Below are 461,373 nucleotides of genomic sequence, written 5' to 3' on the forward strand. Positions count from 1 at the left end.
CGCATCCTCATTAATATTTTCCGCAAGATGCAACTATTTATATCCACAAAGGGGATAAGGAGTGGGTGTACGTCCAAGTAACAAAATATTTTACTTGATTTAAGCATGACTTTAAATCAAATTTGTGAAATTACAAATGTGTCCAGAGCATCGTTATACAGAAAGTTAATAGAAATGAACAATTAGTAAATCTTTATTCTGCTAAAGGGGATTTTTAAATGGTTAACGAAATATTACAATCGATGCTCAATAAATTTAATTTGGGTAAACTCATTTCATCGAAAAAAACAGCACATGGAGCGATGGGCCAAACTATGTTTGTCTCGTCAACAGAAGGAGAGTATGTTTTTAAAGGAAATCCACTTTATGATGGTCAATCGGTTGAGGATTTGCAGATCCCGTTTCTGATCTAATAAAGATGATTACCTACTATATAGATAACAATGAAGGTAATATCGCAAAACATTTAGTTAATTTGTATTGTAGAAATTTAGAAGGGAAAGAGGATATAAAAAAACGTATTAAAGTACATATGCTTCATCAAAGACTTCTAGATTGGGGTTGTGCAAAAGCAATGAATATGGTCACCTGGGATATATTATATACTTTTATATAATATTTAACGCTAATTCTTTATAAATACTGAAAAAGAGCCCTACATAAATGAGGCCACTGAAAAACTTACGTTTTTCGGTTTATAAACCGGATGCAAAACAAGAAAGGCGATTTTTCATTCAATTTTGAATGAAAAGTCGCCTTTCCCTTTATTCTTTTTTACTTTGTTTCTTTTATCAAGGTTAGGATTCGTTTTAAATTGACAGCGAATATAGCCATTGCACCTTGCATTTGCATACCAATCAGACCCGAGGAAGATGCCACATCATACCCGTGTCTATGCTTAAGTTCACTATTTTTCGCTTCAATTTTATAACGCTCTTTCCCCTTTTCTTTAAAATATGCACTTTCTTGAAATGCTTGTTGTTCCTTATGTTCAGTGGATTTAATTGTCACAGAATATGTTTTATTTTTAGCGCCTTCTTTGTAACACCCACTTTTGAATGGACATACTTTGCATTTTTCAATATCAAAATAGTAGGTATGACTTTGACTATTGTTTGTTCCCTTTTTACCCGTACGTGCTCTACGAACGGCCATATGTCCAGCTTTACAGACATACATACCCGCATCTTTATTAAATTCAAATTCATCTTCTTTTTTACGTGGCCCTTGTGTCACAATAGGGTTTAATTTCGATACTAATTGTAATTGATTTTGGTTGGCATATTGAATATTATTTTTCTCAGAATAAGCAGTATCTCCAATAACTGTATCAATTTCCATCCCTGTTTCACGACTTTTTTCAATCAATGTTTGAAGGTATTTTCCATCGCTTTTTTCACCCGTTGTAATCACCGCAGCTGTAATGATGCGTTCTTCATTCATCGCAATATGTGTTTTATAACCAAAGAAAGAAGAATCCGCTGTTTTATGTCCAATTCGCGCATCAGGATCTTGCGAAAATTGGAGGTGTTCTTGGTGATCTTCTACGATTTCTTTTAAATAATTCAGTTTCTCTTTCACATTTGGATATTCACGAATGATTTCCTCTTTTTCTACTGTTTCAATTACTTTTTGACAATATTCAAGTTCGTCACTTAAGTCATCTGTCATTGTTTTTGGTGGGAACTTTTCCTTCATTCCTTCGTCAACTTGATAAACAGCTTTGCGGAGTAATTTGGATTTCTCCATTAAAAATTCTTTCGGCGATTTTTGATTGAAGCGTGCTTTTGTATGCGTGGCATCAACAATAATAGATTTATTTTTAATCAAGTTTTTTTCGAGTGCAATTTCCACTGTTTTTTGAATGAGCATGTCAATTAACCCTACATCTGTCAGACGAAGCTTGCGGAACTTCGTTAACGAACTAGGGTCAATGACCATATCTTCTGGTGCCATATCTAAGAAATATTTAAAGGACATATCGTATTTTGAGCGTTCCACAACATCTACATCTGATAAATCAAAAATAGATTTTAGTAATACATATTTAAACATACGAACAGGCGGCACTGCATTGCGACCGTTATCGAGACAATATTTATCTTGTAGTTCTTCTAAAACAAAAGAAAAGTCTACCAGTTCATTAAATTGACGAAGCATATTATCCTTTGGTACAACGATATCGTAAATCGCCATAAATGGACTGAGGTTAAGAGATTGTTGATTAGAAATCATCCGAGACACCACCTAGAATTAGTACAATCATTATACATGAAAAAAGCGAAAGCTTCCTCGATTTCATCGAGGAAGCTTTCGCTTTTTAAACTATAAGGACTTTTTCAGTGGCCTCACATAAATAGGACTCTTTTTCTTCAATTTATTAACTTACTGGATATACATTAGAACCAAGATAACGTTCTTTTATAATTTGTAGATGATGAAGCTCATGACCAGCGATGATGTATGCTAATGCACGAACTGTAACTTCAGATCTATTCGCATTTCCTCTTTGTAACCAAGCCTCTTCATCTAAACTTTTAAGTAAATGTACGGTAGATTGGCGAACAACTATGAAGTTCTCAAGAAGATCTTGTATAGATTGCTTATCAAAAGCAGCTTTAAGAACATACATTTCATCGTTATAGCCTGGAAGTTCTGCTTTCTCGCCTCGAGCGATAGATAGCAAACGATACGCCATAATACGTTCTGTATCTGCTATATGACCAATTACTTCTTTTATACTCCATTTACTAGGAGCATATCGGAAAAGTCCCTCACTATCAGAAATCTCCTTTAATAAACGGTTAATTTCCTGTATCTGTTGTTCTAGAATATGTATGATATTTCCGTCTGATACCAAGTTAATATACGTTGCATAATACAGGTTATATTCACTTGCCTTTGGTCTTATTTGCATACGAATCCTCCTTTGTTTTTAATCTTTAAATACAGATTATCATAAATTGGGGTCGAATTAATCTGAAAATTTGAAGTTGAAATTAAAAACATTGTATTTTTCTAAAGAATTTACAAGCTTACGTAACACGTGGAAATAGTTTGCTTTTACATTAAATAATAAACTGAAAAAGGATTTGCGATTTAACTCTAGAATATCGTTCATTAATATTAATTGCTTTTTTGATTTGTATGGAAATAAAGAAAGGTTGTGAAATTATATGATGAATTATAAAGCCATGCTGTTTGATTTAGATGATACGTTACTTGATAGGGATAAGGCAGTAGATAACTTGTTTTTATTAGTTTTAGAAAAGTGTTATGAGGATGTTAGTGATATAGTCAAAAACAATATGTTACAGCAATTCAAAGAATACGATAAAAGGGAATACGGCATAAGTAATAAAACGATAGTTTTGGAATCGTTGTTTGATGAATTCCCGCCGAAGTATAGATTGCCACGCAATTATATCCAAGATTTTTGGAATGAAAATTTCCCTAAATGTTTTTCGATAGACCCAAATACTATTCATTTCTTAAATCATATAAAGAGTCACTTTAAAATTGGAATTATAACAAACGGCTCAACGCATAGACAAACAGCTAAAATAATTAACACGAATTTAAACAATTACTTTGATACGATTATTATTTCTGAAGAAGTAGGATTGAGTAAACCTGATAAACGTATATTCGAACTAGCATTAAATAAGCTAAATGTACAGTCGGAAAATACTTTATTTGTTGGGGATGACTTAGAAAAGGATATTGCTGGTTCTCAAAATGCAAATATAAAAGGAATATGGTTTAACCCTCATAGAATCACAAATAAGACTGAAATAAAACCGTATTTTGAGATTGATACTTTTAATAGTTTATTAAGTTATATTACCCCACAATATTTTTATAATAAGTGAAAATATTGTGGGGTAATAATTACAAAGATTTCATTTACCGTAATATAAATAAAAAATAAAAACAAAGAAGCGCTTAAATCTCTTTCCGCTGCAAATATTAGTATTTTAAAATGTACTAACAAAGCATGATAAGAAAATTATGGGGGAGTGATACTATGGAAATAAAGAAAGTAGTAATTAACGGAATAAATATTGCGCTCATAAAAAATGATAAAGTACTAATATCCGATGTTCAAACGGCATTGGATCTTATGGCAACAGTTCAATATGAGATGGATGCGAAACATATTATTATTGACAAATCATTACTAAGCGAAAGTTTCTTTGACTTAAAAACACGCCTTGCCGGTGATATCCTTCAAAAGTTTATAAACTACAAGGTAAAGATTGCTATTATTGGAGATTTCACTATGTATACGAGTAAAAGCTTAAAGGATTTTATTTATGAATGTAATAAAGGGAAAGACATTTTTTACTTAGCAACTGAACAACAAGCAATTGAAAAACTAAGTACATTAGAATAATAACAATACCTCAGTAAAATCTTCCTCTTTTTCATGTCGTTTATTATTTACAACATATAAGAACTGATGTTTGTGATAAACTAAGAGATGACTAAAGGGGGAGTTTTCTTGAACAAATTTAATGATGTAATCCAAAATTTAAACAATATAATTTACAAACCTAACGAATTAATAATTACGAATCTAAAAGAAGAAAAGCAAAACGCCGAATATGCAGGATGTTTATTCCACTTAAATCATAAAAGCATTCGTTTTAGAATATCAAAAATTACACCTAATAAAATTGGTCAATTTGTTTCTTTTTGGGAGAAAGATGACAATATGCAAAATCAAGCATTTTCTTATGACGCTGCTCCTGACTTATTAGTTATCACTTGTATTGATGATAATCAACTAGGACAATTTATTTTCCCTAAAGAAATTCTTCTTAAAGAAAAAATATTAAAAACGCAAAGTCAAAAAGGGAAGATGGCTATGAGAGTTTATCCAATTTGGGATACCCCTGTTAGCAACCAAGCTAAAAAGAGCCAAATGTGGCAACTTCAATATTTTGTTGATTTAAGCGATCATAATAATTTACCTATAGATAAACTATTACATTTGTATTTGTAGCTTCTTTTCTTAAGTAATCTTGTGAATTAGACTTTTTGTACCGGTACAGTTAAATGAAATGTACATTGTTTCAGTACCCCATCGAATTTACAATCAGCATATACTATTTCAACTTATAAATATTAAGGGGTGCTGACTATGACAAGTCTACAAGAAAAGATGTCTACAAGATTGAATCTTGAAAACCGTACTGAAGTGAAGTTTCAAGAATTAAATACAATTCTCTTTGTATTTGCACACACTATACCATTTGAGAATTTAGATGTTATAGCACGTAATGCGAATACAATTACTATGGAAAATTTACAGAATAAAATTTTAACTACATCCCGCGGCGGACTTTGTTATGAATTAAATACTCTTTTTTACTACTTTTTACAAAATTGTGGTTATGATGTACAGCTTGCACTTGGTACTGTATATAAAAATGATATAAACGCATGGGCACTTGAGGATGGGCATATAACAATTATTTTAAATCATGATAACGGACGATACTTAATTGATGTAGGTATTGCTTCTTTAGTACCTTTAATCCCTGTACCTTTTACTGGAGATTCTGTTTCCTCTAAAAACGGTACGTATCGAGTGAAAAAACGAGACACGAGTAAAGGAAATTACGTTCTAGAAAGAAAAGATACGAACGGAGAGTGGAAAGTTTGCCATGCTTTTTATAATCGTATCATTGATGAGGCAGTAGTGAACGATGTTCAAAGAAGAGTAATAGAAGATGAGAAATCTATTTTCAATAAGGGCCCAATCGCAGTCAAATTAACGGACTATGGACATGTCTCTTTAACGAATACGAGTTTAACCGAAATAATTCATGGAGAAAAAACGAAACGGGTAATTACAGAAGATCAATATAGAGAGCTATTAAATACTTTATTTGCTATTGAGTTGAGATGAAACGAATAGCTAGCCGGTTCTTACGAAGAATCGGCTATTTTATTAACTTTAATTTAAAATAACTATTAAAGTTTAATTTTATTAATAGATATAATACACTAGAATAGTATGTACAATGAATTTTGAATGTAAAGGAAGATTTTTATGTCAATTATTGATAAATTGAAACTTAATAAGTATACAAATATGGTCGTAATGAATGAACCTAGTGATTATGACATTTTTACAGGGAAAGAAACTGCATTTTCAAAAGAACACGATGCCATTTTTATTTTTGTAGAAACACTTGATGAAATGGTGAAACAAACGAATTATATTATTAGTAATGAAGAATTACTAATTGAAAAAGGCTACATATTCTTCGCATATCCGAAAAAAGGTAATTCTCGTTACAGTACGTTTATTCACCGTGATGAGATGTTTCCAGCATTAAACGTTGGCGAAGATGGGTATGTAGGACAGAGTGATATTAAATTTGCACGAATGGTAAGTATGGATGATGTCTTTACTGTTGTAGGTTTAAAGCGTGAAAAGAAAAAATTGAAGAAAACACCTGCTGCGAGTCAATGTGTTGCCGATTATGCAGATCGTATTAAAGATGTTGAAGCATTATTAGTTAATCGTCCAAATGAACTTAAATTTTATCAAAGTTTAACACCTGGATATCAAAAAGATTGGGCGCGTAATTTATTTTCTGTAAAACAAGAAAAAACACGTGACAAACGTCTTGAGAAAATGATTGAAATTCTTTCACAAGGCTATAAAACAATTGAATTATTCCGCAAGAAGAAAAAATAATGGTTAGGAAAATCACAATGATGCAACAATTAATTACGCTTAGCACATTGAAAAAAGGATTCCTTTCAGTATACTAAAGCATGTTCTTATATTTAAATAATTAGCTAAAGAGAAAAGGTGTTTGAAATGAAATCGTATATTGTAGTTGGAGCTGGTATTTTAGGAGCGTCTACTGCTTATCATCTCGCTAAAGCAGGTGCGAATGTTACTATCGTTGATCGTCAACAATTAGGTCAAGCGACTGATGCAGCGGCTGGTATTGTATGTCCATGGCTTTCACAGCGTCGTAATAAAGCGTGGTATAAAATCGCTAAAGGCGGTGCACGTTACTATTCTTCGTTAATCCAACAATTAGAAGCAGACGGTGAAACGGATACAGGATACAAACGTGTAGGTGCAATTAGTTTACATACTGATGAGAAAAAGTTAGATAAAATGGAAGAACGAGCTTATAAACGACGTGAAGATGCACCAGAGATTGGAGAAATTACACGTTTATCAGCTGAAGAAACGAAAAAATTATTCCCAGCATTATCTGAAGAATACAGTTCTGTTCATATTAGTGGCGCTGCACGAGTAAACGGAAGATCATTACGTAACGCATTAATAAGTGCTGCAAAAAAACATGGCGCAACTTTTATAAAAGGAGACGCAGTATTAGTCCGTGAAGGTAATGATATTATTGGAGTTAAAGTAAATGACGAAACAATGGTAGCAGAAAAGGTAATTGTAACTGCAGGGGCATGGGCGAATGAAATCTTGAATCCATTAGGAATCAATTTCTTAGTTACGTTCCAAAAAGGACAAATTGTTCATTTGCAAACAGAAAATACAGCAACCGAAAATATGCCAGTTGTTATGCCGCCAAACGATCAATACATTTTAACGTTTGACAATGGTCATGTCGTAATTGGTGCTACTCATGAAAACGAAACTGGCTTCGATCATCGTGTAACAGCAGGTGGTTTACATGAAGTATTCCATAAAGCATTAACTGTTGCACCTGGTTTAGATGATGGTACTATGCTTGAAACGAGAGTTGGATTCAGACCATTTACTCCAGGATTCTTACCTGTAATCGGACCACTGCCTAACTTTGAAGGCATCCTCGTTGCAAACGGATTAGGTGCTTCAGGTTTAACTGCTGGCCCATATTTAGGATCAGAATTAGCTAAACTAGCACTCGGACAAACAATTGAATTAGATTTAAACGATTATGACGTTGCTGGTGCAATTGAATAACAAAAAAAGATTAGGATTCGCTCCTAATCTTTTTTATTTATAGCTAATTCTTTAACTGCTTTGATAACCTTTTGTTTAATTCCCACAACGCTGTTTTGTTACTATCCCATTTCAACAGCATTACTGCATCCTCAAAGCATAACCATTTATAATTGGAGTGTTCTTTGGATAATGAAATATTTTTTGTAAAAACTTTAACTCCAAAAGAAAATTCTTTTATTACATAAACATCTTCTCCCCAAAAAAATCCTCCAACTACATCCTCTACAGGTAGTGAAGAAACAGAATCTAATTTTATATAGGGACATTCTTTTATAATACCAGCCTCTTCAAACGCTTCTCGTTTTGCTGATTCAATAGGAGTTTCACCATCTTCTCCACCACCAGCTATTCCTTGCCAATAACCATAATCACTTCGGTTAAAAATAGCGTATTGAATAGAATCTTCAGTTATTATATAAGGAAATATTAATACTTGATAGGGTGCTCTCATTGTATAACCTCTTTCTGAAAATAAGCTTTAAATAAACATGAATAATTGTTAATTATTATATGGAGTGGGGGTTCTCTTGAATAAAAACACCACTGATAAAATAAAGATTACAGCCTTTAAACTACCCCAATACGGATAAACAGTATGTTCTGTTAAACTAGCATATTGAAAAATATTTTCTAAACCGAAAATCCCAATAACGACTGCTAAGAGAAAAGTGGCTTTTCCAATAGTACTATTACGATAGAGGGTAAATAAGTATATTGCACATATAAGCGGTACGATGATTTGTAGTAAGATTGCCATAGAATGTCCCCCTAATTTATATTTTATACTTATATCATATCAAAAATGTAATAAAAAGGAATGTAAGTTAATTGATGCTAAGTAGAAAACAGACTTGTATGAACAGGGATATCACACTTTTACGTCTATAGTTTTGATACTAATTTAACTACTCTCATCATATTCTTCTATTAAAAAGAATAACAAGGAGTGTAAAGTTAATTGACAAAAGTTAAGGTTCGTTTACGGCCCATCGTTTATAAAGTAAATTTACCGACTGTATTGAAAACAGCTATACTTCCAGGTGAATCGATCGAAAGACTATTTATCGCAACTCAATTAGGAGAGGTTTTTTACATAGGAGACGGAGCTATAAAGACATTTTTAAATATTCGTCACCGAATTATTAAATTAGGCACATTTGAAGAAGGTGTTTCTAGTAGCGGTTATGATGAACGCGGATTGCTGGGTTTAGCGTTTCATCCGCAATTTAATCATAACGGCTTGTTTTATCTTCATTATTCAGTAGCCGGGACCCAAGGACCAGGTGCACTTTCAGAACAATTTAAACCGAATCCGTGTGACCCAAAAACTCTAAACTTAAAGTGGACAAATAGAGATACTCAATATGATCATATTGATACGATTGAAGAATGGATTTTACAATCAAATGGTAAACCTCAAAAAAGAAGAACTTTACTTAATATAAGAAGGCCATTTTTTAATCATAACGGCGTAAATAGTTTAAACTTTTCACCTGAGACTGGAAAACTTGTTTTTACAAATGGAGATGGTGGTTCTGGCTATGATCCTTTTAATTTAAGCCAAGATGATTTAGAAATTGCGGGTAAAATAATTGAAATCGATATAAGTCGAGATACATCCATAACCAATCCTTCAGTAGTTACACGCTTTAATGAACTTCCTTTATCTATACAAGAAACACTTACAGTAATTGCAAAAGGCGTTCGGAATATAACAGGTATTTCATTCCAAAGGCTTTATAATCAATATATCAAATACGCCGGGAATGTCGGACAGGATATAGTAGAGTCTATTTTTTCATTTGTTCAATACAAACCAATACCAGTTACTGAACTTGTTCAAACCCATTTAATAAGAGATATTCCTGAACAATATGGATTGATAAATTTTGGGTGGAGGGGATGGGAAGGAGAATTACCTACTTCTTTTATAAGGCACTGTTCTGAAAATGCTACTTTAGATGAGAGAATTATGGCTTATTATAATGAAACAATAGAAACATCCGCAAAGCGTATCCAGCCACTAATCAGTTATTTTCATAAAGATTCCAGACCAGATAAATTTGAAGGGACTTCACTTACTGGAGTTCAGCCGTATATGGGAACTGCAATTCCTAGTTTGACGGGTAGCATTGTGTTTACTGATCTGACTAGAAAAGAAAAATCTCAGTCTTCAGTAAAAGGTGCGTTAGCTTTTTCTAGGGCTGGTACGCATGGTAAACATACTGACTTTCATGTTATTGAAACCCATTATAATTTCGGTGAACAGGCAGCTTATTATATGAGTTTAGGAACAAATTTGGATCAAACTAGATTATATTTAGGAGTTTACGGTTCTATGAAAGTAACTGATTTTAACAAAGGTACTATTTTTGAAATCGTTCCTTAATATAAAATAAACTCTCAGATTTAGAAGAAGGTAACTAATAAGCTATAAGTGTATGAATAAAAATAGAAAGTGATAAATTAAATATCTTTAGGGGGATTTTGATGAATCACTTTAGAAACTATTGGTATCAACCGATGATTGCGCATGAGACAAATTTTGTTCATAAAAGAAAGATGACGCCCGCAAAGAGGTTAGTCATTACAGCATTACTCGGTTCACTTGCTGCTATTTTGCAATCTGCTGGGAGCTTAATCCCTGGTATCGGCTTATTTATTAGTCCTTTTGCGACACTACCTATATTTTTCGCTATTTGTTATTCTACTCGCACGGGAATACTTTCTTATATTCTTACTATTCTCCTATTATTTATTATTGAGCCAAGTGAACTAATTGTTTTTCCTTTTACTACAGGTTTATTAGGTATTGCGTTTGGTGTATCCTTTATACAATTTAAGAGGAGGATTTGGATTGTTTCCTTTTCGGCGATATGTTTACTTATAGGAATTATGGTCGTTCTTGATATTTTTCGATTTCCTGTATTAGGTCCTACTGTTCATACGACTTTGGATATAAAAATTATTCTATCGATATTTATAATGAGCTTTCTATACTGTTGGATTTATGCAGGCTTTTGTAGAATAATGTTGAATAGAGTATATAAAGTATGGACTTAACAATTTCTCATATATTTTTAAAGATTGGAGATTCAAGTCGTGTATAACGTTAAAATAAGAAGGCCAAATTCGGATGATGTAGATGAATTAAATTTGTTTTTTCGTTTTGTTATTACTCATACATTTAAAAATGAGGGGTTATCACAGTTACTGGATGACATAGAAAATGAAATACATACGAAAAAACAGTATTTGAAAAATGATTTGGAGAGTAACGGAGAAAGTCGTTATTTTTTATTAGCAATTGATACAAGTAACGATAAAATCATTGGAACAATTGAAATCGGCCCAGCAAGTACATTGATTCATAGTTGTACAGGTGGTGTTCTTAAAGATTTATATGAAATAGGAACAGTATTTGTACTACCTGAATATCAATAAAATGGCATAGGTAATTTATTACTAAACGCAATGTATATTACGTTACTTAGCAGAAGGATAACAGAATACTGTTTAGATAGTGGATACAAAAAAAGCGCAAAGTATATGGGCGAAGAAGTTTGGAGAACCTAGTTATGTACTGAAGGATTATTGGGGAGAATCAAGTGATCATATGATTTGGAAGAAGAGTTTACATGATACTCCTATAATATTTGAATTATAAAATGAAATATGCCTCTGAACGTAGCTTTTCTTACATATGTATGCTATTATTTATCTTTATAATAAAAGAGGACGTGAATGAACTTGATTAAAATTAATATTCCTGAAGCTGATGTTTCAATTACTGAACGTAAACAAGTTATTAAAGGAGACGAGCCAATAATCACTCCAATTAATGGTTTTATTGATTTCCACTTGTTCCCTAGAGATAAAGGCGGCATTTTTATGTTTTATAATATTAATGACGAACTTCTTTTCGTAGGTAAAGCTCGTAAAATTAGACAACGTATTAAGAAGCATTTTGAAGACAATGTTTCACCAATTAAAAATCACCGTGATGAAGTATACCGCATTGATGCATGTATCGTAGAAGATCCAACAGAAAGAGAAATTTACGAAACATATATCATTAATGAATACAAAGCAAAATATAACGTTGATAAAGTATTCTATAAATAAGTAATAAAAAAACAATCCTAGCACATATACTGGGATTGTTTTTTTATTTAAACTTAGTCTTCATACTTTTCTCCTTTTTTTAAATGATTAGCAACAATAAAACAGCATACACCTATACATATAAGTACAATTCCAATCGATTTATGTTTTCCCTCAAAGAAAGGAATATTAGAAATAACATTTGTCATACATAACCCTATAAATACAAGGATAGGTCCTGCCCACAGTAATACATTACCGAATTTCGTATGTTGCCACATAGTAACCCTCCTTACTTTTTTTACATATATATCCATGAAATAAAAGTAAATTCATAGAGAAATATAGTTTTTTTCATATCGAAAATTTAACCTTCATATATTGGTACAAGCAAACGAGAAAGGGGACCATCATGAATTGGTTAGAAGCTTTTATATTAGGGATCATACAAGGTTTAACAGAGTTTTTACCGATAAGTAGTACAGGTCATCTTTATTTAGGAAGACATTTGTTTCAATTAGATGAAGCAGGATTGTTTTTAGATACAATGCTGCATATTGGGACTTTACTTGCAGTGTTTATTTATTACAAAAAAGAATTTATATATTTAATTAAAAATCCCTTTTCAAAACTAATGCTACTACTTATTGTCGGGACGATACCCGCAGTTGTAATCGGATTGTTATTTAAAGACTTTTTTGAGGATATTTCAAAAACAGGCATTACGATTGGATGGGAGTTTTTAGTGACAGGTTTCTTTCTATATATGGCTGATAAACAAAAAAATGGTCGTAAAAAAATGGATGACATTACATATAAAGATGCATTTATTATCGGTTCATTTCAAGCTGCTGCTATTTTTCCAGCAATTTCTCGTTCTGGTATGACAATCGTTGCTGCATTATGGAGAAAGTTAGACCGTGAAACTGCTGCTTACTTTTCTTTTTTATTATCAACTCCAGCCATTGTCGGAGCTATTATTTTACAATTTGCAGATGTTTTTCAAGGAAAAGCAGAATCTATTTCTAGTACATCTTTAATTGTCGGAACGTTATCAGCTGCGTTTTTTGGTTACATAGCCGTTACATGGATGATTCAATATTTAAAACGTCACTCCTTAAAAGTATTCGCATATTACGTATGGGGATTAGGTATTTTAATTATAACGTTGCAATATACTCATGTGTTTTAATTATAATAGTAAAGAAATTAATTAGTTTAAGATCCTGTTTCATTCATAAAAGACAGGATCTCTTTTTATTAAGGGGGAAAATATGTTTAATAAAGCTATCATTATCGGAGGAAGTATCGCAGGAAAGCTCGCAGCAAAAGCATTATCAACTGCTTTTAAAGAAGTAATCATTATAGAAGCCAGTGAAAGATGGGATGGAAAGTCCTCGAGAAAAAGAGTTCCACAAAGTAATCATCCTCATGTGTTATTAAAAGGTGGAGAAAAAGCCATTGAGAAATTGTTTCCTAATATTACGAATGAATTAATAGAAGCAGGTAGTGTCGTAAATAACTTTACTCGTGATTTAAAATGGCATCAATTCGGTTTATGGAAACAACCATTCACAGGAGAAGTACATATGATTCAACAAAGTAGATTTTTGCTTGAATGGCATATTCAAAAACGAATAGATCAGGTTTCTAATATTACTATTAAATATGAAACATTGGTTAAAGGGTTATTGGTAGATGAAAAGCTTCACAAAGTGTGTGGAGTAAAAGTTAAATATTTAGAGACAGACGCACAAGAAGAAGTTCATGCAGATATTGTAGTTGATGCAAGTGGATTTGGTTCAAAAAGTATAGAGTGGTTACGAGAATACGAAATTGAAGTACAAGAAGAGAAAGTTCGTATTGATTTATTTTACGCAACGAAAATGTTCAAACTTAAAGAAAATGAGGAGTTAGACTGCTGTAATATGCTAATGTCTCCGAGTTTCCCTGATAATCCTTATGGCGTTCTTATTCAAACGATAGAAGATAATCGTTATTTTGTTACTTTCAGTGGATACGCAAATGAGAAAGCACCACAAACAGATGATGAGTTTTATGATTTTGCTGAAAACCTATCAATTTCTAATGTTACAAATTTCCTAAACAAGGCTGAGGGAATTACTGATATAAAGACATACAAAATTCCCTATCAAGTACGCCGGCGATTTGATTTAGTGAATAATGTACTAGAAGGATTATTAGTTGTTGGAGATGCGCAATGTCGTTTTGATCCGGTTTTCGGCCAAGGTGTTTCAGTTGCTGCTATGGAAGCTCACCAGTTGCAATTCCTTCTGCAAGGTAGAAAACAACTTGATAAAACATTTACACAACAATTTTATAAAAAGGCAGCTACTATAATAGAAACCCCTTGGGATATGACAACAACGGAAATATCACGTCACCCGCAGCTACAGAGAGAATTAACTACAAAACAAAAATTTCAGCTATGGTATACGAAACAAATATATCGACTATCCGCAAGTAATTCTGATGTTTATATTCGGTTAGTACGAGTGATGAATTTAATTCGTAGTCCATTTCACCTATTTCATCCAAAAGTACTACTAGCTGTGTTACTGAAACGAAAGAAATAGCAGGAAAAAAGTTGATTAAAAAAGAATATATAACAGTTAGTAGATATAAAAGGGGTAATCGAGATGAAAATATACATAGAACAATTAAAGAAAGACGATGCTAAAGATTTATTTACGTTTGAACTTACGAATAAATCTTTTTTTGAAACAATGGTACCAAATCGTGGCTCAAAATATTTTGAATTTGAATATTTCCAAAAACTACTAGACGATTTATTAATAGAACAGGCAGATGGAAATTCTTATTTTTATTTAATTCGTAATGAAGAAAAAGAAATTGTAGGACGAATAAATTTAGTAGATATTGACACGGAATCCCGAAGCAGTTCGTTAGGGTATCGAGTCGGAGAAAAGTTTACTAAAAAAGGAGTTGCAACAGCAGCTGTAAAATTAGTTTTAGACGTAGCGAAAAATAATGAAATTAATGAGATTCTTGCTAAAACGACTACTAATAATCTCGCATCACAAATTGTATTAGAAAAAAGCGGGTTTTCTTCCTATCAAAACGAAGCAGATACAACATCTGTAGAATTAAATGGAGAACATGTGAATTTTGTACATTATATATGGAGAAATACTTCGCACTTATATTAAGGGGGACTTATACATGAATGATTTACGTTATCCAATTGGGCAATTTACATACAAACGTCCTATAACTGAAGAAATGATTGATACATGGATTCAAGAAATTGAAGATTTACCTAATGAACTAGCAAAAGCAATTAAAGATTTAGATCAGAAGCAGTTAGACACACCATATCGAGTTGGTGGATGGACGGTTCGTCAAGTAGTTCATCACGTTGTTGATAGCCATATGAATAGCTACATACGCTTTAAATTAGCACTAACAGAAAAGAATCCTACTATTAAACCATATAAAGAAGAGAAGTGGGCAGAACTACCTGATTCTAAATTACCAGTAGACGTTTCACTAGTAATGTTAGAATCGTTACATAAAAGATGGGTTAACCTTTTATATTCTCTAGAACTAGAAGATCTAGAAAAGACATTTAATCATCCGGAAACTGGTGAAACAAAACTTGCTGCTGCAATTGGACTATATGCATGGCATGGACGTCATCATACAGCGCATATAACTTCATTAAGAAAGCGACTAAATTGGTAACATGGAGATTACACTAGAGAAGGCGACAGAAAATGATGCGAAAGTTTTATTTCAAAGAAACAAATCCAGCAAATGAATCTATTGAAAAAACTATTTTAAGAATAAATAATCCGAGCAGTAATTTTTATAAGATGATAATAGATTCGAAACTTGTTGGAGCGATTTGTATATCCCAAAAAGAAATACCTTATAAATTTTGGATCAGTCCAATGTTTATTCATCCAAACTATCAAGGGAAAGGAATCGCACAGAAGGTACTTATTTTAATTGAAGAGATGTTTCCAGAAACACGGAGCTTTGAACTTGCTACGATTTTAGAAGAAGAAAGAAATTGTTTTCTATACGAAAAAATGGGGTATAAAAGAACAGAAGTAATAAAGAAATTAAATGATAAAACTACACTCATTTATTACAAAAAAGAAAGGTAAAGCATTTGAAATACGCTTTACCTTTTTCTGTTGCTTGAGATTAAATATACAAAATTTATGCATATTCTTCCAAAATACTCAGGTTAGTAATTTCAGAAATGAATAAATATACATAAAAGCGTTATTTCGTCGTATATGTTACTAACGCTTTTTGAATGCTTAAAACACTATCGTCACCTTTAAATTCTTTCGTAATTGGTGTACTCAAACTAGATACCCAAATTTTAAGCTCAGCGTCTAAATCAAAATGCCCAGCTGTTTCAATGCTAAATTGTGTAATGCTTTTATAAGGAATAGAATGATACTCTGTTTTTTTACCCGATATCCCTTGTTTATCTACTAAAATAAGACGACGATTTGTAAATACGATTAAATCACGAATTAATTTATAAGCATGTTCAACTTTCTCATCGTCTAACATAATCTTCTCTAAATCACGCTCTACACTTTCTGTACTCGCATTTGATGCATTTCCTAAAATACCGCTAAATAAACCCATAAGAAATTCCTCCTCCATTATTTGTGGAATGTGTTACTTACATTGTACCATGCTATTTACTAAGAAATTATGACATTACTTTAGTAGTTTCTGGTTATTATTGCAATTCGTTTATATAACCTCGTCTTAAAATCTTGTGTTAACATGTAAGTAAGAAAAAAGAAGCAGAGGGATATAGCATGAAAAATATAGGTTTAGTATTAGAGGGCGGAGGAATGAAAGGTCTATATACTGCAGGAGTACTCGAATATTTTATGGAAAAGAACTTATTCTTTCCGTATGTAGTTGGCGTATCCGCTGGTGCATGTATGGGCGCAACTTATTTATCACGTCAAAAAGGAAGGAATAAAAAAGTAAATACAGAGCTAGTGTCAGATCACCGATATATATCTTATCGAAATTTGATTAGAAAACGTGAATTATTCGGGATGGACTTTTTATTTGATGAAGTCCCTAATAAAATTGTTCCATTTGATTTTCAAACTTTCCTAAATTCCAATGAGCAATTTGTCATAGGAACGACTGATTGTGATTCAGGAAAAGCAGTTTATTACAATAAAATAGAACATGGAAATGATATTTTAAAAATCATTCGCGCATCAAGTTCTGTACCGTTTATAGCACCTGCTGTAGAATATGATAATCTAAAATTGCTAGATGGAGGGATTATAGATCCTATACCGGTTCTAAAAGCACAAACTGATGGTTATCAAAAGAACGTCGTGATTATGACAAAGCCAGAAGGATATGAGAAGCAGCGGAATAAATTTTCTGGTCTGGCTAAAATTTTATATAGTAAACATCCGAAAATCGCAGAACATTTAGTAGAACATTATCGTTATTATAATGAAACCGTAACTTATATGAATGGCAACGAACAGAAAGATAATTTTTATTTAATTCAGCCTAGCTCACAACTTCCTATAAGCGGAATAGAAAGAAATAAAGAAAAGCTAGTTAATTTATATAATCTTGGCTATAAAGATGCTCAATATCATTATGAAAAATTATTAAGTTGGATAGAGAAATAAAGGGGTGGAAAGTTGCTATTAGGTAAAATGGTTATTTTTAATGAATTGCAGAAAATGCATAGTCTGCTGCATAAACCGTTTCCGTATCGTGCTACAGGAAAATTGCAACGAGACTTAAAAAGTAAATTTACAGATGATGACTGTATAAACGCTGACTTTAATCATTATTGGATGCATACAGCAGGTACTTTAAGTTCTGTACTAAATGGAAACGAACAGAACATTACGTTTCAGCAAATAAAGTGGTTAAGGAAATCGTTTTTTGAATGGTTTCTGCAATATCGTTCTATAGAAACAGAAATTGTGAAGTATCCCGTTTTGTATAGAGATTTCATAAATTATGAGAAAGCGCGAAAACTATTACTATATTATCTTACTGAATAAAAAATAAAACGTACAAGTTATGCTGCTTGTGCGTTTTTTGTTCATAAAAAAGACAATATTTATACCTTGCTTATATAGGAATTTTAATGTGCAGAAAGAAGTACTTATAGAATGAAGCAAGGGCGGAGAGGCGTTTAGCGATTGTTTTCCTTTAATGGATTGTCCCACTCGAATATCGTTAGTTATTTATGATAAAATATTTCGAGTGAAATCAAGTACTTATTATATCCAGTATTAAATAAGTTAAGCCAGGAGGAACAACAGTAAAATGGAAAACGTATCAAATATAGATAAATCGGAATCAATAAAATCTTTACAATCGACTATTCGTAAACTTGAAAATGCACTATTACAGATGACTCAAAAAGGTGCAAATACTACATTAGTGAAAAAACGACTTAAAGCCGTTTGTGTAGGGTTAGCAGTACTAGAAAACGTTTGGAATCAAGAAAGTCACCAGTATAGTCAAGAAGAGTTAGCAGAAGCTCGTAATGTCCTTGTTGGTTTACTTCCATCAATTGAGAGGGCTTATGATAAGTGTAAAGTTGGTAGTCCGCAAAGAACTCTTTTAACAAGACGAATCAAAGCGTTGGAACTTTCTATTCAGGCAATTGATAAACTTTCTAATAAATAACTCATCTAAATACATATCATCCTAATCCTAATTTTTATAAAAGCAATCTAGTGAAAAGAAATACAAAGGAGGAAGATGGGTGACTTCAATAATTAGTCCTAAGTTAGAGGAGCTTAATAATCAATTAAAAAATGGAAACGAGAAAGCTTTTTATACTTTTTTGCATGAAATAAAGTCAAATCATACGCCGCTAATAGAACAATGTCCTGTAGATAATCAGTATAAGCTTATAACGTATATATGGTTAGGGGACCAAAAAACTGAAAATGTTAATGTATTCGGTAGTTTTCCTGGTTGGGATCTGTCTGTAAATCAATTAAAACGATTGTTACAGACAGATATTTGGTATGAAACGTTTAGGACGGATAAGAGTTTTATTTCAACTTACTATTTTTCAGTAAACGATTTTTTCGAAAATGATTGGATAAAGCGTAGTGAACAGTACGAACTAGACCGATTTAATGGAAATACATTTGGAGAAGGTGCTAATAAAGCATCAGTGCTAAGTATAGGGATGGAAGTGCAGTATAGCAGTCGTTTTCCTTCAAAGCATTATCCATCCGGAAAAATTGAAACATATACTTTTCATAGTTCAATTTTAAATAACACACGTAAAACTCATATATATACACCTCATGATTATTCTCACACTTCACATCTCCAAGATCTTCTCATTGTATTTGATGGGAATTCATTCATTAATAACCTTTCAATCGCAAGAACACTCAATTATTTAATATACGAAAAAGAAATCCCATCTTGTATTGCTGTTGCAATAGATCCTGTTGATCGACTAGAAGAGCTAACTTATAACGATAAAATGAATGTATTTTTAACGGAGGAATTAATTTCGTGGATTCACGCTAAGTATCGTGTGCATCAAGAAGCGAAACATACAACAATTGCCGGTTTCAGTCTTGGTGGCTTAGCAGCTTTTTATACAGCGCTTCAAAATCCACATGTTTTCGGAAACGTGTTGTCAATGTCTGGATCCGTGCATTGGAAAAAGGATGGTTATGAAAATAAAATTCCTGGGATTGAAAATCAAATTTCAACTATACATTCTAATAAGACGCAATCAAATTTTTATATTGCAGCAGGAGAACTTGAAAACGAATCTCTTTTAACGGCTAATAGACGCCTGTATAAAGCTTTAAATGAAAAAGAATACCAAATTACTTATGAAGAGTTTCAAGGTGACCATGACGGTGTTTGGTGGCGAGAAAAGTTATTTGATGGGTTGAAAGCATTGGAGCGTACAAAAACGCTACTATAAAATATAAAGGGGAGAGATTCTATGAATCAAGAAGAACTAGATAAAAAACTAAAAAAGCAAGAGATTTTAGTAAAAGATGAGAAAGTTTGGACCTTTACGTATGAGGATCATATTAGTTCTATCGTTAAAGAAGCAGAAAAGAAAGGGTCTTTTGATAATTTGCCAGGTAAAGGGAAACCTCTTAATCTTGATAAAGACCTTTCATACAATCCTGAAAAGCAACTTTATAGAACGTTAAAGAATAATCATGTTTTACCTAGGTGGATTGAGCTTTCAAAGGAAATTGATGATTTAAAAGAAAAGCTAAAAGAAAATACAAATACTGCAGGAGCAGCGGATTTAATTCGAACTATTAATAAAAAGGTTTTAGAACATAATCTACTTTGTCCACAAAGTGCACAAAAAACGAGGGTGAAAACGGATTTTTAACCATTTTCAATGAAGCTATCTTTTGCTATATAATTAAGTAAGGCATTTTCAATTCATTATTAAAGGGAGGCAAATGTAATGAAGAATACGTATCAACTTCAAATTCCGAAAGAACTAGAGCAGTATCGTAGTATTTTAGAAGAAAGTGTGAAACCTTATATTAAAGTGTCTGGAACATTAGCAGAGACAACGCTTTTTGAGAGTAAATTTGGTGGTTATCCGTATTTACCTGTAGATCAAGAGCATCCTAAAGATTCAAATGGACAACCTATGATGTTACTTGCGCAGTTAAACTTTGAAGAAATGCCACATGTTGAATATATGCCTCAAAAGGGAATGTTACAGTTTTTCGTAAGTGCTGATGATGAGCTTTACGGAGCAGATTTTGATCATCCAACAATCCAAAAAGACTTTCGAATTATTTATCATTCTACAATTTCAGAAGATTTAAATAAGGTTGTTACTGATTTTAGTTATTTAAATACTTTAGAATTAGAGGACTTTATCATACTCGAAGCAACGAAATTGAAATTTGAATTAGCTTATCAACCAGTAACATCAAGTGATTATCGATTTGAAAAGATGTTTAATGAAGAAATTGATTGGGAAGAAATTGTTGATGAAGAAAATAGTACAGAATTAGGCGAACTGTATGATGATATATATGTAGGTCAAGGGCATAAAATAGGCGGTTATCCATTCTTCACACAGACAGATCCAAGGGAATGGGAAGTAAAATACCAGCATCATGATATATTATTGCTACAAATCGATACAGACGATTCATTAAATATTATGTGGGGAGATTCTGGTGTTGCTAATTTCTTTATAAAGAAAGACGATTTGTTAAATCTAGATTTTTCTAATGTAATTTACAATTGGGATTGTTATTAAAAATATATACATGAGATACTAGCAAACTGAAAAATCTTCCTGAAGATGAGGGAGATTTTTTTTAGTTAAAAATAAACGTTATGTTAACTAGAATAAAGAATGGTAAGTGCGATAAAAGTCAAGCGTAAATAACAGGAATAACAACAAATAATCTAAAGTTATAAAGCGTGTGTAAATAGCATTAAATTCATAAAGTAAAACATAAAATGAATTTTAAAATTTATATTTTGTATAGAAATAATTTTTCTGTATAAAAAATTTCTTGTCGATCAAAAATGTTTTGGATTCATTAATGCTTAATTAATAATCGATTAAAATTTGCTGTGATGGATTTATAACAAATAAATGATAAAAACTGTAGAAATTCGTTTAGATAAGATTTTGTATGAATCTCACTAAAAATCTCCGTTTCATCTCATTAAGTATAGTTTACTTGGTTTTTGATACCTGATATTGCTTTTTTCTACAACTACCTATAATATATATTATGTCAACTAGAAAAAAGTAATAAACTTATTATATGTTAGCATCTTGTTTTACACTTCCCTTTTCTTTATTAGTGATTAGTTCATTGTTTTTGAATTGATGTGATTTGATAGCTCTGGAATTCGTAATTTATATTCTTGTATATAATCGTTAATAAACAAAATAAAAGAAACTTGTTTAATCATTAATTTTAAACAAGTTTCTTTTTAGATTAACTAAACTGTATTTATAAATTACTTTGATTTCAATTAATAATTCATCGTAGATTTTACTTTTATAATTGAACTTGCTCGTGGATTAGTCGATCATCATGACATTATTCTTTTTGTTGAAAAATATTATATTTACGCTTTAAATGTAAATCTTTATCTTTATAAATCCATTGTGAAAATTTATTAACATTATTTTTACCACTTAGGTAAATACGATATTGTTTTTCTTTGTCAACAAAACTCAATCGGAATTTATTATCCTCAAGGATGTTTTTAAAAGAATTCATAAAATTATATGATCCTCCAACAAAGCTAACAAAATATTTATGGGAGTTTACATGACCATCCCCATCAAAATACCCACGAACAAAGTGATGTAAATATTCTTCTGGTACAAATGGAAATTCAATGTTAAATGATTTACATGGCATGATTCCGTGTATATTCATAAGGTCGTCTTTTATTGTTTTGCTATTTATGTTTAGCATATATACGCCTGTTTTTTTATTTTGATATAGTGGCTGGTTGGTGTTTAGTTCTTGTTTTATATCTTCTAAAATGTAACTTTCTTTTTGAGATATACTGACACATTGATTTTCTTTCTGTATAACACCGTCTGCTGCTATAAACCCTAATATATAAGCCATGTTATTTGACCACGTTTTAAAATAATCTTCTGTTATGTCATACTATCTCTTCCAACTCCCTATAGCGCGTCTTGGAACGTTATTGTCTGTTAAAACCATACGAATATACCTAGCACACACATTAGCAAGTGTAGCTATTTCTGAAGTACTCTTCCCTTCTGCATATAGCTGCGTTATTTCAGATTTTGATAGTTTACATTTTAATTTCTTTTTTCTATTTGCTTGCATTTATAAATTCTCCTTCCTTTTATTATTTAAAGACGCATTTACTTTTATAACACATAACGAAACGTATGTTCTTTGTTGCGTGTGTGAAGGAATTTACTAAATTAAAACATTTTACATTTACTTCATATTAGTTTCATCTGCTGCTGTTTTGATTTACGTTTTATATATAAGAATAATGAATTTGACAAATTTATGAAATGTACTGCATTTAAGGTGAAAGGTAAAATAATTTCGTTTAAACTACAATTAGCTACAATAACAACATACGTATATTGTTAAACGTAAAAAGGAGAACGAATGAAAAAGAAATATATAAATCAAATTGATACTGATGTAAGTTTTAAACCGAAAGATATTATAGGTTTAATGACGGATTACTTTAAAATGAAAACAAAGCTGCGTCCTGTAAAGAATTTACCTACTGTTTTATCGAATAAAAATAATGAATCTTTAGAGAGTGTGACATGGTTTGGACACTCTGCTTCTCTTTTAAAAATAGAAGGTAAAACATTGTTATTAGACCCGATGTTTGGAGATGCCTCTTCCCCATTTCCTCTGTTTAATAGTAAACGTTATAGTGGTGTTTTTTCTTTAGAACGTGAAGAGCTTCAAGAAATTGATGCGATTATCATTTCACATAATCACTATGACCATTTGAATTACAAGAGTATTATGCAGTTAAAAGATCGTGCAAAACATTTTTATGTTCCAACTGGAGTTGCGCAATATTTAATGAAATGGGGCGTTTCACCTAGTAAAATTAGTGAACATAATTGGTGGGACGAAATTGCGTTTGATAATATAAAATTAGTTTGTGCACCTGCAAGGCATTTCTCAGGACGAAGTATGACAGATAGAGATTGTTCGTTATGGAGTTCATGGCTTATTCTTGGTCAAGAGACTAAAGTTTTCTTTAGTGGTGATAGCGGCTATGCTCCTCACTTTAAGGAAATTGGTGATAAATACGGTCCATTCGATCTTACGTTAATGGAATGCGGGCAATATGATCCAAGGTGGTCTGCTATTCATATGTTACCAGAAGAGACAGTGCAAGCTCATATTGACGTGAAAGGAGAATTACTTCTTCCGATTCATTGGGGTGCTTTTACATTATCATTACATGAATGGAGTGATCCTATTGAACGTGTAACAAAAGAAGCAAAGCGTTTAGGAGTTAATATTGCAACGCCACAAATTGGTGAATCTATCACGTTAAAATCTACAGACTATCCTTCATCAGCTTGGTGGAGAGGAATTTAACTATAAATAAAAAAGAGCGATCTCTATTATAAGGAATTCGCTCTTTTTCTGTATTTAACCTTATTTTACTATATTTGCTTTACCGCTATCTAAAACTCTATTTGTTTGTACAGAGGTAATATTAATAACCGTATTCATACTTTTATCAGTTAGTTCAATGAGTTCGTTTTCGTGATTAATTTTCTGTAAATCCCACACCATTCCATTGAACTCGTTATGTTGTCCACTTACTCTTAATATATTTTTCGTTTTACTTGATGGCTGTAATTGTAGATTTGTAAATTGATTACCGCTAATTTCATTTGGTGTAGTTACATTACTATCCATATAAATCATATTTACACAATCTTCAAGTGAGAAGTTTATAAAACGGTTGGCATTTATCCAAGCATAACCAGATTGCGGTTTCTTTGCTACTAATTTCAGCCCAGTTTCCATTCCTACAACTTTTATATTTTCAAAGTTAATAAATGAAATTTCATTTTCTTTCCCACCAGAATACAAAGAAATTCCAGTACCTTTATTTGTTTCTGTCCAATTAATAATATTTATATCTTTTATTTGTGTTTTGTGCCAAGTGTTATAATACTTATTTTTGCCGTCTAAATATATAACTTCAGAATTAAATGTAGGATCGTTTACAGCTATATAGGCTCCTTCGATAGAAGCGTTTTTTTCTAATTCTAGAACTCTGAAATTACCTTCAACAACAAACTGTGTTCCATAACCGAATAATAACTTTACACCTTGTTTCACTATAATTGGTGACGTGATTTTATACTTCTTATCCTCAAGCAATACTGTTTTAATTGTACTTGATTCTGCTTTATTAATAGCAGATTGTATTTTGTTTGAATCATTTTTACCTTTAAAGTCTTCTACATACACTTTATCATTTTTAGCTACGCTATCTTTTTTGTTGTATTGATAAAAAGCAAAAGTAATTAAAACTACAGCTATGAGTAAAATAATTATTTTCTTCATTACACTCATCCTCATTTGAATTTTCTCCTTAGCTACTTTTCGAATCATTTGAGTAATAATTATTTTGCTGTGTATTATAGATTACAATTCCTTCTTTTTATAATTGAACTATATTATCTATAGAACTATCCTGCTTAATCAATTCTGCATTCCTATAATCTATTAATTTATGATTAGATAAAATAAAATTGTGCTCTAATATTAATTTATTGTGGAATAAATCCGGTAAAAATTTAGGTATCATCTCTCCTACGCCGTAATTATAGTCACTTAGGATCCAAGAAATCTCTTTCCAATCTAAAATTCCTTCCGATACTTTTTTTGGAGTGTAATATGTAAATTCATCATGTAGCTCTACTAAATAAACATACATACCACCAGAGTAAGATGAGTCCTCCCACTTAATAATGCCTTTAAACTGAATTTGTTCATGCGTAACTTCTATATTAGTCTCTTCTGTTATTTCACGAATCGCATTTTCTAAAGGTGTTTCTCCCTTTTCTATCTTTCCACCTACCCCGTTCCATAATCCTTTTACAGGGTCATATTCTCTATTTAACATAAGTATCTCTTCATTTCTCTTTATAAAGCATAAAGTGTGCTTGTACATAATGTGATTCCTTCCTTTGTTATTAATAAGCTCTTACTGGAGATATAAGATGTACTGCTGCAGATGGTGTCCCTGCTTCAATTAATATCGGTCTCATAGAACCGCTGAAACTTAAAGTAACCGTTTCTTCTTTTATCGCCTTTAAAGCATCCATCATAAATCGTCCATCGAAAGATATATTTAATTGTTTTTCACCTTGAATCTCATCTATCTGTTGTGTCTCGGATATTTTTCCAATCTGAGAAGCGTTAGAAGAAATTTTAATTGTGGATTCGTCTATGATTTCTAAGTTAACATTGTTATTTGCCCATTCACTTGATAATAAGCTGGATCGATCTACACCTTGTAAAATCCTTTTTCTATCTACGTTAATGACTGTTTGAAATTCATTTGGAATTAAACTAGATATATTAGGATATTTTCCTTCAATTAATCTTGAATATAATGTAGTTGTGCCGAATGTAAAAATAATGTGACTTTCTGAAAGATAGATGTATACGAATTCTGAATTACTATTCATTAATTTTAGCAGTTCACTAATAGTTGCACTTGGTACGATACAACTTGCTTTCACCTCTGTAGAAATTATCGTTTCGCGTATAGCAAGTCTATGTGAATCAGTTGCAGCACAAATTAATTTGTTGTGTTCTAATTCGATATGTACTCCCGTAAGAACGGGTCTAGATTCATTTTTAGCTACTGCAAAGACAGTTTGTTTAAATACTTCAATCAATTGTTCTGTTTCTGCTTGTATTTTTGCATGATCGTCTATAAGTGGTACATTCGGAAACTCATATGCTGGAAGTCCATTTAAGTTTAGTGTAATTTCTTCTGATTGTATCGTAATGGTTTGCTCATTCTGACTTTTTATTGATACATCACTTGGCATTTTCTTTATAATTTCAATGAAATATTTTGCAGGTACTACAATAGTTCCTGCTTTTAATATAGTTGTATCGTCTTCGTTGGAACTAGGGATGAATTTTTCGATGAAAATATTTGAATTACTTGCGATTAAAGTAATTCCAGATTGATCTGCAGTTATTTTTATACCAGATAATATAGGTACTATAGCTTTAGTAGATACAGCTTTACTTACTTCTGAAAGTGCTTGAGTGAAATATTTATGATTTACGATAAATTCCATTCTTCCCCCGCCTTACATGAAATGATAATGTTATGAAGATTGATGAACGATTGTTCCGTCAAAAAAGTAAGGTACTGTTTCTTTCCTTTGTAATATATTTAATAATTGTTCTGGTATACGTAAATGTGGTGCTGCTCTATGTAATTCCATCCAAGTAATCTCTTCAATTTCTTGTGGTCTTGTTATATTTGTTTCCCCGCCAATTATTTCACCTAAAAAATTAAAGAATATTGCATGGTGTCCTCTCTCTTCGAAAAAAGCTTCGCTAATGTAACAAATACCGTTTACAGTTATATGTAGCCCGGTTTCTTCTTTCACTTCCCGAATTACTGCCTCCTCTAACGTTTCTCCTAATTTAACTGCGCCACCTGGTAGCGTATAATAAGAACCATTCTTCCCTTTGTTTTTTACCATCAAGATCTTTTCATTTGTTTTATCGTATAATAGTGCATATGTAACATTTACTTTTTTCATCTAAGTCCACCTTTAATAACGAGAATTTTCTGCCTTTGTTACATTCTACCATTTAATCGTTTTAAAATATAAAAAAGTTAATAGAGTATTTCATTTATCTACTCTTAGTAAAGTTAATAATCGATAACCCTTCATTACTAAATAAAAAAGAGCGTATTTTGAAAGTGATCATTCAACGTACGCTCTTTATGCTTTGATTGATTTATTTTGGGATTCTATATATTTTCTAATCTTTTTTCTAAATAATATCGATTGTGCCCTTTAGGGTGGTCTTCACTTACTCCAATCACCTTATATCCATGCTTTTTATAAAAATCAGGAGCTTGAAAGCTAAAAGTATCTAAATTAATTAACCTACACTCTTTTTCAATTGCAAATTCTTCAATTAGTTTTAATAACTTACTTCCGTAGCCTTCGTGTCTATACTCTTCAGAAACCCAAAGGAAATCAACATGAACATGGTGCCAAAATGTAATTGCAGTTATTCCTCCTACAATTTCTTCCTTTTCATTTCTCACTATAAAACTAATTTTTTCTGAAGGCTTTTTCTCTTCATCCGAAATATGTTTTTGGTTATATTCAATTACTTTTTCTCTTATGTAATCACTATCTTCCTGGATCCATTGTTTTACTATTTTCATTTTAATTATCACGCTCCTTTTAAAAGTATCTATTCAATTTAATAATCGTAATATCCTGTCTAACTTAATAGTCGTAGAGCACTGTTTCATTTCACTAAAATAAAGAAAAGCCGTACTACATTTTATCTGTAGTACGGCTTTTTATGGCGTCTGATTCTTTTTAATCTAAGTTTCAACATATTAGTACAATAATTCAATTGTATTACTGCGGATAAGAATGAACATTCCTAAACCAATTAGAACGACTGGAACGATAAAATGACAATTTCTCTCAAGTACTTTAGCTAAAATAGGAGCTCTTATCAATTTGTAGCTAATAAAACACCATATTGCTATCATGCAATAAAAGATTACTAATGTAACAATATTGGCATTAAGATTTTGACTAGCAAACATTGGTATATAAATCGAAATATTGTCAGCTCCATTAGCTAATGTAATTGAAGCTACTTTAAATATTGAACTAGAAGCGTTAGCAATGACTTCGTTACTCTTATAAGAACGAAGTGACAATAGTCCTTTCACTCCTATATAAATTGGCACGAATCCTAATAATCCGATCCATGAAACAGGAATGAAAAAAGAGCTTAAAGAACCGATGATACTTAGAAAAATAATTAAACTAAACCCAAAATATTGTCCGATAACAATATAAAGTTCTTTCATTTTAGTTTTCCCTCGGACAGTACTACCTTCTTTCTTAATTACTCCTGTCCTTACTTGCGAAAATAAAACAAGAAGTATAAAAATGTCATCAATATTTGTTGAAGTGAATGCGATAAAAGAAGAAATTATAGTTGTAACCAATATAAGCCAACTACCTTTATAATAAAATAATGGTGTACAAATGAATTGCATATCTAATAACAAAGGTGGTTAATGTAGGTTTATAACATGATTTCAGTGCCTTTATAAAACAATATGAATATTTTACTAATCTGCTACTTAGTTGCTAAAGAAATAAATTACTTTATTACCTTTCAAATCATTTTCACTTATTTTGTAATATAAAAAGAGCCCTGTACAAGGACTCTTTTTATAGTTAAGCTACTTTCCGATATAAATGTCGTGTTTCTTTTTTGTTTTCTGCTTTTGGTGGACGAATTAATATCGAAATAATGAAGGAAATAACGCTTAAAACACCGATTATAATAAAGGTCGGTTGAAATCCACCCAGTAACGCTCCAATGAACGCTCCTGCAAGTGCACCAAACCCGAAACCTTGATATACAATCCCGTAATTTGTACTATGGTTTTTTAATCCGAAGAAATCTCCAACAATTGCTGGGAAGATTGTGATATTACCACCAAAGCAAAAGGCAACACTTGCTACACAAGCGAAATAAATACCGTAATTTAGTGGAATGAAACTTAAAGTAAAGACTGACAATCCAATTATTATAAACGTTGCAGAAACAATTTTCATTCGACCAATTTTATCTGATAACGTTCCAAGAACGATTCTACCTACCGTATTAAAAATTGCAATCATTGCAACGGCGTTAGCTGCAGTTGCTGCACTAAGCCCAACGAGCTGTACCCCAATATCTTTTACCATACCGATTAAATATAGACCGCCCATACAAGATGTGAATAGCATAAAAAACAAAAGATATACTTGTTTCGTTCGCATCATTTCACGAGGCGTATAGTCATTGTTTAATGATTCAGTTACAGTGTTACTTACGATTGCTTCACGTAAGAAGAACGATCCGGTTAAAACTAAAAGCAAGACGATGATACCCCAATATAAAAATGCTTGTGATACACCAAGACTATCGATAAGACTTCCGTTTATATATCTAAAGATTAAGCTGCCCATTCCATATGCCGAAACAGATATGCCAGAAATAAGTCCTTTTCGATTTGGAAACCATTTAATTAAATTAGATAGTGATGTAATATAAGCAGTTCCATCTGCATAACCAACAACGACACCAGCTAATAAATATAGTAATGGTAAGGAAGAAACTCGCGAACTAAGTATTAAACCGAGTCCCAAAACAATCCCTGCAGTAGCGATGAGTTTACGAAGTCCTAATTTTTGCTGCAACTTTCCTGCAAATAAGGTTGAGAATGATAATGAAAAACTTGTTATGGAGAAAGTTATCGCTACGGAATTGAGGTTCCATCCAAACTTACTAACAAGGGGTTGATTAAATAAACTCCATGTATAAATTGTTCCAAGGCCAATTTGAACAATAATTGTACCTAGAACAATTAGTAACGGATTTATAGAAGTTTGTTTCATACTAACTGTCCCCTTCTTTTATCTTGACATGAATTTTCACAGTTAGTATAACCATCATAAAAAGCAAGATACTGTGTGGAAAATGGAAATTAAGTTCATATACACAAAAAGACACTTCATTATGAAGTGTCTTTTTGCAGGTTATATTAGATTTACTTAAAGAAAGCTTTGTTAAGATAAGACATTTTCAAATGCTTATGTATATAGGATACCAAAAGATTTTTGTTATGTGATGGGACTTAAGATGTATTTTTCATTCATCATATAGTCCGATGAACGAAAAATTAGTATTCAATTTCATCAAAATCCTTCGGCTGCGGTACCGTTTGCATATTAGCTGCATCTTTAGGATCGCTATAAATTGCATTTTGTTCTGTATTCACATCTTTTATATTTTGCTTTTTATTTTTATTCATTTTATCTTTCATTTTTTTCACTCCTTTTTCATTATAGGAGTAATTATGCCCTATTACCGTTACGAAATGTATCAGCGACTAAATTGCTAAATTCACGTAAATAATATAAATAATTATCACCGCCGTAGTTATACCTTTTATTATACATTTTCGCAACAACTACATTATATTCAGGTATTACTAAAAGAGTCGGTCCTGTAATTCCTAATATTTGATACGCTCCTTTCGGCACTCGTTCACCAAGTTCACTTGAAAGCGCAGGTTCATTTTGAACAAACCAAAACAACCCGTTTTGTGGTAGTTCATTGTTTGTAAATGTTGGACTTTGCAAACTCGTAGCAATTTTTATAACTTCTTTTGGAACAATTTGATTACCGCTTATCATACCTTGATTTAAATGAAGATTGCCCCAATAAGCAAATTCTCTAGCTGAGACAAATAGATTTTTTTCAGTACCATCATCTACCGTACCAATTTCACTAATCGCGTCTTCAATCGGATTATCAACAACTTTAACTAATTTTTCATCTTGCTGAATTCTCCAACCTGTTTCTTGAAAATTAGCAGGTATAAACACACGCTCTTTTAATAATTCAGGAAAACTTTTACTATAAAGCTGATAAATAAGACGTGTAATCATTCTTACATTAATATCTCTATACGCCCATGCTTGTCCAGGTTCAAATTCACGAAAAATTGTCCCATCATGCGTTTCTCCTAAACCGTGCGAATGTGTTACTAAATGTCTTATTATTGTTTTACCAAGCAATACAGGATCAAAGTCTTTAAGATACTGTATCGCTTCATCATCAATAGAGTTTATTTTCCCTTCGTAAAGCGCATATGCTACCATTAAACCTAAATAACTTTTTCTCGCAGAAGCAACGTTGAATTGTGATGAAGCTGTTACTTTCTTGCTTGTAGATACATTTGAATGGTGGCCACTATAATGCTCTAGTACGATTTTGTTATCTTTTATGATGCACAGTGCTGTTGCAGAACTATGATTTTCTTCTTTTATATTTTCTACCCAAGAAATTAACTTATCGTATGTATACAAATAAATCCCCCTTAACACGAATATAAAAATATAGCATGAAAGAAAAGTATAAAATAACATTTACACCTTTCTTTCATGCGAAATATTATTGATTTTCTATACTTATATAATCCACCAGTTCCAGCAGTTAAAACAACCGAAACAACCAGCGCATCCTATACAACGACCACCGCAACCTCCGCATCTTCCGCCGCCACATCCACCACAGCGACCACCACAACCTCCGCACCCGCCACAACGACGTGCATCGTCTTGAATGTAATAGTATGGATATTGATTTTGTTGTAGTTGATCCCAATACACAACATTGCCAGATTGATAATCATTAAGGTTTAATGATTGTAGTTCTTGTTGAAACTGATTCATTACGAAACCCTCCATTTATAAAAATAAATTCCATTCCAATGTTAAAGTTTATATATTTTTGCAAACAAAGTAGAAATAAGGCTATAGACTAAATGCGTACATCAACAAAATATGAACTTACACTAGGTGATGTACCTTGTTTTTTAGCCTATTTTCTTACTTTCCTTTCGGTGGACGTATTTACTATTAATAGAGGCGTTTAAAAATTACTAATCCAACAGTTTACTAGTTCTTCACTTAATTTTCTTTCTAGTAACTCTTTAACTGAAGGCACTGGCATAATTTTATACGTATTTAAAGCTTTTTGATTATAATCTATCCAGTGAAACGCTAAATGAGACTCTTTAGATTTTGGTAGTAAATCAACATGTAACTCTTGCGAATCTATTTCAAAAATGTGATTAATTTCATGGTGAAGTACTTCTTTATCTTGCCACTGATTTTCTATAACTCCTAAAAATTGTTTTATACTACAGTTTACTCCGAGTTCTTCTCGCAGTTCTCTTATTAATGCATTCTCAGCTGATTCGCCAACTTCAACGTGACCACCTGGTAAAAAATAATGATGGCCAATATATTCAGCCACTAACAATTTTTTATCCTTAATCATAACAGCTCGTACAATATGATGAAATTTATTTTTCAATTGCTATTCCTCCCAGTCATTTACTTTATAATTGATTAACAAATAAACGATATACTTGCTCGCCATCATAATCATGTCCCAATGATTGAAAACCGTAACATTCATATAGTTTCTTTGCGGATTTATTATCTTTATGTACTGTTAATCTTATTTCTTTACACGCCTTACATGTATTTTTTATTAAGGAAATACTTTCTTGTAATGCTGCTTTTCCATAACCATTCCCTTGCTGTTTTTGATCGATTATAAAACCGTTTATCCAATACATATCAGTTGTTTCTCTTACAACAGCATGCATAATAAATCCAACCATTAGCTCGCCGTCGTATATCGCAAATGGAATGTACTCTACATTGTCACCATCTGGTTTTATATATACTTTAGCAAGTGAAACTGCTACGGATGGAACGAATTTTCTTTGATCTTTTTTAACTTGTAGCTTTAATGCATCTTCCCAATTTTCTCTCGTAACAATCTTTAACTGGACATTCAATATTTTAGGCTCCTTTATAAATAGGTTGTATTTTTATATTCAACAGAGTGACATATTCTCCCTTTTCCGACAACAACCTACAACATGATCTTATTAAATTTTTCTTTATTTAATTGTAAAGTTGTATTGCTTCACGAAATATTAAAAAGGAACTAGCATAGTGCTAATTCCTTTTACTAAAAAGAAAACCCTGTTATTTATCGTATCCTTTTTGAGTTTCATCATTTATTAGGTTTTCTATTTTCTTATCATCAGGTACTGGTTTCCACCAATTACCTGTAATAAATAGCATGGTTAATAAATTATAACTATCACTAAAGTAGCTTTCTTTCTTATTCTTCATCCAATCCCATCCACTATTTACCCACTTTTGATTATCGCTTTTCGTTGTACTTGCAGCAATAAACGGTGACACAAATACAGCAGTTGGATAACTACCTATATTTGATCCATTTAATTGATAACCATCCACAATTTTAGAAGGATTTCCATTCGTCTTATTTTGAATCCATGAAGAGACTTTGTCAGAGATAACTTTACTTCTTTTCTCTCCATACATCGCATAGTCCATTACAATCCTTAATGGTACCCGACTAGCATTGTAATAATATGCATTTGTATACTGTGACTCATCTAAGAAATCTTTAGGTGCTGGTTGTGGTGGGTTTTTCACAACAAAATCTGAAATGAGCCCCGTATTTGGAGAGTATTTATTGCTAAATTGTGTATAAACATCGTACAAGTTATTAATAACAGTAAGCCAAGTTTTATCACCTGTAAATTCATAAAATGCTCTAAGGTGTGACATCATCCAATCTGATGGCCTTGTATTAAGTGAACTTTTAGAATCCCAATCTCCTAAATTTAGTCGGTTATTATTTGTAACATTACTAGCTTTAATACCTTTTGTAATCATGTCTTGTGCTTCTTTCAAATAATTAACCGATCCATTTGACCCCCACTGCTTATGAGCAAGAAGAAGGGAATACGCAATATCTAAATCCCCATCAGTGGCAGAATCAAAATGTCCCTGTGCTTTTTTACTATCTGCTACAACCCACCCCATTAAATTAGGATTTTGAGAGCTTTTAAAAGCCCTTGCTGTTTTAAATAAACCATCATAGATTTTTTGGGCATTCGAATCATAACCAGCCATTAATACAGTAATTACCATCCCATATCCTTGACCTTCTGAAGTTCCAAGTGGCTTAAACCCATCAGCATCACCGGTAATTTCTCCTTTTACATAATAACCACCAGGTAAAGAAGATAAATCATTTTTTAAATATTTCTTTTTCCAATTATCGTAGTAATTTATCACAGAAGCATTTAAGCTTTCCTGTGTAACATGATTAGGTTTTATAACACCTGCATAATTAACTTGCTGGGGAAATGGTTTCATTTCTTTTGCAGCAGCTACTTGTTGATTAATGACGGGGATAGATTTTTTCAATGAATTATCTGTTACATTCACTGCGAAAGCAGCATTAGAAAAACTAGCTAATCCAATTCCTATAATAGAAATACATGTGAAAACTTTCCTTTTTCCATTCATTATGTTTTCATCTCCTTTTAAAATACTTACTACACAAAATGTAACATACAATATTTAACTAAAATACAAGATATTATATTTATCAACAAAAGAAAGAAATTATAATAAAATGGTTATGGAATGAGTTTATATTGATTTATTATTTACTAGAGTTGTATATTTTTCTTTTTTTGATAGTGATATATGAGTAATTAAAACTCCAAGTATAGTAATTCCCCCGCCAATTATCGAAACAAAAGTCGGCACTTCACCTAACCATATCCAAGCAATAAAACATGCAGTTACTGGCGTTAAATATAGAGAACTTGTTGCCTCAGCAGCACCAGAATGAGATATGATATATGCCAATGCGATATATGGGAGTACTGTTGGAAATAAACCTAAATATATAACACTCATATTCACTTCAAGAGGAGCTGCTAGTATTTCTGTATACACTCCCGGTAAGAAAATAAGCATACATACAGTGCTAGATAAAATTGTATATATGGTAAATGGCAAGAAACCATACTTTTTCAAGTAAGAAGTTTGGAAAACGAAAAATAAGCTTTCTGAAATCGCTGCTAATAGTATAAATAATCCTCCACTATTCAATTGAATAGCATCTCCTTGACTAAATGATATGAAAGCAATTCCTATAAAACTAATTACACCACCGATCCAACCATTTAATTTCATTTTTTCATTCAAAAAAACAGATGCAAAAATAGCCGTTACTATAGGTGTGACTGAAACAATTAAACTTGCAGATCCAGCATTTACTGTTTTTTCGCCGTAGTTTAATGCAATGTGATAAAAAGTAAATCCTAAAGCACCAAATATAAAAATTGCTGGGATATCCTTTAAATCCGGTAGTCGTAACTTGTATATAAAAGAAAACAACAGAAGAATAAATGAAGCGATTAATAAACGTAGTAAAGTAAGGTGCTCAGGTGTATAAGATTCGAGCCCCATACGAATTGCTGGAAAGGCAGTCCCCCATATTAAAATTGTAAAAGCATGAGCACAAATAATCCGAAAGTCCCATTTTTTATAATTCATGTTTTTTCTCCCCCTTCAAACCAACCACTTTATAATTACCAATTATTTCTTTTCATCATATTTAATAGTTGTTACAATGTCTTCAACCAGTTATTTATCGTAAAAACCAACCACTTGGCATTTATAAAGTGAACGAGGGAGTTTTTTTATGACAACTAATAAAAAACTGCCTAAGTATCGGCAGATAGTAAATTTTATGAAAGAAAAAATTGAAAACGGAGAATGGCCTATTGGAAGTAAGATTCCTAGTCAACGGCAGTTAGCCAAATTATTTCATGTAAATCGAAGTACTGTAATAACTGCGCTAGATGAACTTATGGCAGATGGATTGATTCAAGGGAAAATTGGAGCAGGAACAATTGTAACAAATAATACATGGTCATTATTAGCGACGAATCCCCCGCCTGATTGGAGTGAATATGTAAAAGCTGGTATTCACAAACCTAGCAAGTTAATGGTACGAGAAATCAATGAAGCAGAAGCAAATAAAGAACTTATCCATCTTAGTAAAGGTGAACTTGCGCCTCAACTTTTCCCGCTAAAAACTATGCAGTCCATTATGAAAAGCGTAAGTGACGAAATAGATTATTTTGGATACGAAGAACAAAAAGGTTTTTTGCCGTTACGTGAAGCAATTAGTAAATACGTAAAATCATTCGGAATACATACTTCAGCCAGTTCTATATTAATCGTCTCTGGTGCATTACAAGCACTCCAATTAATATCAATTGGTCTTTTGCATAGAGAATCAACCGTTTTACTTGAACAACCTTCTTACTTATATTCACTTCATGTATTTCAATCAGCAAATATAAATCTATCTGGTATATGTATGGATAATCACGGTATTTTACCTAACGAATTATTAAAACGTATTAAATACAGTCAAAAGAAAAACATTTTATATTCTATCCCTAGTTTTCAAAACCCAACAGGGGCATTAATGTCTCAAGAACGAAGAAAAGAAATAATAAAAATATGTGAAAAGGAACAGTTACCTATAATTGAAGATGATATTTACCGAGAGTTATGGATTGATGAACCACCTCCACCTCCTTTAAAGTCGATAGATAAACATGGACATGTATTATATGTTGGTAGTCTTTCTAAAACACTTAGCCCAGGACTTAGAATTGGATGGATCATTGGACCCGAACCAGTTATTGATAGATTGTCAGATATAAAAATGCAAACAGACTATGGATCGAGCTCTTTATCTCAAAGAGTTGCTGCTGAATGGATAAATAAAGGTTTTTATGAAGAACATGTTGCAAACGTAAGAATTCAATTAAAAGAACGAAGACAATTCATGATACGAGCTTTAAATAAGTACTGCGCAGATGTTGCATCGTGGGATATTCCTAGTGGTGGATTATTTTTATGGCTAAAGATTGTACCTAACATTCCGATGAAGAAATTATTTTCAGAGGCGCTATCAAAAGGAATTCTTTTAAACCCAGGACGTATATATGAAGAAGAATCAGATCGGTACATTCGTTTATCATATGGATATGTTTCTCCAGAGCAAATGACTAGCGGAATTAAATTGTTGAGTGAATTAATCCGTAAGCTCATGGCATAACAAAAACTCCTCTTTTAACTATAGAGGAGTTTTTGTGTATCGTATTTACCACAATCTCATTTCCTGTCCCAATAAAATAAGTTCGTCATAAGGATCTCCGTCAATATTTAATACTTGAGCAAAAGCAGGTTCTGTTTTTAAACCGTTCTCTTTTAAGCGAAGAATTTCTTCCCTTATATGGGGATGCTGTATTAATAGCATGTGCTCTACTATCATATGTCTATATGCATTTTGGTTACGTACTGGCTTAGGCTGAGCAAATAATTCAAATTTAAAACCTTCAAATTCAAAATTTACCTTTATCGATTCTGTAGTTTTAATTTTTTTCTTTTTTATTTTGAATCCTTTATAAGAACCGTATAAAGATCTCATTTCCTGTTCAAAAACATCAAAGTTATGTACTTCCATTACTATATCTAAGTCAGATTGAAGAGTATCAATTCTAATAGGAATTGTCCCGCAAAGAACCGGACTATACAAAATTAAATCCTCCATAATGTTAAGTTTATTCAAAACATCATACACTTTTTGTTGCTTCTCATTCCCAGATTGTAAATATGTAATAGATGTAAACATGGAAGTCTCTCCTTCTTTTCACGTAATACGTGTCTCCGCTAAGTTCAAGAAAAATTTGTCCGTTTATATTTGTGCTAGGAGTACATTTATTTCAAAATATTAAGGTGAATAAACAATACGTTTCAACTTTCCTCCTATACTGCAATACTATAAAAATAAAAAAGGAGGAATTATTATGAGCATTTTTCACATTCTTTTAACCATCCACATATTATTTGGAACAATATGCTTAATCACCGGTATTGTAGCGATGGTTGCTCAAAAGAAGAAAGGAAAACATACGGAATGGGGTGAAATATATCATGCATCCTATGTTGTCATCACCCTTACTGCAATTATATTATCCATTATAAGCTGGGATAAAATCGCATATTTATTTTATGTAGCAATTTTCTCTTATTCATTTGCGATATATGGATACCTCGCACGAAAAAAACGTTGGAAAAATTGGCTCCATCACCATATTAGAGGTATGTTAGGTTCTTATATTGGTGCCGTTACCGCACTTTTAGTAAACGTCGGTATTCATATTCCCATAATTAATTTATTACCGCCTATATGGTTTTGGTTTTTACCTACATTAATCGGTATTCCTCTCGTAGTCAGTGTATCAAAAAAATATAAAAAGCGTAGTTAAAATTCATTACAATTTCGTTACTTTCTAATGGTAATTACAAAAAATCATACTCAATGTAATATTTTATTAACAAATTCAAATTCATATTGCTTTAAGTTCGTCACTTGGAGCTAAATAAAAAGAATCCAATAAAAATATTGGATTCTTTTTCGGATTTCATTTCAATATCGGCTCTATGTATTCAATGATGTTACCATTTGGACCACAAACTATCTTTGTATACTTGTGGGTACTTGTTGTATTGATTCAGTGATAATTACACCATTATAATTCAAGATTGTAATAACGAATGTAAACGATCCGGGTAATTCGTAAACATCCCGTCAACTCCCCATAGAAGTAACTTTTTCATATCTTTTTCATTATCTACAGTAAATGGATGAACTTCTAATCCGTGTTTCTTTATTCTCTTTACATAAGCTGAATCAATATATTTATAGTTCATCCCAATACCGATACAGTATGTTTTATACTTTTTTATCTCTAATTCAGTTAATTGAACTGCCTTTTTGTAAGGTAGTAATTGTACTAGAGGTATATGAACATCTAAACTATGAATTTTTTGCAAACTTACTTTACTAAATGATTGAATAATAATTTTATCACTTATTTCGTAGTGCTTTATAATTTCTAATAACTTTTCTTCCATACCGGGATATTCATCTGGCGATTTTGTTTCAATGTAATAATTAGTACTATTCCTGAACGTTTGAATAATTTCCTCTAGTGTTGGAACTGTAGCATCCTCAAATTCTTTCTTTGCTAAAGCTGGATGCTTTTCATTGAAAAAAGAACCTACATTTAGTTGCTTTATTTCTTCTAATGTATGTTCCTTAACTAGCCCCTTACCATTTGTAGTGCGGTTTACTGTTTCATCATGCAAAGCTACTAAATGTCCATCTTTTGTCATTTGAAGATCAATTTCTATATAATCTCCTTTTAATTGTTGTCCTAGTTTATAAGCTTGTATTGTATGTTCCGGCGCATACGCAGAAGCTCCTCTATGTGCAATGTTTTTTATATGATTTGATTGATTAATAGCTTTTGTGTACTTAAGTTCATTTACTTTATGAAAAGCAAAAGTGACTATTACTATAAAGGTGAAAATGATTGTAACGATATATATTTTTTTCATAATGATGTATTAACTCCTACATAAAAGCAATTTAGATTGAATAATTTATTCAATTAAACGTCTATTTTCAAATACAGTCATTTGTCCAACAGATTGAAAACCAGCCTTTTTATAAATATTAATCCCATCAGGTGAAGCTTGTAATACGCATTGAGAAACGTTTAATTTCTTTGCTTCTTGTAGCAAGTAATTAAACATAGTAGAGCCAAATCCTTGCCCTCTCATTTCTTCTTTTGTTGCTATATCATAAATACCAATACTATCTTTTGTACATACTAATGAACCAACAGATACGACTTCATTTTTAAAAATCCCTAAATATAGTTTCATATTCTCACTATTCCATAAATCGAAAGAAGCAGTTTCATTGTAGAATGCTTGTACATGTGTACCTTCCTCTGAAGTACCAAATAGATTAGCTAACGTTTCCCCAAAATTTTTAATTTGTCCTGACGAAGATGCTTTTTGTATCGTAAAACCTTCTGGCATGTTTATTGTTGGATGAATTGTTTTTAAGTCTGCTATCATCGCGATATTTTGTTCTGCTTCTTTTAAGCCAAGTTTTATTAATTCTCTTTTTATAGTCTGCTCATGCCTATCATCCCAAAACCAAACACTCATTGGAAATTTCTTTTGATTATAGTTGTTTACCACTTTATATAGTTTCTCAATACCTTCCGTTAAATTATTGTTTAGTATAGTAATGATATTAAATGTATCTGCCGGTAAACCACAGTCGACAGCAATGTAATCCTTCGTTTCTTTTACATTCATTCCATGTAACTGCCGCGCAATATATGAGGTTTTATATGTGAAGTTATCTATTAGTAACTGTTTATAATTCATTCATTTTGCTCCTTTCATAAAAATTCGTTTTCGAATTCTTCAGTATTAAATATAACACATAAGAAATGTATCTATTTCTATAAAAATATCTCTATACATTACTCTTTTTGCCCTAAAAGAATTAAAAATGATATAACGTTGTCGGAATGAAAAAAGTGGTATATAATAAATAGTAACATTACTAGTAATTATTTTAGGTATTCCTAGAATAAAGGAGCGATACATATGAAAATTACTATTTATTTCGGAAGTCATGAAGATCAAGATGTTCGTACTATGGACTGTCATTTAGATGTAGAAGATGCAGAAGAGATCGTTTCTGTATCATAATATAAATAGTTGGGATGAACCCTCTTCCCTACAGCGTTTAAGGCACTTTTTACAGGTGTCTTTTTTGTTGTTTTTTTCGTCAAAAACCCTTTACTTTAGAGCGTTTTAATAGTAAAATATAAATATACGAACAAACGTTCTTTTTATTTTACTTGTACATGAAGGGATGATTTTTACAATGGCTCAAGCAAAGCGCAGAGGAAGAAAAAAGCAAACACCTATCATTTCAAATACAGGCTTTATCGGCTCTGTCTTTATTGATACATTGGAGTTACAAAAGAAATCCTATTATTTCGCTCGTAAAAAACTTCAAATTGTTCATCACGTACTTGATGGCCTCTCTGGGGCAACAAGTTCTCTATTTAAAGAACATAACATTTCAGCATACATGTCATGTGTGTATTTACATAAACAAAAGAAAATCGGCTTTGTTCTTTCAACAAAACCATTTGAACAAAGTGACGGTGTTGCTTACTTTATAAATTATTTAATCGAAAAGAATTTTTACGATAATGACGAAGATGTAGAATATCAAGAAGTATTTAATACAGGTTTTATCGGTGTAGTATTCGCTGATTTATGTAGCATAGATCGCTTTAATTTCGAGTTTGAAATGGGTATGTTAACGAAATTAATGAAAGATATGATTATTCCGGTTAAAGAACTCTTTTTACGCCACAATGTACCGGCCTACATCTCCACTTCTCATTTAGAGGAACAAAACAAATTAGGTTTCGTTCTATCTGTAAAACCATATGATGAACGTGCAGAAGCAGATTTATATTTTGAGGCGTATTTAAAAGAACGCGGGTTATTTAATGGTGATGAAGAAGATGATATTGATAAGATTGTTATTAGAAAAACAGCTGAATTACGATAGAAAAGCGCAGGATGATGATCTTGCGCTTTTTATAATTTATGAAACTGATTTACCAAATAAACGGTATTAGTTTTTTTGTTTTCTGTTTTCTGTTTATACACTGTAAAGTGTTCACCGTACTTATTCTGTAAGTAATCATCAGATTGCGGAATATAGTCAAAAACAAATACAAAGAATAGGCCTATAGGAATTAACAAACTATAAATTTCGTTTTATAGTATTTGCTTTTCTTAGCTTGAAAGAGGTAGCAGTATCCATTCTATAAATAATCTAAGAATCTACTAAGCACTATAATCTTTCGAATGAACCTCTAATATGAAACGATTTGATGAAACTTTAATTACTATTAAATATAAGAATCCCCCTACAATTGGAATGGTGTACGCTGGGATATAATTTAATAATAGACCGGATAGTGCCATTGCTATAGGGAGCATCATTTTACCTATACTTAATCCAATGCTGAGAACCCTTCCCCTGTATTCATCGGGAATCTCATTTTGCATGAAATAAATTAAAGGAATATCAATTAGCGCTATAATAAACCCTAAAAAGATCATAACAACACAATAAGTAATAACGAATACTAAATCATTCACTTCAAAGCTTTTGAATAAAACTGGAATTCCTAAAATAATCATAAAAACTGACAACATAGAACTTAGTTTTTTCAAAAGATAAGAGTAAGAAAAACGATCAGTTATCTTTTTTACTACAATTGCACCAATTATCATCCCTACTGGAAAAGTCCCTTGAATGATACCAAATTGCTTAGAACCAAGATTGAGTACTGTGTTAATAATGTATGGCAATGGAACAGTTACAGCAAAGCCTAAGAAGAAATTAAACGAAATTAAAATATGAAACGTGTTCTTTAAGCTTTCCTTTTCAAGTAAGTAAGAAACCCCCTCTTTTATATCTTTAATAAAATTAACTCCTCTTTTTGAATTTCCCTCATTTATGTTGTACTCGAACAGTCTAAAATGAATAAATAGTAATGCTATCCCTGAAAGAATAAAAGAAATACCGTTTATAATTATAAAAGTCTTAATATTAAATACTGAAAAAACGATGCCACCTAACATAGGGCCGAGAATTAAAGATACAGAATCGATAATTTTACTTATAGAATTAATACTCATAAGCCTCTCTTTAGAGACGATATTTGGTTTTGCAGCCTCTAATCCTATTCCAAAAAAGGTTGTAAACACTGTCATAAGAAAGGTTGTAGTATAAATGATGAATAAGTTTAATCCATAATAGCTGCTTAATATATAAACAGCTATTAATAAGCATCCACTTAGTAAATCCATACAAATAACTAGTTTCTTTTTATCAACCTTATCAGCAATTACACCAGCAAAGGGATTCAAAACAATTATTGGAATCGTTCCTAATATGAGCGTAATCGCGAAATTTAACGCAGATCCAGTTATTTGTAAAACATATAATCCTAGCGCAAAACTATACATAGAGCTACCGAATATTGATACTGTTTTTGCAATTGAATATAAACAAATATTTCTTAGTTCTTGGTTTCTTTTTTTATTTTCTATATGTAATCGTAAACTTCCCATCACTTTTCCCCCTGCCTAATTTTGTGTTACGTACATTGTAAGTTCTTGGGTCAACCCAATAGCAATATGTACTATTTGAAAAGTTTTCAGGGAAAATAAATAAAAGATGGGGTTAACCCCATCTTTTTCCGAAAAATGAATATGTATAAATTTCTTCTCCTTGAACAAAGAAATCCTCGTATTTTCCACCTCGTTTCAAATAGTTTGAAGTACTTTCATCTATGGATTGAAACTGTAAATCTTGGATTTCTTTCGTTACTTTTGAAAGTGTAAAATTTGCTCGAAAGTTATTTGTAATTTGGCTATTTGAGCTGAAATTTTTAAATAAAATAAATAAACTTAATAAATAACAATCCGTTTTAAAAAGTGGATTTAATTCGTGAAGTAAAAAATCCTCATGCTCAAAACTATAATTGCTCGTACCAGAATGATCAATTACAATATCAACAGACCGATTCTGAATAGGGATATTCAAAAAATCAGCACAGATAAAGAGAATGTTTCTTTTCGGATTTTTTCTCGCTAATACATCTTTTAAAAATAAAAGTTTATTTAAATCTCGATCCACTGCAATGTATAGGCAATCTTTTGGTAGTTCTTCATAAATGTTTCTCAAAAAGAACCCAAGTCCCGATCCTATATCCAGTATTAATTTATTATTTAAATCTAAATGTATTAGTTTCTTTTTCGCCCATTGTCCTTCTCTATGCATATTTTCCAAATACGCATTATCAGTTTCATGAATATAATCCGAAATAGTATCTTCAAGTGACGTTCGCTCATTTGCTTTAAATGATTTACCCGCAGTTATAATTCCTGAAGTAATAATATATTCTTCACCACAATTACAAATTAGCTTCCCCTCAGTAATTTGATTGTTAGTAATAATTCCATCTTGAAGAATTAGTTTTTTGCTACACTTAGAACATGTAAGCAAATGAAGTACGCTTAAATCTATCCCTATAATTGAATCCGAACTTTCATTTGTTAATAATAAATCATGTAACACTTCCTTTAATTTATCCCGTCTCTTCTCCAAAAGTTCTATTTCCTGTTCCATCTGGTCATATTTCAATTTAAATAAAGATTGGTAAAAAGTATCTTTTTTGTAATTCATAGATTTCGCTAAATTTTTATAAAAAAATAGTTCTTTAATTTCATTCAAGCTAAAACCTAGCTCTTTGTAATGTAATATAAGCTCTAAATCTTTTTGACAATACTCGTCAAAAAAATTGTGACCGCCCTTTTTTTCAGGAATAATGAGGCCAAGATCCATATAATGTCTAATTGTATCAATACTTATGTTATTTACTTCTCCAAACTTACCAATTTTCATAACATCCCTACCATTTATATATATTTTTATATAGATTTCTATTTTTATCTTTAAAAATCCTTTTATCGCTCTATACAACAAAATTTAAGGTATGTATAGGATATTTCAATGCCACATATTTTGTAAGTATATAATTTTTTATTTAATAAAATATAGATGTAAACGGATATCATCACCTCTCCTTTATTTAACCAGTGGAGCAGGACTACTATTCTGATGACACTTTTATTTCTATTTCTGTATGTGATGAATTACACCAACTTGCTCAAGAAAGTTAAAGATTCTCATTTCCAAATACCTTACGAAGTTATTGCTAAAAATGTTGGTTTTGTAGAACGAATCGGTAGAAACTAAGCAGAAAATTTAATTGATTTATATGTTTGGGTGAGTTGAAAAATTGCTAACACCTCTTTCAAATGCATGGAATATACAGGGATTTATAACTTAATATAGAACATAAACAGGAGAAGTTCATCTTGTAAATAAGGGGACATACTTATGGAATTAGAATCAAATGTTAAAGGAATTGTTTTATTAGAAAAGTTAATTGGCACTGGTAACAACAGTAAGGGGTGGATTAGAAAATGAAAATTGCAATAGTCCGTTTTGATAACTTTACTGATATAGATGTTTTTCTACCATGGGATTTATTAAATCGTGTACGTTTAGTTGGCGGTATTTCTGATTGGGATGTTCAACTATTAGGAACGGGAAAAACTCATATATCCATGTCTGGCTTACGTATTCCCATGACAGGAAACATATCTGATATTCCGTCTGCTGACGCTGTAATATTTGCAAGTGGTAAGGGTGTACAAAATTTATATACAAATCAAGAGTATCTTAATAGCATTCATGTAGATCCTCAAAGACAATTAATAGGATCTATGTGTTCTGGTTCATTACTACTAGGAGCTAAAAAATTACTAACAGGTAAGAAAGCCACTACATATCCGTTCGTAGTAGAACAGCTTAAAGAATTTGATGTAGACGTTATTGAACAAAGTTTCGTAAACGAAGGAAATATCTCGACTGCTGCAGGCTGTTTTGCTGCTCAAGATCTCTCAGCCTGGATTATAAGAACCCTAATCAATGAAGAAATGGTCGATACTGTTCTAGAAACTGTTCAGCCAGTAGGCAAAGGTTTATATTTTTAATTTCAAATCAAGTTGAGGGATTGGTTGCTCCTCAAAACGATAAAATGAGCCTTTTTGTTTGATGGCGACGTGATATGCCTCCAATTTCAATTTAATTAAATAAAAAACCCGTGAATCATTCACGGGTTTTCCTCTTAATAACTAATTGCTATTGTACCTTCACCTGCATGAACCGCAAATGAAATTGGTAATGGATATAGTTTAAAGTCCATTTCAGGAAATGCTTTTCTAATATCTGAAATCCATTCCTCAGCTCCATCTTTATCGTTAGCATGGAACATATGAAGTACTTTTGGTAATTCTTTTTCGAGTTCATTTTTAATGTATTCTCGACATTTTTGGATTTTGCGAACTTTCTTTTCAAGTAAAAGCTCTCCACCTTTTACTTCTAATATTAAGTTGACACTTAATAAACTTCCAAGTAAAAATTGAACTCCCTTTACACGTCCACTTGCGTAAAGGCCTTTTAAACTTTTCGGGAATACGTGGAAAGGTCTTCTTTTTTCATCTACTAATGTTTTGTGTATATCTTGTAACGTCATACCATCATTGTATAACGATTTCGCTTTTCTAATTAGTTCATCCATTGGATAACTTGTTGTTTCACTATCCAATACCGTTAATGGGAAACCTGCCATGTCTGCAGCTAACTTCATGTTTTGATAAGTTCCACTTACTTTTCCGCTAATAGCAACTGCAAATCCCTCTTCATATTCTTCTTTGCATTTCGAAAATAACTCTACCATTTCCCCTATGTTAGGTTGTGATGTAGTGACAGTTTTACCTTCGTTTAACGCATTATAGACGCGCTCACGCACACCTTCTTCACAATCTTTGTACGACACACCATCAATAATAACTTCAATTGGGATAACAAAGTTATCTCCTTCTGTTGTAAAACTCGCAGTTGTACTATCAGTAATCCAAGCAACACGCTTCATGTTGTTCCTCCCTTAATTCAACTCCTCTTTTCTGACTTTTCTATATATTTATGTTACGAAAAGAGAATATCCCTGTAATAGTAACAGGACTTTATTGTTTTGGCTATAGTAGATGGATATTAAATGTGAATATTTTTTGTCATTTTCACGAAAAAAAGAAGAAAACCGAAGTATTTGCCCGATTTTCTTCTTTTTATACATTATTTAAAGGTTTCATTATCTAAAATTACAACATAATCATTTGTCAATCGACCAGCTTCTTTCGTATAACTAACAAGTCTTTGTACGTTATCACAGCAAAGTTTCGCTCCCCATACGAGTAACGGTACGCCGATGAAGTCGATGTGAAATCTTCTAGAAAACAGACCACCGAAAGTCATTGGTAAAGGCACTGTTGGTGATGTATTAGAAAAAATAATCTTTTCATGACTTTGATAATGTTTTTGCAAAATCTCTCCTAAATGTTTCATCGCAGGTACAACGACTTTTGATGCACCACATCCAATTGTATAAACTGGATTACCATTTTCGTCTATTCCATGAAAAATGATTTTGCCCATATCCTCTGTTTTCAATTTATTAAAGTAATCTACATTCAAAATTTCTTCTTTCGTTAACTTACGATCCGTTGGTAATTTATTTAAATGATAAGCTGCAGCAAGTGAAGTTGAATGTGTTCCGCCAAAATCTGTATAAATGAATATCATATTATCATCCCTTGTTGTAAAAGTTCAATGTTATTTAGTATTACCGTTCACAGCATTGATAAACAAAGGATGAATGTATTTACAATTTTTTTGTTAATTCATTATATATTTTTGGGTTATACTCTCGTCTATTTATTACGGTACATAATGTAATAATCGTAAGCATTATTAATAAAAATAAACAGACGTACTTTTGACTCGTACATCTGTTAGCATTTTTATTCAAAACAAACATATCTATTAACCCGTATGAACTGTCAATTATCAATAGATTCTACACCTTTAGAATTAGTCTTATTTAATACTTGAATATTAAATTTACTAGCTAGCATTAAAGTGATTTTATAAATAAAATATCCAACAATAGAACCTATAACGTTACAGATTACATCATCAATATCAGTAATGCGTATCCAACTACTAAATAAAGACTCTATTAGTTGTAATAATTCAATACTAATTGATATAGCTAAACCTAATAAAATAGTGTTTTTAATTTTTTTGAATTTATCCCATATAATTGGTGCTAAAAATCCTAAAGGCATTAATAATAAAATATTTCCACCTACATTTTTTACGATGAGACCAATCATAAATAGAACATCACCATCATAAGCAATTCCTATTTTACCAATATCTTTAATAATTGAAGCAAAGGGGATAATATTGATTGAAAGTCTTATATTCTCGATGCCCGTTGGAAAACCGATTGGTATAGGAAATAAAGTTATTGCAACAACCATACCAATATATATTACGAATAGAAAACTAATTAGTTCTTTCCACCAATTCACACCTTTTTTACTTTTCATTCCAATAAAAATACTTCGTACAATCAAATAACAGATAACTCCTACTATGATAAACACACTACCATTGATCATATACAAACTGTTAACACATCCCTTCATAGTAATATTTTATAAATCCGTAGATATAAATATAATGTTATCAAATTCACTTGTATAGAATTATATTTCATTCTAGAAAACATTTATTTATAAAATAAATGCTTTCTAGTTAAAATACTTTTCAAAACAAAAACAATCGTGAACTCGTTTAAATTGTTTTCTTATCTCTTCTTTATTTTCACCTGTATAATGAGCAAATGTTTGAACTGGATATAACTGATCAATATTACTTTTCATTACACCTTTTATCTCGTCTGTATGATCGGAATATACATGTAAATATGAATCTACGTTTACAAATTCGTTCTTTTCATACCATTCGTGAACCCATAAATTGTCCCTAGTCCACGCTTCCAATCGATTTAGGTTAAGTTCTTTCGCTAACTTTTCTGCCTCATTTAATAGTTGATTAGCAATCTTCATTCTACGAAAATCCGGATGAACTGCAATATGCCAAATCATGCCGCCAAGACCAGTTCCTCTTGAACAAACTGCACGTTCTTCTAATTCATATTCGATATCTATTAAACCCACAATTTGATTTTCATATACTGTTACTAATTCAATAGCAGGATTTTCATATTTTTCTTTCTCTCTAAATACATTATCGTAATATACTGTATCTAAAAAAGATAACACACGACAACGTACCCAACCAGTTTCATCCTCTTTTCTATACGCTCTAATTTCTATATCCATATAATTAAAAAGCTCCTTCTATTTCTGTCATTAATTTTTCGGGTCCTGCTCCTTTATTTGATGGAATAACTAATGTAATTCCTAAGCCTGGATATACGGCTGAGCGAAAACTGACTCCTGGATCATATCCCATTACATGATATTTGAATATCTTGTTTTCTCTTGTTTCAATCCATATTCCATAGCCGTAAGACTGATTATTATTTACTTGAATATGAGGAGTTAAAAGCATGTTTGTATATTCTCGGCTTATGATTTCATAGTTAAATAACGCTTCCCAGAATTTCAGCATGTCTGGAGCAGTAATAAAAGCACCACCATCAGAACCACCTTTTATTGGTATAGAGTAGGCGTTTGTTCTCCAATTTTGGTTAATTTCGTCTTTTATATATCCTAAAGCTGTGTGTCTTGGTAAACTATCTAAAGAAAAATAGCCAGAATCATTCATACCAATTGGATTGAATATGTTTTTTTCTATATATTCCGTAAATTCAAATCCTGTCTGTTCTTCGATTATTAATCCCAGTATGATAAAACCTGCATTGTTGTAGTGAAACTTACTTCCAGGTGCAAACATCATATTTCTGCTTTGGAATAATGGTAACAAGTCTTTTAAATTTTTTAATAGATACATAGGAGTTTGTTCCCAAAGATCTTCGAAGTTATCCATAATACTTTCATCAAAATAATCTGGAATACCCGAACTATGCGTCAAAAGGTGATGTATTGTAATATCTTCATTGAAGTTTGGAAAGTTTATACGTAAACACTCTTTTAACTTTGTTTGAAGAGTAATTACACCTTTTTCAACAAGTTGACAGATACCGATAGCAGTGAATATTTTACAACCGGAGGCAATTCCGAACCTTGTTTGTAGCGTATTATTTATACATTCATTGCGATTTGCGTAACCAAACGCCTCTTCATAGACTAAGCCTTTTTCTTCTTTTACTAAAATTACCCCAGAGAAATCTATATGCTGATGCATTTCTTTTACAATACTGTCTATTTGATCTTTTGTTTTCATTACAAAAACCACCCTCGTTTATCAATATTGTTCACCCTTCTTATATTTCCATATATAGGAGGGTAAACCCTCCTATTGAATACCGTAAATCAAAACCAAGATTACTATTTTGAATTGATTGACTCAGAGGAATACACTTTAGAATGTGAGGGCAATAAAGTAAATACACACAATATGATAGTTATAAGCAGCATTACCAATGAGCCTACAATAACCACAAGTTGTATAGAAATAAATTGAGTTGCGACTCCGAACAAAATCGTAATTAAAATGGTGATGCCCGCAATCACAAGCCCATATATACTCCCAATCCGTCCCATCATATGGACAGGGACATTATTTTGATAAAAGGTATAAAATCCTGTATTTGCATACGCCATAGAGAAAGATAAAATAAAGAATCCGATAGCAGCTATTAAAAATTCATTTGAAAAAGCATAAATTAAATAACCGATTGCTATGAATAATGATCCTATTCCAATTAAAAATGAAGGCGCTATTTTTTTGGATAAAATTGTATTTGTTATAGCTCCTAAAATAAACCCGGCTCCAGCAATACTAACTAAAAAGCCATATTCACTATCTGTTAACAATAAAACTTTTTTCGCAAATGACAATTCAAGTGAATCAGTTGCGGCAACTAAAACCATCATCCCTTGAAATAAGAAATACACAAAAACGATATATAAGGATTTTTTACTGAAATTTAAAACGATGTTCCAATCTTTTTTTAGTACAGCTAAAGATAACTTATCATTTGACGTAGTAATATCGGATTTTTTATCAAGATTAGGTAACAGCAATGTAATTACTCCTGATAAGAGAAATGCTATAGCATTTACATATATAGCAAACTCCGGTGTACTTGCTATTAACAATACTCCCGCTATCGCTGGACCAATTAAAGATGCACCAGATCCAATTAAACTACGTAATGAGTTGAAACGTTGTCTTTGCTCTACTGGAACTAATTTCGTCATATATGTCATAGCAGTAGGCTCATAAATCGCATTTGCCATACTAATAAAGAATACGAATACATAAACAACCCAAAGTGATGGAAGTAACGGTAAAATAGCGATAAATACCGCACGATATATATCGAGGTGAATCATTAACTTCCGTTTATTTAAACGATCAATCATACTTCCTGACCAAGCGTTTGTAAATAAAGCGGCTAATGGTTTAATTACATATAAAGTAGCAACAGCTAAGGCTGATCCCCCCATATTATAGACAAGTACATTTAGTGCTATTAAGTAAATCCATGCCCCTAAATTCGCAATACCAACTCCAGATAGTAGTAATAATGGATATTTCCAATCTTTAAGTAAGTTTTTCATTTTAGGCCCCCGCTTTCCAAATTGTTTTGAAACAATAAAAAAATCCCACCCCCAAGACTTTTAGTCTTAGGGACGAGATTTATCATCGCGGTGCCACCCTAGTTTGTTAATATGTCGCCATATTAACCTTATCAGGTACTGCATTCTAATTCATGCTTATACCATAGCTCTATAACGGGAGCTCCCGTCACACTATCCCCTAATAAAAGGTTCCGATGTGCTGCTCAGAGGCTTGATTCAATAAAGAATTTTTACTCCTTTTCAGCTAAATGGAGCTCTCTGTGAAAAATTCATTTTATTTACTCTTCTCTTCACTGCATTTGATTTTTTCCATATTATCACAAGTTTATTTAACTGTAAATATAAAATAATCAGATATTTACTGACGTGTCACTGTTGATTCTCTTATTTATTATTTTTTCAAAAAATTACGGTGCGTGAAATTACTTAAATCTATAAAAAAAGAGCCTATTGTATATAGACCCTTCACTTTGTCCGAATTAGTTTGTATTCGCCTCTGCTAACGGTTGTAACGGTGGTTCCAATTCTAGGATTAATGCATCGCCTTCTTGTATATCTTGTCCCTTTTCAATGCTCTGACTCGTTACATAGCCCGTACCTGTAGTTTTTAAATCTAATTTAAATAATTTTGATAAATACATAACATCACGCATTGACCAACCTTGTAAATTTGGCATTTTTGCGTTCTTCCCTAATAAAAATATACGATCCCCTTTACTCATTACTTCACCAGATTGCGGATATTGTTTTATTATTTTTCCTTCGCCTAAAATTATCGGTTGGAGCTTCTCTTTTTTCACACTATTCTCTACTGTATCCATTGATTGATTGACATAGTTTTGTACTTTTAATTGGAATCGTTCCGTTGCATCTGCCATTTGTTTTTCTGTATACGGTTTCACTTTTAAATATTCAAGGCTATTTTTCATAACTGGTTTAAATATTTCAGCGAGCGGCTGAGCTCCATACTCATCTCCCTTTAACTTTGGCTGCTTAATAGCTAAGTATACAATTAACTCTGGGTCATCAATCGGAGCCACTCCTAAAAATGAAAAAATATAGTTTTCTTTTCCTTCCATATATCGTCCATTTTCAGGATTCGGAATTTGCGCTGTTCCTGTCTTACCTCCTATTGGATAACCATCCACTTTATACATTGTACCAGTACCTTTTGAAGACGTAATAACACGCTCCATTAAGTCTCTTACCTTGTCCGCTGTCTCTTTTTTTATTGGATTCCCAATTTCTTTCGGTTGATTTTCCATAATAACTTGTTTATTTATTGGATTTACAACTTTGTCAACGATATATGGTTGCATCATTTTCCCGTCATTTGCTATAGCGGTAGCAGCTTGAATTAATTGAATAGGCGTTACTGTAGAGCCTTGTCCAAAAGAAGTTGTGACCTGTTGAATTTGTGTATTTAATAATAAAGTATTTTTACTTTCACCAGGTAAATCTATTCCTGTTTTTTGATTGAATCCAAATTTATTCATATATTGCTTAAATTTATTTGGTTTCAATAGCTGATCTTCTAAAATAGAAAATGCTACGTTAGATGATCTTTCAAAACCTTCATCAAACGTAATAGATCCCCATCCAAATCCACCGTTATGATCTTTAATATCAGATGAACCAACTGAATATTTTCCAGATTGGAAATATTCTTTCCCGTTATATACACCTTCATTAATTGCGGCAGCTAACGTAAATATTTTCATTGTTGAACCTGGTTCGTATGCATTTGCGATTGGATCATTTAAAAAATATTCGATATCGCCTTTATTAGGATTAAAACTAGGTTTACTAGACATTGCTAAAACTTTCCCTGTCTTTGGATCCGCTATGATTCCTACTAACATAGAAGGATCATAGTGATCTTGTGCCTTATTCATCGCTTCTTCTAAAAAACTATTAATTTGTTTATCAAGCGTAAGGTACACGTTATTTCCATTTTTAGCGGGTTCTATTTTTCCTATATCATTTGTAAGGGGGATGCCTTTTCGTGCTCCCACATATTCTATTTTCCCATTTGTCGAGCGCAAATATTTATCCAGACTCTTTTCAAGTCCGAATTTCCCTTCTGTATTTCCTTTATCGTCAGGTCTAGCAAAACCAAGAATATAAGATGCAAAATCTTCATTTGGATACACTCTTGCTTTCTCTGGCATAAAAGAAACACCCGGAATTTTCATTTTCCCGATTTGTTCTTTCAATTCTCTAGATAAATTCCGACCAACTTTTCCGATTTCAACTTGCGTACGTCCATCATGAAAATTTTTTAATACATCCTCTTTATCAATTTCAAGCGCATCAGCTAATTGCCTTGCGGTTTCATCTTTATTTTTCACTTTATTTGTTCCTTTTAAATTCACAACAACACGATATGTTGTGGAATCTTGGACTAGCACTTTTCCAGCTTGATCATAAATCGTGCCACGATTCGCTTCCAAAACACCCTTTTTATTATGTTGTTCAGTTGCAAGGTCCTTTATATCTACATTATGGACGACCCCTACTGCTTGAATATAGAAAAAACGCAAAAGCATAATAAGAAACAAAACAATAAAAGCAACCATAAAATACCGCGCGCCTTTATTCGTTTGAAGTTTATGCATATTTATCCCCTTTCTTTCACAATTAACTACTGCAGAGGTGTGCTACAAATTATGTAATTTTTGCTTTCAATACTATATGTTTCGAACTTTTCCTTTTAATTCCTTTAAAACAATGTGAAACTAGTTATTGTTATTGATAGTTTATTTATATACTTAAAATACAGTACGTGAAATTTTTGAATATTCATTCTTTCGATTTTGCTACATAACACTCAAATTCTTTTTGCAAGTAATCTATTCACTTGTGTACAAAAAACCCTCCTTTCAATTTCCAAAGGAGGGGGGCAATATATAAAAGGCTAGTTATGAAATTTAAGCTACATGGTTATATTTCTTTAGAAAAGGAATTCGTTTCGCTACGAGTGCATACATTTTGAAAACAAGTTTTGCGATTGGTTCAAATATACGTTTTTTCTGCAATAATAAACTGCTTGTTATAATCGTTATTACAGCTGCACCCATTACATCTAAAGGAAAATGAACACCTACATACAAACGAGATATACAAACTAAAACCGCCCATAAAAGTGCAATATATCTTAACTTTTCTCCTCTAAGCATAAAAATGAACGCAATCGATAATACAAGTACAGAATGATCACTAACAAATGATGAGTTTTCTGCATGAGGTACTAATTGATTCACTTCATATGATACAAAAGGGCGTGGATGATAATATACTACATGAATAAAAACATTTACTAGTAATGCAATTATTACTGAAAGTGTCGTATACAACACTGTATATTGTTTTCTTATCGCATTCTCTTTCCGTTATGAAACCATAAGATAAACATGAATAGAATAGCCACATATGCAGCGCTATTTGTAATAGCAATCATTACCTTATCTAAGAGCGCAGATGTACCTGCTAAATTGTTTATCCATTGAAATACTGTGTAATTCACGTTACTCTCTCCTTATAATTTCTTATATTACTTGAAATAAAGATACAAGTTGACTTGATTTACACAGTATACAACATTTACACATATTTAGATTTTCACTTTATTCATTTTACTATTTTTCATTTGACAATTATGTAACTATTTACATGAATTAAAGATATATAGGGTTGAAAAACCTTTTAAGTCAAATGATTCACAAACTATAAGTGTATATATTACATAACATATCCATATAAAAACATAGGTTATTAAATCATATTTTTATTCCATACGTAGAGCGATATTACCAAACTGTTCTCCTTGTTCCATACGACTTAACGCTTGAATGGCTTCTTCTAACGAATATACTTTATCAATAATTGGTTTAATTTTATGTTTCTCAATAAACTTAACCATTTCATTAAATTCCTCACGGCTACCCATAGATGTCCCCATAATATCGATTTGGTTATAAAATAATGCACGTAATGGTAATTCAATTTTATCTCCTGAGCTTGCACCAAAATTAACAATTCTCCCATTTGGTTTTAATACATCAAAATATTGTAAGAATGTTGCTGGACCTATACTATCGATTATTAAATCTACTTTCTCTCCGCGTAAACTCTCTTCCCAATTTCCAGAACTATTAAAAGAAAAGTCTGCGCCATATTTTTCGGCAAACTGTCTTTTGTTCTCTACCCTTGATGTAACACTTACTTTTGCGCCAATTGCTTTCGCAAATAACATGACAAATGTCGCTACACCGCCGCCTATTCCCGGAATTAAAACATGCTCTCCACACTTCAATTTACCCTTTGTAAAAAGCGCTCTATATGCTGTTAATGCCGATAACGATAAAACTCCAGCCTCATCCCAAGTAAGATATGACGGTTTTGCCACTACATTTTCAGCTGGCACAATAACAAATTCAGCAAACGTTCCATCTTTCGGTCCACCTAAAACCTCTGGTAAATCTGGTACTTCGGCAATATTTTCCCATCCAATGCTAGGATTGATAATAACCTCGCTACTTAATAAATTATTTGAAACACCTTCTCCGATTTCTGTAACAATTCCTGAACCATCTGACCCTATTACTAACGGCAGCTCCATTTCTTTTCTATTGTATATAATAAATAAATCCCTATGATTTAATCCTGCAGCTTTTAACTTTACTTTTACTTCACCGGCATTAGGATTTGTTTCAGGTAAAAATTTATATTCTAATCCTTCTACCCCTTTTTTATATTGATGTACAATAGCTTTCATTGTTTAATTCCCCCTTAATATTTTCAATGTACTAGAAATATCGAAATAAATAAAATAATCCGTCTCCAATAATTAGAAATAATGTATATCGTTATGACAAAAGAAAAAATCCCTCCCTATAAATAACGTAGGAAGGGTTTTTTAAATTTTTCAGATAAGAATCTGTAATTTTAGTTTTTTTGAGTTTTGGCCAATTCTAAAATTCTTTGAATAAACGGTGTCTTTTCCTTTGTATATGAAACACGATCAAAAGGATATATAGTTGCAAGTTTCTCTTTTAATTCTCTATATTCTTTACGTGCCCATTCATGTTTTATTAGAAAGTCTCGAAATAAAAGATTGTTTTTCCATTCGTCACTATTATAAATATAAACATGCAAATGATGGGTACCAGCTCTCCATTTTCCCTTTCTAAAAAAACGTCGATTAGGTGTTTCTTTTGGAACATACTCATATCCAATCTTTAATAAATCTTCAATCCACTTTTCGGTAATTTGCAAATCCGTTACACCAATCATCATATCTATTAGAGGTTTCGCTCCTAATCCCTCTACGGAAGTACTTCCTATATGTTCAATAGCAATACAATCTCCTCCGAATAAAGAAATAAATTTCTCTTTTTCTATTACATACTCTTCATACCAATCTTTTTGATATGGTTTAATAACGATTTGTTGTTCCATATTGTTCACCCTCTTATAAGTGTTTATTATTATATTTATAAAATTTTATGTGATTAACATAGGATTTTCACAAAATATGTCGAATACTGAGATATACAATTTAATTATAATAAATGCGAGGTATATTATGAAAGATATTCCAGTTAAAATTCAATTGAATCAAGTTACATTCCAGTTAAAAGAACATCATAATTTTGATTGGCTATTGAAATTAGGAAACGTATTTGCAGTTTTTGACCAGCAAGATTCAGGTAATCTATCTTTCGGTGTAGAAAAAGATGGGCGCAAGAAATTTATTAAATATGCCGGGGCACAAACACTTGCATATGAAGGAACTATGAAAGACGCTATTGAAAGATTAAAAAATTCAGCTTCCCTATACGAGGAATTAAAGCATGACTCGCTTATAAAACTAATTGAACATTTTCCCGTTCAATCTGGATATGTCTTAATTTTTGATTGGTTTGATGGCGAATGTCTTCATTCACATTGGAGTTTCCCGCCTCCTGAGAAATATAAAAATCCAAACTCTCCTTATTATAAATATAAGCATTTATCTGTTTTGGAGCGAATTCAATCCTTAAATTCTATGTTTTCTTTCCATACATATGTCGAAAAGGAAAACTATGTAGCAATAGATTTTTATGACGGTAGTATTTTATATAATTTTCATACAAATGAGACGAAGATTTGTGATATTGATTTATATTCTAAAAAACCATACGTGAATAAAATGGGAAGATTATGGGGTTCCTCTCGTTTTATGTCTCCTGAAGAATTTGAGCTAAACGCTATGATTGATGCAAGAACAAATGTATTTAATATGGGGGCGATGGCTTTCGAAATTTTAGGAGGTGGAAAAGATCGTTCCTTTACAAAATGGGAAGCAAGTAGGAATTTATATGAAATAGCGTATCGTGCTGTAAATGAAAGCCGAGCTGAACGATATGAATCAGTTAAAGTATTTTATGAAGAGTGGATAAACGTGGCAAATGCTGAAAAGATATAACCTATATTATTAAAAACATAAAGTTTCTACTATAATCATGTATAATACATATAAAATGGAAATTCAAAATAACGAGGAAAATATTATGAACTTTGTTTATATTAATCAAAACGTATTAAATAATCTTCTTTACATTTTAAGTAGTATATTTATTTTTTATTTTATATATGATAGCGGACGCTATTTAAAGAAATATAAAAAATTACTTATTATCCTTTGTACGAGTATCCCTCTTATTTTATGTATGCGCTATCCAATCTATATGGATGAAAATTGTATTCATGATTTAAGACAAATACCAGTTATAATAGGCACACTTTATGGTGGTTTCCCTGTTGGTATCATTTTGTTTGCTATTTTATTAATTACAAGATTTTCATTTTATGGATTTAGTATGTTAACAATACTAGTTTATGGAACAATGTTTATCGTTACAGCATTCGCATCCGCAAAATTTAATAAGTATAATAGAAAAATTAAAGTAGCTTATGGAATGTTTTTAACATTTTTTCTAGCAATATTTACAACTGTAATTGTATTAACTTTATCAAATTTTGAAGTAAATAATTTGTACATTATTTATTTTATAATATTACCAACCATTTTGATGTTGTTTGGCATTTATTTTAATGAAGTTTTAAAAGATGCAGTATGTATGCGATCGAAGATGATTAAAATGGAAAAAATGGAGATTGTTAGCCAACTTGCTGCTAGTATATCGCACGAAGTAAGAAACCCCTTAACTGTCGTAAAAGGATTTACTCAACTTTTAAAAACACCTAATTTAACTCCAGAATCAAGAGACGAGTATATTGAACATATACTTGAAGAGTTACATCGTGCACAAGGAATTATTGATGATTATTTAACGTTTGCCAAACCTGCTTCAGAAAAATCAGATCATATTTCAGTAGAACAAGAGTTGAACCGAGTTATTAATATGATCTTACCATTATGCAATATGAATACAATACATATTACAAAAGATTTTTCCGTGGCAACAATTGTAGGCAATAAACAGCACTTTCAACAATGTTTTTTAAACTTAATAAAAAATGGGATTGAAGCAATGCCTAATGGTGGTACTTTACATATCTCATCATCTATTAGTAATAATAAAGTTATTATTCGAATTGAGGATAGCGGAATTGGTATGTCACAAGAGCAAGTAAATCGATTTGGTGAACCATATTTTAGTACAAAAACAAAAGGTACAGGTTTAGGTACAATGGTTGCTGTTAAGATCATCGAAACGATGCAAGGTAGTTTGAAAATCCGAAGCGTTATTAATAAAGGTACAACTTTGACAATTACATTGCCGAGATATAATATGAACTCATCTGAAAACAAATAAAAAAGGAGCATAATTGCTCCTTTTTTATTTGTTTCGATACATAAGTATCTTCTATGTTTTTTAAGTTTACATTTGTGGAGACTAATTAGAAATTAGTACCCTCCGCCCCAGCAGCTGCATCCAACGATAATTAATAAAATAAATAACACAACTAATAACGCGAAACCTCCACCAAAACCACAAGAACCACCGTAACTCATATTTTCTCCTCCTTTTGGTTTGAAAACTAATAGGTAGTTGATCATTTTAACTGGTTCGTATTATACATTATGTAAATATCCCTTTTTTGAGCATGTCCACATAAAAATAAGTAAAAGCACTCATTTGAGAGTGCTTTAAAATGGATACCAAAAGTTTTGAAATACATGTAACTTTAAATACACTGCAACAATTAAAATAAAAACACCTACAAATAACGAAATGAAATCCACGCTTTTCGCTTTATTTGTATAAAACCAAGTTCGTGTATTCTTCTTTCCAAATCCTCTTAAATCCATTGCATTTGAAACTGTATCGATTCTATCTAGTGAATGAATAATTAAAGGCCCAAAAATTAAGACACGGTTTTTCATACGAATCCATAAACTTGCTTCTCCTTTTTCAAAAGCTACTCCTCTCGCCTCTTGTGCATGTTTAATAACTTTATATTCGGACTGAATATCAGGTATGTAACGTAATGCAATATTTATTGCATATGTAATCTTATAATGAATTCGAAATTTACTTAAGCTACTCACAAATTTGCTTGGATCAGTCGTGTATATATAAATAAGTGTAAATGGTAATAACGTAAAATATTTTAATGAAAGTGTAGCTGCATAAAATAATGTTTCATAAGTTATTGTTGCATATCCAATATGTAAAAATGAAGTATATGATTCGGTTAATTCAGATCCATGTGTTGGTGTAATAAATAAGATCATGACAGAATTTAATAAACTAAATGTAAATATAACAGTAAAAACAATAATGATTTTACGAAATGGAATTTTAGCAATTAGAAGTCCGATACATCCAATCATAAATACAAAGAACAATACGCGAAAATCAAAAAATAAAAAAGTAAGCGTCATGCAAAAAATAAATAACAACAATTTCACTGCTCCATCCATACGATGAAAATATGTATTATACACCTTCCTCCCTCCTCATAACATCAAAATAAAGTTCTATAAATCTTTCAGGATTTGCAATACCACTAAATTTAACTAGTTTGAATAAAGTACTCTCCACTAAGTGCGCTCTATGTAAAGTTTCTGAATGCCCTAATACAGTAGAGGCGGTATTATTCGCAATAATTTCTCCTTCATGTAGAACTATCACTCTGTCTGCATATTCTAATGCGAGATTCATATCGTGAGTAATAAAAATGAAAGATATTCCCTTTGCAGCTAGTTTTCTTATAAACGTCATAAACTGTTTATAATGATAATGATCTTGTCCCGCTGTCGGTTCATCTAAAATAATAAGTTTCGGATTTGTTGTTAGTACAGATGCAATCGTTACTCTCTTCTTTTGTCCATAACTTAATGCCTGAATTGGCCAATTTCGAAATGGATACAAACCACAAAGTTTTAATGTTTCTTCCGCTCTAAGCTTAATTTCTTCCTTTGAAAACTTTTTTAATTTTAATGAAAATGAAACCTCTTCTATAACAGTAGGTTGTGTAATCATCTGATTTGGATTTTGCATCACATAACATATAACCTCACCACGTTTACGAATAGACCAAGAATTGATATTTACTTCATCAAATACAATCCTATCATTTTTTGTTTTGTTTATGCCTATAAGACTATGAGCTAATGTTGATTTACCGGCTCCATTATGGCCCAAAAGTGCTACAATTTCACCTTCATATATGGAGAAATTTACATTGTTCAATACTTTTTGTTTATTAGGATAGGAGAATGACAAATTCTCTACTTTCAATAATTCTTTTTTTGTAGGAGTACCTTTAAAAGAAACTTGCTTCTCCATCCACTCATCTATTATGCTACGAACACTTTCCCTTTGAAGATTTTCAAGCGGGTAGTATATTACGTCATTATTACCATCAAACTGCAATTTCTTTAATACTTCTACGTACATAGGCTCTCTTAAGCCGATAGATGGTAATATATTTGACGCTAAAATCTCTTCTGGTGTCCCTATCGCAACAATTTCCCCTTCATTCATTAAAATGATTTTATCTAAATCCAGGTTTAACATTTCTTCTATTCGATGTTCAATAATTACAATTGTTTTGTTATATTGTTTATGTATATCTTTAATAAGATCTATCGTATGTAAGCTACTAGCTGGATCTAAATTTGCTAACGGTTCATCGAATAATAATATATCAGCATTTGTTGTTAACAGACCTGCTAAAGAAACAGTTTGTTTTTGCCCTCCAGATAATTCATGCGGACTTTGTTTATGAAAAGAATGCATCTTTAGCTTTTTTAATGATTCCGAAACAATCTTTTTCATATCGTTTTGATTTACACATTCATTTTCTAAAGAAAAAGCTACATCTTCTTCTACTGTAAGACCAATAAATTGAGCGTCTTGATCTTGCAAAATTGTTCCTACCTGTTTACTTTGTTCAAAAATACTCCCTTTCCTCGGATCTTTTCCCGCAATAGAAATAGTTCCAGTACTACTCCCTTCATAAGAAAACGGGATTAGCCCATTGATACAATGAGCTAACGTTGATTTTCCTGAACCACTTCGTCCAGCAATTAATACTTTTTCACCAGGATATATATGAAACGTAATGTCTTTTACAGTAGGCTGCGCCGCATGCTTATATTGAAAGCTGAATTGTTCAAAAGAAATAATTGGTTGCATGTTAACATCCCTACTTTTCAATTTTTAAATGTGTATGTTTCTTATTAGATTTAGCTAGGCCTATCGTAATTGGCAATCCAAGAACTAAAAATACGATAACATCAGCAATTGTTGCACCTAATACTTGTATTACAATTTTGTCAAACGGTTCTCCCATGACAATAATATCGAATGCACCCGCAAATATAATAGCAATGACGATACCAATTAACCCAGTAATAGCTAAATAAGAAATATCGCCTTTATTATACGTCCCGTTTTTCACACTAAATCTAACTCTTTTTTGAATGAGTCCCATTGCAAAGCCGATAATGCCTGAACTAATAACCCACCCCCACCAAATACCCCATCCAGCGATTGTATCTGTTACGGTATGACCGATAAGTCCTATTAACAGTCCTGCCACTGGACCGAATAACGCTCCAAAAACCGTTAAAATAGCTAACGCAGGTTTAATAAATGTATTTGGTGCAATAGAAAAGCCCCAAAGTCCTAATATGCCGTACAATGCTGCTCCAATTCCGATTGCTACTACTAACTTTGTTGATAATTTGTTCATTACAATTCCCCTCTCATATTAGTCAACTTTTATTACTCTATATTTATTTTGAAAATGAATTATGCATCGACACTCCCTTTCTATACAACAAAAAATGACCTCTTACATAAGAGGTCATTTTCTTTCACGTTCAAGAATCCTCTTATCTTCCAAAAAACACATCGTGTCCTCTGCGGAATTAGCACCTTCCTACAAAATTACATAGGGGTTGCTGAGGTTTCGTAGGGCCGTTCCCTCCACCTCTCTGGATAAGTATTAATTTGTAATTCGTATTATTGCATTAAGATGAATAAATTTCAATACTTTTCTAATTATTTTAATTTTTTATTTAACATTACATTTAAATCATTGTATTCTTATCGGAATTATGAAATAATGAATTCAACATAGTTACGGGAGGAATGTACGATGAAAGTAATCGGTTTAATTGGTGGACTAAGTTGGGAATCTACATCATTATACTATAAACATATTAATACACTTACACTCTCTCAATATGATCAAAATGCAAAGCTTGTTTTATATAGCATGGACTTTGGTGAGGTAACTACTTTATTACAAAATCATCAATATGAAGAAGTGAAAAATGAATTAGTCACAGTTGCAAAAAAGGTTGAAAAATCTGGAGCTGAATGTTTATTAATGTGTTCCAATACGGTTCATTTATTTGCTGAAGAAGTAGAAAATGCAATATCCATTCCACTTCTTCACATCGGTGATGTAAGTGCTAAAGAAATGGTAGACCAAAATATAAAGCGTATCGGACTATTAGGTACGAAACAAACGATGGAACAAGACTTCTACAAATCACGTCTAGCGAACTATAACATTGAGACAATCATTCCCAAAAAAGAGGAAAGAAATTTTATCCATCATGTTATTTTAAATGAATTAAGTAAAGGAATTATTTCAGAAGCATCAAAAGAAAAGCTATTACAAATTACAAAATCATTAATTCAAAATGGCGCAGAAGGTATATTACTAGGATGTACTGAAATTCCTTTGCTTATTTCTCAAAACGACCTTACTGTACCTGTTTTTGATACCGCTTTTTTACATGCAAATACTGCTGTGCAGTTTGCAGTATAATAATATAAAAGCATAAAGGTTATAATCTGTACCCTTTGTAAAGGACATTTTGAAAAAAGTTAGGCAACATCAAGAAGATGATTTCTGTATCCAACAGGAGTCATCTTTTTTAAATTCCATTGATATCTATAGTGATTATAGTACGTCATATATTTCTTAATCTCTTGTTTCAACTCAGTAAAAGACTCGCAAGGTTTTATATGTGCTTCATCTTTCAGATGACCAAAAAATGATTCTTGTGGAGCGTTATCCCAACAGTTCCCTCTTCTTGACATAGATTGTCCGAGCTTTAGCTTTTTGACTAATTTTTGGTAGGTAGGGCTTGTGTAGTGGGCTCCTTGATCTGAATGAATATATGCGCCTTCAGTCAATGGAATCCTCTTATTCCGTTTTAGTTTATGAAGAGTTGTTGTTACGAGGTCTAATGTCATCTGTTCTGAAACATGGTAAGCTAAAATTTCATTGGTTGAGCCATCTAAAATTGTAGATAAATAAGCTCTTTTATTCTTACCGTAAATTAAATAAGTGATATCTGTAAGAAGCGTTTTTCCTGGGATATTTTGTTTAAATTCTCGATTTAATTGATTCGGCACTACTCGATGTTCTTTTGAAGCTTTCAGCATTCTTTTATAAGGATTTGCTTTCCGAATCGGACAGACAATCTCATATTTTTTCATGATTCTACGGATACGCTTTAAATTGTAGACAACTTGAAAATGACCCACCAATGTCATTTTTATTTGACGAGCCCCTTTCTTTCGATTTCTAAATCGAAGTGCTTTTAATATGATTTCTTTCACGATTTCATCTTGATTGTTCTTTTGTTTCCGTTGTTCTTGAGATGAAATGGAAAAATAATTATAGTATCCCGAACGGGATACACCAGCTACTTTACACAAATAACTCACCATATTTCTTAAGTTATATTTTATGATAACAGAACGAATCAGGATATATTTCTGACTAGGTGATAACGTTATTTCCTTCTCATCCTCCCTTCCATAAGTTTGATCTTTTTTAACAATTCATTTTCTGCCTTTAGTAAGTTCCGTTCGGCTTCTAAACGAGCATACTTCTCTTCTAACGTAAGCTCTCTCTCAAGAGTTCTTCCCGCGTTTTCGGTGCGTGTATCTCGCAAACCAAATACACCATTTTTTCTGTAAGCAGCACGCCATCTACTTCCTGATGACATAATTCGTTTCATTCCAATTATATCTATATCAAAACCACATTCTTCAAAAATATTTCGAGGTAGTTTTCCTTTCTCATTTTCCTCAATAAAAATACGCTTAAATTCATCTGTATAAGTGATACCTTTTTGACTTACAGATTTTATGTAGGGGTTATTTGATAGAATTTGAATGTCTCTTTCCGTAAATAGCTTTTTTGTCATTTTGAACTTTCTCCGATCCCAATTTTCTCTCATTATACAAGAAATACCCTATAGAATAGACTTTTTTTCAGTGTCTATTCTATAGGGTACATTTTATTAATCCTCTATGCTTTTATATTGTCCACACTATTTATTTAAAAGAGATTTTATAACTGCAATTGCTTCTTTAGTACCACCACATTCTATAAAACTATCATTCAGTTTTCGTATACCATGTTTATACTTTTCATTTGAAAGAACCTCTGTTACCGCTTCATTTAAAGTTTGCACATTAACATGTTCTTTCAATAATCGATTTGCTGCTTCAAGTTCAGTTAATCTTTGTGCTATCATTGGCTGATCTTTATCGTGTGGAATTATAACAAATGGGACATTAAAATAAATGGCATCGTGTACGCTATTCATACCACCATGTGTAATAAAAACATCTGCTTCACTTAATATTTCTGATTGGGGTACATATGAAGCAATTATAAAATTGTCTGGCGCTTTCTTAATTTTAGAACGATCATTTCTATCACCAATTGCCATTACTACTATCCCATCAAAATCTGAGAAAGTATCAATGCACGTATTAAAGAATGGTTCGATCCCTTCAAGCAGTGTTCCCATTGAAATATAAATAACTTTCTTATCTTGAAGTAATTCTAGTGGAAACTGTACATTTGTTTTACGCTTTGAAATACTCGGCCCAATAAAAATGTTATTTTCTCCGAACGCATCGCTATTCGGTTGAAAATAACGACTTGTGTACACAAGAGTAATATCTCCCTTGTTATGCATAAATTGAAGATTATTTTTAGGCTTTACTCCAAATTCATGTTCTATTTGATATAGTAACTGTTCAGAAATTTCATCAGGTTGAAATGGTATTTCTGCATTTGGATGAAAAGGTAATGTCTCCAAAAATTTTGGAGACATTAAAAATATAGGAGAAGAAACTATGCCAGGAATTTGTAAATACTCCTTTACTAACTCACCAGCGCCAAATATATCATAAATTACGAAATCAAAATGTATGTTTTCACATAATTTTTTCGTAATTTGTAATATATATAAAGAAGTTTGAACATGTACATGAAAGAATGAACTCAGCCCATCTCGAGTTTCAGAATCAATAGAAATTCCCTTTAATAAATCTGGATGTGTATATACAGTAGCTCCCAAATCTTCAATTCTGCCTTTAAATTGTTCTGTCGTAATATAATGTACGTGATCACCTCGTTCAGTATAGGCTTTGACTAAACTTAATGTAGGATTTACATGTCCCTCTGCTGGAAAATTAACCACTAAAATATTTAGCACTTATTTCTCACTCCTTACATTTCAATTCGCTTATTAAGCATACTGTAATTATTACCGTCAATCTTCACCTAATAGTCCTAATATGCTTGCTACTTTAGGGTGATAAATAATTGTTAGTGATTAAATTAAAAATGGCATCTACATAAGTAGATGCCAAACCGTGATAAGGAGTGTTCTGTGAGGTTAGAATAAGCTTTTCAGCTTGTCCTATGCTATCAATGTATGATTTTTTTTATAAAGTGTGCATAATTGATAGAATGATTTTACCTCTCTATCACCCATTTTGAACCTATTTCTAAATAAGTCGACTCTAGTTTCTGTACTATTTCATATGTTTTAACCTTCTTGAGAGCTATTTATTTTTATAGTTTCTCCAGTCAATCTCTTATTTTTCAATTCAAAATAAGCATCTAAAACTTCTTTTCCAATATCAGAGTTAATACCAGATTTATCATTAATAACCCACGGCACAACTACAGAGAATGCTACTTCAGGATTATCATACGGCGCATATCCTGCTAACGTTAAATTATAACATTCTCTTCGCTCACCTTTTTCATTTCTTCCAATATCACTTTCTCCACCGTATACTGTCTGTGCTGTCCCTGTTTTACCTGCTGGCTTATAAGATGCTTTTTGGAACGCCCTTACTCCTGTTCCATCACCTTCTTGGAATACCCTTCTAAATCCTTCTTTTACTTGATTTATATATTCCTCTTTCATATCTATCTTATTTAAAACGATTGGTTCTACTGCATGCACCACTTTACCAATCTCATCTTTTTGCGACGTTTGCTCTCTTACCTCTTGAACAATTTGTGGCTTCATTCGATATCCACCGTTTGCGATTGTTGAAATATACTGTACAAGCTGAAGTGGCGTATAAGTGTCATACTGGCCAATTGAGTAGTCTAGTAAGAAACCAGGTTGATTATCTTTTTTACCAATTTGTCCAGCTGTTTCATTCGGTAAATCAATACCCGTTGGAACACCTAATCCAAATTGCCTGAAATAATACCTCATTTTATCAAAGTACTCCTGTTTAATATTTAATGAACTATTTTTCACATAATCTACACCTGCAATTTTTAATGCTGTATGAAACATATAAACGTTTGAAGAGACTTGTAACGCTCTTAAATCATCAATATTTCCAAACTCTTTCCAAGACTTTTTTTCCTTAGTTCCTTTAAACTTCATAGGTGCATCATAAAAATAAGTACCTGGTGTTATAGCTTTCGTTTCAAATCCAGTTAAAACTGTCGCACCTTTAACTGTTGATCCAAGCTCATAAGAACTAGTCATTGTGCCTAATGCATAGTCTTCAACTTCTGTTTTTCCGTCTTTTTCTACAAGTCTTTTCCCGGCCATGGATAATACTTGTCCGTTTTTCGGATTCATCATCACAACGAAAGCACGGTCCAACATGGATTCTGACCCTTTATATGCCTTTAATATTTTTTCAATACTTTCTTCTACTTTCTTCTGTAATTCCATATCTATTGTTAAAGTTAAATTCTTACCGCTCTTTCCCTCAGAAACGATTTCCGTTCTAATTGTATTACCTTGTTTATCTGCAACGCTTCTTACTTCTTTTTTTGTACCATGAAGTACATCTTCGTATTGCTGTTCAATATAACTTTTTCCAACCCTATCATTTCGGCTATAATCACGTACCAAGTAGTAATCTAATCGTTCACTTGGTAATCCTTCATCGGAATTAGAAACATTTCCAAGAACAGATCGGAATAATCCATCATTTACATACACTCTCTCCCAATCAACCGATACGTCTACACCTGGGAGATTCGCTAAATCTTCACTAATTATAGTAAATTCCTTTTCACTAACATCTTTTTTAATAATTTGAGGAGCCATTTGATAACCAGAAGTCATCTTACTTTTAATAGCTAACACTTTTATATCTTTCTCTGTTAATTCCTGAAGATTTTTATCTGTAACCCGTTTTCTTTTTAACTCTTCTATTTTTTTATCTAGCTTCTTGCCGCTAATATCCTTTTCTCTAAATGTATCTATTTCTTTTTTCGATACTAGATTTTCAGCCAGTTTCGGATTTAATTGCATCCAAAAATCTTTCTTATCTGTCTCAGTTAACTTAGCTATATCTTCTTGCGGCATTTCAATTATGTCTGCAAGTTGTCTTGCGGTTTTTAATAAATCTTCTGATTTTACACCTTTCATCTTTGTATACGTGATCGTACGCAAAGATGTATTATTAACAACTGGATTCCCGTCTCGATCAAATATTTTTCCACGTGGGACAGATAGGCTCACAGTTGCGTTTTCTCTCTTTTCTACTTCATTTTTATAAGTCTCTCCATCGAAAATTTGCACTTTACCTAACTGTATAATCATTGCAGAAAATAATAAAAATACACAAAGAAATAAAATATTTAACCGCGTCGGTATTGCTCTACCACTTTTTTTCTCATGCTTTTTCACCTTGTCATAATCTCCTCCTTACCGAATTCCTACTAATAATTGAATCTATATATTAAAAGTAATGCACATTTTCTATACAGTACTTTGCACAAATATTAATATACTGATAAAAACTTAATAGAAATTAAAACAAATCTAAAGAAAAGGTAAAGTTTACTAAAATAAATGTAAAAATACCCAATAACCAAAAACTAAGCTTTTGGTTATTGGGTATTTAGTAATTTAAGAATTAATAATGGGACGCATTGATTCAAATCTATCATCATAATTTGATAGAGATTTTTTAATATGAGCTTTCGGCAAATATATCGTTACTGTTGTCCCGACACCAACTTCACTCATAATACTTATATTCCCTTGATGACTTTCAATGATTTTATAACTTAACATTAATCCGATACCGGTACCTTTTTCTTTTGTACTATAAAAAGGCTCACCTAATCTCTTAATTCTATCTTCAGGTATCCCTATTCCTTCATCAATTACATGAATAATGACACCTTCATCATTTATCTCTTTTATATGAATTGTAATTTTCCCGCCATCTGGCATAGCTTCGATTGAATTTTGCAAAATATTAATAAACACTTGTTTCAATTGATTTTCTGAGCATTCAATGCTTATGTCTTTGTTGTCTGCATATAGTTCCACTTGAATATTCGTCATAATTGCTTTTGTATTCATTAACGATACGACATTATTATAAATTTGATAAATATTTTTTTGTTCTGTATTTATCTCATCTGTTTTAGCAATTGATAAAAACTCTTGAAGAATCGCTTCTATTCTTTCAATTTCAGAAAGCATTAAATCAAAATATTTTTCTTGATCTTCTTTATTAATTTGAAATAACTGTATAAACCCTTTAATGACAGTTAATGGGTTCCTCACTTCATGAGCCACACCAGCTGCTAATTGACCAATTGCTGCAAGTGTATCTGATTTATTTAGCAATTCTTCTGTCTTTTTCCGTTCTGTAATATCGCGTACAATGATCATAATTTTATCATGTAATAATGGTAAGCATCTAGCTTCAAAGAAATCGACACTCCCATTAATTGTAAGTGGATATTCAACAATTACATTCGTCCCTTTTTCCTTCACTTGATGAATTGCTTCCTGAAACTGCTGTGCTACTGGAGATGGTAATACTTCGAAAAACTTTTTTCCCATAAAAGCTTGTGCCGGTACGTAAAATTTCGAAGGGGATCCTGCTTTATAATCTATAATTGTGCCATCATCTTCTGTTAAGAAACATAAATCTGGTAAAGCCTTAAAAATTAATTCCAATTCAGACGTTTGTTGTTTTAACTGGTCTTCTATCGCTTTTAAATGTGTAATATCTACCCCGACTGCCCAGTAGCTATATCCTGTTACAGGAAACTGTTCTGATATATTGGACCACATGATTGTTTTGATTTCACCATTTTTACATGTTAAGTGCATTTCCCAATCCCTGAAATTTTTTCCACAAGTTAAAAATTTCGTTTGTATTTGGTGACGATAATTATGATCTGGGTACAATAATTGTAGGGCATTTGGATTCCCTATTATTTCTTCAGCTGTATAACCTGTTACAATTTCACACTCCCGATTCCACAAAACAAAATCTCCATTATAATCAAGCGCATCAACCATAACAGGCATGTTTTGTAAAATCGTATGCAGTTCCTCCTCTTTTCGAGAAAGCAACGTTTTATTTTTACTTTGAAATACCTTTGTTGCTCCATCTATAATTAGATTTGAAAGCATTTCAAAGTATTTTTGACAATTGAAAATTTCACTTTTGTTTGACCATACTACAAAAGATCCTAAATGTTGATTGTATAAAAAAATGGGGATTTCAATTTTGGGAAGTTTACATATTTTCATTTCATTTATTCCAAAAGAAAATATACATTCTTTTTCAGCATCAAGAAGTTGATGTGATATGTTGGTTAATTTATAAAACTGTTCTGCCATGGTTTCTATTGTACTCACATCAATAAGTTCCATTAGCCGCGCATTCATTCCTTTTTCACCTCAATATGTAAAATTAATACAAATTCAAAATTTATACTTCTCCATTATACGTAGAATGTGCCTTTAGGTATATAGCTGCAGAATAATTATTCGAATAAATTTTATTTTTCAATTAAAGTAGAGAAGAATTTGCGTATAAAATGAATCCTTAATCAGTACGTATTTTGTTCATCACATATTAATTCTGAATGTACGACCAACCTAAAACGGGTACTCATACAGAAACCGGATTTTAATATCAGAGTCATACACATCGATTTTAGTAGTATAAAAATACAAAAAATATAAAGTTCATAAAATTTTCACAATTAATATGAAAAATATAAACATTTATTCCAATATATTCTATATAATAAAAAGTAATAAGGCTTCTATGAATCTCATAGAATACCTTACCCCTAATAAAAAGAAAAAAGAATCCATTTGGATTCTTTTTTTCTTTTTATATTACATTACATATTTATATAAAGCATGTGCAACACCGTGTTCTTCATTTGATAAAGTTTCGTATTTACACATTGCTTTTATTTCTTCGACTGCGTTCCCCATTGCAATTGATATGTTTGCTTTTTCCATCATGGATACATCGTTTAGCCCATCACCTATCGCTACAGTATTTTCAACTGGAATATTTAGATGTTCTGCTAAAGTATATAATCCATTTCCTTTTTGAGCATCTCGATGATTAATTTCTAAATTATGCCAATATGAAGATGTAATTGCTAAATCAGTATTATGCAGAAACGCTGCTTTTAACTTTTTTAATTTTTCTATGTCATAAGAAAATGGTAAAAGCTTATGCACATGTATATCAGTTTCTACAATCGGTTTACAACTTTCTGCACTATGAAACGCTGTATGCTCAAGGTATAAAGCTGCGATCGTTTCTAATTCTTTCAAGTCGAAATTTTCTTTTGAATTCTTCACATACTCAATTTCATTACGTACACTCTCTACTCCATAATCCGGTACATACACACCTTTATCAGTATAAAGCTGATAATATAAGCCATTCTCTTCAAGATATTCTACAATCTCAAGTGCTTGCATATTTTGAATTGGATATCTCTTCATCATTTTTTTATCTTTATATATAAGCGCACCATTTTCCGCAATAATTGGACACTCTAAATTAACTTCTAACAACAATCTTTCAATGTCGACGATAGAACGTCCTGTACAAATTGCTACAACATGACCCGCTTCCTGACATTTTCGAATTGCTTCTGTATTCTCTTTACTAATCATTTTATTCCCTGAAAGAAGAGTTCCATCTAAATCAATTGCGATTAATTTCATTATTTCTTCACCACTTTCTATAAATACACGAGTTCATTATAAACAAAAGGTATCGTTTTCATACTGATCTCGTGAAGTACTCCTTATTTATAATTTATGAAAAGCGTTTCAGGTCAAGAAATAATTAATAATAAAATCAAAAACTTTTCTTTTTAAAGAAAAGTTTTTGATTTTATACTATGAACTATAACTAATATATTTCGTCTCACACATGTACACATTCTTTTCTTCAGTTGGGACATATACTTTAAACTTTTCTAAACGTTTTCCGTAAATATGAATAGTGACAACGCTTTCATTTTTAGCTATTTCAAGAATATGACAATCAGTTGGTGGAATGACTTTATCTGTTTCTCCTTCTCCCAAATAAAGATTTCCTGTATGTGTTAAATAAACAAGTGAATTTTCAAACTGCTTCGTTTGTATAAAGTTTTGCACCATTATCCTCCCTGTAAAAACGCCTTCTACTCCCCATGTACCATCATGATCATGTAAAGGTGTAGATTGTCCATCTTTCCATACAAGAGCTAATACTTCAAAACGATTAAAAGGATCTTCATATAACAAATGTCGTGCGTATTGAGCCGAATTCGCCTTCTGTTTTTCTAACGGAAGCCATGTTTTCTTTTCTAAAAGTTCTTCTAGTAATTTTTCAATCGCACAAACAATTTGATCTTCTAATAAATTACTATCCATTAAATCCGTTACAGCTTTAATAAATGTTTGAAACGTTTTACTTCCATTACACGTTAACATAAGCGTCCTCCTCCATTCTTTTTCACACACCTCCATACTAAATAACTAACTAAAATTTTACAATTGAGAAATAAAATACAAGGTACAGTATATTTGTACCTTGCTGATCAATTTACCTATTATTCAAAAGAATAGGTAAGTAATTTAACGTTTGTTCATTTTCCAATAGACATTTTTCTAAATTGAACAATGGAGATAACTCTATTTTTTCAAAAGCATTTATGAAAGTTCTTAATGCAATCTCAGCTTCTAAACGTGCAAGTGGTGCTCCTAAGCAAAAGTGAGCACCTTTACCAAATGTTAAATGCTTTTCATTTCCTATTCGGTGTATATTAAATTTAGAGGCTTGCGAAAACTTTTTCTCATCTAAATTTGCTGCACTTACCCACGCAACAATCATTTGATCCTTTTTCATAAAAGGCCCAAATATATTTGTATCCTCTGTAATCCTCCTAGCTAATGTAACGGGAAATCGATAGCGTAATACTTCCTCAATTGCCTTTGAAATTAATTTAGGTTCTTCTCTTAATTCTTTATATGTTCCAGGTGAATCCACTAAAAAGCAATAAAAGCTATTAATAATTAAATTAGTAGTTGTTTCATTGCCTGCCGCTAATAAACCTAAAGAAAAAGTAACAATTTCTTCATCTGTTAATCTTTCGCCTTCATATTCAGCTCGTATTAAATCCGAAATAATATCATCGGTTAAATGGTACCTCTTTCCCTGAACAATCGGTAGAAGATATGCTTTAAATTCATTTAGTGCTATACCCTTTTCCGCATCCAGATCATTAAACTTTTCTTTACTATACGGCATAAATAAAATATCAGACCATGCTTTAATTTTTTTACGGTCCGTTGTTGGCACTCCTAGTAAATCGGATATGACGGTAACAGGTGAAGAAATTTTTTCAGAGATGTTAAGAGAGTTTCCTGAAAAAATTGCGACAAATAACGCTGAGTTCCTTGTACGTATCGCTCTATTTGAAAAACTTGATTACGAAGGTAGAAAAGAAATTTTAACAATACGCCAAGACGTACTAAATAAACAGCTTACTGCTATTCAATCTTTAGATGTTAGCTCATCTTTTATTACAGAAGTTATTGAATTTAGTAAATCACGTATAGAACACGAATTACTCTGGATTACATCACTTATGAAGAAAATATAAAAATTAACAAGAAAAGTTAAAAATAATGAATGAAAATGAGATTTATTATCAATACTATAATTAATAAAAGGGCAACCACGATTTGGCTACCCTTCAAAAAATTTATACTTCTGGATCGAAAGTTTTGCAATCTGTTTCTTCCGTAGTAGATGCATGTTTCCCTTTATGACTTACTACATAAATTGCATCTGCACTACATTTATTGCCGTTAGCCCAAAATTTACAGTTGTTTACTTCACATAAAACGTCTTGTGCCATAGTATCACACCTCCTTGTTCTATTATCATTAACAAAATTCGGGGGTATGATACTCTTTGTTATGCATTTTTTATTACCTTTTTATCTTTCTTAATGGTTCAATATCTCCTTTTACAATAGCATCTATATTTTCAGTTATTTTTTCAATGTCAAAATGCCACCATTGAATTTGCAATAATTCTTCTATTATTGTATTTGTAAATCGCTCCTTTATTTTATTTGCAGGGTTTCCGCCAACAATTGTATATGGTGCGACGTCTCTAGTCACAACAGATTTAGCTGCAATGATTGCACCATCTCCTATTTTTATTCCAGGCATAATCGTTGTATCCATACCAATCCATACGTCATTTCCTATAACTGTATCACCTTTGTAAGGTAAATCAGACAAATTAGGTGTATACTTCTCCCACCCATTTCCAAATATATTAAATGGATATGCCGAAAATCCATCCATCCGATGATTCGCTCCGTTCATAATAAAGGTAACTCCATTTGCAATACAACAAAACTTTCCAATAGTAAGGTGATCTCCAAGAAATTCATAATGATGTAATACTCGATCTTCAAATGTTTCTCCATCTTTCGCATCATAATAAGAATAGTCACCAACAAGTATATTAGCTTTCGTTATTGTATTTTTTATAAAATGGACATTTTCATTTCCTTCAATAGGATATTTAACATTTGGATTAGGATTCATGTTGTACAGCACTTCCCTTACCATTTATTTCACTTTCTACCGCTATTACTGGCTTTAAATTGTATATAGGTAAAATAAATAATAATCCAATTATAAATAGTAAAGCTGTTCCCTCATACATCGTACTTAATGAGAACACCTCTTTTAATGAACCGGCTACACTCATTGTTACTACCATTGAACCGGTAAATAGTGGACTTAAAATGCCATTTACACGACCGATAAAATCAGTATCGCTATTTTGAATAATGAGCGTATTAATACCTATTTGGATACATGGAAGAGCTAACCCACTAAAAAGTTGTGCTGTAAGTGTCACCCATAAATTCGTTGAATAACCTATAATACCAATGCCGATCGCCTGACCGAGCATCCCTACAATTAACATCTTTTGCGGAGCTACGTTTTTCGCAAATACCATCGCTAAAGCTCCGCCAACAATCATACCCGCGCCATTTACTGTTAGTAACCATTGCAAACTCTCTTTTGATAACCCTAACTGCTCAGTCACAATAAATATACCTAATGGCTGAATCAATCCTATACCTAGTCCTGCTGCCATAAAACAAAGCCCAAGCAAAGTTAATGCTTTTTTCTTTTTCACATATTTAATACCATCCAGCATCTCCTGTAATAGCGTGATTTCTTTCTTCTCAATATCATTCTCAAGATCTTTCGGAAGAAATAACAACACAGCTGCTGCCAGTAAAAAAGCGATACCTGTTATGATAATTGAAATATAAATTCCAAAACTATGAAAGATAAATGTTCCAAGAATCGGTCCTAGCACCATAAAAATCGCAAATATTGTTTGATATATAGACATCGCTAATTGGATTTGTTCCGTTGATAAATGCTGTTTAAACAATTTCATACCTGATGGTTGAGAAAACTGCGAAAGGATTGCAGAAATAAGCGTGACAAAAAACACGATTTTCCATGTTCCAAACATAAGTGTAATTAATACAGCGAATACTGAAATGGAACTTAACGTTTCACACCAAATCATTGTCTTCTTTGGCTTCCACCTATCAGCAAAGGTTCCACCTATAAAGGAAAAGATGAAAATTGGAGCAAACTCAGCAACCGAAATCATTGAAATAGCAAAAGCATCACCTTTCGTCATTTCCATTACATATAATAATACCGCAAAGTTCCGAACCCATATTCCAATTTGTAAAAATAATGCTGATGCAAGAATTCCTTGCACAAACCGATTTTTTAATACTTGTGATACCCCATTGTTTTGTTTCGTTACTACATTTGTCGACATAAAAAATCCCCCTATTTCATGTTCTGAGCAGGAGGCAGCACAAATCATATAAAAAGACTATATATTCGCAGAGCGAAATACATCCCTTTTCTATAAATGCGCAGACTAATCCTATTCAGAAGAATATTTCGTTTTTTAACGAAGATCTCTTACAAATAGAATTAGTTGATCATTGGGATGTTTTCACCCTTCCGTTTCGAATTTAAATAACACATACATACTCTATGTAAATCAATTTCGATGTATGCATGTCTCCTTTTAACTATTCTAGAAATTTAAAGGCAATTCCTCTAAAGAACGCATTAAATAATTACCTTGCCATTTAATGTCTTCACGGTTACCTTTTATTTGTAGTTCAGGCATTCGATTAAACAAAGTAGTAATAGCAATCTTTGCTTCTAACTTAGCAAGTGGAGCTCCTAAGCAGAAATGGCTACCATGACCAAAGGCAATATGGCGATGATTTTCCCGAGTAATATCGAATACTTCTGGGTTTTCAAATACATTTTCATCACGGTTTGCAGAAGCTAATGCAATGACAACCATATCTCCTCTTTCGATTGTTCGGTCGTGAATTTGAAAAGGTTCAGCCGCCCATCTTGAAGTTGTAACCTCAACTGGAGAATAATATCGTAACCCTTCCTCAATAGCTGCATCAATTAATTTGGGATTTTCTTTTAATAACTGTAGTTGATTCGGATTTTCAAGAAGCGCTAATACCGTATTTGTTATTAAATTTACCGTCGTCTCATGTCCCGCCACAATTAGTAACATTATCATTGAATATAGTTCCCTAGCGCTAAGTTTATGTCCTTCACTTTCTGCAAGTATTAAAGCACTCACCAAGTCCTCTTTTGGTTCTTGTCTCTTAACATCAACTAAATATTGGAGATATGTAATAAACTCAGATAGTTGCTTTTCAGTTTCTTTTATTTCTTCTGGTGTTTCTGGGTAAGCAATGACAGCATGAGACCAAATTCTAAATTTCGCTTGATCTTCTTTTGGAATGCCTAGCATTTCACTTATTACAATAATCGGTAAAGGAAAAGAGTAATCATCAACAAGATTTAATGAACTTTTTCGCTCGACTTCATTTAACAAATCATCTGCAATATCCTGTATTCTTCCTTCCAATTGCGTGATCATCTTCGGTGTAAAAGCTTTTTGTACGAGTGATCGTAAACGATTGTGGTTAGGTGGATCTGAATTTAGCATGTGCGTCGTTAAATAATCACTATTATCAACAGTAAGAAAGACATTCAATGTATCTTGAGAAAATACATTGGCCGGATCTTTTTTTAAGCGATTATCTTTTAATAGTGGCAAAGCATCTTCATATCTTGTAATAAGCCACTCCGCACCTAATTCAGTTTTATTCACAAATAAGATAGGTTGCACTTTTCTAGATTCTTTATAAATTTCATACGCATCTTCTTTAAACTGAGCTGAAGCTAAATTAATACCATCCTTTATTCTTAGCCCAACTTTATTTTTCATTGACATTGTATTCCCTCACTCTCATTTGTTTTTGTAAACCAACCAACATATGCATTATACTCTAATAAAAACGTGAAAATTGTAAATTTTCATTTAAAATCTTACTTCGTATATTGAAAAATAAAAAGTGAGAGAGTAAAATCCTTCTACTCTCTCACTCTTCTTTACGCAAAACACATGAAATTACTAATTTGTTGATAGCGATAACTTACTTTACGACGGCGACCACCTTGCCAAGTATAACCTGAAACCCCATTTCTCCTCACTTCAGTCGGGAAGAACCATAAGTCTCTTCCGAAAGGTCCAGGACGATGCAAACGTAAGTAGCCCCATCTTCCTAGACAGTTACACATCCATGATTTCATATTCCCTGCTTGAGCTGGAGAAGCAAATGTAGACGGTAACGACGGTGCTTGTGACGGTGGTGGTGACGTTGGAGCATCTTCCGCATCATCTGGTCTATAATCTTCTTGTTCCATATCTCTCACTTCATTTACAGATTCATACCCGTAGTTTTGTGGATTATAATACATCCCTTGATCATATGGATAATTTTGCTGGTTATACATATTAATAAATCACCTACTTTTCATTCAGTACCTTTAACATTCATATGTGATAAGCGCTCTATAGGAAGCTTATGTATAGCCCAAATTCATATAAAAGTGTTACAAAATAAAAATAGAAGAAATCCATAATAAATCTCTCCTATTTGCATTAAGCAAAACACATAAAATTACTAATTTGTTTATATTGGTACGTTACTTTAAACCGATGACCATCTTGCCAAGTATATCCCGATACATCATACCGCCGAACTTCTGTTGGAAAAAACCATATATCTCTTCCAAAAGTACCGGGTATATATAATCTTAAATAACCCCATCTCCCTAGACAATTACACATCCATGATCTCATTTGGCCTGTTTGTATAGGATTAGCAAACGTAGAAGGTAAATTGGGAGGCTTAGATGGAGGTAGTAACTTTGGAGCATCATCTGCTTGACATGAACAAAACTGATTGTTCAATAAACTATTCCTCCTAATTATTAGTAAACTCTATATAGTATATGAACTTTCTTTTTATATGAAACTTCCATGTAGGAAAAACTTCTCGTTGATTCCCCAAAAAAATCCCCTTCTATTAAAGAATCAGAAGAGGATTTTTTGTTTAATTGCTATTTCAATTTCACACTATAAAAGCGCATTTCTTCTAATGAACCTTCAAATTCAAATACTTCTTTTTTTATTAGTTCTTTTAAGCGATATTCTAAAAATGTATCGCCGACTAATTGCTCTACAAGACCAAGTGCTTCACCAATTACTCTAGGAGCTTTTAGGAATTCTTGATCAGCACCTATACTTTTCGCGCATTCAATAATAAATTGATCAAAATAATCTTCTTGTACAGAACACACTTCATTGTCTGTCCAAACTCTTAAAAATCCCGTACTTTTCGATAGACTATCCCATTCATGTTCAAACTGCATACGTTTCTCTACAGTTAAATACGGCAATTCTACAAAACTTTTTTGAATTAGAGCTAAACTTTCAGGTGCTAACTCTCCAGTTCCACGAATATCATATTCTTGTTTTAATATTTCTTTACTTGCTTCAGACGTATTCATAACTCGAATGTTTTTCTTATCTTTTAATTGCGCCATTACAAAACATAGGCCCACATGTTCATGTGCGTTATTGGTTTTCCAAATTGTAATAGGCGTATCAATAGGGATAGTATGTAGTTCTTCCATAGTTTCTAAAAACCTTGGTAAATACTCTTCTTCAAAATAATTATCATAAGCAGTTAAATTGTTTACTAACCATTTCTGTCTTGCAAGTTGTCCCTCATTCATATGTAGCTTGTTTATCGGCCCAATTGAAAAGAATTCAGAAAAAGCGACAACCCTCTCTTCCAATTGTTCTTCTTGACTAAGCATATATTTTAAACATCCAGCTGTTGAATCATCAAACGCAATATGTACGTGTGTGCTTTCTTTTACATTTCTTATATATGATGTATTACTCGTTAGTTGCTTAGGAATATCCATCAAATTTTTAATTGCATCTTCACTATAGTTTTCTTCTAATAAATTCAACTGAATAAGAATACTTTGAAGTAAATGTTTTGCTTCATCTTCGTACATAACCTCTACAGCATTTTTAATTTTATCTATCATGTAAATCCCTCTATTCATTTCAAAACTAAAGTAGATTATAGTTTATCATTTTAGTATCGTTCTTTAAAAGCTTTTTTAAGCAAAAGCATTTATTATTCAGATTGCTACAGCTATCCACATTTTCAACAAAATCTCTCCTACAATTCTTAATTACTAAATATTCTTTTGTAAATCCTTTCATTTAAATGTATAATTATATAGAAAATAAAAAATATAGGAGCTATATGTATGGAGAAAGCGATTACTACTTATAAACATTATCTAAAAAATTGGAGATTTTTATTTATTTGTATATTACCTACCATCGCCTTATTATATGTTTTTGATGTCATCTTCGAATTACTATTTCATCAAAATTTCTATTTATCTAACTTAATTTTTGCTATTATATTATTTTTAATATTTATTAACATCAAAGATATGTTTAAAATTGATAGTTAAAGCACTGAATAAAAAAGAGCACCCTGCAATTGGATGCTCTCATGTGATAGAGGTTTTTTCTGAGTATTAAGTAGGACACGAAGGTTTTGCCCTACTAGATAATATATGCTTGTACTTATTTTATTGTGCACCTATTACACATTAAATGTATACGTATTGCTAAAAATCCTGCTCATATATTCATTGTACAATTATCATATTTATAAATAAAAAAACATCCATATGGATGTTTTTTATGTACCGATTTTTAAGCTTCCATAAACTTAGCCGGCACACCAATTTTTTCAACTACAGAAGATATATTAGTAGGATTAATCATTACATTTTCAATACTAACTAATTTATTTTCTAATAGTCCATTCTCTGTAGTAATAAGTTCTTCAAACCGATCTAAAGTCATCGAGAATTTGTGTTCGCTTCCGCCATTCATACATACTTTTACATACTTCATAGTGTCACCGCCTTTCATAATAATCTATATTTCGATAAGAAGGCGCTTACATCCCTTTTATTTCCTACTAGATTTCTCACTTTTACTCCTTGTCAATTCACGTATATTTATTTTAAAGTAAGCAGGTACTATTTTATGTTCACGATATTATTGCTAGTAAGAATGATAGAGATAAAAATGCACAAAGTGGTATATATAAAACAGTATCCATTTTAGCAAATTGCGTATCCTTTTTTCGCTTAAAGATACCAAAATAATGAAACTCACCAATTACTCTTATGAAAAACACAATCATACAAAACCAGGATCCCATTTGAACAATAATATTAGGAAATGCCAAATGAACAACATTCGTTTGTTGTAATAAAATCATTGCTGCCATACTTAATAATAACGCAATGAACAATGTCATCCCTGTACCTGGTATAAACGCCTTTTCTCCAGATTTTGTTGGAATGACACTATTTGTCGCCCACTTACCTCCGAAAGCCCAGTAAACATGTAAAAAGCTAACTAAAAATAATATACAGACCGAAATGTATGTAATAATAAGCATTTTGTCCTCCCATTATTTTATTTAAGTCCTCAACTTTAGAGTATGCTACAATTTCCACATTAGCAATCTATATTTAATTACATAAAAAAACCCTTTAATGATACATCATTAAAGGGTTACTCAAATATCTTATGCATTATACCTATTTCTACGACGTTCCATCCTCGTTTGTCCTTGAGCGATACCTTCTTTATATGGATCTATTTGCTCTGTCATTTCATATGTTGCAGCTTGAGCTGGTTCTTCGTAATTATGCTCACGTATTTTTTCTGGCGTATTTCGTTTTGATACTTTTCCACCAAACTTAAATAATTTGATCTTTAATTTCGGTAATCTAGGAAGTGGAATCTTAAATGATAATTTTTTGCGCTTCTTTTTTTGTTGAAATAGATTTATATTTTCTTTATTATCATCCTGCTCTTTACGATGTAATAACATCGCAAGTAATCCACCTAATATAAGTCCTCCAACTAACAGTAGAAGATATAAGTAATGACTTGTCATTAAACTCGACATACGTTCAAGTATGACTAACGACTGTACTTCTTTAATATCCCAAAGTAAAGCGGCCCATAATGAAAATAAACCGAAAGTAAGTCCATATGTACGAAAACGGAATAAACATGGAATTAAAGCGATACAAGCGGCGATTTTCGCATTCCCTATTATTGAACTTGTTGAAATATCTTGATGCCAAATGACTAACAGCAGTGTTATAAATGGCGCATACGCTATCCAACTACATATACGTGAATATATTTTTTTCGCAAAATAGCTACCGAAACTAGTAAAAAATAAAAGGCCTCCGATATATAAAGATTGTTCTAGTGGGATTTGCTTCATAATTCCTGCAACTGGAAAGAGGCCGCTTAATAGCATTAATAACACATCTAATTTCTTCACAATTCCTCATTCCTTTCAAATTTCTTTTGAATCAATTCATATTGCTTTTCCATATGATGTAGATTTTGTATTTCTAAAAAATATCTTAATCCTGTATGTAAATAAAGTAAATACATAAAAGAAAAGATACATGACAAAGGATATCCTTATTTACATGAAAAAATGACAAATCCTGATCAATATAACGAGCAGGATTTGTCTACTATTATTTAAAGCAAAATAATTGAATCTTTCTTTTCTATTTTCATTATATCTACATCCAATTCATCATCAAACTCTTTAAACTCTCTTGCATCTATATCAGTCCTATAGCTCTTTATTACTTTCGCCATATGCATAGAATACGGCATATGTATATTTTTTTCCTGAAGCATACTTGAATTACAGCACATATAGTGTACCATTTTAGCGATATAATTCCTTTCTACAGGTTTTACACCTAGCGTTAATATCTCAAGTATGTATCGCTGCAATGTTTCACTACCATTTAGCGAATATTCGCCAGTGCTATAATACATCCCTTTTTGATCTACATATAAACTTGTACCTTCAGGAACATCATCACGTTCTATCACACCGTATTTTGGTGTATCAAAAGATGTATTTATTCTTATAATGTTTAAATTAGGGACCTTTAGCGCATCAGGAACAATCTCCGGTAAAATATCTATATCAATTTTTTTATTTTGTAACTCTTTTATCCAATATTTTCTTAAATTCGCATCAATAATAAAATATACTTGCTCATTTTCCTCTTTTGCATGTTGTAAAATTTCTGTTAATGTTTCAGAAACAAATTGTTTAAATTGAATTCCCATATCATTTCTTTTTGAAGGTTGTGGTAAAAAGGTGTTGTGTTTATTTACATTTAATAACAAACGATCAATCGTTTGCCAATCTGTATTCCCATATAATTTATATGAAATTTCTTTTCCTTTTATTTGTGAAATAATAGGTAAGAAATCAAATTTCGATATTCGTTCAATTGATAAATTAACATATGTACAAGGTAAATTTATCTTATTCCAACTACGTTTCATAAACCCTCTTTGTTCTAATAAGTTAAAAATACAATTTATAATAGTTTTACGAGATACACTTTGGCCTATAAATAAATTAATAAATGCTGAAATACGGTTTGTACGTGCAAACCCTTCTCTAACAATTTGCTTTGGATCAATTTTTTCACGCCCGTCACAATTTTCCATTGCGATTAACGCCAATGTCGCATCATTGCGCTCACCTGCAGTAGCATAAACCGCTTTCATAACATCCTCTACTAAATTTGATTTGTATTTCTGACAATATTGCATTTTATATGGGTTTTGCAATACTTTTTCAATATTGCATCTTACTATTTTTAACAATATTGGAGAATCTGCATTTAATACATACGATGACTCACCGATTTGATCTAACACAATTTTACTTTCAAATAACGCTTGTTCAGCTTCCAACGATATTTTTTCAGACCGTATTTCTAACGTTATAGTCTCTAATCCTTTTGGTGCAATTAAAGGGAATAATTCATTTTCATTATTTGTTGCTATCTTTTTACATTCTGGTAGTAATGTGAAATAAGTGAATTTTTGCTGAAACCCTTTAAATAGATACTCTCTTTCCTTTACTTTTATACCAGGTTTTATTTTAGTACCTTGAACTTTATATATTCTCTCATTGTATGGAAGTAACACCCTAATATTTGTTCCTAGCATATAATCTTTCGGATATTGAAGAATATGCTCTAATTCAACTTCTCCACCTATACGAAAATCATCTTTTAAATTTCTAAATATCTTAATCCATTTTATGCCGTTTGTAGCTTGTTGTACTTTTAGTTTTACAAACCGTAATTTCTTATTATTCGATGCAAATTCTAGCGTAGAAACCAATATCATGCCCCGTTTACGTCTTAATAGCAAAGGAATATCTGGATGATTATATTCTTGATAAAACCTCCGAATTCCTATTGAAACATTTAATAACGGAATATTCTCGCCACCGCGCGTTATACATTCGAACCGATATACATAGGCGAAATAATCTTGTGTTTTTTCATCTTTAATTGGCTTTGACATTGCCTCACAAATATTTTGTGATCTAAGAGGAGAAAAATATATATCTTCTTCGTTGATATTCTCTAATCGTACAGGTTGTTCACAAAAAACATGTGAAATTAAAGCGGGCACCCACTTAGAATATATTTCATTATCATGTAGTACTGTTAAATTAGAAATTAAATCGTAATGCCATTCATATTTTGGCAATTCTATTAATTTATTAGGTTTCCAATCATGAATCACCTCATACCAACTTTGGAATATATAATCGAGTTGTTCTTTTCTAATAGGTTCTTTGGATACAATCCATGGTGTATTTTCATTTAATACATACGGATTATGCTGAATAAACAATATATCAGAAAACATATCATATAATCTTTCATTCAATCGTTTCAACTTACTCGTTAATAAAAATGTCTTATAATGTATCTCTACAATATCGAGCCATTCAATAGGAAAATATATAAATGATACGCTTTCGTTTAAAAGAGGTTCTACTATATTTTTAAATGTTAACAACTTTAATTTTTCCATAAAATGATTACTTCCTTTCTTCATTTTTCTTGATCACAAAAAAACTAAAGTATGATCAAATAATCTAATTACTTAAAAGAGAAGCAAATACCGCTTATCCGACTAACATATTAATGAAATAACTCTGATAAAAGTTAAAAGAAATTATCATACATAGTCCTCCTTGTTTATCGTAAATATATCACATTAGAATTATACAATATATATTGCGTATTGTATTTGGAATTTACAATAATTTTACAAAAGAGTATAAAAAGAGGTATTGTCCATACATTTGTATAGCAATACCTCTTTTCACTATCCTATTACCTTTTTCGCTTCTGTATTCACTGGCCACTGTTCTAATGTATATGCCACTTCCCAAAATGAATATTCATATTGACTGCTAATAATAAAATGCTGTTTCATTCGCTTGCGGTCAGACTCTGTCACTTTTTCAGCAATCGTATCTAATCTTGTAATTTGCTCTTCAACTAGAGTACAGGACCAATCCAATCCATATGCAGAAATCCATACTTAATAAATTAGCTCTTCTGGCTGACGCCCTTTTAAACGTTCATTAATTGGATAGAAATCAATATCATGCCCCGTTTATGACTCAATAGTCATAAAATATCTGGATGGTTAAACTCTTGATATTAAGACTATTTTTATGAGCATTGCTTATAAGTGTAATTTAACTGATTAAAGCTATTTTCAAATAAGACACGATAATTTATGTCTATTCTGTATAGGTGTTAGCAAATTCGTTTGCAAACTTGTTAGCACTTTTTTTATATTTCTTCTATTACACAAACCTTCACAAAAACATCCTGCATGTTTGAAACATGCAGGATGTTTTTTAGTCTTTGTTTTTCATAATGTAAGAAACCAGACGAAGGATCTCCAAGTATAACCATACTAATGTCATAATAAGCCCTACTACCGCTTCTCCTACGATTGGCATTTGAATCCCTCTTTTCGAATGTGTTGTAATCCCTTAGATGTCATAACTGGCTGATACTCATTAATTACATCTCCCCACTCAAGCACTTCATACTCATCTTCATATAAATCATCCATTATATCGCTTGATAAACGTTAACATCCTTTGTATTCACGATTATTAAAAACCTCATATCTTTCCATGTGGTCTACAATTGCGTTTGTTTCTTTTTTTACCCCTAGTACCTCTATACATATTTCTCAATTCTTTTGATGGATACAGGTAAGACGATTCATTCAAATGTGAATATTGCCAACGCATACGCGCCCTCTCCCCTCTTGATGTACTTGATTCCACTTAGTATTCCTTGTGGTCTTGATATAGGTATATGACCTAGAAAGAAGGATTTTGCCTGTCCATTCTCAAAATATTTATATGGACAAGCAAAAATTTAAAATGGATGTGGAAATTATGCGAAACCAATTAAAACAAATCCTTGATGAAAAAGGCATTAAATATGGATATATTGCAAAGAAAGCTAATATAAGTAATTCTGCAATGACGAACTTATTAAAAGGTGGACTTCCAACCTTGCCTGTTGCATATCGTATTGCTCGTGCACTGGAAATGAAATTAGAAGAAATTTGGATCGAAGAAGATATAAAATAAAAAAAGACGGTATTCACCGTCTTTTTCACTGTTTCACTTCATTTTCATCCATTCTTTCTAACAATTTCAATAAAAGTGCCAAAATAATTGTTGCAACAATAACAATAACTAAGATACCTTTCGACGTTAATTCAACTGATGATAAACCACTTTTGGTCATCCAAAAATACCCTATGTATATTGCTAAAAATGAAGTAACCATTGATATTGTAAACCCTAAAAAGCCTAACTCATCTAAATTCTTTTCAGACAAGCCAACCAAACTTAGCATCACATAACTTGAGACAGCAGTTACTGTATATCTGCATAAATAATCGCTATCCTCCACAGTGCAACTTACCAAGCCTCGGTGAACTGTGAAGTTACGTTTTTCTATTCGAACCCAGAACCTCTAAATAATGCTGATTGTACATAATCCCTAGGATGTTACCAAAGGGATCGACCACAGAAGCAGTAATAAAACCCTCGCCACGCTCTGTGGGTGCCTCGTATTCTATCGCTCCCATAGACAGCAGATTTTTGAAAGTTGCTGTTACATTATCGACGTGCCAGTACACTACAGCACCGGCCGGTCCGGTCGCTGGACTATCGGGCGCATAGCGGCTATCAATCAGCCCCAGCTCGTGCTGGTAATCGCCAAGACGAAACTCGGTATATCCTGGACGTTCAAAGTAAGGTTCGATGCCCAACAGTTCGGCGTACCACTTCTTTGCCGCTGCTAGATCATCCGTCCAAAAACTGACTGTGGTTAATCCTCGTAATGTCTGTGTGTCACTCATAATCGATTTCCTCCTTAATGTTGAGTAGTAAGTCCCGATGCTCTACTAAATAACAGCTTCTGAATTAACTTCGATTTACTTATGAATATTCCTTTCTATTATTCAAGAAAATGGCCCTTTAACCGAATAAAATGACTGACATTTTTAAACACCTTTATTGTCCCTCCGTGTTTCTATAATACATTTTCAAATGAAAAATATACTATTTCCTATCGCTCCAGCTAAAGCCATTCTTATGAAAATATTGGATAAAATAAAAAAGTGGTCTACTCATAGTTGAGCAGACACTCTTTTCTACTTCACATACACATAGGCTTCATTTGCAATTATATTGTATGTTTTTCCTTCGCTATTGTGAAATATACGCCTAAAAAGCGTACCCCAAGAGAAAATATTATTTAAAATGAGAATATTTTTCTTCAACTATTTTTTGTTGATCAATGCCACAACAAGTAGTTCCCTCTACTATCTCTTAAATTTAGCATAGTTTGTATAAATTCTACATCTAATACAAAGCTCACTATCAAATAAAAATAAAATAGTAGGTTAATAAACAAGCATTCTTTTTACTAAAACATAGAATAATATGAACCCTAATCGAAGGGAGGTATAAAAGAATGTCCTGGAATAATGATTGCTGGAGTTCTAAGAAAAAGCAATGTTGTGACGATTGGTGGGAATCCAAAGAAAAACACCATTGTAATGATGATTGGTGGAAATCTAAAGAAAAACACCATTGTGATGCTGATTGGTGGAAATCTAAAGAAAAACACCATTGTAATGATGATTGGAAGTTTAAGCGAAATAAGTGTCGTTGTAATTGTTTCTTTATTTGTTGCCATTGCAGAAAGAAACATTGGTAAGTTTTTCAGTGCCAGCTTAAAGGCAAAGAATATGTCTTTGGGGCTGATAAATACTAGATTATAGTATTTAAAAAGACTGTCTCTAAATGAGATAGTCTTTTCTATTTACGTCTTACTTTTCTCCTAAACAGCCATAGATTACTGTCCAATCTTCCCCTCCTACTCTTCGCATAGCATATACTAAAAAGGAGGTACGTACTTAATATGTCAAACTATTATTACGACCGTTCACATAAGTGCTATCGTAAGAAACGTAAAAAGTGCGATTGTCATTGTGAACTTCGCAATCAAACGTTATCATCAGGGCCTTTATTCCGTAATGCTGCCGCTGATTTTATTCAAGTTTCTGCACTTAATCAAACAGACGAACCGCAAACTGTAACTATAGCTGTTCAGAATTACCAAGATACGTGTGATGGTGATGTTTATCCTTCTTATGGATATCTTTGTGGGGAGTTAATTAACGATGATAATGGAGGTTCGGATGATACTGTGCGAAACGGTAACGGTGGATGTATCTATTGTGAGCCTGAGGGAATAATCCCGTTTATTGGTTCATCTTCTCGCTCCTTTACTAATTAAATCTTCTTCTGAATACGAGAATGTATTATATACCCCACAGTCATCTTCAGGGCAGTACAAACCGTATTCATGAGGTTTCGGTTGAAATTTCCTACTAAATAATTTTGCACCTACTTTGTTTTCATCAAGCAAATTTACTTCATAATCTCGATTTAATAGGATTCCCATAAATACAGTACCATCCTATTTCCTTATTACATTCTTTACATTTAATTTTTCCTTATACTTTATCACTCATCGTTACTTCCCCTTTTATTATGTATATCCAATTATGTCTAGGTTCCTGGACTCCTATGAGATAACTTTACCACCCGACACATAAATCGTACAAATTGAAAATGACGTTTTTGGGGATTTTATGAAAAAATATTTTGTATCACCAATCAACCCAGCAAATTTACCAGACTCAATAAGAAACACAAAAGCCGCGATACATATGCACCGTGGCTGAATAGATAAATGTAATTGGTCTTTTCGTCCTTCTTGCGGATTCTTACAGCCCTTGCCCGTTCTCCGGAAACGTTTTGATAAAGGGGCTATGATCATGGATTATGAACGCATAGATAGGTTATCCCCACACTATTCTTTTTTCAAAGAACTGTATAGGTATAGCGTAATATTGATTCTGTTTTGGGAAATCCCCGGAAACGTCCCCTTTTTCATCCCCCTTTTTATCGAAAAAAAAAGACCTGCATTTATACAGATCCAATATAAATTACTGACGAGATTTCATATCACTTATTCTTTGGGAGACGGAAATCTTGCAGCTTCAAAATGCGTACTATTTTCTACAGTAGAAATAACTCCAGCTACGCTACTTTGTGCAAAAACCTCGACTACATCCCCTGCATTCAATTGAATTATTGATGAGACAGCTACAACATTAGCAAAGTTTATTGGACCAAAAAAATCATTATCTATTGCAATTGCCGGATTTCCATTAACTCGAATTTCTACCCGCGCTCTATAGTTTGCGTTTAAATTATTAGGAATGAACGCAATTGTTCCAATAACAGAGTATACACCTCTTGTCTTTGGTATAAAAATGGATGTTGCAGGGTTATATTCATTTGCTAAATCAAATTGTTCATTTTGGAATAAAACTTTAACAAATGTATTTGCTGGCACATTCTGATTAACTGTGCTCACAGCTCTAAAAGCAGATGCTCTTACAAGATTGTATTGGTTATCATCCGAACAACAATCCACTTTTACATTAACCCAAGGTTTCTCTTCATACTTTTTATCACATTTTTCATAATACTTATCATATTTGTCATAACCCTTACTGCTTTTATGACAATCATGATGTTTCTTTTTGTTATCCTTACAATGATCATAGTAGTAATAAGACATACTAGTTCTCCCCCTTTTAAATTTATTATTACATACTATGTAAGATAGATTAGATAAGTTTGGACGAACTGTTACTATTTTTAATAGAATAAAAAAAGCCCCACTATCAGGCAGGGCAAGGAGACCAAAAAGCAGAGCAACCTCATCTTAACCTACCTATATCAACAACACAAAATGCTAGAATTCCATTTCTGTTGCTTCAAAAGCAAGTTCTATATAATCCCCAAAGCAGTAGCTATCAACTGAATAGCACTTTTTTTCTTTTGATAAAACGGATCACGCTTTATCATTAATTTGTTGTATACAAACGAATCTTTAACCTTTTGATTCCCCAAGTACTTCATTCCAATTATCTTGCGTTCATCTTCATCAAGAGCATATTTTAATGTCCGTTCAATTTGTTTAAAACGTATCTCATGATTCTTATCGTCACCTTTCATTTTAGGAAAAAGAACAACACACCCAGCTTGAGATTGTTCTTCTTGATTCTTCATTCGGACACACAATGCTTTGTAGTTTTTCAGTTCCTTCACCACAAGTCTTCGCATCTCCTTTTCATCGATGTCTTCAAAAAAGGACAATTGATTCATACGATACGGCTCCCCTCCGTTCGATCTGATTACTCTTTAGGACGTTACTTCATTTCTTTTTGACATTCTTTTAAATAATCGATAGCCTCTTGAACCTGTTCTTTTGTTGAAAGTAATTCCATCACATTGCCTTCTGTGTTATAAACACGAATCGTTCTTTGATTAAACTCCATCCCTAACATCCCATTATCATCTAAAAGCTTTACGTTATCCTCCATTTTCCTAACCTCACTTCAATTGAATTTTTAATTTCATATTTCTTTGTTTTACCAATCCGTATTGCATCTTGAATAGTAAGTAAGCTAGAGCTTCCAATCATTTTTCTTTTCCCTTTAAAATACAATCTGTATCTCGGATGCTTTGCATAACCTATACCTTTACCTCTTTTTTTGTATTCCAGCCTTATTACTCCACCATCAGGATACCTGTATATGGATTGTGACCTTTCATGTTCAGCTCTCATTTCCCTCTCCCCCTGAATAAAACTCAATATTCCGTAAATACTATAGACACATGGTTATCTTTCCTCTGTTTTTCTTGGGTGAGCAGTTAGCTTTTGCTGGCTGCTCTTTTTATGTTTTAAGTGAATAAAATTTTAAACATGGTCTAGCACTGTAGATAAGGCTTTAAAAAGTCGATTTCTCCCACTCTAGCTTTCTTGGTTGAGAGCCGAGCAGTTAGCTTTTGCTAGCTGCTCTTTTATATTGAGTTAATAATAAAATTTAGGTCTTATTCCTTTTCTACATCATATATTTTTAACCTAACCATCCAGCTCAAAGTGTTACCTCCTATCTTAAAGTGCACTGATGCATGGTGCTCTTTTTAGTTTCCTTATTTCTACAAAATGAAATTTTTATACAAAATACACACAACTAAACTCACATAATTTCATATGATATATTGCATCATTTCTTTTTAGAGTGGATAGTCGTTACAGAAGGGCGCTTTCCGAAGCGCTCTTTTTTAGTATCCCCTGCACTAAATAATTTTTGAATCATATCTTGATTTCGAGAACACTCACAAGTCATAGGTTTACAATAAGTCTTGGTCAGAAGAGCACTTATATATGGTGCTCTTTTTGGTATGGAATGTGAAATAGAGGCTTGCTCTTAAAACCTTTCATGTGATTTTTATAGTTTTTCCTTACACCCGTATGTCTGCTTGCTCATAAGTTGTTAAAGTATAAATATAAATTGGCTAGTTGTTTATAACGGAGGTGTAAAAATGAGTAAATTTAAAAAGAAATGTCACAGCCCATTTCCATGCGCCTTTCCTTTGCCTCAAATCGGGTCTACTGGATTAACCGGTGCTACTGGGCCCTCGGGACCTACTGGAGCTACCGGACCTTCAGGTGGACCTCCGGGACCTACCGGGCCTACCGGGCCTACCGGACCTACTGGAATTCAAGGTAACCTGGGACCTACTGGTCCTCAAGGTATTTCTGGACCTCAAGGGATTCCTGGGATTTCTGGATCTATTGGTCCAACTGGACCTACTGGAATTCAAGGTATCCAAGGCATCCAAGGCATTCCTGGCATTCAAGGTCCTATTGGACCGACTGGAATAACGGGGGTCACTGGAATTCAAGGGATTCAAGGCATTCAAGGGATTCCTGGCATTCAAGGGATTCCTGGCCCGACCGGCCCTCAAGGGATTCCTGGCATTTCTGGTTCTGTAGGTCCAACCGGACCTTCTGGAGCTGTTGGCCCGACCGGCCCTTCCGGGGGACCACCAGGACCAACGGGCCCGACTGGACCTTCCGGGGGACCACCAGGACCAACCGGAGTGACTGGCCCCACTGGACCAACTGGGTCACCAGGACCAACTGGAATTCAAGGTATCCAAGGGATCCAAGGGATTCCTGGCCCCACTGGACCTCAAGGAAGTCAAGGGATTCAAGGTAATCCGGGGCCTATTGGGCCTATTGGACCCACTGGAATAACTGGGGCGACTGGAATTCAGGGTATCCAAGGTATTCAAGGTAATCCAGGACTTATTGGACCTATCGGCCCGACTGGCCCAACTGGGCTTCAAGGTATCCAAGGCATCCAAGGCATTCCTGGGCCTACTGGATTACCAGGAACCGCTGGAGCTACCGGGCCTACTGGGCCTACCGGCCTTACAGTATCTGGATTATCTCAATACGCTTATATTTTCAATACAGCAGCTCAAGTTGTTGCCTTAGAAGCACCCATTCTTTTTAATTCGAATGGTTTAATGACACCTGGTTTTACTCATACTCCTGGAACTTCTCAGATTATGGTTATTAATGCAGGAGATTATAAGATTTCTTTTTCTGTATCAGGAGTTGAACCTAATCAATTTACGCTCTTTTTAAATGGTGCTCCAGTTACCAACGCAGTTTATGGATCAGGTGCAGGAACTCAACCAAATAACGGCCAAACAATCCTCTCTTTAGCCGCAGGTGATGTCATTACCCTTCACAATCATACTTCAGCTGCTGCGGTCACTTTGCAAACTTTGGCAGGTGGAACACAAACAAATGTAAATGCTTCAATTGTAATTGAAAAGTTAGATTAATTTAATCATTTGTTTCTCGAAACTCTGGCAGTAAACAACCTGGATTGGATTCCTTTTTCCACCAAGCAGTTAGCTTTTGCTAGCTGCTCTTTTATTTCGTTCCAGTTCTTGCTTCTTAAAGAACTCTTTAACTGCGTTTTCCCAATAAGTACACATATCCATTCCCCTGTTCTGTAAAATGAAATTTTTACCATAAAGATAATTATTAAATATTTTACACTTATACATTATAATGGAATAGTTATTGTATATTGGTATTAAGAGGAGCAACCTAATTAAAGGCTTCTCTTTTTTTAAATAGCATTGTTACTGTAATCTTCCTTTGTATTTCTTCTTAATCTGCCGCTTTAGTGAATCTCTCGTATACTGCAAACACTTCAGGAAACTCACTTAAACACATATCAATAATCGTGTCATCTGTTATTCTAATATAGAAAAACTTAACCTCACCTATGTAATCGTTGTGTAGATAATAATTCTTAATCTCGTAATGGTAGTTGTTAGCTCCCAATACTTCATACAGCTTATTTTTCGTTTCATCTATTTCAAGTATCGATAATTGCTCCGTTTCACTCCCTCGTTTCGTATTAGAATAGCATTTTGGTTAAAATTCAATTACCGCCCCTAAAATCCCTACAAATTTGGAACTTTATAGAAATAAGTCCTTTACTTTTAATTTAGTTATATTAATATATTAAGTAGGGGGGTGTGATATATTAATGGAACAACTTGACTTTAGTGCTTTAGAACAACCACTATTTTTGTTAGCACTTCAATTCATTGCATTTGTATTAATCATTTGTATCGTATATGGAATCTTATACAACACCATATTAAAATTAAATATGCCTAAATGGACTGCCCATGCGGTAGCTACGGTATTTTCCCTCGGTAGTGCCTATCAAACTTTTATGAATTTCATTTAAAAACCTTTTTCTTTATTTCGAAATCTATCATTTACCATGCAAGAACGTAGCAGGCAACTTAATTGGTTGCCTGCTACGTTCTTGCGGTTATTTATTTTCAAATAACGATTTTGTATTACTTTTTCTGTTCCAGACTAACTTCTATAACACCACAACAAAAGCAAGTCCATGTTTGTGAACAAATATTATTTTCTATACATACCGCGTCATCATCACCACAACATTGACAAAGCTTATGTTTCATTTTGCTATCTATTAAATTTTACATATATAATCGCTTTCCTATTCACTTGGTAGCCTTCATTTCCTATAATTACAATATCCTCCTAGTAACTAAGTATTGATTATATATGCCATATGAACACCTCAATTATTTGTTATTTTTACAATAATTTTACGAAAAATACCAAAAGAGGTATTATCCATACATTTGAATAGCAATACCCCTACTCATTATCCCATTACATCTTCTACTTCTGTATTCACTGGCCACTTTTCTAAAGTATAAGCCATTTCCCAAAATGAATATTCATATTGACTGCTAATAATGAAATGCTGTTTCATTCGCTTACGGTCAGACTCTGTTACGTTTTCAGCGATAGTATCTAATCTTGTAATTTGCTCTTCAACTAGCGTACGGAACCAATCAGATCCATAAGCAGAAATCCATTCGTTATAAATTTGCTCTTCTGGCTGACACTCTTTTAAACGCTCACCAATTTCATAATACAACCAATAGCAAGGTAAAATTGCTGCAATGATATCGCCTAAATGTCCTTCATACGCAGCACGATACATATGTGAAGTATAAGCGTATGCAGTTGGAGCAGGGATAAAATTATCTTTCTCTTCTTGTGTTATCCCTAGTTTCTTCGCAAAGTTCTCATGTAAAGATAATTCCGCCTCGTATGTATTTTGAGCATGGTGTGCCATACGAGCTGTCGTTTCTAATTCTAGAGCCTTTGCAGCTCCTAAAGTTTGTACTCTAGCGAAGTGACTCAAATAATATGAATCTTGAAGTACGTAATAGCGAAAACTAGCTAAATCTAACGTTCCTTCACCAAGTTGTTTTACAAAAGGGTGATGAAAACTAGCTTCCCAAATTGAATCTACTTCTTGACGTAATGATTGTGAAAATGTCATTTAAATCCCTCCAATAAAGTATAAAATTTAAGTATTTACCCACAGTTATTAAATCTGTAAAATAAAAAAACTTTCTTTACAAACGTAAAGAAAGTGAAATTGACAGTATTTATTCATAAAATAGTAATGTCTTCCCACTTCCCTACGCTAGTATTAACCAGATCAGGTACTAAGAGTCTCAAATTCTCATTTGATCTCAGCCTTTAATAGGCCCCCCTAGTGGATAAATATTTAATTTTCGTATTGTATTCATCATAACATACTTTATGTTACTGTCAAAAGTATTCATGATAGCGCTTCTTAAAACCCTTCTTCTTTTCTTACTTTTAATGAAGTTTCAATAATCATATCTAATAGTTTACTATAATGAATACCAGCTGCATCTGCACTTTTCGGTAGTAAACTTGCTTGTGTCATCCCTGGTAATGTATTAACCTCCATTACATATGGAATTCCGTCCTTTACCATCATATCTACCCTTGCATAAACGCTGCATTTCAATGCTTTATAACAAGCCAGTGACGCTTTGTTTACACGTTCCTTCAATTCAGCTGGAAGTTCGATAACTTCTTCAATTGTACTAACATCATCATATTTTGCATTGTAATCAAAGAACTCAGCTGCATGTCGGATTGAAATAATAGGTAACTGTTTTCCATCAAAAATTGAACATGTAATCTCATCACCTTTTATATACTTCTCTATTACTACTTCAGAATCCCATTCAAACACAGTTTCCAGCATTGAAATTAATTCATCCTTATCATATACAATCTTTACCCCAACACTTGATCCACCAGAGTTTGGTTTTACCACTAACGGAAATCCTAACTTATCTAATTCATCAAGATTTAGATCCGCCATTTTTGTAAGTTCAATCCAATCGGGTGTTTCTATACCTTCATAGCGTAAAATCTTTTTCGAAATATTTTTGTCCATACATATACCGCTAGATAACATATTGCTCCCGCTATAAGGAATACCTAAACTTTCAAGCGTGCCTTGAACCGTCCCATCTTCTCCATATTTTCCGTGTAATGCAAGCAGCGCAAAATCAATGTCTTTCGCTTTTTCGATTAAATCCATTTTTTCATTTAACGTAATTGGTACGATTTCATATTTATTTTTATCTAAATTTGCAATCATTTCATTTCCAGTCATAATTGATACTTGTTTTTCAGAGGATACTCCCCCCATAATAACGCCAATTCTCATTTCCTCAACTCCAAATTTCAGTTTTTATTGTATCACCGATTATTTTGATTCCACGAACTATTTCTTCTTCTTTCAGACGTGAAAATCCTAATCGAAAAGTAGTCGCTCCTCCTCCATCAGAATAAAAAACATCTCCAGGAGAAAATGTAACCCCTTGCTCATAACACTTTTGTAAAAGTGTGCGGGCATGAATTTTTTCTTCTAACTCTATAAATAAATGAAGTCCACCATCACCGGTCATTCTTTGAAACGGAATGTACTCGTTACACGCCCCAACAGCTAACTCATATTTCTTCTTATAAACTGATCTTGCCTTTTTTAAATATTTTTCAAAATATCCTTCATGTAAATATTGAAATAGAACAGCTTGATCTAACGTAGATGTGTGAATCGTTCTTGCTCTTTTTACACTTTCTAAATGATGAATCAGTTCTTTATCTGCGATGATCCAGCCTACACGTAAACCAGGGAAAAGCACCTTTGAAAAGCTACTAATATAAATTACATTATTACCAGCGCCAGCAAAAGTTAATAATGGTGCTAAGTGTGAACCTGAATAACGTAGTTCTTCATTAAATCCATCTTCTATAATAGGAACCTTATATTTGGAGAATAATCTCATCAGTTCCGTTCTTTTCTCCGAACTCGTAACAATACCGGTTGGATTATGATAGGAAGGAATTAAATATGCGAAATCAAACTCTTTTTCACGCAAACTTTTTTCTACTTCGTTCGTATCGATGCCATCTTCATTCATATTAATTCCGTGAACTTCAAGTCCATGTAAACGGAAAAGCTTCAATGCAGCATGGTGAGTTGGATTCTCACAAATAACCCGCCCTGATTTCTTCGATAACGAGGATAGCACGATGTCTAATCCTTCTGTAAATCCATTTGTAATTAAAATATCTTTGTTCGAAATATCTACACCTTTCATTTCCATATAATGAAGTAGATAATTCATTAAAGGTCTATAACCTTTTGCGTATCCGTAGTTTAATACGACATCCCCTTCAATGGACATACGAGTAAGAAAAGCTCTTTTGAAATTTTCCACATCAAATAGCTTTTCGTCCGGAGCAATGCTATTAAAAACAATCATTCCTTTTTCCCAGCGAACACCATGTTTCATTAAATCTAATTCATCCGCTAATAAGGTAACTGTATTAAGTTTATGTTTCCAATCTATTTCAACAGACGAAGTGTTCGATATATCAACCTTCGCTACAAAATTCCCTTTACCTTTAACTGCATAAATGAGTCCTTCTTGCTCTAAATCCGCATAAGCAGCGAGTACAGTATTTCTGCTCACACTTAGTAATTCACTTAGTTCCCTAGTTGAAGGGATTTTTTGATCCCCGAGCAAATGACCTTTCATAATCATCTTTTTCAAATAATCTTTCAATTGAATATAAACGGGACGATCTTTCACAACTTTAAAATCTTTAAACAATTCCTTACCCCCTGCAATCATTTTTGCATATTTATTTCATTCTCAAAAGGTCCACTACATATGTATTTTTTATAAAGGGCGGTACGGTCTTATAAAGTGGAACTTTAATCAATGGGGCTGATTATCACCCACTGATTATTATCCCTTAGTAACAGGCATTTTACTGCCTATTACTAAGGGATAAATCTTTGCGGTATAAGTTAATTACATCTTTTAAAGCTGCTGCTGCGGCTCCGCGTGGATTGGAAGCACCACCAATTGTAGTAACTTGCCCCATCGTATCAGTAAAGAAGGTAATTCCTTTTTCTGTCCCATTTACATTTGCTAGCGGATGATCTTTATCTATTTCGTGTGGTTCCACATGAAGAGCCACTTTACCATCCTTATCCGTATATGCTGAAGCTATTAATTTAATATATTTATTTTGTTCTTTAGCATTTCGAATTAGTTGTTTTGTAACATGTTCAATACCTTTTATATGTATATCAGTAAGCGTATTTTCTGTTCCCATTAAACTGTTTGCCAAAAGTAACAATTTACACGCACTATCAGAACCACTTACATCTAATATTGGGTTCGTTTCAGCAATTCCTTTACTTTGCGCTTCTTTCAGTGCTTCTTCAAACGTAATATCTTCCTCATTCATTTTTGAAAGAATATAATTTGTAGTCCCGTTTAATATTCCTTCTATTTTTTCAATATGGCATCCAGCTAAACTAAATTGCCCAATATCTAGTGTCGGTAATGCCGCAGCAGTTGCACCACTATATCGAATTCGTACATTTGCAATTTTTGCTGCTTCATTTATTTCTCTCCAGTTTGTAACAAGTGCACCTTTTGAAATTGCTACTATATCCATATGTTTCTCAATCGCTTGTTTTATATATTGTTTTCCTGGATTTCCATCTTTAAGATTTGTAACAGTCGATTCCACCAGTACAGTACCACTTATGTTATCTGTTGCTCGTTCCTTCGGATGATGTTCAATATATTCTTCAATTGCAGAGCTACCGCCACCATACCTTAATAAGTGATGAATAGATAAGCCATCCTCATTATGAATTGCAACATTTCTACCTAAAACGCCACTTAAAACTAACTCTATACCATATGTTTCATATATATATGAATATTTTTCATTTAGTAATTTTATAAACTCTCTTCCTACTGTTCCATATCCTGATAATACAACTTTTATTTTCATAATATCCCCCTTATTTTTCTACCATATCCCTCTTTCAATATAATATAAAGCGCCCTCGAATTCCATCGAAAGCGCTTTATTATTACCTATTTTGGTAATCTTAATAACTTTTCTGCAATTGTTCTATAAAACTCTTGAATGCTAGAAAAACCTAACGTATCTGAAACACTAAGTCCTACCATATCGAGATGGTCCCAATTTGCTTTTGTTTCAATATGATTCCATTTCCCAATCTGTAAAGGCTCATTACTATTTACAATAGCATTAGATGAGGGCGCGACCATAGAATTTGTATTTACTACACCGTCATTTTGCCACCAAGAAGTATCAATTAATGGTCGATTTTCTTCATATCTTGCATAGGAACCTAAGAAAAACGCATTACCCATTAACACTTTATTCATCGTTATATGAGGTAGATGTAAACCTGTTATAGGTGCCGCTTGTGATGCATGACCACTATATGATAAGTAATACACATCTGATTGCGTCTTTACCCAATTATTAAGCTCCTTTGCACCATCTGTACTTAAATCCCATTGACTTATATCTTTTGTATCTTTCCAAAGTGAACTATTTACAATACGATTAGTATATTGGAAAAAAGACTCTCCAGTATTCTTTTTTATACCCCATTGATCCAATTTAAAATCATATAACGATAAATTATTATTCCCTCCAAAACTTGCTGCTGTAATGAGTAAATCTTTAACGAACGGTAGTAGAAGACTACTATCCGCAAGTGTCGTGCCATTGTGAGGAGTTGCTAATGTTGTCACACTATGAACATATGATTTCTTGCCCTCAAATAGTGGTGATATATTCGTGTTCGGATGATTTTTCACATGATTTTTTTCTTCAAAACTACCTTCTTTTAATAGCTGTACTAATGTTCTAATCGTTTGTCCGCCCATGCTATGCCCAACTAAATGAACTTTATTTGTTTCACTCCAATTCGGTGCAAAACCACTATAAGTTCTACCAAAACGATTATGTCCATGTTTCTCAGCATGTGCGGCACCGTAGTCTACTGTAGCACCGTTAATTTGCGCATATAATTCACATGCACGATCCCAGTTACTAGAAACAGGTCCAACAGCAGCAGTATGTACTGTATAGCCACTTCTTTTTAAATCTTCTTGTATATCATGAACACCACCCCAATATTTAACCCCTAACATTTCCTCTCTACCCCACCCAGCAAATCCATTCACTAGTATGATAGGATAATTATTTTGTTGTTTCTCTTCAGCGTAAGTTATTTTTGCTGCGAATAAAAACACAGTCCCTATTGCGAATAAACATATTTTTAAAAATAATTTCCCCATGCTTCCTCCCCCTAATAAAACGTTTACATTTTTTAATTTACAGCATGCTTTAATAACTTAAACATAATGTAAATTATTTTATATTCCTTGTATATATTGAAAACATATACAAATGTTGATAAATATTAATTCAAGTAAGCATTTACTTTTTACGATACAACTTGTAAATCTGTTTATTTGAATTTATAATTAAATATAGTTTCCTCATGTAAAACCAATCTATACATTATAAAAAAACTATCTTCATTACATGAAAAGGAGGTAAAGCGATATGCAAATCGGTTTACATACTCATACCCTATCTCAATCTACTAAATTAACTCCTGCTACACATGAGCGTAATAATATATCTTCTAGTAAACTTGAAGATACAAAATCAAATGATCCAATCAAGTTCGATATTAGTTCATCTGAAAAGGAAATGAAACAGCCTGAGCATAAATTTAACGAATTAGATTTATGGAAGATGTTAAAAGATAAAGGTGTTCCTTTATGGATCATCCTTGAAATGCTACAAAAAGTTCGTAAAGAAAAAGAAGCTCAAAATACAAATGCGATTGAGGAAACAAACGAGACTAGATTAAATGAAGTAATGTAATCTTTTTTATATGAATGGTCTATAAACTAAAAAGAGTTCGAAGCTGATGAAATTCCCACCAACTTCGAACTCTTTTTTAAGGTGTTTCGCCAATCGTTACAAACTGAAAAGATACTTCTCCTTCCAAACCTTTAATTAACTTTTTTACTTTGACATTTTCATTAATCAATGTATTATCTGTTGACATTTTAGGTTTTTTGTCACCTAGGGATTTTTCCAAATGAAGAAGATGCATTTTTATTTCATTTGCCTTTATTTCTTTATACACACTATTTTTTGCTACAATCATATACCATTCCGTTGAATAGTTACGATTGTTGCCTATCCAGGCATCACTATCGTATGTAACAGGAATCTCTTCCCCTCCTATTTTAATACTTTTCATAGTCTTATCGTCTTCATTTGTAAATAATAGCGATCCTTCTTTTGGGAATTTCGGTAACGTATCTATAATATGATCAGAGCCATTATCTTGTTTTCGAAAAAGTTTTTCTTTAATCAATGCTTGTGCTGTAGATTCATTTAAAATTAAGACTTTCCCATTTCCAACTTCCCCTTTTTTCACAGAAAACACTTCATTTTCTTTCGCAATTTCCTGATAACGATTAATAATTGGTGAAATATTATTTTCATTTCCAATAATTAATACACCGTTTGCAGGAAATGAGTTATCCTTTTTAGAGCATGCACTAAAGCTTATTAAAAAAATAGTGAACATAAAAATAGTTAATGTTCTTTTCATTACAATTCCTTTCATAATTCATATTATTCACATGTTTTTCTGTAATCTTATTAGTTGGTATCCTTTATTGCTCCATAGTCTTATAAAGCTTTTGTAGGTAACGCCAACGAGTGATAAAGAAATATAAAACTTGTATACATATAAATGAAATTAAAATAAAAATCGAGCTGTTTAAAATAGAAAAACTGACTAATTGTTGCAGTGCTGTATACGCAACTACAGTATGAATCACTGCAATGATAATTGGTAAGAAGAACATTAATACTAACTGTCTCGTTACGATTTTTTTTAACTCTCGTTTACTTAATCCCATTTTCGAAATCATTTTATATTGTTGTTGATCACGGTTCAAATCAGTATATAATCGGAAATAAATAAAACTAGCAGCAAATGTAAAGAAAACAATTCCGACTAAAACACTTACCATAAGTAATAAACCATTCTTTTGCTTTGCTTCCAACAAGTTTAATGTTAAAGCTTCAAAGTAGAACTCTCTGTCCCTAAGATCTTTATCGAATATACTCTTTAATTGATTTGAAATCTCTTTCGTTCTTATCCAATCATCTACAACAAATCCGTAAGTACGATATTGAATATTTTCATCCTCTGGATTACTCGTCAGAGGAATTTCATCATACACATGATCTTGAACAGCAATATAAATACTACTAGAGTCATGTGGTAAAACTAAATTCTCTACAGTTTTCTTCACACGAAATGTGTTTGTCCAATCTCCTTGAATGACTTCAATATTTTTTTTATAGTCACCATTTTTAAATTCTTGTTTTTGTGATACTCTTCCAGGGATTAGTAAGATTTCATCGTCTTTTTCAATCGTTTCTTGTTTATACCCGAGTGCTCTCGCAAGTTCGTTATATTCACTTAACTTCAATACATTTACGTTACTTTCTGTAAATTTATTTGAAGATGGAGCCATTCGGTACGGAATATTTGCATCCGCGAGATGTTTTTTTATCATTGAGAGATGTTTATCTAACAATTTGTTATTTTCAGAGCTTTCATACAGAAATGTATATGGATTTGTCATCCATACTAAATCCCTATTCCCAATGGCAGCTGTTGTACCGATTGCTGTAAATGCCACTGCTGAAATAATAGATACTATAAAAAACATCATTGCATTATCTTTCATACGGTAAATTAATTCAGAAAATGTTAATATATTTGTTCTCTTTAAAAAGAAAGATTCTCTTCTTTTAGCAAGGTACAGTATATACACGCTACACTGTGTATATAAAAAGTACGTTCCTATAATTACTAGGAGCACACCTATTCCAAGCGTAATAAAATTAGTACTTGGGATAAAACGAAATACTGAAATATATCCATAACCTATACAAATTAAAGAAAGTAGAGATAATAAAACTGAAGATTTCGGTTCAGGTTTTGGCTTTTCCTCTGCTCGAATAAGTTCCACAAGTTCCGTTACTTTTATCATTTTAAATGTAAATAATGAAACAATTAAAAATAAGAAAAGAAATGTGATAACTGTTAATAATACAGCCTGCACCGGTAAATAAAAAGGTAAACCATTATTAATCATTAATACACTTGCACTTATCAATAAGACTAGTTTAGAAAATATGAGTCCAATGAAAATCCCTATACAAATTGAACCAAGTCCAATCAACATATTTTCAATTAATACTAGTTTCTTAAGCTGTCTCATTGACATACCTTGCATCATTAAAATGCCAAATTCTTTCTTACGTGTTTTTAAAAACGAACTAATTGAATATAAAATGAAGAAAAATGAAAATACAAAAATTAATCCTTGCGAAACTGAAAATCCCAATGTACCAAATGCACTTATTGTTGCACTTGTCGATTTCAACTCCCCCTGTAAATCAGGATGGAATAATAAAAGTGCATACGTAAAGAAAATCATAATCGAAAATGCACTACTTAAAAAATGGGCAGCATATGTACGCTTATTACGAAAAATATTATTAAATGCGAATTGACGAAAAGTCATGCCTTTTCCCTCCTAACAAAGAAAGGACATCCATAATCTTTTGATAGAAAGCTTGCCTGCTTTCACCACGATAAATCTCGTTATATAGTTGACCATCTTTAATAAAAATTACTCGGCTGCAAAAACTCGCTGCATACGGATCATGAGTCACTAACATCATCGTAGCTTTTTCTTCCTTATTTAGAGTATCTAACATCTCCATTACATCATTTGAAGATTTAGAATCTAAATTCCCCGTTGGTTCATCTGCAAGTAATAATTGCGGCTTATGAACAATTGCACGAGCAATTGCTGTTCTTTGAGCTTGTCCCCCTGAAATTTCAAACGTTCTTTTATTCAATATATCTGTAATATTTAATTTCTCTGCAATTTCTTCTACTCTTTTGTTCATTTCTCGCACAGAAACACCATCTAAAGTCATCGGCAATACGATATTTTCCTTTACTGTAAGTGTGCTAAGTAGATTAAATGATTGAAAAACAAATCCTAATTGTTTCCTGCGGAACAAAGCTAAATCTTCTGATGATAACTGGAAAGGATTTGTACCATTTATTAAAATTTCTCCTGAGGACGGAGAATCAATAGTAGATACCATATTTAATAGCGTAGTTTTCCCGCTACCGGATGGCCCCATGATTCCTATAAATTCACCTTCTTGAATTGATAAATCAATATCTACTAATGCTTTAAAAGGTATTTTCCCTTTATATACTTTACTAATATTTTTCGCATGTAAAATTTCCATTTCTATTCTCCCTTCATTTGCACTTCTCACAATAGAGTGTAAATGAATTGTCTTAATGCTCATATTGATTCATCTTTCATTTATCTTACACGCTTGTAAGATTTCTAAAAAAACTGACAACAAAACTGTTTTCAAACTAAAATTAACGCATGACTATCTTATAATAATTGTATAGTGGTAGAAAATACAATTGTATATCAAATCTTTATTATATAAATGCAAAAAAGCTTAGAGTTTTAGTTCTAAGCTTTTTTGCATTGCTTAATCGCTCCCTTTAAAGAGCACTATTTTTTATCCATCCGGATTTACTCAATACATAATGATTATAAATTTGATTTTCTATCATCTGTTGACCCAAATAAGTAAACCCGCATTTTTCAATAACTTTATTTGACGGTACGTTGTTTATTACTGCAATTGCGTTAAGGACATCTACATTTGTATTTTTAAACAAATAATCGATTAAGCCTTTTGTCGCTTTCGTTGCATAACCTTTATTATGATATTCACTTGAAACGGCATACATAATTTCTCTATTTGGTGAAGGAAGCTCATCTTTCATACTTGTGCAGCACCATCCAACAAATTCATTAGGCGATTTCTTGAATATTCCTAGCTTTAATATATGGTCATCTATGTTATTCGTAGTTCTAACTGCATGAAGAAACGCTTTATTTTCTTGTATTTCATAATTTGCAACCCAATCAACCCTTTGTTCTTTCGTTGATTTCCAGTCCGGTAAAAACTTTGCTATCTCCGGTTGATTTGCTATTTTATAAATACTCTCTGCATCTTTCACCGTAAACTCTTGCAGGTATATACCTCCACAATCTATTCTAAATAAATTAGTCAAACTCTCTTCTCCCATGTTAATCCCCCCTACTTACGTTAAAGCGCCTTAATCTGCTTCGTAAGTTCCATAAACCGTTCATCTAGTTCTTTATATTCTTTGTCTTTAGAAGTTAAAAAGCTTAATTTCCCTAATACTTCTTGTCTTTCTGTTTCTAACGTTAAACGTAGCTCTTCAATTTCATCCCTTGTTTTCGTAGGTTCTTCTAGCTGTTTTTGTATCGTATTGTTTAAAAACACAAGTTTTGTGTTAGTTGTTTTCTCCAGAAAATATCGATCGTGAGAAACGATAACGAGTGTTCCGTTATACTCAGCTAATGTATTTTCAAGTTGTTCACGTGAAGGCAGATCAAGATGATTCGTCGGCTCATCCAAAATGAGTACATCTTTTTCATCTAAAATATAAGACATTAACTTACACTTCACTCGTTCCCCCATACTCATATGTTCAATCGGCTCTTTCCACTGAGAGGCTTGGAATCCTAAATGTTTCATTAAATTTTGGACTTTTCCTCTTTCTTCAAACGTCTCTTTGAAAAATAAATCTTCTGGTGTTTTTTCCAGCGGTAAATCAAATACTTCTTGTGTTAAATAACCGATGTTTGCTGATGGTGAAATCCATACTTCTCCTTCAGCAGTTTCCACCCCCATAATCATCTTCAGTAATGTTGTTTTCCCGCTACCATTTGGTCCAACAATCGCAACCTTCTCACCATGTTGAATTGTAAAATTAACGTTTTCAAATAATGTTTTTCCATGAAATTCTTTTTTTAATTGCTTTACTTCTAAAAAGCGTTTTCCTACTTTTTTACTCGCTTGAATAGAGAATTCAACTGAATATTCCTCTTTCACACGTTCTACCTTCGTTTTCTCTAGCTCTTTTTCAAGACGTTTTCGTTTTGACTTCACTTGTGCATCCATGCGTTTCGCTTTTACACGATAAAATTCTTTAACCCCTTCTTGTTTTGTAGACTGTGCATGTGCCTTTTGTGACCATGAACTTAATTCTTTTATATGAGTTTCTACTTGTTCTATCTTTTTTTGTTGTTTTTCATATTCACGCTGCTGCGTCATTCTTTTCTGCTCACGTGCTTTCATATAACTCGTATAATTCCCGCTATGGTCAATTAATTTCTTATCCTCAATTGACCATATTCTAGTTGCAACAACATCTAAAAAATATCGATCATGCGATACGACGATAACTGTACCTTTCATATTTTTAATTTGTTTAATGAGAAATTCCGTACTCATCTCATCTAGATGATTTGTCGGTTCGTCTAATATTAAGACATTAGGATTTTCAGCAAACCCTTTTGCCAATCGAACTTTCAGCTTTTCACCACCACTTAAAGTAAGAAAATCGTTCGTTGGTACGCCCCATTTCGCAAGAAGTTCTGCTTCCTTTGCAATCATATCCTTGCTAACGAAAGATTCTTTTTCTTGTTCAACATATGCAGTTGTCATATTCATTTGCATCCATTCAACAGTGCCTTTTGACGGTTCAATCTTCCCATTTATTAATTGAAGTAACGTTGATTTACCAGCCCCGTTTTTACCAATTAATCCGATAACATCCCCTTGTTTTACTGTCACATTCATTTTCTCTAACAAAGTATTTTCCTTTATTTCAACATAAACATCATTTAATTTTAATAGTTCTTTCATAATACCGATCCCTTTCATTAAGGGAGAATAAAAAAATCCTCCCAAATAAATTTGGCAGGATTAGTCATTAAAATATTTATACCCAAATAAGCTATTGCGCAACATAAATAGCAATACCGTTTATGGAAATTGGGCAGACTAATCCTATTTTTTAGAAATTGAAATTTATTGAATTTCAACATTTAAAAATAAGATTAGTTAATCATCGTCCACCCATCATTCCTTTCCGTTGTTAGTAACCATATTGTACCATGATAGTACTGTATGAGTAAATGCAAATATATGTGCTATTATAAAGATTGCTTTCTTCTAGGTCTATTTATCATTTCTTAACTTCAAATTGAACAATCACAAATTACATTTGTTGTACTACTTGCTTTAGATTTCCCTAGCAAGAAACTTCTAAGCAACCCCTCTTATATAATTTTTATATAAATTTAAGATTAATTATATATTATACAGACTACATTTCAGTTTTTATAATAAAGTTATCATTTTTAAGGAGGGATTCTACAATGGAATTTAGCAAACTAGGAAACAGTGGATTAACAGTAAGCAAGATTGCATACGGGAACTGGATAAACCATGGCGGAAAAGTAAATGAAGATATTGCAAATGAATGTGTGAAAGCCGCATTAGATGTTGGAATTACAACGTTCGATACTGCAGATGTTTATTCGGACACTATTGCCGAGGAAGTACTTGGTCGCTCTTTGAAAGGGACACGCCGAGAAAGTATAGAACTTTGTACAAAAGTATGCCATCCGACCGGACCTGGAAAAAATGATCGAGGTTTATCACGAAAACATATTATAGAAAATTGTAATGCATCGTTACAACGGCTACATACAGACTACATTGATGTCTATTATGCACATCGATTCGATACAACAACTCCTCTTGAAGAAACAATGTTAGCTTTCTCAGATCTTGTAAGACAAGGTAAAGTTCTTTATTTAGGTGTAAGTGAATGGACATCGGAGCAAATCACACGCGGTGCAGCACTTGCCCGAGAATTGAACATTCCTCTTATCGCTAGCCAGCCTCAATATTCGATGTTATGGCGAGTGATCGAAACAGATATAATACCTACATGTCAACGTGAAGGACTTGGTCAAGTTGTTTGGTCTCCCCTCGCACAAGGTATTCTCACTGGAAAATATCAACCAGGTAAACCATTGCCGACTCAATCACGTGCTAATTCAGATGCTGGAAAACCATTTTTCAATAAACTCGTACAACGTTGGATGAGTGATAATGTACTTACTGCTATACAAAAACTTAATCCTATTGCACAAGAAAATCATCTCACCCTACCTCAACTCGCAGTTGCTTGGGTACTACAAAATCCAGCTGTTTCCTCTGCTATTATTGGCGCTTCCAATCCGGAGCAAATAAGAGAAAATGTAATTGCCTCTAGTATTACATTGTCACCTGAAATTATGGGTCAAATTGATAGTGTGCTAAAAGGTTTCATTGAGTATGACCCAAGTAAAACAGGTTAAATCGTCAGTGATTTAACAATAAATATAGTACCTTTCCCAAATCACTACTGCCCATCCAATCAAGATGGGCCTTTACTTTTTAAATTCAAATTGTGAAGTCGTATAAATCTCTCTAACAACTGATAAGAAGTTCTCGAGCACGACAGACTTTTCATCCTGCCTCCATCCAGCGTATAAGTTTATTTCCGGTGTATGTTCCTGAATGTCTTTATATATGACTCCCGATTTTTTATAACTCTCCACCGATGATGGAACGACAGAAATCCCCATTCCTGCTGCAACTAAATTAACAATCGTCTGCATTTGAATTGCTTCTTGAACAATATTTAAACTTACTCCATGTTCCCAAAAGTAACTAATAATTAAATCATAAAAGTTAGTACCGAAATGACGAGGAAATAAAACAAATGGTTCATCTACTAGTTCTTTAATAGAAATATTAGGTAACGAAACTAATGCGTGATTTTCATGTAAAACCAATTTTAAACGTTCTTTAGAACAAACTTCGGAAGACAATATTTCATTATTCTGCTTAGAACGAATAAATCCAATATGAATTTGTTTTTCATAGAGTGCTTTTATTTGCTGGTCTGTTGTCATCTCGCGTAATATAAGCTGAATTTTTGGAAACCGTTCTCGAAATGTTTTTAATATGTTTATAACCGTTTCTGTAGAATCGACAAAACCGATGATTAAATGTCCTACCTTTCCTTCATCCGCAAGCTGTGTTTCCTTAATAGTTCTATCTACTTGAAGCAGTGTTTGTCGCGCACCTTCTAAAAATATTTTGCCAGCATCGGTAAGCTCAACTATTCTTTTTGTTCGATGAAAAAGTTGGACCCCTAATTCATCTTCTAATTTACGAATTTCTTGGCTTAAAGGAGGTTGTGCCATCATAAGACGTTCTGCTGCACGACTAAAATTTAATTCTTCTGCCACCGTTATAAAATATTTCATTTTTCGAATATCCATTACAATCCCCCTATCATTCACAACTAGTAAAAAATATCTCCTTCTAATAAATTGTAAATAAAAACAGGAAGAAACTATATCAGTCCCTTTTCGTTTCTTTTTTATCATAAATCATTTCATCAAAATACGAGAGATTTATACTAAGTTGAATTACATGTTTTGGGCAATTTCATTACTTACATATATTATTTGATTTACCATTTGGTTGAGTAACGAGTTCTTGATATTTTATTCACCTAATTATAAAAACAAAATGTTATTCTTTATCCAATAACCACTTATTGTTTTTCGATAAATTTTTATTGATTATCCCCCTGTAATAAGCTATTATATGTTTGCAGAAAATATAAATGTAAGGATTGAATTTATGGACAGGACATTAAAAATCACAAAGTTAAATATGTTTTTACGGATTTTTCTCATCCCGATTATAGTAGGGATCATTGTTGGTATACTAACTAAATTGGGGCAAGGTATACTTCCAGGACATTGGAATTCATTAGCTAATCTAGGAAGTGTTTGGTTAGTTCCATCCTTTTTTGTGGCTAGCTTTAGTTATTCTAAGCGTACAGCTATACTTTCCGGTATCCTTGCACTACTCGGTATGGTATTAGGCTACTATGGTTATGCAATAGTTATTAAAAATGTAGCTCACTCTATTTATTTTATATCTGTATGGATTGTATGTGCATGTATAGGAGGAACTATCTTTGGAATTGCAGGTTTTCTATGGAAAGATACTACAAATCCACTTCATAAATTCGGAAGCGCGCTTATTAGTGGAGTTTTTGTAACGGATGGACTTCACATTCTTTTAAATTTTGAAGACTATAGTCACATGTTACCTGTTGGATATACCGAAGTGATAGTCGGGATTATCTTAATTCTTGTGTTAGAACGCTCTAATGCTAATCGAATTTCTTCTTTCTTAATGATGGTTCCTATCACTATTTTAGGATTAATTGGATATAAATTATTAAGTTTGTTTGCTTAATATCATGAAAAAACAAAAGACTAATTCTATTATAATTCACAATACATATCACGAATTCGAACATTATACTTATTAATGTTGATACACTTATTCATAGGACGGATTCATGAAGCTATCTCTTTCAAAGGGGTGGCTTTTTACTTACAAAAACTATTTATCAGCTTTTTATTAAATACTTCTAATTTAACAATCGTATTTATTAGCGTGTCATTATACATACTAAGATGACCTGTTATCATTTCATATAATCGCTATAAAATAAGGCTAAAAAACTTATCTCCAAAGTTCTTTAGCCTAGATTACTTATTTACACATTATAAAATTTAATTCGCACAACAGTGCCTTTACCAACTTCTGAGTCGATTTCTACACTATGTCCTAATTGTTTCGTAATTTCATATACAAGATATAGCCCCATTCCAGTTGATTCTTTAAAATCTCTACCGTTTTCTCCTGTAAAGAAAGGTTTAAACACTCTTGGTAAATCTTGCTTCGGTATCCCTACGCCATTATCGGTAATTTCAAGTATAACGTTATTATCTTCCTTACAAGCTTTCACTTTAATCTTCTCTCGACTACCAGCTGAATATTTAATCGCGTTAGATAGTATTTGTCCAATTAAAAATTGTAACCATTTCGCATCACTTTCTACAGTAATGTCCTTTTCAATTTTGAGCTCTGGATATACAAAATTCCGAATAAAGAAGCGTTTATGTTCATGTACAGAATCATTCACTATTTTATGTAGCTGTACTTTTTCCACATAAAAATCTTGTGTAAATGCTTCTAAACGTGCGACATACAGAGCCATATCTAGCCCCTTTTTCAGCCTATCTGTTTCCTCATTTATACTTTCAAAACGCGAATCTACTTCATCCTGTGTAATTAACTCTATTACAGATAAAGGTGTTTTCATTTGATGTATCCATTGATTCATAAAAGTTAGATGATCATTATTTTTTCTCTCTTGTATTTGGAGCTGATTTTGATAATGGCGATATTGTTCCTCAAGCAAGTCTTGAAGCGCAGTAGATAAAACCGCAAAATCTGATTTTTGAACAGACTCATCTAAAGAGTTCAACGGATTTGCTAACCGTTCATAGAAAGTACGATGGGTAAAGTAACGAAATACTAAATAACCTACCATAAAAAAGACACCTAAAAACATTGCATATAATGCCGTTGCAATATGATTATGCCCATCAAACCAATATACAAGAAATATGGCTAGTAGCTGGATTACTGTAAAACAAATAAGTGGTATATGATCACGAATAAACAACCTTATCATTTCTCCATACCAGTATCCCAAGTAATATGTAATCTATAACCGACACTACGGATCGTTTCAATTGCATCTTCAATCTGCAATGTTTTTAACTTTTTACGCACACGAGTTGTATTTACGCTTAAAGTATTATCATCAACATAAGATTCGCTATCCCATAATTTATTCAACAACACTTCTCTACCCACAACTCGCGGATAATTTTTCATTAACATCTCTAATAAAATAGCTTCGTTTCTCGTTATATCAATCTCTTGATTCTTAAGCTTCAATACAAGCCTTTCTGGATATAAACAAAGGCCTTGTTGCTCAATCATCCGTTCTTCTACTTTCGGTGCATAATCCCCGTAAGCACGTCTTAAATGGCTACGAATTTTCGCCATTACAACTTCGTAATGGAAAGGCTTTGAAATAAAATCATCGCCTCCGTTTTCTAACGCCATAACTTGATCCATCGTGCCTTCACGAGCCGAAATAAATAATATCGGACATGTAGAAACTCCGCGAATTTGACGACACCAATAGTACCCATCAAAACTTGGTAAATTAATATCTAATAAAACTAACTCTGGTTGTTCTTCTAAAAAAATGTTTAATACATTTTGAAAATCCGATACAATAATTCCTTCATACCCGTATTTCGCGACATGTGTTGATAATAGTTCTGCAATTTTCATATCGTCTTCTACAATCATAATTTTAACCATGTATTTACTCCTTTTTCGATCCACAATCTTATATTCAATTATATAAAATAAATACTACCTGTTTTTATATCATCCGTAAATCAAAAAAGGATACTTTTATACAACAGCATCCTTCTTCTATCATTCTTATTTAATATGAAATTTACTCAAATTAAAACCTAGCTTCTCCACATAATCCATACGTAGTTCCATTCGTGCTGTTTTAAGCGGGTCCACAACTTGGCAAACTCTTAAATCGCCTGCAGCTGATAATAAAAGCGTTGCATCAGCTTTAGACATTTCTAATTCTTCATGTAAAAATGTCACCATATTACGTACAGCACAATTCGCTGCATCATCTAACAATTTCTCTGAAGCAATCGTCATTACTTTTTCTTTTTGGATCGCCATTGGTAGTGGCCATTTCTTTCCTTTTATAATTTGAACTGTAACAGTTACCTCACCAGCAACCTCTACTCCACTAACCCCAATTTCACCATCACCCATCGTCGCGTGTAAATCGCCTAATGCTAATAGGGCACCAGGAACATTTACAGGTAATAATAATGTTGTCCCTTCTTTTATTTCTTTACAATCCATGTTCCCGCCATGATCATGCGGTGTGCCACATGAAATACTCTCTTCTTTCGGCGCAGTACCAATAACACCGATCATTGGATTAATCGGGATTTGTAGTTCATTTGAAAACAAAACATGTTCATTATGTATTGGGACGAGTTTCACTGTATTTTCATTTAGATCTTCACCCATTACGCCAAGATTCGCTCCTGTAGTTAAAACACCTTGCTCTGCGATGTTAATCTTTTCAATCGTTACGACTAAAATATCACCAGGTTCTGCACCATTAATATATACAGGCCCAGTCGCCGGATTAATTCGGTTCCAATCTAATTCTTGAAACGCAACATCTTCAGATTCAATTTGATTTTCAAAGCAATCATATGTTTCAAATACAAGACGACTCTCAATTTCTACTTCCATACACGGCTTATTTTCTGGTGACATTGCGTAAATAATATGGTCTTTATGAATTCGATACACGTTATCTCTCCCTTTTACATTAGTCTACAATTACTAATTAGCTTTTTTCATAAAAGCTCCTTGTGAAAATTAATGAATTTACATATAGAAAAGCACTTAGCTTATTTTCATACATACACTCTTTACTATAACAGATAAAGAAAGGTGGTAGCACTATGCCCCTTATTCCATATAACGAAAGTGATGTTGATTTGCTAGCTCGTTTAATTCGTGCAGAAGCTGAAGGAGAAGGTCGACAAGGTGAACAACTTGTTGGCTGCGTAGTAGTAAATCGTGTATTTTGTGATTGCTTAGATTTTAAACAGCTTCGTTCTGTACGTGACGCAGTATATCAAAGTCCCGGTGGATTTGAAGCAGTACAATACGGATATTTTTATCAGCGTGCTCGTGATTCTGAAAAAGAAATTGCAAGAAAAGTTTTACAAGGTGAATGGCGCTGGCCAGCACGATGGGCTCTTTGGTATTTCCGTCCAGTTGGAGCTTGTCCGCCTGAATGGTATAACCAGCCATTTGCGGGACAATTTAAAAGTCATTGCTTTTATGAACCACGTGGGGATGAATGTCCGAAAATGTATTCACGGTAGCAAAATTTGAAACGCAAGTACTTAGATTTCTGAGTACTTGCGTTTCTTTTAGCATTTTTAGAAATCTAATAATGCGATGAACTTTTCAATGCCTACTACATGTATTAATAACGGTATACGTGGGCCGCTAGACTGATTTATAATGAGCCTATATATAATAATAAATAATTGTTTTTGATTTTCTTTCATTATTTTTTTATTTTCATGATGACAAATCGAATACAATTGTTCCATGCTTGGATGTTTTCTTATTAATTCATGTGCTACTTCATACGCCCAATGCATATATTACTCACCTCAATTGATTTTTTGTTTTCACATTTTCAGTTTTATGCAATAAAAAAACTCCCACCCCCAAGATTATTCATCTTGAGGACGAGAGTTGTTAGCTTCGCGGTACCACCTCAGTTTGTTAATACGTCGCCATATTAACCTCTTCAGGTACGGCAAAATATGCTTATACCCTATCTCTATAACGGGAGAACCCGTCGCACCATCCCTAAACAAATTAGTTCCTTGCGCAGCTCCAAGTCTTTTTTCATTAAGATGTATACTGCTCTTTCTCAGCTACCAGAGCTCTCTGTACGTATTCTTTCTTAACTACTCTTCTCTTCCATGCCATATTAAATATTAGTTTTTTCATATGATAATTTATAACGCCTTTATTGTCAAACTTTTCCGGACAAAAAAGCTATCTAAACAAATGCTTTATTGCTTCTAATTGAATTTTATGACTACATTCATCACAACAATATGTCCCTTTCGGTTTCTCTTTAAATCGCTTATATTTTTCGCTTCCTTCGTATACACGGAATATATTTTTACAAGAAAAGCAAACAATTTCATAAAACATCATATGCATTTTCCTCTCCATGTTTATACATTTTTTTAATCGCTTAAGATAGTCAGTTTTCTACAGTAAAATCTTAATATCCTCTTACTAAAAGGTTTACCTCTATTCTCATCGAATTATATAGATATCTTATAAAGCGAGGTGAACATCTTGGTCAGTAATATAGAATTAGTTTTAGATGCGAAAGCTAGTTTAGCTGAAGGGCCTTGTTGGAATGAAAAAAAGCAACTTTTATACTGGGTTGATATTATAGAGAAACAATTATGCATACATAATCCTACGGCTAATACAAACCGAGTAATCGCTCTCAATCAACAAATCGGCTGTGTTGTTCCATATTTAGAAGACGTACTACTCCTAGCTATGAAAAACGGATTTTATTCTATTAATGTAAAAACCGAAAAACTGACACATATTTTTGACCCTGAACCACATTTATTTGAAAATCGTTTTAACGATGGTAAATGCGATCCAGCAGGTCGTTTTTGGGCAGGTACTACAGATATATACGGTATTAATGCTGCAGGTTCCTTGTATTGTTTAAATAACAATTTAAGTGTCGAGAAAAAAGTTTCACATGTAAATACATCAAATGGCATCGCTTGGTCACCTGATTATACATACCTTTACTATATTGATACACCTACTAAAAAAGTAGTTCGTTTTCATTATGATATAAGTACTGGCGAAATTCGTAATCCAAGTGATGTAATCATTTTTCCCAAAAATGACGGTCTACCTGATGGTATGACAATAGACGAGGAAGGATGTTTATGGATTGCTCATTGGGGCGGCTCAAAGATTACTAGATGGAATCCTTCAACTGGAAAACAAATATTAAGTATCCCAATTCCAGCGCTATATGTAACGTCTTGTACATTTGGAGGGCCTAATTTAACAGACCTATATGTTACAACAGCCAGAACAAGAATGACGGATGACGAATTAAAAATATATCCACATGCTGGTGGTATTTTTCGAATTCAAACAAATATAAAAGGTTGTCCTACCCATTCATTTCGCAATAATAATATTGGAGCTGAAACTATATGAACCGTATTGATCACATAAGAAACGAAGAAAAGAAATATCATGACCTTTGCTATGAACAATATAAACTATTTGAAACTGGTTCTTGGCTTTATAAACCGGTTAAAACAGTTCTGGACTTGATGGATTACTTTGAAGAAAAACACTCTTTACAAGTACTTGACCTCGGCTCTGGCGTTGGAAGAAATAGTATTCCAATTGCACAAAAAATAAAAAATGCTAGTGGTACTGTTACATGTATGAACTTACTGGATTCCGCGTTAACAAAATTACAAACTTATAGTAAAGAACATGATGTATTTGAAGTTATAAAAACAGAACAAGCGGCAATTGAAAACTACTACATCCATATCCCCAACGGTCTCTTTAATCAAAAATAAATTCGCCAGTTCTTTAAGTTTCAAATCCCCCGCCCCCTTACACATTTCCCTATTTATCTTACCACTTTATATAAAATAATGGTTTAAAATTCCATATAAACCATCTTAAATAAAAAAGCACTTGTTTCCGCAAGTGCTTTTTTCAGGGATTTTGAGATACCCTATTAAAGAAAGTTAAGGTTACTTAAAGTTAATAGGTAATTCTATTATATGCTTGTCCTTTTTATTTGTGCATTATCAATATATAAACATCTTTAATCATATTTAATAATTTTTAATTATAGTTCTTTCTTACATTTTATCATTAAGAAATTAATTGAAGGCTTATTTTCCATGATCTTATTTGGTTCGTCAATTTCTGAAACTTGTACTAATCCATATTTATTAAAATCATTTTTTACAGATTCAGAATCATAGAAGAACATTTTTACGCCTTCCATTACCTCATAATAGTCTTTATCCAACTGTTTTCCTTTTCCATACATTGGAGCTTTTTTAGAAACAGTTGTGAAAACCATATATCCACCTGGTTTTAACTGATTATAACAATCTTTAATAAATTTCTCTCTTTCCTGTTCATTCAACAAATGAAGAAGTGCATGACTAAATATACCATCATACAGCTTATTATCAAAAGGCATTTCGTTTACCGAACCGTGATACATGCTAACATCTTCTAGTCCGTTTTCTCTTGCTAAATCGATCGCTGTTTTTGAAATTTCAATACCTGTTACATTTATACTATTTTTGATAAATACCTTCGCGTTTCTCCCATATCCAATACCCGGAACTAATATGTCTTTAACATTGTTTTCCACAAAAAAATCTTTTGTCAAAAGTGCAGATTCTGTAGGTTCAAACCCCCACATCGTTTGTTTCTCAATAAAGCTTGATTCCCAAAATTCCATTATATTTCTATCTCCTTATTTTTATCTCATTTTTAGTACCATATAAAAGACAAATAAATTTAAACGGTGCGGCTCCTTGTGCCAAATTAAATTTCTATGATTCTAATACAAGAAGGTATATGTATTATTAATACCTATGTTATTTCTTCTATTCAAAATAATTAACGTGGTCACTGAGCCCCATTGAATATAGCATAATAATAAGTCTATATCTATTATAAAGATTGGTTTAAAGTCCACCCTACTTTATGAATTCGTACGTTTGTAGAAAAATAAAAAGCACCCGAATGGATGCATAGAGTAAACTTATTCATTATTACTTTCTCCACTTTCATCATCAACTGATTTCGAGTCTAACATGCTGCCTATATCAGGCGGTAAAGCTAACTCTATACCAGCTACCGGTTGATTATCTTCATTAAACCATTGTTTCTTAAATTTAATCAATTCTTCATTTTTCTTATTTTCATCCATACTATCCCGCCTTTTATGTACGATATTAAACACTTTACTTAATATGTACATTGAGAAAGATAATATACTATTTGTACATGATGAAAGAGCAACACCCCTTCTCTGTTTACACAACCCGCTGTACCTATAAAAATCCCCTTACATGTTACTCCTCGTTTTGTTATCATATTTGTGACGAAATATATGTGAGCTACGTGATAAGTACTTGGTCATTTTATTCATATGAGACAAATACTTTTAAAGGAGTAATTATCTCTTCACTCAATTTCTCAAAACATTTTTCAAGTGCAGTATAATGAATTTCATATTGAAAAATCTCTTCTATCCATGGCGTCTGTTCTATTTGACTAAAAAACCAATCTGCATGTTTTTCATAATCATATCCATCACTTGAACCAATGATTTGCAATTCTTTTCGATAAAAGTCGGCGGTTAATGTTAAGTCTTCTATATTACCATCAGAAAGAATACATATCGCCCCATTACTATTAATAGCCTTTTGCAATGTGTGAAACCCTCTATTTGTAGCAGAACATTCGAAACCGTAATTATACGTATCTATAATTTTCTCTTCCGAATCATAGAGGTTTTTCGCACCAAATTTCTTTGCAAATTCTCTTCTATTTTTATTAGGCTCAACAACATCCACGTGCTCTACACCTACAAAGTATTTTAAGAAATAACAAGTGAGTAAACCAATCACTCCCATTCCGGTTATAAGTACCTTTTCATCCTTTTGCGGATTTAGTTTCAATACACCTTTAGCAGCATCACAAGAAAGAATAGATAATAAAGCAACTTTAGATTTTATATAACTAGGCACTCGAATTACTTTATCTCCCTTAACTATTCCTATCGTTTCATGCCCATAAAAAGAGACTACTTTATCACCTACGTTTAAATTTGTTACTTTATTACCAACTTGAATTACTTCCCCATAACTTTCATATCCAGTTTTTCTTGGATAAATAGGATTTGTATCTGTAACATCCGATTCTTTATACTGTGGTAACTTCATCTGCTGTTTTCCGCTCCAATCCAACACTTACATTTATAGCACCTTGATCAACCAGGGATAATTTCTTTCATTTTGGAAATTTTATAAGTAAACTTTTTGAGAATTTCTTGAGGTGCGATCAATGTTTTTAAACCAGAATAAAAACGAAAAAAAGTTACTTGTTTTTGCAACAATTATACTCATTCTTTATTTGTCTCCTTTATTTATTCTTGGAGAAAATGCGCATATTCGCATTCATGATAATCTTGATTCCAATTTGTCATGGTACAAGGTTTTGACATCGAGTGGAGAGATAAGAGGTTCGATTAATGGTACAATTCCACAGGTGATAAATAATCAATTATCAAGAAACGCATTTAGTACGGAATTTAGTTGCATTGTTTGGTTGTATGCTTTTTTTCCAAATATGGTTGCTTATGTATTAAGTCAGACGATTACAAGAGTGGTTGCTTTTATAGGCATGTATGTACTTTTAAAACATCATTTTTTACCGAGAGAGGAATGGATGGTCATTTCAATGGGAGTTTCATTAGCTTTTGCTCTTACCCCTTTTTGGCCATCAGGAATGCTTAGTACTCTGGGAATGCCTCTTGCACTTTGGGCATTTTTAAATATTCGAAAAGGGGAAAAGTTGTGGAAGAACTATTTCGTACTTACTCTAATTCCTCTATATTCGAGTTTTGTTTTAGGTTTTTTCTTTTTTTTAAGTAGTATAGGGATGCTCTGGTTAGTGGACTTAGTAGTAAAAAAAGAATGGAACTTTCGTTTTCTTTTTTCAATTATTTATATGACGCTCATATACATGGTTGTAGAATATCGCTTAGTATCTTCCTTTTTTTTATCAACTGCACCTAACAGTAGAGATGAATATTTTCATGCGAGATTATCGTTATGGCGTTCCCTCCGACTTACAGTGAAAAATTTTCTTTTAGGACATACCCATGTCATGACAGTCCATACATTTATTATTTTACCTGCCATACTTATTGCGTTGTATTTCATCATTACTACAAAACGATGGAAGCGAGAAAAAGTCTTTATTTTTTTGTTCTGTTTTAACATATTTTTGTCCATTTGGTATGCTTTTTGGTTTTATAAAGGTTGGCTTCCATTAACAAAACGGCTTCACATTTTAGATACATTTAATTTTGCACGTTATCATTTTTTGCGCCCGTTAGTTATTTATGTTTTATTCGCTCTTGGATTAAAAATATTATGGTTACAAGGGAAAGTATGGAGATACGCTGCAACAAGTTTTATGATTGCTCAAATTATTTTGTTATGCTTTTATAATGAAGAAATTATTTATCAAAATAAACCTTCAGTAAAGGAATTTTTTGCGAAAAAACAATTTCAGGAGATAAAAGAGTATATCGGTTTACCTTTGGAACAGTACCGTATCGCTAATATTGGTTTACATCCAGCTATCGCTCAGTACAATGGTTTCTATACACTTGACACATACAACAATTTTTATCCTCTATCTTATAAATATGAATTCCGAAAAATAATTGAGAAGGAATTAGCGAAAAATAAAACGATTCGTACGTATTTTGACGAATGGGGTGGCCGCTGTTATATTTTCACCGATGAACTTGGAAAACACTATATGTTTAAGAAAGGTTCGAAAAAACACTTGAAAAATGTAGAGCTAAATATAGAACATTTTAAAAAAATGGGTGGTCGGTACATTTTTTCTGCTGTCCCTATTGAAAATGCAGTGAAAAACAATTTATACCTTGAGAAAACATTTGTATCAAAGACATCTGCTTGGGAAATTTATTTATATAAGGCAATATAAGTATGTAATTAGATTGGCTCTCTCAATATAAATTCATAAAAAAACCAAACTAATATTTAGCTGCAATATTAGTTTGGTTTTTACTATTTTGTATCAAATTACACACCACATTCCAAGCTACACTTAAACTTTTTTAACATTTTTAATCACTATATCCCCTGTGCCACTGTCCTTGAAAAATTTGATTTTGCCCCTGGCCTTTATGGGAAACACTTGTTGAGATTACTGTTGGTTTTATCCCTGTTCGCAAGAATCTCCCACTTCCAAAATACGAACTGCAATTTCGATACCATCTTGCTTTGTAACAATCTCTGTAGCTTCTTCAATCGTTTCGGTTCTCCCCATACAAGACAATACTTCTTCTTATTACATATACAGTAGCTCCAGCTACAACTACTATTTTTCCTTGTAATAATGTCATTTTATTTATCTTCATTTTTATAATTCAATTTTATAACTTCCGGTATATGCTTACTATCATATTTCCTCGTATAGATTTCTCCATCTGGAGTAACTAATTGTAATACAATCTCACCACAAACACCATGTGGTATTTCAAATTCACCTCCTGCATTTGAAATACTGCGTTCCTTACTTTCAATTGAATCTTCATAAATTTTCACATTAGATATAGGTTCGTTATTTTGATCTACGATAATACCTCTTGAATACTTACCAATCGCAATGCATTGATCATCTTTTTTATAATAATTAATTAGAACGATAGCACCAATTATTATAGCGATACATACAAACAAGAGAATTATTTTGCGTTTCACAACAAACCTCCTTATTCATCTTTTTCTTTTTTAAATTGAAAGGTTATACGTTCCGCTTGTTTGATTTCCTCAATTACTTTACGAATTCCTTCTTCAATCCTATCTTCCTTCACATTCGAAACGTTTAACTTTAATAGTCTTTCTTTCGGAAAACCACAAACATAATTTTTATCAATCGGATCAATACTTATTTGCATTTCATTTAATCTTTGGAATAACATTTCAGAAATACTCGTTTTGAGTAATTCTAAACAAGTGTGGATTCCAATTGTATTATACTTTTTATATGTGAATAAAAGCGGGTTTTCACTATGAGTTCTTTCTAATGTTTCTGCAAGTTTTTTAGATCTATCGTGATAGGAAGTTTTAATTTTATTTTTATGGCGTTCAAACATGCCACTCTTTATATAAATTTCTAATGCAGCTTGAGAAATCATCGGGCTATCAATATCTAATATCTTTTTATATTTATGAAAATCATTTGCAATGGATGGCGGAATGACCGCAACTCCAACTCGTAAACCTGGAAAAATAATCTTCGAATAACTTTTCAAATATATGACATGATTATCATGATCTAAACTATATAACGGATCAGCTTTTGAATCCGTTTCTAAATCTGCTAAATAATCATCTTCCACTATAAATACATTATATTTCTTAGCCAATAACACGATTTTTTCTTTCTCATCTTTAGAATAAGAAGTTCCAAGCGGATGATGATATCTTGGTATTGTATAAAAGAATTTTATTTTACCTGTTCGAAAAATGCGTTCCAATTCATTTAAGTCAATACCTTCATTCGTACGTTTAATACCGATTACAGGGATTTTGTTTATTTCTAGATATTCAATATATAGATGATATGTTGGTTGTTCAATTAATATCGTTTCATTTTCATTTGGAAATGGTATAGCGGTTAATATTGCTAGCGCCTGCTGCACACCTGACGTTATAAAAATATTTTCTTCTTTAGTGAAAACTTGATAGTTTGCCAGTTGTTTTTGCATAACCGGAATTAAAGACGGTAAGCCTTTTGGCGTCCCATATACAAATAAGTCATTTTTATATGTATCAATAGCCTTATTAATACAATGTTGAAAATCTAAATATGGAAAAACATCTGGATCTGGTGCTGAGGAAGCAAAATCAATTATGTCGTCATTTTCTACAAAACTCCCTGATTTTCGAACAACATAGTATCCACTTTGAGGGATGGAATAAATAATATGACGTTTTTCTAATTCATATAGTGCCCGTATAACTGTCGCCTTATTGCATTCATATTGCGTAACAAGCGATCGTATTGACGGTAATTTCTTCCCTTCTTTTATCACTCCACGTTGAATCATGTTTTCTATATCATTAAAAATATGTAAATACTTATACATTATTTCACTCCCTAATGCACGGACTTAAAAAGATTCTTCATTCTTAAGCAAACAGAAATATATCCCTTCTATTACTTTAAATTTTAACATTATTTCACATTTCCTTCTCTTAACAAGGAAATTACAATTAATAAGTAGAATATCTCCATGAATAAATAAAAAGTGAGGGATATGTCATGCAACGCTTAAATACAATTGATATTAGTAACGTTCTAGAATTAGAAAAGACTCTTTCTACTTTATTAAATGACGAGATTTCTTCAAAGCTAGAGCTGGAAAACTGGTTAAAAAAACAATCCACAGTCATTTGGGGAATTGAAGAACAATTAAGATCGCACTATATCGCCTTTCAATGTAATACAGATAATAAAAAAATTAAAGATACTTTTAAATATGATCAACAATATGTACGACCTCTTTTGAAACGTTATCAAAATTCATTTGATAATAAATATTTAGAGTCCTCTTTTCGAATGGAACTTGATCCAAAAACGTATAGCTTACTAGATAAAAAAATAAAGAATGCGCAAACATTATTTTGTGAAAAGAACATTGATTTAGAAGTAGACGAAGACAAACTAGTAACCGAGTACTTCGAAATTACAGGTGGTTTAACTGCACTATGGGACGGTGAAGAAAAAACAATTACTGAACTACAGTCTTACTTACAAGATCCGGATCGTCATATACGAAAAAAAGCGAAAACACTCATTTCTGAAACATTCTTATCTGTTGAAGATACATTACAAAAGATATTAAATGAATTAATCGTAATACGTCACCAAAAAGCGAAAAACATTCAATTAGATAATTATCGTGATTATATGTTTAAAAAACATGAACGTTTTGATTATACACCTGAAGATTGCTATGAACTTGCTGAATCTATTCGTAAATACGTAGTACCACTTATCAATAAAATATTTAATGAGAAAACATCTGAACTTCAAGTAGATAGTCTTCGTCCATGGGATCTAAAAGCAACCGCACCAAATCAAAAAGCATTAAAACCTATCGAAGACGCCAGTGAATTAATCGAAAAAAGTTCTCATATTTTACACAAACTAGATCCTGAGTTTTCTAGGTTACTGGACCGTATGCGTAAAAATAATTGCTTAGATTTAGAAAGTCGTAAAGGAAAAGGACCAGGAGGATTTTGCGAATATTTACCTGCTTCTCGATTATCTTTCGTTTTTATGAATCTCAATCATACACATTATGATGTTACTACTTTCCTCCATGAAATGGGTCATAGTATTCATAATGAATGTATGAAGCAGTTAGAACTTCAAAAATATTTGGAAATCCCTTCTGAATCAGCAGAACTCGCTAGCATGACAATGGAATTATTTTCGATGGAGTATTGGGATACATTTTATGAGAATACTGAAGAATTTATAAAAGCAAAATTAGATTTCTTTAAAGATATTGTAAAGTATTTACCACCAATGCTTATCGTTGATCAATTCCAGCATTGGATGTATGAAAATCCTAATCATACCGCTAAAGAAAGAAATGTAAAGTATTTAGAATTACATAACACTTACCAATCGAACGTCGTAAATATTCAAGGGTATGAAAATTGGATTGCAACTGGTTGGTTACCTGTACTACACATATTCGAAATACCATTCTATTACATCGAATATGCTATCGCACAACTTGGTGCGTTACAAATGTATAAACAATATAAAGAAAATCCTAAACAAGCAATAGAAAATTATAAAAAGGCTTTATCATTAGGTAGCTCTAGATCTTTAACGGAAGTATATGAAGCAGCTGGAATTCATTTTGATTTTTCTAGTGAAACAATTAAAGAACTAATGTTATTTGTAGAGGGCGAATTAGAGTCATTTGAACAATTGTAAGAAAGAAGCTGTTCCTATATTTTAGGTTCAGCTTTCTTCTTTATTTTATTTATTAGTTCTATGTACTGAGAATCACCATATCCGATTGTCGAAAAGAGTTTAAACAACTTTGTTAATAATTCTCGAGTTGATAAATCTTTATTTTTAGAGATGAATTTTACTACGATATTATCTTCTTTTAACATATTTAAATATAAGTCTATAGCTTGATAGATTACAGGTGGTACTTTATAGGATGTTTTTTTATGATTCACTACTACTTCATCGTATATAGAAGAATAATTTCCTAATTCCAGTTCAAGTTGACTTACTTTAAATTCATCTTCTCTGAAGCTATTTAAGTATACCTTCCCTTCATAACAAGATTGTTCTAAGTATGAAAGTATGGTAAGTAAGTTCATTTGGCAGAACATATCTTCACCAAACCATAAAACAATGCATTTATACTTTTTCGTAAAAAGATTTTCTAACGGATCTATAACTTTTTTTGTATAACTTTCTACTGAACTATTATGTCCTTCTGCTCTTGTTTTAATAAATTCTTCATTAAAAATTTGTGTAGTAGCCGTGTTTACACACATCGCTTCGTTAAATGGGGCATAATCAGATTCACCCATTAGCTTCTCCGTTTTAAATTCTTCATACATCATTTGACCATTCAATATGTTTAATACATCTTTATCAAACAACTCATTATTATTGCTACGTAACTGCTCAACCTCTAATTTTCTAGAAATATTCATTTTTAACTCCTCTTCTATTTTTAGTTTAATAAATGATTGAATAGGCATTTTGTTAAGTTGGAATTCTCTTGGATTCATTCCAAAAACATTTTTGAAAGCTCTACTATAAGCCTCTTGCGAAGAATAATTGTAATCCAATGCAATATCTATTATCTTTCTATCATTCTTCAAATCCCCCGTAGATAAATACAGTCTTCTTAAAAGAATATAACGCCTAATACTCATGCCTGTTACTTGGTGAAATCTAAAAGAACAGTAATACGGAGAATAACCCATATAACGCGATAATTCATTTAATGAAAATTCTTCTTTTAAATTGCTCTCAATCCAATCAATCATTTGCTGTATATGTTCATTCATTTCCTTCACTCCTTATTTATAAGTATAAAAGAGAGTCATTTCTTTCTTTTGATATTTCTTGTGTTTTATAACATGAGCCATTCATTACTTCATGCTTCATTTTAAAGGATATCAAAAATAAAACACGAATGTTGTATATTAAGAATCTTTTAGTTCTCAAATAAAAAATTAAAGTTTGGAAAGGAAGTTACAATGAACGAGCTAGAAAAAGAAATACTCCAATTAATAAATGAACGATATCCATTAAATTTTATTAACATTAAACCCATAACGAATGAAATGTATCAATGTAACGCACAACAAGGTACTTATTTCATTAGAATTACAAACTACAAAACATATGCAGAACAATTAGAAGAAGTTACATATACGAATTTTTTATATCAAAATGGCTTAGGTGTTCCACCAATAATCCCTTCTTTACAAGGAAATTTTGTAGAAAAGTTTCCATTAGACAAGGAGATTTTTGCTGTATTATATAAAGCTGCTCCTGGTATACATTTACCGAGGTGTGATTGGAATTCAAATATATTTAAAAAGCTTGGTAAACAAATTGGAAAATTACATCGCATTTCTAAAAGCTTTGAACAGACTAATCCGGTTAAACATATAAACGGTTGGTATGAAAATGAAGAATATAATTTTCTTAAGTATATCCCTAAAGAAGAAACTACTATAAGAGAAATTGCATCTGACGTTTTAACTTCTATAAAAGAGCTACAAAAGTCTACTTCCAATTACGGCTTAATTCACGGAGATTTATGGCTGGAAAATATATTAGTTGAAAACAATTCAAACATAACAATGATTGATTTTCAAGACTGCGAAAAACATTTTTACATATTTGATTTAGCAGTTCCTATTTATAGTGCGATAGAATATTCATTTGCTGGAAATGGGAATATCGTTGATTATGAACATTCTATTACAAAAGCACTATTTGAAGGATATAAAGAAGAAAATGAACTCCCTAAAGAGATGATAGACAAGTTTCCATTGTTTATAAAATTAAAGGAGATTTTTGAATATAGCTTAATGCATATGTATTGGGGTAAAGAAGAATTAACTGAGGAACAAATACGGATAATAAATCTTTATAGGATGAAGATCGAAACTAAATATACCTATATCAATGTTTAAAAATGCTATTGTTTAACTACAAGGAAACTTAGTTTAACAACAGCATTTATTAATTGGCTACTAGACAACCTTTGTTTTATTACTTATAAATACTGATTCAATAATTTGTTTACATACACTTCATTTTGCGGAGATACTTTCTCTGAAAATCTAGCTCCAATCATAATAGGAGCCCATTGAAAGATCTCATCTCTTGTTAGATCGGTATTACTGCAATATATTCGCAAATACATTTCCGCTAATTCTATATAAGACTGCGCATACAATAAATATGTACGAAACACATCTGCACGAATATCACCTGAACTAGCATCTACCCAGTCTATAATATTTACATTCTTTTCACTCAAAATTAGATTAAATGGATGGAAATCACCATGGCATAATCTAGGTTCAAATTTGATTGAATATAACTTATTCAATATACTTTCCTTTTGTTTTTCATCCAATTTATGTACAGATTTAATTTGACGCTCTAACCTTTCTCTCATTGATTCTATTTCATCTGTGTTCACACGTATAGCATGAATCTTTTTTTGTTCATTAACACAAATATTTATGTAATGCTTTGCCTCATTTAGATTATTAAGCAGAAGATCACCCATACTGTCACCTTTTACGTATTCCATAATAATTGCCTGTCTATTTTTTATCTTTGTCACTTCAAATACGTTCGGAACTGATAGTCCACATGAATAAGCATATTTTTGTTTTTTTGCTTCATTCATAGACTCTGTATCAGGCAGATATTCATTAAATAATTTTACAACCTTAGTATCATAGAGATAGATTTCTGCTGTATTCCCTTTAGCTATCGGATTTCCTAAATTCAATTCATTTCTCTCCTTACTGTAAATTAAGCTGACACATTATACTCCCCTATAAATTCAGTGTAATTATGCTGAAACCCTTCTCCACGAAAATATAAAAAACTTACCACTTTCTATCCTTAAATAGAAAGTGGTAAGTTTAATTTACTAGGAATATCGGAAGGGAAATGTGGTGTATGCACAATTGAAAATGCATATCCCTGTTCAATAAATGATACTTCATTATGTTTACATTGAAATGGGACACCATTTTTCTTAAAGTTAATTTGGATTTGCTGTAAAAATGCTTGATCTGTTGTTCCGAAAGATACGTGTACTTTTGGTGGTAAAGCTTTCATCGCAATCGGGATCCAAGGTCGCTGCCACCAAGTTGCAACGATGTATGCAGTGCCACCTATAACAAAGTTGAAAATATCCCCATCTTTCATCGTTTTCATATTTAGATTGGATTTTAACCATTCTGTAAATACAGGTACACTTTTAACAGGAAGTCCCATTTCCCTTACATATAAAATATTTAAAGGGGACTGCGGTACTAATACATCTTCTTTAACATAACTATGTGCGATAATTTCGAGTAGATTTCCATCCCCATCTTTAAAGTATACATTGAATAAACCATTCTCTTCACCAATTACATTTCCATTTTGCCATTTCACAATGAGTAATCCAGAATCCTTTAGCCATCTTACTGTTTCAAGAAATTTTGAATATGGAATCTCAAAAGCAAAGTGAGCAGGTGCAATTGGTTCATATACTTCTTGAAAACTAATTGTTGTATAAGGCGTTACTTCAAATTGAATAAATGATGCTGTTTCTTTTTTTATTGGAAAAGATAATATGTCCTTATAAACTTGTTTTACCCCTTCTATGGAAACCGTTTGTAGTTTAATATCTGATATATGTGTAATCATTGTAATAAACCTCCAAATTTATTATATCTATTAGTATTGTATTTCAAAAACTAACAGGAAGAATCCATCTGGAGATTGAAACTTTAATTAACAAAATAATACTTTTGTATTAGAGTAGTTACGCTAACATTTCCGGCTAATGCAATAAAATTTTAACTTCAAGCGTTTTGCGCTATAGTTCAAATAATTGGTATAAACGACCATATCAAGATATAATGAACAATATCTTAAGCTAAAGGAGTGATGTTTTGTGAACCAAAGAATTTCTTACTATGATGCTGCACCTGATGCTATGAAAATTATGATGGACATGGAAAAGTACACAAAGCAATCAACGATTAATCGAATGACTAGAGAGCTTATTAAAATTAGAGTTTCTCAGATCAATGGCTGTGCTTACTGCTTAGATTTACATACATCTGATGCGCGAAAAATGGGAGAAACTGAACAAAGGATTTATTGCTTAAGTACTTGGGATGAATGTACTTTTTATACAGAAGAAGAAAAGGTCGCTATTGAACTAGCTGAACATATTACACTAATTCCTACTAAAAGAGTTCCTGATTCCCTATACAAACGAGTATGTGAACATTATGATGAAAAACAATATATTGACCTTGTCTTGATTATTAATCAAATTAATAGTTGGAATAGAATTTCTATCGCGATGGGAAATACACCTGCTAAAAAATAAAACTGTAAGTAAAAATCTTACTTACTCTATACGTTATTTCTATATTACATACGCTCCAAAAGGTTGATTTTTATATATTACAAAAATCAACCTTTTGGATTTACATTTAACTTTACCGATGTTTTCTTATTTCTTCTACTATAACTTTCGGATAATCCCAATGTTTCGTCCTTATGCATACCTCTTACAATATTAACCGTTGTTGTACCTCTCGCATGCCAGCATACTTTATAATTTATTTCTATACCCAGGTCCTTAACTCCAATCTCTAGTAATAAAGACCATCTTGTATAACCTTCTTTTCCACACAAAAAGCTGCTTTTTTTAAAGAAAAGCAGCTTTTAATCTATAACACATTATAATTTAACAGCAATAATCATAAACCTTTTTGAATTCGTACGAATCCCTTTTTCAGAACTATTTGCATCAATGAACTTTTGTAAAATAGTAAAATCCTCTTCCTCTACTCCAAACCTAGGAATAATAGGCGTATGTTTTAATAAGAACATGAGGTCTTCAGGGCTACTGTAATAATCAGTAACATCATATTCACTTACTTGTACGAGTTCAAATCCTGCACTACTAAGTTCACCCATATACTTTTCTTTTAAAGTTCCATCTCTTTCACCAAAGCATTGTCCTCTTCCAAATGCCTCTTTCAAGTTCAATTTATCATGTTCACTAACTTGTTGTGTTAAAAACAAAGCACCTTTTTTCATTACTTTTGCTAATTCAGTCGCTGCAAATGGTGCATGACAACTTGAAACAATATCAAAATAAGCATGTGGAAACGTTAAAACTTCAGAATCCATTTGTAGAAACTCAACATTTTGTACACCTGATTTTCTCAAATTGGAATGTGCTTTTTCAATCATTCCGTTAGAATTATCTATTCCAATTAAAGATTTAGCTGAAGATGCTATATTAAGTACATTTTCTCCTCCACCTGTACCAACATCTAGTAAAATACGTGATGACTTGCACCTTTCTTTTACCTCACCATAAAAGTCCCATGAATCTCCTACAGTTTCACCTTTTACTTTACTAAAATCCCATCCATTTAATCTTCCTACTTTATCATAAAAGTTTTTGTACTCTAATTCGTTCATCTTATGTGTTCCCCTTTGTTGATACATATAAATTAAAATGAATTATTGATTATTTATTCTATATTTGTAATCCAAGCTTCATAAAACGCTTGAACAGTGCGATATCTTTTACTTTTTTCTTTATGCAACGCTTTTGTACATATATTATATAATTCTTGTGTGCTCTCCCATTTTTCATAGCTTTTATCACTTTTTCCGCCAATAAAGGCAAAAGCAATTCCGGCTAATACGTACACATTCGTTTCGCTTGTAATTTGTGCATGCAGTTCATATTTCTCCGGTGCTTTGAAGCGAGCTGTCCCCCAAAAATCTTTCCCAATTTCATTGAATACAGGTGTTTTTTGAAAGAAATCAATATCACAAATCGTCAGCTTTGATTGCTCAAAATTATATAAAATACTACCGTCATAAAAATCAACCATGACATATCCTAATGACTCCACATAGGTTGCAAACTCTAAAATTTGTGTTAATATGTTAAGTCTCTCCGTCACGGCTAATTGTCTTAACTTAACAAAAGGTGAGTTTGGTGCATGGTGCTTTTCAAACGGTGTAAAGTCCCAATGATTGTGCATGCACTCCCCACCAATCCAATGAAACCTTAAACAAAATCCATTTTGCATTGGAATGGAATTAATATATGGAACTAGTAAAGGATGTTGAATTTGTTCATATACTTCCTTTGCTTTCATTAATCGTTGGATTGCGTCCTCTATATTACCTTTATACTCTAAATTGCGCGCACCAGCATACTTCAAAAAATAGCGTTGTCCATTTTCAATAATACCAAAGCTAATATTTCCTGAATCTTGCTGATCAAAAACAGTAAACACTTCTACATCCTTTAGCCAATCAAAATTATGATCCTCAGCCAATGTTATAGGGTATTGATTTTTTCCAATTTTAATATTTATCATGCATTGCTCCTAGCTTTGAGCAAACGTAGTTTATAGAGGTATGATACGCATACTCAAATTATTTTTACCTCATATTTTGTTTTCTTCTGTTTGTTCATAAAACATCACTCCTTTCAAATAAAGGTTTTTATTACATTAAATAACTACCAAAATATTCTTACTTTCTATTATACATAATAACAATAATAGAAGGTGCCACATTATTTAATTACATATCATAAAATAAAGATTATAAGAAATATATTCTATATCGTATTTAGTTAACATAATAATTTTATAGTTTATTTTCGTCTATATATTCTAGATGTCTTCTTCCCCAACCACACATACGATAAAATTTTTAAAATAAAAGCCCTTATTACGGTAAATTTTTGTTGCTAATTTAGAAACTTCTGAAGTAATACAGGATCTTCTTTTAAAAGTTCTGCTAAAAACAAGAGTTGCGGGAAAGGTTGTAAGATTAACTCTTTATCCATTTTTTCTTTCAATATAGCCATTCCACCTTGCTTAATATAATCATTTAGTTTTATTTCCTTACTACAAATTAGCTTAATATCACTCACTGAAAGTAATAATAACCCGTTCGTTTCAGAAGAGGGATTCGGTTCGGTTTTTGAATGTGCCATGTACATAATAGATAAAGTTTCATCTGGACTATCAATAATTAATATTGGATTGATTTCATTTTCTACTTTTATTTTCTTTGATTGTGCACTCCAATTCTCTTTGTAATATATACTTGGCGAACTCAAAATGGTAATATCGATAGCAGCTTCTTCTTTCACCTCTCTTTTAGCAGTTTCTACTGCTGTTTCATCGGCTTCTTTATGTCCCCCCAGCCTTACTACACCTAATGTATCCCCTTTACTCGTTGGACCAACTTGAAAAACAAATAAATTTTTATACACTACATACGCACCAGCTGTTCGCATATTCTTATCTATTTGTATCAATATTTTCCCTCCTAACGATCTTTGAACAATATAGTTTACTATAATTTTATTATGTATTTAAATTATCTTCAATCCAACACACAGCATCAAGTAGGTTTTGCGCTATATAATCAGGTACTGTTTCTTTCCACGAATTTCTATACTTTGTTAATGAGCTTTCTCCCCATCCTGTTCGTACTAAAATCTTTTTCATATTAGCCCTTTCAGCTGCAATCATATCTGTACTCCCTGTATCTCCAATAAGAAAACACTCTTTTAAGCATAGACCATGTTCTTCCGCTGCTTTCAAAAGTAAACCTATATTCGGTTTTTGGCAGTCGCAACTATTATTCATTTTATGTGGACAATAGTACATTCCATCTATATATACATCTTCATCTTTTAAAATTTGTTGCATCTTTTGAAATCCTTTAAGCAGTTCTTTTTCGGTAAAATATCCCCTTCCAATTCTAGTTTGATTTGTATATACAAACACTTTTACTCCTAAGTTATTTAACTTTTGAATTGCTTTAGGTGTAAAATCAAATAGTGTAAATTCATTCGGGTGAATCCCTCTACCTGTCCCTCCCATTGTCCCATCCCTATCTAAAAATACTGCCTTCATTTTTATTTCCTCCTTTAGATTTTAAAATACCTTTAAAAAGTAGGATTCACCAAAAAATTACAGAATTCTATATATAACAAGTATTGGACGGATGATTTTCAAATTCCTCTATAATAAAGGTGGTATAAATAGTGTGAAACTTAAACAAGAACAAAGACTTACCGTAAAGACGACTTTCTCTAAAGAATACAAGATTTTCATTTCTGGTTTACTCATTTCACGAATTGGGGATTCACTATATACTTTTGCGTTGCCTTGGATTGCCTATCAATTAACCGGTTCAGCTGTAATTATGAGTTCTTTATTTGCTATTAATGTATTGCCAATTGTCTTATTTGGCCCTTTAGTTGGTGTAATGATTGATCGATACGATCGAAAAAAGTTACTTTGGATAGCGGATATTACCAATATTATTTTAGTAAGTCTCGTACCAATTCTACATGCACTACATCTATTAGAAATCTGGCATTTATACGTAATTACTTTTACCTTAGCAGTTATGTCCATGCTTTTTGATGTAACAACTGTTACAGTCATTCCACATATTGCAGGTGCATCATTAACGAAGGCTAATTCTTTCTATCAAATGATCAATCAATTGGCTAGTTTGTTAGGTCCAATGATAGCTGGGTTTTTCATCTCTTTTATTGGCGGCTTTCAGGTGCTTTGGATTAATGTTCTTTCATTTATTGCAACATTAGTTGCTGTGATATTATTACCGTCTATGAAAACCGTAAACAAGAAATGCGAAGATAAAAATGCACTTCAAAATGTACTAGCTGATTTGGTTAGTGGATTTAAATGGCTCCAAAATGACCGCTTAAATTTAGCTTTATCTTTTCAAGCTATGATTGGAAACTTTGGAGCAAGTGCGGTTTTAGGTGTGTTCATGTATTATTTACTATCCACATTGCAACTTACGCCGGAACAAAGTGGCTTTAATTATTCACTAATTGGAATAGGAGGGCTTTTAGGAAGCTTGATTGCAGTTCCTTTAGAAAAAAGATTGCAGCGCGGCATTCTAATTCCTCTACTCCTATTTGTTGGAGCAATTGGCTTAACTTTTGCGCTTTGGAGTACATATTGGCTTGCTCCCGGTATTGCTTTCGGTATTGCAATGACTTGCAATATTGCATGGAATACAATTGTAGCCACAATTCGCCAGGAAACCGTTCCATCACATATGCAAGGAAGAGTTTTAGGATTTTCGCGAGTACTTACACGATTAGCTATGCCACTCGGGGCATTAGTAGGAGGTATTATTTCAGCCTATAATCCAGTACTTGTATTTGCTTTAGCTGCTTTCACGAAGCTACTTGAAGTTGTTATTGCGTTTTATAGTCCGATAAGAAAACTATGATGAAAGGAAGTTATATGAATGTATGATTAGTTAATTGAAATCGAAGAACAAAAATATCCATTACCTCCTATAAATGAAGATTTTTATATAGAAAAGGCACCTCTTGTATCTTCAAATACTTCTCTCAGTCCAATTTGCCAACTTTTCAGTGGCATGGATGTCATACTTGAAGAGGACGTTTATACGTCCTTTCCCATTCCAAATGACGTTACTTTAAATATAGTTAAAAATGAATTACATGAAATTTTCATGATAGGTTTAAAGGAAGAATCAAAACAAACTTTAAAAGAACTTCTAACAAACGGTATATGTCCTGTAGTGCCTGATTTATACCGAAGCCATTCTTTTAATAGAATTGTCGGTAGAAGAACATTAAAATATTATTCTGCAGCATTTGATTGCATTGATCCGATGTTCTTAATAGAAACGCAAGAAATAGCATATTTCCTCAAACATTCATTCTTTGAAAAAGAGGATTGTATTTCTTTAGTACCAACAGGTTGGTTTTTAGAAGATTCATTAAAGGAATCCATTAAAATCCGATCATATTGTAATTTTGCAAATAAAATTGTGCTAGTAGTTGATGAATCGAATCAAGAAGTATTTTCTCTTCATATTTACGGATAAGTTGATAAAGGGGGCGCGTCAGGAAAATACAAATTCACAACGATAAGGAAATTTCAAATTAAAAAGCTCAACTGCTCTACAAATCAAAATAGAGAAATTGAGTTTTTCAGTTACTTCATTTATTTATTGAATTCATTAACTGGAAGAAGTATTCAGGTTTATGAGTCTTATTTAGGTTATACCATGAATGTAATGCATCTGGTGTAAATACATCTATTTTTTTCAGTACCTCCATTGCAAATTCCAGAGGAGCTATTCCTGATGCAGTAACTAAATTCGCATCAGATACCGCAGATCCCAATTCATAGAACTTTTCTCCTTTATAGTTAGGACATACCATTTTAGTATATTCTAAGTTATTACTTGTATGCTTTCTAGCATCTAAGTATCCCATATTCGCGAGGCCCTCAGTTGCACCACAAATTGCAGCAACAATAGTACCAAGCTTTAAAGCTTGGCCAATTCTTTCCAAGATCGGTTGATGAATTTCTTCACTCCAAGTAGTCCCTCCTGGTAAAATTAAAAGATCTTTACTCTCAAGAGTACATTCATCAAGGGAAATATCTGGTTTTATGCTCAGTCCTCCCATAGTAGTAATCATTTCTTTATTAGCTCCTACTGTAATTACTTTTAAAGGTGCTAAATCTTTTTTGAAATATCTTCCTGAGTTTAATTCAGCAATTAAATATCCATATTCCCAGTCCGACATTGTATTAAATACATATAGAAATGCTTTTTTTGTTTGCATCCAATAACACTCCAATCACAATTTATATAACTATTATAATATAACTTCCCTGACAGTTAACGTCAGGGAAGTTATCATACTTGATGAAATTTTATTAATTCCGAAAGAACTTCAATAAGTCTTTTCTTAAGACTTATTGGCTCAATAACTTTAATAGATTTATTGTACGGTAAAAGTAAATAAGGTACATATGTATGTATTATATCTTTTTCAAGAAGAAAAACTGCTTGGTTTGAAGTCCGTTCTTGTAAATAATGTCCTAAAAACCAATGTTGGCAAATATCAGCCAATACACTTTTATCCCCATTAATAACCAAAGAAATAGTCCCTTCCTTATCTTCTATAGTTGGAAGAAGACCTTTTATAAAAAAGTCACGTGCTGAAAAATTTTCTGGCCGGTTAAACTTATTTTCTGTTAGCATTAGACTTTCAATTCGATCTACTCTAAAACTACGGATATCATTCCTAAGATGACAAAATCCAATCACATACCACTTATTATTCCAATAGATAATTTTGTACGGATCGACCAATCTATAATTTAATTGCTTTTCGCCACTTTTATGGTAAAGAATTTTTACTGAGTACCCGTCAGCTACGGCCTGCTCCAACTCCTTCAAAAAAGGTTCCATAGAGAGTGAACTTAATCGACTTATTACTTCAAGACTAGCTAAATGTTGGTTTATCTTTGTTTCCTGCTCTTGATTTGAGTATTTACTTAGTTTTGAAATGGCCCTATTTAGTGCTTCACCTCCATAATATCCTGCTTCTTCTGCAAAAACAGCAGCGTGAAATAGTGCAGTTTGCTCCTCAAAATCAAAAAAAAGAGGAGCCTCAATAAAATTGTTCAATAAAGTGTATCCACCGTTATGTCCTGGTTCTGAAATGATAGGTACGCCACTTGTTGAAATTGTATCAATATAACGATATACAGTCCTTATATTCATCTCTAACTTTTCTGAAATTTGTTTTGCAGTAATTTTTTCACCTGAACGAAGCATCCATAGAATTGCTAACATATTGTCAATTTTAGGCATATAATTCCACCTCTATATGAAATTTATTTTCAATTGTATATTTCCTATTTTTAGTATAACTCATCAACTGTTCCTTTCTGATAGCTTTCTATATAATGAGAACCTAGACACATTTGTAATTTCACAAATTTGATTTACAGTCATATCTCCCTCTTTATTAAGCTTTACTGCATGATGTTTATGGTACTTCTTTAACCGACCTTTACACTTTCCTTCTTTCTTAGCCAGTTCAATTCCTTCACGCTACCGCATACGGATAAGATCACGTTCTGGTTGGTTTACACCCGCCATAACCGTAATCTTGCACCATATGTCACCTTTTTGCTGGAAACATATTAATTTGCTAGGAGAATACCATTTTAATTCAGAGAAAGTGATCTCATTAGATTCTTTAAGGCCACTGAAACTTTCTTAACATTATTAAAAACGGGAGAATCTTCAGCAAAAAAGGTTTAGCATTGTAACATTTCCCTGACGGTACCCATAAAGAAAAAAGGCATTAATTATATGCCTTTTTTCTTTATCATCATTTAACTGGATAACAAACTTCTGTAACCCACTTATTAGGATCCGATTCCATCGCTGGGCTCACATGATAAATATTATACATTGGACCTGCTAATTCGTAACCTTCTGTCTCAATCCATTTTGCTGCAGCCTCATTTACAGCTGTCATTTGTTCATAACTTCCATTAACCGTTATGGAAGCTACATTAGTTGATTCAATATTTTTAAATGTAACGTCTTTTGTCTTTTCGTGCTTCCCTAAAATACTTAGCTGTATTTCTACATCTACATCATTTTCTTTGTATTCACGATCATGGAAAACTGCAATACTATAACTAGGATGGGCAATGCTAATATTTTTCATTTGTATTTCTTGCATTAATATACCCCATAAATCCCCTTCGCGATTATAAGATGGAATAACCTTTCTAACACTAGCTACATTTCTTTCTGGAATTTCTTTTATTGAAACATGATAGTTCATCTCAACAACATCCTCTCTCATCGTTTTCATTGAGGCTTCGAGAAGACGTAATTGTTTTTGGAGGTCATCCATTTCATCCTTTATTTGAGCACTACGATTTTCAAATTGTAATTTTATTACTTCCATATTATCGCTCTCTACTATTTCTTTAATAGTAGCAATATTGAATCCCATATCTTTTAACATTTGAATTTGATTTACTTTCTTTAATTGGGCTGCTGAATAATATCGATATCCACTTTGTTCATCGACTTTTACTGGCTGTAATAATTCCACTTTATCGTAGTGTCTCAACATACGTATACTAATGGAAGATAGTTTTGAAAAGTCCCCTATTTTAAATATATTTCCCTCCCATTAATTACCTCTACTTCATAGCTCAACTTTCTCCTAAACAATGACATCGTGTGAGAGTCAACTGTTTATAACGCTTGAATTATATTTCTTTAATTATTTCCCCTTATACTCCCTTCTGTCTTAGGGCTATAAAGATTGATATTAGTCCGTTCACAACTAATAAAGTTACTATAATACTTGTAAGAAAGGCTACATCTGCCGCAAATATTTTAATCGTATGCCATGGTGAGTTTGTACTATAAGTAAGAAGCGGGATGAAAATAATAGATACTAGTAGAAATAGACTCCCTATAAATAACCAAGTTAGTCTTTTAACAGTTTTCTTATGTTTATATTTTTTAATTAACATAATTGATATAATGAAAAGCGCGAATATAACTATAGACATAACAATTTGTATAAATGGTACGTTTTTAGGGGGATCAACCGGTACTTCTCCATTCAAAATACTAATAATCCCATTTTTCAATACCGATAGTGCTGGTTCTTCTAAAACATGATTTTTATTTGCTAAAATCACTCCACCCCAGCCACTTTTATTTAAAATAAAGATTTCTGCACGGGCATCAGGCGTTGATCCTGAATGCCAAATTATCGTTTCGTTTTCATTTATATTTGTTGTTCTTAATCCAAAACCATAACTTTTTTCTGAATTTATTTTATAAAGTGGTGAAAGAAAAAGATCGATGTTTTCTTTCTTTAAAAATTGAGTGTGCTCTTTACGATTCAAAAACATAAGAAATTGAATCATATCTTCTAAATTTGCAGTAATATAGCCATACGGTGCCCCGGCATTATCATAGGACACTACACTTTTTCTTGGAATACCAAACCAAGACTGATAACCTGTTAAATAATTTTTTTCGTATGCAATTTCTTTACTTGCTGCCGCGCCATTCATATTTAATGGCTGAAAAATATACTTTTCCATATATGATGAATATGTTTCATTTGTGACTTCTTCAATAAGTGCACCTAAAATAATATAATTCGCATTACTATATTGATATTTTTCACCTGGTGGAGCAGTTAATTTTACATTTGAAAGTTTCATTACATTTTCTTTTAATGCTGTAGAATTTTTGGATTGCTTATCTGATATTGCTAAGCCCTCATATGTACTGATTCCGCTTGTATGAGTTAGTAGATGTTGGATTGTTATAGTTGAGGATATTTGTGAATCTTTTAGTTTAAACCAGGAAAGGTATCGTTGAACTGGATCCTCTAATTTTAATTTTTTATCTTCTATTAATTTTACTATAGCTAAAGCTGCTAAAGATTTACTTATTGAGCCGATTGCAAATGGGGTTTTACTAGTTACCTTTTTTTCAGATTCTCCAGTAATTCCTATCGTTTTTGTGAAAAATACATCTTTTTTATGTACAATTGCAACAGAAGCTCCTGGAATGTTCTGCTCTTTTATAAATTTTTCAATATAGTTATCCAATGCAATTTTAATATTTTGCTGAGCGTAAACTTTTGCATCTGTAATACATAACATTAATACATTACAAAGAATATAAATTAGAGACATTTTATAGATTGTATTCTTCATTATGCTTTAGAGAGTTTTCTTTTTTTATAACTTACTAAACTAATAAAGACTACTACAGAGAGCATAAAACTAATCATTATTAATAATGAATTCCACCATTGATTTTCTGAAATACGATATAAAAGATTATACTGAAATGTAGTTTTACTATTTGTTGGATTTAATGATCTAGTTAAAAATATTGTAAATGTAGTTTGCGAGATGAGGTAAGTAATAACCGCGATGAATATGCCGCGTAAGATAGATTTGTTTAATTTCCCCTTTTCATTTTTCAATTGCTTCCTTTTAACTTGTAAATCAATCTCATTTATTTCTAAATAGTCTTGAACAAATAATTGAGGTGTACCTAAATCACCTATACTATCTTCACCATGTTCACGACATTCTTGAATATGTTCTAATATTTGTTGCTTAATATTTTCCCTTTCTTCTAAACTAATATCGTATTGCTTTAATTCCTTAAGTACGTCTGTTAAAAATTGTTTTTCTTTACCTAGTAATCTATTCCTCATTTCAGAAGGTCTCCTTTCAAACCGCTTTTTAGTAATGTTTGAATATCCGATTGCAATTCTAACCACTCATTTATTTTATTCTCAAGACGTATTTTCCCGTTTTCATTAATTTCATAATAAATCCTAACTTTACCACTGTCTGTTACTACTTGATAAGTATTAACCCACTCTTGATTTTTCAACTTAGTTAAAATAGGGTAAATACTTCCTACTCCTTTCAATTTTAAATTGTTTACTTCAAGTTCTTTCATAATCTCATAACCATAACTTTTCTTTTTCGACAAAATAGATAATACACACATTTCTAAATGACCTTTAATTAAACTTGTTCTATCCATAGGATAAATTTAACAGAAATATATACTTCATTCAAGTATATATTTCTGTTAAATCTAAAAAAACAGACAACAGAATGAAGATATTATAAGCAAAAGATATTACTTGCGAACTGTTTTTACCCCTAACAATCAGTTTTATAATATAATAATTACATAATATATCAACTGTTCGTCCCTTTTATTTTTCAATCTTTCCTCCAAATATCTTAGTTGGAAATGTAGTATACGGGACATAAAAATACTAAAAGATCCAATTCCTTAATTTTTACATTAAGAAATTGGATCTTCTTTCATTACCTTGTAATACTCATACTGCGTTATTATATAGAATATACGTTTTATATAAGTTATGTTAATAACACATAAACTAATAAAACTTTACTGATTACTCTCAAGACATTCATAAACCGCCATCATATCTCGTTTATCCAATTCGCGAATACGATTAAAAATTGGTATTTGCGAAACATCTTCTGTTAATAAGCTTTCATCCACAACATCACAAACTTTTCCAGTTAACCATGTTTGTACATCCACGCCCTCAACAACTTCTTTTAGTCCTTCGTCATTAATACCAGTTGCAGTACAAGTTACACATGGAATCGTTAGTTTAAATACACCATCATGTAGATTATCTTCCGTTATAACTTTCTTTCCTTTACAGAATGGACATGGATTACTTTTTTTAATTTTATTAATTTGGGTAACTAACTTTTTGTATCCAAACGCTTCGTATACATACGTAAGTTTTTTATATTTACCATTTGTGAAATACTTATCTATAATGTTTTCTCTCGTTTCATAAACATTAGGGAAATCACAAACAGTTACTTGATTATTAACACTAATGGATTCGATATTTCCTTTTATTTCGTCCCAGAATGGTAAGACATTTTGTAACACCATTTCGTAGTTTGAAAAGCTTGCCTGTTCTAATTCAAACATTTTCAGTGCAACTTGTGCTTTTCTTGGCAATAAAGAAACATCTTCTGTCAATCTCAAATCGCCACCAACAATAGATTTCAATTTTTGAAGTGCAGGTAAATCACCGACTATCTTCAACACTTCATCAATAGGTTGATTGATAATTTCACGAATATCGAAGTTAGCAAATTTAAGCGGTTTTTGATGATTTAATACCGTTCCCTCACAAATTGGACATGTTATCAATTCTTTAGAAGTCTTAATTTCCTCTTTAATAGCTGCTTTTGAAATAACAATATATCCACCAATAATCGTATTAAATCCTACCCATGTTCTGCGTGTCTTTCCTTTTTTATCATAAAATGATTTTTCAAAATATCCGTACCAAAACGTATGCTTTTCTTCTTCTGACATATCATTATAGCTCTTTGATAAATCGTGACCAAGCTCATTTTTAATTTCTTCAAATAAAAATTCTATTTTTTCATATTGATAAAATTTTAATACTTTCATGATTTCCGGATCAAATAAACCATCCCAAAATGGAACGTTTTTATCTTGAATTGCAATATCTTTATCAAAAACTTCAATTTGAAGGCGTCCAGAACAAGATGGACAATGATTGTCCTGTGAATAGAAATCAAAACTTCTCGTATCTTTATTAGTTGGATGAGCAGCTACCATATGATTAATTAGTCCACCAATTTCATATAAGAAACTATATTGACTATATAAATGTCTTTCAAGATCAATAGCAACAACAGGTGCAATTGTATCAGATTCATATTCACCATAAATTAAACGGGCCATTGATGATAAACTTTTTAAAATACCACCCTTATAAATGTTTTCGGCATTTTTAAAATAATTAATATGATTTCCTTCTAAATAGTGAACGCCTTCTTTATGCTTAAGCGCTGAAGAAATATGTATTTGCTCAGCATTATTCACACTACTTTTTTGACTATAATAATCTTCATGACTTACTACATCAAGATTCTTTATAGATTCAAGCTTTCTTTTCCCGAAATCTACAATATAATCAGAGCTTTCTAACATGTAACTATTATGTTCAATCATAATGATAGAGACTGATTTATCTTGCAATATCCCTCTAACACTATCTATAAATTGATTTAAAATATTTTGTGATAAACCTTTTGAAGGCTCATCAAAAATAAATAATGTATGTGGATTTCTTGTGTTTGCAAATAACTCCGAAACTAAATGAACACATTGAAACTCACCTGTTGATAATGTTTGTGTTTTTCGTTCTAACGTTAAATAACCAAGTCCTAATTTAATTAGTAGACTCAAGCGTTTATATGCAATATCTTCATTTGGAAGTTCATCTATAATATCCTCGATCGAACGCTCAAAAATATCATCAATTTCTTCACTATACTTTGTTAGTTTCTTTTTAATATCTAGGAAAGTGGCTACAGTTGATCGACTTGTAATGGATTGATTTCGATCTTGTCCTACCATAACTAATATATCTTTTGGATATCGTTTCAAGAAATCTGCAGCTAAACATTCATTGACAAGTGTAGATTTCCCACATCCAGATTCTCCTGTAACCGTTACAAGCCTATTTTTAGGAATTTGAAACTCCACCATTTGGATATTACGGCAATATAATTCTTGGAATGTATAATATTCTGTTGGTATTTCTTGATTTAAATCCGACAGTATTGGTTTTGGTCTTGGTGATTCTTGCACAATTTGTCCACCATATTTTCCGCTACCAGGTCCAAAGAACAATTGCTCATCTGTTGTATCCAGTACTGTATCCGAATGATCGATGAGCCAAATTTGATTTTTACACCCTAACTGCTTAATCTCTTCTAATATTTGTAATAATGTTTCATGATCAAGTCCAACTGAAATCTCATCAATAATAATTACAGCATTTTCACTTACTGCCATGAATTCAGCCAAATATAGTCTTGTTAACTCTCCACCTGACAACGTACCCATAATTCGATTTAAAGTTAAATAACCAATATTCATATTAATTATATTTTGCAGTATATGTTGCTTTGCTTCACTAATATTTAACTCTTCCGCTAACGAAAGAATAGACTCAACACTTAAATCATTTATATTTGAAATTGTATGTGGTTTAGCAAATAAATTTATAGTATGTTGTTCGATTTCTTCGCTATAACGTTTTCCGTTACATTTTTTACACTCAATAGTTTTAGTAGTACCTCGCCCTTTACAGCCAGTACACCAGCCTAACTGGTTATTGAATGAAAAAACCTCAGGTGAAAGATGAAATACATCAGCAAGTTTTTCACGTACCTCTGTGAAAATACCAGTATGTGTACCGATTGTTGAACGTGGATTGGAAGAAATCGATGATTTTCCTAGAAAAAGAACTAAAGGCATATCTTCCATCTTAATAGCACTAAAATTCGTTTCCATAATGTTAGGAAATAAATATTGATATTCAGCCTTTGGCAATAAAGAAACTAATCGTTTTTTTGATTCTTCGCCGATTGTTTGACAAAAAGTTGTTTTACCTGATCCTGATAAACCAGCGATTCCAAACGAATTATTAAATGGAATCACTGTATCTAATTTATTTATGTTATTAGCAATTAATTGATTTACTTTCATATTAACCTCTATTCTTATTTTTTCATTAAAATCATTTTTACAGTGTAATAATTACACAATGAATATAACCTTTTATACAATTTATCATCTCACTTCAATGATCTTATCCTTATATGTTTCAAACCATTGTTGCCATTCATCTTTAGAAAATGCTTTTTCTTTTCCTTCTAGTACGGCAGAAAAAAGATCTAAGCAAATATGCCAACCAGCTAAATCTTTCGGTGTGTGATCAGTTAATTCATGAATGTACTCTTTAAGAAGGAAAAGAGTACCACTTTCTTCTTTATGTATTTCAAATCGGACACGATCTTTATCCCAACTAAATTCTAGTACTGTGTTTAGTTGACATTCTAAAATATCAATATTTATAAATGAACCGTCCATCATGTCGAACTTTATTATTCCACCCGTTTTAAGACTTTCAATTTGTAAATTAGACATCCATTTTTTAAGCTTACTGTTTTCTGTTAAAACAGACCAAACTTCCTCTATCGAATATGAAAAATAACGCTCAAATTGTACTACATATTCATTACCTTGTTTATCTATTACAGCTAACATTATAAATTAACCTCCTTTCCGCCTAAACGAATGTACGTTCTATTTTTATTTTACATGATTTCAATTAAAAAGGAAATCACTATTACATCCCATTAATTTAAGAGGTTTTTGTTAACTCCAAAATTGATCGACTTATTATATATGAGAGCTCTAATCTAATTGACCATGCTTTTATCGGGTCAATAATATTATCTTGGTTAAGGTTGTTCACGTATTTTAAACCTTCTACCGCAATGTAACCAATATTAAAATCTGTAAAAGTATTTATAATCATTGGCCATTCTCCATCAGTCATTCTGCATTTAGAATATTTTATTATGTAATCAATTGCTTGTTTTGATAACGCACATGAACCAGCTGTAATATCTACTTGTTTCCCTAATTGTAATGACATAATTTTATTCGATACTGTTTCTGTAATTTTCCATTCTTCAGGATGTGTCTGAAAAGCTTTCTCCGTTCTGCCAATGATTAAGTAATCTACATCAAGTATATTTTGAATGAACGAATTAAGCTCAGCTGGATATTCTTTAATCCAAGTTAGCAAACGATCAAAATCACAATAGTGATAGTAATCATGATTATAGTTACTAACAAACTTCAAAGAATCCCTACGTGCGTTCCCTACTCCTAATTTTTCTACTATATTTATATGGAAGTTACATTCTGCTAGTTCTTTTACAACCTCTTTAGGTGTTACGTTACTAATTGTTATATATTTTTTATCATAATTTAAATTTAACAATTCCTCTTTTAGTTCTTTTATTGTAGATAATAAGCTCCCTGTTGGATCATGAGTAATGCATGTTAATACCACTTGTTTTATAGGTTGCATAGTATATTCATCCCCTTTGCAAAATAAAAAGCAGAAAGAACACTTTCTGCTTTTTATAATTACTTGCTTGAAAAACTTATCATTTAATCGCATCAACAATTAAAGATGGAAAACCAAGTTTATCACCTTTATTTCTAAAATCATACCTTTTCGAACGGAAAATAACACCGTCATTTGCATCCCATTCGTTGCAATAAAACTGACCATTTTCATCACAATATTCAAGTAAAACTACCTCAAATCCAGCAATTTTAAACATTTCCGTTAATGTTTTATAATTATGAACAATTTTATGACTTGCTGCTGGATGATCTTTCGGACCAGGTCCGCCTATTTGAACTATATTTTGGTATGCTTTGTCTCGGAAAAATGCATCAGGAACACCGCACCGAATGTGCCCTACTGGCTTTAAAAATTCATAACAAATTTCTGCTGCCCTTACACCTTCTTCAAAAGTAAGGTGTTCCCATACATGCTCAGCTAAAATAGCTGAAATAGAATTGTATTCAAATCTTTCTTCCCACGTAACTTTATCTAGTAAATTAAGTTCATCTTCTTGCGTTTGTATCCAACCTGGATTATTATTAAACACCCCAGCTCCGACTACTACTTTAATTTCGTCTTGTTTTATTGCCATCACTTTCACCTCGTAAACATTTTAATTATTAATATATTCTATGTTTACTATTATCCTTCCTTCTTCAACAAATTTAGTAGCATGAATCTAGTACAATACCGAACTCATCCCCTAAAAACTATCTAATGTAACGATTTTTCTTACAGAAATATAGCACGCCAAACATTATCACAAAACCAATCACGTAAAAACTTGTTGTTCCGCTGCCACCAGTATTAGGGATTACCCAATTATTTTTCACATTTTTCACTGTTAGTTTTTGTGTCCTTACCGCTTCTGTAATTTCTATTTCTATTGGATCTCTAAGTAACATATATCCGTTTGGCGCTTTTATTTCTTTAATCGTATACTTTCCAAGTACTAACTGGTTGGAAATCACCTTTCCTTTTTCATCCGTTGTTAGTCTAGTAACTTCTTTACCTTCTTTATCTAAGACTTGAAATACAGCACCTTTTAGTTTTAAATTACTATCCTTATCATCTACTTTCTCAATTTCAAATTGCCCAGTCGGATCTGGTAATTTTTTATTCCCTATATTAATTTCTACTACTGTATCTTTTTCTATTTTTACAGCTATTTTATCTTTTAATAATTCATAACCTTTAGGTGCTTCTACTTCCATTAGGGTATAGTTACCTATTGGCAATTCTTTTGATATCGCTTCTCCTTGTCCATCTGTTACTAACTCACCAACTACTTTTTTATTTGCATCTTCAATATGAAACTTTGCCCCTGCTAGCTTTTTATTTTTATCGCTCGTATCTACTTTTACTAACTTCATTTTCCCCATTGGATCTGGTAATTTCTTATTCCCTATTTTAATTTCTACTACTGTATTTTTTTCTATTTTTACAGCTATTTTATCTTTTAATAATTCATAACCTTTAGGTGCTTCTACTTCCACTAAGGTATAGTTGCCTATTGGTAATTCCTTTGATATCGCTTCTCCTTGTCCATCTGTTACTAACTTACCAACTACTTTTTTATTTGCATCTTCAATATGAAACTTTGCTCCTGCTAACTTTTTATTTTTTTCTCCCGTATCTACTTTCACTAGCTTCATTTTCCCCATCGGATCTGGTAATTTCTTATTTCTTATTTTAATTTCTACTACTACATCTTTTTCTACTTTTACAGTTATTTTATCTTTTAATAAGTCGTAACCTTTAGGCGCTTCTGTTTCTACAAGAGTATAGTTACCTATTGGTAATTCTTTTGATATCGCTTCTCCTTTTTCATCTGTTACTAACTCACCAACTACTTTTTTATTTGCATCTTCAATATGAAACTTTGCCCCCATCAATTCTTTATTATCATTATTACTATCTATTTTTTTTATCTTTACTTTTCCTGTACTAGGCTTGTTCCAATGTTGCCAATTAAATTTGAAATTGTGAAATTCAAATCCACCAGTTTGTTGTACTGCACCGACAAATGCTTGTCCATTAATCGAACCGCCTTTTGTTTCTAATACAGCATTTGGAGCAAACACACTCCCAACGACACCATATCCCTCTGTTGTGATCTTTTTTGCATTAGGAAAAACCCAAATCACCTTCCCGTATAACTCAGTGAACGGTGAATTAGGAGAATAGGGTTGTGATGTGGGAATAATATCTGTAGCCCTACCAATATTATTCGTGTCATATAAGATAGCACCATTTTTAAATGTAACCTCTATTGCATCCGAATACATAACGATAAAATCTTTTCCTTTAGCATTAGGTAAAAAGACATCTCTTATATCTAAATTGATTTTCCCTACCATTTCTGATGAAACATAAATATTAGGATTGTTTATATCTTTTCCGATTCCATAACTCATATTTGGAATTGGGGTATTCGTTTTATATTGACCTGCATTTTTACTGACTTGGTTCACTATGTTGTGAAATTCATTAAATTTCGCGTCAATTTCTAGTTTTTCTTTATAAACGATACGATCATAAGAAGATTGTATGATACGATCTGGATCACTCTCTTTTGTCATTACGACTATTCCGTTTTGAATGATAAAAGATTCCTCTCTTGATTTTTTAAATTTTCCAGACAATAACAAGGATGGATATCCCTCATCATCCCATTTTTCCCCAACTATATTAGATGTTCCCGCTGCTGCACCTACAATTGTATAACCAGATGCATCCATATCACCTTGAACTGCAATTGCTCCTTCAATGTCGCCACCTACTGCTATATGGTTACCAAAGACAACAGCATTATAACGCGATATATCCCCTAGACCTTCTAAGTTAGTCGTGGATCCATATGCTTCTTTTGGTGCATATACGACAAAACTTACACATAACATTAACAAAACCATAAAATGAATACTTACCAACTTTAATCGTAACCTCAATTCCTTTGTTCCCACCTTTACCGTATTTTTTCTACAGTCGAATAAAGTGAAACTTTTTTCAGTGAGGATGTACTTCATCCCCTATATACCTTCTTTGCTTATCTTTGGATTTTCGGTCCCACTGCCCATTAATACAGGATAATTAACTTCATTCTATCGAGTTAATTTTTTCTTATAAATTGCGACTAGTAACACACATAATAATAGGATTAAGACTACTACGGTCCACTTATTAAACATAAATATCTCTTTACGCATTTTTTGTTTTTCTTTCTCGTTAAACTCCACACGCTCACCTCGAACCAGTAATCTATTTGTGTTTATTCCATAAGGCGTACATGTAATTAATGTTATATAATCTTTATTTTCCACAATTTTTAAATCGTCCGTTTCGTGTGGTAACACTACTTTAATTTGATTTACTTTATAAGCAAGAATTTTGTCTAAAGAATGAATATAAAAAAGATCTCCTTCACTCAACTTATCTAAATCTGTAAATAATTTTGCTGATGGTAAACCACGATGCCCTGTTAAAATAGTGTGTGTATTTTCTCCACCTACCGGAAGTGAAGAATAATCTAAATGACCTACCCCGCGACTCAATACTTCCTCAGAGGTGCCTTGATAGATTGGCAGTTTTATATTAATTTTCGATATTTCAATATACCCCATTACATCACCTAAATTTAACGCATCTGCATATGCTTGATTATTATTTTTTTCTTCAGAAAATGGATCTGCAAATGTTTTCATGGAAGTTTGAACTTGTTTATTATATTCGGTTGCTTCTTTTTCCCTACGTTCAACTTCTTTCTTTTGTAGTGCTTTGATCTTCTTATCGTAGGAGCTAATCTCAGAATAATGTGCACGAGTCGCCAACCAATTACTAATAGTAGGATATAAAAAAATAGCTAATCCAAATAAAAAAATACCTCCTAAAACAAGATTTCGTTTCATATTTCCACCTCTGCATATACTAAAATATCGAAAAGAGGGAAGCATTTTGCTTCTCCCCTTTTCACATCACTTGGTTACATGTTCCTACAACCTTAATTATTAGCAAACTTTTTTCTAAAGAAAACAAATGCCGCTGTAGCCATTAACGCAAGGCCTAGTACAGTAAATAGAGTCGTTCCAATACCACCCGTTACAGGAAGAATCCATCCACTTTTATTATTTTCAATCGATAATTTAACCGTTTGATTATTTTCGCCAATCTTTACATCAATAGGGTCCTTTAATAATTGATATGAAGCTGTTGTACCATCTTCTTTTGTATAAGTTGGTGCTTTCGTTTCAAAAATTTGATAGTCTCCATATGGAATATTAGTCCATTTAATAACACCATTTTCATCTGATACACCTGTGACTTCTTTACCTGCCACAACAACTATTTTTCCATTTTTATCTTTAAGTACAAACTCCGCACCTTTTAATTTCTTCTTATCAGCACCATCAACTTTTGTTAACTCGATAATTCCAGTTGTCGGAACAACAACTACAGGTTTAGATTCCTTTTCTCCAATTACATCATTTTTATTTATAAAATCAATTTTTGCTGTATTTAAAATTTCCGAACCAGATAGTACTCCTTCTTTTACTTGTGATTTAATTTGTAAATGAAATTCTTTTTTACCATCTAACTTTGTGAAATCTTTTACTGTAACTGTTACTTTTTGGCCTTCTACAGCTACCTCTACAATACTTGCATTTACTTCCGTTCCATCAATTTTCACGACTGGTTTTCCTTGAATCATTAAACGATTGTCTAAAGTATCTGTTACTACATATTTTTTGTATTCTTTAATGTCTTCTGGAATTAATGTTTTGATATCATAATTGTAATTAGTTAACGGATTAATTGGTAACGCTTCCAAATTCCCGTTAATCTTTTTATCAATATTTGGTTCTTCATAGTTTTGCACTTCTACTTTAACTACTGTACCAGAAGTAATTGTTCCATCTTCGTTAATAGTTCCGGAGGTCTTTATAAAAAACTCGTGTTTAGTCAGATCTAGTACATACCCTTTCGGCGCTTTTGTCTCTTTGAAATAGTATTCCCCATACTCTAATCCTTGCACGCGAATATGCCCATTACCATCTGTTGCTAACTCTTTTTTCACTTCTGTACCATCTTTTTTAAATAAAGAGAATACTGCACCTGCTAATGTTTTTTCATTTGCACCAGTCTTTACTAAATCAACTGCACCACGTTTAATCTCATTTTTCGGATACATATGAACATCATAGTTTAGCACTTTACCCTCTTTATTCGTTAATGGAATATCCACTGTATACGTATTTGGATTTAGGTTAACATGCGGAGGTCCTGCCACTTCTTTCACTTCATAACGTCCTAGCGGAAGATCTTTTAATACAGCTTGCCCGTTATCATCTGTTACTACTTGAGTTGGAGTTGCTCCCATTACAGGCTTCACATCTTCTTTCACGATTTTCCCATCGCTTGAAATTTTTTCAAACGATGCAACCCTTTTCACTTCAAACGTTACACCTTTTAACGGTTTCGCATTTGTTGGTACCTCTTGATTTGCAGAGCCATCACCTTCTAGCCCCGGTGCGCCATCTTTTTCTTGTTCATATTTATGAATCGTTAAAGTACCTTTGGATGGTGAAGCTGCCTTTACTAATACACTAGACCATGTAGAAAATGTTAAGAAAAATACTAAAAGCACACTAAATATTTTTTTCATTTCTCTTTTCCCCTTTACTACTTCTATCATTTTAAAAATCTCTTTATTACTATTACCCTCTTAAAAGCAATAGTGTGCCAAGTACCAGATTTAAACGAGTAACCTAAAACATAGTCGTCCAACAATCCATTGTTTACAATCACTTATTCACTCTTCTTATTTTCTATTATTACGTTGTCTCTCCGTATGATATATGTAGTTTTCCCCCTAAATTACACTTATATCTCTACTTCAAAAATCATTACATATTAACTTCTATCGCAAATTTTCATTAATTACTTAACTTAACTTCAATTCATTAATCTCTCCCTTCCTATCTCTATTTAAAATCCAATCTTAATCATTTCTAATACATATAAGCAATGAACAACGAATAAGTGTGACAATTCATATTTTACGTTACCCGCTAAAACTATTACCTTTATATTCAAATAATATGTGCTAATCATGTTAAATTATGGTATTATTCTTAGAAGTTTATAATTTTTATAGATAAAGTTTTTCCGTTTCTACTTATTATGAAAAAAGGGAATATATAAACATTCAACTATTACACACAACTGTAAGGAGGAATAATATGACTAAAAAGCTCAGTCTAATTGAGATAGAGTACATTTGTAATATGTTTTTCCAATATTTTGAAATTCCAGTTTGTTTTTTAGATTGTAACAAAAATATTCTTTTAGAATTTACATCAAAAGATGATTCACATTCGTTCTATAAATCAAAAATAGAACAGTTACATGTGCTTTTTCAAAAAAATGATTCATTTAATTCGCCTATCTTCAGAACTCACCAATATTTAGGGCACTTCATTTTAATTCACATAAAGAGCCATTATATAGTGAACGGTACTGTTATTATTGGGCCCTTGACACATGTAAATTTTTCTACAAGTAAAACGGATAGTAACCTTAATTTTATTTCGAATTATAAAAGAACAAGAGACCATTATTTTTCATTGTCAGTCAAAGATCAAAATTTCTTTGTAAATATAGCAATATTGTTCTATAACATTCTCTATAAAAAAAATTCAGATGTAAGTACCTTTTCAAATAACAGTGACTCATTTCATGTAAGTCATAGCAGTATCTTAAACGAGGATGTATATATTTCAATGCAAAAAAACGAATCTATCTGTCATAATTTGTATATAGAGAACCAACTACTTGGAGCTATAGAAAACGGGGATAAAGAAAGCGCACTCAAATATTATTACGAATTCCAACAAGAGACTCTTTCATCCTTATCTTCATTTCATCAATTAAGACGTCATAAAAACATTTGTATTTCATCCATCACACTTGCTACTAGATATGCTATAAAAGGAGGACTTCCTTCCGGGATCGCTTACAAGATTTACGATCTACACATTCAAAAGACAGAGGATTTAAAAGACACAGAATCTGTTTGGGATTTATTAAGAAATGTTTTCTGTACTTTTGCAGACCGTGTAAAAGCACAAAAAGTACAGAAGCACTCAAAGACAATCGCTATTTGCAAAAACTATATTTTTGAAAATATTTACAATCAAATATCTGTTAAACAACTTGCTAAATTTGCAAACGTAAATTCAGATTATTTATCTATATTATTCAAAAAAGAAGTCGGTATTTCATTAATTGAGTACATTCAACGAGAACGAATCGAAGAAGCAAAAAAGTTATTAACTTTCACAACCTATCCCTTATCAGACATATGTGCTTCGCTCAACTTTAGTGATCAAAGCTATTTTACTAAAATTTTTAAAAAATTCACTAACGAAACACCTGCTAAATACCGAAAATCTCATGTTGTCATATAGAGTTAAACTTTCATTAAAACAAAGTGTTTTTAGTAACTTATCAATGGCAGATTAGAATTACTTCCACACTCATGGCCTTTTGAATTTAGACTATTTTTAAATCAAAAAACACGTTACTATTCTTTTATTTGAATGAGAATAGTAACGTGCTTTATATGTAATGTAGGTCTGTAGGCAAAACAGTGTCCAGGCACAAAGTTTTATAGAAGCCAAATACACTACTTAAATACTAAAATCTTATTAAGTAAAAAATTCATCTAATAATTATTGTGTGAGAAATAATTTCTACTATTATTTTTATATCTTTCTAAATTTGCGAACCAAAGTGAGTACTGTACCGACAATAATCATCCATATGCCCATTGTTGCACTGTTAGTTGTGTTGGCACCCGTGTTGGGAAGCTCTTTATATGTAGATTCTATTTTATCAGAATTAATGCTGTTCGTGATATTACCGTTATTACTATTATTAGTAATACCTTTAGCTTTGCTAGTATCTTTATCCTTCACTAATACTTTTTGTATTGTATGTACCTCATTACCTACAGAATCTGTGACACTATATATTATTTCAAAAGTACCAGCTTTAGTGGTATCTCCAATACCTTCATATGCTACTTTAGAAGTAAGATCACCGTCTTCTTTATCAGTAGCTGATACACCTACGATTGGATTGAATTGATCTCCTTCAGTAATTGTAGTTGTAGCAGGTACTTTTAGTATTGGTAATTCATTTTCAACTTTTTCTCTAACTTTGACCGTTACAGTTTGTTTCGCAGTTACTTCATGACCTTTAGAATCTGTCACTGTGTACGTTAGTACATAAGTACCAGCTTTAGTGCTATCTACTTCACCATTAACTTTTACTTTAGAAGTAAGATTGCCGCCTTCTTTATCCATAGCTAATACTTTTGTCATTGGATCGAATGAATCTCCTACATGAATTGTCGCTGCAGTAGGCACTGTTAATGTAGGGTTTAAATCTAATATTTCTCCATTTCCCTCTACAATTACCGTCTGTGTAGCCGTTGCATTCCCACCTTGAGAGTCAACAACCGAGTAGTCCACAATGTATGTACCTGGTTTAGAAGTATCTACATCGCCTTTATGTTTTATTTTATTCGTTAAATCACCATCTTCTTTATCAACAGCTATTACATTACTCATCGGGTCAAACGTATCACCTACACGCAGTGTAATTGTAAACGGTACAGTTAACTCTGGGATGTGATTTTCTGCGATTTTTTCGTTGTCTTTCACTGGCCCTTTAATTTTCGCTGCATCAAAAGCTTTTTGGACCGCTTCAACCTCAATTGAGTTGACCCCATATTTGTTTGTTGCAACTTTAAGACACGCTAATCTTAATTCAGAGAAATTAGAAGTCATGTTCAATTCATCAGTATTTGCATAATAGAAAATATCAAACATTTTATCTTCACCAATACCATTTACAGTTACACCGTTATGAGTGCCACCTTGTGCAATTAAATACGCGACTTTATTAATAATACTTGAGTTGAAATGGACGCCCTCATTATCTTCTCCGTTTAAATCACTGTATTTGCTATAATCATCTGGATACGGTACTCCATCAAAAAAATTGATTGAAGATGGATTCTTCATATTACGTAGAACTGATCCGCTTTGTTCTCCTATTGTCCAATTAAATTCTCCATTATTTATATATTTCTCAATAGCCGTTCCCATAATATCAGATAACGCCTCGTTAATTGCTCCAGATTCTCCGAAAAATTCAAGATTAGATTCGCTAGATGTAACCGCATGCGTAAATTCATGGCCCGCTATGTCAAACGCTCTAACCATTGAATCACCATATATAAGCATACTAACATTGTTAACATTAGCACTAAATGCATTACTCCAATTTTTAGGATCATCTGTTTCTCCAGAATCCCATGCATGTACAACTGATACTACTTTGTTCCCCTTATTATCAAAACTATTACGCTTATATTTATCTTTATAAAAATCATATACCTTTGTTGCTAAAAAATGAGCACTTACCGCCTTTGGATCATTAAATGTTGTTGAAGTGCTAGTTGCTAATATACCAGGATAATATTTTTCTTCAAAACTAATATCTCTATAATTCACATCATATGTCTCAATTCCTTGCCCTCTTGTGTAATCTGCAAGCGCATATTTCCCATTACTTTGTTCAGAAATACCGAATGTACGAGTTATACCTAAATCATCTTTTCCAGTTCCGGTTAATGATTTAAAATTGCTTTTTTTAGTTTCCTTTAAAGATTCCACTTGCTCTTCACTTACTTTTAAGCTTGACTCTTGCACCATATTTTTCAACATATCACCATTATGAGCATTCACTAAATAAGTTCCAGATACATAGTTTGGTGTTGCAGCGGCAAATGTAACTTGATATGCATTGCTAGCCTGTCCATTATTTTCATTTACAAAAATAACTTCCTTGACTTCTGGCTCAGAAATAAATTTAATATCGTTTCCGTACTTCGTATAAATAAATTGTTTTGCTTCTTCTTTTGATAAATTACTAGTATTCTTTAAATCTTCTTGTGTTAAATTTTGTGCACTTTCTCCTGAAATACTTTTAATAATACCCTTTTTATCTACATGAGCAGTCAATTGGTGTCCATATACTTCTTTACCTTCATATATTTGTTGCATACGCACAAGTGTAGTCCCATCATAAGAACTACGTTTTTGAACAACTTTGTAATCTACCCCTTTGTCTCCACTAACTTGTTTTGGAGACAAAGCATGCTCGGTCTTTTCCTTAAGTGCATCTTTCACTATATTCTCTGGCGTCTTTTGTGATGGTTGTGTAAGTTCACCTGTACGGAACGAACCCTCTTGAATATCAACTTGCATTTGACCCGTTTCTTCTGCATAAACTACTCCGTATGGTGCTACACTTGTTAAAACTAATCCTGTTGTTAATACAACTATAGCTATTTCTTTTTTATTCTTCATTTTATTTTCCTCGTATAATTTCCTAAAATATGAAACTGCTTAAATGTATTCCTATCAAAAATAGAAAAAATAAAAAGTACATCACATTACGCAAAACCGTATTATAAAAAGATGACTTCTGTCATCAACAAAAGTCACCTCTTCAATATGTCATATCCCTAATATGTTTTTAATGCATACTTTCTATATGAAAAAGAAAAAGTATTCTTTAACGAGCGTTTTGCAATACTTTTATTAGGTCATTTATATTTTCAACTTTTTGCTGAAACTGATCAAATCTGCTATGTAGCAATGAAGGATTCTTATCTTCAGTTGAAATAACTTTTTTTAATTCTTGTTCTAATTTATCATATGTATGAAAGAAATTATCAAATTCTACACTTATAAGTTCTTCATTTTCACGATAAAATCTTTTTGCTTCTATATAAGTCATATATGATTTATTTAAAAATCCTAATGAAATTAAATATTTAGAAGTGTTTTCTTGATAAATAGCAATATCACATGCTATTTTAATATCAGAATAAGTCTTTTGAACGAAACAATGCAATTCAAAAATCTTAAACTTTAATCCATTATTCATTTCATCCCCTCCCATCCTATCTATTCTACATAAAAAAAGAATATTATACAAAGTAAAATATCAATATAGCACAAAAATAAAAAGCGAAAGAATGACTCCTTTCGCTTTTTATAATAATACATACATTTCATATTGTGCTAATGAATTCTTTTCAAATCCAGTTTTCTTTAAAAACCCTTCCAGTAAATTGTTGTTTGGAAACCCAATTGATAAACTTGATACATTTAAGTTTTCTGTTGCTACTTGTAATAATTTTGATCCAATACCACGATTTCTATAGTCTTTGTCTACGAAAAGAAAACTAATTTTACCTTGTTCATTCATACATATAGAACCTTTTAAATCATTATCGACATATGCACCATAAAATGTATTGTTTGTTTTTCCGATATAATCCATATCATTTTGCCAATTTATATGGAAGTGTAACCATTTCTGAATTTCAACTTTAAAAGCTGGAAATTCTAATTGTTTTACTTCAATTCCCTTACAATCTTTATTTATTATTTTAGTCATATCTTTTAAATTATAATAAGATAGATCGTACACTTTTTCATAGCCTAATTTCGTATAAAAATGAATCGCTCGGTCATTGCCTACAATGACTTCAAGAAAAAGTTGCTTACACTCATTTTGAAGCGCCTCTTCTTTATGCAGTTCAAATAATTTTTGACTCACACCAATACCGCGGTAATTAGGATGAACCGCTAATGTTCCACAACGCATTGTTTTTATGTTTTCATAATCCTTTATCCCGCCAAGTATTACACCAACAGATTTGTTACCGTCTAAAGCAAGAAAGGAATGTTTTAGTGAATTCCCTTCTGGTCCCAAAAACCTTTTTATAAAATCTTCATTTGAAACTTCCATTTTAATAATGTAATCTGAAAATCCATCTTTAAAAGCTTCATACACTAAATCTATACTTACTTCACTGCATCTTTTGTATTGAATCATATAAAATTCTCCCCCACTTACTCGTGTTAAACTTAGCATTCAAATACGTAAAATGTACTAGTTTCACTCTACCCATCATTCTTTAACATTTAATTTGAAATAAACGGGCACTTCCCTACATATTTCTCACTGTTAATTTGTTTTATAACAAATGGTGCAATATCACTATTTTGAATTTTGATTCCTGGCATATCTACTAAACTCTCTTTTATATTTCCAATGCTCTTCCCTTCTATAACAAATGGTAATCTAACAATTGTCCAATCTACATCACTACCTTGAATAGTTTGCAATTCTTTATATTTATCTTGCATCATCTTTGATAAAAATACTTTAAACAAGGTAGCTCCTATTTTATTTACAATTCCCTTTTGATCTCCTGTAACATTTAAAGAACCTCCAGAAATTAGTATATATCTTTTTATTTCAAATTCTTTCATTGCTTCTAAAATATGCTTCGTTACTGTGCTAAAAATATAAGATTCATTTTTTGGTTGACCTACCGCATTAATTACAGCTCGACACCCTTTAAGTAATTTGCGTATTGAAACAAAATCACGTGCATCTCCATTAATAATCTCTAAATTTTCATTTGTTATTTTGATATTATTAGAATTTCTTGTTAATATTTTTACTTGATATCCCTTTTCTAACGCTTCGTTTACAAGGAATTTCCCTGCGTTTCCGTTTGCACCCAGAATAGCTATTTTATTTGTACTTTCCAATATTAACCCCTCTTACTATCTATTATTTACTACATTAATCTCATGTACACGTAAAAAAGCAATTAAATGCTCGCACGCTCGTTCACACGCTAACATTTTAAAGATTTTTTGTTCCTCTTTCGTTTTATCATTTGCTTGATCTGATGCAGCTTTTAAACTAAGAAAAGGTTTGTTATTGATTTGACACACATAAGCAAAAGCTGCCACTTCTTGATCAACCGCTAATGCTCCATATACAGTATGGAGTAAATATCTCATTTCTGAACTACGGATACGTTGATCTCCAGATAAAAATGTACCATAATGAATCGGATCATAAGATCGTATCTTTTTTATTCTTCTTACAAGTGACTTTGTTGTTTCAATAGGTGCTGTCCTACCATTATATAAATTAAAAATATCTTCCCCTGAACCAGCAGCAGTAACGTCGTGTTGTATTGCATTAAGGGCTACTACAATATGTCCATTTTTCACCTTATTTGATAGACTTCCGCATATTCCTGTCATAAACAACTCATCTGGCTGAAACTCACTAATTAATAATTGCACACAACTAGCACAACTTACTTTCCCAACTCCAGTTATTACGGAGATAACTTCCATATTATTAATATAATGAAAATGAAATTCCCAAGCTGCTCGTTTTTCAATACGTTCACTTGGATAATATTGATGCAAATACGTAAGTTCTGGTTCCCATGCGGATACGATTGCAATACGTTTCATTACATGCTTCACTTCCCCTATTGTTATCATGTAAATACTTTATCTATACTTTCTCATTCATAATCTGGAATCCACTCTTTATATTTCTCATATAAATTTCGTATTGTTTCTTTATTCTTCGTAATTACTTCACATCCTCTATCATCGTAAATAAACATGATAATATCTTTTGTTGCATTTATGAGAAATACATCTGGATAAGAAATTTCTTTTTTGCGTCCAAAACGAGGATAAAGACCTAGAAAATCTTCATGATTTGCAGCTTGAATAAGCGGTGTATACTTTATATCACAAGCAAAACATTTTAATGAAAATTGATAAGTACAATACAAGTCAGCTTCTTCTTCTTCAAATAAAAAAGGTATTGTTTCTTGCCTTATATGATACTTTAAATCTCTATTATGAATAAAACGTCTATATATATTAATTTTCTGCGGATTTTTCACATTTTCCTTTTTAAATCGATAAACATTTGTTACTAAAAAAACTTCATCTTCTTTTGAAAATATATCTTCAAATAAGTATTTATTATATGTATAAAGCTGAGTGAAGTATTCCCTATTTACATCGTCGGTTCTTTCTACAAATAGGTCTTTCCCTTTCCCAAAATGAAAATGCAAATGATTTTCCCATTGAAAGTATATATGTGGTACTAATGTAACTCCAGGGAATGTTTCATTCATATATTCTTTTAATTGCATTCTTAATTCCTTTCTACTCTACAATTTCTTTTAACTGCCAATATGCATCTTCTAGCCATGGATGTATAACTTCCAACGTGTCTTTTCTATCCCACAAATATGAAATATATGCAAAAGCAGCATGTTCTAAAGATTTTTCTAATTCTTTTTTTACTTCTACTAAATATGGTGGTGCTCCATTTTGATCCCATTCTATTTTATCAGCAACAAATAACACTAAATCCATTTTCGTTGCATGTTTACGTAGTGTAGTATGGCAGCAAATTGCATTTAAGATTTCTTCATCATCCACTTTAAATATCTCTTTTGCAATTACTTTCGATAACTTTTGATGAATAATCATTGGAAATTCTCGTTCTTCTTGTAATATCTCTATTCCAAATTCTTCAGCAACTGCAACCCGATCTTCATTTGGAAAGATTGCACTAATATCATGTAAATATCCTGCAATCACTGCCTTTTCTTCATTTACATGATACGTAATCGCAATTTTACGGGCTTCTTTTGCCACCCGAATTGAATGTTTATAAGTAAGTTCTTTATTGTATTTTAATAGAAATGATTTTATATCATTTTCAATTTTTCCAGTTGGAGTAAATGAATATATATCCTTATATAACATCTCAAGTCACCTTTCTTCCTAACTTTCAATATAACGCTGTATTTAAATATCCTTTTTATTTGTATTCGTTATGAATGTTTTAATCCCTTTTTTATACGTTACATGAAATTTTATGGTGAATCATTGCTACAAAATACATAAATGTTTGATATTATAGTAATGTTAATGATTTGTAAGGAAAGGAACTACATAATGAATAAAAACATATTAATTATTGATGATGATAAAGAAATTGTTGAGTTACTTGCTGTTTATTTGCGAAATGAAGGCTATAACATTTATAAAGCATACGATGGCGATGAGGCATTGCAAATGATTTCTACATATGATGTTGACCTTATGGTTTTGGATATTATGATGCCAAAACGCAATGGATTAGAAGTTTGCCAGGAAGTTCGTGAGAATAATACTGTACCTATTCTTATGCTGAGTGCAAAAGCAGAAGATATGGATAAAATATTAGGTCTTATGACAGGTGCAGATGATTATATGATTAAGCCATTCAATCCATTAGAATTAGTAGCTAGAGTGAAAGCTTTGTTACGAAGATCATCTTTCCAAAATGCCACTTCCTCCAAAAATGAAGATGGTATTATTCGTATTCGTTCTGCTGAAATACACAAACATAATCATACTGTTAAAGTAAATGGAGAATATATTAAACTTACATCTATTGAATTTGATATTTTATATTTACTTGCGAGTAATACCGGAAGAGTATTTAGTTCCGAAGAAATTTTTGAACGCGTATGGAACGAAGATGGTTATGGTTCAAATAAAACTGTAATGGTTCACATTAGTAATTTACGAGATAAACTTGAAACAGGAATGAATGGAGAGAAGTTTATTCATACTGTTTGGGGAGTAGGCTATAAAATTGAGAAATGAAGCATTTGATATATTAAAAGATATCCCAAAATGGAAGTTAATTTTTTGGTTTATGTTAGCCATCACACTTACTCCTATTACTGAATTAATTATATATCGCCTTGTTACAAGTGTAATTGAAAGTTCACTTACGTTAAGCGAGCTCGGAAAAGAATTCATTAGAATTTTTGGATATGAAAAATATAAAGGAATAAAGGAATCTCTATGGATGATGATTGTATCTTATTTGTTTTTATTTTCTATTTTCTCATCCTACCTATACATTTTTTATCGTCATGAAAGAAAGATTTATTATGAAACTTGTATTAAAAAAATGATAGAAGAAATTCGTTATATTGCAAATGGAAACTTCAATCATAAAGTCTCTATCGTAAACCATAATTATCTGGAAGAGTTAGCAAGCGGGGTTAATCACATTGTTGAACAATTGAAAGTTTCGATTGATGAAGAAAGACAGGCGGAACAAGCAAAAAGTGAACTTATTACAAATGTATCGCATGATTTACGTACTCCTCTTACCTCTATAGTTGGATACGTAAATTTAATCCACCATGATAATTATAGAGATGAAGTGGAATTACGCCATTATATACAAGTCATTTACGATAAAGTAACCCGTCTTAACGCATTAATGAATGATTTGTTTGAATATACACGTGTTCAAAATAAAGAGTTAAGTTTATATTCTGTTCCCATTGATATTGTAGAGCTACTTGGGCAATTAACTGTTCAATTCCGCATACAAGTTCAAGAAGCTAATATAGAATGTCGACCTTCTTTCCCATCTCAAAAACTCATGGTATTAGCTGATGGAGACAAATTAGTACGAGTGTTTGAAAATCTTATTATAAATGCTATCGCTTATGGAAACGACGGTGGATATATCGACCTTGCTGCCTATGAAAGCAATAATATGATTACTATAGATATAACAAATTACGGCCAACCTATTCCTAGTACGGATTTACCTCATATTTTTGAACGTTTTTATCGCGTTGAAAAATCTCGCTCTACGAACACTGGTGGATCTGGACTCGGATTGGCAATTGCAAAAAGTATTGTGGAATTGCATAAAGGAACAATTGAAGTATATAGTGATGATAAAAAAACAACTTTCACTGTAAAACTACAACCATATAAATGTTAATACAACTTAATTTTAGGTCCAATTTCTTACCATATAAGAAATTGGATCTTTTATTTTCCATTAAAATCCAAATTTAATAATCCTTTATAATTCTTTAGAAATTCTTTACCTTTTCTTTCTTCCTAATTAAGCATTCCTTTTTACAATAGTATTATTGATGTCATAGTAGGAGGATCGCTTATGCAATTCTTGAAAAAGTTCACAATTTTATTCTTATCTTTTGTTATTACAGCACTTATCGTTTTATATTTTTACCTCTATGTAAATGGTCCAATTATTCAAGCTAAATCAGCTATTTTAATAGATTCTAATTCAAGTGAAGTTGTTTATAAAAAAAATGAAGAAACCCCTATACAATCAGCTTCTTTATCTAAATTAATGACAGAGTATATCGTAATGGAAAAACTGAATGAAGGAAAAATACAGTTAGATGAATTAGTAAAAATAAGTAACGAAGTTTTCCGAGCAGAAACGAGTCCTATACAAGTAACTTCGAAAGATAAAACGACAGTTCGCGATTTACTTCATGCATTGTTTTTGACAGGGAATAATCGTTCCGCACTTGCCCTTGCAGAACACATTGCTGGAAACGAAGATAACTTTACACTTTTAATGAATGAGAAAGCAAAACAACTAAAGTTATCACAACCATCCCCGTTTCTAAATGCTACTGGAATGAATAATGATACAAATAAACAATCAACTACAACAGCGATAGACGTAGCTAAACTAGCGACACAATTAGTAACAGATTTTCCAGATGTATTGAATATTACGAAACTAACCTCTTACCAATTTACCTTCAAACACTCAAAAGTTTTCAACACAAATAAAATGATTTATTCCCTTAATAAAAACATTAAACTCCAAGGTGTTGACGGCTTACAAACTAGTTTTTTAACTAATGGTAATTATAGTTTTGTCAGTACAGCAAAACGAGGAGATACTAGACTTATTTCCGTAATATTAGACTCCAATGAAGAAAACAGTACTTTTATTGAAACAAAAAAGTTACTACAGTACGGTTTTGATCCTTCCTCATACTCTGCACTCCAAGCTTTTAAAGATGCGGTTACTTCTTGGACAGTTTTGCTTCAGTTTAAAAATTTAATCATACAAACATTGTTGATTTTCTTCATTATTACATTTTTAATGTTTTTACATATACGCCAGAAAAAATCCGAGGATTTCAACTAGGAAATCTTCTTATATATATAAACGGCTTGCATTTACAGTGCAAGCCGTTTTCTAAATTTATAATCCTCTTCCAATTAAATTAGCTGAAATAGGCTGAAGATTTAGCTCTCTCGCCCATATAGATAGCTGACCAATGTGATGAATTTCATGTACAATTACATGCCTTAAAACTTCACCATATGTATATGTTTTATCTGTCCACGAAGCTTTTAATATTTTACCTTCTAAGTTAGCTGACCATACTTGTAAGAAAGCTTCTAATTCTCGTTTATATGAATCAGATAACGCTTTCGTTTTTTGGATTGATTGATAATCTTTAAACTGTTGTACACGATCTTCTTTTCCTTGAAGAGCATTAATCCAGCTATACTCAACATCAACAATATGAAATAATGTTTCTAAAATACTTCCCACACCACCAATACGCTTGCGAAGTAATTCTTCCTTGGAATGTTGCTCACACCACTTAAACCAATTATCTCTTACTTGCCAATTGTATTCAAATAAAGTGTACATATTTATCTCTCCCCAACCTCTATTATCCACTTAACAGCATCTATAATATAATACGGCTCATCTTTTTGAATATAGTGACCGCTTTGTTCTGCAATTACAAATTTATTATTGCTTGATAAGCGTAATAATTCTTCTTGCAATTGTAAACATTTCATTTGTGCATCTGGCGAATAAAAAGCTTTTTTACCCGCAGCTAACACGACAAGTGGAATATCATTCATTGATTTACAATGTCTATCTACTTCACTTAAACTAAATGTAAACTCTTCATAAGAACTTTCATATACAAACTGTTTATAGTAAGCTTCTTGAAATTCTGGAGACATGATTGGCAGAAAATCTTCTTTATAATTTTCTGGTGTCGAATCAACCAAAACGATTCCCAACATATCTTTGGGATAAGAAGTCGCAAATAAACGTGCATTTATACCGCCAAAAGAATGTCCTACAAAAATATAAGGTGGTTTCAATTGTAGTTGCGCTAAGCAACTTCTTAAATCTTTTACCATTTCAGAACTAATACGTCGCTTGGAACTATTTCCACTTTTCCCTAATCCAGCTCAATCATATGTGAGCACCGTCCCATATTCCGTCAATCCCTCAGCAATATGGTCCCACGCCTTTGAATAATCGCCATAACCTGCTTCCATTATAATAACTGGCTGCAACTTCTTTCCTTGGAACTTTTTCGTATACATTTTAAAATCGTCAACTTGTACATATTCCTCTATACATTTAATCATTGGCAATCACTTCTCTCAGGCCAAGTTCCTCTACAGCATGATTAATTATTTTACTTACAGATAAAGAGCCATCCAATACAATATCCGAATTCGGCTTAACAGTATGAATTGCCTCTAAATATGCTTTTCTCGCAAATGTCATGTAATGTTTCAAATCATTATGTATTTCATCTATTGTATCTTCTTTAAAATCTCGCAAAATTCTTCTAGCCATCGCAATATCTAAAGGCGTATCGATAAATATAGTTACATCAATAAACTCTCGCATTTCACTATTTAAGTATGCAAAAGGATAATCTACAATAATATAATCTACATTACCCTCTCGTATAAGATGCTGAATATCATGAATTAAAGGCGTAAACACCCATTCATCATAATTTGCTCCATCATCAATCCATTTACAAATATCAGCAGGACCGTTATCAAAGTTATAGCTATCAAAATACAATGCTTTTGAATTTGTTAACTTTTGACTTAATCTTTCTGTAACAGTAGTTTTACCTCCTCCTGAAACAGCTGCAACTGTAATGATTTTCGTTTTTTTATTCATAATTTCCCACCATACCCCTTTTAATTAACATAACATAATTATAGAAAACTATTATTTTTTATCGCTCCATTCATATTCTAACATACTCATTTCCCATAAATTCCAATACGTTTCTCCTACTTTTTTTGAATCTCTTAATAAACCTTCTTTTACAAATCCTATTTTTTCATAACATGAGATGGCCGATGTATTAAAATCATAAACACCAAGAGTTACTCTATGTAGTTTTAATTCTTCAAATGCAACTTGTAGTACTGCCTTCATCATAAGTTTCCCTATAGAACGTCCTCTCATTTTCGTATCACCAACTAGCACTTTTCCAATCCTTGCAGACTTATTAATATTGTCTATTTGTCCAAGTGAAATATGACCAACTACTTCCAAAGATTCTTCATCTATTACTTTAAATGCAAGTGTATTTGAGCTTTCTATATAATTTTCTAATTGTTATTCATTTAGGGGATATGCAAATGCATTTCCGGACCATTGTATTAAAAACTCTTCGGAGTCAATCCAACCTATTAATTGTTTGAAATCAGACTTTTTAAAGGTTTCTAGTTTAATCACTTTCATGCTCCTTTCGTATATCATACTTTTTAACCTCAAACTTATTTCTATATAAAGAATATATTCTCCTTTTATATGAATTTAAAATAAAGCCATTCATAAGAATGGCTTTACAAAAACATAGCCTAATTATGCAATGTTTCCTATGTCAACAATGGTTCAATCGCTTCAATTTTACAAACTGATATAATTACTGTAACTACCCCAGCACTATTAGCAAGCTTTACAACATCACAAGTGACTGAAGTTACAGTTCCTGCATACTCATTACTTCCTGTATTAATGCGAACTGATCTGTTTACTAACTTTCTCAGCTCATCTCTAATTCCTTGTACACAGCAACAGTCACATACCTTATTTTGCTCTTCATGTTCTTTTTTACACTCTTCAAAAACGTCCCAACAATCATCCTGTTTACATGAACACTTTTTTCTAGAATTACTATAACGATATCCCAAAATCTCACCCCCTAATCATTTCTATTAATATAGTATGTCCACTAGCTTCAAAGTGTACGAGGCAAAAACATAGAAAAGAAAAAACAATCACATGTACTAAATTAATCTATATACATAAAAAATAAGTGTATTACTGTATGAACTTCCATTGTATATACTTAGAATTCGTACATTGATAAATCTTTTTTCTATTCAGTGTAATGCAAGAAAAAATAAAAATGACCTCTAACAATTAGAGGTCATTTCACATTATACATATTTTAAATCTTATAATTTACTAGACTGTAACCCTTGAATAAACGGAACTACTTCAGGATTTACAAGTGATGATAAATCCCCTAATTCTTTTCCTAAGTAAGCAGCTTTAATGACGCGTCGCATTACTTTAGAATTACGTGTTTTTGGTAAATCTTCTACAACGTGAATATCTTTTGGACACAATGCTTTTCCGATATGAGAGTTTACTAAACTCATTAATTCTTTCTTTAACTCTCCTGTGAATGTTACATTGTCCCTTAATACTACAAAACAATGACAAACTTCACCTTTTACATCATCAGGTACACCAATCGCGGCAGCTTCTATGACATCATTATGCTTCACAAGAATAGATTCATATTCTGCAGGTCCAATACGTTTTCCAGCAATGTTTAACGTATCATCTGAGCGTCCTGTAATAATATATTGCTCACCATCATAAATCACCCAGTCACCATGAACCCATTTGTTTTCAAAACGTGACCAATACGTGTTCACATAACGCTCATCGTCTTCCCAGAAACTTTTCGTCATACCAACCCAAGGTTTCTCTAAACATAATTCTCCAACTTCATCACGAATTGGATTGCCTTGATCATCGAGCACAACCGCTGCCATTCCTGGTAAAGATGCGTTAAAACTAATCGGTGCAATTGGTTTAATAAGGACGTTTCCGAAAATCCCACCAGAAATTTCAGTTCCGCCTGAATAGTTACAAATTGGTACATTATTTTTTCCAACTGTTTCAAATAGCCACATCCAAGGATCTGGATTCCAAGGTTCACCTGTTGATGCGAATACTTCTAAACTCTTGAGCGAATGTTTATTTACATACTCATCACCCTTTGCCATTAACGCACGAATTAATGTTGGTGATATACCGAGATGTGTAATTTCATATTTATCAACGGTCTCCCATAAACGATCTGCTTCTGGGAAATCTGGAACACCTTCGTACATAACCATTGTTGCTCCATTAATGAGAGAGCCGAATAGTAAAAACGGTCCCATCATCCAGCCCATATCAGTTACCCATAATACGCGGTCACCTTGTTTGATGTTCATTCCAAATCCTGCATCAAATGCAGATTTCAAAGGGAAACCAGCATGTGTATGTACTGTTCCTTTCGGTTTCCCAGTTGTACCTGATGTATAAATGAGCATTAACGGATCATCACTATTCATCTCTTCAGCATGTGTAAATGGTTTTTCTTTTTCTAGCGTACTCCATGGGAAATCATAATTATGTGGTGTAAAATCATTTCCTGCATGACGAACAATAACAACTTTTTCAACAGTTGGACAATGTTCGCAAGCTTTATCTACTTCGTCTTTTAATGAAACAACTTTACCTCGGCGTGAAAAACCATCTGCAGTAATGATCATTTTTGATCCTGCCGCTTGTACACGAGTCATGACTGCATCAGACGCAAATCCTGAGAATATTGGTGAAATAATTGCTCCGATTTTCATAACAGCTAGCATTGCAACAACTGTTTCTGGAATCATCGGCATATAAATTGTTACACGGTCACCTTTTTCAATACCCGCATGTTTCAAACCGTTTGCAACGCGACTTACCCAGTTGTCAAGATCTTCATATGTAAATGATTTTGAAGTTTCATTTTCTCCCTCATACTGTAGTGCTGGTTGCATTCTTGTTTCATCATCTGCAAGCCAGCGTGATAAAACTGATTCTACAACGTTACATGTTCCGCCATTATACCACTGTGCAAACGGCGTACCATTTTTTAAATCTAGCACTTCTGTATAAGGCTTCATCCATTGATAGCCAACCGCTTTCTCAGCTTCTCCCCAAAACCAATCTGTTTCTTCAATAGATTTATTATAAAACGTTTCATAATCTTCATAGCCCAATGATTTCATCCAACCATATAAACGCGTTTTTTCTTTATATTCTTCTGTTGGAAACCAAACTGCTTGTTTCAATGTTTTCCCCTCCTTGACTTTTTGAAGCAAGAAAGCCCTAAATAGGGCTTTAAACTGGATAAACAGGATGTTTACGATCTGTAAATACTTGATATTTACTCATATACATTTCGAATCGTCCTTTTAACTCTTCTCTTAAATTGTTTGGATGAACAATACCATCAATAACCATCTCTGATGCCAAATGGTAAATATCAATATCTTTCTTATACTCTTCGCGTTTTTCAGCAATGAAGCTATCACGCTCTTCTTCTGGTAAAGCTGCAATCTTATTTGCATATACAGCATTGACTGCCGCTTCTGGACCCATTACTGCAATAGAAGCTGTCGGTAATGCTAGGCAACAATCTGGTTCAAAGGCTGGACCTGCCATTGCATATAAACCAGCACCGTATGCTTTACGAACAACGATAGAAATTTTCGGTACAGTTGCTTCACTCATTGCAGAAATCATCTTTGCACCATGACGAATAATACCAGCACGCTCTACTTTTGTACCAATCATAAATCCAGGTACATCTGCAAGAAATAACAATGGAATATGATATGCATCACATAAATTAATAAACTTCGCTGCTTTATCCGCTGAATCGTGGAATAATACGCCGCCTTTCATACGCGGTTGATTTGCAATAATACCAACTGGCTTACCATCAATACGTGCTAAGCCTGTAATTAGTTCTTGAGCAAATAATTTTTTCACTTCATAGAAAGAACCTTCATCAATAACTCTATTAATGAGATCTTTCATATTGAAAGGCGCATTTTGATTTTCTGGAATAATTTGTTCTAACGTTTTTTCGAATTGTTTCGGTTCTTGAGGTGTAACCAATGGAGTCTTCTCTAAGTAGTTGTTTGGAAAATATGAAATGTATTGTCTTGCTTGTGTAATCGCATCTTCTTCGGTCTTACATAAAACATCTCCGCATCCTGATACAGAGCAATGCATACGAGCTCCGCCCATCTCTTCTAATGTTACCTTCTCACCGATAACCATCTCAGCCATACGAGGAGAGCCTAAATACATAGATGCGTTACCTTCTACCATCATGACAACGTCACAAAAGGCTGGAATATATGCGCCACCAGCTGCAGAAGGTCCAAATAATAAGCATACTTGAGGAACTTTGCCTGATAATTTCACTTGATTGTAGAAGATTCTTCCTGCACCGCGGCGCCCTGGAAACATTTCTACTTGATCAGTAATACGCGCCCCAGCAGAGTCAACTAAATAAAATAGCGGAACACGTAATTTTTCTGCCGTTTCTTGAATACGTAAAATCTTTTCAACTGTACGTGCGCCCCATGACCCTGCTTTTACCGTTGAATCATTTGCCATCACGCATGCAGTACGACCATGAATTTTACCCGTTGCCGTTATAACACCATCAGCTGGAAGTCCTGTTTGTTCACAATTTGCAAATAATGCATCTTCTACATATTGACCATTATCAAATAATAGAGCTAAGCGATCTCGAACGAATAGTTTTCCTTTTGCTTTGTTTTGTTCATGATATTTTGGTGCGCCGCCTTGTTTTATCGTTTCAACTCGTTCTTCAAATGTATTCGATTGTTGTTTTTGATCTAACATATTTACTCCCCCTTATACATTGGTGTGCGTTTTTCCTTGAATGCTTGTAATCCTTCTAATCTATCTTTCGTATGGATTACACCTTCATACGCTTGTTTTTCCATTTGCAATCCGGTATGTAAATCAACTTGAATACCGTTTGAAATTGCTTCTTTTGCTAATCGAACAGCAATTGGACCATTACTAGCAATTCTCTCTGCCATTTCAATCGCTTTCTCTTCAAGTAAATGAGCTGGTACAACGAATTCTACTAGACCATATTCTTTCGCTTCTTGCGCTGAAATACGTCTGCCTGTATAAATTAATTCTTTTGCTCTACCAACACCAATTAATCTTGGCAAACGCTGCGTACCACCTGCTCCTGGTATAATTGCAAGAGTCGTTTCAGTAAGACCAAGACTTGCAGATTCAGCCGCAATTCTAAAATCACAAGCTAAACTTAATTCCGTGCCACCACCAAGTGCGATTCCATTTACAGCAGCAATAACTGGCTGTGGTAATTGTTCAACCATTTCCATAGTAGTGCGAATCATACTAACAGCATGGCGAACTTGTTCTTCATTCATGCCAGCTCGTTCTTTTAAATCAGCTCCGGCACAAAATGCTTTTTCACCAGCCCCTGTTAAAATAACTACACGAGTATTTGACTCTTCACTTATTTGAGTTAGTATGTTTTGTAACTCTTCTAATAACGCTAAAGATAATGAGTTTGCTTGTCTTTCACGATATAATGAAATCTTTACAACGTGAGGTGTTACATAATCAACTGAAATGTTTTGTAATTGTAGCATCTTCTCACCTACTTATCGTTTTATGTTGAAGCGCTCTATACACATGACTCGGTAATTGGATATTTAATTTACTTTGAATAAATTGACTCGCTCTCAATAACTTCTCTTCATCAATATTCGTTTGGACTCCTAACTTATGGAGCATATGAACTAAGTCATCAGTTGCAACATTACCTGATGCTCCAGGTGCATATGGACATCCACCAAGACCACCACAAGAACTATCAAATGTTGTAATACCATATTCTAATGACTTAACTACATTCGCCAGAGCCATTCCATACGTATTATGGAAGTGCATTGCAAACTGCGAAGCATCATATTTCTTTAATGAATGTTCTAATACTTGCTCTACTTGTAACGGATTCGCTACTCCGATTGTGTCGCCAAGAGACACTTCATAAATGCCGTATGAAAATAGTTGATTACATAATTCGTCAACTGCTGCGACACTTATATCCCCTTCATAAGGACATCCAAATACAGTAGAAACATAGCCTCTTACCTTTTTCCCTTCGAATAATGCCTGTTTTGTTATATCTTCAATTACAGCTAATGCTTCTTTAATTGATTTATTAATATTACTTTTATTATGAGATTCGCTTGCTGATAAAAAAACATTCACCTCATCTACATTTTGCAAAAAAGCTCGTTCCAAACCATTTTGATTTGGAACAAGCGCTGCATATGTAACATTGGGATCCCTTTTCAGCTCAGAAAACACATCATTTGCATCAGCTAATGCAGGGACCCATTTAGGGTGAACGAATGAGGAAACTTCAACGTACGATAATCCCGCCTCTGTAAGTAGTTGAATCCATTTTACTTTATCTTTTGTGCCAACAATCTTTTTTTCATTTTGTAAGCCATCACGTGGCCCGACTTCTTTAATGACAGCAAAATTAGGTAGTTTCAATTCGCTTCCCCCTATATCTCCCTATTCAATTTCTAGTAATACATCTCCTTCATTTACAAAATCGCCTTCTTGCACATTAATTTTCATAACTGTGCCAGCTTCTTCTGAAACGATTGGAATTTCCATTTTCATAGATTCCAAAATGACGACATCCTGCTCTTCCTCTACTGTATCTCCTACTCCTACAACAATCTTCCATACATTTCCTGCCATCGATGCATATACTTTCGTCATCATTTTTTCCCCCTTAATATTGTTAAACCTTATTTTTTAACAAGTTGCTTCGTTACAAAACCCGTCGTATAAATACCGCTTTTGAACACATCATCTTCTAAAACTTGAATTAACATTGGCGTGTTCGTTTTAATACCTTCTACTTTTAATTCTTCTAAAGCATCATGTAATTTCGAAATTGCTTCTTCACGAGTTTCACCATGAGCAATGACTTTCGCAATCATTGGATCATAGAAAGGTGTAATCGTGACTTGATTCTCCAAAAAGTGATCAATACGTACATTTGATGGAAGCGTTAAATCTGTAATCTTTCCAGGTGATGGGAAGAAAGTTTTCGGATCTTCTGCATAAATACGTGCCTCGATGGCATGACCACTACGTTTTACATCATCTTGTGTAAACGATAATTTCTCACCATATGCAATTAAAAGTTGTTGTTCTACAAGATCTAAACCAGTAATTTCTTCTGTAACTGGATGCTCTACTTGTAATCTCGTATTCATCTCTAAGAAATAGAAGTTTTTCTGATCATCAACTAGAAACTCAACTGTACCAGCATTCGTATACCCAAGTGCTTTGGCAGCTTGTACAGCAACTTCACCCATTGCTTTTCGTGTACCTTCATCTAAAAATGGTGAAGGTGCTTCTTCAATCACTTTCTGATTTCGGCGCTGCACTGAACATTCACGCTCCCATAAATACACTGTGTTACCATGTGTATCTGCTAAAAGTTGAATTTCAATATGATGCGCATCTGCAATATAGCGCTCTAAATACATTTCTCCGTTACCGAAGAAGTTTTGCGCTCTTGTTTTGTTACTTTCAAATGCTTTGGTGAGCGTTTGCTCAGTTTCCATCAACTGCATTCCAATGCCTCCGCCGCCTGCGGATGCCTTCAGCATTAATGGATAACCAATCTGTTTAGCAATTTCAATTGCTTCTTCAGCAGTTTCAATATTTGTAGTAATACCTGGAACTACTGGGACATCTGCAGCTTGCATTGCAATACGTGATTCGATTTTACTTCCCATCTTCGTAATGATTTCTTCTGACGGTCCGATAAATACGATTCCTTCTTCTTTACAACGAACTGGAAAAGATGGATTCTCAGATAATAATCCATATCCCGGATGGATTGCTTCAGCATTTGTCTTCTTAGCTATTTCAATAATTTTTTCAAGGTTTAAATAGCTTTCTTGGACACGCGGCCCACCTACTAAGTAAGCTTCATTTGCCATTTTTACATGAAGGGCGTTTTCATCAGCCTCAGAATAAATAGCAACAGTACGAATGCCAAGTTTTTGACAAGTTTTCATAATACGAACTGCGATTTCCCCGCGATTAGCAATTAATATTTTTTGAAACATAGTGATTCCTCCTTTTTATCTACATCCTAAATGTCTTGCAATTACGAGACGTTGAATTTCAGAAGTTCCTTCACCAATTTCTAATAGTTTTGCATCACGAATATGTCGTTCCACTTCATATTCACGCATATAGCCGTATCCACCGTGAATTTGTACCGCTTGATTTGCAATACGACTAGCAGCCTCAGATGCAAATAACTTTGCCATAGCCGCTTCTTTACCGAAAGGTTTATCATTATCTTTTAACCAAGCTGCTTTATGTACTAAATTACGTGCAAGTTCTACTTCAGTCGCCATATCAGCTAATTTAAATTGAATCGCTTGGAAATTAGAGATTGACTTTCCAAATTGTTGACGTTCTTTCGCATATTGCAGCGCACGTTCAAATGCAGATTGTGCAATACCTACTGCTAATGCTGCGATTGAAATACGTCCTCCATCAAGTGTATATAAGAATTGTTTAAATCCTTTATTTACATCACCAAGAATATTTTCTTTCGGTACACGTACACCATCAAGTACGATTTCACATGTATTAGAAGCACGAACACCCATCTTATCGTAAGGACTTGAAATCGTTAATCCTTCACTTGTAGTCGGTACGATAAATGCCGAAATACGCTTTCTACCATTATCTTCAACACCGTTGATAGCGGTTACAATAATTGTATTTGCATACTCTGCATTTGTAATCCAACACTTTTCACCACTAATAACATACTCGTCTCCATCTAATACAGCTTTCGTTTGTGTACCACCTGCATCAGATCCAGCATTCGGCTCAGTTAATCCGAAAGCACCTAAAGTTTTACCTGATGCCATTGGAATTAAATATTTCTGTTTTTGTTCTTCTGTACCGAAATAATAAATTGGAGAAGCACCTAATGAAATTGTTGCAGCGTAACTTAATCCTGTCCCACCACAAGCACGACCAATTTCTTCAACTGCTAACGCGTACGATACAGTATCGCCACCTGAACCTCCATACTCTTCAGGGAATGGGATTCCTAATAATCCTAGTTCGCCCATTTTTTGAAATGTTTCATATGGAAATTCCGCAGTTTTGTCATAATATACAGCTTTCGGTGCGATTTCCTTTTCAGCAAAGTCACGTACCATTTCTTTAATCATTTGTTTTTCGCGAGTTAGAGTAAATTCCATTCCGCTACACACCCCTTATCGAATATTGAGTTTCGACAGCGTGCGAGTTTCTACTACAAACATTACGAATTAAAAGACACGAATGTTAGTTAGATAATTGCTATAATTCTGTCATAACTTAATTTTAAAACAGATTCTGTACTAATGCACAAAAAAATTCCTACATTGTTCTACAACAACATAGGAGTTTTCTTGTCGAATTATGTAATTTATTGTTTAATAATCTCTACCTTTTCCCGAATCAGAAATTTCTACTAAAGCTTCAGGGTAAGGTTCAAAATATGTTTGTCTTAATAAATACTTTTCGTCAAATCGAATGGCCCATGATTTTAAAATTGCAAGTAAGCTACTAAGCGGGACTTTCTTTTCTACATACTTTTGTATCAAATCTAAAAAATGATCTTTTTCTTGTTTTTTCAGCTTAGTTTTAAAATATCCAAAAATATGCTCACATACATTTACATTCGATGTATAGCGGGGTGTGCGCATAAATAATTCATATAAAGTCTTCTCATAGTTTTCAAATACCACTTCAATCGTTTCATTTTTTTGATTTGCAATAATACGCCCCAATTCCTTTTGTTTTACCTGATTATATGCCATAAATAAATACTTATAGTCTGATTGAAATGATACGAGTTCTTTTATGTTTTTAGTATGTTTAATCATTTTGTAATGCGCGATTGTAAACAGCCTTGTAAAGAAATGTTCTCTAATAATAAAATTCGACAATCTACCCTCTTCTTCAATTGGAAGATGCGAAAAATTTTTTATTACTGCTCCGCCAAATAAGCCAGATCCCTTTCCTTTTGCTGGTGCTTTTTCAAAACCAGAATAAATTTTCACATCACGCGTACCACAACTCGGCGAACGATTCTTTAAAATAAAACCATCCACATCAGATATCGTTTGTAAAAAGACATATGAAAATTGCTCCATTTTTTCAGTTACATCTTCTCGTGTCGACGGCTGTACAAGCCTATTCACACCATTTTCTTCTACAATTCGTATCGTTTCACGAGGAGTCCCCAATCCGATCTCGACTTCTGGACAAACAGGTATAAATGTAACAAATGGCTGCAAATTTCGTATTGTTACATCTGGTATCATCTCTGCATTATAACGACAGGCATCAAATTCTAAACATTTACTTACAACTATTGTTGGTTTTGCAAATTGCCGCATTTCATTACCTCCATGGTATCAATCCATACAATCTAAATTGTACTGATATTAGTATCTTAAGCAAAGTCTGTTTATATTGATTATTTTTATAATAACTATAAATTTAATGCTATATCAACTGCAATTCAAATCTATTTCGTATATGTATTAACAAGTTCTTGTACAAACTTGTTAATACATTTTTGTCTAAACACAATCCATCTTTACTAGCATAGTTACAGATTCTTTCCTCTCCTCTTTACATTTAAATTAAAATAAGTCTTAATACGAATTTTAATCCCAAGTTATTTGGAATATATTCTTTATATTTGTACATTATAGACTGAGAAAGTATTACTTGTAGTTAGGGTGTTCCAAATGAATTTTAGAAACCTACTTTCTTTATTACGGAACATTTTCAGAAGCATTTTTTCTTTGGTAAAAAATATTTCAAAAAATCCATTCATTTTAAGGAGGCATATTAAAATGGGAGTATTAAGTGGTAATCCCCAAAATGAACCAATGCATTACGGAGAAGTCTTTGCAATTTGGAGTTATCTTGCAGGGGCACAAGGTGCAATTGCTGGTTACCAAGTTCTTGTCAATCATTCTGGAGACGAGGACTTAAAAAAGTTTTTAGAAAATCTTATAGAAAATGATATCCAATCAGAAGTTGAAGAACTAAAAAACTTGTTAAAATCAAACGGTGTGGCATTACCACCAGCACCTCCAGAGCGTCCAGTTGCATCTATTGAAACAATCCCTCCTGGTGCTCGTATTAATGACGCAGAAATTGCAGCTAAAGTTTCTATGGATCTTGCTGCTGGACTAGTAGCATGTAGCCAAGCGATGGGACAATCACTTCGAGAAGACGTAGGAATGATGTTTGGACAATTCCATATGAAAAAGGCACAAGCAGGTGCTACCTTACTACGGTTAAATAAGAAAAAAGGCTGGATTATTCCTCCTCCTTTACATGTTCTTCAATCTGATCAAGCATAACATGGCGTAAGCGGTTAACTTTTGTTAACCGCTTCGTTGTATTTACCTGTCCTTTTAATAATGGAGATTAAAGATAGTTCTAATAATTTTAACTTTATGATTTAGATACTGTGATACGAATAATGTACAAAAGCAATGGAGAAATTAATACATAAGAAAGGAGGGGATATTTATGAAGAAAAAATTATCATCTATTTTAAGTGTTTTAGCACTATCTATTATGTTTTTCGGCACATCTGCCCAAGCTGAATACGATGGAAATCATATGAATAGAGTTAATAACACTGATATGTCAACTCGAGTTAATGATAATAACTTGAACAGAGTTAATAATGATGTGAGAACTCGAAATGTAAATACGACAAATGATTTAAATAATAATCATGATAGAAATAATAATTGGGCTTGGCTGGGTTTATTAGGTCTAGCAGGATTATTAGGTCTTAGAAGAAGAGACAAAGAAGTACGTTAATCTAGAATGTTTTTCGTAAACAAGTACTTATTTATCAAAATTGTATAATGAATATAAATCGCCTTTTTAAAGGCGATTTATTATTTGCTTAAAAATAGTATATGTAATTCACACATCAACATATTTTTACTTATGATTAAACCTATTAAATTACATTTATTTAAATACCAAAAATCAAACCCCTAAAATGTTGTTATAGTTAGATTCGTGGCGTTAATCCATACAATATAAATTGAATCGTATTTTCAATTTCCACTTCATCATCCCATTTTTCTTCAGGCAATAATAAAAATCGTGTTAATAGTAAACCTAATACAGCTGATAAAGTAAGACGTAATACAGAAGATGGTGGTATCTCAATAATTTCTCCTTTATCTTGAAACTTCACAATCAACTTTTTGAAATGTGAAAACAGTTCCGTTTCTACTAATTGTTGTATTTCATTTTTTAGCTCTGGTTGAAATGGTACTTCTTGAATTAATATTTTAATCATAGGAAAGTGCTTTTGAGCAAATTCAAATCTATTATGAATGACAACTCGTAAAAGTCCCTCATATGATTCATACTTCGATTTAAATATTTCCTTTGCAAAGGCTTGTACGAAAAATGGTGCAGCAAACTTTGTTAATGTCGGCATGACGACTGCTAACAATAAATCTTTTTTCGTTTTATAGTAGCGGAAGATTGTTCCTTCCGCTACACCAGCACGCTTTGCAATTTCACTTGTAGAAGTTGATGCATATCCTTTTTCTCCAAACATATCAACAGCTGCCTCTAAAATACGCATTTGACGTTCATTTCGTTTATCCGTATTAGTTGCGGCAATTAATTCATCCAACCAATCCTTCTTCATCTATAATGCCCCTTTGTATCATCATTATATTTTCCGATGTTTCTTTAATGCAAATACATTCCCTATTGCAAATAATAGAGAAAAAAGTAGTAATACAGTTAGATCTAACGCAAACTCTGTAAATCCTTGATTTCGAATCATCACTTGTCTCATTGCGTCAGCTCCATATGTGAGCGGAAATAATTTCCCTAACATTTGTAGCCACTTATTCATAGATTCAATTGGAAACAACCCAGAAAAGAAAATTTGTGGCACAATGACAAGCGGTATAAATTGAATCATTTGAAATTCATTATTTGCGTATGCTGATAAAAATGTCCCTAAAGTTAGTGCTGTTAAAGAAAGCATACATGTAATAAGTAGCGTTAGCCATATGGAGCCAGCTACATACAAGTCTAAAATATAAACTGAAAAATTCACGATTATAATTGATTGTATAAATGCAAAGATTCCAAAACCAATAATATATCCTACAACTATTTCCCATCTTCTCACTGGAGTGGACAATAACCTCTCTAATGTACCACTTAAACGTTCTCTAACAAAGGAAACTCCAGATAATATAAATACAAAGAAAAATGTAAAGAAACCAATCAATACGGGGCCAAGCCCATCAAACATTGTAAAGTCTTTAGAGCCATGTAAGTAATTTACTTCAGGCTTCATAACTGATACATCATTCTTTTCTGAACTCTTTTGTAAAACTTGAAGTACAGCACGATTTTTTGATGAATCACTTCCTTCTAATAAAAGATTCATTTTCCCATTCTCTAAATAAATTACTGCATCTACCTTTTGCTGTTCTAACTCTGAAATTGCTTTCTCTTTGCCGTATTCATAAATTGAGGCTTCTTGAGTTTTCATTGTTTTTACAATAGGAGCAGGCACATCAACTACAGCAATATGCGGTACATAGTCTTTTTGTGTAAACACTAGAGACAATAACCAAAGTAATAACATTGGTGCCCCAAACATCATCGCTAACGAACGTTTATCTCGAAAAAATTGGCGAATAATACGAATGATTACACCAGTAACTCTCATGATAGGGCCACCTCTTCCAACAAAAAGACATCTTCAATCCGTCCTGATGATACCCGTTTTTTCAATTCTTCAGGTGTTCCAGTCGCAACTAGCTTTCCTTCTCTAATCAACCCTAAACGCTCACAAAACTCAGCTTCATCCATAATGTGCGTCGTTACAATAATAGTTGTGCCTTTCTTTTTCAAATCATAAAATTTTTCCCAGATTGTTTTTCTAAGAAGTGGATCTATCCCCACTGTTGGCTCATCTAAAATTAATATTTCAGGTTCATGAAGGAGTGCTATCGCTAATGATAAACGCTTCTTCATCCCACCTGAAAAATGCTGCACTTGCTGTCTTATATGTTGTGATAATTGTACAAGGTCAAAAACCTCTTCGATTCTTTCCTTTTTATGTTTTCCCTTTAATCCATACATCGTTGCAATAAAATCTGCATTTTCATATGCTGATAGTTCTTCATATAATGCATCCGCCTGAGCCATATAACCAATTCTTTTCATTTCATTTAAATTAGGCATGTTCGTGTTGTATACAAGTACTTCACCTTTCGTTGCCTCATTAATACCTGCAATCAATTTAATAAGAGTCGTTTTCCCTGAACCTGAAGGCCCAACTAAACCAAATATCTCTGCTTTTTCAACTTGCAATGAAAGATTGTGTAACACTTCTTTTTTCCCAAAACTTTTTGACACGGTTCGTAAAATAATGGCATGTTGCTGCATGTATTCTTCCCCCTTTTCAAAATGAGTGAGTACTCACTTTTATTTTACTCTTGCGTAATTATATGTCAAACTTCATTGATTAGTATGTATTTTCGATCTTAAACAATGAAACAGAGTCGACATTAGAATTTCATTTCTTAAAGTCGACTCTGTTTCATTTAAATTATATATTTCATTTTACGTTTTTAAATTCATATATTTCCTAATTCTAGCAACATCTAAAGAATATTCGATAACTAATTGCTGTAACGGTAAAATAACTGTGTCAGGATATAAATGTGCATATTGTAATGTTTCTGCATATTTTTCTAACCTTTTTTCTAAATACTTTATAATTTGATCAGGATGACTTACTAATAAACATTTACAATAATAATGTATTTGTTCCTCAATCGCCGTATACTCTTCAATTTCATATTCTTTATGCATGTGTACACCCCTTTAAGTTTTTTACTGACTTGCTTATCACACTTTTCACTCGACTAATTTTTAATTTTTTTGATTATTTACACTATAACAAACTCTCCGGGTCAAATTTTGTTACTTTATGTAACGTAGAAAATTTTTAACAAAACTGTAATGTTAACTTGTATAAAATGCATATGGCCTATTTTTTCTGTACAAAAAATCGTACAGTTCAATTTAACTGTACGACTACAAGTTCTGGCCTATTAAAAATTCTTTGCGGAATGATACTATTGCCTAATCCTCTACTTACTACCATAGACGTATTTTGTTTTTCATATAAACCAGCTGTATATTTAAGTAAAACACCTTGATTTGGAGCCACTAATTTGCTGATAAATGGTAACCTAAATTGTCCACCATGAGCGTGTCCTGATAAAACTATTTCTATTTGCTCATCAGCATAATTCTGAATAAATTCAGGTCTATAGAATAAATCATCTATTGCTCCTATATATAGATATACTCCTATATAATCCGCAATTTTCCTTATCGGATAAATTAATAAAATTTATTTCCCTACACATTGCGATTACATGTTTTATAAGGAAGCTCTTCTTTTTTCCATGCAAGAAATCCTCCCTTTAAATTAATTACTTCTTTTATATCAGCTTTTTGTAAAATACTAGCTGCTATAGCGGAACGCAATCCGGTTCGACATTGTAAAACTATTGGGAAATCTTTCGGTATATAATCTATCTGTTCAAATAGATTACCTAAAGGGATATGTATCGCATCATGAAGATGTCCTTCCTCCCACTCTTTTTTACTACGCACGTCGATTACCTTAACACTCCCACCTTTTATATGTGGATATAATTCGATCGATGTGTCTTCTTTATAACTTTCTAATCTATTCAATCTTTGTATTACCTTTAAAGGTACAAAAGCGATAATATTATCTAGCCCAATAGATTCAAAGTCTCTAATAACCTCCTCCACTCTAACCTTTTCCTCATCTAGTATGATTAAAGTTTCTGTTTTATAATCTAGTAACCATCCACACCAAGTTGTAAAAGAATTGTTATACGGTATGTTAATTGATTTCTCAATGTGACCAGAAGCAAAACTCTCTACATCCCTTATATCAACTATTTGCTGAACGCTCCTCATAACTTCTTGAAGTTTTTCTACTGTATTAATAGCAGTAACTTCTCTTTTTTTACGAATTGGTGGACCGTACTTATTTAAATTTTTCATTAATGAAAAATACTTTGGAGGCTCTGGCTGTCCCGTCAATAAAGTCGATACAAAATCTCCTTGTTCATTACACTGAAATGCCCAATTGAACATCTTTTCATAACCTAATGTAGAAGTTGGAATTGCTCCTAATGCTTTTCCACATGCACTTCCTGCACCATGTGATGGCCATATTTGCAAATAATCAGGGAGTATTTTTATTTTTTGTATAGAATCAAATAATTGTTTCGCTCCAATTTTTGCAGTATCTTTCATACCTACAGCAGTTTCTAATAAATCTGGTCTTCCTATATCTCCTACAAATATAAAATCACCTGTGAATATTCCTATTGGCTTATCATTCGTATGGTTATTTTGACTTGTATCAGTTACTAAAAAAGATATGCTTTCAGGCGTATGCCCTGGTGTGTGAATTACATTAAATTTTATATGACCTACTTTAAACTCTGTGCCCTCTCTAACCAAATTATATCGACCTTCATTAAGATATTGATATTTCCAATCATAATCTCCTTCATCAGATAAATATAAATTTGCATCATAAAGATTAGAAAGTTCCCTAGACCCAGAAAGAAAATCTGCATGAATGTGAGTTTCAGCCGCAGCAATTACTTCCATCCCCTCCTTCTTAGCAAAGTCGATATATTGTTCTATATAGCGACCTGGATCAATTACAATTGCTACACCTTCCTTCTGACAACCGACCAAATAGGAAGCATGTGCTAATTTTTCATCATAAAAATATTTTAAAAGCATAGCTATTCCCTCCAAATAGTTATTTCAAATTACTTTTCAATTTGTATAACTGCTTTCTATCTTCTCCTATAGCATCCCTTTCAACATAAAATTCCAATACATATAGGGCAACATATATCTTTTAAGTAAAAACATACTATATCGTTCTTTCGCTTGATTAAACGGAAATGTTTCTTGAGGCTCATGTTCATAGTTAAATTCAGCGAGTATAAGACTTTTATAACCTGTAACAATCGGACAGGATGTATATCCATCATATTTAGCATGCAAGTCTCTTCCGTTAAGTACGTCCATAATATTTTGTTTTAAGACAGGTATTTGTTTTCGAATTGCCGCTCCAGTTTTAGAGGTGGGTAAATTGGTACAATCTCCAAGTCCGAAAATATTCTTATACTGTACATGCTGCAAAGTATAAGGGCTTATATCTACCCACCCCTGAGAATCACTTATCTCACTCTCTTTAATAAAATTAGGTGGCCCCATTGGTGGAACAACATGGATCATACTGTATGGTACAGTTTCTCTTTTCAGTGTTTGCGTATCTTCAAAAATTGCTTCTCTTTTTTCGGCAATAATTTCTACTAAGTTTTTATTATAATTCGTTATAATTTGCTTTCTTTCTAGTACTTGTTCTAATGTATTAGCATAACGTGGAACCTGAAATATATTAGCGTTCGCCGTATAAAACATTACTTCACTTTTGTTTCTTATACCGCTATTAGAAAAATACTCTTCTGCTAAATACATAATCTTTTGTGGAGCACCACCGCATTTAATAGGAGTGTTTGGGTGGGTAAAAACTGCATTTCCTCCTTTAAATTTTTCAATTTCTCTCCAAGTAGAATCAACATATTTATAAGAGTAATTGCTACAAACCCCATTAGTCCCAATAGACTCCTTCAAGCCTTTAATACCATCCCAATTTATTTGTATACCGGCTGCTACAATAAGAATTTCATACTCAAGCAGCAATCCATCATCTAAAAGTAGCTTATTTTCTTTCGGAAACAACTTAACGACACTTTTAGGAATCCACGTTGCACCTTTTGGAATAAGCACTTCTTGATCACGCATCGTACTTTCCTTTGAAACAATTCCTCCCCCCACTAAACTCCATAGTGGTTGGAAATAATGTTTTTTTGATGGATCAATAATTGCTATATCTTCTTTCAATAGGGGTACATTTCGTAACAAATGTGCAGTAGAAGATATTCCTGCAGTCCCAGCACCAATTACAATAATTTTATAACTATCTCTGGTCTTCATTATCCTCTTCCCATCTAAATTTGATTTTTAAAACAAATAATTCGCAGCCGTATTTTCATTGTATTAACATTATTATAAGTTAAAAACACCACCTTTTTATCTGACTTAAATGAAAATTCCGTTAACTTTACCATCAATTTTACTTTATGCGTAAATCCCCCTATGCTACTTCCATCTTTTATATTTTTCAATCTTAGCCTTTATTCAATTTTACTTTTATTTAATCAGATAGAGGAATTGTTAGTTAAATACGGGAGGTTTTTATAACGCGTTAGGTATTCATGTGAAAAAATTACTAATTACATGGAAATTAGCTCCGACTCATATTCAATTGAGTGAAATTATTGAGGTTACCGAAGATACTATATGCTGATGTTGAAAGAGGAGAAGTAAACCTTATTAGTAAAGTAGAATTATCTATTATTTTCAATGAAATAGCTCTTTTAAATATAATAAATGCATAAGTATTACTGTATTGATTAATTTTAAAAATAACCAAATTTGGACTCTAGTTCTTAAACAATACAAAAAACAACGAAAAAGAACACACCTTTTTGCATTATACAAGTGTGTTCTTTTCTTTTTTTAGTTTTAATTGCTATAATTCTTAGCCTATAGTAACTAAATTAAATTATTTTACACCGACCTGATTCCAAGCATTTTCTATAGCTTTATACGTTACACTATCATAACCATCATAATCAGCCGCAGATTGTAATAAAGCAGTACGAGCTTGTTTAAAGTCGCTAGTTGGAGTCAAATATGTTGTTAACGCACGATAATAGATTTTTTCTGCCTTTTCTTTACCAATAGAATTAATTGTCAGATATGCAGCCTTATTCGGAATACCGCTATTTATATGCACTCCACCATTATCTCCTTCTTCAGTTTCTGGAAGATATTGATAGTTTCTCATATGAGCAGGCTGTCCATATTTCTCAGGATTTGATAAGCTTCGCAGTGCGTCCCCAGAAACACCAGGTGTAAATACAGCATCTCCTACATCCCAATTAGTAGGATCAACAAAATAGCCAAAAACATCAGAGAAAGATTCATTTAATGCACCTGATTGATTTACGTAACGAAGATCAGCAGAATACTCTGTAACAGCATGAGTTAATTCATGTGCCACAACATCAAGAGAACCAGAAAGCGGAATAAATCTGCGACCATCTCCATCCCCATATATCATTTGCTGGCCATTCCAAAATGCGTTATTTACGTTAACTCCATAATTCACAGCCGAGCGAATTGTTTTACCTTTTCCATCAATACTGTTACGATTATGAACGTTTTTATAATAATCATAGACTTTTCCTGCATGATAATGGGCATCAACTGCTGGCCCTTGATCTTTATTTGTCCAAGCATTATCCTCATCAAATAGACGATAATTTATTGGATAATCTTCATCACTATGATTAACTGTAAATGTTTCAATGTAGCCACCATTCATAGGTTTTGTTATGTCTTTTAAGTAGTATTTTCCCTTTACACTACTAAAAGTTGTATTCAATTCTTTTTTATCACCTAATACCCCATATCCGTAGCCTTTATGAGCACTATCTGCATCTGTAACTGCATTATATGAATCTACAATTGTTCCATCTTCCGCATTAACATAGATGTGCCAGTTAGCACCATAAGGTTTAATAAATTGTAGTTTCACTTTAAACGTTAAATAGTATGTTCCATCTTTTTCATATACAACTAAATCTGCTGTTTCATTAGTAGACTCTAAGTTTTCTTTTATCTGATCTAATCCATTCCCGTCCATTTTTACTAGCGTATCAATTTTTGTAAGTTTAATATGTTTCCAAGCATTTGAAAGTGCTGTTTCCTTTGTAATCTTTGCTTTTGTATTCCCCTTTAAACTCTCCTCTGCAGCTGGATGGACATCTCCATTGACCGTTGTTACTTTCCCCTCTTTATCTGTATGTACAATAAATTGTGCACCGTCAACAGGTATTTTATTTATAGATCGTGTATAAACATAATGTTTCATACCCAAATCATCTGATTTCACTTCTTTAAGTGTTAAATCTTTTTGTGGATTTATTTTAAATAATTCTTTATTTTCTTCAAGAAACTCTTTTACCGCTTTTTGAGTCTCTACCTTTTTATCAGATAAATCACCTGAAAGAAATGATGGACTTCCCTGTTCCTCATTCCAATTTTTTTGTAGTACCTCCATTTTATCCATTGCTTCTTGTTGAGAGACTTGTTCTTCTGCAAACGCAGTTGAAAAAGGAGCACCTAACATTGTTCCCGCAGCAAGCAATGTAATAACTGTTTTTTTCATTCGTTTTCCCCCTTCAATATGAGTAATTTAAAAGATATAATTGCAAAACTTAATATATAATTATTTTCGAATTTTTTGTATAAATATGAATAATTTCATATTATTTATTTATAAAACTATTAAGATATAAATTCCTTATAGGGGTACCTTCACATGCCCATCAACCTAAGATTTAAAAGTACCCCCAAACGAAAAATTCACTTTTCTACAGTTAGTTATTTATGAGGATTCAGCTCATTTTTTACATCTTGCGAGTAATTATTTAATCATTGTCGTACTTCTGTTTGAATATAAATAAAATAAGTTCCATTCATTCAAAAAATACCCCTGATTTCCATTATTCATAGGAAATCAGGGGTATTTATCGGTATATAAACCTTTAAAATTATTAATAAGTCTTCTTTTAAAATATAAATGGTTAAACAGATGAAAGAACTTCGACTGTTATATTATCCCCTTATTTCTTAAATACAGGTGCTATTTTATCAATGCGATTTGTCCAAATCCCACCTGTATAATCGTCAGGAAGGCGTTTTATATCTTCAGATGAGTCAAATCCACTTGAAAACCCAAACCCATTTCCTCCTACAATGATAACTCGAGTATCTGCTTTATCCATTCGATTAAGAAAACGATTTGGCCATCCCCAAAGCCAAGGAGCTACTTTGTCTGGTATATGTAATTCTCCATGCTTCAGGCTTGAAGGTATGTAGCCAGTCCATCCTAATGCCATATAAGTAATAAGATCTTTTTTCATGGTCGCTTTTGACATTGTTCGTAAACTAGGGATGCGCTCTTTTATAGCAGCAATTGGTTTATCGCCACCATATACAGTTAGTTGATCAAGGCGTTTCGCTGGTAATTTCTTGAGGTGAGTAGCCAATTGAATTCCTTCATTTTCATCATCACTTTTAATATGAATAAGAAAAGGACGGTCTGGAAAATGGGTAAGTACTTCATCAAGTGTTGGCATAAGATTAATCCCTTTGCCACGAAACGGGAATGTTTTACCCCCATCAGCTGTATAACCGTAACCAATATCAAGTGCTTGTAATTCTTTTGTTGTAAAATCTCTTGTAACACCTTTACCATTAGTACGGCAATCAAGAGTCCAGTCATGAAAAATAACAAAATTATTATCTTTAGTTGGTTGAACATCAAACTCTACTAAATCAGCTCCAGCTTTAAATGCCGCTTCCATAGATGGAATTGTATTTTCTAAATAAGAATGTTCAGGTTTATTTATACGTTCTGCTGTACATGTATCACCCTCAATCTCTTCCATGCTAAATGTTTGCGAAAGTCCTCGGTGAGCAAGAAGAAGAGGAGTTCCATCGTCCCTCTTAGCAAAAAAAGAACTGTTATTTACATAAATAAATACGAATAGGATAAGAATTATCCAAGTCGTTTTACGTTTCAGTAACCTTTTTAGTTTATTCATTGTATGCTCCTCTTAAATTTTGGTTGAAATGCCTTAAATAATTTTCGGCATTTAAATACTGGTAAATATTAAAGCCTATCTTATTTTTTTACAATGGATATAATTGTTAATTAAAGGCTAGTACTTTGATATAAAACGGGAGCAATAGAAATCAATTCAATAACCACTCAACTTTCAGTAAGAATAGTTTTGAAAAATTTCTATGAGAATTTAATATAAATGGGTATATGTAATATCCTATTATTTAAGAATCAATTTGCTATATGTATATTATCTGACAGTATCTTAATCACCTTATTGAAGGATTAGAGGCCGTCTAAATAAAACTGGATAATAAATCAACATCATACCTATAAATGAGCAAACTAAATAAAAAATAGCCTCGTATTTTATTACTAGAGAAATATTATTATCAATCTTTTTTTCATCTCTTTTATATATCATTTTGAATAATACTCTATATAATAAATACCCAATAATTGCTCCCAGGGTGTTCATAGATAAATCATCAATATCTGTAATTCTATTATCTAGCAATTGACCTAACTCAATAGCCAATGAAAAACCGAATCCAGCATAGGCAGCACTTTTCATTGTTCTAAACTGCGGCCAAATAGTCGGCAATAAAAAACCTAATGGCATAAACAGTAAAATGTTTAAGACATAAGTAGTCATACCTTCAGAAGCAAATGGAATCAAGTTAATTTGATTTGCACGAATTAATGTTTCGTATCTACCTATGTCCCATATAGTCCCTATCTGCGTTACCTTATACACTAGTGAAAGGTAGAATAGAAAAACATACACCCATACAAAATGCTGAATAGATATATTTTTTTTCGTTTTAAAATAAAATCCAATTTGAAACACTATACAAAAAATAATAGTAAAAAAATAAGTATATAAATAATTAATTAAAACTCCTGAATGCATTTAAAATCTCCTAACTTTACATTGTAATCTATAACTTTGTCATTTTAGAATATAATTCAAGCACAGGTGGTCACAATCACCCCATCTTTGTTATTTCCAGATATTTCAAAAAATTCATTTACTGGTATTTCAACGTCAATTGTCTTGTTTTGAAAAAAGGGATAATATGAAATCGTATATTTTTTTCCCATCAATGCTTGCTGAAATGCTCTCTTCTTCTTTTAAATAATCCAGGTATTCTTCCAAGGCTAAATTCATTTTTTGCATAATCGTACTGTGAGGCAAACCGACATAGCGAATAGGCTATTTCCTGTTAATTAAGAGCAAATTCCCTTGATAGATCTGTTCTTTTACAATCTCTTTCTTTTGAATAATTGAGGTAGTCCCTGTATTATTTATGTTATCTTTGTGATTTTGATCATATCTTTGTACCTCTACTTTATTCTGAAAAAACAGTGCTTTATTCATGAAAGCAAAACCTAAGAAAAATAACAATAAAAAACACTACTTCTTCATTTTCAGCTTCCTCCTTAAGTAAATGACTTGATGATGATGTCACGCTGATTCAGCGCTGAAGATTTCGGATATGTAACTCTTAACGATTACTTTCTGCAAAGCGAAGCTATATCTATGTGGATACTCTGTTCAGTGGTGTGCAGGTACATCCAAAACAGCAGATTGCTCATTTGACACAATTCGTTAAAAGGAAAAGAAATATTTGTGTCACTCTTTTTCTAAACATTTGATCTATTTTAATCCACGCATAAGTTATCATATCTTTCTTTGACGAAATAAAAAAAGCTCGTTCTTATGGTTTAAATCTACCGCATAAGAACGAGCCATTTTTTAATATTAAATTGTTAATTTCCTAAGAAAAAGTAGAGATAACCTTAAGAATTCCTTAAGAAACAATGATTGTTTTCTATGAACCCTCTTTATCAACCAAGTCTTGAAAGGCTGGAAGCTCTACCGTGAATGTCGTAGAGTTATCATTACTTTCCGCGTAAATCTGTCCACCATGCTGAACAATGATTTCTTTTGCAATCGCCAATCCAAGTCCCGCGCCGCCCGTATCAGAAGAACGGGCATCATCCAATCTGTAAAACTTTTCAAATATGGTAGCGAGTTTATCTTTCGGGATATATCCAGCGTTCTCGAAAACGATAGATACCACATCCTCGGATAGGTCCGCCTTAATGTCAATAACGCTGTCGTCCTTGCTGTATGCAGTAGCGTTTTTCAAAATATTGTTAAAGACCCTCGCTAGCTTATCAGGGTCACCAAATACGGTCAAATCTTCAGAAGCATGGAGTACCACCTGTTTTCCCTTCGCGGCAAGCTGGGGATAAAATTCATCAGTCATTTGCACCAACATATAATATAGATCTATATGTTTTTTCGTGAGCGTAATCGTTTGAAGGTTATATCGCGTAATTTCAAAAAACTCGTCAATTAGCTGTTCCAGGCGATACGCTTTTTCTAACGTAATACGCACATATTTTGCCTTTTGCTCTCTTGGCATGTCTGGTGCTTCGTCAAGCAGGATTAGATAACCGATAACTGATGTAAGAGGCGTTTTAATATCGTGTGCCAAGTACATAACAACTTCATTTTTTCTTTGTTCGGCCAGCTTTGCATCATGCTCTCGCTTTTCAAGGGTTCGCTTTAACGTGTTGAGCTTCTGTTCCATGAACTCCATTTCCGCAGAAAGCTCAATTTGTTTATCTTCGTTCTGAATAAGTATATCAATACCGGTATTTATCTCTTCAAAGTATTTTACAAATTTTAAAAGCATAACTCGGCATAGAATAAGAATACTAATGGCAACCGCCACATAAATAAAAATTTCTATATTGTTCCGTATAGTATACTGATATATTATCATTGCGTCCCAACGCTCTAAATGATAACTGTTTTCCAAAAAACGTACGATCCACTCTCCAAGTGTTCCTTGGATAAATAGACGTAAAAACAGCACAAATACAACTGCTGCCATGACAATCGTAAGGATATATTGGTAGAGTTTCCGTTTTAATTTTGAATAATCGATTTTTTTATTCTTATTTTTATTTTTCAATTTTATAGCCGATCCCCCATACCGTTTTTATATATTTCGGATTATCAACCGTGTCGTTCATCTTTTCTCGCAGATGTCGGATATGCACGGTGATAGTGTTATTACTCTTGCTGAAATATTCATCACCCCATATCTCATGAAACAGCTGCTCAGAGCTAACCACATTTCCCTTGTTTTCACAGAGGATACGCAGGATTGAAAACTCGGTGGGAGTGAGAGATAACGGTTTCTCGTTCAGAGAACACTCATGCGTGCTTATATTAATAACAAGACCAGAGTGGACGATAACATTCTCGTTCTGTGCCGTTACTCCATTGTATTTTTTATACCGGCGTAACTGCGCTTTGACTCGCGCAATTAACTCTAGTGGACGAAAAGGCTTTGTAATATAATCATCCGCGCCAATTGTTAGCCCAGTAATTTTATCTACTTCTGTATCTTTCGCTGTCAACATGATAATTGGATAGGTATGCTTTTCCCTTATTTTTTGACAGATAGTGAGACCACTTACGTCGGGAAGCATAATGTCCAATATTGCAAGGTCAATCGCATTCTTGTCTATACATTCCAACGCTTCTTTAGCAGTATAGTATTTGAAAACCGTATAATTCTCGTTTTTCAAGTATAGCTCAACCAAATCGGCAATTTCACGTTCATCTTCCACAATAAGTACTTTATCACTCATGATTACCAATCCTCCTTTATGGATGTGCTTTTCTCAATCGGAATCTTTTCTGAATAACGAGCCTATCATACCTATTACACCAAGTAAAGTCATATTGCTGTATACAGACACAGTCGGTTACACAAAATAGATTTTCGGATTTACCCATTTATTAAGATTTAATTTTATGCCAAGAATAAGAGATCTATCGGACTCAAAATTATTTACAATAGTTAAAGCAATATACTCTCCCTTTAGAAAAAAGAACAATTTCGTCTTAAATTGACTTTGCATAATCTTAACTTGATAGCAATGTTTGCGCTATTTCAAAATACTAAAATCTCCTTCAAAAAAAGAAAGGCGGTAACGAATGTATTACTGTGACCTGTCTTGGACTGAATCCCCTTGTTATAGGTTTTTATATTATTATTAATTACGGTACATGAAATTATTAATAATAATATAAAAAAAGCTCCCCTGAAAGGAGCTCCTTATATTACAAAACACTTATGAAATCCTTCTAATTACAGCTATACTTAAGATTTGGAGTATGCTTATAACTCCGCCACCTCTATTTGTTACGAATAATCATTGGTCAAAGATTATTCTTTTTCTGTGCATTATTTCAAGCGCTTTAGATCTTCTCTCTTTGTGAAATTTATCTCAAAACAAATTAACTAGATAATAAAACGTAAAATAATAATGCAGCTGCCTCTTGCCGTTTCATACTTTGTTTTGATAGATAGTCTGCTGATCCATCTTCATTATATATAACCTCAGGTCCTACTAAACGATGACCTACAATGTTTTTCACGGATTCTATTGCCCATTCATCAGTTTCTCCCTTTAATGTTGCATCTGCAGATGGCGCTCCTAACATTTTTAAATACTGCCAGGTAATCCATGCTGCTTCTTGTCTAGTAATTGCACGGTCTGGATGGAATTGTTCCCCTTCTTTTTCATATAAAATACCAATTTCATATAACTTTTGAATATGTGGTGCATATGGATGATTTTTCACATCAGAAAACACTGGTTCTTTTTTTGAAGGTGGCGTAAAGTAAGCAATTTGAGATAACCAATATGCAAATTCTGCTCGTGTAAGAGAAGATTCTGGAGTGAAATTCCCCTCCTTATTTGCTTGTAATACCTCGTATTGATGTAAAGGATTTATAAACTTAGCATATGGATGATTTTCATCTACGTCTTTAAATCTCTCAGGCTCACTTAGCTTCACTGCTGAACTACCAGAGTTCCAATGTATCATTTCTTTCACGGTACCATCTTTGTGAAGTTTAAACGCCATATAATTCCCTTTTTCATCCTCAAATAGTAAAGGGTCTATTTGTTTTAGCTCCTGTTTACCATATGCTTTATCACTTACATATAATTTTCCTTCACTTATGTTTACATGTGACATTAAGTTTTTTAATCTCAAATCACGGTAAACCCCTTCAAATTTCTTTAATTCTTCTTCATTAGGTTTCAAATATTCAGGCTTTGTCTTATCTGGGAAATATTCATTCATAAAATCATCAAATACTTCAACAGGTAGTGCTGAACTATCTTTATTTGTAACAACAAAAACTCCAATTTTATGCTCTGGAATTAACCACATTAAAGATGAAAAACCTGGTATATTTCCACCTTTGCCAAACACATATTGCCCATTATGACTTTGCGGTGAAAAGAACTCAAATCCGTATGTCATATTAGGGTATTTGGGATGTAAAGCAAATTTTGTTTTTTGCATATCTTCTACAGTTTCTTTTTGTAGTATTTGGTTATTTTTAAATTTACCATCATTCAATTGAGCAATCATGAAATTGGCTACATCACTCCCTGTAGAAAACATACTCCCTTGTGGCATATCTGTTGGTCTAGTTTGATAAAATGGGATAACATTACCTTTAGCATCATATCCTGTTGCTAACTTTTCTTTAATAAAATTTGTCATAACAAAACTACTATTATGCATTTCTAAAGGGTAAAAAACATTTTTGGCCATATATTTGTAAAAAGGTGTGTTTGTCAGATTTTGAACAATATACCCTTGAAGCATAGAAGCAAAATTATCATATGTATATGTATCTCCTGGCTTTCTCACTACTGTGGGCATATTATCTTCTACATAATCTTTAAGCATTGTATAATCATTATCTTGATAATGGATGTCCTCTGGTCTAGGATCTACGTAATCAAACCCTGTTGTATGGGTAAGTAAATGCTCCATTGTAACTGGTTCACCCATGTTATTTTGGTACTTTAATCCCCCCATATAATTTACTATATCTTTATTTAAATCAATTTTCCCTTGTTCAACTAACTGCATGACAGCACTAGCAGTAAAAACTTTTGATATTGACGCTAATCGAAAAACTGTTTTTTTAGGATCGATGGGGGTATTCTTTTCTTTATCGGAAAATCCGAATCCCTTTTGAAATAGAATTTGATTATCCTTTACCACGACAAGAGCTACACCAGCTGCGTTTTCTTTTTTCATTTTCTCTGGGATTACTTTATTGGTGAACGCTTCTACATCTTTAGGATTTAATGTTATTGGTGCAACAGTTTCGGCTTTTGAATAATTGCTCCCCAGAAAAACTAACAAAAAACAAACACTTACAGCTACTAACCTTTGAAAATAATTTTTCATTCTTTTGTTCCTATTCCCCAAATTAATTCCCCCTTAATAATAGATTTATTGATTCTTCATCTACAGGTTAACCAACCATATTCTACCATTATATATGTATTTTTTCTAATTTCGTTTTAATTCTGTCATTTATCAACTGTTCCCATATGGAATTAGTCTATATATCATTAGGTTTTAGGTATAGAAGATGATATAGCATACAAAAATGCGGGATAGTCTTTAATGTAGACTTTCATCGACAGTTTTTTCATAACATACTATATGAAAAAAACACCCATCCTTTATAATCAATAAATTTGGATGAGTGTTCTGTAACGCATTACTTATTCTATTCTTACTGAGTATTAAGATATCTAAAATGATATCTTATTATTTCAATTGTCATTTAAAGTCTATTAACTGTATATATCTTTTTCTATATTCTTTAACAACATTTCTAACCTGTCCCTTGTAACTTGATTAAAATGTGGATTTAATTCCTTTATTATGAATTCAAGTAACTCATAGCTTATGTATTCACCCAATTCCAGTGAATACTGTTCAGCTAAAAAAGACTTTAATTTTTTAGAGATATCAATCTTATCCTATTTACTAATCTTTATCTCCATTCGATAACAAACCCCTCTTAGATTAATCTGAAAAGCTAATTAAAATAACTTTTTATTACCTGAGAACTGGTCACTGTTGCATATCATTTTTATTTTTGAAGTATCTCTGTTTTATATATTACACAGCACAATATATAAAACAAAGCCCAAATACAGAATTTTTAACTTTATCAACTTTTTTAGGAATTCCCAATAAAATTAACTTTTTCATATTATAAAAATTTTTTCTATAAATTTTTCATACTTTCTACCTTTTTGGCACTTTCGTTACTGTAAGTTGCAATTTTCCTCATTTTTAAAATAATACAACCTAGACTCAATGCAAAAAGTGAAAATATCCCAAAAGTAACAGTTATAGTATTTAATGATAGACTCCAGCTAATTAAGAAAGATACTAGTGCCCCCCCTAAACTGGCCGATGCGATAAATAGACTAGTCACTTGATCAATATTATTTTCCATAATACGGGAAGCTAGTATTAATGTTATTGGAAAAACACCCGCTATGACTAAACCAATAATGAAGATGATAAACAAATACATACCTGTACCTTGAACAAAGGGGAATAGAAATAATAGAATCACTAATGTAAAGCAACTAGATGTAATGTATGTCCAATAATTAAATTTATGAGCAAACTTACCTACAAGTATTCTTCCTATAACTATGGCTAGCCAAAAACAAGATATACTTACTGAACTGATTAATTCATTATTGGTAAGAATCATTATTGTAGATAAAAAATTTGCAAGATTGGTTTCTATGCCTGCATATAAGAATGCAAAAAGTGAAATAAATACTATAACTTTAATCTTTTCACTTTTAAATTTAAGAGTGAATGAGGAAAGGGATGCTCCTCCCTTTTCATTTTTTTGAGGAGAAAAATTTAGAAATTTTGTACGTCCAAGCATGTACCAAACAAATAGTGTAAAAATAAAGAATAGTAATATCCCATAAAGAATAAAATACCATTCATAAAATTTTGTAATATAATTAACTAGTAACGGAAACCCTAGCGCCCCAACCCCAAACCATACTTCGAGAATACTAAATTTAGCAGCACTATTCCTTTCTGCTGAAATAATAAAGGAACCCACCGTAGTTTCTAACAAACCTGCTCCATAGCCTAATACAAAACAAATAACGGCTAAATATGCCCATTCTTTAATATATATAAAACCTCCTAGGACAATGGACATTACTAAAACACCGAATGTTATTGTTTTAAAATAATGATACTTTCTTACTAGTATGGGTGAACTTAGAACACCAAATAAAAAACCCGTAAATTGAAAAAATATTAAAACACCTAATTGATCAGGGGTTCTTCCATAATATTGTATTAATGAAGGAATTAAACTACCGATGCAAACATGTATTATTCCTACAATAAAATAAAACAAGCAACCATAATAAAACATTAACCGCATCTTTTCTCAACTCCAATCCAAAATAAAAACAGGGATTTAAGTAAAAGTTCTAAACCCCTGTTTTTACCATAAAACTAAATAGTTGCTACAGATCGTTCTTTATTACTACTGCTTTTATCAAAAAACATATCCAATATAACTTGTGAACGAAATCCATCTTCAAATGTTGCTACAGACTTATTAGGACCACCTTCCGCAGCCTTAGCCCATTCTATAATTTCACTCCTAAAAGAATCAGACCATTCAAAAATCTCATTTTCTGGATCGACTAGCAACGGTAAAGGTAACGAGATTTCATGTTTTTCCAATCCATCAAAGAGTATATATTTATTTGGCTCTTTAGAAGAATACTTATATTCTTTCTTCGTACCTATTACCTCTATACTAAAACCACAATCGTCAAGAAATGAGCTTTTAGATGTTGTAATATTAACAAAAACCTTATTATTCAATTGGCCATAAACCTCAGCATAGTCATCAACAAAAACTGGTTTGCTTTCTTTTTCCTTAACATTTGTTTTAATTTTAGTACGAACGGTATCCTCTCTAAAATCACTCTCAAATAAAAACCATAGTAAATCTATTAGATGAATTCCCAAATCTCCCAAGGCCCCACTAGTTCTATTACTTTGAAAATCATCTCGCCAAGTAAACGAAGTTCTCCTAAAAGCGCTATTCTTTTTAAAATGCAACCTTACCACTACTATTTCCCCTAATTCTTCATTTTGAATTAATTGTTTTAAAGCCTTAACATAAGATAGATAGCGATAGTTAAACCCCATTGAAGCTACTAAATTAGTATTTTTTGCTATTGCCATCATGTATTTTGCTTCTTCACAAGAAATAGCCATTGGCTTTTCACATAACACATGCTTATTTTTTAATAACGCTTGAACTGCTTGAGATTTATGACAAAAATTCGGGGAAGATATTATTACCCCATCAACTACTTCTAGTAACTCTTCATAGCTATTAAAAACCTTCCCACCAAAATCCCCTATCAATTTATCGGCATTCTCATAATTAACATCATACACTCCAACTAATTTACAATTATCAACAGTTGATAATGCTCTAGAATGAGCTCTTGCAATACTTCCTGCACCTATAATTCCAATATTCATTATATGAACATCCCCTTTTAATTAATAATGTGCTTTAGAGTATTTAAAATTCCAATCGAGTATTCACCTTGAGCTAACATTGAGTGTGTTTTTTTAGCCTCTTCAGTTGCATTTTCTACTAAATAACCATGTCTTACAGCTTGTAGCATCCTTAAATCATTCCCACTATCTCCAAAAGCAATTGCTTTTGTTTTATCTAGTTCGTACTTGTCTAAAATAAATTTCACTATCTCATCTTTACCTGTTCCAAGCGGAATAAAATCTACATCATAGCAATTTTCTGGATCACCAGCTAATGGATTACATTTGTTGATATTTACTCCAACTTGGAATATCTCTCCAATTTCTTCTATCTTTTCTAAATTCTTTGCATCAATAAATTCATTTTGCTCTTCATAATAAAAATTAAATTTGTACTTAGAACTTCCTAATTGTGTCTGAGGTCTTAAAAAAATTTCATATTTTGATTCTAGCAATTTAAGAATTCTTTCAATCTTTGAAGAATCAAAACCACCCCCTATAATTCTCTCCTCCCAAATTTGATCATCTATAGTAGTCCCATTACTATCAAAGTACGTTATTTCTGTACCTAATCCACTCGCCACAAAATGAGGGAAATACTGAATATCACCCTTTTTCATTTTTTCAACAATTGATTCTAAACTACTTCCCGTTACCCAACCAATTACTAAATCCCCTTTACTTCCTTGTTCATACAAATACTTTTCTAACAATTTCATATTGCTTCTTTTAGAATCATCCATGTTATGAGGATAATAAGTTTCATCAAAATCACAGAACACTACATATTTAGGCTTTTTAACCTGTGGTAGTCTTTCAAAATTTAAAGACTTTAAAACTTCATTACTTATTGACATTGAATAATCCCTCCAAAACGAAATTTTGCTCTTCTAACATCATATTTGGGTGTAAAGGTAAATGTAATATTCCTTTATGAACTTGCTCTGTATTTAATATATTGTTTTGCAAATCATTTTCCTTTATCCACTTAGTATTTTGTTTATGAGATAATACCGGATAATAAATATCTGTTTCAATGTTATACATTTGGTACAATTTATTTTTCAACTCGTCTCTTCTTCCATTTTCAACTCTAATCGGAAAAAGGTGCCAGACATTATCTTCTGTCATCATAGGTAGCTTAATTAATTCTCTATCCTCTAATTCCTTTAAATCACGTATATATCGTTGAGCTAAATACGCTCTTTTTAAATTGTTATATGATAAGTACTTAATTCTTTCCAAACCAATAGCTGCTTGCAAATTATCAATTTTAGAATTGAATCCAAAGTCTAATACCTTTTTATTTTTTTTATCAATCTCAAATCCATGATAACTATATTGATTGCAACGAATTGCAAGAGTTTCATTATTAGTAACTATTGCACCTGCCTTACCACATACACCAAAATTCTTATATGGATTAAAACTAAGGACAATTATATCTCCATATTCTCCAAGATTTGAAGAACCAATAGCTTGACATGCATCTTCAATAACTGTTAATTGATATAGATCCGCAATTTCACGAATCTTTTTCATTTCACATTGTTTACCATACAAATGTACAGGTAAAATGCATTTAGTTTTTTTAGTTATAGCTTCTTCTATTTTAGATGGATCAATACAATAACTCTGCTGATCTATATCTACAAATATAGGTTTTGCTCCGACTGCTAACACGGCATTTTCAGTAGCAGCAAAACTATTAGCTGGCATAATTACTTCATCTCCCGGCTGAATACCAATAGATAACAATGACAGCATAAGGGCATCCGTACCACTACTTGTTGCAATTACAAACTTTTTATTTAAATAATTTCCGATTACTTCTTCTAGCTTTTTTGAAAATGGTCCACTTGTAAATTGACCTGTCGGTAAAACATCTTTTAAAACTCCTATAATTTTCTCAACCTCATCTTGAGAAATCAACCGATTAACTGGCATAAATTCTATTTTCTGTATATTTTTTCTGCTATAATTGAAAATATCTTTTTCTATATCAATATCTATTTTCAATTTATTTTCCCTAAATAATTTCTCTTTCATCTTGTGATTCGGCAATATATTACTAATTTCAAATTCTTTTTCTTTTGTTTCCCCCTGTAGGCACTTTAATAAAGCTAAATTGTCTTTACTATGTCCAGAAATTGTAGTAAGAGTTTTCACGTTAAATCACCTCTAAGAAATTATTTTGAAAATCATGAGTAGACTATATTTTATGTTATCGATTACATGTCAACATTTTTTTTACGGAGGGTTTCTCTATGGTAACAATTAACGAAATAGCTAAATTATGTAATGTATCAAATGCTACGGTTTCAAGAGTTCTAAATAATCATCCATATGTAAATTCAGAAAAACGTGAGAAAATAATAAAAGTAATGCAAGAATTCAACTATACTCCTAGTTCTATTGCTAGGAATCTTAGGATAAATAAGACACAAACCATCGCTTTATCAATTCCAAATATAGATCATCCTTTTTTCGGAAAATTAGCTAGAGAAATTTCTAAAGAATTATTAAAACACAATTACAAATTGCTAATTTATCAGACTTTTTATGAGAAAAAAATAGAACTAGAATTACTTTCCTTACTAAAGAATAAAGCTGTAGATGGTGTAATTCTCGCATCCCTAGAAAATAGTTGGGAAAATATAGAGCATTATTTAGCATATGGGCCCATATTACTTTGTAATGAGTATGAGGAAAATGCACCTATTCCAATAATTTGTTACGATGAATTTGAAGCTGGATACAAAGCTGTTAAACATTTAATAAACAAAGATCATAAAAAAATTGGCTTTTGTTTTGATTCTCTTAATAGTCAAGCACAATTAAAACGCCAACAAGGATATTTGCATGCCTTAAAAGAAAAGCAATTACCATTCAATAAAAATTGGCTGTTTGGAGATGCAATTACTATTAAAGATGGATTTAGAATTTTTGAGAAATTAGATAAATTAAAAGATAGACCTACTGCATTATTTACTGGAAATGATCAAGTTGCTGCTGGAGTCATTAAAGGAGCTACTATAAAAGGATATTCTATTCCAACTGACTTAGCTGTTTGTGGTTATGATAATCAATTAATTTGTACAGTTACAACTCCAACAATTAGTACCATTGATATTCCAATTGTTGAACTGAGTAAACGTACCGTTAACGAGATTCTACTATATATAAATACAGATGAATCTATTAAACGTAAAATTATTGAATATCCTACAAACTTAATTATCCGTGAATCGACATAATTAAAACAAAAGTTTCGGCTTAAATTTATCTAATAAATAAAAATAAAAAGAGGACGTAAATAATTAATCTGTACCCTTTGTAAAGGACATTTTGAAAAAAGTTAGGCAACATCAAGAAGATGATTTCTGTATCCAACAGGAGTCATCTTTTTTAAATTCCATTGATATCTATAGTGATTATAGTACGTCATATATTTCTTAATCTCTTGTTTCAACTCAGTAAAAGACTCGCAAGGTTTTATATGTGCTTCATCTTTCAGATGACCAAAAAATGATTCTTGTGGAGCGTTATCCCAACAGTTCCCTCTTCTTGACATAGATTGTCCGAGCTTTAGCTTTTTGACTAATTTTTGGTAGGTAGGGCTTGTGTAGTGGGCTCCTTGATCTGAATGAATATATGCGCCTTCAGTCAATGGAATCCTCTTATTCCGTTTTAGTTTATGAAGAGTTGTTGTTACGAGGTCTAATGTCATCTGTTCTGAAACATGGTAAGCTAAAATTTCATTGGTTGAGCCATCTAAAATTGTAGATAAATAAGCTCTTTTATTCTTACCGTAAATTAAATAAGTGATATCTGTAAGAAGCGTTTTTCCTGGGATATTTTGTTTAAATTCTCGATTTAATTGATTCGGCACTACTCGATGTTCTTTTGAAGCTTTCAGCATTCTTTTATAAGGATTTGCTTTCCGAATCGGACAGACAATCTCATATTTTTTCATGATTCTACGGATACGCTTTAAATTGTAGACAACTTGAAAATGACCCACCAATGTCATTTTTATTTGACGAGCCCCTTTCTTTCGATTTCTAAATCGAAGTGCTTTTAATATGATTTCTTTCACGATTTCATCTTGATTGTTCTTTTGTTTCCGTTGTTCTTGAGATGAAATGGAAAAATAATTATAGTATCCCGAACGGGATACACCAGCTACTTTACACAAATAACTCACCATATTTCTTAAGTTATATTTTATGATAACAGAACGAATCAGGATATATTTCTGACTAGGTGATAACGTTATTTCCTTCTCATCCTCCCTTCCATAAGTTTGATCTTTTTTAACAATTCATTTTCTGCCTTTAGTAAGTTCCGTTCGGCTTCTAAACGAGCATACTTCTCTTCTAACGTAAGCTCTCTCTCAAGAGTTCTTCCCGCGTTTTCGGTGCGTGTATCTCGCAAACCAAATACACCATTTTTTCTGTAAGCAGCACGCCATCTACTTCCTGATGACATAATTCGTTTCATTCCAATTATATCTATATCAAAACCACATTCTTCAAAAATATTTCGAGGTAGTTTTCCTTTCTCATTTTCCTCAATAAAAATACGCTTAAATTCATCTGTATAAGTGATACCTTTCTGACTTACAGATTTTATGTAGGGGTTATTTGATAGAATTTGAATGTCTCTTTCCGTAAATAGCTTTTTTGTCATTTTGAACTTTCTCCGATCCCAATTTTCTCTCATTATACAAGAAATACCCTATAGAATAGACTTTTTTTCAGTGTCTATTCTATAGGGTACATTTTATAATAATGCGTCCTCTTTTTATATCAAATTAAAATAATCCATCAAAATGCTTTTCACGAAGCTAGATAGATAATGTTTTTAAGAAAGATAAGAACTTACATATTAGCTGTTACAATAGGTGGCATCACATAATTCACACCTATTACAAGCATTACATATCACTCATATTCCGATACCCTTTTTAGATATATAGCATGTAATTAAAAAATATATACAAAGAGTGTATTGCTATGGAGTGATAAAAATGGGCCATGACCTCCACCATACAATGCGTAATAGGAAAGATGAAAAATTCGAAATCACTAATTCCTTTCATTGTCCTTGCAAACTGGCTTCCTTCTAAAATATTATTTTCATTAGGCACATCTGGTTTAATTGGATTAAAATCCGTACCCTTCCAAATCTCTGCTGTTAAAATTTGAAATCCTAATGCAGCCACTTTTTGAATGGTATCTTTATTCGGACGTAATCCCCACTTCTCAAAGAAAGGAATCAAATTTTGTTTGGCCACTTTTGATGCTGAAATCATAAATAATTGTTTTTTATTTTCATCAGTTTGTGGAAGTTCACTTAAAGGCATGTCTCTATACAATTGATGCAATTTAGGATAGAAATCCTCTCCATATGCTAGCTGTAGTTGCCAAAGCATAACAAGTTTAACAAAAACATCACTAACTTCGTCATAATTTTTATTAGGTTGTTCTAAGTATTGAAATGCCTTAGTATAAGCGCCCTCTTGTTGCAATCTAAAAGGTTGATTAGATGTAAATGCTTTTTCTACAGAAAGGCTGTAAATATTATTTTGTACTTCTGTCATATTATAAAACTTCCAAGATGATTGCTGTCTCAAATGCCCTGCCTCATGCCATGGACCCCGACCATCTTTTATAAATTTATTAATACCTAATACATATTGAATTGCATCTCCTACATATGCAGTTTGATAAGAAGTCGCATACATATAATAATCTGGGGAATGATTTTCTTCTACGTAGTGGATATAATGCTTGTCTACTTGTTCTTTGGATAATCCAGCTATTTTGTCTTGAATTCGAGTAGCCTCATCCATCTTTTTTAAGAGTTGTACAACCTAACGTTAGGATTTCTTCACAAACACTTGAGGATAGCATTTTTTCAAAAGAGAAATTGCATTTCGTTTTTTATTTATTTTTGATAAAATATAAGGACCTTACTTCCCCCTCATTGTAAACACTATGTTTTTCATAAGTAAACCAGAAAATCACATTGGTTAAATTTGATTTTTCAGATATTCACCATTCGAATTTATAAATATTATATTTAAAAAAGTTCAATACAAATTTCATTTCATACAGTGAAATAATTATACTATGATAATTAAACATAAAAATCCTTTTATTCCAAAATCTATATGAATTCCTTACCTAAAAATAATTTCAATATAATTTAATAGTGATTGACACATATGTGTCTTTTATATGGATATGTAAAATTACATATCCATATAAAAATCTTTAGCTTAGATACTCCAAAATATAATTATCTTATATATAATAATTATATTAGTACGAACACCACAGGCGAAAACTCCCCTCATACACTTTAGGCGATAAATTTTCCATGACATAATAATTTTCACTTATATACTTACTATTCATTATAGGAATACAAAAAAAGCGATTCTTTTCACATTAAAAAGAATCACTTTCCAAGTTCATATTTTATTACATAATGAATTGAGAGATTATCACTTAAGAGCCTTAACTATAACTTCAGTTGCCTCTGCAATGAGTTGATTATCATAAGTAGCTTCTTTCTCATCTTTACTAGATAAAATTGCGATAATAATTGGTGCTCTATTTGGCGGGCAAACGATAGCAATATCATTTCGTGTCCCATAACTTCCAGCACCGGATTTATCTGCAACTATCCAGTCAGTTGGTACGCCTGCACGAATAAGTTTGTCTCCTGTAGCATTTCCTTTCATCCACCCTGTAAGAATGTTACGTTTTTGAACCGGAAGCACATTTCCGACCGTAAAGGCTTTCAGATTCGTAGCAATTGCTTTCGCTGTACTAGTATCACGAATGTCTCCTGGAATAGCCTCGTTTAATTCTGTTTCAAAGCGATCAGACATAGTAACCCGATCACCCATCTGTCTAAGCGCTTTTTCATATCCTTTTGGTCCGCCTATTTTGCTAAATAAAATGTTCCCTGCAGTATTATCACTGTTACGAACAGCAGCCTCAGCAATTTCTCCTAGTGTCATTCCAGTATCTACATGTTTCTCGGTAACAGGTGAATAATCCACTAAGTCTTCTTTCGTATAAGTAATAACTTCATTTAATTTCTCAGTAGAGTTTTGCTGTAGTAATACCCCTGCCGCTAACGCCTTGTATGTTGATGCAAAGGCAAACCTTTCGTTAGGTCGATAAGAGATTATTTGATTTGTACCAGTATCAATCGCATATACACCTAATCGTGCATCGAATTTTTTCTCAAGTTGAGAGAACTCTTTATACGTCGCCTGATGTTCATGCTTCACTTGTCCTGTCTTTTCTTTCGCCTCAACTTGCAATGGCCCTCCTTTAAAAGCTTCTAAGCTTGTAAGACTTAAACCTAATATACCAACGCATATACCTATTTTTAGCATCCTCTTATTTTTCAAAATCATCATTCCTTTCAAATTCTTAATACCTTTTTATACGTACACATAATAGACAATCACCGAAACAAGTTTGTTCCATAAACATAAAAACTTTATAACTTGTATCACATTTATTAATAAAATAAGAGATAGCAACTATGATTGTCACTATCGCTTATTTCAAATTTTATTTTTTACTTTTAAATGCACTTATATTAACAAAATCTATTCCCCTAAAAAAGTATATAAGTTTTACTGATTTTGATTTAGAACATCTGAATTAGTAGGTTCACCATTTATACGTTGCTTTTTCAAATCAAAGTATACATCTAAAACTTCCTTTCCAATTATAGAATTAATACCATTTTTATCATCATGAAGCCATGGGACTACTACTGAGAATGCTACTTCTGGATTATCATATGGGGCGTATCCAACTAACGTTAAGTTGTAACATTCCATACGTTCCCCTTTCGCATTTCTACCAATTGGATCATCTCCACCATATACAGTTTGAGCTGTCCCTGTCTTTCCTGCTGGTTTATATGGCGCGTTTTTGAAATACTTCACGCCAGTTCCATCACCTTCTTGGAATACCCATCTAAACCCTTCTTTTATCCGATCAATATGTTCTGTCTTCATATCAATTCGATTTAATACGACAGGCTCTATAGAGCGTATAACTTTGCCAACCTCTTCTTCTTTTATTGATTGTTCTCGTATTTCTTGTACAATTTGAGGTTGCATTCTATAACCGCCATTAGCAATCGTTGAAATATATTGCGCCAATTGCAACGGTGTATACGTATCATACTGCCCGATAGAAAAATCTAGTAAAAACCCAGGCTGACTATCTACTTTTCTAGTTTGTCCAATTATTTCATTCGGTAAATCAATACCTGTTGGAACTCCTAATCCAAATTGTTTAAAATAATAGCGCATCGTATCAAATGCTCCTTGTTTTATATCCAACGAACCATTTGGTACGTAATTAACTCCCGCAATTTTTAAAGCTGTCTGGAACATGTATACATTCGAAGATACTTGTAGCGCTCGTAAATCATTAATATTACCAAATCCGGATACATTCCACGATTTCTTAGCTTGTGTACCTTTAAATTTCATGGGTGCATCATAAAATTGATCTCCTGGCCGTATTGCCCCTGTCTCATATCCAGTTAATACAGTTGCACCTTTTACAGCTGACCCTAGCTCATAGGAAGTTGTCATGTTACCTAATGCCAAATCCTCAATCTCTAATTTCCCTTCTTTTTCTACAATCTTTTTGCCTGCCATAGATAAAATCTGTCCGTTATTTGGATTCGTCATGACGACAAAAGCTCGGTCCAACAGTGGCTCTGAACTCTTAAACGCTCTCAAATTTTTCTCTATACTTTCTTCCACTTTCTTTTGTAATTCCATATCAATCGTTAATGTTAAACTATTACCACTTTTTCCTTTAGAGATTATCTCTGTGTTTATAATGTTTCCTGATTTATCAGTAATATTTTTCATTTCTTCTTTTGTACCGTGTAACACATCTTCATATCGTTGTTCAATATAACTTTTTCCTACACGATCATTACGGTTATATCCACGTACCAAATAAGAATCTAAGTTTTCTTTCGGTAACCCTTCTTCACTACTCGTAATATTACCCAACACAGAACGGAATAAATTACCATTTACATAATTACGTTCCCAATCAACTGCTGCATCTACTCCTGGAAACTCAGCAAGGTTTTCACTTATTCGCGCATACTCTTGATCTGTTACATCTTTTTTTATAATTTGTGGTGTTAGTTGATAACCAGAACTCATTTTACTTTTAATAGCTAACACCTTTAAATCTTGTGCTGTTAATTCTGCCAATTCTAATTCTGTAACACGACTTCGTCTTAAGTCTTCTATTTTTTTATCTAACTCTTTTCCCTCTATTCCCTTATCTTTTAACTTTTCTATATCTTTTTTAGTAATCATTGTCTCCGCACGTTGCCTATTCAACTGCATCCAAAAATCTTTTTTATCGATGTCTGTTAATTTATTTATATCTTGTTCAGGCATTTCAAGCACTTCCGCTAAGTCTTTTGCTGTTTTTAAAATATCTTCACTAGTAATTCCCTTTACCCTTGTATACGTAATCGTACGAAGAGATTTATTATTAACAACTGTTTTCCCTTCTCGATCTAGTATTTGTCCACGTGGAACTGGAATGCTAGTAGTTGCATTTTGACTGCTTTCTACTTGATTCTTATAAGCCTCTCCCTCTACGATTTGCACCTTTCCTAGCTGAACAATAATAGCTGAGAATAGTAAAAATATGCAAAGGAACATTATATTTAATCGTATAGATATATACGTCTTGTTCTTTCCTTTTTGTTTTTCCATAAATCCTCCATTTAATTCCTTATATGTTACATACCGATGACCGATTATAAATATCGTTTCGACTTTTTTGCTAAATCCTTGTTAGCATTCATACCTTTTCGTTTAGCTACGTAATTCATAACTCTCCTTTCCTATTTTCTCTCTATTTTTTGTCGCTAGCATTAGAAATGCTAAACTATATACTGGCCCATATAAAACTTACACATAGATTTGCTAAAAACTTTTCATACTGATTATTCCTTTCTTCATGCTGTAATACTTAATAGACAACCTAAATAATAAAGTTGTTCCACATTTACAAAAAAAATAATTAACTATAAGATGAAATAAGCTAAAAAGGGAGGGTTTTATGTTACATACAAAAATAAAAAGATGGAGATTTATAGCGATTCTTTCTATTGTAGGTTTGATATTAATAATTTTGTTAAAAAGCCATTTCTTTTCAATTACTATCGAAACTTCTTCGGCCGAAAGAGGACAAATACTTGATCGAAATGGTGTAATACTAGCTACAAATAAGAAAGTTAAGTCTTTATATTGCACTTTTAATGATGAGAAGCTATCGAAACAAGATACAGCAAACACATTAGCTTTTTTCAATCAATTTTCAAGCGAGTTTCAACATGACATTTCTACAGAGGACATAAAATCTCAATTACAACAATCTTGTAAAAAGCAGACTATGAATGATATACCGTTATACTCTGACATAACTGAGAATGAACTTGCATTCATAAACAAAAACAAACCCAATAATGTAATAATCAAAGATGAAGTGATTCGATATTATCCTAAACGTGAAATTGGTTCACAGGTAATTGGGTATGTAGAAAATGACCTTAATTCAAAGCATTTGGCTATTGGAAAAAATGGGATTGAACTGCAATATGAAAATGATTTAAGAGGAAAACCGGGTAAAACACTTATTTTTAAAATAAATAATAAAAAGTTCTTATGGAACATACAAAAAGTACAAAAAGGAAAAGATGTCTGGCTAGCTTTAGACTCTAAGTTGCAGCAAAAAACAGAGGAAGCATTAAGATCTCAAATCAAGAAAATAACTGATGTTAATGCTGGTTATGTTGTGCTAACCGATGTGAAAACTGGCGCAATTTTAACTATGGCCAACTCAGCAGTGTTTGATCCAAATACATTATATGAACAAGTATCATCTAAAAAAGAAAACATCAAATCACTTTCGCAAAATAAAGCAATTCAAAAATTAAAGTATGGTGAATCTTATGTAAATATGGCCTCAACTATAAAGCCACTTACTATTTTAATTGGATTAAACGAAAAGCTTTTTCAACCTGAAGATACTTATTTAGATAAAGGTACTTTTCAATATGATAATCAAAATAACATTACGAATGCACCTGGAACGCCAACAGGTGAGATTACACCGAGGCAGGCTATCATTAATTCATCTAACACATTTATGACAGCAAAAGTAGCTCTACCCTTATTCAACCAAAATAATGGGAATATAGAAAAAGTTGCACATATATGGACAGAGTATTTAAAGCAATTCGGCCTTCGTTCTAAAACTGGGATTGATTTACCTTTTGAAGAAGACGGACAATATGAATTTCATCCAACAAACAAGTTTGAAAATGGTATCTCCGCCTTATTAAATGCCTCTTGGGGAGGAAATGAAGTACACACTCCTCTTCAACTTGCTCAATATGCAGCAACTTTAGCAAGTAAAGGTGATAAATATAAACCTCAAATCGTAAGTGCTATTATTGATCAAAATGGTAAGGGAACAAAAAAGTTTAAACCAATTTTAGAAAGTTCAAATCGTTACCCGGTGAAATTTTGGAGTGTCGTGCAAGGTGGGATGAGCCAAAATATAGAGGAAATTAAAAACTTACCCTTTCATGTCGCAGGTAAAACAGGTATAACAGGTGCTCCGAATGAGCAAGAAAGAATGATAAACCATTCTCTTTTCATTGCATATGCTCCTACCGAAAATCCACAAATTGCCGTTTCTGTCGTTATTCCTGGTAGTAATTCAGAAAAAAACATTGCTGCTCTCGTTACATCAGAAATTTTAGAGTACTGGAATACTCTTCAATAAGAGAATAAAAACATAGAGGAAGGTTCATTAAAGTGAACCTTCCTCTTTACCATATAGAATCTATATTCGTTATTTTCCATTTACCTTCATGATCCTTTTCGAACATGAAAGAATATTTAATATCAGTTAAAACATACTCTTTTTGTACATATCCAGTATTACCGCTAATTGTCGATACTTTTATATATCCATTATTCTGCACTTTTTCTGGAATCCAAGCTTTTACCATTTCATTAGATACTTCATATAAAACTTGTGATTCTCGCTTTGGTTCAGCTAAAATTTTCGTTTTATTTCCAGTAACAGTTGCATATACATAATGCGCTTGCTTTGGTTCGTTACTTTCTGTCAATCCACTTGGTACTTTGTATGCTTGCTTTGTATCATTTGTAAATTCTCCCCCCATGGTAAGAGCAACTTGCAACTCATGAAAAATATCTTCATCAAATTTCAATTCATCCTTCTTATAACTCTTCCCTTTAAATAGAACTTCATCATTTAACGCTCTATACAAGTCATTTTCATTTTTTGAATTTGTACTTTGATATAATTCATTCATAAATTGTTTTAATGTTGGATCTTGAGCAGACTCATCTTTAGTTTTAGGCTTAATTTGTGTACTACTTTGGACCGGTGATTTATTATCATCAAGCCATGGTTGTTGAACGATAACAAATAACATTGTACAAACAAAAACAACTATAATAGGCAGAGCTTTTTTACGAAACGGTCTTTTATGTTTTACAGAATTCACTTCATTATTTTCATATATAGACTGCTTTATTTTAAAAATAAATTCTTCTTCATCTTTACGATTCTCCATTGGACCTTTTTTTAATTTACTATACCAGTCAGGATTTTTTTTATTGTTCATCACTACTACCCTCCCCTATTAATTTTGAAACCTTACTTCTCGCTCGGCTTAATCTAGATTTAACAGTTCCAATGGATACTCCTAGTGTTTCAGCCATTTCTTCATAAGATAATTCATATTTCGCGTCTAAAATTATTATTTCACGGTGTTTTTTGGGTAGTTTTAAGACAACATCCCACACTTCATTCATTTCCTCTTGCTTGAAAAACTCTCGTTCTGCCGATGGAGATTGCTTATCGTCACTAAAAAAACCTACTAATGATATCCTTTTAAAATAGGAGGATTTCAAATAGTTTATTGCTGTATTTCTTGTAATTTTTAATATCCACGTTTTAATAGATGACTCCTTTCGAAATGAATTCCAATTTTTAAATACCTTTATAAACACATCTTGCGTGATATCATCTGATAAGTGTGGATCTTTCGTAATAATAAATGAATAATTCCATACATCTTGCCAATAGTCTTTTATAACATAGTCAAGCTCATCATGAATACACTTTTCAATAAACGTCTCTTCCATTTCCACACCTCGAACTTATTTGAATAAAGATAAAACTACCCTCACTTTTATTATGGTTTCAATATATAGACAAGATACAAGTTTCATTTGTTCCATTGTTTATCTTTTTTTGATAGAAAAATCCTCCTAAAAATGTAAAAGTGTGCGATTACTTTCATAAAATAATCATCTATACATTCTTTTACATGACAGGCTCCTAAAAACAAGTAAAGCATACAATGTTAAAAATACACTCATAAAAAATCTGATTATTATTTGTGCATTTCACGCAACACTCCACTTGTATCACCTTTTTTCTTAGAGCATACTTATTTGTTTGCTCTATTTATGCTTTACTAAATAAACGTTTTGTTAAATTTTAAAATCCCCCTCACTTGTCCCTTTCAATTTGTTTTACTCTTCTATTTACTATTAGCAATACCACCCTTTCAAAAATGAAAACAAAGATAAGTTATCATCTTTATTCAGCTACAACAAAAAAGCATTCTCGATTAAGGAGAATGCTTTTTCGAAACTTAATTGTTCTTTGTATTGCTCAATTTATACCCTCGCGTGAAGCAAACAATGAATGTAGTAAAAGATTTCACCTTATAGTTACTTATTATTTCTGAAAAACATGTTTTACTTTTTCGCCTGGAACGTTACTCCCCCCTCTTCCTTTTACATCTTCGATCATCATGGTAACAATCATGTCGGGCGCATTTGCATCAAAAGCTGCAAACCATCCAAGTTCTTTTCCGTCTGCTTCTTTCGACTCCTTCAGTTCTGCTGTACCGGTTTTACCAGCAAGAGTTATACCATCAACCTTAGCAATTCTCCCCGCGCCATCAGGGTCATTAATGACTTTTATTAATGCGCTCTTTAATATCTCTTGATTCTTTTTAGAAACCACATTTTCTTTCCAATTCCCCGCTACTTTTGCTTCTTTTAAAAGATGAGGCGACGGAATATTCCCTTCATTCACAATCGGTGCATATGTTAATGCTAAATGAAGTGGTGTCATTAATACTTGTCCTTGTCCATATCCCGTGTCTGCTAGTTGAATATCATTTTTTATCCCATCTCTTGCAATTATTGAAATAGGAAATTCGTATTCGATTGGTAATTTTTCATGAAATCCGTATTTCTTAAATTCATTTACATACTGATCTTTTCCCATTTTCAAAGCTTGTTGAGCAAAATAAATATTATCAGAGTACTTCATTGCCTTATCAAAATCAATTGGACTAGCTTCCTTCACACGTGTTACATAATAATTTCCCCAAGATGAATCTTTTGCCCACTTTAATCCTTGAATTTTAAATTCTTCCTTAGGGTTTATAGTGTTTGTTTCCAAACCAATTGCACCAGTAATCGTTTTAAATACGGAACCTGGTACAAATGCTTGTGTGAAACGATTCATCATTGGTAGTTTCGAGTCGTTATTCCATGCTTCTCGTTGAGCTTTTGATGCTCCTCTAACTATTGTATTTGGATTATAAGCAGGGCTACTTACAAGTGCAATAGTTTCACCTGTTTTAGGATTGACCGCTGCACTAGATCCTGCTTCATTTTTCATCTCATTAAAGATTTTTTCTTGAATTGCAGCATCAATTGTTAACGTAACGTTTTCCCCTTCTTTTGCTTCTTTTTTTGCTACATTTTTAATTTCTTTTCCATTCTCATCTTCTATAAATACGCGTCCACCTTTTTCACCACGCAAAGTATTCTCTAGTACTTTCTCTAAACCTGTCTTTCCTACTAAATCATCTGCTTGATACCCTTTTTTTTGAAGCGATTTTAACTCCTCTGCATTCACCTTTCCTATATAACCAGTTAAGTGTGCCGCCGCTTCTCCTAATGGATACGTCCGAATATTTACTGGGCGAGATGAAACTCCTTCTAATTCAATATAATCATTCTGTCTAGTTCCCTCTTTTAAAATACCAATTGGTACAAAGGAGTCTGGTTTTATCCATTTCGCTGTAAGCTTCTGATCGACCTCTTCTACAGACATATCAAGTAATTGTGCTACTATTTCTTTTGTTTGCGCTGCCGTTTCGCCTAGTTTCTCTGGAATAATTCCAACCTCAGTCGCTTTACCATTCGTTGCAAGAGCTTTCCCATTTCGATCATATATTTCTCCGCGTTTTCCTTGTTCTATTTGCATACGTACTTTGTAATCTTTTTTCATAGCTGGAAAAATGAAATCTGGTGTCCAATCTATTTTCCAAGATTCCTTTTCTTTCACGAGTTTTGCTTCATGGATAAATGAAACTGTTCCTCCATCCGTATCCATCTTAACTTCAAAAAGAAAAAGCTCTTTATCTTTAGCATTCTCTCCTTTCGTTTTAATTTTTAAATTCTTAACTCCAATACCCTCATAGATTTTTTGATATTTCTCTGTGAAATCCTTTTTAGAAATCGTTTTTTTTGCATGCTCTGATAAATGATCATACATTTTTGCAAATTTTTTATCATTCCATAAATTGATATATTCTTCAAATGTTTGTTTTGACAGTTCATTTTTATTACATCCTACCAACATAACTGCAAAACAAAAGAAAAGCAGCATCCATAATTTTTTCAATTCAATCTTCTCCCTTAGTTAAAAATATTTATTCCTTTCTTGATATATTAAATAAAAAATGTTGTAACGCTTAATAGACAGTGTAAATAATGAAATTGTTCCACATTTACAAAAAATTTCATTTACGCTTAAGTTGCATTGGAAGAGGAAAGTTTGTAAGCTTCTTGCAAACATAAGGAGCGAATATATTTAGCGAACGTTATAAGTATTAGTGTTGTTTTAAAAAATTCATTTAAAATACCTTTTAATTCGTTTTCGTCGATATTATCTTTATAGATTTTTGATACAAAAAATAGAATCCTTATAGTAAGGATTCTACAGTAGAAAATGATAGATTTATTTTTCTTAGCCTGATGATTTGGGCTTTTAAAGTACATAGTACTTACAATTAGCATTATAAGCAAGATCCGCTACTTGCATCGATTAACTCATCAGTTATCCAACGACTGTCTGATGAAGAAAGAAAACTTCACCTTCAGGTAAAGTCAACTTAAACTAAAGTTACTTCATATATTTCACTTAAAATTCCATCAACACCTACCTTAAATAGTTCGTTTAAACTGCCCTGCCTTTGTTCAAAGATATTTCAGCAATGCCTGTATTTTTCATCTTTAATATTTTTGTTTCTTAGGCATGAGTATAGTTAGAAAATCTCTAAAAACTATTTGATAATCTTTTAGAATCTAACTTTCTTATAATACTATTTGCTATTTCTTTAATATTTTCATCTAGAAAGAAATGATTACCTTCAAAAGAATGAAAAGTACACGTTTTACTTGTGTATTGCTTCCATTTTATTACTTGATCATATGTAGTAAACTCATCCTTTTCCGCATTAAATATAAGAAAATCAATATCACATGGTTGTGTATTATTGTCATGAATATATGTCTCGACAATTTTAAAATCTGCTCTTAGAATAGGTAGAAAAATCTCTATTAATTCTTCTGATTCAAGTACCCCAGATGGTGTACCTCCCATTGCAATAACTTCTCTTTTAAATTGTTCATTAGAAAGATTATGTCGAATATTTTTTATTTTACTATTTGGATGATTTCTACCGGACAAAACAAGAAATTTAGGCAATACATTTTTAGAATCTTGTATTTTTCTAGCTACTTCATAGGCAATCAAACTTCCCATACTATGCCCAAATAAAATATATGGCGAATCATCTATCTGCATAACGATATTATTATAGACATCATTCACCACCTCTTCCATACTTTGGTGCAAACTTTCTTCAATTCTATATCCTCTACCAGCTAACTCTATCGGGACTACCTCAATATATGGATTAAAGTAATTTTTCCATTTTGCGTAACTAAACGCAGATCCCCCAGCATGTGGAAAGCAAAAAAGTTTAGTCTTCTGCATTGATTTTCTCCTTACTTTCAAATTTGTATATATTTTGGCAAATTGTATAAATGTCTTTAATTATTATCTCTTGCGGAAATTCATTCCTTATTGCACAAGCAGATATCTTATAATTTGGATCAATGTTATATTGTTTAAAGTAAAAGTTTTTAGGTATATTCTTGTATGTAATTAAAGTTCGTGACTCTTTTTTTATAGAGAATGAATTTAACGGGGTATAAAGCCCTTTTCCAATCGTTTTTATATAACTTTCTTTTAATGTCCATAAATCATAAAAATAATTAATTTGTTCATCAGAATTCATATTAGATATATCATAAAATTCTTCCTCTGAAAAAAATTCATGTGCTAATTTAAAAGCCTCTATTTCTGAAACTTTTTCTATATCAATACCCACATTAAAATTAGCAGTAGCACAAACCACCCATTCTCCTGAATGTGACACATTAAAATGAAAGTCAGAAAATTTTTCAACAAAAGGTTTTCCATACTCATTATATATAAATCTAATTTCTTCATTATTAATTTTATACTTTTGGCAGATTAGAGATCGAATTAGTAAATCTCCTATCAGAGTTCTATTAATGTCGCATGAATTTAATAAACGCTTCATTCGTTCTTTCTTCTCATTTGAAACTAAGTTACTAAGTTGCTTAAGCAAATGACTTTCAATATTCTTTGGTATTTTCACAGCTTGAATTTGTATAATAAATCACTTCCTTTTTTAAAGAATTACTTCATATATGAACGTTACAGAAACTCAAATTCACTTTATTAAATTGCATATACAATAGGAAAGGTGCATATTTACATATCAATGAAAATATGCACCTTTCCTCAGTAATATCATCAGGTATTCGCTTCTATTACAAAGATTTCAGAGCATTTACATCTTACTATGGGTAACTCATTAAGATTTCTATGTCTCTACCAATTTCTTTTTACATTATCCCCTTAAAAAGTAATGCTCTTAATATATTCATTATTCCCTACACTTGATATGCAGGTATTGGGCTGCCCTTTTCGTTCATAGCGTTGCATCTTTTGTACTCTCTAATTTTCCGTTAATAAAATGGATCTCTCTTTTATTCCTTCAAATTCCTTTAATAGATACATAGCTATTTTTTCAACTGCAGGGGAACCCACTATTTCTTCATGTAATCCAGGGACTGAATATCTATTTACTCTTCCTTTTAATAAAGGTCCCCAATCTGTAAACAACTCTTTTCCTTCCTCAGCACTAAAGTAGAGAAGTTCTCCAGAGTATGGTATTAAATCATGCTCTGCCATTATGTTCAGGCATTTCCTATGTGCATTGATAACTTGCTTCAAATTGATAAGATCTGCATCAGGCGGGAGTACGCCTTCCATAATTAATTGCTCCACTAGCATATCTTGTTTATGGACAAGGTCTCCTTCCTGCTCAGTAAGATCTCTAGGAATGAAATGCTCATATATATATGAGAGCATATCCTCACTCGTTTTATAGTCCTGCTTTGAAGGTACTTTTGTATCCATGAGTACCAACAACTCAACTTCCTCACCTTGATTCTTTAGTACAGTTGCGATTTCATAAGCAATTGCACCGCCTAAAGACCATCCTCCAAGACGATATGGGCCTTCTGGCTGAACATGTTTTATTTCTTCAATGTAAAGTTGAATTAGTTCCGGCAAGGTCAACTCGTCAATTTCTCCCTTTTCTATAAGAGGATTCTGTAAACCGTAAAATGAACAATGGTTCTTAAGTAATCTTGCTAGTTGAATGTAACAGAATACATTCCCCATAAACGGATGAACGCAGAAGAAAGGTCTTTTTTCTGATTCTTGTAGTGGAACTAGCGCTGCTACTGATTTCGTCATATCATGCTTATCACGAATAAGGCATGCGATTCCTTCCACTGTTGGATTCTTAATCAATGTAGACACTTTAATTTCTTTTCCAAACTTCTCCCTAATTTTTGAAACTAATTTAATTACAAGGAGAGAGTGTCCTCCTCTATTAAAGAAATCATCATTTACATAGACATCTTCTATCTGTAAGACATCCTGCCAGATTTTAATCAACTGATATTCAATTTCATCCCTTGGAATGATTGGTGTAGAGAAGTTATTTTCTCTTTGAATAGTTAAATTGTTCAATGCCTTTCGATCAACTTTGCCATTCGTTGTAAGAGGAATCTCGTCTACCTTAATAAAGTGTGCGGGAACCATATAATTCGGTACTTGTGTCTTGAGATATTCACGCCAATCATGCATACTACCATCTCCAACTACATAAGCAACCAATCTCTGCTCTCCTAATTTATCCTCTGTTACCAAAACTACTGCTTCTTTTACCAATGGATGCCTCTCTAGATTCGCTTCAATCTCTTCAAGTTCAATACGAAAGCCCCTAATTTTCACTTGATTATCAATTCTTCTCAAGTAATCTAAATTACCATCAGGTAAATAACGAACCAAATCTCCCGTACGATATAAACGCTCTTCTTCATTAAATGGATGACGGATGAATCGCTCTGCTGTTAATTCTGGGCGATTCAAGTATCCTCTCGCTATACCTGCACCACCAATATATAGCTCACCTGTTACACCAACGGGAACAGGTAACATATTTTTATCCAATACATAAGTTTTAACGTTCGGCAACGGACGCCCAATCGTTACTCTCTTACTATCTTTTTTGATATGATAGCATGTTGCATCAACTGTACATTCTGTAGGACCGTATACGTTATAAAAATCAATTTTTCCGGTCTCTACTAGCTGTTCCCATAATGACGGCATAATTGCTTCACCACCGACTAATATCTTACTTGGTACATGAACGTCAGCGCTCGTTTCTAACAAACCTCCATCTATAAGTAATTGAAGTAATGAAGGTGTCATATCAAACATTTCCAACTCATTCTCCCTAATATAGGACACAAATTGTTCCGGATTAGTGCGAACTTCACTTGGGATAATATATAAACTTGAACCATAAAGCAACATTTGTAATTGCTGAATAGATACATCAAAGGCAATTGACGCATTCAAACCGACGCGCATATTATTAGGTATCTCATGTGGGAAAACTTCTTTTTGTAAACCATATGATAAGTTTATTACAGAATGGTGCTGTACTAAAGCCCCCTTTGGATTACCTGTCGAACCGGAAGTGTAGATAACATACGCTAAGTTTTCCCCTGTAACCTCACATATTGGTGAAAGTTTGCTTTCTCGAGAAATCATTGCTTGATCCCTATCTAGGCAAACTGTTTTAATTTCTTTAGGAATCCAGCCCACCAATTCCTCATTCGTAACTAATACTTGAATTTCTGTGTCTTCTAGAATATAGCGTAGGCGGCTTTCCGGATTCGATGGATCCAATGGAACATAGGCTGCTCCAGCCTTCCAAATTCCCATGAGACCAACAACCATCTCAACTGAACGCTCAAAGCATAGGCCAACTAATGACTCTGTTCCAATTCCATATTTCTGTAGATGATGGGCCAATTGATTAGCTCTTTCATTCAGCTCCCGATACGTTAGTTGCTGTTTTTCTTCCACTACTGCCACCGCATCTGGTGTACGATTCACTTGCTCTTCGAATAGTTGATGAATCACATTCTCACGTGGATAGGATATTGTATTATCATTCCATTCGTCCAAAACTTGCCTTTGTTCAGCTTCCGTAATATATACCAGTTCCGACAGAGTTTGATCAATGTTTTTGAGCATTTGCATTAATACTTGGCGTAAATGACCCAACATTCTTTTAATAGTTAATTTATTAAACTTACTACGGTCATACATTAACTTTAACGATAACTGGATTCCTGGAACTACAGCCAACCCTAATGGGTAGTGGGTTTGTTCTACTCCTTCCAATTCACCAATTTCCAGATTTCCTGAAGACTCCTCTTTCACCGGATAATTTTCAAACACATATAAACTATTGAACAGCGGTGTTCCTCTAGGAACTTCACTCCACCCCTGAATCTCTGTCAAAGAAGCATACTCATATTGTCTTCTTTCTATCTCTTCCTCTTGTATCTTCTGCAACCAATCTATTATTTTTATATCATCCATCAATTGAATTCGCGTCGGTGACGTTGTAATGAAAGGACCTACGATGTTTTCAACATCAATAATCTCCGTAGAACGCCCTGAGCTTGTTACACCAAAGACAATGTCATTTTCTCCACTATATCGGCTCATGAGATATGCCCATGCACCTTGAATTACTGTACTCAAAGTAAGTTTATTGCGTTTCGCCCATCCTTGTAACGCTTGAGTCTGCTCTTCTGATAAATACGTAACCTTCTCTGTGTAACCTTTTTCTTCCTCTTTACTTTCTAAGCCCAGCAAAGTTGGCGCAGTAAAACCTTTTAGCTTCTCTCTCCAGAATTGTTCCGCCTGCTCCTTATCTTGCTTTCTTAGCCATTGGATATATTTCTTATATGGTGAGGACTTAGGTAACTTTACAGCTTCTCCATTCATTCTCTTCTGATAAACTGTAAGTAATTCATTAAATACTAATGGTAAACTCCATCCATCCAGTAAAATATGGTGATGGGTCCAAACAATCCGATATTCTTCCTCACCTTCTTGAATGACTGTTACCCGCATCAATGGTGCTTCATCAAATTGGAAGGCTTGTTTTCGATCTAATGCCAAAAAGACTTTTCTTTTTTCCTCTATCTCTTCACTTGTCATTGTACGCCAGTCTTCTTTGTTCACTTTAAATGGGATATTTTCATACACCACTTGTACAGGTTCTTCAATTTCGTCCCATACAAATGCTGTACGAAAAATTTCATGCCGCTGAATTACAGATTTCCACGCCTGCTCAAAAGTAGGAATGTCCATTTTCCCTTTAATCATAAAGCTTAATTGCACTATATACGGCGCAACATGTTCATCCCCTTGGTCATGCAATGTGTGGAAAATCATCCCTTCTTGTAAAGGTGATAGTGGATATAAATCAGTAATCTGATAGTTCTTCCCACGATTCATTTTATTTAGTATATTCGTCAAACCTGCTTGGTTAAGATTAGCCATTGTAAAATCCGAAATGGTCAGTGCAGATTCTCTATCTGAAGAATGAATCAATCTGCTCAGTTGATGAAGCATATTCTGTGCAATACTTTGAATCGTTGATTTGGCGAACTGTCCAACATTATATACCCAAGTGAACTGAAGTTTTCCATTCGTTACAACCCCAATTACATCAATTACATGCGATCGCTTGGAACCGGCAGCATGATCTAAACGCTTAAATTCGTTCTCCGGAATAAACATTGCATCGCTAGAAAACATTTGGTCAAATTGTCCAAGATAGTTAAAACTAATAGACGGTGTATATTGCGAGCTTAATTGATCACACATTGTTGCGTTCATGTAACGCAACACCCCATAATCAACACCCTTATTAGGAATTTTGCGAATTTGTTCTTTAACTGCTTTTAATGCTGCAATTGGCGTATTAGCACTAGTAATATTTAAATGAACTGGGTAAATACTTGTAAACCATCCCACGGTTCTCGATAAATCAACATCTTCAATAATCTCTTCTCGACCATGTCCCTCTAAATCTACGCTCAATATCGGCTGCCCCGTACATGCTGCCGTAGCTTGTACCAATGCTGCTAATAATACCTCATTGATTTGGACACGGTGAGTGCTTAAAGTCTCTTGCAATAACATACGGGTCTCATTCTCATTTAACACCACAGTAATTTCCTCAGTTACTGCGCTTACTGGATTACTTATAGTACCATCTACCGGCAGTATAACTACGTCTTGTTCAGACTGCTGCTCCCAGTAATGCAGCACTTCTTGTGATATTCCAGATTCAGCGTAATGATGTAATCTCTCCGACCACTCTTTAAAGGATGTACTTTTCATAGGTAATTGAATTTTCTGCCCTTGGACTGCTTGCGTATACGCTGTTTGCAAATCTTCCAATAAAATTCGCCAAGAAACACCATCCACGGCTAAATGATGAATTGTCCAAAATAATCGGCCAGCGTGCTCACTTTCATCAAAATACACCATTCTCATTAACGGACCATCATGTAAATTCAAACTTTCTTGTGCAATATTAATCTCTTTTTGAATAACCTGATGCCAATCAGCATCCGGCACTTCGTCTAATGAAATGACAGTAAGCATCAATTGCTCTTCTATTCCTTCATTCCACTGTTTCCAAACCCCATTAGGTAAACGGTCATATCTTAAACGCAGGGCATCATGATGAAGTAGAAGGTTACCCGCTGCCTTTTCCAGTAATCCTATGTCCAATTTCTCTTTCGTTCTAAAGAACATGGATTGATTCCAATGATGTGGGTTAGGATGATTTTGTGCAAAAAACCTTTGCTGAATAGGTGTAAGTATCGTCTCTCCAGTTATAATTCCCTGTTCAGCTTGTACACCTTGTTCTTCTTTGACTACTTGCGCCAACTCAGCAATCGTTTGGTGTTCAAATATTTGTTTTGGTGTCAATTGTAAACTAACTTGCTTCGCACGAGAGACAATCTGAATGCTAAGAATTGAATCTCCACCAATTTCAAAAAAGTTATCATTCATACCAATACGTTTTGAACCCAGCACACGTTCCCAAATGATAGAAAGCTTATGTTCACGTTCATTTCTTGGGGCCACGTATCCTTCTTGTGTTCCTTGATAATCTGGTATAGGTAACGATTTCCGATCAATCTTTCCATTTATGGTTAGCGGTAATTCTTTCATTTCGACAAAGTAGGAAGGTATCATATGGATTGGCAGTTTTGTTTTAAGATACTCTCGCCATTCTTCTAAACTGCCTTCGCCCACTACATAAGCTACCAGCCTCTTATCTCCCGACTGATTTTCCCTAACCATTACAACTGCCTCTTTTACCAAGTCATGCTCCTGTAAGGTCGACTCAATCTCTCCAAGTTCAATTCGAAATCCTCTAATCTTCACTTGATTATCCATTCTTCCTAGATAGTCTATATTACCGTCAGGAAGATATCTCACGAGGTCTCCTGTTCTATATAACCTCTCGCCTTCTTTGAATGGATGTGAAATAAATCGCTCGAACGTTAATTCTGGACGATTCAAGTATCCCCTTGCTAGGCCTGCTCCTCCTATATAAAGTTCACCCATCACACCAACTGGAACTGGCAACCTATTTCTATCTAATACATAAGTTTGAACGTTAGGCAACGGACGCCCAATCGTTACTCTCTTACTATCTTTTTTGATATGATAGCATGTTGCATCAACCGTACATTCTGTAGGACCATATACATTATAAAACTCCATTTTATCAGTCTCTACTAGCTGTTCCCATAATGAAGGCATAATCGCTTCGCCACCAACCAGTACCTTACTTGGAACATGAACGCCATCGCACGTTTCTAACAATCCAACATCTAAAAGTAATTGAAGTAATGAAGGTGTTATATCAAAGATTTCTAACTTGTTCTCCCTAATATAAGCTACAAACTGCTCCGGATCACTTCGTACTTCATTCGGAATAATATACAAACTTGAACCATATAACAGCATTTGTAATTGCTGAATAGATGCATCAAAGGCAATTGACGCATTTAAACCGACATGCATATTAGATGGTATCTCATGTTCGAAAACCTCTTTTTGTAAACCATGCGACAAGTTTATTACAGAATGATGCTGTATCAAGACACCCTTTGGGTTCCCTGTCGATCCCGAAGTATAAATAACATACGCTAAGTTTTCTCCTGTTACTTCACATTTTGGTGAAAGAATGCTTTCTTGTAAAATCATTGCTTTATCTCTATCTAGACAAACTATCTTGACCTCTTTAGGTATCCAGTCTTCTAATGACTCGTTCGTAACTAATACTTGAATTCCAGTGTCCTCCAAAATATATCGTAGACGATTTTCTGGATATGATGGGTCCAATGGAACATATGCTGCTCCAGCCTTCCAAGCCCCCATAATACTAACAATCATCTCAACTGAACGCTCAAAACAAAGTCCAACCAATGATTCATTCCCAATCCCGCATTGCTGAAGATAGTGGGCCAATTGATTACCTTTTTCATTGAGCTCTCGATACGTTAACTGCTGTTTTTCATCTACCACTGCTATCGCGTCAGGTGTACGATTTACTTGCTCTTCAAACAGCTGATGAATCGTACTTTCCTGTGGAGATGCTACAGCATCATTATTCCACTCTTCCAACTGTTTTTGCTGTAATCCTGATAATATAGGCAACTTAGCTAACGATTTATCAGGATTTTCCACGATTACATTCAACCAGTTTCCAAAATGTTCGGCCATAGATTCAATAGTTAAGCTGTCAAATAAATCAGTCCTATAAACAAAAGTAAGTAATAAACCCTCTTCCACTTCTGCAGCAGTTAAACTTAAATCAAACTTAGCGATTGGAGCGTTACTTTCCATTACTTCTATATTTCTTCCATGTAGTTCTGGTAGCTCTTGTCCCATATTTTGCAAAGTAAACATGGTTTGGAAAATTGGAGAATAGCTTGTATTTCGTTTAGGTTGGATAACCTCTACAATTTTCTCAAACGGAACATCTTGATACTCATACGCCTTCAATGCTTTTATCCGCACTTGGGACAACAACTCTTGAAATGCCGGTGCATTACTTAAATCAGCTCGATAAACCAAGGTGTTGACAAAGAAACCAATCAGCCCCTCAATTTCTCGATAATTTCGATTTGCAATTGGGCTGCCGACAATAATATCCGTTTGTCCCGTATAACGAGCAAGGAAACTTTGATACGATGCCAATAAGGTCATGAAAAGTGTGGCCCCTTCTTGACGACTTATTTCGTTTAATTTATCCAGTAATGAGCGTGACAACAAAACATTATGAGTTAATCCATGGTGGGTTTGCACTGGCGGACGCGGACGATCCATTGGCAACATTAAGACTGGTAACTCACCAGATAATTCTTCCTTCCAATATGCAAGCTGTTGATTTAGTACTTCATCTTTCAACCATTCTCTTTGCCACTGAGCAAAATCGGCATATTGAACTGGTAGTGGTTCCAGCTCTGCTTGTTTCTCACCAATCGCATTCTCATAAAATGCCATCCATTCTTGAAGCAAGATTTCCATCGACCATCCATCCGAGATAATATGATGCATATTACACAGAAGAACCCATTCTTCTTCTGAAATTCTTATGAGTTTCCCACGGAATAATGGCCCTTGTTCTAAATCAAATGGAGATTCTACTTCAGTTTGAATCCATTGCTCCAACTTTCTTTCTCGCTCCTCTAATGAAAGCTTAGTTAAGTCCATTTGAAGAAGCGGACGGAAAATATACGGTTGAATCTGCTGCACAGGATGGCCATCCTCTTCATAAAATACAGTCCGCAAAGATTCATGACGCTCTATCAACTGATTCCATCCCAACTCCAATGCCTCAGGTAACCAACTCCCTGTAAGGCGGCATGCCATTGGCATATTATAAAGTGCACTATTTGGTGCAAATTGATCAATAAACCATAAGCGCTGTTGGGCATAAGATAGTGGAATATTATTTCCTCGTTCCATCGGCACCAATGGTGGAATTTCTCGTTTTTCGCTTCCCTTACGTAACTGATCCATTCGTTTCGATAATGCCTCGACCGTTGAATATTCGAACAGTTCACGTACTGGCAATTTGATTTGAAAGACTTCCTGTAAGCGTGAGACCACTTGTGTAGCAAGTAGAGAGTGACCACCAAGCTCAAAGAAAGAATCCTGAACACCAATGTCTCTTATTCCTAGCACCTGACTCCACACTGAAGCGATAAGTTCTTCCAGCGGAGTTCGTGGATAGACAGTATTTTCGGCAGATTGTTCACTAAGTATAGGCAATGCCTTCAAATCAAGTTTCCCATTCGGTGTAAGTGGTAAAAATTCCATTTCAATAAAGTTAGTTGGAACCATGTAATTAGGTAAATGTGTTTGTAGATATTCTCGCCATTCACGGACACTGCCTTCACCAACTACATAAGCTACTAATCTCTTATCACCTTGATAATCCTCTCGTACCAATACAACTGCTTCTTTCACAGAAGAATGCGCCTGCAAAACAGCTTCTATTTCTCCCAATTCAATTCGGAAACCACGAATTTTCACTTGGTCATCTATACGTCCATGGAACTGGAGATTACCATCAAAAAGATAACTTGCTTTGTCTCCTGTGTAATAGAGACGTTCTCCTGACTTGAAAGGATGTGGAATAAATTTTTCCTTTGTAAGATCCGGACGATTAGCATATCCACGCGCAAGACTCTTCCCTCCAATATAGAGATCTCCAATTACACCAATTGGTACTAGCTGAAGATGAGAATCTAATACATAAACTTCTGTATTCGCAATCGGTCGACCAATCGATGGCGTACCTGTTGTCACTCCTACAGGTACATAACAATCTGTGGTAACAACTGTATTTTCCGATGGACCATACTGATTAATTATCGCAAAAGGAATATCGTTTGATGGATACTGCGTTAATTGATCCCCACCAGTAATGATAAAACGAAGATCCGTTTTATCTGGCCAAGATAATTTCAAGAGTCTTTCCAGAATAGGCGTAGGTGCAAAGCTAGCTGTTATTCGTGAATCAATGAGCCAGTCCCTTAGTGCTTCTGGATTAATTCTCAGTTCCTCTGTTGACAAGTAGAGTGCTGCACCAGCAGTTAGATATGGCCAAATCTCCTGAACAGCCGAATCAAAAGCAACACCTGCAATCTGAGTCGCACGATCCTCTGCTGAAATACGATAAACTTCTTGATGCCAAGAAACCATATTCATTAATGAGCGATATTCAACCATGACACCCTTCGGTTTTCCTGTAGAACCAGAGGTATAGACAATATAGGCTAAATTCTCTGGATTTATCTGACGTGTAGGTGCGATTACGCTTTCCACCGTTAATTCTTCTAACCTCACCATTTCGACGTGTGCAAAATGTCCTTCTTGTCCTTCCGCCGTCACTACAAATTGAATTCCTGCATCTTCAATCATGTATTCTAACCTTGATTTTGGATACAACGGATCTAAAACAACATAAGCTCCACCAGCTTTTAAAATGCCTAGTAAACTTGCCATTAGCTCAGCTGACCTCGGAAGATAAACTCCCACCACTGACTCTGGGGCTACTCCCTTTCGCTGTAAAATATTTGCCAACTGATTTGCTTGTGTATCCAGTTCACCATAAGTCCACTGTTTTGTTTGATCGACTACCGCAATCGCATCAGGACGCCTCGCTACTTGCTCCTCAAATCTGTCGCAAATAAGACCCTGATGAGACATTTCCATTACAGTGTCATTCCATGTTTCTAATAACAAAGTACGCTCGGGTTCCGATAGCATGCTCAGGTCATGCAACGGATTTTGTGGGCGATGAGAAACTTCATGTAGCCATTTCTCAAAGTGCCCTGCCATCCGTTCAATAGTAGTAGCATTGAATAAATCCTTATTGTACTCAAAAGTAAAAAGTAATCCCTCTTCTGTCTCAACTGCCATCACACTTAAATCAAACTTTGCAATTGGACTATGGCTTTCTATCATTTCAATACTTCTACTAGATAACACCGGAAACTCTTGTTTCATATTTTGCAAGATGAACATAGTCTGGAAGATTGGCGAATGACTTGTACTTCGCTCCGGTTGCACAAATTCTACAATTTTTTCAAATGGGATATCTTGATATTCATACGCCTTCAATGCCTTTTGACGAACCTGATACAGTACATCTTGAAATGTCGGTCTACCACTCAAATTAGCTCGATAAACTAGCGTGTTAACGAAGAAACCAATTAGTCCTTCAATTTCTCTATAATTCCGATTCGCAATTGGGCTTCCGACCAGAATATCTTCTTGTCCCGTATAACGAGATAGAAAACTTTGATATGCAGCCAACAGCGTCATGAAGAGTGTAGCCCCTTCTTTTCGGCTAAGTTCATTCAATTTATCATGTAGCGTGCTTGGCAGAACCAGAGTGTATATCGACCCGTGATGAGTTTGTATTGCAGGACGCGGGCGATCCATAGGAAGTTGGAGTACAGGAAGCTCCCCAGACAATTCTTCCCTCCAATATTGGAGTTGTTGATCAAGCACTTCCTCCTTTAGCCATCCTTTTTGCCACTGAGCGAAGTCGGCATATTGAACCGGTAATGGTTCAAGTTCCGCTACCTTTCCATCCGTTGCTTTCTCATAAAATGCCATCCATTCTTCAAGTAGGATTCCCATTGACCATCCATCTGAAATGATATGATGTAAAGTACAAAGGAGTATCCATTCTTCCTCTCCCACGTGCAAAATACTTGTCCTGATTAATGGCCCCTCTGTTAAATCAAATGGCACTTCTGTTTCTTGTTGAATGAAACGTTTAACCTCTTCTTCTCGGTCTTCAGAAGAAAGCATAGTTAAATCCGTTTTCGGAATTGATTGAAAAGCATACGGTTTAATTTGCTGTACGGGTTGACCGTTCACTTCGTGAAAGACCGTCCGCAGTGATTCATGACGTTCTATTAGTTGATTCCATCCCGTTTCCAATGCTTCAAGTAGCCAATTCCCTGTAAGGCGACATACCATTGGCATATTGTAAAGGGCACTATTAGGTGTAAATTGATCAATAAACCATAAGCGTTGTTGAGCATAAGATAGTGGAATAGTTTCTCCTCGTTCCATCGGTATTAGTGGCGGAATCTCTCGTTTTCTATCTCCTTTACGTAATTGATCTAATCGCTTTGCCAGTGACTCCACCGTCGTATATTCAAATAGTTCACGTACTGGTAATTCGATTTGAAAGATTTCCTGTAAACGTGAAACTACTTGAGTAGCTAATAGTGAGTGACCACCGATTTCAAAAAAGGAATCCTGTACACTAATATTTTTTATTCCTAACACTTGGCTCCATACGGAAACGATGAGCTCCTCCACTGGTGTTCGTGATGAAGTAATATCTTCACTTATGAACTGTTCTTCCAATTCCAATAAGGCTTTCCGATTCACTTTACCATTTGGAGTGAGTGGCATCCCTTCAATTTGGAAAAAGTATGCTGGAACCATATAATGTGGCAATTGCTTCTTGAGATATTCACGCCACTCTCCAGTATCTCCTTCACCCACTACATACGCTACTAACTGCTTATCTCCTGGTCGATCTTCCCTCACCAACACAACAGCCTCTTTTACAGATGGGTGATCATGTAAAGCTGCTTCAATTTCTCCCAATTCAATTCGGAATCCTCTAATTTTGACTTGATTATCTATTCTTCCAATATATTCTAAGTTACGATCATTCATATATCTCACCAGGTCACCCGTTCGATATAATCGTTCCCCATTCTTAAAGGGGTGCGAAATAAAACGTTCAGTAGTTAAATCTGGTCGATTGAAGTAGCCACGTGCCAATCCTACTCCTCCAAGGTAAAGTTCCCCTGCCACACCAATCGGGACCACTTGTTGATATTGATCTAACACATACAACTCTGTATTATCAATCGGACGACCAATCGGAATAAGCATTGGTTCTTTTTCTAAATCACAATCATAATAAGTCACATCCACAGTCGCTTCAGTAGGACCATACAAGTTAATTAACTTTGTTTGTTGAACATTATAAAAGATCCCCTTAAATCGGCGAACCTGCTCAGTGTTTAACGCTTCTCCACTAGTAAAAACTTGAATTAAAGACGATAGATCCCTTTTCGAATTATATAGTTCCATATAATCTAAGAAAGTAGATAACATCGACGGAACAAAGTGCATGGTGGACACACGATATCGTTCAATATATTCCTCAATCACCGCAGGATCTTTCTCTCCTCCTGGTGGAAGCAAACAAACCCGTGCTCCTACAAATGACCACCAAAATAATTCCCAGACAGAAACATCAAACGAAAACGGTGTCTTTTGTAGGATTGTATCCTCCTCGGACAATGGATATTTTTTCTGCATCCACTGTAGGCGGTTTATAACGGAATGATGTTCAATCATTACCCCCTTTGGATTTCCCGTCGAACCCGAAGTGTATATGATATAAGCTAAGTTATTTGCTGTTACTCCACTCACTGGGGCTAAATTACTCTCTTTAGAAATCATTACTCGATCCCGGTCTAAACAAATTGCTTGAATACCTTTAGGTAACCAGTCCTGTAGTGCCTCTTTTGTTAACAGCACTTGAATTTGTGAATTCTCCAAAATGTATCTCAGGCGGTTTTCGGGGTAACTCGGGTCCAGTGGGACATAAGCCCCACCTGCTTTCAAAATCCCAAAGAGACCAATAATCATATCAGGAGAACGTTCAATACATATACCGACTAATGATTCAGGTCCGATACCTCGTTTCTGTAGAAAATGTGCCAATTGGTTCGATTTTTCATCGAGTTCTTGATACGTTAGCTTTCCACCCTCATAAACTACCGCCACTGCATCAGGTGTCCGTGAAACTTGCTGCTCAAATAGCTCATGAATCATACAATCATGACCATAAACTACGTCCGTATCATTCCATTCTTCTAGGAGCTGTTTCTGCTCAGTGTCCGATAACATTGATAGCTTTGTATATGATTCATCTGGATGATACGTGATTTCATTTAGCCAGTTCTCAAAATGGCCTGCCATACGTGCAATGGTACTACTATCAAATAAATCCGTATTGTATTCAAATGAGACAAATAGACCTTCTTCCACTTCATAGGCAGTTAAGCTCAAATCAAATTTAGCAATAGACATATTACTTTCTACCATTTCAATACTTTTACCAGGCAAATCTAGTCGTTCTTGTTTTATATTCTGTAGCGTAAACATGGTCTGAAAGATAGGCGAATGACTCATGCTTCGTTCAGGTTGCACAGCTTCTACCACTTTTTCAAATGGTATATCTTGATATTCGTAAGCTTTTAACGCCTTTTTCTTTGTTTGGCTCAAAATCTCCCGAAAAGTAGGGGTTCCACTCAAATCTGATCGGTAAACCAACGTATTAACAAAGAAACCAATTAATCCTTCTACTCCCTTATGGTTCCGATTTGCAATCGGACTACCAACTAGAATATCTTTTTGTCCCGTATAACGAGCAAGAAAGCTCTGGTATGCGGCCATTAAAGTCATAAATAAAGTAGATCCTTCTTGTCGGCTTATATCCTTCAATTGACTGAGCAATTTATAAGGAAAAATTACGTGATGCGTAGCCCCAGAGTAAGTCTGCTTAACCGGTCGAGGTCGATCCACTGGCAGTTGTAAGATAGGAAGCTCACCAGACAATTCTTCTTGCCAATACGTAAGCTGACGATTTAGCACATCACCTTGCAACCACTCCTTTTGCCACTTCGCAAAGTCTGCATATTGAATGGATAATGAACTTAATTTAGCAGGATTTCCGCCCGTTTCTTCTTCATAGAAAGCAAGTAATTCATTCATGAATATACCAATGGACCAAGCATCAGAAATAATATGATGCATCGTACACAGTAATAACCATTCATCCTTCTCTAATTGAACAAGCTGATTACGAATTAAAGGACCATTCATTAAATCAAATGGTTCTTGCGCTTCTCTCGCAATTAAACTATCTATCTCTTTTTCTTTTACTTCTAGAGGAAGTTGAGAGTAATCTCTTACAGGTAATGCTCTAGGAAGGAATTCGACAATTTGTTGCACAGGTTGTTCTCCTACTTCTTTAAAAACAGTTCGTAATGATTCATGGCGTTCAATGAGTCGATTGAATCCCTTTTCTAATGCTTCAGGCATCCAATTTCCTTTTAGATGCCATACCGTTGGAATATTATATAAAGAACTGTTTGGATTAAATCTGTCCATAAACCACAAACGTTGTTGTGCATAAGACAACGGGAGTGCTTCTTTATTCTCCTTTTTTTGCATTTGCTTCTGAAGCCATGCTCTCTTCTCAGGAGAAAGTGAACTCAGCTTTGCAAGTAAATCACTTCTCATTTTTTTACCCCTTCCTCAACCAAATTACTCTCGAATATCCCTTGTGCTTCTTCCTCTGATAGCTCTTCTAATTGCTTAAGCAGTTCCAGTAATTCTTCATCATTACTCACTTCTGCTTCTTTTTGAACATAGTCTTGAAGACTTACATTCTCCTTACTATCATTCTGCATTTCTTGATTTTTGTTATCGAGCAATTGATCAATCTGTTCTGCCAATTGCTGCACCGTATGAAACATAAATAAATCATGCAATGGTATCTCGATTCCAAAAGCCTCTTTAAGATTAGAAACGGCTTGCGTAGCAAGTAGTGAATGGCCACCAATTTCAAAAAACGAATCCTGAATTCCGATGTTTTCCATACCTAAAACTTCATGCCATATCGAAACGATTGTTTTTTCCGTAGACGTACGAGGAGCAATATAACCACTTGCTATCTCCTGTTTCTCTGGTGCTGGTAAAGCCTTCCTATCAATTTTCCCATTAGGAGTGAGTGGAAATGCATTTAATCCAACAAAATAGGCTGGAATCATATAATTTGGTAGTTGGTCCTTGAGATAATCACGCCACTTTTGAGCATCCCCGTCTCCTACAACATAGGCAATCAAACGTGGATCGCCAGGATAATCTTCCCGTACCATCACAATAGCTTCGTTAACTAATGTATGCTTTTGTAATGCCGCTTCAATTTCTCCTAGTTCAATCCGGAATCCACGAATTTTCACCTGATGATCAATTCGTCCAACATACTCCAAATTTCCATCCGGCAAATACCTTACTAGATCTCCAGTCCGGTATACTCGCTCGCCCTCTTTAAACGGATGCGGTATAAATCGATTTTTCGTTAAGTCAGGGCGTTTTAAATATCCACGTGCTAACCCTGATCCACCAATGTACAGCTCACCAACTACACCAATTGGAACCATTTTTTGTTCAGCACTCAGTACATATACTTCTGTATTGAAGATTGGTTTACCAATTGGTGGTACCCTATGCATGACACCCTTTTCTAATTCCATATACGTGGAATACGTAGTATCTTCAGACGGTCCATATAAGTTGTACACCTTCTCAATCGTACTTCTCTCGTATAAATCTTGAACAAGCGGATATGGTAACGGTTCTCCAGCCAAATTCATTACCTTTACTGAAGAAGGAATTGTTTTTGCTCGAACCAGTTCCTTTGCTGCCGATGGCACAGTATTAACCAAAGTCACACCTTTGGTAGACAACTTGTCTAGATGTAAAGCATTTTCAGCGACAATCACCTTACCACCCATCGTTAAGGGAACAAATACTTCAAAAACGGATAAATCAAAAGATAGTGAAGTTGAAGCTAATACTCCCGCTAATTCCTTTCGGGAATACGTGTGATGGGCCCAATGAATCATTGTTACTGTATTCCTGTGCTCAATCATTACTCCCTTTGGATTTCCAGTGGAACCTGAAGTATAGATAATATAGGCTAAGTTATCGCCCGTCACTTCACTCGTACATACCGTAGTAACTTCTTGTTCTATTTCTGCTCGATTACGATCAATACAAATGACGTTGACGAATGTAGGTATAACCATTTTTTGTTGTAACTTTTCCTGTGTCACCAGTACCTTTATTTGAGCATCTTCTAAAATGTACTGCAGTCGACTTTCCGGATACGCTGGATCAATTGGGACATATGCTCCTCCTGCCTTCATAATTCCTAAGAGACCGACAATCATCTCGGATGAACGTGTAACGCAAATCCCAACTAATGATTCGCATGTTACACCATTTTTTTGTAAATAATGTGCCAACTGATTCGAGCGTTCGTCCAACTCTCGATATGTTAGTTCTTCATCTTCGCACACTACTGCAATTGCTTCTGGTGTTTTTTCCACTTGTTCTTCAAACATTGTATGAATCATGCTATCTTCTATATCTATAACAGCTGATTCATTCCATTCCTCTAGTAGTTGCTTATATTCTACTTTCGATAACATATTCAATTCTGATAATAAACATTTTGGATAAGAGGCAATTTGATTTAGCCAATGTTCAAAATGACTTACCATACGTTCAATGGTTGTATCATTAAACAAATCAGTATTATATTCAAAGGTTAGTGATAATCCTTCTTCCGTCTCAGAAGCAAATAAACTCAAATCAAATTTTGCAACAGAAACATGGCTTTCCATGAGTTCCATTTGTCTTTCAGATAGCTGAAGAAACTCTTGTTTCGTATTCTGTAAAGTAAACATGGTTTGGAATATTGGTGAATGACTTGTATTCCGTTCCGGCTTTACGGATTCTACCACTTTCTCAAATGGAATATCCTGATACTCGTATGCTTTTAGTGCTTTTTTTCTTACCTGCGACAAAAGTTCTTGGAACGTCGGGTTTTCACTGAAATCAGCTCGATAAACTAACGTATTTGCAAAGAAACCTATTAATCCCTCAATCTCTTTCACATTTCGATTAGCAATCGGGCTTCCAACAATGATGTCGTCCTGTCCTGTATAACGAGAAAGGAAGCTTTGATACGCTGCCATCAATGTCATAAATAAAGTGCATCCTTCTTGCAGACTTAAATCTTTGAGCTTTTCCTGTAGGGAATTCGCCACTATTAAAGACTGACTTGCACCACGATGGGTTTGAACTGCAGGTCGAGGACGATCCATCGGTAATTGTAAAACCGGTAGTTCCCCAGACAATTCTTCCTTCCAATATTGAAGGTGCTGATTCAAATTCTCTTCTTTTTGCCATTCCTTCTGCCACATGACAAAATCTGCATATTGGATAGATAACTCCTTCAATTCCGCCGGTTTGCCACTTAATGCTCCTTCATAAAAAGCCATCCATTCTTCAAGTAAGATTCCCATTGACCATCCATCTGAAATAATATGATGCATCGTACAAATGAGAATCCACTCTTCCCTGTCCACTTTCAATATTCGTGTTCGAATTAGAGGACCTTGTCCAAAATGAAATGGTTCCTCAGCTTCGTTTTGAATGAGCCGTTTCATTTCTCTTTCCCTATCTTCCAAAGAGAGATCTGTTAGATTCGTTTGAGGAATATGTCTGAATACATGAGATTGAACTTGTTGAAAAGGTTCACCCTCTTGTTCTAGAATTGTCGTCCTTAATGATTCATGACGCTCCAACAATTGATTCCATCCGACCTCCAATGCTTCAATTGACCATTCACCTGTTAAGCGACACGCTGCATGAATATTGTATATAGCACTATTTGGCATTAATTGATCAATAAACCATAGACTTTTCTGCGCATAGGAAAGTGGAATAGCTTCTTCTCGTTTCATAGGTACAAGAGGGGCAATCTCTCGTTTTTTATCTTCTTTTCGTAACTGATCCACTCGTTTCGCCAATGCTTCCACTGTATCGTGCTTGAAAAGTTCACGTAATGGAATTTTAATTTGGAACAGTTCTTGCAATCGAGAGACGATTTGAGTAGCAAGTAGTGAGTGCCCACCACGTTCAAAGAAGGAATCCTGAATGCCAATATTTTCTGTTCCTAACACTTGACTCCAAACCGAGGCAATAAGCTCTTCCGATGGCGTTCGAGGAAGCACATTTAAATCTTCAATAGCTTGCTCATCAGGTGCTGGCAAGGCCTTTCGGTCAATTTTCCCATTCGGAGTAAGCGGGAAGTGTTCTAACTCTATAAAGTGCGCTGGAATCATATGATTCGGTAATTGGTTTTGTAAATACTCTCTCCACTCTTGGGTATTTCCATCGCTTATTACATATGCAACCAATCGTCGATCACCTGGACGATCTTCTCTAATTAATACGACAGCCTCTTTAATAAACGAACATTTTTCTAAAGTTGCTTCAATTTCTCCTAATTCAATCCTAAAACCACGCATTTTGACTTGATGGTCCATTCTACCTATAAATTCTATATTTCCATCAGTTAGATATCTTACTGAATCTCCCGTTCGATATAGTCGTTCCCCCAATCGAAATGGATGTGAAACGAATTTTTCAGCAGTAAGATTCGGACGATTTAAGTATCCACGTGCTAAACCAGCACCACCAATATATAACTCACCCTCAATTCCTATTGATTGCAAGCGTTGATTTTGGTCTAATACATATAATTGCGTGTTCTGTATCGGCTGCCCAATAGAAACAAATTCTTCATTAGGCTGAATATCAAATGCATTCACATAAATAGTGGCTTCAGTTGGTCCATAAAAGTTGGTTAATTTCACTTGTCCACTATAATTCCATTTCTGTTGAAATCGTCTAACTAACCCTGAACTTAGTTCTTCTCCACCAGAAAATACATGGCGTACGGACGAACAATTCATGTTCAATTCAATATGATTGAAGTGATCTAAGAAAACAGATAACATCGAAGGTACAAATTGAACTATAGTAACCTGATGTTTTTTAATCACTTCAGCTATAATAGAAGGATCTTTTTCTCCACCTGGAGGTAGGAAAGATACACTTGCACCAACGTGAATACCCCAAAACAACTCCCAAACAGAGACATCAAATGAGAATGGCGTTTTCTGCAAGACCACATCCTTTTCAGAAAGCGGATATTTATGTTGCATCCATTCTAAATAATTAATTACTGAATGATGCTCAATCATTACTCCCTTTGGATTCCCTGTAGATCCTGAAGTATACATAACATACGCTAAATTTTCTCCTGTTACACCACTTATACATGGGGTTGATTCTTCTTTTTCAATTGCAGTGTAATCTTTATTCATACAAATCGTTTCGATATTTTCAGATACAAACAAGTTTTTAGAATTCTCTTCCGTCACTAGTACTTCGATTCCAGCATCCTCTAATATATATCGAAGCCGACTCTCTGGATAAGTAGGGTCAAGTGGAACATACGCTGCTCCTGATTTTAGAATACCTAATAACGCTATCATCATTTGTAATGAACGTTCCATATATACACCAACTAGAGACTCTGGGCCTACACCATGCTTTTGTAAATAATGAGCTAGCTGATTTGCACGCTTATCCAACTCTTTATAGGTAATTTGTTCATTTTCGTAACTAGCCGCGATTGCTTCCGGCGTTTTTTTAACTTGCTCCTCAAACATCGTATGAACCATGCCTTCAGCCGAATAATTAACTTGAGTATGATTCCATTCCTCTAGTAACTGTATCTGTTCTTCTTCTGTTAAATGAGTAATTTCAAATAGTTTTGAATCTAGGCTCTTCGTCATCTGAATTAATATTTGCAATAAGTGATTCTGAATCCGATTTATTGTTTCTTCATTAAAAAAGCTTCGATCATACATCAACTTTAAAATAATTTTCTTACCGGGCATTACAATGAGTGTTAAAGGATAATTTGTTTGTTCCGTGCTTTTAACATCTAGTAATCTTAAATCATCATTTCTCTCACCTTGAATTGGATAATTTTCAAACACATACAAGGTATGAAATAAGGAACTATTTCGCGGAACCTCACTCCAGCCTTGAATATCTATCAATGAATTATACTCATACTGTCTTCGTTCCATTTCTTTCATTTGTATTTTACGAAGCCAATCTACTACTGATGTATTATCCGTTAATCGAATTCTAGTAGGTAATGTGTTAATAAATAACCCCACCATATTCTCTGCTCCCATTAAATCAGTAGGACGTCCAGAGCTAGTTACGCCAAATACGATGTCACTTTCACCGCTATACCTACTCATCAAATAAGCCCATGCACCTTGTACTAACGTATTCAACGTTAATCGACTATTTCGTACCCACTCTTGTAAATTCTCAGTAAGTTCCTCAGATACTTGATAAACACACTCTCCATAGCCCTTCTCTTGTCCTTGGTTCTTTCTTTCCATTGCTAATGGAGTAGGTGCATAGAACCCTTTTAATTCTTCTTTCCAAAATTCCTCTGCTTGACTTTGATCTTGTTTATTTATCCACTGGATATATTTTTTATAAGGAAGAGATTTAGGAAGATTCAATAATTCTCCCCTTATCATCTTGAGATAAACTTCCATCACTTCACTAAAGACCAATGACACACTCCATCCATCTAGCAAAATATGATGATGTGTCCAAATAATTCTCGTTTCCTCTTTTGCCTCTTTAATCGCAGTGACTCTCATCAATGGTGCTTCATCTAATAAAAATCCTTTTCTACGATCTGCATTTAAAAACTGTTGTAATTTCTTCGCCCTTTCCTTGTGTGAAAGGGCGCTCCAATCCTCTTGATGAATAGTAAAAGGAAGACGTTGGTAAAACGCTTGTAGTGGTTTTTCTACTTCCTCCCACACAAATACTGAACGTAAAACCTCATGTCGATGAATAACATATTCCCAGGCCTTTTCAAAAGTAGCAACATCCAATTGCCCCCCGAGCAAGAAACCTACTTGTACAATATAGGAAAAAGAATGTTCATCATCTTGATCGTATAAAGTATGAAACAGTATTCCTTTTTGCAAAGGTGATAAACCATATATATCAATAACGTCTCCCATTTTTACACCCTCTTCTTTGTTAATTTAAGTAATACTTTGCTCAAGCTTTCTTCCGTAAGATCCTCTGCATCAGCAAAATCTGATACCGTAAAAGCAGATTCTGTTGTTGGTTTATTTATAAGTTGACGAAGATGCCTCAACATACCATCTGCTATCAATTGAATTTTTAATTTAGAAAACTGTTCTCTACTATACATCCAAACAAAATGTAACTTTTCATCTTTCACCATTCCGATAACATCAATTAGATGAGATGGTTTGGAATCTGGATCATGATCTAAAAATGTAAATCCTGTCTCTTGCATAAACAAAGATTCCCTTGAGAAAACCTGATCAAATTGGCCCAAATAGTTAAAACTTATTGAAGGCTTTTGCTGATAAAACGGAAGTAATCCTTTATTCAAGTAACGTAAAATACCATAGTCAACTCCACGATTCGGAATTCGACGCAATTGTTCTTTGACAGCCTTTAACCCTTCAAAAGGTGTTTGAGTTCCTTGAAAATTGAGATGAACGGGATAAATACTCGTGAACCAGCCCACTGTCCTTGATAAATCAATACCTTCAATTACCTCTTCTCTTCCGTGTCCTTCTAGATGAATAGAAACCGTTTGCTGATTTGTACAATCGACGATAGCTTGTCCTAATGCCGTTAATAGTACCTCATCAATCCTTGTCTTATGAGTTACTGGAACTTCGTGTAACAATTCATATGTTTCTTCTATTCCTAAAGTCCCTGTCACTTGATCAATCGATTCTTCTGTTGTTTCTTGTATTGGATAGTCCATTGGAATTTTCATCGTTTCTTTTTCTACTTGTTCATTCCAATAATCTTGTACTTTTTTCAAAATACCCGAATCACTGTACGTCTGGAGTCGTTCAGACCAATCTTTAAAAGATGTACTTTTCGCAGGTAAGCGAACTTCTTGACCTTGTTTCATCTGGTTATATACCGTCTGTAAATCTTCCAATAGAATCCTCCATGATACTCCATCTACTACTAAATGATGAATCACCCAGAATATTCGATCATTTCCAGTCAAGTTATCCTCAAAGTACACTACTCTCATTAACGGACCAGTAACTAGATTGAAACTAGCTTGATTAATGTTCATCTCTTCTTGTATTATTGTATTCCACTCTTTTTCATTAACTTGATTCCGTTTTACAACATGGAGTACTGACAGCTCATCAGTCCCTTCATTTCTCTGCCTCCACGTTCCGTTTGGTAACTGTTTGTACTGGAAACGTAAAGCATCATGATGTTTGAGTAAATTTAATATCGCTCCCTCTAGTAACTTCACATCCAATCTCTCTTTTACTCTTAAAAGCATCGATTGATTCCAATGCTCCAGATGTGGATGTTCTTGCTCGAAGAACCAACACTGAATTGGAGTAAGAGACACATCACCTATCACAATTCCCTGCTCCGCTTGTACTCCCTGCGTTTCTATAGCCACTTGTGCCAGCTCAGCGATAGTTGGGCATTCAAACATTTGCTTTGGAGTAAGTTTTAACCCCACTTGACTTGCTTGAGATATGATTTGAATACTGAGAATCGAGTCGCCACCAATTTCAAAGAAATTATCATAGATTCCCACCTTTTTAACACCTAATACTTGCTTCCAAATGGTAGTCAGTATCTGTTCGTTACTATTCCGAGGGCCAACACATTCACTATTAATCTGCTTTTCCTCCGGCATAGGTAAGGCCTCACGATCAACTTTACCGTTAGCTGTAAGTGGAATAGCTTCCATCACCACAAATCCCGAAGGAACCATATAACTTGGTAGTTTCGCTTTAAGATACTCTCTCCACGCATCTACATTTCCATCTCCTATAACATATGCTACTAATCGTTTATCGCCTGGCTGATCTTCTCTTACAATTACAACTGCCTCTTTTACAGATGCATATGTATGTAAAGTAGACTCAATCTCCCCAATCTCAATTCGGAAACCACGTATTTTAACCTGATGATCAATTCTTCCACGATAATCCAGATTTCCATCTGGCAAATACCTCGCTAAGTCTCCTGTCCGGTATAATCTTGCTTTCGGATCACTACTAAATGGATGAGGTATAAAGCGCTCTGCAGTTAATTCGGGTCTATTTAAATACCCACGTGCCAGTCCTGCCCCACCAATATAAAGTTCACCATCAACACCTATAGGAACAGGTTGTTGATAAGCGTCTAGTATATACACTTCTAAATCGGGAATCCGCTTGCCAATATTACTTCTTGAAGCATGCTGCACATCATCTAGAGTAATTGGATAATATGTAACATGAACTGTAGTTTCTGTAATTCCATACATATTAATTAACTGTGGTTTTTTCTCCCCATACCTTTGAAACCACGGTAACAAGCTAGTAGGTTCTAACGCTTCTCCGCCAAATATGACATAACGCAGCTGCAAATTTTTATTCTTATCTTCTTGTTCACATACTTGTATTAATTGTCGAAATGCGGAAGGTGTCTGATTTAGAACTGTGACTTCTTCCTTCACCAATAATTGGTAAAAATCCTTAGGTGATCGACTAATCCAGTACGGAACAACAACTAATTTTCCACCATATAATAATGCTCCCCAAATTTCCCATACTGAGAAATCAAATGCATAAGAATGAAAAAGCGTCCAAGTATCTTTTTCATTAAACTGATACCAACAATCCGTTGCTTTAAATAACCGAATGACATTGTGATGCTCTATCATAACACCCTTTGGATTCCCCGTTGATCCCGAAGTATAGATCACGTATGCTAAATTTTGGGAACTGACATCAGAAACCGGTAAAGTCTTACTTTCTTTCCCAATCTCATCTTGATCACGATCCAGGCAAATCGACTCAACATTTTCTGGTAACCATTTCAATTCTTTTAAACTTTCTTGCGTTACGAATAACTGAATGCTAGCATCTTCTAAAATATATTGAAGTCGCTGCTCTGGATATGTTGAATCAAGTGGAACATAAGCCCCACCAGCCTTCAAAATCCCTAAAATACCTACAATCATTTCGAGGGAACGTTCAACGTACAGTCCAACTAAAGTATCAGGTCTTACTCCCTTTTTCTGCAAATAATGAGCTAACTGATTTGCACGTTCATTAAGCTCCCTATAAGTAACTTTTTCTTTTCCATACGTAACTGCAATATCGCGTGGATAGTTCAACGCTTGCTGTTTGAACAATTCATGAATAGTTACTTGAGATGGGAAATCCAGCTTAGGATTGTTGAACTCAACTAAACTTTTTCTTTTATCTTCATCAGAAATGATTTCGATTTCAGCTACCTTCTGCTTTGGTTTTTCAAAAGTGTTTTCCATTATCGCTAACATCACGTTAAAAAACCGTTTTATCTCTTCCTTAGAAAATAGCTCCTCACGATAATCAATATGTACATGTAAAGAGTCAATATCAATTAGATTTTCAATATGCACTGCAAAATCTTGCACCTCTTCATGGTTTGGAATCCATAGTGAGTCACCACTTTCATCACGATCCCTATAATCAATTGTAGTTCCGAAAAGTCTCACATTACTGTTATTCTCTTTATTAATCTGCTTTAATAACAAATCAAATGGATATTTCTGGTGTCTCAATAATTTGCTTTGTTTTCTGGACACCCTACTAATAAATGAAAGTACTTCTTCTTCTGGATCAATATCCATTCTTAAAGGAACTGTACTCACCATCATTCCAATCAATTTTCGCTCCATTTTAGTCATACGATTGCCGTAAGCCATTCCTAAACCAATATCAAGCGATGAGGTCCACCGATACATGGACAACGAGAAAGCAGCAACAAAAAAAGTGTATAAACTAATTTTGTAATCTTCAGAAAATTTTTCTATCTTTCTCTTCAAATGCTCCGTTAATATAAATGTCTCACGTGATGCTTTAGTACTAACTTGGTACGTATTATAGGGCTTCAATCCGGTCACAGATGGCAATGTTTTAAATTCCTCTAACCAGAATTTTTGATCTTTTTGAAAGCGACTACTATTCAAGTATGTTTGTTCATTAGTCAGAAATTGAAAATATGAATTTTCAATTTCGTCTTCCTCATTCTCGTTATACATTTCATAATAATATTTTGCAATCTGCTCAGTAAATATTTGAATTGATAAACCATCCATAATAATATGATGAACATTTCCAAAGACTGCACATTCATTATCGTTTAATTTTATTAAAGCGAAATAGTATAAATTTGAATTAAATAATGTAAACGTTTCTTTTGTTTTCTGCTCAATCCATTCCTCAAGCAAATTTGTATTCTCCACATTACTGAAATCAAAAAACTCAAATTCTTGTTCTTCATGTTTAATAAAATATTGTTTCGGTTCCTGATGCCCATTTTCTTTTAACCTAATGCACAGACCGTCATTTTCACTAATGACGCGATTCACAACTTGGTTTAATTTTGAATAATTCATTTTTCGATGAAGTTTAAATAAAAATCTTAAATTACATATTCCTTTATCAGAATGAATAACTTCTGTATACCATATCCTTCGCTGCGGATGGCTTAATGGATAACATTCCTCATTGGTCATAAAAATCTTCCCTTCAAAAATTATTTGCTCTTATAGGTTCGTGTTTATGTTTAGCCCATAAATATTTCTGCAGTGAAACTCCAATTACTCCAATGATAACAAGCCCAATCCCTCCATAAACATAAAGTTGAGTTACTCCGAACAAATGCACTAATGGGCCACTCATAGCAGGAGAAATAATTAAAACTGCGTTTGTTAAACTGCTTTGAATACCAAATACCCTTCCTACTTGATCTTGATCGGATTCTATTTGTAAAATGACTTGATTAGATACAAGCATCAGCCCACTTCCAATCCCAGCGATAAAACTAATTAAATAGGCCAAAACGAAGACCGTACCGGGCGTTATCAAACCAATCCCCCCAAAACCAATTCCCATTAAAACCATACCTCCACATACTACCCAGCCATATTGAAATTGTTTTAATTTCTGAGTTAGTAATGCACCAAGTATTCCGCCAAGACCAATAATAGAAATGATATATCCCATTTTACTTTTATCATGTGGGAATAAGCTCTTAAATAAAGTTGGGAATTGTGAGTCTACTAATTGTAATACTGCCATGGCTATTGTAACGAAAATCATAGTTGATAATATTATCCGATTAGATAACACATAACCCCACCCTTGTACCCAAGCGGTCCAAGTACTTTGTTTTTGCTTTTCAACAAATTCTTTCGATATAGTTTCTTTAAATTTTATTGTGGGTATCAGAACTAAGGTAGCTAATAAACAACTTATAGCTCTTATAATGAGGCAGAACTCTGGTTGAAACCAGCTCAGCAACATGCCCCCTATAAGTGGGCCTACTATCTTGGTACCCTGCTCTACTATTCCGTTGATACTTACTGCTTTAGTGAGCAAATCCGGGGATACAATCTGTCTTGTTAGTGTTTGCTGTGCAGGATAATAGAAAACACTAAAAATGGAACGAATCATTAATGCCACTAAGAGCCAGTAGATATCTTGTACAAATAAAAGAGCAATCGTTATTAGACCAACCATTAGATTACAGAACATCATAATTGGAATTTTTCTAAAACGATCTGCAATAACACCTGCCCATGAGCCAAAAATAATTCCAGGAAGTGCATATGCAACAGGAATCAATCCAATCATAGTAGGATCTACTTCCCATTCAAACCCAACTATAGTCATAATCGCTAACATATCAATAAAAACACCAAGCATAAGCAATGAATAGGCAGAGAAAACTTGTAAATATACCCTATTTCCTAATAGGCCTTTTGAATCAGTAGTTTTCATAAAAGCAAGCTCCTTAGGTTACTAATATAAATACTTTTGCGTATAAGGTACCCCTTTATTAAACCTAATTAATCATTATAAAGATTTCACCTAGAATTTAACTTCGTCAAACCCTATACTAATTCCAACGTTTCATATTTTTTAAAATAGTCAGATAATTTTTGGTACACCTATTTCTTCATTTTTATATCAACTGTTACAAAATAGACCTTTGCCTTACACTAAAAACAGTTAAACATTAACTTAATATAACCATTTACAGTTGTTTGCACATTTAATTCACATCCTTTTTAAAGTTGGCCTTTTTCTATCTCAAATACTATCACACAACTTTTTCACCTACTATATTCATAAAGTTGAAATATTTGAATCAGAAAATTCGGATAAAAAAACAAAATCCACAAATCATAACAAACTATTATTTAGTTATATTTTCATTTTATAGATAGCTTTAACCATAAGAATATTAAGAATTAAGTTTTTTAATTTTATTAACATAATAGTTTATAGAGACTATAAATCCTACTAAATAAAAAGGTACATATACAATAAAGTATATGTACCTTTCCTTATCCTACATATTTTCTATTCAAATTAATTCCAATAACTAAAATAGATATTAAAAATATAATACTAACAATTACTAATGCACTCATAACAAAGATTGAATAATATAGTATTGATTTTTTTACATTTACTACCTATTTAACTTATTGGACATTATTGCTTCAAAAAAATTACACATTATACGCAATCGGGATAAATCCCCAAAATATGATTTGACTATGTTATTATATAATATTATTATGAATCTCTTGTAAAATATAATATATTTTAAGATAATGTAACATCAGTTTTTCTATAAAAGAACTTAATTTTTATGCAGTACTAATTTATTTAGTAATACAGTATATATTAATTTAGGTATAAAAATGTTTAAAGATCACCTATTTCCGTAGGTAATCTTTCCTTTTGATTCTGCATTTGTGCACTACTGTAGAAATATATCATAGATACGCTTTGTTTGCTAAATTTTTAGTTCTTTCCATTTATTAAAAAACATAGCTTAATACAATTAATATCATATTTGTTAAATTGCAAACGATTATTTTGTCTTCTGTACAGGCAAACTACTAAAAATCAATTCAGCAACTTTTACATATCCTTTTGAGTTTGGATGAATTAAATCCTTAGACCAAAGCGTATTGTCATTAACTAAATGATGATTCCAAAAATCAACATGATGAAGCTTATACTCTCTACTCAGTGAAAGTATAACTTCATTTGCCTCTAATAATTGTTCTTTTAATACTTGTTTTTTTTCAGAAGAAAAAGGAAGCCGAACTGTAAAATCTGGAAGGCTTGCTATAATAATATCCGCCCCTGCTTTACTTAATGTATCTATCATAAATTTCATATCGTTCTTATATGCCTCATGATTCCAACGTCCTTTTAAAACATCGTTTGCCCCTGCAATGAGACTAACCAAATCTGGATTAAAAGTTAACGCCTTTTCCAATTGCTGCGAGCGAATTTCTTTAGTTACTAACCCACGCTTTGCAAAATTGGCATATTCTATATCTTTTTCACACAGTTGAACCAAATGATCTACCCAGCTTTTTAATGCAATTCCCTCAACTTCATCCCCTATCCCCTCTGTAAAACTATCACCAATCGAGACAAATCGCTTCCACATATCTATTTCCCCTTTTTATTATTCATATCTATACTATACATTAGCTCACAATGTAATTGTTCTTTCTAAATGTTTTTGATTTCAATTATATTCCACTTTATTATATTTACATTTAGAATCCAAAATTGACCGATTCCTAAGTATACTTAGGAATCGGTCATATTCGTATATTTACTAAAGAAATAAAATCTCCTTAGGAATTATACTTTTTTCAAAAAATTTGTTGTTCTTTGTTTTGCCCAGTTGATACATTTCTTTTCGATTAAATGATAAGAAACTATAGAAAAAAGTAGTGTCATTGTAATGCACAAAGTAAGAAGGAAAAAGATAGGTATCTTTGTATACAAAAGTTTAAATAGTACCATCATGATTGGAAAATGACACAAATAGATACTGTATGAAATTTCTCCTAAGTATACAAACACACTCTTATTTAAAAGTATTTTTACTTTTAGGTTACTCATAGCCATTATAATAAATATACTAACCCCCATTACGACACCCCAATCTTTTAATAAGAAAGTAGTATCATTACGGGAAAAACCATAAATTAAAATGGAATATAAATATAGAATAATTCCTAAGGCAATAAGAAATCCTTTTTTAAATTTTTTCATATTCCTATATGAGTAGATAAGTTTTTCCTGATGCTTAAAAAGTAACATTCCAACCATAAACATAGATGTAAAATGCAGTGTATCGGCATAACCATTATAAAATCCTTCAGCTTTCCCAATATGCAACATATTAAGAAAAACACTAATTAAAGAAAAGCTCAAAGCAAATAGTATCGTTTTCTTCCAATTCAGTTTATAAAAAAGAAGGAATAACACAGGAAACACAATAGATATACGCATTTCTTGAGCCAATGACCAAATAACTGGATTATAATTTTCCGTAAAAAAGTTATTAAGAAGCACAAAGTGGTTTATAATATCTAATTTTGTTATAGACCCTTGCCACCTATCATAGAACCAATCCCGTAGTCCTACCACTTCATATGGCGAAAATAAAATAAATAAAACAAAGGTAACGATTATCCAAAAATAATAAGGAATATAGATTCTTACAAATCTCTTAATTAAATATCCCCAATAATTTGTTTTTGAATAATAAAGTGCCATAGATAACACAAAACCACTTAGTACATAAAAAACGATAACAGCTTCCCCACCCGCCCATAAAAACCTAAGCGGGGAAAATTTAATAGAATTAGGCAACGATGGTAGCATTAAACAAAAATGTCCAAATACCACAGTAAGTGCCGCTAACCCTCGTATGGAATCTAATTCTTTTATTCTCTTACTCATAAAATATTCTCCTTGTAAATTGTAGATTTTGCTTTTCAAAAAGGCCACTATGCGAATGTAGTGGGAGAATTGTACATATTGTTTCTTTAAATTCCTAATATAAGCAGTACAAAGTTAATTTGACCTCCATTTCTTTATATACATAATTTAAAACAAAATATTTAATACAAAGAAAAGATTTTATTAAATTTTTATAAAGTGAAACTTTAATCAGTGGGGGTCTTACTGCCCGTTAATGCGGGATAAAATCTAATTACAGAAATACTCACCGGATATTATTTTTTTATTGTCATTTGATGGAATAATGGGTGGGTTTTCATCATGTAACTTTATTAAACTAACCTTGCACCAGAATCCTTTAAATCGAAAGATTCATAATAAATGCCATCCTTTTTGTTGGAGTGAACCCTGAGAATGAGACGATAAAAAACACCTCTCTAAATCGTAAGTATCAGTTATGATTTTAATGGAGGTGTTTTTCGTATGGGGAAAAAGGCGCATTATCCCGCCGAAATAAAGTGGAAAGTAGTTGAAATGAAACACCAAGGATTCAAAAATAAAGAAATTATGGATGCCTTAGGAATTAGACATGTGGCTCAAATTAAAACTTGGATGAAATGGTATCGTGAAGGCGAAACCTATCGGTTTGAACAATCTATTGGAAGACAATCTGCACATGGAAAAGGCTTAAAAAGGTTAACAGAACTTGAACAAAAAGAATTAGAAATACGATATTTAAAGGCAAAGATTATATTGCTGGAAAAGTGCCAAGAAATCTTAAGGAGGTGGGAGGAAAAGAAGAAATAATGAAAATGATAAAGGAACGGCAATCAATTTTTACAATTGCAGAACTGTGTTCCATATTTAATATTTCACGTGCTACTTATTATCGTTGGAAAAAACAGGAGAAAACAGTAACTAATCATGAAGAAAAAACCGTAATAGAAATATGTCAAGATCATAAATATCGGTATGGATATCGTCGGGTTACAGCTTGTCTACGTGATCAATTTAACATCGTAATGAATCATAAAAAAGTATTACGTATCATGAGAAAATACAACGTATTATCTCGGGTTAGAAAAAAGAAAAAGATATTTGTGCTCGGTCATGAACCAGTGGTAGCTAAAAATAGAATACAACGGAGATTTAAAGCTACCAAGCCTAATGAAAAATGGTTCACTGATATCACGTATTTGATGTTCGGCAATAAGACTCTTTATTTTTCATCTATTATAGATGGGTTTAACAATGAAATTGTAAGTTATAAAATAGCTGAGACACAAGATGTTTCTCTTGTATTAGATACTCTAAAAGAGGCTTTAAGAAAGCGAAATGTGATTGATACGATTTTACATTCGGATCAAGGAAAGGTGTATACATCAAAACAATTTCAAACATATGCCAAAGAAAAAGGCATTATCACAAGCATGTCTCGTACAGGAAACTGCCATGATAATGCCCTCATAGAATCCTTTCATTCTCATTTGAAATCCGAAGGATTCTATGCGCAAAATATAAAACAATCGAATAATGCTAGTATAATACAAACTGTGGATGAATACATCCACTACTATAATAATGAACGGATTCAGAGAAAATTAGATAATATGTCACCTATAGCTTATAGGAAACATGTTATCTAGGTGTTTTTTCTTTGTCTCACCAAATGGGGTCAGACCATTGTATATTTCTACAAAAAGAATAGCGTTTTTTAATTGATGGACACAAATTTATGCTAGCTTTTTACTATATCAACCGCACTATCCCACATACCATTAAAGAAAGATCCGATTTCACGCATAAAACGTGTAAACCAATTTGCTTGTTCTACATCAGATTTTGTTACAAGTTCTATTTGTAATGATTTACCTGATAAGAAGCCAGGATCTGTATTATCTTTAGGCGAGATAATCATTTTACTTATTGTTACACCTTTTTTAATAGGCGCTTCTTGTTCTTTATTCGATACTTTAAATTCTTTTTTATAAACATCTTTATTGCCCTTTGGCATTGGAAGTGAAACAGCTTGCTTCGTTTGAACTACTACATCTTTGTCTTTCGCATTTGCCACTCGAACTGTTTCATGTCCTTTTACTACTGAATCTTTTCCGTAGATATTCTTCACTTCAAAATTCGCAAATCCATAATCATATAATTTCTTCGTTTCATCAAAACGTGCTGTATGAGAGTTTGCTTTTATTACTACAGAGATTAGACGCATACCGTTTCTTTCTACTGTACCAGTGAAACAATCTCCCGCTTCTGGAGTCGTTCCTGTTTTCAAACCATCTACACCTTCATATTGCTTAATTAAACCTTTTAACATCCAGTTAAAGTTCGCCATATCAATTGGATATTTACCACCCTCTTGGAATGTTTTTTTAGGAATTTTTGCTGTATTTAATATTGGGGGAAAATCTTGAATAAGACGTTGTGCTAAAATTGCACAATCCCTTGCAGACATTTTATTTTTCTCGTCTAGAGTCGTCCCTTCTAGGTGATATCCTTTTAAATCTTGATTTGTTAAGCCTGTAGAGTTTACAAACTTATACTCTTTCATTCCAAACTCTTTCGACTTATCGTTCATCATTTTTACAAAATTGATCTCTTTACCAGCAATCTGTTCAACTAAAGCAATTGTTGCACCATTTGCAGAGTAAATTGCCATTGCCTCATATAACTCTTTTACCGTATAAGAGCCACCATTTTCTAATGGAACATTTGATAATGAACGATCTTGCGAAATCTTATGTGCATATTCAGAGATTTTAACTTTTTGATCCCATTTAAGTTTTCCTTTATCCACCGCTTCATGAACTAAGTATTCGCTCATCATTTTTGTCATACTAGCAATTGCCAATGATTCATCTGCATTTTTTTCATATAAAATTTTTCCGGAATTTGCTTCTATTAAAATTGCTGATCCTGCTTCAACGTCTATAGCAGGAACTATTTCCGCTGCTGCTCTTCCAATTGTAACGACCATGCTACAAAATAGTGTAAGCACTGTTACTATTGCAATAAATCTCTTGCAAAACATACCTTTCACTTCTGTTACCTCCAATATCTTTGTACTCAAAAAAAGCTTTATTCTAACATAATCCTCCCAAAAATAGACAGTGTTCTCAAATTGTATATACATATAAAACGTTAGAATCGCTTTCATATAGACCATCTCATCCGACACTTTTAGGTGCGCTAATACTTTGTATTCCACACATATCCTTATTTTTAATCCCCTTATATTTTTCAAAATGATTCGCACTTTCATATTTTTTAGGATTACAATTAATAGACAATCTAAATAATACATTTGTTCCACATTTACAAAAAATAAAAAACTACATCCTATATGGAATGTAGTTTTTCTAACTGATTTATTTCTTTTTTACTTCATTTTTATAAAAAGCAAATAATGTTTCAATGGCTGGACTAGATAAAAGAAGCATTGCCTTCTCAATCAACTCTCTATCCCAATCAAACCAACGCATCTCCATTAGCATATTTATTTCTGTATCAGTGAACCGCTTCTTTATTTCTTTAGCAGGATTTCCACCAACTATTGTATACGGCGGAACATCTTTACTTACGATAGATCCTGCTGCGACGATTGCACCTTCACCGATTGTAACGCCAGGCATTATTATAGCATTCATTCCAATCCAAGCATCACTTTTAATGACTGTATCACCCTTCGGTTCATATGATTGTTCAATTTGCTCAGCGAATGGATATACTGTGATCCATTCTGAGTGATGATTATGATTACCACCCATTAAAATGACTACTCCACTAGCAATACAAACATAGTTCCCAATAATAAGTCTATCAAGATGCCATCCCATCTGTTCAATTGGATTGAAAAGTGCACGGGACTTAGCATCCCCCCACAAATACCTTACACAGCCATCTTCAAAATTTTGATGACCGTAATACCCTGAATAATAGGAGTACTCTCCTACTTCAATGAGTGGATTTGTTACTATATCTTTTAAATACTTCGTTTCTGACCAATGATTAAATAATGGATGCTTCATAACTTTATTCCTCGCTTCTAAGTATTGTAGATCTTTGTATTTCACTTAGAAGCTTACTACGACTGCTACATTTTTTAGCTTTCTCAAACGACGAATCATTATATTCAAGCCTTTCTTTTATAATAAAAAATCATAACTTGATAATTTACATAAGTCAAATTTTAAAATTATATACCCAAACTTAAGATGTGCATTAAAATTTCAGTTTTAAAATAATCATGTTTTCAAATAATAAATCGCAATTACATATAATAAAGATTTATTAGCTATATCTCTAACTTCTTTCTTATATTTGCCTTCACTCCCTCGATATAATTTTATTACTTATTAATTTGTCTGATAAATCAATAAATGTTAATATGATTATAGAAGATATTATCACCCATTAGATTTCACAGCTAGTTTTTCACAAAAACGATTTCTGAATCCTTAAGTAAATAGGAGGTTTAGAACATGAAACTTTTAAGGCAATCAACAATTATTGGTGCATTGACTGTTGGAGGATTTTTATTTTCGAATACAATTAGTACAATCACACCTGTGTCTGCTGAATCTCAACTTACACAAAAAGAATCACGATTTTTAGATAATTGGCAGTGGCAAAGCTATTTTTTATTACATCATAATGCAGATTTTATAGAAGAGTTAGCAGTTGGTGACTTAAAGCATGGAGATACATTCGATGTTACTATATATACTGGTGGTAAGGATACTGGTATTGTAAAAATATATCAATTGAGTGAAAATGAAAATAATGAAATAAACTTGCATAGATATAAAACCATTTTTGACTCAGGTCTAAAACATAATTATGGTAGATTTGTAACACCTATTACTAAGGTTTATAATCCAGGAACATATGTAGCCGTTATGAAACTTGGAGAAAATTATTATTATGGGGGCACCTTTAAAATCTCAAAATAATTTACGTTTATCTCACCAATAAACATTGGATACCATTGTTATTAGACAAAAACTATTTTAAAAGCTTCTCTGCCTTATATAAGGTAGAGAGCTTTTTGATTGTCTGCCCTTTTTAAGGTTAGAAAAAATCCTTACTTTCTTTATAAATTAGCATTTTTATTCACGAACCGTTTTCACTTCTTTATGCCCTACAATTCGATATGCAATATTGCATATTCTATATGTTCATTCTTTAAACATGCGATAATTTATTTATATAAAGGTCTAAAATTAATATTGGAAGGAGAATATTACATGTCTTTCTTTTCTTGGTCTCCTCTTATTTTCTTAATAGTTGTCGCAATTATCATTTCTATTCAAAAGGCTAAGAAACAATAATTTATTATTTGGAGGTGTAATAATGTCATTTGCAGCATGGAGTGCAATTTTTATGACTTTAATTGGAGCGGTATCCGGAGCAATCTTTGGTACAATATCCTCTAGAAATAAAAGTGAAAATTAAATACTAACGTAAAAAAGAATTTCTAATAAAATTCTATACAAAAAAGTAGCCTATAAAGTTTTATTGGCTACTTTTCATTTCATCCATATTATTTAACTAATTCTTTCGTACCCTTCATTACATCAACGAAGAATCCCCAGTTATTCACAACAGAAGAAATACTAATATGTTCATCTGGAGTATGGACGTTGAATATATCTGGACCGAATGAAATTGCATCTAATTCAGGCATCTTTTGAACGAATACACTGCATTCAATACCTGCATGTACAGCGAAGATTTCAACATCTTTATTGTATTTTTCTTGATGCACTTTTTCAAATAAATTACGAATTTGTGAATTCGGATTGTATGGCCATTCTGGATACTCTGACTCTATTTCAAATGTTGCACCAACTAATTCGGCAATACATTTAATCTCATCTGCAATATGCTGTTTTAAACTACTTACAGAACTTCTCACTTCGTTACGTAATTTAATTTCATCTTGCAATGTTTCAATAACACCTAAATTTGTTGAGCTTTCTACTAGACCTTTAATATCCATGCTCATACTTTGAATGCCATTTGGAATTAAGAATAATGATGAAATAAGTTGCTTTTGTGTTTCTTTAGCAAATACTTTTTCTACTTTCTCATCCAATTTTGTAAGTGTAACATGAACATCTGGATCAACAGCACGCATTTCTTCTTGTAATACTCGTGTCCATGATTCTAGTATTTCTTCTACCTTCTCTACGTCTTCTGTACGTAATACAATTGTAGCTACACTTTCACGCGGAATTGCATTCGTTTTTAATCCGCCGTGAACTTCACTTATATCAAATTGAATATTTGCTAATAAATCACGTAATACTCGACCTAATACTTTGTTCGCATTACCGCGTTGTTTATCAATTTCCATACCAGAATGTCCGCCTTTTAGACCACCAACATATAGACGGTATGCATCCATATTCGCTGGCGCTTCATCCAAAATTACTGGAATTGTTTCAACAGCTTTTGCACCACCTGCGCTACTTACAAGTAATTTATGATCTTCTTCAGAATCAATATTAATAAAGATCTTTCCTTCAAAATGATTTGGGTCAACAGCGAAAGCCCCACCCATTGTCGTTTCTTCTTCAGTAGTAATAACTACTTCAAGTGCTGGATGCGGAATGTCTTTTGCATCTAATAGAGCTAATGCATACGCAACTGCAATACCATTATCAGCACCTAAAGTCGTTTGATTTGCATATAACATGTCCCCAATGATTCGTAATTCAATTGGATCTTTTTCAAAATCATGTACGGTTGCTTGATTTTTTTCACATACCATATCCATATGACCTTGAATGATAATAGTTGGTATATTTTCATAGCCAGTAGTTGCGTCTTTTTTAATAATGACATTCATTGCTTCATCTTGAATCACTTCTAAGTTACGCTCTTTTGCAAAGCCAACTAAAAAATCACTAATTTCCTTTTCATTACCCGATCCTCTAGGAATCTTTGAAATTTCTGCAAAATGATAAAATACAGGGTGCTTTGTTAATTGTTCTAAAGTAGAATACATTTTTAAGCTCCTCTCAAAATGACAAAATAATATGTAAGTCTTTAATCATTATACCATGATTCATTATTTTACCTTTCTTTTAACTTTTTAAAATACTGTTCATTTTATGGACAACACCCTTACAACATTGTAAGGGTGTTGTAATCTATATCGATTTTTCTCATTTCATAATAGCCGTATACTGTGTAAAGAAACAAATTGAAGAAGATAAAGAAAATGAAAAAGTTTTTATCAATTATTACACTATGTTTATTATTTTCTACTATTACTATTGGATGTGAGCGAGCATCACTAAATCGAATTGGTAAAGATGTATATTACGTGCAGATAGAAGGTGAAGGAACTACCGAAAAAGTAGAAGGTAGAAACTTACGAAACTACACACTGCCTGCTTATGACGAAGACGGAGTAAAAAAACAAATTACATTTAGAAGTAAAAAAACATCAAATGATCATAAATTAAATGAAAATGCATTTTTACGCCTTTATGTAGATCAAGATGATAAGAGCAAAAATGAAATATCATCAATTGAAGTGAAGTCATATGAAGAGGTTCAGGAAGCTGACTTACCTGCAAAAGTAAAAGAAAAGTTAAATGTTAAATAAAAAACAAAAGAAAATGCACTATGCATTTTCTTTTGTTTTTTTCACTCGTATATATTTTGAACCGCTATTATTCATCAGTTTCTCTAAACGATTTATATTTTCTGTTAATGCACCTTTCACAAGAGAGAAATCTGTATTTGGTTCTTCTTTTTTTTCTTTAAAAAATGAAGACTTTTGTACATTTATTTCAGCCATCTCTTCTCCCCCTTTTCAAAAAGATACAATCTTCTATTTATATTATATCGCAAATGTAGATAGCGTGTACACGTATCATTTTCTTTTTAATTCTTCTTCTAACTCTTCTACTTGCTGTAATGTATCTCCTTTTATTAACGAGAAATCTGTTGTATCTTCATTATCTTCTTTAAAAAAATCATTGTCATAATCTTTTATCACTACAATCACCTCTACGTGCTAGTGTAGGAATGATTGTCCGATTTTATACAAGTTTGTCTAAATTCGCTTTACCTTTATGTATAAGTGAAAAGGACAGAAGAAAATCCTGTCCTTATTTACTAAAATAACTATGATGTATTGTTAAATTATATACATTTTCAAAATCTCGATCTTGCAGATTATTTTTCTTCCCATCAATAACAATGAAAACATCACTCACAGTTTTTGCTGGTATAATGCCGACATTTTCTACTTGTACCGCTTTCTGCTCATTCAACTGCTCAATGTGTTCAAACGGAACGATAATACTAAATTGAGAGCGGATACCGCGAAAGTTTGTATTTAATTCCTTTGCCGCTTCAAATACAACAATTTTCGCTCCAATCTTTTCCCCGTATGAATCTAAAAATGCGTTTAAACTTTTTGTATATTCTTCTTCCGTATGCCATTCCATCGTACCGAATACTGCTGGATTCACATTTTGAATAATTGTTGTATATATTTCTCCTCTTGCTTTAGAAGCAATTAATGAACGTTTTATCGATTGAACAGTCTTGCCGATATCGCTAAATTTTGCTCCCCATATTTCTGAAATATTAGGCGTTAAAATAAATGCAATATCAACGAAAATAACCATTGCAGTGAACATTAAAAGATTTTTCCAGAGGGTTAAATCGATTCCTTTTATCATGAAATACACGGTGACTGATACTATAAACAACCCATACCAAGTCTTTCTAATTCGTTGCTTTTTCTCCTCATACAATTCTTCATTTCTCCAGTAAAAGAAAACAAGAACTAGAAAAACGATTGCTAAAATAAATAAGCCGATTCGAATGTTAGAGATCACCAATGACATCACCCTCCATTCAAAAACTACTCACGATATCATTACATGCACAAGCAGCCCTCTTTATGACAAAAGACGTGGACAAGCTTCTAAATTTAGCAATATCGCATATACATTAGAAGGTACCACGTCTTTTATCATGAATCTACATTGTATATGTAGACAAGCATGCGTTTCAAATTTTCATGTTAAAAAGAAATATGTTTCGGAATTTCCCCTTTTGGTACTTCTCCGTCCATACTTAAGTAATAATGACGAATCGGACGTAAATCATCGTCTAATTCATAAACGAGTGGAATGCTGGTTGGAATATTTAATGAAACAACACCATCGCTTGAAAGGTTATCTAAGTATTTCACTAGCGAACGAATCGTGTTACCGTGTGATGAAATAATTACCTTTTCACCACTTTTTAATGACGGCGCAATTTCTGAATGCCAATAATCAAGTACTCTTTTCTCCGTATCCACTAAACATTCAGTCAATGGAAACTCACCTTTTTTAAGTGCTTTATATTTTGGATCATTCATTTCATATCTAGGATCACCCTCAGTAAGAGCAGGTGGTCTTACATCAATACTTCTTCTCCAAATATGAACTTGCTCCTCACCATACTTTTTCGCAGTTTCATCTTTATTCAACCCTTGCAATGCACCGTAATGTCTTTCATTTAGCTTCCAAGATTTATGTACTGATACCCAAGCAAGATCCATCTCATGAAGTACAATCCATAACGTCCGGATTGCTCGTTTTAATACAGATGTATAAGCTACATCAAAAGTATATCCATTTTTCTTTAATATCGCTCCTGCTTCTCTCGCTTCACTTAATCCATTCTCTGATAAATCTACATCTGTCCATCCTGTAAAGCGATTTTCAAGATTCCATAAACTTTGTCCGTGACGAATAAGTACAAGTTTTATCATAATAATTCCCCTCTCGGAAATGTGAATTTTATTGTTCCATTGCGTACACGTATAAAGTATCTAGTAATGTATCTTTTTATCCATTCACTCTATGACCAATCCATAGTTGCCAAATGTATGGATAAAATTTGTTCTTTTTCAAACTATAAAAACAGATATATTTCTTATTATTTCTGATCGATTACAACTGCTCGTTTTGATATCCAAGCATCAAAACCTGATCGACTATTTGCCATTTCATTCATAACTTGATGCCAATTTTCTTCACACGATTCACCAAATTTTGAAAAAATAGCACTCATCTGTTTTCTTTGAACATCGCTCAATTTTTTCTCTAAATCTACACCTATTTCTGTTAAAGATAACTGTTTCACACGACGGTCATGTGTAGCTTCATTACTCTCAATTAAACCCTTTTCCACAAGTTGTCGTAATGGTCCGTGAAGAGCTTGTTTACTTATTTCTAATAGTGATAATAACTCATTTACACTTATCCCTGGAAAGCGTGCGATAAAAAATAAAATTCGGTGATGTACTCGTTGTATGCCATACTCTTTTATAATTTCATCTGGCTTTTCAGTAAATGTTTTATATGCAAAGTAAAATAATGCTAATGCTTCATTCATCTGTTCTTCTTTATGTTGTGTCATCTACTTTCCCCCTGTATGTAAATTATACCACAATCCAGTAATCAATATTTTAATCAACGCATTGGAACTTCTTTACTTTATTGAAATATACATTGCACAATTAGGAGATGATTCATTTGAAAACGCAATATACTGTAAGTACATATTTATTAGATCGATTAAGTGAATTAGGAATTGAACATATTTTTGGTGTCCCTGGTGATTATAATTTGGCTTTTTTAGATGATGTAGTAGCACATGCAAAGTTACAGTGGGTTGGCAATTGTAATGAAGTGAACTACTCACCACTTAACGTCCTTACAGACCGTTTGAAGCGGGAGCTTCTTGGGAAGTAGATACTTTTATTAGCTACCTATATTTACCAAGATATAAGGGTAGTACCTACCCCTAAAGAAAATACCAATTACATGGCTAATTTTAGTAAGTTTATACTTGCGTTTATATCTCTATCATGATGGCTATTGCATTCAGGGCAAATCCACTCTCTAAGGTTTAGATTCTTGACTTCCTTATTTTTAAAACCACAACAAGAACATAATTGGCTACTCGCATAATTCTTAGGTGCAATTATCAAATCACGACCTTTCCATATTGCTTTATAGTCAAGGTACTCTCTGAATTTAGCCCAAGATACTTCACTGATTGCTTTTGTTAATTTGTGATTCTTTTGCATTTTCTTCACTTTCAAGTCCTCAATCACAATTACTTGGTTTTCGTTTGTGATTTCATTGCTTATCTTGTGAAGAAAATCATTGCGTTGATTCGCAATCTTCTCATGAAGTCTTGCAACTTGTAATCTGGCCTTGTTTCTATTGTTTGAACCTTTCTTTTTACGAGACAAAGAGCGCTGCAGAAAAGCTAATCTTCTTTTGGATTTTCTCAACCATTTAGGGTGCTCATATTTCTTGCCATTAGACAATATCGCAAAGTCTTTTAGTCCAACATCAATACCAACTTTTGTATCAACTTTAGGAAACAATTGCTCATTTTCTTCTACTAAAACCGATACAAAGTATTTGCCGGTAGGTGTTTGAGACACTGTAGTAGACTTAATTAATCCAAAGAATTGTCTGTGCTGTTTAATCTTTACCAAGGTCTTTATTTTTGGCAGTTTGATATAACCACCCTCGATGTAAACCGTGCCTTTTTGGTTATTTGTTGTATAACTACGATGGTTATCTTTCTTACTTTTGAACTTCGGGAATCCAGCAAATTTATCCCGGAAAAAGTTAGCGTATGCTTTATTCAAATTCATTTGAGCATTCGCCAACGCAAGACTATCCACTTCCTTTAGGAATGGAAATTCAGTCTTATATTGTGCAGGCGTAGGATATTTAACAGATTTATCAAGTTTATCCTGTGATTCTTGATAAGATTTGATTCTATCTGCAAGCATCTTGTTGTATACAAACCGAACACATCCAAATGTTTTTAAGAAAAATATTTGTTGTTCTTTATTTGGATAGATACGATATTTGTATGATTTCAACATTTTCTACACCTCATCTTTCCTTTGATTTTCAATATATTTCTTACTACACCTATCGGCGAACCACCCGTAGTAATCAAGCAAAACCTTCTTGACCAAAACATTTCTTTCCAAAGTTTCTTTCGCACATAGGGAAACTCTCTCTTGATTACACAAAACTAGTAAGCCTATTCGGATCAGAAAAAAAGCAAGCATTTAAAACAGACAATGAAATAGAGTTAACAGCAGTCTTAACAAAAATGAGTTTTAATAAGAATCAACTTACCTTTGTTGAAGTTGTAATGAGCCAAGGGGATCAGCCTGAATTGTTAGCTAAACTTGGGAAAAGATCCGGAAAGCAAAATGCTTAAAAAGAAAAGTGTAACTATAAATAGGTTACGCTTTTCTTTTTAAATTTTTATTCCGCAAGCGTTAACTGCCAGGACACACCATACTTATCATTTAACCAGCCAAACTTTTTGCTAAATGGATAAGAACCTAACGGCATTAGTACAGATCCATCCTGCGCTAGTTTATGAAAGACCGTTTCAATTTCTTCCTCCGTCTCACAAGTTACATACAGAGACATAGATGGTGTAAATGTAAAAGCATGCTTTACATAACTATCGATACACATGAATTCTTGGCCATTTAACGTAAACGTTGCATGAATGACAGACCCCTCTTTACCAGGTCCATTTTCATCGTAACGAGAGATATTTACAATTTCTGATTGATCAAAAAGTGATGTGTAAAAATTCATCGCTTCTTCAGCTTTTCCCTCAAACATTAAAAACGTAGTAATTTTTTGATTTGTAGTACTCATATAGAGACAACCCCTTGATATGTATTTATGTAAAACATACATCGGCTAAAAAAACCGAACGTATATTCCTATAAATGTATTGTCTATAAAAACGATACGTTTGTCAATTATCTACACTCTTATTTCTTCTTAAATAACGCTGTCCAAAGAAATGATTCTCCAAACATAGTATTTGGTTGGTCAATTTGCTTCATCTTTCTAATTTCGATCACTTCAAACTCGTCAAATATCTCTCTTAATTTTTCTTCTGAATATGCAAGGCCACCTCGTAGACTCCATCCTCTATATACATCCCAATCCGTTATTTCTGATCCATTTCTTTCATCTAAATCGCCTGCTGCAAAACATGTTAACCCAAAATAACCACCCGATTTCAATGAGTTTTTAATTAAATTCACATAACTTATTCTTCTATGTGGTGGAATGTGATGTAAACAACCCGAATCGTATACAAATTCAAATTCATTTTGAACCTCTAAATTAAAAATTGAATTACAAATAAAATCAATTTCTATTCCTTTTGCTAACGCTCTCTCTTTCGCCCAATTAATGCCTTCTATAGATAAATCCACTGCTGTTACATCAAACCCTTCAGTCGCTAAATAAATAGCATTTCTTCCTGGACCACATCCAAGCTCCAACACTTTCCCTTTGGAGATCCATTCTTTTTGTATATAGGAAACTAGATTCTCATCTGGAACATTTTCAAAAAACGGAACATCTTTTTCTCTATTCGCATAAAATTCATTCCAAAATGGTTCTGCCGGTCTTAATAATGAATCAAACATTTTAATAATATCTTCTTGCGTGTGCAACGTTTCATTTTTCATTTGTATCCCTCCAAGTTTTAATAGTCAGAAAATTATTATATATCTTCAAGAACTTTTAGACAAAGAAAAAAACTCCTACATTTTATAGGAGTTTTCCCCTTAAAATCCAAGTATAGCTAACCATTTTAACAACTTCTCTTCTCGCACTTTTAAATCATCGTTCTAAACATTGACCATACTTTCTTTAAACTCCATCCCTAACATCCCATCATCACCTAAAAGCCTTATGTTATCCTCTATTCTCCTAACCTCGCTTTCTTATAAAAGGTTATTTTGTTTGAATTCTCATAAAATACTTTTAAAATCTCTCAACATTGGAAATAGCTATATAATAAAAAAGATTAAATGTTAGGAGTGCTATAAATGTCTGATATAATTAAACTCTGTATTGTAATAGCTGTTGCCTTATTTTTAATATTTTCCATAATATCAGAGTTTAAAAAACCTCAAAAAGAGATGTTTTGGTTCTCGATTGACGTAATGTTTCTCCTTGCAGCTTTTTTACTAATACAAGACTATATCATAAAACATATAACGTAATCACCTGAATAAAACTTAATGTTCCGTCAATTCTATAAATACAGTTTCTTATTCCTTACATAAACGAGGGCTTAGCAGCTAACTATTGTTAGCTGCCTTTTATGTTTTACACGAATAAAATTCTAAATACTTTCCGATACTATATAAGAATTTAAAAGGTAGTTTTAAATTCTTCCCACTCTTGCTCTCTTGGTCGAGAGGCGAGCAGTTAGCTTTTGCTAGCTGCTCTTTTACTTTTTATCACCTATATACATGGTGATTCATACTATACATAGAAAATCAAAATCATTCTTATATTTGAGGACTATTACTCATGACTCACAGCTTGAGTATTCTCCTTTTCAATTCTGTTTTAGAAAATTTTTAACATAATTCACTCCGAGAAAGACCATTGTTCGAAGGTGCTCTTTTATTTGTGACATTTTCAAACAACATTTTATATAATTTACTCATTCTTTTCTTATCAATTAAGCTCGTCACTTGAAGTATAAAAATAGGATTTTTGTAAATGTTTTCAGGTTAGTGCATATTTTATTTCTGAAAAAGTTGCTCTGATTTATAAAAAAGTGAAATTTTTATAATCATTATTATTGAAAATTCACATATATATTAATGAGAATGGGTATTTATTAGCGAATGGAGTGGTTCCCTAATAAAGTACTCCTTTTTTCGCATGCACAAAATAGCATTTCTATTTAATCTTTCACCATTTAAATTCATCACGAACGATGGTAAACTATTATTAATTTTTTCTCGGAAGGGTGCCAAATGGAACTGTATTTTTACATTATTTCAATTTTATTACCTCTACTTGCTCTAATTTATTTAGCGTTTATAGATTATCTAATATATCTTCATCTTATTATCACAATCGTTTTGGCTATAATCATTCCCAAAAACATTCGGAACTACATTTTATTTGGTATTTTTGCAATTTTAAGCAATCCTTTTGTTCTTCTAGTTATTATAGGATTCATAACAAAGCAATTAGCTTGAGTACTTTAATTCAGTTATAAAAATTCGATTCTACTTTACTAATCGAGAACACTCCTTTTATGTTTATAAATTAAATAAAAATTTTGTTTCAACAATACACAACCTTTAAACATATACATACAATATGATGTGAACCTTTTTTACTATATAAATCTTAGTCAATGAACGTCTATTTCCCAAGGCGCTCTTTTTATCTATTACTAAATAACTTTTTATAAATTTTTTCAACTTTTAACCGGACAAGCATATATTATTGTATGGAGGAATCCACTCATAAAAATCTACCTTTCTTGTCAAAGAGCATGCTTATATGCGTGCTCTTTTTTATTATGTTTTCTTTCATTTCTAAATAACATTTTTAACTCTGTTCATACTATTTTTTCAACTTTAGGTTACAAACTATTTCTGTAAGCGTAGTGTTTCCTTTTGTACAACAGACAGTTAGTTTTATCCATAACGGTACACCTCTGCACTATTCAATATAAATTTTCATATATTATATTACGCTTGTCCAAATCGTGAGGTTATTACTCACGCGATCTAAATGAAAGAAAGGAGTGAAAATATGCGTTCATCTTGTCGTAAGCACACAAACTTTAATTGTGGAGCACAAGCCCCTAGTACACTACCAGCTCTCGGTTTTGCTTTCAATGCTACTTCACCTCAATTTGCAACACTATTTACGCCATTACTATTACCTAGTACAGGCCCAAACCCTAATATTACTGTCCCTGTAATAAATGATACAATTAGTACTGGAACTGGAATTAGAATTCAAGTAGCTGGTATTTATCAAATCAGTTATACATTAACAATCAGCCTCGATAACGTTCCAGTAGCCCCGGAAGCAGCGCGCTTTTTCTTGACACTCAACACATCAACTAATATTATTGCAGGATCTGGAACCGCAGTCCGTTCTAATATTATCGGAACCGGTGAAGTCGATGTATCCAGTGGTGTCATTCTAATCAACTTAAACCCTGGTGATTTAATTCAAATTGTACCGGTTGAAGTAATTGGTACAGTAGATATTCGTTCTGCAGCATTAACAGTTGCACAGATTCGTTAATAAAAACAATATGCTTGGCTAATTAACATTTAATGTTCCTTTTATACACCAAAATATATATTATAGATTTGACACACATTTATATCAAACAAGCATATTTTATTGTATGGTGACTATATAGTCATACAAATCTAAAGCGTTCATAAGAGCACACTTATATGTGTGCTTTATTTTTTTATGAAAATCAAGTTTTTAACACACAACACTCTAAAACAGTATGCGTGCATATAATGTCTTGTTTCCTCTTTCAACTTATATTTTTGGACAGAGCGCTTAAGAAAAGCGCTCTTTATATTTTAATAAAGATTTTATATAAAAAAATGCACATATACTAGAAACATACATACAATACTCATGATTATTTCAGAATTAGCCATTGAGCACCTTTTACGGTGCTCCTTATTTAGTAACAACTAAGGGTTTTGTTAAAGAACTTAATAAAATTCAATATTTTACTAATCATAATATAATCTGCTTCTAAGCCAGGTTGTATCAAATAGAGCAGTTAATGTAAATAACTGCTCTATTTTAATTTTTGTTACATAAACTTGTTATTTTCATCTATCCTATACAAAACTCACCAAATACTTATACCGCTTAAATTCGTAAATATAATGTTCTTATAGCAGTTAGCTTTTGCTAGCTGCTCTTTTGTATTGAATTGATAATAATTTTTAGGTCTTATTTCTTTTCTACGTCATATAATTTTAACCTAAACATCCAGCTCAAAGTGTTACCTCCTATCTTAAAGAGCACTTATGCATGGTGCTCTTTTTTATTTTGTTGTTTTTTATTTCTGAATAATATTTGTAACCCTGTTCATATTATTTTTGTAACTTAAAGCTACAAACTATTTCTGTAGGCGCAGCGTTTCTTCTGTTTAAAATGCACATTTATTAAGAATATACATAAAATATCATGTGATATTCTTTTTCAATATTATTTTTAGTCATGGAGCGCCTTAAAAAGCGCTCTTTATATTTGTTAATAAATAACCATTTTGCTCAAACATATTTACAGTTTATATAATCTAAGCCCATATTTAACATAGACAAGACATAGCTTTTTATTATACATGCATAATTTTTATGCATGTTTTTTCTTTAATAAAATAACTATTGTTTTAGATTTCATAAATACAAGCACTTGTCCATTTCATTTTGTTCTCCTCCCACATTTACTATTAGTAACACGAACTTTTCAGAGGTGAAAATAAAATGAATGAGTTTTTATCTTCTACTTCAATAAACTCTAATCTAGTTGGACCTACATTACCACCTATTCCACCATTCACACTGCCTACTGGACCTACTGGATTACAATCTGTAGCTTACGGCACTTTTTGGCAAACGGAATTCATTACAGTCCCTTTCGGAGCTCCTTTTTCTTTTAATCAGGCTGAACCTTTGGTAGGGGGAGTTTCTCTGTTAAATCCTACCACAATTAATATCACACAACCGGGGGATTATCGTATTTCTTTTATTTCCTCAATTAATTTAACTGTCCCTCTTACATTTACATATCAAATAACATTTTTACTTATTTACAAGAGCGGATTTTATTATTATGTACAAGCACCCTTTTCTTTTTTTTATACAATATATAGATATCTCAAAGAAAGGAGAGTAACAAAAGTATGGCTGATTATTTTTATAAAGATGGTAAAAAGTATTATAAAAACCAATCGTATTCTCACCATCAAAAAGATAACTGTTTTATCAAAACTCATACAATATCTGGTTCAAATAGTGCTTTAGCTTTTAGTGTACCAGCTAACACTTCAAGAACACCTTTTGAAGATTTGACCAATAATCACAATAAAACATTACTTGATTTTCGCGTTCCTGGTGGTGTTCAACCAATTGAAGTAACCATTCGAACCAGAAGGTCTGGACCAATTACCTTTACAATAACTGCAGGTGAACAAAGGATATTTCAAGTTGAAGATTTTCAAAACCTCACTCTCACAAATAATACCAATACCGGTAGCACCATTAGTATATTTATTCAAAAAACATTTTGTATCTGCTGTAATAATCAAAATGATTTTCATAAAAAGTATTATAAAGAACAATCATATTCTTATTTTCAAAAAGATAACTGTTTTATCGAAACTCATACCGTAGCTGGTTCAGATACCACTCCAACTGAAAATGTCCCTGTAACCATCATCGTACCCTCCGCCACTTCAAGAAGAGTTTTTGAAGATTTGACTAATAACCACAATAAAACATTACTTCAAATATCTGTTCCTGAAGATGTCTTCCCTATTGAAGTAACTATCCAAACAAGAAGTTCTCCCACACCAATTATCGCGACTCTTGCTACAAATGAAACAAGAGTATTTCAAGTTGAAGATTTTCAAAGTCTTACTCTCACAAATAATACCGAATTCCTTAATTTCATTGAAGTATTGATCAAAAAAACATTTTGTATCTGCTGCAATGATAAGAATGATTCGTGTGATAAATATTACCGTGATGACGAATGTGAGTGTTAGGTTGATTCTCCAAAAGAAACCTTATAAAGAAAAGTTTTTCTTTTATCCTTGTAGCATCTAATTATTCACATTTGTTCACTATTTTATCTCTTAATAAAATTCAAATTTAGTATTCATCAATCACTTCAATCTCATGTTAAATCTACGTAAAGATTATTATCATTCAACTTATCCACCCAAGAACCATTATATAATGAATTCGCAAATAATCGATTTGCACGCAACTATCTTTCCGTACGACATAACTCTTTGCTAGGAGAAATCCTAGCCTTTTTTTATCCCCCCTCATATCAGTTGGTCCTTTCCAAATACCCGCTTGTTTCCATTGTTTTTTCTTTTTCCCGACATACAAGGGGCTAAGGTCATACATAATACCAGTATCTTTATCCGGTATACCTTGTATATTTAAATTCCTGACAACCTGAGGTGTTAAACCATTCTTTTTAAGTTGTGTATCAAAATATCTACCCAATTGGCGAAATTCTTCACCAGTCGAGCATTGCTTACATTCATTGATACTGAAGTACGATTATAATACCAACAAGCTGTTTGAACTAGCAGCTTCACTCTTCTCATAATAGGGATGCAAATTATCACAATTAGCTAACTCATTGAACACACTGGCAGACAACCAAAATTGTTGTCTGCTTTTTGCATGGAATTTTTCATTTTACATATACTAGTTTTGAGCCTGTTACCAATGCAAGCCATTTTGGTGTTTTGAATTCCGACTAAGCTTTTTGTTGCATAGATTATTACATCTTTGACAACACTGATTTAAAGCGCGTTTTCTGGTTATTCGTAGTTCTAATCCAGAATAATTTTTCTCCTATTAAAGGACAGCAGATACGACTAAAATGTACCCTATAGAATAGACACTGAAAAAAAGTCTATTCTATAGGGTATTTCTTGTATAATGAGAGAAAATTGGGATCGGAGAAAGTTCAAAATGACAAAAAAGCTATTTACGGAAAGAGACATTCAAATTCTATCAAATAACCCCTACATAAAATCTGTAAGTCAGAAAGGTATCACTTATACAGATGAATTTAAGCGTATTTTTATTGAGGAAAATGAGAAAGGAAAACTACCTCGAAATATTTTTGAAGAATGTGGTTTTGATATAGATATAATTGGAATGAAACGAATTATGTCATCAGGAAGTAGATGGCGTGCTGCTTACAGAAAAAATGGTGTATTTGGTTTGCGAGATACACGCACCGAAAACGCGGGAAGAACTCTTGAGAGAGAGCTTACGTTAGAAGAGAAGTATGCTCGTTTAGAAGCCGAACGGAACTTACTAAAGGCAGAAAATGAATTGTTAAAAAAGATCAAACTTATGGAAGGGAGGATGAGAAGGAAATAACGTTATCACCTAGTCAGAAATATATCCTGATTCGTTCTGTTATCATAAAATATAACTTAAGAAATATGGTGAGTTATTTGTGTAAAGTAGCTGGTGTATCCCGTTCGGGATACTATAATTATTTTTCCATTTCATCTCAAGAACAACGGAAACAAAAGAACAATCAAGATGAAATCGTGAAAGAAATCATATTAAAAGCACTTCGATTTAGAAATCGAAAGAAAGGGGCTCGTCAAATAAAAATGACATTGGTGGGTCATTTTCAAGTTGTCTACAATTTAAAGCGTATCCGTAGAATCATGAAAAAATATGAGATTGTCTGTCCGATTCGGAAAGCAAATCCTTATAAAAGAATGCTGAAAGCTTCAAAAGAACATCGAGTAGTGCCGAATCAATTAAATCGAGAATTTAAACAAAATATCCCAGGAAAAACGCTTCTTACAGATATCACTTATTTAATTTACGGTAAGAATAAAAGAGCTTATTTATCTACAATTTTAGATGGCTCAACCAATGAAATTTTAGCTTACCATGTTTCAGAACAGATGACATTAGACCTCGTAACAACAACTCTTCATAAACTAAAACGGAATAAGAGGATTCCATTGACTGAAGGCGCATATATTCATTCAGATCAAGGAGCCCACTACACAAGCCCTACCTACCAAAAATTAGTCAAAAAGCTAAAGCTCGGACAATCTATGTCAAGAAGAGGGAACTGTTGGGATAACGCTCCACAAGAATCATTTTTTGGTCATCTGAAAGATGAAGCACATATAAAACCTTGCGAGTCTTTTACTGAGTTGAAACAAGAGATTAAGAAATATATGACGTACTATAATCACTATAGATATCAATGGAATTTAAAAAAGATGACTCCTGTTGGATACAGAAATCATCTTCTTGGTGTTGCCTAACTTTTTTCAAAATGTCCTTTACAAAGGGTACAGATTAGACTGCTAGTCCTTTTTTCTTATACCGCATATTCCCCCTTCTGGTAGCTTCGAACTACATTGCCCTCATCATTGTAATAAGCAATTTCCCAAAAATGATGACAGTTGTGCTTTTCAATTTCTCCCTCGAACAAAACGAACAAATGAGTTTTCCAGTTCCCGGCGATCGTATTACTCGCATACCCATGTAAGCGAAATCGAGGTTGCGATAATTTTGCATTTCCTTGAAAGCCTGCTCTGCACTGTACATGCGCTTGATGTCAAAAACATCTTCATTCTCGCACTTTACAAACTTCATAAATTCCGCCATCGACATTGTTATAAATTTTGTTCTGAACTGCTGCCAATACAGAAAACTTGCTTTACTTTCCGTTTCAGCAACAATAATTTTCTCGTTCGGCCAATGTTCGAAAATGGTTGTTAATTTAAATTTGTAAATAAGAAATCTCAATCTTCACACGCCCTTATTTTTTTCATCTACCAATATGAGTTAAATCATTTATAAACTTCTCTTGTTCCATTTCGATAATTGCGGAATGTGTAATGAAAATACTCTCTCGCTTCAATACCTTTTCTTTCAACTAAAGTGTTCTGCCGAAATAGTAAACATAATAAGTTCCGTTCTCTTTTTGCTGCAGCATAACATTCCAGTACCGTTTGAATATGTTACGAATTTCTTTCACCAAATCTTCCAATTCTTCGTTAGTAAAAGATGTTTTCGTATTGTTATACGAATTGATTTTTCATAATCCGTATCATCATCAGGGTCGCTAGTACAAATTGCTTTCCCTCGATTTTTTTCGGTTAAATATTCTTCATACATAAGTTACACTTGTTCTTGAATTGGGACATGGTAGTAATACCCTTGCTCTACTGGTTTTGGACTATAAAATTTCCTTTATAAGTTTTAAAATTTATTTTAAATACGGTGAATGAAATTTCCATTTTTTCTCGGCATCACCCTTGTTTTATACAAGCAAAAAAAGAGCCGCAACACTTTGCGACTCTTTTTGAATAATAACTATTTAACGGCCACGTCTTTGCTGACCTTGTTTTGTACTACTTTTCTTATTACTTGGCTTATTAAATGATCGATTGTTATCATTTCTCGAACTATTTCTTGGGCCACCTTTTGAACCACTTCTTGAACCTTCACGGCTATCTCTTTGACGATATTGATCTGATTTCTTTGGAGCCGGCTTTGGTACCGGTTTTCCATTTTCATCTACACGTTTTATCTTCGGTTGTTCGATTATTTCTCTTTGCAATGGTGCACCAAGCGTTTTTTCAATTTCTTCTAAATATTTTTCATCTTTCGCTGCAACGAACGTAATTGCAAGACCTGATCCACCTGCACGTCCTGTTCGGCCAATGCGGTGAATATAACTTTCCACATCTTCAGGAATATCAAAGTTAAATACGTGCGTTACACCATCTACATCAAGTCCACGAGCTGCTACATCCGTTGCAATTAAGTATTGAATTTTAGCTTCGCGGAAACTCTTCATAACTCTTTCACGTTTCGCTTGAGGTATATCACCATGAAGTTCAGCACAATTATAACCTAGTCCTTTTAAATTATCATAAAGCTTACTTGCTCTAACCTTTGTACGACAGAAAATAACTGCTAAAAATGGCTGATCACGATCCATAACAAAACGAAGTGCATCTGGCTTTGCACGATCTGTCGTCTCAATGACACGCTGCTCAATTGTATTTACCGTTACTTCTTCACTTTGCACTTGAATCATTTGCGGCTCATCCATATAACGTTTCGCCAATTTTTTAATATCTTTTGGCATCGTTGCTGAGAATAACATCGTTTGTTTACTATCAGGTGTCTCATCTAAAATATCTTCAATATCGTATAAGAAACCGAAATAAAGCATTTGATCCGCTTCATCTAGTACAATTGTTGAAAGATTACTTAAATCAATTGTTTCACGACGTATATGATCTAATAATCGTCCTGGTGTCGCAACAACAATATGTGTATTGCCTTTTAATTTTCTCAATTGTTGTGCTACATCTTGCCCGCCATAAATCGCTAGTACATTAATATCTTCTCTTTGAACAAGCATTTTTTTAATTTCAGTTGTAATTTGCAGTGCTAGTTCCCTTGTTGGTGCAACAATTAAAGCCTGAACATCACTACACTCTGGATCGATTTTTTCTAAAATCGGTAACACGAATGCTAACGTTTTACCCGTTCCTGTTTTCGCCTGTCCAATAATATCTTTACCTGACATAATAACTGGAATTGCCTGCTCTTGAATTGGTGTTGCTTCTGTAATTCCATTTTCACGTAATGTATGATTAAAAGTTTCACTAATTCCTAATTCTAAAAAGTTTTTCAAATAGACCACTTCTTTTCCTTATTTTTCACATTAGCTTTCATTGTACCATTTGTTTCGCCAAATATGAAAAATAAAAAAATTCTTATCTTATTTTTTATATTCATCGTGTACTAGTTGGATAAATTCTTTTTGTTTTTTCTCTGATTTTATTAATGCTTCCATGTTAGTAGTAGACAAAATGAACTTTTTAATTTTTCTATTACTCCAAATTAATCTTGTATACCTTGTATCTTCGTGTAACTTTCGAAACCACTCAAATTCGCTTAATTTTGCAATATGATGTTTTAATTTCATATCATTTCTTGGATAAAATATAATTATATCCATTATTAGATCAAATAATAAGCTCATCTTCTCCCCTCTTATACATATATATTTCAATGTTACGGAAACATAGTTAAAGGGTGATGAAATTGACAACTACATTCATAAACACATTTTGCATATTTTTCTTACTATATTTTCAATCGCCCTCAATTATTATGGCAAAATCTCAAACAAATGTAATAAGTGAATTCAAACAAGCTTTACTCAAAAATGGTCAACTACCCCCACTGAGATACCGCGTTTCAGTGGGGGCTTGAGTTTGAACGCTAGGTCTTTTCGTCTATCGCTAGACAGTTTGACGCTCTAGCATTCATGCCACCTTACGGTAACACCCCAAGTATGTTTTTGGTTGGTACTGGCAACAAACGATTGTTTTCCCACTTGCACCACCCTTTCGAAAAAGAGCGGTTCTTCCTTATGGAAAGAAGCCACCACTCAGATGACTCCGGCGTGTGCTACAAGCCCCGACAAGTCGAGTACACATGGATGGTTGACGCACCCACTAAGCTATGCGCGAAGCAACAGCCTTACGTTTTTGTACTTCTAATAGAATCGGCGTTTTCACTTTGAGATTGTCATCTAATTCTACAACTCTTGATTTTTTCAATGTATTCAGCGCACCATTAATATCAGCGTGGATACATGTTCCTGCTTTACTTTGGTACAGACCACGCGTGATTCGTTTGCCACTAAAGCGATAATGCGTCCTATCATCCTTAGACCAAACAGGAACCGGATCTTTATCAAGAAAACTAGCTTTTGAAGTATAGCTTTCTTCTTGTTTTAAAAATCGGATACCTTCTTTTATACATTTATTCTCAATTGCCGCAATCAGTTTATGAAACGGGATTTGAACAAACTTTTGGTTATTCTTTTTCCCCATATCAGATTTTTGTTTCCAACCAACGTTATACCCTACGACAACCGTATCTATGCCAAATGCTTTCACTTTTTTAAACAACAGACCTACAGTTTGTGAAATGTAACCATTTATTTGTCGTTCTCGTTTATGCCAAAGTGCAGCCATTTGATTCGTTACAACTCGTTTTGAAATTCCGTTTTCCATATTCTTCTGCTGGAGATTACATATCATTTTGTTGAAATATTGGTTTATGGATTTTAATTTTTTTCCATCAATTAAAAATGCATCACCTGTATTGGTTACGCAACTTACTAATCTGTCTACGCCTAAATCGCAACTCAAAGCGTTACTCGTAGTCGTGGATTGTTTCTTCATTTGAGAAGCGTGCATTTCATATGTGTAATGCACCTCAAAGAACCGACCTTTTTGCTTCGGTACAATCTCAATGTAGGAGATTTTTTTATTTCTTACATTTTTAGGCATACGTATTTTAATGGAACCGAATTTTTTTCTAAATGCCACACTCATCGGAATCATCCAATATCCGTTCTCATCCACTTTTGGCACTTGATAGATTTCAATGATTCGTTTGTCAGTTGGACCAGAATAATTAGGAAACTTAGGACGACCTGTGAACTTCTCAGGATTTTTCTTCCACTGTTCCCATGCTTTAAAAAAGCTTTTTACTTCTGTAAATAAAGTTCTACGAATAGCCTGCACAGAGTTTGATTGAATGCCCCAATAATTCATATCGACTTGCATGGCAGTGTCGACTTCTTTTACAGTAGCCATTTTATTATCGTTCAAATAACTTTGTTTAATCGTGTACAATCCAACATTTCGCAATGCTTTTGAACTATGCGACATGCGTTGCAGTATGCGAAATTCTTTAGCTGTGAGACAAGCTCGCCCGATATTCTGTTTCTGCGTGAATCGTTGCATGGTTTCTCTTTTCTTTTGTTTACGTAATACTTTCACTGCTTTCTTTCTAGCCATTGTTTTCACCACCTTTCTTAGAGAGTTCATTAAAATTATTTCTTTTGGCTCGAGTAACCAAATGATGATTATTATCCAATTTCGTTGTCTTACGATATATTCCCTCCTTATCTAAGGGCAGATTATATCGTAAAAAAAAAAGAAACAAATATTTGCCCCGGGAACATTGTTATGAACGAAACAAAAGAGTTCAGCCTACCTTCTGACAGCAATTCATCTCCACCTGAATTGTTGGGTTTCACCCGTAACACAAATCAGATGGAGTCTTCTTGCCGAAAAAGATAAAAAATTAATGAGGTCATATGTAACAGAAGGGATTGAACTACCTACTTTCCAAACAGATAAACATATTCATGAAATTAAAATAGTACCGTCTCCAAAAGAAGATACTACAATTCTTATTTCCTATTTCAAAGAAACTGATGGCGAATTTACTATCGGTTACATTTTAGAAATAATAACAAAAAACAATAAAATATCTCAAATTAATCAAATTTATGATGGAACGAATCCATTTATGAAAGAAGCTACTATTGTAAAAGAATATGAAATGAAGTGTAAGGAACATATACTTACTCCTACAAAATTCCCGTTCGAAATTCATGAATTTCAAGGGTACATCTATAACGATTACTTAGAACTACGATACTACAATAAAGATAGTAATGGGATTTTTAAAATCACTGTTTCACCAGTTCAACATAAATTAGATCAATATGTACATAAGGGAACTAAATTTTACATTTTAAAACATAATATAAAGGCAGTATATAATCCTCATTTTGATTTAGCATACGAACTTATCTTTCAGAAGGACGGTTTTCAATATAAGAAAGATCGGTTTTTTTATATATTTTATATAATGAGTTTTCCTCCATGATAACAATAATACGTTGCTGCTTTAAGGTTTTTTATTCTCTTTAAAGATTCTTCCGCTTTTTCTATATTTAAACAAAAATTCGGATTAGCTATTACTAATTCACAATTATCTTGAACTGCCGCATCCCCTGTAATTACACATTCTAAGTCCGGAAAATATAATGAAATATGCCCCGAAGTATGTCCTGGGGTCGCTACTATTTGACATTCATCATTTAAAATCATTTGACCATCACTTACTTTTTCATCGACGGAAATATGTCTTATATTTTTTAACTGTTGTATAAACCATTCACCAAATTCTTTCTCTTCAATTGGCATATGTTCTAACATTTCTTCAGCTTGAACTAGTCTCTCCGATTTTATTTCACCATTAATGTAGTTGGATTCTATTTCACTAGCAATAATATTAATGTAAGGATATTTCACTTTGAAATCATATAAAGATCCTATATGATCGTCATCATAATGAGTAATAATTATATTTTTTAAGTTTTTCATCTCATACCCATGTTTTACAATTGCATCTTCAATTAAAGGTAAAAAGTTTATATAACCTGTATCTACTAAAGTTAATTCCTTGTTTAATATAAGTAAGCTCGGATAAATACATTGTTTTCCCCCGTTATATTCGAATTCAATTGGTAGTTCTTTTATCTTCATTTTTCTTCCCCCATACCCGGTATTCAATTTTTAATAATAAATAAATCCTCCACATACATTTTACTGTACATACTTATGTAACAAAACACTGTAAGTCGTTACATAACCAACATTCTATTATTTTGAACAGGTAATTCCTTATTTTTATGGAAATATACAATAAGATAAATAATAAAATTGATTATTCCTTCACTTTTTTGTCTATCCTTTTAAAAAATCTATGTTTTTGTAAAAGGAGTGTTTATATGGAGAAACAGACACTTTGGAAAAAATTCAAAAAAAGCTCAGCAAACCTCGGGAAATCTAGTGTTTATGAAAGTATTATTTTATACTACACAATGAGAAAAAAAGGGTTACCTACTAAAGCGAAATTTATAATATTAGCCGCTTTATCCTATTACGTATTAACAATCGACTTCATTCCAGATATAGCTGCTATTATTGGGATTGGTTTATTAGATGATGTTTTAGCAATTGCTATAGCGCATAAATTTGTAATGCGCCATGCGGACGCTGAAATTCGAGAGAAGAGCAAAGTAAAAATGGAGTCATTATTTGCTTCCGTACAAACATAACGAAAGAGGAGCTAATATAATTTCACTTAGCTCCTTTTTCATTACACAATGTTTAAATGTACTATTTCATTTCACTTCATTAGCTACAAAAAATTGCTCACAAACACTGGAAATGCGCTGCAAGTCTACGTTCCCACCAGATATAACCGCGACTACCTTTTTCCCTTTAATATATGGATCCACTTTCCCTGCAAGTAGAGCAGCAGTAGCTAATGCGCCAGCCCCTTCTACAACAGCTTTACCACGTTGTAATAAGTCTTTCATCGCTACTTCTAATTCACCTTCTGATACAGTTACAATATCATCTACTAATTCTTTTACTACTTCAAAAGTTAAATCGCCTGGTATTTTAACTGCGCAACCATCTGCTATAGTAGGTGCCTCATAATGTTCTACAATCGTACCTTTGTCATAAGATGCCTTCATCCCATGAACATTTTTTGCTTGGACACCAATTATATTAATGGATGGATTAAAAGATTTTAATGCAACTGCAATACCAGAAATAATGCCACCTCCACCAATCGGTACAATGACAGTATCAACATCCCACATATCATCAAGAATGTCCAAACCAATTGTACCTTGACCAGCCATTACCTCTACATCATCATATGGATGTAAATATGTTTCACCTGTTTCCCTTATTATCTCCTCACATTTTGCCTTCGCATCATCAAAAGTTTCACCGTATAAAATCACTTCTGATCCATATCCTCTAGTTGCTTCAACTTTCGCCTGAGGGGCAGAAATTGGCATCACAATTTTACTCTTAATACCAAGTAAATGAGCAGATAAAGCAATTCCTTGCGCATGATTACCAGCGGAACAAGCAATTACTCCTCTTTCTTTTTCTTGATCTGTCAACTGTGACATTTTATTAAACGCACCACGAAATTTAAAAGAACCCGTTAATTGCATATTTTCTAATTTCAAGTGAATTTCTCCGCCTGTTTTACTAGTCAAATAAAAAGATTTTACTAGTGGCGTTTTACGAGCATTTCTGTCTAAAATGGTTTGGGCTTTTTTAATATCGTCTATATGTAACGGTAGTTTTTTAGTTATCATACTAACACCTCTTCCAATGGTCTATTCCTAAGTTTTCGTATGTAGCAACTCCTTTATACGAAACCATCTATATTAAGAAAAAGTCTTTATATATGTATCCCACTCTGTAATACACACATTTGCAAACAATTTAACATCCTCTTCGTATCGCGTTCTTTATAATCATTTAAACATGCAATTTGAATCCAATTATTCTTTTGTAAATACGATGACTCATAATGAACAATGTATCCTTGTAACGCTAACGCATCGCCAATCACCTTAGAAGACTGATTTTCATTTAATTGAATGGTAACTATAATTGGCGCGGCATGTTCTTTAGGTGAAACAAGATTTAAACCCATATTGGTAATAGCTTGTTCAATATATGCATACGTCTCGTTTATTTTTTCAAATGCTTTTGCATCTTCAAATCTCTTTAATGCTTCTTGCAGTGCATAAATTAAATTCCATGAATGAGAATATGGAATACTTTCATTTTCTTCGTACATACCAACGTCCATATAGGCCGGTAATGTCTCGTTTACTTTCACATTATGATTATAAAAAACGAAAGATAATCCAGTAAACGATTTAATTGCCTTTCCGCTAACACCGCTTGCAAAATATACATCCTTCAAGTCTATCGGTATTGCTCCAATCGAACTGATACAATCTACACATAGCTTCACATTATACTTTTTACTTAAAACATTTAGCTCGTCTAAATCATTTAACATTCCGGTTGATGTTTCATGGTGAACAAACCAAAGCCATTCATAATTGCCAGTTCCCATTATTTTTTCTAATTCGGTATAAATAAACGGTTCTCCCATTTCTTTTTTATACGTATCAAAATGTAATTGCGCGCGTGATGCATGTCCAACTAATCTATTACCAAATTCCCCATTTGTTAATACTAGTCCTTTCCCTTTTAAAGAACGTAACTGTAAAGCAATAGCATCATTTGCTAACGTCCCTGTTCCTAACATAAGTTGTACATGCTTTGCTTTTGTCATGTGAAGTAACCGTTTTTTCACATTGTCCATCGTCACTTGAAATAACTTAGAACGATGCGAAATAGGCTTAGTAGAAAATGCCTTTCGAACATTTTCTTCAATATCTACTGGACCAGGTAAAAACGTATATTCTTTCGTCATAATTCCCCCAACACTCGATGCTTCAAACATAGCAGGGGTAACATACATTGGCTGGAAGGCTGCTGCTTCTGTACCAACTAACGTATGGAAAGATTTGAATCCCATTTGCTCATATAAAGGTAGTTCACGTGTTGTAGCAGAAATGAGTGCCAATTCATATCCATTTAGAAGCAAATAACGATGTAAAAAGCGAATTAAACCTAACAACGCTCTTCCATTTCTATATTCACGTTCTACTGAAAGTAAACGAATTTCATATACGTTTTCTCCATGTTCTTGCAAATAATAATCTAGATTTGGAATTTTATTGTCTAACGAGAATGGTCGTTTTCCTCGCAATGTAACCATACCTACTAACTTATCGTCATCTAAACAAATTAAATATGTATTTTCTTCATGGAAACGATCTATACGAACACGCTCTTTCGTTTCTTCATGTTGCGGAATTTCTTCTACAAATGTTTTATAATTCAACTTATGTATACTTTCAAATTCCCAAGCTTGATCAGCAACTTTATAAATTAACCCCATGCCTTCTCTCCTTTATGTATTTAATAAAAATTATAAGTGGAGATTAACTCCACTTATAAAAAGTTCATTTCATTCTCGATTTACATATAAAATAAGTACAATGATAAGTGCACTTAAAATAGTCGTAACAATAGAGTAAGAATACAAAATCATGCACACTGGTAAACAAGCGATTGTAATTAGTCCTGGCTTAGTAAATCCTTTAAAGATTAAATAAAATATAATGAAAACAGCAATAAGGGTAAGCGCTATCAAATAATCAAATGCAATTAATCCTCCAATAAATGTTGAAATCCCTTTTCCACCCTTGCCTTTAAATGCAATCGGGTAAATATGTCCAAGTAAAACAGCCAGTAAAGCTAACATTACAAATGTAGAATCTTCAAAAAGGTATTTTGCAATAGAAACTACGATTGCCCCTTTGATCGCATCACCTAAAAATGTAGCGACGAAATAACCTTTTCCATATACGCGCCCCATATTTCTTGCGCCAGGATTGCCGCTTCCTTCCTGCCGAATATCAACATTATGTTTCCATTTCGTCACTATATAAGCGGTCAATATGTTTCCAAATAAATAAGAAACCACCAAATACAAAAATTGTATACTATTAATCATGTAATCATTCACTTTCTACATGGGAGTACTTATACAATATTCAATGACTATGTATATTGTACTTTTCTTACTTTACATCCCTTTATACATTTTAACATCATATTTTTACAAATCATACAAAAATTCTCATACCGCTATTTATTAAAATATAAATTCTTCATTAAGTAATAGGTTCCTTTCACTGCTAGTTCTGATGGTGATACAAATATAACTTCTCCCATACTTTTCTCGCAGCATTTCTTAAATTCAGCATATATTTCAGGTACGAAACGCAGTATGCTGCCACTTACTGCAATTGAAGTTGTTACATCAAACTGCATTTTATTGTAAATATTCACCGTAATTCTCGTTAATTCCTTAGCCGCTTGTAAAATGATTTCATGTGCATCATCATTCCCATTTCTAGCTTCCCCAATAACGGATGGTGCAATTGCTGCCACTTTATCTTTTGAAGAACTATAAACTAGTCTTTTTATATGAGACGACGTCAAAAGTTGAAACTCATCTTGAATCCTTATGCTTAATGGGCAAAGTGTAACCCCTTGATCAAATTGATTTGCCATTCTCTTTAAACCTTGTAACGCAATCCAATACCCACTTCCTTCATCTCCTAAAATATGTCCCCATCCACCGCTATACTCATACACTTCTCCTATCTTTCCAATACAAATCGCGCCTGTACCGCCAATTGTTAAAATTCCATCTTTCCCTTTTAAAGTAGCTGCATGTGCAATCATTGCGTCATTAAAAACTCCAATTGGTGTTCCATACTTCTTTTTTAAACGTAATGTTAACTCATTCGTATTTGCTCCACTTACACCCGCTAATCCCAAACAAATACAAACGCAATGCTCATTTAATAACCCATTCTGGCATTCATCGATTGCTTCCATAATATGCACAAGAGCTTCTTCAAAATCTATTAATATATTTCCAAAGCCACTTGTAGCTCTTACAAGTTCGTTTCCGTCTTTATCAAATGCAATTGCTTCTGTCTTCGTTCCGCCGCCGTCTACTCCAATCATATACTTCATGCGTTCGCCTCATTCTCTTGAAATTAGAGGGAATGTTATGTTCCCTAAAACTACAGATTGCTTAGCACCAGTTGCGCTCGGGACATTACTCGGATTACGATGATACGTTTCATTTGCTAAAATGGCAAAGGCGATTGCTTCCTTCGCTTCTGAAGAATAGCCTATATCTTCTTGAAGGAATAATGCACATTTTTCTTCTTTCAATCCATAACGTATCATTTCTACAAGTGTATCATTATAACTTCCGCCACCACCTAGAATTACCTCATCGATTTCATAATACGGCAAAATAAACTCCTTATACTGATGAACAATTGAACTTGCTGTAAACATTGTGACAGTCGTCAATATATTTTCTTTACTATGCTTTTCAAACCGCTTCAATAACTCACTGACAAATTCTTCTCCAAACTGTTCTCTACCAGTTGATTTCGGTGGACTCATTTTCAAAAATGGATGGTTCATACAATATGTCAAAACCTCTTCTACAACTACACCCTGTTTTGCAATCTTACCATTTTGATCATATGGCAACTGAAATAATCTTTGACATACTTCATCCATTATCATATTCCCTGAACCAGTATCAAAAGCTATAACGCTCTTCTCACTTAGTTTACTTGGTATAACGGTAACATTACCGATTCCGCCAATATTTTGTAGTAGTCTATTTTTAGTTTGGTGGCGATACAAAATAATCTCTGAATATGGTACAAGTGGTGCACCTTGTCCCCCTGCTGCCATATCCATCGTTCGAAAATTAGAGATAACCGTCGTTTTCGTTTCATATGCTATAACTGCTGGTTCTCCAATTTGCAATGTGGAAGGAATCATACTACCATCTTGCTGTGGCTGATGATAAATCGTTTGTCCGTGAGAACCAATTAAATCTAATTGTCCCAAAGGAAAATTGGCCTCTTTACAAACTTCCTTTACAGCATCGGCGAAGCATAAACCGAGTTTGAAATTTAAACTGCATATAAGTTGTACATTTGAATTTTCTATTGATAATGCCTGCTGGATCTCATTTTTTATATCATTACTAAATGGCACAGTAGTAAAATGGATGAGTTCAACTTTAGAACCCACACCGCTTCCTTCTATATGAACGAGTGCTACATCTATACCGTCTAACGAAGTACCAGACATTACCCCTGCAACATACATAACATGCATAACCTCCTCTTTATTAAAAAACAATCATGTAAGTTACAAACGTACAACCGATTGAAAATAATATAAATCTAAAAAACAACTGAGCTTTTGATACAAACGATCCATCAATAAAAGAAACAACTATAGTAAGTAAAATACTTGCCGCAATGCTTGTAACGAGCCATATACTATGCATTTGTGATAGATGTAGCATTTTTAATAAAGGTACAAAAAGAAAATTCGAACATATTACTCCAAATAGTAATAAAAATACCCCTTTATAACTAAATTTTATATTCATCCTAATTCACCCTCTCTGAACTTCATGTAAAAGAAGTGATAGACAGAATGCCTATCACTCATAAATAGAGTATGGAGCTTACGAATTAACAGATTCTCCGTCTCCATTCTTTTCAATTTCAAGCATATTTTTGTCGTACATTTTAAAGAATGGTAGATAAATAAGGAATGATATTGCTATATTTATTAACACTAATACAACTGCACGCCAATCTCCTCCTGTAGCTAAGTACGCACCAATTGGAGCTGGTAGTGTCCAAGGCGGCATAATATGCGTTGGCGTTACAAATCCCATTGCAGTTGCAGAATAAGCTATAGTAGCTGTTACTAGCGGTGTAATAACGAAAGGAATAATTAAGATTGGATTCAGGACAATTGGTAAACCGAATATAACTGGTTCATTAATATTAAAAATACCAGGCACTATACAAGTTCTCGATAGTGCTTTCGAATATTTTGATCGTCCAAATACAATCATAGCTAACACAAGTCCTAACGTTGCTCCTGAACCACCAATCCAAATAAACCATTGATAAAACGGCTCTGGTGCAATGAATGGAAAATGACTTGCACCACTTGCTACAGCTTCACCGTTCTTCCCTAAATACACATCCCAAAGCGGCCTTGCTACAGTACCTACAACGGATACACCGTGTATCCCGAAAGACCAGAAAAATGTAATTAAAAATACAGGTATAATAACACCAAAGTAACTATCACCAGCTTTAACTAACGGTGCTGCTAATTTATCTACAACGTAATGTACATCCACTTTAAAAACGACAGTAATAAGACTCATAATAATAATAACGAAAGCCGCAGGTATAAGTGCTTCAAACGAACGCGCTACTGATGGTGGTACTTGCTCTGGCATTTTGATCGTTACGTTTTTCTTCTTACAAAACCTTAAAATCTCCACTGATAAAATAGAAACAATCATCGTCACGAATAGTCCATGACCTCCGAGATTTGTCATCGGAAGCATAAATCCTTTTTTATCAATTAATTCAGGCGTTAATGTTAATAGTAATGAACATACTGCAAGCTGTGCCCCTGATAAAGCATCTAGCTTATAACTTTTCGCTAAATTATATCCTATTCCAAATGCTATATATAAAGACATAATAAACATTGTTAAACGATATGGTATTAATATACTCGTTTGATTTTTTAATGCCCAAACTGATATGAAACTATCTTTCGGTAACGGTGGAAATGCTACGATTAAAAAGAAACTTCCTACAATAATAAATGGTAATGCAGAAATAACTCCATCACGGATTGCTTGTAAATGCCTCTGTTCAGAAAGCCTTGCCATCGGTCCAGATAAATTTTTATCAAGAAACGTGACAAACTTATTCATAACGCTTCCCCCTAACTAATTAAATCATTTACAGTTTTTAATAAAGTCGGTCCGCCAAGCGGCGTGTATGCTTGCGGCGGTATAATACCGCACGGGATAGATACCTCTTCTGCAAATTTTTTAACTGAATCAAATCGATGTCTTACTTGAGGTGCAACCATTACAACATCCCAGCCATTCTTCACTTCTTCTTCCACCTCATTTGTTCCAATCGCATGCACTTCCATGTTTACCCCTTTTTTCTCCGCCTCTTTTTTTAAAGCGTTTACAACAATTGCACTGGACATCCCTCCAGAACAAACAAATAAAACCTTCATTTATTAATCCTCCTATACTTATAATTTATCCCCCTTCGAATGAAAGGAAGTTTCACTTTACTAACAAGCATATGAAGAAGTGAAAGAATTTAGTTATGATGAAAGTAAATTTCAATAAAAATATTTTTCCTATTAAATTAATGTTTCAATATTCATTTTTCTCAATTGTAAGAACAACCTCTCCTCGGATATTATATTAGTTAACGATAAAATAGGGAGGCGTATAAATGATCGTTAAACGTTTGTTAATGATATGTTGTATCGTCATCTTTTTTATTCCTTTCTCTTTCATTTCCCCTTACTCTACTTATGCTGAAGTAAATACTACGTACAAAAAACATGAATTACGTGCTGTATGGGTTGCATCTGTTCTTAATATTGATTGGCCCTCAAAAACTGGCTTACCTATCGAAAATCAAAAACAAGAGTTTATTAGATTATTAGACGATGTAAAAAATACCGGTATGAATGCAGTTGTTGTACAAATAAAACCAACCGCTGATGCTTTTTACCCTTCCAATTACGGTCCTTGGTCTGAATACCTTACAGGTACACAAGGAAAAGATCCTGATTACGACCCACTAGCATTTATGATTGAAGAAGCACATAAAAGAAATATAGAATTCCACGCATGGATTAACCCATACCGAATAACGATGAATCACACTGATATAAATCGATTATCAAATAATCACCCTGCAAGACAACATCCTGATTGGGTTGTACCTTATGGCGGGAAGTTATATTACAACCCTGGCATTCCAGCAGTGAAAAAATTTATAACTGAAGGTGTTTTAGAAATTGTACAAAATTACGATATTGACGCACTGCATATGGATGATTATTTTTATCCATATAAAGTAGCGGGTGAACAATTCCCCGATCAAAAAACGTACGAAACATATAATAACGGTAAATTTACAAATATAGAGGATTGGCGCCGTGACAATGTAAATGAACTTGTAAGAGGTTTAAATACTGCTATAAAACAAGAAAAATCATATGTAAAGTTTGGCATTAGTCCTTTCGGCGTATGGCGAAATATAGCTGACGATCCAACTGGCTCTAACACAACTGCAGGTCAAAGAAACTATGATGATCTTTATGCTGATACACGTGAATGGATACAAAAAGGTTACATTGATTACATTACACCGCAAATATATTGGAATATTGGTTTCACACCAGCTGCATATGACATATTAGTAGATTGGTGGGTAAAAGAAACAACTAATAAACCGATTCACTTATACATCGGTCAGGCGGCCTATAAAATTAATAATAATTCTATCCCCGCTTGGTCTGATCCTGAAGAATATCCAAGACAAATTACATTAAACCGGTTATCCCCTGAGATAAAAGGTAGTATGCATTTCAGCTTAAAAGATATTAATAACAATCCACTAGGAGTTAAAGATAGACTCGCAAAAGACGTATATAAACATCCTGCATTAATCCCGCCTATGCCTTGGCTTGATCATGAACCACCAAAACAACCGACTTTAAAAGGAGCCATTCCAAGAGATGAAGGTATTGCTGTCGGTATCATTGATGATAGAGAGAATGACTCTGCTTATTACGCCATTTACCGAGTGAATGGAAAAAATGAAGTGGATATACAAAATCCAAAAAATTTACTTACTACTGTAAGAAAAACAAAACTTGGAGAAATTTATGTAGATAAAACAGCTATTTCTGGAGAAACGTATACGTATGTAGTAACTGCAATTGATCGATTGCATAATGAAAGTGTTGCATCTAGTCATACAACCGTTAAAGCAAAATAACATCTCATAAAAAAGCGCCTTAAAAGCTAAAAACGATAGCTTTAAGGCGCTTTTCATTTATTTATTTTTAAACTTTTCAGTCGCTGCTCTCATCTTCACATTCAAATCGTGATCAATTGAGTCACGAATATCTCGTTCTACTACTTCCATTTCTTTTTTGAAATTTTGCAAGTAGATTTTTAGTTCTTCTTCTTTTTCTGGTCGTTGTGAAGGTGGTAATTGTACGACTAACGACAGCATAGCTGTTAAATCTTTCATTAAGAACGTTTCAAGTTTATGTTGTTGTTCGAACATACGCTGCTCCTGATAATACGGCAAAGCATTTAATACTGAAATTGTAATATCATCAACCGTTCGTTGTAATGAAGGATTTATTGAGCGTTTATACGCTTGAATTGTATTTAATGCATCTGGATATCGATCATAAAAATACAATTTATAAAACGATAAATCTGTCGGTTTTACAGTTTGCTGCGTTTCTTGTCTTAAAAAATCTTTTACTTTCATCGCCGCTACATCAATATCTTCATTAGTAAGCTTTTTCGTTGTTTTTGCCATTACATGTACTTTTTTCTGTTTTTCTTTCGGTAACATCGAGAATACTTGCTCTCTCGTACGTTGACCCGATGCACAGAAAAGAGTGTTTAATGTAAGTTGTTCTTTCTTTCCTTCTGTACGAATCCAACGATAAAAGAGAGGGTGTTGTGTAAATTCTTGTAGAAACGGTAATGATTTATTCGATAACTTATCTAAAGAATCGTGTGCTCTTTTATATGGCTTCGTCCATGAAAAATACAGTTTACGTCCGAAATATACAACTAATACAACGACAGTAAATGCGATTAAAAGCAATGTACCTAATAGTACTAATACGGTTTGAATGAAACTCATTTTTTCACCTCCTCTAAAAGTCTGCTATTTTCTTGGGCGCTGAATGAGTTTTTGTTTCATTTCATCATTAAATGTGTCTAGTTCAATAACAAACTTCTTACTTGACTCGATAATACGTTCTGACGATTTCTCAGAAGCTTCAATTGCAGCGAATACGTTTTGGAATGACTCGCGTAATTTATCCATGCTAATTGCAGGATTTTCAAGCAGTTTTGTTGTTTCTTCTGTATTTTGTTTTAATGCTTGAGAATTGCTTAATACCATTGATTCAATTGCTTCATTTGTCGCATTCACTGCATCAATTGTTTTACGCTGATTTGTTAATGCTAGCTGGATAGCAGCAGAAACTGTTACAACGTTTTGCGTCATCGTAATTGCATTACGAATTGCCTCCGTTAACTTTTCATTATTTTTCTTAATAATGTCTACAGATGCGATAGATTGTAATAAAACACTTTTCGCTTGCTGCATATTACGCGTACGCACTAAAATCTTTTCTAATGCATCGTTAATTAATGGAATATCTCTTTGACGTTCTGGATTTTGTTTCTCAGCTTCCAGCATGCCTGCAAGTTTTTTCCCTAAGTATACTTGCTTATCAAGCGCGTGAATTTTATCGTGCGATTGCTCTTTAAGCATTTCAAGACCAACTGTATCTTCTTGTAAGTTGTCACGACCAATTAAAAGGGATCTTATAATCTCCTCAATTTGCTTATCTATAGATTGGTATTTGTGCACGTATGTTTCAAGTGGATTTTTCTTGAATACTTTAAACATAATTTTCTTCATACCACTTGCTTTTAGTGAATTCGGATCAAGCTCTGATACCACTTTTCGTAATTCTAACAATGTATTTGGAATTTCTTCGTTCTTTCCATTCATCATTGCTGTGACAGGACGTTTTAATGCTGACAACGTTTGTCCTGCTGCTTGTTGCTCTTTATCCCCTAAATCTCCTAGCTGAGACAATACTTTTGATAAATCTGTATTTTGCTCGCTATTTAACTTTTGTACATAAAGATCAGCTTCTTTATTCAGTTCCTCTAATTCTTGATCTTTTATAACTGTATCAACCACTATTTCTACATTATTATCTTTCACAATCGATACAGGTTCTTTTTTCTCGAGTTCAGTCAACAAAATCGCTCCTTTATTTATATGTGCGAATTTATATGCACTATATTTCATCTATTATATCGTATTTCATATTCATTCTGATTGCTTGAAATCGATTTATTTAGAAATGCCTGTTTATGCAGTCATTCCCTGTTTCTTACTATAAGTATACCTGTAATCAACATAATTTTCCTCAGACTTAAGACCTAGAGAACAACATGCTGAAGGCGGATTCTTCGTATGTTACGTTTATAAAGGATGTTCTTCCTATCCCACTGTACTCAATCTTTTGACATACACCCTTTTTCAATGTGATAATTATATTACGCTCAAGTCTATTTCTTCTTGCGCACTACGAATGCTCCATTTTGAAATGCCAATAACACCGTTTCAAACATTTCATCTTCTTCCATCATTTTTCTAAACTCGGCTAATTCACTTGCATGAGAAGTTGCATTATCAACAACAAGAATACCCTTTGGTTGTAAAATGCGTTTTATATGCTCAAGCCACCACATGTATTGCGTACGCTCTGAATCTAGGAAAATAAAATCAAATGAATGATCTAGTTGCGCATCTAAAAATGCCCCTGCTTCTTGATTATGAACATCAATCCTTTGTATTAGGTTTGCCTTTTCAAAATTAACAAGTGCCTCTCCAACCCGCTCTGAAGAAAGCTCTACAGTTGTTACATTTCCATTTGTTTCTTCTACCGCGCTAGCTAACCACAATGTAGAATAACCATTAGAAGTTCCAATTTCTAAAATGCTTTTTGCGCTACACCCTTTTACTAAAATTGATAAAAATTGCCCCATCTCACGAGAAATATTCCGTAATTTTTCTTCCCGTGTTTTTTTGTTTCGATCATGCTCTTCTCCATATTGTTCAAGTTGAAATAATAATGAATCTAACGTATCCATTCTTTTCATCGCCTTTCCAAGCAATATGATGAAAAAGCTCTTGCTGCCCGTCTACTTTCATTATATGCGAAACGAAATCCTTTTTCTCGTTATATGACAAAGATTTGAATTTTTTTATAGCATATTGTTTCCTTTTTTGGTAAAGTTAATTTCTACGTGCAATTATTCCATTCATACTATTTTTAATTCAATTGCAGTTGTTAAATCATATAAACCCCAATTAAATGAATCGGTATTTCAAATTCAATTAAGCGCCCTTTCCGGACGCATTTTCTTTTGTTTATATATTTCTAGAAGAAAGGATGTTTACAATGAACGTGATTAGCTTAGATGCTGCTCGAAAACGAAAACAGCATAAAAAATTAATGATTACTATACCGATTATTTCACGTATTTATGAAGAAGATGGGGAAATTAAATTTGAGGTAGCAGGCGAAAAAGATGTACCTCTTGAAATGTTAGAGAAATAAAAAAAAGACGCACTTCTAAATAAAATGTACCCTATAGAATAGACACTGAAAAAAAGTCTATTCTATAGGGTATTTCTTGTATAATGAGAGAAAATTGGGATCGGAGAAAGTTCAAAATGACAAAAAAGCTATTTACGGAAAGAGACATTCAAATTCTATCAAATAACCCCTACATAAAATCTGTAAGTCAGAAAGGTATCACTTATACAGATGAATTTAAGCGTATTTTTATTGAGGAAAATGAGAAAGGAAAACTACCTCGAAATATTTTTGAAGAATGTGGTTTTGATATAGATATAATTGGAATGAAACGAATTATGTCATCAGGAAGTAGATGGCGTGCTGCTTACAGAAAAAATGGTGTATTTGGTTTGCGAGATACACGCACCGAAAACGCGGGAAGAACTCTTGAGAGAGAGCTTACGTTAGAAGAGAAGTATGCTCGTTTAGAAGCCGAACGGAACTTACTAAAGGCAGAAAATGAATTGTTAAAAAAGATCAAACTTATGGAAGGGAGGATGAGAAGGAAATAACGTTATCACCTAGTCAGAAATATATCCTGATTCGTTCTGTTATCATAAAATATAACTTAAGAAATATGGTGAGTTATTTGTGTAAAGTAGCTGGTGTATCCCGTTCGGGATACTATAATTATTTTTCCATTTCATCTCAAGAACAACGGAAACAAAAGAACAATCAAGATGAAATCGTGAAAGAAATCATATTAAAAGCACTTCGATTTAGAAATCGAAAGAAAGGGGCTCGTCAAATAAAAATGACATTGGTGGGTCATTTTCAAGTTGTCTACAATTTAAAGCGTATCCGTAGAATCATGAAAAAATATGAGATTGTCTGTCCGATTCGGAAAGCAAATCCTTATAAAAGAATGCTGAAAGCTTCAAAAGAACATCGAGTAGTGCCGAATCAATTAAATCGAGAATTTAAACAAAATATCCCAGGAAAAACGCTTCTTACAGATATCACTTATTTAATTTACGGTAAGAATAAAAGAGCTTATTTATCTACAATTTTAGATGGCTCAACCAATGAAATTTTAGCTTACCATGTTTCAGAACAGATGACATTAGACCTCGTAACAACAACTCTTCATAAACTAAAACGGAATAAGAGGATTCCATTGACTGAAGGCGCATATATTCATTCAGATCAAGGAGCCCACTACACAAGCCCTACCTACCAAAAATTAGTCAAAAAGCTAAAGCTCGGACAATCTATGTCAAGAAGAGGGAACTGTTGGGATAACGCTCCACAAGAATCATTTTTTGGTCATCTGAAAGATGAAGCACATATAAAACCTTGCGAGTCTTTTACTGAGTTGAAACAAGAGATTAAGAAATATATGACGTACTATAATCACTATAGATATCAATGGAATTTAAAAAAGATGACTCCTGTTGGATACAGAAATCATCTTCTTGGTGTTGCCTAACTTTTTTCAAAATGTCCTTTACAAAGGGTACAGATTAAAAGAAATGCGTCTTTTTTTATACCGTTACATTTAAGTGCATAAGTTTTTCAGGATTAACCATCATATAAATGTTTGAGATTTTCTCATTCTCAAATGTAAATGAAAGCACATAAGTCACTTTATTATTTACTTTAACAATAACACCTGGGCCTCCATTTACCATCTTATAATCAACATTGTACTCTTCCGGGAACTTCTTCCCAATTCCAAAGAATAAACGTATAATTCTATCTGCAGAATAGATTGGATGGATTGCAGTTGTAGCTTTACCACCACCATCAGCTTTTAATATTGCATCTGTTTTTAATACTTCTAACATGCCTTGCGCATCCCCACACTGCAAAGATGATACAAATTTCTCCACATAGGCAGCCATCTTCTTCGTACTTAATGTTGACTGCTTCGGCTTATCCAAAATACTTTTCCTTGCACGTTGAAAGATTTTTCGGCAGTTCGCACTACTCTTATCTACAATTGAAGCGATTTCTTCGTATTCATAACTGAAAACCTCTCTTAATATGAAAACAGCTCTCTCTACCTCAGACAATTGTTGTAAAAGTAATAAATATGCCGTAGAAATTGATTCTTTCATTACAAATGACTCTGATGGATCATCAACCTCTTCCACAAATGGCTCTGGCAACCACATTCCGACATATACGTTCCGTTTATGTGCTGCCGAACGTAATTTGTCAATTGAGCGATTTGTTACCATTTTACATAAATAGGCTCTCATATTTTCTATAGTTTGAACGTCCTCCATATTATTAAGTGATATAAATACGTCATGGACGATATCTTCAGCATCCATAACACTCCCAAGGATTCTATATGCTAACGAAAATAATAATGATTGATACGTTTCATATAATTGCTCCGTTTCCATGATGAACTGCCTCACTTTCGGATTGCTTTAATATGTGTAACGCTGCACGTTTTCCGCTTGCCACCGCAGCATCAGCTAATATTTCATCATGCCCAGCCCAATCTCCTGCAACATAAACACCTGGCATTCCAGGTATGTTAGGGCCTGGTTTTTCAACACGGTCAATATGAGGAAAATCATATACTACCGTTATTTTCGGTAAATATTGCTGTGCAACAACTTCTCTTTTCCAATTCGGATGTAACAATTCCATCATATTTTCTAACTGTTCTTTCTCTTCTTGAATATCATTCAGTTCTAGTACAGGGTTATGGTATTTAATTAGACTCACTACAATTGATCCATCTTCACTTAATTTAGCTGCTCTCGATTGATTCGTGAAAAATATAGGTTGATCTAATCCCAATGCAAAATGATGTAAAGGATTCGGTAATTGTTTTAAACCAATATCTAATGCTGCCACAGTCATTTGTATAGATTGTTCACACCATTTTTGCAAACTTGTTCCTTCTGCACCTTTTATAATTTTACAAGCCTCTTTCGGTGGAGTTGTTACAATGACTGCACCTGCTTCAAATACTTCATCGTCAAAACATTGTATTCTTTTTTTCCCTTCACAATGCTCTATTTTCAAAACATGCTTTTTAGCCAGAAATTGCACACCACTAGTATTCGCTATTCCTCTTAAATTTGTTATTATCGTCTCCCAACCACCATCTACATAAAGTACTCCTTCTTTCATAGAAAGCTGTATTTGCTTTAGTACAGAAGATGCTAATTGTATTGTAGGAGCATACGTATATGTTGTTGTTCGGCATAATGCATAAAATATATTTCGAACCATTGGATCTTTAATTTCATTTTCTGCCCATGTAGTTAGGCTTATTTTCGGAACTTTTCCTACATCTAAGTTTCCTAAATGAATCATAAGACGAGCGAATTGTACTTTTGCAGACCATGAAAGTAACGGTGTTGATAAAATAGAGCGAAAATCTGTTGGAATGGTATAAATATCCCCTTTCCATATTCCATGTGCTTTTGTAGATGGGATTCCACCTGGAAGATTTACTCCTAGTTCATTAAAAGTTATAAACGCTTCTCCACCTCTATATAAAGCATGTGCACCAAGATTCATACAAATGCCGTTTTTATTTATAGTCATCCCTCGACCGCCGAAGTGACTGGACTTTTCTAATACAATAACTTTCCTTCCAGCTTTCGCTAAATATATAGATGCTGTTAATCCAGCAAGCCCACCACCAACAATTGCTACATCAAAATTTTTCATAATAAAATCCCTCCTTATATGTTCTACATACAAGACGAACGATTAAGGGGGGATGTGACATTCAGTTACACATAATTTATTTCACCTAACCACTTTATTGCAGTATCAACTGTCAAACAGTTACACCTTCTACAAACAAACTTATTTACATAATAATGTTATTTTCTATTCAATTACATGCTGGTGCCAAATTTCACTTTCTTCTTCACTCATTCCTCCAATTATTTTTGAAAAATCTATATTTCTATCAAACGAGTCTTTTAACATAAAAAATTGTTCAAACGTTCCTGTAAATATTTCTAATGAATGCGAACAACAAATCGTTTCAAGGTTATCAATTGTTGCGCCATCTAATTCTAATTCCTTTAGCCCATTCATTTTACCTAATGCCGCTCCATCCTTTACCTTTGTATCTGTCAATTTTATATTTTGAATTGACGCATTGTGTTGAAAACAATTTAAATTAGCAATGATGCTATTTTCAAATTCAATTGTGATTAACTTATTTAAATTTTGCAAAACAAGCAAATCCAATTCACTAACATTCTCTAAACCTAAAATATATAAATGCTTTAAATTATCTACTTTCGAAATCGCATAGAGCTGCTCACGATTTGAAATATGTACAGAAAGCGATTCTAATTTTTGAAACTGCGGTAGCAACGAAAAATCTTGAATACTAGTATGTGTAATATTTAATTTTTTTAATGATGATATTTCTACAAGTTCCGATAAATTATTTATCTTCGTATTCTTTATATTCATTTCTTGTAAATGTTTTAGATGTATGATTGGCGTTAAATCTTGAACCGGATTATTAACTAAATATAACTTCTTTAAAGAATTCATTCGTTCTAATCCTGCTAAATCTCGAATTTCATTTCCGGATAAAATTAGTTCTCTCACTTCTGTACACATTTGTAATGGACTAATATCTACTAACCCTTTTCCACCTAAATATAATCTCTTCTCTCTAATAAACCTGTCTGCTCGTTCAGATGCACCCACTATATATCTCCAATTCTCATCTAAACTATCGTACCAATCATTAACGTTATTTTCAGATTGAAATATAAATTGGGGCTGTAAAACAGGTAATTCAATATTAAATAAAGTGTCTAAAAAATGTATATTATCATTAGCACCATAACTCCAATATAAATAATCTTCCTCTTGATGAATGGTGAAATTTTTATTTTTTAGCGTTTGTAAAATAAATAGTAACAAATCTGAAATTCTATTTGCAATTACATATTTCACTTCTTCATCTCGTCCAAAATTAATAACTTGTCCCACTTTCCCCTTTTCATCCGGATCAACATCTATTCCTAAATTGTTACCGCCATAATCTTTACTAATAGGTATCCAATTTTGATTCACATATCTTTCCTTAATATATTCTGTTGGTATTGAAAATGCATCAAAATTAAAAAAATCATCCTCTTCAATTTTTTTCCACATTCTCCACTCATCCAAAACTTCATCTAACGAGAGAAATGGCAAACCAAAAAACAACCCTGGTCCTGATTTATCCTCACCGTTATGTGCAAGATAAAGATTACGTAATTCATCTGGAAACGCAATTCTCATTTCACTTTCGGCATATTGAATTTCTTCTATTGTTGCAGGTGCATTCAAAAACGGTTGAAAGTAATTTTTTAATTCAACTTCCAACTCTTTTAAAATAGTATGGTTCATTTTCTGCACTCCCCTTGTACTCCAAATTAAAAAAGCGCTATCTTTTACATTAATTGTAATAAATAGCACCTTTTTTCGCAATGAAACTCTTGTAATTATAGTGCATTCAAATGAACATTTTTATCACTTTACAAACCAAGGGCAGCAACGCTTTCACATTTCAATAACTAGACTCATATCCTAAATTCAAATTGCATGAAAATATAAGAAAGGCGGGTAATACAAATGACTTCTAATATCGACTACACTTCCCCCTCAACCAATTTCACCCATGATTTAAATAAAAGTAATTTTTTTAAGAAAGATGCCCAAAATTATATAAACGTACTTGGCATAAAACAATTAAATACTTTAGAAAATACTTCTTTATTAGATATCTATTTAAGTACAGGAAATGTTGTAGAGCCACATATTCATCAAAATGCAGCTGAACTTGTTTACTGTATTTCAGGATCTGCTGTTGTTTCCTTACTTAATCCTTTTACAAACCAAATATTAAACTTACCGATAAAACCAGGGCAAGTTGCCAACATTCCACAAGCGTGGTGGCATTATGAAATTGCTACAGCAGATGGTACTCATTTATTAGCTATTTTCGATGCCCCAACCCCAGAAGTTATTTTTGGTTCTGATATTTTAAGGTTAACCCCCGCTAATATGATGGCTCATACTTACTGTCTCGATGAACAACAATGGAAACAAGCGATATCCCCTATTCACTCCACTACAGTAATTGGTCCTCCAGCAAACTGTAATCAGAACCGCGGCACGATAAACCCTACAATTCAGCCTCCTAATGCACAACAAAATTTATATTACCAAGATTCATATTATTTCCCTCTTTACTGGGGATATTAATTTATATCATAAAAAGGTAATTATTTATCTCCTCGGAAAATACGCAGGAGATTTTTTATTGTATATCTCTATTCCTATTTTTTATCGTAACAATTAATAGAGTACATACATATAATATTTATATATTTAATTGGAGGTGATAGTACTATGAGTAATTATAACTACCGAAAAAACTACTCTCATAATAAAAATAGTAGTTCATCAGCATCCTCTCAGTCTTCGAATTCTCAATCTTCCAATTCCCAATCGCAAAGAGATTTAGCCGATCAAGGCTATGTAAAGAAAAAAGGATGTAACTGTAATAAAAACAAATAGTATATTTCTAATTTGAGAAATGAAATTTCACTAATCACGATAAACCATTTACTCGACTAGTATAGGTTAATGGATGAATTCTATTTTTAACAGAATTCATCTTTTTTTGCTTATGAGGAATTTTTAACGATATAACTTATTCCAGAAGCTATAAAGTGTAAATCATAAATCACAATTTTTTTTGAGTGAATTTTTGATTGATTACTTCTTCCCCAAAAAAATACAGTCCTTCCTAATAAAATGAGGAAGGACTGTATACAAATCAATGTTTAAATTTCAACTAAATAGTGTAACGAATTAGACGATATTTAAACCTGCACTTACAAATCCAGCAACTGCAGCTATTGGACTAGCCGCTGTTAATGAAACATATACCAGTATTTTATCCCCAGCAACTACTGGAACATTATAAGCTTGGATTCCTGTTGCTGTAGTACCAATTGCTGCTACAGCTTGTTTAAATGATGCTGGTACTACTGCAACGGCTTTTCCGACTTTTACGTATTACAACTTACATGTAAACGGCATTCTTCAACCTAGTGTAAACTCCAGTGTTACTACCGGACCTACTGGTGCTATTACAATTCCTGGTGGAGATGCATTAGACGGTGGAATTCCAATCACAATCGAATTTATCGTCACTTAGTGTTATCTACTTTAAAGTAAAACAAAAAGACAGATTCTTTTCATTTAAGAATCTGTCTTTTTAATTAATAATGATAAATTGCAAAATAATTGATGAACCTTGTGATGGTGGTTGATTATCCAATAAAGTTAGCTGACCAGCACTGACCTGATAAAATGGCTGTGGCTGAAGTATTCCATTAATAAACAAATTAATATAGGAAACCTCATCAGGAGGTAATATTTGAGTTATACCATATTGAGCGATCCCATCTGCATCTGTATATATAAGTTTCTCTCCATCTGCAAAAGTGTAAAATAATAAATTAGTTGTTGTTATGGGACCAATAACTCCAGTTGGACCCGTTGCCCCTGTTAAGCCAGTCGGGCCTGTTACTCCCGGTGATCCCGTTAAACCGGTCGGGCCTGTTACTCCCGGTAATCCCGTTAAACCGGTCGGGCCTGTTACTCCCGGTGATCCCGTTAAACCAGTCGCACCTGTTACTCCCGGTGACCCCGTTAAACCAGTTGGACCTGTTACTCCCGGTGATCCCGTTAAACCGGTCGGGCCTGTTACTCCCGGTGACCCCGTTAAACCAGTTGGGCCTGTTACTCCCGGTGACCCCGTTAAACCAGTTGGACCTGTTACTCCCGGTGATCCCGTTAAACCAGTCGCACCTGTTACTCCCGGTGACCCCGTTAAACCAGTTGGACCTGTTACTCCCGGTGATCCTGTTAAACCAGTTGGACCCGTCGGACCGGTCATTCCCGTTGGAATATAAATTGGGGGAGTAACTGGAAACGTAGGTCCAATGTTTTCAGGTTCTATCATAGCTTTATTTATTGATAATTTATTATCTCGCTTCACTTTAATACCTCGTTCCACATTTTTGTTTACTACTTAACAAAATAATACATCTATCATTTTAGAAGAATTCCATAACTACTTTTTTCATTCTCAAATGATTTTTACATATAGTAAACTTTTTACCGTTGCTATAACTAGTAGTATTAATATAATAAAATGATAGTTCCATTTCAAAATACTAAATCGGTTACGTTCTAATTTAAAAATGAGGTGATTTATATTCAAGATAAGAATGAAAAAATGAAAAAAGAACTATTATCACTGGCTCTTAAAATTATTCTTCCATACAGACTGACAGGTCCTACTGGGCCCACAGGTAATACCGGTCCTACAGGCATTACTGGACCCATTATTACAACAAACTCTATGTTCGCTAATAATACATTAAGTGGTCCCATCTCAGTCATATTAGGTGGAACTAATATTCCACTTTCTAATAACCAAAGTCTCGGTAATTTTACAGTGAACGCTACAAATGATATATATACAATTCCTGTTACTGGAAGATATTATTTAACCTATCAAATTAATACAACAACTTCTCTACTTGCTGGTACAAGGCTACTATTAAACTCTTCGACTCCACTTCCCGGATCTATTTTTTCATCCGCAATATCAACTTCAAACTATAATAATAATTTAATAACCAATTTAATTGCTGGTAATACAATTTCACTTCAACTATTCGGAGTATTATCCGTAGTTAATTTAGTTGGAGGTGGTTCAACTGGTGCCTCTTTAACAATTATACGAATTGATTAAAAAATGATTCGTTCTTTTTTATAATAATCATTCTTAAATGGTCAAATAGAAAAGATTACGTAATTAAAGCTAATATTCTTTCAATAACTAAACGATAGTGATTAAGCAATAAAAAACATTTTGCACTATATTAATAGTAGAAAATATCTATACTAAATTTTCCGTATATACATTATCAATTTACACTTCTCCCTGCCAATGTTACATTGAATAAGAAGACAGTTTCCCAAAATGCGAACCATCTCAAAACGTATTTGAGAAACATACTCCAATCCTATACGCGAGAGCAATACTATGTCGACACTCAAACGAGTGTCTTTTTTATGAATTTTAAAAAATAAAACCATCTCTTATAGATGGTTTATCAACACACATTTCTTTATATTCTTGATGCAATTGTAAGTTTATGCAGCTGGATAATAAATGGTCATACTTAACCGAGTTAGCGTACTTCCGGAATTATGATAAGAGTGCGGTCTATCCGCCTTAAAGCAAATTGAATCTCCGCTATTTAATGTATATTGACAATCATTTATTTCAATTATCAATTCCCCTTCAAACACCGTTATAAATTCTTCGGTTCCTTCTTTATGGCCTTCCGAACTTAATTTTCCTTCTGTTTCAATTTCAACCGTATAGATTTCAAAGTTCCTATCATCTTGAAAAGGAAAAGAAGGATACACTTTATATCTCCCATTGTCTTCTGATAATACTTGAACATCATTTCGTAAAACAACTTTCGTATCTGGTTGCGGATTATTGATTAAAGAAGTAAAAGACACTTTCAAACCATTAGCAATTTTCCATATCGTTGTTAATGTTGGACTTGACTCCCCTCGTTCAATTTGTCCAATCATCGTTTTACTCACACCTGTTAATTGCGAGACCTTTTCCAAACTCATTTTTTCTTTCTCTCGTATTGTTTTTAAATTTTTCGCCAAAATAAGTTGAATTTCTTCCATAAGAAACACCCCTACACTATATACAATATAACGACCGTTATGTATAATAAAGAGCACACGTTATATTGTTCTTTTCGGTCATTATAACATACACTAAATAATTAGGGGGTTTTGAAATGCCTATATTTTCTTTTTTGTTATTTGTTTTTATAAGTAGCTTCACACCCGGTCCTAACAATTTTTTAGCTATGACATACGCTAATCAACATGGTTTAAAAAGGAGTATGCAATTTTGTTTTGGAGTAGCTTTCGGGTTTTTCATCCTCACTTCCTTATGTAGCTTCTTTAATATTGTACTAATTAATATCCTACCCATAATCGAATTCCCTTTAAAAATTTTAGGTGTAGCATATATGCTATATTTAGCTTTTAAAATACTCACTAGTAAAACTAGTACAGATTCCGATGAAAAACGTAATAAAAACTTATTTACAGTGGGGATTTTTCTTCAGTTTGTTAACCCTAAAGGGATACTATTCGGCCTGACTGTAGTGTCAACTTTTATTCTCCCTTACTATAATTCATATTCAAGTTTTCTACTCTTCTCATTATTTCTAGGTGTAGTCGGGTTAATGAGTACATTTAGTTGGAGCTTATTTGGTTCCATGTTCCAAAAACTTTTATTAAAACATACTAAATCTTTTAACATCATTATGGCCGTTTTATTAGTTTTTAGTGCTTTTTCAATTGTAATCAATTAAATTCAAACTCTAAGTTTTATTTCTGTTTAAAAGTATGATTTACAAATATAGCTGATATACCAAATGAACCTCCCGCTTACATGCATTACTTATTTAGTTTTAAGGCGGTAATCTTCTATATCTACTCTTATTCATACGAGATAAAATAAAAAGAGGATTACTCATTATAAGTAATCCTCTTTTTTGACTATTGATTTTTAAATATTCTGTTCCACTAAACTAAAATCTTTACTTAACTTCATACCACCAGCCTTTACGATCAAGGTAATCTGTCATTCCTTTAAGTTGCGCATCTGAAGTTGGTTCAGAGATAAAATATGTTAGACCATCCGATTGTAAGATGAAGTTAGCTGTCATTTTTAGTGACGTTAATGCTCCCATTACATCGGGGGTTTCATACGGTGAAAAAGCTCCTGATTGAATAATATTTTTTTGGGCTGGCGGAGTTGTCCCACCAGATTGCCCCGTTAACGCATAAACAATTGAATTTGCAATCTTATCTGGATTCCATTTTGACATATCTGCTTCATTATCGATAAATCCAAGTTCAATTAAGATCGCAGGTGCTTTCGTATTCGCTAATACATAAAGGTCTTTTCGCTCCTTCGCGCCACGATTTGACCAGCCAATATCTTTTGAAAGTTGCGCTGCTATCTTTGCTGATAAAGCTTGTTGGTCATAATACAGTACTTCAACACCATTAGCATTCGTATCATATGAGTTTAAATGAAATGAAACTACTAAGTCTACATCATGTGAGTTTGTTTTAGATACAATGTTATTTAAATTTTGCGCTTGTGTTGTCCCTACTTCATCAGTATCATCATAAACTGTATGCCCTAATGCTCTTAATTTAGCAACAACCGCATCCTTAACTTGGCGATCCATAATGTGTTCTTTCCGATTCCCATAATTTGCGCCCTGTACAATACTATTGTGCCCTGCGTGTAAACTATATCTAGCCATTGTTCCACATCCTTTTTTATTACTATATTCAAAGCTCGTCTTATTGTCTGGTCAAATATCCAGTACTTCTCCAGCAAACAAAATTTGGGCACTAATCTATTTTTTAATTTTTAATTCTAGATTATCTATTTTCTAAAATAAGCAACTTAAAAATAAAAACCACAACTAATATTTTTAAGTTGCGGCATTTACGTCTTTAAACTATTGATTTCAAAATCTTTTTATTATAATACAGAAAAATACGTTATAATATAACTTACTGTTCTTTAGGAGGGGTTTAATAACTAATAAATATAAATTTTTGATACTCATTGTTACAGCATTTTTTTCTTTCTTTTCTTTAATAAAAGATTTCCGTAACACTTCAAAAAGTTTCTTTTGGGGAGCTTTGCAATTTTAACGAGCTTTATATTATTATTAACTCCTGCTTTAGAATTAACTCCAATACTTCTCTATTCAGCACAGATGGCTCTTGAGATTATTACAATTCCACGTAAATTAATTTTTCCATCTGGCACTGAAGTTGCTAGTTTTTGCTAACAATTCATATATCTTAAAAAATCCAACTCTATATTTTTAATTATCTTTACAAATATAAAAATGCGGTTGCTCCTTCCTGGAGAAACCGCACCTTATTAAAGTTTTTATTAAATTTTAAACTGACTCGTATATAGATCAAAGTAAAACCCTCTATCTTCCATAAGAGATTCATGATTCCCTCTTTCCAAAATACTTCCATCTTTTATAACAAGAATTTGATCTGCTTTTTCAATCGTTTTCAGTCGATGAGCGATTACAAAACTTGTTCGACCTTTCATTAAATTATTTAGTCCTTCTTGAATTTGCAATTCTGTTCTCGTATCAATATTTGATGTTGCTTCGTCGAGAATTAATATATCTGCATCTGCTAAAATCGCCCGCGCAATCGCAAGAAGTTGTTTTTGTCCTTGACTTAAATTCGATCCTTCTGAAGCAATTTTTGTTTCATATTGATTCGGTAAATGTTTAATAAAAGAATGTGCAGATGCTGCCTTAGCTGCATTGATTACTTCATCATCACTAGCATCTAATCGACCATAACGAATATTATCCATAATCGTCCCAGCAAATAAGTACGTATCTTGTAAAACTACTCCTATTTTACTCCGCAACGAATTAATATCATAATCTTTTATATCTTTTCCATCGATATGAATTTGCCCTTGCTGTATATCGTAAAAGCGAGTTAGCAAATTAATGATTGTTGTTTTGCCCGATCCAGTTGGACCAACTAAAGCAATTGTCTCCCCTGGCTGTGCCTTAAGACTCACTTCTTTTAAAATCGTTTTATTTTCCTCATAACCAAATGAAACATTCTCGAGTGCAACATGCCCTTGTAAATTTTGTACAATGCATGCATCTTTTTTATTTTGAATTTCTGGTACTTCATCCATAATTTCAAAGACACGTTCTCCACCAGCAACTGCCGCTTGAATTGTATTCATTAAAGTGGCGAATTGACTTAGTGGTCTTGAGAATTGACGAGAATAATTAATAAAAGCCGCAATGACACCTACTGTTGTCATTCCATTTAAAACCATAACTGAACCAGCCCCAATTACAAGCCCCATACCTAAGTTATTTATAAAGTTCATACTTGGAAAAATAAAAGCTGAAAATGTATCCGCCTTCGTAGCTGAAACTCTTAATTGTTCATTAATTTTATTAAAAGTTTGTACGGTTTCTTTTTCTTTCCCATATAACGTTGTAACATCCGCTCCTGTTATAGCTTCCTCAATAAAACCATTTAATTCTCCTAAATCTCGTTGACGCTTTGCAAAGTTTTTACCACTATAAGTAACTAGTTTTTTTGTAACGAAAAACATAATAGGTACTGTAATTAAAGTAACAATCGCTAAAATCCAATCTAATGCGAACATCGCAATCGTTACACCTATAAAGGTTAATGCTGATGAAATAATTTGTACAACACTTTGCGTCAACGCTTGATTCAAATTATCTATATCATTTGTAACGCGGCTCATTAAATCCCCTTGAGAACGTACATCAAAGAACCGTAAAGAAAGCGTTTGGATTTTCTCAAAAATATCTTGTCGTATTTTTTGTATTGTTTTTAATGCAACGTTAACCATGACAAATGTTTGTAGCCAAGTTAACAATACTGTTACACCGTAAATCGCGATAAGTAACAAACACATTCTCGCCGTACCGTTTAAATCTTTCGGTACAATATATTGATCTATAATTACTCCCATTAAATAAGGACCTAATAACCCAAGTAACGTCGTAACAAATACTAAAAATATAACGAACGTAAGAGCAGCCTTTTGATACCCCATATAGTTCCATACTCGCAATACAGTTCCTTTAGTGTTTCTAGCTTCACCCATTTTAGGCGCGTTACGCCCACCTTTATTAGCAAACTGCCCTTGAAAATTACGCATGTTCTTTCCCACCTTCTTTATGTAAATTGCCACCTTGGGAAAGATAAATTTCTTGATATACCTCACATTGTTCTAACAATTCTTCATGTGTACCATCACCAACTAATTCACCGTTATCTAAAACGAGAATTTTATCAGCATCTATTATAGATGAGATTTTAGAGGCGATTAATAATGTTGTTGTTCCTTTATATTCTGTTCTTAATGCCGATTGGATGTTAGATTCTGATTTCGCATCAACTGCTGATGTAGAATCATCTAATATAAGAATGGATGGCTTTCTCACAAGTGCCCTTGCAATTGATACACGTTGTTTTTGTCCACCTGATAAATTCGTCGCACCTTGTGTTAAATGATATTGATATGAATCTTCCAACTTGTTAATAAACTCAGTCGCACAAGCTGATGAAGCCGCTACTTCCAGTTCGTCATTCGTTGCATTTTCTTTACCATAACGTAAGTTTTCTTCTATGCTACCTGAAAACAATAATGCCTTTTGAGGTACAAACCCGATTGAAGCACGGAGTTTTTGTAAATCGTATGCTCTAACATTTATTCCATCAATGCATACTTCCCCTTGATCAACATCGTATAAACGCGGTAACAGTTTTGCTAAAGTAGATTTACCACTTCCTGTAGAACCGATAATTCCTACTTTTTCACCTTTACATATGTTAAATGAAATATCTTTTAAAACATATTCATTATTTTTCGTGTAACTATAACTAACATTTTTAAAGTCAATTTCTCCCTCGATTTGCTTAGGTGCAACCGCATTTGTTTCCGTCGTAATATCAACCTCAGTATTTAAAACTTGCTGTACACGATCCGCAGATGGAAATGCTCGCGCGATTTGCATAAATACCATACTTATAGACATAAGTGACATTAAAATAATATTCAAATAGTTTATAAACGCTAAAATAGCTCCTACTTGAAGCGTTCCATCAAATACTTTTTCTCCACCAATCCATAATGTTGCGACAATCCCGCCGCTTACAACTAACATAATGATTGGCATCATTATGGAAATAAGCTGCACCGCTCGAATATTTATCTTCGTTAAATTTGTATTAACATCTCCAAACTGAGTAATTTCATATTTTTGTCTTACATACGCTTTAATAACACGTACTCCAGATAAATTTTCTTGTAGCTTTGTATTCACTTTATCTAATGCTTCTTGCACTTTTTTGAACGTTCCGCTCGCTTTACTTGCAATGAATATAATCGCAAGTAATAAAATTGGAACAACCACAAGTAATATAGGAAATAACTCGCGTGCTGTTACAAAAACAATTATTATACTTCCGATAAATAACAAAGGACCACGAACAAGTACACGTAATGTCATCGTCATCGCCGATTGAATAGAAGTAATATCATTTGTCACAATCGTTAATAATTTCCCAGTTCCAAATGAATCACGATTTTCACTAGAAAATGTTTCTACTTTCGCAAATACATCTTTTCGTATGTCTGTAGCGAAATTAACAGCTGCTTTTGTAGAATACATCATACACCCAAGTCCTCCAACTAAACCGAGTGCTGCAGCTCCTATCATAAGAAGCCCCATTTTTATTACATAATTCAAATCACGATTTGCTATCCCAACATCAATAATATGTTGCATAATAGTCGGTTGAATTAAGTCCATCGCAACCTCAAGTACCATAAATAATGGTCCAATAATCGCGAAGAACATGTATGGTTTTAAATACTGTAATAATTTGCGAAATGATTTCATACTTGATCTCCTTTTTCCTATGAAATTACCATTTAATAATTCATACCCTCCTTACTTAAGCCATATATTTTTTGATTTTTCCAGTACTTCTATTATATTATGCAAATTAATATTTAACATTATTAAATGATAAGCATTTATGACTTTCCGGTCAATAAATGTGCTTTGTATTATATAAATATAAAAACCGCATTCTTAATGAAAAGAATACGGTTTTTCATCTATATTTTTTCAGTTGTAAACTCTAAAAACTCAGTCTCAAATCCATTATTTTTAGAAGGACTACACGTGTAAAAACCTATTTTAACAGGCTCATTTCCTATATCCTCCATCAAATGAGCGATTCTTATTTGTTCCCATTGGTGGATCTTCTTCACATATATTGTATAATCACCACGTTTACGAACAATTCGAAAACGAAGTTGCTCGTTAGCTAATTCTGTTGGAAAGTCTTGTGTGGACCAATCGGAATATCCATTATTCGTTACGACAGCTCCTAAATGAGATGGACCATCTAGAATATATTCTAATGAAGTTTTCAGCCAACACTTTTCCGAAATCATAACAAAAAGACCAGCTTGATCGAATTTTGAATTTGGATTCATACGCAATTGAACTTCAGCTTGAAAATCTGTCATCATCTCAGTATAAAATACATGACCATTCATTACATCAAAACCATAATGTGTTTTAAGCCAAAAATCTGTTTCGGCTTTCGAGCGGACAATCAACGCATGATTGTTATTAAGCTTATAATATTCAGGTACATTCATTATAGTAAGTTGCGCAATATGTTCTGGTATATATGATATTTTCATAGTTCCTCCATAATAAAGCATCTGTATGCACATTTAAAATTCTACTAATACTGGGAATTTATAACCTTTCAAATCCAACTCTCTACTACTTCGAACCATTAAATACTTACTAGACTGTAATTCTGTAAACTGTACATCCTCAACCCCTAATTGATCTGGAGAGAAGTAAAATTCGATTTCTGTAAATCTTTCAGCGATTTCTCCGCATATTTCATCTAAAACTGGAATTACTGATGCAAACACCCCATATAATTTCAACTTTTCATTATCTACTTCATATACAATTAGAGCATCTAGTTTCTCTGAATAATACAATTTCTTATTCCATTCCGAATTGTACATATTCAAATAAAACGAAGGATGGAAGTTTAATGTTGAAAATTTATTTGAAAGCCTTTGGCTACTATCAATAGTTTCATGTATTAACTTTCTATCCTCTTCCATATAATAATCTAACTTTCTAAGTAAGGAATCATTATTATTCTTTTTATCATATAGAATAGTCATCAAATACTCCTGCACAACTTTAAACCCAAATGATGCATATAGTTCAGGTTTTTCCGTAAACAATAATGTACATTCACATTTCTTATCAATTTCTTCTATCATTTTACTTATTAATTTTGTCATGAGTCCTTGTCTACGAAAATTAGGGTGCGTCATTACCGATTGAATGCCCGCTGCATTTATTCTTTCACCATTTACTAGCAATGGTAGCGAAAATACCGCAACATTTGCAATCGCTTTATCGTCATGTAAAAATGATAAAGCTTTGTATGTATCATCCCAATAACCTCTCTCTGAAAAATCATTCAATGTTTGAATTGTAATTCCAAACACTTCTTCAAATAAAGGAAATAACTGCTCTCTTTTCGGTTCTTCTAAAAGAAGTTTTTCAAAAATTTCAACATTCCCCATGTTGTCCCTCCATACGTTAATTCCATCAAATTAGATTTAGTTATATAACCTGCTCTTAATGTAATAGGTCTTACCAATCAATATACTATCATAAAATATAAAAAAAGAGTCTAATTAATTTTATGTTTTGACTATTCGAAAATAAGTCGAATAAAACAATATTAAGATTTTTGAATATTAATAAGTTTATTATATAAAAATAGTGCTTTCTACTTCGTTTTTACTCATAGAAATGCACCATTTATAAAAAAATATTTTTTATTATTTTTTTCCTTCTAGTCTCTCCTTCGTATTAATTTCTTCCCCCCTCATTCGCTTTTCAAATGTATTTCTCCAACTTGTAGAAAGCGCATGTACTTCTAAGATCCTTTTTAGCCCTTCCATATTTTGTTTTTCCTTATGCATAATACGATTAGCAAATGCTACTGTAACACCTTTCGGATCAGACTTTATTAACTTTAACGTATCAACAGGTGATACCCAGCCTTCTTCTAATACACGAAAATAAAACCCTGTATATCCTGTTTCTTGAAAATATAATGGTAATTTTGGAATATTGTATTTCTTTGCTAATTTAAAACAAGGTTGTCTTGGCTGCGTTACTTGTACAATTGCTTCTCCAATTTGAAATGTATCACCAATGCAAACATCCTCTTCACGCATATCACTAATTGTTATATTTTCTCCGAATGCTCCATATGCAAGACCTTGATTCAACTCTTTTTCCCAATAGCCATAATGTTCCGCCGAATATACGCACACCGCTTTATCTACTCCGCCATGATGAACCAAATCCGCCTGACCATCCCCATTAAATTTTACAAAGGATAAAAACACCGCTCCCTTTACTTGTTTCTTATTTATGCCTGTATGAATTACCTTTCCGCCGTATGTAACCTCTTTTGGTAACCCTATATTTAAAGATAGTACCTCATATACTTTATTCATCTTAATCGCTCCTCTTACTTACCCCACAATTTTTCAATAGATTAATTTATACTTTCAAACTCTCTGTCTATTTTTCATTTAAAATGACAAAAGGTCAGCAAATGTAATAACCACTCAAATATCCTTGCTCCGATACTTATCTATCCTTACTTCAAAAACTTTTCAATCCCTCTCTAATAAAGTGATTATAAGCTCAACACAATCATTGTTCAATCCAATTATTTATATAATAATGATAGGTATAACCTATCATTAAACTTGAGGTGATTCCAATCGAATTAAGACAACTTGAATATTTTTTAGCTGTTTCAAAAGAATTGCATTTCACAAAAGCAGCTGAGAAACTAAATATTTCACAACCTTCTCTAAGTCAGCAAATACGTGCATTAGAACATGAAGTAGGAATGCCGCTTTTCGATCGCATTGGTAAAAAAATATCTTTAACTGATGCAGGAAGGATTTTATTATTACATAGTAAAACCATTTTTCATGAAGTCGAACAAGCTCGTTCTGCTATTCAAGATTTAAACGGATTACAGCAAGGTACCTTAACAATTGGATCTTTGCTAACCGTCGTAAATTATTTACTACCATCAACTATTTTAAATTTTAATCATTTATATCCCAATATAGAACTTTCTGTATTAGGGCTTCGCACCGGAGATATTCGTGAAAAATTATTACAAAATGAACTAGACATTGGCATTACATTTCTCCCGGTGCAAGATAAGGAGATTATTTCTATCCCTCTATACAAAAGTGAACTTACATTAGTCGTACCGACTGGTCATCGATTAGATGAACGTAATCATGTATCTATTGCTGAATTACAGAACTACCCTTTAATTCTATTACCTAAAAATTTCTTTTTAACCGAACTAATTACATCTCATTGTCAAAAATTCAACTTTAAACCAAAACCAATTTTAGAAATTAGTACGATGGAATCTTTAATCCAAATGGTTTCAAAAGGAATGGGAATTACAGTGTTACCAAAACCTTATATAGACTTTTTACAAAATAAAAGCATTCAAGCTATTAAGATAGAAAATCCTACTCCCACAATTGAAATAGGACTTATTTACAGAAAAGATAAATATATGTGTGCTGCAACTCGAGAATTTATTGAGCAACTAAAAAGAACAGTACGCTCTTTACAAAGCTAAACGAACAAAAGAGATTATCCTATGAACCCGTTTCACAACGACTTAGTAGAATAACCTCTTTTCAAAACAAAATATTTAAACTCATATAAATGTCAATGTACCTTTTTAGTTATTGGAATATATTTCGTAAAATATGCTCCAACGAGCAATAAAACAATTGAAATGAACCAAACAAAAATCCCGCCAAAGTTAAACCAATATGCAAACAAATTTAAGATTGCTAGTGTAAAGAAACAAATTGAAGTTAACGCGCTCTTCAATCCTTTTACCCCTGCTTTTTTTCTTTTTTCGTAAGTAATATACATTGAAACGACAACAAGTAAGATAAAAACAACCGGTAACATAACTTTTAGCAATGGCATTCCCTCCTGTATGTACGCCTCGCTATTACCATATTACCCCATTGCTCTTTTTGGAATCAATTAATAACGCTCTTCTCTCCAAAAGTCAGCATACGTTTTATTTTTAAATTTCACATTCACCTTAGAAAAAGATAGACTTTCTCCAACTTTCAATGAGTACCAGTCGTTTAAAAGTGGAGATCCGTAGCAAATATTCATTGTACGATTATGTAAATCAAATAAGACAGAATGTAAAGTTCCAAACCATTCTTCATAATTGTGTACTGTCAGCCCAGTAGGATACTCTTTTTCTACTAATCCTTTTAAAGACTCCATACTCATTTGTTCATTTCTATTTAAATGATCATACAATGTGTGATATCTGTTTGTAGATTGTTCTAATCTTCTATTATTCAATTTTTGAATAGGTAAACTGATCGCATGGTTTGTTGATACGATAAAATCTTGGTTTTCCTCATCAATTGTGGTTATTGATTTAAAACCGTCAAATATTTCAATTCTTGCCGCGTCTAATGGATCCGTTACAATTAGATTAATATTACTTGCAATCGGCATTTCAACTATAAGTGATTTCGCCTCCTGCACATTTTTACATTTCTCCAATAATACTCGAATTACCGCAAAACATTGTAAACCACTTAACACTGGCTTTCGTAAACCTGCAATATTTCCTACCGGTTGACCACATGCTGAAAATGTAACAGATAACCCATGCTCGTTAACTCCTTCTGTTCGTCCAAAATATTGAGTAGAAAAGCCACTATGCACATATGCACCTTCAACATGTGTCGAGCAGAAACGCATATCATCTATTTTTGGCGACAAATCATAATTTCTTAATACATATGTGTGCTTTAAATCTGTTTTTTTAGGTGATACGACACAATGACTACATCCTGCTTTTAATAATGTTTGATAATAATACATCATTTGTTTAGCAGGAATTTTCAACACTTCACAAAAGCCTTCAATTTCTTCATTAATTCCAGGACAATATTGATTTAATATATTTCTAGATTCTGTCCAATAGTTATTTGATATTAAATGTTCTTTTTGTATAAATTGCGGAATAAGGTACGGATGATTTTTCACAAACTCCCCTTGTTGCTTTCCAATATCATAATGACTTCCTTTTAATGATGAAAAATACCCCTTTACTTCATACATCACATTTCCCCCTCGCATTGATTATATCCATATCATACCAAATGAATTTTATTCATTCTTGATGTTTTTTACTATTCCCCCCTTAAAACAATCCCATTTAAAAATCTCTTCTAATAATTATTTGATAGATAACTAGACACTTGTTAATATTACCGTAATAGCTTTATTTCAAAATAAAGTAGTTTTATATTAAATGAACAAAATTCTATATTGAATCTACTTATAATTAATCAACTAATTATTGTGATAAAAACTTATTTTACGTTACAAAAGGAGAACATATTTATGGGCATTTGCAAACCGATTGATGAATTAACGATTGAAGATTTGAAACAAAACCCAATATGGGAATGGGCAATAGATGAAGAAGAAAACGAAGAATATGATGAAACATGGGTGAAACCAGCGTCAACAACTAACTTTACAGAAGAGTTAAACGGTTCAATAGTACTTGGCGAATTATTCTTACATAATGACGAAAAATTCTCTATGATGTGTGAAATTGATATAAAACATGAAGAGGTATCAATTAGATCTGTTGTTTACTATAATGAAACAGAAGATGAGTATATCGCTATAGAAGATGTAGTAAAAAAGCTTGAACTACCTGTAACAATTCATATAAATCTTACTATTAACGAAGAACATAAAACGTTAATATTTTCCGCGAATAAGATAGATATTTATAAAAACTCTATAAAAACTCTATAAAAACTAATTTATATTAAGTTTTCACAAAAATAAGAACTAGGAATCTATAGTTTCCTAGTTCTTATTTTTGTGTAATTCTATACTAAATAATACCTTCCTCTACTAACGTCTCTGCAATTTGAACTGAGTTCCAAGCAGCCCCTTTTAATAAATTATCGGAAACAATCCAAAGATGGAACCCTTTTGGCGTATCAGGGTCTTTTCTAATTCTCCCGACAAATGTATCTATTTTCCCCTCTGCATATAATGGCATAGGATACAGCTGTTCACTAGGATTATCTTGCAATATAACACCTGGTGCATCCAGCAACACTTCTCTTATTTTTGCAACAGTTGCTTCTTTTTCAAGTTCTATATAAACCGATTCTGAGTGCCCGAATACGACCGGAACACGCACACAAGTAGCTGCCATTTTCAAGTTTTGGTCCTCCAAAATTTTCTTCGTTTCTTGAATCATTTTTACTTCTTCAAATGTAAAATCATTATCTGTAAATATATCTACTTGAGGCAATACATTAAACGCAATCGGATAGTGTTTTTTATCTTTTTTCGCTGGCAGTATAGTACTCTTAACCTCTTCACCTTCAAGCATTGACTTTGCCTGTTCTTTTAATTCATGAATCGCATGAATTCCTGAACCTGACACAGCTTGGTATGTGGAAACAATAATTCGTTCCAATCCGAATACTTTTCGAATTGGTTGAAGTGCCGTCACCATCTGTAATGCTGAACAATTCGGAACTGCTATGATACCGTTATGCTCCTTTAAAGTGTGCGCATTTACTTCTGGAACAACGAGTGGTACATCGTGCGCCATTCGGTATTCACTTGTGTTATCAATTACGATGGCACCACTAGTGACTGCGTGATTAACAAATCGTTTTGAAACTTCTCCTCCAGCGCTAAAAAAGGCAATATCTACACCTTCAAAACTAGTTGTTTTTGCCTCTTGTATTATTATCTCTCGTCCTTGAAACTGCACTACCTTACCAGCGGATCGTTTTGACGAAAGCAATGTAACTTCAACTATATTAAAATTAGTTTCTTTCTCTAACAGTTCAATAATTTTCTGTCCAACTGCACCTGTAGCACCAACTACAGCTACATGATAGCTCTTTTTGATCATCATTTCTCCTCCAATATAACTTAAATGAATATTTCTATAATTTCATTTTATAAAGAATTTAATCATTTGGAAAATTGAAATACGTGATATAATCATTCACAAATCATGATAATAAAAGAGGGATTGCTTATGGAAATGAGACATGTTAAAACTTTTTGTGCCATCGTTAAGTATGGTAGCTTTTCTAAAGCTGCTCATGCGTTAGGTTATGCGCAATCTACTGTAACAGCGCATATGAAAGCATTAGAAAACGATTTACACCTCCCTCTTTTTGATCGATTAGGGAAAAAAGTACTTCTTACAAAAGCAGGTCATCAATTTCATCCTTATGCCCTAGAGTTACTTGCTATTTATGAAAAAGCACAAGAAATTCCTCAAAATAGTGATAATTTAGAGGGAACATTAAGCATTACATCTAACGAATCATTAGCAGTGTACCGATTACCACAATTATTACGTACTTACAAACAGGAAAATCCGAAAGTAAATATCGTACTGGAAACAAATACAAACGAACAAGCAATGAATAAGCTACGTGAAGGAGAAACAGATGTTATTTTCATAATTGGAGAAAGTACAGAACATAATGATTTTATTACGCGTACATTTAGTAATGAAACATTTGGATGGATTTTACCTCCCCATTATTCTACACAATCTAATCCGTTTTGTTTATTAAAGGATACTCAGTTTATTTTTACCGAACAAAGCTGCGGCTATAGACCAATGGTAGATCATTTTTTACGTCAAAGCGGGAATATTCCAGCTAAAACATTTGAAACTTCCAACGTTGAAGTCATTAAACAATCCGTTATGTGTGAGTTAGGAATTTCAATTCTTCCTTACATCGTTGTACAAGAAAGTTGTCAAAAAGAGCAACTCAGTTTTCAGCCTATTGAAACTCCAACAGTTATTCAAAGCCATGTAATCTATCATAAATCTAGATGGATTTCACCCGTTTTACAATCGTTTCTTTCCTTACTAGAGCGAGACTAAAAGGTGCACAAAAAAAGAGTAACTGCCTAATAAGCACTTACTCTCTTCCAATATTATCTTATTTATTAGTCTGTCCCCCATCTGCAATTAATTGACTACCCGAATATGTACCTTTTTGCATAAACACTTGATTAATTAACTCTTTTTGTTCCGCTTCTGACATTACTCCTTTTCCTTCGCCTAAATTCCCGCTTTGTAATTTCCAAATCTTATTGTGATCCGAATCAATCTTTTCATATTTTCCTTGTTTCCATCTCTCTAAAATGTCTGCATATGTATTTCCTTGTACAAGATCATTGCTCTTTACAATATCAAGTAAACTTTCAATACGTTCTTGTGTAATAAAAATATAGCCCCACTTTTGATCAGCTTTCGTTTTTTGATGTGCCATTTCATGTAATGCTGTCTGTATGTTCTCATCTGTCCATTTAAAATTTTTATTAAATCCACTATTCGGTAATGAATGATTGCCATTTTCTAAAACCTTTGCATCTTCAGCTTTTACATTACTATCAGCTAGTACTTCTACTGCCGGAGCAGCTGGTGATGCCTTTTTCGCAGCTGGTTTACTATTATTTAGATAATACAGCATACCATATGTTACACCTACGCCGATTACCGCCATACCAGCTAAAATACCTATTATTTTAAAAAATGTTTTCATCTTGCTTGTTTCCTCCCACATATCCCATTCATATTTTCTATTTCTTGAACCACATATATATTTCCTTATATTATATTTCTTTTCTTTATCAATTGAAAGATTATTCTGTCAAAATATCCATTTTTTTCAAATGCAGATCCATCTCTAAGCATTTCGTTTTAATTTTATAAAAATATATGCTAGCCTACACATATAAAGGAGATGAATAAATATGAGTTTATTGTATAGCGGTTTAACTTTTTTAAACTTTGACGATACATATTTATTACAAAATAAACTTCATTCTTATTCACATGAAGATATTGATTTTAGTCATTTAGAGCACACAAATCTATATTGCGAGACCCCTTCTTTAATGCATATAAAAAGGGAGTTATGTCGTAGAGAGCAAAAAGGAATCACTTTTATCGGTTCTGGAAATTATCACTATGTATCTTATTTACTACTAAAAGAAATAGATGAGCCATTTACCCTTATTTTATTTGATCATCACACTGACATGAACTTAAAAGAAGAAAATGAACATACTCTTATTTCTTGCGGGTCATGGGTATCGTTCGCTCTTCAAAATAACCCGAAATTAAAGAAAGTAATTATTATTGGACCTTCTTCTTTAACAATTCATTCTAATGATTATTCATGCGTAGAAGTGTTCCCGATAGATATATCTAATGAAGTATCTGCACATACGATACTTTCGCATATTCATACAGATACTATATATGTAAGTATTGATAAAGATGTTTTAGATTCAAAAGTAACTATTACAAATTGGGATCAAGGACATATGAAACTCTCTACACTATTAAAATGTATTCATTCTCTTATTAGGAATAAGAATGTTTATGGTATCGATATTTGTGGTGAACTACCGGTTTATCCTTCTCAGCTCTTTCTAGCTAAATATACAAATGCTATTAAGAAAAATGAAAAAGCAAACTTACAAATTTTAAAATCAATATATAATACATAAAAAAATAACGAGTACCTTATAAGGCACTCGTTGTTTTTATGCACGATGTTCTTTTAACCACTTCGTAATCGCATCTAACCTCGAAACATCAAAACGTCTCTCTTCACATACATTTAAACTGTTTAAACTTTTCACAATTTCTAATTCATTCGATTTTACACTTTTCGCATCAATCATTTTGCAATACCCGTCTGTAACAGCATTTAAATTTTCATAATAACGTTGAAACGATTTTAATATATGTAAATGTTTTTCAAAGTTTCTTCTTCTTTTTGTCTTGTCACATTCTTTCCGTTTTCTAAGTTCTTCATCATTCGTATATAAATAAAAATATTGATCGGGAAAACCAATTTCCCTATGTATCAGCTTTTCTTTATAAAAGTTTTCTATTAAAGATAACGGCTGATTAAATATATCAAAATGGAAACACCAATTATAACTAAGTGGTTGATAAATGTCGCCATCAAGTATTACTAATTCATATTGCTCTGATTTCTGCGCTGCTATTTTCCAGCGCTCTACTTGTTTTTCAAAATACCATGTTCTATGTTCGTTTTTTAGTATTTCAAACAATAAATTCACTTCAGGTATAATGTACGCACCATAATTTTTTTCTAATTCACGACACGTGCTACTCTTACCAACCGCACTTGCGATATGTCAATACGGCAAAAAGTTATTCTTCGAATCTATAATAGATATCTATAGCCCCATCTTGCGCAACTTCTATTCGCTTAATTAATTTCTGAAATACACTGTGCAGATCTTTCGATTCTTCTAACAAAGCAAATGCGTCTCTAACTTCCTGTTTTTCCTTAATTTGAATTTCGATATTACTCGCTTTCCTTATTTCCATCTCTTTCAATCCAATTTCTTTTTCAATCTTCGCATTACGTATGGTAAACGTATCTTTATCAATTCTTTCGTCTTCTAAATACAAATCTAATAACCGTTCTCTCTTAAACTTCAAATCATTAATATCTCTTTTAAGCTTTCTTAGTTTTACATGTAGTTGATTTTCATCCGAACAAAATTCTTTATCTAACTCTCTTTCTTTCTCTTTCAATTTACTTAGTACTAATGCCCTCAAATCCTTATAATGTATCGGCACATGTCTTACACATTCTCGACGTGCTGTAGTTCTGCTCCAATTACAAATCATATATGAATATTCTGTTGCTGTTCCGTTCTTACTTACGTTTATGCTATTTCTTTTACTCATTGCTGTACCACAATGCGCACAAACTGTTATACCTCTTAATTCATTAGTTGTTGATACGCGGCGTTTCTTTTTGAACTTATTAGGATCTTTATCGTTAACCTTATCCCATAATTCATGACTGATTATAGCAGGGTGATGATCTTCAAAAATCACCCACTTCTCTTTGGGATTTATAACTTTCTTCTTCCTACCATTTACTTTTACTGTCCCATATTTCTGCATTATATAGGTACCTTTGTAAGCCGGGTTTTTAATCATCTTGCATAATGTAGAGAATGTCCAAGGAGCTCCTTTCCTTGTACGTGCCCCCTTATCATTTATAGTGTTCGCAATCTTGATATAACCAAATCCTTGTGCATATAATTCAAATATTTCTCTGACAAGAGCAGCTTCCTCTTCATTGATTGCATATTTACCATCTATAATTTCATAACCATATGGAACAAATCCACCAGTATAACCGCCCCTACGTACTTTTGCAGCTAAAGCCGCTGTTATAGACACAGATAATGTTTTAGGTAACTGAGACGCAAACATTGCATACATTTCAAATTTCATATCATTCTTACCTTCGTAATGACTGTCGTACCCTTCCTCAATCGTTATTAGTCTTACTCCGTGTCCTAATAGTATCTCCTTAATCTCTAGCGCGTCCTTTAAGTCACGTGCAAGTCGATGTATAGATTTAAATACAACTGTATCGATTTCTTTTTTTCTAGCTTTTTCTAATACTAACTGTATTGCGTGCCTCTCTAACCAAGCTGTCCCTGATATACCATCATCAAAGTACACAGCATTCTCGTCCCATTCAAAACCATTATTCTCTAACCAATATCTACAAATATCAATCTGATTTTCTACAGAAGAAACCTGTTCATCCTTGTCACTTGATACACGTACATAAACAGCATATGCCACAATTACCACTCCTTATCTTAGTATCCTAACGTATAGTATATTATGTCTGAATTATATAACTCCAGGAGTTATATGACAATCTATTACCAATACAAAAAGACGACTTTCTATAGTCGTCAAAATAAAAATATATAAAACTCGAAAATTTAAGAGGGGGTAAACAATACACAACAACATCCAATAAAAAACAAAAAGAAAAAAGAGCCCCCTCTATAAAAAATATACCTTATATATAATATAAATATATACTCTATATAATATATATTATATAGAGTATATTATTATTAATACTATATAAACAATAGTATTATTATGAGCTACAAGGTACTATTTGCTTTACTATTTAAATGTCCAAGTTCCTGTGACAGTTACAGATGAGTTTCCTCGTGAATCTGTTGTTCCTGAAGCGGACACAGAACCACCCTCACCTTTTCTATTATGAAGTTCTTTAATACCAAGTTGTGCAAGAATCTGATTACCATTTTCCATTGCAGGAAAATTCATTAGCATGTCATTAATAATTGATGAAATAAGTATCCCTTCATTATTTACAAATACACCATTTTTGCTTTCTCCAGCAGAGTGATGCAATCCAACCAACTCCCACGAATCATTATATATAGGAGATCCCGATGAACCTGGTTCCGTATCAGTTTTATATCGTAAAAAATCTGGATACTCTTTATTTAATCCATCAAAAGTATTATTTCTAATTCCAATTTCTTTTTTACGCATACCTGGATGTTGAACAATATTAAGATTTTTTTCAATTGTTAGTGTAACTTTATTACCGTCGTTTGGATTTGAAAAAATGGTATTATAACCCCAACGTTCTCCTGGTAACGCTACATTATTAGATGGATTGTCATCTCGTTTTATTTTATTTACCTTTACTAACGAAAAATCTAAACTTTCATTAGTATAGAAAAATTGCCCTGCATTACAATAATAATCATCATTAGGCTTTGGATTTCCATGTATATCGTTCTCAAAGTTAAAGCGAATTACAGCTTGGTTTGCAGTACTGGCATCTGGGAACACATGATTATTTGTAAGTAATAAATCTTTTCCTACTAGGAATCCACTTGCACCACCATTAGGCAATTCTATAAATGCTACAGTTTTTGATTTTTCAATAGCCATCTCTAAATAAGCTACCGGTAATAAATCATTGGGTCCAATGTGTACTTCATACTCGATTGGTCTATTTACCTTACCTTTAAACGCCCCCTCTATAAATTTTGCCTTTCTCACATTACTTTCTCTAGTTGTCAACATAAACATATCTTTTTCTAATGTCATTTTTCTTACCTCCTTATAAAATTTCAAATTTAGCATTCACCAATAACTTGATTTTATTCAATAATTTTCTTAAACTTTTCATATAACAATTTATTAAATTATAAATTTAATACAATTCATATATAATTATAAGTATATTTGAAATTATTTTTATAACAATACAATGTTATAGTCTTTTAACTTACTTGTGATACCACATATATCTTCGCATATACATCATACTTTACGGCAAGTTGCTCCAGCTTTTTTTGTCTATATTCCGTCACTGTAAAGAAATGTATTAAAGGTATTTTTCCGTTATATTTATTTTTGTAGTATAACGAAAACTCCCTGTACCTGCTCATTTTTTCAGCGTTCACATTCATCATTTGTGTACGATCTATTTCTACAGCATTTAGTGTTCCTTCTTCATCCCGAAACTTCACATCAGGAATAATTGTCTTCTTTTTATCATTTACTTTATAACGTATAGGCGTTTCTATCTGCCAGTCGTCGGGACAAAACAGATAGAGCCATGCTTCATTTCTCATAAGGCTGTGAGCTAATCGACTATTTGGTACAATCTTTTCTATATCGTCGAACAGTTCACGGCCCTTTTTATTTAAGTAATACACGTACTCTTTTTGGTACACTGTGCTATTCACATATGGACTGAGATCTTTTAAAATGCGGTTTGCGTTACGTATACCACCCATATCGTGTACCGCCATTAAATGCCTACGTGTTGCGAACTTCAGCTTTCTAATCGAGGTCAGAATCGTCATCTGACGGTTGATTTTGATATGTGTCTGAATGTTCATCTTTCTTCACCTCAACCTCGTATTGTTTTAGATGTTTCCACATCTGCTTATCACTAATAAAAGGTACCTGCAGTTCTGTTAATCGATCTGTTTTATAAATAGCCCTACCAGGTAACGACGGTAATATTTCTAATCCTGACTCATCAAGGACAACCTCAGATGCCTTGTATGTCGGTAATCTGAATCCTAACTTAGCGTCAGACATTTGCTTTACTACTGATGGTATTGAAGTAACCGTAGGATACTGTGTAGCCAGAATCAAACGAAAACCCAAGCCGCCCGATACAGTTGCTATATAACTAAGCATGTACTGGCACTCTTCCCGAATTTTGTTAACATCACGCGGTAACCCTTTTGCTGGGGCAAGTACAGCACCCTCATCAACAATAATGAAATACCGATCCCTTTCTTTTGTTTCAACTATATTTTTGTATCCATTACCCTTCATGAATTTTCCGCGCTCTTCAATTTTTTTCATAATTTTATTTAGTACATGGTGTGCTTTCTCTACAGAATCAGCAACTTCTAACACTTGTTTCAAATTACTAAACTCACTAAATTCTAGTCCTTTTTCCTTTAAATCAATTAAATACACATGAACATGCTCCGGATTCGCCTCAATCAAAGTAGTAAGTAATACTTTCAAAAACACGGTTTTTCCCATCCGTGTAAGACCACCTAATACCATATGAGGAGTTTTATCGAAGTCATGATAAATCAATCTTTCAAGGCTTTGCCCCATTGGTACACGCCATCTACCTTTTTCCACTAATCCTTCTGTCCATCCCCACTTCTCTGGTATATCCTTATGAAAAACACGAATCATTAATTTGTAATTATCGTATTTGATACGTACAGGTTTATTAAGTCCTTCGCTAACAACGTCCTCAACTTTTTGTATTAATTTCGATGGCATCCCTAACGGCAGCCTATATACATAAGTCGTACTACGATCATCTTCTTTTCGCTCAAGAAAAACTGGATAATGCAGCTTTTCATCCTTCCTAATTGCAATTCCACTTACTTCAAAAAACACTTGTATCTTCTTTCTATCATCCTCTTTACCTTTTAATCTATCATTTACCAAAGCGTATCCCAGCGAAACTGCAGGTATTAATAACAACTCAAGCATAGGGGTTCACTCCTTATATATCCTTATAGGATATAGTTGCTCTTTACTGGAAGAATTACGTACGAGTTATTTTTCTTATATAACAAAATGTCCCATGATTTCAGGTTCCGTTCTTTCAAAGAAACACCATTAGCACATAACGTAGAAGGTACAGAAACGAGCCGGTAACAGTTGTATACATCGTTATACGTGGAAGCCAATGTGGAACACTCATCCCCATTTTCTCGGCTGCCTTCATAGCCACTACAGACAATCCAGTTGCTGTCCAAATTACAATGGCTTCTCCTGCAAGTGGCATATCGAATCCCTCTTTCTTTTTAGTTGTAAACCTTTCGCTTTTAGAATTGGTTGATACTGATCAATAACTTCCTCCCACTCAAGAAGCTCTTCTTCATCCCCGTACAGATCCTCCATGATTTCATTAGATAAACTGTAGTAACCGCGGTATTCTTTATTGTCAAACACTTCATGTCTTTCCATATGCTTTACGATTGAATTCGCTTCACCTTTCCCCCTGGACTCCTTATACATGCTTCTCAGTTCTTTTGACGGATACAAATATGGCGTATCATTTAAATAGTCATATTGCCACCTCATTACTCATCCCCCCACTGTTTACAATCAACTAGATACGTGTCAATCCTTTTCTGTATACCTATCTCGTTATAAGGTCCATAAGGTTCTTCTTCCCCTAATAAATCAACGATATCAATGTAATGTGGATGTTGTAACATATCATGCTTTGCAATGTGATTGTATATACATTCCACTTCCTCATAATCATTAGCCTCCGCGTGCATATTAAACAAAGTTTGCGATGGATAAAGTGGCATGCGACTTAAATACTTATATCCAGGTCTCATTAGTCCTCACCTTTCCCCTCTTGATGTCCTAAGTACCACTTGGTATTCCTCGTGGTCTTGATATAGGTATATGACTTGGAGAATTATTTTTGCACGTCCACACCAATTTTTTTCTTTCTAGCTTGTACTTTTTATAAAGGAGTTTATTTCTGTATATAGAAAGTAAATTCTAGAGGTGAGCGTATATGAAGTTTAAATGTAGACTCAAGGTAATCTTTGCAGAGCTTGATATTAAACAAAGTGATTTTGCAAAACGTATCGGAGTTGACGACTCTACCCTTAGTGCAATTGTTCGTAATCGTACTAAACCTCGATTCGATACAGCCTATTTAATCTGTAAGGAACTTGGTAAGCCAATCGAGGAGATCTGGACCATCGAGGAGTAATTCCTCCCCCTCCAGCCTAAATAAGTTTTTAATCTTTATTTTGCTTTTTACAATTGACTTTGGCGGTTGGCCGACAATCATGGGATGAGGGTACAGGACAACGGCTAGGGCAGAAAATGACTACCTTACAACGCTTCAAAAAATAAAAAGCGTCGTAAAGTAGACGTTCTGTCAATCATGGTCTATCGGGTTAAGGAATCCGTATAGTAACACCCTGTTTAAACGCTGTAATTTCTTACACAGCTGACTTTTTACAGATAAAGCTTGTCCTATCTGCAGAAAGAACCAGGAAAGGAAATGCACTACTGGCGTATCCTTCATTACTCGTAACCTATCATTCTTTCATTATCAGCTGCTACCCGTGCCGTAACACGCCAAGCAACCTCCGTACCGTTAATGGCCGTACTCGCCTAGACTCCTAACAACGCAAACAAGGAAACGTTATTCGTTAGGACGCTTAACTTTCTGACATTGGCTTAGCTAACCTGTTCAAGTTTAACGAGTGTTAGGTCATTCCTCGTGTGGATCATCCCCTTAATTACCTAAAAAAGACAATAAGAAACTAGACCTCGTGTATATCTGTTTTTTTGAATAAAGATATTCACGAGGCTGGAGATTGTCCGATATTCAATTAAAGAAAGAACTTATAGCACATGGGCTATAAGCATATTGATAAGTAAAAGAACAGAAGCTACAGTGTAGAAACCATAAAACCAAATACAATCAGACCTTGTATCTAAACCGAAATAGTCATTTATTTTTTTCATCTAAGTCGCTCCACTTTTTCGATTACTCTTTTGACTTCATTTACAAATGCTTCACTGTGATAAAAAAATAAATACAATCCACTTTTAAGCTCGTTAAAGCAAACAGATATTTAATCATATTTTTTCGTGTACGCCACAGTGTATAGCTTTTTATTGGTTTCTAAGTAAACATAAATGTCAGTCGTTGGTGGTAAGTTTTCACCCTCATCTCTGGACAGCACTTTAAACATACAAATTTCGTCTCCATAAAAATCAATTTTGATTTGTTTTTGTATTTTTTCCGGAAGTTGTTCAAACGCTTTACATTGCGGACCGCTTAATAAATCTACAATACTTTTTTCACCATGCATTCTTCGCGCCACCCTTCACATTTATATAAAAATATGACTTTAGGAGTAAAACTTTATTAGTAATAATATATAACTCTAGGAGTCATACGTCAATAGTCTCCCTAAAAAAGTTTTACTTTAATATGTAAATTGTGTAAAATGTAAAGTAATAAACGATCGGAATGAACGGAGGTATTACCATGAGTTCTATGGTATTCACTTTAGGAGAAACAATGGCGGAAATCGGGATTACGAAAAACAAGTTATCCGTGGAATCCAAGGTACGCCCAGCCACTATTAGTAATCTAGTGAATGGTGAGGTTGGCCTTGTGCGTTTTGATACGTTAAAGTCGATCTTAGATGCTTTAAACCAATTGGCTTCAGAAAAAGGTATTGATAAAACGTACCAAATTGAAGATGTTGTACAGTACATAAAATAAATGTACTGTTTTTGTTTATGTATATATTTCGCAATACTCTGATTTACTTAACTAGTGGTATTTAAGGAGGAGAAATATGGAGACAAAAACAACAACTGATGGCAATACGTACATCATTGAAGTGGAACAAAAAAAGAGTTCCGTTAAAGAAAGAGTTGGCTGAAAAACGTTATTAGCATTCAGCATTTTCGGTATCATTTTTTCTGTTGTTTTAGGTATAACTATAATCGGCCTACTCTTTGCAGTTCCCTTACTTCTTTGTTCAATAGGGCTTATTTATGCAACATTTGAAAAACAAGAAATACAATGTCCTAACTGTAATCACAAGCAAAGAATTACAAAAGGGAATGGATATTTTCATTTTGGAAGTTGCAAAAAACGCACTTTAGTAGAATGGAAAACTTTTAACTAGTAAATTACATATTTTAAAATTTGTTTGAGGTGACTGCATTGTTAGATGTAACAAAAATCCAATCAATAATTGAGAAACTCCAAAAAGAAAAATACGACATCCACAGCTCTCTAGTAAGCGTATTGAGAATTGCAAGACAGCGATTAGACATTAAGGAAGTTTTATTTTTAGAATACAGTAATACCGAATTCCTCGAGGCTAATACTAGAGCGATTGTGAGTAAGATAAAAACACTCGCGGACAAAACAGGGATTTCTGGTAGGGATTACGGCCGAATGGTTAAAGAAACACATATGCTTTATATAGACGCAAGAAAATGTGATGTATACGACTTTTCAAAAAAAGAAATAGTCCACGATCAGTTACTAACAGCACCTCTTCCTGGACTCATCTCAGAAATTGAAAATTACCAAAGATTGTTGGCATCGAATGTGATTCCCTCTGGGCTACACCCCCAAGACTTGTACTTTACAAATCTAGAAAAAAACAAGTTAGATGCTATATATAATCATCAAATTACCGTTATAACCAACACATTGAATAATACCAAATTATTTATGCTTAACTACTTAATGGATTTGGAAGAAATATTAAACACTACCGAAGGGAATAAACAAATGAGTACACAACAAACACTTAGCATCGATAATAAAATCGATAAAATTTTTATCAGTCACGCTTCAAAAGATGTTAAATACGTAAAAGAACTAGTAGATCTTCTTAATGATATTGGTGTTCAAAAGACCTCAAAAAGTATTTTCTGCAGTTCGTTGCCTGGATACGATATTCCACATGGGGAGAGCATCTATGAGTTCCTTAAAAACGAATTAAACAACAATAATATTATGGTGTTATTTGTACTTTCAGATAACTACTATCAAAGCGCCCCTTGCCTAAATGAAATGGGCGCTGCATGGATAACATCAAAAAAATATACTACAGTTCTTACGCCTAACTTTAAATTCGAACAAATTGTTGGTGCAATTGATCCTACTAAGATTTCGTTTAAAATGAATGATCCAGTTGGATTAGATAAATTTAGAGACAGCATTATTCAAACATTAGAATTAGAAGATACAGATTATAAAATTTGGCAAGAAGATAAAGCTAAGTATCTCTCTACAGTTTCTACACTTGCAGATCAAGAAGCATCCACTCAAAATGTTAGTATAGAATTAGAAAGAGTTAAAAATCAGGGTGAAGACGCAGTAGAGTTATCTTTACGATTTATCAATGTTACAACACAGGTTATTGAGTTCAGGTATATCGAGATTGAGTTAACTGATGAAAATGGGGAGAAACTCGAAATAGTAATTGAAGAAGACGAAACTCTTAATGATATGCAGTTAATGAGTAAAGAGAACAAAGTTATTAAAAAGATATTCCCATATGATTCATCATCCACTTTCCGTGTTAGACGTATTGTAAACGAAAAAACTAAAATCAATTTCGCTATTGTATAAAAAACAAGCCTTCTAATTAGAAGGCTTGTTTTCATATAGTTCTTCAGCTTTTGATAATGCTTCTAAAGCACTGCTTGGTGGGCTGAAGAACTTATCTAATTCTTCCTTACTAGTAAAGTGTTTCGAAGCTTGCTCAATAGAAGTTCCATATGCTGGTTCAATGTTAAACTTGTATTTATTTGTTTCTACCACTTCAATGTCATTCACTTTACAATTCAGTAGAGCCACCGCACTAAATAAATTAAAGGTAGCTCCATATAAACAATAAATCTCAGTCTGCTTATATTGGAATGCCATACCGTCACCATCTAAAAACTCACTTGTATTTAGCGGGCCATTTGTTGTAGTCGTAAAGTTATTAATCATTACCGGTATTTTATAAGGCGCGTCCTCGATCAAACATGTATATAATTGATCAATAAGAAGTAACCCTTCTTTATCAATCTCCTCTTGCGGATTAAATTTCACTTGTAACTTTTTACTAATGGCCAATACTTTTTCCCAATAGCGTAATGTATCATCAATAGATCTTTTTTCATCTATTTCATTCATTATAGGTGTTTGAATTTCACCTGATAACTTTATTTTCCCGTTCAAGAAGCCTATGTATAACTTTATCATTTCTATAATTTCTTCGATATCAGTAGCTTTTGAAAACGTCAAATTAATATTAAATTTCACATCGTGAGCTTCTTCATCAATTGTTAAAATGATTTCAAGCGGACCAGGATCTACAGTTTTAAATAAGCTTTTTTTCATATCTGCTAGTGGTTGTCTCTTCACATGAAAAACTTTAGTTATTCCCATTTCTTCATAGGTAACTTCTAATGGATTTGGTTCAGGAAACGGCTCTGGCACTATCTCAAATTTAGTTTCACCAGGTATGATTTTTTTTGACTGGAATGGCTTTTTTACTAAGTCTGTTATTGGTTTCGTTTCTCCATTTATTTTTATATTTTCCCCATCAGTTTGCACTTTTTGTTGTGTACGATATAAAAATTCTTGCAGCTCATCTGGAGAATTAAGTTTTAATCCATTAGGTATTTTCATCTTTAAATTTGAAATCGTTAGTTTGAGTTCAGAACCTTCTTCAGGAACAGCTTGTATATGCTGTTCATCTAGAGGAACATATTTTAACCCTCTAGGTAGATCTTTACTTAATGTGTCCAAAACAGCCTGTGGTATTTTGGTATATTTACTCTCATCCTTTTTAAACGCTTGTTTAAAATTTGAAAACATAAAATCACCAATCCTTTACAATATTTTCCCAGACAATTATCTTAGAAATTAACAACATCTTCTCAAAACTATCAATGTTCAATTCTTCTATTATAAAATGAATTAGCAACTCTCGATATCGCTCATCTTTTACTATCAAATGTTTGATATCTCTGTATTCAAAATTCAACCAAAACTCTGGATTTTGTCCTATTGTATCTGAGTAACTTAAGCGCGCTTCCGGCGACATATGATCTGCAGGGATTAATAGCGTTAAATCCTCTTGCGTACTTAAATCTGGAATATAGCGCCATTCCCGTTCATCATGAAAATTATGTTTGGACAAATCATCGTCCTCATCTGAGTTCCTCATCATTCCTTCTAGAGGCTTTAAATATAATAAATTAGTTAAAAGAAAGTTTTGATACTCTGTCAATACATCGTCGCTTTCATTCATACTTCTCAATGATTTTGTAAATAGTTCAGCAAATTCCTTATGATATGGCGAATTAATATTTATGTATTGAATAGGCTGCACACCAGCATTGATTCCCCAGCTTTTTTCTAATCCTATACCAAAGCCTCCATATTTTATCATATGGGGATTAAGGCGCTTTAAGTGTATATCACAAAAACATGTCATGGGAAAACAAATCGTCTTTTCATCCCCTAACCCATACACCTCAATGTTTTCGTCATTATATCTTGGAGAAAATGCCTTTCTTTTTAATATTTCAGTTAGCCATTCAAACTTCTTTGTAAAATTAAATAATGTATTAGCGCTCTGTTTAGACGATAAATCATTTTCAGGTATTTCCTCATCTACTTTTTCAGGAGGATCGATTTCCATCATTTTATTTACAGCGTCTATTTCCGTTATTTGACCACCCATTAGTACAATCTACTCCCCTATCACAAAAATTTATATAGACAAAATCATAACATACATAATAAGCAACATTAATCTAGTTCATCCTCATTCACAAGGTACTCTTTCCAATCTGTAAAACTCTTAAAAACAATACGATTACCGTGTTTATTTCTTTGATATCGAGCTTGTTTTTTTGTAGGTTTATCTACAAAATCCCAATGGCGATTTCCCTCTTTTGTTATTGCGTAATATATACCATCTCTTTCTTCAATGAATTCTATAGCTTCATTAAACGTATATGGACGTGCATATTCACTTCCCAGTTTAACTATAAAGTAAGGCTCATAAGGATATGGACCATACTGACGACCTTTTGAAATTTGTAAGGCTAAGTCAATCTTCCTAGCTCCATGTTCATCAAAAAACGCTCTAAAATCTTGAATTCTTTGTTCTGTAAGATACTTAAGCTCTTCATCGGTTATATAATTAATTATTTTTTTCTCTTCATCGGTAAATCTATCCCATGATTCTAAAGGCGTTAACGCTGTAAAGCCATATTTCGCAACGAGAGACGACAACATTGTATCCTTATCACTTTCATTCGCTACGGCCTCTTTTACAACGTTACCTTCATCATCTAAATCCTGAATAATAATACGTTTTTTCTTTAACTCATCTGGAATATCCTTAGGATTGATTCCTATATACCCTTTGTTTGAAGCGTATGATATTAGTGCCATTTCTTCCACTCCCCTCCAATTATATTCTTTTTCCATAATAACAGAATAAGGAATTATTTGTACATTTACAATTCCCTTTGAAGACAATTTTATAGGTGAAATATAACCTCGTAACAAGAACATTCATTCGTTTATAATGAACATAAATCACACGAATCGGAGGATCATCATGGAAAATCATAACTGGGGAACACCGAAAATAAAAGGGCGCGATATGGTGAAATGGCAACCTTTCGCAAGTATGCCGGAGCAGTTTGTAGGAATTAGAGAAATACTTAATGATTTGAATAAAGTACCGAAACCAATTGTTAGCGAAGATATGCAGGAACAACTACAAATTGGGCTTGTACAATCATTACAAACTAAAGAAGAAATACTCATTTCTTACTATCGTGACGGAATGGTACACGACATGTACATAAATGTGTTACATATTGAGCCGATGACAAGAACGGTATACTGTACATATGCATTTATTTGGTTTGAATACCGAATTTAAGTTTGAAGAATTAGTGAATATAAATTAAAAAGACCGTCTCTAAATGAGGTGGTCTTTTATTTACTGCTTACCTTACTCTTAAACAGCTATACTCTATTGTCCAAGCCTCCCTCCTACTCTTCGCATAGCATGTACTAAAAAGGAGGTACGTGCTTAATATGTCAAACTATTATTACGACCGTTCACATAAGTGTTATCGGAAGAAACGAAAAAAATGCGACTGTGATTGTCATTGTGAACCTCGCTATCAAACGTATACATCCGGCCCTCTATTCCGTAATGCAGACACTGATTTCATTCAAGTTTCTGCACTTAATCAGACAGACGAACCGCAAACTGTAACTATAGCAGTTCAGAATTACCAAGATACGTGTGATGGTAATGTATTCCCTTCATATGGTTATCTTTGTGGAGAGTTAATTAATGATGATAACGGTGGTTCAGATGATGAAGTAGGCAATAGGAATGGCAACGGAGGGTGTATCTATTGTGAACCTGGAGGAGTCACTCCGTTTGTTGGACCTGTTACATTTACGATTCCACCACGACAGTTGTTTAGCTTGCGGGTGTTCCGACCACAAGACCCGCATCAACCGCAAGACCCTACGTACGTTGTTCGGGTGACGCGCCCAGGCGACCCGATTAGCCCGACAGATCCTAGTCACCCCGTTACCATAAACACATGGGGCATTAGCTTTGCGGGAGTAATTCAGCAAGGGAATACGGTGTTGAACGGGCAGTTTACGCGGTATCCAGGTGACCCGTATATTCCAGGCGATCCTCATTAATACAGAATAAATAAAAAAAGCCGTCAAATGACGGCTCTTATTTTTATTTAACTTCATAATACCAATATTTTTTATCCAACCATTCTTTTGCGGCTTTCAGCTGTACATCCGATGTTGGATCTGTGACGATATAAGCTAATCCATCCGGCTCTAGTATGAACTTACCAGTCATCTTTAACGATGTAAGAGCTTGCATCGCATCAAGTACTTCATACGGTGAAAATGCTCCTGTTTGAATAATGTTTTGTTTGGGTACCTCCGCTTGTACTTGCTTCTGTGCTGCTTCAGTAAGCCAAGACAACGACTTATTTCCAATTAATTCGTTCAAATCACACTTCCCGATACCAGGTACATTTCCTGTTTCCGTATACTGCCAAATGTCACAAGGATATGCAGGTTTGTTACCGCCATAACGCGGAATCCATACAAAATCACATTTTACATTCGCCATACCAAAAGGCGCATACATATGATGGCCAACATATAAACCAACTTTTTTAGCTCCTAATCGGTATAACTCTTCGATAAACGCCTGTGTACCTGCTCTCATGTCATTCATTGTTTTTACTTCTACATCAGCCACCCAAACTGTAGCGCTCTTGTCACCGCGGTTCCAGAAATCTTGTGCTTCTTTCTTCGCATCGGCAATGGAAACGAAACGGCAAAATGCATAATTACCAAAAGGAATACTATGCTGCTTCATTGCTTGTACATATCCTTTATACAATGGATCTACGTAATTGGAGCCATCCTGCACACGAGCAATTACAAAATCTAAATACTGTTTTGCGACTGGCCAATTAATATTTCCGTTCCATTTTGAAATATCTACGATTTGTCCCATAATAAAGTCCCCCTTAGTTTAAATCATGTTTTTCAAGCACATCTTTTTGCTGCAAACCTTTACTAGATAAATAGTTGTTTTTCCAAGCCATGTACAATGTATAGCCTCCAGTAATTACAGCTACGATGTTATTTGCTAATTCATTGCTGATTGTCTGGTAACCGACTAAGTTCAAAACACTATTAATTACGGCAATAACCAAGATGATGTAACGTGTAATTGATGCATTATCTAAATTTTTCATGTAACCACCTCCTCTCATTTAAGAAAATTTAAAATGTTAAATAATAAAAGGACTGCCAATGACAGTCCTGAAATCCATATCGATATATTTGCTTTTTTGTTACTTTCCAACTTTTCTTGCGCTTGTTTCAAATCACGAATTTCCCGATCACGAAACTTAAACATTTCGTCTATTTCGGTACGTTGCATATAATTTTTTTGATTATAGTCTAACTTTTCTTCTATTCGCTTAACTGCAGCATTCATTGTTTGAAGATGCACTTCTAATTTCGCAATACGTTCGTACTCTTTTTGCTCCACCGCCACCACCCCTTCACTTATAAAAAACAAAAAAGACCAGCCGCAGCTGCTCCATTTACTTAAAGCAATTAAATTTCCTGTTACCTTTACTCACTTATTCAGAGAACGTGCCTTGTCGTTCTTGTGAAGCTTGTGCAATCTTATCTAAACAATCTTTACAAATTTCTTGATTACCAATTCGTGTTGTATTTGTATTGACGTTACAAATATCACAAAACCTTTCTGCGGTACGAATAAACAAGTTAGAAGTATCAGAGAATATCTCCACCTTTGAATTAGGCTTAATCCCTGCTGTTTGTAACTTGTCTAGTGGTACTTTTATTCTTCCGTCTTCCCCGACTATCGCTAAAACACCTAAAAAATTACTCATGTTATTCCCTCCCTTATTTGTTACGAGCCTTGTACGAACTTCCAGTAATTATCATAATAATAAAGGCCAAATCCTTTATATCCATTACCCATCCACAAATTACCCTGCTGTGAACCTGGAGTAATACCTAACGAGATGAATCTAATGGCTGGAACTTCAATTACTGAGTTGAAATTTGTTCTTTTTGAATTTACCCAAAGACCATCTTGAGCTGTAATACCTACATGTCCTTGTGCTGTTATACGGACATTACTTTCAGCACCGTTTAAATCTATAAAACGAAAGTAAAATCCGCTACCATCTTTGTAAATCGTACCAACATTCCGGCCAGATCCATCCCCCTGACCGAATGTGATGTAAGGATTAAGGGAGCTACTGTTATATTCATTTTCAAAGCCCATTATCATTTTAGCGACGCCTTGATTCACAAATTTTAATACCTGATTCTGCATATGAATATGTTCTTTTTCATTACTTGTTTTAATTGTCATACCCTGCAATAATCCAGCTTTTAACCAAGACGCCTCGATTTTACCAACCAAATCAATTAGTTCCGCTTCAATTTTTATTCTTTCAGCTGTTTGATTGATAACAGAAATGATGTTTCCATTTTTAACTTCCGCTAGAATACCTTCATCTAATACCTTTAAGCTTGCCTCCAACTGTTTAATATACGAAACTTTCGCAAACGTTCCGTCTATCTCTTCTTTAAGGTATATCTCATCTCGTTTTGCGCTAAGTTCAATACCTTGCTCGTTAGCTAAAATTTTCCGTTCTATATCTGTAACCTTTAAGTTATAGTCTTTTACTGCAACCCTTTCAGCGATCTCCCTTAATAAATCTTCTTTTTGCTGTGTTACGTTATTTTTAAGCTCCGGTATTTGGAAAGTAGATACATATTCTTCTACTTGTTTGCTTGTAACTCGTCCTTCTAGCGCTTTTTCTGTTTTTTCCCACACAGTTTTTACTTGCGCAGCCACATCAGGAACAACGACGTCCCATACTTCACCGGTCCACCGTTTAAGTACCCCAGGTTTTCCATTACTTATGTCCTGCCACATTGTTCGACCTGCTATTAACCCCGTTGTTGGTGGATTTACGCTCTCTAGAATGGCCGTTTGATAATTCTTCAAGTTTTCTTCTACTTTTTCGGCAAGTGTCTTTGCCGTCTCCGATTCTTCTTTTATTTGTTCAATCTTTTTTTCGTTTTCTTTAATAGATTCATTCACTTGTTTCTCAAGCTGTTCAAGCAAATCTTTACCTACTTTACTTCCTAAAGAACTAATGAGCCTGTTATACATTTTACGTAATTCTTCACTTTGATCCACGATTTCGTAGTAGTCACCAAAGACGTATTTATCCTGCTCAGGATCTTTAAATGACTCGTCACCAGCAATCGCACGAGCCTCAAGATAAAGACTAGGTTTAAACGATGTATCTTTAATACGAATCGTGTCACCCTCATTAATTAACTCGTGTTTTAATCTAAAAACTCTTCCAATTGCTGCAGCATCTACCTCATAGGATACTGACGCATTTACACGTTTTTTCATTTCTATTTGTGTTAAAGTTAATAACCTTTTAGGTGACATATTCTGATCTTCTGTCTCCGGGGTGTAGAATCCGAATTTGTGTTGAGAATCCTCATTCCAACGCTGGAAAGCGTCGTTATCTACCAGGTAAAGTAAGTTATTGTTTACACTTTCAATTGTAATTAACTTTTCGTCTTCGCCTTTTACAAAAGGTAGTAAAGCGGTGCATATGTTTTGTGAATTTTCTTTCCGAACAATTCCTTTTAAATCTTTCCCGATGGTTACTTCTTTTCCCGTCTCTCTACCACGTTTTGTAACCATATCTACGTATCTTCCAACGATACGTGAGCCTATCATTTCTACACGGTATTCAATTTCTAAATTAAATAATGATGCGGTATCTTTTAATAATTTTAAAGGATTGATAAACTCATCGATTGTCATCGTATGAAATCCGGTATATTCAATGGTACCTATTTCCCACTTAGTTCCTGATAAAGCTATTGTAGCGAATTCGTATGCTGTTTTAGATTCAATCCGTTGCGGTTTGATGTATCCAGCCTTTGCTAATAAAATCCATTCAGCGGAAGCGTACACTGTGACAGCATTCTTTTCTGTATCTTTTGCAATTTCGGTAATCACGTAAGGTACGATCCTGCCATCCCTTACTTGCTTCAACACTAGATTTTGCTGCATTAATGCTGTGACATGTTTTGTTCCATCAAAAACAGTGAAGTCCAACGTATCTACATTGTTTTTAATTTCCCAGTGCCTTTTATCGTCCCAGTAATCATCTGGTCTAATGGCAGTCACAATTCGTTCTGTTTTAAAATCAACAACATGCAAAATACCATTAAGTTTACTCATCTAAACATCTCCCTAAATGATACTGTCGCTTTCCCGATATCAGGCGGCATAATGTCAATCCTGTTATTCCCACGTATAATCGTAGGAAAATCACTAAAAACGTCTTTCAAGTGTATAACGTCTTTCCCGTTTACTGTAACGTGCGCGTTCTCAGTATCAATTACCACTTTATCTCCAGGATCAAAAATATATGGACGTGTATTTGCACCTACACTGTTCACCTTCCAAATTTTCAAATCATCGATTTGCATTATATTTACAGGGAAGTGTCTACCGAGTGTACAAATAGCTAACATCACCTGGGCTATTTTCCGATCCGTCATCGTCCCAGTTCCTTCATCTGTCCAATGATTCATAAAAAAGACATCGTCTACTTCTGTACCCTCTTTAAACTTCGACATAAACACAGACCAACGACGACCACGTCGTGCGATTCTAAGGCGTCCATAAAATTTGTTAAACATGTTAGGATGTGCACCGCTCGTATCAGCTAACTTACGTATACTTCCAGGAGTTGCGGTATTACCAATTCTCATATACGCCTTTGTTATCTCCGCATCACCGTATAAATCATTCATATTAATACGAGCTACTATATCTCCCCTCTCATCAAGAAGAAGGACTTCTACCTTTCCCATTTGATTAGCATGACTCGATTGCAAGTGCATCCATGCTTCCATCTCAAAATCCTGTAATGGTCCGCCAGGTATGTTTTTCTTGACAATTCCACCATGAAAACCGTTTGTAGGATCCTCCCCGTAATCTGGACAGTAAAAAGCAGAACCATCTTTCACTTTTAGTTCGCCAGTTCCTTGCAAATCTTCTACAAACCCTTTAACGGGTGTCCAACCTACTATGCTCGACAGCTCGTCCCATAGTACCCGCTCTCGTTCTTGTACGGGCTTTTCTTCCGCAACTAACGGATATCCTAACCGGAAATAATTTCGATCTAACGGATAATCCCCAAACCATACGTCCAAAAATGTTGATTGTTTATTGACATCAATCTCAATTAAAGCCGGTGACTCTACGCTGCCGTTATTAACAAACCGAGAAGTGATTTCTGTAGACCATTCCTGTTGAAAATTATAAGTTTTCATATCGCCTAATTTGTATGGAAATAGACATACAATTGTAATAGTTCCCTGGTGAATATTAGATTTTTCTAGATTTTCTTCTGCCTTTTCTTTCACACCATAATACGTATACTCGGGCTCATCAGTAAATTTTATTTCTACAGGGGTATCTGTATATAACAGTTTATTCAATTCATCCATACGTTTTCTAAGGTCCAAAAGAGAGACCCCCTTGAGGGAGAAATCAATCTCAATCACCCTCTTGGGAGTCCGTTTTCCTAAATAGTATGATCCAGCGCGTCGAGGTACTGATAATTCATAAATTTCATCACTTAGAACGCCCCGACCACGTATGTCATTTATCATAAAAAGCCCTTTTTCATATTTATTTTCAAAATATTTTTCTACGTTTATTCCGTTAAAAATTAGCAAGTTCAGCCCTCCTTAAAACGCGCTTTTTCGTTTTTTAATTGCCTCTTGCTCATTTGATACATCTTCTACAAATCTATTAAATTCTTGTTTCCCTAGCTGTATATTGATATACGCTGGTTGTCTTTCTTTATTTGCTGGATTTGTAGTAGTTCTAGTATCATTATTACCTACACTTACTTGTGGTCTAGCTGTCTGGTAAGCACCTAACCCCCTTGGCATTCCGTATACCGTCTCCACTTGCATAGCCTCTGGCTTCATCCACTCAGTCATTTGTTCTGTAGTTCTTTGTACCGCACCCTTCATTGCATCAATACCGTTTATCCAGCCTTTCATCATATTGACACCAATGAAATCCCTGAACCAACGACTCGGTGAGTGAATCGATAACAGACCAGAAATTTTGTCTTTAATCCCATTTCCAATGTCCGTAATTTTATTCCAAATTGCTCCAGCCATAGAGCTTATCCCATTTAAAAGCCCTTGCATCATATTTCGTCCTATGCTTCCTAAATCAATGCCACTTAAGAATGACTTCACATTATTGAAAATTTGCGTCACTGTGTTATAGATAGAACTTAGGATACTCGATGTTGCTGACCTTGCTGCATTCCACATTGAAGAAATAATACTACCCGCTGCGGACATCGTTGATGAAATGACCGAACCTATACCGGAAAAAATTGAACTCACTAGAGAACCTATAGCTGAAAGAACACTAGAGAAAACCGATTTCACTAGATTCAGTCCACCAGTCACGACCGCAGAAATTAAGTTTATCGCTCCCTGGATAATATTTCCGATTAATGACATCACGCTCGATGTAATGCCCTTCACCGCGTTCCACGCTCCACTCCAATCTCCTTTTAAAACCGAAGTGAAAAGCTTTATTATGTTGGTGATTATCCCAATCACAGAGGTGATTATGCCCATAATTGCCGGGAAAACTGCTTGGACAATCGACAAAATAAATTGAATCGCCGGGATCACTACGCCTTTTATTATTGTGGCTAGTCCTTCAAGAATCGCAGTAGCTACGGGAATAGCCGCCTGAATTATCGAAACTATAACCGGGAAAACCGCCTGGACAATTTGTAAAATCAAAGGAATAACCGTAGTCGCTATGATTGAGATTACCTGGCCTAATAATTGAATTATTGGAATCGCAATGGAAATCGCCGCGGCAATAATCCCAGCTATTACCGGGAAGACCGCTTGTACTGCTTGAAGAATCACCGGAATCACTGTTGTCGCTATGATTGATAGAACCTCGCCAAATCCTTGAATCAGCATTCCTGCTATGCTAAACGCCGCCTGAATTACCTGTAAGATAATAGGGAATGCAGTTTGAAAAGCCTGAAGGAATATCGGTAAAACTGTAGTCGCAAAAGCTGTAAACATTTGAGATAAAAATTGTAGCCCTTCACTGATCAACGGCATAATTTCTATAGTTGTAGCAGCAAACATACGGATAAGCTCCGTAACCATAGACATGACTTGTTGTATGACCTGACCAAACTCAGTAAATAATTCAGCTGCTAACGGTACTACACTTTGTACAATTTCACCAAAAAGACTTGCAATTGTAGCACCAAGTTCACCAAAGGCTGCACCTAGCTCCGCAAACGCGGGGCCTAATGTAGCAAAACTTTCCGCTATAACTTGACCTGTTTTTTGAAACTCTGGTGCTAGAGGAGCAAAAGCTTGCATAATCCCCTGCGCCATTGACTGAACAACCGGTAAAATGGCCGAAATCACAGTAGAAAAAATCTGTTGTATCGATTGCCATGCTGACATAAATGCTGATTTTACTTGATCGTTTGTGTTTATTAATTTAAAAATTGTGGCCCCCAATGATGCTACAATTGCTATTACCCAACCGACAGGTCCTGAAACCCCTAAAAATGTTAATCCTAATCGTACAATCAGCGGTGTTAAGGTTGCTATTGTATTTCCGATAGAAGAAAATGACATTTTTATAAATTCAATCACTGGTGAAATAGAAGAACCTATCCCAGAAAAGGCCGAACTTAAGCCAGAAATCGTGGAAGAAAAAGCTCCATTTATACTTTGACCAATTAACATGAATTTTGACTGTATAACAGCAATTGCTACGTCAAAGGCTGTACCTATAGCACTACCCATCGCCGAAAATTTTGCAGGTACCGTTCCAAGGTACGTTCCTAAAGAATCTAGTGCCGATTTCATAGACTCGATAGCTGACACTGTCCCACTTTTTATTGATTCCCAAGCACTATTCACGGCATTTCGGAAAGTCTCGTTATGCTTATAAAGTTGAACTAGCGCTACCCCTACTAAAGATAGAATCGCAATAACCGCACCTACTGGCCCTAACAATAACGCGAATCCTGCTCTTAATGCTGTAAAAGCTGACCGTAGCATTACCGCTGCTTTTGATGTTCCCGACATCCATAGCATAAGTTGACCGAGAGTGATAATCGCTCCACCAATCGCGTTAATAACAATCCCCGCAACCGTAGCTACAACTAAAAAAGCCGTAGTAAATGCTACTACGGAAGCGATCATAGTCTGCACAGGAGCTGGTAATTTTGTAAATGCGTTTGCCAGTTTTTCTACTACTCCAGCTACCACCATTAATGCAGGAGCTAACGCATCGGTAAATGCACGTGCCGCAACATCTAAAGATGCTTCCATCTTCGTTAATGCTCCAGCCCATCCTTCAAGCATTGAATCTGCAGCTTTTTTTGACGCGCCATCTGAATTCACTAAGGATTGTGTTAACGCGTCAATCTTTTCAGGTCCTGCGGATACAAGTGCCATCATACCTGATACAGCTTCTGTACCAAATATCGTCGCTAACGCCGCACCTTTTTGTGCATTTGTCATACCTTCCATTCCTGTTTTTAACTCACCAATAATTTGAGAAAGTGGCTTCATATTCCCTTGTTGATCCGTAATAGATACGCCGAGTCGTTTTAATTCATTTGCTGCTGCTTTTGGTGGCTTAACTAAACGTAGCATCGATGCACGAAGCGCTGTACCAGCAGTTTCTCCCTTGATACCAGCGTTAGACATAATACCTACAGATGCCGCAAGCTCTTCCATTGAAATCCCTAACTGTGCTGCAGGTCCTGCTGCATATTTAAATGCGTATTGCATATCTCCTACACCAGCAGCGGTTGCATTTGCGGCGGTCGCTAACACGTCAGCAACATGTGTACTTTGACTTGCTTCCATACCAAAAGAATTTAAAGCTGACGTAATCGTATCGGCAACCATTCCCAGGTCTTCACCTGACGCTGCAGCCGCACTCAACACACCAGGTAATGCAGCGGTTGCTTGAGCCGAATCGAAACCTTTCGCACCCATTTCAGCAAAAGCTGCTGCTACCTGACCTGTTGAATACACAGAGTCTTTTGCCATATCAAGAATCGCTTTCTTTACTTGACCGTAATCACCTGCAGTTAAAACAGCTGCTTTACGGGTTTGCGATTCAAATTCACGTGATTTTTGAATCATACTCCCTAAAGCAAAAGCCGACGCTGCAGCCGCAGGACCGAATGCATTTTGCATTGTTTGTCCTGTTTGCTGTACACGTCGGCCCATTTCAATTGCTTGGTTACCTACTTCTTGAAATCTAGCCCGCCATCCCGAGTAATCTGGTGGCGGTGGTGCTGGTGGCGCTGGCGGTAATGGTGGAGGTGCTGGTGGCGGTGGTGTTTGGGGTGTTGGAGGTGGTTTACTAATATGCTTAAAAAATGTGTTCCAAGCCTGCGTTGCTTGTCCAAGGTTACTTATTAAGTTTGAAATATCTGCAATCACCTGAGTTTCTACCTTGTTTTGACTCATTCACCTCACCTACCCTTCCTCTTCTTTTATTTGACTCTTAATCATCGACTCTATTTGATCAAAGAACGATTCATTTCTTTGAATTTTTTCAACCACTTCTTGTCGCTCTTTTGCTTGTTTTTCAATATCACGAGCACTTTCTGGACGTGTATATATATCTGCTAATGATTTGATTTTGTCGCTTTGTGCATTTCGATTAAACAAAGCTTGTACACTTGCAAACTCGTACTTATCCAATAATTGTTCTTTATATCCGTTGAGCATAATGTGATATTCTTTGAGACTGATACGCCAAGATTGCAAGGTGGTCATATTAAAAAAACGAAAGCACTCACCTTGCAATTCATCGATATTTATGCGTACAGGTTCTCGAACGACTTCTGCTGTTCCGCTGTCATCGTCGCTAGAAGTTTCTTCACTGTCTTCTGGAAGAAAAAACTATTTAGCACAACCGCTTTGTTGTATTTTAGAATTTCATCAAGATCTAGCTTTTGATCATTAAATAATTTTTCAATCTCTTTTTGTACCGCATCATACGTAATACCTTTTGCAGTATGAATTAACGCATAGTAAATCACATCAACGAAGTTTGTAATTCCTCCTTGCATCGTTTGAGAAACAAACTGCATCGGTCCACCATTTTCATCTAGCAATCTAATTGCTTCTAAACAAAATTTCAGTTCAAATTCTTCTCCATTAACTACAAAACGTGTATATGATTTTTCAGCCATTATTAAATCCCTCCAAGTTTTTATTCAAAATAAAAAAGCGAGCTAGATTGCTCACTTTGTTTCAGGCGTAGAAGGTGTAGCTACATCACCAGTTGGTGCACCGTTAGGTACTGTACTAATTGTGCCTTTAGAAATTTTTCCGTTTAATTTTAAACCGATAGAATACTTTGAGTACTCCTCATTTTCATGAGATAGCTCTAAGCTATTCAACATGTATGTTCCTGATTTAACTTTATATGAAGAAGCCGTCGCACTACGTAGGTTAACTTCATGAATTCTTACTAGAATTTTATTAATAATGGCCTCTTCTACATAATCAAGACCCTCGTCACCTTCTGTACAAATACCTTCAATACTTGCGGATTGTGTTACATCTCCGTAATCCGATCCGCTTTTATCCTTTGTTTTCAACTCAATTTCTCCAGCTTCGATTGATCGGGAACCCGATGTTTGGTTATAAAATCGAACCGTTTTTGTAGTTTTTCCGTCAGCTTGTGGGATATCAATTAAATACAGTGTTTCCGCACCTTTAAACTCCGGTGCATTACTTTTCGCTACATCTGCCATTCTTACTCCCCCTCTTAGTTTCTGATTGTTATAGTTATAAAACTCAAATGTTTCGCCGTTAAAACCTCAACATCTTTTTGAGATAACGGTTCAAAATTCTTTACTTCTGCATTAAAAAAACCGTTTCGTTCCGGATTCTTTTTGCTTGTGTCATACAAGTCAATTGAACCCTTTTCGAATCGGTCAATTATTCTATCTTGCAAATCGTTCCTATCAAAAACTTTATCTGCATATACACCAACTTGAATCAGATGATTACGTGAGAAATTCTCTTTTGAATACCTGTTAATTGTTCCTGACAAGTCCTCAATGGTAATGAAAGGTTTAGTGTTTCCCGATACAGAAACACCATCATAAATCCATGTAGTAGGCGCAAACAAGTCCAGTGCTTTTTTAAGTGAGTACATTACATCGTTTAACATAACTAATGCCCCTTCGCTACACGTTGAACAGTTTTGTTTACATCATCTACAAACGGTTTCTCACCTTCAAAAGCTGTTTTACGCATAAAACCTTTTTTGGTTTTGTGCGTAAATTCTTGTACTGCCGCGTAAATAAGAGGAGATCCATATGTTCCAATAATTTTCGCACCTACTATCATCTTCACACTTGCAGGGATACTTTGAGATAAAGGACCAAATAATATCGGAGCACGATTAGAAGCTTGGTTAGCCTGTAGGCGTGTATGTTTTTCTACGATTTGTTCAATTGGTTTTTTGTACCTATTGGGATTATGCGCTTTTAACACAGCAGCTTGTCCTTTAACCACAACTCTAACCTTCATCAAATCACCCTCTTTACAATTACCTCTCTACGATTCACGCCACCAAGCCCTCTTTCATCGATAAGTTCGATAACGTAAAAAACCCCTCGCCGTTCAACTTTTTCAATATTCTCCAAGTCTATATTAAAGGGAAATGTAACAAGCGCCTCTCCCTTTTTAACATCAAGACCAACGAACTTCGTCTTTTCTACTGAAGTGAATTTCTTCCAAACTAATTGAACAGTTTCTTTTCGTGATTCACCTTGTATTTCTTCACCTGTAATTGGATCTTTTTCAGAAATCCCTTTAATGTGTAAAATCACCGGTTCCTTACGTCCTTGCTCAATCATTTCACGATTTTCGCGAATCTCTTTAATATCATCTTCGGTAAGCAAATGCTACACCTCCTCGCTTATTAAATAAGTCAGTCGAGAAGAACATTGTGGATGTGGGCTTACTAATTGATTCATAAGGGTTTCCGGAATGTTTTTCGGGTACTTTCCAGCACCTAAACCATACGCATCACGTCTCGCCAGCTTGTAACACATGTGCTTTGAATGGTATCGGTGACGATGGCCATTATCTAAAATTTGATAGCCTGCCACAATTTCACTTTCTAATCCATTTTGTATAGTAGCTGCTCGGTACGTATTATTACTCTCGGAAATAGCCACGCGCTCAATTTTCCATTTCTCATTGTCATGTACTTCTTTAATCTTTTGAGAAATCATATTGATACTTTCACCTTTTAATATGGCGGGACGAATTACGCTACTCAACCGATCCCTCAAATCCCCAGATAAATTCCATACACGATCCGAAAGAATTAAACCGTCTTCTCCAGGTCTTTTTAATACTTCTTGAATAATTTTCTTATTTACTGCGGTTATAGATTTCACGTCTAAACCTGCTTCTGATAATTTTGATGTGGTCCATTTCGACGTGTTTTCAATTAATCTATGGAATGACTGCTCCGCTTGTTTACGAAATTCATTTTCGTATAAAGTCAGGTCCCGTAATAACGCATTTAACCTACCACGCTTCACAATTCCGTCCTTTTGATAATCATTCAGTAAATCAACCAAAAACAAACGTATTAAGACAATGGCCTTAACAGTATCAGAAACTTGTTTTTCGTGCTCTTCCTTAAACTCTTCAGAAATGGCATCAAGTGCGGCATCCATTTCTTGTTGAGAATCGCTCATGTAATCATCTCCCGTCTGCTCGCTTAGCAAATGTTTGATGAGTACCTTTGCCCCGTCTATATTTCCTGTACTTTTTAAGCGCATCTGCTGATAATTTCTTATAGTTTGCAAAGATCATCGATTTATCAACCGACTCCTCACCATCTGTATAAGAAAAATAACGTGCTGCGTCTGCTGCGATCGATTCATAAGCAAATGATAGTGCAAGATAAAAGACAGCATTTGCATTTACTTCTTCGGTTAACTCTGACTCAGCTTCGGCTTCAGCTAGCCAATTTCCGATGTCTTCCGGAGTTACTTTTGGAACTTTTGCTAACCGACTCTCCAGCCTTTCCGACACCTTCATTTGGCGTCACCTCCGTCACTGTAAATTTATTAAGAGCTCATGATTCCTGCAGCTTTTAACTTCGCAATCAATGCATTTAAGTCTTTCACAACACCCGCCACGTCACTTGCAGTACTATCTGCCTGTTTATCCGCCTTTTTAGGTATTTGAGCTGTTTTTTCTTGTAGTTCTTTAATAACTGTACCTAATTTAACGTCATTCGCAATTGGCATCGATTTGTTTAACCGTTGTACCTGATTTTCAGAAATAGGCATATTAAAACTCCTTTCAAAAATAAAAAAAGCAGCTATTTAGCTGCTCTCTCTTAATGACAAACCTTTTGCCACCCCCAAGGAGTTTGAACCCAATGACAATGAGGTGGCCAAGATCCTCCACCACCAGGAGGCGGCCAAGTTCCACCGCCACTGCTACCGCCTCCTGGTGGTGGTTGTGGAGCTGGACATTGAATACCTTGATACGATAATCCCTGTATATCAACGCGATGAACAGTACCTGGTTGACCATTTTCAATGATTTCAACCGTTCCATCAACTCTTAAACCTATCAAAAGAAAAGTATGTTCTCTTCCTCCCCAAAATCCTTTAAAACAATGCCCTTTTCTACCAGCATTAAGATGGGATTGTATATCATCTTGAGTATGGAAATGGTGTGTTCCTTGAGGTCTAGGGTTTTCATAAGGATTTTGGTACGGATACATATATTGGTTATACCCATATCCATAGTCATAGTAATTTGTCAAACAAATCACTCCTTTTTTACAAGATAATTTAGACTATGAACATGGACTTTTCATGGTTACGTCGAACAACCTCTTAAAAAGCCTATTTTATCTCCTCTCTATGCCATTGTTTTAGAAATATTTTCAAGAACAGCGATAGATTCTTTTGCATTTTTAATTTCATAACCAAATTCTCCACGAATGACACGAGAGAAGTAATCTCCGCCTGGTTGTGTAGCATCTTGATCATAAATCGGAGTTAAATAACGAGCCTTAACTTTTTCTGTATCAAGAAGTAATGCACGATCTTTAGGCATATTTAAGTCAACTACCACATTAGAAATCGCCCCACCTGGTAAATCAGATACAAACGATAAGATTTGGTAACCTGCCGCAGTATCTTGGCGTGTAGTACGAATTGTATCGCCACCAAGCTTTGTAATTTGTCGTGCGATATTTGGTCCACATAGAATCGTATTTGCCGAACCACCTCGAGTAAATACTTGTTCTACAGCATCATTTAAAGGTTTTGCCGCAATTTCGTTCCCTTTAAAGTCTTGCTTATGTGAACCTTCAATACCCGCAAATGCAAATAAACCACCTGTAGTACGTGGTTGTGATGGAGTGCCCGCATATCTACGGCCGTAAATTAAAGACGTGTTCGCTTCACGAATCATCTCTTGTAAACGTAGGTTTACTTGGTAATCTAATTCGTTTGATACGCCGTATGTGTTTACTTGTTGTTGTGTACGTGATACAGATGCGTATCTTGAAAAGATTTGTGAGAAGTTATGTGACACCAGACGGTCGTTAATTTCATTCTTACGGAACGCATCTTCACCTTCCGGACGCGGTCTTGCAATAACTTTCAGTTCTCCACCAGCTGTAATTGCTTCAGCTGTTGTACCGTCGTAGCCACGTTGAACGGTAATTTTATCCGCGTTTTCATCAATGCTTACTACACGTAGCACTTCTAAACCGTTTTGTACAAGTGCATTTTCAGTAAATTTACGAGCTTCACCTTTTTCTAAAACCAGGTCTGTAGCACCAACAGCTGCTGCAGTTTTCACAATACCCGTATCTGAGTTTAAGTAATCATTTTGCCATTCAAATTTCGTTTGTGTTAACCCGTCTCCTACCCCAATTAATCCGAAAAGAACCGGTGCTTTCGTTAAAATTAAATCTACATTTGCTTGCATTTGTCTCACTTGTTGTTGAAATTCGTACGTAGTTGGTACTGGCATATTTGTAGCCCCCTCAAATTTTTTAAATTAAAAAAACCGCTGACTTTTTTGTCAACGACCTACTATTTCTTTGCTTTTGCTTCTAGTAACTTGTTATAAATACGTGTTACTTCTCCCGCAAACTTTGAATCTTTTAATGCTTTTGCTTTCGCTTCTTCCAGCTCTTTTTCTAAAGCAAGAATTTCATTCGCTCTCGGATTTGTTCCCGGATTCGCGCCACCAGCTGCATCTGCCCCCACAACTTTCTTAAACATCCAAGGTTTACTTTCTTTTAGTGCATTAACAGCCTCTTCAACTCCCTGATAATTCCCGTCCTCATCGAGTTTAATGGACGACTTATCTAAAAGTGCCAATACATCCCCTGGATCATTCGCATCTAAAGCACGTGCAATACTCTTAATTTCAGTATTCAAAATACGAGTATTTGCTTTTTCCTGTGCTTTTTGTGCTGCTTCGGAAGCTTCTAATGCCTTTTTATCAGCTTCTTCTTTTTCCGCCTGCAATCGTTCAATTTCCGTCATTTCTTGCTTTTTACGCTCTTCTTCAGCTTTTTCGTACGCTTCTAACTTCGCTTTAACGTCATCGTAGTCACCGTATTGTTCCGCTGACTTGTTACGCTCACGTTCTAAGCGTTTCTTAACGATTTCATCTAACTCCTCTTGCGTAAAAGTTTTCGGCGGGTCATCGGTATCTCCAGGCTTTTTGTTTGGATCATCTCCAGAACCACCATCAGAAAAAAACTGAAGGTCTAATCGTAGTGGGAACTTAGGTGTTTTTTGTACTTTTTCTACAAAATACTTTAATGATGCGGCTTGTTTTACGTATTCCATTTGCAAATCCTCCATTTTGAGCCTGTCGGCTATAATTTCCGAAAGTTTATAGCGCCATTTCGTAAGGCAAGTGTTACTTTTCGTTATAAGGATCCTGAGATTGTCGCTTCAACATCCGTTCTTGCATGATTTCCATGAACTTTTGCTCTGCATTTTCTTTACCACTTCTCGTAATTGCGCCTTTAATTGACTCGATTTCATTAGAAATTTCATCCCCTAGCTGTTCAATGAGCGCTTTTTGATCTTGTGGCAACGGTAAACCGAAAATAATCTTGCTAGCATAATAGTTATCTACTTTTGCTAACAGCGTTTTATCGTATTTGAATTTTGGATCATCTTGTCTTGCTTTCATATAACGCAAAATATACTCATTTAAGGTTTGGAGGCGTGATTGCCATATAACCCATGAGCGTTGTGTTTTTGAAATGATATTACTGAATAAAAGCTGTACGGCCATATCATTTATACCGCCTGTATTCATATCAGCCGTATTCACCATTGGTACTTCTGCTTTTTCATGTAGACGTTTTTGCAAACGGTCCAAATATGCTTCAATGGTTTCTTTAAATCGGAATCCACTTTCCAACTTTTTAGCGCTTGGTTCACCAGTTTCTTCAGCGCCATCGCCTAAATCCCATTTCGCACCTGGTGCAACTTGTAGTGGATTCTTCGGATCCTCATCTACGTTCGTCAGCAAGGTAATAGCAAACATTTCAAAACGTAATGCATCCGAGTAATCAGACATTTTTTTATCAATTTCCTCAGACAACTTTATTGTTTTTTCAAGTTCACTATAACCCGTAGTACGTTTACTTAGTTTTTCAGTCGGTACTGGTACTACAGGAATAAAGTCAATTCCCATAGATGAACGTTTAACCCGTTCTTCTTGTTGTTCTAAATCACCGTTGTATACAGCCTCTTCAATTTCGCAGTCGTACTCACCAGTCTCTTCATGCCAAACTAAGTAATACGATAACTTCCACATTTTCGTTTGCTCTTCATCGAGCCATGCGATAAAATGAACCTCTTCCAACTGATCTATATCCCATTCGCTATACTTCGCAATAACTTCCGTCGATGGATGCCAAATAACCTTAAATTCACCACGTCGTTTATCGTAGTGAAGACGGGCATACACACCAGTTTTTGAAATGGCACGATCCTTTGCCGCTGCAAGTAACTTCTCATGCATTCGGTTGTCGTCCCAAACCCATGTCAATAACCGCTCTTTTGCTTTCGCTCTACTGTTTTCTACCCGCTGCTCCTCACTAGGTTCGTAGCCTGATTGAATCATAAGCGCTGGATCATCTATCACATCAGGAGGAACTGTTACTTTCGGTTCTTTTTCAAATTGCCAAGCTGCAATCATATTTACGATTTTTTGAGGATAATCAAGTTGTATTTTTGTAGGATCATAGTCGAGATTGTCCGGTTTCTTGTAATCAGACCATACGTTTAAGTCTCCTTCATATCGTTCATACAAACGAACCTCGTCCATAATACGTGTCCACTCAGAATCACCGAGCGCGGTACGAACTGGCATTACAATTTCCACCGGATTCATAAAATTACGATCTCCTTGTACTCTCATTCAAGCCCCTCCCTTCTCAATATCTCGAATTTCCTGTAGTTCCCGCTTTACGTCTTGCACGTTTATATGCAATAGAAAAAGCCATTTGAACCGCATCCGGACCATCATCATATGGATGCATCGGATACATTTCAAATTGCTCCAATAAAGCACGTAAATGTTTCATAAAACGTAATTTACCACTCTGTATATCCGGTAATAATGACTCAATACGGAGTGCTTTTCGTGTACGTTGCTTAATTTGTTTTAAGCGAGTCGATGAAGGATACCCTTTCTTTTGCAATGCTTCAGCAACCTTCTCAGCAAACCACTCCTGCGCTTGTTGTGCCTCTACTGCGATTGATTCATATTGATATTCCAGCGTGTATTCTACAGCCTTTTCTAATAACGTATTTGGATGCACACGCTCCATAAAAATATCAATAACGTAACAAGTACCTGTTTCCACGTTTTTTGCAAGTGTAACTACTACGCTATAGTCACCTTTTTCTTTCCCCATTGCGAAATCGACTGCCCCGTAATACAAAAGTTTTTTATCTTTTAAATCACTTTCAGTGCAGTACGTGAAATATTTAGGTTTAAATATCTGCCTTTCTTCATCAGTCGGATTACATAGGTACTCTTGGTTAAACGCTTTTGTTCCGTCATCTTCCCTAATTTCCATCAAATCGATGTAAGGGAAATGTGATGGCCATAACGTTTTTGTGCCCCGAAGCATTTCTTCTTTGTTCTGCTCATAAAATTCACGAGCGCGATCTGCCGAGTCTGCATCATCTATTTGACGAATTTCACGCCATTCTTGCCATAAATCTTCGCGCTCTGACCATTTTAGAATTGCTGGGAACGATCTTGATACGAAATCACGACGGTTTTTAATCACGTGATGCAATAAACTGTCATAACAAACGATGGTACCCATATAAATACAAGCACCTTCTTGACGGCTCAAACCTGGTAGCAATTCTTCCTTGAACCAGCGCTTATTTTTTGCGATTAAATCAACTGTCGCGGTATTTTCTTTACTCTCCAAATCATCCAAAATGTAGAGCTGAACCCTTTTTGATCCGTGGCGTAGTCCACGTACCTGAGTCCCGATACCTTTTGCTTCGACTTTCGTGTTCGTTAAAGTTACGAATTCTTTATCGTTATCTACTTCATTTCGGCTCTTTTGTTCATGAAGCAAAATACCGAAATCTTCACGTAACTTCTCGTTGTACTTTAACTGATCACGTGCCCAAGATATAAAATCACCGGCTACATCAGATGTTTCAGAAATCAAAACAATGTACTGCTTTAATCGATACACGACTTGATGACACAAATAACCGTTACTCAGATAAGCGGTTTTCGCGTGTCCACGTCCTACACTCCAGGCTACTTTTTTCTTCTTCTCCCTACCTGTTGTAATGTCATCTAAAAGCCCGCATAACGTTTGGTGAAATTCAGCCGCGTCATCCATCGTTACTCCAGCAGGGATTAAGTTATCCGGATTACCTGGATTACCTTCTTCGGAGAAATACTCATACATGAAATACAGCATGTCATGTTCCCCACGGTGCACCCTTTTTAACTTTTCTAGCTCATCGATGTCAGCAAGTAGTGTATCCATGTAATATTCTGTAGCCTCGCCAGTTTCGTACAACTCTTGTAATTTCTTTGCTCTTTCTGCTACAAGATTAATACGCTCCTGACGTTCTTGACGGGCTAGCCATTTACCGTCTATATATGCCATGTAGCCCGTCCTCCTTTTACTCGCCTGTCAATTTTTTTAATTTTTCAAGCTGTTCTTCGATTTCAGCATTTGTACGAGTCGCATTTCCTAGATCACCCTCAATTACTTTCTTATCAGTCAGTAAACCGAATCGCTGCATGTACAACTGCATAGCTTTTACACTTGGTTGTGGTCCTAAAATTAACTGCATTAACTTGCTGTACACCTGCTCACGTTTCTCTGCAAGGAAACTGTCAGCCACTTCACTCTTGAATGCAATAAAATCCTGATTCTTAGTTCGCCACTCCCAAAGCGTGGTACGGTTTATGCCTAACTCGTTCGCCATTTCATCTTGCGTCCTTTTTTCCTCGTTGTTCGATTCCATCAACTCGTTTTCCACAAGTAAATACGCCGCTTGAATTTGTTTTGCCGTGAGTTTCTGCTTTAATTCGTCTAACTTAGCCATTCTTTCGCTCCCCTTTCTTCGTGAAATAGAAAAAGGCGACCGATTTAGTATCGATTGCCTTGAAATTTTTTATTGAATAATATAATTTATATTGTAAAATTGTTTTATAAAGATTTTAATTAATGCTATTTTAAAAAAGGATGTGTCTATGGTGAGTACTTTACAATACGATTCTCCAACGATATATAATAATAAAGGAACTGAAATTAAAGTGGACATACATTATGATGATTTCACTAGATCTTTCCATGTATTCGAATTAAATCCAGGACAATTAATATCTCAAGTATCAGCAGACTATGGACTGGAATGGTGGCCTACGGATAATTTAGATTTTATAATTGTTAACCGACTCAAAAGTAATAAAAGTTTTGTTTCATATACACAACAATTTGAAAAAGACCTTGATCACGCTTTGAACTATAGATATCATATTGTTCTTTCCAAAGTATGGGCTCTTCCCTTTAGGATTTTTATTTATACAAAAAACCGTGGTGATTTTAAGGTTTTCGAATATGAAGAGTATAAATCCCAGACTAAGGAATTCTATCCAAATGATTTAAATAGCCCTATTTTTTACAAACCTTATATAGACAGGTTGCAGAACTAATATTTTATTTGTTTACTTTTACTTACCTTAATTAAAACTTGTTATAAAGTACAAAAACTTTCAAACATCTCCCCCCGAGTTTAAAAATTCTGGCGGTACGTTACGGGCACCCGCCAGCCTTGGATCAAAAAGCGCCTCCCCCGGGGGGGTTCTTTTTTTCTCCAAAAATAAAAAGCCGGAATTATTTAATCTGTACCCTTTGTAAAGGACATTTTGAAAAAAGTTAGGCAACATCAAGAAGATGATTTCTGTATCCAACAGGAGTCATCTTTTTTAAATTCCATTGATATCTATAGTGATTATAGTACGTCATATATTTCTTAATCTCTTGTTTCAACTCAGTAAAAGACTCGCAAGGTTTTATATGTGCTTCATCTTTCAGATGACCAAAAAATGATTCTTGTGGAGCGTTATCCCAACAGTTCCCTCTTCTTGACATAGATTGTCCGAGCTTTAGCTTTTTGACTAATTTTTGGTAGGTAGGGCTTGTGTAGTGGGCTCCTTGATCTGAATGAATATATGCGCCTTCAGTCAATGGAATCCTCTTATTCCGTTTTAGTTTATGAAGAGTTGTTGTTACGAGGTCTAATGTCATCTGTTCTGAAACATGGTAAGCTAAAATTTCATTGGTTGAGCCATCTAAAATTGTAGATAAATAAGCTCTTTTATTCTTACCGTAAATTAAATAAGTGATATCTGTAAGAAGCGTTTTTCCTGGGATATTTTGTTTAAATTCTCGATTTAATTGATTCGGCACTACTCGATGTTCTTTTGAAGCTTTCAGCATTCTTTTATAAGGATTTGCTTTCCGAATCGGACAGACAATCTCATATTTTTTCATGATTCTACGGATACGCTTTAAATTGTAGACAACTTGAAAATGACCCACCAATGTCATTTTTATTTGACGAGCCCCTTTCTTTCGATTTCTAAATCGAAGTGCTTTTAATATGATTTCTTTCACGATTTCATCTTGATTGTTCTTTTGTTTCCGTTGTTCTTGAGATGAAATGGAAAAATAATTATAGTATCCCGAACGGGATACACCAGCTACTTTACACAAATAACTCACCATATTTCTTAAGTTATATTTTATGATAACAGAACGAATCAGGATATATTTCTGACTAGGTGATAACGTTATTTCCTTCTCATCCTCCCTTCCATAAGTTTGATCTTTTTTAACAATTCATTTTCTGCCTTTAGTAAGTTCCGTTCGGCTTCTAAACGAGCATACTTCTCTTCTAACGTAAGCTCTCTCTCAAGAGTTCTTCCCGCGTTTTCGGTGCGTGTATCTCGCAAACCAAATACACCATTTTTTCTGTAAGCAGCACGCCATCTACTTCCTGATGACATAATTCGTTTCATTCCAATTATATCTATATCAAAACCACATTCTTCAAAAATATTTCGAGGTAGTTTTCCTTTCTCATTTTCCTCAATAAAAATACGCTTAAATTCATCTGTATAAGTGATACCTTTCTGACTTACAGATTTTATGTAGGGGTTATTTGATAGAATTTGAATGTCTCTTTCCGTAAATAGCTTTTTTGTCATTTTGAACTTTCTCCGATCCCAATTTTCTCTCATTATACAAGAAATACCCTATAGAATAGACTTTTTTTCAGTGTCTATTCTATAGGGTACATTTTAATTCTTCCGACTCTTTTTTCTTTTTGGCTCGTATTAATGTACTTTTACTTATACCAGTCATTTCTTCTACTTGCTTATATGAATGCTTATTAGCTAATAAGCCTAGTGCATGTTCAATTTGTTTCTTACTGTACTTATTTGGTCTACCTTCCCTAAAGTCTTCACGCTGCTTAGCAATTGCTTTACCTTCTTGTGTCCGCTCAACAATCATGTCACGTTCAAACTCTGCGAACGCACTCATGACATTGAATACTAAGCGACCTGTCGGCGTATCCTCTATCAGTCCCATGTTCAATACATGTACCTTCACACCTTTTTCAAACAGCTCTCTTACTGTCTGTATAGCATCAACTGTCGAACGAGCAAAGCGATCCAGCTTTGTAACTACCAGTGTGTCACCTGACTCTAATATCGAAAGTAGTTCCTTAAACTTAGGACGATCAGCTTTTGTCCCAGTGAACTTCTCTGAATAAATTATACTACAGCTTTCCTTCTCCAGTGTTTGAATCTGTGCCTCTAAGTCCTGGTGAATCGTACTTACCCTCGCATATCCGTACTTCATTCATATCAGCTCCATTTCGGTCCTAACTAATGACACTAAGTTATGACACCACTTGATACCTTGATACTATCACACCCATAACAAAGTGTCAAAACCTTTAAGTTATGAAACCGATATGAATGGTTACGACCCCCTGAGTTTCAAAGGCCTTCTCCTCCCAGCGAGCTCGGCTGATAAAAACACCTATCGTGTTGCCGATAGTTAGATAACCACTATAGTAGTTGCCTTAGTTTCTACCTACTATATACCCTACAGTTAGCCGAATCCAACGGGCATAAAAATAGCCATGATACCCTATGACAGGCCTCATGGCTATGCGTATTATTTAATGTTTGAGTAGGACACAATTTCACCATCCTAACATAAATTGTACCTACTATGCCCCCACCTTGTCAAGCCTCGTACAAATTTTTTATTAAACTTCTCATACCAGCCATATCGCCGTTAATACTCATGTGCAATAAATCCACGGCTTGTCTACAGCGTGAGTAATATAATTTTGCAGTGATATTCATAGTCCGTAATGTATTCTTCCTAGGAATCTTATACACATACCGAGCAAGCACTATATATTTCATATTTTTGGGTAATTGTTTAATCGCTTGATCCAGCACAATCTTATTCAGTCGGCCATCGCTTTGCCCGTCTTGCGTACCAGGACCCGTAAAGCTAGGCGGCGCATCAGGGAAGCGGTCACCTACAGCCAGTGATTCATAATTCTCCAGCCATAGTCGTATTGTCTTCTTTGAAACATAGCCATCAATTCTGGTCATCTCCGAACCTCCTGACTCAGAAAATCAAACCCCTAAAACAAAAACCTTAAATCATTAATAGTATTACATACTATATAACTATTAATAAATAATACTATATATATAATATATAATTATTAGTTTTATATTTATATTATATATATAAGGTATATTTTTTTAAGGGGGGGTTCTTTTTTATTTTCTTTTTCTTTTTTAAGTACTGTAGTGTATTAGACCCCCTCCTAAAAACTTTTCTTTTATATATTTTTATTTTCATGTAATCAGCTGTGAATCTTTCAAGATACTTTTATAATTTCAATCGCAATTGTCCACTTTATTTGATAGTATTTTAAATAAAACACATAATTTTACATATGGAGGTAAACAATGGTTTCGGTAAAAGATGGAATACTAATATACTTAGAAAATGCTTGCGACGATTTGGTCGAGCGCTGGCGTCTTACAGATGTTCAAATTGAAAGATACTTAGATTTTTATGAAGACGCCTCTTTGCCTTTAAAACTTATTTTTTCAGCATATCATTTTCAAATTAATTCAGCCTTTAAAACTCTAAATAACAGAATCGAGTCCAGTTATTTTCCTGCAGAAGACAGTAAAGATTTAATTGATCTGATAGACGAATTAATAGTTTTTCAAAAAAACCTAGAAAATTCAAAATATGCATTCGGAATTCATAAAAAATATAAATCTACCTTAATTAAATGTAGTGAATTTTTACAGGCATACAGAGGTAGTAAAATACCTAATGATTTCGAAAAAATAAATATTATTGAAACACATCCGTTATTTGAATTAGTAAATGTTGTTACAAAAGAGACGCCTACAGAGCAGAATAATTTCTCAATGAAAGCAATAGGAGAAGGTTCTTATGCAACCGTTCATAAATATAAAGATTCCTTTTACAATCGTTTTTTTGCTGTTAAGAAGGCACATAAAGATCTTACAGATGCTGAGTATAATCGCTTTCGTACTGAGTTTAAAGAAATGAAAAAATTAAAGTCACCATACGTCCTTGAAGTATTTAAATTTGATGAAAAAAATCGGCAATACATAATGGAATACGTTAACGAATCATTATATTCTTATATCAAACGAAATAATAATAATTTAGATATTTCAAAAAGAATAAACTTAATTCAGCAAATTTTTAAAGCCTTTACATACATTCATAGTAAAAAAGTATTACATAGGGATATAAGCCCTACAAATATACTAATAAAAATTTACGATGGTACAGAAATTATTAAAGTTTCAGATTTTGGACTAGTAAAATTAGAAGAAAGCTATCTAACTAACCTAAATACTGAAATAAAGGGTATTTTTAATGATCCATATCTCGGCGTAACTGGGTTCGCAAATTATGAAATTAGGCACGAAACTTATGCATTAACCAGGCTGATATATTTCATAATTACAGGTAAGACAAAAATGGACTCTTTTTCAAATGATGAGTTTCGAACTTTTATTAAAACAGGAACTTCTATTAAAATTGAGGAACGATTTGCAAATGTCGAAGAAATGCGTCATGCTTTTAAACATTTCTTGTCTACTCTTCAATAAGTAGTACCCACTTGCCCCAAATGACGAAAGTTGGGGTATAAACTACTAATACTGATTAATATAGTCACTTGACATCCTTCTTTGCTAAAAACTGTCTTGCGTTCTCCGTAAGCCGGTAATAATAAACATGCTTATCATCTTTCGTGACTTGCTCCAGTAGTCCTAACTGAGAGAGTTGTCCCAGCCACGTATCAAACTGCGTAGCCGGGATTTCTCCTCCTACCTGGTGCATTGCCCGTAAGATCGCCTCTGAACCTTTCACTCTACACCACGTGATTTTACGATTTCCAGCGCTTGTTGTTCCGTAAACCCTTCAGAAACAAGTGCATCAAAACGCGCTTTAAGTAATTTAGACATTTCACGCTGCATTCGTATCTGCATCGGTAACGCCTTAACAAAATTGTCCAAAATCATTTCCAATTCGATATTTGAATATTGGCCACCTGAATTACTCATCTTATCGCCCCTTCAAATATGATTCGATTTCCGCTAAAACTTGGTCGATTCCCTCAGGACTCAGTACAAGTTTCCCGCCAGCTAATTCGATATTTTGGTCAGAAACTTCACCTGTAATTTGGCAAGAACCGTTAACATTATATTTTTGTAGAATAATAGATTCACCATCTACGAAAATCTCCATTGGATCCTTTTCCTGAATACCTAATGTGCGGCGTAATTCCATTGGAACTACAATTCGTCCGAGTGGATCGATGTTACGAATGATACCTGTTGATTTCATGTCTCTTCAGCTCCTTTTCTTTTATCAATATTCAAACTTAATAGCCGTAACATAATTCATATTTACAATTCCTTTAATACGTCTTTCGTCATCAGTAATGTCTATCGTGTTTCCTTCTGCAAACAACGCTCCCGATATTTTGTTATAACCCTCCAGAATAAAATCAGCTTCCTCTATGCGGTGTTCCGATCCATCAATCGTTTTCAATATAGCCCTCATTTCCCCAGCTCCTTTTCCTTACTTCTTAATTGTTTCTATCACATTCGCTAAACCGAAAAATATTACACAGATAAACCAAGTTGTCCAAATCGGATATTCGTATATAAGTTCCATCCAATCACCCCTAATCTTTATTAATCAGAATCACTGCTGGACCCTCAACCGTAACACCAGCTACTTCAATTTTCTCATGAGGGCTTACTTGTACTTTTGTAACACCTTCACGTGTTTCCAGCTCTTCACTGATAACTTTCGTAGGTACATTCTTCATATTCATTCTCCTTCCAAAATAACGCTGTATTCGTCATTAGCTACGTAAAAATTACCGAATGAATCACGTTCAGGGAATCCTTTTTTAGTTGCATGTTCTATCTTAAGTTTTGCGTTACATTTATGGCATTTTGTGAATTTGTTCTCTTTGTATTCATATTGATTCCCGCGATTCCCACACATGCAGCACTCATAGCGTGTACGATATCTTGGTTTACCCTCATCGTCATACTTAATACCTGTTTTCCAATGAGTTGGATCTGTTTCTTCTTTTTCTTTCACTGGATCCGGTGTACAAGGTCTATCTTTTTGCTTAGTAATCTTAACCACGTCTTCCATAGGGAACGAGCCACGATTTACGTCTACGATTGGTAGTTTACGACTTCGATTTTTCACGGTATCTTTAACAACATCACGAATTTGCTCAGGCGTAACTGCTTGTAAATCAATAGTTTTATGAACCTCTGCTTGTGCCATTGCAGTTCCTAATGCTGAAACATCTACTTTTGGCTCATGTTGATTAATTGTTTCTACAAGTTCAGCTGCTGTATTGATAAATGAAAAACCATGTTGCTCCTCTTTTTCTACTTGCTTTGCAGGAGACGTAAGTACTAAGTATTCATGACCTACAAAGCTGGAGATACCGCCACGGAAGTTATTTTCAATAAAGTCAAAAAATACTGTAGTTAACGCATTGACATTAGCCTCTTTATTTAAACGGTCGAATCCATATTCATACAGCATCGCGTGAATTGCTTCATGAAGTACGTTTTTCATTTTCCCTTCATGCTTTGTTACGTTATCCGAAATCTTGATATGTTGTTCGTGATACGTTACTTCAGCAATTCTCACTTCACCGTTTTCTCTTTCGTCAATCCAACCTTTTACGACTTCCACATCGTACGGAACTCTACCAATCATCAATTGTTTAGGTATATTCATATAACGTTGTCCCCCCTTTAGTTTGGTAAATTATTTTCAATCTCCGTTCGCAATTTATCTCGTAACCACTTAAACTCTAAATCTTTTTTATCGATTTTCGCCTGAATCACTTTTGCCTGTTCCTTCGTATAGCATTTACGGAAACCGTTGTATAATTTCGAAATTTCTTTCTGCAGCTGTCTCATTTCACGGTTCGAATAATAACTTACAAATTCCGTTTTACAGCTCGGACAAATGAAGTAGTGCTTGTCCACACGGTTCGATAATCGTGCTGTGAGCATGTGAACGCGAAACACGTGCTCACATGCTTCACACTTCGTTTTTACTGGTTTCACAGTCTTGGACACTCCTTTCTTTCAAAGGATTATTTTGTTGAGTTTCTTAAAGTATTAATTCCAAAACATCTTGTCTTATTAAATTCCTTCATCCACTCGTCCTTATAAACTTCTTGTAACCTGCCATATGAGTTTATAGTCATTGTTTCCCTTGCTACCGGCAAAGACATATCAATACCTACAGGGATACTTATAGGTAATGCAATTTGCATCTGCTTCGCCTTTTGACTACATTTCACACAGAACTTATCGTTTGTTCCATCTTCCATTCTCACCCATTTATGTTTACATTCCATTTCCTCTGCCTCCCCTGAATAAAACTCAATATTCCGTCCATACTATAGATAACCCATCTTTAATGTACTGTAACCAGTTAGATCTTCTTTAAGAATGAGCAGTTAGCTTTTGCTAGCTGCTCTTTTAGTTATTAGGAATTTATAAGTAATTCAAATTTTCATTCCCTCGAATAAAATCCAATCTTCCGTTAATACTAAGTACAAGCTGCTTTTTCCCCAAAGTAGTCCATTGTTCCAGGGTTTGTGAGAGCAGTTAGCTATGATAACTGCTCTTTTTTAGTTTGTCCGAATAAAATTCTAAATTCTGTCCAATACTATAAATGGGCTGATACAGCTTGAATTCACAGTGACCTCTGTAATTTTCTTTTTCCCTTTCTCTGAGGGCTGAGCAGTTAGCTTTTGCTAGCTGCTCTTTTATATTGAGTTAATAATAAAATTTAGGTCTTATTTCTTTTTTTACACCATATACTTCTAACCTAGACCCAGCTCAAAGTGTTACCTCCTATCTTAAAGAGCACTTATGCATGGTGCTCTTTTTTAGTTTTCTTATTTCTACAAAATGCAATTTTTGTTTAGTTTTCTTTCATGCATAATATTCTGATATCTACTTATACTATAGTTGTAACTTTTTGTTACAGCATATATCGGCTACTTCTAAAAAATTTACAATGAAGCAGTTAGCTATTTCGGCTAGCTGTTTTGTTGTGTAAAATGAAGTTTTATATAAAGTTTTCTCAACACCTATTACTTGGAAATTAATTACCTTTTATGGTAACGTATTGGTAATCCCATAAAGTTCTATTGTTCCATTAAAAGGACCCGCACCCCTAATCGGGTCCTTTTTAATGTTTTCTACTAAAATAGCGTTTTGGTTCAAATACTTCACCCTATGAAAAAAATCAAATATGATATCATGTACTCTTTTACATTAAGAGTCTTGGTCAGAAGAGCACTTATATATGGTGCTCTTTTTTGTATGGAATGTGAAATAGAGGCTTGCTCTTAAAACCTTTCATGTGATTTTTATAGTTTTTTCCTTACACCCTTATGTCTGCTTGCTCATAAGTTGTTAAAGTATAAATATAAATCGGCTAGTTAGTTTATAACGGAGGTGTAAAAATGAGTAAATTTAAAAAGAAATGTCACGTCCCATTTCCATGTGCCTTTCCGTTGCCTCAAATCGGGTCTACTGGATTAACCGGTGCTACTGGGCCTTCGGGACCTACTGGAGCTACCGGACCTTCAGGTGGACCTCCTGGACCTACCGGGTCTACTGGTGCTACTGGACCTACTGGAATTCAAGGTAACCTGGGACCTACTGGTCCTCAAGGTATTTCTGGACCTCAAGGGATTCCTGGGATTTCTGGATCTATTGGTCCAACTGGACCTACTGGAATTCAAGGTATCCAAGGCATCCAAGGCATTCCTGGCATTCAAGGTCCTATTGGACCGACTGGAATAACGGGGGTCACTGGAATTCAAGGGATTCAAGGCATTCAAGGGATTCCTGGCATTCAAGGCATTCAAGGGATTCCTGGCCCGACCGGTCCTCAAGGGATTCCTGGGATTCCTGGTTCTGTAGGTCCAACTGGACCTTCTGGAGCTGTTGGACCTACCGGCCCTTCCGGGGGACCACCAGGACCAACGGGCCCGACTGGACCTTCCGGGGGACCACCAGGACCAACCGGAGTGACTGGCCCCACTGGACCAACTGGGTCACCAGGACCAACCGGACTTCAAGGTATCCAAGGTATCCAAGGTATCCCTGGCCCCACTGGACCTCAAGGAAGTCAAGGGATTCAGGGGATTCAAGGTAATCCGGGGCCTATTGGTCCTATTGGACCCACTGGAATAACTGGGGCGACTGGAATTCAGGGTATCCAAGGTATTCAAGGTAATCCAGGACCTATTGGACCTATCGGCCCGACTGGCCCAACTGGGATTCAAGGTATCCAAGGCATCCAAGGCATTCCTGGGCCTACTGGATTACCAGGAACCGCTGGAGCTACCGGAGCTACTGGGCCTACCGGCCTTACAGTATCTGGATTATCTCAATACGCTTATATTTTCAATACAGCAGCTCAAGTTGTTGCCTTAGAAGCACCTATTCTTTTTAATTCGAATGGTTTAATGACACCTGGTATTACTCATACTCCTGGAACTTCTCAGATTATGGTTATTAATGCAGGAGATTATAAGATTTCTTTTTCTGTATCAGGAGTTGAACCTAATCAATTTACGCTCTTTTTAAATGGTGCTCCAGTTACCAACACAGTTTATGGATCAGGTGCAGGAACTCAGCAAAACAACGGGCAAACAATCCTCTCTTTAGCCGCAGGTGATGTTCTTACCCTCCACAATCATACTTCAGCTGCTGCGGTCACTTTGCAAACTTTGGCAGGTGGAACACAAACAAATGTAAATGCTTCAATTGTAATTGAAAAGTTAGATTAATTTAATCATTTGTTTCTTGAAACTCTGGCAGTAAATAACCTGGAGTAGATTCCTTTTTTCAACAAGCAGTTAGCTTTTGCTAGCTGCTCTTTTGTATTGAGTTGAAAATAAATTTTAGGTCTTATTTCTTTTCTGCGCCATATAATTTTAACCTAAACATCCAGCTCAAAGTGTTACCTCCTATCTTAAAGAGCACTTATGCATGGTGCTCTTTTTTATTTTGTTTTCTTTCATTTCTGAATAACATTTTTAACCCTGTTCATACTATTTTTGTAACTTAAAGTTACAAACTATTTCTGTAAGCGTAGCGTTTCTTTTGTACAACAAGCAGTTAGTTTTATTAACTAGCTGTTTTGTTGTATAAAAGAAGATTTTATTTTGTTTTCTTTTTTGCATAATATTTTCGATTTTGTTTATACTATAGGTGTAACTTGTAGTTACAACTCATAATATGTATGCTTAGTAAAATTCCTCAGCACATTACAATGGGGCGGTTAGCTAGATTAGCTAGCTGCTTTGTTTTGTAAAATAGCGTTTTCGTTCAAGATAATGTCCTCATCCATTTGGACACATTCACCAGTATTTTCACCAAAAAATTCATGATATTGTTAATTAGTCGAGTACGTCATTACTTGACAATTAGCCTTAGAAGCCCCGTGAATAAACGGGGTTTCTTTTATTAGCATTCGATTTTCAATATATATCTGTAAAAATAATCAGTTAAGTGTTAAAATTCCATAGATACTCTTTAGGGAGTTTTCATGTAATTAAACAAGAGTTTAAAAATTCTCGAATCTTAGCCCCTTGGAGCGCCCTTCAAGGGGCTAAACCATTTAAAATAACGATTTTGTTTAAAAACTGCACATACATTAAGAACATACATACAGTAATCATATTCACCTTTATATAAAGCGCTCTTTACCTTTAAATAAAGATTTTGGTTATAAACTACACATAAATTATGAACATACATACAATACTCATGAACATCTCATTATGAATCATTTAGTATCATTTCTGATACACTCCTTGGTCATTGAGCGCCTTTCTCCTAAGGCGCTCTTTAATATTAACTAAATATTTTATATAAAAACTGCACATATATTAGAAACATACATACAATAATCGTGATCATTTCATTTCAGAATTAGCCATTGAGCACCTTCTACGGTGCTCTTTATTTGTTACTAAATAAGGATTTTATTTAAACTTGTACATATACTAAAAACATACATACAATAGTCATATACATCTCATTGTTAGTCACGGAGCGCTTTTAAAGGCGCTCTTTAGTTTTCAAGTAAAAATTCTGGTCAAATGATTCACATTCTTAGAAAAAGGTACATATATTATCATGTACTCTTTTACAATAAGAGTCTTGGTCTTAAGAGCACTTTTAAAAGTGCTCTTTTAAGTTATTTAGATGTATCACGTTTTACATACAATAAACATAGAATGCAATGAGCAAGCAAGACATAGTTTCTATATAATCGCGTACATTTTTTGTACGCGATTGCTTTTTACTAAATAAAAATTTCGTTTAACTTTTATTCATTTTATTGTTTACTTCACATACATTACTATTAAACCAAGGAATACACAGGTTTCTCTGGAACAGCTTCCTGTTTTTCCTGGTGCTCCTGTTACGAAGAATCCGTTTATAAACAGCGGATTCTTTTATTTTTTTGCATATAATAACTATTTTGTTTTAAAATCTTACCAGTAATTATCACCAAATGTTTCTAGGTGTTCATCAGTGAAATCAAGTAACTGATCTGTAAATTGTGGATCATTTGCCATCGCTTCAGCTATTTCTTCTAAACTAGTTTCTGAAAAATCCCATCCTTTTTCCTCAACCAATAATTCCAATTGATGCTTAATAACCATTTCATACGCTTGCCTTAATTCCATCTCTCATTCCCCTTTTCGATTAAAATAACGCTTTTGTTAAAATCTTCTTCAGTCATTTAGCCAATTAGAATATCTATAAGTTGCATTTCTTCTTTCCAGCTCTTTTTGTGTCTTCATTCTAATTTCTTCTATAGATTCACCTGCAACGACAATAGAATCTTTATACTCACCGACTCTATAAAACACTTCATATGCCATTTTGACTGCTCCTTACTTATCTAAAAAATCTTCTTCATTGAAATCCGAAACATTCCCACAAACATCACATTCACCGTAGTGGCCAATAAATTTACCTCCACCGTCTTCATCAATCGTTTGCATTTTGTGTACAGTAACCGCATTGCACTTTACACAGTGTATTCCTGACTCGAATTCTTCTAAAATAACTGGTTTTGCCATTTTAATCCCTCCGTTTTTATACAAAATTCAAATTTTGTCTTTATCAAAAACTTCAATCCCATGTAAAACTTGTGTAAAGATTGCTATGATTCAACCTATCCACCCAATAAACGTTATATAATGAACTTGCAAACATCTGGTTTGCGCACAACTACCTTTCTGTACGACATAACTCTTTGCTAGGAGCAATCCTAGCCTTTTTTTATATTTAAACTAAAACCTCCTTAGGTACTATTGGGACCTTACCTTTAAACCGATACCCCATTCTTTCCATCTTCCCACGAACACCTAATGCACTTTTCCCTAATCTCTCTGCAATAACATCTATGCTGTATCCTCTGTCATATAAATCTATAATTAGTTTTACTTCTTGCTTTGTATATTTTGTATGGTTACATATACGTACAGGTCTAGCTTTTATCTTTAACTCTTGTAGTCTACGTTTTATAGAACTCTCTGTACGTTGTAACCTCATTGCGATCTCTGGATATGTGTAACGGTGTGCATTTACTAAACTTTTGAGTAACAAATCGTCGTCTTCGCTCCATGGTTTTCCACGTTTCTTTTTGGCCACTAGATCCGCATTACGTTTCTCTTTCATCCAATCAGGCTCAGGACCGAAAATACCTGGTTCGATTCTAGAAAAGTCCACCACGTGTTTATGTGTTTTTAACCAATTCCATAAATCACGATAGTATACAACTTTTACTTTTTGCTCCGTTGAAAACAACTTAAGTTTTATAGGAAAACCGAAGCGCTTGCCCCAGCTTTTTATACAGTTATAATCAACACCTATGACCTCAGAAAGTTGCAAAATAGTAATGCCCTCAAAATGTAATCGAGCGTCCCCTAACCCAATACGTTGCGCTTTTAATTTAACGGCATCAACTGAACGTCCGAACTTTTTGGCCATATGCTTGATACTGTAAATCCCCCAATACTGCTCCAAATACGCTACTTCTTCCTTCCTCCATAATGTGTACCTTCCCACCATTTCGCCTCCCTTTTAGTAACCGGATGCCTGACGATCATGATTGATTTTATTTTTTTCTATATACGCGTTGTATATCTCAATAGCTGAAAATCCAAGTGCTGCGCCTAAGTATGCTAAGTCATTCATCAACGTCATGTAGTGTGCTGCAGTCCACAATTTGTTTTCATATAAATCGTTAAATACATCGATAATTTCTACTTTGGAATGCCCTTTGTTTGTACGTACTACAAAAGCATCGATATATTTGTTCCATTCACGTTCTAATCCAATCGATAAAGCAAAGTGCAGCGTGTCCACAAATTCTTCTAACAATGGATTGTAGTACTCCTTGTCCTCTTCCATCATTTGACCTTCATTACGTACATCTTTTGTAATCGGTTTGTTATTTTCGCTCCAGAACTTATGGCCACGCCACACATGAAGTAACTCACTTAGTTCATCACGAAATGCTAACTTTTTTTCTTGAAACAACGGTACGTTTTGTAAGCCACGTTTTTCCACAATCTTGTTATCAAGCTCTTTTTGGAGCTGGAATAAATGTATGATGTTCATTGTTTTGCACGCTCCCCTTTTTTAAACAAATTTATAAAATATCTAACCATTCTTTCTACACTGGCATCAGTTAAAGAATTAACAAAGGGTGCGGTTTCTGCTAATTTTAAAGAATCCTTTTCTGGTATCCCTGCACACATCAACTTTTCTTTTACAGCTTCAATGATTTCTAATCTTTTTTCGTCCTTATTATTGAACTGATCCTCTACTGCCTTTACAGCCTCATCCTTATAGCAATTATGCTCTTCCATGTTGTAATAAACTTCTCTCCAGAACTCGTTGTCTTTCACTACAGACATCTCAACCGCTCCCTTCTTATCTAGCAATCACAAAGCTAACAATGACCGCTACCACCATATAAGAAACAACTACCGCTAAAAACTTTTTACGTAAATTTTTAATCTGTTCTCGTAATTCTTTATTTTCGTACACTACACGTTTTGCGTAATTGTCTTTCACTTTCACCTGAGACTTGTATAAATCAACTTCCAACTGCAAATCACGATTTTCTTGCATTACATCCTTTAACTGTTGCTCCGAATTATTCAAGTACACTACCGCCTTTCGTGGCTCACCTTTTGCTACCTTTCTTTTTTGCTTAACCATTTCACGTTTTAATCTTTCCATCTTACGATCACTTTTCCTATTCTCGTACCCCTTTCCTTGCTGTCTCCCACCCACAACTACACTTCCTTTCTACAGCTTTTTATTTTCTTAAATGCTCTAAAAATAGCTCATTGAAATTCTCATTTTCTAGTTCTTCCAATCGCTTCTGTACACGCTCTAGACGTACTGGACCCAAACCTAACACTTCTTTTACCGCTCTTAACGCTAATGTTCGGCCATCTTTATACGATAAAAGAGATACTTGCTGCACTTCACCCCGATGAAAACTTTGACGTTCCCTTGTCTTCTTTCGTTCACGTTCACTCGCTCGGCGTTGTTGACGATTTAATTTCTCGTTCATCGTCTTTCCCCCATTTCTTGAAACAACTCTCGAATAACAATTCTGCGTAAGGATCCTGTGGTACTGGGTCTAAAACACCCGTCTTTTTATCTTTTCTTAATGAACTTACTACCCAAACCATGTTGTACGGTTCTCCAGCAATAACCCCTACAATTCTCGCTGGCTTTACACGTGGCAATGCTGTTGCATGACGCTTTGCAAACATCGATTTACGTGGTCCCTCTCCTCTACCCACATGCTATTCCTCCCTTTGTTTAAGCCAGGACTCAACACTCATTTTCTCGCCCCATCGATAACCTACACTTCCTTCTGCTTCAATCGGAACTGGAAATCCTGGTACTGGAGGTTGCTCCATAACTTGTTTAATTTGTTTTTCTACTGCGGCTACAATTTCTGGGTCATCATCTATCTCAAAAATAATTTCATCATGAATTTGTGCGATCATATCGGCACTACCATGAGCAAGCACACCTTCTTGTTTACCGATAGATTCATAAATTTCATTTTGTACTTTCTTCATAATGTCAGCGGCACTACCTTGTACTGGTGTATTCGCTGCTTGTCTCTCAGCTGAGCCACGATCTCTTCTATTCGCGCTGTTAATGCCAGGTAGTAATCTCATGTATCCATAAATCGTTTGTACATAGCCTTGCTCCCGTGCTTCTAAAACAATCTTGCGCTGATACTCAGGTATACGTTTGTACGCTGTTTTAACGGCATTTACAATCTGTGCACATTCATCTAATGTTTTACGAATCATGTATTTTGTTTTAAATGTGAACTGTAAAACGTGCTCCGTACCTCCATAAGAAATACCGAAGTTTCCTGCCTTTGCATCTGTACGTTCTTTCTTTACAATTTCATCTTCGGGTTTTCCAGTCATTACAGACGCTGTTCTACGGTGCATATCGCCGCCTGTGTTAAACAATTCAATCATGACCTCATCACCCGATTTCCATGCCATTAAGCGTAGCTCGAAACCTGAGAAGTCAATGAAGAATAATATCTTTCCTGGTTTAGGTACAAAGAAGTTTCTTATTTTAAACTCGTCATTATCAGGTCTAGGAACGTTTTGTCCATTTGGGTTAAAACTATTTAAACGTCCTGTTTCCGTAAATGGGCTGTACCCTGCATGAATTCGTCCACTCATAAAGTTCAAGTACTTTTCACGTCCTATGATGTGCGAAGAAAGTAATGTCGTGTATTTTTGTATTTTCTTTAGCTGGTCAATAACTTCTAGTGCCTGTTCTTTATAAGGATGCGGTTCACGTTTTGCGATACGAATCGCTCCGCGTTCCAGCTTATCTAAAGTAGGATCCTTTTCCGGATCGATATTTTCCCAATTTTCAGGTAATGAAACACCGAGGTATTTTTCCTCGTCGATATCGTTCAGCTTGTTTTCAAGCATAAATGCCATATCGATAAGCGCCTCTTGATCAAGACTCGCGCCCGTTTTTCCATATTTGGCAATCGGTATTTTTAAGTAATCAAACATTAAGCTTTTCACTTCGTTCGTTTTACCTGATTTACCGGTATTTATATCAATATTGAACGTTTCTTTCGCGATTTGTTTAATACGTTCAGCCGCTTGCTCTTGCATAATTTCTGCTTCTTGTTTCTTTTGCGTTGCAAGGTTTGGATCCCAATTCATCCCCCAATATTCCATAAGGCCGATAACACGTGTGAATGGCATTTCAATCTTATGAAGCCATTCCTCATATCGCGGAATTTGAGCTGCAATTTGAGACCAATATTCGTAATGCTGCACAGCATAATCCGAGTCTTCAGCTGAGTAAAGCAGCCCTTCACCTTTACTCGCATCAATTTCGTCAAAAAAATTGACCTTGTATTTCTTTAAAAGGGCTGAAAAGTCGTTCATCGTTACACCAAAAATGTGTTTCGTAGCTGGTTTTAAACCCCATCCGCTTGTAGGTTTTTTCGGGTTATTAATCTTTTGAGGTGCTGCGATTTGTAAACACCGTACCCACATAATCAATGGATCTGCCACTTTTCCTAAAATGTATTTACCGTACTTCGCTGCATATTTCGTTTCAAAAGACAAATTGACCGCAATCTTTAATACCTTTTCATTTTTAAATAGGTATTCATCAAGCAAATCTAGAACCAATTTCCTAGCTTCATCTCTATCCATACTTGGTTCAAATACTTGGCCAACTTTATGTGAAATTGGAACAACTCTTGACTCGTGCGCCGCTGCTGATAAAGACACAGTACAAATTTCACCTTTCCACGGATCCAGCGGTGTTTTTAGATATGCTTTTTCTAAGCTCTCTCTTCTGCTTTCTGCTTCTTTCTCATCAATAACACCTGTGTCACAAGCTTCTTCTATACCTTCAAACGCCTTTTTATAATGCCCTCTAATTTCTTCACTTGCTGCAGTCTCCCAGTCGAATCCTGCTTTACCCGTTTGTATACAGCGTTCTACGTATTTCTTTAACTCCGAGACTGTAAGAATCGCTTTATAATCTTTCACTTGTTGTGGTTCTACTTTTGGCCAAACAATATCGAATTGCCCTGGCTTCTTCTTTTTTTCCATTTCTACCGCTAATTTTGATTCTTTAACCGGTACCTGTTTTTTACTACTAGCTAATGTTTTAGGTTTCCCAAACAAACTTCCGAGTTTCATATTTTCACTTCCAGTCATATTTATAATGCTTGTCCATATAATTAGTAGTACTCATCCTGTATATGATCAAAGAGTCCTTTCTTCATGCAATACGCAATGTATGCATTGAAACGCGGTGTTTTTCGATAGCCACCACTTGTTAAAAGAATCATCCTCATTTTCGCTAATTGATTTACAATTGCTTTTGCTTCCTCTTTATCGATTGAAAGCATTGCCTCTACATCACCAAGTCGTAAGTACTTCTGCTGAGCGAATAGCTTGATAAACTCATAGAATTTCATTTCACCTGTTAACGTATCGATTTTTTTAAGGTCTGCGGTAAACTTCTGATATCTTTCTTCTGTCATTTCTTCCTCTTTTATCGCTAAACGAGCATAGTAATTTAAACCACAACCTGGAGCATTGTATAACGCTTTTAAATACTCCCCAATAAATTCAACGTGTCCCGGCCAAACTTGAATTCTTTCTCCTGATTCATCAACTGAATGTGTAAGAGCTGCAAGCGCAACTGCTAATCGTGCTACTTTATTCCGTTGATCTGAAGGAGAAACAAGCGGTATGTCATTCGCATTTCCGTATACTTTGGCAAGATCTGTCGCAACCTCCAGTACTTTATCAATCGTACCGTCTGTAAATAACACGTCCTCCGGCTTTCGTGACCAAGCAAATAAGATGTTATTTTTCAACGTATCCTTCTGTATGATTGATGGATACGTTGCAAGTGTTTGGTTATATAATTCAGGATCCACATCACTTGCTCGCATAAAGACTGCAAAGTCAAAGCGCCTAATATCCTCGTTATTAAAAATATCTTTTAAGCTTTCTGCGCCTTGAGAGTAATCAGCCAGTCGTTTTCCTTTCGGTACGTTCCCTGACATAATGGCACGTACACGACAAGGTGTTTCAGCTGTTACAGCTCGTTTTACTTCTAGTTTTCCATCAGAACGCGCAAGTGTCATTTCACCGTAATCGTCTTTTGTAATACCTGTATCCTCATCGATCCAAATCATTTCTTTATCAGCCAACGGCCATGCACCCCAAACGATGTACCATGCACCTTGAGCACCTGACTGTTCCATCTTGTACGTTAGACCTGTACGTGATGTACTTTCCGCATTTACTCGAGTACCAAGCCCTGCATATTTCATTACTTTTTCAATGAGCGCTGACTTACCAGTACCTGTATCACCAACGATTTTCAATTCAGCCCATCCACGTATAGGATTTAAGTCCCAAGGTACTCGGAACCGTAACACGCTATGGAAAGTAAGAAGTACTGCGAGTAACGTTTCGTCACGTTCTACAATGTGAGTTACGTTGTACGTTAAATCGTTACAAATAGCTCCTAATTTCTGTTCAATCGATTCCGCTGTATAATCTGCAGGCTGAAACGTTGCTAAATCCTCTTTCACTTGTTCATTTAACTCAAAACTTTCAACCACATCCTGAAGCGGTGTCGCACTCTTTATAAGTAGTGTTGACTCCTGATTCTTTGGATGTGGGTAGACATAACCGGTTAATTCGTAGTACTTGTTCTCGCTTACGTTTAATCCATTTACGGCGTACACTTTTCGTAGTACATAATTCCCTTTATGCTGCTCTTGTTTTTCGTCATCTTCTTCAGCCATAGGGATTACAAGTAATTCTTCCACGTTCATATTCTCTAAAATATCCGTATTGTATTTCGGGCAATTTGGAATGCCTGAGATTTCTCGTAAAATGCCTTTGATATTATCGTCACCTACACCTGTCATTTGTATGACTTCTCGATCACTGACGCCCAGGTCTTTGTATCCTGTATGCGTATGGATGTCATATAGAGGACAATGTACCTTTTTACAACTTTCTCTGCCCCAGCAATGGTACTCGATGTTTTTCGGAATGATATAAGGTGTATGCTTTTTACCTGCAACCATGACACGTGTTTTTACAAGCTTTCCAGTAAGATCTGCGTTACCAGTCTCTGCTAAATGTAGGAGCTTTGCGTTTTCTTCTTCCTCTGCATTTTTCTTAATGCAATGACACATATCACCAGCACACGCTACACGTTCGTATTCTTTGCTCCCCGGCTTCTTTTCACCATGTAGTGAGCGAATAAATGCACAACCAAATTTGTATGTATTGTCACCGCTGTATACCGCATCAACTACACTTCGCGTATTTGCCACACGCTGTTGCTTTCCATAATCATTACTTTCAGAAGTGAATTTTAGTACCCACTCTTCCAGGTCTTTCATTGTTTCTTCCTTGGTGTATCCTGCATCTTTGAAGTAACAAGCAAGCTGTACTGTCGCTTGGTTTCGATCACCGTCTTTTTTCCACCCACCGTTTAAGATATCAACTACACAAGCAGGTGGTTTGTCTTTCTTAAATTGAAACTCTTCTTTTTCGTAACGTCGTGCGTTTGTAGCTGCAGCTTGTTCATATTCTTTGGTTTTATCAATTAATAAGTACCCTGTGCGTGGTCTATATTTCATTGCTTTTTTACGTTCTTCTGGTGTATAAGGTAAATCGTCAGGATGCCTTGGTGACTTAGCTAAATCTTTTATTTCTTCCAGTGTTAACTTATTTAATTCATCTACACTAATTTCTGTTTTAAATAGGTTTGTTTTTTGGTGCATACTGTTTGGTAAACGAATCATTCGTTTTTCTGTATACACCACCAGGTCTAGTGAAGTGAGTCCTAATCGATGGACTAAGTATCCAGCCATATGTTTGAAGATTTTATGAAGGTCGTTTCTCGGTTCAATACCGAGTGCATCGGAGCTTATTAAGATGTGGAATCCTTTTGATCCAGAAAAGTAAATCCACATATCCGATTCACGAATGTCCATTTCTTTCGTAAAAAATTCCACCAGTTTTACTGCATCCTTTTGGCTGACTGATGGGTCTTCCGCATGGTCAAGGTCAAAATATAGGGGAGCAATAAATGCTTCCCCCTTTACTTTTGTATCGTTCGCAAATCGTTGAACTGTAGCAAAGCAATTGAAATTGAATGCCTCTCCCGTTTGGAATTGCTTCACTTCAGAAGAAGGGATTCGTTTCCACGGAATGCTTCTACCGTTCTGATTGCTGTACCATGCGTCTACATATTGATATTCACTTGTTTTATCTTTCTTTTTTGCCATTTGTAGACGCCCTCCTTAATTATTCTGAAGCTTTTTCTGCTTGTTCTGTTTCTTCTACATTAATTCCGTAGTCTTCTGGTTTGAATACACCTACAGGCTGGAAGTCAATACCAATCCATTGCTGACTCGCATTTGTACGACTCTTACGTTCTGTTGTTACTAAACGTGTAACAATTTTATTGACACCTAGTTTAGATGGAACACCTAATGCTTTATATTTCCCTGTATACACATTCATCGCAAAACGACCGAAAATGATAGTGTCTGTTGGACTGAAGCTCATAAGGTAGATACGTGGGAAGTCGTCAGGACTTAATGTTGATACTGGAACAACTGATGCCATATAGCGAAGCTGAATATCGTCTAACTCATAACGTTCTTCAGCTTGTGGGTTCTCAGCTAACCACTGATTGAATACAACTTCCGCATCTTCCTTTGTTTTTTCCGCTACGATTAATTGACCGTCTTCAGGAGAATCTTGTTTTCCCCATATAGACCAACGTTGCTCGCCATATCCGATTACTACATCGATACTGTCACCGTACGTTACATTTTCATCATCTTTTTCTACGAAATTGCCTTTCTTGTTAACAGTTAACCATTCACCCATTCGGACGAAATCCATATCAAGTCCGTTATTCGCTTCAACGAACCCCTGCTTTGTTTCTTCTAAAATTGCTGTAATATAATTACTTCCAGTGTTTGTTTTCGCCACCGCATTATTTTGTACCACTACTTCATTTTGATTTGTTTCTTGTGTCATTATTTTTTCCTCCCGCGCCCCTGTAGGCCATATTTTTTCCACGCTTTTCGTTTTGCTTGGCTTTTCTTTTTTCGATAAGTAACTTGTCTTCTACGCTTCGCACGTTTCGTTTCAAGTCGTTGAACTTCTTGTATAAATGGTTGTGTTTCTCTAACTTTTGTTACTACCTCTTTACCGATACTTTGAATAATCGTTTTTAAAGAACCCCAAACCTTACCAACCATAGCTACAATCGACTTTACAGCCTGTTCTTTATCAACTTGATCCACTTACTTCACCTCTTTCGCTGAAGCAATTAATTCTGTAATTTCATAAAGTGCACCTACATACTCGTACTTTTCCATCTTTATCACCCCTTTCACCAAGGCATATCATTTAAGAAATTAGCTACTGCATCGCGCTCTGTTTTCGGTTTTCTCGGTACCGTTAAACCGATTCTGCTGTATACTTTTCTACGGCTATGGTATTGGTCCTTAAACACGCCAACATTGTAGTCAACGTAATCGAACCAGTACGCTTCTTTATCCGGATTGTTTCGGTCAGGTCGCATAATACGTCCAATTTCTTGCTCTACCGATGAACCGCTATTACTTTCACGAGAATCACCACGTTTCGGCATTACCATGTGGCCAACTGCTAAATGCTGCATGTCCAGTCCTTCACGAGCTAACTGGGTCGCAAATAAAATATCTACTTCTTTTCGATCGCACGCTTCTAAAATGTCTTTACGTTGCTGCTTTGTTACTTGCCATTCACGGATTTCCTTTTCTGAATACTGCGCAACCTTTACCTGCCAACCGTATTTCCCTTGTTTTTTATCGACTGCATGACCATTATCAATGAGCTGCTGTGCATGTTTTTCATTTTTTGCTTTTCTCCAGGTGTAACGACTGATTCCGCCATGCACTACAGCTGTATTAATCGGTTTCCCGTAATACGTATCACCGTATCGTTCTTTCAATAATTTTTGTACGAGTTGCTGTAAGACAAAACAGTACCGGACAGATTCCGTAATAACTATCGCAGGCCCTAATGGATAATGCTCCACGATACTCTCAGCAACTAATTTTGCACGCTTTTTATCCGAAATGAGGTGTCTTATTAAATCTGTATAATCAAGATCTTCTCCTCCGGCATCTACACTATCAATCTCATTTCGATTACTTGCTGTTTCATAATTAAACTCGGTGTATACGAATTTCACATCCGGTTTTATTAGTCTCCCAGCTTCATACATTCCGTCCCTACTAATCTCATACACTTTTGGTCCTACACCGTTGTACATATAGATTTCTAATCCATCTTTTCGAGAAGGTGTTGCCGTGAGACCAATCATATTTTCAGCCGTTAATTTCCCAGTCGTTTCGATGAACTGTACCGCGGGAAAATGATGGGCTTCATCTACTACTACTGTCCCTATAAAATCATTTAGCGCGTCGATTATTTGCGGGTTTCGTTGCAAGGTTTGCACTGTAGCAACGATTAACTTACCGTCTCCCCAATCATGTACACCGTCACCGAAAAAGCCGATACGACCGATATCAGGCATTGTAGCCTTAGCTCGCTTTGCGGATTGATACATTAAATCTTTTGTGTGCGTGAGCCATAGGGCCGCTTTACCTTTTTCATAGATATAACGCATCCCCATTACTGTTTTACCAGAACCAGCTGGTGCAACACCTATTCCGTTTTCTTGCATAAGTGCTTGTACCATCGGTGTCTGGTCTTCTTTTAAAACAAATCCAGCATTCCATTCTCCGAAACTAACATCTCGACCATATGAAATCTGTGAGGTAATAACTTTACTTGGATCGTATCCTAAGTTTTTCAATACATCTTCTAACTTTTTGAGAAAACCTCGAGGTGTGACAATATCACCTTTGTCATATACAAACAATTCAAGTTTTGCTTGTATGCCCCACGTAGGTCTACGTTGTTTTTTCGCTTTCACATACGCTGGATTATCAAATGTTAGTGCCTTGGTAATTGCCGCCTTAAGAGGTGTACTAGCACCTCTTATTCGAATGTTGTGTTTTACAAAGATTTGTAGCAAGTAAGCACCCCCGATAAATCGTAAGAAGGTTCATGATATGTAAGTCTTGGAAGTGGGACACAAGGAACCATCCGATTTTGAAATTCTTCAAGTTTTATATGGTTCACATTTCGTTTTTTCATATGAATAAGAGCTGTAATAAGTCTGAATGCATAAGCTTCATCAAGCTCCTTGCTATCATTTAGAAAACTAATAAACACTAAACCTAAATTTCTTTCAATAATTTGATCAAAGTCTCTTAAACCGAGAATCTGATTTGGTCTCATATAATCTAGTGAAAATCTACGACTCTCAGTACGTTTCATTTCCGCTAATATATTTACTTCAGGTGTTAACACAATCTCATCACCTGGACGAGTCGCACCCGCACCATCAGCTATTCTCATGCGCCATACATTAGGGATTTCTCGCCAGCTTCTTCTGATTTCAGCTTGAAAATCATCCCCACGTCGCTGACGTTCACGTTGTTTATTTCTCATTGCTGTTTGTTTTGGATCCATTGGTACCTCCTTAGTTATCAAACCAAAATACTAAACGTATATCGTCTTCCGTTGTCTTCCAATAAGGGTGGTCATGATCTTTCAGAAAACCCTTTAACTTAGTGATAGTTTCCATAAATCCACTCATTGTACCCCTTATAGTTGTGTTGTAATATACAGTTACCCCTAAAGGTTTAGGAATAATTCGCGTGATTTTTTCACCTAGCATCTCTCTAGCTCTCTCTTCACTCCCATAAAATTCTGCAGCCTCAATCTCTTCATCCCAATTAAAACTTAGTAATTCTTTCAGCGTTAAATATGAATGGGAATGTCCGTCACGATCCCAATAATCACTTAGTTTTTTCACCTCCGGACTTACATCTACCGGTAACCCCTTCGGTTCACTAATTGGTGTAAATCCTTTTCCATTTCTCACATTGGCAAGGATTGCAAACAAATAATAGTTACGCCCTTTATAAATGTAATCGTCATAATCAATGATCATATGCCGTTGGTCATCTTCAGGATGAAGCGCATGCTCTTGATTCACCGTCCATTTATCAGCATTTATCCATACCCCGTTTTCTCTTTTCTCATCTTGATATGGATATCTTTTAACTTCTACATATGCATGAATATCGCATCCCATTTTTCTCCCCCCCTACGCCAAAAATCTCAGTAGATTTGCTTGCACATACGCTTTTGCCTTCACAAGATCTGCCGATTCTTTCGCTGTTTCCCAGGCATCTTTTGTTTGATAAATTTTAATATCAATGGATGCTAACTCTTGCTCTACCTCAGTAAGCTGTTGACGTTCTTCTTTACTGTAGTGTTGTCGGTACGCATCACGTAATGTGTCGTTAGTAAGAGCAACCTTTTGATCATTTACATAAGTAAATTGATTACGCCCTTCACCTTGGATTTGCATAAACGCTTCGGCTTCTTTTAGTTCTACAGCTGTCTTCAGCTTCACTTTTTGTTTAATTAACTCTGCTTTTCGCCCATAAGCTTCTTCACGCGCCTTACCTTTTTCAAGAACATCCTGAACTGCAGCATCGATTTGTTGTAAGGATGCTTGTAACTCAAGTGGATCTAATACACGTACATAATCAGTTGGTACTTTCTTCCCTAAAATTTCTGTTGCCGCTGCAAGTAACTTTTCTGTTCCATGAACTTCTTGTAAACTACGAATTTGTTTATTTAATTCACTCATTTGTAGAGGCCTCCTCGAAATTTATACAGCGTACTGGTCGCACTAATTTTTCTATCGATACTTTTTCTTTTAAAACTTGCTCAATACTAATTTCAACAATCTCTATATCTAAAGACCATTTCGGTGTGTATCCTGCAACCTTTAACTTTAAAGGCGTAAAACCAACCACAATGCCGTTCCAATTAGTTTTACAGTCTTTCTCTTTTTTACTAGAAATACATAACTGCACTGGTGTACCTTCACCTAATTCGTTTTCATCAAATTGCGGTTTAGTTACAATCACGTTCGCAATCCCTCCTTCGCTTCCGCTATTTTTGTTAACGCTATTTCTACCACGTCAGAATTAATGCTCTCTGTCTTGGCAATACTCTCAACAATCGTATTTATATCCACCAGAACATCTTCTCCTGTTTCCGTTTGAATCAAGGAAGCAAACTCCTCCATTGCGTAGGCACGCTTCTTTTCTGCTTCAATACGACTTCGGTCAAGTACTTCTTCACCAGGCTTCGCACTTTGAAGTGGTATACGCTCTAAATTGAAAACACGTGGTGCTTTTACATCAATAAGGAGCACAGAAATTTGACGCCGCATCTCAGCTTCTGACGCTGATAACCGCGTCAGGCTCCCATCATTCACAAATACTTTTCCATCAGAACGCTCATAAATACCGAAACCTGTATGATCATGGCCGCATAAAACCAAATCCGCCTCTGTTTTTACATCTTGTACTTTTGTATACCTGTCAAAAGGTGGATCATGATCAAGTAGCATTCCGTGTGCTACGTGTATTTTGGTTGACTCATAATCTTCAATAACTTCTGGTGAATAACCATATCCCGCTTTATCAATTTGGTCACTGTATGGCGTAAACGTTAACTGTACGTGATTACCATCTTGATGAAACATTTTAGCTTGTCCTGGATCATTTATGACTGTAAGCTGCGGTACGATTAACTCCAGTACTCTTAGGCTTGTCCGTTCATACGTTGCAAGATTGTACCCATAAATATCATGATTTCCAGCTGTCGTATAAATTGGAACAGGGCTTTCTTTCAATACCTTTGCAAACTCTAGTAATACGCTTGTCGTAACCTCAGGTTTATCAAACGTATCTCCTGGTTCAATAATTGCTGTCACACATTTGTATTTAGCTAGCGCAAAAATCTCACGGAACTTCGCAATTAATGCCTCTTTATAATTATCTTTACGGTTACGAGGGTTTGTGCCTCGTATATGCGGATCTCCGAAATATAGAAACTTCATACTTTCACCTCTGCTTTTTCGTGTTCTTCTTAACGTTGTATCTAAGGTAATACCACCTTCAACAAGCTGTCGCATTAGTGAAGATTACTTGATTCTTTTTTCTTGATGATCTCTTTCGTGATTTCACCTGTCTTAGCGTCTAACGTCAAGTCACCCTCACCTTTTACACCTAATTCAGAATGGATGTCAGCCCAAACCGCTTTGTGCCATTCTTTTAATCCTTTTGTTGCATTTTCCAATTTCTTTTCATATTTTTCTTTAATTATTTCAATTTCAGCCTTTAATTCTTTTGCCACAGCTTCTTTAATCGCTTCCGTTTCCTTACGAATACTACGTAACTCACGTACTTGTTCTTCCGTTGCTTTACCTACAACTTCCTCCTTCACTTTCACTCCCGCAACCTCTGCAGCTAATTCTTTTAAAAAGCATTTAATACACATATCCAAATCTCCCTTTCTATAAAGCAGTTACTATGCTTTTTCCCTGTTTTTGAGTCACACCAATTGCTACGTCACCTATCTCAGCTAAATGAGTACTGTGCGTAATAAGAACAATTTGACGGTTAAATTTAATGCTGTATTCTTTCAAGAAGTACGCCACATTCGGCGCGTATTCTTGACTCACGTGCTTCCCGACCTCATCTAAGAATAATGGACCTCTTACACCACTAATCTCTCCTACAGCCAATCTAAGCGCTAAACTTACTACGTCTGCTACACCACCACCACGATCATAATCAGGCGGCTTCAATTGCGTTCGTACATCTTCAGACTGTAACCAGTACTCCGCTACTGGTTGATTACTTTTTACAGTTATTTCAATCTCGAATCTGTAATCTTTATCGAATACAACTGTAAGAGCTGAGGTAACAATTTCTTCAATACGACGTTTTGCTTGCTGCCTTGCGTAATCACTTGTTTTTTGAAGAAGGATCTGTACTAAATCAAATTCACCGAGTTGCGCTACAGCTTTTGCTTTTCTAGCCTCTGCACCTGTTTGTTGTCTTACTAATAAGTCTCGTTGACCAATTTTCATTTTTAATTTATCGCTTGCCTGACGGATATCCGCTTTTGCTTTTAGAAGCTCATACATTAGAACAGCCTCCTTATACCTGCGGGATAAGTCGTTCTACATGCTCCAGGTTTTCTTTTACTGATAAATCAAGCTTACTGATTTCATCCTGGATCGTTTCAGGTGTTACACCATGCTGCGCCATTTGTTCAGCGATTTCCGTTAACTGCTTTTCTGCTGACGTTTTCTCAGCCTCTGCTTGAATCTTTGCCGTTTCGGCTTTCTTTAAATTTGCTTTCGCGATTTCAATACGTTGCTTTAATTCCATTACTCATTTCCCCCTTCAATTTGTTTTGATAGTAAGTTTTGTAACTCCGATTCAACGAATCTCTTTTGATCTTTTAAACAGGCCAACACAGTCGGTCGGATAGCAAAATCAATGTGCTTTTCCCCTACACTTTCTAATGCACTTACCGGTAAATTCTCATTAAATTTTTTATGAGATAGCGAAACCTTTAGTACATTGGACGTATCTTCAAAAGCTTCAATAATCTCATTGATTTCCATTAACGAATTATTCAGCCTCTCAGCTGTTTGTAAAAAGTCACTAACTTTATCTGTATCAATCACCATGAATCACCCCTCAATGAGAATGTTCAAAAGACATCGGCGATTCGCACAGCGGACAAACTCCACCAGCCTCGTTCCATGTCTCTTCCAATTCCTTTGTGTAATTTTCAATGTGCTTTTCATATAGTTCCAATGTGCTCGTACTATGACGAACTTTTTGATTCCAGATCATGTAGTTCCGTAATAATTCGTTTAACTCCACTAAACGAGATACGTTCTTCTCAGCTTCTATTACCTTTATTTCCGCTTCTTCAGGGACACGTAAACGTTCCACACGACTCGTAATATTCACATATTGTTTGTGTGTAGTTTCAAATCTGTGAAGCAACATGTGCATCTGGTTTAAACGTTCAATACTTGTTTCACATTCTTGTAGTTGATCTGACGTGCCACTAGATACAGATAATCTGTTTACATCCATGCTTGTTTTTTCATAGCGTTGTTTCACCACGCTATACTGTACAAAGAGCTTATTTAATTCGTCCGTTTTCTTTACTTCCTCTTCAATCACAACTACATCAATGTTTTCAACTACAGTTAACCTCCCTAGCTGTAATTGAACATTTTGTAATGCTTGACTATACTTTTTATAGTTTTGTGATAAGATAGAAAGCAAAGAATATCTTTCTTCAAATTTAGTAGAATCTTGTAACAAGTTACTTACTTCTACTAATCCATCAAATTGTTTTAATGTTTCAGTCAATGTCTTCTTGGCGGTGGACAGTGACTCGTATCTTTTTTGTAAGTCCAGTAGTGTTTGCAGACGCTGCTGGTCTTTTTCTGTTTGTTCTAGTATTTGAATAAGTACTGGCACATTCTTAAGTCGCTTCTTGATTTCCCAAGCTGCTATGTACTTTTGTTTACGACTTGTGTACATGTGAGATATTTCTTTTAATACCTCTTTCTTTTTATGCAATTCCTCTATATGTTCCATCAAACTTTCAGCTGTTTTTAATTGCTGTACTTTATCATCCACATCCAAGTACTCGAGTAAGTTACCTGCTAATCTCTCAATTTCTTTTTCCGCTAGTAATCTCTCTTGCCTTGCTGCGTATGTATCTTTTGATACACTTTTTACCGCGAGATCCACAGCTTCTGTCCCTGCTAACTTCCCTAGTACCTTCGCACCCGATGATGGTGTTTCGCTTATTAAAAACGGTGCCTCGAGCTGAAATGCAAAATTTAAAGCTGTAACAAAATCACCAAAGGTTTGCTTTGTAATACCGAGTAGTTGTTTTACTTCCTCGGGTACCTCAGATTTTTCAAATACACTCCCTGCATCACCAGGATTCGTTTGAATTCTGTATGATGTTTTCCCTTTTCTGCGGTGCTTTGAAATAATAATGCCGTTATCTAAGTGAATCGCCACCGCCGCATGCCCTACAGATTCATTTACGAAAGCCTCACCTTGAGGTTCGTTAAATGCTACCCAGCGAACCGCTCTTATGATGGCAGTTTTCCCGCTATCAGATGGCCCAGTAATAACATTCAACCCATTTCCTAAATTAAAATGGCTATTTGTATGTGACTGGAAACCTTCAACAAAAATCTCATTAATGGCCAACACGTTCACTCCTTTCTGTTAGCTTTAACATGATGTTTACTGCCTGTTCTTCTGATCCATTCTTGAAGTAATCTTTACTTTCGCAACATACAGCTTTTACGTCTTTTGCTTTTACTAATCGAGTCGCATAAGTCACGTACCGTTGCATGTATATCACCTCCTTTCAATGATTTAACTTGCCTTTACTTTCGCTTTCTTTTTTCGTGTAACAGTTACTTTGACACCTAGATATTTTTCGTATACTTCTTGAAACAGAACTTCTTTTTTCTCTGTCCCATAAAACTCATTACGAATGTATAAGCTGGATTTCTTATTCCCCAATGTTTAACACCCCTTTAGAACGAAAAACCTACTCTTTTATATTTTCCGCGAAGTGCGGAAACTCAGTTAAAAAAATATCCTTTTCAGGAAAATCTAATTGTAATGCAGCTTCTATCACTTCTTTTTCCGCGTTATGCAGATACGAGGGCATAAAAAACCATTCAAAAGGAAAGTTTAATACCATCGCAATACGCAGTGCTAAACGTGGGCTAGGTGTCCTTCTACCAGTCTCAATGTCAGCATAATGAGTTCGGCTTATGTTAGCCAATTTAGCGGCTTTATCCTGTATCAAACCAAGATCTTCTCGTATTTTCACAAGCCAGTACCTTTTCATGTTGCACCCCCACAATCTAGTAATTGATTCCAATTATATCCGCACTTCGCGGAAAAGTAAATAACTTTCTGATAATTTTTTATACTTTTTTTATCCGCGCATTGCGTATTTACTATAATTAATGGTATCTTATAAGTAATACAAACGTAAAAAATAATAATAAGTTTTATATTTTCTTTGAATTTCACCTAAAACAAAACCATTAAAATATATAAAAAGCTATATATTTTCTTGTTATTTTATATAAAACAAAAGTATTGAAATATAAAAAAGAATTCGGGGGATGCAAAATGGATGTTGGAGCACGTTTAAAATTCTTACGCGACCGAAGAGGTTGGACCATAGAAGAAACTGCAGAACGACTAAACATGTCTAAATCAGCATACGGCGGCTACGAAACTAACTACCGTAGACCTAAATACGAAGTTCTTGTACAGATAGCAGATCTTATGGATTCCACTACAGACTTTATATTAGGGAGAACAGAAAATCCAAACAGTTTAAACTTTGACGTTACAGATTTTCTAGATAAAGGGAAGTTACATTCTAACGGCGTTGAAATTACAGATGATCAAGCTGAGATTGTTAATGCGTTATTAAGACAATTAATAGTACCAAAAACTTCGCAATAAATAAAAAAGGATTAGCCAGATGCTATTCCTTTTTTTGTTGCAATACAGCTGTAATTTGGTTGTACTGTTCATGTGTGATCTGCCCTCGTTTGTATAACACTTCCATCAAATAATCCATATCACAACTTACATTCTCAGCATCAAATAATTCCCCTATTAAACGCTTTGTTTCTTGCTTTACAGTCTCTTTTTCCACCATAGTTCCGCCCCTTCATCCTTAATAGTTTGTGAAATATGTATCAAATGGTACAATTTTCTCAAAACATCTAAAAACGTGACACCCCTTAAAAAGACGAAAGACGCTACTATGAGTAGCGTCTTTTTAACTATTAATTTATATTACATGCCACCAGGATCAACTTTCATTAATTGTACTTTTTCAGTATGTACATCCAATTTTTCTTTACCTAAATCTTTAGTTTGATCTGCACCAGCACCAATAACCCCAACCGATAATGCAAGTGCGCATAATGTAGTGATTAAAAACTTTTTCATGTTACAACACTCCTTCAGTTATTAAAATGCGCTTCGGAAGTTGCGCATATATTAGGCTTCCCGTTTTTTCAAATTCTTCTAAAGATTTCCTTGCTATCATTGTATCATTTTCAATTCTAGAAAGGTAGTACATTTGAAAAGCAGATAGACCTTTTTCTTTTAATCTTTCGAAAATTCTATAACCATTCTTCTTATCACCATACAAACACTCATAATAAGCAAGATCACCATCACTAATAAAATCAAAATCTATATTATTTAAATTAAATCCGAACTCAATATACAAAAAAGCAAGAGTCGTTTTAAAAGAGTTATATTTTTGTGTCCCTTTCGGTGAACTAATTCCTTCTAAACATTGAATAGCTTTCAAAATATATTTTTCTGCCATTAACGGATTCTCAAAAATGTAACTCTCACCCAAACAACAGTATGCTGTCGCTTTTACAACTGTAAAATTCAAATCAGAATTTATAATCTCGTGGCACGTAACTCTACAGTTATCTACCTCATTAGCATGCAACTGGGTGTACGCAATTCGTTCCAAATACTGCATGTGTAAACAATCTTTAACATAGCTGTTATCCATCTTAGCGATGTATGCTTCAGCAGCTTCGGCATACGATGACATAGCACTATACCTTTGTTTGTCATACTCGGCTGCCATTAGTAACGTATTTAATAATGCCTGGCACTCCGAATCTGATGAAACACGTGTCTCATAAATTATATCTAATAGTGCCTGACCCCGTTTCCGATTCATATTCCTGTGATTGTATAAGTTATAGACACTTAGATATTTACGTACGTCATTTTGTACCTTTTTTAAGTCCTCGTCATCGGTTTCCTCACTGTATCTTTTAATTAATGATTCCATTACTTTATATTCCCCAGCTACTTGGCTATAACTTAAAGCCTTTCTTACATTCATGCTGGTAGAACAATTTTCTATAAAACTTCGTATCATCTTTATTTGCTTTAAAGGGTCTTTATACACATGATGCACTAATTTTTCATACACGTCGAATTTCATTTCTCCAGTTTTAAAATCTAAGCCATTCGAAATCGTTGTTCTGCTTACATTAATTTCTTTTGCTATTTTTCTTATGCTCATATTCATCGACTGGATCGTGTTATTCAACTCTTTCATCAAACCTCGCATGTTCTTCCTCCTCAGGACTAGAACACAAGACTCCTCCCTTTTTCTCAATAGGAAAACAATCACAACAATTATGTATGCCTGAGAAGTATGTTATACTTAATGCTGACTCATGGAAAGTTTTCCCTACGTACACTAGGGTAAAACGTTACAGTAGTGTTGCCGCACCAATGTAACGCCGTGGGTCTTTTTGTTCTTTTATTTTATTATCATTAGCTTATCATAAAATTTAGAACATTCATTTTACTGTTTCTCAAATCATATTGAGAAAGTTTTTTCAAAATATCCCAATATCTCCACAAAAATATACATCGATCGATGCACTTTTGGGAAGAAATATTCCGGAATCTGAAGAACAATTAAAAATTATTCTCGAGGAGATCCAAACGGTTTTCGCGGGCCTGGATGAATCTCAACGAAAACAATTCTGCAAACAACTCCTTTTCTACACGCAATTTCTAAATGAGAAAAAAGAGTTGTTATGAATCGATTGTAGTAGAAAAACGAGAGGGAGTATGTTCCTCTCGTTTTTTATTTTACGCCTTAATTATACACCGCACTTGCTCCCTCAAACGCTATAATCCCCATAGTTTCTCCCACTTTCATTTACTTAAATCTCTTTGCTTTGCATTTTTTCCCCATAACTGTCTCCATAAAACAATTGAAGCGATAGAAAGCATGATTGTTGTAATGATACTCCCCTCAATACCAAACGAGCCCCCATGAAGGACTTCCGATCCTTTTGTTACAGGTTTAAAAAGTGGTGTAGAATACATTGCCATTCCACTTACTGCAAAACCATAAATATTAAACTGTGCCCAATTCCACAACGAATGCCACGCGCATATCCCCCAAAGACTGCTGTCCTTTAAAGCGTAAAAAGCTGCAAATACACCAACTAATATTATATTCGATATTGAAAGAATTGTAATACCTGGATTTAGTAAATGAAGAAAACCAAATAAAAAAGAAGTTACAACAATCCCAATCCATATACAGCTTCTAACAGAAAGGACTGGAAATAACCAACCTCGAACAACAATTTCTTCTGTTGCACCTTGTATTAAAAAAGCAACTAAAGATCCCACAATTCCAAGTATAGCGGTTGGCGTAATTTGTTGCATTTGTAGTTGTACAATTCCTGTTAATAAAAGTATCATTACTGGTATTGAAATGAAAACAAAACCTATTAATGCACCTCTCAAATATTTTCTTATCCACTGATTTCTCCAAAAACCAATGGATGAAATTGATCTTTTCTCTACAAATCTAACCCATAAAAAAACAAAAAATACAGCTCCGCCAAACGTCAATATCATCTCAATATCACTATAAATTGCCTTCATTAAAAGTGTTTCTGCTTTCGGTAAAAACAACATAAATAACATGAACAATTCACCTAAAGTTAAAAATAAAATTGCAAGTATAACAGCGAATATTGGATGAACTTTTTTTCTTCCTTCTTTAGCTGCATCAATTATTTTAAATTGAGTAAATTGCAATATTCTCGCCTCCATAACAATTATATTAATAATATATATATCGTTTCTCTAATACAAACTTTCAATAAAAATGCTCTCCGTTTAGCATAAATCTAAATTTGGAATAATATATAAATAAAAGAGATGACTTTGTGCGTTTTACTATTATCACCAAGATTATTCACTGGTATTACCAGCACTTGCTATTTCCCACCATTTGTTGTAAGATAGTAATTAAGGTCAATTTAACACCATATTTCCTTTGCATATTATCAAGTATCAATCAGGATTATTTTGTACTCCTTATGGGTGTTTGATAATATGTGAACTTTTATTTTTCATTCAAATAAGGCCGATCATATTGTAATCTTTTTAAATTTTAGGAGGCATTACCATGACATTAACAGGTAAAGTAAAATGGTTTAACAGCGAAAAAGGTTTCGGTTTCATCGAAGTTGCAGACGGTAACGACGTATTCGTTCACTTCTCAGCTATCACTGGCGACGGCTTCAAGTCTCTTGACGAAGGTCAAGAAGTTAGCTTCGAAGTTGAAGACGGTAACCGTGGACCTCAAGCTAAAAACGTTGTAAAGCTATAATTCAAACAATAAAAAGGTTGTTACCAGCTCGGTTAACAACCTTTTTAATATATAACTAAAATTTTTTACATAAAAGGAGTGGTTATATGTATCGCAATCGAAAGAACGATGTAGCTGAAGTACCACCAGAACAAACCCCTGTCTGGGAATGTGAATCAGAGGATTGTTTAGGATGGATGAGAAAGAATTTTTCATTTGAAGAAGAGCCTAAATGCCCTTTATGTAAAAGTAGCATGAAAAGCGGAGAACGTTTATTACCTAAAATAGGTTAATTTTTACTTAACCCCTCTTTTATAAGAGGGGTTTTTTATTATAAATTTATATCCTCTACATCCGTTCGAACTATAGAATACAATAGTGCATCATGTTGCTTATTTCCTTGATGAATATAGCCACGTAATAACCCTTCCTTATGAAAGCCTATTTTAGATAACATTTTACAAGAAGTAACATTTTCAGGGTATGTAATAGCTCCAATTCTAAATAAGCCTAAATCTCGAAATCCATAATGAATAATTTCTCGAGCCGCTTCTGACGCATAACCATTCCCCCAATAACGAGGATGTAAGTCATATCCAATTTCAGATCGTTTACTCCATAGTTGTAAATTATTTAATCCAATTGTACCCACTAAAGTATTTGTTTCTTTTAATACAATCCCCCATCGTATTGCCTTTTTCTCAAAGTAATTTTTTGAAAATGATTCAATCATACGTGAAGCTTGTCCAAACTCCGTAAAAGAATTCATACCGTAATAACACGTTACTTCATCCAATGAAAAGATTTCATATATTTTTTGACAATAAGATTGTTCTATTTCAACTAAACGCAAACGTTCTGTTTCTAATATAGGAAACGCCACAGGATCACTCCTTTCTTTCTACTCATTCATTATAGCAGAAAAAGTATTTATAATTAGGAAAGTCCTCAATGTCCCATTTATCAAATATTTCTAGAGAAGCTTATCCTCTTAATTCAATACGAACTAAAAATAACCCTTCTTGCTTTTGCATGATTAGAAAAAATAAAGTGGTGATCAAAATACTATGATCACCTCTTTATGCTCTATTTATTTGCAACTAATGCCCAAGAGCTGTTTGTCTCCAGTTTACACTTAAAAAACCAGTTTCTCTAAGTAATGTATCTAACTCATTAACAAAAGGATACAATCACATTTCCTCCTATTATCCTGCTCTTACCTTTATTTATAAAAATTAATTGTATTATTTTCATTTTCACCACTCCGTCTTATAATTTCGATTCCGTGCTCACTTTCCCCTTCTACCCCCTAATCCATACATTTATGGTGAAATGTAGTTAACATTATATTTTTCTGTGGAGGTGTAAATGTTCTATGTATATATTCATCGGCTTATCCCTCTTACTCATATTACTCATATTTTTATTTGCAAAAAAGTTCGCCCCAAATTCATTCATGATGACTAGTTTTAAAGGTAATAGCTTTATGACATTTTCAATCGGCATGTTAATCGCTTCTACTCTTTCGCTTTCATATGGAATCTATCACGCAGCAACCTATCAACCTAAACATTTAGATATCACATTACAAAATCAAAACTTTACTGTTTTCGGTAATGTCGGAGAGCTTGGATATTTCTCAGAAGTATTACTAAAGAAAGATACAGAAGTTGAACTACATTTTGCCTCTTGGGAAGTAATGCAATTAAATAATCCAGAAATAATAGTTAACTATCCTTCGGGTAAACAGGAAACATGGAAACCGAACATAACATCACTTCCAGCCAATAAATTAAAAGAGAAACATGGCATAAAAGAGCTTTATCAACTCTCATCATATTCATTTAAAGAATCTGGGAACATAGCATTAACGATTACTGAGAATAATACAACTAATAAAAAAATCTCAATTCAAGTGAAATAAATAAAACGTCCCTCCAATATACTGGAGGGACATTTTATTCATTCATTTATTTATTCATTTATGTATTCTATGTTAGTTTGACGATTCATTTAATGTTGCAATTATTTCATTTGCAGTGTTCTTCCCATTTCCAATACACGCACCAATTCCGACACCGTAATATGAGGCTCCAGCTAAGTATACATTAGGATAAAGATCCGTCATTTTTTCTTGTAATATTTGAACAGCTTGATTATGTTCTAAATGATATTTCGGCATTAAATCTTTCCAATTTGTAACTTCAACTACTTCTGGTTCCCCTTTAATTCCCAGGCTCTTTTCAATATCATTTAAAGCAACTTGTACCAATTGTTCTTCACTATAATTTTTAATCGTTTCATATACTGGATTGGTACTCTTATAAAACATTCTTACTAATAGCTTTTGTTTTCCAGATGTATGTTTCCACTTTCGGCTTGTCCATGTACAAGCATCACAATGTAAATCACTATTCTCCGTTACGATAAATCCTGTGCCGTCCGCCGGTAATTGTTCATCTAATATGTCAAATCCTAAGTAAATACTTATAAGAGATGAGTTTTTAAATGTATGAAACTGCTTGTTTAACTCATTAGACTGTAATAAAGTTTCTGCAATATCATGCGGGGCTGCTACAACAACATAATCAGCTTGGATAGATTCATGATTTGCAAAAGAGATTTCATAGCGATCACCTTGTTTCCTTACATCTGTCGTTATAATACCTTTCTTAACAACAGTATCAGTCAGCACTTCTTCTAAACGATCAATAATCGTAGATAGTCCACCTTTAAATGATACGAATTTTTTGTTTCCTGCTGATTGAAACTGTTTTTTATTCTCTTCAAAACCTTTAATAATACTTCCATATTTATTTTTATAATCCAGTAAATACGGTAATGTCGATGCCATAGTAAGTTCATTCAATTTACCGGAATATACTCCTGAAAGCACCGGAGCAATTTGTTTTTCCACTAACTCTTTCCCTAAAAAGCTTTCTAAAAATACAGCAAGTGAAGTATCTTTTGTAAACTCTTTATTTTTCGTTATGAAATCTTTTAAAGCAACAATTTTCCCTTTCGTTGATACTAGCGTACTGCTAAACAACGACTCGACACTCATCGGTATTCCAAATATAGTGTCAGAAGGAATTGGATGTAAAGTATTATTAGAATATATGTAAGAAATACCCGTTTCGTTATACACCATTTCTTCTTCTAAATTTAAATTTTTTACAAGCGGCATAACATATTCATTACGAGCAACGATAGAATCCGCTCCTGATTCCATAATAAAATCCTTTTCTTCTACACTATGGATTTTACCACCTAAGTACTCTTCTTTTTCTACAAGGATTAAATTTAAATCGATATTATTATCCTTTTTTAATTTTTCTAAATAAAACATAGTAGAAAGTCCCGTTATACCTCCACCGATAACAACAACTGTTTTCATATGTGCTGCGCTCCTAACCGATACAATTAATAATTCCTTTATTATTATACCCAAAAGTCCTTATATTCGACTAGCAGCTTGTGCATTCTGTAAGAAATTAGACAATATATTCGAATATATTTCTGGTTGATCGTTATGCACTAAATGACCAGCAAACGGAATAACAGCAATATGAATATTTTCGTTTAATTGTTTGAACGTTGTAGTAGCTGTAACTTCATCTTCTGCATCTCCCCCAGCAATACAAAGTGTAGGTATTTGAAGATTAGCTACCTCACCTGTTTCATCAAATGGGTACCAATCTTTAACTTGCCACGATTCAAGCAATGCTTTCCAATCACTTTTTTCATGAATTTGATTCATATAAGTTACAACTTCTTCATTTTCCATCAATTCCTGATGACCCTTTGCTTCATACTCTTGAGACTCCTCCCAATTTTCTCTCTTAACCGGAAAGATACCTGAAAAAGTTAATGTTCTCACTTTATCTTGATATTTTTTTGCAAATAATAAAGCGACTAATCCTCCTAGTGAAACACCAGCTATATGACATCTATCAATTTGTAAATGCACTAACGTATCATGTAAATCCTTTACAGATCGTAGGAAATAATTCTCCAACGTCCCCCCTGATCTTCCATGTCCTCTTAAATCAGGACGAATGACTTGATAGTTTTTTTCTCGAAAAAATGCTACCTGCTCTTCATACTCTACTAAACCTGTCATACCACCAGAGTGTAAAAGCATAATTGGTTCCCCTTCGCCTGAAATGTGCGTATGTAATATCATATATCTCCCTCCTTAAAAACAGAATATTCTATCTATTATTGGTATATAGAATATACATCTGAATTTTCAAATAAAAAAGAACTATAACATTTTCAAATCATGCCATAATTCTTTTTATTTTAAAAACATAAAGTAATTAATCAATTTGTCTATTTCTTGACTTAATGCCAATACTTTTTCATGTTGAATTCCGTAATCCGATACTAAATATAAAAGTTCTTCTTTCTTTATTTCAATGACTTTTTCCAATTTCACTAATTCCATGTCGTTTTACTTCTCTCTCCAATACTAAAATATATGTATTTTAGTATAGCCTATTTACATAATTAGTAAAAGTGAAATAAGCATGTAAAATCTTACAAATAAAAAAATAATATACTATCAACAAAAAATTTTAAATTTAACCCTTTATACAGATCATTAGACTTCATTATGTATTAATAACAAATCGGAATTTCTCTAATGTAATATCTTTATATTCTGGAGCTCTCTTTATATGATCAAAATAACTATATGAGAATTTAAAAACATGCCCGAAATCCCAATCAAACGCACTATAGTCTTTTAGCCAAAATTGATTTTCTGTTGGTAATACATGAGCACGTTTTGATTCGATTAAAGGTAAACGATCTATAGGTGAGTGCAAGTTAATTTCAGTATTCGGCATAAGATATTGACTAGCACGTAACACGTATACTAGTTTTAACAGTGGGCGTATCCCTCGTTGGAATATACCTCTATGCCCTAAATCATACATAATATTAATTGCATGAGAAAAAGTAAGCAAATGACCAATTAAATCATGATGCGCTTCCGCTCTATAAATAATATTAAATTGCGAGAGCTCCTTTAAAATAAGCTTAGATAATTGTTTCGGATTTTTGAATTCACTTTCTATCTCATCGTTTATACTTAATTGTTTTACTTCCTTCGTCGTAAAACCAATCCACGATCTACCAGGAATTGTTTTTCGAAACGATAATATAAGGTTAGTAATCCCTTCAATTGCTTGATTATTTCCCCATTTTTGTAACTCTTTCATAGCTAATAAACTTAATGCAGCATAAATGACATTATGCCCCACCCAATGAAGTTCATCAATTGTATGCTCCATTGATTTTATAATCAGTTTTTCAGCACTTTGAAAATCAATTTCTTCTTTACTATCGATGATTTCACCTAAGTTTTGATTGTTCAACATCATTTTTGTTTGAGAATACATACTACGAGTTATCTCTTCTTCCATATTGTTATCTTTCATAAAAAAATAACTAGCAATTGCAGCTGCTCCGAAATGCGCATGCCAAATATCATTTGTTTGTTTTTTACACTGAGAAATAATTGAAAGACCATCTCTTAAAACAGTTTTATTTTCCATCTATTTTTCCCCCGTAATAAAAATCACTTTATACTCATCCTAAAGATGGCGTCAATACAAATAAAATATGATTGGAAACATCACTTTTATTCAAAAAACGATGTTTCACATTTGGCGGAATACGTACAACATCACCTTCTTCTAAAAAATATTCTTTTCCTTCTAACTCCACATACACTTCTCCTTTCATAACAACAGCAATCTCTTCTTTATCTTCATGTGAATAGTGACTTTCCGTTGTGTTTGCTTGTTTATTTAAATCCATCATTAGCATTTCAATACGTGCTTTCATAAAATCCGGTGTTAATACATCATATACAATGTGATCATTGTTCTCCCGATACACTTTTTTTCGATCTTTTTTCTTAGAAATGAGTAAATCTGTATCAATCTCATTAATAAAAAGTGTAAATAACGGTACATTTAATGCTTTCGCAATTAATTCCAATACACTTAAAGAAGGATTCGCATATCCTCGTTCAATTTGACTAATTAGTGAAGTACTAATTCCTGCATAATCAGCAAATTCACGAATTGTCATATTATTTCTCTTACGATAACTTAATACAGTTTGTCCGAGTCTATCATGTATCATAGTAAAACCTTCCTTTCGTTCATCATATTGCATGTTTCGTTGTCTTTGTGCTGACATAGTAAACAAAGGCAAATAATCCTTTCCTATCGCCTTAAGGACTTATATACTTACCTTTGTACATTATATCGCACTAAGTTTATTATAATAAATATTGTATCGAAGGGACAAACTGTGAAATCACCTATTCTTTCATATTGCATCTTATTTTTCGGCGTATTCGCCCTATCAACTTCAGCAATTTTCGTAAAATTGGCAGATGCTCCTGCGGCTATCATTGCTTTTTATCGATTATTCTTTGCTGCACTGATTCTATTACCGTTATTACTATTTAATAAAAATAATCGAAACGAGCTAAAAACAGCAACAAGAAGACAATGGGGATTCGGATTCATATCCGGGCTATTTTTAGCTGCACATTATGTACTATGGTTTGAATCATTACAATATACTTCTGTAGCGAGTTCTACAGTTATCGTAACGTTACAACCTTTATTTTCAATGATTGGTGGTTACTTTCTATTTAAAGAGAGATTTACGAAAGGAGCGGTCATTGGTTGCCTCATCGCTATTTCAGGAAGTATCGTCATCGGATGGCAAGACTTCCAAATTAGCGGAGAAGCATTATACGGAGATATTTTAGCCTTTATTGCGGCCGGAATTATTACCACTTACTTTTTCATTAGCCAACATGTTCGTAAAGATTTATCACTTATACCGTATTCGGTAATTAGTTATGGAAGTAGCGCCTGTTTTCTCGGTATATTTGCCTACATGCAGCATGAATCTTTCATCCACTACTCTACACAAACTTGGCTGTGCTTTATTGGCTTAGCATTTATTGCTACAATTTTAGGGCAAACAATTTTTAATTGGTTATTAAAATGGATGAGTGCTACTGTAATCTCTATGAGCATTTTAGGAGAAACAATTGGAACTTGTATACTAGCGTACTTTATATTAAATGAGACTATTTCTTTACAACAAGGACTAGGCATTACAGTTATTTTTATTGGTTTAGCATTATTTTTAATGCAACCAAAACTGCCTAACAACAACTAACAAATAAAAAGCATGACATTATACTGTCATGCTTTTCACTATTGTTATGTTAAAACAAAGTTGTACATTAACATTGCTGTATAGCCTATTGATTAAAGATCCTTTTAAACGGCATTAAAACATAGTCGTACAATAACAACTTCAACTTCAATTCCAAATTACAATTTGTTTTCTTTTTAAAAGAAAGTTGTACAATACAAATTTCCAAACTATTCATTGATATATAAAAAGCAATGCATTATACATTTATATTAGATGTATAGTACATTGCTTTTTCCACATTCCAAAATACAAAAATATATTGTTTTATCTTTTCATTAAGATTGATTGGTTGTGTTCCTTTACCAACCTTTTTATATCCCCTTCTCCTTTTCTTACTGCTACTTTTACACTCGCTGCATCTTTTAATTCAGATAAACTAACTACTACATCTTTGAATTTATGTTCCAGTACATATCGAACCCTTCTTTTTTGAAAATCTTGCAATGATTCTTCAATTGTCGCAATATACTCTTTCAACAATGGATGATTCTTTTTTTCGAACACCTTTTATATTCTCCTAATATCTTCGTAACAGCTGAGTACGTTTTTCTAATTAACTTACCTCTAACCTTTTCATATTCTTCCCAATCATTAACTATTTTTTTGGCATTTTCTATATGTATTAAATCTTCTTTATAGTAACTTTCCTTACTTTTTTTCATTGAATTTTTGCCCAAAACTTTGGACGGTAAATGACTTTCTAGCCATATTCTCTTAAACTTACTCAACCAAGCATACGCTGCTCGATTTAAATGAGCCAATTCTACTCTTGTATAGGTTGGATATTTACATCTTAATTGTATCCATTTTTCTTTATAATCCAGTGTTCTCTTTTCTCGCGAAATTTGTAAAGTTTCTTTACTGTCTAGTTTTTTTATTATTTTTTTACGATCCCTTACTATTTTTCGTATAGTAGGTGGTGTAAGTCCTGTTTTCATTGCGATTTCTTTCTGAGTACATCCACTTGATAAAAGCTTATTAAATTCTCTCTCCCATACATGTCCTTTTTCAACAATTCTATTGCTCCAATAAAGGATATTTAAGGGGTCTTGTTCTCTTTCTCTAAGCCTATATATGAAACCACAATTACATGTAAAATCTCATTGTACTTCTCGATTTAATCCATGAACACTAATTTCCACCTTTTTAACGTTTTTTTTGCAAATAATGATTAGCTAAAGGATTCATACATATCCATGGTCCCTTTCCAAAAGGTTCATATATAAATTCATTTTCAAAAAAGTTTTTTACAGAACCACACAAACAACGCATAACTAATAAATGTCTAATTGGATGACAAAATTGAATACTACCTTGGCCAAAAATATCATTTACCCATGATGATCTTTCATTTATTTGAAATGAAGATTCCAGCATACATAATAAATTTGGGGGATAATGATCTTGAAGTAATTCACTTAAGCGTTGAGTTCTTTTTAACATAGGATATCCGATACCTTTAATCTTCAGGAGTGTCTCATACTTCTCAACATAATAATCTTTCTCAAAAGCCGAGAAATTTTTCCTTAACAAATACTTTACATCTTCTGCAATCCCTATTAATTCATCCATAAGTTTATTTTCAAAAGAAGACTCATTATCTATCCTATCTGTTAGTTTAGGATAGATAAATTTATATGTATACAAGTGTGTGATATTTATTGGCTGCTTAATTAGAGGTATTTGATGTTTAATACAAACAAAAACTCCTGGAACCTGATGTACTCTATTCCAATAAGCTTCGCCATAAAGTTCATATTGTTCCTTTATACATGCTGAACAAAAGTATAAATGCTCTTTGGATTTTATTTATCTCCATCTCTTCCCACGCTTAACATTGTACGTACGACTATCATCGCATCATACAGCGTCCCATCTTATCCTTTTATACTAAAGCAACTAGATTACAAACAATGTTGTACTCACCAACATATTAATTCCCCTTTCTTACGAAAGATCAGATCATCATGACTCCTAATTTAATGCTCCATCATCTCATGGGCAATATCATGTCCCTCCATATCTGATGGATAGTAGGTAGGCCAGTGCATGACTTCATCCAATAAAGCTTCACGATTGTCACCCCAATATAAGTGGTAGTGACCAGCTTTATTCGGGTGAATACCATGATCACTAAATTGAATATACTGAGGAACTCCTTCTGTTTTTTCTGCTAGTTTAAATATGTATCTTACACCTCTATTCCCTGCATCATATGTCAGAATTTCGTACCCATCATAGATGTACTCACCAGAATTCCCCTCTTTGTTTTTGTAGAATGTTACAGTATTCCCTTGAATCACGATACGGTTAACATCTGTTTGATACCCTTCATTATAATAATCCTTATATTCTTTAGCTGTCATTTTACCTTTATGTTTCGCTTTATAAGCAAATACCTCATCAAGCGTTCCATCTTGCAAATATGGATATACAGATTGCCAGTCTCCTTTCCAATCGGAGAGTGATCGATCCTTCACTTGGTTGTCTTCGAAATACCCTTCATAAATTTTTTCTGTTTCTTCATCATGAGCATGACTATGATTATGACTGTGATTGTGTTCATTTTCATTTGTATGACTTTCAGATGTTTGCTCTTGCTTTTTAGATGAACCTGAAGTCTGACAGCCTACTAATACCAACATTGAACTAATAGTTAATATACCTACCTTCTTTGTAAATGCAATTTTCATTATAAAACCTCCATTTAAATCGTAATGATTACGATTTAAATTATACATATGTCTTGAGCAAACATCAACAGAAAAATAATCCAATATTTATAAATGGATTATCCTATCTGTAATTCTTTGGAGACTATTACAAGTATGGTGCAAAAGCTTCCGAACAATTGAGATAAGTCTATAAAACCTCTTAGCTTTTCATTCTAATTTCTACTAAATATCATCTAAAATCGATTCATCAACTATTTCGTGATGTTGAGAATTTGTTGTTTGAAACACCTTTTTTACTTCTTCAACTTTATTTGGTACATATTTTTCTTTTAACTCTAATACACCATAAACAATGTTATTATAAGTTAACTTTACTTTTTCTGTAACAGCTAGTGTTATAAAGATACTCCCAACAAATTCATCTTTTAACCGCAGTTTAGAAGGAACAGATTCATTGTCTTATTTTGAAAGCCTCCCGTTAAAAGACTATACGCTCCATTTGAAATTAATTCCCAATCAGGTAGTACCATTGTATACATTTCAATTCAATGAGTAATAGTAGAGACATCAAAATTAAGATCAATCCGATTAATTAATTTACCTCCTGAGGAATTCCTAAAATCAAATCTTTTAATCTCTCTATAAAATGCTTGTTTCACTTCCTTGAAATAAAACATAAAATAATTCAAAGTACTTTATGTTTGAACAGATTTTTCTGTACTTACAGATTGTTGTTTTTTCACGAATATAAGTAACATAAATACAGTTATTATTGAACGATAAATATGAAATGACGCTGTTAATTCACACCTAAATGCAAAAACCTTTCCCTTGAAATACAGGTGTAATTTCAAGGGAAAGGTATATCAATAATGTGCATATATTCTCCAGAAATTCCGACAACCATTCCTTTTATTGACCACGCAAAACCTGTTATGATTCCAGTACTAGCTGCGTCCCCTGTTCCAATTTGTGAATGCCATCTCCATTGATTGATTTTAACTTTTTTCAGATTTTTTTAAGTACAGAATGAATCTCTTGCAACTTTTTTACTATCTCTCCAATACTATCAATCTGTGCCATTACTTTATTTTCAATACCGCCCTCTTTTTCTGCTTTTTCAATTTTTTGTCCAGTCTTTTTTTGCTGCTTTTTTATTCTTTCTAACACATCAAACGTATATTTAAATTTCCATATTTCAACTTGTAGTAAACACTGTTTTTCTATTTCTGTATATAATAAAGTAATTTTTAAAGATATTTTCAAAAACAATATAAATAAAATAGTCAATAACAGAATCCCGATCCCAATGATAAACCACTTCATGCTTATCATTCTTTCATTCCATATCCATTATCGACATGTCCAAGAAACATTATACAAATTCCGGAAATTACGTATGAACAAGCATCTTTAAATAAAGAAGGATATATAGCGTTCTATATTAAAATTTTTGTTATACAATCATGATAATTATAATTAAATACCATGGTAGAATGATGATTGTTAGAAAAAAACAAAAAGTACACGAGTTTTGAAATGCTACTATTATAACTAAAAACACCTCTTACTATTGTATTTTAATAAATACGATAGTAAGAGGTGTTTTTTTACTTGTTCTATTCCAATAAATCACTATATATATCGCTCTACTCCAATTAGGCTGTTTGGTAACAGTATGTGAATGATAACCCCTATATTATTAATTATTTCTCGAATTTCTTCCGTTGGATATGGCTCATCTTCATCAACGCAATTGCAACCGCATAAAAAACCTACAGATAAAATAGTAGACATAAAAGCAAGTAAATATTTTCTTTTCTTCAAGTAATTAACTAAATGCTTGTAGTTTACCGCAAAACATATCTCGAGGAAAAGTAGCATTAATAAAAAATATGCAAGATTATGTACTATGATTTATCGAAGGTGTTGTAAGCAGTGTCTCTAGTTCACAAAAATTATTTTTCTATATATACTTATAATCCAGGTAACAAAAGAATTAAATAAATATGTAGTATTATTAATAGCCATACTGGTCAAGATTCCTATAAAAGCACTTCCTATTATATCAAATGGATAATGATGTCCTAACCAAATACGTGAGAAACCTGTCAAGATTGCTAAAAACCACATAATTGAGCCAAATAAGCGTTCGCGAAGTAAGACAGAGGTCGATAAGGCAAATGCTAAGGCTGTATGTTTACTAGGAAATGAAGAATTATTCTTTGATGGGATAAGTAAACGCACACGATGTATAACAAACGGACGAGGCTTAAAATAAAATAGCTGGATGAAACGGTTTATACATAATGAGAACCCAACTGATGCCCCAGCAAATAAAATAATTTTTTTGTAGGAATTTCCTCTAAACCACATTAAGGCTAATAAAAAAACGTACAAGAATCGAGTCTTTTGTGAAATAAATATCATAAACGTATCCAAAGTTGAATTACGACCCGCTAGACGATTGATAGCCCTAAACATTTTGTAATTCATGCAGATGTTCTCCTTTATTTTTGAAATGTTATATACATATTATTCCCTCCCGAAAGAGAAATATGTAGTATGCAGGTCCTTTCTTATTATTCTACTCATTAAAAAGCTGTTCGTAAGTATAAACTAAGGTGAACAATTCTAAGTACTCTGTATACGAATTGTGGTTTTCCAAATACTTCAAGTAAAAAAACTTTCAATAGGAGTGAAAAAAGTGATAAAAAACAAACTTGCAGTCATTCACTTATTTTTATTATTGGTTGTTATGGCCGTTTGTATATGGTCTGTTATTAATCCTGCAAAATATTCAACATGGGCAGCAGAGGCTATTCCTGCCATTTTCGGTCTATTCATTATAATTGCAATGTATAATAAGTTTCGTCTCACCACTCTCTCTTATATGATCATTACAATATTATCCATTATAATGTTTGTCGGTGGACATTACACATACTCAGAGGTGCCTCTTTTTAATTGGATACAAGATGTTTTTGATTTAAAACGAAATCACTACGATCGATTTGGACATTTGATAAAAGGCTTGTTTACCATCGTGATAAGAGAAATCTTATTACGGAAAACCCAACTAACTGAAGGCCCTTGGTTAGTTACGATTAGTATAAGTATTTCACTTGCTATTGCTGCATTATACGAAATCATCGAATGGTTAGCTTTTAAAATAGCAAAGGGAGGAAAAGCAGCAAAAGACTTTTTAGGTATGCAAGGCGATATATGGGATGCGCAATGGGATATGTCACTTGCCTTAGTAGGCTCGATTCTTGCGTTACTCACCCTTTCGACATTACATAACCGACTATTGAAAAAGAATTGATAAATTTCCAATCTAAATAATACATAACTTTTCAGTCACTTTTTGATTTTTTTATAAAACTATTCTTCGTATTTCAGAAAAACACTTGGGTAATTTTAAAAAGTTCCGGTTTGAAAGTCAAAAATTATTAGTATAAGTTGGCATCATAAATCTCTATAAACTGTCGCATCATAAATTATGTGAAATTGAAACGCGTGTTTCTTTTTACGATTTTTTTCAGGGAGGGACAAAAATGAATATCCTTAACTTTTTGATGTCATTATTCAATTCAAAAAAAATAACTCAACAAATGTTTGAGTTATTCGGAAATAAAAAGACGAACAATAAAGGATGGATTTTGGCTTCTTTGTTAGGGCTAGGAACAGTTTTGGGTGTATTAGCAACACGTAATTCAAGTGTGATAAGACCTATAAAACAAACATTTCAAGGTTTTCAAAATAAAACAAGAACATTTATTCCATCCAAAGTAAATTTGGCAAATATGGAGTTTGCTGATGAAATTACGCCTAACACACAAAAGAAACAAAACAAAGCAATCCAAACTAATAACTGTCACTATTAAAAGACAACAACCCTATAAAAAAGCAGATAGCCGGTTCCTTGTTTTACAGGAAATCGGCTAATCTGTTTTAATACGTACAATTCTCTTTTTGAATATGGTGACCCGAATTAGTTTTTCGACACCTCCACTTGTTAAGTTTTTATTTATCTTCTTTTAACTCATACCTTCATTGTCCATTACGTACATGGGTTGCTTTTTTCATCTTCAATTTTCGAAAATCCCCTGTTTCCACGATTTCATTTCTAATTGATCTGCTGTTAATCATAATTTTTTAAGTTAGAAACAAAACTCATCCCGTTATCCTTTTTGAAAATGTTAATTATAAATCCCTTTTAGATTTGAGATAATACTTTATGATTTAAGAGCTTCTTTAGGCACCTTAGAATGAGTACAAACAAATTGCTCAATCATTTGATTTAACTCTGTAGCCGCTTTTGTTGGTACTTGATGTTTTGCACCCGTAATAAATTTTAATTCATTACATGGCAATTCTTCATGTAATAAGTTTGCATGACTATAAAAAGTTTTGTCATTTTGTCCATAAACCAATAACATAGGTAGATGAATGTCTTTAAGGCGATTGGTACAATTATAGTGCAAACTATAGCGATAATATTGTTCGATATTTTTCCCATTACCTTTCCGAGCTTCTCGAAACATTGTTTTAAATAATTTTTTTGTATTAGAATTCCCCCACGAAATGGCAAATGCTAAAAATGAAATTACTCTTGCTTTCGCCAATTGGACACCAAGAGAAATCTTAATTTTTAAATACCCTTGACGCACTTCTGACATTCCGCCTATTAGAATTCCTCCTAAACTATTTTCGGGATAAGTTAATAAAAATTCCAGGGCAACTGTACTTCCTGTTGAATACCCACATACAAAAGACTTTTTTATTTCCAAGTGGTCCAGTAAACTTTTCATATCTTTGGTAATTAGTGAATACGTAATTGGCTGACTTGAACTCTGGCTGTTACCATGTCCTCTAACATCAAAAGCGATTACTTTAAAATTTCTCGATAATTCTTCGATCTGATACTCAAAATTTCCGCTGGTAAGCGTAGGAGGGTGAATAAAAATGATAGGAGTCCCTTCTCCTTTTACTATATAGTAAAGGCTACATCCCTCTACCTCTAACTTTGGCATGTATTGAATCACCTCGACAATTTACAATCTCTTAATTAAAGCTACTGATTTCATAAGTATTTCACACTTAATAATTTATATAAAAAGAAAGAAATATACTCACTTCCTATTTTGTGAAGGATTCAATATTCATTTCTCTCTTCGTAAAACATAAAATGTTCAAAAAGGTCATTTTTATTACTAAAACATCTTATATAGATATGCATTTGCTTCACTAGTCACTTTTAGAATAAAGCTTTTAATACTTTTAATGCTTTTTATCCCTGCATAGCTCTCCTCAACTCGCTCATACTATAACTGTAACTTAAAGTCACAAATTATTACCCGGTACGCATGGAATTCCGTTTTATTACACGTAGTTAGTCTGTTTTGTTGTATAAAAGGAAGCTGGTTAAACCTTCTACACCTCTAAAAAGTATCGGGTAATAGAGTATTATGGTATCAAGTAAGTACAATTAAAAAGGTGAATGATATGAAAAGATTTCTAACTTTATATGCCTTATTTTTAATTTTAACGGGATGTTCAGAAAAACCATCCAATCTTAAAAAGAATGAATTACACGTTAAACATGGAAATAACAAATTGACTCAAAATACAACACATTCATTTCCAAAAAGTAAAACTTTACAACCATCTCCCACTTCAGCTACTAAAAAAATCATTCTAGATGTGCCGCTTATTTCGCAAAAACCGGAATTAAAATATGGATGCGAAGTTACAAGTTTAGCGATGGTATTACAGCATGCAGGTATTAAAGTTAATAAAATGGATTTAGCTAACGAGATAAAAAAAGATCCTACTCCGCTGTCTACAAATAAAAGTGGAGACATCATTCAATGGGGAGATCCTAAAGAAGGGTTTGTCGGAGATATAACTGGGAAAAATAAGGGATACGCTGTCCACGTTCAACCGTTACAAAAATTAATGGAACGTTATCTACCAAATCGTACGGTAAACTTAACAGGAAAAACTTTTAATACTGTGTTAGCTCTAATTAAGCTCGGTAAACCTGTGGTAGTATGGACTACAGGAGATTATCGCCTTCCAGATAGATGGGAGTCTTGGAAGCATGATGACAAAAAAATTACAGCTCCTTTGGATTTACACGCTGTTGTTATTGTAGGTTTCGAGGACAAATACATTTATATCAATGACCCATTAACTGTGAAAAAAGCACACAAAGTAAGCCAAGATATTTTCATTCAATCGTGGGAAGCATTAGGGAAACAAGCATTATCCTATCGCTAATGCCATTTCATTAAATATTTAATACTTCCATTAGGTGCACCCTGTCTATACAAAAAATAAAAAAAGATTTGATGATAAATATATTTTGTCTATAGAAGTACAAAATATAAAATACTCATTAAATCCGCTTTCATTTCGCATACTATTTCTAATGTCATTTATACTACGTTTGTAAATCAAGGTTACAAATCATTGTTGTAAGTGTGGGCTTGTAAGATGTAATAAAGCAGTTAGTTCCATTTACTAATTGCTTTATTGCACAAAATTAAGATTATTAATCTTTAGCTACAAATCACTATTTTCAAGTATATATGCTCTGTTATAACAGTAGCACAAACACAATTACAAGTTTTCTAAAGAGGTGTAATTATGATTGATTTTTTAAAAGAAATATCACTGGTACTAGTAAGAATAATCACCATCTTACCTTTATTACTATTTGTCACTCTATTTATGGGGGAACGAGCAATTGGTGAATGACCTATATTCGACTTTCTCATTATTATTACATTAGGTACTGTTTTTGGCGCTGATATAACGGATCCTAGTATTAAGCATTTACCAACGGTAATAACTATCATTGCAATAGGTATTCTCCAAAAAATTGTTACTATTTGGAAAATATCAAATCGAAAACTGGATAAATTACTTACTTTCGAACCAACAATTGTTATTCAAGACGGAAAATTGCTCGATAAGAATCTAAAAAAGATACGTTATTCTATTGATAACATTCTACAAATGTTAAGAGAAAAAAACGTATTTGATATTAATGATGTTGAAACAGCAATCATTGAAGCAAATGGTGCATTAAGTGTATTAAAAAAGCCTTCAAAAAATACAAGTTCACAACTATCCATTATGTACGATTAAACCATCAGGTCTAAAACGACTCATCATAACTTCATTAATAAATTTTCCGTGAGCCTTCAAATTCCCTATCTTTACTCCCTCTTCTACAAACCCCAATTTTTCATATAGCGATTTCGCTTTCGGATTCGTTTCTAAAACACCTAGTTCCACTCGCTCTAGCATTAGCCAATTATCAGCCAAATCAAGCATTTTTGTAAGAAGCGCTTTTCCAATACCTTTATTATGATATTCACTATCTACCCCTATAAACAAATCACCCGAATGAGATCTACGTCCAGGACTTTGGGTTAACCCAACAAATCCAACAACTTCTCCATCATACTCTGCAACAAATTCAAATTGATTTGGCGCTAAATTTCGAATTCTATTTTCCATCGCATCTACTCGCATGCTAGGTAAGAAAACCATATAAGGTAAAACATCATCTTGTATGCATATACGGTGAATCGCTCTAGCATCTTGAATTTCTACCGCTCTTACTTTGATTCCCATAATTTCTTCCCTCCATATTCATTACAGTACATTTTTCTTTTCATTCTAGACCTCTAGGTGAAATTCCTTCTCTTCTATGTTTCTTTATGTTATTTTTACACAATTATTTCAGTGTATCATCTGATTTACGAACACCTTATCTACACCAAAACAGGTCAACTTTTTACTTTATTATATAACTCAAGTAGATTTTCAATCGGAATGCCATTTATTTTCATACCGTATATATCACAATTTTCTATTTCAATATTTTTCAGATTACAATTACTAATCGTACTACCTTCTAAATCACATCTATTAAATGAAATAGGATCTTTATCTTCTCCGAGACTTGTATCTTTAAATTGAACCCCACCTAAAGTCACAAAATCAAATTTACTACCAGAAAGATTTAAATCTGCATATGAAGAATTTCTAAAATTTATATTTCTAAAATTTGATTGACTCACATTACAATTACTCATCTTCATATTCATCATATTGCTACCAACAAAGGAACCGTTTTTTAAATTCACTTGATAATACTCTGTATTTGCTAGATTACAGTTTTCATATTGGCTATTTTTCATATCTTTATTTTTTATTACGTCCTCTTCAGCTGAATCTACAGTGATTCTTTTTACATAACAATACTCATCTTCAGATTTAAAAATGATTTCATAGCCCATTTTTTTATAAAAATGATGATTATTTATTTGTCTACTAGATGTTTCGAGACCCCAAATCCTTATGTTCGGATATTCCTCTTCTATTAATTTTATAACATGTGATCCAATTCCTTTTCCTTGGTAAACAGGATCTACAAAAATACGATCAACTCGGCCATATGACTTACCAGAGATTGTTACTATAATTCCTCCGATTATTTTTTCATCCACTATCACCTTGAAAGAATCCAGCTCTTCAATCGAATATTTCATCATTTCTACTGAAGAATAGCCAGGTGGTTGGATGTTATAGTCAATACCATCACCTTGACCGCATAGCCATCGTTTTGCTTCTTCATCAAATGTTTTTGTCATTATTTCTGTTAACTTTTCAGCATCTAAAATTGTAGCTTTTTCTATAGATATTATTATCATTTTTGTTTTCTCCTTCATTGTTACAAGATAATAAGTTTTGCGAACCGTATAGTTATAAAATAAAGAAAATTAAAATTAATAACTTCATTTACTATTAAACTACAAATCAACCTATATTTTCCACTGTCACTTAGTATTAATGAATAAAAAAGAGACCATGCTATATAAACATGTTCTCCTCTTTTATTCATTTTCAATTGTGTATAATTAAAAATTAGATATTACTTTAGCCACTCGTTGCAACTATTACTTAACTTCTGTAAATCCTCTATAAATCGACTCGCATGATACCCATCACAAACCGAATGATGGACTTGCAATGAAACTGGTAGCATAACCTTATTTTCTTCATTAAAATATTTCCCACAAGTTATAATTGGTAATAGAAAATCACCATCATTATTAATATTAAGATTAAATCCAGTAAAACTAGCCCAAGGTATGCTAGAAATAGGAAAAACATTTGGCGGAACATTTTCTTTTGTGAAGAGACCATGAACACCAGCATAGCACCTCATATCCTCTTCATAGTTTTTATAGAAAATGTGAAAATCATTAGAATAATCCGTCCATATACTTGAAAAAGACTTATCATCTTTATGGAAGATTGTATAACTTGGTATCATTTCCTCCCAATATCCTAAAACTCCTTCATCGTTAAAACATGTTCGAAATTCTTTATGATTATTTATTACTCTAGAAATTAAATATATAAAAACGGGATAAAATTTTATTCCTTTTTGATGTAATTCCTTTAATAACCTCGTAATATCAACATTCACAGTCATACTAAACGTACATTTCAACTTTAAATAATGTTCAAAATACTGCTCTCTATTCCAATTTTCTCTGTCAATTATATAAAACTTCATTGTAATAGCCTCCTAAAAATTTTTTTATTTTAGAAGGCTAACTTTCTTGTTTTCACCAAACCTGTTCACTCCTAATAGTTAAAGTTTTTATTTAATTATATAACACCTACAAAAATTCATTCACATATTTATTGAAATCCAACCACATACTATTAATAAATCAACTGACGTTTGGAGGATTCAAACATGAATGACAAAAATGTAAATAAAAAAGATAATGCTATCGCAAACAATACACCTATTCAAAATAATAATACTGTAAACCTTAATGTAGAAGAACAAGCAATGAACGGCTTATATGGAATGCCAGAAACTGCTATTGAAGATGCTGATCATGCTGTAACTGATGATTTGACTTCAAAAAAATAATAAAATACATAGAAGAAAGCCAAGGAAAATATCCTTGGCTTTCTTAACTATGCATCCACCTTTTGTACTTCTTCACTTTTTCTTGAAAGCTTTCCTGGCCAAAAAGCAAAGCGACCTAAAATAACTGTAATTGCTGGTACAAGTAATGGTCTAACAATAAATGTATCTAATAATACACCAATTGCAGTTACAATACCAAATTGAACAAGAACTTGAATTGGAAGTGTACCTAATACTGCAAAAGTTCCTGCTAAAATTAAACCTGCGGATGTAATGACACTACCTGTTTGTATAACGCCATTTTTTATAGCATCCAAGTGATTTTGTGTCTTTCTGTTTTTCCATATTTCTGAAACCATAAAGATATTATAATCTTCACCTAAAGCAACTAAAAATACGAATGCATACAACGGTATCGCACCTTGAATGGCCGGCGCTCCCATACCATAATGAAGTAATAGCCACCCTGCTCCTAGTGCCGAGAAGAACGATAATACAACAGTTACAATTAAATAAATCATCGCAATAATTGATCGTAAGTAAACAAGTAATAGTAAAGCTATAATGCTAATCATTACTGGAATAATAACCGCTTCATCACGTTCTGTAATTTGCTTTGTATCATATAATGAAGCTGTTTCTCCTCCAATCCATAGTTGATCTTCTGCATTACTAACCCCAGCGTCTTTTAATACTTTTTCTACACTGTTTTTCAAGTTAGGGATTTGATCTAATGCTTCAATTGAATATGGATTTTCAGCTAAAGAAACCTCATACATTTTAATTTGCTTATTCTCTTTTCCCTCTTTTGGGTCTTTCACTGTTTTTACGAAAGAAAATTTCTCTAGTTCTTGTTTAATAGGAAGCTCTTTTCCTTTCGTGTCAACAACAACTTTTACTGGCGCTAGTTCACCAGCTGAAAAATGATCACTAATTAACGTAAACCCTTCACGGGAAGGCATATCTTTTGGAAACGATTCTAATAGGTCATATGTGTATTGAATACGTGGTACAAATGATGCCAATCCACCTAATACAAATACAGTAAGCATAATGATTGTCCACGGTTTACGTACTACAACATCTCCAAGTTTTTCACTAAAGGCACCTTTTGATTTTTTAACTTTTACGACTTTCTTTTTCTTTCTTGCAAATTCCTCATTCATTGAAGTTGTTCTCGGTATAAATGGGAAGAATGCAGTTCTACCGAAAATTAATAATAACGCTGGTAAAATTGTTAAAGCAGCAATTCCCATTATGAATACAGCAACACTAAATGGTACCGCAAATCGATGAAAGGCACCGTAATGAGCGAGTAATAATGTTCCTAATCCAAGTACAACAGTTAACGCACTCATTATAATTGCTCCGCCAGAAGCTTTAATTGCAAGTTGCAATGCTTTATATTTACTTTCTTCCTCTAGCAAGTACTCTCTATATCTCGAAATTAAAAATAGACAATAGTCCGTTCCAGCACCAAACAATAATACTGTCATAATTGATATCGCTTGGGCATCGACTTTAATCCATCCGTGATCAGCTAAAAATCCAAGTGTAGGACTAATAATGCCGTATGCAAAGCCAACAACAAGTAAAGGTAAAATCGCTAATATTGGTGAGCGGTACAATAAGATTAATAAAACCAATACAAGTAATACAGTAGCAACTAACAATTTCACATCTGCTTGACTAAATAAACTAACTGCATCCGTTTGAATACCTACAGGTCCAGATAATCGAACATGTAAACCAGCGTCACTAATTTTTCGTTTGAATGGATCTTCATCGACCTTGCTATTCACTATGTTTCTTAAATCATCAAGATTTCCTTTTAATATATCTGTTCCAGCTGTCTTATTAAAGAATACTGGTGTAACAAATGATGTACCATCTTTTGATGCACTTTTTGATAATGCTTGTTCCGGGATTGTATCAAATGGCGGTAATGTTGATTGTTCTTTTAAAGGACTGGTTTTTAATTCTTTATAAACGTCTTGTATGAGTTTATAATCCTTTGACTGTAATCCACCACCTCTATGCCATACTACTAACAACGGATTTCCTGCATTATTCGGAAACTCTTTTTTCATAAGTGCTTCCGCTTGCTGTGACATAGCTGTTTCAGGTAAATTTTTCGGATTCGGTTCTTTCGTACTATTTACTTGTGGTAACGTAAATGAAAGTAATAATGTAATAAGAATCCAAACCGATAAAGTTATCCATTGCGTATTCTTCCCGGCTACAAGCTTCCCTAACATATGTAATGGGTGCTTTTTCATAAAAACCCACCTTCCTTTTTTCCTCCACTATTAATTATATATACTGGTCGGTTAATTAATCAAGAATGATTAAAAATTATGTTATAATTATTTCAAGAATACATGTCAGGAGCGAATAGATTTGGAACAAAAACAACGTCCTCTCGGAAGACCTCGTCAAAATAAAAATACAAAATCTACAAAAGAAACCATTTTAGAAGTTGCAACACGATTATTTCTTACTCAAAATTATCAAGTCGTTTCCATGGGTGAGGTCGCAAAAGTTTGTGGTGTTACGAAAGCAACCGTCTACTATTACTTTTCAACAAAAGCCGATTTATTTACCGCTACTATGATCCAGATGATGGTGCGTATACGTGAGAATATGTCAAAAATACTCTCTACAAACAATACTTTAGAAGAGAGATTATTAAACTTTGCTAAAGTCTACTTACATGCCACAATGGATATCGATATGAAAAATTTTATGAAAGATGCAAAACTATCTTTATCTGAAGAACAATTGAAGGAATTAAAAAATGCTGAAGATAGCATGTATGAAGTGTTAGAAAAAGCACTCGATAAAGCGATGCAACTTGGAGAAATCCCTAAAGGAAACGCTAAATTTGCTGCTCATGCTTTCGTATCTTTATTATCAATTGGGAATTTTAAAGATGAAAATCACAATCCTATTATTGTAAGTATAGATGAATTAGCACAAGAAATCGTTTCTTTTTATTGGAACGGATTAGGTCATTCATATTAAATAGATTTCCTTTAATAAAAGAGTATGTTTGAATTTTTTTCAAACATACTCTTTTATAATTTATTTTTATACTAGTAATTAGATTATACTTCCACACAGTTAGCAATCTCCATAAATTTATTCTCCTTTCTAATACCGCTATCGTTTAATATGTTTTGTCATCCCAATCGAGAATGCTTCAAATCCGATAGTTTCATAGTAAGATTGCAATGTTTCTACACACATAAGTTGAGGAATGACCTTGTTTTGTTCACAGTGCTGGATTAATCGTTCTACTATTTCTTTTCCAATTCCAATGGACTGATACTCTGGTAATACACATACCCCGCAAATAACACCAGTTATTACACCATCTGATATAATACGCCCCATCCCTATTAATTGTTGCTCTTTAAAAGCATATATTGCATACCAACTTTGTTTACACATTTGTTCTAATTCGTTAACCGTTAATTGAAGAGAATTCCATCCTAAAGATTCATATACAGTTAATAATCCATTGAAATTTGTTGGGTGTTTAATTGTGTAATTTATACTATTATTCATGTAAATACTCCTTATTTTCTCGTTTGTTTTTATTTCATAAAATTGTCTTTACTATGAAATTAATTTATACAAACTTCCATAAGAACAATATTATTCCTTCTCAACTTAAAATAAAAAGAAGTTAATCTATCCTCAGTTAACTTCTTTTATATACATCCATCATTATATTATTAACCAAAAACCATACAGCTACAGACGATCAGGACAAACAAAACTAATAAACTATTTGAGAAATAACCCATAGAATATTACCCCTTTATTTCATTATGTTAAAGATTTTACCATAAAATTATTTACAACATAATAACTGAAAAAGACATTGTATTCATTAGTTAAATATACTAGGTAATATTTAATTTTAATCATACCCTACTTTATAGGCACTTCTCCTACTACGATAGTGCACATAACTTCAAAATAATAAGTGCTATATAAAAGATCACAATTTATCTATGGCTTCTTTACTTGTTTTTCAACTATGCTAATTGTTAACTGACGATTTCCTCAAATAAATGTAACATCTTCACAAAAAGAGCATTCACTACTACTTCTCTAATCATTTACAACTCTCCCTGTAATTTATTTAAGCTCTATCCTCATTTATATTAATATCTTTCTTATTCGAAAAAAGATTTTTAAAAATTCCTATCCCTATAATTAATAGACCTATACCAACTAATTTATTTATTTGTAATGGAATACTCTCCATTACAAATAATCCAAATGTATCAATGCATAACGCAACTACTAATTGAGTTATGAGACTAATGAGCACCGTATATGCTGGACCTAAGCTCTTTATTGCACCCATTATACAAATAATTAATCCGATACCAAACAACCCACTTACATAAAACAAATAATTTGTAGTGTAAAAATTAACGCTTATACTTTTCTCTGTAATGATATAAAATAGCACTGAACTTATAAGACCTATTCCAAGAACACATGTAGTTGTTAACCACTGCCCTACATTTTCATTCACTTTCGTATTAAAAACAGATTGTAAGCTAATTAATATTCCTGCTAATATAGCTAAAGTAAATCCAATCAAAATCTTCCTCTCCCTTTCATTACTCATAAATATTATCTTTAGCAACTTCCTTCATTTTAAAAAAGTCTTTAATTACAATAACTCCATTTCTCTTTTCAATTAATTTTTCTTTATAAAATTTTTGTAACACCCGAATTACGTGCCGATAACTTACTCCTATAAAATCCGCAATACTTGATATCGAAGTTGCATCCAAATCTTTTTTATACATATTCCCGTTACTATCAGTAGAAATAGAAAGTAAATAACTAGCTACACGTATTTCTACTGGATAAAGTAAATTAAGTGCTGTAAAACGAGTCGATATTTTTAATGTGTTTGCAATGTTTTCAAGCAAGAAGTTCATAAATATAGGATCATGTAATAACTTATTTCTAATTACAGCATGAGAAATAGAGATGGCTATAACATCTGAACAAGCTTCAACGACATTATGCGCTTTGCTATTTTGTATTAATTCAATATCACCAACAACCGCCAATGGATTGATAAAACGAAGGATCAGTTTCTTTCCCTCTGGTGTAATCGTATAAACTTTTACTTTACCTTTAACAACAAAATATAAACGATCCATTTCGTCATCTATATTGCATATAAACTTACCTTTATCAAAATGATTTACTTGAAAATAAGCTGTATCTATCTCTGAAAAAATTTCAAGCATTTTATTAGTTTTCAAATAATGGATAATTAAATCTGATCTATTCTCCATTTTCATTTCCTCCTTTCATTTACATATTAAATACAACAATACCTATAATCATTACTATTGTTCCCACAATATGATATCTCTCCATCTGTATCTTTTTTATTTGAAATAACCCCTTCATTTCAATTAAAGTTGCTGTTAATAATTGAGCAACCATAAGTGTTCCAGCTGTTAATGTAACTCCCATTGCATGTATCGCTACTGTTTCTGCACAAATAATTAATACGCCAAGTGCACCAGCTACTAAATATATTTTTTTCACATCCTTTAAATCCGCTATTTTCTCTTCTTTCTTTAACAAAAATATTGTTGTTGCAATAATGAATCCAATTAAATGCGTAATAATACTTGTCGACCATATACCGATATGTGAACTAAGTTTTGCATTAAATGTACCTTGAAGTGTAATAAATACGCCAGCTAAAATAGCAAATACAACGCCTTTCAAAAAATCATCTCCTAATCTTCTATTTCTGACTTAATTAAAAGCTATAATCCTATAAAGGCAAAAGGACAAATGTCACATCAGTATGAAAATAGCTACAAATGAACAATAAAAAACACAACTCAAAATATTTGAGATGTGTTTTTTATTGTTTTATCGGTATATAATATTTTAATATTTATAACTACGCTATATTAACAGGTTTATTTTTCATAACAAACTTTCCAAATAAGAAACGCACAAGTGGCCCCATAATAATTAATTGTAATGGATAAGCCATAATAAAATTTTTAATAAAAATTGAAAAATATATTGAAACAAATGAGTCCCCTTGTAGCCCACCATGTAAATGCATCATAATCATTCCAAAAAATGACATAAAGAACACCATTCCGATTACCATTGCTGTCGCCATTGCAATAATAATATTTATTTTCTTTGATTTATCAAACGGTAGCATGAATACAATTTTTTTCGCACAAGGCCCAACAATACTTATTTCAATTAATAGCGCAATAATAAATCCAATTAATAGTTCTAATGCAATCTCCTTAATATGAATTGGCCCTCCTGATCCATTCATTAATAAATTGTAAAACGTCATTACGATAACCATCCCAAGGCACATCATCATACCAAACTGGAGGTTTTCCTTTCTTGTTGTTGGCAATTTCTATCATCCTTTCTGTTTAAGTCTTTGTCATTATATCGATTATGGAAACCTCTTCGTAAGTGAACATTTTGTGAACAAATTTAAAACGCTATCATTTTTTCTTTCCTTTCTGCTCAAATTCGCACTTTTACTTATAAAGGTTTTATATATTTCAATGTTGAATTACTAAATGTATCATTGAATTACATTACTACTAGGAGGATAACCATGTATGAACAAGAGTTTTACGCATACCACATCGTTACAAGGAAAAAAATGAAGATTGGACAAATCATACATTTCGATAAAAATCAAAAGAATACCCTATTTCATTTCTTTTTTGAAAGAGAACATTTAAATTCTAACGGTAAAGATGCAATGCAAATTTTAAAAGAACATTATGCAAATGAAGAATTACATATAAAGAATGAAAATGCTACAGTGGTTATGGATTATATGGATCAAACAATTAGAGCCGTTAGAGAAACAATTGTGGAGATGGTTAGGCTACAAGAATATCCTGATTATCCGTCAAGATTGTCTTGTTTATATGCTGCAAGGAGCTATGAAGATGCTTTGAAATGGAAAGCATTATTTGATTCTTACAATCGAGAAGTTTTGCAGATTGTTAAACTACGAGTAATTGGACATTGTTTTGAAGGTGACGGAAATCTTTTACCGAAAGAAGACGGTATTCCTTTCTCTCAAAAAATTGAACAAGCTAGAGATTACTGGAAAGGAAACGTCAGTAATGAACTTCCTGAGTTACTAATCAATGGACAAATTGAAGTGATGGAAATTATTGATGATTTTTCCGAAGTTTATATTTAATTCCTAACTAAATCATATAGGGTGGAGATTACAATGATAAAAAAAGTGTACTTTAATCATGATGGTGGTATAGATGATTTAATTTCACTATTTTTATTACTTCAGATGGATAATGTCAAGCTTACAGGTGTTTCAGTTATCCCTGCAGATAGCTATTTAGAACCAGCAATGTCTGCAAGTCGCAAAATTATTGATCGCTTCGGCAATGGGAATATTGAAGTAGCCGCATCAAATTCCCGTGCAAAACATCCATTTCCAAAAGACTGGCGAATGCATGCATTTTATGTAGATGCTTTACCAATTTTAAATGAGTCTGGAAAAGTTGTTACACCAGTAGTAGAAAAACCTGCACATCATCATTTAATTGAAACGCTTCTACAAACTGTAGAGAAAACAACTTTATTATTTACAGGGCCTCTTACCGATTTAGCGCGTGCACTATATGAAGCACCTGTAATCGAGGGGAAAATTGAGCGCCTTGTTTGGATGGGAGGAACATTTCGTACTGCCGGCAATGTACATGAACCAGAACATGATGGAACGGCTGAGTGGAATTCGTTTTGGGATCCTGAAGCAGTAGCTCGTGTGTGGGAATCAAAAATTAAAATCAACTTAGTAACGCTAGAAAGTACAAACCAAGTTCCATTAACTATAGACATACGTGAAAGTTGGGCAAAAGAGCGTAAATATATTGGTGTTGATTTTCTTGGTCAATGCTATGCAATGGTTCCTCCCCTCGTTCATTTCTCAACTAACTCTACTTACTATTTGTGGGATGTATTAACTGCTGCCTTTATCGGGAAATCTGACCTTGCAAAATTACAAACAATTAATAGTATTATTCATACATATGGACCTAGCCAGGGGCGTACAGTGGAAACTGTTGACGGACGACCTGTAAATGTAGTATATGATGTAAACCACAATGGATTTTTTAACTATATAACTGAATTAGCGAAGAAAGCTTCCACTTGAACCACTATCTATATGAAAAATAAATAGAATGGCATTATTTCAGACGATAAACCCCATATGTAGAATTTGTTTGAAACTACATATTTAACTATTGAAAAGAGTATTGAATTAACTTTCAATACTCTTTTTATGCAGTTTAATTATATTTGATTAGTTTAGTGTCTTACTGATTATTCATTTCATAACCATTTACAAAAAACGTAATTGTTTCTAATTCATCTTCATTTAATTCTCTATTTACGTCTCGTTTATACGCTGTCTTTATGTTTTCTTCATCGCCTTTATGAATTTCTGTATAAGTTCCTACTGTTTTTAACAAATGCATTTCTTGTAAAAACTCATCCCGACTTATAGCTGTCCCATGAGAAAGAATATAAGTTTCAGCATCAAATGCCTCCAACTCTTCTATTAATTTAAACGTTCGTTTCATCGAATAGTTCCACTTTGAAGAGAAGATATCTGCATATATACAGTCTCCTAAAAATAAAATCTTTTCTTCTTTCACGTAAATAACAACTGAATCATGTGCATGATCTCCGCCGACATGTTTTAACACGCATGTCACTTCACCAAGGTCTAATTCAATTTGATCCTGGAACGTTAAGGTCGGAGGAATAATTTTAATATTTCTCGCTTTTTCTTCAAACTCTTTTTTAATGCAATCTGCACAAAATGCAATTTCAGTACCCTCTTTTACGCGTGCGTCCAACGCTTCATCTGTCCATTCATAAGATACTAGTGGCTGCATTTCTTTCTTCGTTTCTGCATGCGCAATAGTTAATGCATCTTGTAGTACAGGCAACCCAAAAATATGATCCCAGTGCCAATGCGTTAATGCTACGAAATCAGGACTTGATACATTCTGTTCTTTTAGCATTTCTAAAAATAATTGTGCATGTTCTTCTGAATTCCCTGCATCAATCATTAAAGTTTTTTCTTGTCCAACGACCATTCCTAATATAGGTCTATCTGTTTCAGAAACAGGTGTCATATACCAAAATGATTTTCCTATTTTTTGAATTTGCTGCATTACAAACCCCTCCATTTATTACTATTCTCTTCAATTATTATCTCTAAAACCTTTATCCAGCACATAGTATGAAATAATATATATCACTTTCTTTAGAACATAGTAACTTCATCTATCCATTTAAATAAGCATCCCAATCATAGTCTTCAATTTTATAGAATCTACCTTCATCATTTCTTTCATATGCACATAAAGGTGGTTCTTCAAGAAAGTTTAAAATAGAATCATCCATATTCAAAATGACTCCAATTGAAATAATTTGAAAGTTTTTAGGATTATTGACATAGTCATCACTTTCATAGCCACTCAATATTGACCAACCAGAGTCACCTTCTTCTCTTGAACCCTCTTTAAGCATAAAGTTAAATTCTCTTTTTTCAAGTACATCATCACTAACAATTACCTTCGTATCAAAATAAAAATCCCAATCTTTTGAAGCTGGATCATTATATTCCGTATCACATATATTTTCAATTCCAAATGAAATTTTATCACCTATTTTTAAATCTAAACGATATGGATCATTGATCAGTTCCCCTACAAACTTTTTCTCATTTCTTTCAGTGATTTCCACCCACATTCGTTCACCATGAAACCCATCTTTGTCTTCGATTTTAGTTACAAAAATTAACTTTACCAAATCTCCAACCTTTAATTTCTCCAAAACTTCTGAGCTAGGAAGATAGAATGTATAGGGCGCTTCTTTATTTATTTCATAAACATTATCTAAGTACCAAGTCATCTTTTTCTCTCCTTAAAAGCTTTTCACACTCATATTTTAAAAATAACACTATTTTTTCTTCCGACAAACTACTACCATAGAATAGCAGTCTTCCCCTAACTCATTTCCTTCCCAATCATTATATATATGTAATAATTCAAAACCATTCACTACTAATAATCTTTCTAACTCCTGTGGATACGTATAGCGAAGGTCAATCGTTGTTTTCAGTTCTTCTACTCGCACATCACCCTCATAAAACCTTCTTGTTGTTATGTAATGCTGTATTTGCTGAATTGAATCGTATGTCATTTCAGTATATAGATCGCATTTTCTTTCCTTTTCATCACTAATAGTTGTCCAATATTCTTCTGTAGATGGTTGTATTAATTCTTCTTTTGACGGAAAACGTGTATCGAATATGAATATACCATTATCAGCTAACACATGATGAATAGATGTTAATAACTTATTTTGATCTGTATTCGTAAGAAAGTGTTGAAATCCATGACCAACCATAAATGCTAACGGAATTGTTTCTTCAATCTTCAATTGTAAGCAGTCTTGTTGTAGCCATTTTAATTTTTTACACTCCATAGATTTTCCCTTCGCTTCAGCAAGCATACCTTCATGTATATCTACACCAATCATTTGATATCCGTTCTCTATAAAGGGAATCGTAACCCTTCCTGTTCCGCAGGCAACATCTAGAATCCAATCATTTTGTATACTTAGTTTTTGTGCCCATGATAGTAAGAACGGAAAATCTGACAAACTTTTATTTTCTATATCATATCGTTTTGGATTTTCATATTCAGATAGACTCCACTTTGTTTGCAAACTTATTCCCCATTTCATATTTCCATTTAAATTTAATATATAAATTATAACGAATTATTAGTTTTTTCTCTATAATCAAACACAATTACTTGGACTAATCTAACTTTCCTTTTCGTAAGCTAAAAATAAGTGGAAGAATCGGAGTGTGATACTATGGAACGAATATGGATTCCAATGATTGTTACGTTTTTTTCATTCGGTGGATTACTATTAGGCGGTGCTGTTGGCATTGCTACGCGCCAGCTAATTGAAGAAAAAATGCATCGTTTATACGCATTATGTGGAGGGATTTTGCTTGGGCTTTTATCCCTTGAAATAATTCCTGAAACATTTTCAAGCTTTGAAATAATTGGGCCTATACTCGGTATAGCTATCGGTATTTTAGTTATGAGCTTATTAGATAACTATTGTCATCATCCAATGATACATAAAAAAGATCAACAAGCATGGCAAACTTTCCTTTTTCTTTCTTTTGCTATATTTATTCATAATTTGCCGAGTGGCTTTGCATTAGGTACAGCATTTATAAATCATAATGATTCTGCCATTCCTTTCTTACTTGCGATTGTAATTCACCATATTCCTGAAGGCTTAGCATTAATCATCCCCTTCCTCTTTACAAAGCATAAATATATTTCCTTTTTATTAACAACTTTATTACTTTCTCTTATCCTCGGTACAGGTACTATTTTTGGCATTTTGATGGAAGGAAAAGCTCTACATTTACAAGGACTCATTATGGGAAGTGCTATCGGTTCCCTTGGCTATGTCACAATTCATGAAATGCTTTGGAAGGCAAAGAAACAGCTCTCTTTCCTTACATTTTTAATGTGGGCTACTAGTGGTTTTTTCCTAATAATAGTGTTTACTCTATTAGCTGGACATCACTAAATTAAGCAAAAAAGATAGCTGAAAACAATTTGTCTTCAGCTATCTCACTTTATTTTTGTATCTCTATAGAAAGAAAAATCATTCACAGTATGTTGTACTTGTATCTCTTCCTTCATTTCTTTATCCTTGTTCTTAGGTGTCCTTACATTTCCTAGTTTAATCGCATCTTGCATACTATTACTAACTAGATTTCCCGCTAAAATTGTCATACTATAAAAAGCAATTGGTATAAGTACAATCCATGTATGTGTAGTTAAATGACGGAAGTTTTGACCAATTAGGCCAGTCCATTCTTTTGTTACACTATCTGGATCCATCCCACTGAAGATGATTGTCCCACCAAAAAATAATTGCAACAAACCAAGGTGTAAAAGAAGCAATAAAGTACTCACAAATTGTTGAGCTACTAATAAAAGAAATGGTGGTAACATATGCGGCCATATATGGTGCTTCAACCTATGCCACTTACTCCCGCCTAGCACAGTGGCTGCCAAAATAAATTCTTCTTTCTTAATACGGCGCTACATACAACATCACTGTTGGTACAGCAAGACATACAAGAACTATAATTTGAAATGCCACACGCAAATACAACGGCACAACTTCCGCTCCACTGTCAAACGTTAAAACTTCATTTAGCATAAAATAAGAAATCATAACCATCGGTACAATGCTAAAAGGATCAAAAAAGGATGAAATAACTGGGAAAGAACGTTTACCATACATACCAAGAAGTAAACCAATTCCCCCTCCAACTATAACTCGTAAAATCGCTATAATTATACTCGCTCCAACTGTCCATTTCGCTCCTTCTATTATTAATTGAACAAGGTCGTGTCCTTTCTCATCACTTCCGAACCAAAATTTACTTGATGGTGAAAATGGAGCTGCCTCTAGTTCTCCTTTTTCGTTATACATCATCGTAAGTTCACGAATATTCCCATCAAAAAACAACGTATATCCAATACTAACAATCATTAGTACACTCAAAAAAGTAATACCTATCCAAAATCTCACATCTCTTTTTACAACTTGCCACATGTTACACACGCTCCTTTATCATATTTTGTAAGAGTGTATGTAATATACGAAATAGTATAAAAAGCGGTACATATAATATAACTAGACTCACTGTAAATATTTCTAATTTAGAATTTTCTTTTACAAAAACAAACATACCATATGTATTAAATATCCATTCAATAATATATAAATTGGAAAGTATAAATAAAATATTTGTTTTCGCATAATAAATTGTCGTTAATAAAACATTTCTTGAAATATGATGTGTCAAAATATACTGTAAGCTTAATCCTTTACTCTTGGCAAACAAACTATAATCTTTCTCTAACTCTTCTTTAAATCGTAATAACAACAGTTTAATAAACAATAAAGTTGTTGGTATTGTGAGACATATAATTGGTAACAAACGTATCCTTTCTTCCCCTAATCCACCTAGTTTGACCGGCATAAATCCTGTTTTTTGAAAAAGAATTACGACAAGAAGTTGTGATAATAAAATAAGTAATATATCTGGTATACTCTCAAGCGTAAGAAAAATCCCGTTCCACATTTTCTGCTTCATATGAGAACGCTGCAATACCCAAACGACAAGTACATACGCTATAAGCAAAGATAGTAAAAACGCTGAGAGAAATACAATCATCGTTTCAATATAATGAATCCATATTTGCGGAAATAATTTTCTTGAGTCCCGAAATCCATATGTTATTTCACCCGGTTGAAGTAACTTCCCTCCAAGAAATACAATCGTGTTCCAAAAACCAATTAAATCAATTTGCAATCCCTTAAATAAACGTGGCAGTGCACCTAGGCAGATTATGCATAAAATAGCAGCTACTAGTTGTAAACAAGTAACCCCACACCATTTAACAATTCGCATCAACATAACGATTTCTCCTTACTATCCGATAGAATATTCGGAAAACAGAAACCAGATATATTACATCTCTTCAGCTATACCTTGCACCCGTTTCTTCCCACTAGGTAAAATGGCTTGATATAAACACGTAACAAAAAATAATAAACCAAATAAAATAATAAACAACGTATCTGCACGAATCCATTTCGGGAACAACATCGCTATCGCACCGAGAGATAACAGCTGGAATCCTGTCGTTAATGGACTAAGTAAACTTTGAACGCGTCCCATGAATGACTCTTCTACAATTTCATACATCCAGCCCATTATTGCAACATTAATAAACGGTAAAAAGAAAGTCGCAAAAGCAATACATACATAAAAAGACCATACGTAGTTTACAAAGTAACACATACCGAAAAAGACCCCTGAGCCCGCCATACCAAATACTATAATAGGTTTGGGTGCATATTGCTTACCTACACTTGTTGCTATTATACTTCCAATTAGTAATGAAATCCCTCCAACTACACCGCCTACTATCGCTAAACTTTCATACGTTGCTGGTGCTAATTTGTATTTTAATATGTAAGTTGTGGATACACTTAAAACACCATTCAATAATCCAAAAACTATAAATCCTAGAAGTAATTTTTTTAAAGTATCATTTTGATATATATACTTGATCCCTTCTTGAAACTCTGTTATTAACATCTTCAAATTAACTTCTTTCCATTTTGTTCGACCATTTGGCAAACGAACTTTTTCTGGAATGGAGATTGTTTGAATCAAAATACCACTCATAATAAAAGTGAGCGTATTCACTAAAATACTCCCGTATATTCCAAAAGTCCAGTACACCATCGTTGCAATTCCTACACCAAATAAAGCATACAAACTATTTACCATTTGATTAATCCCTGCTGCTTCACCGTATTGGTCGGATTCAACTACTCCCTGTATCATCGACTGTTCTGATGGGGAGAAAAATTGTATACATGCATTTTCCAAAAATAAAAATATAAAAACAAGTATAATCATCCCGTAATAAAGCGAAATTAGGATTCCGATATTACAGAGCGAGCAACATATGTTACTTACCGTACAAATACGCTGTCTATCAAAACGATCCACTACTGTCCCTACTAGTAGAAAAAAGATTAATGCAGGTAATGCAATCATAATTTGTGTCATCGTTGCGTAAACTGGTTGTTTTCCGTACTGATCTAGCAAATAAAACATTAAAGAAACTCCAGCAATCATAGAACCGAGTCGCTCTAAAATATTTGCTAGAAAAAAACGTGCATACACTTTGTTGCGAAATAACTGTAGCATTTCTTTCATACTTCGTATCCTTTCTCGCGACAAAATTTTATTATTCTAGTCATTTCTTGGAGGTTATATTATATTTTTCGACTATTATCAAATCTTTTCCTTCTGTATAGAGAACATTATAAAAAAGACTCTTGTTTTTTTACAAGAGTCTTTTTTATTTAACTTCGCTTTTTGTAATGATATATCTCGCTAACTTTTTTAATTCTCTATAGTTCGGATACACTTTATTTATTTTACAAATGTATCACACATCCACTCATAAAACTTTTCCTTCTCTTCAAATTGCGGATAATGCGCGGATTTTTCAAAAGTAATAAATTCTTTTTTCTCTGCTTCAATCGTATTAAAAAATGTTTTTGCCGCATGTAATGAAGTGTTATAATCATATTTCCCCATAAGGAAATAAAACGGTAGCTTCATTTTAGTCACCTTAGTAGGCAATGGATTCTTTAAATCCTTTTCTAATAAGACCGTTTGAGAATGTGATAATCCAACGTTATAACGAATTACGTCTAACAAGTTATATTCATTACTGAGTAACATTCCGATGTTATCACCATCTGGGTTTTCAATGAGCCTTGATGTTCCACCATATTTCGCAACATAATTTCTCGGAGTGTATGTATCACCATTTTTAATTTTTTCAGTCAACCCATTTAAATAGGAAACCTCATCTGTATTCCGAGCATTTTGTGCCCGTTCAATCACATAGTTTAAACTATCCATTTCACTTTCTACTGTATCACTCATTTGCCCAATGCCAACATAAGCTTCATATTTTTCAGGGGCTTTATTGGCAGCTTGCATTCCAATATATGTACCGTAAGAATGACCAACCAATATTACTTTTTCTTTACCTAGACGTTTTGAAACATAATCTGTCAAAGCTAATAAATCTTCTACAAGAAGTTCTGATGTAAGATTCGAATAATCTTCCAAGAAATGATACGACTTCCCGCTCGCTCTTTGATCGTAATTAACAACTGTGAATCTCTCTTCCAATAAGTCTTGGTATTTTTGAGCATACGGTATTTCTGAAGTACCTGGTCCACCATGCACAAAAATAATGACCGGATTGTTCTTATCTTTGCCGCGTATCATCATTTCATGATCACTTCCATTTATCTCTACTTTCTCTAATGTACTTATACTGTTTTGTCCTTTTATTTGCGAGGTCCATGTAGGAAATATTAATGCTACAATTAATAATAGTATAGTGATGGAACCAATAAGTTTTATTAATTTTTTTATCTTCTTCATAAGTAATTTCCTTTCTTTTAAATTTATAAAAATATCAATTTAGTTCTGTAAAACTACCTCAAAAAAATATAAATGTACAACAATTATACTTTCCAATTTCACCTTGATCTTTTGCACATTCTTAATATCCCATACACTTCTTAACTTTCCGCTATATAAACTCTTAATTTTTTCTTAATTTTCAATATAAAATTCATAGAATGACTCGATCACAATGTATTAGAAATAAAGAAAAAAGCCCTTGTTTTCAAAACAAAGACTTTTTCCTTTAACTATTTCGCTACTTCTTCTTTCGGCATTACCATACCTTTATAAAGTTGGACAGTAATCCAGTAATAGATGAAATATATGACTAAGAAAATCCCAATCGGCACCCACACCTTTACAAACGGGTCAACTAATATAAAACTGAATAAGTTCAGCCCTACTAACACGTGGGAAATTCCAATAATCGCTGGGAAGATAAATAAATATGAAATTTCTTTATAAATACTTTTCGTTAACATACTACGTCTCACACCAATTTTTCGTAACATTTCATAACGGCGTACGTCACGAGAAGCACCTGTTAATATTTTGAACATTAGCGAACTTGCCATCATTGCTAAAAAGGCAATTCCGAGGAAAAATCCCATAAACATTGTTCCACTCATGAAACTGTTCATAAACTGATAAATTGTCATTTTTGTAAATAAGTCTACTTTTGTACCTGTTGTTTTTTCAATTTGTTCTTTTTGTCTCTTATCTATATCGAGCAACAACGGTTTATATTTTTTCATATCATCTACTTTTGCTAATGTTACACTATGTTCCGTTCCTTGAACTGCTTTGTAGTGTTCTTCATCAGCAATTCTTACAGGTTTTCCGTTAAATTGATTATGTGTAATTTGTATTTCTCTTACAACCGCATCTTCCCAATCCCTCGGCATACGAGGAAGTTTATTGGCTGCTTCGGGAGCTTCCAAAGCAGAATAAACAGGTTCAGTTAAAGGTTCAGCCACACGTTTTCGAGCTGGCTCTTTTAAAGTTTTTGTATCAAAGTGATCAGAAACAAGTGGTGGTTTCGCAGTTAAGTCATTACGTAAATAATAAACCGCTTCTCCATCTACTTTATATTTATACTTGCTTTCTTCCACAATTTCCATTTCTTTTAATGCCGCTTTATCTTGATCATTTGGATTATGAATTACAACATCATATACTCGTGAGAAGTCTGTCATAATACCTACATTTCTTTGAAATGCCATCCCTGCCGTCATCGCACCTGCGCCTAATGCAATTAACATCGCTACAGTACCTAATACTCTCGATAAACTATTTACTCTAAAGCGTAGCTGTGCATATGTAAAACTATTTAAGCCCGTTTCATTTCGTTTTTTATTCCCTTTAATTTTCATCACAAAAAATGGAAGCAATGAACTAAAGATAAAATATGTTCCGAGTGTTGTAACGATTGTCGCTATTATAAAACCAAGTTCAGCAAACATTTTTATATTTACCATAAAATAATATCCTGTACTTACTAGTAATACACCAAGTACAGTCATTATAATAATGCGAGTTTTACTTTTCTTCACTTCATCTAGTGTTTCATCTTCACGTATTAATTCTAATTCTGTTTTACGTAATAAACGGATGCTATTCATTAAACCAGTAATAAAAAATAGTATTAAGAAGAAAATAGCTGTAACTAAGATTGCTGGTGTATATACAGATGAATAACTACCTTTTGCTGAAATTTCCATACCATTCATTAAAAAGTTTCCTGCTACACTTGCAAGTAACATACCTACTAAGATCCCGATAATAATACTGACAATACCCATACCGAATGTTTCAATAAATAATAGCTGTGCTACTTTTTTCTTTTTCGCACCGAGCATCATGTACATACCAAGTTCTTTTCTTCTTAATGTGAGTAAGAAAGAATTGGCATATATAATATAAAATACAGTAATGAAAGATAATAGTATGGCACCTACCCAGAATACGAGTCTAATACTACTAATAAGACTATTATCTTTCGTAAATTCACTATTCATCGCCATCGTTTGGAACATGTAGAAAATACTAATACTAATAACGAGACCAATAAGTAAAACCATATAATCTTTTAACATCTTTTTCATACTATGACGTGATAATTTGAATAACATAGTCTCGCCCCCTACTTAGACTCAGCAGCTGAGCCCATATGAGCGAGCACACCTAAAATGTCTTGATAGAAATTTTCTCGCGTTCCTTGACGCTTTAACTCTTTATACAGAAGACCATCTTGAATAAATAAAATACGCTCACAATAACTCGCACTAAATGCATCGTGTGTAACCATCAAAATACTTACATTGTGATTTTCATGTAAATCTTGCATCGCTTCTAATAAGCTTTTTGCATTTTTACTATCAAGCGCTCCTGTCGGTTCATCTGCTAATACGATTGCTGGATTATGTACTAAAGCTCGTGCTGCCGCTGTTCTTTGTTTTTGTCCCCCAGAAACAGCAGTTGGATATTTCGTTAAAATTTCAGTAATCCCTAATTTCTTCGCAACCTCATTCACCTTTCCAGTAATCTCACTTGAAGGTACGCCTTGCAATGAAAGTGGTAAAGCGATATTTTCATAAATTGATAAGTTTTCTAGTAAGTTAAAATCTTGAAAGATGAACCCTAATTTTTGAGATCGAAAATCTGATAATGCATTCCCCTTCATCGAAGTAATATTTGTGCCAGCTATTGTCACACTGCCTCCTGTCGCTTGATCCAATGTACTAATCACATTAAGTAGTGTTGTTTTGCCAGATCCAGAAGGACCCATAATCCCGACGAATTCCCCTTCTTTAATACTTAATGACACGCCCCTTAACGCTTTTGACTGATTCTCATTTCTTTTCCCATACGTTTTTTCTACACTTTCTACAGTAACTACGTTTGTTGACATCTCCTTCACTCCATCCCTTTTGTATAAAATTAATTTCTCACATATTTCTTATCTTTTTCTCATGTAAATCCTTAAGAGTTTTTAAATTTTTCAAACAAAAAAGAGTTGCACGGGGAACATGAACCTTTTTCCTACTTCATATTCTCACTTTTCTAAAACTCGTTCCTTCGATTTCGCTTACATTTACCTTACATTTTTGTAAGGTAAAAATATTACAGACCACTTTATAAGGGAATTTTCTTTGTAATGAAAAAGGCTTTTTATTTTCATCAAAATTAATAGGATACATAAATAACAATAATAATAAGTTAAAAAACAATATAATTTTATTTTAAAACAATAAATTATATGATAAAATCATGTTGTCATTAAATAAACGAGGTGCTTTTTATGAAACAAGTTACAACACTCTTTTTGAAACTAGCTATTGTTTTTATAGGAATAGTAGTACTTGCATTGTGCATATTTTTAGTTCCTAAAATCGGGAATTTCGCTGGAGAAATGTATCCAGCTATTGCTTATATGAAATCTCTCGTTTTAATCGATATGTACGTAGCGACGATACCTTTTTACTTCGCTCTGTATCAAGTTTTTAAACTTTTAAGTTATATTGATAAGAACAAAGCGTTCTCGGTATTATCAGTAAAGGCTTTAAAAAATATAAAATACTGTGCCCTCACTATCGGTACCATATACATACTAGGTATGCCACTTTACTATCTTATGGCAAAAAAAATTGATCCTCCAAGTTTTATACCAATTGGATTGATCATTATTTTCTCCTCTATCGTGATTGCTGTTTTTGCTGCAGTTCTCCAAAAGCTCTTACAAGAAGCCATTAATATAAAATCAGAAAATGATTTAACGGTATGAAGTGAAGTATATGGCAATAAATGATGAAGGGATAGCGATTAAGCTATCCCTTCATCATTTATTATGGTTCTTTAATGAGTTTAAATTCAGTAATACATGTTAATGGTGTATTTTATTATCAATCTCTATTTCTTGTTTTTTATTTCCTCTTTTATACTCTCCACAAACCCATTTAGTTCAATAACTTCTGACTGGTCTTCACCGTATTTACGTACATTTACAGATCCGTTCTCCATTTCCTTATCCCCAATAACAAGAACATAAGGAACTTTTTGCATTTGTGCTTCTCTTATTTTATATCCTAACTTTTCATCTCGTACATCTCTTTCAACACGAATGCCAGCTTGTGCTAATTTATCCGCAATCTCATCCGCGTATTGTACATGGACTGCATTCGAAACTGGAATGACCTTCACTTGAACTGGTGCCACCCATGCCGGGAAGGCGCCTCCAAAGTGCTCAATTAATATCGCTAAAAAACGGTCTAAAGATCCTAAAACTGCTCTGTGAATGACAACTGGTCTTCTCTTTTCATTCTTCTCATCTATATAATTTAAATCAAACTTCTCTGGCATTTGGAAATCTAGTTGGATTGTTCCGCACTGATGACTTCTATTTAAAGCATCTTTAATATGGAAGTCGATTTTCGGCCCGTAAAATGCACCGTCACCTTCATTTAGTCTATATTTATAATTCAATGAATGTAATACATTTTCTAATGCCTCTTCTGCTTGCTCCCACAACTTATCATCACCCATTGAATCTTCTGGACGAGTAGAAAGCTCTACCTCATATTCGAATCCAAAAGTTTTATAAACGTAATCAATTTGCGCCATTACGGATTTAATTTCATCTTCAATTTGTTCTGGAGTTACAAATAAATGAGCATCATCTTGGCAGAAAGTACGTACTCTTAATAATCCATTTAATGCCCCGCTAAATTCGTGTCGGTGTACTTGACCGAACTCACACATACGAATTGGCAATTCGCGATAAGAGTGTAATTTATTTTTGAACATTAACATATGCCCTGGGCAGTTCATTGGTTTTAATGCAAAACTTTTATTGTCTACTTCAGAGAAATACATGTTGTCTTTGTAATGTCCCCAGTGTCCTGATTTCTCCCATAATTCTTGGTTCATCATAAACGGAGTACGTACTTCTTGATACTTATACTCTTTTTGAATTTCTCTTAAAAATGCTTCTAATTCATTACGAATAATTTGTCCTTTCGGTAAATAAAATGGCATTCCCGGAGCCTCTTCAGAAAACATAAATAACTCCAGCTCACTACCTAATTTACGATGATTTCTTTTTGCTGCTTCTTCAACGAAATGTAAATACTCTTCTAATTCTTTTTGAGAAGAGAACGCAACACCATATATACGCTGAAGCACTTGATTGTTACTATCACCTCGCCAATATGCACCAGAAACGTGAGTTAATTGGAAGGCTTTCAAATAGCCTGTTGACGGTAAATGTGGTCCTCTACATAAGTCTACAAATTCACCTTGTTTATATAGTGTTACACTTTCCCCACTAGGAATTGCTTCTAACAATTCTAATTTCAGGTGATCATTCATTTCTTGAAACAGTTTTTTTGCCTCTTCTCGCGAAACCTCAACTCGTTCTATTTTTACATTTTCATTTATAATCTTTTTCATTTCTTTTTCGATTTCCGGTAAATCTTCTATGTTTACACTATTCGGAAGATCCATATCATAATAAAATCCATTTTCAATAACCGGTCCTACACCAAGGTTTACATTACCATACATTCGCTTTACAGCTTGCGCTAAAATATGTGCCGCAGAATGTCTTGCAATTTCTACCCCTTCATTTGAATCTAAAGTAACGATTTCTACTTCCGCGTTTTCTTCAATATTTCGGCGTAAATCATATAACTGATTATTAACTTTCCCCGCGACTGCTTTCTTTTTCAAACTACTGCTAATGGATCCAGCAATTTCTTCCAAAGTAATTCCTTTTACATATTCTTTAACGCTACCATCTGGAAATTTAATTTCAATCATCTGTTCTTTCATTTTTCATCTCTCCATTTCATAATAAAAAGCACACTCATCCCTAAAATAGGGACGAGCGTGCTTTTACCCGTGGTTCCACCCAGATTCCCATCGTAAACATACAATGGCTTCTTTTACGGTAACGTCGTTTACACGGCACTAGATACTGAATTTCCCTAGTGCAGCTCTAAGGTGGTAAGTTATTTTTCTGCGTTAGGAAGTTCTCAGCTTTCCTTCCTTCTCTGTATAACCGGGGAAAATAACTCGTGTCCTTTTCTTCGCTTATTATAAAATTGAATGCAAAAAAGCATATTCATCCCTAAAAATTAGGGACGAATATGCTTATATTCGTGGTTCCACCCAGATTCCCATCACAAAAAACATAATGGCTTCTTTTGCGATAACGTCGCTTACACGGCACTAGATACTGAATTTCCCTAGTGCAGCTCTAAGGTGGTAAGTTATTTTTCTGCGTTAGGAAGTTCTCAGCTTTCCTTCCTTCTCTGTATAACCGGATAAAATAACTCGTGTCCTTTTCTTTGCTTTTAAAAATACATCCATTAATTGTTATTTACTATATCTTATTCATTTTATTTTTGCAAGTGTTTAAAAATGATTTTTTATTTAATAAAAAAAGAAACCAAAAATAGATTTTTGGTTTCCTCTTCTCAATTTTACCAATCTTGTGGTTCGTAATTTAAGTCTGAAAATAGACGTCGTTTCTCTTTCTTCGATAAATCTCTCCACTGTCCAACAGGTAAATTATTTAATTCTATATTCATAATTCTTGTACGCTTTAACGTGTATACTTGATAACCTAAAGCTTCACACATACGACGAATTTGACGATTCAACCCTTGAGTTAAAATAATTTGGAATTCATATTTTGATAACTGTGTTACTTCACAAGGAAGCGTTTTCGTTCCTAAAATTTTCACACCAGCTGCCATTTTCTCTAGAAAATCAGGTGTAATTGGCTTATCTACTGAAACGATATATTCTTTTTCATGTTTGTTTTCAGCACGTAAAATTTCATTAACAATATCACCATCATTCGTTAATAAAATTAAACCGTCTGAGTCTTTATCAAGACGTCCAATGTGACTAATTCGTAATGGATGATTCACTAAATCGATAATATTACCTTTTACAGCTTTTTCACTCGTACATGTAATACCTACTGGTTTATTTAAAGCGATATATACGTGATCTCGAGCAATACGAAGTTGCTCTCCATTTACACGTACATCATCACCTGGATTTACTTGGTCACCAATTTTTGCAACCTTACCGTTAATAATTACTCTTCTCTCATTAATTAGTTTATCTGCTCCACGTCGAGACGCTTTTCCAGCTTCACTAATAAATTTATTGATACGCAAATTAGGCACATCCTTTTCAAAAAAATTCAAGCTCACACTGCTTCTACCGTACAATACAAAAGGGTAAGCCTTCTATTATAACTTAAATATATTAACATGAAAGGGTATATAACGTCTTCTATTAATTACTCGTTTATAAGAAAATATCTTTATTATACATTCATTTATGCACGTTTTGTACACTTAATATACAAGCCACTCTTCCTTACATACAGCTTGTTTACCTCTTATATCTTTTAAATCCTCATGAATATTAGCTAGTTTATACAACTCTGGGAAAATCTCTTCTACATAATTTTGATGCGCCATTTCATCTTTCCAATAAGTTAACACTATGTAACAATTTTCATTTTTTAAAGACTTCCCAACAACTCCAGCTAGCAGCCCTTTTGCTTTTTCCATTCCTTTATTCCAAATTTCCTCTTGATTATGTAAAAACTGCTTTTCTCTCTGTTGTTTTACATCACAAATTGCAACTCTTACAAATGCCCCATCTATAACAACGGCTTTCAAAGGCATATCAGTTATATCATACAACGTTTGAAACAATTCAATTTCACATGAAAGAAACGTATCCTCTTGATTACTATTTAAATAAATGGTATCGTGAGCACCATTCATAAATGATTGATACGCCCTTCTATCTTCCCATAAAGTAAATACACATGCTTCATCCTCATACCATCCACCAAATTGCCCATGAAATCCATCTAGATGCTGTATAGCTTGCCATTTTTCTTGTGCTTTTGAAAATAACTCTTTTTTCTCTTCTTCCACTTTACAGTAGATTGTTTTTAGTAACATTTTTAACTCCCCTTAGGATATAATTGATCTTCCACTTACAATTTTTAGTTTACATAATATTTTTATGGTCTCTCCAGTGCTCTTTATGTGCATATAGAACTAATCATATTTATCACTACATCTATCAAACCATCTATCTGATTTTATTTCAAATAATTCAGAATCAAAAGAAAAGATGTAACCCTTAACGAATTACAACTTTATCTTATCTCCCTTATTCACCTTTTGTTCAAATACATAATACGTAATTTCTCCTGGATAATGTAATACAGTTACCTTCCGCTCCCCTTTTTTAAAACTAACAGTATGCCCGTTTTCCCCTAAGTTCTCCCATCCACTAGCCTTTGTAATGGGCATTACACTTATATATTTATAATCCTCTTCCTTATCATCGTTAATATGGATTGCTGACATTGGTACTGGAAAATCTTCAATTTTAGATTCTTTGTCTAAATATATAAGTGTAAATAAACTAACTAATAACACAGTCGTTGAAATATTTGAAACTAGTTTTCTTCTATTCATTTTCACTAAAAACCCTCTTTTCTCACATATTACTTTCATCATTTTACTAACCTTGATTATTTATGTATATAAAAAATATAATTAAAATCAATTCCCGACTATATTCTCTATCATTAACATTATCGTTGTTATATATTATAATTAAAATATATTTATTTTTGGAGGTATTACCCATTGAAGAAATTAGTTTTTAATAAATGGAAAATCGTTATTTCTATTTTTATTATTACCTGTACGATTTTCTACACAACTAAAGATAAAAATTATAACGAAAAAACTACCGTAGAAACAATTGATACAAAAACTTTTAAAATTAAATTACAACCAAAAATTGATGAATTAACTACAAATTATAATGACATCATCGAAAAAGATTGGTTGCCTGCCTGGGAAGAGATTAACACGAACGGAGATTCAGTAGACAGAGATAAACTATTAGTCACAATGACTGCTATTTCCAAACAATATGAAAAAATTATGAATGAAATAGACACTGTGAAAATTAAAGAAAATATATCGGAAGTACACATACAAGAACAACTAATTTATTTCACAACTGAATTTAAGACTGCTTCTAAATTTATGAAAAACGCAGCAGATTTAATTATAGACGGAGCAAATAACTCTACTCCATCCAATGAAACAATTGAAAATACTAAACATGCTTTAGGACTTGCGGACCAACATATTGTCCTCGCTTTATCTACGTTAAATGAAGTTGAAGTTAAATTAGGACTTGCAAAAAAATAAAACTGGCTACTATTTTAAAATAAAAAAAGATTGCAATTTATATTTTGTCTGTCTATAATATTTTTATTGATTTACAATCAATGTTTTTATAAATTTTATAATTCGGATGAACCATTCAGGAGAAGGTCTATTGATCTACCGACGGGGCAAAAAGTTGTTAAACCAACTTTGAAACTCTCAGGTCTTGTTTACAAGTAGAACTGCATGGGGACGAATCTCTGGAGAGACTCCCTCTCGCTTTTATATAGCGCGGAGGAAAAAGAGCACCGAAGGAGCAAATCCGCTACTATAGCGGATAATCTCTCAGGTAAAAGGACAGAGACAAGCGAAAGAAAATGCCGATTTTTATCGGTTTATTTTTCTATCCCTTGTTTCTCCAGAGACCATTTCATTTACTTGAAGTGGTTTTTATTTTTTCATAAAAAGGAGAATACAGATGGAGACAGTAAGTACAGTATTAGAACAAATCAATCACTATGTGTGGGGATTACCAACGTTGTTGTTACTCGTTGGTACTGGTATCATTCTCACCGTGCGTTTAAAAGGTTTACAGTTTAGTAAACTATTATACGCTCACAAACTAGCTTTTAAAAAATCAGAAGATACATCTTCCTCTGGAGATATTAGCCACTTCCAAGCACTTATGACAGCTATGGCGGCAACGATTGGTATGGGGAATATAGCCGGTGTTGCAACTGCTGTAACGATCGGTGGACCCGGTGCAATCTTTTGGATGTGGATTACTGCTTTGTTCGGTATGGCAACAAAGTATGCCGAAGCAATTCTTGCGGTGAAATACCGTGTTAGTAATGAAAATGGTGAATATTCAGGTGGACCAATGTACTATTTAGAACGTGGTTTAGGTAAGAAATGGCTTGCTGTTTTATTCGCTATATTCGGCACAACTGCTTCTTTCGGTATCGGTAATATGGTGCAATCTAACTCAGTTGCAGAGGCAATGCGAATTAATTTCTCTTTCCCTCCTGCTTTAACTGGTATATTTATGTCGTTTTTAATCGCCATTGTTATTTTAGGCGGTGTGAAAAAAATCGGGAAAGTGACAGGATATATCGTTCCTATTAAAGCTTTCTTTTATATCATTGCTGGGCTTATTATTATTTTCTATCACTACGATCAAATTCCAGAAGCATTCTCACTTATTTTTTCTGGCGCATTCAATGGGACTGCAGCTGCTGGTGGTTTTATTGGCGCAACAATTGCATCTGCAATTCAAATTGGAATGGCGCGCGGTGTATTTGCGAACGAAGCTGGTTTAGGGAGTGCCCCGATTGCAGCAGCTGCCGCAAAAACTGATTCACCTGCAAAGCAAGCTTTAGTTTCTATGACTGGTACTTTTCTAGATACGTTTATTGTATGTACAATTACAGGGCTAGTATTAATTACTACAGGTGCATGGAAATCAGGTAAAACTGGCGTTGAAGCGACAACACTTGCGTTCCAATCTGTATTTGGCACTGCTGGTAGTATGATTCTTGGTATTGCAATTATATTATTTGCCTACTCTACTATTTTAGGATGGTCATATTACGGCGAGAAATGCGTGGCTTATTTATTTGGAGAAGGTGCTGTTAAATATTATAAAGCAATCTTTATCGTCATGATTGCTATAGGTGCTAATTTAAAACTAGGTATCGTATGGACATTTGCTGATATTGCAAATGGACTTATGGCGATTCCAAACTTAATTGGCCTTATTGGGTTAAGTGGTATTGTTGTTACTGAAACGAATCGCTTTTTACAAGCAGAGAAATTGAAAGAAAGTCATAAAAAACAGGCAAGTTAATCTAAAAAAAGGAATGACTCATACATAATGAGCATTCCTTTTTTCGTTTTCTAACTCAGTAAATGTCATTAAAAATATATTTATATCGATCTTTCCCTTTTTTATTCCACTAAAAATTTTTCACATAAATGACATAAATCGTATGGTCTAACTATATAGTTGAAAAGGAATGCGACATTAAAGTGTCGCCGAAAAACTCATCCAAGAAAAGGGAGGAAAAATCTTTTGAAAAACAAAATCATTGTTTTCCTATCTGCTTTATCATTTATTATCGGTGGTTTCTTTTTTAACACAAATAATTCAAGTGCTGAAACATCATCTACTGATTACGTCCCTAACCAATTAATCGTTAAGTTCAAACAAAATACCTCTTTAAGTAATGTCCAATCTTTTCATAAATCTGTTGGTGCTAACGTTTTATCTAAAGATGATAAGTTAGGTTTTGAAGTCATTCAATTTTCAAAAGGTACTGTTAAAGAAAAAATAAAAAGTTATAAAAATAATCCAGATGTGGAATATGCAGAACCAAATTATTACGTTCACGCCTTTTGGACTCCAAACGACCCATATTTTAAAAATCAATATGGATTGCAAAAGATTCAAGCTCCACAAGCTTGGGATAGTCAACGAAGTGATCCTGGTGTAAAAGTAGCTATTATTGATACAGGAGTTCAAGGTTCACACCCTGATTTAGCTTCTAAAGTAATCAACGGGCATGATTATGTTGACAACGACAATACATCAGATGATGGTAATGGTCATGGTACGCATTGCGCTGGGATTACTGGAGCACTTACGAATAATAGTGTTGGAATTGCTGGTGTTGCCCCACAAACTTCAATTTATGCTGTCCGCGTATTAGATAATCAAGGAAGTGGTACTCTTGATGCTGTAGCGCAAGGTATTAGGGAAGCTGCTGATTCAGGTGCAAAAGTAATTAGTTTAAGCTTAGGTGCTCCAAATGGTGGGACTGCTTTACAACAAGCTGTTCAATATGCATGGAATAAAGGCTCTGTCATTGTTGCTGCTGCTGGAAATGCTGGAAATACAAAAGCTAATTACCCTGCTTATTACAGCGAAGTAATTGCGGTTGCTTCTACAGATCAATCTGATAGAAAATCTTCATTTTCTACTTATGGTAGCTGGGTAGATGTTGCAGCACCAGGTTCAAATATATATTCCACATATAAAGGAAGCACATATCAATCATTAAGTGGGACATCTATGGCAACACCTCACGTTGCAGGAGTCGCTGCTCTTTTAGCAAATCAAGGATATAGCAATACACAAATCCGCCAAATTATTGAATCAACGTCTGATAAAATTAGTGGTACAGGTACGTACTGGAAAAACGGTAGAGTCAATGCATTTAAGGCTGTACAATACGCTAAGCAATTACAAGAAAATAAAGTCTCTTAAGAAATAAGATAAAACTTAAATCAGTCTTTCTACCATTAAAGTAGGATAAAATAGAAGGAGAGACTTTTTCAATTAAAGTCTCTCCTTCTTACAAACTATATTACTCCCTCTCTTTCTGCACCATATGTAAATACAGTACAAAATCCATCATTGTCGACGAATGACCAAGTTGACGGATCATCGCTGTTATATTTCCTCTATGATATGTACCATGATTTACGACATGTTGTACTAACTCTAAAATTGAAGTTTCTAATTTCCCTGCATATGGATTCTCGATAACAAATACAGCATTCACGTCTTGTATTGTAATTAAAAAGTCTTTATATTGATTTGCCATGTTTTTAAACATTTTTTCTAATTCATATAACGATTTAGTTTCGATTTGTTTTCGTAAATTTTCTCGGTCTTGTATTGCTTCATTCATACTTTTACCATGCAATATGTGTAACCACACTTGATCTGTAATATAAATATGCGCAAAAGTATCCTTAATTGATGGAAATACACTCTGTATCTTTTCGCTAAAGATTGTCTCATAGCTTGGTAACTCTTTTAATCGATTGAATAATCGTGTATTAGCCCAATCATGGTAATCAAACTGTTTTAACATGTACTCTTTCAATCTAAATCGCCTCCTTATTGTACGAAACGAATGTTTTGTTTCTCTATTTCCGATTCTCTATCAGCTTTTGCAATCCCTTTTTTTTCAATTTCACGTTTATTTATTGTTTTATATTTTACATACGTATGAAATTCTGTTTGAAATGGAAACGGTGTAATCCGAATTGTTTCCTCGTCCACCCATTCGGCTTGAATAGGTTTCTCCACCTTACTATTAAACATTTCCGTTCCTTCAAAACCATCTTTAAACAAATCAATTTCATCTGTCTTTTCTACACCAGGTTTATTCATACACACATATAAAGAAAGTTCATCGCAAAACTTTAATAATCTATAATGTTTATCGAACATCGCAAATTGTTCTTTTGTTAACGTTTTCAAAATTCTTTTTTGTCGTTCCAATTCATGATTATAAAAAGACATCATTTCTTCGTCTTCGTCATTTAATGAAAATGATAAAAAATGTTTACTACAAAGTAATGCTCCGTATGGATTTGAATCTTCAATTTCATTCAAACCAGTCGTATAAAAAACAAAACGCAATGAACTTGGACAATCCATAAATGTATATGGAATATTTTTAGCATCATTCAAAATTGGTACTTTATCAAGTTCTATCCATCCTCTATCATGCTCATATATTGCATCAATTGTCTCTTTTAAGTATGTTTCATCTTCAAAAAAATCTTCTTTTATATGCTTTGCAATCTCTCCAGCTAAAAAACCATGATCATGTTGACGAATTAATATACTTTCATTCTCATTTTTTTTACGAAAAATCATTCATATACTCCCCCTCATCCTCATATTACAGCATTTTCTATACATCAATTCTTAATTAATCCCTAATTATTAGCAGGGATTCAGTCTCTTACAACGAAATTAACATAACTATATAGTATTCTTTCTAACCATATAAATAGCTTTCTCTATACTATCCATTATACTAAAACATTCATTCTAAAAAACTTTTTATGAGGTGAAAACATGAACAAAACAGAATTAGTTAAAAACGTGGCACAATCCGCTGATATTTCTCAAAAGGAAGCTTCTGCAGCGGTACAATCCGTATTTGACACAATTGCTACTGCATTACAATCTGGCGATAAAGTTCAATTAATCGGCTTTGGAACTTTTGAAGTGCGCGAAAGATCTGCTCGTACAGGACGTAATCCACAAACTGGCGAAGAAATTCAAATCGCTGCTGGTAAAGTTCCAGCATTTAAAGCTGGTAAAGAGTTAAAAGAAGCTGTGAAATAAATAAGAAACCAGCCTATAAAATGGCTGGTTTCTTATTTTCTATTTAAGCAGATTTTTTATATTCTCAGCATGATATACTTCACAAATATAAAATATGCATTTGCAGTTACTTACAATTTGATATTTTCTAGTTGGATACACATTCGCCGTAACAGAGCATCCATCAAACAATTCAATAATATTTCCAGATGGCTGATATCCTTCGTATAATACGTTTCTTCTTACTTCCATCTTTTCTATAAGTTTTTCAACTGGAATATTTCCACTCTCTAATTCACTCTTAAGTGTATTTGGTAAAAACGAAGTGTCCGCAAAAATTAGATTCTCAGATAACACTTTTCCTTTATAACTAACATTGGATACACGGTAAAGAAATGTTCCGTTTTTATCAAAGAAATTCTTTGCTTCTTTCGGGATGTATTGTCTATCCAGTACCTCTTGTTCGAGAACATCAAACTGAACTGTATCATTCAAAAGCTTTTCTAAAGCATGAATAGATGATGTATCTCCAGAAAATAAAATATTTTTAATTGCTTGTACATTATAAATGAATTCATTTGTTCTATTTTCCGCTACTAACATGAGGAACACCTCTTCTATAAGATTTTTTATTTAACTTATTTATAATTTAAAAGCGCTACTGCGTCTAACTGTGTAATTTCAGTTACTTCTTTACTAAATATTGCAATTGAAGCCATATAATCTACACTCGGCCTTATATCTTCCATCATTGTATTTTCTACTAACTCTTGCCTATCCTTAAAAACTAACAAATTTGGAGGATCATTTGGAGCCGATACAGTAATATGTACTGGCGGAATCATTAGTCCTTCACCTGTCGCTTTTAGTACTGCTTCTTTTCGAGTCCAGTATGTTAAAAAACCTTCTATTTTCTGTTCATTAGGTAATTTCATAACTTGCGCTATTTCAATGTCTGTTAATACGCCTTCTGCCATTTTCATAACATCTACATTTGGATTCATTTGTTCAACATCCACGCCTACAGGTGCAGACTTTGTAAATGCAACAACAACCCACTCACCCGAATGTGAAACAGATATTTGCGGCATTCCTTCTGGTAATTGTGGTCTACCATGTTGTAACTTACATACTGGGCACATTCGATCAATCGGTACTTGAACTGGCGACATAGAAAGGATCTTTCCAAGAACTAATCTACTAATTACACAACCTATTATAAATCGTGCACGATCTGCCGATTGATGATATGAATTTGCTTTCTCTCGTTCAACGTCATTTAGTAAATTGTAATGCGATGATTGTAAATCTGAAATTCTTGCCCACCATATTTGACAATCATTCTCATTAAGAGTTGGTACAGAATCTACAACTTTACTCTCTATCATGTAAACTCTCTCCTTCTAAATACCAATATTACTTTATTTCAAATGAATATTATCATGCTATAATTTATTCGTTTACAACTTCTTTCTCTTTTTGTAATATAGGTAACCGCTTTTTCTTCTTCTTTGACATTACCTCTTTATTAGAAATACGTAAAGAAAATAGTAATGCTACGAGTAAAAACATTGCTGATCCAATTAATGCAGCTTGATATGGTAAGAAATCTGACTGAGCATTATTTTGCACACTATTATTTCCAAAACCATCCAGTAAACTAGCTAAAACTGCAACTCCTATCGCTGAACCTAATCTGTTTTGCACATTGAATATAGTAGTCGCTCTCCCCATAGAAGGTGGTGCGATATTGTTAAATGCAGAAAATTGAACTGCTCCGACAGACTGACCTAAGAAAATACCGATACCAAACAATAATGCCCGAATTTGCCATGGGTTCGTATCGTGATTTACAAAACTTAATAAAACAAAGATAATCGCTGTACAAATTAATCCAATAGAAATTACCTTTCGAGCTCCTAGTTTCTTATATGACCATGGCACAATCTGTGACGATATCATTAACCCAATCGCCTCTGGGAATGTCGTAAGACCTGATTCCAATGCGGAAACTCCTATTACATTTTGATACATAAGTGGAAAAACAAATAACATTCCTAGTAAACCAGCGGATGAAAACAATGAAATAAGACTCATTTTTCTAAAGACTGGTTCTTTTAATAAGCGTAAATCTAACATCGGTTGCTTTACTCTAAGTTCTACAATGATAAACAATGTAATGAATACAATCCCAGCTATTCCAGTACTTATAATCTCTGAAGAACCCCAGCCTTTTGACGGCCCTTGACTAAGTGCATAGATAAGCATCGCGAATCCTGGTGCTGAAAGAATAAAACCGAGAGAATCAAAGCGACCAGCTGATTTTTCAATATGCTCTTTTAAAAATAGTAGACCGAATAGTAACGCTACGATTCCAAACGGTAAATTAATATAAAATGCCCAGCGCCAAGACATTTGATCTACAAAGAAACCGCCAATAATTGGTCCGATAGCTGGTGCCACAGCAATTGGTAACACAATAAACCGTGAAATTTTCGGCCTTTCCTCTGGTGAAAATGTTCGGAATAACATCGCCATCCCAACTGGTGTTAAAAGCCCCCCACCAGCACCTTGAATGATACGAAAAATATTCAATGAAGTAATATCGTTCGCTATTCCACATAATACAGACGCAGTTGTAAATACGAAAAGAGCGGTTAGAAATACCCTTTTCGTACCGAAGCGATCTCCTAACCAACCAGAAATAGGAAGGAAAACAGCTAAGCTAACTAAATACCCAACATTAACCGTCCCCATTGCAGATGGAGGCACTTGTAATTCTTTACTTATCGTTTGGAGTGCTACATTCACAATCGTTGCATCCATCGCAGCCATAAACATCGCTGTTATATATACGACACTTACAACTACTTTTGGATTTATTTTTGCCTTCATTATCGTTTTCCTACTAATATTTTTTCGCCAACTTGATTACTTTTTGGATTCAAATCTGTCCAGTTATTCTCAACATATTGTAAGCAATCATGCCTACTAGCTTCTTCATGTACGATATTCCATCCAATAGGTACATCAAGAAAGACAGGCCAGAGAGAATACTGGCCCTCCTCATTTTTTAATACTTTATATGTGTAGTTATCATTTTCAAACGGATTCGTCATACTGTACTTACCCCTTTCTTATTCTGCAAATATTTCGCTAATACTTGTCCAATTTCTGTAAGCGGACCTGGCTGACATAAATCTTTATGTCTACAATCAATATCGTGTTGCACTATTTCCCCGTCTAAATAATTTAACCACGTATTTGGAGAAATAGGATCAAACCATTCTGGTATAACAGTAGATCTAAAGAATAATATATCTCCGTTATAAACTTTCGGTACATATTTCCCTAACAACCCTACCGAATTTACATACGTTTCTTTCAAATTTAAAATCGTCTCTTCTTCAAGACTTGCTAATGCACTTCCATCTTTACGGAGTATTTCTACTGCACTTTCCATCGTAAGTGGTTTACCATCCATGTTATCTGGATCATATCCACCTAAAGCAAGTAATGCGATTAACGCTTCTTCTTCAGTAGGTGCTTCCGTATTCGGTAAGAAATGACCTGGATAAGAATCCAGCATAACGAGTAATTCTACTTCTTCTCCTTCATTTTGTAGTTGCGACGCCATTGCATGAACAACATTTCCCCCGAGCGACCAGCCAAGTAAACGATATGGTCCGTGGGGCTGTACTTCACGAACGTGTTTTAAATAATCCTTCGCCATTTCCTCCAAACTTTTTGGAAGTTCTTCATTTTTAGCGATTCCACGTGCTTGGACACCGTAGATTGGATAATCTGTTCCTAAAGATTTCATAAGTCCGGCATAGCACCAACTTAATCCACCTGCTGGATGTACACAAAATAGTGGTAATTGGTCTCCGCTTGCTCGTAATGGAAGCAACACATCAAGTGCACTTTGTCCATTTCCCACCTCAAGTCTTTCAGCTAATCCCGCAACGGTTGGTGCTGCAAATAAAGTTCCAATATTTAATTCCACTCCAAGTGCTTCTTTAATTCGGCTCATAAGCTGCACCGCAAGAAGTGAATGACCACCTAAATCAAAGAATCCGTCATCAATTCCAATTTGAGGTACACTTAAAATCTCTGTAAATAAGTCACATAACATTTCTTCTTGCGGTGTTCTTGGTCCACGACTAGAAGATGATGCAATAAATTCTGGAACTGGCAATGCCTTTCTATCTAATTTACCGTTTGGAGTTAAAGGTAACTCATTTACTACTACAAAAGCATACGGAACCATGTAATCTGGTAAACTACATCCAGCATACTGACGCATTTCATTCGTATCAATCATTTCATTATTAGATGCGACGATATAAGAAACTAACCGTTTATCCCCTGGTTGATCTTCCCGTACAATAACGGCTACTTGCTGAACTTTAGAGTGTTTCATTATGACCGCTTCTATTTCCCCTAATTCAATTCGGAATCCACGAATTTTTATTTGGTGATCTGCACGCCCTATATAATCTAGCGTCCCATCTTTACGCCAACGCGCTAAGTCTCCTGTACGATACATTCTTGTACTAGGCTTACCAAATGGATCTGCGATAAAGCGCTCAGCTGTTAATCCTGCTCTTCCTAAATACCCACGAGCAAGCCCTGCACCTGCAACATACATTTCTCCAACTACTCCAGGTGGCACTGGTTGTAAGTAGTTGTCTAATACGTATACTTTAAGATCTGGTATACTGCAACCAATTAAACTATTCGCGCGTAAAGAGACGATTGTTTCATCTAATTCAATATAACTAACATGTACTGTCGTCTCCGTAATACCGTACATATTAATAAGTTTTGGTGCGTTATGAGAATGTCGACTATACCAATCTTCTAATCGACTTAGCTCAAGTGCTTCTCCTCCAAAAACAACATATCGTAAAGATAATTTTTGGCCAATCTCTTCATTTTCACGATCTGCTTGCATCAATTGATAGAACGCTGATGGAGTTTGGTTTAAAACAGTAACCTTTTCTTTAACAAGAAGTTGTAAAAATTCTTTCGGCGAACGACTTACAGTATGTGGTACTACGACTAGACGCCCTCCATATAATAAAGGTCCCCAAATTTCCCAAACTGAGAAATCAAAAGCATAGGAATGGAACATCGTCCACACATCGTTCGCGTCAAATTGGAACCAATGATCAGTTGCTCCTAAAAGTCTTACTACGTTTTGATGAGGTATCATAACGCCTTTCGGTCTACCTGTTGAGCCTGACGTATAAATAACGTAAGCAACATGTGATGGAGTTAACGGCTTCACACGCTCCATTTCCTCAATATTATCTTCACTATATTTCTCAATTTCTTTTATTACTTTTTCATCATCAACTAAAATTTTTAGTTTCTCATCACATTCAACTTCCACATCTGAATTTGTTAAAACACATGATGGTTTCGCATCGTGGAGCATAAATGAAATACGATCAGACGGGTAATCTGGATCTAATGGAAGATAACCTGCTCCTGCTTTAAGAACCGCGAGTAAACTCACAACCATATTTAAAGATCTCGGCATTGCTAAAGCAACGAGTTGATCAGGACCAATTCCTTTTGCTATTAACAAACGAGCTATTTTATTCGCTTTTTTATTTAACTCTTCATAAGTTAACTTTTTATCTTCAAAGACGACAGCAATAGCATTTGGATTTATATGAGCCTGCTTTTCAAATAATTGTGATAATGTCATTTCTGGTACAATTTGAAAACCACCATTCCACTTTTCTAACACTGTATTTTTCTCTGCTAACGTTAAAATTTCTAATCTACCAATTGATTGATCCGGATTCTCTACCGCATCATCTAATAACAAAATGTATCGTTCTATTAATTTTTGCACCGTTTCACGTTTATATAAATCAGTACTAAACTCTAATAATCCGTGTAAGCCGTTTGGAGTACCATCAACGCCGTTACTCTCGCTAATTTCAAATGTTAGATCAAATTTTGCAGAGCCGACGCTTTGAATTTCAAGGTTCGCTTCTATATCAGGAGCATCAAAGGTTGCTTCTGGCGTATTTTGGAAAGCTAACATAACTTGAAACAGCGGATGACTATTTCGAGTACGTACTGGGTTTAACACTTCAACAAGTCGTTCAAATGGCACATCTTGATTTTCATAAGCTGCAAGATTTACTTGCTTCACTCTATTCAATAATTCTTTAAAACTTGGATCTCCTGATGTATTTGTACGCAACACTAATGTATTTACAAATAAACCGACTATGTCAGAGAGTGCATCATCGTTCCTTCCAGCAATCGGACTACCGATTGGTATGTCAGTACCTGCACCTAATCTTGTAAATAGCGCACTAAGTCCTGCTTGCAACACCATAAACAAACTAACTCCGTTTTTCCGTGCAAGTTCTACTAACCTACTATGCATACCCGCATCTATTTGAAAATGAATTGTTTCTCCTCGATAACTCGTTTCAATTGGACGCTGGTAATCTGTAGGTAACTCCAATTGATCTGGTAACCCCTTTAGCTCTTTCTTCCAAAACTCTAATTGTGTTGAAATGAGACTCTTTTCTGTAGTTTCATCCCCTAACAATTGCTGTTGCCAAAGTGCATAATCTGCGTATTGAACTGGAAGTGTCTCCAGCTGCGCTCTTTCACCTTGACATCGCGCTTTATATGCCGTTGTAAAATCTCTCGTTAACGGTTGTAATGACCAGCCATCCCCTACAATATGGTGCAATAGTATTAGTAATACATGTTCATTTTCATTCACTGTAAATAGATGCAAACGAACTGCTGGTTCAACATCGAGGTTAAAGCTATATCTTACCGCCTCAGCAAGCACACTTTCTAATTCCTCTTTACATGTTTTTGTTTTAATCATTGCTAGATTTATATTTTCCATATTTAAAATTTTCTGATAGGAACTACCTAATACGTTAGGGAAAATTGTTCTCAGTGTTTCATGTTTCTCGACTACATCATAAAAAGCACCTTGCAATGCTTCCTCGTTCAACTTTCCATACAAACGAATGACTAACGGGATATTATATGTAGGGCTTGGACCTTCTAAACAATTTAAGAACCATAACCTACGCTGTGCAAATGAAAGTGGAACTTCACTTGGTCTACTTACTTTCTGAATAGATGGTCGTGCATTTTTTGCTCCATCCAGTTGCTTCGCTAGTTCAGCAACAGTTGGCGATCCGAATAGTTTTCCAATTCCTAATTCGACACTTAACGTTTCACGAATTCTTGCCATTAAACGAGAGGCAAGAAGCGAATGGCCTCCCATTTCAAAGAAATTATCATCAATGCTAATACGAGAAATACCAAGTACTTCTGCAAATAAATCACATAATATTTCTTCTTTCGGATTTCTAGCAACTCTCTCCTTATTCATTTCATTAAAATCAGGAGCTGGTAATTTCTTTCTATCAACTTTTCCATTTGGTGTTAATGGTAATTCTTCTAACAACACAAACGCTGATGGTACCATATAATTCGCTAAACTTTTTGAAACATAAGAACGAATTTCGGAAAGATTAATCGTTTCCTTCTCTTCGGCAACGATATACGCAATGATTCGCTTATCATTTGGGCGGTCTTCTCGTACCATTACTACTGCTTGCTTAATATTTTCATGTCGTTGTAATACCATTTCAATTTCAGCTAATTCAATTCGGAAACCACGAATTTTAATTTGATGATCTGCGCGGCTCACATATTCTAACACACCATCATTGCGCCATTTTACTAGATCACCTGTACGGTACATGCGCTGCCCTCGTTCTCCATAAGGATTTGCAACAAAACGTTCAGCCGTTAACTCTGTTTTTCCTAAATATCCGCTTGCAAGCCCTTCCCCTGCAATATATAATTCACCAATTACTCCAGGTGGTACTGGTTGTAAACCTGCATCTAATACATATACAGCTGTACTACAAATCGGCTTTCCGATAGGAGGTATACCACTTTCTCTTTCATCGATGTTCATGACAGTAGACCAAATCGTCGTTTCAGTTGGTCCATATAAGTTTGTAATAGTACAACCTAATTCTTTTAATGTTTTTGCTAAATGGGCTGGAAGTGATTCGCCACCTACGAGCACATTTAGTCCTTGTAGCTTCTCTGGATATTCCGTTACTAACGCCTGCCAAAGCGTCGGTGTAGCTTGCATAATTGTCACTCTTTCTTTTTGTAACAATGCCGTTAACGCAGAAGGTTCTTGAATTACTTCTTTTTGTGCGATTGTTAAACTTGCACCACTAATAAGTGGTAAATAAATTTCGAGAGCTGAAATATCAAACGCAAATGTTGTAACTGCTAATAAATGATCGTTTTCATGTAATGAAAACATATCATCCATAGCCAATAAAAAGTTACTTAAAGCTTTCATAGGAACAATTACACCTTTTGGATTGCCGGTTGATCCTGAAGTATAAATTGTATAAGCTGGGTTTAAAAGTGATTCATCATTTCTAAATGGTAGATTCATATAAGAATATGCTTTTAACGCTTGTTCTGTTTCTTCACGATCTAATTCAATTTTTTTCATATCATTTTCTATAAATAAAGTTGATGTAACGGATGAATGCGTTATAATACAAGCTGGTTTTGCATCATTTACTATATAACTTATTCGCTCGGCTGGATATTCTGGATCTATTGGTAAATACGCTGCACCAGCCTTTAAAACTGCTAGCATACTAACTACCATTTCCGTTGATCTTGAAAATACTAAAGCTACAAACTGATTTGGCCCTATTCCTTCTTCTACTAAATAGTGTGCTAGTTCATTCGCTCGTTCATTTAGCTCTTTATACGTAAGATTTATTCCGTTACAAGTTACTGCTATTTTATTTGGATTTTTTTGTACTTGTTTTTCGAATAATATAGGTAAAGAGATTAACTCTTCAACTTCTTTAGTTTCATTCCATTCGAATAAAACTTTTTGATTTTCTTTAGGAAGAGTAATGTTTATGCTTCCAATCGACGCATCTTTTTCATAATCATTTATCACTAATTCTAATACATTCATAAATCTTTCTTTATGCAATGCTAGTTCCGCACCATTATATACTTCTGGGTTTGCATCAAAATGAATCATTAGCTCATTTTCATCGAAACGTTTATAAACATTTATCGATAAATCATCGACAGGTCCTGCTGATAAATTATGTGTTATCCCGCGATTCCCAGCAAAATTAAGTCCATAATCAAAAGGCATCACATTCACTAACGGTCCAAATAATCTTTGGTTTTCACCTAGTAACTTTAAGTCTCTTCTTAATTCCTCATGACGGTATTTATGATGACGACGTACATCTCGAATTTCTTTAGAAACTTGCTGTACTAATTCCGTAATAGTTATATTTGGAGTTACAGTGAGACGAAGTGGTACTAAATTCATTACCATACTCGGTGTATGAATAGATGCAGAACCGAGACGCCCCATCATCGGTAAGCCTAAAACAATATCATTTGCACCTGTTAACTTATGCATATAAATACTTGTTACAGCGACAATAAATTCTGGCCAACTTGTTAAAGAAATATTGATATCTTCTAGTAAAGTTTTCGTGCTAGAACTGGATAAATAAGCTGTTTCTCGTAAAAATCCATTTGATGTTCTCGGCGCTCGTTCTGCTAAGCTTACAACTTCTGGTTCATCTGCAAACTTCTCTAACCAAAAAGTACGATCTTCCTGAAATTGTTTCGACTCACGATATTCAATATCTTCTTGTACAATCTTTGAAAGAGAACCAAATGGCTTCTCTTTCTTATTTGTTTCTTCTATAAGTGTTGTATACTCTTTCGCTACCTTTTGGCTAAGAAGTGAAAATCCATAGCCATCCATCACAATGTGATGGATGCGCTGATACCAAAAGAAACGATTATTTTCAACTTGAATAAGTGCTTCAGTAAATAATGTATCTGTTTTCAAATCGACTGGCATAGATAAATCATTTTTCATCCATACTTTAGCAGCTTCTTCAGGATTTTCTTCTTTACGAACGTCAATAAAGTGCATTTGAAACTGTAATTCTTCAATAACTTGCCATGGACCAATTTCATCCTCTTCGAAGCGAACATGCAGCGCTTCTGCTTCCATTACAACTTTACGTACTGCTAATTCAAAAATATCTTGATTAATATTTCCGTTTATTTCTACATATTCCCCAGTATTATAAATCGGATTACGTGGATCTAATTGCTGCGCAAACCACATACCAGTCTGCGCAGATGATAATGAATGACGAACCTTTTGACTATTAGGCATTCTTTACTACCCCTTTATTATGTAGTCTATATTAAAGTACATGTTCTGTTTGCGGAGATAATAAGCGGTACCAATCAACAACGGTTGGGTTCTCTGCTAAATCCGCAAAAGTGATTTCTTTTCCTTCGCGACGCCACTTCTCTACTAAACTCATAATTCTGACCGAATCAAGTCCTCTATTTAATAAATCTTCATCAGTCTCAATACTTTCTACTGGTTCACGAAGTAATTGTGCAACTAGTTCATGTACTTCCTGTAAAGTAATCCCTTCACTCTTATCACCTTTTACACTTTGTAAATCTTTTAACAGTAAGTGGGTGGATGTCGTTACTGCACATCTACTAGACGCATACTCCAATGCTTGCTTATGATGCTCTAATGAAAAATCCGCTACTGCATCTGCTACAAAGAACGGCTCTATCCCATCCATAAACGCTTCACAAGCTGTTAAAAGGCAGCCAATATGCGCATAAATACCACAAATAATGAGTTGATCTCTTCCTTGTTCATTTAAAATTTCTAATAGATTTGTCTTTTTAAATGCACTATATCTCCATTTTGTTAAGAATATATCATCCTCATTAGGGGAAAGTTCATCGACAATTTTCTTTTTATCTGGTCCAGCAGGAATACCGTCACCCCAGAAGTCTTGTAATAATCCTCGTTGTTCTAACGTTTGTCCACCTGGTTGCGCTGTATAAACAACTGGTATACCAAGTTCCTTACATTTTTCTCTTATTACCTTAATATTTGAAATGAGTTCTACTTTTGGTGATTCTTTATCGCTATATGCATCAAGAAAATATTCTTGCATGTCATGGATTAGAAGAACCGCACGCTTCGGATCTGGTGTCCAGTTCACTTTATTTTTTGGTAGTTCTGATTCAACTGGCATTTTGTATACTGAAATAGATGGGATAGCCATCTAATCACTTCCTTCCAATTTTTATATTATTTATCGTTATACCGTAATAAGTTTTTCAGCAATGACTTTACGTAATTCTTTTTTGCTCACTTTTCCCACACCTGTTTGCGGGAATGATTCAATAAATTCAATTCGATCTGGAATCTTATAAGCAGCTATACCGCGTTCTCTTAAAAACATTTTTAATTCACTTACTGCCGGAGCTTGTCCGCGAGCTATTACAAATGCACAAGTACGTTCTCCTAAATAATCGTCAGGCATCGATACAATTGCTACATCATGCACTGCATCATGTGCTAATAGATGATTTTCAACTTCTTCCGCAGCAACTTTCTCACCACCACGGTTAATTTGATCTTTATCTCTTCCTTCTACTATGATGTAACCTTGTTCATTTACTTTTACAAGATCACCCGTTCGATAAAAACCATCCTTTGTAAATGATCGTGCATTATGCTCTTCTGCTTTATAATAACCACGAATTGTATAGGGCCCTCGTGTTAATAAACTACCTACTTCACCAGGTTTTACATCGTTATCATTTTCATCAACGACTCTTACCTCATCGAATGTAGACATCGGTCTCCCTTGCGTATGAATAATGATTTCTTCAGGATCATTTAATCTTGTGTAATTTACTAACCCTTCTGCCATACCGAACACTTGCTGTAACGTACATCCAAATGTAGGGTGTATACGTTTTGCAACCTCAGCACTAAATTTCGCTCCACCTACTTGAATCACTTCTAGGCTCGATAAATCGTTATTACGAGAAGAAGCTGCATCAAGCCATATCATTGCTAATGGTGGCACGAGAGCAGTAATCGTAACTTTTTCTTTTTCAATAAGTGCAAATGCCTCATCTGGACTACCTCCAGTTGCCAGCACAACTTTTCCACCCGCATAGAAAGTTCCAAATGTACCTGGAGAACTCATTGGGTAATTGTGCGCTACTGGTAGAACTGCCATATAGACGCTTTCTGCATTCAAATTACAAATTTCAGCGCTAACACGTAAACTATAAATATAGTCATCATGTGTTCTAGGAATTAATTTAGAAAGTCCTGTTGTCCCTCCTGATAATTGGAGAAACGCAACATCACTTGGCTGAACTTCTGGTAATGGAACGGGATCTATATACAGATCATTTATGTTTAGGAACTCTTCTTCTTCTCCCACTACAACTACATGTTGTAAAGTTGGCACTTTCTCTTTCACTTCTCTTGCTAGTTTTCGATAATCAAAGCTGAGAGCCTTATCTGAAATAACGTAAGCACTCGCCTCACCAAACTCACAAAAATAACTAATTTCACTGCTTCGATGTGAAGGTAGTGCAAAAACAGGAAGAGCTCCAATTCGAAATAGCGCAAAACATATTTCAAAAAACTCGATAACGTTAGGTAGTTGGATTACAACTCGATCTTCTTGCTTTATTCCTAAATTCAGTAAACCTGATGCTAAACGATCTACTTTTTTATCAAGTTCACTATACGTTATATGCGTATTACCACTTACAACTGCAATTTGATCTCCATATTTTTCAGCCCGCTCTCTTAACATCCCGCCAAATGTTTCACCAAGCCAACACCCTTCCTCTCGATAACAATCAGCAAATTCTTTTGGCCACTTTGTATAACCTGTTAACATTCTTTCTTCCCCCTATTTTTCATTCAGTGAATTATCACTTAACCCTAGAGCCTTTAGCATTGTTTGGAACTTAGCTGATGTTTCTGCTAACTCATCTTCTGGTTTTGACTCAGCAACAACTCCCGCTCCTGCAAATAATCGAAGTGAATTTTCTTGCACTTCCGCACAGCGAATTGTAACAATCCATTCACCGTCCCCATTTAAATCGCTCCACCCTAGCATTCCTGTAAAGAATTCACGGTCAAATGGCTCAATTTTTTGAATCGCCTCTCTCGCTTCTTCCATCGGCGTTCCGCAAACTGCTGGCGTAGGATGAAGAGCAATTGCTAATTCTAAAGAAGTAGTATTTGAATCCTTTAGTTCCCCTTTCACTTCAGTAGATAAATGCCACATCGCTTCACTATGAATAACGGATGGCTTTTCTGGAACATGTAATGTATGACAGTACGGACGAAGTGCTGCGGCAACCGCTTCCACTACTACCGCATGTTCATGTAAATCTTTTGGAGAAGAAAGTAATTCCTCTGCTCTTCTTTTATCTTCCACTGGATCATCACTACGTGGTCTTGAACCCGCTAATGGATTAGAAGTAACTTGCATACCATTACGTGAAACGAGTAATTCAGGGCTTGCTCCAATTAATGTCTTACTTTCCTCGTTTTCCTCTTTCGGTAAATTCACAGCAAATGTATAACCGTGCTTATTATGCTCTGCTAATTCTCGAAGAAGTTTTTGCTTATCAATCTTTGCGGAAGATTTAACATCTAACGATCTAGATAGAACGATTTTCTTTAAATCACCGTCTTGTATTTTTTGAATTCCTTGCTTCACACCATTCATATACACTCCAGGATCTGGTACAGGCGTCATTTCAAAAGTTAAGTTCTCGTTTGTTTCAAACTGATTTGTTGTTTCCAATTGTAAACGCTCAGAAATTCTGCTATCTTCTGGTATGATAAGTTGAACTTCTTTTCTACGATCAAATGGCAAGGCACCAACAACGATAGGATTTGGATTTCCAGCTTGTTTTGCATTACTTAATACCGCTTGTACAAGTTCTGTAAAACTTTCAATTTCATGATGTTTTACTTTAGTAAACTCTCCTTCTGTCAATATCGTTCGAGTTGGTGAAGCAAAAAAGAACGAAGATTCAGTTTTATAATCTTCTAATAATTTTTCCGACAGTTCCTTTACGGCTATAAGTTCATTCATAGTATTAAAACCTCCTGAATTTTTTATTAAACTCCTAATGTAGCTCCGCCATCGACACATAAATTGTGCATTGTAATATGACTCGCTTTATCAGAGGCTAAAAACAATACTGCTTCAGCAATTTCTAAAGGTTGTGCAATTTTTTGTAACGGAATACCGAGTCTATATGTATTTTGAGAACCAGCAATTATATTTTCAGCTCCATTCTCATCAGCCCATAATAATCTTTGCATTTCAGTTTCAGTAGAACCTGGAGAAACTAAGTTACAGCGAATATTGTATGCTGCAAGTTCTAACCCTAAACATTTCATAAACATCGTCGTTGCAGCTTTTGATGCAGCATACGCGGCCATCTCCATTCTCGGAGTATTTGCCGCATTTGAGCCAACTGTAACAATTGCCCCTGACTTTCTTTGCATCATATATTTACTTACTGCTCGGCACATATAGAAAACTCCTGTAGAATTTACAGAGAATGTTTTATTCCAATCTTCATCACTTAAAGAGTGAATCGCTCCCATACGTAATACCCCTGCAACATTTACTAATATATCTATCGGTGCTATATCATTTTCAATCCGTTCTACTACTTCTTCAACAGCGCCACTATCACTCACATCTAAACGAAAGGTTTTCACACGTGTTTCATTTAATTCATTTTGATTTAAGAGTACGTTTAACCCCTCTTCAGTTTGATCAGCCCCAATAACTGTAGCTCCTCTTTCTAAAAACATGTTTGCTACAACACTACCTATACCTTGCGCTGCACCAGTTACTAAAACCGTTTTCCCATCAAATTCCCCTATGTTCATTTCCTCTATCCTTTCATTTGAAAATTAATCTAATTAAACAAATAATGATAATGATTATCATTATTGATGTAAAAAATAATACACTTACTAAACTAATTGGTCAAGTGTACTTTTCATCAAAATATTATTCATTGATAATGTTTTTCATTTAATATTCTTACAACGAAATGATAATCTTTCTCAATAAACTTGTCAACCTATTTTTATTTTTCAGATAAAATATTTTAGTGATTCTCAACACAATTACATCTAAAAGCATTAATAAGTACTTACATTACACATTTAATTCATACTCCTCTTTTTAAACTTGTAGAAGACTAACTGTAGATACCTTCATTTACAAAGCCTTATCAAAAAACCAAGTATATATTTTCTCAACATTTTTCTGAAAATACCGAGAAAATATATCTTGCAATTACTGATGTATGTCTTGTTTATAATTTAAGATTTAATACGTATTTCGAATATGATGTATCATTTATTGATATTCCAATATAATCCAAATAGGCATTTCACTCACTTTTTTGTCTCAAAAATCCCAAATGTTATATAACCTCGTTACAATCATTCATAAAAAAGCACCCTATTTAATAGGATGCTTTTTCGTATTTATAGTGTGATAGAAGATTTATAAACTTATGCTACGCTGCGATACTCTTCTTCTTGTTCTTTTTTCTGCTTAGGTGCTTGAATTAAAATTGCGATAACAAACGATACGACACATAATACACCGATCACCATGAAGGTTGGTTTGAATCCACCTAGAAGTGCACCGATAAAGGAACCTGCAAGTGCTCCAAATCCAAATCCTTGATACACAATCCCGTAGTTCTTACTATGGTTTTTCATACCGTAGAAATCACCAACGATAGCTGGGAAAATAGTGATATTTCCACCAAAACAAAACGCTACGCTTGCTACACATACGAAGTATATACCATAATTTAAATCTACGAAACTTAAAACCAAGACTGAAGCTGCCATAACAACAAATGTACCAGTAACGATTTTTAAACGGCCGATTTTATCTGATAACGGTCCTAAAATAATACGACCTAATGTATTGAAGATTGCAACCATAGCCACCGCATTAGCTGCTGTCGCTGCGCTAAGCCCTACAAGTTGAACACCAATGTCTTTTACCATACCAATTAAGTATAAGCCACTCATACATGATGTAAATAACATAATAAATAATAAGTATACTTGTTTTGTGCCTAACATTTCTTTCGTTGTATATTCCTGAGTTTTTGTTTCATGAACTGCTCCTTGATCTGCAGCTTGATGGATTAAACAAGCGCCAAGGACAATCATAGCTGTAACAATTAAACCCCAGTATATAAACGCTTGTGATACACCAACTGATTCAATTAACTGTGCGTTAACATATTTAAAGATTAAGCTACCCGAACCATATGCGGAGACAGAAATACCAGCAATTAAACCTTTACGCTTTGGAAACCACTTTATTAAATTGGATAATGAAGTGATATATGCTGTACCATCTGCATAACCTACAACAACCCCTGCTAGTACATAAAGCAATATTAATGAGGAAGCTTGTGAACTAAGTATTAATCCTAGTCCTAATGCTAGTCCAGCTATCATAATAAGTTTACGAAGTCCCCATTTTTCTTGCAATTTACTCGCAAATAAAGTTGAAAATGCTAAGGAAAGACTAGTAATTGAGAAAGTTATAGCAACTGCGTTAAGACTCCAACCGTATTTACTAACTAAAGGCTGATTGAATAAACTCCATGTATATATCGTTCCGAGTCCCATTTGTACTATGACTGTACCAAGGACAACAAGCCATGGATTAACATTTGATTTTTTCATACCTTTCCGCCTCCTCTTTCTATTTCAATGCTATTCGCTAAATTTTCTTTTTTTATGTTCATATTGGCCACCTCATTTGATTTAACACCTTCATTGTATAAGATGTTTCTGTTTATGTAAGCACTTACAAGGTAGGGCGTCAAAAATATGGAATCAGTTACAGAAAACGAAGGACGAAATACAAAAAACGAATTATTAAATACGTAAATAGTTATTATCATGTTTTGCATCCATACGACTTACAGCTGTTTTATCATCTTCTTTTATAAAAATTATGTCTCAAGTTATATGATGGCTAGATTGCAAAATTTTAATTTTCCTATACAAACAGAAAAAAACACTTTTTACACTACGATGTACTTTAGTTTTATTTATCAATAAAATAACAAATATTTTTTTAAAAAATAAAACTAAATATTCACTAATATAGCTTTACGTGGTTTAATATATATAATAAAAAAATATTTCTGTCTTTAATGAGGAGGTACTATGAAAGCAAACGTAGGGGATACTATACTTTTTCAACGAAATAATTTAAAGATCACAGGATCTGTACTAAAACTTTATACTGAATCGGTCTTAGTTGAAATTACAGATGTAAGCGGTGGTACTTTTGAATTTGATCGAACAATTGTAAATCATAAAAACTATAAAATTTTAAATGCGAATACATAAAACAACAAAAAATAGCCCCTGCTCACCAGCAGCGGCTATTTTATATGAAAATACTTCATTAGTTTATATATCCTAAAACACTTACAATCTTACTCGCTTTTAAATTATTAATATGATAATAAATTTCTAAGCCCCTTCTCTCAGCTCGTAACACTTTACCTTTCATTTTTGATAAATGTTGCGAAACAGTCGATTGTGGAATATTTAGTAATTCTGTTAATTGCGTTACATTACATGTTTTTCTCGTACTTAATTCATTTACAATTTGTAATCTGATTGGGTGAGCCATAATTTTTAAAATATCTACATCTTCTTCTGAAACTAAACTTTTTCTCATTTCACTCGTATATGTTGTCATAAGACATTCCCCTTTTATATGAATTTCTCTTATTTAGATCTATTTCCAAAATATTTAAAACTCCGATGTGAAACCTTTATATAAAAATAATAGAATTTTAAATTTTTAAAAACAGAACGAAATACAATTCACTTTATTTATTTGGTACATATACATAATACAATGTTAATATGTGCTCTATGTGAAGTTAGCATATATTTATAATGAAGATTTTTCAAACAATTCACATCTACTATATACTTCCTCATAACACTATCCAGTGATTTTAACATATTTTAGGCGTTTGTATATACTATCTACAAAATAAATGTTGTTTAGGGGAATTTCAAATGCCAACAGTACTACAAGAAGAAGTTGAAGAAGCTCGTGAAACATATGTCAGTCGTATCATATTAGTCAGTGGATCAGCTTTATTTTTAGTAGGTGGTGTTATATCGGCAATTTCGGCTTTTAAAGCTTATAATCGTTTGGAAAATACACCGCCTTCTCCAGATAACTCGTAGGTGAATTGTTTTATATTGAATAACAAATAAATGCCACCTCTATTAAGAGATGGCATTTGTTTTATCATAAGTTCTATACTAGAAACCCGCAAAGAATGCTTTAAGTATGAATTACACTTGAACTTACTTCACCACAAACCTCGTCTGACTACACCCATCCTTCTGCTTCGTTACTTCTAATACAGCCGGCATTGCGTTTTTCAGCTCTTGAACGTGTGAAATGACACCGATAAATCGGCCTGATTTTTGTAAGTCAATTAAGGCGTCTACCGCTTTTGTTAATGACTCCTCATCTAATGAACCAAAACCTTCGTCGATAAACATCGTTTCGATGGAAATACCGCCTTCATACGATTGAATGACGTCTGCCATTCCAAGCGCTAAGCAAAGTGAGGCATTAAATTTCTCACCGCCAGATAATGTTTTTACATCGCGTGTTTGGCCAGTATATGCGTCGTATACATCTAATCCTAATCCACTTTGACGATTTCGCTTTTCAACTCGTTCACTTCGTTTTAAATAAAATTGTCCATTTGATAATTTACGTAATCGTTCGTTTGCAATTTGAACAATTTGTTCTAAATACTCAATTAAGATGTAACGTTCAAATGATATACGACTTTCGTTATCACCTTTCATTACTTCATATAAATCAACAAGTTCTTGGAACGCTTTTTCTTCCTCATGAATTTGCTCATCAATACGTCTAATGTTTTCATGTAAATCAGAAATATACGTTACCGCAGTTTGCGCACGTTGGCGTTTTTCTTTTATTATATCGAGATTAATTTGTAATTCTGTTATGTGTTCACCTAACGCCGTAATATCCATATATTCTTTATCTTTTAATTCAGCATGTAATTCTTCAATTTGTTTTGCAAGCACTTCAAGAGATGAATAATAACTTTGAATTTCTTTTTGTAACATCTCCATTTCAATATCACTTAATTTAGCTTCTTTATACGTAATTTGATCGGTAAATCCGCTCTGCTCAAGCTCTTTCATAAAGCGCGTAAACGTCTCTTCTTTCTTCAATTTTGTACTTTCAAATTGATTAGAAGCACTTTCCTGTTCTGCTTGAATACGTATATTTTCATTTTGCCAATGTTGATACGCTTCCTGCACTTTCTTCCATTCGTCCTCCATTAATTTGAGTTCATGCATAGCTTGGTCAAACTGGACTTTCCAAGCTTGGACTGTTTGTAAGTTTTCAGGGATATTTTTCTTATCATGTTCATATGACGTACGAAGCTGCATACACTCCATTTCTGTACGGTGCTGTACTGTTTCTACCTCACGCTTTTGTTTCTGAAGTGCATCTACTTTTTCTTCTACACTCTTTATATTCACAGCAGTTTGCTTACGCGTTTCTTCACTTGCTTTTAGCGTATTTACTTCAGTTGCTAATTGTTTTCCTTTTTGAACAAGTGCACTGTATGTTTCAACTAATTCCTCTGAGCGATAGCCTCGCTTCTTAACCTCTTCTATTACCTGTTCATATTGTAGGTGATAGAAATTCCATTTCTCCTCTAATTGAACATGTAATTTTTCAGCAACATTTTTCTTTTCTCTTAAATCATTTAACTCTTTTTCATCGATCGCATCACTTTGCTCTGTAGCTTTTTTCGGATGGTTTGTACTACCACATACTGGACAAGATTCGCCATCATGTAGATGAAGAGCTAATATACCAGCTTGTTCACTTAACCAGCGACGTTCCATATTTTCATATGAGTTAACTGCCAATCGCATCTTATTATATGCCGCTTCTTTTTCTTTCTCGAATTTTTGCTTTTCTTGCCAAACATCATATGCTTGCTTTAAAACTTTGGCATCTTCTCGCATATTCGTTAGTTCTTCTACTTTAGCTACATATTGCTCAAGTGCTCGTTCTAATTGCTGTAATTCATCAGACATTAGCTGTTTTTGATTTGTATGCTCATCTAATTGTCGATCTAAGTTTTGCATACTTTCTTTTAATTTCCCTATTTGAATTTCTGCATTTTGTAAATTCAACTGTTTCTCAGCTAATGATGCAATAATTGGTTGTAACTCTTCTAATCTTTGAACAAGTTTTTTTGCATTCTCTCTCTCAGGTTCTTTATTCTTTACCGCTTCATATTTCTCCTGAGCAAGTTCAAAGCTTTTCGTTACATTTTCTTTTTTAGCGATTATTTGTTTTAATAAACTTTCAGCCTTCTGCTCATTTTGCATTGCTTCTTCGTACCATTGTTCAAATGGTAATAAGCGCTTCGCTTCTTCCGCACGTTTAAAAGATTTTTCTTTCATTTCAATAACGGTACGATTTTCTTGTAAAGTGTTATATTTCTCATTCTTTTGTTGTAAATCTATAAATTTCTCATTTATGGATTTCGCTGCATGAAAACGTGTTTCAGCATCCTTTAATTGCTTCGTTTGAACATCTTGTTCTACTTGTAATTGCTCCACCTCTGCCTTATACACATCTGTTTCTTGTTCTAATGCTTCTACTACTTGATGCGTGTTTACATGTTCTTGTTCCACCAATGTCTCTAATAATGCTCCATCGCGGATTGGTAATTTGAAAACATTACGGAAGTATAGCTCTCGTTCTTTCTGTTTTTCTTGTAAAACGTCTTTCCATTGTTTTCGTTTTTGATCAAGTAACTCACGCATTAACTTATAACGATCCGTTTTAAAAATACGACGTAAAATTTCTTCTTTGTTTTCTGTCTCAGATGTTAATAGTTTTCGGAATTCCCCTTGTGGTAACATAACAATTTGGCTAAATTGATGTTTACTTAAACCAATTAAATCTTCCACTTTTTTATTTACATCCGTTACATGGAAACGATCAACAGCTGGAACATTCTCTTCATCAATCACTTCATATAGTTCTACTGCATGTCCCGTAATTGTCTTGTTCCCTTGTTTTTTATGTCCAAGTTGTCGTTTTATTTCATAACGTTTCCCTTTTAACTGAAAGGTTAGTTCTACACTTGTATACATATTATCATCAGCAAATTGACTGCGAAGCATGCTCGTATCACTACGTTCTTCTCCGCTTGCCTCACCATATAAGACATAACAAATCGCATCAAAAATCGTTGTCTTTCCAGCTCCTGTATTCCCAGAAATGGCGAAAATACGATGATCTCCAAGATCATTAAAATCGATTACTTCTTTCTGTTTATATGGCCCAAATGCTGTCATAATTAGCTGAATCGGTCTCATCCTCGTTCACCTTCCCGTTCTTGCACTGTTTGTAGTACTTCTACAAATAGACGTTCTTTCTCTTCTGATAAATCTAAGCCTTTCATTTCTTTATAAAAAGCCTTTAATAACGATAAATCATCCGTTTTATGTCTTGAAACAGTTACTTCATTTGACTCTGTGAACTCTCGTCTTTGAATAGATCTTTCAACATGCATTGCATTTGGATATACAGATCGTATTTTTTCCATTGGCTGCAAGACAGGATTTTCATCTAATAATTTTACAAACACATAATCTTCACTTACTGGATGTTGTAATAATTCATCTATTTTCGCTTCTACTGTTCGCATTTTACGACGTGGTGCAAGTAACCTTTTTTCAATTGTTGCTTCACCTTGCTCGTCCAGTTCCACAATATAATATCCTTTTTTATGTTTTTCTTCAGAAATAGAATATGCAAGTGGAGAACCTGAATATCGAATTGTCTCATTACGTACAAAATGCGCTTGATGTAAATGTCCAAGCGCTGTGTAATGAAACTTATCAAAATAATGACTATTTACGTATTCAGCACCACCAATTGAAAGTGGTCGTTCTGCATCACTTGTATTCTCTTCCGCTTCTCCCGCAGAAGTTACAAATGCATGACCAACAAATACGTGTCTTGCTTCTTTATCCATTGTTTCAGAAAGCTCATTCATAAAAATACGCATCGCATCATCATGAGAACGTACATCTTCGTTTTTCAAAACATGTCTAACTATGCTTGGATCCGCATATGGAACGAGATGGAAGTGAACCTCGCCATATTCATCATTTAATATAATTGGCTCATATGGAAATTGAAATTGTCCCACAATAAATAATCCTTGTTTCTTCATTAAACTACTTCCAAAATGAATACGATCTGGACTATCATGGTTTCCTGCAACCGCAATAACTGGTGTTTGTAAATCAATCACTATTTTTTGTAAAACATCATTTAATAAGTCTACTGCTTCCGTAGGTGGAATTGCTCGGTCATATAAATCCCCTGCAATAATTACGGCATCTGGTTTTTCTTCTTCAACAGCTTGTACAAACTGATCTAATACAATCTTTTGATCTTCAGTCATATACACGCCATGAACGAGCTTTCCTAAATGCCAATCCGCTGTATGAAATAACTTCATAGTTTCCTGCTCCTTTTAATTTACTGATTTTAGTGATACGAGTTGATAGTTTATTGTAGTTTTTCCGTTTTCCCACTCTAACTTTTGTATCATTGCACTACCAATTCTTTCTTCATTTGATTTATATAAAGGCAATATTTCTTGAACTGTAAATAAGTGATAACCATCCAATTTTAATTGAAATATGTTTTCTTCTATATGTAATCTTACTTCTTTTTCATTTGAAATAATTTTTGTGTGCACCTCAAATTTCATGACAGATACAACCCCTTTTTCTAATCTCTACACTATTAATAGTATATTGGCTATGCAAGATTGACAAGTAAATACACGGCAAAGTACACACTTTTCTACCGCTATATGTTTTTTATTTTTATATATAATACGGTATGTGAAATTTTATTTATTGTAAAAATAAAAATGTCTAATGTGACATCTTTATTTTTGTATAAAGTCTTTCATTACATAATATAAAACTGTAATGAAAACGATCGCTACAAAAAATGAAAATACTGCGATAATGTACCCATCCTTATTTAATAAAATGCAAAAAGAAATAGATATGATAAAAATCGGAAATACAAGTCGTACTTTATCCTTCACTTCCTCTGTCGTATCTGTATGATGAAAATACTGCGTTATCCCTATCATTAAAGAAGACAAAATAATCACCGACAATAGTAAAGGTCCTGGCATTCCGATTTCTCCTTTCTCTATTTCTAATGAAAAGCAATTTTTCTTTCATCATAATCACTTCAAATACTCTTTTTGAAGTGATTATGCACAATTTACACATATATAATAGCGTGTTTATCATGATAATTTCAAATAATTACAATTACAGTAATGTTGTAATATTCATTTTCAACCTCAGAAATCCTGCAAATATATCTCGTCAAAATATGCGGTATACAAATTAACACGTACCGTCAACTTTAGACAAAATTTATAAAGGACATTTCAGTACGTATCAAGAATTAAGAATAAGAAGATATGTAAGGGAGGATGAATTATGACTGAACACGTTTTATTTTCTGTTAGCGAAAACGGCGTTGCATCAATTACTTTAAACCGCCCAAAAGCACTTAATTCTTTATCTTATGACATGTTGCAACCAATTGGGCAAAAACTGAAAGAATGGGAACATGATGAGCGAATTGCGCTTATCGTATTAAAAGGAGCTGGCACAAAAGGTTTTTGTGCAGGCGGCGACATTAAAACTCTTTATGAAGCGCGTTCAAATGAAGCTGCATTGCAGCATGCGGAACGTTTTTTTGAAGAAGAGTATGAAATTGATACATATATTTATAAATATAAAAAACCGATCATCGCTTGTTTAGATGGAATTGTAATGGGCGGTGGTGTCGGTCTTACAAATGGTGCGAAATATCGAATTGTAACTGAGCGTACGAAATGGGCAATGCCAGAGATGAATATCGGCTTCTTCCCAGATGTCGGTGCTGCTTATTTCTTAAATAAATCTCCAGGGTTTGCTGGCCGCTATGTTGCTTTAACAGCATCTGTTTTAAAAGCTTCTGACGTATTATTTATAAACGCTGCTGATTACTTTATGACATCTGATTCATTACCAATTTTCCTTACTGAACTTGAAAGTGTAAATTGGCATAAACAAGATGATGTACATACTAATTTAAAAGAAGTCATTCGTACATTTGCAACTGCTCCAAACTTAGAAAGCGAGCTTTCTACTTCATTAGAAGAAATTAATTCACATTTTGCATTCGATACAATTGAAGAGATCACCGATTCATTGGAGAAAGCTCAAAGTTCCTTTGCTTTAAAAACGAAAGAAACGCTATTATCAAAATCCCCTATTTCATTAAAAGTAACTTTAAAACAGTTTATTGATGGACAAGATAAATCCGTTGAAGAATGTTTCGCTACCGACCTTGTACTTGCTAAAAATTTCATGAGACATGAAGATTTCTTCGAAGGAGTACGATCCGTTGTCGTTGATAAAGATCAAAATCCGAATTATAAATATAAGCAATTAAGTGATGTTTCAGAAGAAGATGTAAATCGGTTCTTTAACTTACTTAATGCATAATAAGGTGAAACATTAATAAGTGGGGGTTCATTACCCGCTTATTATTAGCCCTCACCGATCGTCCGGTCATGCGGGATAAAATTGAGGCTATATAGTAGTGGAATTTCACTACTATATAGCCTCTTTCTCATTTAATAATTTTTAATAAAATTTAATTTTATTAAATCAAAAATGTGTGCTACACTATTTTTAATCAAATATTCTAAAAATAAAAAGGAGGAGCAACTATGATTGAAAATTATTTTCTTTTCATCATTATGTCTATTTGTCTTATTATTTTACCTGGTCCTGATACTGCAATGGCGACGAAAAATACATTGGTTGCCGGTAAGGTCGGTGGAGTGAAAACAGTGTTCGGTACATGTGTTGCACTTTTAATTCATACTTTAGCAGCAGTAATCGGACTTTCCGCAATTATTGTAAAGTCAGCTCTTTTATTTTCTATTTTCAAGTACGTTGGAGCTCTGTATTTAATTTATATTGGCATTAAAGCCCTTTTAGCGGTAAGAAACAAAGAAGGCTTTGATACGAACGATATATCTTTAAATAATGAAGATGAACACACTTCTTGCTTTCGCCAAGGGTTTCTTACGAATTTATTAAACCCTAAAGTTGCAGTCTTCTTTTTAACCTTTTTACCTCAATTTTTAAATCCAAATCATAATACGTTTATTCAACTTCTCGTAATGGGTCTTACTTACCTCGTATTAACAGTTATTTGGTTCGCTTTTTATATATTTTTAATTGATAAAATTAGTGCTTTTATGAAAGAACCGAGGACGCAACGTTATATTCAAGGCTTAACAGGAATCGTCTTAATTGGTTTTGGTATTAAACTAGCTTTTGAAAAAAATAATTAACAAGACGAAAAACACCACATCTTCAGAGTGGTGTTTTTCATTTAACAACTGTTTTGGCTGTTTACTCTCTATTAAAACCAGCGCTCTGTTACAACTTTTTTACGTGTATAGAATTGAACACCATCTGTACCATTTGTACCTAAATCACCAAAGAATGAAGCTTTATTTCCTGCAAATGCGAAAAATGCCATTGGTGCTGGAACGTTTACGTTTACACCGATCATACCAGCATCTATATTATCACGGAACGTTTGTGCATGTTTACCATTTGACGTATAAATAACCGCGCCATTTGCAAATTTAGATTGATTTGTTAATTTAATACCTTCTTCTAAATCTTTAACTCGTACAATGCTTAATACTGGAGCAAAAATTTCATCTTGCCAAATTTTCATTTCTTGATTTACACCATCAAAGATTGTCGCACCTACAAAGTAACCTTCTCCAACTTCTTCCTTAATTTTGCGACCATCAACTAATAAAGTTGCTCCATCTGCTACACCGCTATTAATATAGCCTAATACGCGCTCTTTATGAGATTCACGAATTAATGGTCCAACATAATTATCTTCGTGGAAACCGTCACCTACTTTTAACTTCTTCGTCTCTGCTACTAGTACGTCGATGAATTCATCAGCAATTTCATCAACTACTGCTACTACTGAACATGCCATGCAGCGCTCTCCACTACTTGCGAATGCAGATCCAATTACACCTTGCACTGTTTTCTCAAGATTGCAATCAGGCATTACAATCGCATGGTTTTTTGCACCAGCTAACGCTTGTACACGTTTCCCGTGTTTCGTACCTGTTTCATACACGTAACGAGCTACCGGCTCAGATCCAACGAATGAAATAGCTTGAATATCTTTACTTTCTAAAATGCTATTTACAACATCTTTTCCGCCTTGTACTAAATTCAATACCCCTTTTGGAAAACCAGCTTCATAGAATAACTCTACAAGTCGCTCTGCTAAAAGTGGCGTTCTTTCCGATGTTTTTAATACGAACGTATTACCGCAAGCAATTGCAAGTGGGAACATCCATAATGGAATCATCATTGGGAAGTTAAACGGTGTAATACCAGCAACAACTCCAATTGGGTAGCGCCAAATCGATCCATCAATGCCGCTAGCAATATTCGGAAGAGCTTGTCCCATCATTAAATTTGGTGCTGATGTTGCAAGTTCTACCGCTTCAATCCCTCGCTGCACTTCACCAGTTGCATCCGTTAATGTTTTACCATTTTCTAGCGTAATGATTTTAGCAAGCTCTTCTTTGTTTTCTTGTAAAAGCTGTAAATATTTATATAATTGTCTTGAACGATTCGGAACTGGTACTTTAGACCATGTTTCGTATGCTGCTTTTGCCGCTTCAACAGCTTTTTCAACATCTTCTTTCGGAGATAGCGGAACGTAAGCGATAATTTTTCCAGTCGCCGGATTCGGAACTGCTTCTACTTCTGTACCAGTAGATTCTACCCACTCACCATTAATATGATTTTTTACTCGTTTAATTTCAGTTGTAATCATTATATTCTCTCCTTTTTTATGATGTATATAAGTCTATTATTTTTGATTAGAAATTAACTGTTCACTAACTTTCTTATATAAAGCAGCCATATCGTTTTCACCATATCCTGCCTCACTTGCTTCTTCATATACGTTTAATAGCATTTCGCTTACTGGTAAGTGAAGTTCGCTTTCTTTCGCTAAATCTACTGCAAATCCTAAATCTTTCTTTAATAAATTCACAGTAAATCCTGGATCGTAGTTTTCAGTTGCAATGAAACTTTTATAATTACGCTCATAAATTCTACTTTGACCGTAACTTACATTTAAAATATCAAACATTTTATCTAAATCCATATTATTCTTTTTCGCTAATGTTAAAGCTTCACTCACACCAGCTGTATAAAAACCAATTAATAGGTTATTAATTAATTTAACTGTTGTGCCACTATCAATCTGCTCACTAACATGGAAAACATTCGCGCCTAGTACGCCCATGATAGATTCCGTTTTCTCATATACTTCTTTCGATCCACCAACCATAAACGTTAATGTACGGTTTTCAGCTCCAATTACCCCACCACTAACAGGTGCTGCTAAAAAGTCTACTTTCTTTTCCTTTGCAGCTTCCTCTAACTGTTTGTTTAATTGTGGAGATACAGTACTTGTATCAATTAAAACTACATTCGAGTGGCTACTTTCAAATAATCCTTCTTCCCCAAAATACACCGCTTCAACAGCGCGAGGTGAAGGTAAACTTGTAAAAATCACATCGCATGTTTCTGCTAGTTTTGAGATTGATAAGCCAATAATTCCTCCTTCATTTTCAAAGGAAGCTTCGGCCTCTTTATTTAAATCCACACCGTATACTGTGTAACTCGATTTAACTAAATTTTTAGACATCGGAAGACCCATATTACCTAAACCGATAAAGCCAATCTTTTTCATATCGCTTTCCTCCTATTTACACAATATACTTTCCACGATTTATAATAGCTTTCGCAATTTCTCTCTTTTTTGTAAATACGTTCGTGTATAAAGGCACTAATAATTGACGAATTCCAGCTAAAATTACGTGTCTATCTCGTTCTTCTGTGACAGCCGCTGAAAGTATAGAAATCGCTGCTTCTTCTACTTTACGATAGCCTTCTTCACAAATAACATCAGTTATCATTTGTTTCGTACGCTCTTTCTCTTCACCATTTTTACTAATTGCTTTACTCGTGCGTAAAAATGCTGATTCCATGACGTACACGTCCGTTAACATATTTGATAATACACGTGAATATTCTTGTTCTTGGTCAATTTTTAACCCTGGAGTTTTAGAGAGCGTTTTCAAAGATTGTTTCAACAATTTTTTCGCTAATAAAATGTAACGATGGTTTCTTTCAACATTTGCTACATCAACTTCTACTTCAGTATCTTCAATTTGTTCCATTTGCTTCATTAACATTTTAGCAACTGTTAATCTATTAATTTCGTTTGTTCCTTCAAAAATACGACTAATTCTAGCGTCACGATATAATCGTTCTACCTCGTACTCTTGCATATAACCGTAACCACCATGAATTTGTACAGCTTCATCTACGATATGACCAAGTGTTTCAGAAGCATTTACTTTATTAAGTGCACATTCAATTGCAAATTGAGACATTTTCTTCATAAGATCTTCATCACTCTCATGAATTGCTTCATCAATTACACCTGCTGTACGGTAGGCTGCACTTTCTGCTCCATATGTAGCAATGATCATATTTGCAATTTTCTCTTGAATCATCGTAAAATCTACTAATTCCGTTTGGAACTGTTTTCGCTCTTTTCCATATTGAACCGACAAACCAATTGCTTGTTTTGCTGTTCCAATATTTCCAAAAGCCAGCTTTAGTCTAGCGAAGTTAAGAATATTAAGTGCTACGTGATGCCCTTTTCCAACTTCCCCTAAAACATTTTGAGCAGGGATGACAACATCTTCTAAAATTAGGGTAGCCGTTGAAGAACCTTTAATCCCCATTTTCTTTTCTTCTAGTCCAATGGATACACCTTCACATGTTCTTTCGACAATAAACGCTGTCATTCCTTTATTTGTCTTCGCAAAAACAACGTATACATCTGCCATATGAGCATTTGTAATCCACTGCTTCTCACCATTTAACTTCCAAGCAGTACCATCTTCATTTAATACTGCACTTGTTTTTGCACTTAAAGCATCAGAACCAGCATTTGGCTCAGTTAAAGCATAAGCCCCAATCCATTCTCCAGACGCAATTTTCGGCAAATATTTTTCTTTTTGTTCTTTCGTTCCGTAATATATGTAAGGCAATGTACCTACACCAGCGTGTATATTAAAGGAAACACTAAATGCACCAGCGTATCCCATTTTTTCTGCTACAAGCCCTGAAACTGCCTTTCCTAACTCAAATCCGCCGTACTCTTCTGGGACTTCGATACTTAATAATCCAAGTTCTCCAGCTTTCTCAAATAATTGACGAGAAATTTTATAGTTATGTTGTTCTATATTCTCCATTTGTGGAACAATTTCTTGTTTAACGAATTGTTCTGTCGTTTTTGCGATTAAATCTTCATCTCCTGAAAAATCTTCTGGCGTAAAGAAAGTATAATTCACATCTTTATTAAGTGAAAAAAATTCATCCCACGGTAACTTTGTTTTCTCCATCTGAATCCCCCTATCATTTCGGCCTTACTTGCTACTACGTATGCTCGTCTACGATGAGTGGAATTTCTTATTTTTGAAAACAGAAGGCGATGAATTGTCACATCAAGCAGTTCGTTTTGCCAAAGATGTATTCTCATCGCCTTAGTTGTTTTATCTATTGATCCTCTGATAATACTGTTTTTGCAATTCCAGTATCTAGTTCTTCAAAGTCATGATATGAAATTGTTTCATATAACTCACTTCTCGTTTGCATACTTGAAAGTGCATCTTTTTGAGAACCTGTTTCCTTAATTAAAGTAAACACATTCTCATATGCTTTCGCTGCAACACGAAGTGAAGTTACAGGATAAATAACCATTTGGAAGCCCATATTTGCAAATTCCTCTGCACTATAATACGGCGTTTTCCCGAACTCAGTCATATTCGCAAGTAAAGGCGCATTTACTTTACTATTAAATAGACGGAACTCTTCTTCTGATTGAAGCGCTTCAGGGAATATTGCATCTGCACCTGCTTTTACATAAGCATTCGCTCTTTCGATTGCTTCATCTAAGCCTTCTACACCGCGAGCATCTGTACGTGCCACAATATATAAGCTTGGTGCAACTTCTTTAATCGCTTTAATCTTTTGAACTAACTCTTCTGTAGTAACAAGTTTCTTACCATTTAAATGTCCACATTTCTTCGGTAATTGTTGATCTTCAATTTGAACAGCCGCAACTTTTGCTTCCACCATTTCTACTGCTGTTCTCGCTACGTTTAATACACCGCCAAATCCTGTATCAATATCAACAAGAACTGGTAAATCTGTAGCTCTTACTAGATCCCTTGCTCTCTCTGCTACTTCAGTAGACGTCACGATTCCTAAATCTGGTAGCCCTTTACTTGCAGTGTAAGCAGCTCCCGATAAATATAGAGCTGAAAAACCTGTATTTTTTGCAACAAGAGCAGCCATTGCATCATGAGCACCTGGAATTTGCAAAATTTCATTTGCTTCTACTAGAGCTCGGAAGCAATTCGCAAGCTCCTCTTG

The 461,373-nt window shown here is 33.6% G+C and carries 420 protein-coding genes, 38 pseudogenes, 3 riboswitches and 4 other annotated features (1 of these 465 cut by a window edge); of the genes and pseudogenes, 113 read left to right on the forward strand and 345 right to left on the reverse strand.

Going from position 1 to position 461,373, the window contains the following annotated elements; all coding sequences use genetic code 11:
• Positions 1-102 precede the first annotated feature (102 nt).
• A pseudogene (locus tag QCI46_RS14000) lies at positions 103-186 on the forward strand (helix-turn-helix domain-containing protein); the annotation flags it as partial.
• A gap of 32 nt (positions 187-218) precedes the next feature.
• Complete coding sequence (locus tag QCI46_RS14005; protein WP_353840583.1) at positions 219-413, forward strand: hypothetical protein; 195 nt, start codon at positions 219-221, stop codon at positions 411-413.
• A 361-nt stretch (positions 414-774) separates the two neighbouring features.
• On the opposite strand, the gene QCI46_RS14010 is transcribed toward QCI46_RS14005, so the two are convergent.
• A complete protein-coding gene (locus QCI46_RS14010; protein ID WP_353839535.1) occupies positions 775-2,235 on the reverse strand; it encodes an IS1182-like element ISBcy1 family transposase in 1,461 nt (486 codons plus the stop codon).
• 145 nt (positions 2,236-2,380) lie between these two features.
• Entirely contained in the window at positions 2,381-2,917 is a 537-nt protein-coding gene (locus QCI46_RS14015; protein WP_353840584.1) for a DinB family protein, read from the reverse strand.
• A gap of 262 nt (positions 2,918-3,179) precedes the next feature.
• Between QCI46_RS14015 and QCI46_RS14020 the strand changes: the two genes are divergently transcribed.
• From QCI46_RS14020 to QCI46_RS14045, 6 genes are all read left to right on the forward strand, one after another.
• A complete protein-coding gene (locus tag QCI46_RS14020) occupies positions 3,180-3,872 on the forward strand; it encodes an HAD family hydrolase (protein WP_353841874.1) in 693 nt (230 codons plus the stop codon).
• A gap of 155 nt (positions 3,873-4,027) precedes the next feature.
• Positions 4,028-4,396, forward strand: coding sequence for a DUF4180 domain-containing protein (locus tag QCI46_RS14025; protein WP_353840585.1), 369 nt, complete (start codon positions 4,028-4,030; stop codon positions 4,394-4,396).
• 108 nt (positions 4,397-4,504) lie between these two features.
• The gene (locus QCI46_RS14030) at positions 4,505-5,008 is read left to right on the forward strand and encodes a MepB family protein (protein ID WP_353840586.1); all 504 of its coding nucleotides are present in this window, start codon (positions 4,505-4,507) and stop codon (positions 5,006-5,008) included.
• 138 nt (positions 5,009-5,146) lie between these two features.
• Complete coding sequence (locus QCI46_RS14035) at positions 5,147-5,917, forward strand: arylamine N-acetyltransferase family protein (RefSeq protein ID WP_353840587.1); 771 nt, start codon at positions 5,147-5,149, stop codon at positions 5,915-5,917.
• 144 nt (positions 5,918-6,061) lie between these two features.
• Positions 6,062-6,715 (forward strand): YdeI/OmpD-associated family protein, encoded by a 654-nt coding sequence (locus tag QCI46_RS14040; RefSeq protein WP_353840588.1) that lies wholly within the window; start codon positions 6,062-6,064, stop codon positions 6,713-6,715.
• A gap of 126 nt (positions 6,716-6,841) precedes the next feature.
• Positions 6,842-7,957 carry an NAD(P)/FAD-dependent oxidoreductase gene (locus tag QCI46_RS14045; protein WP_353840589.1) on the forward strand — a complete coding sequence of 372 codons (1,116 nt, stop codon included), beginning with the start codon at positions 6,842-6,844 and terminating at the stop codon, positions 7,955-7,957.
• Positions 7,958-8,000: 43 nt separating this feature from the next.
• On the opposite strand, the gene QCI46_RS14050 is transcribed toward QCI46_RS14045, so the two are convergent.
• The gene (locus QCI46_RS14050) at positions 8,001-8,450 is read right to left on the reverse strand and encodes an NUDIX hydrolase (RefSeq protein ID WP_353840590.1); all 450 of its coding nucleotides are present in this window, start codon (positions 8,448-8,450) and stop codon (positions 8,001-8,003) included.
• Between the two features lie 48 nt (positions 8,451-8,498).
• Entirely contained in the window at positions 8,499-8,756 is a 258-nt protein-coding gene (locus tag QCI46_RS14055; protein WP_353840591.1) for a hypothetical protein, read from the reverse strand.
• Positions 8,757-8,957: 201 nt separating this feature from the next.
• Between QCI46_RS14055 and QCI46_RS14060 the strand changes: the two genes are divergently transcribed.
• The 4 genes and pseudogenes from QCI46_RS14060 (at position 8,958) to QCI46_RS14075 (ending at position 12,124) form a co-directional block, all read left to right on the forward strand.
• Positions 8,958-10,388: a PQQ-dependent sugar dehydrogenase gene (locus tag QCI46_RS14060; RefSeq protein ID WP_353840592.1), complete on the forward strand. Its 1,431-nt coding sequence runs from the start codon at positions 8,958-8,960 to the stop codon at positions 10,386-10,388.
• Positions 10,389-10,489: 101 nt separating this feature from the next.
• The gene (locus QCI46_RS14065; protein WP_353840593.1) at positions 10,490-11,062 is read left to right on the forward strand and encodes a YybS family protein; all 573 of its coding nucleotides are present in this window, start codon (positions 10,490-10,492) and stop codon (positions 11,060-11,062) included.
• 39 nt (positions 11,063-11,101) lie between these two features.
• Positions 11,102-11,666: pseudogene (locus QCI46_RS14070) on the forward strand (GNAT family N-acetyltransferase).
• Between the two features lie 77 nt (positions 11,667-11,743).
• The gene (locus QCI46_RS14075; RefSeq protein ID WP_001048941.1) at positions 11,744-12,124 is read left to right on the forward strand and encodes a nucleotide excision repair endonuclease; all 381 of its coding nucleotides are present in this window, start codon (positions 11,744-11,746) and stop codon (positions 12,122-12,124) included.
• Between the two features lie 53 nt (positions 12,125-12,177).
• Here the strand turns inward: QCI46_RS14075 and QCI46_RS14080 are convergent, their stop codons facing one another.
• Positions 12,178-12,384: a hypothetical protein gene (locus QCI46_RS14080; RefSeq protein ID WP_353840594.1), complete on the reverse strand. Its 207-nt coding sequence runs from the start codon at positions 12,382-12,384 to the stop codon at positions 12,178-12,180.
• A gap of 131 nt (positions 12,385-12,515) precedes the next feature.
• Here QCI46_RS14080 and QCI46_RS14085 point away from each other — a divergent pair, with 131 nt between their 5' ends.
• From QCI46_RS14085 to QCI46_RS14105, 5 genes and pseudogenes are all read left to right on the forward strand, one after another.
• Positions 12,516-13,295, forward strand: a complete 780-nt coding sequence (locus QCI46_RS14085) for an undecaprenyl-diphosphate phosphatase (protein WP_353840596.1) — start codon at positions 12,516-12,518, stop codon at positions 13,293-13,295.
• 82 nt (positions 13,296-13,377) lie between these two features.
• Positions 13,378-14,700 (forward strand): FAD-dependent oxidoreductase, encoded by a 1,323-nt coding sequence (locus QCI46_RS14090; RefSeq protein ID WP_353840597.1) that lies wholly within the window; start codon positions 13,378-13,380, stop codon positions 14,698-14,700.
• 63 nt (positions 14,701-14,763) lie between these two features.
• Positions 14,764-15,294: a GNAT family N-acetyltransferase gene (locus QCI46_RS14095; RefSeq protein ID WP_353840598.1), complete on the forward strand. Its 531-nt coding sequence runs from the start codon at positions 14,764-14,766 to the stop codon at positions 15,292-15,294.
• Between the two features lie 13 nt (positions 15,295-15,307).
• Positions 15,308-15,829, forward strand: coding sequence for a YfiT family bacillithiol transferase (locus QCI46_RS14100; protein WP_087984454.1), 522 nt, complete (start codon positions 15,308-15,310; stop codon positions 15,827-15,829).
• 1 nt (position 15,830) lies between these two features.
• Positions 15,831-16,257 (forward strand): annotated as a pseudogene (locus QCI46_RS14105) (GNAT family N-acetyltransferase); the annotation flags it as partial.
• A gap of 121 nt (positions 16,258-16,378) precedes the next feature.
• On the opposite strand, the gene QCI46_RS14110 reads toward QCI46_RS14105, so the two are convergent.
• Positions 16,379-16,756: a PH domain-containing protein gene (locus tag QCI46_RS14110; protein ID WP_000522465.1), complete on the reverse strand. Its 378-nt coding sequence runs from the start codon at positions 16,754-16,756 to the stop codon at positions 16,379-16,381.
• A gap of 179 nt (positions 16,757-16,935) precedes the next feature.
• Between QCI46_RS14110 and QCI46_RS14115 the strand changes: the two genes are divergently transcribed.
• The 6 genes from QCI46_RS14115 to QCI46_RS14140 all read left to right on the forward strand — a co-directional run bounded on the left by QCI46_RS14115 (position 16,936) and on the right by QCI46_RS14140 (position 21,404).
• Positions 16,936-17,787 (forward strand): patatin-like phospholipase family protein, encoded by an 852-nt coding sequence (locus tag QCI46_RS14115; protein ID WP_353840599.1) that lies wholly within the window; start codon positions 16,936-16,938, stop codon positions 17,785-17,787.
• Between the two features lie 12 nt (positions 17,788-17,799).
• On the forward strand, positions 17,800-18,171 hold the full coding sequence (locus QCI46_RS14120) for a YxiJ-like family protein (RefSeq protein ID WP_353840600.1): 372 nt from the start codon (positions 17,800-17,802) through the stop codon (positions 18,169-18,171).
• A 268-nt stretch (positions 18,172-18,439) separates the two neighbouring features.
• Positions 18,440-18,805, forward strand: coding sequence for a hypothetical protein (locus QCI46_RS14125; RefSeq protein WP_172554815.1), 366 nt, complete (start codon positions 18,440-18,442; stop codon positions 18,803-18,805).
• A 79-nt stretch (positions 18,806-18,884) separates the two neighbouring features.
• Positions 18,885-20,081 (forward strand): alpha/beta hydrolase, encoded by a 1,197-nt coding sequence (locus QCI46_RS14130; RefSeq protein WP_353840601.1) that lies wholly within the window; start codon positions 18,885-18,887, stop codon positions 20,079-20,081.
• Positions 20,082-20,102: 21 nt separating this feature from the next.
• Positions 20,103-20,510 (forward strand): DnaJ family domain-containing protein, encoded by a 408-nt coding sequence (locus tag QCI46_RS14135; protein WP_353840602.1) that lies wholly within the window; start codon positions 20,103-20,105, stop codon positions 20,508-20,510.
• A gap of 78 nt (positions 20,511-20,588) precedes the next feature.
• The gene (locus QCI46_RS14140) at positions 20,589-21,404 is read left to right on the forward strand and encodes a YwqG family protein (RefSeq protein ID WP_353840604.1); all 816 of its coding nucleotides are present in this window, start codon (positions 20,589-20,591) and stop codon (positions 21,402-21,404) included.
• 802 nt (positions 21,405-22,206) lie between these two features.
• Here QCI46_RS14140 and QCI46_RS14145 read toward each other — a convergent pair.
• Positions 22,207-22,977, reverse strand: a pseudogene (locus QCI46_RS14145) (LAGLIDADG family homing endonuclease).
• 297 nt (positions 22,978-23,274) lie between these two features.
• Here QCI46_RS14145 and QCI46_RS14150 point away from each other — a divergent pair.
• Positions 23,275-24,237: an MBL fold metallo-hydrolase gene (locus tag QCI46_RS14150; protein WP_353840605.1), complete on the forward strand. Its 963-nt coding sequence runs from the start codon at positions 23,275-23,277 to the stop codon at positions 24,235-24,237.
• A 60-nt stretch (positions 24,238-24,297) separates the two neighbouring features.
• Here QCI46_RS14150 and QCI46_RS14155 read toward each other — a convergent pair whose 3' ends face one another.
• The 14 genes from QCI46_RS14155 to QCI46_RS14220 form a co-directional block, all read right to left on the reverse strand.
• The gene (locus QCI46_RS14155; RefSeq protein ID WP_097908373.1) at positions 24,298-25,236 is read right to left on the reverse strand and encodes a pectate lyase family protein; all 939 of its coding nucleotides are present in this window, start codon (positions 25,234-25,236) and stop codon (positions 24,298-24,300) included.
• Positions 25,237-25,318: 82 nt separating this feature from the next.
• Positions 25,319-25,831, reverse strand: a complete 513-nt coding sequence (locus QCI46_RS14160) for an NUDIX hydrolase (protein WP_353840606.1) — start codon at positions 25,829-25,831, stop codon at positions 25,319-25,321.
• 22 nt (positions 25,832-25,853) lie between these two features.
• The gene (gene dnaN / locus QCI46_RS14165) at positions 25,854-26,978 is read right to left on the reverse strand and encodes a DNA polymerase III subunit beta (protein WP_353840607.1); all 1,125 of its coding nucleotides are present in this window, start codon (positions 26,976-26,978) and stop codon (positions 25,854-25,856) included.
• A gap of 30 nt (positions 26,979-27,008) precedes the next feature.
• The gene (locus QCI46_RS14170; protein WP_353840608.1) at positions 27,009-27,452 is read right to left on the reverse strand and encodes an NUDIX hydrolase; all 444 of its coding nucleotides are present in this window, start codon (positions 27,450-27,452) and stop codon (positions 27,009-27,011) included.
• Positions 27,453-27,667: 215 nt separating this feature from the next.
• On the reverse strand, positions 27,668-28,093 hold the full coding sequence (locus tag QCI46_RS14175; RefSeq protein ID WP_353840609.1) for a GNAT family N-acetyltransferase: 426 nt from the start codon (positions 28,091-28,093) through the stop codon (positions 27,668-27,670).
• A gap of 180 nt (positions 28,094-28,273) precedes the next feature.
• On the reverse strand, positions 28,274-28,900 hold the full coding sequence (locus tag QCI46_RS14180) for a cadmium resistance transporter (RefSeq protein WP_353840610.1): 627 nt from the start codon (positions 28,898-28,900) through the stop codon (positions 28,274-28,276).
• Between the two features lie 235 nt (positions 28,901-29,135).
• Positions 29,136-30,344 carry an L-lactate MFS transporter gene (locus QCI46_RS14185; protein ID WP_353840611.1) on the reverse strand — a complete coding sequence of 403 codons (1,209 nt, stop codon included), beginning with the start codon at positions 30,342-30,344 and terminating at the stop codon, positions 29,136-29,138.
• 284 nt (positions 30,345-30,628) lie between these two features.
• Entirely contained in the window at positions 30,629-30,772 is a 144-nt protein-coding gene (locus QCI46_RS14190) for a hypothetical protein (RefSeq protein WP_000653369.1), read from the reverse strand.
• Positions 30,773-30,803: 31 nt separating this feature from the next.
• Complete coding sequence (locus tag QCI46_RS14195) at positions 30,804-31,820, reverse strand: serine hydrolase domain-containing protein (RefSeq protein WP_353840612.1); 1,017 nt, start codon at positions 31,818-31,820, stop codon at positions 30,804-30,806.
• Positions 31,821-31,922: 102 nt separating this feature from the next.
• Complete coding sequence (locus tag QCI46_RS14200; RefSeq protein ID WP_139365483.1) at positions 31,923-32,186, reverse strand: heterocycloanthracin/sonorensin family bacteriocin; 264 nt, start codon at positions 32,184-32,186, stop codon at positions 31,923-31,925.
• A 199-nt stretch (positions 32,187-32,385) separates the two neighbouring features.
• Entirely contained in the window at positions 32,386-32,832 is a 447-nt protein-coding gene (locus QCI46_RS14205) for an NUDIX domain-containing protein (RefSeq protein WP_166703867.1), read from the reverse strand.
• Positions 32,833-32,857: 25 nt separating this feature from the next.
• On the reverse strand, positions 32,858-33,325 hold the full coding sequence (locus QCI46_RS14210; RefSeq protein ID WP_327961271.1) for a GNAT family N-acetyltransferase: 468 nt from the start codon (positions 33,323-33,325) through the stop codon (positions 32,858-32,860).
• Between the two features lie 193 nt (positions 33,326-33,518).
• The gene (locus tag QCI46_RS14215) at positions 33,519-34,880 is read right to left on the reverse strand and encodes a family 8 glycosyl hydrolase (RefSeq protein ID WP_353840613.1); all 1,362 of its coding nucleotides are present in this window, start codon (positions 34,878-34,880) and stop codon (positions 33,519-33,521) included.
• Between the two features lie 126 nt (positions 34,881-35,006).
• Complete coding sequence (locus tag QCI46_RS14220; protein WP_353840614.1) at positions 35,007-35,921, reverse strand: DMT family transporter; 915 nt, start codon at positions 35,919-35,921, stop codon at positions 35,007-35,009.
• Positions 35,922-36,069: 148 nt separating this feature from the next.
• Here QCI46_RS14220 and pdxR (QCI46_RS14225) point away from each other — a divergent pair, with 148 nt between their 5' ends.
• On the forward strand, positions 36,070-37,503 hold the full coding sequence (gene pdxR / locus QCI46_RS14225) for a MocR-like pyridoxine biosynthesis transcription factor PdxR (RefSeq protein ID WP_353840615.1): 1,434 nt from the start codon (positions 36,070-36,072) through the stop codon (positions 37,501-37,503).
• 45 nt (positions 37,504-37,548) lie between these two features.
• Here pdxR (QCI46_RS14225) and QCI46_RS14230 read toward each other — a convergent pair whose 3' ends face one another.
• Positions 37,549-38,079, reverse strand: coding sequence for a DUF4269 domain-containing protein (locus QCI46_RS14230; protein WP_060486812.1), 531 nt, complete (start codon positions 38,077-38,079; stop codon positions 37,549-37,551).
• Between the two features lie 175 nt (positions 38,080-38,254).
• Here QCI46_RS14230 and QCI46_RS14235 point away from each other — a divergent pair, with 175 nt between their 5' ends.
• Positions 38,255-38,716, forward strand: coding sequence for a hypothetical protein (locus QCI46_RS14235; protein ID WP_000021531.1), 462 nt, complete (start codon positions 38,255-38,257; stop codon positions 38,714-38,716).
• A 271-nt stretch (positions 38,717-38,987) separates the two neighbouring features.
• Here QCI46_RS14235 and QCI46_RS14240 read toward each other — a convergent pair whose 3' ends face one another.
• Both QCI46_RS14240 and QCI46_RS14245 read right to left on the reverse strand, forming a co-directional pair.
• Positions 38,988-39,851: a glycerophosphodiester phosphodiesterase gene (locus tag QCI46_RS14240; protein WP_353840616.1), complete on the reverse strand. Its 864-nt coding sequence runs from the start codon at positions 39,849-39,851 to the stop codon at positions 38,988-38,990.
• Positions 39,852-39,896: 45 nt separating this feature from the next.
• The gene (locus QCI46_RS14245) at positions 39,897-40,697 is read right to left on the reverse strand and encodes a GNAT family N-acetyltransferase (RefSeq protein WP_353840617.1); all 801 of its coding nucleotides are present in this window, start codon (positions 40,695-40,697) and stop codon (positions 39,897-39,899) included.
• Positions 40,698-41,193: 496 nt separating this feature from the next.
• Between QCI46_RS14245 and QCI46_RS14250 the strand changes: the two genes are divergently transcribed.
• The gene (locus QCI46_RS14250; protein ID WP_353840618.1) at positions 41,194-41,907 is read left to right on the forward strand and encodes a hypothetical protein; all 714 of its coding nucleotides are present in this window, start codon (positions 41,194-41,196) and stop codon (positions 41,905-41,907) included.
• A gap of 281 nt (positions 41,908-42,188) precedes the next feature.
• Here the strand turns inward: QCI46_RS14250 and QCI46_RS14255 are convergent, their stop codons facing one another.
• Positions 42,189-43,484, reverse strand: a complete 1,296-nt coding sequence (locus QCI46_RS14255) for an MFS transporter (RefSeq protein WP_353840619.1) — start codon at positions 43,482-43,484, stop codon at positions 42,189-42,191.
• 112 nt (positions 43,485-43,596) lie between these two features.
• A complete protein-coding gene (locus tag QCI46_RS14260) occupies positions 43,597-44,820 on the reverse strand; it encodes a methyltransferase domain-containing protein (RefSeq protein ID WP_353840620.1) in 1,224 nt (407 codons plus the stop codon).
• Positions 44,821-45,404: 584 nt separating this feature from the next.
• Between QCI46_RS14260 and QCI46_RS14265 the strand changes: the two genes are divergently transcribed.
• The gene (locus tag QCI46_RS14265) at positions 45,405-45,977 is read left to right on the forward strand and encodes a DJ-1/PfpI family protein (RefSeq protein WP_353840621.1); all 573 of its coding nucleotides are present in this window, start codon (positions 45,405-45,407) and stop codon (positions 45,975-45,977) included.
• Positions 45,978-46,111: 134 nt separating this feature from the next.
• On the opposite strand, the gene QCI46_RS14270 is transcribed toward QCI46_RS14265, so the two are convergent.
• The 10 genes and pseudogenes from QCI46_RS14270 to QCI46_RS14315 form a co-directional block, all read right to left on the reverse strand.
• Positions 46,112-46,918 (reverse strand): DegV family protein, encoded by an 807-nt coding sequence (locus QCI46_RS14270; protein WP_000831941.1) that lies wholly within the window; start codon positions 46,916-46,918, stop codon positions 46,112-46,114.
• A gap of 200 nt (positions 46,919-47,118) precedes the next feature.
• Entirely contained in the window at positions 47,119-47,625 is a 507-nt protein-coding gene (locus tag QCI46_RS14275) for a DUF3189 family protein (RefSeq protein ID WP_000576339.1), read from the reverse strand.
• A gap of 257 nt (positions 47,626-47,882) precedes the next feature.
• The gene (locus tag QCI46_RS14280; RefSeq protein ID WP_353840622.1) at positions 47,883-48,536 is read right to left on the reverse strand and encodes a VanZ family protein; all 654 of its coding nucleotides are present in this window, start codon (positions 48,534-48,536) and stop codon (positions 47,883-47,885) included.
• Between the two features lie 105 nt (positions 48,537-48,641).
• Positions 48,642-49,235, reverse strand: coding sequence for a GNAT family N-acetyltransferase (locus QCI46_RS14285; protein ID WP_353840623.1), 594 nt, complete (start codon positions 49,233-49,235; stop codon positions 48,642-48,644).
• Positions 49,236-49,239: 4 nt separating this feature from the next.
• Complete coding sequence (locus tag QCI46_RS14290; RefSeq protein WP_353840624.1) at positions 49,240-50,262, reverse strand: serine hydrolase domain-containing protein; 1,023 nt, start codon at positions 50,260-50,262, stop codon at positions 49,240-49,242.
• 104 nt (positions 50,263-50,366) lie between these two features.
• Complete coding sequence (locus QCI46_RS14295; protein ID WP_353840625.1) at positions 50,367-51,605, reverse strand: MFS transporter; 1,239 nt, start codon at positions 51,603-51,605, stop codon at positions 50,367-50,369.
• A gap of 65 nt (positions 51,606-51,670) precedes the next feature.
• Positions 51,671-51,929: a binding site (T-box leader), on the reverse strand.
• A gap of 176 nt (positions 51,930-52,105) precedes the next feature.
• Positions 52,106-54,244 (reverse strand): penicillin-binding protein, encoded by a 2,139-nt coding sequence (locus tag QCI46_RS14300; protein WP_353840626.1) that lies wholly within the window; start codon positions 54,242-54,244, stop codon positions 52,106-52,108.
• Between the two features lie 312 nt (positions 54,245-54,556).
• Positions 54,557-55,152, reverse strand: a pseudogene (locus QCI46_RS14305) (undecaprenyl-diphosphatase).
• 261 nt (positions 55,153-55,413) lie between these two features.
• Positions 55,414-56,403, reverse strand: coding sequence for a zinc-binding dehydrogenase (locus QCI46_RS14310; RefSeq protein ID WP_353840627.1), 990 nt, complete (start codon positions 56,401-56,403; stop codon positions 55,414-55,416).
• A gap of 170 nt (positions 56,404-56,573) precedes the next feature.
• Positions 56,574-57,086 (reverse strand): GrpB family protein, encoded by a 513-nt coding sequence (locus QCI46_RS14315; protein WP_353840628.1) that lies wholly within the window; start codon positions 57,084-57,086, stop codon positions 56,574-56,576.
• Between the two features lie 127 nt (positions 57,087-57,213).
• On the opposite strand from QCI46_RS14315, the gene QCI46_RS14320 reads away from it, so the two are divergent.
• Both QCI46_RS14320 and QCI46_RS14325 read left to right on the forward strand, forming a co-directional pair.
• Positions 57,214-58,095 (forward strand): protein kinase, encoded by an 882-nt coding sequence (locus QCI46_RS14320; protein WP_353840629.1) that lies wholly within the window; start codon positions 57,214-57,216, stop codon positions 58,093-58,095.
• Positions 58,096-58,180: 85 nt separating this feature from the next.
• Positions 58,181-59,449 carry a LytS/YhcK type 5TM receptor domain-containing protein gene (locus QCI46_RS14325; protein WP_353840630.1) on the forward strand — a complete coding sequence of 423 codons (1,269 nt, stop codon included), beginning with the start codon at positions 58,181-58,183 and terminating at the stop codon, positions 59,447-59,449.
• A gap of 92 nt (positions 59,450-59,541) precedes the next feature.
• Here QCI46_RS14325 and QCI46_RS14330 read toward each other — a convergent pair whose 3' ends face one another.
• The 4 genes from QCI46_RS14330 to QCI46_RS14345 all read right to left on the reverse strand — a co-directional run bounded on the left by QCI46_RS14330 (position 59,542) and on the right by QCI46_RS14345 (position 62,840).
• The gene (locus QCI46_RS14330; protein WP_000120182.1) at positions 59,542-59,649 is read right to left on the reverse strand and encodes a YjcZ family sporulation protein; all 108 of its coding nucleotides are present in this window, start codon (positions 59,647-59,649) and stop codon (positions 59,542-59,544) included.
• A gap of 135 nt (positions 59,650-59,784) precedes the next feature.
• The gene (locus tag QCI46_RS14335) at positions 59,785-60,585 is read right to left on the reverse strand and encodes an energy-coupling factor transporter transmembrane component T family protein (protein ID WP_353840631.1); all 801 of its coding nucleotides are present in this window, start codon (positions 60,583-60,585) and stop codon (positions 59,785-59,787) included.
• On the reverse strand, positions 60,578-62,281 hold the full coding sequence (locus QCI46_RS14340) for an ABC transporter ATP-binding protein (RefSeq protein ID WP_353840632.1): 1,704 nt from the start codon (positions 62,279-62,281) through the stop codon (positions 60,578-60,580). The genes QCI46_RS14335 and QCI46_RS14340 overlap by 8 nt, the downstream gene beginning before the upstream one ends.
• Before the next feature lie 10 nt (positions 62,282-62,291).
• Positions 62,292-62,840 (reverse strand): ECF-type riboflavin transporter substrate-binding protein, encoded by a 549-nt coding sequence (locus QCI46_RS14345; RefSeq protein ID WP_353840633.1) that lies wholly within the window; start codon positions 62,838-62,840, stop codon positions 62,292-62,294.
• A gap of 139 nt (positions 62,841-62,979) precedes the next feature.
• Positions 62,980-63,095, reverse strand: a riboswitch (SAM riboswitch).
• A gap of 153 nt (positions 63,096-63,248) precedes the next feature.
• On the opposite strand from QCI46_RS14345, the gene QCI46_RS14350 reads away from it, so the two are divergent.
• Positions 63,249-63,929, forward strand: coding sequence for an aspartate/glutamate racemase family protein (locus tag QCI46_RS14350; protein WP_353840634.1), 681 nt, complete (start codon positions 63,249-63,251; stop codon positions 63,927-63,929).
• Between the two features lie 59 nt (positions 63,930-63,988).
• Here the strand turns inward: QCI46_RS14350 and QCI46_RS14355 are convergent.
• The 7 genes and pseudogenes from QCI46_RS14355 to QCI46_RS14385 all read right to left on the reverse strand — a co-directional run.
• Positions 63,989-65,322 (reverse strand): IS3 family transposase gene (locus tag QCI46_RS14355; protein ID WP_353839582.1). Its coding sequence is split into 2 segments (ribosomal slippage): positions 63,989-64,935 and positions 64,935-65,322, totalling 1,335 coding nucleotides; the frame shifts between segments, so codons are not numbered across the junction.
• A gap of 126 nt (positions 65,323-65,448) precedes the next feature.
• Entirely contained in the window at positions 65,449-66,627 is a 1,179-nt protein-coding gene (locus QCI46_RS14360; protein ID WP_353840635.1) for a macrolide family glycosyltransferase, read from the reverse strand.
• Between the two features lie 336 nt (positions 66,628-66,963).
• Positions 66,964-69,090: a peptidoglycan D,D-transpeptidase FtsI family protein gene (locus QCI46_RS14365; protein WP_353840636.1), complete on the reverse strand. Its 2,127-nt coding sequence runs from the start codon at positions 69,088-69,090 to the stop codon at positions 66,964-66,966.
• A 222-nt stretch (positions 69,091-69,312) separates the two neighbouring features.
• A complete protein-coding gene (locus tag QCI46_RS14370) occupies positions 69,313-71,100 on the reverse strand; it encodes an ATP-binding protein (protein WP_353840637.1) in 1,788 nt (595 codons plus the stop codon).
• 459 nt (positions 71,101-71,559) lie between these two features.
• Complete coding sequence (locus QCI46_RS14375) at positions 71,560-72,411, reverse strand: HAD family hydrolase (protein ID WP_353840638.1); 852 nt, start codon at positions 72,409-72,411, stop codon at positions 71,560-71,562.
• 177 nt (positions 72,412-72,588) lie between these two features.
• Positions 72,589-73,167 carry a cysteine dioxygenase family protein gene (locus QCI46_RS14380; protein ID WP_353840639.1) on the reverse strand — a complete coding sequence of 193 codons (579 nt, stop codon included), beginning with the start codon at positions 73,165-73,167 and terminating at the stop codon, positions 72,589-72,591.
• A gap of 112 nt (positions 73,168-73,279) precedes the next feature.
• Positions 73,280-74,065: pseudogene (locus QCI46_RS14385) on the reverse strand (cytochrome P450); the annotation flags it as partial.
• Between QCI46_RS14385 and QCI46_RS14390 the strand changes: the two are divergent.
• Positions 74,049-74,339: pseudogene (locus tag QCI46_RS14390) on the forward strand (PadR family transcriptional regulator); the annotation flags it as partial. The pseudogenes QCI46_RS14385 and QCI46_RS14390 overlap by 17 nt on opposite strands.
• A gap of 102 nt (positions 74,340-74,441) precedes the next feature.
• On the opposite strand, the gene QCI46_RS14395 reads toward QCI46_RS14390, so the two are convergent.
• The 7 genes and pseudogenes from QCI46_RS14395 to QCI46_RS14425 form a co-directional block, all read right to left on the reverse strand.
• On the reverse strand, positions 74,442-74,597 hold the full coding sequence (locus QCI46_RS14395; RefSeq protein WP_000046089.1) for a DUF1540 domain-containing protein: 156 nt from the start codon (positions 74,595-74,597) through the stop codon (positions 74,442-74,444).
• A 73-nt stretch (positions 74,598-74,670) separates the two neighbouring features.
• Positions 74,671-75,300, reverse strand: a complete 630-nt coding sequence (locus QCI46_RS14400) for a Vat family streptogramin A O-acetyltransferase (RefSeq protein ID WP_353840640.1) — start codon at positions 75,298-75,300, stop codon at positions 74,671-74,673.
• Positions 75,290-76,573, reverse strand: coding sequence for an MFS transporter (locus tag QCI46_RS14405; RefSeq protein WP_098573568.1), 1,284 nt, complete (start codon positions 76,571-76,573; stop codon positions 75,290-75,292). Before QCI46_RS14405 ends, QCI46_RS14400 begins: the two co-directional genes overlap by 11 nt.
• Positions 76,574-76,840: 267 nt before the next feature.
• Positions 76,841-78,076, reverse strand: a complete 1,236-nt coding sequence (gene cypA, locus QCI46_RS14410; RefSeq protein ID WP_353840641.1) for a cytochrome P450 — start codon at positions 78,074-78,076, stop codon at positions 76,841-76,843.
• A 158-nt stretch (positions 78,077-78,234) separates the two neighbouring features.
• Complete coding sequence (locus QCI46_RS14415; RefSeq protein WP_000282702.1) at positions 78,235-78,639, reverse strand: hypothetical protein; 405 nt, start codon at positions 78,637-78,639, stop codon at positions 78,235-78,237.
• 148 nt (positions 78,640-78,787) lie between these two features.
• A pseudogene (locus tag QCI46_RS14420) lies at positions 78,788-79,072 on the reverse strand (hypothetical protein); the annotation flags it as partial.
• A 176-nt stretch (positions 79,073-79,248) separates the two neighbouring features.
• Complete coding sequence (locus tag QCI46_RS14425; protein WP_353840642.1) at positions 79,249-80,250, reverse strand: DUF1835 domain-containing protein; 1,002 nt, start codon at positions 80,248-80,250, stop codon at positions 79,249-79,251.
• Positions 80,251-80,478: 228 nt separating this feature from the next.
• On the opposite strand from QCI46_RS14425, the gene QCI46_RS14430 reads away from it, so the two are divergent.
• Positions 80,479-80,691: a hypothetical protein gene (locus QCI46_RS14430; RefSeq protein ID WP_353840643.1), complete on the forward strand. Its 213-nt coding sequence runs from the start codon at positions 80,479-80,481 to the stop codon at positions 80,689-80,691.
• Positions 80,692-80,938: 247 nt separating this feature from the next.
• Here QCI46_RS14430 and QCI46_RS14435 read toward each other — a convergent pair whose 3' ends face one another.
• The 7 genes and pseudogenes from QCI46_RS14435 to QCI46_RS14465 form a co-directional block, all read right to left on the reverse strand.
• Positions 80,939-81,142: a hypothetical protein gene (locus QCI46_RS14435; RefSeq protein ID WP_000878362.1), complete on the reverse strand. Its 204-nt coding sequence runs from the start codon at positions 81,140-81,142 to the stop codon at positions 80,939-80,941.
• Between the two features lie 139 nt (positions 81,143-81,281).
• Positions 81,282-81,698 carry a DUF3995 domain-containing protein gene (locus QCI46_RS14440; protein WP_353840644.1) on the reverse strand — a complete coding sequence of 139 codons (417 nt, stop codon included), beginning with the start codon at positions 81,696-81,698 and terminating at the stop codon, positions 81,282-81,284.
• Positions 81,699-81,827: 129 nt separating this feature from the next.
• The gene (locus tag QCI46_RS14445) at positions 81,828-82,601 is read right to left on the reverse strand and encodes a DUF3959 family protein (RefSeq protein ID WP_142293510.1); all 774 of its coding nucleotides are present in this window, start codon (positions 82,599-82,601) and stop codon (positions 81,828-81,830) included.
• Positions 82,602-82,810: 209 nt separating this feature from the next.
• Positions 82,811-85,198 (reverse strand): RNaseH domain-containing protein, encoded by a 2,388-nt coding sequence (locus QCI46_RS14450; RefSeq protein ID WP_353840646.1) that lies wholly within the window; start codon positions 85,196-85,198, stop codon positions 82,811-82,813.
• A gap of 297 nt (positions 85,199-85,495) precedes the next feature.
• Positions 85,496-85,771 (reverse strand): annotated as a pseudogene (locus tag QCI46_RS14455) (thiaminase II/PqqC family protein); the annotation flags it as partial.
• Positions 85,772-86,039: 268 nt separating this feature from the next.
• Positions 86,040-86,126, reverse strand: a pseudogene (locus tag QCI46_RS14460) (Bax inhibitor-1/YccA family membrane protein); the annotation flags it as partial.
• A 5-nt stretch (positions 86,127-86,131) separates the two neighbouring features.
• Positions 86,132-86,444, reverse strand: a pseudogene (locus QCI46_RS14465) (hypothetical protein).
• 150 nt (positions 86,445-86,594) lie between these two features.
• Between QCI46_RS14465 and QCI46_RS14470 the strand changes: the two are divergent.
• Positions 86,595-86,792 (forward strand): helix-turn-helix transcriptional regulator, encoded by a 198-nt coding sequence (locus QCI46_RS14470; protein ID WP_327960740.1) that lies wholly within the window; start codon positions 86,595-86,597, stop codon positions 86,790-86,792.
• A 25-nt stretch (positions 86,793-86,817) separates the two neighbouring features.
• Here the strand turns inward: QCI46_RS14470 and QCI46_RS14475 are convergent, their stop codons facing one another.
• Together QCI46_RS14475 and QCI46_RS14480 are read right to left on the reverse strand one after the other, a co-directional pair.
• Positions 86,818-86,952, reverse strand: a complete 135-nt coding sequence (locus QCI46_RS14475; protein ID WP_327960742.1) for a hypothetical protein — start codon at positions 86,950-86,952, stop codon at positions 86,818-86,820.
• 202 nt (positions 86,953-87,154) lie between these two features.
• A complete protein-coding gene (locus QCI46_RS14480) occupies positions 87,155-87,571 on the reverse strand; it encodes a VOC family protein (RefSeq protein WP_353840647.1) in 417 nt (138 codons plus the stop codon).
• Between the two features lie 630 nt (positions 87,572-88,201).
• On the opposite strand from QCI46_RS14480, the gene QCI46_RS14485 reads away from it, so the two are divergent.
• Together QCI46_RS14485 and QCI46_RS14490 are read left to right on the forward strand one after the other, a co-directional pair.
• A complete protein-coding gene (locus tag QCI46_RS14485) occupies positions 88,202-88,498 on the forward strand; it encodes a hypothetical protein (RefSeq protein WP_353840648.1) in 297 nt (98 codons plus the stop codon).
• Positions 88,499-88,638: 140 nt separating this feature from the next.
• Positions 88,639-89,016 (forward strand): hypothetical protein, encoded by a 378-nt coding sequence (locus QCI46_RS14490; protein WP_255285089.1) that lies wholly within the window; start codon positions 88,639-88,641, stop codon positions 89,014-89,016.
• Here QCI46_RS14490 and QCI46_RS14495 read toward each other — a convergent pair.
• The 5 genes from QCI46_RS14495 to QCI46_RS14515 form a co-directional block, all read right to left on the reverse strand.
• Positions 88,990-89,184 carry a hypothetical protein gene (locus QCI46_RS14495; protein WP_353840649.1) on the reverse strand — a complete coding sequence of 65 codons (195 nt, stop codon included), beginning with the start codon at positions 89,182-89,184 and terminating at the stop codon, positions 88,990-88,992. The genes QCI46_RS14490 and QCI46_RS14495 overlap by 27 nt on opposite strands.
• Before the next feature lie 570 nt (positions 89,185-89,754).
• Positions 89,755-90,372 carry an ABC transporter permease gene (locus QCI46_RS14500; RefSeq protein WP_327960748.1) on the reverse strand — a complete coding sequence of 206 codons (618 nt, stop codon included), beginning with the start codon at positions 90,370-90,372 and terminating at the stop codon, positions 89,755-89,757.
• 212 nt (positions 90,373-90,584) lie between these two features.
• Positions 90,585-90,962: an ArpU family phage packaging/lysis transcriptional regulator gene (locus tag QCI46_RS14505; RefSeq protein WP_353840650.1), complete on the reverse strand. Its 378-nt coding sequence runs from the start codon at positions 90,960-90,962 to the stop codon at positions 90,585-90,587.
• Between the two features lie 44 nt (positions 90,963-91,006).
• Positions 91,007-91,180 (reverse strand): hypothetical protein, encoded by a 174-nt coding sequence (locus QCI46_RS14510; protein ID WP_353840651.1) that lies wholly within the window; start codon positions 91,178-91,180, stop codon positions 91,007-91,009.
• Positions 91,165-91,425, reverse strand: a complete 261-nt coding sequence (locus QCI46_RS14515) for a hypothetical protein (protein ID WP_353840652.1) — start codon at positions 91,423-91,425, stop codon at positions 91,165-91,167. The genes QCI46_RS14510 and QCI46_RS14515 overlap by 16 nt, the downstream gene beginning before the upstream one ends.
• A 761-nt stretch (positions 91,426-92,186) precedes the next feature.
• On the opposite strand from QCI46_RS14515, the gene QCI46_RS14520 reads away from it, so the two are divergent.
• Entirely contained in the window at positions 92,187-93,503 is a 1,317-nt protein-coding gene (locus QCI46_RS14520; RefSeq protein ID WP_353840653.1) for a BclA C-terminal domain-containing protein, read from the forward strand.
• A 306-nt stretch (positions 93,504-93,809) separates the two neighbouring features.
• On the opposite strand, the pseudogene QCI46_RS14525 reads toward QCI46_RS14520, so the two are convergent.
• A pseudogene (locus QCI46_RS14525) lies at positions 93,810-94,056 on the reverse strand (hypothetical protein).
• Between the two features lie 166 nt (positions 94,057-94,222).
• Here QCI46_RS14525 and QCI46_RS14530 point away from each other — a divergent pair.
• Entirely contained in the window at positions 94,223-94,429 is a 207-nt protein-coding gene (locus QCI46_RS14530; RefSeq protein ID WP_327960751.1) for a hypothetical protein, read from the forward strand.
• A 453-nt stretch (positions 94,430-94,882) separates the two neighbouring features.
• On the opposite strand, the gene tenA is transcribed toward QCI46_RS14530, so the two are convergent.
• From tenA to QCI46_RS14555, 5 genes are all read right to left on the reverse strand, one after another.
• The gene (gene tenA, locus QCI46_RS14535; RefSeq protein ID WP_327960753.1) at positions 94,883-95,572 is read right to left on the reverse strand and encodes a thiaminase II; all 690 of its coding nucleotides are present in this window, start codon (positions 95,570-95,572) and stop codon (positions 94,883-94,885) included.
• A gap of 122 nt (positions 95,573-95,694) precedes the next feature.
• Positions 95,695-95,800, reverse strand: a riboswitch (TPP riboswitch).
• A 72-nt stretch (positions 95,801-95,872) separates the two neighbouring features.
• Positions 95,873-96,787 carry a D-alanine--D-alanine ligase gene (ddlB, locus tag QCI46_RS14540; RefSeq protein ID WP_087985860.1) on the reverse strand — a complete coding sequence of 305 codons (915 nt, stop codon included), beginning with the start codon at positions 96,785-96,787 and terminating at the stop codon, positions 95,873-95,875.
• 4 nt (positions 96,788-96,791) lie between these two features.
• A complete protein-coding gene (pdxR, locus tag QCI46_RS14545; protein ID WP_046959518.1) occupies positions 96,792-98,240 on the reverse strand; it encodes a MocR-like pyridoxine biosynthesis transcription factor PdxR in 1,449 nt (482 codons plus the stop codon).
• Between the two features lie 160 nt (positions 98,241-98,400).
• The gene (locus QCI46_RS14550; RefSeq protein ID WP_353840654.1) at positions 98,401-99,444 is read right to left on the reverse strand and encodes a homoserine dehydrogenase; all 1,044 of its coding nucleotides are present in this window, start codon (positions 99,442-99,444) and stop codon (positions 98,401-98,403) included.
• A gap of 86 nt (positions 99,445-99,530) precedes the next feature.
• On the reverse strand, positions 99,531-100,772 hold the full coding sequence (locus QCI46_RS14555; protein ID WP_353840655.1) for an esterase/lipase family protein: 1,242 nt from the start codon (positions 100,770-100,772) through the stop codon (positions 99,531-99,533).
• Between the two features lie 271 nt (positions 100,773-101,043).
• Here QCI46_RS14555 and QCI46_RS14560 point away from each other — a divergent pair, with 271 nt between their 5' ends.
• Complete coding sequence (locus QCI46_RS14560) at positions 101,044-101,370, forward strand: DUF3914 domain-containing protein (RefSeq protein WP_210627385.1); 327 nt, start codon at positions 101,044-101,046, stop codon at positions 101,368-101,370.
• Positions 101,371-101,446: 76 nt separating this feature from the next.
• On the opposite strand, the gene QCI46_RS14565 is transcribed toward QCI46_RS14560, so the two are convergent.
• The 5 genes from QCI46_RS14565 to abc-f all read right to left on the reverse strand — a co-directional run bounded on the left by QCI46_RS14565 (position 101,447) and on the right by abc-f (position 107,370).
• Positions 101,447-102,127 (reverse strand): lipoprotein BA_5634 family protein, encoded by a 681-nt coding sequence (locus QCI46_RS14565; protein WP_353840656.1) that lies wholly within the window; start codon positions 102,125-102,127, stop codon positions 101,447-101,449.
• 49 nt (positions 102,128-102,176) lie between these two features.
• A complete protein-coding gene (locus QCI46_RS14570) occupies positions 102,177-104,108 on the reverse strand; it encodes an ABC transporter permease (RefSeq protein ID WP_353840657.1) in 1,932 nt (643 codons plus the stop codon).
• The gene (locus QCI46_RS14575) at positions 104,083-104,853 is read right to left on the reverse strand and encodes an ABC transporter ATP-binding protein (protein WP_327960960.1); all 771 of its coding nucleotides are present in this window, start codon (positions 104,851-104,853) and stop codon (positions 104,083-104,085) included. The genes QCI46_RS14570 and QCI46_RS14575 overlap by 26 nt, the downstream gene beginning before the upstream one ends.
• Before the next feature lie 274 nt (positions 104,854-105,127).
• The gene (locus QCI46_RS14580) at positions 105,128-105,721 is read right to left on the reverse strand and encodes a GNAT family N-acetyltransferase (RefSeq protein ID WP_353840659.1); all 594 of its coding nucleotides are present in this window, start codon (positions 105,719-105,721) and stop codon (positions 105,128-105,130) included.
• Positions 105,722-105,741: 20 nt separating this feature from the next.
• Complete coding sequence (abc-f, locus tag QCI46_RS14585; RefSeq protein WP_353840661.1) at positions 105,742-107,370, reverse strand: ribosomal protection-like ABC-F family protein; 1,629 nt, start codon at positions 107,368-107,370, stop codon at positions 105,742-105,744.
• A gap of 515 nt (positions 107,371-107,885) precedes the next feature.
• On the opposite strand from abc-f, the gene QCI46_RS14590 reads away from it, so the two are divergent.
• Positions 107,886-108,875, forward strand: a complete 990-nt coding sequence (locus tag QCI46_RS14590) for an aldo/keto reductase family protein (protein ID WP_353840663.1) — start codon at positions 107,886-107,888, stop codon at positions 108,873-108,875.
• Between the two features lie 72 nt (positions 108,876-108,947).
• Here QCI46_RS14590 and QCI46_RS14595 read toward each other — a convergent pair whose 3' ends face one another.
• Complete coding sequence (locus QCI46_RS14595; protein ID WP_327960952.1) at positions 108,948-109,847, reverse strand: LysR family transcriptional regulator; 900 nt, start codon at positions 109,845-109,847, stop codon at positions 108,948-108,950.
• Positions 109,848-110,214: 367 nt separating this feature from the next.
• Between QCI46_RS14595 and QCI46_RS14600 the strand changes: the two genes are divergently transcribed.
• On the forward strand, positions 110,215-110,841 hold the full coding sequence (locus QCI46_RS14600; RefSeq protein WP_353840664.1) for a DUF6518 family protein: 627 nt from the start codon (positions 110,215-110,217) through the stop codon (positions 110,839-110,841).
• A 307-nt stretch (positions 110,842-111,148) separates the two neighbouring features.
• Here QCI46_RS14600 and QCI46_RS14605 read toward each other — a convergent pair whose 3' ends face one another.
• The 3 genes from QCI46_RS14605 to QCI46_RS14615 all read right to left on the reverse strand — a co-directional run bounded on the left by QCI46_RS14605 (position 111,149) and on the right by QCI46_RS14615 (position 113,877).
• A complete protein-coding gene (locus QCI46_RS14605; RefSeq protein ID WP_353840665.1) occupies positions 111,149-112,132 on the reverse strand; it encodes a sensor histidine kinase in 984 nt (327 codons plus the stop codon).
• Positions 112,129-112,836 (reverse strand): response regulator transcription factor, encoded by a 708-nt coding sequence (locus QCI46_RS14610; RefSeq protein WP_166704948.1) that lies wholly within the window; start codon positions 112,834-112,836, stop codon positions 112,129-112,131. Before QCI46_RS14610 ends, QCI46_RS14605 begins: the two co-directional genes overlap by 4 nt.
• 126 nt (positions 112,837-112,962) lie before the next feature.
• A complete protein-coding gene (locus tag QCI46_RS14615) occupies positions 112,963-113,877 on the reverse strand; it encodes an acetamidase/formamidase family protein (RefSeq protein WP_353840666.1) in 915 nt (304 codons plus the stop codon).
• Between the two features lie 155 nt (positions 113,878-114,032).
• Between QCI46_RS14615 and QCI46_RS14620 the strand changes: the two genes are divergently transcribed.
• Positions 114,033-114,461, forward strand: coding sequence for a cell wall hydrolase (locus QCI46_RS14620; protein ID WP_001128407.1), 429 nt, complete (start codon positions 114,033-114,035; stop codon positions 114,459-114,461).
• Between the two features lie 57 nt (positions 114,462-114,518).
• Here the strand turns inward: QCI46_RS14620 and QCI46_RS14625 are convergent.
• Together QCI46_RS14625 and QCI46_RS14630 are read right to left on the reverse strand one after the other, a co-directional pair.
• Positions 114,519-114,695 (reverse strand): annotated as a pseudogene (locus tag QCI46_RS14625) (lysine--tRNA ligase); the annotation flags it as partial.
• Positions 114,696-114,829: 134 nt separating this feature from the next.
• Positions 114,830-115,086: a binding site (T-box leader), on the reverse strand.
• Between the two features lie 66 nt (positions 115,087-115,152).
• Complete coding sequence (locus QCI46_RS14630; protein WP_064774857.1) at positions 115,153-115,323, reverse strand: DUF2197 domain-containing protein; 171 nt, start codon at positions 115,321-115,323, stop codon at positions 115,153-115,155.
• A gap of 141 nt (positions 115,324-115,464) precedes the next feature.
• Between QCI46_RS14630 and QCI46_RS14635 the strand changes: the two genes are divergently transcribed.
• Positions 115,465-116,367 carry an SMP-30/gluconolactonase/LRE family protein gene (locus QCI46_RS14635; protein WP_353840668.1) on the forward strand — a complete coding sequence of 301 codons (903 nt, stop codon included), beginning with the start codon at positions 115,465-115,467 and terminating at the stop codon, positions 116,365-116,367.
• A pseudogene (locus tag QCI46_RS14640) lies at positions 116,364-116,711 on the forward strand (class I SAM-dependent methyltransferase); the annotation flags it as partial. The gene QCI46_RS14635 and the pseudogene QCI46_RS14640, both read left to right, overlap by 4 nt.
• 311 nt (positions 116,712-117,022) lie before the next feature.
• Here QCI46_RS14640 and QCI46_RS14645 read toward each other — a convergent pair.
• The 3 genes and pseudogenes from QCI46_RS14645 to QCI46_RS29895 all read right to left on the reverse strand — a co-directional run.
• Positions 117,023-117,652 (reverse strand): class I SAM-dependent methyltransferase, encoded by a 630-nt coding sequence (locus QCI46_RS14645; RefSeq protein WP_353840669.1) that lies wholly within the window; start codon positions 117,650-117,652, stop codon positions 117,023-117,025.
• Positions 117,653-117,958: 306 nt separating this feature from the next.
• On the reverse strand, positions 117,959-118,126 hold the full coding sequence (locus tag QCI46_RS14650; protein WP_046955966.1) for a hypothetical protein: 168 nt from the start codon (positions 118,124-118,126) through the stop codon (positions 117,959-117,961).
• A 214-nt stretch (positions 118,127-118,340) separates the two neighbouring features.
• Positions 118,341-119,141: pseudogene (locus tag QCI46_RS29895) on the reverse strand (zinc-dependent alcohol dehydrogenase); the annotation flags it as partial.
• Between the two features lie 124 nt (positions 119,142-119,265).
• Between QCI46_RS29895 and QCI46_RS14665 the strand changes: the two are divergent.
• Positions 119,266-120,945, forward strand: coding sequence for a DUF6044 family protein (locus QCI46_RS14665; protein ID WP_353840670.1), 1,680 nt, complete (start codon positions 119,266-119,268; stop codon positions 120,943-120,945).
• A gap of 267 nt (positions 120,946-121,212) precedes the next feature.
• Here the strand turns inward: QCI46_RS14665 and QCI46_RS14670 are convergent.
• From QCI46_RS14670 to QCI46_RS14680, 3 genes and pseudogenes are all read right to left on the reverse strand, one after another.
• Positions 121,213-121,366: pseudogene (locus tag QCI46_RS14670) on the reverse strand (short-chain dehydrogenase); the annotation flags it as partial.
• A 1-nt stretch (position 121,367) separates the two neighbouring features.
• A complete protein-coding gene (locus QCI46_RS14675; protein ID WP_353840671.1) occupies positions 121,368-121,724 on the reverse strand; it encodes a carboxypeptidase regulatory-like domain-containing protein in 357 nt (118 codons plus the stop codon).
• A gap of 11 nt (positions 121,725-121,735) precedes the next feature.
• Entirely contained in the window at positions 121,736-123,115 is a 1,380-nt protein-coding gene (locus tag QCI46_RS14680) for an aminotransferase-like domain-containing protein (RefSeq protein WP_353840672.1), read from the reverse strand.
• A 176-nt stretch (positions 123,116-123,291) separates the two neighbouring features.
• On the opposite strand from QCI46_RS14680, the gene QCI46_RS14685 reads away from it, so the two are divergent.
• Positions 123,292-124,983, forward strand: a complete 1,692-nt coding sequence (locus QCI46_RS14685) for a M3 family oligoendopeptidase (protein ID WP_353840673.1) — start codon at positions 123,292-123,294, stop codon at positions 124,981-124,983.
• Between the two features lie 14 nt (positions 124,984-124,997).
• Here QCI46_RS14685 and QCI46_RS14690 read toward each other — a convergent pair whose 3' ends face one another.
• Positions 124,998-126,086 carry a helix-turn-helix domain-containing protein gene (locus QCI46_RS14690; protein ID WP_353840674.1) on the reverse strand — a complete coding sequence of 363 codons (1,089 nt, stop codon included), beginning with the start codon at positions 126,084-126,086 and terminating at the stop codon, positions 124,998-125,000.
• A 192-nt stretch (positions 126,087-126,278) separates the two neighbouring features.
• Here QCI46_RS14690 and QCI46_RS14695 point away from each other — a divergent pair, with 192 nt between their 5' ends.
• On the forward strand, positions 126,279-127,226 hold the full coding sequence (locus QCI46_RS14695) for a phosphotransferase enzyme family protein (protein ID WP_353840675.1): 948 nt from the start codon (positions 126,279-126,281) through the stop codon (positions 127,224-127,226).
• A gap of 83 nt (positions 127,227-127,309) precedes the next feature.
• Here the strand turns inward: QCI46_RS14695 and QCI46_RS14700 are convergent, their stop codons facing one another.
• Together QCI46_RS14700 and QCI46_RS14705 are read right to left on the reverse strand one after the other, a co-directional pair.
• On the reverse strand, positions 127,310-128,059 hold the full coding sequence (locus QCI46_RS14700) for a phosphotransferase family protein (protein ID WP_353840676.1): 750 nt from the start codon (positions 128,057-128,059) through the stop codon (positions 127,310-127,312).
• A gap of 116 nt (positions 128,060-128,175) precedes the next feature.
• Positions 128,176-128,970: a VOC family protein gene (locus QCI46_RS14705; RefSeq protein ID WP_353840677.1), complete on the reverse strand. Its 795-nt coding sequence runs from the start codon at positions 128,968-128,970 to the stop codon at positions 128,176-128,178.
• 250 nt (positions 128,971-129,220) lie between these two features.
• Between QCI46_RS14705 and QCI46_RS14710 the strand changes: the two genes are divergently transcribed.
• On the forward strand, positions 129,221-129,664 hold the full coding sequence (locus QCI46_RS14710) for a carboxymuconolactone decarboxylase family protein (RefSeq protein ID WP_064469746.1): 444 nt from the start codon (positions 129,221-129,223) through the stop codon (positions 129,662-129,664).
• A gap of 146 nt (positions 129,665-129,810) precedes the next feature.
• Here QCI46_RS14710 and QCI46_RS14715 read toward each other — a convergent pair.
• From QCI46_RS14715 to QCI46_RS14735, 5 genes and pseudogenes are all read right to left on the reverse strand, one after another.
• Positions 129,811-129,978: pseudogene (locus tag QCI46_RS14715) on the reverse strand (alpha/beta hydrolase); the annotation flags it as partial.
• Between the two features lie 42 nt (positions 129,979-130,020).
• Positions 130,021-130,773 carry a class I SAM-dependent methyltransferase gene (locus QCI46_RS14720; protein WP_353840678.1) on the reverse strand — a complete coding sequence of 251 codons (753 nt, stop codon included), beginning with the start codon at positions 130,771-130,773 and terminating at the stop codon, positions 130,021-130,023.
• Between the two features lie 53 nt (positions 130,774-130,826).
• The gene (locus tag QCI46_RS14725; protein ID WP_353840679.1) at positions 130,827-131,690 is read right to left on the reverse strand and encodes a serine/threonine-protein kinase; all 864 of its coding nucleotides are present in this window, start codon (positions 131,688-131,690) and stop codon (positions 130,827-130,829) included.
• A gap of 377 nt (positions 131,691-132,067) precedes the next feature.
• Entirely contained in the window at positions 132,068-132,643 is a 576-nt protein-coding gene (locus QCI46_RS14730) for an NUDIX hydrolase (RefSeq protein ID WP_353840680.1), read from the reverse strand.
• A gap of 49 nt (positions 132,644-132,692) precedes the next feature.
• Entirely contained in the window at positions 132,693-133,247 is a 555-nt protein-coding gene (locus tag QCI46_RS14735) for an HAD-IIIA family hydrolase (RefSeq protein WP_327960253.1), read from the reverse strand.
• 133 nt (positions 133,248-133,380) lie between these two features.
• Here QCI46_RS14735 and QCI46_RS14740 point away from each other — a divergent pair, with 133 nt between their 5' ends.
• Together QCI46_RS14740 and QCI46_RS14745 are read left to right on the forward strand one after the other, a co-directional pair.
• Positions 133,381-134,607, forward strand: coding sequence for an MFS transporter (locus QCI46_RS14740; RefSeq protein ID WP_353840681.1), 1,227 nt, complete (start codon positions 133,381-133,383; stop codon positions 134,605-134,607).
• Positions 134,608-134,760: 153 nt separating this feature from the next.
• Positions 134,761-135,234: a hypothetical protein gene (locus tag QCI46_RS14745; RefSeq protein ID WP_353840682.1), complete on the forward strand. Its 474-nt coding sequence runs from the start codon at positions 134,761-134,763 to the stop codon at positions 135,232-135,234.
• Positions 135,235-135,349: 115 nt separating this feature from the next.
• Here QCI46_RS14745 and QCI46_RS14750 read toward each other — a convergent pair whose 3' ends face one another.
• The 14 genes and pseudogenes from QCI46_RS14750 to QCI46_RS14815 form a co-directional block, all read right to left on the reverse strand.
• Positions 135,350-135,982: a type 1 glutamine amidotransferase family protein gene (locus QCI46_RS14750; protein ID WP_353840683.1), complete on the reverse strand. Its 633-nt coding sequence runs from the start codon at positions 135,980-135,982 to the stop codon at positions 135,350-135,352.
• A 74-nt stretch (positions 135,983-136,056) separates the two neighbouring features.
• The gene (locus QCI46_RS14755; RefSeq protein WP_353840684.1) at positions 136,057-137,019 is read right to left on the reverse strand and encodes a helix-turn-helix transcriptional regulator; all 963 of its coding nucleotides are present in this window, start codon (positions 137,017-137,019) and stop codon (positions 136,057-136,059) included.
• A gap of 63 nt (positions 137,020-137,082) precedes the next feature.
• A pseudogene (locus QCI46_RS14760) lies at positions 137,083-137,319 on the reverse strand (helix-turn-helix domain-containing protein); the annotation flags it as partial.
• A 226-nt stretch (positions 137,320-137,545) separates the two neighbouring features.
• Positions 137,546-138,355: a MerR family transcriptional regulator gene (locus QCI46_RS14765; RefSeq protein WP_353841876.1), complete on the reverse strand. Its 810-nt coding sequence runs from the start codon at positions 138,353-138,355 to the stop codon at positions 137,546-137,548.
• Positions 138,356-138,470: 115 nt separating this feature from the next.
• Positions 138,471-139,922 carry a serine hydrolase domain-containing protein gene (locus QCI46_RS14770; protein ID WP_353840685.1) on the reverse strand — a complete coding sequence of 484 codons (1,452 nt, stop codon included), beginning with the start codon at positions 139,920-139,922 and terminating at the stop codon, positions 138,471-138,473.
• Positions 139,922-140,434: a DUF1129 domain-containing protein gene (locus QCI46_RS14775; protein WP_166704921.1), complete on the reverse strand. Its 513-nt coding sequence runs from the start codon at positions 140,432-140,434 to the stop codon at positions 139,922-139,924. The genes QCI46_RS14770 and QCI46_RS14775 overlap by 1 nt, the downstream gene beginning before the upstream one ends.
• The gene (locus QCI46_RS14780) at positions 140,431-140,736 is read right to left on the reverse strand and encodes a PadR family transcriptional regulator (protein ID WP_306638939.1); all 306 of its coding nucleotides are present in this window, start codon (positions 140,734-140,736) and stop codon (positions 140,431-140,433) included. The genes QCI46_RS14775 and QCI46_RS14780 overlap by 4 nt, the downstream gene beginning before the upstream one ends.
• Before the next feature lie 414 nt (positions 140,737-141,150).
• Positions 141,151-144,321, reverse strand: a complete 3,171-nt coding sequence (locus QCI46_RS14785; RefSeq protein WP_353840686.1) for an ATP-binding cassette domain-containing protein — start codon at positions 144,319-144,321, stop codon at positions 141,151-141,153.
• Between the two features lie 84 nt (positions 144,322-144,405).
• Positions 144,406-144,882: an SRPBCC family protein gene (locus QCI46_RS14790; RefSeq protein WP_353840687.1), complete on the reverse strand. Its 477-nt coding sequence runs from the start codon at positions 144,880-144,882 to the stop codon at positions 144,406-144,408.
• Between the two features lie 97 nt (positions 144,883-144,979).
• Positions 144,980-145,717 (reverse strand): hypothetical protein, encoded by a 738-nt coding sequence (locus QCI46_RS14795; protein WP_353840688.1) that lies wholly within the window; start codon positions 145,715-145,717, stop codon positions 144,980-144,982.
• Between the two features lie 79 nt (positions 145,718-145,796).
• Positions 145,797-146,354 (reverse strand): class I SAM-dependent methyltransferase, encoded by a 558-nt coding sequence (locus QCI46_RS14800; RefSeq protein ID WP_353840689.1) that lies wholly within the window; start codon positions 146,352-146,354, stop codon positions 145,797-145,799.
• Positions 146,355-146,472: 118 nt separating this feature from the next.
• Positions 146,473-148,713 (reverse strand): MSCRAMM family protein, encoded by a 2,241-nt coding sequence (locus tag QCI46_RS14805; protein WP_353840690.1) that lies wholly within the window; start codon positions 148,711-148,713, stop codon positions 146,473-146,475.
• 153 nt (positions 148,714-148,866) lie between these two features.
• Complete coding sequence (locus QCI46_RS14810; protein WP_353840691.1) at positions 148,867-149,670, reverse strand: class C sortase; 804 nt, start codon at positions 149,668-149,670, stop codon at positions 148,867-148,869.
• Between the two features lie 92 nt (positions 149,671-149,762).
• A complete protein-coding gene (locus QCI46_RS14815; RefSeq protein WP_353840692.1) occupies positions 149,763-151,424 on the reverse strand; it encodes a SpaA isopeptide-forming pilin-related protein in 1,662 nt (553 codons plus the stop codon).
• Between the two features lie 577 nt (positions 151,425-152,001).
• On the opposite strand from QCI46_RS14815, the gene QCI46_RS14820 reads away from it, so the two are divergent.
• Complete coding sequence (locus QCI46_RS14820; RefSeq protein ID WP_353840693.1) at positions 152,002-153,228, forward strand: AraC family transcriptional regulator; 1,227 nt, start codon at positions 152,002-152,004, stop codon at positions 153,226-153,228.
• Positions 153,229-153,525: 297 nt separating this feature from the next.
• Here QCI46_RS14820 and QCI46_RS14825 read toward each other — a convergent pair whose 3' ends face one another.
• From QCI46_RS14825 to yqeK, 7 genes are all read right to left on the reverse strand, one after another.
• Positions 153,526-156,201: a M4 family metallopeptidase gene (locus QCI46_RS14825; protein WP_353840694.1), complete on the reverse strand. Its 2,676-nt coding sequence runs from the start codon at positions 156,199-156,201 to the stop codon at positions 153,526-153,528.
• Positions 156,202-156,409: 208 nt separating this feature from the next.
• Entirely contained in the window at positions 156,410-156,784 is a 375-nt protein-coding gene (locus tag QCI46_RS14830) for a hypothetical protein (RefSeq protein WP_088063527.1), read from the reverse strand.
• A gap of 108 nt (positions 156,785-156,892) precedes the next feature.
• The gene (locus QCI46_RS14835) at positions 156,893-157,741 is read right to left on the reverse strand and encodes a GNAT family N-acetyltransferase (protein ID WP_098204231.1); all 849 of its coding nucleotides are present in this window, start codon (positions 157,739-157,741) and stop codon (positions 156,893-156,895) included.
• A gap of 89 nt (positions 157,742-157,830) precedes the next feature.
• Positions 157,831-158,466 (reverse strand): SDR family oxidoreductase, encoded by a 636-nt coding sequence (locus QCI46_RS14840; protein ID WP_353840695.1) that lies wholly within the window; start codon positions 158,464-158,466, stop codon positions 157,831-157,833.
• A gap of 15 nt (positions 158,467-158,481) precedes the next feature.
• Positions 158,482-159,219 (reverse strand): 5'-methylthioadenosine/S-adenosylhomocysteine nucleosidase, encoded by a 738-nt coding sequence (gene mtnN / locus QCI46_RS14845; RefSeq protein WP_137015065.1) that lies wholly within the window; start codon positions 159,217-159,219, stop codon positions 158,482-158,484.
• Between the two features lie 26 nt (positions 159,220-159,245).
• The gene (locus QCI46_RS14850; protein WP_353840696.1) at positions 159,246-159,893 is read right to left on the reverse strand and encodes a DUF3885 domain-containing protein; all 648 of its coding nucleotides are present in this window, start codon (positions 159,891-159,893) and stop codon (positions 159,246-159,248) included.
• Positions 159,894-159,906: 13 nt separating this feature from the next.
• Positions 159,907-160,515 carry a bis(5'-nucleosyl)-tetraphosphatase (symmetrical) YqeK gene (yqeK, locus tag QCI46_RS14855; protein WP_353840697.1) on the reverse strand — a complete coding sequence of 203 codons (609 nt, stop codon included), beginning with the start codon at positions 160,513-160,515 and terminating at the stop codon, positions 159,907-159,909.
• A 192-nt stretch (positions 160,516-160,707) separates the two neighbouring features.
• Between yqeK and QCI46_RS14860 the strand changes: the two genes are divergently transcribed.
• The 3 genes from QCI46_RS14860 to QCI46_RS14870 all read left to right on the forward strand — a co-directional run bounded on the left by QCI46_RS14860 (position 160,708) and on the right by QCI46_RS14870 (position 163,747).
• Positions 160,708-161,403 carry a response regulator transcription factor gene (locus QCI46_RS14860; protein WP_087986134.1) on the forward strand — a complete coding sequence of 232 codons (696 nt, stop codon included), beginning with the start codon at positions 160,708-160,710 and terminating at the stop codon, positions 161,401-161,403.
• A complete protein-coding gene (locus QCI46_RS14865) occupies positions 161,393-162,550 on the forward strand; it encodes a sensor histidine kinase (protein WP_060488935.1) in 1,158 nt (385 codons plus the stop codon). Before QCI46_RS14860 ends, QCI46_RS14865 begins: the two co-directional genes overlap by 11 nt.
• Positions 162,551-162,730: 180 nt before the next feature.
• Positions 162,731-163,747 carry a D-alanyl-D-alanine carboxypeptidase family protein gene (locus QCI46_RS14870; RefSeq protein WP_353840698.1) on the forward strand — a complete coding sequence of 339 codons (1,017 nt, stop codon included), beginning with the start codon at positions 162,731-162,733 and terminating at the stop codon, positions 163,745-163,747.
• Between the two features lie 57 nt (positions 163,748-163,804).
• On the opposite strand, the gene QCI46_RS14875 is transcribed toward QCI46_RS14870, so the two are convergent.
• The 13 genes and pseudogenes from QCI46_RS14875 to QCI46_RS14935 all read right to left on the reverse strand — a co-directional run bounded on the left by QCI46_RS14875 (position 163,805) and on the right by QCI46_RS14935 (position 176,037).
• Positions 163,805-164,263: a DinB family protein gene (locus QCI46_RS14875; RefSeq protein ID WP_353840699.1), complete on the reverse strand. Its 459-nt coding sequence runs from the start codon at positions 164,261-164,263 to the stop codon at positions 163,805-163,807.
• Between the two features lie 2 nt (positions 164,264-164,265).
• Positions 164,266-165,006: pseudogene (locus QCI46_RS14880) on the reverse strand (alpha/beta fold hydrolase).
• Positions 164,999-165,559: a nucleoside/nucleotide kinase family protein gene (locus QCI46_RS14885; protein WP_353840700.1), complete on the reverse strand. Its 561-nt coding sequence runs from the start codon at positions 165,557-165,559 to the stop codon at positions 164,999-165,001. Before QCI46_RS14885 ends, QCI46_RS14880 begins: the two are co-directional and overlap by 8 nt.
• A 51-nt stretch (positions 165,560-165,610) precedes the next feature.
• Positions 165,611-166,150, reverse strand: a pseudogene (locus QCI46_RS14890) (GNAT family N-acetyltransferase).
• 119 nt (positions 166,151-166,269) lie between these two features.
• A complete protein-coding gene (exsK, locus tag QCI46_RS14895) occupies positions 166,270-166,584 on the reverse strand; it encodes an exosporium protein ExsK (RefSeq protein WP_353840701.1) in 315 nt (104 codons plus the stop codon).
• 267 nt (positions 166,585-166,851) lie between these two features.
• Positions 166,852-168,792 (reverse strand): AMP-binding protein, encoded by a 1,941-nt coding sequence (locus QCI46_RS14900; protein ID WP_353840702.1) that lies wholly within the window; start codon positions 168,790-168,792, stop codon positions 166,852-166,854.
• 49 nt (positions 168,793-168,841) lie between these two features.
• The gene (locus QCI46_RS14905; protein WP_166704905.1) at positions 168,842-170,383 is read right to left on the reverse strand and encodes an acyl-CoA carboxylase subunit beta; all 1,542 of its coding nucleotides are present in this window, start codon (positions 170,381-170,383) and stop codon (positions 168,842-168,844) included.
• Between the two features lie 2 nt (positions 170,384-170,385).
• Positions 170,386-171,174, reverse strand: coding sequence for an enoyl-CoA hydratase (locus tag QCI46_RS14910; protein ID WP_353840703.1), 789 nt, complete (start codon positions 171,172-171,174; stop codon positions 170,386-170,388).
• Between the two features lie 4 nt (positions 171,175-171,178).
• Positions 171,179-172,090 (reverse strand): hydroxymethylglutaryl-CoA lyase, encoded by a 912-nt coding sequence (gene mvaB, locus QCI46_RS14915; RefSeq protein WP_353840704.1) that lies wholly within the window; start codon positions 172,088-172,090, stop codon positions 171,179-171,181.
• 21 nt (positions 172,091-172,111) lie between these two features.
• The gene (locus QCI46_RS14920; RefSeq protein ID WP_001985297.1) at positions 172,112-172,327 is read right to left on the reverse strand and encodes an acetyl-CoA carboxylase biotin carboxyl carrier protein subunit; all 216 of its coding nucleotides are present in this window, start codon (positions 172,325-172,327) and stop codon (positions 172,112-172,114) included.
• Between the two features lie 26 nt (positions 172,328-172,353).
• Complete coding sequence (locus tag QCI46_RS14925) at positions 172,354-173,691, reverse strand: acetyl-CoA carboxylase biotin carboxylase subunit (RefSeq protein ID WP_353840705.1); 1,338 nt, start codon at positions 173,689-173,691, stop codon at positions 172,354-172,356.
• Positions 173,692-173,706: 15 nt separating this feature from the next.
• Positions 173,707-174,852, reverse strand: a complete 1,146-nt coding sequence (locus QCI46_RS14930; RefSeq protein ID WP_000397260.1) for an acyl-CoA dehydrogenase — start codon at positions 174,850-174,852, stop codon at positions 173,707-173,709.
• Positions 174,853-175,068: 216 nt separating this feature from the next.
• On the reverse strand, positions 175,069-176,037 hold the full coding sequence (locus tag QCI46_RS14935) for a YbgA family protein (RefSeq protein WP_353840706.1): 969 nt from the start codon (positions 176,035-176,037) through the stop codon (positions 175,069-175,071).
• A 465-nt stretch (positions 176,038-176,502) separates the two neighbouring features.
• Between QCI46_RS14935 and QCI46_RS14940 the strand changes: the two genes are divergently transcribed.
• Both QCI46_RS14940 and QCI46_RS14945 read left to right on the forward strand, forming a co-directional pair.
• Positions 176,503-177,018, forward strand: coding sequence for a DUF3231 family protein (locus QCI46_RS14940; protein ID WP_087986148.1), 516 nt, complete (start codon positions 176,503-176,505; stop codon positions 177,016-177,018).
• 172 nt (positions 177,019-177,190) lie between these two features.
• Entirely contained in the window at positions 177,191-177,490 is a 300-nt protein-coding gene (locus QCI46_RS14945; RefSeq protein WP_353840707.1) for a WGxxGxxG family protein, read from the forward strand.
• 199 nt (positions 177,491-177,689) lie between these two features.
• Here the strand turns inward: QCI46_RS14945 and QCI46_RS14950 are convergent, their stop codons facing one another.
• The 13 genes and pseudogenes from QCI46_RS14950 to vanR-A all read right to left on the reverse strand — a co-directional run bounded on the left by QCI46_RS14950 (position 177,690) and on the right by vanR-A (position 191,234).
• Complete coding sequence (locus tag QCI46_RS14950) at positions 177,690-178,343, reverse strand: TetR/AcrR family transcriptional regulator (RefSeq protein ID WP_060488911.1); 654 nt, start codon at positions 178,341-178,343, stop codon at positions 177,690-177,692.
• Between the two features lie 24 nt (positions 178,344-178,367).
• Positions 178,368-179,387, reverse strand: a complete 1,020-nt coding sequence (locus tag QCI46_RS14955; protein WP_353840708.1) for an ABC transporter permease — start codon at positions 179,385-179,387, stop codon at positions 178,368-178,370.
• Positions 179,384-180,109: an ABC transporter ATP-binding protein gene (locus QCI46_RS14960; protein ID WP_353840709.1), complete on the reverse strand. Its 726-nt coding sequence runs from the start codon at positions 180,107-180,109 to the stop codon at positions 179,384-179,386. The genes QCI46_RS14955 and QCI46_RS14960 overlap by 4 nt, the downstream gene beginning before the upstream one ends.
• A gap of 177 nt (positions 180,110-180,286) precedes the next feature.
• On the reverse strand, positions 180,287-180,538 hold the full coding sequence (locus QCI46_RS14965) for a hypothetical protein (RefSeq protein WP_000548621.1): 252 nt from the start codon (positions 180,536-180,538) through the stop codon (positions 180,287-180,289).
• A 208-nt stretch (positions 180,539-180,746) separates the two neighbouring features.
• Positions 180,747-181,010, reverse strand: a pseudogene (locus QCI46_RS14970) (metallophosphoesterase); the annotation flags it as partial.
• A gap of 83 nt (positions 181,011-181,093) precedes the next feature.
• Entirely contained in the window at positions 181,094-182,530 is a 1,437-nt protein-coding gene (locus tag QCI46_RS14975) for an MBL fold metallo-hydrolase (protein ID WP_353840710.1), read from the reverse strand.
• Between the two features lie 66 nt (positions 182,531-182,596).
• Entirely contained in the window at positions 182,597-183,796 is a 1,200-nt protein-coding gene (locus QCI46_RS14980) for an FAD/NAD(P)-binding oxidoreductase (RefSeq protein WP_353840711.1), read from the reverse strand.
• A 631-nt stretch (positions 183,797-184,427) separates the two neighbouring features.
• Positions 184,428-186,098 carry a M4 family metallopeptidase gene (locus QCI46_RS14985; protein ID WP_353840712.1) on the reverse strand — a complete coding sequence of 557 codons (1,671 nt, stop codon included), beginning with the start codon at positions 186,096-186,098 and terminating at the stop codon, positions 184,428-184,430.
• A gap of 457 nt (positions 186,099-186,555) precedes the next feature.
• Positions 186,556-187,539 (reverse strand): glycerophosphodiester phosphodiesterase family protein, encoded by a 984-nt coding sequence (locus tag QCI46_RS14990; RefSeq protein WP_353840713.1) that lies wholly within the window; start codon positions 187,537-187,539, stop codon positions 186,556-186,558.
• A gap of 294 nt (positions 187,540-187,833) precedes the next feature.
• Positions 187,834-188,472, reverse strand: coding sequence for a VanZ family protein (locus tag QCI46_RS14995; protein ID WP_048561045.1), 639 nt, complete (start codon positions 188,470-188,472; stop codon positions 187,834-187,836).
• 56 nt (positions 188,473-188,528) lie between these two features.
• Positions 188,529-188,772 (reverse strand): annotated as a pseudogene (locus QCI46_RS29900) (D-Ala-D-Ala carboxypeptidase VanY); the annotation flags it as partial.
• Positions 188,773-189,394: 622 nt separating this feature from the next.
• Positions 189,395-190,549, reverse strand: a complete 1,155-nt coding sequence (gene vanS, locus QCI46_RS15005) for a vancomycin resistance histidine kinase VanS (protein ID WP_195756760.1) — start codon at positions 190,547-190,549, stop codon at positions 189,395-189,397.
• Complete coding sequence (gene vanR-A, locus QCI46_RS15010; protein ID WP_001281104.1) at positions 190,539-191,234, reverse strand: vancomycin resistance response regulator transcription factor VanR-A; 696 nt, start codon at positions 191,232-191,234, stop codon at positions 190,539-190,541. Before vanR-A ends, vanS begins: the two co-directional genes overlap by 11 nt.
• A gap of 100 nt (positions 191,235-191,334) precedes the next feature.
• Between vanR-A and QCI46_RS29905 the strand changes: the two are divergent.
• Positions 191,335-191,466, forward strand: a pseudogene (locus QCI46_RS29905) (Tn3 family transposase); the annotation flags it as partial.
• Between the two features lie 420 nt (positions 191,467-191,886).
• Here the strand turns inward: QCI46_RS29905 and QCI46_RS15020 are convergent.
• The 6 genes from QCI46_RS15020 to QCI46_RS15045 form a co-directional block, all read right to left on the reverse strand.
• On the reverse strand, positions 191,887-193,869 hold the full coding sequence (locus QCI46_RS15020; RefSeq protein WP_353841877.1) for a serine hydrolase domain-containing protein: 1,983 nt from the start codon (positions 193,867-193,869) through the stop codon (positions 191,887-191,889).
• A gap of 395 nt (positions 193,870-194,264) precedes the next feature.
• The gene (locus QCI46_RS15025) at positions 194,265-194,447 is read right to left on the reverse strand and encodes a hypothetical protein (protein WP_353841878.1); all 183 of its coding nucleotides are present in this window, start codon (positions 194,445-194,447) and stop codon (positions 194,265-194,267) included.
• A gap of 257 nt (positions 194,448-194,704) precedes the next feature.
• Entirely contained in the window at positions 194,705-195,907 is a 1,203-nt protein-coding gene (locus QCI46_RS15030) for an MFS transporter (RefSeq protein ID WP_353840715.1), read from the reverse strand.
• 74 nt (positions 195,908-195,981) lie between these two features.
• Positions 195,982-197,031, reverse strand: coding sequence for a Gfo/Idh/MocA family protein (locus tag QCI46_RS15035; RefSeq protein WP_353840716.1), 1,050 nt, complete (start codon positions 197,029-197,031; stop codon positions 195,982-195,984).
• A gap of 17 nt (positions 197,032-197,048) precedes the next feature.
• Positions 197,049-197,909, reverse strand: a complete 861-nt coding sequence (locus tag QCI46_RS15040; RefSeq protein ID WP_353840717.1) for an HAD-IIB family hydrolase — start codon at positions 197,907-197,909, stop codon at positions 197,049-197,051.
• Complete coding sequence (locus QCI46_RS15045) at positions 197,896-199,221, reverse strand: DegT/DnrJ/EryC1/StrS aminotransferase family protein (RefSeq protein ID WP_353840718.1); 1,326 nt, start codon at positions 199,219-199,221, stop codon at positions 197,896-197,898. Before QCI46_RS15045 ends, QCI46_RS15040 begins: the two co-directional genes overlap by 14 nt.
• A 98-nt stretch (positions 199,222-199,319) precedes the next feature.
• On the opposite strand from QCI46_RS15045, the gene QCI46_RS15050 reads away from it, so the two are divergent.
• Positions 199,320-200,309 (forward strand): LacI family DNA-binding transcriptional regulator, encoded by a 990-nt coding sequence (locus QCI46_RS15050; protein ID WP_060488887.1) that lies wholly within the window; start codon positions 199,320-199,322, stop codon positions 200,307-200,309.
• A gap of 101 nt (positions 200,310-200,410) precedes the next feature.
• Here QCI46_RS15050 and QCI46_RS15055 read toward each other — a convergent pair.
• The 4 genes and pseudogenes from QCI46_RS15055 to QCI46_RS15070 form a co-directional block, all read right to left on the reverse strand.
• A protein-coding gene (locus tag QCI46_RS15055) for an IS3 family transposase (protein WP_353839582.1) occupies positions 200,411-201,744 on the reverse strand; the annotation gives its coding sequence in 2 pieces (ribosomal slippage) (positions 200,411-201,357 and positions 201,357-201,744; 1,335 coding nt in all).
• Between the two features lie 385 nt (positions 201,745-202,129).
• Positions 202,130-202,927, reverse strand: a pseudogene (locus QCI46_RS15060) (M60 family metallopeptidase); the annotation flags it as partial.
• 639 nt (positions 202,928-203,566) lie between these two features.
• Positions 203,567-204,514, reverse strand: a complete 948-nt coding sequence (bla, locus tag QCI46_RS15065; RefSeq protein WP_483299029.1) for a class A beta-lactamase Bla1 — start codon at positions 204,512-204,514, stop codon at positions 203,567-203,569.
• A gap of 204 nt (positions 204,515-204,718) precedes the next feature.
• Complete coding sequence (locus tag QCI46_RS15070; protein ID WP_353840720.1) at positions 204,719-206,854, reverse strand: peptidoglycan D,D-transpeptidase FtsI family protein; 2,136 nt, start codon at positions 206,852-206,854, stop codon at positions 204,719-204,721.
• A gap of 349 nt (positions 206,855-207,203) precedes the next feature.
• Between QCI46_RS15070 and QCI46_RS15075 the strand changes: the two genes are divergently transcribed.
• Positions 207,204-208,934, forward strand: coding sequence for a peptidoglycan D,D-transpeptidase FtsI family protein (locus QCI46_RS15075; protein WP_353840721.1), 1,731 nt, complete (start codon positions 207,204-207,206; stop codon positions 208,932-208,934).
• Positions 208,935-208,980: 46 nt separating this feature from the next.
• Here the strand turns inward: QCI46_RS15075 and QCI46_RS15080 are convergent, their stop codons facing one another.
• The 12 genes and pseudogenes from QCI46_RS15080 to QCI46_RS15135 all read right to left on the reverse strand — a co-directional run bounded on the left by QCI46_RS15080 (position 208,981) and on the right by QCI46_RS15135 (position 245,512).
• Entirely contained in the window at positions 208,981-209,808 is an 828-nt protein-coding gene (locus QCI46_RS15080) for an SH3 domain-containing protein (protein WP_353840722.1), read from the reverse strand.
• Positions 209,798-210,331: an RNA polymerase sigma factor gene (locus tag QCI46_RS15085; RefSeq protein ID WP_060488847.1), complete on the reverse strand. Its 534-nt coding sequence runs from the start codon at positions 210,329-210,331 to the stop codon at positions 209,798-209,800. Before QCI46_RS15085 ends, QCI46_RS15080 begins: the two co-directional genes overlap by 11 nt.
• 601 nt (positions 210,332-210,932) lie before the next feature.
• Positions 210,933-212,900, reverse strand: a complete 1,968-nt coding sequence (locus QCI46_RS15090) for a penicillin-binding transpeptidase domain-containing protein (protein ID WP_353840723.1) — start codon at positions 212,898-212,900, stop codon at positions 210,933-210,935.
• A 394-nt stretch (positions 212,901-213,294) separates the two neighbouring features.
• Positions 213,295-213,366: pseudogene (locus tag QCI46_RS15095) on the reverse strand (SDR family oxidoreductase); the annotation flags it as partial.
• 188 nt (positions 213,367-213,554) lie between these two features.
• The gene (locus QCI46_RS15100) at positions 213,555-214,277 is read right to left on the reverse strand and encodes a thioesterase II family protein (RefSeq protein WP_353840725.1); all 723 of its coding nucleotides are present in this window, start codon (positions 214,275-214,277) and stop codon (positions 213,555-213,557) included.
• Entirely contained in the window at positions 214,264-214,968 is a 705-nt protein-coding gene (locus QCI46_RS15105; protein ID WP_483299016.1) for a 4'-phosphopantetheinyl transferase family protein, read from the reverse strand. The genes QCI46_RS15100 and QCI46_RS15105 overlap by 14 nt, the downstream gene beginning before the upstream one ends.
• 362 nt (positions 214,969-215,330) lie before the next feature.
• Positions 215,331-230,213 carry a non-ribosomal peptide synthetase gene (locus tag QCI46_RS15110; protein ID WP_353840727.1) on the reverse strand — a complete coding sequence of 4,961 codons (14,883 nt, stop codon included), beginning with the start codon at positions 230,211-230,213 and terminating at the stop codon, positions 215,331-215,333.
• A complete protein-coding gene (locus QCI46_RS15115; RefSeq protein ID WP_353840728.1) occupies positions 230,210-236,680 on the reverse strand; it encodes an amino acid adenylation domain-containing protein in 6,471 nt (2,156 codons plus the stop codon). Before QCI46_RS15115 ends, QCI46_RS15110 begins: the two co-directional genes overlap by 4 nt.
• A 2-nt stretch (positions 236,681-236,682) precedes the next feature.
• Positions 236,683-241,239, reverse strand: coding sequence for an amino acid adenylation domain-containing protein (locus tag QCI46_RS15120; protein WP_353840729.1), 4,557 nt, complete (start codon positions 241,237-241,239; stop codon positions 236,683-236,685).
• A 13-nt stretch (positions 241,240-241,252) separates the two neighbouring features.
• On the reverse strand, positions 241,253-242,506 hold the full coding sequence (locus QCI46_RS15125) for an MFS transporter (protein ID WP_353840730.1): 1,254 nt from the start codon (positions 242,504-242,506) through the stop codon (positions 241,253-241,255).
• 1,105 nt (positions 242,507-243,611) lie between these two features.
• Positions 243,612-244,202 carry an SGNH/GDSL hydrolase family protein gene (locus QCI46_RS15130; protein ID WP_353840731.1) on the reverse strand — a complete coding sequence of 197 codons (591 nt, stop codon included), beginning with the start codon at positions 244,200-244,202 and terminating at the stop codon, positions 243,612-243,614.
• A 200-nt stretch (positions 244,203-244,402) separates the two neighbouring features.
• On the reverse strand, positions 244,403-245,512 hold the full coding sequence (locus QCI46_RS15135; protein ID WP_353840732.1) for an acyltransferase family protein: 1,110 nt from the start codon (positions 245,510-245,512) through the stop codon (positions 244,403-244,405).
• Between the two features lie 483 nt (positions 245,513-245,995).
• Between QCI46_RS15135 and QCI46_RS15140 the strand changes: the two genes are divergently transcribed.
• A protein-coding gene (locus QCI46_RS15140) for an IS3 family transposase (protein ID WP_098818981.1) occupies positions 245,996-247,158 on the forward strand; the annotation gives its coding sequence in 2 pieces (ribosomal slippage) (positions 245,996-246,263 and positions 246,263-247,158; 1,164 coding nt in all).
• Between the two features lie 92 nt (positions 247,159-247,250).
• On the opposite strand, the gene QCI46_RS15145 is transcribed toward QCI46_RS15140, so the two are convergent.
• A complete protein-coding gene (locus tag QCI46_RS15145; protein ID WP_353840733.1) occupies positions 247,251-248,564 on the reverse strand; it encodes a D-alanyl-D-alanine carboxypeptidase family protein in 1,314 nt (437 codons plus the stop codon).
• 328 nt (positions 248,565-248,892) lie between these two features.
• A complete protein-coding gene (locus QCI46_RS15150) occupies positions 248,893-249,552 on the reverse strand; it encodes a CatB-related O-acetyltransferase (protein ID WP_098115218.1) in 660 nt (219 codons plus the stop codon).
• 453 nt (positions 249,553-250,005) lie between these two features.
• Between QCI46_RS15150 and QCI46_RS15155 the strand changes: the two genes are divergently transcribed.
• A complete protein-coding gene (locus QCI46_RS15155) occupies positions 250,006-250,476 on the forward strand; it encodes a DUF5065 family protein (RefSeq protein ID WP_353840734.1) in 471 nt (156 codons plus the stop codon).
• Between the two features lie 590 nt (positions 250,477-251,066).
• On the opposite strand, the gene pepD is transcribed toward QCI46_RS15155, so the two are convergent.
• Positions 251,067-252,536 carry a beta-Ala-His dipeptidase gene (gene pepD, locus QCI46_RS15160; protein ID WP_353840735.1) on the reverse strand — a complete coding sequence of 490 codons (1,470 nt, stop codon included), beginning with the start codon at positions 252,534-252,536 and terminating at the stop codon, positions 251,067-251,069.
• A gap of 216 nt (positions 252,537-252,752) precedes the next feature.
• Here pepD and QCI46_RS15165 point away from each other — a divergent pair, with 216 nt between their 5' ends.
• The gene (locus QCI46_RS15165) at positions 252,753-253,142 is read left to right on the forward strand and encodes a YxeA family protein (protein ID WP_353840736.1); all 390 of its coding nucleotides are present in this window, start codon (positions 252,753-252,755) and stop codon (positions 253,140-253,142) included.
• 18 nt (positions 253,143-253,160) lie between these two features.
• Here the strand turns inward: QCI46_RS15165 and spoIISB are convergent, their stop codons facing one another.
• The 5 genes from spoIISB to QCI46_RS15190 form a co-directional block, all read right to left on the reverse strand.
• Positions 253,161-253,337, reverse strand: coding sequence for a stage II sporulation protein SB (gene spoIISB / locus QCI46_RS15170; protein ID WP_046959435.1), 177 nt, complete (start codon positions 253,335-253,337; stop codon positions 253,161-253,163).
• 75 nt (positions 253,338-253,412) lie between these two features.
• Positions 253,413-253,538 (reverse strand): hypothetical protein, encoded by a 126-nt coding sequence (locus QCI46_RS15175; protein ID WP_000588712.1) that lies wholly within the window; start codon positions 253,536-253,538, stop codon positions 253,413-253,415.
• A gap of 112 nt (positions 253,539-253,650) precedes the next feature.
• Positions 253,651-254,388, reverse strand: a complete 738-nt coding sequence (locus tag QCI46_RS15180; RefSeq protein ID WP_353841879.1) for a type II toxin-antitoxin system SpoIISA family toxin — start codon at positions 254,386-254,388, stop codon at positions 253,651-253,653.
• Positions 254,389-254,576: 188 nt separating this feature from the next.
• Positions 254,577-255,314, reverse strand: coding sequence for a 2,3-diphosphoglycerate-dependent phosphoglycerate mutase (gpmA, locus tag QCI46_RS15185; protein WP_353840737.1), 738 nt, complete (start codon positions 255,312-255,314; stop codon positions 254,577-254,579).
• 167 nt (positions 255,315-255,481) lie between these two features.
• Positions 255,482-255,964, reverse strand: coding sequence for a MarR family winged helix-turn-helix transcriptional regulator (locus tag QCI46_RS15190; protein ID WP_215563263.1), 483 nt, complete (start codon positions 255,962-255,964; stop codon positions 255,482-255,484).
• 107 nt (positions 255,965-256,071) lie between these two features.
• On the opposite strand from QCI46_RS15190, the pseudogene QCI46_RS15195 reads away from it, so the two are divergent.
• Positions 256,072-256,242 (forward strand): annotated as a pseudogene (locus tag QCI46_RS15195) (thiamine pyrophosphate-binding protein); the annotation flags it as partial.
• 125 nt (positions 256,243-256,367) lie between these two features.
• Here QCI46_RS15195 and tnpB read toward each other — a convergent pair.
• A complete protein-coding gene (gene tnpB / locus QCI46_RS15200) occupies positions 256,368-257,456 on the reverse strand; it encodes an IS200/IS605 family element RNA-guided endonuclease TnpB (protein WP_353840738.1) in 1,089 nt (362 codons plus the stop codon).
• Positions 257,457-257,459: 3 nt separating this feature from the next.
• Positions 257,460-257,605 (reverse strand): annotated as a pseudogene (locus QCI46_RS15205) (transposase); the annotation flags it as partial.
• Here QCI46_RS15205 and QCI46_RS15210 point away from each other — a divergent pair.
• Positions 257,600-257,803, forward strand: a pseudogene (locus QCI46_RS15210) (indolepyruvate decarboxylase); the annotation flags it as partial. The pseudogenes QCI46_RS15205 and QCI46_RS15210 overlap by 6 nt on opposite strands.
• A gap of 47 nt (positions 257,804-257,850) precedes the next feature.
• Here QCI46_RS15210 and QCI46_RS15215 read toward each other — a convergent pair.
• Entirely contained in the window at positions 257,851-258,258 is a 408-nt protein-coding gene (locus tag QCI46_RS15215) for a VOC family protein (protein WP_353840740.1), read from the reverse strand.
• Between the two features lie 119 nt (positions 258,259-258,377).
• Positions 258,378-259,088, reverse strand: a complete 711-nt coding sequence (locus tag QCI46_RS15220) for a class I SAM-dependent methyltransferase (protein ID WP_353840741.1) — start codon at positions 259,086-259,088, stop codon at positions 258,378-258,380.
• Between the two features lie 2,101 nt (positions 259,089-261,189).
• Here QCI46_RS15220 and exsF point away from each other — a divergent pair.
• From exsF to QCI46_RS15240, 4 genes and pseudogenes are all read left to right on the forward strand, one after another.
• Entirely contained in the window at positions 261,190-261,693 is a 504-nt protein-coding gene (gene exsF, locus QCI46_RS15225; RefSeq protein ID WP_048524848.1) for an exosporium protein ExsF, read from the forward strand.
• 1,217 nt (positions 261,694-262,910) lie between these two features.
• A pseudogene (locus tag QCI46_RS15230) lies at positions 262,911-263,276 on the forward strand (exosporium leader peptide-containing protein); the annotation flags it as partial.
• Positions 263,277-263,329: 53 nt separating this feature from the next.
• Positions 263,330-264,193 (forward strand): exosporium protein D, encoded by an 864-nt coding sequence (locus QCI46_RS15235; RefSeq protein ID WP_353840742.1) that lies wholly within the window; start codon positions 263,330-263,332, stop codon positions 264,191-264,193.
• Positions 264,194-265,142: 949 nt separating this feature from the next.
• Positions 265,143-266,476 (forward strand): IS3 family transposase gene (locus QCI46_RS15240; protein WP_353840072.1). Its coding sequence is split into 2 segments (ribosomal slippage): positions 265,143-265,530 and positions 265,530-266,476, totalling 1,335 coding nucleotides; the frame shifts between segments, so codons are not numbered across the junction.
• 91 nt (positions 266,477-266,567) lie between these two features.
• Here the strand turns inward: QCI46_RS15240 and QCI46_RS15245 are convergent.
• The 4 genes from QCI46_RS15245 to QCI46_RS15260 form a co-directional block, all read right to left on the reverse strand.
• Positions 266,568-266,963: a hypothetical protein gene (locus QCI46_RS15245; protein ID WP_353840743.1), complete on the reverse strand. Its 396-nt coding sequence runs from the start codon at positions 266,961-266,963 to the stop codon at positions 266,568-266,570.
• 574 nt (positions 266,964-267,537) lie between these two features.
• A complete protein-coding gene (locus QCI46_RS15250) occupies positions 267,538-268,878 on the reverse strand; it encodes a DEAD/DEAH box helicase (RefSeq protein ID WP_353840744.1) in 1,341 nt (446 codons plus the stop codon).
• A gap of 78 nt (positions 268,879-268,956) precedes the next feature.
• Positions 268,957-269,220 carry a hypothetical protein gene (locus tag QCI46_RS15255; protein WP_353840745.1) on the reverse strand — a complete coding sequence of 88 codons (264 nt, stop codon included), beginning with the start codon at positions 269,218-269,220 and terminating at the stop codon, positions 268,957-268,959.
• 478 nt (positions 269,221-269,698) lie between these two features.
• On the reverse strand, positions 269,699-271,054 hold the full coding sequence (locus QCI46_RS15260) for an RNA-guided endonuclease TnpB family protein (RefSeq protein ID WP_353840746.1): 1,356 nt from the start codon (positions 271,052-271,054) through the stop codon (positions 269,699-269,701).
• A gap of 211 nt (positions 271,055-271,265) precedes the next feature.
• Between QCI46_RS15260 and QCI46_RS15265 the strand changes: the two are divergent.
• A pseudogene (locus QCI46_RS15265) lies at positions 271,266-271,886 on the forward strand (hypothetical protein); the annotation flags it as partial.
• Positions 271,887-271,909: 23 nt separating this feature from the next.
• Here the strand turns inward: QCI46_RS15265 and QCI46_RS15270 are convergent.
• Positions 271,910-272,596, reverse strand: a complete 687-nt coding sequence (locus QCI46_RS15270) for an MBL fold metallo-hydrolase (protein WP_353840747.1) — start codon at positions 272,594-272,596, stop codon at positions 271,910-271,912.
• 245 nt (positions 272,597-272,841) lie between these two features.
• Between QCI46_RS15270 and QCI46_RS15275 the strand changes: the two genes are divergently transcribed.
• Complete coding sequence (locus tag QCI46_RS15275) at positions 272,842-273,171, forward strand: YkvA family protein (RefSeq protein WP_353840748.1); 330 nt, start codon at positions 272,842-272,844, stop codon at positions 273,169-273,171.
• Positions 273,172-273,237: 66 nt separating this feature from the next.
• Here the strand turns inward: QCI46_RS15275 and tdcB are convergent, their stop codons facing one another.
• The 8 genes from tdcB to QCI46_RS15315 all read right to left on the reverse strand — a co-directional run bounded on the left by tdcB (position 273,238) and on the right by QCI46_RS15315 (position 280,696).
• On the reverse strand, positions 273,238-274,239 hold the full coding sequence (gene tdcB, locus QCI46_RS15280) for a bifunctional threonine ammonia-lyase/L-serine ammonia-lyase TdcB (RefSeq protein ID WP_353840749.1): 1,002 nt from the start codon (positions 274,237-274,239) through the stop codon (positions 273,238-273,240).
• A gap of 86 nt (positions 274,240-274,325) precedes the next feature.
• Positions 274,326-275,909 carry an aminotransferase class V-fold PLP-dependent enzyme gene (locus tag QCI46_RS15285; protein WP_353840750.1) on the reverse strand — a complete coding sequence of 528 codons (1,584 nt, stop codon included), beginning with the start codon at positions 275,907-275,909 and terminating at the stop codon, positions 274,326-274,328.
• Between the two features lie 69 nt (positions 275,910-275,978).
• On the reverse strand, positions 275,979-276,527 hold the full coding sequence (gene plsY / locus QCI46_RS15290; protein ID WP_353840751.1) for a glycerol-3-phosphate 1-O-acyltransferase PlsY: 549 nt from the start codon (positions 276,525-276,527) through the stop codon (positions 275,979-275,981).
• Positions 276,528-276,661: 134 nt separating this feature from the next.
• Positions 276,662-277,561 (reverse strand): BadF/BadG/BcrA/BcrD ATPase family protein, encoded by a 900-nt coding sequence (locus QCI46_RS15295; protein WP_353840752.1) that lies wholly within the window; start codon positions 277,559-277,561, stop codon positions 276,662-276,664.
• A 9-nt stretch (positions 277,562-277,570) separates the two neighbouring features.
• The gene (gene anmK, locus QCI46_RS15300; RefSeq protein ID WP_353840753.1) at positions 277,571-278,737 is read right to left on the reverse strand and encodes an anhydro-N-acetylmuramic acid kinase AnmK; all 1,167 of its coding nucleotides are present in this window, start codon (positions 278,735-278,737) and stop codon (positions 277,571-277,573) included.
• A gap of 13 nt (positions 278,738-278,750) precedes the next feature.
• Positions 278,751-279,017 carry a hypothetical protein gene (locus QCI46_RS15305; protein ID WP_048524830.1) on the reverse strand — a complete coding sequence of 89 codons (267 nt, stop codon included), beginning with the start codon at positions 279,015-279,017 and terminating at the stop codon, positions 278,751-278,753.
• Positions 279,018-279,095: 78 nt separating this feature from the next.
• Positions 279,096-280,379 (reverse strand): PTS sugar transporter subunit IIC, encoded by a 1,284-nt coding sequence (locus QCI46_RS15310; RefSeq protein WP_048524829.1) that lies wholly within the window; start codon positions 280,377-280,379, stop codon positions 279,096-279,098.
• Positions 280,380-280,390: 11 nt separating this feature from the next.
• Positions 280,391-280,696 (reverse strand): PTS sugar transporter subunit IIB, encoded by a 306-nt coding sequence (locus QCI46_RS15315; RefSeq protein ID WP_097840994.1) that lies wholly within the window; start codon positions 280,694-280,696, stop codon positions 280,391-280,393.
• A gap of 227 nt (positions 280,697-280,923) precedes the next feature.
• Between QCI46_RS15315 and QCI46_RS15320 the strand changes: the two genes are divergently transcribed.
• Entirely contained in the window at positions 280,924-282,483 is a 1,560-nt protein-coding gene (locus tag QCI46_RS15320; RefSeq protein ID WP_353840754.1) for a glycoside hydrolase family 10-like protein, read from the forward strand.
• A 57-nt stretch (positions 282,484-282,540) separates the two neighbouring features.
• Here QCI46_RS15320 and QCI46_RS15325 read toward each other — a convergent pair whose 3' ends face one another.
• The 3 genes from QCI46_RS15325 to QCI46_RS15335 all read right to left on the reverse strand — a co-directional run bounded on the left by QCI46_RS15325 (position 282,541) and on the right by QCI46_RS15335 (position 285,419).
• Positions 282,541-283,374, reverse strand: a complete 834-nt coding sequence (locus QCI46_RS15325) for a DUF3974 domain-containing protein (RefSeq protein ID WP_353840755.1) — start codon at positions 283,372-283,374, stop codon at positions 282,541-282,543.
• Positions 283,375-283,398: 24 nt separating this feature from the next.
• On the reverse strand, positions 283,399-284,511 hold the full coding sequence (locus QCI46_RS15330) for a toxic anion resistance protein (RefSeq protein WP_353840756.1): 1,113 nt from the start codon (positions 284,509-284,511) through the stop codon (positions 283,399-283,401).
• 314 nt (positions 284,512-284,825) lie between these two features.
• The gene (locus tag QCI46_RS15335) at positions 284,826-285,419 is read right to left on the reverse strand and encodes an O-methyltransferase (protein WP_353840757.1); all 594 of its coding nucleotides are present in this window, start codon (positions 285,417-285,419) and stop codon (positions 284,826-284,828) included.
• A gap of 302 nt (positions 285,420-285,721) precedes the next feature.
• Between QCI46_RS15335 and QCI46_RS15340 the strand changes: the two genes are divergently transcribed.
• Positions 285,722-285,880, forward strand: coding sequence for a hypothetical protein (locus QCI46_RS15340; protein WP_001100983.1), 159 nt, complete (start codon positions 285,722-285,724; stop codon positions 285,878-285,880).
• Between the two features lie 116 nt (positions 285,881-285,996).
• Positions 285,997-287,330, forward strand: a protein-coding gene (locus tag QCI46_RS15345) for an IS3 family transposase (RefSeq protein WP_353840072.1) whose coding sequence is annotated in 2 segments (ribosomal slippage) — positions 285,997-286,384 and positions 286,384-287,330 — 1,335 coding nt in all. Because the reading frame shifts where the segments join, the coding sequence is not laid out codon by codon here.
• A gap of 55 nt (positions 287,331-287,385) precedes the next feature.
• Here QCI46_RS15345 and QCI46_RS15350 read toward each other — a convergent pair.
• From QCI46_RS15350 to QCI46_RS15360, 3 genes are all read right to left on the reverse strand, one after another.
• A complete protein-coding gene (locus tag QCI46_RS15350; protein WP_353840758.1) occupies positions 287,386-288,255 on the reverse strand; it encodes a sigma-70 family RNA polymerase sigma factor in 870 nt (289 codons plus the stop codon).
• Positions 288,233-289,543, reverse strand: a complete 1,311-nt coding sequence (locus QCI46_RS15355) for a phytoene desaturase family protein (protein WP_353840759.1) — start codon at positions 289,541-289,543, stop codon at positions 288,233-288,235. Before QCI46_RS15355 ends, QCI46_RS15350 begins: the two co-directional genes overlap by 23 nt.
• Before the next feature lie 165 nt (positions 289,544-289,708).
• Positions 289,709-291,241, reverse strand: a complete 1,533-nt coding sequence (locus QCI46_RS15360; protein ID WP_353840760.1) for an SMI1/KNR4 family protein — start codon at positions 291,239-291,241, stop codon at positions 289,709-289,711.
• A 225-nt stretch (positions 291,242-291,466) separates the two neighbouring features.
• Here QCI46_RS15360 and QCI46_RS15365 point away from each other — a divergent pair, with 225 nt between their 5' ends.
• Entirely contained in the window at positions 291,467-292,099 is a 633-nt protein-coding gene (locus QCI46_RS15365) for a cupin domain-containing protein (protein WP_353840761.1), read from the forward strand.
• A gap of 733 nt (positions 292,100-292,832) precedes the next feature.
• A complete protein-coding gene (locus QCI46_RS15370; protein WP_412677834.1) occupies positions 292,833-293,060 on the forward strand; it encodes a DUF4183 domain-containing protein in 228 nt (75 codons plus the stop codon).
• Between the two features lie 60 nt (positions 293,061-293,120).
• Here the strand turns inward: QCI46_RS15370 and QCI46_RS15375 are convergent, their stop codons facing one another.
• Positions 293,121-293,906 carry a DUF4183 domain-containing protein gene (locus tag QCI46_RS15375; protein ID WP_353840762.1) on the reverse strand — a complete coding sequence of 262 codons (786 nt, stop codon included), beginning with the start codon at positions 293,904-293,906 and terminating at the stop codon, positions 293,121-293,123.
• A gap of 210 nt (positions 293,907-294,116) precedes the next feature.
• Here QCI46_RS15375 and QCI46_RS15380 point away from each other — a divergent pair, with 210 nt between their 5' ends.
• Positions 294,117-294,668, forward strand: a complete 552-nt coding sequence (locus tag QCI46_RS15380; protein ID WP_353840763.1) for a BclA C-terminal domain-containing protein — start codon at positions 294,117-294,119, stop codon at positions 294,666-294,668.
• Positions 294,669-295,072: 404 nt separating this feature from the next.
• On the opposite strand, the gene QCI46_RS15385 is transcribed toward QCI46_RS15380, so the two are convergent.
• On the reverse strand, positions 295,073-295,687 hold the full coding sequence (locus QCI46_RS15385; RefSeq protein WP_327960796.1) for a helix-turn-helix domain-containing protein: 615 nt from the start codon (positions 295,685-295,687) through the stop codon (positions 295,073-295,075).
• Positions 295,688-295,746: 59 nt separating this feature from the next.
• Here QCI46_RS15385 and QCI46_RS15390 point away from each other — a divergent pair, with 59 nt between their 5' ends.
• Positions 295,747-296,331 (forward strand): LysE family transporter, encoded by a 585-nt coding sequence (locus QCI46_RS15390; protein WP_353840764.1) that lies wholly within the window; start codon positions 295,747-295,749, stop codon positions 296,329-296,331.
• A 228-nt stretch (positions 296,332-296,559) separates the two neighbouring features.
• On the opposite strand, the gene QCI46_RS15395 is transcribed toward QCI46_RS15390, so the two are convergent.
• Complete coding sequence (locus tag QCI46_RS15395; protein ID WP_353840765.1) at positions 296,560-297,297, reverse strand: N-acetylmuramoyl-L-alanine amidase; 738 nt, start codon at positions 297,295-297,297, stop codon at positions 296,560-296,562.
• Positions 297,298-297,577: 280 nt separating this feature from the next.
• Between QCI46_RS15395 and QCI46_RS15400 the strand changes: the two are divergent.
• Positions 297,578-297,837 (forward strand): annotated as a pseudogene (locus tag QCI46_RS15400) (hypothetical protein).
• Positions 297,838-297,944: 107 nt separating this feature from the next.
• Here QCI46_RS15400 and QCI46_RS15405 read toward each other — a convergent pair.
• From QCI46_RS15405 to QCI46_RS15425, 5 genes are all read right to left on the reverse strand, one after another.
• Entirely contained in the window at positions 297,945-299,741 is a 1,797-nt protein-coding gene (locus tag QCI46_RS15405) for an ABC transporter ATP-binding protein (RefSeq protein WP_046955864.1), read from the reverse strand.
• Positions 299,734-301,488, reverse strand: coding sequence for an ABC transporter ATP-binding protein (locus QCI46_RS15410; protein ID WP_353840766.1), 1,755 nt, complete (start codon positions 301,486-301,488; stop codon positions 299,734-299,736). Before QCI46_RS15410 ends, QCI46_RS15405 begins: the two co-directional genes overlap by 8 nt.
• Positions 301,489-301,709: 221 nt before the next feature.
• Positions 301,710-302,306, reverse strand: a complete 597-nt coding sequence (locus tag QCI46_RS15415) for a DUF1349 domain-containing protein (protein ID WP_353840767.1) — start codon at positions 302,304-302,306, stop codon at positions 301,710-301,712.
• Positions 302,307-302,339: 33 nt separating this feature from the next.
• Positions 302,340-303,224, reverse strand: coding sequence for a GNAT family N-acetyltransferase (locus QCI46_RS15420; protein WP_353840769.1), 885 nt, complete (start codon positions 303,222-303,224; stop codon positions 302,340-302,342).
• Between the two features lie 261 nt (positions 303,225-303,485).
• Positions 303,486-304,172: an MOSC domain-containing protein gene (locus QCI46_RS15425; protein WP_353840770.1), complete on the reverse strand. Its 687-nt coding sequence runs from the start codon at positions 304,170-304,172 to the stop codon at positions 303,486-303,488.
• Between the two features lie 263 nt (positions 304,173-304,435).
• On the opposite strand from QCI46_RS15425, the gene QCI46_RS15430 reads away from it, so the two are divergent.
• Positions 304,436-305,338 (forward strand): LysR family transcriptional regulator, encoded by a 903-nt coding sequence (locus QCI46_RS15430; RefSeq protein ID WP_353840771.1) that lies wholly within the window; start codon positions 304,436-304,438, stop codon positions 305,336-305,338.
• 92 nt (positions 305,339-305,430) lie between these two features.
• Here QCI46_RS15430 and QCI46_RS15435 read toward each other — a convergent pair whose 3' ends face one another.
• Together QCI46_RS15435 and QCI46_RS15440 are read right to left on the reverse strand one after the other, a co-directional pair.
• Entirely contained in the window at positions 305,431-305,694 is a 264-nt protein-coding gene (locus tag QCI46_RS15435; RefSeq protein ID WP_353840772.1) for a hypothetical protein, read from the reverse strand.
• A gap of 66 nt (positions 305,695-305,760) precedes the next feature.
• Entirely contained in the window at positions 305,761-306,867 is a 1,107-nt protein-coding gene (locus tag QCI46_RS15440) for a C45 family autoproteolytic acyltransferase/hydrolase (RefSeq protein ID WP_353840773.1), read from the reverse strand.
• Positions 306,868-307,152: 285 nt separating this feature from the next.
• On the opposite strand from QCI46_RS15440, the gene QCI46_RS15445 reads away from it, so the two are divergent.
• The gene (locus QCI46_RS15445; RefSeq protein WP_353840774.1) at positions 307,153-307,578 is read left to right on the forward strand and encodes a hypothetical protein; all 426 of its coding nucleotides are present in this window, start codon (positions 307,153-307,155) and stop codon (positions 307,576-307,578) included.
• Positions 307,579-307,660: 82 nt separating this feature from the next.
• Here the strand turns inward: QCI46_RS15445 and QCI46_RS15450 are convergent, their stop codons facing one another.
• Positions 307,661-308,704, reverse strand: coding sequence for an aspartate-semialdehyde dehydrogenase (locus QCI46_RS15450; protein WP_353841881.1), 1,044 nt, complete (start codon positions 308,702-308,704; stop codon positions 307,661-307,663).
• 129 nt (positions 308,705-308,833) lie between these two features.
• Here QCI46_RS15450 and QCI46_RS15455 point away from each other — a divergent pair, with 129 nt between their 5' ends.
• Complete coding sequence (locus QCI46_RS15455) at positions 308,834-309,700, forward strand: LysR family transcriptional regulator (RefSeq protein ID WP_353840775.1); 867 nt, start codon at positions 308,834-308,836, stop codon at positions 309,698-309,700.
• A 58-nt stretch (positions 309,701-309,758) separates the two neighbouring features.
• Here the strand turns inward: QCI46_RS15455 and QCI46_RS15460 are convergent, their stop codons facing one another.
• A complete protein-coding gene (locus QCI46_RS15460) occupies positions 309,759-310,385 on the reverse strand; it encodes a PRK06770 family protein (RefSeq protein ID WP_353840776.1) in 627 nt (208 codons plus the stop codon).
• A gap of 190 nt (positions 310,386-310,575) precedes the next feature.
• Here QCI46_RS15460 and QCI46_RS15465 point away from each other — a divergent pair, with 190 nt between their 5' ends.
• The gene (locus QCI46_RS15465) at positions 310,576-311,337 is read left to right on the forward strand and encodes an arginase family protein (protein ID WP_353840777.1); all 762 of its coding nucleotides are present in this window, start codon (positions 310,576-310,578) and stop codon (positions 311,335-311,337) included.
• A 36-nt stretch (positions 311,338-311,373) separates the two neighbouring features.
• Here the strand turns inward: QCI46_RS15465 and QCI46_RS15470 are convergent, their stop codons facing one another.
• The 8 genes from QCI46_RS15470 to QCI46_RS15505 all read right to left on the reverse strand — a co-directional run bounded on the left by QCI46_RS15470 (position 311,374) and on the right by QCI46_RS15505 (position 317,574).
• Entirely contained in the window at positions 311,374-311,994 is a 621-nt protein-coding gene (locus QCI46_RS15470) for a chloramphenicol acetyltransferase (RefSeq protein ID WP_353841882.1), read from the reverse strand.
• A 19-nt stretch (positions 311,995-312,013) separates the two neighbouring features.
• Positions 312,014-313,477 (reverse strand): recombinase family protein, encoded by a 1,464-nt coding sequence (locus QCI46_RS15475; protein WP_353840778.1) that lies wholly within the window; start codon positions 313,475-313,477, stop codon positions 312,014-312,016.
• Positions 313,478-313,816: 339 nt separating this feature from the next.
• On the reverse strand, positions 313,817-314,779 hold the full coding sequence (locus QCI46_RS15480) for a trypsin-like serine peptidase (protein WP_353840779.1): 963 nt from the start codon (positions 314,777-314,779) through the stop codon (positions 313,817-313,819).
• A gap of 176 nt (positions 314,780-314,955) precedes the next feature.
• Entirely contained in the window at positions 314,956-315,579 is a 624-nt protein-coding gene (locus QCI46_RS15485) for a replication-relaxation family protein (RefSeq protein ID WP_353840780.1), read from the reverse strand.
• Entirely contained in the window at positions 315,521-316,711 is a 1,191-nt protein-coding gene (locus QCI46_RS15490) for an FtsK/SpoIIIE domain-containing protein (protein WP_353840781.1), read from the reverse strand. Before QCI46_RS15490 ends, QCI46_RS15485 begins: the two co-directional genes overlap by 59 nt.
• Positions 316,712-316,826: 115 nt before the next feature.
• On the reverse strand, positions 316,827-317,009 hold the full coding sequence (locus QCI46_RS15495) for a hypothetical protein (RefSeq protein WP_353840782.1): 183 nt from the start codon (positions 317,007-317,009) through the stop codon (positions 316,827-316,829).
• Positions 316,982-317,308: a hypothetical protein gene (locus tag QCI46_RS15500; protein WP_353840783.1), complete on the reverse strand. Its 327-nt coding sequence runs from the start codon at positions 317,306-317,308 to the stop codon at positions 316,982-316,984. The genes QCI46_RS15495 and QCI46_RS15500 overlap by 28 nt, the downstream gene beginning before the upstream one ends.
• Positions 317,308-317,574, reverse strand: coding sequence for a hypothetical protein (locus tag QCI46_RS15505; protein ID WP_353840784.1), 267 nt, complete (start codon positions 317,572-317,574; stop codon positions 317,308-317,310). Before QCI46_RS15505 ends, QCI46_RS15500 begins: the two co-directional genes overlap by 1 nt.
• Before the next feature lie 185 nt (positions 317,575-317,759).
• Between QCI46_RS15505 and QCI46_RS15510 the strand changes: the two genes are divergently transcribed.
• The gene (locus QCI46_RS15510; protein ID WP_000669091.1) at positions 317,760-317,960 is read left to right on the forward strand and encodes a helix-turn-helix transcriptional regulator; all 201 of its coding nucleotides are present in this window, start codon (positions 317,760-317,762) and stop codon (positions 317,958-317,960) included.
• Between the two features lie 644 nt (positions 317,961-318,604).
• Here the strand turns inward: QCI46_RS15510 and QCI46_RS15515 are convergent.
• Together QCI46_RS15515 and QCI46_RS15520 are read right to left on the reverse strand one after the other, a co-directional pair.
• Positions 318,605-318,727 (reverse strand): DUF3961 domain-containing protein, encoded by a 123-nt coding sequence (locus QCI46_RS15515; protein ID WP_353840785.1) that lies wholly within the window; start codon positions 318,725-318,727, stop codon positions 318,605-318,607.
• 110 nt (positions 318,728-318,837) lie between these two features.
• Positions 318,838-319,077, reverse strand: a complete 240-nt coding sequence (locus QCI46_RS15520) for a hypothetical protein (RefSeq protein ID WP_353840786.1) — start codon at positions 319,075-319,077, stop codon at positions 318,838-318,840.
• A gap of 179 nt (positions 319,078-319,256) precedes the next feature.
• Here QCI46_RS15520 and QCI46_RS15525 point away from each other — a divergent pair, with 179 nt between their 5' ends.
• Positions 319,257-319,496, forward strand: coding sequence for a helix-turn-helix domain-containing protein (locus QCI46_RS15525; protein WP_353840787.1), 240 nt, complete (start codon positions 319,257-319,259; stop codon positions 319,494-319,496).
• A gap of 450 nt (positions 319,497-319,946) precedes the next feature.
• A complete protein-coding gene (locus tag QCI46_RS15530) occupies positions 319,947-321,371 on the forward strand; it encodes a toll/interleukin-1 receptor domain-containing protein (RefSeq protein ID WP_353840788.1) in 1,425 nt (474 codons plus the stop codon).
• A gap of 12 nt (positions 321,372-321,383) precedes the next feature.
• Here the strand turns inward: QCI46_RS15530 and QCI46_RS15535 are convergent, their stop codons facing one another.
• The 3 genes from QCI46_RS15535 to QCI46_RS15545 form a co-directional block, all read right to left on the reverse strand.
• The gene (locus tag QCI46_RS15535; protein ID WP_353840789.1) at positions 321,384-322,610 is read right to left on the reverse strand and encodes an abortive infection system toxin AbiGii family protein; all 1,227 of its coding nucleotides are present in this window, start codon (positions 322,608-322,610) and stop codon (positions 321,384-321,386) included.
• A 4-nt stretch (positions 322,611-322,614) separates the two neighbouring features.
• On the reverse strand, positions 322,615-323,481 hold the full coding sequence (locus QCI46_RS15540; protein WP_353840790.1) for an abortive infection system antitoxin AbiGi family protein: 867 nt from the start codon (positions 323,479-323,481) through the stop codon (positions 322,615-322,617).
• 68 nt (positions 323,482-323,549) lie between these two features.
• Positions 323,550-324,200, reverse strand: coding sequence for a hypothetical protein (locus QCI46_RS15545; protein ID WP_353840791.1), 651 nt, complete (start codon positions 324,198-324,200; stop codon positions 323,550-323,552).
• 169 nt (positions 324,201-324,369) lie between these two features.
• On the opposite strand from QCI46_RS15545, the pseudogene QCI46_RS15550 reads away from it, so the two are divergent.
• Positions 324,370-324,727 (forward strand): annotated as a pseudogene (locus tag QCI46_RS15550) (YolD-like family protein).
• Between the two features lie 538 nt (positions 324,728-325,265).
• Entirely contained in the window at positions 325,266-325,487 is a 222-nt protein-coding gene (locus QCI46_RS15555; RefSeq protein WP_353840792.1) for a hypothetical protein, read from the forward strand.
• Positions 325,488-325,530: 43 nt separating this feature from the next.
• Here the strand turns inward: QCI46_RS15555 and QCI46_RS15560 are convergent, their stop codons facing one another.
• The 22 genes and pseudogenes from QCI46_RS15560 to QCI46_RS15665 form a co-directional block, all read right to left on the reverse strand.
• Positions 325,531-326,331, reverse strand: a complete 801-nt coding sequence (locus QCI46_RS15560; RefSeq protein ID WP_353840793.1) for a GH25 family lysozyme — start codon at positions 326,329-326,331, stop codon at positions 325,531-325,533.
• A 13-nt stretch (positions 326,332-326,344) separates the two neighbouring features.
• On the reverse strand, positions 326,345-326,575 hold the full coding sequence (locus QCI46_RS15565) for a phage holin (RefSeq protein WP_353840794.1): 231 nt from the start codon (positions 326,573-326,575) through the stop codon (positions 326,345-326,347).
• Between the two features lie 14 nt (positions 326,576-326,589).
• Complete coding sequence (locus QCI46_RS15570) at positions 326,590-326,874, reverse strand: hypothetical protein (protein ID WP_353840795.1); 285 nt, start codon at positions 326,872-326,874, stop codon at positions 326,590-326,592.
• Between the two features lie 94 nt (positions 326,875-326,968).
• Positions 326,969-327,244 (reverse strand): AbrB/MazE/SpoVT family DNA-binding domain-containing protein, encoded by a 276-nt coding sequence (locus tag QCI46_RS15575; protein WP_353840796.1) that lies wholly within the window; start codon positions 327,242-327,244, stop codon positions 326,969-326,971.
• Between the two features lie 899 nt (positions 327,245-328,143).
• Positions 328,144-329,643 (reverse strand): annotated as a pseudogene (locus QCI46_RS29910) (phage tail spike protein); the annotation flags it as partial.
• Positions 329,640-331,151 (reverse strand): distal tail protein Dit, encoded by a 1,512-nt coding sequence (locus QCI46_RS15585; protein WP_353840798.1) that lies wholly within the window; start codon positions 331,149-331,151, stop codon positions 329,640-329,642. The gene QCI46_RS15585 and the pseudogene QCI46_RS29910, both read right to left, overlap by 4 nt.
• 12 nt (positions 331,152-331,163) lie before the next feature.
• Positions 331,164-334,952 (reverse strand): phage tail tape measure protein, encoded by a 3,789-nt coding sequence (locus QCI46_RS15590; RefSeq protein ID WP_483299030.1) that lies wholly within the window; start codon positions 334,950-334,952, stop codon positions 331,164-331,166.
• Between the two features lie 36 nt (positions 334,953-334,988).
• Positions 334,989-335,243, reverse strand: coding sequence for a hypothetical protein (locus tag QCI46_RS15595; RefSeq protein WP_029438288.1), 255 nt, complete (start codon positions 335,241-335,243; stop codon positions 334,989-334,991).
• 89 nt (positions 335,244-335,332) lie between these two features.
• Positions 335,333-335,710 carry a tail assembly chaperone gene (locus QCI46_RS15600; RefSeq protein WP_042512732.1) on the reverse strand — a complete coding sequence of 126 codons (378 nt, stop codon included), beginning with the start codon at positions 335,708-335,710 and terminating at the stop codon, positions 335,333-335,335.
• Positions 335,711-335,761: 51 nt separating this feature from the next.
• Complete coding sequence (locus QCI46_RS15605) at positions 335,762-336,277, reverse strand: phage major tail protein, TP901-1 family (RefSeq protein WP_262787371.1); 516 nt, start codon at positions 336,275-336,277, stop codon at positions 335,762-335,764.
• 14 nt (positions 336,278-336,291) lie between these two features.
• Entirely contained in the window at positions 336,292-336,699 is a 408-nt protein-coding gene (locus tag QCI46_RS15610) for a hypothetical protein (protein ID WP_353840800.1), read from the reverse strand.
• Between the two features lie 2 nt (positions 336,700-336,701).
• The gene (locus QCI46_RS15615) at positions 336,702-337,061 is read right to left on the reverse strand and encodes a hypothetical protein (protein WP_088113005.1); all 360 of its coding nucleotides are present in this window, start codon (positions 337,059-337,061) and stop codon (positions 336,702-336,704) included.
• Positions 337,061-337,435, reverse strand: coding sequence for a hypothetical protein (locus tag QCI46_RS15620; protein ID WP_088113004.1), 375 nt, complete (start codon positions 337,433-337,435; stop codon positions 337,061-337,063). Before QCI46_RS15620 ends, QCI46_RS15615 begins: the two co-directional genes overlap by 1 nt.
• Positions 337,436-337,438: 3 nt before the next feature.
• On the reverse strand, positions 337,439-338,245 hold the full coding sequence (locus QCI46_RS15625; protein WP_353840801.1) for a hypothetical protein: 807 nt from the start codon (positions 338,243-338,245) through the stop codon (positions 337,439-337,441).
• A 4-nt stretch (positions 338,246-338,249) separates the two neighbouring features.
• The gene (locus QCI46_RS15630; protein ID WP_042512738.1) at positions 338,250-338,591 is read right to left on the reverse strand and encodes a hypothetical protein; all 342 of its coding nucleotides are present in this window, start codon (positions 338,589-338,591) and stop codon (positions 338,250-338,252) included.
• A gap of 29 nt (positions 338,592-338,620) precedes the next feature.
• Entirely contained in the window at positions 338,621-338,845 is a 225-nt protein-coding gene (locus QCI46_RS15635) for a head fiber protein (protein WP_042512739.1), read from the reverse strand.
• Between the two features lie 50 nt (positions 338,846-338,895).
• Positions 338,896-339,330, reverse strand: coding sequence for a hypothetical protein (locus QCI46_RS15640; RefSeq protein WP_196471014.1), 435 nt, complete (start codon positions 339,328-339,330; stop codon positions 338,896-338,898).
• Positions 339,331-339,428: 98 nt separating this feature from the next.
• The gene (locus QCI46_RS15645) at positions 339,429-340,553 is read right to left on the reverse strand and encodes an SU10 major capsid protein (RefSeq protein ID WP_042512741.1); all 1,125 of its coding nucleotides are present in this window, start codon (positions 340,551-340,553) and stop codon (positions 339,429-339,431) included.
• A 62-nt stretch (positions 340,554-340,615) separates the two neighbouring features.
• Complete coding sequence (locus tag QCI46_RS15650) at positions 340,616-341,383, reverse strand: phage scaffolding protein (protein WP_353840802.1); 768 nt, start codon at positions 341,381-341,383, stop codon at positions 340,616-340,618.
• A gap of 73 nt (positions 341,384-341,456) precedes the next feature.
• Complete coding sequence (locus tag QCI46_RS15655; protein WP_353840803.1) at positions 341,457-342,974, reverse strand: phage portal protein; 1,518 nt, start codon at positions 342,972-342,974, stop codon at positions 341,457-341,459.
• A 16-nt stretch (positions 342,975-342,990) separates the two neighbouring features.
• Positions 342,991-344,706: a phage terminase large subunit gene (terL, locus tag QCI46_RS15660; protein ID WP_353840804.1), complete on the reverse strand. Its 1,716-nt coding sequence runs from the start codon at positions 344,704-344,706 to the stop codon at positions 342,991-342,993.
• A 16-nt stretch (positions 344,707-344,722) separates the two neighbouring features.
• On the reverse strand, positions 344,723-345,151 hold the full coding sequence (locus tag QCI46_RS15665; RefSeq protein WP_001086031.1) for a phBC6A51 family helix-turn-helix protein: 429 nt from the start codon (positions 345,149-345,151) through the stop codon (positions 344,723-344,725).
• Between the two features lie 148 nt (positions 345,152-345,299).
• Between QCI46_RS15665 and QCI46_RS15670 the strand changes: the two genes are divergently transcribed.
• On the forward strand, positions 345,300-345,761 hold the full coding sequence (locus tag QCI46_RS15670) for a hypothetical protein (protein ID WP_353840806.1): 462 nt from the start codon (positions 345,300-345,302) through the stop codon (positions 345,759-345,761).
• A 223-nt stretch (positions 345,762-345,984) separates the two neighbouring features.
• Here QCI46_RS15670 and QCI46_RS15675 read toward each other — a convergent pair.
• The 3 genes from QCI46_RS15675 to QCI46_RS15685 all read right to left on the reverse strand — a co-directional run bounded on the left by QCI46_RS15675 (position 345,985) and on the right by QCI46_RS15685 (position 348,749).
• Positions 345,985-347,318 (reverse strand): IS3 family transposase gene (locus QCI46_RS15675; RefSeq protein WP_353839582.1). Its coding sequence is split into 2 segments (ribosomal slippage): positions 345,985-346,931 and positions 346,931-347,318, totalling 1,335 coding nucleotides; the frame shifts between segments, so codons are not numbered across the junction.
• 79 nt (positions 347,319-347,397) lie between these two features.
• Positions 347,398-347,976 carry a recombinase family protein gene (locus QCI46_RS15680; protein WP_353840807.1) on the reverse strand — a complete coding sequence of 193 codons (579 nt, stop codon included), beginning with the start codon at positions 347,974-347,976 and terminating at the stop codon, positions 347,398-347,400.
• A gap of 392 nt (positions 347,977-348,368) precedes the next feature.
• Positions 348,369-348,749: a hypothetical protein gene (locus QCI46_RS15685; RefSeq protein ID WP_353840808.1), complete on the reverse strand. Its 381-nt coding sequence runs from the start codon at positions 348,747-348,749 to the stop codon at positions 348,369-348,371.
• Between the two features lie 366 nt (positions 348,750-349,115).
• On the opposite strand from QCI46_RS15685, the gene QCI46_RS15690 reads away from it, so the two are divergent.
• Positions 349,116-350,309, forward strand: a complete 1,194-nt coding sequence (locus tag QCI46_RS15690) for a protein kinase family protein (RefSeq protein ID WP_353840809.1) — start codon at positions 349,116-349,118, stop codon at positions 350,307-350,309.
• 258 nt (positions 350,310-350,567) lie between these two features.
• Here QCI46_RS15690 and QCI46_RS15695 read toward each other — a convergent pair whose 3' ends face one another.
• The 7 genes from QCI46_RS15695 to QCI46_RS15725 form a co-directional block, all read right to left on the reverse strand.
• Complete coding sequence (locus QCI46_RS15695) at positions 350,568-350,765, reverse strand: hypothetical protein (protein WP_029438266.1); 198 nt, start codon at positions 350,763-350,765, stop codon at positions 350,568-350,570.
• A gap of 1 nt (position 350,766) precedes the next feature.
• Positions 350,767-351,048 carry an AbrB/MazE/SpoVT family DNA-binding domain-containing protein gene (locus tag QCI46_RS15700; RefSeq protein ID WP_353840810.1) on the reverse strand — a complete coding sequence of 94 codons (282 nt, stop codon included), beginning with the start codon at positions 351,046-351,048 and terminating at the stop codon, positions 350,767-350,769.
• Between the two features lie 24 nt (positions 351,049-351,072).
• The gene (locus QCI46_RS15705; RefSeq protein WP_353840811.1) at positions 351,073-351,267 is read right to left on the reverse strand and encodes a hypothetical protein; all 195 of its coding nucleotides are present in this window, start codon (positions 351,265-351,267) and stop codon (positions 351,073-351,075) included.
• Positions 351,268-351,391: 124 nt separating this feature from the next.
• Entirely contained in the window at positions 351,392-351,544 is a 153-nt protein-coding gene (locus QCI46_RS15710; RefSeq protein ID WP_353840812.1) for a BC1881 family protein, read from the reverse strand.
• Positions 351,541-352,479, reverse strand: coding sequence for a hypothetical protein (locus tag QCI46_RS15715; RefSeq protein WP_353840813.1), 939 nt, complete (start codon positions 352,477-352,479; stop codon positions 351,541-351,543). Before QCI46_RS15715 ends, QCI46_RS15710 begins: the two co-directional genes overlap by 4 nt.
• 17 nt (positions 352,480-352,496) lie before the next feature.
• The gene (locus tag QCI46_RS15720) at positions 352,497-352,814 is read right to left on the reverse strand and encodes a transglycosylase (protein WP_353840814.1); all 318 of its coding nucleotides are present in this window, start codon (positions 352,812-352,814) and stop codon (positions 352,497-352,499) included.
• Positions 352,815-352,843: 29 nt separating this feature from the next.
• Positions 352,844-353,110 (reverse strand): hypothetical protein, encoded by a 267-nt coding sequence (locus tag QCI46_RS15725; RefSeq protein ID WP_353840815.1) that lies wholly within the window; start codon positions 353,108-353,110, stop codon positions 352,844-352,846.
• Between the two features lie 1,119 nt (positions 353,111-354,229).
• On the opposite strand from QCI46_RS15725, the gene QCI46_RS15730 reads away from it, so the two are divergent.
• Entirely contained in the window at positions 354,230-355,564 is a 1,335-nt protein-coding gene (locus QCI46_RS15730) for a BclA C-terminal domain-containing protein (protein ID WP_353840817.1), read from the forward strand.
• Between the two features lie 1,716 nt (positions 355,565-357,280).
• On the opposite strand, the gene QCI46_RS15735 is transcribed toward QCI46_RS15730, so the two are convergent.
• The 27 genes from QCI46_RS15735 to QCI46_RS15865 form a co-directional block, all read right to left on the reverse strand.
• Positions 357,281-357,475 carry a hypothetical protein gene (locus QCI46_RS15735; protein WP_353840818.1) on the reverse strand — a complete coding sequence of 65 codons (195 nt, stop codon included), beginning with the start codon at positions 357,473-357,475 and terminating at the stop codon, positions 357,281-357,283.
• 48 nt (positions 357,476-357,523) lie between these two features.
• Positions 357,524-357,673, reverse strand: coding sequence for a hypothetical protein (locus tag QCI46_RS15740; protein ID WP_353840819.1), 150 nt, complete (start codon positions 357,671-357,673; stop codon positions 357,524-357,526).
• A 12-nt stretch (positions 357,674-357,685) separates the two neighbouring features.
• On the reverse strand, positions 357,686-357,874 hold the full coding sequence (locus QCI46_RS15745; RefSeq protein ID WP_353840820.1) for a hypothetical protein: 189 nt from the start codon (positions 357,872-357,874) through the stop codon (positions 357,686-357,688).
• Between the two features lie 208 nt (positions 357,875-358,082).
• Positions 358,083-358,868, reverse strand: a complete 786-nt coding sequence (locus QCI46_RS15750) for a hypothetical protein (RefSeq protein WP_353840821.1) — start codon at positions 358,866-358,868, stop codon at positions 358,083-358,085.
• Between the two features lie 12 nt (positions 358,869-358,880).
• The gene (locus tag QCI46_RS15755; RefSeq protein WP_353840822.1) at positions 358,881-359,420 is read right to left on the reverse strand and encodes a dUTP diphosphatase; all 540 of its coding nucleotides are present in this window, start codon (positions 359,418-359,420) and stop codon (positions 358,881-358,883) included.
• A complete protein-coding gene (locus QCI46_RS15760; RefSeq protein WP_353840823.1) occupies positions 359,417-359,719 on the reverse strand; it encodes a hypothetical protein in 303 nt (100 codons plus the stop codon). Before QCI46_RS15760 ends, QCI46_RS15755 begins: the two co-directional genes overlap by 4 nt.
• A gap of 16 nt (positions 359,720-359,735) precedes the next feature.
• Positions 359,736-360,101, reverse strand: coding sequence for a hypothetical protein (locus tag QCI46_RS15765; RefSeq protein WP_353840824.1), 366 nt, complete (start codon positions 360,099-360,101; stop codon positions 359,736-359,738).
• A 25-nt stretch (positions 360,102-360,126) separates the two neighbouring features.
• Positions 360,127-360,387 (reverse strand): hypothetical protein, encoded by a 261-nt coding sequence (locus QCI46_RS15770; RefSeq protein WP_277616915.1) that lies wholly within the window; start codon positions 360,385-360,387, stop codon positions 360,127-360,129.
• Entirely contained in the window at positions 360,347-360,622 is a 276-nt protein-coding gene (locus tag QCI46_RS15775; protein ID WP_353840825.1) for a hypothetical protein, read from the reverse strand. The genes QCI46_RS15770 and QCI46_RS15775 overlap by 41 nt, the downstream gene beginning before the upstream one ends.
• Before the next feature lie 3 nt (positions 360,623-360,625).
• The gene (locus tag QCI46_RS15780) at positions 360,626-363,052 is read right to left on the reverse strand and encodes a bifunctional 3'-5' exonuclease/DNA polymerase (RefSeq protein ID WP_353840826.1); all 2,427 of its coding nucleotides are present in this window, start codon (positions 363,050-363,052) and stop codon (positions 360,626-360,628) included.
• 23 nt (positions 363,053-363,075) lie between these two features.
• Positions 363,076-366,162, reverse strand: a complete 3,087-nt coding sequence (locus QCI46_RS15785) for a DNA primase small subunit domain-containing protein (RefSeq protein WP_353840827.1) — start codon at positions 366,160-366,162, stop codon at positions 363,076-363,078.
• A 19-nt stretch (positions 366,163-366,181) separates the two neighbouring features.
• Positions 366,182-366,925 carry a hypothetical protein gene (locus tag QCI46_RS15790; RefSeq protein WP_353840828.1) on the reverse strand — a complete coding sequence of 248 codons (744 nt, stop codon included), beginning with the start codon at positions 366,923-366,925 and terminating at the stop codon, positions 366,182-366,184.
• Entirely contained in the window at positions 366,925-367,194 is a 270-nt protein-coding gene (locus QCI46_RS15795) for a hypothetical protein (protein WP_353840829.1), read from the reverse strand. The genes QCI46_RS15790 and QCI46_RS15795 overlap by 1 nt, the downstream gene beginning before the upstream one ends.
• 89 nt (positions 367,195-367,283) lie before the next feature.
• Positions 367,284-368,876 carry a DEAD/DEAH box helicase gene (locus tag QCI46_RS15800; RefSeq protein WP_353841883.1) on the reverse strand — a complete coding sequence of 531 codons (1,593 nt, stop codon included), beginning with the start codon at positions 368,874-368,876 and terminating at the stop codon, positions 367,284-367,286.
• Positions 368,877-368,959: 83 nt separating this feature from the next.
• A complete protein-coding gene (locus QCI46_RS15805; protein WP_353840830.1) occupies positions 368,960-369,478 on the reverse strand; it encodes a M48 family metalloprotease in 519 nt (172 codons plus the stop codon).
• A gap of 10 nt (positions 369,479-369,488) precedes the next feature.
• Positions 369,489-370,106 carry a hypothetical protein gene (locus QCI46_RS15810; protein WP_353840831.1) on the reverse strand — a complete coding sequence of 206 codons (618 nt, stop codon included), beginning with the start codon at positions 370,104-370,106 and terminating at the stop codon, positions 369,489-369,491.
• 12 nt (positions 370,107-370,118) lie between these two features.
• Complete coding sequence (locus tag QCI46_RS15815; protein WP_353840832.1) at positions 370,119-370,670, reverse strand: hypothetical protein; 552 nt, start codon at positions 370,668-370,670, stop codon at positions 370,119-370,121.
• Entirely contained in the window at positions 370,663-370,953 is a 291-nt protein-coding gene (locus tag QCI46_RS15820; RefSeq protein WP_353840833.1) for a hypothetical protein, read from the reverse strand. Before QCI46_RS15820 ends, QCI46_RS15815 begins: the two co-directional genes overlap by 8 nt.
• Positions 370,950-372,008 carry a metallophosphoesterase family protein gene (locus QCI46_RS15825; protein WP_353840834.1) on the reverse strand — a complete coding sequence of 353 codons (1,059 nt, stop codon included), beginning with the start codon at positions 372,006-372,008 and terminating at the stop codon, positions 370,950-370,952. The genes QCI46_RS15820 and QCI46_RS15825 overlap by 4 nt, the downstream gene beginning before the upstream one ends.
• The gene (locus QCI46_RS15830) at positions 372,008-372,373 is read right to left on the reverse strand and encodes a hypothetical protein (RefSeq protein WP_353840835.1); all 366 of its coding nucleotides are present in this window, start codon (positions 372,371-372,373) and stop codon (positions 372,008-372,010) included. Before QCI46_RS15830 ends, QCI46_RS15825 begins: the two co-directional genes overlap by 1 nt.
• A 16-nt stretch (positions 372,374-372,389) precedes the next feature.
• Entirely contained in the window at positions 372,390-373,025 is a 636-nt protein-coding gene (locus QCI46_RS15835) for a chromosome partitioning protein ParA (RefSeq protein WP_353840836.1), read from the reverse strand.
• 13 nt (positions 373,026-373,038) lie between these two features.
• The gene (locus tag QCI46_RS15840; protein WP_042512777.1) at positions 373,039-373,272 is read right to left on the reverse strand and encodes a hypothetical protein; all 234 of its coding nucleotides are present in this window, start codon (positions 373,270-373,272) and stop codon (positions 373,039-373,041) included.
• On the reverse strand, positions 373,272-373,577 hold the full coding sequence (locus QCI46_RS15845) for a hypothetical protein (protein WP_483299017.1): 306 nt from the start codon (positions 373,575-373,577) through the stop codon (positions 373,272-373,274). The genes QCI46_RS15840 and QCI46_RS15845 overlap by 1 nt, the downstream gene beginning before the upstream one ends.
• Before the next feature lie 10 nt (positions 373,578-373,587).
• Positions 373,588-375,141, reverse strand: coding sequence for an AAA family ATPase (locus QCI46_RS15850; RefSeq protein ID WP_353840837.1), 1,554 nt, complete (start codon positions 375,139-375,141; stop codon positions 373,588-373,590).
• Positions 375,128-375,286 (reverse strand): hypothetical protein, encoded by a 159-nt coding sequence (locus QCI46_RS15855; protein ID WP_172796608.1) that lies wholly within the window; start codon positions 375,284-375,286, stop codon positions 375,128-375,130. Before QCI46_RS15855 ends, QCI46_RS15850 begins: the two co-directional genes overlap by 14 nt.
• Positions 375,287-375,309: 23 nt before the next feature.
• Positions 375,310-375,459, reverse strand: a complete 150-nt coding sequence (locus QCI46_RS15860; protein ID WP_179196777.1) for a hypothetical protein — start codon at positions 375,457-375,459, stop codon at positions 375,310-375,312.
• Between the two features lie 28 nt (positions 375,460-375,487).
• Positions 375,488-375,793, reverse strand: coding sequence for a helix-turn-helix transcriptional regulator (locus QCI46_RS15865; protein ID WP_353840838.1), 306 nt, complete (start codon positions 375,791-375,793; stop codon positions 375,488-375,490).
• Positions 375,794-376,083: 290 nt separating this feature from the next.
• Between QCI46_RS15865 and QCI46_RS15870 the strand changes: the two genes are divergently transcribed.
• On the forward strand, positions 376,084-376,425 hold the full coding sequence (locus QCI46_RS15870; protein ID WP_042512781.1) for a helix-turn-helix domain-containing protein: 342 nt from the start codon (positions 376,084-376,086) through the stop codon (positions 376,423-376,425).
• A gap of 22 nt (positions 376,426-376,447) precedes the next feature.
• Here the strand turns inward: QCI46_RS15870 and QCI46_RS15875 are convergent, their stop codons facing one another.
• From QCI46_RS15875 to QCI46_RS15895, 4 genes are all read right to left on the reverse strand, one after another.
• A complete protein-coding gene (locus QCI46_RS15875) occupies positions 376,448-376,624 on the reverse strand; it encodes a hypothetical protein (protein WP_157829923.1) in 177 nt (58 codons plus the stop codon).
• Between the two features lie 140 nt (positions 376,625-376,764).
• Entirely contained in the window at positions 376,765-376,920 is a 156-nt protein-coding gene (locus QCI46_RS15880; protein ID WP_179196776.1) for a hypothetical protein, read from the reverse strand.
• A 1-nt stretch (position 376,921) separates the two neighbouring features.
• Entirely contained in the window at positions 376,922-378,079 is a 1,158-nt protein-coding gene (locus QCI46_RS15885) for an AimR family lysis-lysogeny pheromone receptor (protein WP_353840839.1), read from the reverse strand.
• A gap of 599 nt (positions 378,080-378,678) precedes the next feature.
• On the reverse strand, positions 378,679-379,578 hold the full coding sequence (locus QCI46_RS15895) for a CPBP family intramembrane glutamic endopeptidase (RefSeq protein WP_353840840.1): 900 nt from the start codon (positions 379,576-379,578) through the stop codon (positions 378,679-378,681).
• Between the two features lie 373 nt (positions 379,579-379,951).
• Here QCI46_RS15895 and cspD point away from each other — a divergent pair, with 373 nt between their 5' ends.
• Together cspD and QCI46_RS15905 are read left to right on the forward strand one after the other, a co-directional pair.
• Positions 379,952-380,155 carry a cold-shock protein CspD gene (gene cspD, locus QCI46_RS15900; protein ID WP_000176365.1) on the forward strand — a complete coding sequence of 68 codons (204 nt, stop codon included), beginning with the start codon at positions 379,952-379,954 and terminating at the stop codon, positions 380,153-380,155.
• Between the two features lie 86 nt (positions 380,156-380,241).
• Positions 380,242-380,427, forward strand: a complete 186-nt coding sequence (locus tag QCI46_RS15905; protein WP_000286202.1) for a cold-shock protein — start codon at positions 380,242-380,244, stop codon at positions 380,425-380,427.
• Between the two features lie 38 nt (positions 380,428-380,465).
• Here the strand turns inward: QCI46_RS15905 and QCI46_RS15910 are convergent, their stop codons facing one another.
• Complete coding sequence (locus tag QCI46_RS15910; RefSeq protein WP_046954301.1) at positions 380,466-381,017, reverse strand: GNAT family N-acetyltransferase; 552 nt, start codon at positions 381,015-381,017, stop codon at positions 380,466-380,468.
• A gap of 492 nt (positions 381,018-381,509) precedes the next feature.
• Between QCI46_RS15910 and QCI46_RS15915 the strand changes: the two genes are divergently transcribed.
• The gene (locus QCI46_RS15915) at positions 381,510-382,058 is read left to right on the forward strand and encodes a hypothetical protein (RefSeq protein WP_262748002.1); all 549 of its coding nucleotides are present in this window, start codon (positions 381,510-381,512) and stop codon (positions 382,056-382,058) included.
• A gap of 72 nt (positions 382,059-382,130) precedes the next feature.
• Here the strand turns inward: QCI46_RS15915 and QCI46_RS15920 are convergent, their stop codons facing one another.
• The 5 genes from QCI46_RS15920 to QCI46_RS15940 all read right to left on the reverse strand — a co-directional run bounded on the left by QCI46_RS15920 (position 382,131) and on the right by QCI46_RS15940 (position 386,293).
• Positions 382,131-383,531, reverse strand: coding sequence for a protoporphyrinogen oxidase (locus QCI46_RS15920; RefSeq protein WP_353840841.1), 1,401 nt, complete (start codon positions 383,529-383,531; stop codon positions 382,131-382,133).
• A 60-nt stretch (positions 383,532-383,591) separates the two neighbouring features.
• Positions 383,592-384,320 carry an alpha/beta fold hydrolase gene (locus QCI46_RS15925; protein WP_353840842.1) on the reverse strand — a complete coding sequence of 243 codons (729 nt, stop codon included), beginning with the start codon at positions 384,318-384,320 and terminating at the stop codon, positions 383,592-383,594.
• A 114-nt stretch (positions 384,321-384,434) separates the two neighbouring features.
• Positions 384,435-384,584 (reverse strand): aspartyl-phosphate phosphatase Spo0E family protein, encoded by a 150-nt coding sequence (locus QCI46_RS15930; protein ID WP_000424361.1) that lies wholly within the window; start codon positions 384,582-384,584, stop codon positions 384,435-384,437.
• Positions 384,585-384,750: 166 nt separating this feature from the next.
• Positions 384,751-385,698 carry a hypothetical protein gene (locus tag QCI46_RS15935; RefSeq protein ID WP_353840843.1) on the reverse strand — a complete coding sequence of 316 codons (948 nt, stop codon included), beginning with the start codon at positions 385,696-385,698 and terminating at the stop codon, positions 384,751-384,753.
• A 34-nt stretch (positions 385,699-385,732) separates the two neighbouring features.
• Positions 385,733-386,293 carry a helix-turn-helix domain-containing protein gene (locus tag QCI46_RS15940; RefSeq protein WP_353840844.1) on the reverse strand — a complete coding sequence of 187 codons (561 nt, stop codon included), beginning with the start codon at positions 386,291-386,293 and terminating at the stop codon, positions 385,733-385,735.
• A gap of 171 nt (positions 386,294-386,464) precedes the next feature.
• Here QCI46_RS15940 and QCI46_RS15945 point away from each other — a divergent pair, with 171 nt between their 5' ends.
• Positions 386,465-387,352 carry a DMT family transporter gene (locus QCI46_RS15945; protein ID WP_353840845.1) on the forward strand — a complete coding sequence of 296 codons (888 nt, stop codon included), beginning with the start codon at positions 386,465-386,467 and terminating at the stop codon, positions 387,350-387,352.
• Between the two features lie 306 nt (positions 387,353-387,658).
• On the opposite strand, the gene QCI46_RS15950 is transcribed toward QCI46_RS15945, so the two are convergent.
• The 8 genes and pseudogenes from QCI46_RS15950 to QCI46_RS15990 form a co-directional block, all read right to left on the reverse strand.
• Positions 387,659-387,898: a hypothetical protein gene (locus QCI46_RS15950; RefSeq protein WP_353840846.1), complete on the reverse strand. Its 240-nt coding sequence runs from the start codon at positions 387,896-387,898 to the stop codon at positions 387,659-387,661.
• On the reverse strand, positions 387,868-388,470 hold the full coding sequence (locus tag QCI46_RS15955; RefSeq protein ID WP_353841885.1) for a TnsD family Tn7-like transposition protein: 603 nt from the start codon (positions 388,468-388,470) through the stop codon (positions 387,868-387,870). The genes QCI46_RS15950 and QCI46_RS15955 overlap by 31 nt, the downstream gene beginning before the upstream one ends.
• 70 nt (positions 388,471-388,540) lie before the next feature.
• On the reverse strand, positions 388,541-388,966 hold the full coding sequence (locus QCI46_RS15960; RefSeq protein WP_353840847.1) for a TnsD family Tn7-like transposition protein: 426 nt from the start codon (positions 388,964-388,966) through the stop codon (positions 388,541-388,543).
• Positions 388,967-389,080: 114 nt separating this feature from the next.
• Positions 389,081-389,203, reverse strand: a pseudogene (locus QCI46_RS15965) (TniQ family protein); the annotation flags it as partial.
• A 170-nt stretch (positions 389,204-389,373) separates the two neighbouring features.
• On the reverse strand, positions 389,374-390,087 hold the full coding sequence (locus QCI46_RS15970; protein ID WP_353840848.1) for a ZinT family metal-binding protein: 714 nt from the start codon (positions 390,085-390,087) through the stop codon (positions 389,374-389,376).
• A gap of 204 nt (positions 390,088-390,291) precedes the next feature.
• Positions 390,292-390,510, reverse strand: a pseudogene (locus QCI46_RS15975) (hypothetical protein); the annotation flags it as partial.
• Between the two features lie 254 nt (positions 390,511-390,764).
• Positions 390,765-391,404, reverse strand: a pseudogene (locus QCI46_RS15980) (DUF2953 domain-containing protein).
• A 609-nt stretch (positions 391,405-392,013) separates the two neighbouring features.
• A complete protein-coding gene (locus tag QCI46_RS15990; protein WP_075313854.1) occupies positions 392,014-392,565 on the reverse strand; it encodes an undecaprenyl-diphosphatase in 552 nt (183 codons plus the stop codon).
• 202 nt (positions 392,566-392,767) lie between these two features.
• Here QCI46_RS15990 and QCI46_RS15995 point away from each other — a divergent pair, with 202 nt between their 5' ends.
• Positions 392,768-393,394 carry a DUF2238 domain-containing protein gene (locus QCI46_RS15995; protein WP_483299018.1) on the forward strand — a complete coding sequence of 209 codons (627 nt, stop codon included), beginning with the start codon at positions 392,768-392,770 and terminating at the stop codon, positions 393,392-393,394.
• Positions 393,395-393,626: 232 nt separating this feature from the next.
• The gene (locus QCI46_RS16000) at positions 393,627-393,956 is read left to right on the forward strand and encodes a hypothetical protein (protein ID WP_075313855.1); all 330 of its coding nucleotides are present in this window, start codon (positions 393,627-393,629) and stop codon (positions 393,954-393,956) included.
• A gap of 351 nt (positions 393,957-394,307) precedes the next feature.
• Here the strand turns inward: QCI46_RS16000 and QCI46_RS16005 are convergent, their stop codons facing one another.
• Positions 394,308-395,105 carry an alpha/beta fold hydrolase gene (locus QCI46_RS16005; RefSeq protein ID WP_353840850.1) on the reverse strand — a complete coding sequence of 266 codons (798 nt, stop codon included), beginning with the start codon at positions 395,103-395,105 and terminating at the stop codon, positions 394,308-394,310.
• A 472-nt stretch (positions 395,106-395,577) separates the two neighbouring features.
• Here QCI46_RS16005 and QCI46_RS16010 point away from each other — a divergent pair, with 472 nt between their 5' ends.
• Together QCI46_RS16010 and QCI46_RS16015 are read left to right on the forward strand one after the other, a co-directional pair.
• On the forward strand, positions 395,578-396,354 hold the full coding sequence (locus QCI46_RS16010; RefSeq protein WP_353840851.1) for a C39 family peptidase: 777 nt from the start codon (positions 395,578-395,580) through the stop codon (positions 396,352-396,354).
• 369 nt (positions 396,355-396,723) lie between these two features.
• Positions 396,724-397,197, forward strand: a pseudogene (locus QCI46_RS16015) (DUF421 domain-containing protein); the annotation flags it as partial.
• A gap of 9 nt (positions 397,198-397,206) precedes the next feature.
• Here the strand turns inward: QCI46_RS16015 and QCI46_RS16020 are convergent.
• The 3 genes from QCI46_RS16020 to catA all read right to left on the reverse strand — a co-directional run bounded on the left by QCI46_RS16020 (position 397,207) and on the right by catA (position 399,673).
• On the reverse strand, positions 397,207-397,719 hold the full coding sequence (locus tag QCI46_RS16020) for a GNAT family N-acetyltransferase (RefSeq protein WP_353840852.1): 513 nt from the start codon (positions 397,717-397,719) through the stop codon (positions 397,207-397,209).
• Positions 397,720-397,874: 155 nt separating this feature from the next.
• On the reverse strand, positions 397,875-398,801 hold the full coding sequence (locus QCI46_RS16025; RefSeq protein ID WP_353840853.1) for a GNAT family N-acetyltransferase: 927 nt from the start codon (positions 398,799-398,801) through the stop codon (positions 397,875-397,877).
• Between the two features lie 221 nt (positions 398,802-399,022).
• Positions 399,023-399,673: a type A chloramphenicol O-acetyltransferase gene (gene catA, locus QCI46_RS16030; RefSeq protein WP_353840854.1), complete on the reverse strand. Its 651-nt coding sequence runs from the start codon at positions 399,671-399,673 to the stop codon at positions 399,023-399,025.
• 186 nt (positions 399,674-399,859) lie between these two features.
• Here catA and QCI46_RS16035 point away from each other — a divergent pair, with 186 nt between their 5' ends.
• Positions 399,860-400,042: a DUF4021 domain-containing protein gene (locus QCI46_RS16035; protein WP_353840855.1), complete on the forward strand. Its 183-nt coding sequence runs from the start codon at positions 399,860-399,862 to the stop codon at positions 400,040-400,042.
• Between the two features lie 47 nt (positions 400,043-400,089).
• Here QCI46_RS16035 and QCI46_RS16040 read toward each other — a convergent pair whose 3' ends face one another.
• The gene (locus QCI46_RS16040; protein ID WP_353840856.1) at positions 400,090-402,321 is read right to left on the reverse strand and encodes an MMPL family transporter; all 2,232 of its coding nucleotides are present in this window, start codon (positions 402,319-402,321) and stop codon (positions 400,090-400,092) included.
• Positions 402,322-402,436: 115 nt separating this feature from the next.
• Between QCI46_RS16040 and QCI46_RS16045 the strand changes: the two genes are divergently transcribed.
• Entirely contained in the window at positions 402,437-403,066 is a 630-nt protein-coding gene (locus QCI46_RS16045; RefSeq protein WP_353841886.1) for a TetR/AcrR family transcriptional regulator, read from the forward strand.
• A 138-nt stretch (positions 403,067-403,204) separates the two neighbouring features.
• Here the strand turns inward: QCI46_RS16045 and QCI46_RS16050 are convergent, their stop codons facing one another.
• The 5 genes from QCI46_RS16050 to QCI46_RS16070 form a co-directional block, all read right to left on the reverse strand.
• On the reverse strand, positions 403,205-403,612 hold the full coding sequence (locus QCI46_RS16050; RefSeq protein ID WP_063225014.1) for a GNAT family N-acetyltransferase: 408 nt from the start codon (positions 403,610-403,612) through the stop codon (positions 403,205-403,207).
• Positions 403,613-404,195: 583 nt separating this feature from the next.
• Entirely contained in the window at positions 404,196-404,666 is a 471-nt protein-coding gene (locus tag QCI46_RS16055; RefSeq protein ID WP_353840857.1) for a DMT family transporter, read from the reverse strand.
• A 19-nt stretch (positions 404,667-404,685) separates the two neighbouring features.
• The gene (locus tag QCI46_RS16060) at positions 404,686-405,378 is read right to left on the reverse strand and encodes a Crp/Fnr family transcriptional regulator (RefSeq protein WP_353840858.1); all 693 of its coding nucleotides are present in this window, start codon (positions 405,376-405,378) and stop codon (positions 404,686-404,688) included.
• A 19-nt stretch (positions 405,379-405,397) separates the two neighbouring features.
• Positions 405,398-405,823 (reverse strand): DMT family transporter, encoded by a 426-nt coding sequence (locus QCI46_RS16065; RefSeq protein ID WP_353840859.1) that lies wholly within the window; start codon positions 405,821-405,823, stop codon positions 405,398-405,400.
• A gap of 181 nt (positions 405,824-406,004) precedes the next feature.
• Positions 406,005-406,490, reverse strand: a complete 486-nt coding sequence (locus QCI46_RS16070; RefSeq protein ID WP_353840860.1) for a DUF2798 domain-containing protein — start codon at positions 406,488-406,490, stop codon at positions 406,005-406,007.
• 210 nt (positions 406,491-406,700) lie between these two features.
• Here QCI46_RS16070 and QCI46_RS16075 point away from each other — a divergent pair, with 210 nt between their 5' ends.
• The gene (locus tag QCI46_RS16075) at positions 406,701-407,303 is read left to right on the forward strand and encodes a DUF2441 domain-containing protein (RefSeq protein ID WP_353840861.1); all 603 of its coding nucleotides are present in this window, start codon (positions 406,701-406,703) and stop codon (positions 407,301-407,303) included.
• A 33-nt stretch (positions 407,304-407,336) separates the two neighbouring features.
• Positions 407,337-408,278: a nucleoside hydrolase gene (locus QCI46_RS16080; protein ID WP_353840862.1), complete on the forward strand. Its 942-nt coding sequence runs from the start codon at positions 407,337-407,339 to the stop codon at positions 408,276-408,278.
• A 163-nt stretch (positions 408,279-408,441) separates the two neighbouring features.
• Here QCI46_RS16080 and QCI46_RS16085 read toward each other — a convergent pair whose 3' ends face one another.
• The 3 genes from QCI46_RS16085 to QCI46_RS16095 all read right to left on the reverse strand — a co-directional run bounded on the left by QCI46_RS16085 (position 408,442) and on the right by QCI46_RS16095 (position 410,887).
• Positions 408,442-409,308, reverse strand: coding sequence for an MBL fold metallo-hydrolase (locus QCI46_RS16085; RefSeq protein ID WP_353840863.1), 867 nt, complete (start codon positions 409,306-409,308; stop codon positions 408,442-408,444).
• Positions 409,309-409,420: 112 nt separating this feature from the next.
• The gene (locus QCI46_RS16090; RefSeq protein WP_353840864.1) at positions 409,421-410,050 is read right to left on the reverse strand and encodes an immunity protein Imm33 domain-containing protein; all 630 of its coding nucleotides are present in this window, start codon (positions 410,048-410,050) and stop codon (positions 409,421-409,423) included.
• A 48-nt stretch (positions 410,051-410,098) separates the two neighbouring features.
• A complete protein-coding gene (locus tag QCI46_RS16095; RefSeq protein ID WP_353840865.1) occupies positions 410,099-410,887 on the reverse strand; it encodes a class I SAM-dependent methyltransferase in 789 nt (262 codons plus the stop codon).
• Positions 410,888-411,022: 135 nt separating this feature from the next.
• Here QCI46_RS16095 and QCI46_RS16100 point away from each other — a divergent pair, with 135 nt between their 5' ends.
• Positions 411,023-411,760 (forward strand): ZIP family metal transporter, encoded by a 738-nt coding sequence (locus tag QCI46_RS16100; protein WP_353840866.1) that lies wholly within the window; start codon positions 411,023-411,025, stop codon positions 411,758-411,760.
• Between the two features lie 44 nt (positions 411,761-411,804).
• Here the strand turns inward: QCI46_RS16100 and QCI46_RS16105 are convergent.
• The 6 genes and pseudogenes from QCI46_RS16105 to QCI46_RS16130 form a co-directional block, all read right to left on the reverse strand.
• A pseudogene (locus QCI46_RS16105) lies at positions 411,805-412,801 on the reverse strand (ABC transporter permease subunit).
• A gap of 1 nt (position 412,802) precedes the next feature.
• On the reverse strand, positions 412,803-413,669 hold the full coding sequence (locus tag QCI46_RS16110) for an ABC transporter permease subunit (protein WP_353840867.1): 867 nt from the start codon (positions 413,667-413,669) through the stop codon (positions 412,803-412,805).
• Between the two features lie 54 nt (positions 413,670-413,723).
• Positions 413,724-414,986 carry an MFS transporter gene (locus QCI46_RS16115; protein ID WP_353840868.1) on the reverse strand — a complete coding sequence of 421 codons (1,263 nt, stop codon included), beginning with the start codon at positions 414,984-414,986 and terminating at the stop codon, positions 413,724-413,726.
• 219 nt (positions 414,987-415,205) lie between these two features.
• Entirely contained in the window at positions 415,206-416,237 is a 1,032-nt protein-coding gene (locus QCI46_RS16120) for an alpha/beta fold hydrolase (protein ID WP_353840869.1), read from the reverse strand.
• A gap of 272 nt (positions 416,238-416,509) precedes the next feature.
• Positions 416,510-418,393 carry an FtsX-like permease family protein gene (locus QCI46_RS16125; RefSeq protein WP_353840870.1) on the reverse strand — a complete coding sequence of 628 codons (1,884 nt, stop codon included), beginning with the start codon at positions 418,391-418,393 and terminating at the stop codon, positions 416,510-416,512.
• Between the two features lie 11 nt (positions 418,394-418,404).
• Complete coding sequence (locus QCI46_RS16130) at positions 418,405-419,172, reverse strand: ABC transporter ATP-binding protein (RefSeq protein ID WP_000106429.1); 768 nt, start codon at positions 419,170-419,172, stop codon at positions 418,405-418,407.
• A 390-nt stretch (positions 419,173-419,562) separates the two neighbouring features.
• Between QCI46_RS16130 and QCI46_RS16135 the strand changes: the two genes are divergently transcribed.
• Entirely contained in the window at positions 419,563-420,045 is a 483-nt protein-coding gene (locus QCI46_RS16135; protein ID WP_353840871.1) for a DUF2975 domain-containing protein, read from the forward strand.
• A gap of 125 nt (positions 420,046-420,170) precedes the next feature.
• On the opposite strand, the gene thrS is transcribed toward QCI46_RS16135, so the two are convergent.
• The 4 genes from thrS to QCI46_RS16155 form a co-directional block, all read right to left on the reverse strand.
• Positions 420,171-422,090 carry a threonine--tRNA ligase gene (gene thrS, locus QCI46_RS16140; protein WP_353840872.1) on the reverse strand — a complete coding sequence of 640 codons (1,920 nt, stop codon included), beginning with the start codon at positions 422,088-422,090 and terminating at the stop codon, positions 420,171-420,173.
• 44 nt (positions 422,091-422,134) lie between these two features.
• Positions 422,135-422,357 (reverse strand) — a binding site (T-box leader).
• 37 nt (positions 422,358-422,394) lie between these two features.
• Positions 422,395-422,618 (reverse strand) — a binding site (T-box leader).
• A gap of 125 nt (positions 422,619-422,743) precedes the next feature.
• Positions 422,744-423,451: a 23S rRNA pseudouridine(2604) synthase RluF gene (gene rluF / locus QCI46_RS16145; protein WP_001222161.1), complete on the reverse strand. Its 708-nt coding sequence runs from the start codon at positions 423,449-423,451 to the stop codon at positions 422,744-422,746.
• A 183-nt stretch (positions 423,452-423,634) separates the two neighbouring features.
• On the reverse strand, positions 423,635-424,255 hold the full coding sequence (locus tag QCI46_RS16150; RefSeq protein WP_353840873.1) for a DUF4937 domain-containing protein: 621 nt from the start codon (positions 424,253-424,255) through the stop codon (positions 423,635-423,637).
• 192 nt (positions 424,256-424,447) lie between these two features.
• Positions 424,448-424,822 (reverse strand): hypothetical protein, encoded by a 375-nt coding sequence (locus tag QCI46_RS16155; RefSeq protein ID WP_353840874.1) that lies wholly within the window; start codon positions 424,820-424,822, stop codon positions 424,448-424,450.
• A 132-nt stretch (positions 424,823-424,954) separates the two neighbouring features.
• Here QCI46_RS16155 and QCI46_RS16160 point away from each other — a divergent pair, with 132 nt between their 5' ends.
• The 3 genes from QCI46_RS16160 to QCI46_RS16170 all read left to right on the forward strand — a co-directional run bounded on the left by QCI46_RS16160 (position 424,955) and on the right by QCI46_RS16170 (position 428,753).
• On the forward strand, positions 424,955-425,530 hold the full coding sequence (locus QCI46_RS16160) for a hypothetical protein (protein WP_353840875.1): 576 nt from the start codon (positions 424,955-424,957) through the stop codon (positions 425,528-425,530).
• Between the two features lie 208 nt (positions 425,531-425,738).
• A riboswitch (glycine riboswitch) is annotated at positions 425,739-425,859 on the forward strand.
• A 107-nt stretch (positions 425,860-425,966) separates the two neighbouring features.
• Complete coding sequence (locus QCI46_RS16165; protein WP_131933583.1) at positions 425,967-427,334, forward strand: alanine/glycine:cation symporter family protein; 1,368 nt, start codon at positions 425,967-425,969, stop codon at positions 427,332-427,334.
• Positions 427,335-427,559: 225 nt separating this feature from the next.
• Entirely contained in the window at positions 427,560-428,753 is a 1,194-nt protein-coding gene (locus QCI46_RS16170) for a S8 family peptidase (RefSeq protein WP_353840876.1), read from the forward strand.
• A gap of 100 nt (positions 428,754-428,853) precedes the next feature.
• Here QCI46_RS16170 and QCI46_RS16175 read toward each other — a convergent pair whose 3' ends face one another.
• Together QCI46_RS16175 and QCI46_RS16180 are read right to left on the reverse strand one after the other, a co-directional pair.
• Positions 428,854-429,378 carry a DinB family protein gene (locus QCI46_RS16175; protein WP_172552931.1) on the reverse strand — a complete coding sequence of 175 codons (525 nt, stop codon included), beginning with the start codon at positions 429,376-429,378 and terminating at the stop codon, positions 428,854-428,856.
• A gap of 14 nt (positions 429,379-429,392) precedes the next feature.
• Entirely contained in the window at positions 429,393-430,160 is a 768-nt protein-coding gene (locus QCI46_RS16180; protein WP_353840877.1) for a DUF3891 family protein, read from the reverse strand.
• A gap of 204 nt (positions 430,161-430,364) precedes the next feature.
• On the opposite strand from QCI46_RS16180, the gene QCI46_RS16185 reads away from it, so the two are divergent.
• Entirely contained in the window at positions 430,365-430,637 is a 273-nt protein-coding gene (locus tag QCI46_RS16185) for an HU family DNA-binding protein (protein ID WP_001043960.1), read from the forward strand.
• Positions 430,638-430,676: 39 nt separating this feature from the next.
• On the opposite strand, the gene QCI46_RS16190 is transcribed toward QCI46_RS16185, so the two are convergent.
• The 10 genes from QCI46_RS16190 to QCI46_RS16235 form a co-directional block, all read right to left on the reverse strand.
• Positions 430,677-431,219, reverse strand: a complete 543-nt coding sequence (locus QCI46_RS16190; RefSeq protein WP_353840878.1) for a cold-shock protein — start codon at positions 431,217-431,219, stop codon at positions 430,677-430,679.
• Between the two features lie 35 nt (positions 431,220-431,254).
• A complete protein-coding gene (sfp, locus tag QCI46_RS16195; protein ID WP_353840879.1) occupies positions 431,255-432,004 on the reverse strand; it encodes a 4'-phosphopantetheinyl transferase Sfp in 750 nt (249 codons plus the stop codon).
• A 64-nt stretch (positions 432,005-432,068) separates the two neighbouring features.
• The gene (locus QCI46_RS16200) at positions 432,069-433,511 is read right to left on the reverse strand and encodes an MDR family MFS transporter (RefSeq protein ID WP_353840880.1); all 1,443 of its coding nucleotides are present in this window, start codon (positions 433,509-433,511) and stop codon (positions 432,069-432,071) included.
• Positions 433,511-433,735 carry an MbtH family protein gene (locus tag QCI46_RS16205; protein WP_078419882.1) on the reverse strand — a complete coding sequence of 75 codons (225 nt, stop codon included), beginning with the start codon at positions 433,733-433,735 and terminating at the stop codon, positions 433,511-433,513. Before QCI46_RS16205 ends, QCI46_RS16200 begins: the two co-directional genes overlap by 1 nt.
• Positions 433,732-440,889 carry an amino acid adenylation domain-containing protein gene (locus tag QCI46_RS16210; protein WP_353840881.1) on the reverse strand — a complete coding sequence of 2,386 codons (7,158 nt, stop codon included), beginning with the start codon at positions 440,887-440,889 and terminating at the stop codon, positions 433,732-433,734. The genes QCI46_RS16205 and QCI46_RS16210 overlap by 4 nt, the downstream gene beginning before the upstream one ends.
• A gap of 31 nt (positions 440,890-440,920) precedes the next feature.
• The gene (locus QCI46_RS16215; protein WP_353840882.1) at positions 440,921-441,814 is read right to left on the reverse strand and encodes an isochorismatase family protein; all 894 of its coding nucleotides are present in this window, start codon (positions 441,812-441,814) and stop codon (positions 440,921-440,923) included.
• 36 nt (positions 441,815-441,850) lie between these two features.
• Positions 441,851-443,461 carry a (2,3-dihydroxybenzoyl)adenylate synthase gene (locus QCI46_RS16220; RefSeq protein WP_353840883.1) on the reverse strand — a complete coding sequence of 537 codons (1,611 nt, stop codon included), beginning with the start codon at positions 443,459-443,461 and terminating at the stop codon, positions 441,851-441,853.
• 12 nt (positions 443,462-443,473) lie between these two features.
• Complete coding sequence (dhbC, locus tag QCI46_RS16225) at positions 443,474-444,673, reverse strand: isochorismate synthase DhbC (protein ID WP_353840884.1); 1,200 nt, start codon at positions 444,671-444,673, stop codon at positions 443,474-443,476.
• Positions 444,674-444,699: 26 nt separating this feature from the next.
• A complete protein-coding gene (dhbA, locus tag QCI46_RS16230) occupies positions 444,700-445,485 on the reverse strand; it encodes a 2,3-dihydro-2,3-dihydroxybenzoate dehydrogenase (RefSeq protein WP_353840885.1) in 786 nt (261 codons plus the stop codon).
• 636 nt (positions 445,486-446,121) lie between these two features.
• Positions 446,122-447,324, reverse strand: a complete 1,203-nt coding sequence (locus QCI46_RS16235) for an L-lactate MFS transporter (RefSeq protein ID WP_353840886.1) — start codon at positions 447,322-447,324, stop codon at positions 446,122-446,124.
• Positions 447,325-447,813: 489 nt separating this feature from the next.
• Between QCI46_RS16235 and QCI46_RS16240 the strand changes: the two genes are divergently transcribed.
• Positions 447,814-447,999 (forward strand): YkvS family protein, encoded by a 186-nt coding sequence (locus QCI46_RS16240; RefSeq protein ID WP_000646787.1) that lies wholly within the window; start codon positions 447,814-447,816, stop codon positions 447,997-447,999.
• A 58-nt stretch (positions 448,000-448,057) separates the two neighbouring features.
• On the opposite strand, the gene QCI46_RS16245 is transcribed toward QCI46_RS16240, so the two are convergent.
• Positions 448,058-448,357, reverse strand: a complete 300-nt coding sequence (locus QCI46_RS16245; protein WP_000214798.1) for an ArsR/SmtB family transcription factor — start codon at positions 448,355-448,357, stop codon at positions 448,058-448,060.
• Between the two features lie 329 nt (positions 448,358-448,686).
• Here QCI46_RS16245 and QCI46_RS16250 point away from each other — a divergent pair, with 329 nt between their 5' ends.
• Complete coding sequence (locus tag QCI46_RS16250) at positions 448,687-448,860, forward strand: hypothetical protein (RefSeq protein ID WP_098122520.1); 174 nt, start codon at positions 448,687-448,689, stop codon at positions 448,858-448,860.
• A gap of 123 nt (positions 448,861-448,983) precedes the next feature.
• Here QCI46_RS16250 and QCI46_RS16255 read toward each other — a convergent pair whose 3' ends face one another.
• The 4 genes from QCI46_RS16255 to QCI46_RS16270 all read right to left on the reverse strand — a co-directional run bounded on the left by QCI46_RS16255 (position 448,984) and on the right by QCI46_RS16270 (position 453,923).
• Entirely contained in the window at positions 448,984-452,073 is a 3,090-nt protein-coding gene (locus QCI46_RS16255; protein WP_353840887.1) for an AAA family ATPase, read from the reverse strand.
• Positions 452,070-453,227, reverse strand: a complete 1,158-nt coding sequence (locus QCI46_RS16260; RefSeq protein WP_060488683.1) for an exonuclease SbcCD subunit D — start codon at positions 453,225-453,227, stop codon at positions 452,070-452,072. Before QCI46_RS16260 ends, QCI46_RS16255 begins: the two co-directional genes overlap by 4 nt.
• A 15-nt stretch (positions 453,228-453,242) precedes the next feature.
• Positions 453,243-453,482: a DUF2584 family protein gene (locus tag QCI46_RS16265; protein ID WP_353840888.1), complete on the reverse strand. Its 240-nt coding sequence runs from the start codon at positions 453,480-453,482 to the stop codon at positions 453,243-453,245.
• A 183-nt stretch (positions 453,483-453,665) separates the two neighbouring features.
• Positions 453,666-453,923, reverse strand: coding sequence for a hypothetical protein (locus QCI46_RS16270; protein ID WP_046955733.1), 258 nt, complete (start codon positions 453,921-453,923; stop codon positions 453,666-453,668).
• A gap of 316 nt (positions 453,924-454,239) precedes the next feature.
• On the opposite strand from QCI46_RS16270, the gene QCI46_RS16275 reads away from it, so the two are divergent.
• Positions 454,240-455,295, forward strand: a complete 1,056-nt coding sequence (locus tag QCI46_RS16275; RefSeq protein ID WP_353840889.1) for an enoyl-CoA hydratase/isomerase family protein — start codon at positions 454,240-454,242, stop codon at positions 455,293-455,295.
• Positions 455,296-455,522: 227 nt separating this feature from the next.
• Positions 455,523-456,155, forward strand: a complete 633-nt coding sequence (locus tag QCI46_RS16280; RefSeq protein WP_353840890.1) for a LysE family translocator — start codon at positions 455,523-455,525, stop codon at positions 456,153-456,155.
• 71 nt (positions 456,156-456,226) lie between these two features.
• Here QCI46_RS16280 and QCI46_RS16285 read toward each other — a convergent pair whose 3' ends face one another.
• The 4 genes from QCI46_RS16285 to prpB form a co-directional block, all read right to left on the reverse strand.
• A complete protein-coding gene (locus tag QCI46_RS16285; RefSeq protein WP_060488680.1) occupies positions 456,227-457,687 on the reverse strand; it encodes a CoA-acylating methylmalonate-semialdehyde dehydrogenase in 1,461 nt (486 codons plus the stop codon).
• Positions 457,688-457,723: 36 nt separating this feature from the next.
• On the reverse strand, positions 457,724-458,614 hold the full coding sequence (locus QCI46_RS16290) for an NAD(P)-dependent oxidoreductase (protein WP_353840891.1): 891 nt from the start codon (positions 458,612-458,614) through the stop codon (positions 457,724-457,726).
• 16 nt (positions 458,615-458,630) lie between these two features.
• A complete protein-coding gene (locus QCI46_RS16295; RefSeq protein WP_353840892.1) occupies positions 458,631-460,340 on the reverse strand; it encodes an acyl-CoA dehydrogenase family protein in 1,710 nt (569 codons plus the stop codon).
• Between the two features lie 154 nt (positions 460,341-460,494).
• Positions 460,495-461,373, reverse strand: partial view of a methylisocitrate lyase gene (prpB, locus tag QCI46_RS16300; protein ID WP_088063295.1) — the 3' portion only. Its footprint extends 30 nt past the window's final position; 879 of the gene's 909 nt are visible here — the last part of the coding sequence; its start codon lies off the right edge, out of view; its stop codon occupies positions 460,495-460,497.

This window comes from Bacillus cereus group sp. RP32 (assembly GCF_040459735.1).
Taxonomy (GTDB): domain Bacteria; phylum Bacillota; class Bacilli; order Bacillales; family Bacillaceae_G; genus Bacillus_A; species Bacillus_A wiedmannii.

Excerpts from the sequence above, each read along its gene's own strand:
- QCI46_RS16005 (WP_353840850.1), bottom strand. The coding sequence starts at position 395,105 with ATGCCAAAGTTAGAGGTAGAGGGATGTAGCCTTTACTATATAGTAAAA.
- QCI46_RS14980 (WP_353840711.1), bottom strand. The coding sequence starts at position 183,796 with ATGAAGACCAGAGATAGTTATAAAATTATTGTAATTGGTGCTGGGACT.
- QCI46_RS16265 (WP_353840888.1), bottom strand. The coding sequence starts at position 453,482 with ATGAAATTTGAGGTGCACACAAAAATTATTTCAAATGAAAAAGAAGTA.
- QCI46_RS15665 (WP_001086031.1), bottom strand. The coding sequence starts at position 345,151 with ATGGCTAAGTTAGACGAATTAAAGCAGAAACTCACGGCAAAACAAATT.
- QCI46_RS15020 (WP_353841877.1), bottom strand. The coding sequence starts at position 193,869 with ATGAAAAATTATTTTCAAAGGTTAGTAGCTGTAAGTGTTTGTTTTTTG.
- pepD (WP_353840735.1), bottom strand. The coding sequence starts at position 252,536 with ATGTATTCTACTTTAGAACAATTAACAAAGCACCCTGTATTTTATCAT.
- QCI46_RS14370 (WP_353840637.1), bottom strand. The coding sequence starts at position 71,100 with ATGAATGCGCGGCTAATGGAACTTATTGATGTGAGTACAATAGAAACC.
- QCI46_RS16190 (WP_353840878.1), bottom strand. The coding sequence starts at position 431,219 with ATGTTAGTAGCGGAAAATAGAACAAATGAATTCATTTATAATGTACAA.
- QCI46_RS14435 (WP_000878362.1), bottom strand. The coding sequence starts at position 81,142 with ATGAAGTATGTAAAAGTATGTATGAATGGCGGAAGCGAACACAAATTC.
- QCI46_RS15405 (WP_046955864.1), bottom strand. The coding sequence starts at position 299,741 with ATGCGTAATTTTCAAGGGCAGTTTGCTAATAAAGGTGGGCGTAACGCG.
- QCI46_RS15420 (WP_353840769.1), bottom strand. The coding sequence starts at position 303,224 with ATGGGGAATGTTGAAATTTTTGAAAAACTTCTTTTAGAAGAACCGAAA.
- QCI46_RS14570 (WP_353840657.1), bottom strand. The coding sequence starts at position 104,108 with ATGACTTTTCGTCAATTCGCATTTAATAATATTTTTCGTAATAAGCGT.
- QCI46_RS15100 (WP_353840725.1), bottom strand. The coding sequence starts at position 214,277 with ATGCAGAAGACTAAACTTTTTTGCTTTCCACATGCTGGGGGATCTGCG.
- QCI46_RS15515 (WP_353840785.1), bottom strand. The coding sequence starts at position 318,727 with ATGAAAAAAATAAATGACTATTTCGGTTTAGATACAAGGTCTGATTGT.
- QCI46_RS15125 (WP_353840730.1), bottom strand. The coding sequence starts at position 242,506 with ATGAAAACTACTGATTCAAAAGGCCTATTAGGAAATAGGGTATATTTA.
- QCI46_RS15130 (WP_353840731.1), bottom strand. The coding sequence starts at position 244,202 with ATGTGGAAGCGATTTGTCTCGATTGGTGATAGTTTTACAGAGGGGATA.
- QCI46_RS15190 (WP_215563263.1), bottom strand. The coding sequence starts at position 255,964 with ATGACACAACATAAAGAAGAACAGATGAATGAAGCATTAGCATTATTT.
- QCI46_RS15390 (WP_353840764.1), top strand. The coding sequence starts at position 295,747 with ATGCCTATATTTTCTTTTTTGTTATTTGTTTTTATAAGTAGCTTCACA.
- QCI46_RS14815 (WP_353840692.1), bottom strand. The coding sequence starts at position 151,424 with ATGAAAAAAATATTTAGTGTGCTTTTAGTATTTTTCTTAACATTTTCT.
- QCI46_RS15510 (WP_000669091.1), top strand. The coding sequence starts at position 317,760 with ATGAAGTTTAAATGTAGACTCAAGGTAATCTTTGCAGAGCTTGATATT.
- QCI46_RS14320 (WP_353840629.1), top strand. The coding sequence starts at position 57,214 with ATGAAAGATATTCCAGTTAAAATTCAATTGAATCAAGTTACATTCCAG.
- QCI46_RS15705 (WP_353840811.1), bottom strand. The coding sequence starts at position 351,267 with ATGAGGGCTATATTGAAAACGATTGATGGATCGGAACACCGCATAGAG.
- QCI46_RS15165 (WP_353840736.1), top strand. The coding sequence starts at position 252,753 with ATGAAAAAGTTTTTATCAATTATTACACTATGTTTATTATTTTCTACT.
- QCI46_RS15960 (WP_353840847.1), bottom strand. The coding sequence starts at position 388,966 with ATGGATGAATTAATAGGGATTGCAGAAGATGTAAAGTATTTGTTAAGG.
- QCI46_RS14875 (WP_353840699.1), bottom strand. The coding sequence starts at position 164,263 with ATGTACACTTTATTTGAATACAATTGGCAAGTAAGAGATAATTGGTTT.
- QCI46_RS15565 (WP_353840794.1), bottom strand. The coding sequence starts at position 326,575 with ATGAAAAATTTAGATAATGCATCAATTACACGTTACATCATCTTGGTT.
- QCI46_RS15865 (WP_353840838.1), bottom strand. The coding sequence starts at position 375,793 with ATGAAAAGGTACTGGCTTGTGAAAATACGAGAAGATCTTGGTTTGATA.
- QCI46_RS15885 (WP_353840839.1), bottom strand. The coding sequence starts at position 378,079 with ATGCGAGGTTTGATGAAAGAGTTGAATAACACGATCCAGTCGATGAAT.
- QCI46_RS14175 (WP_353840609.1), bottom strand. The coding sequence starts at position 28,093 with ATGAAAATAGTAAAACAATGGATCCAGGAAGATAGTGATTACATAAGA.
- QCI46_RS14440 (WP_353840644.1), bottom strand. The coding sequence starts at position 81,698 with ATGCTTATTATTACATACATTTCGGTCTGTATATTATTTTTAGTTAGC.
- QCI46_RS16240 (WP_000646787.1), top strand. The coding sequence starts at position 447,814 with ATGAAAGCAAACGTAGGGGATACTATACTTTTTCAACGAAATAATTTA.
- QCI46_RS14975 (WP_353840710.1), bottom strand. The coding sequence starts at position 182,530 with ATGCTTTTAAAATATTTTTATGATGAAAAATTAGCACATGCTTCCTAT.
- QCI46_RS14125 (WP_172554815.1), top strand. The coding sequence starts at position 18,440 with ATGGAAAACGTATCAAATATAGATAAATCGGAATCAATAAAATCTTTA.
- QCI46_RS16125 (WP_353840870.1), bottom strand. The coding sequence starts at position 418,393 with ATGTTATTCAAATTATCACGTCATAGTATGAAAAAGATGTTAAAAGAT.
- QCI46_RS14480 (WP_353840647.1), bottom strand. The coding sequence starts at position 87,571 with ATGAGTGACACACAGACATTACGAGGATTAACCACAGTCAGTTTTTGG.
- QCI46_RS16295 (WP_353840892.1), bottom strand. The coding sequence starts at position 460,340 with ATGGAGAAAACAAAGTTACCGTGGGATGAATTTTTTTCACTTAATAAA.
- QCI46_RS14035 (WP_353840587.1), top strand. The coding sequence starts at position 5,147 with ATGACAAGTCTACAAGAAAAGATGTCTACAAGATTGAATCTTGAAAAC.
- QCI46_RS14650 (WP_046955966.1), bottom strand. The coding sequence starts at position 118,126 with ATGGATGAAAATAAGAAAAATGAAGAATTGATTAAATTTAAGAAACAA.
- QCI46_RS15235 (WP_353840742.1), top strand. The coding sequence starts at position 263,330 with ATGGCTGATTATTTTTATAAAGATGGTAAAAAGTATTATAAAAACCAA.
- QCI46_RS16020 (WP_353840852.1), bottom strand. The coding sequence starts at position 397,719 with ATGGGAATCAAAGTAAGAGCGGTAGAAATTCAAGATGCTAGAGCGATT.
- QCI46_RS14620 (WP_001128407.1), top strand. The coding sequence starts at position 114,033 with ATGCCCCTTATTCCATATAACGAAAGTGATGTTGATTTGCTAGCTCGT.
- QCI46_RS15830 (WP_353840835.1), bottom strand. The coding sequence starts at position 372,373 with ATGTGTATTAAATGCTTTTTAAAAGAATTAGCTGCAGAGGTTGCGGGA.
- QCI46_RS14575 (WP_327960960.1), bottom strand. The coding sequence starts at position 104,853 with ATGGAAATTTTACATGCGAAAAATATTAGTAAAGTATATAAAGGGAAA.
- QCI46_RS14170 (WP_353840608.1), bottom strand. The coding sequence starts at position 27,452 with ATGAAAAAAGTAAATGTTACATATGCACTATTATACGATAAAACAAAT.
- sfp (WP_353840879.1), bottom strand. The coding sequence starts at position 432,004 with ATGATAGAGAGTAAAGTTGTAGATTCTGTACCAACTCTTAATGAGAAT.
- QCI46_RS14055 (WP_353840591.1), bottom strand. The coding sequence starts at position 8,756 with ATGGCAATCTTACTACAAATCATCGTACCGCTTATATGTGCAATATAC.
- QCI46_RS16100 (WP_353840866.1), top strand. The coding sequence starts at position 411,023 with ATGGAACGAATATGGATTCCAATGATTGTTACGTTTTTTTCATTCGGT.
- QCI46_RS14565 (WP_353840656.1), bottom strand. The coding sequence starts at position 102,127 with ATGAAAGGAATTGTAATGAAAAGAACATTAACTATTTTTATGTTCACT.
- QCI46_RS15310 (WP_048524829.1), bottom strand. The coding sequence starts at position 280,379 with ATGAATAAGTTTGTCACGTTTCTTGATAAAAATTTATCTGGACCGATG.
- QCI46_RS14090 (WP_353840597.1), top strand. The coding sequence starts at position 13,378 with ATGTTTAATAAAGCTATCATTATCGGAGGAAGTATCGCAGGAAAGCTC.
- QCI46_RS16090 (WP_353840864.1), bottom strand. The coding sequence starts at position 410,050 with ATGACTTGGTACTTAGATAATGTTTATGAAATAAATAAAGAAGCGCCC.
- QCI46_RS16035 (WP_353840855.1), top strand. The coding sequence starts at position 399,860 with ATGAATGACAAAAATGTAAATAAAAAAGATAATGCTATCGCAAACAAT.
- QCI46_RS14025 (WP_353840585.1), top strand. The coding sequence starts at position 4,028 with ATGGAAATAAAGAAAGTAGTAATTAACGGAATAAATATTGCGCTCATA.
- QCI46_RS16180 (WP_353840877.1), bottom strand. The coding sequence starts at position 430,160 with ATGATTTTTCGTAAAAAAAATGAGAATGAAAGTATATTAATTCGTCAA.
- QCI46_RS15155 (WP_353840734.1), top strand. The coding sequence starts at position 250,006 with ATGAAACTTTTAAGGCAATCAACAATTATTGGTGCATTGACTGTTGGA.
- QCI46_RS15870 (WP_042512781.1), top strand. The coding sequence starts at position 376,084 with ATGGATGTTGGAGCACGTTTAAAATTCTTACGCGACCGAAGAGGTTGG.
- QCI46_RS15745 (WP_353840820.1), bottom strand. The coding sequence starts at position 357,874 with ATGGCAAAACCAGTTATTTTAGAAGAATTCGAGTCAGGAATACACTGT.
- tnpB (WP_353840738.1), bottom strand. The coding sequence starts at position 257,456 with ATGTTGAAATCATACAAATATCGTATCTATCCAAATAAAGAACAACAA.
- QCI46_RS16255 (WP_353840887.1), bottom strand. The coding sequence starts at position 452,073 with ATGAGACCGATTCAGCTAATTATGACAGCATTTGGGCCATATAAACAG.
- QCI46_RS15700 (WP_353840810.1), bottom strand. The coding sequence starts at position 351,048 with ATGAAATCAACAGGTATCATTCGTAACATCGATCCACTCGGACGAATT.
- QCI46_RS14155 (WP_097908373.1), bottom strand. The coding sequence starts at position 25,236 with ATGAGGATGAGTGTAATGAAGAAAATAATTATTTTACTCATAGCTGTA.
- QCI46_RS14500 (WP_327960748.1), bottom strand. The coding sequence starts at position 90,372 with ATGTCTTATTACTACTATGATCATTGTAAGGATAACAAAAAGAAACAT.
- QCI46_RS14965 (WP_000548621.1), bottom strand. The coding sequence starts at position 180,538 with ATGCATAAAGAATATGAAATTGAAGAGTATACGGCGATTGAGGAACAA.
- QCI46_RS14150 (WP_353840605.1), top strand. The coding sequence starts at position 23,275 with ATGAAAAAGAAATATATAAATCAAATTGATACTGATGTAAGTTTTAAA.
- QCI46_RS16075 (WP_353840861.1), top strand. The coding sequence starts at position 406,701 with ATGTATGAACAAGAGTTTTACGCATACCACATCGTTACAAGGAAAAAA.
- QCI46_RS14705 (WP_353840677.1), bottom strand. The coding sequence starts at position 128,970 with ATGATTACACATATATCAGATATTAAACTACAAACGGTTTCCATAGAA.
- QCI46_RS15625 (WP_353840801.1), bottom strand. The coding sequence starts at position 338,245 with ATGAGCGATTCTCAACAAGAAATGGATGCCGCACTTGATGCCATTTCT.
- QCI46_RS16280 (WP_353840890.1), top strand. The coding sequence starts at position 455,523 with ATGATTGAAAATTATTTTCTTTTCATCATTATGTCTATTTGTCTTATT.
- QCI46_RS15465 (WP_353840777.1), top strand. The coding sequence starts at position 310,576 with ATGAGTTTATTGTATAGCGGTTTAACTTTTTTAAACTTTGACGATACA.
- QCI46_RS15460 (WP_353840776.1), bottom strand. The coding sequence starts at position 310,385 with ATGTGGGAGGAAACAAGCAAGATGAAAACATTTTTTAAAATAATAGGT.
- QCI46_RS14780 (WP_306638939.1), bottom strand. The coding sequence starts at position 140,736 with ATGTGTGTATTATCTATTTTGTCGAAAAAGAAAAGTTATGGTTATGAG.
- QCI46_RS15970 (WP_353840848.1), bottom strand. The coding sequence starts at position 390,087 with ATGAAAATTGCATTTACAAAGAAGGTAGGTATATTAACTATTAGTTCA.
- dhbC (WP_353840884.1), bottom strand. The coding sequence starts at position 444,673 with ATGAATGAACTTATAGCCGTAAAGGAACTGTCGGAAAAATTATTAGAA.
- QCI46_RS15150 (WP_098115218.1), bottom strand. The coding sequence starts at position 249,552 with ATGAAGCATCCATTATTTAATCATTGGTCAGAAACGAAGTATTTAAAA.
- spoIISB (WP_046959435.1), bottom strand. The coding sequence starts at position 253,337 with ATGGCTGAAATAAATGTACAAAAGTCTTCATTTTTTAAAGAAAAAAAA.
- QCI46_RS14685 (WP_353840673.1), top strand. The coding sequence starts at position 123,292 with ATGCAACGCTTAAATACAATTGATATTAGTAACGTTCTAGAATTAGAA.
- QCI46_RS15650 (WP_353840802.1), bottom strand. The coding sequence starts at position 341,383 with ATGGAATACGTAAAACAAGCCGCATCATTAAAGTATTTTGTAGAAAAA.
- QCI46_RS14160 (WP_353840606.1), bottom strand. The coding sequence starts at position 25,831 with ATGTACAAGCACACTTTATGCTTTATAAAGAGAAATGAAGAGATACTT.
- exsF (WP_048524848.1), top strand. The coding sequence starts at position 261,190 with ATGCGTTCATCTTGTCGTAAGCACACAAACTTTAATTGTGGAGCACAA.
- QCI46_RS15070 (WP_353840720.1), bottom strand. The coding sequence starts at position 206,854 with ATGGAAAAACAAAAAGGAAAGAACAAGACGTATATATCTATACGATTA.
- QCI46_RS14190 (WP_000653369.1), bottom strand. The coding sequence starts at position 30,772 with ATGAAAGATAAAATGAATAAAAATAAAAAGCAAAATATAAAAGATGTG.
- QCI46_RS15680 (WP_353840807.1), bottom strand. The coding sequence starts at position 347,976 with ATGAAGTACGGATATGCGAGGGTAAGTACGATTCACCAGGACTTAGAG.
- QCI46_RS15855 (WP_172796608.1), bottom strand. The coding sequence starts at position 375,286 with ATGCAACGGTACGTGACTTATGCGACTCGATTAGTAAAAGCAAAAGAC.
- QCI46_RS14240 (WP_353840616.1), bottom strand. The coding sequence starts at position 39,851 with ATGAAAAAAATATATATCGTTACAATCATTTTCACCTTTATAGTAATA.
- QCI46_RS14665 (WP_353840670.1), top strand. The coding sequence starts at position 119,266 with ATGTTTTTAAACCAGAATAAAAACGAAAAAAAGTTACTTGTTTTTGCA.
- QCI46_RS15075 (WP_353840721.1), top strand. The coding sequence starts at position 207,204 with ATGTTACATACAAAAATAAAAAGATGGAGATTTATAGCGATTCTTTCT.
- QCI46_RS15505 (WP_353840784.1), bottom strand. The coding sequence starts at position 317,574 with ATGAGACCTGGATATAAGTATTTAAGTCGCATGCCACTTTATCCATCG.
- QCI46_RS15035 (WP_353840716.1), bottom strand. The coding sequence starts at position 197,031 with ATGAATATTGGAATTATAGGTGCAGGAAGTATTGCAAGAGCTCATTCT.
- QCI46_RS15735 (WP_353840818.1), bottom strand. The coding sequence starts at position 357,475 with ATGGAATTAAGGCAAGCGTATGAAATGGTTATTAAGCATCAATTGGAA.
- QCI46_RS14590 (WP_353840663.1), top strand. The coding sequence starts at position 107,886 with ATGGAATTTAGCAAACTAGGAAACAGTGGATTAACAGTAAGCAAGATT.
- QCI46_RS14720 (WP_353840678.1), bottom strand. The coding sequence starts at position 130,773 with ATGAACGAATTAGAGTACAAAAACTTTTATGATAAAGTAGGAAGATTA.
- QCI46_RS14330 (WP_000120182.1), bottom strand. The coding sequence starts at position 59,649 with ATGAGTTACGGTGGTTCTTGTGGTTTTGGTGGAGGTTTCGCGTTATTA.
- QCI46_RS14020 (WP_353841874.1), top strand. The coding sequence starts at position 3,180 with ATGAATTATAAAGCCATGCTGTTTGATTTAGATGATACGTTACTTGAT.
- QCI46_RS14750 (WP_353840683.1), bottom strand. The coding sequence starts at position 135,982 with ATGCAAACAAAAAAAGCATTTCTATATGTATTTAATACAATGTCGGAC.
- QCI46_RS14220 (WP_353840614.1), bottom strand. The coding sequence starts at position 35,921 with ATGAATTATAAAAAATGGGACTTTCGGATTATTTGTGCTCATGCTTTT.
- QCI46_RS15940 (WP_353840844.1), bottom strand. The coding sequence starts at position 386,293 with ATGATACATGATAGACTCGGACAAACTGTATTAAGTTATCGTAAGAGA.
- QCI46_RS15740 (WP_353840819.1), bottom strand. The coding sequence starts at position 357,673 with ATGGCATATGAAGTGTTTTATAGAGTCGGTGAGTATAAAGATTCTATT.
- QCI46_RS14315 (WP_353840628.1), bottom strand. The coding sequence starts at position 57,086 with ATGGAACAACAAATCGTTATTAAACCATATCAAAAAGATTGGTATGAA.
- QCI46_RS14580 (WP_353840659.1), bottom strand. The coding sequence starts at position 105,721 with ATGGGAGAAGAGAGTTTGACTAATTTATTTAGAATAGATTGTGGAGGT.
- QCI46_RS14870 (WP_353840698.1), top strand. The coding sequence starts at position 162,731 with ATGCAATTCTTGAAAAAGTTCACAATTTTATTCTTATCTTTTGTTATT.
- QCI46_RS15285 (WP_353840750.1), bottom strand. The coding sequence starts at position 275,909 with ATGGGGTTAATTTATAAAGTTGCTGATCAAGCTTGGGAATTTGAAAGT.
- QCI46_RS14680 (WP_353840672.1), bottom strand. The coding sequence starts at position 123,115 with ATGTATAAGTATTTACATATTTTTAATGATATAGAAAACATGATTCAA.
- QCI46_RS14275 (WP_000576339.1), bottom strand. The coding sequence starts at position 47,625 with ATGATATTCATTTATACAGATTTTGGCGGAACACATTCAACTTCACTT.
- QCI46_RS14010 (WP_353839535.1), bottom strand. The coding sequence starts at position 2,235 with ATGATTTCTAATCAACAATCTCTTAACCTCAGTCCATTTATGGCGATT.
- QCI46_RS14265 (WP_353840621.1), top strand. The coding sequence starts at position 45,405 with ATGAAAATTGCAATAGTCCGTTTTGATAACTTTACTGATATAGATGTT.
- QCI46_RS16115 (WP_353840868.1), bottom strand. The coding sequence starts at position 414,986 with ATGAAAGAAATGCTACAGTTATTTCGCAACAAAGTGTATGCACGTTTT.
- QCI46_RS15600 (WP_042512732.1), bottom strand. The coding sequence starts at position 335,710 with ATGGCTGAAAAATCATATACACGTTTTGTAGTTAATGGAGAAGAATTT.
- QCI46_RS14510 (WP_353840651.1), bottom strand. The coding sequence starts at position 91,180 with ATGGAGGATAACGTAAAGCTTTTAGATGATAATGGGATGTTAGGGATG.
- QCI46_RS15575 (WP_353840796.1), bottom strand. The coding sequence starts at position 327,244 with ATGAGTAATTTTTTAGGTGTTTTAGCGATAGTCGGGGAAGACGGAAGA.
- QCI46_RS16200 (WP_353840880.1), bottom strand. The coding sequence starts at position 433,511 with ATGAAGGCAAAAATAAATCCAAAAGTAGTTGTAAGTGTCGTATATATA.
- QCI46_RS14940 (WP_087986148.1), top strand. The coding sequence starts at position 176,503 with ATGGGAGTATTAAGTGGTAATCCCCAAAATGAACCAATGCATTACGGA.
- QCI46_RS14775 (WP_166704921.1), bottom strand. The coding sequence starts at position 140,434 with ATGAGGAATAGATTACTAGGTAAAGAAAAACAATTTTTAACAGACGTA.
- QCI46_RS15610 (WP_353840800.1), bottom strand. The coding sequence starts at position 336,699 with ATGTTAAACGATGTAATGTACTCACTTAAAAAAGCACTGGACTTGTTT.
- QCI46_RS16165 (WP_131933583.1), top strand. The coding sequence starts at position 425,967 with ATGGAGACAGTAAGTACAGTATTAGAACAAATCAATCACTATGTGTGG.
- QCI46_RS15810 (WP_353840831.1), bottom strand. The coding sequence starts at position 370,106 with ATGGGATGCGATATTCATGCATATGTAGAAGTTAAAAGATATCCATAT.
- QCI46_RS16205 (WP_078419882.1), bottom strand. The coding sequence starts at position 433,735 with ATGACGAATCCGTTTGAAAATGATAACTACACATATAAAGTATTAAAA.
- ddlB (WP_087985860.1), bottom strand. The coding sequence starts at position 96,787 with ATGAGAATTGGCGTTATTATGGGGGGAGTATCCTCTGAAAAACAAGTA.
- QCI46_RS15935 (WP_353840843.1), bottom strand. The coding sequence starts at position 385,698 with ATGGAAAATAAAACTGTTTTAAGAGATGGTCTTTCAATTATTTCTCAG.
- QCI46_RS15845 (WP_483299017.1), bottom strand. The coding sequence starts at position 373,577 with ATGGTGATTGATACAGATAAAGTTAGTGACTTTTTACAAACAGCTGAG.
- QCI46_RS15255 (WP_353840745.1), bottom strand. The coding sequence starts at position 269,220 with ATGAGCTTATTATTTGATCTAATAATGGATATAATTATATTTTATCCA.
- QCI46_RS15220 (WP_353840741.1), bottom strand. The coding sequence starts at position 259,088 with ATGAAAAATGAAACGTTGCACACGCAAGAAGATATTATTAAAATGTTT.
- QCI46_RS14110 (WP_000522465.1), bottom strand. The coding sequence starts at position 16,756 with ATGGGTTTATTTAGCGGTATTTTAGGAAATGCATCAAATGCGAGTACA.
- QCI46_RS15110 (WP_353840727.1), bottom strand. The coding sequence starts at position 230,213 with ATGAGAAGTGATTTACTTGCAAAGCTGAGTTCACTTTCTCCTGAGAAG.
- QCI46_RS14425 (WP_353840642.1), bottom strand. The coding sequence starts at position 80,250 with ATGATAGATAAAATTAAAAATGCTGTAGAGGTTATGTACGAAGATGAA.
- QCI46_RS15825 (WP_353840834.1), bottom strand. The coding sequence starts at position 372,008 with ATGCGACAGCTTGTTGAAGGTGGTATTACCTTAGATACAACGTTAAGA.
- QCI46_RS15635 (WP_042512739.1), bottom strand. The coding sequence starts at position 338,845 with ATGCCTATTTCTGAAAATCAGGTACAACGGTTAAACAAATCGATGCCA.
- QCI46_RS14095 (WP_353840598.1), top strand. The coding sequence starts at position 14,764 with ATGAAAATATACATAGAACAATTAAAGAAAGACGATGCTAAAGATTTA.
- QCI46_RS14905 (WP_166704905.1), bottom strand. The coding sequence starts at position 170,383 with ATGTTAGATCAAAAACAACAATCGAATACATTTGAAGAACGAGTTGAA.
- QCI46_RS14260 (WP_353840620.1), bottom strand. The coding sequence starts at position 44,820 with ATGAAAATTGGTAAGTTTGGAGAAGTAAATAACATAAGTATTGATACA.
- QCI46_RS14400 (WP_353840640.1), bottom strand. The coding sequence starts at position 75,300 with ATGAATCCTAATCCAAATGTTAAATATCCTATTGAAGGAAATGAAAAT.
- cspD (WP_000176365.1), top strand. The coding sequence starts at position 379,952 with ATGACATTAACAGGTAAAGTAAAATGGTTTAACAGCGAAAAAGGTTTC.
- QCI46_RS16285 (WP_060488680.1), bottom strand. The coding sequence starts at position 457,687 with ATGATTACAACTGAAATTAAACGAGTAAAAAATCATATTAATGGTGAG.
- QCI46_RS14735 (WP_327960253.1), bottom strand. The coding sequence starts at position 133,247 with ATGAAGGCAGTATTTTTAGATAGGGATGGGACAATGGGAGGGACAGGT.
- QCI46_RS16210 (WP_353840881.1), bottom strand. The coding sequence starts at position 440,889 with ATGCCTAATAGTCAAAAGGTTCGTCATTCATTATCATCTGCGCAGACT.
- QCI46_RS14395 (WP_000046089.1), bottom strand. The coding sequence starts at position 74,597 with ATGGCACAAGACGTTTTATGTGAAGTAAACAACTGTAAATTTTGGGCT.
- QCI46_RS14310 (WP_353840627.1), bottom strand. The coding sequence starts at position 56,403 with ATGAAAGCTATTGTACATCAATATAAAAAAGGGGTAGAAGGATTAGAA.
- QCI46_RS15485 (WP_353840780.1), bottom strand. The coding sequence starts at position 315,579 with ATGAACATTCAGACACATATCAAAATCAACCGTCAGATGACGATTCTG.
- QCI46_RS14295 (WP_353840625.1), bottom strand. The coding sequence starts at position 51,605 with ATGAAAAACTTACTTAAAGATTGGAAATATCCATTATTACTACTATCT.
- QCI46_RS14755 (WP_353840684.1), bottom strand. The coding sequence starts at position 137,019 with ATGCCTAAAATTGACAATATGTTAGCAATTCTATGGATGCTTCGTTCA.
- QCI46_RS15425 (WP_353840770.1), bottom strand. The coding sequence starts at position 304,172 with ATGAATAAAGTATATGAGGTACTATCTTTAAATATAGGGTTACCAAAA.
- QCI46_RS15455 (WP_353840775.1), top strand. The coding sequence starts at position 308,834 with ATGGAAATGAGACATGTTAAAACTTTTTGTGCCATCGTTAAGTATGGT.
- QCI46_RS16250 (WP_098122520.1), top strand. The coding sequence starts at position 448,687 with ATGCCAACAGTACTACAAGAAGAAGTTGAAGAAGCTCGTGAAACATAT.
- QCI46_RS15710 (WP_353840812.1), bottom strand. The coding sequence starts at position 351,544 with ATGAATATGAAGAATGTACCTACGAAAGTTATCAGTGAAGAGCTGGAA.
- QCI46_RS14255 (WP_353840619.1), bottom strand. The coding sequence starts at position 43,484 with ATGGGAAGTTTACGATTACATATAGAAAATAAAAAAAGAAACCAAGAA.
- QCI46_RS15930 (WP_000424361.1), bottom strand. The coding sequence starts at position 384,584 with ATGGAATTAGTGAAATTGGAAAAAGTCATTGAAATAAAGAAAGAAGAA.
- QCI46_RS15360 (WP_353840760.1), bottom strand. The coding sequence starts at position 291,241 with ATGAACCATACTATTTTAAAAGAGTTGGAAGTTGAATTAAAAAATTAC.
- QCI46_RS15355 (WP_353840759.1), bottom strand. The coding sequence starts at position 289,543 with ATGAAAAATTTTGATGTAGCAATTGTTGGTGGTGGGCTTGCTGGATTA.
- QCI46_RS16245 (WP_000214798.1), bottom strand. The coding sequence starts at position 448,357 with ATGACAACATATACGAGTGAAATGAGAAAAAGTTTAGTTTCAGAAGAA.
- QCI46_RS14605 (WP_353840665.1), bottom strand. The coding sequence starts at position 112,132 with ATGATAAGGTTGTTTATTCGTGATCATATACCACTTATTTGTTTTACA.
- QCI46_RS14340 (WP_353840632.1), bottom strand. The coding sequence starts at position 62,281 with ATGCAACCAATTATTTCTTTTGAACAATTCAGCTTTCAATATAAGCAT.
- QCI46_RS16130 (WP_000106429.1), bottom strand. The coding sequence starts at position 419,172 with ATGTCAACAAACGTAGTTACTGTAGAAAGTGTAGAAAAAACGTATGGG.
- QCI46_RS14280 (WP_353840622.1), bottom strand. The coding sequence starts at position 48,536 with ATGAAGGGATGTGTTAACAGTTTGTATATGATCAATGGTAGTGTGTTT.
- QCI46_RS16275 (WP_353840889.1), top strand. The coding sequence starts at position 454,240 with ATGACTGAACACGTTTTATTTTCTGTTAGCGAAAACGGCGTTGCATCA.
- QCI46_RS15410 (WP_353840766.1), bottom strand. The coding sequence starts at position 301,488 with ATGAAATCATTTCGCAAATTATTACAGTATTTAAAACCATACATGTTC.
- QCI46_RS14115 (WP_353840599.1), top strand. The coding sequence starts at position 16,936 with ATGAAAAATATAGGTTTAGTATTAGAGGGCGGAGGAATGAAAGGTCTA.
- QCI46_RS15595 (WP_029438288.1), bottom strand. The coding sequence starts at position 335,243 with ATGCTCAACGGATATAAAGAACAATTATTGGATAAGTACGAGTTTGCA.
- thrS (WP_353840872.1), bottom strand. The coding sequence starts at position 422,090 with ATGAAAGAACAGATGATTGAAATTAAATTTCCAGATGGTAGCGTTAAA.
- QCI46_RS15540 (WP_353840790.1), bottom strand. The coding sequence starts at position 323,481 with ATGGGTGGTCAAATAACGGAAATAGACGCTGTAAATAAAATGATGGAA.
- QCI46_RS14790 (WP_353840687.1), bottom strand. The coding sequence starts at position 144,882 with ATGTTAGCTGTAATAGATAAACAAGGTAATGAATATGTAGTACAATTT.
- QCI46_RS15335 (WP_353840757.1), bottom strand. The coding sequence starts at position 285,419 with ATGAAAAGAATGGATACGTTAGATTCATTATTATTTCAACTTGAACAA.
- QCI46_RS15115 (WP_353840728.1), bottom strand. The coding sequence starts at position 236,680 with ATGGGAGACGTTATTGATATATATGGTTTATCACCTTTGCAAAAAGGA.
- QCI46_RS16220 (WP_353840883.1), bottom strand. The coding sequence starts at position 443,461 with ATGTTAACAGGTTATACAAAGTGGCCAAAAGAATTTGCTGATTGTTAT.
- QCI46_RS15440 (WP_353840773.1), bottom strand. The coding sequence starts at position 306,867 with ATGTATGAAGTAAAGGGGTATTTTTCATCATTAAAAGGAAGTCATTAT.
- QCI46_RS16155 (WP_353840874.1), bottom strand. The coding sequence starts at position 424,822 with ATGATGAAAGTAATATGTGAGAAAAGAGGGTTTTTAGTGAAAATGAAT.
- QCI46_RS15415 (WP_353840767.1), bottom strand. The coding sequence starts at position 302,306 with ATGAAAATATCATATATACCAGAACATATTGCGCAACTTACTATAATG.
- QCI46_RS14920 (WP_001985297.1), bottom strand. The coding sequence starts at position 172,327 with ATGATGACGAAAGTATATGCATCGATGGCAGGAAATGTATGGAAGATT.
- QCI46_RS14830 (WP_088063527.1), bottom strand. The coding sequence starts at position 156,784 with ATGAATAATGGATTAAAGTTTAAGATTTTTGAATTGCATTGTTTCGTT.
- QCI46_RS15730 (WP_353840817.1), top strand. The coding sequence starts at position 354,230 with ATGAGTAAATTTAAAAAGAAATGTCACGTCCCATTTCCATGTGCCTTT.
- gpmA (WP_353840737.1), bottom strand. The coding sequence starts at position 255,314 with ATGATAAAACTTGTACTTATTCGTCACGGACAAAGTTTATGGAATCTT.
- QCI46_RS15690 (WP_353840809.1), top strand. The coding sequence starts at position 349,116 with ATGGTTTCGGTAAAAGATGGAATACTAATATACTTAGAAAATGCTTGC.
- QCI46_RS14350 (WP_353840634.1), top strand. The coding sequence starts at position 63,249 with ATGAAAGTAATCGGTTTAATTGGTGGACTAAGTTGGGAATCTACATCA.
- plsY (WP_353840751.1), bottom strand. The coding sequence starts at position 276,527 with ATGATTAATAGTATACAATTTTTGTATTTGGTGGTTTCTTATTTATTT.
- QCI46_RS14140 (WP_353840604.1), top strand. The coding sequence starts at position 20,589 with ATGAAGAATACGTATCAACTTCAAATTCCGAAAGAACTAGAGCAGTAT.
- QCI46_RS14015 (WP_353840584.1), bottom strand. The coding sequence starts at position 2,917 with ATGCAAATAAGACCAAAGGCAAGTGAATATAACCTGTATTATGCAACG.
- QCI46_RS15785 (WP_353840827.1), bottom strand. The coding sequence starts at position 366,162 with ATGGCAAAAAAGAAAGATAAAACAAGTGAATATCAATATGTAGACGCA.
- QCI46_RS15835 (WP_353840836.1), bottom strand. The coding sequence starts at position 373,025 with ATGTATGAGCTTCTAAAAGCAAAAGCGGATATCCGTCAGGCAAGCGAT.
- QCI46_RS14065 (WP_353840593.1), top strand. The coding sequence starts at position 10,490 with ATGAATCACTTTAGAAACTATTGGTATCAACCGATGATTGCGCATGAG.
- QCI46_RS15915 (WP_262748002.1), top strand. The coding sequence starts at position 381,510 with ATGTATATATTCATCGGCTTATCCCTCTTACTCATATTACTCATATTT.
- QCI46_RS14610 (WP_166704948.1), bottom strand. The coding sequence starts at position 112,836 with ATGGTTAAAATTATGATTGTAGAAGACGATATGAAAATTGCAGAACTA.
- QCI46_RS14325 (WP_353840630.1), top strand. The coding sequence starts at position 58,181 with ATGAACTTTGTTTATATTAATCAAAACGTATTAAATAATCTTCTTTAC.
- QCI46_RS14475 (WP_327960742.1), bottom strand. The coding sequence starts at position 86,952 with ATGACCAAAAGTGGTTTATCATCAGTTGAATTAACGTCGAAAGGTATC.
- QCI46_RS15815 (WP_353840832.1), bottom strand. The coding sequence starts at position 370,670 with ATGAGTGAATTAAATAAACAAATTCGTAGTTTACAAGAAGTTCATGGA.
- QCI46_RS15630 (WP_042512738.1), bottom strand. The coding sequence starts at position 338,591 with ATGAAGGTGTCGGAAAGGCTGGAGAGTCGGTTAGCAAAAGTTCCAAAA.
- QCI46_RS14835 (WP_098204231.1), bottom strand. The coding sequence starts at position 157,741 with ATGATTCAATACAAAAGATGCAGTGAAGTAAGTATAGATTTAGTGTAT.
- QCI46_RS16215 (WP_353840882.1), bottom strand. The coding sequence starts at position 441,814 with ATGGCTATCCCATCTATTTCAGTATACAAAATGCCAGTTGAATCAGAA.
- QCI46_RS15135 (WP_353840732.1), bottom strand. The coding sequence starts at position 245,512 with ATGAGTAAGAGAATAAAAGAATTAGATTCCATACGAGGGTTAGCGGCA.
- terL (WP_353840804.1), bottom strand. The coding sequence starts at position 344,706 with ATGGCATATATAGACGGTAAATGGCTAGCCCGTCAAGAACGTCAGGAG.
- QCI46_RS15880 (WP_179196776.1), bottom strand. The coding sequence starts at position 376,920 with ATGAAAAAGTTTTTAATCACTACATTATGCGCACTTGCATTATCGGTT.
- QCI46_RS16010 (WP_353840851.1), top strand. The coding sequence starts at position 395,578 with ATGAAAAGATTTCTAACTTTATATGCCTTATTTTTAATTTTAACGGGA.
- QCI46_RS14995 (WP_048561045.1), bottom strand. The coding sequence starts at position 188,472 with ATGCATTCAGGAGTTTTAATTAATTATTTATATACTTATTTTTTTACT.
- QCI46_RS15770 (WP_277616915.1), bottom strand. The coding sequence starts at position 360,387 with ATGAACGAGAAATTAAATCGTCAACAACGCCGAGCGAGTGAACGTGAA.
- QCI46_RS14945 (WP_353840707.1), top strand. The coding sequence starts at position 177,191 with ATGAAGAAAAAATTATCATCTATTTTAAGTGTTTTAGCACTATCTATT.
- QCI46_RS14800 (WP_353840689.1), bottom strand. The coding sequence starts at position 146,354 with ATGGCAATAAAACAAGACGAAATTAAAGTAGTAGTCGGAGCTGGGGTG.
- QCI46_RS14850 (WP_353840696.1), bottom strand. The coding sequence starts at position 159,893 with ATGCAATTAAAAGAATATATGAATGAAACATTCCCTGGAGTTACATTA.
- QCI46_RS14515 (WP_353840652.1), bottom strand. The coding sequence starts at position 91,425 with ATGAGAGCTGAACATGAAAGGTCACAATCCATATACAGGTATCCTGAT.
- QCI46_RS14080 (WP_353840594.1), bottom strand. The coding sequence starts at position 12,384 with ATGTGGCAACATACGAAATTCGGTAATGTATTACTGTGGGCAGGACCT.
- QCI46_RS15920 (WP_353840841.1), bottom strand. The coding sequence starts at position 383,531 with ATGAAAACAGTTGTTGTTATCGGTGGAGGTATAACGGGACTTTCTACT.
- QCI46_RS14215 (WP_353840613.1), bottom strand. The coding sequence starts at position 34,880 with ATGAATGGAAAAAGGAAAGTTTTCACATGTATTTCTATTATAGGAATT.
- QCI46_RS15085 (WP_060488847.1), bottom strand. The coding sequence starts at position 210,331 with ATGGAAGAGACGTTTATTGAAAAGTGTATTCATGATGAGCTTGACTAT.
- QCI46_RS16000 (WP_075313855.1), top strand. The coding sequence starts at position 393,627 with ATGAATATCCTTAACTTTTTGATGTCATTATTCAATTCAAAAAAAATA.
- QCI46_RS16185 (WP_001043960.1), top strand. The coding sequence starts at position 430,365 with ATGAACAAAACAGAATTAGTTAAAAACGTGGCACAATCCGCTGATATT.
- QCI46_RS14135 (WP_353840602.1), top strand. The coding sequence starts at position 20,103 with ATGAATCAAGAAGAACTAGATAAAAAACTAAAAAAGCAAGAGATTTTA.
- QCI46_RS15545 (WP_353840791.1), bottom strand. The coding sequence starts at position 324,200 with ATGGCACTAATATCATACGCTTCAAACAAAGGGTATATAGGAATCAAT.
- QCI46_RS16135 (WP_353840871.1), top strand. The coding sequence starts at position 419,563 with ATGAAACAAGTTACAACACTCTTTTTGAAACTAGCTATTGTTTTTATA.
- QCI46_RS15840 (WP_042512777.1), bottom strand. The coding sequence starts at position 373,272 with ATGGAATTAAAGCAACGTATTGAAATCGCGAAAGCAAATTTAAAGAAA.
- QCI46_RS15365 (WP_353840761.1), top strand. The coding sequence starts at position 291,467 with ATGACTTCTAATATCGACTACACTTCCCCCTCAACCAATTTCACCCAT.
- QCI46_RS14600 (WP_353840664.1), top strand. The coding sequence starts at position 110,215 with ATGGACAGGACATTAAAAATCACAAAGTTAAATATGTTTTTACGGATT.
- QCI46_RS15645 (WP_042512741.1), bottom strand. The coding sequence starts at position 340,553 with ATGCCAGTACCAACTACGTACGAATTTCAACAACAAGTGAGACAAATG.
- QCI46_RS14985 (WP_353840712.1), bottom strand. The coding sequence starts at position 186,098 with ATGAAAAAAACAGTTATTACATTGCTTGCTGCGGGAACAATGTTAGGT.
- QCI46_RS14745 (WP_353840682.1), top strand. The coding sequence starts at position 134,761 with ATGGATGTCATACTTGAAGAGGACGTTTATACGTCCTTTCCCATTCCA.
- QCI46_RS15260 (WP_353840746.1), bottom strand. The coding sequence starts at position 271,054 with ATGGCTAGAAAGAAAGCAGTGAAAGTATTACGTAAACAAAAGAAAAGA.
- QCI46_RS15395 (WP_353840765.1), bottom strand. The coding sequence starts at position 297,297 with ATGGCTAGATATAGTTTACACGCAGGGCACAATAGTATTGTACAGGGC.
- abc-f (WP_353840661.1), bottom strand. The coding sequence starts at position 107,370 with ATGAAAGAACTATTAAAATTAAATGATGTTTATGTTGAAATAAAGGAA.
- QCI46_RS16025 (WP_353840853.1), bottom strand. The coding sequence starts at position 398,801 with ATGATAATAATATCTATAGAAAAAGCTACAATTTTAGATGCTGAAAAG.
- anmK (WP_353840753.1), bottom strand. The coding sequence starts at position 278,737 with ATGCATGTTATGTATGTTGCAGGGGTAATGTCTGGTACTTCGTTAGAC.
- QCI46_RS14245 (WP_353840617.1), bottom strand. The coding sequence starts at position 40,697 with ATGAATTATAAACAGTTACTAATAGATAACTTCACATATAAAACCTCA.
- QCI46_RS14785 (WP_353840686.1), bottom strand. The coding sequence starts at position 144,321 with ATGAAAGTAAATCAATTAATTGCTAATAACATAAATAAATTAGATACA.
- QCI46_RS15040 (WP_353840717.1), bottom strand. The coding sequence starts at position 197,909 with ATGTCAATAAGTAATGAAGTTTTAAAGTCTTTAAATTTTGAAAGACTA.
- QCI46_RS16150 (WP_353840873.1), bottom strand. The coding sequence starts at position 424,255 with ATGTTACTAAAAACAATCTACTGTAAAGTGGAAGAAGAGAAAAAAGAG.
- QCI46_RS14235 (WP_000021531.1), top strand. The coding sequence starts at position 38,255 with ATGAGCATTTTTCACATTCTTTTAACCATCCACATATTATTTGGAACA.
- QCI46_RS14490 (WP_255285089.1), top strand. The coding sequence starts at position 88,639 with ATGTCAAACTATTATTACGACCGTTCACATAAGTGCTATCGTAAGAAA.
- QCI46_RS14375 (WP_353840638.1), bottom strand. The coding sequence starts at position 72,411 with ATGAAATTAATCGCAATTGATTTAGATGGAACTCTTCTTTCAGGGAAT.
- QCI46_RS14485 (WP_353840648.1), top strand. The coding sequence starts at position 88,202 with ATGATTGCTGGAGTTCTAAGAAAAAGCAATGTTGTGACGATTGGTGGG.
- pdxR (WP_353840615.1), top strand. The coding sequence starts at position 36,070 with ATGACAACTAATAAAAAACTGCCTAAGTATCGGCAGATAGTAAATTTT.
- QCI46_RS15480 (WP_353840779.1), bottom strand. The coding sequence starts at position 314,779 with ATGACATTAGAAAAAGATATGTTTATGTTGACAACTAGAGAAAGTAAT.
- QCI46_RS14550 (WP_353840654.1), bottom strand. The coding sequence starts at position 99,444 with ATGAAAATAAAAGTTGTATTATCAGGATATGGAACAGTAGGAAGAGAG.
- QCI46_RS15715 (WP_353840813.1), bottom strand. The coding sequence starts at position 352,479 with ATGAATATACCTAAACAATTGATGATTGGTAGAGTTCCGTACGATGTG.
- QCI46_RS14725 (WP_353840679.1), bottom strand. The coding sequence starts at position 131,690 with ATGATAAATATTAAAATTGGAAAAAATCAATACCCTATAACATTGGCT.
- QCI46_RS14825 (WP_353840694.1), bottom strand. The coding sequence starts at position 156,201 with ATGAAGAATAAAAAAGAAATAGCTATAGTTGTATTAACAACAGGATTA.
- QCI46_RS14520 (WP_353840653.1), top strand. The coding sequence starts at position 92,187 with ATGAGTAAATTTAAAAAGAAATGTCACAGCCCATTTCCATGCGCCTTT.
- QCI46_RS15445 (WP_353840774.1), top strand. The coding sequence starts at position 307,153 with ATGGGCATTTGCAAACCGATTGATGAATTAACGATTGAAGATTTGAAA.
- QCI46_RS15750 (WP_353840821.1), bottom strand. The coding sequence starts at position 358,868 with ATGGTGGGAAGGTACACATTATGGAGGAAGGAAGAAGTAGCGTATTTG.
- QCI46_RS14045 (WP_353840589.1), top strand. The coding sequence starts at position 6,842 with ATGAAATCGTATATTGTAGTTGGAGCTGGTATTTTAGGAGCGTCTACT.
- QCI46_RS14930 (WP_000397260.1), bottom strand. The coding sequence starts at position 174,852 with ATGGAATTTACTCTAACTCGCGAAAAACAAATGATTAAAGAAATGGTA.
- QCI46_RS15685 (WP_353840808.1), bottom strand. The coding sequence starts at position 348,749 with ATGACCAGAATTGATGGCTATGTTTCAAAGAAGACAATACGACTATGG.
- QCI46_RS15670 (WP_353840806.1), top strand. The coding sequence starts at position 345,300 with ATGGTGAGTACTTTACAATACGATTCTCCAACGATATATAATAATAAA.
- QCI46_RS14185 (WP_353840611.1), bottom strand. The coding sequence starts at position 30,344 with ATGAAACAAACTTCTATAAATCCGTTACTAATTGTTCTAGGTACAATT.
- QCI46_RS14950 (WP_060488911.1), bottom strand. The coding sequence starts at position 178,343 with ATGAAGAAGGATTGGTTGGATGAATTAATTGCCGCAACTAATACGGAT.
- QCI46_RS15080 (WP_353840722.1), bottom strand. The coding sequence starts at position 209,808 with ATGAACAATAAAAAAAATCCTGACTGGTATAGTAAATTAAAAAAAGGT.
- QCI46_RS16260 (WP_060488683.1), bottom strand. The coding sequence starts at position 453,227 with ATGAAGTTATTTCATACAGCGGATTGGCATTTAGGAAAGCTCGTTCAT.
- QCI46_RS16110 (WP_353840867.1), bottom strand. The coding sequence starts at position 413,669 with ATGTTGATGCGAATTGTTAAATGGTGTGGGGTTACTTGTTTACAACTA.
- QCI46_RS15030 (WP_353840715.1), bottom strand. The coding sequence starts at position 195,907 with ATGCGGTTAATGTTTTATTATGGTTGCTTGTTTTATTTTATTGTAGGA.
- QCI46_RS15760 (WP_353840823.1), bottom strand. The coding sequence starts at position 359,719 with ATGTCTGTAGTGAAAGACAACGAGTTCTGGAGAGAAGTTTATTACAAC.
- QCI46_RS15270 (WP_353840747.1), bottom strand. The coding sequence starts at position 272,596 with ATGAAGATAAAAGAACTACCAATTGAATTCGAATATAACGGGGGAAAA.
- QCI46_RS15605 (WP_262787371.1), bottom strand. The coding sequence starts at position 336,277 with ATGGCAGATGTAGCGAAAAGTAATGCACCGGAGTTTAAAGGTGCGGAA.
- QCI46_RS14560 (WP_210627385.1), top strand. The coding sequence starts at position 101,044 with ATGCAAATCGGTTTACATACTCATACCCTATCTCAATCTACTAAATTA.
- QCI46_RS15350 (WP_353840758.1), bottom strand. The coding sequence starts at position 288,255 with ATGGAAACGGAGCAATTATATGAAACGTATCAATCATTATTATTTTCG.
- QCI46_RS14530 (WP_327960751.1), top strand. The coding sequence starts at position 94,223 with ATGGAACAACTTGACTTTAGTGCTTTAGAACAACCACTATTTTTGTTA.
- QCI46_RS14100 (WP_087984454.1), top strand. The coding sequence starts at position 15,308 with ATGAATGATTTACGTTATCCAATTGGGCAATTTACATACAAACGTCCT.
- QCI46_RS14200 (WP_139365483.1), bottom strand. The coding sequence starts at position 32,186 with ATGAATCAGTTTCAACAAGAACTACAATCATTAAACCTTAATGATTAT.
- QCI46_RS14300 (WP_353840626.1), bottom strand. The coding sequence starts at position 54,244 with ATGCATAAACTTCAAACGAATAAAGGCGCGCGGTATTTTATGGTTGCT.
- QCI46_RS15805 (WP_353840830.1), bottom strand. The coding sequence starts at position 369,478 with ATGGATCCAAAACAAACAGCAATGAGAAATAAACAACGTGAACGTCAG.
- dhbA (WP_353840885.1), bottom strand. The coding sequence starts at position 445,485 with ATGAACATAGGGGAATTTGATGGGAAAACGGTTTTAGTAACTGGTGCA.
- QCI46_RS14450 (WP_353840646.1), bottom strand. The coding sequence starts at position 85,198 with ATGGAAAAATTAAAGTTGTTAACATTTAAAAATATAGTAGAACCTCTT.
- QCI46_RS14430 (WP_353840643.1), top strand. The coding sequence starts at position 80,479 with ATGGAGAAAGCGATTACTACTTATAAACATTATCTAAAAAATTGGAGA.
- QCI46_RS15120 (WP_353840729.1), bottom strand. The coding sequence starts at position 241,239 with ATGACCAATGAGGAATGTTATCCATTAAGCCATCCGCAGCGAAGGATA.
- QCI46_RS14505 (WP_353840650.1), bottom strand. The coding sequence starts at position 90,962 with ATGAATCAATTGTCCTTTTTTGAAGACATCGATGAAAAGGAGATGCGA.
- QCI46_RS16270 (WP_046955733.1), bottom strand. The coding sequence starts at position 453,923 with ATGCCAGGACCTTTACTATTGTCGGTGATTATTTTGTCTTCTTTAATG.
- QCI46_RS14925 (WP_353840705.1), bottom strand. The coding sequence starts at position 173,691 with ATGTTTCAAAAAATATTAATTGCTAATCGCGGGGAAATCGCAGTTCGT.
- QCI46_RS16040 (WP_353840856.1), bottom strand. The coding sequence starts at position 402,321 with ATGAAAAAGCACCCATTACATATGTTAGGGAAGCTTGTAGCCGGGAAG.
- QCI46_RS15305 (WP_048524830.1), bottom strand. The coding sequence starts at position 279,017 with ATGAATATAAAATTTAGTTATAAAGGGGTATTTTTATTACTATTTGGA.
- QCI46_RS14085 (WP_353840596.1), top strand. The coding sequence starts at position 12,516 with ATGAATTGGTTAGAAGCTTTTATATTAGGGATCATACAAGGTTTAACA.
- QCI46_RS14820 (WP_353840693.1), top strand. The coding sequence starts at position 152,002 with ATGACTAAAAAGCTCAGTCTAATTGAGATAGAGTACATTTGTAATATG.
- QCI46_RS15525 (WP_353840787.1), top strand. The coding sequence starts at position 319,257 with ATGAGTTCTATGGTATTCACTTTAGGAGAAACAATGGCGGAAATCGGG.
- vanR-A (WP_001281104.1), bottom strand. The coding sequence starts at position 191,234 with ATGAGTGATAAAGTACTTATTGTGGAAGATGAACGTGAAATTGCCGAT.
- QCI46_RS16085 (WP_353840863.1), bottom strand. The coding sequence starts at position 409,308 with ATGCAGCAAATTCAAAAAATAGGAAAATCATTTTGGTATATGACACCT.
- QCI46_RS15755 (WP_353840822.1), bottom strand. The coding sequence starts at position 359,420 with ATGAACATCATACATTTATTCCAGCTCCAAAAAGAGCTTGATAACAAG.
- QCI46_RS14885 (WP_353840700.1), bottom strand. The coding sequence starts at position 165,559 with ATGAATAAAAAAACGAAAATCATTACAGTTGCAGCTGTTTCAGGAGGA.
- cypA (WP_353840641.1), bottom strand. The coding sequence starts at position 78,076 with ATGTCAATGAAAAATAAAGTTGGGCTAAGAATAAAGGATGGTATTAAT.
- QCI46_RS14405 (WP_098573568.1), bottom strand. The coding sequence starts at position 76,573 with ATGTCGACAAATGTAGTAACGAAACAAAACAATGGGGTATCACAAGTA.
- tenA (WP_327960753.1), bottom strand. The coding sequence starts at position 95,572 with ATGACATTTTCACAATCATTACGTCAAGAAGTAGATTCAATTTGGGAA.
- QCI46_RS14690 (WP_353840674.1), bottom strand. The coding sequence starts at position 126,086 with ATGAATGAACATATACAGCAAATGATTGATTGGATTGAGAGCAATTTA.
- QCI46_RS14050 (WP_353840590.1), bottom strand. The coding sequence starts at position 8,450 with ATGAGAGCACCCTATCAAGTATTAATATTTCCTTATATAATAACTGAA.
- QCI46_RS15315 (WP_097840994.1), bottom strand. The coding sequence starts at position 280,696 with ATGAAGGTTTTATTTGTTTGTTCTGGAGGGATGTCCAGTGCAATTGTT.
- tdcB (WP_353840749.1), bottom strand. The coding sequence starts at position 274,239 with ATGATAACTAAAAAACTACCGTTACATATAGACGATATTAAAAAAGCC.
- QCI46_RS15990 (WP_075313854.1), bottom strand. The coding sequence starts at position 392,565 with ATGAATTACAAAATGTTTAGGGCTATCAATCGTCTAGCGGGTCGTAAT.
- QCI46_RS15655 (WP_353840803.1), bottom strand. The coding sequence starts at position 342,974 with ATGAGAGTACAAGGAGATCGTAATTTTATGAATCCGGTGGAAATTGTA.
- QCI46_RS14230 (WP_060486812.1), bottom strand. The coding sequence starts at position 38,079 with ATGTTTACATCTATTACATATTTACAATCTGGGAATGAGAAGCAACAA.
- QCI46_RS15535 (WP_353840789.1), bottom strand. The coding sequence starts at position 322,610 with ATGTTTTCAAATTTTAAACAAGCGTTTAAAAAGGATGAGAGTAAATAT.
- QCI46_RS14960 (WP_353840709.1), bottom strand. The coding sequence starts at position 180,109 with ATGCAGCAACATGCCATTATTTTACGAACCGTGTCAAAAAGTTTTGGG.
- QCI46_RS14595 (WP_327960952.1), bottom strand. The coding sequence starts at position 109,847 with ATGGATATTCGAAAAATGAAATATTTTATAACGGTGGCAGAAGAATTA.
- QCI46_RS15780 (WP_353840826.1), bottom strand. The coding sequence starts at position 363,052 with ATGACTGGAAGTGAAAATATGAAACTCGGAAGTTTGTTTGGGAAACCT.
- QCI46_RS14380 (WP_353840639.1), bottom strand. The coding sequence starts at position 73,167 with ATGTTAACGTGTAATGGAAGTAAAACGTTTCAAACATTTATTAAAGCT.
- yqeK (WP_353840697.1), bottom strand. The coding sequence starts at position 160,515 with ATGTTATATAAGGATATATATTCATTTACTCCAACTGGAAAAATTGAA.
- QCI46_RS15340 (WP_001100983.1), top strand. The coding sequence starts at position 285,722 with ATGAACGTGATTAGCTTAGATGCTGCTCGAAAACGAAAACAGCATAAA.
- QCI46_RS15560 (WP_353840793.1), bottom strand. The coding sequence starts at position 326,331 with ATGGGACAAATCGTAGATATTTCAAAATGGAACGGAAATATTAATTGG.
- QCI46_RS14645 (WP_353840669.1), bottom strand. The coding sequence starts at position 117,652 with ATGGAATTTTGGGAATCAAGCTTTATTGAGAAACAAACGATGTGGGGG.
- QCI46_RS14345 (WP_353840633.1), bottom strand. The coding sequence starts at position 62,840 with ATGAACAAATTATCAACAAAGTTAGTAGTAGCAATCGGAATTGGAGCA.
- QCI46_RS14630 (WP_064774857.1), bottom strand. The coding sequence starts at position 115,323 with ATGCATATGATGTTTTATGAAATTGTTTGCTTTTCTTGTAAAAATATA.
- QCI46_RS14955 (WP_353840708.1), bottom strand. The coding sequence starts at position 179,387 with ATGAGAGTTACTGGTGTAATCATTCGTATTATTCGCCAATTTTTTCGA.
- QCI46_RS15520 (WP_353840786.1), bottom strand. The coding sequence starts at position 319,077 with ATGCATGGTGAAAAAAGTATTGTAGATTTATTAAGCGGTCCGCAATGT.
- QCI46_RS15725 (WP_353840815.1), bottom strand. The coding sequence starts at position 353,110 with ATGGAATGTAAACATAAATGGGTGAGAATGGAAGATGGAACAAACGAT.
- QCI46_RS14770 (WP_353840685.1), bottom strand. The coding sequence starts at position 139,922 with ATGAAGAATACAATCTATAAAATGTCTCTAATTTATATTCTTTGTAAT.
- QCI46_RS14290 (WP_353840624.1), bottom strand. The coding sequence starts at position 50,262 with ATGAAAACAAAAGATCAAATAGACAGTATTGTAAAAGAAATGCATCAG.
- QCI46_RS16080 (WP_353840862.1), top strand. The coding sequence starts at position 407,337 with ATGATAAAAAAAGTGTACTTTAATCATGATGGTGGTATAGATGATTTA.
- QCI46_RS15695 (WP_029438266.1), bottom strand. The coding sequence starts at position 350,765 with ATGAGTAATTCAGGTGGCCAATATTCAAATATCGAATTGGAAATGATT.
- catA (WP_353840854.1), bottom strand. The coding sequence starts at position 399,673 with ATGAAGTTTTATATAATTGACAGAGAAAATTGGAATAGAGAGCAGTAT.
- QCI46_RS16120 (WP_353840869.1), bottom strand. The coding sequence starts at position 416,237 with ATGAAGAAGATAAAAAAATTAATAAAACTTATTGGTTCCATCACTATA.
- QCI46_RS15925 (WP_353840842.1), bottom strand. The coding sequence starts at position 384,320 with ATGATATTACATACGCACATTTCAGGCGAAGGGGAACCAATTATGCTT.
- QCI46_RS14415 (WP_000282702.1), bottom strand. The coding sequence starts at position 78,639 with ATGTATAACCAGCAAAATTATCCATATGATCAAGGGATGTATTATAAT.
- dnaN (WP_353840607.1), bottom strand. The coding sequence starts at position 26,978 with ATGGAATTTATCGTAAATCATAAATATTTCACTCAAGCACTTTCAGAA.
- QCI46_RS14285 (WP_353840623.1), bottom strand. The coding sequence starts at position 49,235 with ATGGATATAGAAATTAGAGCGTATAGAAAAGAGGATGAAACTGGTTGG.
- QCI46_RS15495 (WP_353840782.1), bottom strand. The coding sequence starts at position 317,009 with ATGCCACTTGCAGGAGAAGCCATTGTAATTTGGACAGCAACTGGATTG.
- QCI46_RS15325 (WP_353840755.1), bottom strand. The coding sequence starts at position 283,374 with ATGAGTTTCATTCAAACCGTATTAGTACTATTAGGTACATTGCTTTTA.
- QCI46_RS15050 (WP_060488887.1), top strand. The coding sequence starts at position 199,320 with ATGGTAACAATTAACGAAATAGCTAAATTATGTAATGTATCAAATGCT.
- QCI46_RS14250 (WP_353840618.1), top strand. The coding sequence starts at position 41,194 with ATGATTTTTACAATGGCTCAAGCAAAGCGCAGAGGAAGAAAAAAGCAA.
- QCI46_RS14555 (WP_353840655.1), bottom strand. The coding sequence starts at position 100,772 with ATGGGGAAATTATTTTTAAAAATATGTTTATTCGCAATAGGGACTGTG.
- QCI46_RS16095 (WP_353840865.1), bottom strand. The coding sequence starts at position 410,887 with ATGAAATGGGGAATAAGTTTGCAAACAAAGTGGAGTCTATCTGAATAT.
- QCI46_RS14990 (WP_353840713.1), bottom strand. The coding sequence starts at position 187,539 with ATGAATAAACTAAAAAGGTTACTGAAACGTAAAACGACTTGGATAATT.
- QCI46_RS15490 (WP_353840781.1), bottom strand. The coding sequence starts at position 316,711 with ATGCTTGAGTTGTTATTAATACCTGCAGTTTCGCTGGGATACGCTTTG.
- QCI46_RS15215 (WP_353840740.1), bottom strand. The coding sequence starts at position 258,258 with ATGAGTACTACAAATCAAAAAATTACTACGTTTTTAATGTTTGAGGGA.
- QCI46_RS16290 (WP_353840891.1), bottom strand. The coding sequence starts at position 458,614 with ATGAAAAAGATTGGCTTTATCGGTTTAGGTAATATGGGTCTTCCGATG.
- QCI46_RS15615 (WP_088113005.1), bottom strand. The coding sequence starts at position 337,061 with ATGAAGGTTAGAGTTGTGGTTAAAGGACAAGCTGCTGTGTTAAAAGCG.
- QCI46_RS16060 (WP_353840858.1), bottom strand. The coding sequence starts at position 405,378 with ATGGAGAATAGATCAGATTTAATTATCCATTATTTGAAAACTAATAAA.
- QCI46_RS14495 (WP_353840649.1), bottom strand. The coding sequence starts at position 89,184 with ATGGGAATCCTATTAAATCGAGATTATGAAGTAAATTTGCTTGATGAA.
- QCI46_RS14470 (WP_327960740.1), top strand. The coding sequence starts at position 86,595 with ATGCGAAACCAATTAAAACAAATCCTTGATGAAAAAGGCATTAAATAT.
- QCI46_RS14005 (WP_353840583.1), top strand. The coding sequence starts at position 219 with ATGGTTAACGAAATATTACAATCGATGCTCAATAAATTTAATTTGGGT.
- QCI46_RS14935 (WP_353840706.1), bottom strand. The coding sequence starts at position 176,037 with ATGCGGCAATTTGCAAAACCAACAATAGTTGTAAGTAAATGTTTAGAA.
- QCI46_RS14860 (WP_087986134.1), top strand. The coding sequence starts at position 160,708 with ATGAATAAAAACATATTAATTATTGATGATGATAAAGAAATTGTTGAG.
- QCI46_RS15500 (WP_353840783.1), bottom strand. The coding sequence starts at position 317,308 with ATGAGGTGGCAATATGACTATTTAAATGATACGCCATATTTGTATCCG.
- QCI46_RS15295 (WP_353840752.1), bottom strand. The coding sequence starts at position 277,561 with ATGAAGTATATGATTGGAGTAGACGGCGGCGGAACGAAGACAGAAGCA.
- QCI46_RS14075 (WP_001048941.1), top strand. The coding sequence starts at position 11,744 with ATGAACTTGATTAAAATTAATATTCCTGAAGCTGATGTTTCAATTACT.
- QCI46_RS14810 (WP_353840691.1), bottom strand. The coding sequence starts at position 149,670 with ATGAAACGAAATCTTGTTTTAGGAGGTATTTTTTTATTTGGATTAGCT.
- QCI46_RS15275 (WP_353840748.1), top strand. The coding sequence starts at position 272,842 with ATGGAGAAACAGACACTTTGGAAAAAATTCAAAAAAAGCTCAGCAAAC.
- QCI46_RS15320 (WP_353840754.1), top strand. The coding sequence starts at position 280,924 with ATGATCGTTAAACGTTTGTTAATGATATGTTGTATCGTCATCTTTTTT.
- QCI46_RS15450 (WP_353841881.1), bottom strand. The coding sequence starts at position 308,704 with ATGATCAAAAAGAGCTATCATGTAGCTGTAGTTGGTGCTACAGGTGCA.
- QCI46_RS14910 (WP_353840703.1), bottom strand. The coding sequence starts at position 171,174 with ATGCTACAATTACAAAACATTTCAGTTGATTATGTAACACCTCACGTT.
- QCI46_RS15875 (WP_157829923.1), bottom strand. The coding sequence starts at position 376,624 with ATGGTGGAAAAAGAGACTGTAAAGCAAGAAACAAAGCGTTTAATAGGG.
- QCI46_RS14270 (WP_000831941.1), bottom strand. The coding sequence starts at position 46,918 with ATGAAGCGTGTTGCTTGGATTACTGATAGTACAACTGCGAGTTTTACA.
- QCI46_RS16050 (WP_063225014.1), bottom strand. The coding sequence starts at position 403,612 with ATGAATAATAGTATAAATTACACAATTAAACACCCAACAAATTTCAAT.
- QCI46_RS16235 (WP_353840886.1), bottom strand. The coding sequence starts at position 447,324 with ATGAAAAAATCAAATGTTAATCCATGGCTTGTTGTCCTTGGTACAGTC.
- QCI46_RS15905 (WP_000286202.1), top strand. The coding sequence starts at position 380,242 with ATGTATCGCAATCGAAAGAACGATGTAGCTGAAGTACCACCAGAACAA.
- QCI46_RS14695 (WP_353840675.1), top strand. The coding sequence starts at position 126,279 with ATGAACGAGCTAGAAAAAGAAATACTCCAATTAATAAATGAACGATAT.
- QCI46_RS15790 (WP_353840828.1), bottom strand. The coding sequence starts at position 366,925 with ATGACACAAGAAACAAATCAAAATGAAGTAGTGGTACAAAATAATGCG.
- QCI46_RS14040 (WP_353840588.1), top strand. The coding sequence starts at position 6,062 with ATGTCAATTATTGATAAATTGAAACTTAATAAGTATACAAATATGGTC.
- QCI46_RS14795 (WP_353840688.1), bottom strand. The coding sequence starts at position 145,717 with ATGCAACCTATAAAACAAGTGGTATTAACATGCATTACTCATGATCCA.